This is a genomic window from Allorhodopirellula heiligendammensis, assembly GCF_007860105.1.
GTDB lineage: Bacteria > Planctomycetota > Planctomycetia > Pirellulales > Pirellulaceae > Rhodopirellula > Rhodopirellula heiligendammensis.
The window spans coordinates 1,724,683-2,186,055 of record NZ_SJPU01000002.1 but is presented as its reverse complement, the minus strand read 5'-3'; the positions used below and the strand labels follow the sequence as shown (position 1 = coordinate 2,186,055).

Annotated in this window: 329 protein-coding genes and 1 tRNA gene (2 of these 330 cut by a window edge); 170 read left to right on the top strand and 160 right to left on the bottom strand. The window is 57.0% G+C overall.

Annotation, left to right across the window (positions count from 1 at the left end; genetic code table 11):
* From Poly21_RS18370 to rimO, 3 genes are all read right to left on the bottom strand, one after another.
* Positions 1–3,615, bottom strand: partial view of an AsmA-like C-terminal region-containing protein gene (locus Poly21_RS18370; protein WP_302119517.1) — the 5' portion only. The gene continues 219 nt to the left of window position 1, outside the view; only the first 3,615 of its 3,834 coding nucleotides appear in the window; it begins with the start codon at positions 3,613–3,615; its stop codon lies beyond the left edge, outside the window.
* Between the two features lie 441 nt (positions 3,616–4,056).
* A complete protein-coding gene (locus Poly21_RS18365) occupies positions 4,057–5,034 on the bottom strand; it encodes a hypothetical protein (RefSeq protein ID WP_146408316.1) in 978 nt (325 codons plus the stop codon).
* Positions 5,031–6,488 carry a 30S ribosomal protein S12 methylthiotransferase RimO gene (gene rimO, locus Poly21_RS18360; protein ID WP_146408315.1) on the bottom strand — a complete coding sequence of 486 codons (1,458 nt, stop codon included), beginning with the start codon at positions 6,486–6,488 and terminating at the stop codon, positions 5,031–5,033. Before rimO ends, Poly21_RS18365 begins: the two co-directional genes overlap by 4 nt.
* 222 nt (positions 6,489–6,710) lie before the next feature.
* Here rimO and ypfJ point away from each other — a divergent pair, with 222 nt between their 5' ends.
* Genes ypfJ through Poly21_RS18345 form a run of 3 tightly spaced genes read left to right on the top strand, consistent with a single transcriptional unit; the run spans position 6,711 to position 9,802 of the window.
* Positions 6,711–7,562: a KPN_02809 family neutral zinc metallopeptidase gene (gene ypfJ / locus Poly21_RS18355; RefSeq protein ID WP_146408821.1), complete on the top strand. Its 852-nt coding sequence runs from the start codon at positions 6,711–6,713 to the stop codon at positions 7,560–7,562.
* Positions 7,563–7,594: 32 nt separating this feature from the next.
* Positions 7,595–8,809 carry a glutamate 5-kinase gene (gene proB / locus Poly21_RS18350; protein WP_302119516.1) on the top strand — a complete coding sequence of 405 codons (1,215 nt, stop codon included), beginning with the start codon at positions 7,595–7,597 and terminating at the stop codon, positions 8,807–8,809.
* A gap of 30 nt (positions 8,810–8,839) precedes the next feature.
* Positions 8,840–9,802: a DNA cytosine methyltransferase gene (locus Poly21_RS18345; RefSeq protein ID WP_146408314.1), complete on the top strand. Its 963-nt coding sequence runs from the start codon at positions 8,840–8,842 to the stop codon at positions 9,800–9,802.
* Positions 9,803–9,909: 107 nt separating this feature from the next.
* Here Poly21_RS18345 and Poly21_RS27675 read toward each other — a convergent pair whose 3' ends face one another.
* Positions 9,910–10,032, bottom strand: coding sequence for a hypothetical protein (locus tag Poly21_RS27675; protein WP_302119515.1), 123 nt, complete (start codon positions 10,030–10,032; stop codon positions 9,910–9,912).
* Positions 10,033–10,103: 71 nt separating this feature from the next.
* Here Poly21_RS27675 and Poly21_RS18340 point away from each other — a divergent pair, with 71 nt between their 5' ends.
* The gene (locus tag Poly21_RS18340; RefSeq protein WP_302119514.1) at positions 10,104–15,440 is read left to right on the top strand and encodes a bifunctional serine/threonine-protein kinase/formylglycine-generating enzyme family protein; all 5,337 of its coding nucleotides are present in this window, start codon (positions 10,104–10,106) and stop codon (positions 15,438–15,440) included.
* A 144-nt stretch (positions 15,441–15,584) separates the two neighbouring features.
* Here Poly21_RS18340 and Poly21_RS18335 read toward each other — a convergent pair whose 3' ends face one another.
* Positions 15,585–17,027 carry a C1 family peptidase gene (locus Poly21_RS18335; protein ID WP_302119512.1) on the bottom strand — a complete coding sequence of 481 codons (1,443 nt, stop codon included), beginning with the start codon at positions 17,025–17,027 and terminating at the stop codon, positions 15,585–15,587.
* A 167-nt stretch (positions 17,028–17,194) separates the two neighbouring features.
* Here Poly21_RS18335 and Poly21_RS18330 point away from each other — a divergent pair, with 167 nt between their 5' ends.
* Genes Poly21_RS18330 through Poly21_RS18320 form a run of 3 tightly spaced genes read left to right on the top strand, consistent with a single transcriptional unit; the run spans position 17,195 to position 19,744 of the window.
* The gene (locus Poly21_RS18330) at positions 17,195–17,662 is read left to right on the top strand and encodes a hypothetical protein (RefSeq protein ID WP_146408312.1); all 468 of its coding nucleotides are present in this window, start codon (positions 17,195–17,197) and stop codon (positions 17,660–17,662) included.
* Between the two features lie 25 nt (positions 17,663–17,687).
* Entirely contained in the window at positions 17,688–19,046 is a 1,359-nt protein-coding gene (locus tag Poly21_RS18325) for a glycosyltransferase (RefSeq protein WP_302119511.1), read from the top strand.
* 14 nt (positions 19,047–19,060) lie between these two features.
* Positions 19,061–19,744: a glycosyltransferase family 25 protein gene (locus Poly21_RS18320; protein WP_146408311.1), complete on the top strand. Its 684-nt coding sequence runs from the start codon at positions 19,061–19,063 to the stop codon at positions 19,742–19,744.
* 125 nt (positions 19,745–19,869) lie between these two features.
* On the opposite strand, the gene Poly21_RS18315 is transcribed toward Poly21_RS18320, so the two are convergent.
* The gene (locus tag Poly21_RS18315; protein ID WP_146408817.1) at positions 19,870–21,327 is read right to left on the bottom strand and encodes an ammonium transporter; all 1,458 of its coding nucleotides are present in this window, start codon (positions 21,325–21,327) and stop codon (positions 19,870–19,872) included.
* A gap of 257 nt (positions 21,328–21,584) precedes the next feature.
* Here Poly21_RS18315 and Poly21_RS18310 point away from each other — a divergent pair, with 257 nt between their 5' ends.
* The 3 genes from Poly21_RS18310 to Poly21_RS18300 all read left to right on the top strand — a co-directional run bounded on the left by Poly21_RS18310 (position 21,585) and on the right by Poly21_RS18300 (position 24,438).
* Positions 21,585–22,952, top strand: a complete 1,368-nt coding sequence (locus Poly21_RS18310) for a PDZ domain-containing protein (protein WP_302119507.1) — start codon at positions 21,585–21,587, stop codon at positions 22,950–22,952.
* A gap of 83 nt (positions 22,953–23,035) precedes the next feature.
* The gene (locus tag Poly21_RS18305; protein ID WP_146408310.1) at positions 23,036–24,115 is read left to right on the top strand and encodes an A/G-specific adenine glycosylase; all 1,080 of its coding nucleotides are present in this window, start codon (positions 23,036–23,038) and stop codon (positions 24,113–24,115) included.
* Between the two features lie 98 nt (positions 24,116–24,213).
* Positions 24,214–24,438, top strand: coding sequence for a hypothetical protein (locus tag Poly21_RS18300; protein ID WP_146408309.1), 225 nt, complete (start codon positions 24,214–24,216; stop codon positions 24,436–24,438).
* A gap of 24 nt (positions 24,439–24,462) precedes the next feature.
* Here Poly21_RS18300 and hemG read toward each other — a convergent pair whose 3' ends face one another.
* On the bottom strand, positions 24,463–25,968 hold the full coding sequence (gene hemG / locus Poly21_RS18295) for a protoporphyrinogen oxidase (protein ID WP_302119506.1): 1,506 nt from the start codon (positions 25,966–25,968) through the stop codon (positions 24,463–24,465).
* 8 nt (positions 25,969–25,976) lie between these two features.
* Complete coding sequence (gene ppnP, locus Poly21_RS18290; protein ID WP_146408308.1) at positions 25,977–26,255, bottom strand: pyrimidine/purine nucleoside phosphorylase; 279 nt, start codon at positions 26,253–26,255, stop codon at positions 25,977–25,979.
* A gap of 275 nt (positions 26,256–26,530) precedes the next feature.
* On the opposite strand from ppnP, the gene Poly21_RS18285 reads away from it, so the two are divergent.
* Both Poly21_RS18285 and polA read left to right on the top strand, forming a co-directional pair.
* Positions 26,531–28,393, top strand: coding sequence for an RAD23 family protein (locus Poly21_RS18285; RefSeq protein ID WP_302119504.1), 1,863 nt, complete (start codon positions 26,531–26,533; stop codon positions 28,391–28,393).
* Between the two features lie 213 nt (positions 28,394–28,606).
* Positions 28,607–31,717, top strand: coding sequence for a DNA polymerase I (gene polA, locus Poly21_RS18280; protein WP_146408306.1), 3,111 nt, complete (start codon positions 28,607–28,609; stop codon positions 31,715–31,717).
* An 86-nt stretch (positions 31,718–31,803) separates the two neighbouring features.
* Here the strand turns inward: polA and Poly21_RS18275 are convergent, their stop codons facing one another.
* The 5 genes from Poly21_RS18275 to Poly21_RS18255 form a co-directional block, all read right to left on the bottom strand.
* Complete coding sequence (locus Poly21_RS18275) at positions 31,804–32,427, bottom strand: ABC transporter ATP-binding protein (RefSeq protein ID WP_146408305.1); 624 nt, start codon at positions 32,425–32,427, stop codon at positions 31,804–31,806.
* The gene (locus tag Poly21_RS18270) at positions 32,424–33,278 is read right to left on the bottom strand and encodes an ABC transporter permease (RefSeq protein WP_146408304.1); all 855 of its coding nucleotides are present in this window, start codon (positions 33,276–33,278) and stop codon (positions 32,424–32,426) included. Before Poly21_RS18270 ends, Poly21_RS18275 begins: the two co-directional genes overlap by 4 nt.
* A gap of 46 nt (positions 33,279–33,324) precedes the next feature.
* Positions 33,325–35,448 carry an FAD-dependent oxidoreductase gene (locus Poly21_RS18265; protein ID WP_146408303.1) on the bottom strand — a complete coding sequence of 708 codons (2,124 nt, stop codon included), beginning with the start codon at positions 35,446–35,448 and terminating at the stop codon, positions 33,325–33,327.
* Positions 35,449–35,657: 209 nt separating this feature from the next.
* The gene (locus Poly21_RS18260) at positions 35,658–37,046 is read right to left on the bottom strand and encodes an outer membrane protein assembly factor BamB family protein (protein WP_302119501.1); all 1,389 of its coding nucleotides are present in this window, start codon (positions 37,044–37,046) and stop codon (positions 35,658–35,660) included.
* A gap of 232 nt (positions 37,047–37,278) precedes the next feature.
* A complete protein-coding gene (locus Poly21_RS18255; protein ID WP_302119498.1) occupies positions 37,279–39,024 on the bottom strand; it encodes a TolC family protein in 1,746 nt (581 codons plus the stop codon).
* 332 nt (positions 39,025–39,356) lie between these two features.
* Between Poly21_RS18255 and Poly21_RS18250 the strand changes: the two genes are divergently transcribed.
* Together Poly21_RS18250 and Poly21_RS18245 are read left to right on the top strand one after the other, a co-directional pair.
* Positions 39,357–40,688 (top strand): efflux RND transporter periplasmic adaptor subunit, encoded by a 1,332-nt coding sequence (locus tag Poly21_RS18250; RefSeq protein ID WP_146408301.1) that lies wholly within the window; start codon positions 39,357–39,359, stop codon positions 40,686–40,688.
* Positions 40,689–40,820: 132 nt separating this feature from the next.
* Positions 40,821–43,961 (top strand): efflux RND transporter permease subunit, encoded by a 3,141-nt coding sequence (locus Poly21_RS18245; protein ID WP_146408300.1) that lies wholly within the window; start codon positions 40,821–40,823, stop codon positions 43,959–43,961.
* 193 nt (positions 43,962–44,154) lie between these two features.
* Here Poly21_RS18245 and Poly21_RS18240 read toward each other — a convergent pair whose 3' ends face one another.
* Both Poly21_RS18240 and Poly21_RS18235 read right to left on the bottom strand, forming a co-directional pair.
* The gene (locus tag Poly21_RS18240) at positions 44,155–45,147 is read right to left on the bottom strand and encodes a PEP-CTERM sorting domain-containing protein (RefSeq protein ID WP_146408299.1); all 993 of its coding nucleotides are present in this window, start codon (positions 45,145–45,147) and stop codon (positions 44,155–44,157) included.
* A gap of 271 nt (positions 45,148–45,418) precedes the next feature.
* Positions 45,419–46,345, bottom strand: coding sequence for a hypothetical protein (locus Poly21_RS18235; protein WP_146408298.1), 927 nt, complete (start codon positions 46,343–46,345; stop codon positions 45,419–45,421).
* A gap of 470 nt (positions 46,346–46,815) precedes the next feature.
* On the opposite strand from Poly21_RS18235, the gene Poly21_RS18230 reads away from it, so the two are divergent.
* The 3 genes from Poly21_RS18230 to Poly21_RS18220 all read left to right on the top strand — a co-directional run bounded on the left by Poly21_RS18230 (position 46,816) and on the right by Poly21_RS18220 (position 50,090).
* Positions 46,816–47,664: a serine/threonine-protein kinase gene (locus tag Poly21_RS18230; RefSeq protein WP_146408297.1), complete on the top strand. Its 849-nt coding sequence runs from the start codon at positions 46,816–46,818 to the stop codon at positions 47,662–47,664.
* 62 nt (positions 47,665–47,726) lie between these two features.
* Entirely contained in the window at positions 47,727–48,575 is an 849-nt protein-coding gene (locus Poly21_RS18225; RefSeq protein ID WP_302119496.1) for a PP2C family protein-serine/threonine phosphatase, read from the top strand.
* 75 nt (positions 48,576–48,650) lie between these two features.
* Positions 48,651–50,090 carry a sulfatase gene (locus Poly21_RS18220; RefSeq protein ID WP_146408295.1) on the top strand — a complete coding sequence of 480 codons (1,440 nt, stop codon included), beginning with the start codon at positions 48,651–48,653 and terminating at the stop codon, positions 50,088–50,090.
* Positions 50,091–50,193: 103 nt separating this feature from the next.
* On the opposite strand, the gene Poly21_RS18215 is transcribed toward Poly21_RS18220, so the two are convergent.
* Positions 50,194–51,864, bottom strand: a complete 1,671-nt coding sequence (locus tag Poly21_RS18215; protein ID WP_146408294.1) for a hypothetical protein — start codon at positions 51,862–51,864, stop codon at positions 50,194–50,196.
* A gap of 172 nt (positions 51,865–52,036) precedes the next feature.
* Between Poly21_RS18215 and Poly21_RS18210 the strand changes: the two genes are divergently transcribed.
* From Poly21_RS18210 to Poly21_RS18195, 4 genes are all read left to right on the top strand, one after another.
* Positions 52,037–53,062 carry a ferredoxin--NADP reductase gene (locus Poly21_RS18210; RefSeq protein ID WP_302119493.1) on the top strand — a complete coding sequence of 342 codons (1,026 nt, stop codon included), beginning with the start codon at positions 52,037–52,039 and terminating at the stop codon, positions 53,060–53,062.
* 27 nt (positions 53,063–53,089) lie between these two features.
* Positions 53,090–54,373 (top strand): glucose-1-phosphate adenylyltransferase, encoded by a 1,284-nt coding sequence (locus Poly21_RS18205; RefSeq protein ID WP_146408292.1) that lies wholly within the window; start codon positions 53,090–53,092, stop codon positions 54,371–54,373.
* A gap of 131 nt (positions 54,374–54,504) precedes the next feature.
* Positions 54,505–54,591: transfer RNA gene (locus Poly21_RS18200), tRNA-Ser, on the top strand.
* 157 nt (positions 54,592–54,748) lie between these two features.
* The gene (locus Poly21_RS18195) at positions 54,749–56,248 is read left to right on the top strand and encodes a hypothetical protein (RefSeq protein WP_302119490.1); all 1,500 of its coding nucleotides are present in this window, start codon (positions 54,749–54,751) and stop codon (positions 56,246–56,248) included.
* Positions 56,249–56,491: 243 nt separating this feature from the next.
* On the opposite strand, the gene Poly21_RS18190 is transcribed toward Poly21_RS18195, so the two are convergent.
* Both Poly21_RS18190 and Poly21_RS18185 read right to left on the bottom strand, forming a co-directional pair.
* Complete coding sequence (locus Poly21_RS18190; RefSeq protein WP_146408290.1) at positions 56,492–56,869, bottom strand: hypothetical protein; 378 nt, start codon at positions 56,867–56,869, stop codon at positions 56,492–56,494.
* Positions 56,870–57,830: 961 nt separating this feature from the next.
* Entirely contained in the window at positions 57,831–58,496 is a 666-nt protein-coding gene (locus Poly21_RS18185; protein WP_146408289.1) for a hypothetical protein, read from the bottom strand.
* 308 nt (positions 58,497–58,804) lie between these two features.
* On the opposite strand from Poly21_RS18185, the gene Poly21_RS18180 reads away from it, so the two are divergent.
* Entirely contained in the window at positions 58,805–59,332 is a 528-nt protein-coding gene (locus Poly21_RS18180) for an adenylate/guanylate cyclase domain-containing protein (protein ID WP_302119487.1), read from the top strand.
* A gap of 2 nt (positions 59,333–59,334) precedes the next feature.
* Positions 59,335–60,297 carry a lipase family protein gene (locus Poly21_RS18175; protein WP_146408287.1) on the top strand — a complete coding sequence of 321 codons (963 nt, stop codon included), beginning with the start codon at positions 59,335–59,337 and terminating at the stop codon, positions 60,295–60,297.
* Between the two features lie 293 nt (positions 60,298–60,590).
* Here the strand turns inward: Poly21_RS18175 and Poly21_RS18170 are convergent, their stop codons facing one another.
* Positions 60,591–60,821, bottom strand: a complete 231-nt coding sequence (locus tag Poly21_RS18170) for a hypothetical protein (RefSeq protein ID WP_146408286.1) — start codon at positions 60,819–60,821, stop codon at positions 60,591–60,593.
* Positions 60,822–61,179: 358 nt separating this feature from the next.
* Between Poly21_RS18170 and Poly21_RS18165 the strand changes: the two genes are divergently transcribed.
* Positions 61,180–61,611, top strand: a complete 432-nt coding sequence (locus Poly21_RS18165) for a MerR family transcriptional regulator (protein WP_146408285.1) — start codon at positions 61,180–61,182, stop codon at positions 61,609–61,611.
* A 160-nt stretch (positions 61,612–61,771) separates the two neighbouring features.
* Here Poly21_RS18165 and Poly21_RS18160 read toward each other — a convergent pair whose 3' ends face one another.
* Positions 61,772–62,233 (bottom strand): hypothetical protein, encoded by a 462-nt coding sequence (locus Poly21_RS18160; protein ID WP_146408284.1) that lies wholly within the window; start codon positions 62,231–62,233, stop codon positions 61,772–61,774.
* 56 nt (positions 62,234–62,289) lie between these two features.
* Positions 62,290–62,640, bottom strand: coding sequence for a hypothetical protein (locus tag Poly21_RS18155; RefSeq protein WP_146408283.1), 351 nt, complete (start codon positions 62,638–62,640; stop codon positions 62,290–62,292).
* Positions 62,641–62,753: 113 nt separating this feature from the next.
* On the opposite strand from Poly21_RS18155, the gene Poly21_RS18150 reads away from it, so the two are divergent.
* Positions 62,754–63,863 carry a hypothetical protein gene (locus tag Poly21_RS18150; RefSeq protein ID WP_146408282.1) on the top strand — a complete coding sequence of 370 codons (1,110 nt, stop codon included), beginning with the start codon at positions 62,754–62,756 and terminating at the stop codon, positions 63,861–63,863.
* 773 nt (positions 63,864–64,636) lie between these two features.
* On the opposite strand, the gene Poly21_RS18145 is transcribed toward Poly21_RS18150, so the two are convergent.
* The 5 genes from Poly21_RS18145 to Poly21_RS18125 all read right to left on the bottom strand — a co-directional run bounded on the left by Poly21_RS18145 (position 64,637) and on the right by Poly21_RS18125 (position 72,662).
* Positions 64,637–67,348, bottom strand: a complete 2,712-nt coding sequence (locus Poly21_RS18145; RefSeq protein WP_146408281.1) for a hypothetical protein — start codon at positions 67,346–67,348, stop codon at positions 64,637–64,639.
* Positions 67,349–67,463: 115 nt separating this feature from the next.
* A complete protein-coding gene (locus Poly21_RS18140) occupies positions 67,464–68,414 on the bottom strand; it encodes an endonuclease/exonuclease/phosphatase family protein (protein ID WP_146408280.1) in 951 nt (316 codons plus the stop codon).
* Between the two features lie 154 nt (positions 68,415–68,568).
* Positions 68,569–70,182 carry a sugar ABC transporter ATP-binding protein gene (locus tag Poly21_RS18135; RefSeq protein ID WP_146408279.1) on the bottom strand — a complete coding sequence of 538 codons (1,614 nt, stop codon included), beginning with the start codon at positions 70,180–70,182 and terminating at the stop codon, positions 68,569–68,571.
* A gap of 58 nt (positions 70,183–70,240) precedes the next feature.
* Positions 70,241–71,023: an indole-3-glycerol phosphate synthase TrpC gene (gene trpC / locus Poly21_RS18130; RefSeq protein WP_146408278.1), complete on the bottom strand. Its 783-nt coding sequence runs from the start codon at positions 71,021–71,023 to the stop codon at positions 70,241–70,243.
* 316 nt (positions 71,024–71,339) lie between these two features.
* Positions 71,340–72,662, bottom strand: a complete 1,323-nt coding sequence (locus tag Poly21_RS18125) for a hypothetical protein (RefSeq protein ID WP_302119484.1) — start codon at positions 72,660–72,662, stop codon at positions 71,340–71,342.
* Positions 72,663–72,836: 174 nt separating this feature from the next.
* Here Poly21_RS18125 and Poly21_RS18120 point away from each other — a divergent pair, with 174 nt between their 5' ends.
* Together Poly21_RS18120 and Poly21_RS27670 are read left to right on the top strand one after the other, a co-directional pair.
* On the top strand, positions 72,837–73,310 hold the full coding sequence (locus tag Poly21_RS18120) for an Rrf2 family transcriptional regulator (RefSeq protein WP_146408277.1): 474 nt from the start codon (positions 72,837–72,839) through the stop codon (positions 73,308–73,310).
* 27 nt (positions 73,311–73,337) lie between these two features.
* Positions 73,338–73,484, top strand: coding sequence for a hypothetical protein (locus tag Poly21_RS27670; RefSeq protein ID WP_302119482.1), 147 nt, complete (start codon positions 73,338–73,340; stop codon positions 73,482–73,484).
* 32 nt (positions 73,485–73,516) lie between these two features.
* Here Poly21_RS27670 and Poly21_RS18115 read toward each other — a convergent pair whose 3' ends face one another.
* The gene (locus Poly21_RS18115; protein ID WP_146408276.1) at positions 73,517–77,824 is read right to left on the bottom strand and encodes a hypothetical protein; all 4,308 of its coding nucleotides are present in this window, start codon (positions 77,822–77,824) and stop codon (positions 73,517–73,519) included.
* Between Poly21_RS18115 and Poly21_RS18110 the strand changes: the two genes are divergently transcribed.
* Positions 77,823–78,230, top strand: coding sequence for a hypothetical protein (locus tag Poly21_RS18110; protein WP_146408275.1), 408 nt, complete (start codon positions 77,823–77,825; stop codon positions 78,228–78,230). The two genes, Poly21_RS18115 and Poly21_RS18110, sit on opposite strands and share 2 nt — an antisense overlap.
* A gap of 117 nt (positions 78,231–78,347) precedes the next feature.
* Here Poly21_RS18110 and ettA read toward each other — a convergent pair whose 3' ends face one another.
* Both ettA and guaA read right to left on the bottom strand, forming a co-directional pair.
* On the bottom strand, positions 78,348–80,027 hold the full coding sequence (gene ettA / locus Poly21_RS18105; RefSeq protein ID WP_146408274.1) for an energy-dependent translational throttle protein EttA: 1,680 nt from the start codon (positions 80,025–80,027) through the stop codon (positions 78,348–78,350).
* A gap of 158 nt (positions 80,028–80,185) precedes the next feature.
* Positions 80,186–81,826, bottom strand: coding sequence for a glutamine-hydrolyzing GMP synthase (guaA, locus tag Poly21_RS18100; RefSeq protein WP_496109474.1), 1,641 nt, complete (start codon positions 81,824–81,826; stop codon positions 80,186–80,188).
* 232 nt (positions 81,827–82,058) lie between these two features.
* On the opposite strand from guaA, the gene Poly21_RS18095 reads away from it, so the two are divergent.
* The 8 genes from Poly21_RS18095 to Poly21_RS18065 all read left to right on the top strand — a co-directional run bounded on the left by Poly21_RS18095 (position 82,059) and on the right by Poly21_RS18065 (position 95,423).
* On the top strand, positions 82,059–84,134 hold the full coding sequence (locus Poly21_RS18095; protein WP_146408273.1) for a c-type cytochrome domain-containing protein: 2,076 nt from the start codon (positions 82,059–82,061) through the stop codon (positions 84,132–84,134).
* Positions 84,135–84,408: 274 nt separating this feature from the next.
* The gene (gene galK, locus Poly21_RS18090; protein WP_146408272.1) at positions 84,409–85,620 is read left to right on the top strand and encodes a galactokinase; all 1,212 of its coding nucleotides are present in this window, start codon (positions 84,409–84,411) and stop codon (positions 85,618–85,620) included.
* A 78-nt stretch (positions 85,621–85,698) separates the two neighbouring features.
* Positions 85,699–86,868, top strand: coding sequence for a dienelactone hydrolase family protein (locus Poly21_RS18085; protein WP_146408271.1), 1,170 nt, complete (start codon positions 85,699–85,701; stop codon positions 86,866–86,868).
* A gap of 77 nt (positions 86,869–86,945) precedes the next feature.
* The gene (locus Poly21_RS18080; RefSeq protein WP_146408270.1) at positions 86,946–88,307 is read left to right on the top strand and encodes a Gfo/Idh/MocA family protein; all 1,362 of its coding nucleotides are present in this window, start codon (positions 86,946–86,948) and stop codon (positions 88,305–88,307) included.
* Positions 88,308–88,671: 364 nt separating this feature from the next.
* Complete coding sequence (locus Poly21_RS18075; RefSeq protein WP_146408269.1) at positions 88,672–89,883, top strand: DUF1559 domain-containing protein; 1,212 nt, start codon at positions 88,672–88,674, stop codon at positions 89,881–89,883.
* 124 nt (positions 89,884–90,007) lie between these two features.
* Positions 90,008–90,175 (top strand): outer membrane protein assembly factor BamD, encoded by a 168-nt coding sequence (locus Poly21_RS27665; RefSeq protein WP_302119479.1) that lies wholly within the window; start codon positions 90,008–90,010, stop codon positions 90,173–90,175.
* Positions 90,176–90,684: 509 nt separating this feature from the next.
* A complete protein-coding gene (locus Poly21_RS18070) occupies positions 90,685–93,504 on the top strand; it encodes a CRTAC1 family protein (protein ID WP_302119477.1) in 2,820 nt (939 codons plus the stop codon).
* Positions 93,505–93,575: 71 nt separating this feature from the next.
* Entirely contained in the window at positions 93,576–95,423 is a 1,848-nt protein-coding gene (locus Poly21_RS18065) for a tetratricopeptide repeat protein (protein ID WP_302119474.1), read from the top strand.
* Positions 95,424–95,515: 92 nt separating this feature from the next.
* On the opposite strand, the gene Poly21_RS18060 is transcribed toward Poly21_RS18065, so the two are convergent.
* Entirely contained in the window at positions 95,516–96,766 is a 1,251-nt protein-coding gene (locus tag Poly21_RS18060) for an N-acetylglucosamine-6-phosphate deacetylase (RefSeq protein WP_146408811.1), read from the bottom strand.
* A 124-nt stretch (positions 96,767–96,890) separates the two neighbouring features.
* Positions 96,891–98,237 (bottom strand): S1C family serine protease, encoded by a 1,347-nt coding sequence (locus Poly21_RS18055; protein WP_302119472.1) that lies wholly within the window; start codon positions 98,235–98,237, stop codon positions 96,891–96,893.
* A 249-nt stretch (positions 98,238–98,486) separates the two neighbouring features.
* Here Poly21_RS18055 and Poly21_RS18050 point away from each other — a divergent pair, with 249 nt between their 5' ends.
* Positions 98,487–98,915: a cytidine deaminase gene (locus Poly21_RS18050; protein ID WP_146408809.1), complete on the top strand. Its 429-nt coding sequence runs from the start codon at positions 98,487–98,489 to the stop codon at positions 98,913–98,915.
* A 48-nt stretch (positions 98,916–98,963) separates the two neighbouring features.
* Here the strand turns inward: Poly21_RS18050 and Poly21_RS18045 are convergent, their stop codons facing one another.
* The 3 genes from Poly21_RS18045 to Poly21_RS18035 form a co-directional block, all read right to left on the bottom strand.
* Positions 98,964–99,872 carry an NAD-dependent epimerase/dehydratase family protein gene (locus Poly21_RS18045; RefSeq protein WP_146408266.1) on the bottom strand — a complete coding sequence of 303 codons (909 nt, stop codon included), beginning with the start codon at positions 99,870–99,872 and terminating at the stop codon, positions 98,964–98,966.
* An 85-nt stretch (positions 99,873–99,957) separates the two neighbouring features.
* On the bottom strand, positions 99,958–100,908 hold the full coding sequence (locus tag Poly21_RS18040; protein WP_146408265.1) for a ThuA domain-containing protein: 951 nt from the start codon (positions 100,906–100,908) through the stop codon (positions 99,958–99,960).
* 36 nt (positions 100,909–100,944) lie between these two features.
* Entirely contained in the window at positions 100,945–102,390 is a 1,446-nt protein-coding gene (locus tag Poly21_RS18035) for a phytoene desaturase family protein (protein WP_146408264.1), read from the bottom strand.
* Between the two features lie 322 nt (positions 102,391–102,712).
* Here Poly21_RS18035 and Poly21_RS18030 point away from each other — a divergent pair, with 322 nt between their 5' ends.
* The 3 genes from Poly21_RS18030 (at position 102,713) to Poly21_RS18020 (ending at position 106,013) form a co-directional block, all read left to right on the top strand.
* Entirely contained in the window at positions 102,713–103,972 is a 1,260-nt protein-coding gene (locus Poly21_RS18030; RefSeq protein ID WP_146408263.1) for a beta-ketoacyl-[acyl-carrier-protein] synthase family protein, read from the top strand.
* 86 nt (positions 103,973–104,058) lie between these two features.
* Entirely contained in the window at positions 104,059–104,310 is a 252-nt protein-coding gene (locus Poly21_RS18025) for an acyl carrier protein (protein WP_146408262.1), read from the top strand.
* 302 nt (positions 104,311–104,612) lie between these two features.
* Positions 104,613–106,013, top strand: a complete 1,401-nt coding sequence (locus Poly21_RS18020; RefSeq protein ID WP_146408261.1) for a phytoene desaturase family protein — start codon at positions 104,613–104,615, stop codon at positions 106,011–106,013.
* Between the two features lie 169 nt (positions 106,014–106,182).
* Here the strand turns inward: Poly21_RS18020 and Poly21_RS18015 are convergent, their stop codons facing one another.
* The 4 genes from Poly21_RS18015 to Poly21_RS18000 form a co-directional block, all read right to left on the bottom strand.
* Complete coding sequence (locus Poly21_RS18015) at positions 106,183–106,533, bottom strand: hypothetical protein (RefSeq protein WP_302119467.1); 351 nt, start codon at positions 106,531–106,533, stop codon at positions 106,183–106,185.
* A complete protein-coding gene (locus Poly21_RS18010; RefSeq protein ID WP_146408260.1) occupies positions 106,533–106,715 on the bottom strand; it encodes a hypothetical protein in 183 nt (60 codons plus the stop codon). Before Poly21_RS18010 ends, Poly21_RS18015 begins: the two co-directional genes overlap by 1 nt.
* Positions 106,716–107,529: 814 nt before the next feature.
* On the bottom strand, positions 107,530–108,159 hold the full coding sequence (locus tag Poly21_RS18005; protein ID WP_146408259.1) for a hypothetical protein: 630 nt from the start codon (positions 108,157–108,159) through the stop codon (positions 107,530–107,532).
* A 432-nt stretch (positions 108,160–108,591) separates the two neighbouring features.
* Positions 108,592–110,079, bottom strand: a complete 1,488-nt coding sequence (locus tag Poly21_RS18000) for a Gfo/Idh/MocA family protein (protein ID WP_146408258.1) — start codon at positions 110,077–110,079, stop codon at positions 108,592–108,594.
* A 316-nt stretch (positions 110,080–110,395) separates the two neighbouring features.
* Between Poly21_RS18000 and Poly21_RS17995 the strand changes: the two genes are divergently transcribed.
* Entirely contained in the window at positions 110,396–110,770 is a 375-nt protein-coding gene (locus tag Poly21_RS17995; protein WP_146408257.1) for a response regulator, read from the top strand.
* An 87-nt stretch (positions 110,771–110,857) separates the two neighbouring features.
* On the opposite strand, the gene Poly21_RS17990 is transcribed toward Poly21_RS17995, so the two are convergent.
* Entirely contained in the window at positions 110,858–111,469 is a 612-nt protein-coding gene (locus Poly21_RS17990; RefSeq protein WP_146408256.1) for a hypothetical protein, read from the bottom strand.
* A gap of 262 nt (positions 111,470–111,731) precedes the next feature.
* On the opposite strand from Poly21_RS17990, the gene Poly21_RS17985 reads away from it, so the two are divergent.
* The gene (locus tag Poly21_RS17985) at positions 111,732–112,535 is read left to right on the top strand and encodes a glucose 1-dehydrogenase (protein ID WP_146408255.1); all 804 of its coding nucleotides are present in this window, start codon (positions 111,732–111,734) and stop codon (positions 112,533–112,535) included.
* A gap of 123 nt (positions 112,536–112,658) precedes the next feature.
* Here Poly21_RS17985 and Poly21_RS17980 read toward each other — a convergent pair whose 3' ends face one another.
* Complete coding sequence (locus Poly21_RS17980; protein WP_302119464.1) at positions 112,659–114,086, bottom strand: pyridoxal phosphate-dependent decarboxylase family protein; 1,428 nt, start codon at positions 114,084–114,086, stop codon at positions 112,659–112,661.
* Between the two features lie 257 nt (positions 114,087–114,343).
* On the opposite strand from Poly21_RS17980, the gene Poly21_RS17975 reads away from it, so the two are divergent.
* The 3 genes from Poly21_RS17975 (at position 114,344) to Poly21_RS17965 (ending at position 119,335) form a co-directional block, all read left to right on the top strand.
* Complete coding sequence (locus Poly21_RS17975; RefSeq protein ID WP_302119463.1) at positions 114,344–115,384, top strand: glycosyltransferase family 9 protein; 1,041 nt, start codon at positions 114,344–114,346, stop codon at positions 115,382–115,384.
* Between the two features lie 64 nt (positions 115,385–115,448).
* Entirely contained in the window at positions 115,449–115,949 is a 501-nt protein-coding gene (locus Poly21_RS17970) for a DUF4112 domain-containing protein (RefSeq protein ID WP_302119461.1), read from the top strand.
* A gap of 224 nt (positions 115,950–116,173) precedes the next feature.
* Positions 116,174–119,335 carry an FHA domain-containing protein gene (locus Poly21_RS17965; protein WP_146408253.1) on the top strand — a complete coding sequence of 1,054 codons (3,162 nt, stop codon included), beginning with the start codon at positions 116,174–116,176 and terminating at the stop codon, positions 119,333–119,335.
* A gap of 195 nt (positions 119,336–119,530) precedes the next feature.
* On the opposite strand, the gene Poly21_RS17960 is transcribed toward Poly21_RS17965, so the two are convergent.
* The 3 genes from Poly21_RS17960 to Poly21_RS17950 all read right to left on the bottom strand — a co-directional run bounded on the left by Poly21_RS17960 (position 119,531) and on the right by Poly21_RS17950 (position 121,905).
* Entirely contained in the window at positions 119,531–120,256 is a 726-nt protein-coding gene (locus Poly21_RS17960) for a class I SAM-dependent methyltransferase (RefSeq protein WP_146408252.1), read from the bottom strand.
* A gap of 99 nt (positions 120,257–120,355) precedes the next feature.
* Positions 120,356–121,444 (bottom strand): DUF4272 domain-containing protein, encoded by a 1,089-nt coding sequence (locus Poly21_RS17955; protein WP_302119457.1) that lies wholly within the window; start codon positions 121,442–121,444, stop codon positions 120,356–120,358.
* A gap of 17 nt (positions 121,445–121,461) precedes the next feature.
* Entirely contained in the window at positions 121,462–121,905 is a 444-nt protein-coding gene (locus Poly21_RS17950) for a hypothetical protein (RefSeq protein ID WP_146408251.1), read from the bottom strand.
* 159 nt (positions 121,906–122,064) lie between these two features.
* Between Poly21_RS17950 and Poly21_RS17945 the strand changes: the two genes are divergently transcribed.
* A complete protein-coding gene (locus Poly21_RS17945) occupies positions 122,065–123,375 on the top strand; it encodes a GIY-YIG nuclease family protein (RefSeq protein WP_146408250.1) in 1,311 nt (436 codons plus the stop codon).
* A 411-nt stretch (positions 123,376–123,786) separates the two neighbouring features.
* Here the strand turns inward: Poly21_RS17945 and Poly21_RS17940 are convergent, their stop codons facing one another.
* Both Poly21_RS17940 and Poly21_RS17935 read right to left on the bottom strand, forming a co-directional pair.
* Entirely contained in the window at positions 123,787–125,211 is a 1,425-nt protein-coding gene (locus Poly21_RS17940; protein ID WP_146408249.1) for a pectate lyase, read from the bottom strand.
* A 100-nt stretch (positions 125,212–125,311) separates the two neighbouring features.
* Positions 125,312–125,809, bottom strand: coding sequence for a GNAT family N-acetyltransferase (locus Poly21_RS17935; RefSeq protein WP_146408248.1), 498 nt, complete (start codon positions 125,807–125,809; stop codon positions 125,312–125,314).
* 232 nt (positions 125,810–126,041) lie between these two features.
* Here Poly21_RS17935 and Poly21_RS17930 point away from each other — a divergent pair, with 232 nt between their 5' ends.
* Complete coding sequence (locus tag Poly21_RS17930; protein ID WP_146408805.1) at positions 126,042–127,058, top strand: alpha/beta hydrolase; 1,017 nt, start codon at positions 126,042–126,044, stop codon at positions 127,056–127,058.
* A 226-nt stretch (positions 127,059–127,284) separates the two neighbouring features.
* On the opposite strand, the gene Poly21_RS17925 is transcribed toward Poly21_RS17930, so the two are convergent.
* The 4 genes from Poly21_RS17925 to Poly21_RS17910 all read right to left on the bottom strand — a co-directional run bounded on the left by Poly21_RS17925 (position 127,285) and on the right by Poly21_RS17910 (position 134,501).
* Positions 127,285–128,244, bottom strand: coding sequence for a glycosyltransferase family A protein (locus tag Poly21_RS17925; protein ID WP_302119452.1), 960 nt, complete (start codon positions 128,242–128,244; stop codon positions 127,285–127,287).
* A gap of 180 nt (positions 128,245–128,424) precedes the next feature.
* The gene (locus tag Poly21_RS17920; RefSeq protein WP_146408247.1) at positions 128,425–130,680 is read right to left on the bottom strand and encodes a transglutaminase-like domain-containing protein; all 2,256 of its coding nucleotides are present in this window, start codon (positions 130,678–130,680) and stop codon (positions 128,425–128,427) included.
* Positions 130,677–131,903 (bottom strand): DUF58 domain-containing protein, encoded by a 1,227-nt coding sequence (locus Poly21_RS17915; protein ID WP_146408246.1) that lies wholly within the window; start codon positions 131,901–131,903, stop codon positions 130,677–130,679. Before Poly21_RS17915 ends, Poly21_RS17920 begins: the two co-directional genes overlap by 4 nt.
* A 30-nt stretch (positions 131,904–131,933) precedes the next feature.
* Positions 131,934–134,501 (bottom strand): c-type cytochrome, encoded by a 2,568-nt coding sequence (locus Poly21_RS17910; protein WP_146408245.1) that lies wholly within the window; start codon positions 134,499–134,501, stop codon positions 131,934–131,936.
* 328 nt (positions 134,502–134,829) lie between these two features.
* Here Poly21_RS17910 and Poly21_RS17905 point away from each other — a divergent pair, with 328 nt between their 5' ends.
* Positions 134,830–135,246, top strand: a complete 417-nt coding sequence (locus tag Poly21_RS17905; protein WP_146408803.1) for a hypothetical protein — start codon at positions 134,830–134,832, stop codon at positions 135,244–135,246.
* 196 nt (positions 135,247–135,442) lie between these two features.
* Positions 135,443–136,759, top strand: a complete 1,317-nt coding sequence (locus tag Poly21_RS17900; RefSeq protein ID WP_146408244.1) for an outer membrane protein assembly factor BamB family protein — start codon at positions 135,443–135,445, stop codon at positions 136,757–136,759.
* Positions 136,760–136,780: 21 nt separating this feature from the next.
* Here the strand turns inward: Poly21_RS17900 and Poly21_RS17895 are convergent, their stop codons facing one another.
* Both Poly21_RS17895 and Poly21_RS17890 read right to left on the bottom strand, forming a co-directional pair.
* Positions 136,781–140,029, bottom strand: a complete 3,249-nt coding sequence (locus Poly21_RS17895) for an efflux RND transporter permease subunit (protein WP_146408243.1) — start codon at positions 140,027–140,029, stop codon at positions 136,781–136,783.
* A 33-nt stretch (positions 140,030–140,062) separates the two neighbouring features.
* Positions 140,063–141,418 carry an efflux RND transporter periplasmic adaptor subunit gene (locus Poly21_RS17890; RefSeq protein WP_302119446.1) on the bottom strand — a complete coding sequence of 452 codons (1,356 nt, stop codon included), beginning with the start codon at positions 141,416–141,418 and terminating at the stop codon, positions 140,063–140,065.
* 300 nt (positions 141,419–141,718) lie between these two features.
* On the opposite strand from Poly21_RS17890, the gene Poly21_RS17885 reads away from it, so the two are divergent.
* The 7 genes from Poly21_RS17885 (at position 141,719) to nhaD (ending at position 151,898) form a co-directional block, all read left to right on the top strand.
* A complete protein-coding gene (locus Poly21_RS17885; RefSeq protein WP_302119444.1) occupies positions 141,719–144,037 on the top strand; it encodes a glycosyl hydrolase family 95 catalytic domain-containing protein in 2,319 nt (772 codons plus the stop codon).
* Between the two features lie 265 nt (positions 144,038–144,302).
* Positions 144,303–146,294: an ABC transporter ATP-binding protein gene (locus Poly21_RS17880; protein ID WP_146408241.1), complete on the top strand. Its 1,992-nt coding sequence runs from the start codon at positions 144,303–144,305 to the stop codon at positions 146,292–146,294.
* A 113-nt stretch (positions 146,295–146,407) separates the two neighbouring features.
* On the top strand, positions 146,408–146,587 hold the full coding sequence (locus Poly21_RS27660; protein ID WP_302119441.1) for a hypothetical protein: 180 nt from the start codon (positions 146,408–146,410) through the stop codon (positions 146,585–146,587).
* The gene (locus tag Poly21_RS17875; RefSeq protein ID WP_146408240.1) at positions 146,562–148,175 is read left to right on the top strand and encodes an ABC transporter permease; all 1,614 of its coding nucleotides are present in this window, start codon (positions 146,562–146,564) and stop codon (positions 148,173–148,175) included. The genes Poly21_RS27660 and Poly21_RS17875 overlap by 26 nt, the downstream gene beginning before the upstream one ends.
* A 136-nt stretch (positions 148,176–148,311) precedes the next feature.
* Positions 148,312–149,229 carry a hypothetical protein gene (locus Poly21_RS17870; protein WP_146408239.1) on the top strand — a complete coding sequence of 306 codons (918 nt, stop codon included), beginning with the start codon at positions 148,312–148,314 and terminating at the stop codon, positions 149,227–149,229.
* Positions 149,230–149,231: 2 nt separating this feature from the next.
* The gene (locus tag Poly21_RS17865) at positions 149,232–150,071 is read left to right on the top strand and encodes an MBL fold metallo-hydrolase (RefSeq protein WP_146408238.1); all 840 of its coding nucleotides are present in this window, start codon (positions 149,232–149,234) and stop codon (positions 150,069–150,071) included.
* A gap of 486 nt (positions 150,072–150,557) precedes the next feature.
* Positions 150,558–151,898 (top strand): sodium:proton antiporter NhaD, encoded by a 1,341-nt coding sequence (gene nhaD / locus Poly21_RS17860; protein WP_146408237.1) that lies wholly within the window; start codon positions 150,558–150,560, stop codon positions 151,896–151,898.
* A gap of 54 nt (positions 151,899–151,952) precedes the next feature.
* Here the strand turns inward: nhaD and Poly21_RS17855 are convergent, their stop codons facing one another.
* Positions 151,953–153,632 carry an FAD-dependent oxidoreductase gene (locus Poly21_RS17855; protein ID WP_146408236.1) on the bottom strand — a complete coding sequence of 560 codons (1,680 nt, stop codon included), beginning with the start codon at positions 153,630–153,632 and terminating at the stop codon, positions 151,953–151,955.
* Between the two features lie 281 nt (positions 153,633–153,913).
* Here Poly21_RS17855 and Poly21_RS17850 point away from each other — a divergent pair, with 281 nt between their 5' ends.
* Both Poly21_RS17850 and Poly21_RS17845 read left to right on the top strand, forming a co-directional pair.
* Positions 153,914–155,239 carry an APC family permease gene (locus Poly21_RS17850; protein ID WP_146408235.1) on the top strand — a complete coding sequence of 442 codons (1,326 nt, stop codon included), beginning with the start codon at positions 153,914–153,916 and terminating at the stop codon, positions 155,237–155,239.
* Between the two features lie 53 nt (positions 155,240–155,292).
* Positions 155,293–157,065 carry an outer membrane protein assembly factor BamB family protein gene (locus Poly21_RS17845; RefSeq protein WP_146408234.1) on the top strand — a complete coding sequence of 591 codons (1,773 nt, stop codon included), beginning with the start codon at positions 155,293–155,295 and terminating at the stop codon, positions 157,063–157,065.
* A gap of 161 nt (positions 157,066–157,226) precedes the next feature.
* Here the strand turns inward: Poly21_RS17845 and Poly21_RS17840 are convergent, their stop codons facing one another.
* Positions 157,227–158,900, bottom strand: a complete 1,674-nt coding sequence (locus Poly21_RS17840; protein WP_146408233.1) for a sulfatase-like hydrolase/transferase — start codon at positions 158,898–158,900, stop codon at positions 157,227–157,229.
* Between the two features lie 296 nt (positions 158,901–159,196).
* On the opposite strand from Poly21_RS17840, the gene ahr reads away from it, so the two are divergent.
* Positions 159,197–160,204: an NADPH-dependent aldehyde reductase Ahr gene (gene ahr / locus Poly21_RS17835; protein ID WP_146408232.1), complete on the top strand. Its 1,008-nt coding sequence runs from the start codon at positions 159,197–159,199 to the stop codon at positions 160,202–160,204.
* A 10-nt stretch (positions 160,205–160,214) separates the two neighbouring features.
* Here the strand turns inward: ahr and Poly21_RS17830 are convergent, their stop codons facing one another.
* Positions 160,215–162,242, bottom strand: coding sequence for a TonB-dependent receptor plug domain-containing protein (locus tag Poly21_RS17830; protein WP_302119434.1), 2,028 nt, complete (start codon positions 162,240–162,242; stop codon positions 160,215–160,217).
* An 820-nt stretch (positions 162,243–163,062) separates the two neighbouring features.
* Between Poly21_RS17830 and Poly21_RS17825 the strand changes: the two genes are divergently transcribed.
* The gene (locus Poly21_RS17825; protein WP_302119432.1) at positions 163,063–163,215 is read left to right on the top strand and encodes a hemin uptake protein HemP; all 153 of its coding nucleotides are present in this window, start codon (positions 163,063–163,065) and stop codon (positions 163,213–163,215) included.
* The gene (locus Poly21_RS17820) at positions 163,212–163,958 is read left to right on the top strand and encodes an energy transducer TonB (RefSeq protein WP_302119429.1); all 747 of its coding nucleotides are present in this window, start codon (positions 163,212–163,214) and stop codon (positions 163,956–163,958) included. Before Poly21_RS17825 ends, Poly21_RS17820 begins: the two co-directional genes overlap by 4 nt.
* A 59-nt stretch (positions 163,959–164,017) precedes the next feature.
* Here the strand turns inward: Poly21_RS17820 and Poly21_RS27655 are convergent, their stop codons facing one another.
* On the bottom strand, positions 164,018–164,323 hold the full coding sequence (locus Poly21_RS27655; RefSeq protein WP_302119427.1) for a BON domain-containing protein: 306 nt from the start codon (positions 164,321–164,323) through the stop codon (positions 164,018–164,020).
* Between the two features lie 45 nt (positions 164,324–164,368).
* Positions 164,369–164,785: a hypothetical protein gene (locus tag Poly21_RS17810; protein WP_302119425.1), complete on the bottom strand. Its 417-nt coding sequence runs from the start codon at positions 164,783–164,785 to the stop codon at positions 164,369–164,371.
* A gap of 132 nt (positions 164,786–164,917) precedes the next feature.
* Here Poly21_RS17810 and Poly21_RS17805 point away from each other — a divergent pair, with 132 nt between their 5' ends.
* The gene (locus Poly21_RS17805) at positions 164,918–168,475 is read left to right on the top strand and encodes a DEAD/DEAH box helicase (RefSeq protein ID WP_146408800.1); all 3,558 of its coding nucleotides are present in this window, start codon (positions 164,918–164,920) and stop codon (positions 168,473–168,475) included.
* A 67-nt stretch (positions 168,476–168,542) separates the two neighbouring features.
* On the opposite strand, the gene Poly21_RS17800 is transcribed toward Poly21_RS17805, so the two are convergent.
* The gene (locus tag Poly21_RS17800) at positions 168,543–169,280 is read right to left on the bottom strand and encodes a BON domain-containing protein (protein WP_146408227.1); all 738 of its coding nucleotides are present in this window, start codon (positions 169,278–169,280) and stop codon (positions 168,543–168,545) included.
* A gap of 102 nt (positions 169,281–169,382) precedes the next feature.
* Between Poly21_RS17800 and Poly21_RS17795 the strand changes: the two genes are divergently transcribed.
* From Poly21_RS17795 to Poly21_RS17785, 3 genes are all read left to right on the top strand, one after another.
* Complete coding sequence (locus Poly21_RS17795) at positions 169,383–171,371, top strand: DUF3352 domain-containing protein (protein WP_302119420.1); 1,989 nt, start codon at positions 169,383–169,385, stop codon at positions 171,369–171,371.
* Positions 171,372–171,760: 389 nt separating this feature from the next.
* Complete coding sequence (locus tag Poly21_RS17790; RefSeq protein WP_146408226.1) at positions 171,761–172,183, top strand: TraR/DksA family transcriptional regulator; 423 nt, start codon at positions 171,761–171,763, stop codon at positions 172,181–172,183.
* Between the two features lie 195 nt (positions 172,184–172,378).
* Entirely contained in the window at positions 172,379–172,954 is a 576-nt protein-coding gene (locus tag Poly21_RS17785; protein ID WP_146408225.1) for an adenine phosphoribosyltransferase, read from the top strand.
* A 51-nt stretch (positions 172,955–173,005) separates the two neighbouring features.
* Here the strand turns inward: Poly21_RS17785 and Poly21_RS17780 are convergent, their stop codons facing one another.
* On the bottom strand, positions 173,006–173,584 hold the full coding sequence (locus Poly21_RS17780; protein WP_146408798.1) for a hypothetical protein: 579 nt from the start codon (positions 173,582–173,584) through the stop codon (positions 173,006–173,008).
* A gap of 177 nt (positions 173,585–173,761) precedes the next feature.
* Between Poly21_RS17780 and Poly21_RS17775 the strand changes: the two genes are divergently transcribed.
* Entirely contained in the window at positions 173,762–174,424 is a 663-nt protein-coding gene (locus Poly21_RS17775) for a DNA-3-methyladenine glycosylase (RefSeq protein WP_146408224.1), read from the top strand.
* Between the two features lie 78 nt (positions 174,425–174,502).
* Here Poly21_RS17775 and Poly21_RS17770 read toward each other — a convergent pair whose 3' ends face one another.
* From Poly21_RS17770 to Poly21_RS17755, 4 genes are all read right to left on the bottom strand, one after another.
* A complete protein-coding gene (locus tag Poly21_RS17770) occupies positions 174,503–175,636 on the bottom strand; it encodes a M20 family metallopeptidase (protein ID WP_146408223.1) in 1,134 nt (377 codons plus the stop codon).
* A gap of 82 nt (positions 175,637–175,718) precedes the next feature.
* Positions 175,719–177,137 (bottom strand): hypothetical protein, encoded by a 1,419-nt coding sequence (locus Poly21_RS17765; protein ID WP_146408222.1) that lies wholly within the window; start codon positions 177,135–177,137, stop codon positions 175,719–175,721.
* Complete coding sequence (locus Poly21_RS17760) at positions 177,134–177,985, bottom strand: 2-phosphosulfolactate phosphatase (protein ID WP_146408221.1); 852 nt, start codon at positions 177,983–177,985, stop codon at positions 177,134–177,136. Before Poly21_RS17760 ends, Poly21_RS17765 begins: the two co-directional genes overlap by 4 nt.
* 4 nt (positions 177,986–177,989) lie before the next feature.
* Entirely contained in the window at positions 177,990–178,259 is a 270-nt protein-coding gene (locus Poly21_RS17755) for a CPXCG motif-containing cysteine-rich protein (RefSeq protein ID WP_146408220.1), read from the bottom strand.
* Positions 178,260–178,604: 345 nt separating this feature from the next.
* Here Poly21_RS17755 and Poly21_RS17750 point away from each other — a divergent pair, with 345 nt between their 5' ends.
* Both Poly21_RS17750 and Poly21_RS17745 read left to right on the top strand, forming a co-directional pair.
* Complete coding sequence (locus tag Poly21_RS17750) at positions 178,605–179,975, top strand: HlyD family secretion protein (RefSeq protein ID WP_302119417.1); 1,371 nt, start codon at positions 178,605–178,607, stop codon at positions 179,973–179,975.
* Between the two features lie 112 nt (positions 179,976–180,087).
* Complete coding sequence (locus Poly21_RS17745) at positions 180,088–181,368, top strand: prenyltransferase/squalene oxidase repeat-containing protein (RefSeq protein ID WP_146408219.1); 1,281 nt, start codon at positions 180,088–180,090, stop codon at positions 181,366–181,368.
* A 162-nt stretch (positions 181,369–181,530) separates the two neighbouring features.
* Here Poly21_RS17745 and Poly21_RS17740 read toward each other — a convergent pair whose 3' ends face one another.
* Genes Poly21_RS17740 through Poly21_RS17730 form a run of 3 tightly spaced genes read right to left on the bottom strand, consistent with a single transcriptional unit; the run spans position 181,531 to position 186,160 of the window.
* On the bottom strand, positions 181,531–182,955 hold the full coding sequence (locus Poly21_RS17740; RefSeq protein ID WP_146408218.1) for a sulfatase family protein: 1,425 nt from the start codon (positions 182,953–182,955) through the stop codon (positions 181,531–181,533).
* Positions 182,952–184,451 carry a sulfatase family protein gene (locus Poly21_RS17735; protein ID WP_146408217.1) on the bottom strand — a complete coding sequence of 500 codons (1,500 nt, stop codon included), beginning with the start codon at positions 184,449–184,451 and terminating at the stop codon, positions 182,952–182,954. The genes Poly21_RS17740 and Poly21_RS17735 overlap by 4 nt, the downstream gene beginning before the upstream one ends.
* A 56-nt stretch (positions 184,452–184,507) precedes the next feature.
* A complete protein-coding gene (locus Poly21_RS17730) occupies positions 184,508–186,160 on the bottom strand; it encodes an arylsulfatase (RefSeq protein ID WP_146408216.1) in 1,653 nt (550 codons plus the stop codon).
* A gap of 512 nt (positions 186,161–186,672) precedes the next feature.
* On the opposite strand from Poly21_RS17730, the gene Poly21_RS17725 reads away from it, so the two are divergent.
* The gene (locus Poly21_RS17725) at positions 186,673–187,923 is read left to right on the top strand and encodes a cellulase family glycosylhydrolase (protein WP_302119410.1); all 1,251 of its coding nucleotides are present in this window, start codon (positions 186,673–186,675) and stop codon (positions 187,921–187,923) included.
* Positions 187,924–188,073: 150 nt separating this feature from the next.
* On the opposite strand, the gene Poly21_RS17720 is transcribed toward Poly21_RS17725, so the two are convergent.
* On the bottom strand, positions 188,074–188,295 hold the full coding sequence (locus Poly21_RS17720) for a hypothetical protein (protein ID WP_146408214.1): 222 nt from the start codon (positions 188,293–188,295) through the stop codon (positions 188,074–188,076).
* A gap of 110 nt (positions 188,296–188,405) precedes the next feature.
* On the opposite strand from Poly21_RS17720, the gene Poly21_RS17715 reads away from it, so the two are divergent.
* Positions 188,406–190,424 carry an AI-2E family transporter gene (locus Poly21_RS17715; RefSeq protein ID WP_146408213.1) on the top strand — a complete coding sequence of 673 codons (2,019 nt, stop codon included), beginning with the start codon at positions 188,406–188,408 and terminating at the stop codon, positions 190,422–190,424.
* A 26-nt stretch (positions 190,425–190,450) separates the two neighbouring features.
* Here the strand turns inward: Poly21_RS17715 and rdgB are convergent, their stop codons facing one another.
* From rdgB to clpX, 3 genes are all read right to left on the bottom strand, one after another.
* The gene (gene rdgB, locus Poly21_RS17710) at positions 190,451–191,062 is read right to left on the bottom strand and encodes an RdgB/HAM1 family non-canonical purine NTP pyrophosphatase (protein WP_146408212.1); all 612 of its coding nucleotides are present in this window, start codon (positions 191,060–191,062) and stop codon (positions 190,451–190,453) included.
* 149 nt (positions 191,063–191,211) lie between these two features.
* Positions 191,212–192,213: a 2-amino-4-hydroxy-6-hydroxymethyldihydropteridine diphosphokinase gene (gene folK / locus Poly21_RS17705; protein WP_146408211.1), complete on the bottom strand. Its 1,002-nt coding sequence runs from the start codon at positions 192,211–192,213 to the stop codon at positions 191,212–191,214.
* A gap of 198 nt (positions 192,214–192,411) precedes the next feature.
* Positions 192,412–193,692, bottom strand: a complete 1,281-nt coding sequence (clpX, locus tag Poly21_RS17700; RefSeq protein WP_146408210.1) for an ATP-dependent Clp protease ATP-binding subunit ClpX — start codon at positions 193,690–193,692, stop codon at positions 192,412–192,414.
* A 1,110-nt stretch (positions 193,693–194,802) separates the two neighbouring features.
* Between clpX and Poly21_RS17690 the strand changes: the two genes are divergently transcribed.
* Both Poly21_RS17690 and Poly21_RS17685 read left to right on the top strand, forming a co-directional pair.
* On the top strand, positions 194,803–196,326 hold the full coding sequence (locus Poly21_RS17690) for an MFS transporter (RefSeq protein WP_146408208.1): 1,524 nt from the start codon (positions 194,803–194,805) through the stop codon (positions 196,324–196,326).
* Between the two features lie 385 nt (positions 196,327–196,711).
* Positions 196,712–196,993: a hypothetical protein gene (locus tag Poly21_RS17685; RefSeq protein WP_146408207.1), complete on the top strand. Its 282-nt coding sequence runs from the start codon at positions 196,712–196,714 to the stop codon at positions 196,991–196,993.
* Positions 196,994–197,411: 418 nt separating this feature from the next.
* On the opposite strand, the gene Poly21_RS17680 is transcribed toward Poly21_RS17685, so the two are convergent.
* Positions 197,412–198,242, bottom strand: a complete 831-nt coding sequence (locus Poly21_RS17680; RefSeq protein ID WP_146408206.1) for an SDR family NAD(P)-dependent oxidoreductase — start codon at positions 198,240–198,242, stop codon at positions 197,412–197,414.
* A 206-nt stretch (positions 198,243–198,448) separates the two neighbouring features.
* Here Poly21_RS17680 and pyk (Poly21_RS17675) point away from each other — a divergent pair, with 206 nt between their 5' ends.
* Positions 198,449–199,897, top strand: a complete 1,449-nt coding sequence (pyk, locus tag Poly21_RS17675; RefSeq protein WP_146408205.1) for a pyruvate kinase — start codon at positions 198,449–198,451, stop codon at positions 199,895–199,897.
* Positions 199,898–200,082: 185 nt separating this feature from the next.
* Positions 200,083–201,591, top strand: a complete 1,509-nt coding sequence (gene gatA / locus Poly21_RS17670) for an Asp-tRNA(Asn)/Glu-tRNA(Gln) amidotransferase subunit GatA (RefSeq protein WP_146408204.1) — start codon at positions 200,083–200,085, stop codon at positions 201,589–201,591.
* 42 nt (positions 201,592–201,633) lie between these two features.
* Here gatA and Poly21_RS17665 read toward each other — a convergent pair whose 3' ends face one another.
* Complete coding sequence (locus Poly21_RS17665; protein WP_146408203.1) at positions 201,634–204,519, bottom strand: 2-oxoglutarate dehydrogenase E1 component; 2,886 nt, start codon at positions 204,517–204,519, stop codon at positions 201,634–201,636.
* A gap of 379 nt (positions 204,520–204,898) precedes the next feature.
* On the opposite strand from Poly21_RS17665, the gene Poly21_RS17660 reads away from it, so the two are divergent.
* Entirely contained in the window at positions 204,899–206,680 is a 1,782-nt protein-coding gene (locus Poly21_RS17660) for an ABC-F family ATP-binding cassette domain-containing protein (protein ID WP_146408202.1), read from the top strand.
* A gap of 443 nt (positions 206,681–207,123) precedes the next feature.
* Here the strand turns inward: Poly21_RS17660 and Poly21_RS17655 are convergent, their stop codons facing one another.
* Entirely contained in the window at positions 207,124–208,200 is a 1,077-nt protein-coding gene (locus Poly21_RS17655; protein ID WP_146408201.1) for a transposase, read from the bottom strand.
* A 216-nt stretch (positions 208,201–208,416) separates the two neighbouring features.
* Between Poly21_RS17655 and ccsA the strand changes: the two genes are divergently transcribed.
* The 14 genes from ccsA (at position 208,417) to Poly21_RS17590 (ending at position 229,017) form a co-directional block, all read left to right on the top strand.
* Positions 208,417–209,361, top strand: a complete 945-nt coding sequence (gene ccsA, locus Poly21_RS17650) for a cytochrome c biogenesis protein CcsA (protein ID WP_146408200.1) — start codon at positions 208,417–208,419, stop codon at positions 209,359–209,361.
* Entirely contained in the window at positions 209,358–210,683 is a 1,326-nt protein-coding gene (gene hemA / locus Poly21_RS17645) for a glutamyl-tRNA reductase (RefSeq protein ID WP_146408199.1), read from the top strand. Before ccsA ends, hemA begins: the two co-directional genes overlap by 4 nt.
* Before the next feature lie 262 nt (positions 210,684–210,945).
* Entirely contained in the window at positions 210,946–211,695 is a 750-nt protein-coding gene (locus Poly21_RS17640) for a 3-keto-disaccharide hydrolase (protein WP_146408198.1), read from the top strand.
* A 7-nt stretch (positions 211,696–211,702) separates the two neighbouring features.
* Positions 211,703–212,347 carry a sigma-70 family RNA polymerase sigma factor gene (locus tag Poly21_RS17635; RefSeq protein ID WP_146408197.1) on the top strand — a complete coding sequence of 215 codons (645 nt, stop codon included), beginning with the start codon at positions 211,703–211,705 and terminating at the stop codon, positions 212,345–212,347.
* A complete protein-coding gene (locus Poly21_RS17630) occupies positions 212,344–213,711 on the top strand; it encodes an arsenate reductase/protein-tyrosine-phosphatase family protein (RefSeq protein ID WP_146408196.1) in 1,368 nt (455 codons plus the stop codon). The genes Poly21_RS17635 and Poly21_RS17630 overlap by 4 nt, the downstream gene beginning before the upstream one ends.
* Positions 213,668–214,231: a ribose 5-phosphate isomerase B gene (gene rpiB, locus Poly21_RS17625; RefSeq protein WP_146408195.1), complete on the top strand. Its 564-nt coding sequence runs from the start codon at positions 213,668–213,670 to the stop codon at positions 214,229–214,231. The genes Poly21_RS17630 and rpiB overlap by 44 nt, the downstream gene beginning before the upstream one ends.
* A 9-nt stretch (positions 214,232–214,240) precedes the next feature.
* Positions 214,241–215,323, top strand: coding sequence for a DNA polymerase III subunit (locus Poly21_RS17620; protein ID WP_146408194.1), 1,083 nt, complete (start codon positions 214,241–214,243; stop codon positions 215,321–215,323).
* Positions 215,324–215,656: 333 nt separating this feature from the next.
* Positions 215,657–217,285 (top strand): OprO/OprP family phosphate-selective porin, encoded by a 1,629-nt coding sequence (locus Poly21_RS17615; RefSeq protein ID WP_146408193.1) that lies wholly within the window; start codon positions 215,657–215,659, stop codon positions 217,283–217,285.
* A gap of 97 nt (positions 217,286–217,382) precedes the next feature.
* Positions 217,383–217,970, top strand: a complete 588-nt coding sequence (locus Poly21_RS27650) for a hypothetical protein (RefSeq protein WP_302119400.1) — start codon at positions 217,383–217,385, stop codon at positions 217,968–217,970.
* Between the two features lie 26 nt (positions 217,971–217,996).
* Positions 217,997–220,219 carry a cation:dicarboxylate symporter family transporter gene (locus tag Poly21_RS17610; protein ID WP_146408192.1) on the top strand — a complete coding sequence of 741 codons (2,223 nt, stop codon included), beginning with the start codon at positions 217,997–217,999 and terminating at the stop codon, positions 220,217–220,219.
* A 349-nt stretch (positions 220,220–220,568) separates the two neighbouring features.
* Positions 220,569–221,888 carry a DUF1501 domain-containing protein gene (locus Poly21_RS17605; RefSeq protein ID WP_146408191.1) on the top strand — a complete coding sequence of 440 codons (1,320 nt, stop codon included), beginning with the start codon at positions 220,569–220,571 and terminating at the stop codon, positions 221,886–221,888.
* A 50-nt stretch (positions 221,889–221,938) separates the two neighbouring features.
* Positions 221,939–224,428, top strand: coding sequence for a PPC domain-containing protein (locus Poly21_RS17600; protein ID WP_146408190.1), 2,490 nt, complete (start codon positions 221,939–221,941; stop codon positions 224,426–224,428).
* Positions 224,429–224,532: 104 nt separating this feature from the next.
* Complete coding sequence (locus Poly21_RS17595; protein ID WP_146408796.1) at positions 224,533–226,992, top strand: DUF1549 and DUF1553 domain-containing protein; 2,460 nt, start codon at positions 224,533–224,535, stop codon at positions 226,990–226,992.
* Positions 226,993–227,001: 9 nt separating this feature from the next.
* Positions 227,002–229,017: a c-type cytochrome domain-containing protein gene (locus Poly21_RS17590; protein WP_146408189.1), complete on the top strand. Its 2,016-nt coding sequence runs from the start codon at positions 227,002–227,004 to the stop codon at positions 229,015–229,017.
* A gap of 120 nt (positions 229,018–229,137) precedes the next feature.
* On the opposite strand, the gene Poly21_RS17585 is transcribed toward Poly21_RS17590, so the two are convergent.
* Positions 229,138–232,080 carry an FAD-binding and (Fe-S)-binding domain-containing protein gene (locus Poly21_RS17585; RefSeq protein ID WP_146408188.1) on the bottom strand — a complete coding sequence of 981 codons (2,943 nt, stop codon included), beginning with the start codon at positions 232,078–232,080 and terminating at the stop codon, positions 229,138–229,140.
* Positions 232,081–232,383: 303 nt separating this feature from the next.
* Between Poly21_RS17585 and Poly21_RS17580 the strand changes: the two genes are divergently transcribed.
* Positions 232,384–233,403: an RHS repeat domain-containing protein gene (locus tag Poly21_RS17580; protein WP_146408187.1), complete on the top strand. Its 1,020-nt coding sequence runs from the start codon at positions 232,384–232,386 to the stop codon at positions 233,401–233,403.
* Between the two features lie 187 nt (positions 233,404–233,590).
* On the opposite strand, the gene Poly21_RS17575 is transcribed toward Poly21_RS17580, so the two are convergent.
* Positions 233,591–233,800, bottom strand: a complete 210-nt coding sequence (locus Poly21_RS17575) for a hypothetical protein (RefSeq protein WP_146408186.1) — start codon at positions 233,798–233,800, stop codon at positions 233,591–233,593.
* Between the two features lie 452 nt (positions 233,801–234,252).
* Here Poly21_RS17575 and Poly21_RS17570 point away from each other — a divergent pair, with 452 nt between their 5' ends.
* The gene (locus Poly21_RS17570; protein WP_146408185.1) at positions 234,253–235,329 is read left to right on the top strand and encodes a transposase; all 1,077 of its coding nucleotides are present in this window, start codon (positions 234,253–234,255) and stop codon (positions 235,327–235,329) included.
* A 583-nt stretch (positions 235,330–235,912) separates the two neighbouring features.
* Here the strand turns inward: Poly21_RS17570 and Poly21_RS17565 are convergent.
* The gene (locus Poly21_RS17565) at positions 235,913–237,238 is read right to left on the bottom strand and encodes an SAM-dependent methyltransferase (RefSeq protein ID WP_146408184.1); all 1,326 of its coding nucleotides are present in this window, start codon (positions 237,236–237,238) and stop codon (positions 235,913–235,915) included.
* Positions 237,239–237,513: 275 nt separating this feature from the next.
* On the opposite strand from Poly21_RS17565, the gene Poly21_RS17560 reads away from it, so the two are divergent.
* Positions 237,514–237,768, top strand: coding sequence for a DUF3302 domain-containing protein (locus tag Poly21_RS17560; protein WP_146408183.1), 255 nt, complete (start codon positions 237,514–237,516; stop codon positions 237,766–237,768).
* Positions 237,765–238,889 (top strand): HlyD family secretion protein, encoded by a 1,125-nt coding sequence (locus tag Poly21_RS17555; RefSeq protein ID WP_146408182.1) that lies wholly within the window; start codon positions 237,765–237,767, stop codon positions 238,887–238,889. The genes Poly21_RS17560 and Poly21_RS17555 overlap by 4 nt, the downstream gene beginning before the upstream one ends.
* 194 nt (positions 238,890–239,083) lie before the next feature.
* Here the strand turns inward: Poly21_RS17555 and Poly21_RS17550 are convergent, their stop codons facing one another.
* The gene (locus tag Poly21_RS17550; RefSeq protein WP_146408181.1) at positions 239,084–239,812 is read right to left on the bottom strand and encodes a hypothetical protein; all 729 of its coding nucleotides are present in this window, start codon (positions 239,810–239,812) and stop codon (positions 239,084–239,086) included.
* 346 nt (positions 239,813–240,158) lie between these two features.
* Between Poly21_RS17550 and Poly21_RS27645 the strand changes: the two genes are divergently transcribed.
* Positions 240,159–240,485, top strand: coding sequence for a hypothetical protein (locus Poly21_RS27645; RefSeq protein ID WP_302119394.1), 327 nt, complete (start codon positions 240,159–240,161; stop codon positions 240,483–240,485).
* Between the two features lie 115 nt (positions 240,486–240,600).
* On the opposite strand, the gene Poly21_RS17540 is transcribed toward Poly21_RS27645, so the two are convergent.
* Positions 240,601–240,921, bottom strand: a complete 321-nt coding sequence (locus Poly21_RS17540) for a lipopolysaccharide assembly protein LapA domain-containing protein (RefSeq protein WP_146408180.1) — start codon at positions 240,919–240,921, stop codon at positions 240,601–240,603.
* Between the two features lie 117 nt (positions 240,922–241,038).
* On the opposite strand from Poly21_RS17540, the gene Poly21_RS17535 reads away from it, so the two are divergent.
* Positions 241,039–242,313, top strand: coding sequence for an ImuA family protein (locus Poly21_RS17535; protein WP_146408179.1), 1,275 nt, complete (start codon positions 241,039–241,041; stop codon positions 242,311–242,313).
* Entirely contained in the window at positions 242,195–244,102 is a 1,908-nt protein-coding gene (locus tag Poly21_RS17530) for a DNA polymerase Y family protein (RefSeq protein ID WP_302119391.1), read from the top strand. The genes Poly21_RS17535 and Poly21_RS17530 overlap by 119 nt, the downstream gene beginning before the upstream one ends.
* Before the next feature lie 182 nt (positions 244,103–244,284).
* Here Poly21_RS17530 and Poly21_RS17525 read toward each other — a convergent pair whose 3' ends face one another.
* From Poly21_RS17525 to Poly21_RS17510, 4 genes are all read right to left on the bottom strand, one after another.
* The gene (locus Poly21_RS17525) at positions 244,285–246,507 is read right to left on the bottom strand and encodes an NADP-dependent isocitrate dehydrogenase (RefSeq protein WP_146408178.1); all 2,223 of its coding nucleotides are present in this window, start codon (positions 246,505–246,507) and stop codon (positions 244,285–244,287) included.
* A gap of 146 nt (positions 246,508–246,653) precedes the next feature.
* Positions 246,654–249,002 carry an ATP-dependent helicase gene (locus Poly21_RS17520; RefSeq protein ID WP_146408177.1) on the bottom strand — a complete coding sequence of 783 codons (2,349 nt, stop codon included), beginning with the start codon at positions 249,000–249,002 and terminating at the stop codon, positions 246,654–246,656.
* 52 nt (positions 249,003–249,054) lie between these two features.
* Positions 249,055–249,801, bottom strand: a complete 747-nt coding sequence (locus tag Poly21_RS17515; RefSeq protein ID WP_146408793.1) for a 3-keto-disaccharide hydrolase — start codon at positions 249,799–249,801, stop codon at positions 249,055–249,057.
* Between the two features lie 239 nt (positions 249,802–250,040).
* Complete coding sequence (locus Poly21_RS17510) at positions 250,041–252,329, bottom strand: hypothetical protein (RefSeq protein WP_146408176.1); 2,289 nt, start codon at positions 252,327–252,329, stop codon at positions 250,041–250,043.
* A 513-nt stretch (positions 252,330–252,842) separates the two neighbouring features.
* Here Poly21_RS17510 and Poly21_RS17505 point away from each other — a divergent pair.
* The 3 genes from Poly21_RS17505 (at position 252,843) to Poly21_RS17495 (ending at position 257,520) form a co-directional block, all read left to right on the top strand.
* A complete protein-coding gene (locus Poly21_RS17505) occupies positions 252,843–254,111 on the top strand; it encodes a hypothetical protein (RefSeq protein ID WP_146408175.1) in 1,269 nt (422 codons plus the stop codon).
* Positions 254,108–255,739, top strand: a complete 1,632-nt coding sequence (locus tag Poly21_RS17500) for a di-heme oxidoredictase family protein (protein ID WP_146408174.1) — start codon at positions 254,108–254,110, stop codon at positions 255,737–255,739. The genes Poly21_RS17505 and Poly21_RS17500 overlap by 4 nt, the downstream gene beginning before the upstream one ends.
* Before the next feature lie 659 nt (positions 255,740–256,398).
* On the top strand, positions 256,399–257,520 hold the full coding sequence (locus tag Poly21_RS17495) for an SGNH/GDSL hydrolase family protein (RefSeq protein WP_436967515.1): 1,122 nt from the start codon (positions 256,399–256,401) through the stop codon (positions 257,518–257,520).
* Positions 257,521–257,570: 50 nt separating this feature from the next.
* Here the strand turns inward: Poly21_RS17495 and modA are convergent, their stop codons facing one another.
* The gene (gene modA, locus Poly21_RS17490; protein WP_146408172.1) at positions 257,571–258,398 is read right to left on the bottom strand and encodes a molybdate ABC transporter substrate-binding protein; all 828 of its coding nucleotides are present in this window, start codon (positions 258,396–258,398) and stop codon (positions 257,571–257,573) included.
* Between the two features lie 199 nt (positions 258,399–258,597).
* On the opposite strand from modA, the gene Poly21_RS17485 reads away from it, so the two are divergent.
* Positions 258,598–259,767: a sialidase family protein gene (locus Poly21_RS17485; RefSeq protein WP_146408171.1), complete on the top strand. Its 1,170-nt coding sequence runs from the start codon at positions 258,598–258,600 to the stop codon at positions 259,765–259,767.
* 46 nt (positions 259,768–259,813) lie between these two features.
* On the opposite strand, the gene Poly21_RS17480 is transcribed toward Poly21_RS17485, so the two are convergent.
* The gene (locus tag Poly21_RS17480; protein ID WP_146408792.1) at positions 259,814–261,043 is read right to left on the bottom strand and encodes an exonuclease/endonuclease/phosphatase family protein; all 1,230 of its coding nucleotides are present in this window, start codon (positions 261,041–261,043) and stop codon (positions 259,814–259,816) included.
* A 203-nt stretch (positions 261,044–261,246) separates the two neighbouring features.
* On the opposite strand from Poly21_RS17480, the gene odhB reads away from it, so the two are divergent.
* The 3 genes from odhB to Poly21_RS17465 all read left to right on the top strand — a co-directional run bounded on the left by odhB (position 261,247) and on the right by Poly21_RS17465 (position 264,874).
* The gene (gene odhB, locus Poly21_RS17475; protein WP_146408170.1) at positions 261,247–262,626 is read left to right on the top strand and encodes a 2-oxoglutarate dehydrogenase complex dihydrolipoyllysine-residue succinyltransferase; all 1,380 of its coding nucleotides are present in this window, start codon (positions 261,247–261,249) and stop codon (positions 262,624–262,626) included.
* Between the two features lie 176 nt (positions 262,627–262,802).
* The gene (gene pepT, locus Poly21_RS17470; protein WP_146408169.1) at positions 262,803–264,068 is read left to right on the top strand and encodes a peptidase T; all 1,266 of its coding nucleotides are present in this window, start codon (positions 262,803–262,805) and stop codon (positions 264,066–264,068) included.
* A 77-nt stretch (positions 264,069–264,145) separates the two neighbouring features.
* Positions 264,146–264,874: a DUF4332 domain-containing protein gene (locus Poly21_RS17465; protein ID WP_146408168.1), complete on the top strand. Its 729-nt coding sequence runs from the start codon at positions 264,146–264,148 to the stop codon at positions 264,872–264,874.
* Here Poly21_RS17465 and Poly21_RS17460 read toward each other — a convergent pair.
* Positions 264,871–265,179, bottom strand: a complete 309-nt coding sequence (locus Poly21_RS17460; protein WP_146408167.1) for a hypothetical protein — start codon at positions 265,177–265,179, stop codon at positions 264,871–264,873. The two genes, Poly21_RS17465 and Poly21_RS17460, sit on opposite strands and share 4 nt — an antisense overlap.
* A gap of 245 nt (positions 265,180–265,424) precedes the next feature.
* Here Poly21_RS17460 and Poly21_RS17455 point away from each other — a divergent pair, with 245 nt between their 5' ends.
* The 4 genes from Poly21_RS17455 (at position 265,425) to Poly21_RS17440 (ending at position 269,744) form a co-directional block, all read left to right on the top strand.
* Positions 265,425–267,986, top strand: a complete 2,562-nt coding sequence (locus Poly21_RS17455; RefSeq protein ID WP_146408166.1) for a DEAD/DEAH box helicase — start codon at positions 265,425–265,427, stop codon at positions 267,984–267,986.
* Between the two features lie 203 nt (positions 267,987–268,189).
* Positions 268,190–268,660: a PA2169 family four-helix-bundle protein gene (locus Poly21_RS17450; protein WP_146408165.1), complete on the top strand. Its 471-nt coding sequence runs from the start codon at positions 268,190–268,192 to the stop codon at positions 268,658–268,660.
* A 268-nt stretch (positions 268,661–268,928) separates the two neighbouring features.
* Positions 268,929–269,132, top strand: coding sequence for a CsbD family protein (locus tag Poly21_RS17445; protein ID WP_146408164.1), 204 nt, complete (start codon positions 268,929–268,931; stop codon positions 269,130–269,132).
* Positions 269,133–269,210: 78 nt separating this feature from the next.
* Complete coding sequence (locus Poly21_RS17440) at positions 269,211–269,744, top strand: PRC-barrel domain-containing protein (protein ID WP_146408163.1); 534 nt, start codon at positions 269,211–269,213, stop codon at positions 269,742–269,744.
* 126 nt (positions 269,745–269,870) lie between these two features.
* On the opposite strand, the gene Poly21_RS17435 is transcribed toward Poly21_RS17440, so the two are convergent.
* Positions 269,871–270,995 carry a vWA domain-containing protein gene (locus Poly21_RS17435; RefSeq protein WP_302119380.1) on the bottom strand — a complete coding sequence of 375 codons (1,125 nt, stop codon included), beginning with the start codon at positions 270,993–270,995 and terminating at the stop codon, positions 269,871–269,873.
* Between the two features lie 123 nt (positions 270,996–271,118).
* On the opposite strand from Poly21_RS17435, the gene Poly21_RS17430 reads away from it, so the two are divergent.
* Positions 271,119–272,582, top strand: a complete 1,464-nt coding sequence (locus Poly21_RS17430) for a DUF1501 domain-containing protein (protein ID WP_146408162.1) — start codon at positions 271,119–271,121, stop codon at positions 272,580–272,582.
* Between the two features lie 228 nt (positions 272,583–272,810).
* Complete coding sequence (locus Poly21_RS17425) at positions 272,811–276,476, top strand: DUF1553 domain-containing protein (protein ID WP_146408161.1); 3,666 nt, start codon at positions 272,811–272,813, stop codon at positions 276,474–276,476.
* A 28-nt stretch (positions 276,477–276,504) separates the two neighbouring features.
* Here Poly21_RS17425 and Poly21_RS17420 read toward each other — a convergent pair whose 3' ends face one another.
* From Poly21_RS17420 to rfbC, 5 genes are all read right to left on the bottom strand, one after another.
* A complete protein-coding gene (locus Poly21_RS17420) occupies positions 276,505–277,902 on the bottom strand; it encodes a capsular polysaccharide export protein, LipB/KpsS family (RefSeq protein WP_146408160.1) in 1,398 nt (465 codons plus the stop codon).
* A 133-nt stretch (positions 277,903–278,035) separates the two neighbouring features.
* Positions 278,036–278,953: a PI-PLC domain-containing protein gene (locus Poly21_RS17415; protein ID WP_302119378.1), complete on the bottom strand. Its 918-nt coding sequence runs from the start codon at positions 278,951–278,953 to the stop codon at positions 278,036–278,038.
* Positions 278,954–278,973: 20 nt separating this feature from the next.
* Positions 278,974–280,563 (bottom strand): LTA synthase family protein, encoded by a 1,590-nt coding sequence (locus Poly21_RS17410; protein WP_146408158.1) that lies wholly within the window; start codon positions 280,561–280,563, stop codon positions 278,974–278,976.
* 241 nt (positions 280,564–280,804) lie between these two features.
* Positions 280,805–281,866, bottom strand: coding sequence for a TIGR00180 family glycosyltransferase (locus Poly21_RS17405; RefSeq protein WP_146408157.1), 1,062 nt, complete (start codon positions 281,864–281,866; stop codon positions 280,805–280,807).
* A 416-nt stretch (positions 281,867–282,282) separates the two neighbouring features.
* The gene (rfbC, locus tag Poly21_RS17400) at positions 282,283–282,816 is read right to left on the bottom strand and encodes a dTDP-4-dehydrorhamnose 3,5-epimerase (RefSeq protein ID WP_146408790.1); all 534 of its coding nucleotides are present in this window, start codon (positions 282,814–282,816) and stop codon (positions 282,283–282,285) included.
* 482 nt (positions 282,817–283,298) lie between these two features.
* Between rfbC and Poly21_RS17395 the strand changes: the two genes are divergently transcribed.
* Positions 283,299–284,417: a DegT/DnrJ/EryC1/StrS family aminotransferase gene (locus Poly21_RS17395; protein ID WP_146408156.1), complete on the top strand. Its 1,119-nt coding sequence runs from the start codon at positions 283,299–283,301 to the stop codon at positions 284,415–284,417.
* 393 nt (positions 284,418–284,810) lie between these two features.
* Here the strand turns inward: Poly21_RS17395 and Poly21_RS17390 are convergent, their stop codons facing one another.
* The 7 genes from Poly21_RS17390 to rfbF all read right to left on the bottom strand — a co-directional run bounded on the left by Poly21_RS17390 (position 284,811) and on the right by rfbF (position 292,171).
* A complete protein-coding gene (locus tag Poly21_RS17390; protein WP_146408155.1) occupies positions 284,811–285,539 on the bottom strand; it encodes a cephalosporin hydroxylase family protein in 729 nt (242 codons plus the stop codon).
* 54 nt (positions 285,540–285,593) lie between these two features.
* Positions 285,594–286,313, bottom strand: a complete 720-nt coding sequence (locus Poly21_RS17385; protein ID WP_302119375.1) for an acetyltransferase — start codon at positions 286,311–286,313, stop codon at positions 285,594–285,596.
* Positions 286,314–286,895: 582 nt separating this feature from the next.
* Positions 286,896–287,852 carry a glycosyltransferase family 2 protein gene (locus Poly21_RS17380; protein ID WP_146408153.1) on the bottom strand — a complete coding sequence of 319 codons (957 nt, stop codon included), beginning with the start codon at positions 287,850–287,852 and terminating at the stop codon, positions 286,896–286,898.
* A 12-nt stretch (positions 287,853–287,864) separates the two neighbouring features.
* Positions 287,865–288,944 (bottom strand): TIGR00180 family glycosyltransferase, encoded by a 1,080-nt coding sequence (locus Poly21_RS17375; RefSeq protein ID WP_146408152.1) that lies wholly within the window; start codon positions 288,942–288,944, stop codon positions 287,865–287,867.
* A 22-nt stretch (positions 288,945–288,966) separates the two neighbouring features.
* Positions 288,967–290,253: a class I SAM-dependent methyltransferase gene (locus Poly21_RS17370; protein WP_146408151.1), complete on the bottom strand. Its 1,287-nt coding sequence runs from the start codon at positions 290,251–290,253 to the stop codon at positions 288,967–288,969.
* On the bottom strand, positions 290,151–291,233 hold the full coding sequence (locus Poly21_RS17365; protein ID WP_146408150.1) for a GDP-mannose 4,6-dehydratase: 1,083 nt from the start codon (positions 291,231–291,233) through the stop codon (positions 290,151–290,153). The genes Poly21_RS17370 and Poly21_RS17365 overlap by 103 nt, the downstream gene beginning before the upstream one ends.
* Before the next feature lie 116 nt (positions 291,234–291,349).
* Positions 291,350–292,171, bottom strand: a complete 822-nt coding sequence (rfbF, locus tag Poly21_RS17360) for a glucose-1-phosphate cytidylyltransferase (RefSeq protein ID WP_146408149.1) — start codon at positions 292,169–292,171, stop codon at positions 291,350–291,352.
* Positions 292,172–292,339: 168 nt separating this feature from the next.
* Between rfbF and Poly21_RS27640 the strand changes: the two genes are divergently transcribed.
* Positions 292,340–292,474, top strand: a complete 135-nt coding sequence (locus tag Poly21_RS27640) for a hypothetical protein (RefSeq protein ID WP_302119372.1) — start codon at positions 292,340–292,342, stop codon at positions 292,472–292,474.
* A gap of 107 nt (positions 292,475–292,581) precedes the next feature.
* Here the strand turns inward: Poly21_RS27640 and Poly21_RS17355 are convergent, their stop codons facing one another.
* From Poly21_RS17355 to Poly21_RS17330, 6 genes are all read right to left on the bottom strand, one after another.
* A complete protein-coding gene (locus Poly21_RS17355; protein WP_436967502.1) occupies positions 292,582–295,626 on the bottom strand; it encodes a zinc-dependent metalloprotease in 3,045 nt (1,014 codons plus the stop codon).
* A gap of 492 nt (positions 295,627–296,118) precedes the next feature.
* On the bottom strand, positions 296,119–296,379 hold the full coding sequence (locus tag Poly21_RS17350) for a membrane or secreted protein (protein ID WP_302119370.1): 261 nt from the start codon (positions 296,377–296,379) through the stop codon (positions 296,119–296,121).
* Between the two features lie 155 nt (positions 296,380–296,534).
* Positions 296,535–297,611 (bottom strand): hypothetical protein, encoded by a 1,077-nt coding sequence (locus Poly21_RS17345; protein WP_146408148.1) that lies wholly within the window; start codon positions 297,609–297,611, stop codon positions 296,535–296,537.
* Between the two features lie 319 nt (positions 297,612–297,930).
* A complete protein-coding gene (locus Poly21_RS17340) occupies positions 297,931–299,304 on the bottom strand; it encodes a beta-ketoacyl-[acyl-carrier-protein] synthase family protein (protein WP_146408147.1) in 1,374 nt (457 codons plus the stop codon).
* 87 nt (positions 299,305–299,391) lie between these two features.
* Positions 299,392–300,579, bottom strand: coding sequence for a cysteine desulfurase family protein (locus tag Poly21_RS17335; RefSeq protein ID WP_146408787.1), 1,188 nt, complete (start codon positions 300,577–300,579; stop codon positions 299,392–299,394).
* A gap of 226 nt (positions 300,580–300,805) precedes the next feature.
* A complete protein-coding gene (locus tag Poly21_RS17330) occupies positions 300,806–301,759 on the bottom strand; it encodes a TIGR03009 domain-containing protein (RefSeq protein ID WP_302119366.1) in 954 nt (317 codons plus the stop codon).
* A gap of 679 nt (positions 301,760–302,438) precedes the next feature.
* Here Poly21_RS17330 and Poly21_RS17325 point away from each other — a divergent pair.
* Positions 302,439–305,246, top strand: a complete 2,808-nt coding sequence (locus tag Poly21_RS17325; RefSeq protein ID WP_146408145.1) for a DUF11 domain-containing protein — start codon at positions 302,439–302,441, stop codon at positions 305,244–305,246.
* A 79-nt stretch (positions 305,247–305,325) separates the two neighbouring features.
* On the opposite strand, the gene Poly21_RS17320 is transcribed toward Poly21_RS17325, so the two are convergent.
* Both Poly21_RS17320 and Poly21_RS17315 read right to left on the bottom strand, forming a co-directional pair.
* Positions 305,326–306,489: a DUF1559 domain-containing protein gene (locus tag Poly21_RS17320; RefSeq protein WP_146408144.1), complete on the bottom strand. Its 1,164-nt coding sequence runs from the start codon at positions 306,487–306,489 to the stop codon at positions 305,326–305,328.
* Entirely contained in the window at positions 306,467–307,225 is a 759-nt protein-coding gene (locus Poly21_RS17315) for a DUF2306 domain-containing protein (RefSeq protein WP_146408143.1), read from the bottom strand. Before Poly21_RS17315 ends, Poly21_RS17320 begins: the two co-directional genes overlap by 23 nt.
* A gap of 447 nt (positions 307,226–307,672) precedes the next feature.
* Here Poly21_RS17315 and Poly21_RS17310 point away from each other — a divergent pair, with 447 nt between their 5' ends.
* Positions 307,673–309,184 (top strand): sulfatase family protein, encoded by a 1,512-nt coding sequence (locus tag Poly21_RS17310; RefSeq protein WP_146408142.1) that lies wholly within the window; start codon positions 307,673–307,675, stop codon positions 309,182–309,184.
* 185 nt (positions 309,185–309,369) lie between these two features.
* Here the strand turns inward: Poly21_RS17310 and Poly21_RS17305 are convergent, their stop codons facing one another.
* Entirely contained in the window at positions 309,370–315,612 is a 6,243-nt protein-coding gene (locus Poly21_RS17305) for an alpha-2-macroglobulin family protein (RefSeq protein ID WP_302119361.1), read from the bottom strand.
* A gap of 449 nt (positions 315,613–316,061) precedes the next feature.
* Here Poly21_RS17305 and Poly21_RS17300 point away from each other — a divergent pair, with 449 nt between their 5' ends.
* Together Poly21_RS17300 and Poly21_RS17295 are read left to right on the top strand one after the other, a co-directional pair.
* A complete protein-coding gene (locus Poly21_RS17300; RefSeq protein ID WP_146408141.1) occupies positions 316,062–317,366 on the top strand; it encodes a BBP7 family outer membrane beta-barrel protein in 1,305 nt (434 codons plus the stop codon).
* Positions 317,367–317,498: 132 nt separating this feature from the next.
* Positions 317,499–318,440 (top strand): diacylglycerol/lipid kinase family protein, encoded by a 942-nt coding sequence (locus tag Poly21_RS17295; RefSeq protein ID WP_146408140.1) that lies wholly within the window; start codon positions 317,499–317,501, stop codon positions 318,438–318,440.
* On the opposite strand, the gene Poly21_RS27635 is transcribed toward Poly21_RS17295, so the two are convergent.
* The gene (locus tag Poly21_RS27635) at positions 318,417–318,755 is read right to left on the bottom strand and encodes a hypothetical protein (protein WP_302119358.1); all 339 of its coding nucleotides are present in this window, start codon (positions 318,753–318,755) and stop codon (positions 318,417–318,419) included. The genes Poly21_RS17295 and Poly21_RS27635 overlap by 24 nt on opposite strands.
* Before the next feature lie 200 nt (positions 318,756–318,955).
* Between Poly21_RS27635 and pgsB the strand changes: the two genes are divergently transcribed.
* The 3 genes from pgsB (at position 318,956) to pgsW (ending at position 322,173) form a co-directional block, all read left to right on the top strand.
* Positions 318,956–320,287, top strand: a complete 1,332-nt coding sequence (gene pgsB / locus Poly21_RS17290) for a poly-gamma-glutamate synthase PgsB (RefSeq protein ID WP_146408139.1) — start codon at positions 318,956–318,958, stop codon at positions 320,285–320,287.
* A gap of 1 nt (position 320,288) precedes the next feature.
* Positions 320,289–320,795 (top strand): poly-gamma-glutamate biosynthesis protein PgsC, encoded by a 507-nt coding sequence (gene pgsC / locus Poly21_RS17285; RefSeq protein WP_146408138.1) that lies wholly within the window; start codon positions 320,289–320,291, stop codon positions 320,793–320,795.
* A gap of 94 nt (positions 320,796–320,889) precedes the next feature.
* Complete coding sequence (gene pgsW / locus Poly21_RS17280; RefSeq protein ID WP_146408137.1) at positions 320,890–322,173, top strand: poly-gamma-glutamate system protein; 1,284 nt, start codon at positions 320,890–320,892, stop codon at positions 322,171–322,173.
* A 38-nt stretch (positions 322,174–322,211) separates the two neighbouring features.
* Here pgsW and Poly21_RS17275 read toward each other — a convergent pair whose 3' ends face one another.
* Both Poly21_RS17275 and Poly21_RS17270 read right to left on the bottom strand, forming a co-directional pair.
* On the bottom strand, positions 322,212–322,535 hold the full coding sequence (locus tag Poly21_RS17275) for a hypothetical protein (RefSeq protein WP_146408136.1): 324 nt from the start codon (positions 322,533–322,535) through the stop codon (positions 322,212–322,214).
* A 72-nt stretch (positions 322,536–322,607) separates the two neighbouring features.
* Positions 322,608–323,399, bottom strand: a complete 792-nt coding sequence (locus Poly21_RS17270) for a class I SAM-dependent methyltransferase (RefSeq protein ID WP_146408785.1) — start codon at positions 323,397–323,399, stop codon at positions 322,608–322,610.
* Between the two features lie 339 nt (positions 323,400–323,738).
* Between Poly21_RS17270 and Poly21_RS17265 the strand changes: the two genes are divergently transcribed.
* From Poly21_RS17265 to Poly21_RS17235, 7 genes are all read left to right on the top strand, one after another.
* On the top strand, positions 323,739–325,019 hold the full coding sequence (locus tag Poly21_RS17265; RefSeq protein WP_146408135.1) for a hypothetical protein: 1,281 nt from the start codon (positions 323,739–323,741) through the stop codon (positions 325,017–325,019).
* 367 nt (positions 325,020–325,386) lie between these two features.
* Complete coding sequence (locus Poly21_RS17260) at positions 325,387–326,514, top strand: D-2-hydroxyacid dehydrogenase (protein ID WP_146408134.1); 1,128 nt, start codon at positions 325,387–325,389, stop codon at positions 326,512–326,514.
* The gene (locus tag Poly21_RS17255; RefSeq protein ID WP_146408133.1) at positions 326,511–326,750 is read left to right on the top strand and encodes a hypothetical protein; all 240 of its coding nucleotides are present in this window, start codon (positions 326,511–326,513) and stop codon (positions 326,748–326,750) included. Before Poly21_RS17260 ends, Poly21_RS17255 begins: the two co-directional genes overlap by 4 nt.
* A 29-nt stretch (positions 326,751–326,779) precedes the next feature.
* Positions 326,780–327,148 carry a DUF3127 domain-containing protein gene (locus Poly21_RS17250; RefSeq protein WP_146408132.1) on the top strand — a complete coding sequence of 123 codons (369 nt, stop codon included), beginning with the start codon at positions 326,780–326,782 and terminating at the stop codon, positions 327,146–327,148.
* 261 nt (positions 327,149–327,409) lie between these two features.
* Entirely contained in the window at positions 327,410–330,265 is a 2,856-nt protein-coding gene (locus Poly21_RS17245) for a beta strand repeat-containing protein (RefSeq protein ID WP_146408131.1), read from the top strand.
* Entirely contained in the window at positions 330,240–335,948 is a 5,709-nt protein-coding gene (locus Poly21_RS17240; RefSeq protein WP_146408130.1) for a protein kinase domain-containing protein, read from the top strand. The genes Poly21_RS17245 and Poly21_RS17240 overlap by 26 nt, the downstream gene beginning before the upstream one ends.
* Positions 335,949–335,960: 12 nt before the next feature.
* On the top strand, positions 335,961–337,094 hold the full coding sequence (locus Poly21_RS17235) for a hypothetical protein (RefSeq protein WP_146408129.1): 1,134 nt from the start codon (positions 335,961–335,963) through the stop codon (positions 337,092–337,094).
* Here Poly21_RS17235 and Poly21_RS17230 read toward each other — a convergent pair.
* Entirely contained in the window at positions 337,039–337,827 is a 789-nt protein-coding gene (locus tag Poly21_RS17230; protein WP_146408128.1) for an SGNH/GDSL hydrolase family protein, read from the bottom strand. The two genes, Poly21_RS17235 and Poly21_RS17230, sit on opposite strands and share 56 nt — an antisense overlap.
* Before the next feature lie 237 nt (positions 337,828–338,064).
* Between Poly21_RS17230 and Poly21_RS17225 the strand changes: the two genes are divergently transcribed.
* On the top strand, positions 338,065–339,345 hold the full coding sequence (locus Poly21_RS17225; RefSeq protein WP_302119350.1) for a S49 family peptidase: 1,281 nt from the start codon (positions 338,065–338,067) through the stop codon (positions 339,343–339,345).
* A 35-nt stretch (positions 339,346–339,380) separates the two neighbouring features.
* Here Poly21_RS17225 and hisD read toward each other — a convergent pair whose 3' ends face one another.
* Positions 339,381–340,751: a histidinol dehydrogenase gene (hisD, locus tag Poly21_RS17220; RefSeq protein ID WP_146408126.1), complete on the bottom strand. Its 1,371-nt coding sequence runs from the start codon at positions 340,749–340,751 to the stop codon at positions 339,381–339,383.
* A gap of 233 nt (positions 340,752–340,984) precedes the next feature.
* Here hisD and Poly21_RS17215 point away from each other — a divergent pair, with 233 nt between their 5' ends.
* Together Poly21_RS17215 and Poly21_RS17210 are read left to right on the top strand one after the other, a co-directional pair.
* A complete protein-coding gene (locus Poly21_RS17215; RefSeq protein WP_146408125.1) occupies positions 340,985–342,028 on the top strand; it encodes a threonine aldolase family protein in 1,044 nt (347 codons plus the stop codon).
* Positions 342,025–343,602, top strand: a complete 1,578-nt coding sequence (locus tag Poly21_RS17210) for a hypothetical protein (protein ID WP_146408124.1) — start codon at positions 342,025–342,027, stop codon at positions 343,600–343,602. The genes Poly21_RS17215 and Poly21_RS17210 overlap by 4 nt, the downstream gene beginning before the upstream one ends.
* Here the strand turns inward: Poly21_RS17210 and Poly21_RS17205 are convergent.
* Positions 343,580–344,350, bottom strand: coding sequence for a PIG-L deacetylase family protein (locus Poly21_RS17205; RefSeq protein ID WP_146408123.1), 771 nt, complete (start codon positions 344,348–344,350; stop codon positions 343,580–343,582). The two genes, Poly21_RS17210 and Poly21_RS17205, sit on opposite strands and share 23 nt — an antisense overlap.
* A gap of 456 nt (positions 344,351–344,806) precedes the next feature.
* Between Poly21_RS17205 and Poly21_RS17200 the strand changes: the two genes are divergently transcribed.
* From Poly21_RS17200 to Poly21_RS17190, 3 genes are all read left to right on the top strand, one after another.
* On the top strand, positions 344,807–346,183 hold the full coding sequence (locus Poly21_RS17200) for a PQQ-binding-like beta-propeller repeat protein (RefSeq protein ID WP_302119348.1): 1,377 nt from the start codon (positions 344,807–344,809) through the stop codon (positions 346,181–346,183).
* A complete protein-coding gene (locus Poly21_RS17195) occupies positions 346,180–347,823 on the top strand; it encodes a permease (protein ID WP_302119347.1) in 1,644 nt (547 codons plus the stop codon). The genes Poly21_RS17200 and Poly21_RS17195 overlap by 4 nt, the downstream gene beginning before the upstream one ends.
* Positions 347,824–347,976: 153 nt before the next feature.
* Positions 347,977–349,869: a sulfatase-like hydrolase/transferase gene (locus Poly21_RS17190; RefSeq protein ID WP_146408121.1), complete on the top strand. Its 1,893-nt coding sequence runs from the start codon at positions 347,977–347,979 to the stop codon at positions 349,867–349,869.
* A 61-nt stretch (positions 349,870–349,930) separates the two neighbouring features.
* On the opposite strand, the gene Poly21_RS17185 is transcribed toward Poly21_RS17190, so the two are convergent.
* A complete protein-coding gene (locus Poly21_RS17185; protein WP_146408120.1) occupies positions 349,931–350,740 on the bottom strand; it encodes an inositol monophosphatase family protein in 810 nt (269 codons plus the stop codon).
* Between the two features lie 139 nt (positions 350,741–350,879).
* Between Poly21_RS17185 and Poly21_RS17180 the strand changes: the two genes are divergently transcribed.
* The gene (locus Poly21_RS17180) at positions 350,880–351,395 is read left to right on the top strand and encodes a DinB family protein (RefSeq protein WP_146408119.1); all 516 of its coding nucleotides are present in this window, start codon (positions 350,880–350,882) and stop codon (positions 351,393–351,395) included.
* Between the two features lie 207 nt (positions 351,396–351,602).
* Here Poly21_RS17180 and Poly21_RS17175 read toward each other — a convergent pair whose 3' ends face one another.
* From Poly21_RS17175 to Poly21_RS17155, 5 genes are all read right to left on the bottom strand, one after another.
* Positions 351,603–354,140: a YidC/Oxa1 family insertase periplasmic-domain containing protein gene (locus tag Poly21_RS17175; protein WP_146408118.1), complete on the bottom strand. Its 2,538-nt coding sequence runs from the start codon at positions 354,138–354,140 to the stop codon at positions 351,603–351,605.
* A gap of 207 nt (positions 354,141–354,347) precedes the next feature.
* A complete protein-coding gene (locus tag Poly21_RS17170; protein ID WP_146408117.1) occupies positions 354,348–355,622 on the bottom strand; it encodes a molybdopterin molybdotransferase MoeA in 1,275 nt (424 codons plus the stop codon).
* Positions 355,619–356,311: a molybdenum cofactor guanylyltransferase gene (locus Poly21_RS17165; RefSeq protein ID WP_146408116.1), complete on the bottom strand. Its 693-nt coding sequence runs from the start codon at positions 356,309–356,311 to the stop codon at positions 355,619–355,621. Before Poly21_RS17165 ends, Poly21_RS17170 begins: the two co-directional genes overlap by 4 nt.
* Positions 356,312–356,313: 2 nt before the next feature.
* Positions 356,314–359,754 (bottom strand): aminotransferase class I/II-fold pyridoxal phosphate-dependent enzyme, encoded by a 3,441-nt coding sequence (locus tag Poly21_RS17160; protein WP_146408783.1) that lies wholly within the window; start codon positions 359,752–359,754, stop codon positions 356,314–356,316.
* Between the two features lie 315 nt (positions 359,755–360,069).
* Positions 360,070–360,858: a hypothetical protein gene (locus Poly21_RS17155; protein WP_302119341.1), complete on the bottom strand. Its 789-nt coding sequence runs from the start codon at positions 360,856–360,858 to the stop codon at positions 360,070–360,072.
* 142 nt (positions 360,859–361,000) lie between these two features.
* Between Poly21_RS17155 and Poly21_RS17150 the strand changes: the two genes are divergently transcribed.
* Positions 361,001–361,285 (top strand): Trm112 family protein, encoded by a 285-nt coding sequence (locus Poly21_RS17150; protein ID WP_302119339.1) that lies wholly within the window; start codon positions 361,001–361,003, stop codon positions 361,283–361,285.
* A 132-nt stretch (positions 361,286–361,417) separates the two neighbouring features.
* On the opposite strand, the gene Poly21_RS17145 is transcribed toward Poly21_RS17150, so the two are convergent.
* A complete protein-coding gene (locus Poly21_RS17145; protein ID WP_146408115.1) occupies positions 361,418–362,047 on the bottom strand; it encodes a superoxide dismutase family protein in 630 nt (209 codons plus the stop codon).
* Positions 362,048–362,162: 115 nt separating this feature from the next.
* On the bottom strand, positions 362,163–362,564 hold the full coding sequence (locus Poly21_RS17140) for a hypothetical protein (RefSeq protein ID WP_146408114.1): 402 nt from the start codon (positions 362,562–362,564) through the stop codon (positions 362,163–362,165).
* 148 nt (positions 362,565–362,712) lie between these two features.
* Between Poly21_RS17140 and Poly21_RS17135 the strand changes: the two genes are divergently transcribed.
* Complete coding sequence (locus tag Poly21_RS17135) at positions 362,713–365,361, top strand: ComEC/Rec2 family competence protein (RefSeq protein ID WP_302119337.1); 2,649 nt, start codon at positions 362,713–362,715, stop codon at positions 365,359–365,361.
* A 110-nt stretch (positions 365,362–365,471) separates the two neighbouring features.
* Here the strand turns inward: Poly21_RS17135 and Poly21_RS17130 are convergent, their stop codons facing one another.
* Both Poly21_RS17130 and Poly21_RS17125 read right to left on the bottom strand, forming a co-directional pair.
* Positions 365,472–368,210: a protein-disulfide reductase DsbD family protein gene (locus tag Poly21_RS17130; protein WP_302119335.1), complete on the bottom strand. Its 2,739-nt coding sequence runs from the start codon at positions 368,208–368,210 to the stop codon at positions 365,472–365,474.
* A gap of 81 nt (positions 368,211–368,291) precedes the next feature.
* The gene (locus Poly21_RS17125) at positions 368,292–369,500 is read right to left on the bottom strand and encodes an aminoglycoside phosphotransferase family protein (RefSeq protein ID WP_146408112.1); all 1,209 of its coding nucleotides are present in this window, start codon (positions 369,498–369,500) and stop codon (positions 368,292–368,294) included.
* A gap of 331 nt (positions 369,501–369,831) precedes the next feature.
* Here Poly21_RS17125 and Poly21_RS17120 point away from each other — a divergent pair, with 331 nt between their 5' ends.
* The 3 genes from Poly21_RS17120 (at position 369,832) to Poly21_RS27630 (ending at position 374,081) form a co-directional block, all read left to right on the top strand.
* Positions 369,832–370,032 (top strand): cold-shock protein, encoded by a 201-nt coding sequence (locus Poly21_RS17120; RefSeq protein WP_146391139.1) that lies wholly within the window; start codon positions 369,832–369,834, stop codon positions 370,030–370,032.
* 350 nt (positions 370,033–370,382) lie between these two features.
* On the top strand, positions 370,383–373,808 hold the full coding sequence (locus tag Poly21_RS17115) for a PVC-type heme-binding CxxCH protein (protein WP_302119330.1): 3,426 nt from the start codon (positions 370,383–370,385) through the stop codon (positions 373,806–373,808).
* A 117-nt stretch (positions 373,809–373,925) separates the two neighbouring features.
* Positions 373,926–374,081 (top strand): hypothetical protein, encoded by a 156-nt coding sequence (locus tag Poly21_RS27630; protein ID WP_302119328.1) that lies wholly within the window; start codon positions 373,926–373,928, stop codon positions 374,079–374,081.
* Positions 374,082–374,129: 48 nt separating this feature from the next.
* Here Poly21_RS27630 and Poly21_RS17110 read toward each other — a convergent pair whose 3' ends face one another.
* The 3 genes from Poly21_RS17110 to Poly21_RS17100 are packed head-to-tail and all read right to left on the bottom strand — an operon-like array spanning position 374,130 to position 380,096.
* Positions 374,130–375,533: a tetratricopeptide repeat protein gene (locus Poly21_RS17110; protein WP_146408110.1), complete on the bottom strand. Its 1,404-nt coding sequence runs from the start codon at positions 375,531–375,533 to the stop codon at positions 374,130–374,132.
* Positions 375,530–377,044 (bottom strand): FG-GAP repeat domain-containing protein, encoded by a 1,515-nt coding sequence (locus Poly21_RS17105; RefSeq protein ID WP_302119327.1) that lies wholly within the window; start codon positions 377,042–377,044, stop codon positions 375,530–375,532. The genes Poly21_RS17110 and Poly21_RS17105 overlap by 4 nt, the downstream gene beginning before the upstream one ends.
* A complete protein-coding gene (locus tag Poly21_RS17100; RefSeq protein WP_146408108.1) occupies positions 377,037–380,096 on the bottom strand; it encodes a CRTAC1 family protein in 3,060 nt (1,019 codons plus the stop codon). The genes Poly21_RS17105 and Poly21_RS17100 overlap by 8 nt, the downstream gene beginning before the upstream one ends.
* Positions 380,097–380,300: 204 nt before the next feature.
* Between Poly21_RS17100 and Poly21_RS17095 the strand changes: the two genes are divergently transcribed.
* Positions 380,301–381,527 (top strand): DUF1559 domain-containing protein, encoded by a 1,227-nt coding sequence (locus Poly21_RS17095; RefSeq protein ID WP_146408107.1) that lies wholly within the window; start codon positions 380,301–380,303, stop codon positions 381,525–381,527.
* A 168-nt stretch (positions 381,528–381,695) separates the two neighbouring features.
* Here Poly21_RS17095 and Poly21_RS27625 read toward each other — a convergent pair whose 3' ends face one another.
* From Poly21_RS27625 to Poly21_RS17085, 3 genes are all read right to left on the bottom strand, one after another.
* Entirely contained in the window at positions 381,696–381,869 is a 174-nt protein-coding gene (locus Poly21_RS27625) for a hypothetical protein (protein WP_302119325.1), read from the bottom strand.
* Positions 381,870–382,696: 827 nt separating this feature from the next.
* Positions 382,697–384,316 carry a chaperonin GroEL gene (gene groL, locus Poly21_RS17090; RefSeq protein ID WP_146408106.1) on the bottom strand — a complete coding sequence of 540 codons (1,620 nt, stop codon included), beginning with the start codon at positions 384,314–384,316 and terminating at the stop codon, positions 382,697–382,699.
* A gap of 178 nt (positions 384,317–384,494) precedes the next feature.
* Entirely contained in the window at positions 384,495–384,812 is a 318-nt protein-coding gene (locus Poly21_RS17085) for a co-chaperone GroES (RefSeq protein ID WP_146408105.1), read from the bottom strand.
* 509 nt (positions 384,813–385,321) lie between these two features.
* Here Poly21_RS17085 and Poly21_RS17080 point away from each other — a divergent pair.
* The 10 genes from Poly21_RS17080 to Poly21_RS17035 are packed head-to-tail and all read left to right on the top strand — an operon-like array spanning position 385,322 to position 393,064.
* Entirely contained in the window at positions 385,322–385,879 is a 558-nt protein-coding gene (locus tag Poly21_RS17080) for a Na+/H+ antiporter subunit E (RefSeq protein ID WP_302119321.1), read from the top strand.
* Positions 385,869–386,192 (top strand): MrpF/PhaF family protein, encoded by a 324-nt coding sequence (locus Poly21_RS17075; RefSeq protein WP_146408104.1) that lies wholly within the window; start codon positions 385,869–385,871, stop codon positions 386,190–386,192. Before Poly21_RS17080 ends, Poly21_RS17075 begins: the two co-directional genes overlap by 11 nt.
* Positions 386,189–386,536 carry a monovalent cation/H(+) antiporter subunit G gene (mnhG, locus tag Poly21_RS17070; RefSeq protein ID WP_146408103.1) on the top strand — a complete coding sequence of 116 codons (348 nt, stop codon included), beginning with the start codon at positions 386,189–386,191 and terminating at the stop codon, positions 386,534–386,536. Before Poly21_RS17075 ends, mnhG begins: the two co-directional genes overlap by 4 nt.
* Positions 386,533–387,099: a DUF4040 domain-containing protein gene (locus Poly21_RS17065; protein WP_146408102.1), complete on the top strand. Its 567-nt coding sequence runs from the start codon at positions 386,533–386,535 to the stop codon at positions 387,097–387,099. Before mnhG ends, Poly21_RS17065 begins: the two co-directional genes overlap by 4 nt.
* Entirely contained in the window at positions 387,096–387,542 is a 447-nt protein-coding gene (locus Poly21_RS17060) for a Na(+)/H(+) antiporter subunit B (protein WP_146408101.1), read from the top strand. Before Poly21_RS17065 ends, Poly21_RS17060 begins: the two co-directional genes overlap by 4 nt.
* Positions 387,532–388,014 carry a sodium:proton antiporter gene (locus tag Poly21_RS17055; RefSeq protein ID WP_146408100.1) on the top strand — a complete coding sequence of 161 codons (483 nt, stop codon included), beginning with the start codon at positions 387,532–387,534 and terminating at the stop codon, positions 388,012–388,014. The genes Poly21_RS17060 and Poly21_RS17055 overlap by 11 nt, the downstream gene beginning before the upstream one ends.
* Before the next feature lie 25 nt (positions 388,015–388,039).
* Positions 388,040–389,530, top strand: coding sequence for a monovalent cation/H+ antiporter subunit D family protein (locus Poly21_RS17050; protein WP_146408099.1), 1,491 nt, complete (start codon positions 388,040–388,042; stop codon positions 389,528–389,530).
* The gene (locus tag Poly21_RS17045) at positions 389,531–391,084 is read left to right on the top strand and encodes a proton-conducting transporter transmembrane domain-containing protein (protein WP_146408098.1); all 1,554 of its coding nucleotides are present in this window, start codon (positions 389,531–389,533) and stop codon (positions 391,082–391,084) included.
* Positions 391,081–391,371, top strand: a complete 291-nt coding sequence (locus tag Poly21_RS17040; protein WP_146408097.1) for a hypothetical protein — start codon at positions 391,081–391,083, stop codon at positions 391,369–391,371. Before Poly21_RS17045 ends, Poly21_RS17040 begins: the two co-directional genes overlap by 4 nt.
* The gene (locus tag Poly21_RS17035) at positions 391,355–393,064 is read left to right on the top strand and encodes a Na(+)/H(+) antiporter subunit D (protein WP_146408096.1); all 1,710 of its coding nucleotides are present in this window, start codon (positions 391,355–391,357) and stop codon (positions 393,062–393,064) included. The genes Poly21_RS17040 and Poly21_RS17035 overlap by 17 nt, the downstream gene beginning before the upstream one ends.
* Here Poly21_RS17035 and Poly21_RS17030 read toward each other — a convergent pair.
* On the bottom strand, positions 393,055–393,240 hold the full coding sequence (locus Poly21_RS17030) for a hypothetical protein (protein ID WP_146408095.1): 186 nt from the start codon (positions 393,238–393,240) through the stop codon (positions 393,055–393,057). The two genes, Poly21_RS17035 and Poly21_RS17030, sit on opposite strands and share 10 nt — an antisense overlap.
* Between Poly21_RS17030 and Poly21_RS17025 the strand changes: the two genes are divergently transcribed.
* Positions 393,239–394,030 (top strand): 3-keto-disaccharide hydrolase, encoded by a 792-nt coding sequence (locus Poly21_RS17025; RefSeq protein ID WP_146408094.1) that lies wholly within the window; start codon positions 393,239–393,241, stop codon positions 394,028–394,030. The two genes, Poly21_RS17030 and Poly21_RS17025, sit on opposite strands and share 2 nt — an antisense overlap.
* Before the next feature lie 116 nt (positions 394,031–394,146).
* On the opposite strand, the gene Poly21_RS17020 is transcribed toward Poly21_RS17025, so the two are convergent.
* A complete protein-coding gene (locus Poly21_RS17020; protein WP_436967501.1) occupies positions 394,147–395,460 on the bottom strand; it encodes a 3-keto-disaccharide hydrolase in 1,314 nt (437 codons plus the stop codon).
* A gap of 180 nt (positions 395,461–395,640) precedes the next feature.
* Here Poly21_RS17020 and Poly21_RS17015 point away from each other — a divergent pair, with 180 nt between their 5' ends.
* Complete coding sequence (locus Poly21_RS17015) at positions 395,641–396,060, top strand: hypothetical protein (protein ID WP_146408093.1); 420 nt, start codon at positions 395,641–395,643, stop codon at positions 396,058–396,060.
* A gap of 89 nt (positions 396,061–396,149) precedes the next feature.
* Here Poly21_RS17015 and Poly21_RS17010 read toward each other — a convergent pair whose 3' ends face one another.
* From Poly21_RS17010 to acnA, 3 genes are all read right to left on the bottom strand, one after another.
* On the bottom strand, positions 396,150–397,205 hold the full coding sequence (locus Poly21_RS17010) for a hypothetical protein (RefSeq protein WP_146408092.1): 1,056 nt from the start codon (positions 397,203–397,205) through the stop codon (positions 396,150–396,152).
* A 74-nt stretch (positions 397,206–397,279) separates the two neighbouring features.
* A complete protein-coding gene (locus Poly21_RS17005) occupies positions 397,280–398,704 on the bottom strand; it encodes a DUF2254 domain-containing protein (protein WP_146408091.1) in 1,425 nt (474 codons plus the stop codon).
* Positions 398,705–398,749: 45 nt separating this feature from the next.
* Complete coding sequence (acnA, locus tag Poly21_RS17000; protein WP_146408090.1) at positions 398,750–401,455, bottom strand: aconitate hydratase AcnA; 2,706 nt, start codon at positions 401,453–401,455, stop codon at positions 398,750–398,752.
* Between the two features lie 122 nt (positions 401,456–401,577).
* On the opposite strand from acnA, the gene Poly21_RS16995 reads away from it, so the two are divergent.
* Positions 401,578–403,140, top strand: a complete 1,563-nt coding sequence (locus Poly21_RS16995) for an aldehyde dehydrogenase (NADP(+)) (RefSeq protein ID WP_146408089.1) — start codon at positions 401,578–401,580, stop codon at positions 403,138–403,140.
* A gap of 57 nt (positions 403,141–403,197) precedes the next feature.
* On the opposite strand, the gene Poly21_RS16990 is transcribed toward Poly21_RS16995, so the two are convergent.
* The 3 genes from Poly21_RS16990 to Poly21_RS16980 form a co-directional block, all read right to left on the bottom strand.
* Entirely contained in the window at positions 403,198–403,893 is a 696-nt protein-coding gene (locus tag Poly21_RS16990) for a hypothetical protein (RefSeq protein ID WP_302119310.1), read from the bottom strand.
* Between the two features lie 209 nt (positions 403,894–404,102).
* Positions 404,103–405,119, bottom strand: coding sequence for a tetratricopeptide repeat protein (locus tag Poly21_RS16985; RefSeq protein WP_146408776.1), 1,017 nt, complete (start codon positions 405,117–405,119; stop codon positions 404,103–404,105).
* Positions 405,120–405,166: 47 nt separating this feature from the next.
* Complete coding sequence (locus tag Poly21_RS16980) at positions 405,167–408,223, bottom strand: outer membrane protein assembly factor BamD (RefSeq protein WP_302119308.1); 3,057 nt, start codon at positions 408,221–408,223, stop codon at positions 405,167–405,169.
* A gap of 181 nt (positions 408,224–408,404) precedes the next feature.
* On the opposite strand from Poly21_RS16980, the gene Poly21_RS16975 reads away from it, so the two are divergent.
* From Poly21_RS16975 to Poly21_RS16950, 6 genes are all read left to right on the top strand, one after another.
* Positions 408,405–410,948 (top strand): hypothetical protein, encoded by a 2,544-nt coding sequence (locus Poly21_RS16975; protein ID WP_146408088.1) that lies wholly within the window; start codon positions 408,405–408,407, stop codon positions 410,946–410,948.
* A 285-nt stretch (positions 410,949–411,233) separates the two neighbouring features.
* Complete coding sequence (locus tag Poly21_RS16970; protein ID WP_146408087.1) at positions 411,234–412,166, top strand: sugar phosphate isomerase family; 933 nt, start codon at positions 411,234–411,236, stop codon at positions 412,164–412,166.
* Positions 412,167–412,200: 34 nt separating this feature from the next.
* The gene (locus Poly21_RS16965; RefSeq protein ID WP_436967500.1) at positions 412,201–413,745 is read left to right on the top strand and encodes a sulfatase family protein; all 1,545 of its coding nucleotides are present in this window, start codon (positions 412,201–412,203) and stop codon (positions 413,743–413,745) included.
* Between the two features lie 2 nt (positions 413,746–413,747).
* Positions 413,748–413,969 (top strand): hypothetical protein, encoded by a 222-nt coding sequence (locus tag Poly21_RS16960; RefSeq protein ID WP_146408085.1) that lies wholly within the window; start codon positions 413,748–413,750, stop codon positions 413,967–413,969.
* A 353-nt stretch (positions 413,970–414,322) separates the two neighbouring features.
* Complete coding sequence (locus Poly21_RS16955) at positions 414,323–415,630, top strand: MFS transporter (protein ID WP_146408084.1); 1,308 nt, start codon at positions 414,323–414,325, stop codon at positions 415,628–415,630.
* 186 nt (positions 415,631–415,816) lie between these two features.
* Positions 415,817–416,455: an EF-hand domain-containing protein gene (locus tag Poly21_RS16950; RefSeq protein ID WP_146408083.1), complete on the top strand. Its 639-nt coding sequence runs from the start codon at positions 415,817–415,819 to the stop codon at positions 416,453–416,455.
* A gap of 89 nt (positions 416,456–416,544) precedes the next feature.
* On the opposite strand, the gene Poly21_RS16945 is transcribed toward Poly21_RS16950, so the two are convergent.
* Positions 416,545–419,625, bottom strand: coding sequence for a CHAT domain-containing protein (locus Poly21_RS16945; RefSeq protein WP_302119306.1), 3,081 nt, complete (start codon positions 419,623–419,625; stop codon positions 416,545–416,547).
* 286 nt (positions 419,626–419,911) lie between these two features.
* On the opposite strand from Poly21_RS16945, the gene Poly21_RS16940 reads away from it, so the two are divergent.
* From Poly21_RS16940 to acpS, 4 genes are all read left to right on the top strand, one after another.
* The gene (locus Poly21_RS16940; RefSeq protein ID WP_302119304.1) at positions 419,912–421,489 is read left to right on the top strand and encodes a sodium/glutamate symporter; all 1,578 of its coding nucleotides are present in this window, start codon (positions 419,912–419,914) and stop codon (positions 421,487–421,489) included.
* A 102-nt stretch (positions 421,490–421,591) separates the two neighbouring features.
* A complete protein-coding gene (locus Poly21_RS16935) occupies positions 421,592–423,205 on the top strand; it encodes an amidophosphoribosyltransferase (protein ID WP_146408082.1) in 1,614 nt (537 codons plus the stop codon).
* Positions 423,206–423,235: 30 nt separating this feature from the next.
* Positions 423,236–424,198: a tryptophan--tRNA ligase gene (gene trpS, locus Poly21_RS16930; protein WP_146408081.1), complete on the top strand. Its 963-nt coding sequence runs from the start codon at positions 423,236–423,238 to the stop codon at positions 424,196–424,198.
* A 4-nt stretch (positions 424,199–424,202) separates the two neighbouring features.
* A complete protein-coding gene (gene acpS, locus Poly21_RS16925) occupies positions 424,203–424,592 on the top strand; it encodes a holo-ACP synthase (protein WP_146408080.1) in 390 nt (129 codons plus the stop codon).
* A gap of 50 nt (positions 424,593–424,642) precedes the next feature.
* On the opposite strand, the gene Poly21_RS16920 is transcribed toward acpS, so the two are convergent.
* The 6 genes from Poly21_RS16920 to rbp all read right to left on the bottom strand — a co-directional run bounded on the left by Poly21_RS16920 (position 424,643) and on the right by rbp (position 429,703).
* A complete protein-coding gene (locus Poly21_RS16920; RefSeq protein WP_146408079.1) occupies positions 424,643–424,975 on the bottom strand; it encodes a co-chaperone GroES in 333 nt (110 codons plus the stop codon).
* A gap of 106 nt (positions 424,976–425,081) precedes the next feature.
* A complete protein-coding gene (locus Poly21_RS16915; RefSeq protein WP_146408078.1) occupies positions 425,082–426,083 on the bottom strand; it encodes a PIN/TRAM domain-containing protein in 1,002 nt (333 codons plus the stop codon).
* A 148-nt stretch (positions 426,084–426,231) separates the two neighbouring features.
* The gene (gene dgt / locus Poly21_RS16910; RefSeq protein ID WP_146408773.1) at positions 426,232–427,374 is read right to left on the bottom strand and encodes a dGTP triphosphohydrolase; all 1,143 of its coding nucleotides are present in this window, start codon (positions 427,372–427,374) and stop codon (positions 426,232–426,234) included.
* 287 nt (positions 427,375–427,661) lie between these two features.
* The gene (locus tag Poly21_RS16905; protein ID WP_146408077.1) at positions 427,662–428,816 is read right to left on the bottom strand and encodes a DUF1559 domain-containing protein; all 1,155 of its coding nucleotides are present in this window, start codon (positions 428,814–428,816) and stop codon (positions 427,662–427,664) included.
* An 80-nt stretch (positions 428,817–428,896) separates the two neighbouring features.
* On the bottom strand, positions 428,897–429,094 hold the full coding sequence (locus Poly21_RS16900) for a hypothetical protein (protein ID WP_146408076.1): 198 nt from the start codon (positions 429,092–429,094) through the stop codon (positions 428,897–428,899).
* A 171-nt stretch (positions 429,095–429,265) separates the two neighbouring features.
* Positions 429,266–429,703: an RNA-binding regulator gene (gene rbp / locus Poly21_RS16895; RefSeq protein WP_302119295.1), complete on the bottom strand. Its 438-nt coding sequence runs from the start codon at positions 429,701–429,703 to the stop codon at positions 429,266–429,268.
* A gap of 299 nt (positions 429,704–430,002) precedes the next feature.
* On the opposite strand from rbp, the gene Poly21_RS16890 reads away from it, so the two are divergent.
* Entirely contained in the window at positions 430,003–430,425 is a 423-nt protein-coding gene (locus Poly21_RS16890; protein ID WP_146408075.1) for a DUF2780 domain-containing protein, read from the top strand.
* Between the two features lie 100 nt (positions 430,426–430,525).
* On the opposite strand, the gene Poly21_RS16885 is transcribed toward Poly21_RS16890, so the two are convergent.
* Entirely contained in the window at positions 430,526–431,782 is a 1,257-nt protein-coding gene (locus Poly21_RS16885) for an MFS transporter (RefSeq protein WP_302119293.1), read from the bottom strand.
* A gap of 243 nt (positions 431,783–432,025) precedes the next feature.
* Between Poly21_RS16885 and Poly21_RS16880 the strand changes: the two genes are divergently transcribed.
* On the top strand, positions 432,026–434,149 hold the full coding sequence (locus tag Poly21_RS16880) for a hypothetical protein (RefSeq protein WP_302119291.1): 2,124 nt from the start codon (positions 432,026–432,028) through the stop codon (positions 434,147–434,149).
* Positions 434,150–434,165: 16 nt separating this feature from the next.
* Here the strand turns inward: Poly21_RS16880 and Poly21_RS16875 are convergent, their stop codons facing one another.
* On the bottom strand, positions 434,166–434,870 hold the full coding sequence (locus Poly21_RS16875; protein WP_146408073.1) for a DUF2490 domain-containing protein: 705 nt from the start codon (positions 434,868–434,870) through the stop codon (positions 434,166–434,168).
* Positions 434,871–435,058: 188 nt separating this feature from the next.
* Positions 435,059–436,246 (bottom strand): exo-alpha-sialidase, encoded by a 1,188-nt coding sequence (locus Poly21_RS16870; RefSeq protein WP_302119288.1) that lies wholly within the window; start codon positions 436,244–436,246, stop codon positions 435,059–435,061.
* 228 nt (positions 436,247–436,474) lie between these two features.
* Between Poly21_RS16870 and Poly21_RS16865 the strand changes: the two genes are divergently transcribed.
* Positions 436,475–437,110, top strand: coding sequence for a thioredoxin family protein (locus Poly21_RS16865; protein ID WP_302119285.1), 636 nt, complete (start codon positions 436,475–436,477; stop codon positions 437,108–437,110).
* Positions 437,111–437,284: 174 nt separating this feature from the next.
* Here Poly21_RS16865 and Poly21_RS16860 read toward each other — a convergent pair whose 3' ends face one another.
* The 11 genes from Poly21_RS16860 to Poly21_RS16810 form a co-directional block, all read right to left on the bottom strand.
* A complete protein-coding gene (locus tag Poly21_RS16860; protein WP_146408071.1) occupies positions 437,285–438,388 on the bottom strand; it encodes a glycosyltransferase in 1,104 nt (367 codons plus the stop codon).
* 2 nt (positions 438,389–438,390) lie between these two features.
* On the bottom strand, positions 438,391–438,915 hold the full coding sequence (locus tag Poly21_RS16855) for an NADPH-dependent FMN reductase (RefSeq protein ID WP_146408070.1): 525 nt from the start codon (positions 438,913–438,915) through the stop codon (positions 438,391–438,393).
* A gap of 40 nt (positions 438,916–438,955) precedes the next feature.
* Positions 438,956–439,912, bottom strand: coding sequence for a phosphatidate cytidylyltransferase (locus Poly21_RS16850; RefSeq protein ID WP_146408069.1), 957 nt, complete (start codon positions 439,910–439,912; stop codon positions 438,956–438,958).
* Between the two features lie 48 nt (positions 439,913–439,960).
* A complete protein-coding gene (gene leuB, locus Poly21_RS16845; RefSeq protein WP_146408068.1) occupies positions 439,961–441,037 on the bottom strand; it encodes a 3-isopropylmalate dehydrogenase in 1,077 nt (358 codons plus the stop codon).
* Between the two features lie 108 nt (positions 441,038–441,145).
* On the bottom strand, positions 441,146–441,529 hold the full coding sequence (locus Poly21_RS16840; protein ID WP_146408067.1) for a hypothetical protein: 384 nt from the start codon (positions 441,527–441,529) through the stop codon (positions 441,146–441,148).
* Between the two features lie 317 nt (positions 441,530–441,846).
* Positions 441,847–442,245, bottom strand: a complete 399-nt coding sequence (locus tag Poly21_RS16835) for a hypothetical protein (RefSeq protein WP_146408066.1) — start codon at positions 442,243–442,245, stop codon at positions 441,847–441,849.
* 3 nt (positions 442,246–442,248) lie between these two features.
* Positions 442,249–443,721 carry a pyruvate kinase gene (gene pyk, locus Poly21_RS16830; protein WP_302119277.1) on the bottom strand — a complete coding sequence of 491 codons (1,473 nt, stop codon included), beginning with the start codon at positions 443,719–443,721 and terminating at the stop codon, positions 442,249–442,251.
* A 322-nt stretch (positions 443,722–444,043) separates the two neighbouring features.
* Positions 444,044–445,141: a tRNA dihydrouridine synthase gene (locus tag Poly21_RS16825; protein ID WP_146408065.1), complete on the bottom strand. Its 1,098-nt coding sequence runs from the start codon at positions 445,139–445,141 to the stop codon at positions 444,044–444,046.
* On the bottom strand, positions 445,138–448,182 hold the full coding sequence (locus tag Poly21_RS16820; RefSeq protein ID WP_146408064.1) for a CRTAC1 family protein: 3,045 nt from the start codon (positions 448,180–448,182) through the stop codon (positions 445,138–445,140). Before Poly21_RS16820 ends, Poly21_RS16825 begins: the two co-directional genes overlap by 4 nt.
* On the bottom strand, positions 448,172–451,342 hold the full coding sequence (locus tag Poly21_RS16815) for a CRTAC1 family protein (RefSeq protein WP_146408063.1): 3,171 nt from the start codon (positions 451,340–451,342) through the stop codon (positions 448,172–448,174). The genes Poly21_RS16820 and Poly21_RS16815 overlap by 11 nt, the downstream gene beginning before the upstream one ends.
* A gap of 112 nt (positions 451,343–451,454) precedes the next feature.
* Entirely contained in the window at positions 451,455–452,012 is a 558-nt protein-coding gene (locus tag Poly21_RS16810; RefSeq protein WP_146408062.1) for a DUF4416 family protein, read from the bottom strand.
* A gap of 170 nt (positions 452,013–452,182) precedes the next feature.
* Here Poly21_RS16810 and rlmN point away from each other — a divergent pair, with 170 nt between their 5' ends.
* The gene (rlmN, locus tag Poly21_RS16805) at positions 452,183–453,316 is read left to right on the top strand and encodes a dual-specificity RNA methyltransferase RlmN (protein WP_146408061.1); all 1,134 of its coding nucleotides are present in this window, start codon (positions 452,183–452,185) and stop codon (positions 453,314–453,316) included.
* A 14-nt stretch (positions 453,317–453,330) separates the two neighbouring features.
* Here rlmN and msrA read toward each other — a convergent pair whose 3' ends face one another.
* Complete coding sequence (gene msrA, locus Poly21_RS16800) at positions 453,331–454,041, bottom strand: peptide-methionine (S)-S-oxide reductase MsrA (RefSeq protein WP_302119270.1); 711 nt, start codon at positions 454,039–454,041, stop codon at positions 453,331–453,333.
* Positions 454,042–454,124: 83 nt separating this feature from the next.
* Positions 454,125–454,640: a carboxymuconolactone decarboxylase family protein gene (locus Poly21_RS16795; protein ID WP_146408059.1), complete on the bottom strand. Its 516-nt coding sequence runs from the start codon at positions 454,638–454,640 to the stop codon at positions 454,125–454,127.
* A 242-nt stretch (positions 454,641–454,882) separates the two neighbouring features.
* Between Poly21_RS16795 and Poly21_RS16790 the strand changes: the two genes are divergently transcribed.
* The 5 genes from Poly21_RS16790 (at position 454,883) to Poly21_RS16770 (ending at position 459,794) form a co-directional block, all read left to right on the top strand.
* Positions 454,883–456,001, top strand: coding sequence for a FliG C-terminal domain-containing protein (locus tag Poly21_RS16790; RefSeq protein WP_146408768.1), 1,119 nt, complete (start codon positions 454,883–454,885; stop codon positions 455,999–456,001).
* A 38-nt stretch (positions 456,002–456,039) separates the two neighbouring features.
* Positions 456,040–456,801, top strand: a complete 762-nt coding sequence (locus Poly21_RS16785) for a FliH/SctL family protein (RefSeq protein WP_146408058.1) — start codon at positions 456,040–456,042, stop codon at positions 456,799–456,801.
* Complete coding sequence (locus tag Poly21_RS16780; protein WP_302119267.1) at positions 456,798–458,198, top strand: FliI/YscN family ATPase; 1,401 nt, start codon at positions 456,798–456,800, stop codon at positions 458,196–458,198. Before Poly21_RS16785 ends, Poly21_RS16780 begins: the two co-directional genes overlap by 4 nt.
* Before the next feature lie 117 nt (positions 458,199–458,315).
* Positions 458,316–458,768, top strand: coding sequence for a flagellar export protein FliJ (fliJ, locus tag Poly21_RS16775; RefSeq protein ID WP_146408057.1), 453 nt, complete (start codon positions 458,316–458,318; stop codon positions 458,766–458,768).
* Between the two features lie 39 nt (positions 458,769–458,807).
* Positions 458,808–459,794, top strand: coding sequence for an SGNH/GDSL hydrolase family protein (locus Poly21_RS16770; protein ID WP_146408056.1), 987 nt, complete (start codon positions 458,808–458,810; stop codon positions 459,792–459,794).
* 123 nt (positions 459,795–459,917) lie between these two features.
* Here the strand turns inward: Poly21_RS16770 and Poly21_RS16765 are convergent, their stop codons facing one another.
* Positions 459,918–461,373 carry the end of a valine--tRNA ligase gene (locus Poly21_RS16765; protein WP_146408055.1) on the bottom strand. Its footprint extends 1,634 nt past the window's final position, so only the last 1,456 of its 3,090 coding nucleotides appear in the window; its start codon lies beyond the right edge, outside the window; the stop codon is at positions 459,918–459,920.

Here is a 461,373-nt window from a genome sequence, read left to right as displayed (position 1 = left end):
CAGCATCAGAGGTGAATCGAGCATGGAGATCAGCTGATCGGTGGGGCTGGTCGATTCTGTGCTGACGATCACATCAAGATCTAACTTGCCCTGCATGGTCGCCTGTCCAGAGACCAAGACTTGGATGTTGCTCTGGTGAACGGCAATCTCATCAACATGTACCAACCCGCCACCGATCCGGCCGTGGATGGTGGCCCCGTCTTGACCACGACCGGGCGTGGGAGGTGACAGGCTGACCATCTTGGGCAATTGATCGAGCACCGGAATTTCTAATGCTTGAATGTTCTTCATTTCGAAATCGTAGGTGCCCACCAATTGCTGGGGTGACCGTGCCTGCTTGGCTCGCAGGATCACCTCCCCGTCAACGATCCCCGACCCGGCCGAACCGTTCTGCATCAGCTTCGCTAGATCGACTCGTTCGACGCGGATGGTGCTATTCATATTGAGCGAGTGGGCGTAGCTACCCTGAGTAGCAATTCGAACATTGCCGCCGCCGAGCGAGGCGGTACCGGCGCGGCACTGCCAGCGAACCGTTTTGGAAGTGGGGGTAACCGTCCAATCGATAGGCAAACGTACTTGTCGCACACCGACCCCAGCAGCGACGGCGTTGTCCACCGTCACGTCAGCGCGTCCTGTGATGGCGTGACCTAACCGCCCCTGAATTTTTACTGACCCGCTGCCGGAAACATCAGCGCCAAACGGTGACGTCGCCCGCCGCAGATTGACACGGCTGGCGATAAAATCAAAGCGTCCTGCCGGTGCTCCAACGAAGTGCACAGCCGCCTTTCCCGACAGATTTCCGTCGGCAAAGCGGCCTTGAACGCTATTCAGTTCAACCTGTGTGGGATGCACCACCAGTCCGGCTGTGATGCGATCGGACAGTGGAGCGTGCTTCCAGCGGAGATCGTCGACACTGGCCGTCACCGTGGCGAGGTGCCGCCCATCGCGTGCGGCCTCATCCCGGAGGACCGCCGCTGAAACAGTTCCGCCAAGGAATCGCGTCTCGCGAGGTAGCTGCAATGCCACGGCCAGGGACGCCAGCGGCAGGTTGTCCACACGAAAATGGGAGGTGATGGGCACCTCCGCCAGTCGTGGATTGGGCTGAGCAAAAAACTCGGCCAGCGCCGTGAGCGAAGCCTGAGCATCGGCATGAAAGCGACCTCCGACGATTTCTCCGTCGCTGCCAGCACGGGCAACCCCCTGCTGCACCGAAACATGAGCTTGTGTCAATTCGACTGGAATTCTCTGCAGTGTCAGTCCGCCGCTCCGCATCCACGCGTCACCCGTTAAGTCACTCAAGCTCGCAATCGATGTGACACGGAAACCGCCCTCAAGTATGCCGGTGGACGGAACCCGTTGACGAGTCATCGACACCAACCGAGGCACTTGCACGTCTGTAAAGGTGCCGTCGATCTCGGTCTTTGTCCAATCCAGTTGAGCCACGCGTGCGTTGACGTCGAACCGTCCTCCCAGAAAATCATCTGACGAGGTGGATAGGACCAGACCGTCGAAATTTGCCAACCAACGCAGCCTCGCATCGCCAATCCGCGTACGAGCGAACACCGCTTGTTCCAAGTTGGCGTTCCCAAACGCATGCAACGTCCTTGTACCCGCCGTGAATTCCTGGCGGTACATTACTTGTCCATCAACGTTGACCCTTCCCGCGATTGGCAACGGCGATTTTGAGAACCGCGAAAGCACATCGCCGGCGTCTTCCAGCTTCCAGTCTGGAGCGTCGACTTCCGCACAAACGGAGATTGCGTCGCCCACTTCGCCCTCCGTTCGAATTGTGCACTCGTTGTCGCGCCATCGTACGACTATTGGACTGGCCGTCAGGAGACCTTTGGTCAACTCAGCGTCCAGTTGCATGTCGCCAATCTTCTCTCCAGCGAGCATGATTGATTGGGTCTCGGCAGCCGCAGAAGCGGTCCAGGCCCGGGGATTTGCGAGCTCCGTCAATAGGCACCCGACATCGATGTGGCATGACAATCGGCCTTGCGGCTCGATATCGCTCAGGCCCAGTCGTCTGATCAGGTCTGGCGACGGTTCAAAATGCCCCTCCGCACTTGCATCCATGCGGCCATGATCACCCAACGATGCCTGCGCCTGCACCGTGACGCCGGCGATCATTTTTCCGCTGGCGTCCTGCAGGGAAAGACCAGAGGATTCCACTGCGGCAATTCCTTCACTCAGGGTCGCGGATATTTCGCTATCGGGTACGTGCATGTCGAAGCCTGCGAAGTTCCGCAGCCGCGCATGCGTCTCTGCGTGATAGCTGGTCGGATCCGTCAATTGCTCCAGAGGCAATTCAATGCTTCCACTCGCTAGTATTTCACCGGCGATCTCCGGCAACTCATACCGCGTCGCCAGTTGACTCAGTTGTAGCCCAGTGGTGGAGAACAATCCCGTGACGACGCCGCGGAGTGGACGCTCCTTGCCGGGGCAGAACGTGCCCTGTGTGCTCGCTCGAGCGGTGACCACTGGCAGCGCGATGGAGTCGAGCTGAAATTCGTTTAATTCCGTGTCCGCGTCACCTTGAAAATCGAGTTTGCCATCGTCCCATGTCGCACGCACGGATGCTTGACCAGATGCAATCACAGCTAATTCATGCAGTTCAGGAACATGCTGCGTCAATTGATGAAGATTACAGTGACGAAGTGTTGTCGTCATCTCGCCCGTGATCGCGAATTGATTCAAATCTGCTGAAGCATTTACCTGCATATCGCCACCAAGCAGAGCGGCATGGGTTGTGACCCGCGCGACACCCGCAGCCTGTTTGATCTCCACATCGAGCCGTGGGCATAACATGCCAAAACGTCGCGATTGCATGTCGCGTGCGGAAAGCAGGCACTCCACAGTATGATGCCGCAGGTCGGTGTCACCCGGCGGGTGCGTACCCTGAAATGAGATTGTCACGGACGCTGTGGAAGGGTGGTCGGCGACTACCTGGGGTACCAAGGGCAAACTCGCTAATTGCTCTGTATCGAGTTCGATACCTAGCACATTTAGTTTCGTGGTGCCCGCAAATGTTCTCGCATCGAGTTGGCATTGAAAATCGATGCTTCCCGAGAGGACCTCAGGCACCTGTGCTCGGGCAACAATCGCGTCTGAAAACTCAGCCTGCAAATTGATGTCTTTCACTCGCAGCTCTTCACGCCCAGTCTGATGCACAATCGCCGCAGCATGATTGACCACGAGATACTGCAGCGGAATCGTCAGCGGTGAATTCGTGCTCGCCTGCCCCGAGCGCTCAGGAAAAACCGACAATAAATTGCCGTGCTGGTCAAACCGCAGATGCATTTCCGGTTGATCGACTGTCACCCGCTCCAACCAAACGCCGTCGGAGAAACCTCGCTTTAGGGACGGGATGACGGCGACCCGGGCGACGTGAAACTGAACTTGATCGGGAAACGCCGGTTCAAAAACCGTTATTCCGTCGACGGTGATCTGTGACCACCCAATCTCAAGTTTCGCTATCTCGACGCGAGTATCAAGAAAGATTGACCCTACCGTCATTCCCGCCCAACGAGCAACGGGATTGCGAGCGAGCAGGCACAGTCCCACCAGCACCCCGCACCCACAAACCATCCGCAGCCACAGGCGTGAGCTACGCAATGAACTTCGGAACGATGAATGCCGCTGGGCTCTCCAACCTGAATGGCTTGGTGAGCATCGCTTTCGACTCCGCGAGGCGAGCGAACGTCCCAATCCTAGAACTCGGGCGAGCCACGTACGAGGATTCCACATTGCGACGCGATTCATGCCTGGGGCCGTGTCGCATTCGTCTGAGAGGTCGCAGTGTTCATATGCATTCCAGAACGTGGCTAAAGGATCCCGTCATCCAACAGAGCGTTTCATCTCTCCACTCACTGTTAGGTAATTCCAGGTAGCCGGGTCAAGCCGATCCCATATCTCAACCGACAACATTCCGCACTGAGAGCGCGCTGCCGGTGAGATTCTCAGTTTTTGACTGCGGATAGAAGCAGCCGAGATCGAAAATAGGTTCTTGGCGCCGTCAGCTCCTATCGCTGCCGCAAACCCTCGGGAATTTCCCTTCTACGCCATCGGCTCAGGCGACTGGGCCCGTGAGAGGACATCGTGCAGCTTTACGATCGCGGACGCTTTAGGGCATATCACGGAACTGCCGATCGACGCCTCGAATCGACAGGCGGAGTACGCTTTTGCTTGCTGCTCGTAGTGCTGCACCCATTGAGTGCGGGCGGGCAGTCGTTCTGCGGATACGGGCCATATCCCTGGGCGGGGACGCAGATGAGCGGTGATACCCATCCGCCATGGTTTCGGCGAGACTCGCGCGCGGAAACAATTCTGATTGAAGCACATTCGCCGATAAGTGGGGTCGGCACCGATGGCTTGGAAGAAGTCACGGACCTCGTCGCTACGAGGATCAAATGTCGCGTGCGTGACGAGAACGCGCCAGCCCATCGGCGTCTCATAGAGCCGCAGACTCCAATCTTGGGATCGGTTCGCGAATCGCTCAATTCGTTGGCGGGCCTTGGCTTTGGGCGAACGAGCCAGACGGTCGACAAGCCAGTGCCAGACGCTGCCAAATATCGTGACAAAGAAGAGAGCACCGAGCAAGAACAGCCAGATCGAACGGGCATCGGCAAACAATCGGGCCAGCACAAAATACGCTGCGGCATACAAGAACAGCGTATAAAAATAAACAGCACAACTGCTTGAGGGCGGTGCATCGACGTCTGCGAACAGGACGTCGGGCGTATTCAGGCACAGCGCCCCATAACTGTTGCGAGTAACGACAGCGTCCTCATGGCGCGAGATGATCTCTTCTCGAATCGGCAGTCCATCGGCACCGTTGTAGGCTACCTTGGGTTCGCGGAGCAGGGTCTGCTCACCGGCTTCGATGCGTTTGATCGCTTCGTTGACTCGGTCCTCGGCATGTTGCTGGGCTGCCGGTTCACTGTCGTCAGACCAACCATACCGGCGGATCGTCAGGCGACGATCATCTTGATCGATTTGGCGTTTCGCCTCCGCCCAGTACCGCGGGACAATCATTCCAGCGCGGCAGCGGCGAGGTCGTAACCCTGGGAAGCAACAATTTCGCAGGGGCGGAGTTGCCCCACTGCGACCGGCGATTCCTCGCTAACTTGCGAAACATACACTAGGCCATCGACATCAGGGGCTTCACTTCGAGTGCGGCCAATGAACACACCTTCCTGTTCCGGCAGCGCCGCATCAATCAGCACGTCTTCAACACCTCCGACGCGGTTACCGTTGAAGCGGAAGGCGATTTGCTGCTGGAGTCCCATCAATTCGTCACGGCGACGATTGGCGGTTTCGGGATCCACGCGGTTGGGCAGTTTCGCTGCGGGGGTGTCTTCTTCGACCGAGTAAGTGAACACGCCTAGATTTTCGAACTGGGACTCATCAACGAAATCGAGCAGTTCCTTGAAATCGTCTTCGGTCTCACCGGGAAAACCGGTGATCATGGTGGTACGCATGACAAGTGAATCGATCCGTTGCCGCATCCGCTGGACAATCTCCGTCTGCAGTTTCCGGGTGGTCTTGCGTGACATCCGTCGCAACATCGCGTCGCTGGCGTGCTGGAGCGGCATGTCGATATAGGGCACGATCCGCTGTGCCGACGCGATCGTGTCGATGAGCGCATCGTCGATGTACATGGGATAGAAGTACATCAACCGAATCCAGTCGATCGACTCGACTTGATCAAGTTGCTGCAGCAATTCATTCAACCGAGGTTTCCCATAGCGGTCCATGCCGTAATAAGTTGTGTCTTGGGCGACGACAACGAGCTCCCTCACGCCACTGCGACCGAGCCGTTCGGCTTCCTCAATGATCTGCTCGATCGGTTTGCTGAAGTGTTTCCCTCGCATCTTAGGAATGGCACAGAACGTACAGAGTCGATCACACCCTTCGCTGATTTTCAGATAGGCGAAGTGCCGGGGCGTGACAGCTGAGCGTACACCGTCACTGAGCGGGTTGACTGCAGCCGGTTTGAATACAGTGCGTTGTTCTTCGAGCCCCGAGTACAAATCGTCGACGACACTGACGATGTCATTGCGTCCAAAGACACCGACGAGAGCGTCAATTTCGGGACGATCGGCGAGCAGTTTGCCTTGTTGGCGTTCGGCCAAGCAACCGGTGACGACGACATTCCGTAATTTCCCCTCACGTTTGAGTGCCAGCATTTCGTCGATGGCGTCCATGGACTCCGCTCGGGCCGAATCGATGAACGCGCACGTGTTGACGACCACAAAATCGGCGCCCTCGACCGAATCGACCATGCGATACCCGTCCGCGTCGAGACGACCGAGCATTTGCTCAGTGTCGACGAGGTTTTTGGGGCAGCCGAGTGAAACGACGGCATATTGCCCGCGGTGCCGGGAGGTTGCCGATGCTCCGAGCGCGGCAGCATCCGGGTCGGCCGACTCCCGTGGTGGAGGGACAGCGACATTGATTTCGGACTTCTGGTAGATCGGGAGCTGCATCAAACGGCGGTTGGTTAGCTGAGTGCGGACGGCGGGAGGGGACGTCGAACGTGTATTTAACCAGAAAAAACGGGATTGACAATTTGAAATTCCCAATTCGTGGGCATCCGTTTGTTTCCGGGCACCTTTCGAATCGCCATGAAGTTTGCGACAATTTGGGCTCCAGCTCGGCTCGCAGAACTGTGTTATTCGCTCACACCACATCGACTTACAGGTACACCAATGCGTTGGAAAGGCAGACGGCAGAGTGAAAATGTAGAGGACCGTCGGACCATGGGCGGTCCCGCCGCCGCGGGCGGAATTGGCGTCATTTTGGTGGCGATCGTGATCGGATTGCTCGGCGGCAACCCTGTCGCATTCCTCCAACAGGCCCAGCAAGTACAGGTCGCGCAGGGCCCCGACGGCGAGACGAAGGAATTAACGCCTCAACAACTCGAAGAGGGAGCGTTTGCCAAGACCATTTTCGCCGACACCGAAGATGTGTGGACAGAACTGTTCCAAGAAAATGGCGGGAGCTACCGCAAGCCAACCTTGGTCCTGTTTACCGATCAGGTCCGCAGCGGATGTGGAATCGCCAGCAGTGGCACCGGCCCGTTCTACTGCCCTGCCGACGAAAAGGTGTACCTGGATACATCATTTTTCGGTCAACTCGCCCGGCAACTCGGCGCCCCAGGCGATTTCGCTCAAGCCTACGTGGTCGCTCACGAAGTCGGCCATCACGTCCAAAAATTGCTGGGTGTCACCGACGAAGTGGACCGTATTCGCCAGCAGGTTCCCGAAGTGGAATATCTGAAATATTCCGTGAAACTGGAACTACAGGCTGATTTTTACGCGGGCGTGATGCTGCACCACGACAACAACATGCACCAAATTATTGAGGACGGTGATATCGAAGAAGCGTTGACGGCTGCCCAAGCCATCGGCGACGATACACTGCAGAAACGCAGCTCAGGACATGTGCAACCAGAAACCTTCAGTCACGGGACCAGTGAACAACGAGTTTACTGGTTTACCAAAGGGCTCAAGACCGGTGACATGAGCCAAGGCGACACCTTCGACGCGAAGTCGCTGTAGTAAACATCTCTCCTCCATTTACCAAAAACGTTTTGAATATCGCTAGCGATACCCCCCCCGGCGGAAACGCCACCCCAGAATCAGCCACGGACGAGACTGCGAACGATGCCATTCGGGCAAAGGTCATCGCAAAAACGCAGTGTGTGGTGGTCAAAGTCGGTACCCGCGTGCTCACGACGAGCGAGGGTAAACTGGATCTGCAACGAGTGGATCTACTGGCCGCTCAGCTCGCCCGAATTGCGGACTCCGGCCGGCACGTGATCATGGTCAGCAGCGGTGCGGTCGGGGCCGGAGTCGCCAAACTTGGCTTGGCAACACGTCCCATCGAAGTCGCTAAGCTGCAGGCCGTCGCCGCCATTGGCCAAGCCGACTTGATCAAGTCCTACGAAAAATCGCTGCTGCAGCATGGCTACCAGGCCGCTCAGGTGCTGTTGACCAAGAGTGATCTGCGGCGGCGAAGCGGTTACCTCCACGTTCGCAACGCCCTCAACGGCATCCACGAACTTGGCGCGATCGCAGTTGTCAACGAGAACGATTCAGTCGCTGTCGCAGAGCTGAAGACTACTTTTGGAGACAATGACCGTCTCGCGGCCCATGTGGCTGGATTATTTAACGATGCCCTCCTGATCCTGTTAACGGATGTGCATGGCCTCTATGACGGGCATCCCGACGCCGACGGCAGCAAGAAAATCGAGGTCGTGCATGAACTCGATGGCGACGTCATGTCGATGGCCGAAGACAAATCCTCCGCCGTCAGTAAGGGTGGGATGGAGGGCAAACTGCGTGCTTCGAAATTGGCTAACTCGCACGGCCACCCCACTATCATTGGTCCTGGTCGCCAAGACGATGTGCTCGATCAGATCTTTGCCGGTGCTCGGGTGGGAACACTCTTCATTCCTCCCAAACGGACATTGAAAGGCCGGCGTCGTTGGATTGGAAGTGCGGCGATCATCCAAGGGAATCTCCATGTGGACGAAGGTGCCGCTCGCGCCCTCGTCGAACAAGGCCGCAGTCTGCTCGCGGTAGGTATTGTGCGGGTCGAAGGTACGTTCTCGCACGGCAACGTGGTGCGAGTTCTCGACCCGAACGAGCAAGAGATCGCCCGCGGATTGGTCAACTATCGCAGCCACGAAATTTCCTTGATTGCTGGCAAATCCAATGCGGAAATTGAGGCGGTTCTCGGCCACCGCCCTTACGAGAACGTCATCCACCGCAGCAATCTCGTGCTCCGCACCTTGGCAGAGTAGAGACTGATTGGCACGCGTTGGCCCTCGCATATGATTACGCTCGTCGAATTCTTCTGCGGGATGGGAGGCGTCTCCGAAGCCATCCGCCAATTCAACTCAGCCCATCCACTGCGGCGGATCTGCGTTGAGCGGGCGATTGAAATTGATCGTGATTGCGGGGCCGTGTATCAACATAACTTTGGCGCCGTCGACTGCCGCAGCATTGATTCCATGGACCTGTCGGAGGTCGCCACAACACGGTCCGAGCAGGCATGGTGGTTGTCGCCTCCCTGCCAGCCTTACTGTCGCCGGGGGCGAGGTGCCCCGGGGCAAGACCGGCGCTGCGATGCGATCCGCGCGATCACTCATTACCTGTCGCACGGGGATCGGGTACCAAGCGTTGTGTTGCTGGAAAATGTACCCGAGTTCGCCACCTCAGAAGACGCCGCTGATCTGGTTTCGACGCTACACCGCCGTGGGTACGCGACGTGGAGTGGTAATCTGTGCCCGACCCAATTCGGTATCCCCAATCTCCGCCGACGGCACTATCTGATTGCCCGGCGGGGAACTGCCGAGATCTCACCACCGATGCCCCCACCGATGCCCCCACCGGTGCCATCGACGTGGCTGTTTACCATCGCCAGCATCCTGGATGCAAATTCTGAGTTCGCCGCAGAACTACTGGTCAAAACCTCGACCGTCGATGCATATCGCGGTGCGATGGATTTGATCGACCCCCACGACGAACTCGCTCGAGCGGCCTGTTTCGGCAGCGGATACGGCAAGTCGTTGATTCGATCGGGATCTTACGTCCAGCAAGGAGGCCGCGTGCGTCATTTTTCGCCTGTGGAGGTTGCGAGACTCCTGGGTTTTTCAAGTCGGTACGTTTTCCCCGATCGCATTCCGATGCGCCGCCGCTGGAAAATGCTGGGCAACAGTGTTTCGGTCCCCGTAGTGAAGACCGTCTTGGAAGCCGCATTCGACGTCGCTGCACCGCGGCATTGCACTCGCTGACTCAGGTGGAAGGCAACTGCGTTTTGTAGCACGGTGTCTTGCGACCACGGAGTTACTGCCCACTACGCGACTCGTCCGCTGCGTGACTCGTCCACGGCACGATTGGCTCACTGCACGATTGGCAGCATCTCGCTCATGGCGCCGGACTCGACGCTCTTGGGAGCTTCGCTGCGACAACCGGCGACCGCTGAGTGTGGCCGTGGAATGCCATTCCAGGCGGCGTGATCCATAGCCCGTCCGCAGTTAAGATCGATTACACTACAGTCCCGTCTCTCAGTTTGGTCTCGCGAGGAAACGCTCCGTGTCAGAAGAAAATGACAGTACGAAACAGGGCGAATTCACATGCTCTGCCGACGCCATCGTGAGAGAGTTCACGCAACCCAAGAGCATTGGACGTTACCGCGTCTCAGGCGTGATTGGCAAAGGAAGTTTCGGAACAGTATTTCGTGCGGTCGACGATTTATTAGCGCGAGATGTCGCAATCAAAGTGCTACGGAAATTTCCAAAGCGAGCTTCTTCCCCCTCGCAGTGGAACGCCGAAGCGAGGATGGCTGCGATGCTCGACCACCCTAACATCGTTCCCGTTTACGATGTCGGCTCGACAGACGAATATCCTTTTTTTGTGGTTTCGCGATTCATCGAAGGCATTGATCTTCGCGAACGACTGCAGCAGCGGCAACCAGAGATCGATCAGAGTCTCCGCTGGATAATCGACATGGCGGGAGCGTTGCAGCATGCCCATGAGAAAGGTCTCGTCCATCGCGATGTAAAACCCAGCAACATTCTCATCGAGAAGAACGACCGACCGTGGCTAACCGATTTTGGATTAGCCATCCATGGGGACGATATCGAACGGCAAACTGACCGCAAAATGCTGGTGGGCACCTACTCCTACATGAGCCCGGAGCAAGCCCGAGGTGAAGGTCACCTCGTCGATGGTCGAGCCGACGTGTTCGCATTGGGTATTGTGCTCTACGAGCTACTACTAGGCAAACGACCTTTCACGGGAACATCCAGCGAACAACTTCTGGAGAACATTGTCCGCGCCGAGCCGCAGCCACTGCGGCAGCTCGATCCGAGCATCAACATTGAACTCGAACGAATTTGCATGCGGGCACTCGCCCAGCGATTGTCCGATCGCTATGCCAGCTGTGGTGAGTTCGCGGAAGACCTTCGCCGTTTCGCTGACTGCCACAGCACCGTGGATCTTAGCGTCGACTTTTCGGGGCCGCTTGCATTCGTAGCGGCCACTCCCGCTACCGACGAGGCGACGCCTGCTGACCATCGAGTGATCCCCAAAGGTCTGCGTGCCTTTGATGAGCACGATCAAGATTTTTTCCTCAAGCTGGTTCCCGGTATCCGAGATGCACAAGGAGTGCCTGAGATCATCCGGCGGTTAAAGCTTCGTATTGAAGCGCGCACACCAGAGGATTCGTTTCGCGTGGGCTTGATATACGGTGCCTCTGGTTCGGGTAAATCCTCCTTGATCCGTGCCGGGCTGGTCCCGTTGCTCGATGAGTCGGTGCATATCACATATGTGGAGGCAAATGCAAAGCATACCGAGTCAAGATTGCTCAACGCCTTATCAAGCTTACTTGATCCATCGGAGAGACCGCGAGCCCTGATCGAAACCATGGCCTCGATTCGCAAGGGTGCAGTCGCCGGTGACAAGAAGGTCGTTGTCATCTTGGATCAATTTGAACAATGGCTACATGCTCATCCGATCATGGACGACGCTGAGCTCATTAACGCAATTCGCCAATGCGATGGTATCCATCTGCAATGCATCGTATTGATACGCGATGATTTCTGGATGGCGGCAACGCGTTTCTTTCACGAGCTGGATATTCGCCTTATTCAGGACGTCAACAGCACGGCGGTGGAACGGTTTGATCTTCGTCACGCGCGGTTTGTGTTTTCGGAGTTTGGTCGTGCCTACGGTTGCTTGCCGGACCAGCCAACTCCGTTGGAGCCCGAACAGCGTGAGTTTGTTCATGCGTTGGTTGACTCGGTTGCCGAGGATGGCAAAGTCATTTCGATCCACTTAGTGGTGCTCGCCCAGATGTTGCGGGGACGGGATTGGAATCGCAAATCGCTGGCCAGCATCGTCGGTGCCGAAGGAATCGATGTGAACTTTTTAGACGCGACCTTCCACGATTCGATCGCGTCGCCACCGCACCGCGCCATGGAGGTGCCCGCCCGCGCTGTCTTGGCTGAACTGCTGCCCGAGGTGGGCTCAAATATTAAGGGGCAGATGAAGGATGCATCACGTCTGCGAGAGGTCTCTGGATTGAACCAAGGTGATTTTGACGAACTGGTGCAGGCCCTCGATGGCGAATTGCGGTTGATCACCCCCACGGCAGCTATTTCCGCAGATGCAGCGAGCGGCGACCCCGTAGCCCAGACTCGGTACTACCAACTGACCCACGACTTCTTGGTGCCCCCGCTGCGTGAATGGTTGACTCGAAGTGACCAGCAAACTCCGCGCGGACGCGCGGTGTTACGCCTGCGCGAGTTGACCCAATATTGGCGTCGCAAACGCGAAAAGCGATTCTTGCCCAGCAGTCTCGAATACGTGCGAATCGTAGCCTTTACCAGCGTTTCTGAACGGAGTGTCAATGAGCAACAGTTGATGTCCGCGGCCACTCGCTATCACGGCTCACGTTGGGCCTTGGGGGCGGTGATCATGTTATTGGTCGGCTGGGCAGCCTTATGGGCGACCCACCGGATTCGCGAGAACGTTGCCGCTCATGAAACGGAACTGGGCGTCCAACGTTTACTCGCGTCCGATACCAATCATGTATTGGAATCGATTACGAGGCTTCATCCCAGACGCAAACAAGCCGCCCCACTTCTCTCAGCGGTCGTCGAAGATCCAGATCGGTCTCCCGATGAGATCACGGCAGCGCGTTTGGCACTCATCGCGAATGATCCCGAGCAAACCGAACACTTGATCCAAACGCTGCTCATCTCCGAGGTGGATCAGATCAACCTAATCTGCGCTCGATTAAAACTGCAGCGTGCCCCCGCGGTGGAATCACTTTGGCGGGTCGTACAGTCCGAAACCGTCGATGAATTGCCCTGGCTGCGAGCCGCCTTTGCACTGGCCCAACTGGATCCTGACAATACTCAATGGCGGGCGCACGCAGAACGGCTTTCGCGAACCATTGTCCATCAAGGAACCCCGCTCGTCGTGGAGATGGCACCCGGATTTGGGAACATCGCCGAGTATTTATCCAACCCCGTCCAATCATTCTTCGCAACGCCCAAGGAACCTGACGTTCGACTCAACTCGGCGATAATCTTGTCGAAGTGCCTGCGGCCGGTTGATCCGGAATTGACACATCTGTTGAGCGTGGCCATGCCTGATCAATTTGAGTTATTGTTGCCCGTCGCGGCTACAAATCCAGAGCGGGTGAAAGTGGGTCTACGAAACGAATTATCACAGGTTGCGTCACCGAGGTGGCCCGAACGTCCCGGTGCGGAACTTCAGATGCTCGCACCCATCGATGACGAGACGCTCGCCGCGATTGAAGTTTTCGAGGGCATCGCCACGGATGCGTTCGTACTGTGTCAACAGCTCCCCCTCGAAAAGTTCGCTGAGTTTGCAGAGCAGCTCAGCGAATTTGGTTACCGCCCTGCATGTGTGCGTGCCTATCGATTCAAGAATCGAAACTCGGTCGCGTCGATCTGGATGCGAGATAATCTGCGTTGGAAGTTCACCCGCCAAAGAAACCTTGACGAAATTGCACAAACACAGACCCAAATGCGTCTAGACGGCCTGTATCCGGTCGACATCACCGCCATACCAGAAATCGAGTTTGGCGAGGAGGAAACCGAGTATGGGATTTTGTGGGCCGAAGCAGGAGATTCGATGATCGACTCGCGGGTCTACGTCGGCTTGAAAGAAGATGAGCACCAAACGGAAGGGTGGCATCCACTCAACAAGGGTGGCTATATTCCAAAATCCAACTTGAAAATTCGCGATTCCGATGGGCAGGATCGTTACAGCTCCGTCCGTTGGCGAACGATATTCCATCCACCCTCGAAAGACGCTTGGAACGACTCCCAGTTTCAGCACGAAACACGGGCACTCGACGGGTGGCAACAAGCTGATGTTCGCATGAACCCTGTTGGAGAGTTCGATGAGTACGACATCAGCTACGCTGCGGTTTGGTGGAATGGTGGCACGATGCAATCGAAAGCCTTGACCCGGTTGAGCCACAGCAATCACCTGCAACAATGTTCGACTCTCGCTGGCGAGAACTTTCGACCGGTGAGTGTGTCAGTCGTATTCGACGACAATACGGATAAACTCGTTGCCGCCTCGGTGTGGCATCGTCCGTTCGTATCCGATGAGGACAAAGACGCCCTGGCGAGCCGCCAGGCAAACGCGGTGATTGCGTTGCTGAGGCTCGGAGCTTCGGGGCCTTTGTGGCCACTTTTGGAGAGCGGTCCTGATCCTCGATTACGCTCATTCTTGATCGATCGCATGGCGTCCCTCGGTGCCGATCCCGTCGTCCTATTAAACCGGCTTACGATTGAGAAAAACGATTCGAAGAAGTTCGCGCTCATTGCTGCGCTCGCCCACTACCGCCCCGAGCAATTGCCACTAGACAAATCATCGCAGCTCCGCGAGTTAATCCGCGAGTGGGGAACGAGCGACCCATCCGCCGCCGTGCACTCGATCTGCAGCTACCTCGCACGTCAATGGAAGTGGCCTGCGGTCAGCAGCGATATCGAGACGGCAAATTCACCCCAACTAACAGATCCGACCGACGTTCCTACGTGGTATCAGAATAGTCAGGGGCAGACGATGGTTGCAGTTTCTGGCCCTGTCGAGTTTCAGATGGGTTCTCCTGGCCACGAGGCCTTTCGCGAACATCAACGAGAGGTATCTTTAAAGATGCGAATCCCTCGCAGTTTCGCGATCGGGGCATCGGAAGTGACCGTTGAGCAGTTCCAGCGTTACAATCCGGCTGCGCTTTATGCGACCGAGTACACGCTTGGTAAAGAATGCCCGATTACGTCGATCAGCTGGTTCGACGCAATGAGCTATTGCCGGTGGTTGAGCGAGCAGGAGGGAATCCTTGAAGACCAGATGTGCTATCCCTCCATCAGTGATATGCAACTGGAACTCAACACCAACGAGACCGTCACGCTGCCGAGCGATTTCTTGCAGCGAACCGGTTATCGGTTGCCTACCGAGGCGGAGTGGGAATACTGTGCACGTTCGCTGACCACCACCCCGCGCTCGTTCGGTAACGCCGACGAACTGCTACCTCAGTACGCGTGGACAACGGAAAGCTCGACGATTCAGTCGCAAGTTCGTTTTCATCCAGTCAAACAGCTCCTGCCGAATGATTTCGGCCTCTTTGACACGCTTGGCAACGTGATGGAGTCCTGTGCTCCGGCCCCACCCTGGGACGTGACGTCGCCAGTGGTAATCGATGACCGTGTGAACGAACAATGTTCTCTATCCGATGCCGCTATCCTGCGGGGTAGTGCGGTGTTTTATGTGCCGACCACCATGCGAAGCTCCAAGCGTGAAGAGGCCAGAATCGATTCGCATCACCCGTACATGGGAATGCGGATCGCCCGCACCATGCCCGCTAAATCAGTATCTGTGAATCCCTAGTTCAGAAATGGGAACGATCGCAATCGACTCCCAGGGAAGCACGGCAGACAAACGACTCACGTACATTTCAAGGCCCATACGCTCGCGCCCTGAGCGTGCTGTTCTCTGGCTTCCAACACCACACACTTTCGTAACGTTCATCGTTCAATCAATAAGCGACCAATGCCCTGAGCCCCGCTGGGTAAACACTCTGCCGTCTGCCGTGGTCGCATGAATTTCCGTCCCAACGGATCGCAGATCCACTGGCTCGGTTTGAGATGACGAGAGTACTACCGGTACCCAGTCGCCATCTTCGTAACGAAATAGCTCATGATCCGTGGTGAGCACCCACAGATCGGAAGTACGGTCACCGACCATCATCGCGACCTTCTTGTTTGACATCGAACCATGATTGAGATGGGTCCAACTGGGCCTACCGGCGGGTTCATCATTCATTCGATAGACGGTTTGATCACGACCAAGCGCGAACAGATTGCGGTGGTTGCAGGCGATATCGTCGAACACCCAATGATCGGGTGAGATCACGGTGTCGGCTTCGTAAATCTGGCGATTGGACGCCAGTTGAAAAGTACGTCGCTGGAATCCGCTCGGTGCCCCGAATCCTGGTCTTCTGTTCCCTCCCGCTGACATCGAAACGTTCAATGGTGCGAAGCGTTTGACACCGATGACGTGTGACTCAACACACCAACTTTGAGAATCAATACGTTCAAAGTTGCTATACGAAGCCCAACAAAATCCGTTGTCTTTCCACTGCGTGCCCCAGGAATTCATGATTAAGAGTGATTTCCGCGTCTCGTCGAAACCGACTGCCGTGATTGCATGGTAATCGGGCCTTGGGTCACTTTCACCTCGCCAACGGTAGGGTGCTTCGAGTACTGCATCGGATCGAAAATCACCTCCCATCCGTACGATCAAGACGACTGGATAGCCTTCGTAGATATATGTTTTGATCTCTTCTAGACTTGCTGCTCTTTCGTTACGCTGCATGCGGTAGTTTTTCGCTTCAATACGTGCGACTTGACTTACCCGTGTGTGCGCCAACGGCATCGTTGCAAAGGTCGCGCATCCGTTCTGCTTGACGAATTGAATGGCTTGCAACATGTGAAGCGATCTGCCGCTCTCACTCAATTGGTCGAAGATGAAACCTGGACTGAATTGATCGCTAGGCTCCGTCGGTTTTCGGCGACGCTCCTGAGCAATCTGGCACGAATAGGCGGCATATGCGATCGTCCAAGCAACGCAGTCATTTTGAGTCTGCTTTCCGGGGGTCGGAAGATAGTCCGTTAAGTCAAAGCGACGCGGCAAGGTGATGTCCGCGTCGGTGCCCCATTGAGGATCCATGCCCGGTGCGAGACTGCGCATGCTCGGCGCGAGACTGAAGTCGATACGTCCCTCAACGCTACTCTCTACCCGACCATCGAGGTCCATCGTCGAACGAGGAAGATGATGGTCGACGGGTACCGAGTCGCGTGCGACGCTGACGCCGTGCGTCGGAATGCTTTGATACTGGTCGGGAGGCGTCAGCTGAACACCTTGGCCGAACACCATACCGGTGGGGAAAACGCTCAGACATGCGAGGGTCAGCATGATGGATCTTCGGGGCCACATCGGACAGTTTCGAAAAAGAAGGGGCAGGACGGAATGTTCTGGACACTGCCACGAGAAAAATCTTGCACACTAGCGTTTGGGGGGTTACTGTGGTGCCCGGGCGAGTATAGACAGTGAATGAGTAACTTATCACATAGGACGACAACGTGAGTAAAACTGAAGAGCAACTTCGAGCAATGTACCTATCAGGAACCGTATCGATCCCTCCCCGATTCCCCGATGTGGCGGAGATTACGTTCAGCCGCAACGACAGCAGGAATGGTCTCGTCTTTATCACGGCAACACAGCGGATGTCGCCCAAAGTGCTCATCAAGCGATCGTTTTTCGCCGCAGACGTGAGTTCGCTTTTCATTCCTGACGATGCCAAACAGGTCGACTTGGAACAGGGGACTTGGTTTGAAGGCGAACTGTTGGCTGACAAGGTTTACGATTTACTGGACAAAGCTCCGGTGACCGGAATTATTTACGTCCGCGAACATGCTCAATCCATCTTGGAAATGGAAGCGGGATTAACGGCCGCTGAGAGCGCCCAGTACTATCCTCCCCTACCGGAAGACCGAAGTGTCGATCACTACTGCATGAGCACCAAGGGCGTTTCGGCAGGCTGCTGGTGAGTGTTATGCGGCGGGGACCGAAATCTTGAGTCAAAGCACACCTACCATCGATGTCGTCGTCCTTACGCGGGACAACAACACGCCGTCAGAAATAGTCATGGCGTCACTCCGCCGGCAGCGAGGCGTGCACGTCCGCTATCACAGCGTCGTCGGCACACCGCTGAATGATGACATTCACCGCGTCGTGACCATTGCCCGAGCGCGGAACGAGGGTGTCGCGAGAACCTCGGGTGACTGGGTGATGTTTCTCGATGATGATGTCGAATTGGCCCCAGATTGCATGGCGCGGCTGCACCATGGCCTCGTAACGCGGCGTGACTACGCCGCATTGGCCGCCGACTATCTCGGCGATCGCTCGTGTCATGGGTCGTCACCGCACGTTGGGATGGGGGCGACCTTGTTTCGACGCTCGACGCTTCTGCGAACACCGTTTCGCTGGGAAGTCCACAAGTGCGAGTGCCTATGTTGTTGCCAAGACATCCGCCGGGCGGGATCACGCATCGAATACCTACCCGACGCCAAGGCGCGGCACTTGGCTAAACCGGCCGAGCGGGAGCCATGCCAGCCCGTCGTTGATACTGCGAAACACAGCGACGAAACGGCGAACGCAAAGATTCTTGTCGCGTTCAATCGACGTGATGTCCAGCGATTTCGTGACGTATTTTTGCGTATGCTGAGAGCGTCGGGAAACAAGCAAGAGGTGATCGCTGTCGGCTATGGTCTATATCCTAGCGAGCGGCGGCTATTGTCCTCCTGCCGCCGAGTGCGTGTGATCAATCGAGCCAGCAATGGCCAAATGCCTCCCGTGCGACGATTGACCGAGTTTGCTGCGGTCACCAAGACACTGCATCCCAAGCTGCCCGTCGCCTACTGGGATGCGAGTGACGTGGTAATCCAGGATCGCCTCGATCCCCTGTGGGGCATGACACAAGAGCATCCCAATAAGATTTTCGCCGTGCGAGAGCCGATGGGTTATCCGGGCAACGCTGCGATTGTTGGTTGGACCCATTCGATCGAGCACCCGGCCATGCGGCAGCGCGCCTTCGAGTTATTTTCGAAGCACCCGTTCCTCAATAGCGGCTTCAGCGCCGGTACCGCCGGAGCAATGCACCGATACTTTATCGAAGCCGCCCGGCTGCGCAACTCTGCCGAACTGCGAGGCACTACCGACTGGGGCGACCAGGCTGCGTTCAATTTGTATTGCCACAGCGACCCACAGCGATGGAAAGAGATCTCCGAACGTTGGAACTACTGCGTTCACGACCGGCCGGTCGGCGAAGTCCAAGTACAACCCGACGGTCGGATAACCTGCCGCAGCGGCACCCCGATCGTTGCTGCCCACGGAAACGCTCGCTCGCTGACAAAACTGGCTATCGTTCATTAGCGCCCATGTGATTCATGAAGAATATCAACAGAGACACCCGCGCGGTCGTGATCAGCACACGCGACGACCGAGCCCGCGAACGCTTGCGGCGTATCGAAACTCATCTCGCCCTCGCGGGATTTCGCAACGTCGAGGTCATGCAAGCTCGCACGCCCGAGCGAGATCACTTTCAAGAGCACGGGTTGCCCGATGTGTTGCAAGGTCGATGGCGAACCGACTTGAGACATATGTGGGGATCGGCAGCCTGCGGTCTCTCTCACCTCGATTTGATGAAACTCGATGCGTCGCAGCTTCCAATTATCGTGTTTGAGGACGACGCCACGATCCACCCTCAGTTCTTTCGGTACCTAGCCCCAATCGATTTTCCCGAGGACGTTGCCTGGGATATCTGTCATCTGTCGTATCACAATGAAAACCTGGGCAGTGCCAAGCATCCCTCCGGCGTGCTCAACCGGCATCTCGTGCGTTGTGCCCCCGACGAGACCCCCTCAACCTACAGCTACATTTTGAACCAACCGGTCTTTGACCGGATGACTCCACTCACAGAGGACATTGACTTTCAGCTCGCGCGAGAAACCGAACGCATCCACAGCTTTGTCATTGAACATACCCCGCCACTGACCATGCCCGACTTCAATCTGCCCAGTGTGCGGAACGACCTCGACGACCTCTATTGGCAAGAGAACAACCGGAGCTGATGGCAATTAATTCCATCAGCTGAGTCGCGCCAGCCGCCGGGCCGCACGGCGTTGCCGTGCATCTTACCGGCTCTCAGCCCACCGTTGCGACCGCCCTGAATGCTTACTCGCAAACACCGGCGAGTTTACGCGAACTGGTAACCTTCTTCACCGTGATCGGTGATGTCGAGTCCGCGTTGCTCACTCTCGGCAGGCACACGCAGCCCCACGATGATGTCAATCAGTTTGAGCAAAATTAGGCTGCCGATGCCCGCGAATACGTAGGTGATCACCACCGCAACAACCTGACCGATCAACAAACTCATGTTGCCACCGGACTCGATCAGGCCGATGGGAACACCAGCACTGACGTCAACGGTTGCCCGTGTGGCGAACACGCCGGTCAGGACCGCCCCAAGCGTGCCACCGACACCATGCACCCCAAACGCGTCCAACGCGTCATCGTATCCGAACATATGCTTGAGTCGGGAACACGAATAGAAACAGGTGACGCCGGCGGCGGCACCCATTAACAAAGCTGGCATCGCCTGTACGAAGCCGGCCGCTGGGGTGATACAAACCAAACCTGCTACCGCACCGCTACTGGCGCCGAGCACAGTCGGTTTACCGAGCCAAACCCATTCGGCGACCGCCCAAGCAACTGCTCCCGCAGCGGCAGAAAAGTGCGTCACCATGAACGCGCTACTGGACATTTCATCGGACAGCAGACCGCTACCCGCGTTGAAACCAAACCAACCCACCCACAACATTGCCGCGCCAAGCACCGTGTAGGATAAATTATGTGGTTGCAGCGGCTCGCTGGGGTACCCCATGCGTGGCCCAATCAACAACGCTGCGATCAACGCCGAAATCCCACTGCTGACATGAACCACGGTGCCGCCAGCAAAATCCAAGGCTCCTCCGGCAATACTCCCCTCACCATAAGCCAGTGGGCCGCCGTCCCAGACCCAATGGCACAGAGGACAATAAATGAACGTGCCCCACAGAATCGAAAAGATCACCATTGCGCTGAATTTCATTCGCTCAGCAAACGCGCCACAGATCAACGCAGGTGTGATGATGAAGAACATGCCTTGAAACAACATGTGCGTCATGCGTGGGATGCCGCCTTCCATCGGCGTCATGGCAGCCCCGGCAGCCTCATCCCAGCTCCGTTGGACCCCGTTCATGAACAAGTAATCGAAATTGCCGATATAACCACCGCTGCCTCCAAAGGCCAACGAATAACCGTAAGTCGCCCAAATCACCGTCATGAGGCCCATCAGAAAAATGCACTGCATCATCACGCTGAGTACGTTTTTGCGACGCACCAACCCACCGTAAAACATTGCGAGGCCAGGCGCTGTCATGAATAGCACGAGCGCACAAGACACCAGCATCCAGGCGTTATGTCCAGCTAATGCCGCTGCATCGACCTCCCGTTTGAGCCCCCCTAGCGTGAGTTCATCGCCCGCCACTTGGGACGTTTCCTCTGGCTGATCGCGGACGCTTTCAGCCGTCGATTGCGGTATATCCCCCACTAACTCCGTCGTTGGCGAGTCAAGTGCAGAATCTTGCGCCCAACTCGATGAAATCGACAGCATGCTTGCCCCAGCAAGCGTGGCGACTAATAAGAAAACGACGGTGGATTGGCGAAAGATCGGTATCATGGACCTAGCGACGCATTAGAGGTGATATTGGTCAGAGCGAACTATGCGTTAGAATAGTGTGGTGGCGGGGCCGCTGATACCCGAGCAGTCGCTCCTCGGCCCAGAATCTGTAACGCGTCATCTCGATGCCCTGCGACCCCTGTCCAACGTCACCGGCGTGTGCCCGCCAGCCTCCATTCCAGCGAAATCTTGTGACTTCACCTTCCAATTCTGAGTATCGCAGCATTTCCATCTCCGTGCGGGTCGCCAGGGAGTTTCCCTACTTAATTACCGGTGTGAAACAGTGGGGGATGGCATGCTTCGCCAAGGCTCATCCTCCATCCGGCGTAGCCAAGACTCTGCCGTTGCGGAACTCACGGTACGAGAGGTCGGCACAGCGGTTCCTGATAGGGTGGCTGCTCCTCTGCCTGATCGGTGGCGATGCGGTGGCGACAACCTCACGGGGCGACGATCACGTACCCGCTGCGCAGGACTCTGCTCCGGCCTCAGCGGCTGACATCGATGGCTGGGTTGAGGAATTGTCCAGCGATTCCTATTTACTGCGCAAGCGTGCCACATCGAATTTAACGCGCGTGGGCGAAGGAGCGGTCGCCTCGCTGGTGGCCGAACTTGATTCAGGCGATCTAGAAATCACGGAACGAGTCATTGGCATCCTGCAAGAAATTGCGGCGCGAGCCCCTGTTTTGGCAGCGAACGATGTCGGCGACGGGGATCCGTCTCACGCCGGGCACGGCGCATGGGAAGAACTGCTGCGGATTTCCAAACTAGGCGGGAGCCGCGGAACTCGCGCCAAAGTCGCGGCGGACGAGGTCCGAGATGTCCGCAGGGCTCAAGCGGTTGAATTGCTCGCCGCCGCCGGTGTGTTCATCGGCATTGGCGAGTCAACCATCGGTGCGATCAGTCAGCAGAGGCGGATCGTCGAAGTCGATGCAGGGTTCCAGGGGGATGCCGCAATTTTAAGTCTACTGCAATGGATCGATGGAATTGACTACGCCCGAGTCCGTGGAGCAGCGATTCGGCAGGACGTCTTGGCAGGTGTCGTGCAAATGCCTGATCTGAAAACGCTGGTGCTGTTGGAAGGAGAGATCGACGCTGACGAACTCGCCCTGTTGGGTGATATCAAGGAACTCCGCCATCTCGAATTGCGGTACGTACCCATGAACGGAGACTTGATCGATCGACTCGCATCCTTGCCGATCCGTGTGTCTCTCACACTCAATGGTACCGCCGCGCCGGCAGACCGGGTGGCGGCACTGCAGAAGTCCGTCCCCGGCCTGGAGATTATCTTCAAACAGGGTGGGTTCCTGGGAGTGAAATGCGACAGCAGTTTTAGCGACTGCTTAATCTCCGAGGTCGTTGCTGGCCAAGCAGCCGAGAGAGCCGGGTTGTTGCCGGGCGACGTGGTCGTCGAAATCGATGGCACCACCATCGATAAGTTCAAGGACTTGCAAAAAGCGATCGACGCGCACCTGCCCGGGGATACCATCAAGATTCGCTACCAACGGGCCGGAGTTCAAACAGAGACTACCGCGGAACTGGGGAAACTCAATCTGCCGTGAGAGGAACTCCCACTGGGCCCAAACGAGAACCCGATTCAGCGCCACACGCTGAGCTGATTCCTGACACCCGCCAACGGTCACGCATGCGCAAGCTCTTGGTCGATTGGTTCTCGGGAGCAGCCCGCGATCTGCCATGGCGACGCGTGCCGAGCCCCTACCGCGTGTGGGTCAGCGAAATCATGTGCCAGCAAACCCAAATCGCAACCGTTCTTCCGTACTTTGAACGCTTCCTAGCGAGGTACCCCGACGCCACTGCGCTCGCCAAGGCCGATGAAAATGAATTAATGCGAATGTGGGAAGGACTGGGGTACTACCGCCGCGCCCGTAGTATGCACGCAGCTGCCAAACAAATCGTCGCCGATCACGATGGTGAGTTTCCGCTGAATTACGACCATGCGATCAAACTACCGGGGATCGGTCGCTATACCGTCGGTGCGATTCTCTCGATTTCAGCCAATCAACCGGTGCCCATACTCGAAGGCAACACGCTGCGAGTATTCAGCCGCTTGATTGGATTGCGCGCCGCAGTCGATGAAAAGCCGTCGCAGGACGTCTTGTGGAAGTTCGCCGAGGGGCTGCTACCTCGCAAATCGGTCCCCGATCGCACCCGAGGTCCCGCGGCGATCAACCAAGCCGCCATGGAGCTCGGGGCGCTGATCTGCACGCCCCGCGAACCTAAATGTTTGATCTGCCCGCTCGCCAAGTGTTGTGTGGCCCACGCGCGAGGGTGGCAAGCCGAGATTCCCGCGAAGACAAACAAGATTGCCTACGAACCACGGAGTGAGTTTGCCGCTTTGGTCAGCGATCCCTCCGGACGTTGGCTGGTTCGACAAATCCCAGCTGGATCCAGATTCGCCGGCATGTGGGACTTCCCCAAAGCCGGTCCGCCCGAAGCTCACACTCTCGATGAGTTTGCTCAGTGGTTAGCCACCCAAGCCGGTGGTCGATGGACGATCGGGGAACAAATGACAAGTATGAAGCATGCCGTTACCAGGTACCGGATCACGTTGCATGTCCATCATGCAACTCGTCGGGGCTCGCGCCCGCCCGCGCCTTGGTCATTCCATTCTGCCGATGAACTGAAACACCTCCCGATGAGCACGACAGGTCGCCGACTGCTTGACCGCCTGACGAAGCAAAACCTGATCACTCCCTCAAACTAACGCGCACAAGTGCGAGCGACGCATATCAATTGCCTGACACTCCGCGCAAGTTGCATGGCGAAAATTTCCGGCGCACGCTTCCGTAGGATGACCCTTCTATGATACGCATGATCGCCTGGGCGTATCTCGGAGTCGGAGCGTACTTCTCGTACTTAATGGCAGTTCAGATGTTCAACCGTTCGCTCGCCCATGCACAGCTACTTTCGAACGCTGAACTGCTGAAGGCATTCATGGACGCAATCGGATACTTCGCTTTCTACCTGACTGCGAATCCCCTATCGATATTTGCATTATTGGCAATCGTAACTTTATCGAAACGCTAGCCCGTCCCCTTTAGCAACGGACGCCTATTCAGGACTGCATTGAGTTTTCGAGACCGATGCGAGGACGCGTTGAGCTCCCCGTTCGGCTGCGGCGATCACGGGAGCGATCCCCACGCCCCCATAGGCGTTGGTGACCAGCTCAATATTCGGAAGCTGGCTAATCGCTGAATCGATCGCGGCAGCTTTGCGCAAATGGCCCACTTCATATTGCGGCATGGCCTTGTTCCACCGAATGACTTTTATGAATGCCGCGAAATCATGCACACTCTTGGAGACATCGAGTCCGATGATATCGCCGAGTTCGTTGGCAACGATTTCGACAATGGCCTCATCACTCTGTTCGAGGACTTGGGGATGCAACGCCCCGCCGGCGAACGCGCGGATGATGACATGATCGTGCGGCGCCCGACCGCAAAACTTCTCACTGGCAAAACTTCCCGCCAAGATCGTGCGTTGTTCGCTCGGTGGGACAACAAAGCCAAAGGTTTTCGGCATTCTCGCGATCGCTTGGCGGGGGACTGCCATCACGACGATCGCTGTCGATGCGTAACCAATGCCACCAAGCTCAGAAACAACGGTGTCGATGGCTTGAAGGTGTGACTCGGCGGCCGCCGTGGTGCGCAGCGTCGCGAGCAATTGAGCGGAGACAGGCGCCGGCGAGGCTAGGACAACGCGGTCGAACGACTCACCGCCTGGGCCTAATTCCGTCCCGTTGGCGGTGGTCGCCAGCGACTCGACAGGGCTGTTTAAGCGGATATTGTCGCTGCCAATGCCGCTGGCAAGTGCTTGGATCAATTCGATCATGCCCCCCGGGAAGGCGCGAAACTGCTCGTACCGTGCTCCACTGCTGGTGCGTTCGGTTGCATCCTCACCCGATCGCTTGCGCCGGAGGGTGGCTCGAGCAAGCGAACCATCACGTGCCTCCATGTCCCACAGGGGTTTCATCGTGGCGGCCATGCTGAGCCGATCGATATCGGCAGTGTAGATACCAGCGACCAACGGCGCGACAATGTTCTGCAGGCATTCGCGGCCCAAACGACGGGCGACAAAGGAACCAACACTCTCGTCCTCAAGCGATGGATCACGAGGTCGAACGAAGCGTTCAGCGAGCAGTCGCAGTTTGCCCCGTGGCGAAAGTAAAGGCGTCGACACCATCGACATCATCTTGGTGGCGCGCATCAACACGAACCCGTCTGGGATCGGAATCAATCGATCACCGCGGGCAATCATCGCGCCCCGGCCTACCTGTTGGGGCCGGAGGAGCCCATCTGCCACACCAAGTCGCTGACACAACTCGATCGCGGCGGGCGGGTTGGTCGCGAACATGTCCGCGCCATGATCGACAACAAACTCTCCTCCGTCACGTCCAACAATGCGCTCGGTTTGGATCACACCGCCAATCCGACTGGAAGCTTCGAAAAGCGTGATTTCCAGTGGCAGTCGGTGACAATTCGCCAACAGCCGCAGGTGCACCCCAGTGGCCAGCCCCGACAATCCGCCGCCGACGATTGCGATTCGAATGGGAGCCATGCTAGTGCTCAGTGATAGAAACACAGATACGCAGTCGGCTCGCTCACTCGAACCTGGAATTTCTTATTGGCGGCAACCTTAAACTCTTGGCCGGTCGAGAAGTCCTCGAAGGAGTCCTGACCAGGCAACTGCACCGACAGCGTTCCCGAAACAACTTTCATCAGTTCGTTTTCGCTAGTACCAAATTCGTATTCGCCCGCTGCCATCACGCCTGATGTAACACGGCCTTCGCTATTTTCAAAGCCAATCGATTTGACATTTCCATCGAAATATTCGTTGACGTTCATAGGTGCTTTCCTGGGAGATTTTAAAGTCGAGCGTGCATCAAAGTGATAAAGAGGAACGAGGTTAATAAAATCACTCCTCGATCCGACCGGATCTTATCCGATCCACAGCGAAAACCGAACAGGACGACCTCCCTCGGGAGGGGATCCCACAGAGCCGGCACGGAAACAATTGACGTTGTCGTGGGAGCGGAGGATTTTGTAGCGTCGACAGGCTACGGGCTGTTCCATGGGCTCGCATTCTGTTTTTGTCGCGACATCATTCGCAAGGTCCCCTCATGCACGCGATCCAATTTCGCCATCGATCTCGACGCTTGTTCTGTTCGCTTTTTGGCCTCCGCCGGCGAAAGGCAATCGGTTTAGGACATCGTTTAGGGGCCATTTCTATCCTCGCGGGAGGTGCGATCGCGACGCTGTCAGGATGTCAGTATGGAGGACTCTCGACGCCTTTGGCCAGGCACCGAGCGTTAGATAACTCGCCACCGTCGATTCACGGCCCATCCATGGCAGGGCCTGCCCAAGCGCAGGCCGCCAATAAACTGGGCGGAAACCAGGGCGAAATCAAGAGTTCTGCTTCGCAGGTCCAAGTTACCAGCGAAAATGCCGTTCCCGAAACGAAGATTGAGCCCGTCGAACAACGGCTCGCCACTACCCGACAAGTTGCTCACCGCACCACCACTTCTCCTCCGCCGGCGGACACTCGCAGAACGATGAGTGAACTCGCTGGGTACACCGCCCCGCCACCATCGCAAACAGCACCGGTCGCAGACGCGAATCAACATTCACACCACACTCGGTCAGCTGCTCCAGAAATCGCGCAGGTTTCCGCCAGTATGCCGATCGAACCGGAAGCACCTGCCCCGTCGCTCGACCTGCCCCAGAACTACAGCGGGGTCGATATCAGCGATCTGATCAACGCCCTGCAGGGTGTACCGCCAGAAATTCAGAAAGCTGCAGTGACCAAGCTGATTGCTAGCGCACACCGCCGGGCCCGCGAGACGGACCAGCCTTGGTCAATCGACGATGCCTTGGCAGCCGCGTTTGATGAACTACCCGATCTGCCGACGGTGGTCCCCGACCGAGATGTCAAACCGGCACGCATCGGCATCTCTCAGCCCGCTGCGAATGCGAACATCGCCACCGCTCTCGCCGGAACCGAGAGAACCGCCGTTGCCAACGCAGTAGCGCAACCATCGCTCGCTGGGCAACCTGCCATTCAACAAGCATCTCTAAGCACGACCGATGAACCTGCCCTTGGCACTCTATCAGACATCTCTATTCGTGAGATGCGAGCACCTGATGCCGTCGACCACGATCCTCAGAGAATGACATTCAGCGACCAAGAGGAATCGCCCGCCAGCGTATCGATGTCGTTGAGCGATTCGCCGCCAGTTACGAAGTCAGAGAGCACGTCGGTAGCTTCCAGCGGCGTCTCCACACTCAGTGATGCCGAATTGTTCGACGCTCTCGTCGCCCGCTTGCAGCAGGACGTTCCCGCCGAGAGTGATGCCGACCGGCATCGCCGTCAGGTCGTCGCCCGCCATCTGATGGTCTTGTCGGGCGACCCCGACCGTGCCGTCGACCATTTGGAAGGTCTGTCGGAGGAAGAAGCGCAGTACCTGCGTCACCAATTGCTCGGACTATGGAAGATTGTCGATCCCAAGGGACATCCAGTGCCCTCGCATCGGTTCAGTTCTGCCCTCCCAGAAATTCGCAAAGCGACTGGGTATTTGGCCGCTGCTAGCGATTCGCTCGAAGTTCGCGGACTCGAATTCTGTACGGAAATCGAAGCTTACGGCCAAATCAAACCGTTCCCCAATCGACGCTTTGCCGCCGGACAGGAAGTGATCCTGTACTGCGAAATCGATAACTTTGTTGCGAACTCCGTCGACGGTGGATTTGAAACGCGTTTGCGGGGTAGCTACGACCTACTCGATGCGGATGGCCAGCGAATCGCTAGTCAAACGCTACCTGAGGATCACCAAATCTCCAAGAACCACCTGCGAGATTACTTCATCGCGTACCAAATGTATCTTCCCGATGCCATCGACCCCGGCCGCTATCAACTGCGTTTGACAATGGAAGATATCCACGGCAAAAAATACGGCCAAGCCACCGTTGAGTTTGAGATCAAACGCTAGACGCGGCGAATCGTACTTGGTGAGCGTGACAGCAGACTTTCGTGACGACCGGTGCTTGTTCTTCAAGCACATGGGAGATGAGTGATGCCCCGTCTGGAGAACGCCTGTGCCTTTCGGGAGACCAGGGCTCTGTTAGAATCGGGGACGACGATTACTTTGTCAAATCGTCACTATTCTATTCTTTCTCCGCCGCCTTAGAACGTCACTGACCGCATGGCCAAATCGCGACCCGCATCGAAACCAGACGATCAATTGATGTTCAGTGGGTTTGAGACGCAGGATCCACCATCGAGCGCGGCCCCAGCCCGCCGAGCTGCCAGGAGTGCGGAGCCGAAGTCGACGCCACCGAGTCATCCAAACGTGCCGCCCCTACAACCGGCGGGCGTCACCCTCGCAGATGATTCACCGCAAGGCTCCCGGGTACGCGAGGATGCCGCCGCGCGTCAGCAGCGGCACGATGCGGTGGGCATTGCGTCCGAGTCGCTACCTGAGATTTTGCGACGGGCGATCGCGCCGTCCCTTGACGAGCCTGTACCCGATCTCTCTGGGCAACTCGTCGTGATCATCGATTCGCATTCGCTGATCTATCAGGTTTTCCATGCCTTGCCGCCCATGACCAGTACGGGTGGATTGCCCGTTGCAGCAGTCTACGGATTCGTCGGGGATATGTTGGAGCTGATTGCCCGCAAGAATCCTGACTACCTCATTGCAGCGTTCGACAGAGGCGCGATCACGTTCCGCAATGACCTCTATCCCGAATACAAGGCCCATCGGGAGTCGATGCCCGACGAATTGCGGCAACAGATCCCTCTGATCCGTCAAATTGTCGACGCGATGGGGATTGGGATTATGGAACAAGCGGGTTTTGAAGCCGATGATCTGCTCGCTACGGTCGCGGCCAAGGTACAAGCAGCCGGTGGTGATTGTCTCGTCGTGACCAGCGACAAGGATTGTCGTCAACTCATCACACCGCACACCCAGATTTACAATCTTAGAAAAGACGAACTGATCGATGCGGCGAGGTTATGGGAGCTGTGGGGAATTCGCCCTGACCAGGTCGTCGACTACCAGTCGCTCGTGGGTGATCCCGTCGATAACGTGCCTGGGATCTCTTTGATCGGTCCCAAGCTCGCTCAGAGTCTCCTTGAGCAGTACGATACGCTCGAAGGTATTCTCGACAACGCCGACAAAATGACGGGTAAGAAACGCAAGCAGAACCTGATGGAAGGACGTGAGCAAGCAATGCTCAGCCGTTCATTAGTGGCGCTCCGCAAAGACGTCGATTCACCCATCCCATGGAGTCGCTCGGTCCGGGCGGCCGCCGACTTGCCCCGGGTGGACGCGCTCTTGCAGGAGTTCGGTTTCCGCCGACTTCGCACTCGCGCAGCCGAACTGCTCGGCGGTATCGCCAACGGCTCGGACGCCAGTGAACCGAGCGAAGCAGAGTGGGCGACGGACTATCGAACGATCACGAGTGAAGCCGAGCTGCGGGATCTCGCCAACCTGTTGGAGGGAAAACAGCAGATCGCGATCGATACTGAAACGACCAGCACACATGCCCGCGGATGTGATTTAGTCGGCATCTCCATCGCCTGGGACGTCGGCGCAGCAGCGTACATTCCGATTCGCGCCCCGCTCGGTGATGTCACGCTCGACGAGACGTTGGTCATCGAGACCCTACGTCCAGTGCTGGAGTCGGACAAGATCGAAAAGGTCGGTCACAACATTAAGTTCGATGCGATTGTCCTGCGGTCGGCTGCCGGAAAGGCGTCGACAAGCAACGGTACCATGCACCCTCACTCAGGCCACCCTATTTCAGGTGTGGTGCTGGGCGGTATTCGTACCGACACCATGATCGCCGATTACCTGCTCAATCCAGGTCGCCGCAATCACACACTCGACGATCTTTCACGACGACGACTTGATCATACGACGACGCCGATCAAGGACTTAATCGGGACAGGCAAGAAGCAAATCCGGATGGACCAGGTACCAGTCGATGTCGTCGCGCCGTACGCCTGCGAAGATGTCGACGTGCCACTGCGTATCTCCGAAATTTCGCATCATGAGCTCGCCGAACGAGGGCTCGAAGAACTCTATCAGACCTTAGAGATACCGCTGGTCGAGGTGCTGATCGAGATGGAAACCAACGGCATCCGAGTGGATGCGGAGACACTCGCTGAAATGAGTGGTCGGTTCGAGGCGGAGATCGCCGACTTGCAGACGATCGTGTTTGCCGCCGCTGGGCATTCATTTAATCTTGATAGCCCGAAACAGCTCGCAGGGGTGTTGTTTGATGAACTCGGGCTGCCAGTCATCAAGAAGACCAAAACCGGCATCAGTACCGATGCAGACGTGTTATCGCAACTCGCCGTCAATCATGACATCGCCCGCCATCTGCTGCAGTACCGCCAAGCGACCAAGCTCAAAAACACATACATCGACACGTTGCCGCAGTTGATTTGTGAAAAGACAGGCCGGGTTCATACATCCTATCGACAAGACGTCGCAGCGACGGGAAGGCTCAGCAGCAGCGAACCGAACCTACAGAACATTCCCATACGGACGGAACAGGGCAAAGCGATCCGTGGTGCGTTCACGGCGAGCGAACCAGGCTGGGTGCTGCTCGGGGCGGATTATTCGCAGATCGAACTCCGCGTGCTGGCGCATTACAGTGGCGATGAGGCCTTGCTGCAGGCCTATCGTGACGACGCCGATATCCACACCCGCGTGGCGGCCGAGGTCAATGGTATCTCCGAAGCGGATGTGACCAGTGAACTGCGGCGAATCGCAAAAACGATCAACTTTGGCATCGTCTATGGACAGAGTCCGTTCGGCTTGGCAAAGACACTCAGCATTCCCAAGGAGGAAGCACGCGACTATATCGAGCAGTATTTCCAAAGATATTCAGGGGTCGAACAGTTCATGATGGAAACGCTCGCTCGCTGTCGCAGTGAAGGTTACGTATCGACGATGTTGGGCCGTCGACGCGAATTGCAAGGCGTCCGAGATCTGTCGAAGCTGCCTCCCGAAAAACGCCGCAGCCTCACCGAGGTCGAACGAATTGCTATCAACATGCCAATTCAGGGGACTGCCGCAGACCTGATTAAACTCGCGATGCTGCGGGTTCATGATCAGTTGAAACAGAGTCCGTTGAAAGCCCGATTACTACTGCAGATCCACGATGAATTATTATTGGAGACACCCGCCGACGAGGTCGAGGCGCTCACCGAACTGGTTGTCGAAGCCATGACGAGTGTGATGGAGCTCGATGTGCCGTTGAAAGTCGACGTGGCCTCAGGACCGACGTGGGCAGATTGCTGAGTAGACGAGTCTCACCGAGGCTCGATTGGTCATCACACGATCATTCACCTCTCCCGAACTCGATTCGGTCTCTCGGCGAGACCCTACTACTCAGCTGGAATGCGGACGCAGCGGTCGGCGAGTACTATTGCTTCGGCCGATTGGTGGGTGACATGAAGAGTGGTGACGTGAGTTTCTGCTTTGATCGAGAGCAGCAACGCTAACATTTCCTCGCGAGTTTGTTCATCGAGTGCACTGAGTGGTTCGTCGAGGAGTAAGACCGTTGGTTCGAACGCGAGTGCACGCCCCAAAGCGACTCGCTGCGCCTCACCACCACTGAGGCCTTGTACATTGCGATCGAGCAGATGCGTGATCCCTAACATCGCGGCTGTTTTTAATTTCCGATCTGCTATCTGTTTGGCTGCCACACGTCGAATTCGTAATGCGAACTCGAGATGCTCAGCCACATTCATCGTTGGAAACAAGGCTAGATCTTGTGGCACGTAACCAACCTGTCGGTCGCCTGGCAAAAAATTCGTCACGTCCGTGCCTGCGATCCATATTGAACCAGCAACGGGGCGACGCAAGCCACAGATCGTCTCCATGATGGAGGTTTTTCCGCATCCTGTCTTGCCCATCAAGACGACATATTCCCGTGGTCGAACCTCGAGCGAAAAATTTCGCAACGAGAACTCACCCGCCTCGATGGTGATATCCAACAACCGAATCATTGAGAGCGGACTCCTGGGGACGCCGCCACGCCGAGTCGCAACGTACCTAATCCGCGGAGGGTGAGCAGTACCGCTATTGCGATCAACACCATCAGCAAAGAAACCGCCACTGCGGCATCCAAATCGCCAACACTGAATTCAAGCCAAACCGACGTTGACAATACCTCTGTCCGCATCCGAGTGGCACCGGCGAAGACGAGAATGGGGCCGAACTCGCCGAGTGCCCGCGCCCACGCAATGGTCAATGCTGCGATGATTCCCCGTCCTGCTTGCGGCAACGCAACTTGAGTAAAGGCTTGCATGCGGGTGCATCCGAGCGTGCGGGCGACATCTTCGCTGCGTGGACTGATTTGCTCAAAGGTCACACCCATCGTGCGAACCGCGAAAGCGCATGCGACCGTAAATTGAGCCAGTACGATGGCCGGCCAGCGATAAGTGACGGGGAATCCCACGTCCTCACGCAGCCACGATTCGAGTTCCCAGTCCGAGCCACCCATCGGAAGGTGAAACAGGATCAACAGGCTCAGTCCGAGTACCACGGGCGGTAGCACCATCGGAATATCGACCAACGTATCGATCACGACACGCCCAGGGAACTGGAAGCGAGACAGCAGATAGGCGAGCGGGATAGCGACGATAACAGCCAGGATCGCCGATACCGTGCAGGACAGGACCGTCAGTCGAATCGAGGCTTGGATCTCTGGCTTGGCAAGTGCGTTTCGAAAGTCTGCTAATGATGTAAACGCTAGATCAGCCGCGAGCAACAATCCGATCAGCAACACAAAGCATGATGCAATCCCGCCCATCACCAGAAAAAAAGGAACGTCGCTACGGCGATGGATCGGTGGCATGAAATGCTATTGCTCGAAGGTCTCACAGTGACACACTGCTAATCTACTATTGCCGCAAGATCTGAACCGCGTCGACGACGACATAACCGTCTGTGTCCGCATTGTTAATTTCGATCGTGGCATCGCCGGTTGGAAAACTAAATTTCCCAATTGCCTCAAACGCACCTCGACCAGGCTTCTTTTGCTGGTTCACTTTCACCTCGTGAGATTCGTCACCCGCTCGAATGATCACGGGCACGTTGGTCGCTCGGTTGGGGTTGGACGTGTACGCAACGAGCACCTCATATACGCCGGCATTGTCGATCGTGAATGGGAACAGGATGTATTGATGGCCTTTGGCTGTATCACTGTCATGCCGATACCCCGTACCTATGAAGGGGCCGAGCGACACACTGGCAGCTTCAAACCCAACTCGTTTGGCCACGTCATCATCGACAACGATTCCATCGAGCGTTTTCGGATCGACTGCCGATGCCGATCGATGGACTGGCCCCGTCCAAGTTAACACTTGGTTGTCGGCAAGCAATTGGGCGCGTAGCGTTTCATAGCTGATGGCTTGTACCGAGACGTTTGCTTCGATGGCCTGCATCGCGGCTGTCGCGGCAGATTGGCCGAGGACCATAAAGACGGGTTCCATGCGGATCGAACCAAATGCAATGTGCGAGGCACTCAAGCAGACGGGGACCAAGAGGTTCTCGCATTGGTCGGCACGGGGTGTGATTGAACCGTACGAGATTGGATAAGGCGAAAAACCACCAACCTGTACGTCGCCTTCGTTGCGGGCGTGTCCGTCCGCATCGACGTAGCGCTGTACGTTGTGTGAATCCATCGTGTAAGCGGCCAGACCAATCGGGTCCGCAGCGACCTGACGCCCTTGGCAGTGATGCTGCGTCATGACCGTGACACCCAACATTCGCCGCGCCTCGCGAACGTAGAGCTGTTGCTGCCAGCCGTCCTCTCGCTCAAATTCATCCCGACAGGTGCCCCAACGCGAGACTTCTTTGCGGATGTGGGCTGGCACACGAGGATGATTCGCAAGTGTCCACATCAACCCTTGTTGATAGTGGCGGTGTCGCTGAGCGATGGCTTCTCGCTCGGTGTAGTCTGCTTCGGGATACTCGTAGTTCTGACCGATGAAATCAGTTGAGAAGCCGCGGCTATTATTGGTGTCGGTCTTGCGATTAGGCATGCTCGAATTGATCCAAGGCAAGGCCTTTTCACCCGCTTCGAAGTTGCGCAGCAGGAGTTCGTAGACGAGTGGATCGTACCCATCGGGCTTTGCAAATGCGATCCGATTTTCCGGGTGGTCGGTCAAACACATGCGGTAACAATATGCCTGCACTCGTCGATCGCTGGCCCCTTCTTCACCGGGGCCCTGTGGATCGATACCAGGTAGCAGGCCACTTGATGGGTCACCGGACACGACATAAGCATCGACGCTTGGCATGAATTGATGTGACCTTGCATGCCGGGTCTCGACGCCATTCAAAGTCTCGTTGTACTGCGAATTGCTTTCCCGACCCACCGTGTAGCTCACGCCAGCGGCAGCCATCAAGTCGCCTTCGTAGGTAGCGTCAATGAACGCCCGCCCTCGATACGTGCGGCCGTTATCCATCGTGATCGCCGTGATCTGTTTGTTCGTCAGTGTCACGCCAGCGGTGCTGCGGGAAGAATTGGCATTGTGGGTGCGCACCAGCCGTTGCTCCAACAAGACGGAGATCTCGTACTCGCGCACCAGGTCTTGCATGATCGTAAGGGCCGCTGATGGCTCGAACGTCCACATTGCTTCTTCTGCATTACCGGTGCGAGTTTGGCCGCCGTCCCGGTAGGCGTCACGCCGCTGCCAGTCCCAGTGATCAGGCTGCCGGTAATACTCCTGCACACGCTGATAAAAATCTCGAGCAATGCCGCCAATCGCAGCTTTGTTGCCGATGTCGGTTTGTCCGAGTCCACCTGTCGTCAGTCCGCCGATTCGTCGGCTCGGCTCAAGAACAATTACCGATCCTCCCATCCGTTTGACTTGGACTGCTGCTGCAATCCCTGCGGACGTGCCACCGTACACGACGACGTCATAGGTCGTCTCGCCCGCAGTCCTCGCGACCGAGCACAGCGTCGACGCGCAACACATCGCAAATATCGTGAGAGTCCGGACGGTGGGGGCACAGCGCATGTTGTTTACTCTTTTAGCTTTGTAAAATTCGGATCATTAACGTAGTCGAATCTCCCCACGACTGTTGTTGAAAAGCGCCAACCTCCGAGCATTTTACGAACACCTGTCGGATCAGCGGTTTTCAGTCGACCGCATACCCATCGGGACCGGAGGACGCAGAAATAGCGAAATCCGGACCACACGGTGCCGCGTGTTACCGGATCGCTAGTTCACTGCTGATCAGTACAGTCGAGACAGTGCAATTGTGAGCCGACTCGAAGGAGCAACCGTCCCGCTGCGAACGCCGGCGTCGCACCCACTCGACCACTCAGATTTACTTCGCTGAGGTCGCTTTTGCGGTCACTGGCGGTCGTCACGTGCGCCTTGCCTTCGAGAGAGACTAGCAGTAGTTGTTCACCGACGATGATCGGTGATGCACCAAAATTGCCTCCAATTCGTTGGCTCCATAGCAATCGTCCGTCATCGGCAGTATCAAAACAACTGGCGATTCCATTGTCAGAGACGGTGAAGATCAGACTATTTTTGACAGCGGGGGTGGGCACGTAGCCCGCACCACGTGAGATACGAAAAACCTCTTCGGGCGAATCACCTACGTGTTGAGGGATGCGCACCGCCGACATGTAGTTGCCCCCTCCGCCGCTGCCGCAACTTGCGATCGCAAGATCGCCCACGATCAGCGGCGACGAGCAACATCGTTTGTTAAATACAGGTAACGACCACAACAGGGCTCCGGTTGTTAAGTCGAGTCCGAACATCCCATTCCCCTTATTGGCAGCAATCAGTTGGGGCGGCCCGGCGGGACCTGGACCGGCGGCGGGGCGAAAGACGGACGGGACACCGTAGCATGGACGGGTCGCTGTCAGCGGCGTGCTCCACAGGTCTTTTCCCGTGGCGATATCGAATGACATCATGTGGCTCTGACCCGCAATTTGCCCGCGTTCCAGTTCATCGACTTGTTGCGAGTTGAACAAAATCACTTGCGATCCCGAAACCATGGGACTGGTTCCAAACCCGTGGACTCCCGTCCAGGGGCCAAGTTGACGATTCCACAGTGGTACTCCTGCGAGCGTGTAGGCGTACAGATAGGCTCCTTGAGCATCCCCGTAGGCAAAAAAGACACGGTCGCCCGCGATGGCGGGAGTTGTCGAGGCGGGGGAATTGCGCGAATGCCGTTTGCGGTCAACAAACGGATGACTGTGTCGCCACTTCACTTGCCCAGTCGCTACATCGACGGCGACAAAATCGATCGTACCCGCCGAGGTGCTGCCATTCGACCTCGACCGTTCCACTTTGGCGTCGAGCAGAAATACCGTGTTCTCAGTGGCGACGAGAGAGCCGACGTCGGTGCCACCGAGGTTTAACGACCAAACGTAGTCATCCTCGGTCCATGTTGTCGGCAGCCGACCACCGCCAGCATTTCCGTAGCCCATCGCTCCGTGAAAACGCGGCCATGGAATTCCATCGACTGGATCGGACGCTGATGAGTCAAAACTCGCGGGTGATTCGGCGTGTGCCGGAGTATTGCTACAAGCGATGAGCCCTATCAGCAGACAGGACCAATGGATGATCAGAGATTCGGAAGCGATCCAGCGACGCATGTTGTTGGACTCATGAGAAAAAGGGCGGGAAACTTTCGGCCTCCATACCGGTCCTGGCCATGGTAATGGGCTGCAGGACGCTAGCGGGCTTTCGGTCCGGGTTGATTCGAGGGAGCAGTTTTAAGGCGAATGCCGCACCCGGCGAGGCTGGCTAGCGGACGAGTGCGTCGTTCGGCAGACTTCATTGCGATGAGGCCGGTGCGAAGGGGGCCCGGCATGATTATACGCCAATTCAGAATTCAATTGGTGACGAGTCCGCAAATTGGCTTTGCTCCGTCACAACCAGTTGATCGGCTGGCGCGCTTACTGGCCATCCGAGCGCCCATTGCAAATTGAACTGGGCTTGGTTGAAGTCAATGACCGCTCGCAGATACGCACGCCGCGCAGATTCCAATGCTTGGACGGACTGCAAGACTTCGATCGGTAACCCTTCACCATCGCGAATTCGCTCGGAGTTGGCGTCGTAGGAAGCCTGGGCGGTGTGAATTGCGTGTTGCGTGATGGCAATCTGTTGACGGCGGAATTCAATCTGGCTAAACGCCTCAGAAACCTCCATCGCCACCCGATCCATGATTTGCAGTTTTTCGAACTGGGCCTGCTGGACTCGGGCCGAGGATTCACGGCGTGCGGCGTGCTCCCCAAAACCGAGATTGCGCACCTCCCAGGTCACGACGGCATTGTAGTCATACCTGCCAGCAACACTGGAGAGGTCGTTACCGAGCCCACCGCCAAAGCCGCCGGTGCTGTAACCGAGCAAGACGCTGGGCACGAAAGGCGCATACTTTTCGCGTTTGAACGCCTCGCAGGCCGCAGCGACAAGCGCCTGCGACTCCTTTAACTCGGGGCGCATCGACAGGCCGGTGCTAATCAGCGAGGACTTGTCCGCCCCGGCTTCGACCAAATCCAGTGGAATGGCGTTGACGTCCAGCGGCATGATTTGGCTGTTCGCATTGATACTGAGAGCTTGAGCGAGGCGGGCCGAAGCGATTTCGATTCGCTCACGTGAGGCGATCCAGCGGTTCTCGATCAGGTTCAGCTCAGTCCGCATGCGGTCCGCATCCGCCTGCAACCCCTCACCAGCTTCGGCGAAGTCAGCCGTGATTTTGGCGAGCTCTGCAGCCCGTCCGCGAGACTCGGCGAGAATGTGTGAATCCTGATGCGCGTCAAGTAACTCGATGTAGGCCAGTGCCACTCGTAACAACTGCTCGTTGAGCACGGCGCTGGCCGCATGTCCGCGGGCCCATGCCGATTTCTCTGCGATTTCGGGCTGGAAGATGGCGTCGGCCAAGTGAAACTGGGCCACCAAGCCTGGACGCTGCGTGGTGCCGGCGCCGACAGCGCCCGCGCCCAGTCCGTATTGGAATGAATTGCGATTGACGTCCACAATTTGACCGTCGACGGCTTGATAGTTCCCGTCGTGGCGGTAAAAGCTAAAACCACTTTGAATCGAGGGTAGCCACAAAACATTCGCGCGGTCGAGTTGGGCGTATGCCTCACGCACGCGCCATTGAGCAAATCCGACCACAGGGTGCTGGCCCCCAACCATCGCGAGAGCTGATGGCAGGTTCAGATCGATGAGGTTCGGTTGCGAGAACGTCGACTGCTCGATAGAGGATGGTGCCTGTACGGCAGTGGCTCCGATGCCGTCAGTCATCGGCAACGGGGCCACATCGTCAATGGGAATGCCCACGACACGATCGCCCGCATGTTCCTGACTAGGCGATTGCTCCGTAGCAACCGCGACCACCTGCATCGCCTCATCGTGGACAACTGGCTGGATACTGCCCGCCTGGCTGGAGATGGTTGACGATTCGATTACTGGGGAGCCCGTAGAATCGGCACCCTCGGGACTCTCGGCTCGATCGATCGCGATCGATTCTGTCGGTATTATCGATTGTAGGGCCAGCGAGGGGCCGCTGGCGCATCCCACCACGCTCGCCAGACTCGCCGCAGGGATGAGGCCACGCGTGATCGCCATGCATAATCTAAATGGGAAGCGGGGCATCCTGCCCTCCTTTGTTGCGGTTTCCGTACCGTTAGAGACATCGCTCCGAACGCGATGGTCGCACGGGAAAAGCATCGGCAATCGAAGGGGGCGATAGTGACGGATGCACGTATAAGAATGGCAACTTCTCACTTGCGGGCTATCGAGATCGCCGGTTGCACTGACTAGACTACGTGATCCGAATGGTGAATTTCTTTCGCCGGGAAGACGCATGACGATTGTGCCGACTGCGCACGTGGACAGTTGTCTGAATCGCCCGCGCGCATCCACCGTCTGCGCTGAGTATTTGCAAGGTAAGAAACGAAATGAATGTTGTACAAAAAATCGCCAAGCCCGCTGCGGTGTGCCTGTTCGGAGCATTTTGGCTGCTCGCGATCGGATGCACTTCCGAACATGCGGTGGTGGAAAAGTCCGCCGAACCGCGTGTGGTCCCCGTGAAAACGGTCGCCGTGACCGCAACCGAAGTTCAGCGGACCACCCGGCAGCCAGCGACAGTTCATGCATACTATCGGGCTGAACTGCGAGCAAAAGCATCGGGATTTGTGAAGACGCTCTACGCTGATATCGGCGATTACGTCGAAGCCGGGGCGAAACTGGCGGAAGTCGATGTGCCGGACTTGATCAAACAACGGCAGAGCGTTGAAAAGCAGGTTCTCAGATTGGAGGCCGAAGAGAGACGATCGCGCGCGGGAATCCAATTAGCAGAAGCGCAGGTACGCTCCGCAAACGCGATGTTTTCCGAAGCGAAGTCGCAGATGGCCAGCGTGGAGGCGTCCTTGGCGGGATCCCAGGCGGAGTTCGACCGCACTGAAGATCTGGTTCAGCGCGGTTCGCTGCAGAACCGGATGCTTGACGAAGCACGGATGAAACGCGACACCGAATCGGCCCGCAAGGAGGCTGTCACGTCGTCGATCAATTCGGCCGAGGCCGATGTTGCGGTCGCTGAAGCGCATCTGGAATCCGCTCGTGCACACCTTGATGCTGCCGAAGCTGAAACGGAAACCATCCGCTCACAGTTGGAGGAGGTTGACGTGCAGATCGCGTACGCGACCATCCAAGCTCCCTTTGCTGGCATCGTTACAGCACGAAATATTGAGCCGGGCGATCTGGTCCGCCAATCGAATGAGGTCGGAAATGGCAAACCGCTCTTTGTGATCAGTCAAGTCGACAAGCTTCGCGTTCGAATCCCGGTCCCTGAGTCAGACGCACCCCTGGTGAGCCCAGGTGATGAAGTGACGCTGACATTCCCCTCCTTCGCGTCGGAGGCACCCCTTGTAGCTGTGATCACCCGGCGCAGCGGCAGCTTGGACCCGAGTACCCGGACGATGTTGGTCGAGGTGGAACTCGAGAATAAGGATGGCAAACTATTGCCAGGGATGTTTGGTCAGGCATCAATCAACCTGTCGACGAAGATTGCCGCCAATACGTTGCCCTCGCAAGCGATTCGGTTTGACGAGCACGGCAATGGCTACGTCTACATTGTCGGCGACGATGACACCGTCCTGCGCTCCGATGTGACCATGGGGGCCGACAACGGGAAGTCAATTGAAGTGCTCTCGGGTGTCCACTCAGGGCAACGGGTGGTGGGATCGCACCTCAAACGATTCACCGATGGCCAGAAAGTCAAGCCGCTTTAGTTGAAAGCGGGAGGGGGAGACAGCGAGACGGCGTTTCGCTCTCCCCAACTCTCTGTTCGTCACCACCGACAGTTCCCTCTGGCCTTCTCTCCCCTTTCCTCGTCCCCTCTCCTCCAAGATTGCTTACTTTCGATGGGCTTAATTAACTTCTCACTCAGAAATCGCTTTGCGGTTCTGGCGGGCGTTATCGCATTGTGCGTGCTGGGTGCGACGGTCATCCCGGGCATCACGATTGACATTCTGCCGGATTTCAAGAAACCGGTGGTCGTCAGTTTTTTCTCCTACCCCGGCCTGCCCACGCTGGACATGGAAAAATCGGTGGCTTCTCGCGTCGAACGCGCCCTCACCTTGGCTGGAAAGATCGAACACCAGGAGTCACGTGTCGTTCCAGGGGCGGCCGTCATCAAAGTGTTCTTCCAGGCTGGTGCCGACGCGAGTTCGGCGATGAACGATATCGTCAATCTCGAAGCCAGTGACATGTTTCACTTGCCTCCTGGTATCGAATATCCCTTCACGCTACGCAGCGAGCCCGCCAATTTGCCCGTCGTGCTGGCTGCGATTTCCGGCGACGGCCTCAGTGAATCGGAACTCTACTCAATCGGCTACTACGCTGTACGCAACAAGATGGGTGGTCTGCAGGGGGTCCAAATTCCGCACCCCTTCGGTGGCAAGTTCCGGCAGATGATGGTGTATGTCGATCCCGACAAGTTGCGGGCCTACCACGTCAGTGCTACCGACGTCGTCGAGGCGATGCAGGCCTCAAATTTAGTGCTCGCGGGTGGCACCGCGTCGATCGGAGGGACCGACTACCAAATCCATCCACGAAACACGTTGCCCGACATCGAGGATATCGAAGCGATTCCCATCGCGGTGCGGGATGAGCGTCCCATCTTTATCCGCGATGTCGGCCGCGTTGTCGACGATGCGGCACTGCAATACAACATTGTCCGGGTCAATGGAAACCGCAGCGTTTACTGCCCTTTGCTGCGTGAACCGGGCGAAAACACCATCGCGGTCGTCGATCGAATCTACGAAGGCATTGACCGAGAGATTCCGCTGATGAAGGAGCGGGGCGACATCCCGGAAGCCACCGAGGTCACGCTGGTTTCCGACCAGTCCAGTTACATTCGCAAAGCGATGTCCAATCTGTTGACGCAGGTGGGCTTGGGCGCGGTGCTCGTTGCCGTCGTGGTGTTCATCTTCCTGCGTAGCATCGTCCCGACCATCATCATCGTGTCGACCATCCTGTTGTCGATTTTAATCGGTGCACTGGGGTTTGCATTCTCAGGGCAGACTATCAACGTAATGACGTTAGGTGGCATCGCGTTGGCAATCGGGACGGTTGTCGATGCCGGTATCGTGGTGGTCGAGAATATCATTCGTCACGCGCGAATGGGAAAGTCGCCGATGGACGCCGCTCGGGACGGCACGCAGGAGGTGTCTGGCGCCATTCTCGCGGGCACCGCAACAACACTAGCGGTGTTCTTACCTGCAGTGTTCCTAACGGGGATGATCAAGTATCTGTTTCTGCCTCTGTCATTGGCGGCCACGCTCACGATCGCCGCTTCCTACTTACTCGCACTGACCGTGGTACCAGCCTATTGCGCCACGTTTGTACGTGAAAAAATCCGCAAGAAGTCCTCCGCAAGCCTCGCGTCGGACGATCGACGCGCCGAATCGCAACCCCGCGGACTCTACGGTCGGATGCTCCACGGAGCGATGGCTGCACCGGCAATCAGCGTGTTGGTCATCGTGGTGGCTGTGGGCGCGACATTCGTGCTCCTCCCGCGAATCGGGACCGAGTTGTTCCCCAGTGTCGACGCAGGGTCATTCGAACTGCGCCTGAAAACGCTGCCGGGGACCGCGCTACTCGACACTGAGAAGTTGGTAGCCCGGATTGAAGAGACTATAAAACAAGTTATCCCCGAGGAGCAAATCGATGCCATCATCTCGAATATCGGACTACCTGTGGGTAAGGGGGCAGGCTTTTCGACGGTGTTGAGTTCTAACGCGGGGCCCGACACCGCGTACGTGATCGTCAACTTAAAACAGGAAGGCCGCAGCGTTAGCACACAGAGCTACGTCGAAAACTTGCGGGAGGTGTTGTCCCAAGACTATCCGCTGGAAGAGTTTATGTTTGTCTCTGGCGGAATCGTCAACATGGCGCTCAACGAAGGGGTGCCGACACCGATCAGTGTGCAGGTTTCGGCTGGCTCGTTGCAACAATGCCGTGACGCCGCCGAACGAATCGTCGATGCGGTGCGCCCCATCGCAGGGACGAGAGATGTGCAAATTGCTCAATCTCTCGAGTATCCGCAGTTCGACGTGCAAGTTGATCGAACGCGTGCCAAATATCTGGGATTGGATCAAGAAGAAGTTGCCAAGACGGTATTAACGGCCCTTGGATCGAGCGTCGGCTATGACCCCACGATTTGGATCGATCCCAAGACGGGAGTCGACTTCTTCATGGGGGTTCAGTACGAGTCCAATGAGTTTCAGTCGCTCGATGAGGTTCGCAATATTCCACTGTCACTCACCACTGACGACGGCCCGGTAACGATTCCACTGTCGAATATTGCGACAGTCAGTCGCGTTACCATTCCTGGTGAGATTGCTCACTACAATATCTCTCGCGTTAACGATGTGCACGTCAACATCGCCGGCCGTGATCTGGGCAGTGTCGCCGCGGATATCGAAACGACGCTCGCCGAAATGGAGTTTGAAAACGGTGTTGCGGTAACGCTGCGTGGTCCCATTGAAAAGATGCGATCGGGGATGAGTATGTTGGGTGTCGGATTGGCCGTCGCCACGCTACTTGTTTACCTGGTCTTGATGGCGCAGTTCCGATCGTTCATCGACCCGCTGATCATCATGCTCGCAGTCCCCTTAGGCATTGGTGGTGTGTTGGTCGTCCTGTATCTCACGGACACCTACATCAACATCCAATCACTGATGGGCACACTGATGATGATCGGCGTCGTAGTAAATAACTCGATTCTGCTGGTGGAGTTTGCGAACCAGGGTCGTGCCGACGGATGCTCGCCGTCGCAGGCCGCGTTGTCAGCGGCTCAGATTCGTCTGCGTCCAATTCTCATGACGTCGTTGACGTTGGTGGCATCGATGCTGCCGCTATCGTTCCAGCTTGCCCCTGGCAACGAAGCCATGATCCCGCTGGCCCGTGCTCTACTGGGAGGCATGGTCGTGTCCACTGTCCTCACGCTTGTGCTCGTCCCGTGTGTCTACTCCCTGGTTCACCGAGAGCAGGCCGCATAAATCGGCGGGGCAATTCGTAGCTGATTTGTCACTGCCTGAACGCCCCCCCCCAGCGTGTCGCCGCGCCGTGAGATTCAACCGCCCCGAGTTCAGCGCGTGCAAACAGCCCCGTCAATTCGCGGGGCTCTCGAGTTGACACCGACGGGTTACTCCTGGGCGGAGGACTCATCGTGTCCGAATCTTGGGCTGAAAACTAAGCCGACTCTGCAGCAGGCTTGCGATTTCGCTTGCGTCGAAGATTCCAGGCACCGATGCCAAACAACATACCGAGAGCCAAAGTGGAGGAAGGCTCTGGTACTGCGGTACCGAAGAAAGCAAAGTTATCCCCTCGAGCCGTCCCGCCCACGGCGGTTGCGTTGAGCCCGATCGATATGATGTCCCCAGGCTTCAGGAGAAAGCCGTTCAGGTTGACTACATAATCGAGATAGTTGGTACCGACGCCGTAATCAATTTGGTTATTAACAATCAGCGGGTTAGCCAACGCTTCGTTAACATCTTCGCCCGACTGAGTATTGTAACCAGCATAGCCGGCGGACACACTGACGTTGGCGGAGGAAGTCGACCCGTCTGCACCGAAGTACGTGAGCACGAAATCTTCCATATTGACGATGGCGCCGGCTGTGGAAACATCACCCACAAACGCGTCGAAAACAAACGAGTCTAACCGGTAAGTGGTAGACGTACTGTTCTCGATTTGGACATCCGTTCCGTTGAAACTGCGGATTCGCCCATCCGCAGTAGAGTCTGCCCCGCCAATCGTGTTGGGGGGCGTCGGTGCGTTGGTGGCATAGCCGGGGGCCAAACGGAGGCCAGCGGGATTGGTTGCCTCAAAAACGTACGGGCCGTTGACCGTACCTGGGCTATTGGCAGCGATGGGGGTTTGGTTGGTCATCGCTCCGCCCGAAGCAGGCGTCCAAGCCCCCGCAGGGCCGGGATACGCCAACGATCCATCGGGACCATACCAATTATCGGTACTGCCCCCAGTGTCTGTACTGCCGGTATTGTAGGTAATGGACGAGGTCGCTGCAAAAACTCCTTCGTCGGCGCCAGCCTTCGTGTAACCCACCCCGACCTGGGTAACCAGATCGAATTGATGGAACCCTGCTAGCAGTTCCGCTGATGCGGAGCGCGGAATAAGGCTGGCGCAAGCGGCCAAACTCAGGATGGTAAGGTGACGAATTTTCATAGTAGTACTCTCTAAGGTTATGCCCAGCGTTTGACAGCCAACGCCACTCAGCGGGCGGGCGACATGCCGCTCGAAGTACCAACTTACATTCACTAACAAAAAAGGTCAGGAAAAATATCGGTTTTTTTCGTGCGTTTCGCGACCGCATTCAGTCCATTTATGCGAACTAATGTGAAGCACTAGTCGCTTGCTGGGAATGGGTAAACCCGGTGGCGGTAGTCGGACCGCCCATGACCGGATTCGTATGGCAGAATGCCATCCTTAGAGAGATTTAGCGTTTCTTCCGTTGCCGTCCAACGACGCCTAATCCAAGCATCACGGCAAACACGAACGCTGTCCTGGGCTCCGGAACTGCCCGGCCAATAATGGCAAAATTGTCGCCGCGAGCCACGCCATTGCCGACGACGTTGAAGCCGATCGAAAAGGACTCGCCGGGGTTCAGGATGAATCCCCCCAGTTCAACGACGTAATCCATGTAATCTGTGCCCACGCCGTAGTCGACGCGGTTGTTAATTAACATGGGGTTACTCAATGGCTGATTGACAGCTTCTCCGGTTTGCATATTGTCGCCAGCAAAACCCTGAGACACTTTGACGTTGAATGAGGGAAGCGAGCCATCGTTCCGGAAGATGCTCACTGGAAACTTTGTGAAAGCAGCCTTCTGGGAGTTATTCGAGACGTCCCCTAAGAAAGAATCGAACAGCAGTCTATCGATGAGATAGGGTGTGTCCGAGCTATTGGTGAGGTAGATATCCGTGCCGTTGAGATTGCGAATCCGCCCGTCCGCTGTGCTGACTGCACCCGTGGAAGTGGTATTGGCAGGTGTGGGGGCATTGGCGGCATAGGATGCGTTCTGCCTCGCATTCCCACCTGACGCTTCGTACAGATACGGTCCATTGGAAACATCGGTAACCAGATCAAAAGGTGTTTGATTCGTCTTGAATCCGAATTTAGAAGCGCTGTCGGCCCCGTAATAATTGTCGGTACTTCCCCCGGTGCTCGTACTACCGCCGTTATAGGTAATCGTCGAACTGGCCGCGAAGACACCCTCATCCGCAGGGTTTCGCGTGACACTTTTGCCGCGCGCAAAATCACCAAACTTGTGGAAACCAACCAGCAAAGTACCCGCCGATGCCGTATGACTTAGGAAGCTGAAGCAAGTAACTAAACTTAGAGTTGCGATAAGTCGCATATACATAGAAGGATCTTTGTCGGCTGGCCCTCGTAGATAGACTCGGGCTACCTCGGAGGAGAGTGGGAACGTCTTTTAGGTACAATAGATGTCGTTGACGAAGAGTCAAAAACTGGATCACTCGCACTGCAGACCCGACCGACAAACATCGACCAAACGATGTTCACTGACACGTATTTAGGTGTACGAAGCCAGAGCGGAAGTACCGTAGCGTTCCAGAAAATGGCGGTTGTGCCGCGACGATTGGTAGAACGCATGAGATGAAGGTTTCGGTGGTTTTTTCGCGAACTGCAGCGGGTGAGGTTACTTGTCCTCCCTCCTGGCAGCAGTCTGGAGCCGTATCTTCCCTTACAGTGGTGTCATTCCAGGACTGTCGCGATTGAACGACCGATTTACTCGTGCTGAAACAATGCTGATATAACCTTGGACCACTCGCTGCGAATGACTTCCACACGTTCCTAAGCTCCCTCGCTGACATGCAAAAAACGACATCGGTTTCAACCGCGACTGCCGCACTGCCACCACTGCGGGTGAAGGGACGGCTCGGCAAATACCGACTTGACCGCCGCATCGGCCAGGGTGGGTTCGCAGACGTCTATGCGGCGACCGACACGTTACTGTCAATCAAGGTCGCGCTCAAAATACCGAACGCCCAGTGGGTCTCAGACGAATTAATTGCGGCTTTTCGGCGTGAAGCGAAGATGACGATGGGATTCGAACACCCGCACATTCTGCCCATTCGCGACGCCAGTTTTATCGATGGGCGATTCATCATCGTGACCCCCCTGGCCAGCCGCACACTCGACGATCGACTCAAAAATCGAATGAGTTTTGAGACCGCGTTCGAGTTCACCTCGCAACTCCTCGATGCGGTCGCCTACGCACACCAGCACGGCGTGATTCACTGTGATATCAAACCTGAGAATGTGATGCTCTTCGAAGATGATTGGTTGCGACTGGGGGATTTTGGGATCGCAAAAGTCGCCCAAAAAACAATTAGCGGGTCAGGGACTGGGACACTTGGATACATGGCCCCCGAACAGGCGATGGGCAAGCCATCCAAGCGAAGTGATGTGTTTTCGTTGGGTTTGGTCGCTTATCGGATGCTGTCTGGAAAGTGGCCGGAATACCCATTTGAATGGCCATTTCCAGGTGCCACGGCGATGCGACGCCGTGTGCATGCCGATGTCGTCGCCATTATCCGTAAATCAGTTGCGATCCGCCCCCGTGACCGTTTCGTCGACGCAGAAAAAATGGCGGCTGCTTGGGAAAAATCTCGTTTAAAAGCCAGCCGATTTGCGAAACGTAGCCGTAAGACGGCGTAGACTTAGATGATGATGCCTGACTACTTGATCCACTCTTGGTCGACCTATGGGGTCTCGATTCGATGACCACGATCGCCGAAACACTCGCGCGGGACATCTCTCGCGATCGGGTTGCGCCCCGATTTTTCCTGGAGAGCGAGATGGGTTTTCCGGAGCTGCTCCAATCAGACGGCTGGCTAGGTAACGCGGTGGTCTATTCTCAGACCTGTCCCGGCAAAGAGGAACCGAACGACGACAGTGCCGTTGTCATATCGACTCCGGGAGGCGGGATCGTGATGGCTGTCGCCGATGGCGTTGGTGGTGCACCCGTGGGCTACAAGGCGTCGGCGATCGCAGTGCAGTGCCTCGCCGAAAGCCTCGCGATTCATCCGTCCATGTCCGACCTCCGCCCCGCAATTCTGGACGGCATCGAAAAGGCCAACGAAGAGATTCTCGACATGGGAACGGGCGCCGCGACCACGATTTGTGTCGTCGAGGTGCACAATCGCATCGCGCGTGGGTATCAAGTCGGTGACTCGATGGCCCTCTTCGTCGGCGGCCGCGGAGCAGTTAAGTGGAAATCGACTTCCCATTCGCCTGTGGGTTATGCGGTCGAATCAGGACTGCTTAACGAAGAGGAGGCGATGCATCATGACGAGCGACATATCGTTTCCAATTTGGTGGGATCGCGAACGATGCACATCGAAATTGGGCCTGCTATTCATCTGGCGCCTCGCGATACGATCGTGCTTGCTAGCGACGGGCTGTTCGACAATCTACACATCAGTGAAATCTGCCAACGAGCTCGGCTGGGTCCCCCGCTGCAACGCATGAACGCCTTGGTATCGCTCGCGCAACAGCGAATGGATGGCACCGTTGCTGACTCCCCCGGCAAACCTGACGATCTCGCCGTCGTGCTGCTGACGCCCTAAACTCGATCACATGGAGCCAACGCCCACGGTGGCTCCTACCAGGCCCCCCCCACTCACTCCTCTCTCGATTATCTCATGAAGACGACAATCACACTGAGCGTTTTGCTGCTGGTACTCCTCGGGATGCCACAGGTGCAAGCGCGGAGTCCTAACGTGCTGTTATTGTGTGTGGATGATTTACGCCCGGAATTGAATTGCTTTGGCAAGTCATACATTCATTCACCGCATATCGATCAGCTTGCAGCGACGGGGCGTGCGTTTCATCGGCACTACGTGCAAGCGCCTACCTGCGGTGCGTCGCGATACGCGATGCTGACGGGTACCTACGGTCCTGCCGGTAATGGAGCGTTGTTTGAACGTGCCAAGGAGATCGGTGAACATCCTGATGCTGTTTTGCCCAGCATGCCGGCATGGTTTCGAAAACGCGGCTATACGACGGTTTCGGTGGGGAAGGTGTCGCATCATCCCGGCGGTCGAGGCGGGCCTGACTGGGATGACGAATCCATTCCTGAAATGCCTAACTCGTGGGATCGGCACCTGATGCCCAGTGGACCTTGGCAACACCCGCGTGGTGCCATGCACGGACTGGCTCATGGGGAGATCCGCGGCAATTCGAAGAGCGGTCATGCGAAGAAAATGGATGTCTATCAGTCAGCGACCGGTGGTGACGCGATCTATCCGGATGGCCGGACCACCGACGAGGCACTGCGGCAGCTCGATCAGTTGACCGCGGATGATCAATCGCCGTTCTTTTTGGCCGTGGGAATTATCCGCCCGCACCTGCCCTTTGGTGCCCCCGCGAATTACATGACTCCCTACATCGACGCCGAACTGCCCCCGATCGCCCATCCCAACAAACCGAACGGGCAAACCACTTGGCATCGTTCTGGCGAATTCAGGCAGTACAACCTATGGGGAATGGATCCCAACGAGGATGGAGATTTTGCCACGTCGGTTCGCAAGCATTACGCCGCCTGTGTCAGCTACGCAGACGCCCAGGTCGGACGTATTTTGGAGCGTTTGGAACAGTCCGGCCAAGCCGATAACACGATCGTCGTCTTGTGGGGTGACCACGGTTGGCATCTCGGAGAACACGCGATCTGGGGCAAACATGCGTTATTCGAGGAGTCGTTGCATTCGCCCCTAATTATTCGCGCACCGGACATGATCAACCCCGGCGTAAGATCGGATGCGTTGGTGGAAAGCATTGATATCTACCCAACGTTGTGCGACCTAGCCGGACTGCCGAAACCGAGTATGGTCCAAGGTGATTCGCTAACGCCGGTTATGAACGATGCTTCCCGCTCAAGGGGCGTCGCGATCAGTTACAAAGCCGGCGCCCAGACGATTCGCACGGCATCTCATCGGTTGATCAAGCACAAGGATGGATTTGTGGAGCTTTACGATCACGGCAGCGACCAGGGCGAAACTGAGAATGTGGCGTCGATGCAACCCGACCTCGTCAAAAGCTTGGTAGACGAGATGGAGTCACGACTCAAGGGCTCCTCTCGTTAACAACCGAACGTTACGCCGGGCCTGGAGAGAATGAAGCAGCAGAGAATGAAGCAGCAGAGAACAGCACGGCAGGAAATGAAAAAGGGATCACTGCTGCGTGGGATTACGAGCCGATCAGCGAAACCAAGCCGTGGATCGATCCAATCAGTTGCTCTGCAGCAGCATGAAAGTCCTTTTCATCGGTGGCGGATTCGAGCGAACCGAACATCGATCGGAAATCTCCTACCGATTGTAGGATGCTGCCCACCATTGCTGGCGTGATCGCGATCGGTTCCATCTGGGCTGGTGGACGCCCATTGGCAGACCCCATTGAATCAGGTGAACCTGAGGATCCGTAGTCGTCGTAGGAACTCGATGTTCCCGGCGATCCATAGGAATCCGACGATTCGGGCGAGTTGTATTGGTCGTCATACTGATCGTCGAACTCGTCGTAGGAGCCTGCCTCGGAAGCCCCTCGTCGATTGGTCGGTGCGGGTGTGCTGGCAATGCTCGGCACGGTGACAAACTGTCCACCTAGCCAGTCAGACAAACTCATGCTGCCGTCGTCGTATTTCTCCAGTGCAGCAGTCTGTTCTTTGACCCAGCCGTCAAAGCCGTCCGCGACGTTCGCCGGCAGCCAAAAACCTTCGACTTTCTGAAAAGCCACGGTTGGATTTGCAGACGGGCGGTTTTGTCCTGGGTAAGACTCGCCATATTGCGAAGAGGATGAGTTCCCCGTTGCCGTCTGACCACCGGGCTGTTCCAGCAGCGCGGTGTCGTCTTTCGTCTCGACAACGACCCACTGTGGTCCGGGCGAGCTGTAGCCTTCGAGCAGCAGGGCCGCGTAGGGGGCAATGATTTCGTCGCGTTGATGCAGCCAAACCCCGAACCCCATGTCACGAATCTCTTTCACGCTGGCTTGATCGGTAGGCAATCCAGCACGGATCAATCCAGCTGCTGGCAACACAAACTTTTGAAACAGTTCTCCAGTCGCGTTGAGATCCCCTTTGCCGCCGACGGCGTCATAGAGGTGTGGATCTGAACGGATCCAGTTTTGACGGGTGACGATCAGGTCGGCCAGCCCATGGAGCTGTTCAAGCGGCTCGGTCATGGAACTGGGGTCGAGCTTTGCGAGTGCCAAACGCGTTAAAACGTCGAGCTGCTGTCGATACGTTGGCGGCAATGCGTCATAGATAACGACCAAGTGTCCGTTTTGAAATTGTTCGCGAATCGAATCCAGTGCTTGGTCGGGCGACATATCGGCCACCGGCGGTTGGTAGGTAGGCGCCTCCGGTGGCAGCGGCAGCGGATCAGGGGCTGCAGCGGCGGCCTTCGCAGCGGCATCCTTGATCTGTGCCGTCAACGCTGCTCGCTCCTGTTTGAGCCGCTGCGCAATTTTGCCCGCTTGAATGCGACTCGTTGCGATCAGTTTATCCATCGGCACGTTGATGCTGCGCCCGTCATCAAGTTGCAGGACCACTTGATCGTTCCACATGCCGATCATTCTGGCTTGGATGGACCGATCACCGTCGAGATTGGTCCATGTTTCCGAATGGCCGATGCTCGTGTGCCAGGGTGCCAATGCAAGTCCAGTGATGACAACGACGCAGGCTCGGAGTAACCGGCTGCGAATTCGGCGCTGGATCGCGGGGACAAACAGGCGCGTGGAAGATCGCCGCCCGGCCGCTGGAGCGGTCCTTCGGCTGAAACTTCCATTTCCGATCGGCGAACCGAGTGAGGGACCAGGATGGCGGTCTTGATGCTCGCAGGCGAGCTCGTTTGCAGGGATAGACATGGCAAGATCGTGACGAAAAAAATGATTGCAGAGGTGAAATCGACGGAGATTGAACGTTTCACTAAGGAAGGGAAAATCCTCGTTGATGTCACACCATGGTGGTGACACAGTTCATTATAGTAACTCTTTCGAGACCCTGTCCGCGGCAAGAATCGCAAAAGGAATGAGCTTCGTGAGCGCCTCCACTCCCTCCCAGAATGCTTCTGGCCCGAGTAAGTCGGTTTTACCGCCAGGCAAACGCCCCCTTGCTGCACCCCCGGACCCGGAGGAGCAGCAACAACTTCGAGATCAATTCTATAACGCCACCATTATCGACCGGATTGATCTGACGGAAGATTTGTCAAAATTTCGCATTCGCCCTGACGAGCCGCTGCCGCCATTCGAACCCGGACAATACCTGGCCATCGGTTTAGGGAACTGGGAACCGCGACTGAGCGGTACCCAAACCCAAGAACTGCCTGTCAATAAGACTCGGAAGATCGTTCGCCGCGCGTACTCGATTTCTTGTCCGATGCTACATGCCGACGGCACACTCGCGACGCAAGAATGCGTTGACTACCTCGAGTTCTATATCACGTTGGTCCGCCACGGTGAGAACGCTGCCAGCAAGCCACCTGCATTAACGCCGCGATTGTTTTGCAAATCAGTCGGCGACCGCCTCGTCATGGAACGAAAGGTCACTGGGAAATATGTGCTCGGCAGTTACGAACCCGATGATACGATGTTGTTTCTCGGTACGGGCACCGGAGAAGCGCCCCATAACGCCATGGTGGCAAAGCTGCTCGCGACCGGACACCGTGGCCGCATCGTCATTGCTACCAGCGTGCGGTATCGACGCGACTGCGCGTACTTGAAGGAGCATGAAACCTTGATGCAAAGGTATGGCAATTATGTGTACCTGCCGCTGACGACTCGCGAAGAAGAAAACATTCGTACCGACCATCCTCATTTTGTCGGAAAGCAGTATTTGCAAACGCTATTCACCAGCGGCAAGTTAGCTGAACTTGCCGGTGATCCGCTCGCTCCAAGTAACACGCACGTCTTCCTGTGCGGTAACCCTGCCATGATTGGTTATGTGCCCCCGGGTGCCGACGCGCCCGAGAATCCTGGTATGCTACCGTTACTGCGAGCAGCTGGTTTTCACTACGATGTCCAAGAGCATCGAGCGGGAACAATACGCTTTGAAAAATACTGGTGAGCATCCTCCTGATTTAGGCGAAACAACATGGACCTGAGTAACACAATTGCTTTGATTCTCGGCGGTGGGCGCGGCACGCGACTGTTCCCGTTGACCAAGATCCGGGCTAAGCCAGCGGTACCGCTGGCAGCCAAGTATCGCTTGATCGACATCCCCATCAGCAATTGCATCAACAGCGGTTTGAATCGGTCCTACGTCCTGACACAGTTCTTGTCCGAAAGCCTGCACCGTCACCTGCGGCAAACCTACACTTTCGATCATTTCAGCGGTGGGTTTGTGGAGCTGCTGGCCGCTCAACAGACGGTGGACTCCGAAACCGATTGGTACCAAGGCACAGCTGATGCCGTTCGCAAAAATTTAGTGCACCTCCGCGAGAGTTGGATCAAACACGTCTTGATTCTCTCGGGCGACCAGCTCTACCGGATGGATTTCCGCGAGATGATGAAAACGCACATTGAATCGGGAGCCGCTGCGACAATCGCGGGGATTCCCGTGACACGCAAAGATGCTTCCTCGCTCGGCATCATGCAGGTCGACGAATCCGGTCAAGTTCGCGGGTTTGTCGAGAAGCCACAGACGGAAGAACAGATCGCAACGGTGCGAATGGAGCCCAGCTGGATCGACGAACGCGGCATCCCTAGCCAGGGCCGCGATCTCCTGGCCAGCATGGGGCTGTACATCTTTGATAAAGACCTGATGGTCGAACTGCTCGAAAACAGCCTGCACAGCGACTTTGGCAAGGAGGTCTTCCCCGAAGCGATTAAGACCCACAAGGTTCAGTTACACCTGTTCGACGGCTACTGGGAGGATATCGGAACGATTCGATCGTTCTACGAAGCAAACCTGTCACTGGCGAGCAAGAACCCACCGTTTGACATTCGTAATCGACATGCTCCGATTTACAGTCGCCCACGATTCCTGCCGCCGACGATCATGGGCAAATCCACCATCAGCGGCAGCTTGATCGCCGATGGCTGTTTGATCGGTGATAATGTCACCATCGAAAATAGCGTGATCGGGCTGCGGACTGTGATTGGGGACAACGTCACGATTAAAGACAGCGTGGTGATGGGGGCCGACTTCATCGAAATGAAGGGGCAGGCCCGAGATGGTAAATTGCCACTCGGCATTGGCGAGGGAAGTTACATCTCAGGAGCCATTTTGGACAAAAACTGCCGCATTGGAGCAGACGTCCGGATCACCAATGCCGCCGGTGTTGATCACCATGGCGAAGAGGAATCCCTGCAGATCCGCGACGGAATCAGTATCGTGATCAAAGAGGGACAAATTGAGAGCGGACACCGAAGCTAAACACACCGCTAGCATGAGCAAAACCGTCAAGGGACTTTTCGTACAGCTCTCGGCGGTTTAGACTCTGCCGAACCTCGCTTGTTTTTTGTGGGTCAATGGAAAATGATTCCTGTCCCTCAAACAACAACACCGGATGGGTGGCCGAGTGGACGAAGGCTCTAGTCTTGAAAACTAGCGTAGGGGTAACTCTACCGTGGGTTCGAATCCCACCCCATCCGCTTTCTGCTCAGCCTGAGCGACTGGAAAAGCTGGATTTTGCTTGGTTTTGAGCGTATTTCCCTGTCCCGGTGATTCCAGGGGGTTGCAAGTTGTTCTGATAGTGTTCTGATAAGGGCCTGATTAGTCCTTTCGCCCCCCATTAGAACGGGTAATTCGATGCGGCTTCCCGTCATTAGAAATACTCCGCTTAAGCTCACCAAGCGTGGCTACAGCAGGCAACTCGGCGCAAAGAGAAAAGGTGGTCCGCAGCAGAAGTTTCTGCTCGGCTTCGATGCACCTATCGCTGCGCAAAGACGCAAATGGATCGAAGAGATCTACCTCGAAAACTGCCGAATGGCTAGCCATTTCATTTGGACTGAACTTTTCCTCAGTCTGGCCAGGCAAGTCGAGAAGACAGGCTGGGCAGTGCTTGATTTAAGGCCGAACCCAGAGTTCGCCGACACTTCTTTCACGATGCCCACTCCCGACGTTTCATGGGTAAATCGCCTTCGTGAAGTCGGCGTTAGGATAACGGTCAAGGGCGAGGCGCAGGCTGTGGTGCAGATTGCAGCGTCCGTTACCAGTTACAACCGCCCCGCCAAGACGAGATTGCTGTCAGCGCTCGCCGCATACAGAGATGAACGGGTGAAAAACTACGCCGGAAGCTTCCAAGGAAGCAAGCGTCTGGAAGGCCAGGTCAACAAATTCATTGAATTGCTCCCTGATTGCTGGCTGCATCAGTTCGGTTTCGCAGAAATCAAACAACACGTTGATTTCTGGCGAAATCGACCGACAACCAAGCGGGAAAACCGTTGCGCAAAAACGTACGCCGAGAATCAGATCGATGAGTTCTACAGCTTTCTAAACGACTGCGGACATCGTTATCCCGAAGAGTTTTCGATCCCAAACCTCAAAGTGATCAATCGGAAAGTCATTAACCTTTCATCCGATGCGGAAGGAAACGCAATCGAAGAAAAGTCCTGGGAGCCGGATGAGCTTTGTGAAATCTTCACGACAGCTCAGCCAATGACCAAGCTGATCCTCGGTCTGGGACTAAATGCGTGCAGCGGAGCGGCAGAACTTGGGAGAATTAGGGTTGACGACTTTCACTTTGGGAAGATTCATCCGAAGGGGAGGATCATTGGCTTCACGGACAAGCAAGATTGGTTGATCACAGTGAGGCGTAAGTCTTTCACTCATAGCGAGGCATTGCTCTGGCCATGGGTATCTGATCTGGTGAAACGACAGATTGAAATTTGCCGACAGAATGCATGGCCATACTTGTTCACGGAAGATGGCGAGCCGATGTATCGAGACAACGAGATTTACGACGAACTCGGCCTGGTTCTACCGAATACAACCAAACCAGAGGCCAGGTTTGTGGGGCGGTACAACAACGCAGTCGACCGAGCATTGGCAGACAAGCGGATACGTCGAAAGCTGTCGATTGGAAAGCTACGAAAGACATTCTCCAACTACTTGGCCCTGAACAATCATGGAGACCTTGCTTCGTTAGCACTGGCTCACAAAACCGACGAAGACAACTTACTTAAGTGCTACGCAAACAAGCCATACGCTCGTCTTTTCCGAGCCACCATCTCCGCTCAAGAAAAATGGTGGCTTCCACAGGAATCGCTGCCGGAGGATGAGGCCGAGTTGCCGAGCGGTCCAACCTAGGGCGGCCCCTGCTTAACGGATCTGTCGCCCGCTCGCAGCTCTCCAGTTTGCTGGGCGTCGTCGTTATCGAGCAACATGAGGACAGCCACGACTGCCAGAGCCGATCCGATCCGATCTGAGCGTCAAATGCTAGACGTTAGGTCATCGACAATCTTCCAGACGATTTTGCATTGAAAAGAACAGTCCGAACGCAGGCTCCTGTATGGGACAGACGGTGTCAACGACCGTCAATCGAAACAGCAATTATTCATCAGAGCGATACGTGACCACCACCGGGAATCTATTCTGGTCTTCGGCCCGAATCTTAGCCCAGTGTTCCTCGCTGATCTCTGGCGGCTTCACATCGCCGTATCGTTCAAAATACGCCGTGCTGTCGCTGTCGGCGCCGTAGCCGCAATTCCAACACACATCGACCCTATGCTGAACTCTTGCATTGCACTGCGGACACCGAAATTGCCAACTTGCTGGAGGGACGAAGTTCGTTTGTGGTTCATCCATCCGTGTTTGCCGAACAGTCTGTGAATCTGGGTTGAAAACCTGAGGCAACGAATCGAAAAACGGATCACCGCCGCTGTTCCGGTAAGCTCGGTATTGCCAATTCTCGCCGAACAACAGAGCCATTCCAACATTTGTAACCAGCCAAGAAAGACCTCCGAAGACGGCGACGGTCAAGACGGCGCTGATCGCCATTTCCCACGGCTTCCAAAAGTGGGTTCCTGTTGCTGCGTTCCACAAACAAGAAAGCGGTAGGAACACGCAGAAAACGACGAAGCAACTTCTCAGGAACACCCTCAACTTACTCGTCCGCATCTGATTCCTCCGATTCGATTGCGAGATTTTCAGCATCCGGTGATGGTGCGGACTCACGTATCTCTCGAATTTTGCCCCAGTGAATCGTTGGAAGAACCAAGCACTCGCAAGGTCCGTTTCCATATTCTTCCGTTCGAACGTTCAGAACAGATGCTTGGTATAGGTATCGTGCGATCTTGCTCTTGGTTCCAGTCGGAACAAGAAGTGCGAGTCGTGTTCTGCCGAAGCTTCGGCGCATACTTGGACGAAGACGGAGATACCTTTGTCGATCCCGGCCAAAGTTCTCAATCCGTGGCCGCTGACTTCCGTGTCGGGAAAGGCGACCTTTTGCCCTACGTCAAGCGTCCCTTTTCTCCCTTGTGCGTTCGACGGATCATTTGTTGTGGCCGAAGTGCTAACTCTGACAACGCCGCTGCCCTGCGGCACTTTCTTCTGTCCAGACCGGACTGTGGCCATATCGAGGTTGCCGTCGAGCCAAGCCTTTTTCGGTAGATCGCAGCGATGGTGCGGTAGCGTGGAGTCGTCATCCGCCTTTAGGAACTTCTGCGTCGAGTCAGATCAGGAATTTCAAATCGACGATTTCTGGCTGTGGCGTATGTTCAACAACGACAGTTTTACCCATGGAATGTCGCTTCGATAGCACATAGTCCCGGAGCGACAGCAAGCGGATGGTTTGGTCATCGAGCTTTTTCAGTGGGACATCCGGCTTGTAAATGGCGTGCAAAAGAACACAGGTGTGTTCCTGTAATCAATTAATCAATCAATGAGGTTTTCAATGTTGTGAATCAGCCGTTTTAGGATTATCGAGTACGCTCTGCCCCGTACCCTCATTATCTTCTACGGAATCATTGGTATCTAGCCGATCAAGCACCCTTGAAACCGCACTATTAAACTCACTGATGCTCTCATTTGCCAAACGCAGGCTTTCCTTCTTGTCGCTCAACTCTTTCGAATCAACTATCTCGATCCCAATTGGCAAAAGTTTTGTTTGGTCGAAAATCTGAACCAGTTCGGCAGGCCGGACCCATCCTGAAAAAGCTGGGTGATACTCACGGTACTCAAACGGAATCGGAAGGCTTGGATCGGAACTATTTGAATTCGCAAGGAGGGCTAGGCATACGCCATAGGCGTCGTGAATAATCGAACTGCATTTTGACTGCGACAGGTCATATGTTGAAACTACCTTGGACATTTCTTCGAGCCGCAGTTCTGCGGTACGGTGGTCGCCCTTGCTACTTGCAAACTGCGCCTCCCAGATCAAAATGTCGTGCAAACCACCAACTTGAAAGTCAAGCCTCGAAGAACGCCAGTGTTCCTTGGCTTGTTCAATGTAGTCTGCTCCTTTCTGGAACGCCTGCATGATCATAAACGTCTTTCCTATCTCCTCTTTTGTCCGAGCTAACTCTACAGCAGACGTAATTCGGGGAAGCAGTTCCATCGATTTTTCTAGGTACGAGTCTGCGGCAGATAGTTCGCCGAAGTCTATTGCACCTCTTGCAAGTGTTACGTAGACGATGGGAAGTGCTTCAATATCGTCGAAGGCGGATTTGGCTGTTAGGTAGTCATCAAGCCTGCTTCGGCTGTTGCAAGAAAGGCATCCGAACGCTGAGACCTCGGCCCTCACTGGGACTAGGCGTACCTGCTCGACTGTCACTGTATACGACTGTTGGACTGGCTTAGATGCACCGAACCGCAATGCCATCACGCAGAACACCTACGTTCTTGATGTGTTCAATTCGGTCTTTGATGACGTTCGTAACTTCGACAGTGCTGTCGGATTTCGGAATTCAGTCGTCGATGGAAGACGTGCTGAACGAACACCTGGGCGACCGAACAAACATCCATGTTGCAGTGGGCGTCGATGTCGGCAAGGCGATTGTTACTCGTTTGGGAGTGCATGGACAACGCATAACGATGTGCTTCGGTCGTGAATCAACGGAGGCAGAGCGTTTGCAAAGAATATCGGTGGCGAAACAGATTCGCATTTCCGCAGAAGTCTACGACGAACTTGACGACGACGATCTTCGTGACGAGTTCACCAAGAGCGGAAAAGCGTACGTTGCAACTGGTTTGACGTTCGGAAAATTGGACGATAAGCAAGAGGAATCGGCTGCCAAAGCAGACCTCTTGAGAGCGGAGGCCCGTGATGGACGAGTTCTGGTAACGACGAAAGCCAGCGAGGCGACTGAACGAGGTGTTGCGACAAAACCTTGGAGCAAGGCTGGCGTTTCAAAGAACCCAGCCAATACCGACAAAGAACTCAAATCGGAGTGATCATGAATATGTTTGTGGAGTATTCAGGATATCTTTTGCTCGTTGGACTATTGGTCCTGCCGATTGGGTTGACTGTGTTCGTTTCGGAGCAGCATCGGTCGCTAGTGCGCCGGATCGGATTTTGTTTCTTGATCAGTGGCGGCGTTGGGTTAGTAGCACTGATCTATTCGTCGCCAGGACGTGAAACGGTCGAAGAAGAAGAGCGTGACCGAGATCGTCCAAAACCCAGACCCGATCTTACTTTGTCAGATATGTTGAATGGCGATTGGGATTCAGACGAAGCGAGCGATTGGCCCGTCGCTCGGCTCATGGCCGAAGTCTGCGACCTCTCCTATCGCAGCCCCGTAAATGCCCGTGAAGAATTCAAACGCATGGGCTTTTCGTCGGAAACAATTGTCGATTCGTCGATGATTGGATACGTCTTGAGTCTCGACGACACGGCGATTGTGGTGTTGCGGGGAACCGATGACTCACCGGATTGGATCAGCAACCTTTCGTTTCTGTCGAACCGAGTCGATGACGGAGCCATCCACAAGGGCTTTGACAATGCGTACGACGCACTTCGACCGCAAGTGAATCAACTGCTCAATCGCTCTAGCCCTCGGCGTGTTTGGATTACCGGTCACAGCCTCGGGGGAGCCTTGGCTGAAGACGACCACGCATTTCCTTTCGCTTGCGCTTCAGCATCCGTCTCGGTGGAATCGTCCACTCAGTGTCCATCGTTACTCCAATCCGAGCACGATAACTTCTGCTCCTCTTCGTCACGAAAAGGCCGCATTAAGAACGCCAAGAGTTCACCAGTGGACAGCCGAGATATCTCAGATGGGCCAAGCAACCGCCCTTTTGTATTTGGAAAGTCCCCGCAAATCCTCGTAAAGATATCGCTCAGTTTTTCGACGACATCAGATTCACTAGAGTCAGAAGTCAGTCGAAGGTTAAACGCATCTTTTCTGCCGCTCAGGTAGCGGTTTCGGTATTTCGCCTCAAGCTTCCCGTCTGGCCTGCGATAGCCCAGTCCAAGTACATCAAGTTGCCCGCCATCCGAAATTGAAAAGGCTGCCAGCATTATATGCTCGTCGCTAATCTCGAAAATCGCATTTACACTCATTGCTCCAGCCTCCCTGTTTGAACTTCTCCTTTGTGGTTAACACGAGCCATAGGCCCATGAATGTTTCGCAAGTACCACGTCGTACCCCTCAGTTCCGACAACTCCTTATTGGGCTGGTCGGGTATTACTCGTGTCCCTTGCAATATCTGTTTAAACGCAGTCACCGCAGCGTCGTAGGTCAATGGTCGTTCGATCATTTGTATTTCCTCCATGATCAGAAAGTGTTTCCGTGATTGTCGATATCTTCTTCAGTTGATCGTCGGCAATGCCCAATGCGGTGCAACACGCATCGCAACTACCACATCGATTGATTTCACCAATACGAGAGACTTGGGCCTGCACCGTAAGATCGGCTGCGTTGTTTTGGGGCGACTGGTTCATTTGGATACCTCACCTGCTCAATGTCGGCGCATCATCGGCGCATCAAAACGCAATAATCGCCAACGGGATTTGAATGGCTCTATGAGCCTGGAAAAAACCAGACCATCAGCGGTCGATTGCAAGGCAACCGTTCGCAACGTCTGGTCCGACATGTTGCAGAAGAGGAGCAGGTGGGGGACACAAATGAATGCGTCCAAGTAAGCTCATTGAAACTCTTCGTGCGACAGATTTCATGTCGTGGTTTGAAAGATAGCCGAGTCAAAAAATAAAGTCAAGCATTTTTGCAAGTCATGAATTTGATTCATGTTTTGTGACGCAAAATCATCGACTCAATACTACATAAGAATGGAGGCGATACATGACTCGCAACAAACAACACGACATCTGCAAAAAACTTTGCGACACAATCGGAATTGATGCAATCCTTGCCGCATTACCACAACACAGCATCAAGGAAACTTTGGGATTGGTCTCAATCAAAGAGATCGCTGATCAACTCAGCGTGCCCTACGAAACCCTGCGGTCACGCATGGATGCAGGACAGATTCCGTTCCCTGAAATGCGGCTTAATCATAGATTTCTCTTCATGAATAGGTGCAAAACTGTCTTGCCCACGTTGGACAAGTTCATGGAAGGACTCTCTGCGAAATTCATTTGCGACCGGAGCGTTGAGTCAGCGCAGACCGGTAGCCAGGACATCCAAAACGGATTTTTACTAAAGGGGGTGCTTCCGCAGCGTTGCGGAATTGATCCTCAAACTGACGGCAGTAAAGCCAGTCGAGGCTGTTGAGAGGCTAATAATGGTTCGTCGTTAACCTGCTCGCAAACATCATATGACACATTTGCTGGAGCGTAAAACAAGAAAATAGTGAAACTTGTTTAATTGCAACAACAGCGGGGCCTCGGTGTTATGCCGAGGCCCCGCTGCTCGCTGTTGTCTTCCGGTTTGGCTACGCCGTTACTTCATACCCCATTTCGTCGAGGTACTCGTTCAGTTTTTCCTTCATTGGGTTCTCTTTGCCTACAGTGATGTCAAACCAAACATCCCAGACGATGAGGTCTAAAAGTTCTTCGTCATCAGAATCCACCCATAGCGCCCATGTGTAACCATCTGGCCCTAGACCGAACTCGAAGACTCGAATGGCAAGGCTATCGAGTCTCGACACAACTTGAGCAACCTCCTTTCGGGCTCGAACATCCGAGGTAAATGAGTCGTTGCCAAATATCAGGCACTCTCCTTCGCCCTCTGGAAACTCGTCTTCGTCGATCAACCATGCTCCTCGATGGACGCTCATGTGCTCTCGATAAATTTGCGTTGCCATCAGATTGCAGACTCCGATGAGGTTTCGCTGTTGGATTCGGTCCAACAAAGTCTTTTCGGCCTTGGTTAGTCGGTATTGTTTCGTTTTCATGTGTGGTTTATTCCTGCTGGTTCGTGATTGTGTGTGAGGCTGTTTTGCGGCCATGATCAAGCGACTTCGAAAACTGGAAAGCTAGCGAGCATGGTCTTTGGGCCAAGGTCTTCGATGAACCCATCGACGTTCATGATGTCCTCCTCGATGTTGGCCTCTCGGTAAGAGAAAGACTCGCCATCGTGCTCTGACCAGTAGTTGAGGTACTCGCACAGTGGCGACGGAATCTTTTTGGTTTGCTCGATTGCCGGATCATCTCTGTCAACAAATTTCCAGCACTGGTCGTGAACTCTTTCGAGCCAATCTCGAAGCTGACCCAACGTCCCGTTGGGGCGTTTCTCAAGCCAGCAACGAAAATTGTGGCGGAAGTAAGATTGCTCGATTTGATCTGCATTTTCCTTTGCCATGTGGCGTTCTCCCTAGAACAGGTGTGGGAGCGAGGCTCCACGTTGGGCCTCGACTAAGCCGCTGCCCGGGTCACGCACCGGGTTTCATCAGCGGCTATACTCTTCCTGGAAACGTGCGTGCGTGGGAAAACTTTGGTAAAACTTGTCGCAAATCGTTTGCCAACAAGGAGTTGAGAATGAGGCCAGCGGAAATTTTTCAGGTCAACTTGCAGAAATTCGCTCTTGCCAAACAGATTGAGAGCGCTGAATCACTTGCGAATTCGCTTGGGTTTTGCGGTGACGATAAGAAGTGGGTCCAGCGTATTTGGCGAGCAGGATTAGCTCGTGTGGACACAAGAACTCGTCCGAAACTTGAACGCCTCACAGAGTTCTTTCGACGAGATGACGTTTCTGAATTCTGGCAACCCAACGTGGAAATTCGACCGTCAGATTTGTTGGACAATCGAGATTCATGGTCATTCGCCGTAAAGCTTATTCTCAATCAGTTTCGATTTTTGCAACAGGCGAAGATTCATAGCTCGACAGCAACGAGGAAGGCACTCGCACAGTACGGTTTCCAAGAAGAGTTGCTTATTGGCGATCTCGCTGCGAGACAGTTCGGCGCAGAGCGTCCGGCACTTGATGAATTAAGTTTGGGCGAACTGGATTCAGCTTTTGATGGCTTTTGTGAGGAGTGGAAGTTCAATAACTACGTCATTTCCGGCGACGAGCGTGAGAACCCTTTCGGTTTGTATTTATTTGTTGTGAGCCGTGTAAGTGAGCATCCAAAGTGGCAAGATTTTGTCGAATCGCTTAAGGAGGAATACAGAGAACGTGGAATGGCAGACACAGGATCTCTCGACGCACACGTCAAGGATCGCTTAATGATGTTGGTTGACGAACTGAAACTGCTCCCGCAGTCACCCGAGCAAATACTCGATTTGTTCATCAGGTTTTACATCGACGATGAAAGCACTGAACAAACCTTTCTGACGAAAAATTTCGAGCAGGTTGTCGAGGAAATTGCACTTCATCCACAATGGCCTGAATACGTTCGTAGGCAGTTCGGTGTCGGTTGCTACCGGGAAGCCACTGAAGCTGTACTTGAGTTGTGGGACCGGGCAGTAAGGCAGTTGGGAACAACCATTATTCGACCTGAGCACTTTATTTCATATTTTTGCAGACGACTCGATGCACTCAAAGACGACGACTTATTCGAGAAACGAACTGGCGACAACGACTGACTGGCCGAAAAAATTGGAGACGTGTGATCATAGGTCCGGGCGTTTCTCGTGCTCGACTCAATCAATCTAGATTGCAATAACAAGGTTCACGGCGTGGGACTTGACCAGTTCCGTGGCATAATTCCCCTCAGACGATTAAGCGGACGGTAGACGCCTTCTATCACGGAGTCGCTGTTCGTTCGTGGAGCCATCCATCCACGACCGACCGAGAAGGAATGATCGAAGTTTGCAAACTCGGAAAGCTGGAAACTTGAAATTTGGATCGTCCGTCAACGCAATTCTCAGGGGGCTAAACCACGACCTGCTCTCGGACGCTGAAGTCGCACAATTGCAACACGGTTTGTCTGTAACTGGTCAGACTTCAGAGCTAGGTCCGCCCAATGCATCCGCAGCAGCAAGGGAAGTTTGCTCGAAACCGACGACGAGGGATTTGAACAACTCAATGGGCCCAGTGCGGTCAGGAGTTAAAACGAATTGGTGCCTGAGGTGTCTGAAAACAAGAATAAACCGGAATCACGAACTTTTTTTTCGGAGTGCCAGACACCGCAGTTGGTGTTCTGATAGGAGTCTGATAGTGTTCTGATAAGAAATTGGGACGGGAAGAGAAAGTGGCGTTTTATCGCTAAAAACAGTGTTTTCATGATTCAAATCTCGAATCCCACCCCATCCGCTTGACCTGAGTTGCCGCGTCTCCTGAGACGCGCAGGTCAAACTGCAATTTCTCTCCGAGACACACACAGGGCATGTCTTGGAAAGATCTAACTATCTCGTCATTACGGGTAGCGAATATCACCGCGGCGCAACCGCGTGTCCCATTTTTTGATATCGCTTTTGCGAGAGTTGGCATTTTCTTGATCGGCTCGGTACCCAAGAGTATCGCCTGCGATTCCTCGTAAGTTCTCGATCGTCAGCACCCGTACTGCCATCGAGGGTGAATCCAAGAGCTCGACGAGTTCAGCATCGGCTCCGGCGGCGAGTTCCTCAGGAGTGAACCCTACGAGTAGCTTGAAAAGTCGCTTGCTGTCGGCCAGCTCGGCACGCTCGATGGCCGCCCGCACGGCTTCAGCCGCATCCGCATCGGACGCGATTTGTTGCCGCAGCATCTCGACGTGTTCTTGCCAATAGAGTCGCTGACGCGGGCGGTTGAGAATCCCATCGCCCCCGAAATACACATCCGCTCGGCCGAGCAGAAGCAATGTTTCGGCAGCCAGGGCGGCGACTTCCACACGGCGAAACGTCATTGCTTCGCGGAGTGATTTCTCAATCGGCTCGTCTCGAGTCGTGAACTCGATCAGGCCGTCTCGAGCTGAGTCGGCGAGCACATCCTTTTTCGCATCAGCATCAATCCAGGCAGGCAGTCGATCGACTGGTCCAATTGTCGCAGGCTGCGTCCCTTTGCCTTGGTACTGCTGGTTCGTCTCAAGGGTCAGCGTCTCACCAGCCGAGGGATCCGGAGCCCCAGCGACTGGAACGGCCTGGATCATGACCGTTCCTTGGACAGAAATCACGCGGTAGTTTGGGATTCGGTTCGTCGGCACCAGTGGATTCGCACCAAGCGGACGGAAATGGTTCAATTCGATCGCCAGCACAGTCTGCGACTCAGGCATGGCGATTTTGATCTGACGCTGGCCGAGCATCACCATGGTGTTCACGTTTGGTTTTGTCGACGCCAGCAAGATTCGGCCATCTAGAATCTGTGTTACCACACCGATGGTTTCGTTCTGTCCGATTCGCATCCGCGTGGGCCCGGCGAGTGTCCATTCGATGCCACCAGAATTCAGGAGTGTAGGGCGAAAGAGTGCTGGAGCCACAATGGTCTGCCCGGCCAGGACGCTGGAGTCACTGGGAGCAGGGGCTGGCGAGTTGGGAGTTGGTTCAGCGGTTTCGGGGTTGGCTGGCTCGGCGTCGGCTGCCTCGGGTTCGGCGGGCGCCATCGCTGGATCAGCCTCTGCCTCGCGTGCCATCAACCGCTTCCAAACATCGCCCTGGCGAACAATGACGAGACTGCCGGTTTGATTCATCTCGGCGACAACAGGTGCGGAGGTGGGAGTCGCATCCTCCACTGTCGTTGTTTTCGGAGCACCGGATTCTACTTCGGCAGCGGGTTTTACTTCGGCAGCGGGTTCTATTTCGGCAGCAGGTTCTATTTCGGCATCCATGTCGCTCCCGGGAATTGTCGGAGCGGGAGTTGGGCTCATCTCAGCCCCCAGGTCCTCAGCGGTCATCTCAGGGGCCAAGTCAGTGGTGGTTGCACCGGTTGGATCAAGATTCTCGGCGTCCGCAACATCCATGTCCTCGGGTTCTCTCGCTGTTGAGGCGGGGACGGCCGACTCAGCAGGAGTTTCGACTGGCGTCGGCATGAGATCGGGTGTCGTGGCGGCATCCACCGGCGCAGCGTCCGTAGGATCGGGCACACTGTCGGTTGACTCCTGAGCGGCAGTCGCCTTCGGATCGGTCTGTGCAGGTGGCTCCTGCTCTGGAACGGATTCGTTCGTCGCGGGGCCGTTGGCGGGCGTCTGCGAAGGTAAATCGGTAGGCTCTGACCTACTGGGTTTCGTCGTCGACTTCGTATCCTTGTCGCCCTCGTGCTGGGCAACGGCACTGTCACCACTGATGTCTTTCTCGCTCAGTGGCGAGAACACTTGGCCAAGCGCATACATCAGGACGCCCGCCAGGGCCAACGCAACCAGCCAGGAAGTGATTCGCGAGGGGCGGATGCCGCGACCGTATCCATCGGTTCGGTCCATCATTGCCCGGGTCGTGCCCGCAACAATCTCTGCTTCGCTGCGACCAGAATCATCATCTGGATCGACTGTTTTGCGGAGCCGCGCCGAGGCGTTCGCGACACCGGAATCCTTTGGTCCAACAGGACGAATCGCCGTGGCAGCATCGCGATCAAAGTCCATTGCATCCCGATCCAGATCTGCTGCCGATGCGTTGGCGAGAGCATAGTTGCTCCCTTGAGAAGGGCTCGTTTTTTTCGGCGTATCATTCGGAATCTCAACCCCGGAGTACGTCACCGGTTCAGGGGGAGGAGCAGGTTTTGCGGAGCGGGTATCTGCTGCGGGTTGAGACTGCTTCTCCATTGCCCGCAACTCGTCGCTGCTGGGCAGCTTGTAGATGCGCTGCCGCAGTCGGTCGCTGACCTGAGCGGGCTGTCCCAGCACCACCGTCAAGATCTGGTGACAGGCGGCCGCTTCAGAAAGCGACGTATCCGATTCCAAACACAGTCGCTCGATCTCGGCGATCTGTTCCGGTGACAACGTGCTGTCGAGATACTCACTCATCGCATTGGCGTTCTCGAGGGGCCCGATCGCGTCGGGCGAGATCGCGCCGATTTCACGTTTGTCGACGGAATTTCGAATTCGTGCAATCAGCGCTGTGGCAATCCCGCTCTCGTCGATTTTGGCTTTGAGGGCATTCGCGTCCTCATCTTCGAGCATGTCGTCGAGGTAGGCCAGCAGGGTCCGGAGAGTCAGTCGCATGTGTTTCTCGATCGAAAAAGCTGTCGGTGATATCGTCTAGAACAATAGTGACGCCGCGTGCTCAGATCCGTGCACTCATTTACAAAATCTTCGATTTTTCTCCCTGACGCTCAACTCAACGGGCTCGGGAATGAAGGGTGACACACACACTGCGGTGATCCGACCCGCAATCGCTACCGATCTGAAAACCAGTGCAAACCAAATCGTCGCTAATCAGGACATGGTCAATTCGCAGCCCGAGCGGAAACGCTGGGCGGGCATACCATGTCGGACGGAAATCCCAACGCGGAGCTGCCCGTCGCAGCCCTGCCGAGCGAAGCAGATCGGTGAAGTTCGCATTCCAGGGCGTGAGGTTGAGGTCGCCGACGACCACCGTTCGCCGAGGGCGGCCTAACTCGGGGCGAACGTAAGCGGCAAGTTTTTTAAGCTGGCGATTGCGGTTATCGAAATGAATATCGCCCACCGGTGGCACAGGATGCGTCGCGATGATGCAGCAGTCGTCCACGGTCACCTCCAAACTTAGCGGGCATCCTGCCAGCGGAAGCGCTCTCGCAGATCGCAACGGCAGTCGAGACAGGATGCCGATTCCGAAATTTCCGATGTCTTGTTCGTGAATGGTTTGGTAGGGGTGCGAATCTTGGAAGGACTCTCGTAGCCGCGCAGCCAGTTTGGTGCTGAGTTCGATCACGACGATGACGTCCGCATCGAGCAGACGCAGTTCATCAATGATGTCGTCGTGTCGCTCGTTCGAAGTCAGCACGTTGGTAGTGACGATCCGCAGCGGACGGCAACCGGTAGCGCTCGCGGCGTGATCCATCGATCCAAAATTGATCATCGACAAATTCGCCAGCATCAACGCCGCCGCCAATGCGAAAGTCCACCAGTCTCGCAGCAGCAATGCCAGTCCCCCGAGCACCATGACTGCGATCAGACCCTGGACACGGAAATTCGCTACCGTATCGAAGATCCAGTGGTAACGAGCAAATAGCGATGCAGCGGTGGCGATCGAGAGAACAACAGCGAGTACGGCCTCAAAACTACCGGCGATTTTAATGACATTATTCATTTGTATTGAGATTCCGGTTGCCCGTCCGCAATGTCGATTGATGCGCGTATGCACGACCAGCAGAACGTGCTGCCAATCACGCCACGCGACGACTGCAGGTGGGATTCACTGTAGCCGACACGTATGTCCAAGTCTGGTCAATCAACCGTTCGCTTCAACCAATCGCCGATTCGAGCAGTTGGTGCTCGTTCCAGTCGGCTGTCGGGCGGACGTCCACCAAGCGACCGCTGGCAAAGACTCCGATGCGGTCGCAGACCCCCAGCAATTCTGGAAGATAACTGCTGACCAACACGATTGCTTTTCCTTGGCTGGCGAGTTGGCCGATTTGTTCATAGATCGTACTCTTGCTGCCGATGTCGATGCCCCGGGTAGGCTCGTCGAGCAACAAAATGTTGCAGTCGTGTAGCAACAATCTCGCCAGCGCGATTTTCTGCTGATTGCCTCCGGAGAGCTCGCCGATGAGCTGATCAGGTGACGCTGCTTTCACATCGAGCGTTCGCATCCACTGCCGAGTGTCGTTGGCCATTGGTGTATCGCGGAGCAATCCATATCGGCGATACGACCGGGCCCTTGTAATGGTCAGGTTGTCGCTCAGGCTGCGGGCTAGAAACAGCCCTTCGTCCTTGCGGTCTTCCGATACCATCCCCATCTGATCGCGTGACCAACTCAGGTCAGGACGTCGACGGCTGGACGCTCGACCAGCGACGCGTACCTCGCCAGTGGTAAGTCGGTCGAGACCGAAGATGGTACGCAGCGTCTCAGTGCGTCCAGCTCCGATCAGCCCCGCGATTCCAAAAATTTCACCGTGGTAAACCTCGAAATCAACCGCCGCTGGGCCGGTGTCGCTGGAGAGTTGTTTGACCTGGAGAGCGACCTCTCCGCGAGTATGGGCAAAGTGCGGATAAAGATTGGAGAGTTCCCGCCCTACCATGCTGTGAATGATGTCATCCATCGTGGCTGTTGCGGCTGGCTCGGAGGTCCGCTCTGATACCGACCGATCGGTACGGTCAGGGCGGTCTGATCTGGCGGCGTGGGCGGGCATTGAGCCGCAACGGACGCTGCGTCCGTCGCGGAGGACGGTATATCGATCGGCGATGCGTTGGCATTCTTCGAGAAAATGGCTGATATAAAGAACGCTCACGCCGGTCGCCGCGAGTTGCTCGATCACGGCGAACAGACGCTGGGTGTCGACTTGCGTGAGACTGCTCGTGGGCTCGTCAAGGATTAACAGCTTGAGCGATTGCGATGGGTCGTGTTGCGAAGTGACAATTGCTCTCGCTATTTCGACCATCTGTTGTTCAGCAATCGATAATTCGCCTGCAGGGCGGTCCAGAGCGAGATGCGCGCAATTCAATTTCTCAAGGGCTTCGCTCGCCCAGCGACGCTCGGCCGTGCCGTCGATCCAGCCGAGCTTTCCCGCGATCGCTCGCAGCGGAGTGCCAGTGTGCCGCAGTTCATGGCCCAACAAAATGTTTTGGCCGACCGAAAGCTCGGGCGCCAGATTCAGCTCTTGATAGATCATGGCAATCCCCGCAGCTTGGGATTGGCGTGGGTCGGCAAATTCGATCACCTTGCCATCGAGCCGAATGTCACCTTGGTCGGGGCGATGGGCGCCGCTGAGCACCTTCATCAAGGTACTCTTGCCCGCCCCGTTTTCACCAATGATTGCATGAACTTCGCCCGCACCAACACTGAGGTCGACGGCATCAAGCGCGCGCGTGGCGCCAAACGACTTACCGATCTCACTCAGTTGCAACCGCAGTGTCATGATGGATCTCGTGTCGGGGTGCAGGGAAGATTCGGTAGCGTCTCCAAAGTCGATTGAATCAACATCCCGCTAGCAGTCGCCGGGTGGCCGCGGTGATGTCGTCCTGACGCATCAAGGACTCACCCACCAGTATACCTTTCACGCCGCCCGCCTTCAGACGCAGCACGTCGTCATAGCTGGCGATGCCGCTCTCACCAACAATCAATCGATCTGCAGGGATTCCTTCGGCAACGCGCAGTGTGTGGCTCAGATCGGTACGAAACGAACGCAAGTCCCGGTTGTTTACGCCGACTAGTCGCGTCTTCGTCGCCAAAACGGCGGCGAGATTATCGGGCTCGAAGAGCTCGATCAACGTTTGCATTCCCAGCGAACTGGCTCGTGCGTCCAGTTCGATGAGCTGATCGGGCGTTAGGCACTCAGCGATTAACAGGACCGCATCCGCTCCGCTAGCCCGCGCTTGCAGCAACTGATATTCATCGATAATGAAATCCTTCCGCAGGATGGGTAGATCCACTGCTTGCCGAACCGCCCGCAGGTAATCCAACGAACCTTGGAAAAATGGTTCGTCCGTCAACACGCTGATACAGGCGGCACCACCCAAGGCATATGCAGATGCGATCGCTGCGGGATCAAAATTCTCGCGGATGAGACCTGCCGACGGGCTGGCTCGTTTGACTTCGGCAATTAACCGCACCTCCTCGCCAGTCGCCAAAGCGGCGTGAAAATCTCGGCAGGGGAGCATCTCGGCCACGGCGTCGGCGAGCTGGGCAGGCGAAACAAGCTCACGATCCCGCTGGATCGTCTCGCGAGTTTTAACAAGAATATCATCGAGAATCGTCAAGGGAAATCAATCGAATGTCGGGTTCGAACATGTCAGAATTGCAAGACTGACATGTTATCAAGACAGGGCGATGGAGGGGAGCGTGCAAGGATGATGTACGGCCCCAATGGTGGGTTGAACGTGACAGTCAACGCTACCTCAACGACAAATCAAATTGGGATGCAGCGGTACAATACGTCCTCGATGCATAGACGCCACGGCCAACACGAACCCGCAGCGCCAGCGAGGAATCGTATGTGTTTCCACGCTCGCGCTAAGGGTTAGTATGTCACAGTGGGGCACCTTGCTGACACTTCGGGTTGGTATGAAACGCCGGTCACTGCTTTGCGAACACGATGTGTTGGAACTCCGGCAGGGTCTCGCGGAGGATGGCGAGGATGTTCGCTCGCATCTCTTTGCTGAGGTGCGCGTACTGCTCGGACTCGTCCCGATTCTGCAACACATCGAGTAACCGAGCGAGGATGATTGAGCGGACTTCGTCGGGGAGACCGCCAAAGGCGTCACTGTGAATCAAATAACTGCAAGGGTACTGAAATAACCGCGTGTTGAGATCAAAATCGCGCAGTGACCGCCCGGCTGCGTCGCGTTTACCTCGGGCTTGGAAGTCCGCGGCAAACGTGGTCGTTCCAGATACCTTGTCGGTGAGTTGGAACTCGTCGCACATTAACATGTGTTCCAGCACGCGGTCGGCCGCCGCTGAGATCCGTCGCTGTGCACTATCGCTCAGGAAGTTCTTGGGGCGGTCAAGCAGTTCGTTCATTTGATAGGACTGGTGAAGCGCCTGGCGGGTTTCATAATTGGCCGCCGTGATCGCATTGTGCATTTGGGTCTGATGCTCGAGCACCATCAGAGCGACAATGTCACTGTGCGGCGTCAAATAGGCTTCGGTGCGAAACCGATCTCGCAAGTCAACTTTGTTGGCCCCCGGTTCGCGATCGAAAGTGTATTCGTCACCCTCGCAGATCGTATTGCCCATATGCCGCATCGAACCATGTTGCCCCGTGACATACCAACCACCCCAGCGGTCACGAAAGTCGCTCGTTTGATCCGTCGTGAACGTACCGCTGCCTAGTTTGGGACGCCCCGCCGCATCGGCAAACACACTCCTGACGAGGAACCCCGGTACATTCTGTGTGCGGCTGGAAACATGACAGGAGAGGCATTGCCCTCGGTCTCGAGTGAGCTTCGGTGTGGTTGTTTCGTCCGCTTGATCGAGCGTATAAAAAATCGCCCCCTGCTGAGGATCGGTCGCCACCAGTTCAAGCGTCTTGCCATTCTGGCAATACCCAATGTACACGTCGTCATTGAAGTACAACGCGCGAGGCTGACGTGGAGAGATTCGACTGATTTGCAAACTCGTTTTAGAAAAAACGAGCGTTTGCGAATTTACCGGTACATCCAATTCCTGCAGTACCGATTCCAAGTACCCGAATTCCGCATCATGAGCCAATTGGGTCTCACCGGCTTGAATCTGTGCTGCTAGTTTCGCCACCGGATCATGAACTTCGGTGTGCAGATAGTCGATAGGTGGCCGCTCGTAACCATTCATCTGGGCGTTGGCTGCAGCAGTCGTTAACATGCTCAGCAAACAACCCAGCCACATCGAGCGTACGTGAGGTAGGACGCGGCGCAGCAGCATGTTGAGATCCAGTAGGCGAGGCAGGGCTGGATAAGAGAGGTGTGATGATACGAGGTCGCATTTGCCTTCAAGCACGGTCCCCGATATCATCATTACTGCACGACATGGTATAGGATCTTGTTCTGCACGTCAAGGTGCAGATTTCGGTAGGATGTTCCTTTTCATTGGATTGAGATGCTTTCAAAGACAGCGGAATATGCATTGCGAGCGGTAGCCTGCTTGGGCAGCCGCGTGGGCAATTCAGTATCAGCGGATCAGCTAGCCGTCGAGACCAAGGTGCCCCGACGCTACCTAACCCGTGTTCTGCAAGATTTGGCGGCGGCCGGATTAGTCACTTCACGGCCAGGCCCCGGAGGCGGGTACGAGCTATGCAGCGACACCAACACGCTGACGATTCTTGACGTGGTCAATACGGTAGCTCCGGTCGAGCGCATCCGCAGTTGTCCGCTCGGGCTGAAGTCGCACACGTCCCTCTGCCCGCTGCACGCGGAGCTAGATAAAGCCTACGCGGCGACCGAAGCGGCCTTTGCCAGTGTCACAATTCGCGAACTGGTGGAATCCGCCAGTCCGATCCAGCCACTCTGTGAGAGTGTCTCATTAACGCCGAGCGCCAGCACCTGCATCTCATCGTGCAGTGAGTCGGATTAGCCACGCCCGGTGGGTGCGAGGAGTTGCGTGAAGTCGATCGCCGCCCTGGGCAAGCACTTCGGGGATACTCGTCTGCGTAGCGTGCCGACCAAGACGGCTAGGTTCTGCGGCGAGCTAGAGATCTGCTTACCAGAAAAGTCAGCTACCGGCCAAATTGTGATCGCCGAAGCCTGAACAGAGCGCATGGCCGATGTCACTAGGCGACTTCATTTCGACTTGCCGCGCATGTGTGGTAGCCGGCGGCCTTGCGACGCGGCGATGGCGAGTTGCGAGCGAAGTTCGTCGAGGGTGAGTGGGCTGACAGGGATCGTGATCAGATCTTGCAGATCAATCTCACTGGCCAGGTTCCGCTTGCCGATCTTTTCAACTTCCTTGTCGAGTTCGCTCAGCCAGGGCGGCAGATCCAAGCCGACGCCGACAGGGGTTCGTGTGAGCTGATTGGCTTCAAACTCAAGTTCTTCGAACGCGGAGCTATGTTCCTGGTTGGCTTCCGCATCGGCCATCGCAGGAGCGATCAACGCACGCATGCGGTCGATCGTCATCGGCTGTACGAATCGCTCTTCCAAGCGATCGGCAATCGTGGGCATTCGCATCGAATAGCGTTTCTGGAGTTCTCGCAAACGCTTCACGTACAGTTCGGCTTCTGCGGCGATCCGCTCGTTCAGACTCTCCCGCCATGCCAGGGCAGCTTCGCCTAAATTCATGCGCACGAGCACCTGATGCGTCCACATGATCGGTTTGAGGTTCCAAGCGACCCGTTCGTATCTAGCCCGCAGTCTTAAGAAGTCGAGAAAGGTGTAGACCATTTCACCGCGATCGCTCTGCGTCGTGGTGCTGTTGTAATCTTGATACTCGGCATGGTGGTCCATCAACGATTCGAACACCAATGTGATACAGCGTGCCGCTTCGCCCAGTTCGATTCTGCCTTCTTCGATAGCTCGCATCAATTCGGTTTCGTCGAGCAGGTCGTCGCCATCTTCCAGCGCCCTGCCGAGCCAGCTCTCGACGCCTTGGTGTAGCACTGCCCGGATGTTGCTCAGCTGCAGGAACCCTTGTGTGAACAGGGGGTCGCCGAAGGCTTGAATGAACTCGACGAGCCGTTTCCATTTGGGGCCATCGCTGACCGACTCCAGTGGCGAGAGACGGAGTGTTTGGCTGTGGGCCAGCCAACTACCGAGCATCACCTCGGTTAGCTTTTCAAGCAGCGGGATCAGCGTTTGGGAGATTGCATGTTGGTCGGTCGCAGTCAGCTCGCGACTGTCGACGGAAGGTTCGCAAGCGTCGCTCGACTTGGCGTGAGCGTCGCCGTGCCGCGCCGCTTCGCTATGCAGCGCTGAGTCAGAAAACGATCCCACGAGCGAACGATAGCCGGCACGGTAGAGTCCGTCGAACTCGGTGACGGCACCCGCACCGATGGGGTTGCGTTGTTCCATCTGTCTCGCGGTCTCGATCAGCCGGCAGGTTTCCACAATCAGGCCGCGGCGGGGCATCCAGTGCAACAGGTGCCGGAGCACACGTTCCCGCAGTCTCGCAACGTAAATTTTGACAGGATCGCCACCGCGCGAGAGGGGAATGTAGAGCAGGTTCCGCTGGATGATCGACTCGACAAACGCGGGGAACGACGTTCGCGCCAACTCCGAATCGCCTGCGATCAAGGCGGCAAACAGTTCGATTGCGCCCGCGTCGTCTTCGGCAAACTCTTCATTGAGATCCGATGAAAGGTTCCCATTGAGAGCGCACAATGCACTGCTGATCAACCGCCGGGCGTCCGACATTTCCACGGCAGTTTCGATGATGCGTTCCATCAAACCATCACGCAGGACACGACGTCGGTCGTAGGTCCGCATGGATTCTTTGTCGGTACCGGCGGGTTTGATCTTGTACGCACGTACGTCGCTGAGCAGTTGCAGCAGGCCAATGCGGTTCTTAACCGCCCGTCGCGCCCACGCCTGCAATGACTCAATTTGCTGTTCTTGTTGCTGACGGGCTTGGCGGGCGCTCTCGGCATCGCCGCTGGACGACTTCGGCGAGGTCGACGGCGCGTTATGAAACTGGTGGTGAGTGATGGCGACGTCGGCACCAACGGCCCACATGCGGGCGAGGGCTTGCAGGAAGTCGAGTCGACTGCCGAGTCGCTTCACTTCGGTCTCGATTTCGTCGACGCTGTCCGAGTCGCCGCCGGTGTCGAAAATTGAACCTTCGTTACCGTCATCCGTCGTATCTTGATAGCTCATGCCTTCATAGGCAGCGGCGAAGATATCTTCGTCATCCTCGAGGTCAGCTTCGGGATCGAGCAAGTCGTCGGTGGCGCTGGCGAGCTCTCGTTCCCAATCGTCCGCCGAGTGGTTACCCAGTGCTGAGTCGCCGACTTCGAAATGGGGTGCTGACCAATAGGACTCCGCGTTGGCTTCGAGATAGTCAAAAAACTTGTTCACGCGTGGCCACAGTTCGGTGGGCTCGTCACGCAGATGGTCGCGAAGTTGCAGCAGCCAACGCTCGGCAAGTCGCGGCAGTGAGCTCGCGCCGGTCCGCAGCCCCACTCGATCGGCTTGGCCCAGCCAGTGGATCAGCAGGGCTTGGGCGGGAATGAAATCCTTGCGTTCGAGTAGTGCGGTGATCACGAGCATGTACGCCCGGGGTGAATCAAACATCTCGGCGTGCGGAGCCCAAAACGCGATATCACCATGACGTGCACCGCCGCGATGCCACAGACGCAGCGCCTGGGCGACCAACCGTGCCGACTCGTAGGATTCCCAGGGATCCGCGGCGTCGACCGACTCCACCGTGTGGGCGGCAAAAGTCCGCCACCACTGGGCGATCTCACGGTACTGGGCATCCATTTGGTCGTAGGCCGCTTCGTCATCGCGCGCCGCCGCCTCGCTCCAAACCCTCGCGATGTATCCAAATAGACTTTCGATGATGAACAACAGCTCATCGAGTCGCGAGTCGTGAATCGTGTTCTCGATGCCGGGATAGAGGCTGAAGTTGCCCGTAAAACCGAGAATGTCCCAGGGGTCCATCAGGCCACCGCACTCGATCGCGCGGCGTATCAAATCAAAGCTAGCGGCAGGAACCTGGATCGCGGCGGGCAGGTCGCCGCTACGCAGAGAGCGCAGTCCGAGGGTCATGCCGCAATCGATCCGGCACATCAATCTCGCCGACGCCGCTGACACCACATCGGCTTGCTTTGCCGCCGAATCAGCGTAGCCCATGCGGGCGTAGATGCGGGCGAGCTGCACATGCTGCAACTGCACGGCCCGGCTCCTTGCCAGCGAAGCGTTGAGATGCTGCCGTGCGGCTCCGAAAGGCTGGTGCCGCGTCTCGGCTTCGGCTAATAGTCGTTCTCCATGTTGGCCACCGATTTGAGATATCCGCCAACGATAGAACTCGTCGCGATAATTCGCGATCGGTACCATCAGCGAGCGGAGCGTCACGTCGCTCGAATAGGCGCCGGGCCCCCATCCTGAAACTCCCGACGCCATCAGCATCGTGCCCGCGAGCACCGATGCGGCTTCATCGAGTAGCTCGTCAGCAGGCGCATCGGTCGTTTCGTTGAGACGGCATAGCAGCGCATCGAGAGTGACACTGCGGAGCATGAATCGATCATAGCGTCCATCGCTATCAATCGATCGCTCGTCCCAGCCGCCGAAGTGATAATTCGGACGGCGGTTGACGGGATGATCGAAATCATAGGCACGCGGGTCCAAGCACAACTCGCGGATCTGATCAGGATCCATCGCCGCGGCGCGGAGGATCTCCTCCGGAGCCTCCGTGATGGCTTTGAGTGCTCTGCGAATCAGCTCTCGATACGGTCCCGCCGTGATCCCCACGCCATGGATCATCATGGGGATGGGACGCACAAACTCATGCGAATAGGGTTGGCAGGCGCGGTTCTCGAGGACTGCCACGGGGCGATAGCCGACGTAGTCATTGAGCTGAGAGATGATTCGCTCGACGAGTTCGTTTTCGTCTGCGATTGTCGCAGCGTCACCAACATGTGCGAGAACGGCCTCGGCGCAGCGTGCCAGAAACAGCCCGTTGAACAGAATCTCGGGTTCAAGGTGAAAGAGCAGGTCGCGATGAAAATCCAGGTAGGCGGGCAGTAGCTTGGACCACAGCACCCGAATCACCGTCCGGGCTCGAGTGACATCTCCAAACGCAGAGGACTCGCTCGACTGCAGTTTCTCGGTGGTCTCTTCGAGCCAGTGCCGCATGATCAAAAATGGCGGCGGCCCCGACAGAACATCGCCACCGGCGGCTTCATCGTGCACCCGGTTCCAAGCCTTGAGAATTGCCGGTGCGGCGGGCCCGGAGGAGAACGTGAGGTACCCCAACAGACTCTGCAAAGCATCTCGACCGGCTTCCGACGGCCCTTCGAGCGCAGCCCGCCAAGTCGCTTCAAAGTCATTGTCGGGCAGGATTAAGTTCAGCGGTGAGGCCGCTTGATCACCTGCCTCAGAGTCCTCACGGCGAGGCGAGTCCTGCGGACGTTCGCTGGGAGGATTCGATGACATGGCTCAGGCTTTCTTAACGCTCTTTTTCGACGTCTTCTTCAATGGCTTTCGGGCCGACTTTTCCACCGTCCGCTTGACGCTCTTCTTAGCCGCCTTCTTACTTGCCTTTGCTGTCGATCGTTTGACCGACACCGCTTTCTTCACGGACTTCTTGGCGGACTTTTTCGCCGTTTTCTTGACTGCTTTGACAGCCGACTTCTTCGTGGACTTCTTGGCTGATTTCTTGGCAACAGCAGCGGTAGGAGTCACGCTCTTCTTCACCGATTTCTTAACGGATTTCTTGGCCGCCTTCTTGGTGGTCTTTCGCTTGCTGGGGGTGGAACCGCCGCCGAAAGCGGCTGCCCAGCCATCGGTGTACTTCTCGTTTGGGCCGACTCGTAGGATCGTCATCGTGTCGATTGCCTAGTGTGTGATGTGATACGTGTAGGGAAAAAGTGCGATGCGTGGATCATCACGCATCGCCATCAAGTCCCATGTTTTATCGCATCTGAAATATTTAACGAGGGGCTTAACCGAGTTGGCATCAACCAGCATGGATGCTTTTGTAACGAGCCTTCTTGGAATCGTCGTCGGCATCCTCACCCATCCGCTCGCGGCGGTTACGTTCATAGGTGTCGAAGTTGCCTTCGCACCAGACGACTTGGCCGTTGCCTTCAAACGCCAAGATGTGCGTGGCCAAGCGGTCGAGGAACCAGCGATCGTGCGACGTCACCACGACACAACCGGCGAAGTTTTCGATCGCCTCCTCGAGGGCCCGTAGTGTGTCCACGTCCAAATCGTTAGTCGGTTCATCCAACAGCAGCACGTTGCAACCCTTCCGGAGTAGCGAGGCCAGGTGAACGCGATTGCGTTCTCCACCGGAGAGAATACCGACCTTCTTCTCTTGATCGGGGCCCTTGAAATTGAATCGCGAAACGTAGGAGCGGGCATGCATGGGGCGACCGCCCATGTCCAGTGAATCGTGGCCTCCGCTGATCTCCTGGTAGATCGTTTTATTGGGGTCGAGTGCATCGCGAGACTGGTCGACGTAGCCGAGATCCACCGTCTCACCAATCTTGATCGTGCCCGAGTCGACCGGCTCATGACCTGTCAGCATTTTAAACAACGTCGTCTTGCCAGCTCCATTGGGGCCGATGATGCCGACGATTCCGCCCGGCGGCAGACGGAACGACATGTCCTTCATCAACAACTTGTCGCCGAATGCCTTGTTGACCTTGTCAGCCTCGATCACCAGCGAGCCGAGGTGCTTGCCCGAGGGAATTTGGATTTCGAGTTCATCGGGACGGTCCTCGAAGACCTCCTGGGACATCTGCTCGTAGGACTTGATCCGTGCCTTGGATTTTGCTTGCCGTGCCTTAGGACTCATACGAATCCACTCAAGTTCGCGAGCGAGGTTCTTCTCACGCGCCTTCTGTTGACGCTCCTCAAGAGCCATCCGCTTCGCCCGGTTTTCCAACCAAGCCGAATAATTGCCTTCGAAAGGCATCCCCTTGCCGCGATCGACTTCGAGAATCCACTGGGCCACATTGTCGAGGAAGTAACGATCGTGCGTCACAGCCACAACGGTGCCAGGATATTTTGCGAGGTGCTGTTCCAGCCACGATACGCTCTCGGCATCAAGGTGGTTGGTCGGTTCGTCGAGCAGCAGCAGGTCGGGTTGGCGGATCAAGAGCTGGCATAGAGCGACCCGGCGTTTCTCACCACCGGAGAGATTCGTGATCTCGGCATCGGCGGGCGGTAGGTTCATCACGGCCATCGACATTTCGACAAACCGATCGAGTTCCCACAGGTTGTTCGCGTCAATGACGTCTTGGAGCTCGGCCATCTCGTCGCAGAGTTTCGTCATCTCGTCATCGTCGGTGACGTCACCGAGCAAGCCAGAGATTTCGTTGAAACGGTCGATGATCGCTTGCCGCTCGGCAACGGCGACCTGCACGTTTTCGAACACCGTCTTGGTCGGGTCCAGTGGCGGTTCTTGCTCGAGATAGCCCACCGTGAATCCTTTGCCCAGCCGCGCGGTGCCTTCGAATTCCTTGTCGTAGCCCGCCATGATCTTCAGCAGCGTCGATTTGCCGGCCCCGTTGGGTCCGAGCACACCGATCTTTGCCCCAGGATAGAAAGCGAGGTTGACGTTTTCGAGCACTTTTCGCTGACCGTGTTTCTTGGTCAGGTCAGTGATTTGATAGATGAATTGTCCGGCCATGAAAAATCAGTGGGGGGAGTGGGGGAGATGTGAGAGGAGAGTTTCGGAATCTGGGGGGGGAAGCGGAGTTCGCAGTCAGCCGAGGATGTTGCTAACGTTGGCTTCCACGGGAGGTTGGGTCTGAGGGGAATTCGAGCGTGTCTACTTCGCTCATGTTCTTACTCCCATTCGATCGTGGCGGGAGGTTTGCTACTGATGTCGTAGCACACGCGGTTAACGCCTTTGACTTCGTTTATGATCCGCGTGCTGATCCGAGCGAGCAAGTCATAAGGGAGGTGACTCCAGTCTGCGGTCATGAAATCGTCCGTATTGACGCAGCGAACGGCGACTGCATTGTCATAAGTTCGGGCATCGCCCATGACCCCGACACTTTGCACAGGCAACAATACCGCAAATGCCTGCGAAGTTTCGCGGTACAAACCAGCGTTCTCAATCTCCTCGACAACGATCGCATCCGCCTCTCGCAGCACCACGAGTTTTTCCCGAGTGACTTCGCCGAGACAGCGAACGGCCAGTCCGGGACCGGGGAAGGGGTGTCGCCAGACGAGTTGCTCAGGCAGCCCGAGTTCGATACCGAGGCGGCGGACTTCGTCCTTGAATAAATCCCGTAGCGGTTCGATTAACTCAAATCCGAGTTCATCGGGGAGTCCACCTACGTTGTGGTGCAGTTTGATCGTCGCCGCCGGACCATCTTTGTCTGCACCGCTCTCGATGACATCCGGATACAGCGTGCCTTGGGCGAGGAAGTGCGCGTCTTCAATTTTTTCCGCCTCCGCTTTGAAGCACTCGATGAACGCATAACCAATTCGTCGCCGCTTCTCTTGAGGCTCTTCGACGCCTGCGAGATCGTCGAGAAACTGGTCTTCGGCATCCACGACGTGCAAGTCGGCTTTGAAGTGATTGGAGAACTCATCGATCACAATCCGCTGCTCGTTCTTCCGTAGCATCCCGTTGTCGACCAAGATACATGAGAGCTGCGTGCCAATCGCTTTGTAGAGTAAAGCCGCGACGACAGAGGAATCGACGCCGCCCGACAAGCCACAGATCACTCGCTTGTCGCCGACAGTGGCCCGAATCTGTGCGATCGCGGCATCGGCGAAATCGCCCAATCGCCAACTGCCATCACATCCACAGATGTCACGGACAAAGTTGTGCAGAATCTGGCCACCGTGCGGAGTATGAGTGACCTCGGGGTGAAACTGCATCGCGTACACCGGCCGCGTGTTGTGCCGGATCGCCGCGTAGGGGCAGGTGGCGGTTTTGGCCATCACGGTGAAATCATCGGCGATCTGTGACACCTGATCACCATGGCTCATCCAGACCTGCTCGCACGCTTGCATGCCGCGGAAGATGGAATCGTGATCGATGAAATCGCACATCGCCCGGCCATACTCACGGCTGGGCGTGTTGTCGACTTTACCACCGAGTGCTTGGCAGGCGATCTGCATGCCGTAGCAAATTCCCAGGATAGGAATACCGAGATCAAAAATCGCTGGGTCAATCTGGGGTGCATTCTCCTCGTAAACGCTCGATGGTCCACCCGATAGAATAATCCCACGAGGAGCGAGTTCGGCCATTCGATCGGCAGTGATATCGTGCCGAACGATCTGGCAGTAGACGTGCTGGTCGCGGACGCGTCGGGCAATCAATTGGGCGTATTGGGAGCCGAAATCGAGCACCACAATCCGCTGCTCGGTCAGCTGCGCCGCCGGATCGCTCATCGCTGTCTGACGTTCCCCCTCGTCAGGATTTTTGCCGTCAAGTGAGTGAGATTCAGTACGGGTGGAGTGGATCGTCATCGGTTTCGCCGAAAGTCTGCGGTGCGGGCCAATTCAATAGTTTAGAAGCTGTTTCACAAATTCCCAAGGGGCGGCATCCGCGGCCGCCATCGCAGCTGGCGGGTTCATTTTCGATTCCCAAGCGTTTGCGGTTTATGATGAGAAGGATTCCCGCGACCTGACGTGGCAGGGGGATCTCGCCCCGTGTACCAACCTGTTTCCACATTCTGACACTCCGATGGCCCCGAATCCCATGACTGATGCTCTGCGACCCTACCTGGCCAAGTTTAGTCGTGTCTCGGAATTTTGGCGGCCTGCCGCGGGTGTAGTGTGCTTGGTCCTCGCATGGTTCGCCATTTCTGAAGCCATAGCGGACGACCCTCCCGTGGGACTCGATGCGGTCTACCGCCAAGCGTACAACACCGTCGGGGCTAGTATTGGCAAGGCGGGTGCGGAGTACGTCGCGGGCAATTTTGAGTCATCGGCGCGGGCGTTGGAGAATGCGATGAAGCAGGTGCAGGTTGCTGTCCAGGCAGGCAGTCCCGAACTCTACGATGCCCTGCTTCCTAAGATTCAGAAAATTTCGGACGCGCGAGTGATGATCGAACTCGAAGGCGTTGCGATTGCTCCTTTCGTCCCACCCCCACGTCCAGGATCCGGCGATGCGAACGCGATGACGAACATGGACTCAACGATGCCTCAGTCGGGTACGCCCGACCTCAGCAGCGGTGCGAACGCGTCGCCCCCACCGAGTCCTTTTAGCCCTGAGGGCAACGGCGTCAGCTTTGTTTCTCAAGTAGCCCCGATTCTGAACGCCAAGTGTGGCGGCTGTCATGTCCGTGCGAAAAAAGGCGGATTCTCGCTAGAGAGCTATAGCGTGTTGATGAGAGGCCCGCGTGAAGGGGTCGTGGTCTTTCCCGGGGACACCATCGGCAGTCGCTTAATCGAGACAATTGAAACCGGTGATATGCCTCGGGGCGGTGGCAAGGTCAGCGACCAGGATCTTGCCCTGCTGAAACGTTGGATCAATGAAGGGGCCAAGTTCGACGGTCAGGATCCGGCCGCCAAGCTGACCAGTCTACCGGCCACGGCCGCGCCTGATTCGACTCCGCAGCCCGCGATGGAGATGGCCGCTGCGCCGCCGGAAATGACAGCACCCACCGGCAGGGAAGCCATTGATTTCGCCAGCCAAATCGCGCCGCTATTGGTCGACAATTGCAGCGGCTGCCATATCGCTGCGATGCAGACCAAGGGCGGCTTGCAAATGGACACGCTGGCGAGAATGTTTCGCGGTGGGGACAGCGGACCGGTCCTCGCGCCCGGCCAAGGCGAATCTAGCCTGCTCGTGAAGAAACTCCGAGGCACCGAAGGGGCGCGGATGCCCGCCGGCGGTCGTCCACCGCTGGCCGACTCGGAAATCGCATTGATCTCCAAATGGATCGACGAAGGCGCGACAGTTCCCGAGAACGAGCGCGCCGAATCGCTCCAAGTGATGACCCAGCGGGCCTGGCTGGCCGCCGCCTCGCCCGCCGAAGTCAGCGCCCGCCGTCAGGAACTTGCGAGCGAGCATTTTGCGTTGGCTGGGGGCAATTCCGGCGACCTGGCATCGGCGCAGACGGACCACTTTGCGATCTGGGGGACTGTCCGCCCCGAGACGCTGAAGATGGTTGGTGAGCAAGCCGAGGCAGACCTTCTGCGAAGCTCCCGCGTGCTGCCCGCTAAAACATTGTCCGCCAAGGGTGCCGCTGCGGAGGCCTTTTTCAATGGGAAGGCGTCGATCTACGTGCTGCCCCGCCGATACGATTACAGCGAATTCGCTCAGATGGTGGAGCAGCGCAGCGTTCCCTCTGACTGGGAATCACATTGGTTTTACGATGGTATCCAGGCCTATATCGCCGTCGTTGCCTCCGACAATGATGAGCCCGAGGAAATTGCCGAACGCCTCGCCGCCCCGGTCGCCAGTCTCGCCGTGGCGAGCCGGGCCAGCTCCGTGCCACGCTGGTTCGCCGACGGGTTGGGCCATGTCGTCGCCGCTTCAGAGACCAAGTATGACCGAGCGGAACTCGCAAAGATGCAGTCCGAACTCGTTTTGGCGGTGGGGACGATGGATTCCGGGAAAGAGTTTTTCGCTGGAAGACTAGCCCCCGAGCGGGCAGACCAAATTGCCGCTGCCGTCTGTCAGTCGTTCTTGACCCGTGAGCGAAAACGCGGTTTCGATGCGGTGATTCGGAATCTCGAACAGGGCATGCCTTTCGACCAGGCGTTTCAATCTGGCATGGGAGGTACACCTACCGCCTATTTCGACGCTTGGCTGAAATGGGTCAAATGAATGCCCATGCGGTCTCACCGAAAAATGGAGACGTGGATCCATTGTTGAGACATGCCGCTCAGAATTCGGCCTGAGCGAGCAAATTCTCGCAGTCGTGGCCACTGCCGGACGCGTATTTTGGCTATGCTTGACGCAGCGATATTGTGCTGGAAGTCGCCGAGCGACGGCAATCTCGTAGGATGGGGCCATTGTCCCGTCCGAAACCGATTTGCGCGCTCGGGACAATGGTCCCAAGCTACTCAATCCACCCGCGAATCTCTCCGCAATAACACTCATGATGAACTCCTCCGACGAACTCGACGCGGTATCCGAAACCTTGGCACAACTGGTAACCCGGGTCCGTCACACGCATGAAGAGATATATGGACAGCCGCCCGAATTCGTTGTCGCGGCACCGGGGCGGGTCAATTTGATCGGCGAGCACATTGACTACAACGATGGTTTTGTGCTGCCCATGGCGATCGAGCGATACGTTGTGATGGCGGGCTCGCGAGCCGGCAGTGGGCATGCCCAGTCGCGATTCCACAGTATCAGCATGGATTCCGACGCGCTGCTGGCCAGCGACGGTAGTCCGGTGGACCATCTCGATACACCGGGCTGGGCCTGCTACGTGCAAGGAGTTCTCGCTGGTTTTGCCGGTGTGGGTCTCGACGTTCCTCCGCTGGACGTCTCCTTTGATTCCACCGTGCCGCTCGGTGGCGGGTTGTCTAGCAGCGCGGCGCTCGAAGTCGCGACAGCGACACTGCTCGAAGCGGTCACCGGCACCACGCTTGACATGCGAGAGAAAGCCCTCATATGTCAGAAGGCCGAGCATGACTTCGCCGGCGTGCCGTGCGGAATCATGGATCAGTTCAGCAGCGTATTTGGCAGGGCGGGCGAGTTGATGCTGCTGGACTGCCGGTCACAAGAAATCACAGCCGTGCCGTTTACCGACGATGGAGTCACGCTGTTAATCACCAATAGCAACGTCAAACACGAACTCAACGGTGGCGAGTATGCGGAGCGACGTTCGCAATGCGACTCGGCGCTGAAGATCATTGGTAAACCATCTTGGCGCGACGTCACGCGCGACGATATTCAAATGTGCCGTGATCAGCTCAGCGGTTCTGAATATCAGCGTGCTTCCCACGTCGTCGGCGAGATTCAGCGGACCACGCGTGCTGCCGAAGCACTCTCGGCGAGTCGATTGACCGAGGTCGGCGAATTAATGTACGCCAGTCACGATTCGCTCAGCCGTGATTTTGAAGTCAGCTGCCGCGAACTCGATTTGCTCGTCGACCTCGCCCGTGGTGTCGGTGAGGCCGGCGGCGTGATCGGCTCCCGCATGACCGGAGGGGGCTTCGGAGGCTGTACGGTGACGCTTGTCAAAACAGAGTCGGCCCCCGCTCTGATCGACAGATTAATGAAAGAATACGAAGCTGAAACCGGCGTGAAGCCATCCTGCTTCACTAGCTGTCCCGCCCTCGGTGCGCACATTGTGTCGTAGACAGGCCGAAACAATAGGCACAGGGACGAGAAGCGGCGGATCTCTATTTATCCTCCCCCAGCCATTAGGAATGAACCTATGAGACGAACCGTCTGCACGTTGCTGGTGGGCCTGATTGCGTACACCGCCTTTGCCGAGCAAAGAGAGTCTCTGCGGCATGAGTCCGGGCCGGATCCAAATCGAGGCGCCGCTTCGTCGGATCCGTGGCAGACGATCGCTCCCTATTTCTCACCGCCAACCGCTTGGCAGGGACAATTCGGCGACTACCCATCGCCGTTGCAGTTCACAGATGGTACCCGCGCGAAAACGGCAGATGACTGGGAACGCCGCCGCGAGGAGATCCTGCAGGACTGGGAGTCGAAACTGGGGAAATGGCCGGATTTGATCACTGAGCCCGACGTGCAGATCCTCGAAACGATCCGTCGCGAGAACTTCACCCAGCATCGGATTCGATTCGATTGGACGCCGAACGAACAAACGACGGGATACTTACTGATCCCCGATGGTGAAGGCCCGCGACCAGCCGTCGTGACCGTATTTTACGAGCCGGAAACCGCTATCGGGCTGGGGACTCCCGATCGTGACTTTGCCTTGGAGCTGGCTCGTCGCGGGTTCGTGGTCCTCTCCATTGGCACGACCGAGGCCAGCCAAGCACGCACCTATTCTCTGTACTACCCCAGTATCGAAGACGCTCAAGTCGCACCACTCTCCATGCTCGGCTATGCCGCGGCAAACGCATGGCATGTCCTCGCCAACCGGCCCGAAGTGGATGCACAGCGAATTGGGATTGTGGGTCATTCGTTTGGTGGCAAATGGGCCATGTTTGCATCATGCCTATTTGACAAGTTTGCCTGTGCCGCCTGGTCTGACCCAGGAATCGTGTTCGATGAATCACGCGAAAGCATTAACTATTGGGAGCCATGGTATCTCGGCTATCACCCCAAACCTTGGCGTAAGCGCGGGCTGATCACGGCAGAGAATCCTGCCTACGGGCTGTACCCAGAGCTTCGAGCAACAGGCCACGACCTGCATGAGTTACACTCTCTGATGGCACCGCGTCCGCTGTTGGTTTCCGGCGGCGCCGAAGATCCGCCTCGTCGGTGGGAGCCACTCAACCACTTGATTGAAGTCAACCGCATCCTGGGTTACCAGAACCGGGTGGCGATGACGAACCGGCCCGAGCACTCTCCCAACGAAGAGTCCAACAAAGTCATTTACGCGTTCTTTGAGCACTTTCTGAAACCGTGATCTGTCAATGGACGCGTGCCTCCCACCTCCCTCCAATGCACTCGAACGAGTGTTCCTGCCCTCTCTAGGAGAGACCAATGCCCCTACGATCCAACTCGCCCCCACGATCCAACCGCCGCTCATTTCTGCGAACCGCCACCATCGCGGGCACCGCAATCAGTCTCAATGCCGCGTCTTACTCCCGAGTCTACGGGGCCAACAGTCGACTGAGAATCGCTAGCGTCGGAACGGGTGGGAAAGGTTGGAGCGACCTAATCGGGGTCGCGGCCAGTCCCGTTGTGCAAGTCGTGGGGCTATGCGATATCGATGATTCAGCAGAGCATCTCGGACGGGCTGCCGAGAAGTACCCTGAAGCGAAACGCTATGCGGATTGGCGTCAACTGCTCGATCAGTCTGGCGACATCGACGGCGTATTGGTTTCGACCCCCGACTTCATGCATGCTCCTATCTCGTTGGCGGCGATGCAACTGGGGAAACACATTTTCTGTCAGAAGCCGCTGGCGCACACCGTGTACGAAGTTCGGCAGATGCAGGAGGCGGCAGCCAAGTATCAGCTCGTGACGCAGATGTGCAACCAAATTCAATCCCACACCGCCTACCGTACCGCAGTGGATTGGGTGCATACCGGTAAAATTGGAAAGGTGAAGGAGGTACACTCTTGGCAGGGTGGCTCGCCATCGTGGCCGAGAAACATTCCCCGCCCGCCCGGTAGCGACCCGGTGCCCCCGTCGGTCCGGTGGGATTTGTGGCAAGGCGTCGCGGCAGAGCGACCCTACAAAACAGGTCTGTATCACCCATTCAACTGGCGTGGATGGCAGGCCTACGGTACCGGACAACTCGGCGATTTCGGATGCCATATCATGGATCCCGTCTTCAAGGCTCTGCGTTTGACCTCACCGACGCGACTTACCGCTGAGGCCCCTCCGCTGATGCCTGAAACGTGGACCGATCGCGCGACAGTGCGTTATGAATTCCCAGGCACCGACATGACAGCGGGCTCGACGCTCAAGTTGACTTGGTATGACGCCGTGGGCGCGCGGCCACCGCGAGAGAAACTGGGGCAGATTCCCGCCGATTATGAGTTACCTGGTGCAGGGTCAGTCCTCGTTGGCGAGAAGGGATCACTGGTGATCCCGCACGTAGCCATGCCAAAACTGTTCCCCGAAGACCTCTACACCGCTGCGGAATTGCCCACGGTTGATAGCGTCGACCACTACACACAGTGGGCCGATGCGTGTGTCGGCAACGGCGAAACAACTTCCCACTTCGATTATGCCGGGCCGCTCACCGAGACGGTCCTGTTAGGCACGATTGGGATCCGTTTCCCCATGCAAGAATTGCAGTGGGATGCCAAGTCGCTCGAGATTACCAATCACGCCGACGCTCAGAAGTGGATCACCAAGAAATATCGAAAGGGCTGGGAACCCGCCTGGGTGTAAACGACGATCGCTGTTGGGCAATGAATCGCAAGCAACCATGTTTTTCGAGCCGATGCTCACACACCTCTTAGCTAATTAAGTTTAGTCAGGATCAAGGCGAGTGCCCTCTCACGAACGGAACGCTTCTGGCCAGAGTTCATTCTAGGTCAACGTCGATGTCAACGGCGTTACACCTTGCCCTCCTTTTCCAGTCGAGAAGATTGATTGCGGGGAAGATTTTAACACAGCGCCGCTTTTGCGTAAATTAACTTGACGCTCGTGAATGTGCTCAGTAACATGGCCACCTCCGGTGAAGTCTATTGAGCAGCAAGCTCAAGCTCCACCGATTTTCGATTGTGGCGACCTTTTTCTCGAGGACTCAGCGATGAAAAGAAGGATTTCAAGTGGCTTCACATTAGTGGAGCTTTTAGTGGTCATAGCAATTATTGGCGTGTTAGTGGGCTTATTACTCCCTGCCGTTCAGGCTGCTCGTGAAGCGGCGAGAAGGATGAGTTGTAGTAACAACTTCAAACAGATCGGTTTGGCGATGCATAATTATCATTCAGCTTACGATCAACTTCCACGATATAGCACCGGCACTTGGCGCGACGACGCACCTGACGCCTGGACACCACAGAACACACATAACTCCGGCTCGCTGAGCGCGATGGCCGGTTTGCTTCCGTTCATGGAACAACAAGCTTTATGGCAAATGATCAGCAATCCATCGGTCCAACGGGTGGATGGGGGAACCCAATCGCCGCCGTGGCCTGCGATGGGCCCGGCACCACGGATCAATGGCGGGCGTGACCAATACATTCCTTGGATGACGGAAACGCCTGCGATGCGGTGCCCGAGTGACCCGGGCGTAGGGCTGCCCGCCGGCGGCCGAACGAACTATGCATTTTGTTTAGGTGATGCCTTTCAGGGAACACCCTTCACGCGTCCAATCCGTTGGAGCGGCCCCAATCCGTTTGATGTGATCTCGGGCAGCAAGCAGACTCAAGGCCGCTATGCACGCGGTATGTTCACCCATCGTACCGATCGAAAATTCCGGGACGTTTTGGACGGGTTGGCCAACACAATTGCGATGGGCGAGATCACGACAGATTTGGGCGACAATGACAAGCGAACCACGCTCAATCGAACGTTGGATACGGTGGAATCGAATGTTTCCATTTGTGCGGAGACGGGGCACATCGATCCTCAGCGCCCCTCGTTTTGGTGTGACGGAGTCGACTGTCCGGCACCGTCAGGACCTGGTGCCATGCACAGCCCAAACGATATTTATAACCGAGGAATGATGTGGATGATCGCGTTGCCCACATCTACCGGAATGTTCACGAATCTTCCACCCAACTCGGAGTTGTGCGTGGATCGGTGGACCGAGGGTGGCGGTGCCATCACCGCGAGCAGTCGCCACCAAGGAGGAGCCCATGTTTTGATGGGTGACGGTGCGGTCAGGTTCATCACCGAGTCCATCGAAGCTGGGAATAAGCAGGCCGGACCTGTCAATGCGGGCCAACGAAGTCCGTATGGGGTGTGGGGCGGTCTTGGCACGAGAGGCAACAAAGAAACCGTTTCGCTTGATCAGTAAGTTATCGCCCTGCTAACGTGCAAAAAACTATTAAGGGAGTTCTACCCCTTGATTGTTCCGAGTTCGGGAGTTTCTTCTCGAAATGACATTCAATATTTCACTACTTTTCACACGAATGAACCACATGAAATCGTTTAGTATACTGCTGATATTGTCCATGACGTTCGCATTGATCTCCGGTTGTGGAGATTCCAGTACGGTCATCCAACCCACGGGTGAAGCGCCCGCGACCGAAACGGACAAAGAGATGGAAACGGACGACTACGAAAAAGCAATGAAGAATATTAACTAATCTGGTTTCTATCTTTATGACATTGTGTGTTTCAGTCAAACATACCTACTCCGTTTAGGGGCAAATGTTTTCCTCGGAGACGTTGTGCAGTTTTCTTCACCTTCCTGCTGGGAGGGTGAAGGTTGAACACAAAGCAACATTCAATCTGGGGAGGACATGAGACGTGCAGCCGTAGGACGTTACGGGACTTGTGTTCTTCTGTCATTTGCTTGACTGCGGTCTGTGCTGCGATTGGATGTCGACCAACTGCGGCCCCAATGGTTACGCGGCAACGAGTTCAAACCGACTCGCAATTATCTAAACCGAGTACCACGTCCTCCTCATCTCAAGAGGACGCCGGGCCACAGGTCTCCAAACGTGACCAACGTAATCGCCAAGCGTTTCTGGAGAAATTGAATCAGCTTTTAGATCACCCACAGCGCATTGATACGGACGGCTCTGCAGATCAGACGGTCAAGGCGTGTCTTATTCAGTTCCCTGATGATCCAACGATTTTGTATTCTGTCGCGATGATTCAGAATCGATTGGGGCGCGTTGGCGAAGCGATTCAAACGCTGAAGCAGATTGACTTGCATGAATCGGACGTGGGACCTGCTGCATTGGGAGTGAGGTCAGATTGGCTTGCCCAAACAGGACACTCCGAGCAAGCGATCGCTGGATACCAACTTTTACTCAAGCACTTTCCCGAAGCGACTACTGCACATCGTCAGTTGGCGGCGTTGCTGAATTCGTTGGGCCGACGTCACGAAGCTGCGCAGCATCTTCGCAACCTCGTGCTTTTAGGCGATGTTCGTCAAACCGAACTAGCTTCCTTGCTGGCGATTCAAGACCCATCGCTGACGTCAACGGTGGGTCTCAGTACTGAGCCAGTGCAGAGGCCCGTCACTTGGACCGGACCAATCGCTCGCGCTCAAATTTTGATGGCTTCACACAAGCCACATCTCGCGATTGATCTGTTGTCGGAAGTGATCAACAATTCTGAAACAGCAGCTTCTGCTGAATCGGGATGGAACGCGGCACTAGCACTCATGGGCCGCGCCACGGTGGAAGCCAACGACGAACAAACACTACGGATTTGGTGGGCTCATCTCAATCAAGATCAACTTTTGTTGTCAGATCATTGGTTTGCGTTGAGCAAGCTAGCACACGACGATTTACGCGACACCAACCTAGCGATCTCTTTGATGGCTGAAGCGATCCTTCGCGATCCAACCGATCGCGTGGCCCTTGGATTGCTCGCTAACTGGATGAACGAGACTCAGCAGTATGAGATCGAGCGAAAAATCACGCAACGGATGGAACGGTTGAAGAGAACGGTGATCTTGGGGAACCGAATCGGGGACCGCGGGTCTGAATCATCTGAGAAAACTGCAGGCTTGATCATTAACCTCGCCGATCATCTCGATCACGTCGGACGTGCTTTAGAAGCCAATGCTTGGCGGATGATTGCGACGATGCGGGACGCCAGCGTTGATCAGGCGACGGTGGACTCGCTGAGGCATCGCTATCAAGCTTTGCGAGCTACCGGTACCGGATTCCCAACAGCAACTGTCAGTACGTTCGGGCTTCGTAGCGACGATCCAATTGCGACGCACCAACAAGCGGTCGAAAGAATCGCAGCCATCATCGGCGAATTCAAGCCGATCGATACAGGCAGCGAGGGTCACGTCGACACATCGGAAAAGTTCGCAGCAGTCGTACGTTTTGTCGACAAGGCACGTGAGCGACATCTCCATTTTCGCTATAAGAATGCCAGCCCTCCACTTCCACGAGACTTGCAAATCTTTCAGCAGTTCGGAGGCGGCGTATGCGCATTGGACTTTGATCACGATGGATGGGTTGATTTATTTTTTGGACAGGGCGGCTGTGAGCCAAGTCGCAATGCTCCAGCGCCAGCTTCCAGTGAAACTTCCAACCGATTATTTCGGTCGGCTGCTGGCATGTTCAAGGATTGCTCCAAGCCCTCCGGCATTGAGGATGGGTACTTCACGATGGCCGTTGCCTCGGGTGATCTGAATCAAGATGGCTGGCCAGATTTGTTGGTCTGTAACTTTGGACACAACGAGTGTTTAATCAACAACACCGATGGAACTTTTTCTCGTGCGGAGTTTCCTGCATGGACGAACGATCGAGCTTGGTCCGCTGGTGGTGCTGTTGCCGATCTGACGGGAAATGGTATTCCCGACATCGTTGAAATTCGGTATCTCGATGACCCTCGGGTCTTTGAGTCACTGCCAATCAGCGAACACGGGCGCGCAATCGACTATAGGGGGCCCGAGTCTTATGTCGCTGCCCACGATGTCTTGCACTTGCAATCGAGCACCCAGCAGTGGAGGGAGGAGGTCTTTCATCGTGAAGAAATTCCTGCCCCTAGCCTGGGCGTCGTTGTCGGCGATTTCGATAATCAAGTCGGTAACGAGATCTTCATCGCCAATGACACCAAGCCAAATCGACTTTGGAAGCGTGAGCCAACTTCCTTGCGGGTAGGTTCGACCGGTGGGGACGCATACGAATGGATCGACTTGGCCAAGATTCGCGGTTGTGCCTACTCATCGCTCGGCGGAAGCGGGGCTTCAATGGGCGTCGCCGCTGCTGATTTCGATCGAAATAATCGGATCGACTTTCACGTAACCAATTTCCTTAACGAACCGGCGCATCTCTATCTGCAAGGCGCGGACGGAGTTTTTAACGACCTAGTTGCCGCCAGCGGCCTTGCGAGCGAGAGCATCCCTGTGCTTGGGTTTGGGACTGTCGCTCTTGATTTTGATAACGACGGCGATGAAGATCTCGCGGTGCTCAACGGCCATATTGAAGATCTAAGTCATCTTGGTATTGCTCACAAAATGCCCGCTCAGTTATTTTGCCAAGAACATGCAAGGTTTGAGATGGTAGCGACGGCGGGTGATTGGGCAAAACCTTCAATCGGACGTGGGCTTATTCGCACCGACCTGAACCGAGACGGGCTGGTCGATATGGTTGCTATGTTCCAAGACCGCCCAGCCGCATTGCTAGAAAACCAGACGATTAACCAACGAAACGGTGGCTGGTTACAAGTTCAATTGACCGGCATCGACAGCGAACGTTCTGCGGTCGGCGCGAGAGTCTTGGTCGAGTGCGGCGGCACGAATCAAACCCGGTGGTTGACCAGCGGCGACGGGTATGCGTGCCAGCACGAATCGGCACTCTTCTTTGGTGGATTTCCGAAGGGAGAAGGACTCCAGTTAACAGTTTATTGGCCTTCGGGGCACCAAGATTCTTTCAAGAATGTAAGTAGCGATCAGGCTGTACTAATAGTAGAGCGGCAATTTTTATGGGCCGTTGAGCCGTGAATCATTTACTGAGAATCCAAAGCTGTCGACCGACCGAAGCACGCTCCCTGTTCCTCGGTGCCCTAGTTGCAATGACGATCGTCGGTGCCGGTTGTGGGCCGAAAAAATTGGTGGATCGGCACACATCGCAGTTATTCAGGTGGCAAGATTCATTGTCCAAAAGCGATCCGAAAGCAGTCGCCAAGGGTAATTCCCGCGATTGGGAAATACTGCCCGAAGGATCGATCGGTTCGGATGCCTGCGTTGAATGCCATCGACCTCAGGTGGAGGCGTTTAAGCGGACGGCTCACGGGAACTCGATGCGACGCATACAGCCCGAAGATTTGCCGCCCCCAGGTCACTTCCGCAAAGGCGATTCGTCTCGGATATATGAAGCGGAAATCATTGCGACTGGGATGCAACACCGAGAGTCGGTTCTTTCAGCACAGGGGACCCCTCTTGCCGAAAATTCGCTCGAGGTAGGCCTTGAGATTGGGTCCGGTGCTCACGCTCACACCTACCTTGGGCAGCAGGATGGTTATTGGATCGAGTCACCGCTTACGTGGTATCACGAATCAGTCGGTTGGGAGCTGTCACCGGGATTCGATGGTGATGATACGGCCATGTTTGATCGCACCGTTACAACGACATGCGTGTTCTGCCACGCGGGACAAATCCGGGCCGATGTGGCTCGAGCGAATCAGTTTGCTGTTTCGCACGCGAGTATCTCTTGTGAACGTTGCCATGGATCGGGTGCGGATCACGTCGCCGCTGAACGAGGCGATGAGAAGATAGATCCAATGAAACGAACGATCGTTCACCCGGGAGAAATTCCGAGAGCGGAACGGGAAGCGATCTGCAGTCAATGTCATTTGCAAGGGATCGTTTCGAGTTCATCTAGCAACTTTGATCGCTGGGACTTTCGGCCTGGCAAACTGCTTTCTGACAATGTCACCGAATATCAACTTCGCGGTGATCAAGAAACCTTTCGCATTGTCGGTCATACCGAACAACTACATCGAAGCGAGTGCTTTCTGCAGACCGAAGAGCTCTCGTGCGTGACCTGTCACGATCCTCATCCGACGACCGTAACGGCAATCGTTTATCGAGAGATTTGCCTAGGATGCCATACCTCACCGTCAACCAAATGCGCGGTGCCAGAAATAGTTCGGATCGAAACGCAGCACGATCAATGCGCAACTTGCCACATGCCGAAGCGATCGACCAACGTTACTCACGCAGCATTACACGACCACCGAATCGCGGTCCATGACCGATCATATGTTCTTGCAAAACAATCTATTCCGCCGTCAGAATCTAGTTCGGTTGCCGACAGTCCGCAGCTTGTCGCAATATCCTCAACGAATCGGCTGGACAACACCGAGCGGGACCGCCGTCGTCTACTCGCGTTGCATTCGCTAGCGACCAGCGGTGACTTGCCTAAAACAATGGAAGACGAATATCGAATTGCGCAACGCGAACTGGTCGAGCTTTTTCAATCTGGCGTCACAGACGCGAGTGTCAGGACGACGCTCGCAAATACGTATCTGGCGGCTGAACAATGGCAAGTGGCTGAGAAATTGGCACAATCGGTCATTCGATCTGAGCCCGTGGGTTCGCACACCTACATCGGCGCGGCGGATGTGTTGGCGCGGCACGCACTGAGGACTCAGGACAACCAAGCGGCGATATCTTGGTACCACCAGTTGACTCAAATGCGTCGAGTTTCTGGAGATCACTTTATGCTGGGCGTTTGCGAACTTAATGCAAACCAAACCCAGTCCGCAATCCTTGCGTTTGAACAAGCCCTTCGGATTGACGCGACGCTTGTAATCGCACACGAATACCTTGCCCAAGCCCTTCGTGCTGCAGATGAGATTGAACGCTGCCACTTGCACGAGCAAGTCGCCCGTGAACTTCGAACTCTGGCCCACGATTAAATCGACGTTCGTACTCGCACGCATCGTCTCGTTTTTACTGGGGGCCTGCTGTCGCTGCCGCGACTTTGATTTTCCGAACGACTCTCTCCGACTTAGACGCGGCGCCCTTGGACGTAGATCTGCTGGATCTTTAAGTCAGGGTCCAAAACCAGTAGATCAGCTCGCTTGCCTGGAGACAGGCTGCCGGTTTCGTGATCGATCCCGGCTCGCTCTGCAGGCGTCAGCGAAGCCATACGGATCACCTCAGGCAGCGTCGCAGAGGTGGATTGGGCGAAATGAGCTACCATCTGATCCATGCCCTGGACGGAGCTGGCCAAGCTGCTGCGGTCGAGGGTCCAGCCCACGTTGCCATCGCTGAACAGCCAGCCCCCCGAATCACGATGCCCGAAAACATATTCCCCTGGTGGCATCCCGTAAGCCCGATTGGCATCGGTGACTAGGCAGAGCCGATCGGGACCTTTCATGCGATAGGCGAACTCCAGCAACTCCGGCGCCAGATGGCAACCGTCGGAGATCACCTCGGTGCTCATCGCAGCTTGCATTAATACAAACTCTGTCATGCTCGCTTGCATCGGCACCTGAAATCGCGCCCGCAGCGAGGGGACGCTACTCATCGCACACCAGAAATGGTCGACGTGCCGCATGCCAGCGTCGAAGGCCGCCTGCATCTCCGTCCAACTGGAATTGGAATGACCGCAGGTGATCAAGCACTTCTTTTCGGCAGCCATACGGTAGAAGGAGGTCGCCCCAGGGAGCTCAGCGGCACAGGTGGCGATGCGAACAAAATCACGATCGAAGTACGATTGATATTCATTCTGTTCGGGATCGCGCCGCCCGTTGGCATCGTGGCAGCCGACCTTGCCGGCTGCGAAAAAGGGACCGTACAAATGGATGCCGGGCAGGTGCGGTAGCGCCGTTGTATTCGCGAGGGGAGACGCATTCGCTAGATGTTGCAATGACTCTTGAGAAACAGATTGGCAGGCGTCAATCATCCGGTGGATCAACTGCGGGCTTCCCGTCGTCGACGTCGGGAAGATGGTTGTCGTTCCGCCCCGCAGGTGTGCGGCAGCGGCGGTGCGAACGGCGTGCTCGTCGCCGTCCATGAAATCCGCTCCATCGCCGCCGTGAACATGCAGGTCCACGAACCCAGGCGACAGATACACTCCTTGCAAGTCGATTATTTCGCTGTCCTCGGGGATGGGCTGCGAATCCCCGACGGATTCAATCTTGCCTTCGCGGCAAATCACGACTGCGTTAGAGAGCAGATGATCGGCCAGAATCGCCGTGCCTCCGACGAATACCAAGGGTTTGGCAGCGGAGCTTCGATCGACACCAGATTCCATCACGACCTCACTGAGTTGCGGCTCATCCGACAGTAGCGAACGGATGGTCTAAGATGCAGATTTTTTGAGCTCAAGTGTCGGGCTACTCAAGTGTCGGGCTACTCAAGTGTCCGGCTACGCTGGCTCATTCGGTCGGCGGTTCGGTGTCAACGGCAGTAGGATCGTCCGACGGTGCTAAGACGATCTGCTTCGAGAGTTCCTTGCCATGCCGCCAAATCTTGATGTCTTGAGTCGAGCCTACGGGTTGCTGTTCGACGGCTTGCTGCAATGCTCTGGAGCGTTGCACCCGTTGACCGGCGAATTCTAAAATAACGTCCATGCTTTGGAGGCCTGCCACCTCAGCGGCTGAGTTCTTGATGACCTGGGCAACGAGCACGCCTAGATAAGTCGGCATGCCAACTTTCTTGGCGAGCTTGGGGTTCAGATCTGCGAGGGTCACACCGATGGCGGCCCGGCGCACCCGCTGGAACTCAGCCAGCTCGCGGGCGATCCAGTGGGCCTGGTTGATGGGAATGGCAAAGCCGATGCCTTGGTAGCCGCCATTGCGGGTGGCGATGGCGGTACTGATCGCGATCACCTCACCGTCAAGATTGACCAACGGACCGCCAGAATTGCCGGGATTGATGGCCGCATCAGTTTGGAACAGTCGCCCGCGACGGATCTTGCTGATGCTGCGATGCTTGGCGCTAATGATGCCCGCACACACGGTGGCCTCCAGTTTAAATGGACTGCCAATGGCGAGAACCCAGTCGCCAATCTCGATAGGGTCAGAATCGCCCATCGTCGCAATTGCCAGGTCGCGTTCGCTCGAGAGTCGCAGCACTGCGACATCGCTGTCCGGATCACCATAGACGTTTTCAGCGACCAGTTCACTCTCGTCGGGAAACTGCACGACGACGCGTTTTGCACCGGTGATAACGTGATTGTTGGTGATCACCCAATACGTCTTCGCAGTGCCGCTGTCGGCAGTTGCTGGAGTCGACGGTTCACCAGTGGGCATCAGGTCGACGATCACGCCGGAGCCCAATCCGGTCAACTGATACCCTTCATCCTCCGTTTGCGGAGGCGGCGCGGGGCCGAAGGTTTCGTCGTCGGGTGGAGCGGTTTCGTCGTCGTCGGGGGTGTTGTCCTGCGGGTTGGATTGCTGTGAGTTTTGGCCATAGGAGTACACCGTCACCACCGCGGGCGTCGCCTCACGGGCAGCATGGCGAAATGCTTCGGATAGGGCTCGCGCATCACTTTTAAAAATATCTTCTTGTTCGGTGTCCTGGTCTGCTGCATCGCTGTCAGCTTTCGTTTCCCTGGCGTTGGTTGGAGACGAGGGACCAAGTGTCTCGACGGACTCTGCCGGAGTGCCTGGCAATGTCACAATCTCCTGCGCCGCGGCGAGCGCACACATGAGCGTGATGACGAGGGTGCAGGTGAGCGCGGAGAACGCTCGGTAAGCGGTCGTTTGGTGTAGTGGCAGCATGGACACAATTTCTCGGAGCGTCAAAGGGGAACTCAGGCTGCAGGGATTCTAAGGGATTTACCACTGCAGCGGATAGGTTCGCAGTCGGAAAAGATGGTTTGGTCGACAGCTGCCGGCGACACTCAGGGCAGCGAGCGGATTGCCTGGCGGTTCGTCTTTGCTACACTACATGTGCCATGAAGGCGGAATCGACTCCTCTCGTTCAGACGGCTATCTATGTCCAGTATCTCCGCTCGCCCATCCCAATTAATGGCTGCGTCCGAATACGACGCTCCCACCGAAGACGAAGTTGTGCGGTTGGTACATGCGGCTATTTCGGCTCGCAATCACGCTTACGCCCCGCACAGCCATTTTTATGTGGGTGCAGCAGTGCTGCTGCACGATGGCCGGATTATCGAGGGATGCAATGTGGAGAATGCTAGTTTCTCTTTAACGCAGTGTGCCGAACGGGTCGCCGTGACCACTTCGGTGGCGGCCGGATACCGCAATTTTCGGGCGATCGCGATTGCCAGTGTGGGGGGGGCGATGCCATGTGGTGCGTGCCGCCAAGTCCTCGCGGAGTTTGGAATGGACGTGTTCGTATACACTGTCGATGTCATCGACGGCGAACAGAAAAAACGGCGTCTTTCGGAATTGCTACCCGACGCGTTCTCGAATACCGACCTCGCCTCGTCCTGAATCCGCCGGCAACCGCAACGGATCACTTCGCTCGCATCTCCGCTGCGACTACCTTTGCACGCTCCGGGCACTCTCGACCAGGTCCGTGACGGTTTGTCGAAGCAATGCTTCGCGGCCGAACTCCATGCCCAGAGAGCGGATCTTGTCCGTCACAATCTGATGCTTGGGCAGTTTCGACTCTCCGGCGATCTCAGACGAACTCTGGGAGATTTCTTTCGCCATCGTCGCGACTTCGAATTCCGAAATGTAGCGATCGTAGCAATTGAAGGCTTCGCCTTTGATTCCATCGGCGGTCAGGAGAATGCTGATCGCCTTGGCAACGTCGGCGGCGTGGACCTCTTTTCCGCCACGCGAGCATTCCACATTCTCACCATGAACGACTTTCGTGATCAAGTCATACCACTTGCTTTTCTCGGCGGGATGGTTGACTCCATAAACGCCCGTGGGACGCACGGCACAGATGGGGAAATCTTGCCCGAGTCCAAAGCTATGAACGAACTTTTCGATGGCTGCTTTATGGGCACCGTAGTGGCTGGCGGCCCACAAGGGGTGCGTCTCGTCGAGAGGACGATCGGTGAGTATTTTGTCGTGGACGGCGCAGGTGGAGACGACGACGAACCGTCCCACGCCAGCATCGCGAGCTGCCTCAATTAACTTCAGCGTACCCACGACATTCTTCTCAATAAACTCAATGAGATCGCCTTCGGCACCCATGAATCCCTTGCCCGGGCGATACAGTGCCGCGTGGACGACCGCGTCGCAGTCCACTACTAGCCGATCGGCTTGCTGGCGGTCACCCAGATCGCCCTCCACCCAGGTGAGTTTGTCGATCGATTCAAAGCCTTGCCGGTCACTCGATGCGCGGTGCCAGCAGCGGAGCGAATGTCCCTCACTATCGAGTTGGTTGACGATGTATCGGCCGATGAAACCTGTGGCGCCGGTGAGTGCTATCCGCATGTGGATGTCCTGTGGTGTGGTAGTGATCGCATTGATAAGCCGAATCTGTGCGAGACGCCGGCGGGCGTCTCTGAGAGGGACACGACTACTTGTTGGGTGCCAGTGCGGGCTGGAGGTCACCGGCATCGGCCGTTGGCGTGGCGTCGGCGGAGAGATCACCAATCGCGTACTGGATGCCGTCGAGTATATGGCTCAGCATTGCTGGGTTTTCAAATGTTTCATTGCGGTGACCGAAGTTGGTGTAGAAGATGCGTCCGTCACCGGCGGTACGAATCCACGACACGGGCACCTCACGCGGTCCATCGGCGATGCGGTTGGCCACATCCGCTTGATTCATATCCAAGCTCACGAGCAAACGTAGCACCTGGGGGCCTTGATACGTGCTGGGTTGGTACTGATAGATTTCGTCGCGATGCCAGAACCCGTGGCCACCAAAGGCCCGGTTCAGTGCATGGTCCGGGTCATCGAGCTTGAATGCCCAGTTACCGCCCGCGCCCCAGGGGTGTCCGCCGAACTGGCCGCCGATAAGTGCTCGGCACTTTGGGAAATCACCAAAGTTGTCGCTGGCGGCGTGGATGCCGGCCAGCCCTTTGCCAGCGGCGATAAAGTCCAGCAATGCATTCTGCTGCGATGGTTTTTGAAACTGCATTCCGGTCGTGTTGTTCAACAGCACGAGATCATACTGCTGAAGGTTTTCAGGAGTAAACACATCATAGGTATCGGCGAAATCAACGTCAAAGGCACGCGTCTTTTCAGCCATCGCTCGGATGGCCTCGTTAGCGTGCGGAATCGATCCGTGGATAAATCCCTCGCAGCGATAGAAGACGAGGATCTTACGAGCCGCCTGGGGCTTGACCGTCGGTGCCTGTGGCACGGCATCGAGGATGGCCTGCTTGGTGTCATCGGTTAGCGGCTTGAACACTTCCGATTTCTTCTTCTGCCACGGATCCACGCTGTCTTGCGCGGTGACTCGGTTCGTCCAGAGCGCGAGCGGAAAGAGCGTGAGGACAATCAGCAGGCGGGGAAGCGTTATCATGGGAAACTCAGTGGGGAGATGGGAAGGGACGACTGTTCAGACAGGAAACGATTCGCGGACAAGGAGTTGGTCGACCTCGTTGCTGACGATGACTCCGTAATTGATGGCACCGAGCCAGCCGCTCATGATGATGCCGACGCTGCCGGCGTGGTACATACCGCTGATCTGTTGTGCCAACGCCCGGCTGACGGCGAGCCCTTCGAACTTGGTTCCAAAGCTGGCTCCCGATTCGTGCATGGTGTAGTGCTGGAATGTTCGTGGCGTGGCGGCTTCGGCGCGATCGATTTTATCACGCACGCCGGGGATGTATTTCTCGAGGGCATCTATGGTGGACTCGACCAGGTCTTGCTTGCTCGCTTCGTAGTCGGCTGGATTGAGATCCGCCCAATCGGACCAATTCGCGTTGGTGCTGCTGACGATCGCGAAACGCTCTTTTTTGGTTGGGCGTGTACGCGGGTAGTAGAAGCTGAAGGTTCGCGAGGTGATATCACGGCTGAGCAGCAAGTCGGTACGGAACTCTTTCGCGGTGCTGGTGAAAAACAGATCACCGCTGGATTCATCGATCTCCTCACCGGGCTTGAGGGCCATGTACACCTGGGTACTCGAGTTGTTCAGACGCACCGCCTCGGTTTGCTCGACGAAGTCGCGATCGAGTTTCTCGGGGCCGATCATCTTAAGAATTGTGGTACGGAGATTGGCATTGCTAACGACGGCGCGGCACCGGATGGAACGGCCGTGGACACGCACACCAGCCACGCGAGGACCCTGAACGGCGTTTTCCGAAACTTCAATTTGATCGACCGGGCAATTGATGCGAATGTCGACACCGTTGGCGGTAAGTTCCTTCTTCATCCGTGCGATGAGGTCGTCTGTGCCGCCCTCATAGATGAAGACGCCCTTGCTCATGAAGTTACTGAAGACGATACCGTACGTGATCGCGGGGTCTTCGAGCGTCGAGCCGTTGGCGTACGTGATCGGTTCCATCAGCAATCGCACGACGTCATCACGACCGGGAAAGAACCGATCGAAAAGTTGCCGAGTCGTGGTGGCTTGGTCGTCGTAGAAATTCATTCCCCGGGCAGTATCGAAGAACTCGTTGACGGTTGCCTCTTCGATCCCAAAGCGAGTCGTCAGCAGACGCGTGAAGTCGTCACGGTTGAATGTCGTCGTCAGCGAAAATTGCGGGTTATCAAATCGAATGTTCTTGAGCTGGACAATGCGGTCGGCAATATCGCGACTCCAATACCGCCGACACGACTTGATCATGCCGTGGGGAAAGCCGTGCAGTGAAATGTCGAAGGTATGGCCGCCCGGGCGCAGGAACCAAGTTGCCAACCCACCGAGCTTATAGTGCTGTTCGAGCAGCAACACACGGTGTCCGGCCCGTCCAAGAATATTGGCCGAGGTCATCCCTGCTAATCCGCTGCCGATGACGACGACGTCGTACTCGTCAGCAATCCCTTTGAGAAAATCCTTGGCCATGAATTTTGACTTCAGTTGGTAAACGTAGAGGGTGGGGGAATCGGGGAGTGCCGCAGAGCACACCGAAAATGCGAGCGTTAACGATTGTAAGGAAATTCCGCTGTCCGTCGCGGGGATGCTTCCAGAAAAGGGATCGAACCGGCTCGCCGATTGCTAGGCAGTGATTGGATTGTCGGGGCGTTGAGTCTTTGACGCTCCAACGCTACCCTGCGAGCACCGCTGTGAAGTATTTTTCGTAGCATCCGTCGCCAGACGGTGGAGAATCGCAGCCCATTCAAAATCCACGCTCTGGCGAGCGTAGCTACCCCTCATTGTTGAAGACGTGATCGCTCCAAATTCGGCCTCCAAACTTCCTGACGACCAGCGGATTGTCATCACGGGCATTGGTTTGACCTCGCCCAATGGCAATGATTTAGCCTCTTTTCGCGAGGCGCTGCTGGAAAAACGCAGCGGCGTCCAGCCGTACGAGATCCGCTACTTCGGCAAGACCCTTGCGGGAATTTGTGATTTCAACGCGACGAAATATCAGTCCAAGAAGGATATTCGCCGTGGCACCCGAGCGGGCAGTGTGGGCGTTTATACCGCCAATGAGGCGATCGCGGACTCTGGCTTGGATTGGGAGAATGTCGACAAGTCGCGAGTCGGTATCTACGTCGGCGTGACCGAACATGGCAACGTCGAGACCGAAAACGAGATCTACATTATCAAGGGATTTGATTACGACACGAGCTGCTGGTCGCATCACCATAACCCGCGCACCGTTGCTAACAATCCTGCGGGCGAAATCGCTCTAAACCTCAGCATCACGGGGCCGCATTACACGATCGGCGCCGCCTGCGCGGCGGGAAACGCTGGGATCATCCAGGGAGCCCAAATGTTGCGGCTGGGCGAATGTGACTTGGCGATCGCCGGGGGCACCAGCGAAAGCATCCACACATTTGGCATCTTTGCGAGTTTTAATAGCCAAAACGCACTCGCAACCCATGCGGATCCGACGGCGGCCTCGCGACCATTTGACAAGAAGCGGAATGGCATTGTCGTCGCGGAAGGTGGCTGTTTGTACACTCTTGAGCGGCTAAGTGATGCGAAAGCTCGAGGAGCGCAACTCTACGGCGAGCTGGTGGGGTACGCCATGAATACTGACGCCACCGATTTTGTGTTGCCGAATCCAGAGCGGCAAGCGGAGTGCGTGCAGATGGCCCTGAACAAGGCGGGCTTGGAGCCTAATCAGATTGATATTCTCAGCACGCATGCCACCGGTACGATGAGCGGCGATTCGCAGGAATGCAAAGCTCTGCGATCGGTTTTCGGGAACTGTGACAATGTCCGGATCAACAACACCAAGAGCTACATCGGGCATGCGATGGGCGCGGCCGGGGCGTTGGAGTTGGCAGGCAATTTAATGGCGTTTCGGGACGGTGTGGTGCATCCGACGATCAATGTCGATGAGCTCGACCCGGATTGTGATTTGCCGGGTCTGGTGCTCAATGAACCCCAGCAGAAAGAGCGTGTTGATTACATTCTCAATAATTCGTTCGGGATGTTGGGTATTAATTCCGTGGTCATTATCGGTCGGCTTTGATCGCATAGGCCTTGTGCGATTGCCCTTCGCCCCTGAAACTATTGCCCCCGTGGTCCCCTTCCCTTCCCTCACGTCCACCCGCGTCCATGACCCCCGCTGAAATTCGCGTTGAAATCTTAGACATCCTCGAAGACATCTCCCCCGATGAGGATCTTGATGGTCTCGACGATCAGAAACCATTTCGAGACCAACTTGAGCTCGATTCGATGGATTTCCTTGATATTGTGATGGAGTTGCGCAAGCGGCACCGGGTGCAGATTCCTGAAGAAGACTACGGAAATCTCGCCAGCATGCATTCGACGGTGACCTATCTCGAACCCAAAATGAAAGATCTCTAAGCGAGCATCTTGATGAAGTGAGCTCAGACGCGTCGGCGGCGGCGCGGGGCAATGTCGCCCGGTGCCTGCCGGTATTTGGCTCACCGCCGCGGTACCAGAGTCGGTACGACACATCGGCGTAACGGCCTCTGCCCAATCCGGGATTCCACTGTCCGTCGACCGTGGCTACGATGGATTCGAGCCGGTTCATTGCCCTGTTCTTCATGCCTCGGTCGCTCGTTGGGCTTCCCTCTATCCTCTCGCACGTAGCTCGACGCTAGCAGCACGAAGCTAATAGCTAGAAGCTAAAAACATAGCTTCCCATGTACGATACGATCATCATTGGCGCGGGCATGAGTGGCTTGGCTGCCGGTATTCGGCTAGCTCATTTCGATCAACGCGTCTGCATCCTCGAGCGGCATTACACGATCGGCGGCCTGAATTCGTTCTATCGGATGGGCGGTCGAGATTATGATGTTGGACTGCATGCGATGACCAATTTTGCTCGCAAAGGCGACAAACGCGGTCCGCTCGCCAAGCTGATTCGGCAGTTACGATTTGGTTGGGAGGACTTCAAACTCGCCGAGCAGATCGGCTCTTCGATCCGTTTTCCAGGCGTTTCACTGGACTTCAATAACGATATCGAGTTGCTCGAAAATGAGATTGCGTCTCGGTTCCCTGATCAGATCGATGGTTTTCGTGCCCTCTGTGGATCGCTCTTGGACTATTCCGACATGGATGGCGGCTCACCAGAGTTCATGCGTAGCGCTCGGGAAGTGCTTGGTGAACATCTCAGCGACCCGTTGCTGATTGAAATGCTGCTCTGTCCGTTGATGTGGTACGGCAATGCACGTCAAGACGATATGGATTTCGGCCAATTCTGTATCATGTTTCGCGCCTGCTATCTCGAGGGGTTCGGACGTCCCTACAAGGGCGTGCGGACAATCCTGAAGAATCTCGTGCGAAAATTCCGAGGGCTCGGTGGCGAATTGAAGTTGCGTCACGGTGTCTCACGCATTCACGTTGAAAACGGTCGGGCGGTCGGCGTCGTGCTTGATGACGGCACCGAAATTGAAGGCAAGCGGATCCTGTCGTCGGCGGGCAATATTGAAACGATGCGGATGTGCGATGACATCACGACGCCTGAAATTGCGAAGGCGGGCCAGCTATCGTTCATTGAGTCGATCAGCATTCTCGACCGGGATCCTCAAGATCTGGGCTTTGACCGCACAATCGTGTTTTACAACGACACGGAAAAGTTTCATTGGCGGCGGCCTGACGACCAGCTTTGCGACGCCAGGACGGGCGTGATCTGTAGCCCCAACAACTACATCTACGATGCCGATGAGGGGCGATTGCCCGATGGCGTCGTGCGAATCACAACGTTGGCCAATCACGACCGTTGGTGCGAGTTGTCCGACGCGAAATACCAAGCTGAGAAGGTGACTCAGTACGATGTCGCAGTCGCTTCGGCGGTGCGCTTCATGCCTGATTTTCGCTCGCACGTGATTGCGACGGATGTGTTCACACCAAAAACCATTCGTCGTTTCACATTTCACGACAACGGCGCGGTGTATGGTGCGCCCGACAAGCAGCTTGATGGCTGTACCCATCTTCCGAATCTCTATCTGTGCGGAACTGACCAAGGCTTTGTCGGCATTGTTGGGGCCATTGTCAGTGGGATCAGCATGGCCAACCGCCATTGCCTGCTCGAAGACGCGTAGCCGCCCTACTGGTTGGGAATTTCGCTTCTACCGATTTAGCACCGCCCAGCCAGAGCCGTATCGCGGTTAGCGGGCGCCGGTCAGTTCATACGAAAAAACCCCGCATGACTTTCATCACGCGAGGTTTCAAATGGTTGTCTAAGCTCACAGCCTCGTCGAGGCCATTGGATTAGATGTCGGAAGCTTTTTCAGCTGCGTCGGATGCTTTGTCAGCGGCATCAGCGGCCTTGTCAGCTGCTTCGTCCGCGGCATCAGCGGCCTTGTCGGCTGCCTTGTCAGCCGGTGGAGCTGGTGGCGCATCTTTTTCGTCGCTGCTGCTAGGCACAGCATCGCCGTCGGTGGTCGACTTGGCTTCTGCTGCGGCGTCGTCTTTCGCATCAGCTTCGTCGGACTTCGAATCTGCCTTCTCTTCAGCAGCAGCTTCGCTGGTCGTGCTCACGCTACCAGGAACGAGTGTTTCGCCAGGAGCGAGCTCGATACCTTGGGCGCTTGCAGAAACGCCTGCGTCAGACGATTCCATTACCGAGCTGCCACCGCAACCGACACAGCCAGCACCCGTTTGTGGTGCGACTGCGGGAGCTGCATCGCCACAGCATGGCTGGGCAGGTTTCGCATGATGATGGCCGTGGTGGCCATGGTGTGCGTCGCCGCCACAGCAAGGCTGAGGTGCTGGCTCGCAGCACGGCGCTGGTGCAGGTTCACAGCATGGTTCAGGTGCTGGCTCGCAGCAAGGTTCTGGGGTGGGCTCACAGCATGGCTGTGGAGCAGGCTGGCAGCATTTGTGCTTTGCAAACAGTTTGTGGAACAAACCGGCTTCAGCAGGACTGCTCAAGACTACCGAGGCGCCTACGAGCAATGCGAAGGCGGCCGTTCCTTTCACCAAATTCCGACTCATCTAAATCTCCCAAAAGTTTCGGAGTTTTCGGTGCGATCCGAGTTCGCACACTAGAAACAAATGAGGTGCAACCGAGCACCTCTGTGAATTTTTTCACCAATCGATGCCACACGCTGCGGACCGACCGAGACAGAGACGAAACGACGCTCACTGATTCCAATGAACAGCTTTGCGGTAACTTTACCGCTTTCGTTCTGCGTTGTTGCCTACAGTAGCCACGTTAAAGACAATGTCAATTGCCTAAACTCCCTAAATCTACAACTCGACGAGGCGGCTGTTGCATTCTGCAGAGGTTAACCTCTGTGGTGGAGCAGCTACCACTTCGCAGGCAAAGTGGTTTGGGGGGAGTTAGCAATCGCTGTGCCAGACGGCAGCATGCTGAGAGAAGAGTCTCGGCGGGGACGCGAGCACCGCCGCGAGATAGATTTTAGACGCCTGCCAGCTCTCTGCGCCTCAGCAAGGGAATCGCAAGATCCCTAGCTGTCAAATCAGCGGTAGTGTTGCGTCCGCTACCGGGAGTGTTCGGCGATCGGCCATTGCGGTCGAATGCACGTCACCGACCCGCGCTGGAAGACCCCAGCGTGCGCGATCATGGGACGGCCGAGGAGTACTCGACCAAACTCAGCGGACGGGAGGGGCTTCTTCAGCAGCTGGCGAGGTTGCCGTTTGCGTCTCGGGTTCGCCGCCGAGAATTTTTGCCATTTGCTCGCCATTTTCGAAGTCGAGCACCATCGGAGGTTCGTCGGCACTCATTTCCAGCACGAGTCCGGAGATTTTCCAGCCGTCCTGTTGGTGCATCACCGACCATACGACCTGGTAGGTTTGTGGCTCAGCTGTCGAATCATTTTCTGCTGCTGGCTCGGTCCAAATGCAATGCACTAATCGCCCGCTGACGTTCGCTCCAGCGACCGAGGCATCGATCGGCATGGGCGTGCTACGAGTAACTTTAAACTGGGCATCGGGGGATCCAATGGGCTGGACGACCTGCCCAATGCGTTTCAGTTCAGACTGGGCGAGGTCAGTTAGCAGGGACATCGCATTATGATTTTCACCGCCTCGCCGAATGCGGTCGAGGAAATGGCTCACCACCGCCTCAGCCTCAGAAGCCTGCTCGGGGGTTTGCTTGACCGCGACGGTTGTGGGAGCGGCGGCGGCTGGCGCGGTGGCGGTTTCCTGCTTGCTACAGCCACTCTGTGCCGCACCGATGGCGAGCACGAACAAACATCCATAATGTGCGATTTGACGCTTCATTTGATTGATTACCGTCGAGGATCCAGTGATTGATTCGGAGAACGTCGAGATCGTGTGAGTCGATCGATCTACTCATGTACAAACTGAACTCATCAGGGGTCAAGATCGAACCTGTGCACTCCCCTCCCGGGCCCTCCCGGGCCCTCCCGGGGCGCATGACCGGGTTTGTGGCGAGGATTGGGCTCGGCTTGAAACTACAATCAGGAGCGTGCAGCCTGGAGGTCACACTCCCGGTGGTTCCTTTGAAAAAATTGGTCCATCCGGGTTTGTCGTGGGTCACTCCAGCATGTTGGATTTGAGAGGATCGCGGTGGCGTCCGAAATGGGCGATGCCGTCCCAGGATAAACGCTGACGGCGGACGCATCCGCGCCAAGCGAAGTCACCTTTCGGCTCATGTGCGACCGAGATATTCCTCGGCACATCGTCAGACCACTACGCGATCGGTTTGATTTCAAAACCGGGACGATATTCACGCCGCAAAAACTGATTGGCCAGGTCAGCATGCTCGCCCGTAAATCGCTCTGTAGCCGGGTCGTGCTCGAGCACTGGACTGGAGAGTAAATCCCCCGTATCGGCGCCGAATGCAGCCAGCGGCGCGGTCATATCACCGACAATTGCTTGCCATTGCGGCAGATCACTGACCCGGGTGAGTTGCTCGGCGTTAAACGCTCCGCTGGCACGGAAGGCAACATTGGCCAAATTGCACCAGCCGGTACTGTAGTGACCATTCTCAATTGGGGCTGCCAAGCTGTCGGCATCGCGGCTGCGGACGGCGTCGACGAAGTTCTTCATATGGGCTGGAACCGTATCGACGTCAGCCTTGAACTTCCGGATGTGTTTGCCATCGGCATCATACGCATTACCTTGGCCGCGTTGCCCCAGATAGGTGCCACCTTCACAGACGACCGCATAACCGCTGCCGGGAGCATCCATTTGCATTTGCCCCTTGGCCTTCCATGCCCCTTTCGCGCCAGGCTTTGCTGGCAGGTTGCTCAGGGCGATGATCGTGGGGATGGTTTCAGTCTCAAACAAGGCAAAATGCACATTGGGTGTGTCGCCTGCGTCATCCCAACCAATCCGACCGCCGCCACAGATCAATCGGCTGGGCGTCGAGACAGCATCTCGATACGCAACGTTGCGGACGTCATCGAGAATATGCACGCCCCAGTTGCCCATTTCGCCGTTTCCGGTGTTCCAATCCCAGTGCCAGTCATAATGAAGGTTGTTACGGAAAATGGGTTGGTCAGCGGCGGGGCCGAGCCACAGATTATAATCGAGCCCTTGAGGAGGACTCAGCGGGGTATCACGGCGACCGATCGAACCTCGAGGCCCGAGCCGATTGGCTTGCACGTATTGGATCGCTCCGAGTGCCTTGTCATCGTGCAAGAACTGACGGGCTTGCATTTGAATGGGGTCGCTGCGCTGCTGAGTTCCCAATTGGACGATCCGCCCATGTTTTTGCGCCGCGGCAACGACTTGACGGCCTTCCCATTGAGAGTGCGATAGCGGCTTTTCGACGTAAACATCTTTGCCCGCCTCGATCGCCCAAACAGCAGCCAGACAGTGCCAGTGGTTGCAGGTCGTGATCGCGACGGCATCAACGTCATCGGAATCCAGCGCGGTGCGGAGATCAGAAACGGCTTTCGCGTTGTATTTCGCAGCAAGCTTCTCGGCACGGCCCTGATCAGGGTCGGCAACCATCACCAATTTCGCACCTGGCGTTTTACCAATCGCACTGGCAATTTGACCACCACGACCACCCGCCCCAAGTAAGGCGATGCGAACCTCTTCGTTGGCGGCGGCCCGCACAACGCCTGGCATCGCCACCGTGCCAACACCAGCAGCCAGGAAGCCAAGAAACTGACGCCGTGCGGTCGAGGGGCACGAAAGCCGAACATCTGTATGGGGATTCGAGTTCATATTCTCAATTTGGGGACAGTGAATCATGTGTGTGAGTTCGTGAATCCTATGATAACTCAATTGGATACGCTGTGTTTATACGCAAGCACGGTTCGTTTATACGCAAGCACGGTTCACGCCGCATTCGGACCTTGCCGATAGACGCTCTGCAAGCGAGGGGAGATCCATTTGGCAGTGGGGCTTGTTGATCCTAGGATTGTTGGCCACGATCATCGTAACTGTCGACATCGCTCGCTGGGCCCGAGAACACTCGACGGCCAGACGAACCTTCACGAGACCTGCGATATGACAGGCCTTCCTGACAACACTGAGTACTATGGTGGAACCACGAAACTTTCGAATATTGATCGTCGAGGATCAGCGACCGCTGCGAATCGTGATGACACGTTTACTGCAAAAGATGGGACACGAGGTCCAAGCGGTAGCAGGCGGCGCGGAAGCGATCAAGTTTTTGGACACCTATCATCCCGAATTGATCTTTTCAGATATTTCAATGCCGGAAATGACAGGTTACGAATTGGTCCGCCAACTCCGGCAACGAGACGACCTAGAAAACACCTACTTCGTGGCGATGACGGGACTCGGTCAACAATCCGATCACGATCAAGCGATTCAATCGGGGTTTAACGAGCACATGGTCAAACCCATCGACATTAACCGCCTGCAGGAGTTGTTCGGTCGACTCTCATAACGCCGGCAATGCTGCCGCAGCGAGCTGCTCTTCCGCGCCCTGACCGGCGGTGCTTGTTCGCTCGCCTCTGGAGTCGCTCGCGCGAGCTTACCGGATAGGTTCAACGGAGATCACTGTAGCCCCGTCGGGTAGCACCATGCCAGGTCGCAGGTCCGCAGCTCCCTCACCGACACGTGCCGAACTCGAACGCGGCTGAGCTGTGCTCGGTGCGTACTGCGTCGTTCCACGGCGGTAGCTGCCCGCCGATGGCAACGTGGAATATCCGCGGTAACCTGATGAATATACGGACGTCGTTGGATAGCCGTAGCGGCTCGATCCATATCTGCCACTGTAGACATTCAATCCATAACCACTGGACCTGTAACCCGTGCCATATACACCGGGCCCATAACCATACCGGGCACCATATCCATATCGGGAACCGTATCCACTGGGGTAGCCGCCAATGCCATACAGGCCAAGTCCATAGGCCCCTGAAGCCGAGCCGCTGGGACCGTAGCCATATCCAAATCCATAATTCGGTAAACTGCCGCCGAGGTAGGCCGACCCCAGATTCCCACCTGAATATCCACCCGGATAGCCACCGGAACCGATCATGCTGCCTCCCGCCAGGCCTTGTGCAATTGTGGTCGAGCCAGCCAAACTAGCTGCGATGATGATCGCGATCGACAAACCGATACGAACTGCTGGAACAAACATGGGATTCAACCTGTGGAGAGAGTAGTGTGCGTGACCGATAAAGCCATTGTAGCACGCGGCATTCCAATCTCTTGATAAGTGTGGGGAATTCGCGCTACCTGCCACCGGGTTACTGCCCGCTCGAAGTCGCATACTGAGCTTTGGTACACTTCCTGCTTACCGATCGAAGTTCCTACTTACCCGTCCCGCGACTCTGGAACTCTGGGCAGCGGACGATGTCGCAATCCCCCGCTTCTTTCCTCATCCCATCGGACTGATATTGATGTCAAAACCACTGTTGAACCAAACTGCAATTGTCACCGGCGGAAGTTCGGGGATTGGCGAGGGTATTGCCAAAGCCATGGCGGCAGCGGGGGCGAATGTCGTCGTTAATTTCGCACATGGGCGGGACGCCGCAGACAGCATCGTGCAATCGATCCGGAGCGATGGGGGAACGGCAATTTCGGTGGGGGCTGATGTGAGCAGCGAGCAGGACGTGCTGGCCATGTTTTCGCAAACCCTCGAAGAATTCCAGTCCATCGATATCCTCATCGCCAATGCCGGCATTCAGCAAGATGCCGGCTTCACCGAGATGACCCTCGATCAATGGAACAAGGTGCTCGGCGTCAATTTGACCGGCCAATTCCTATGCGCTCGCGAAGCAACGAAACAGTTTATCAAGCAGGGTGTTCGAGATGGCGTCTCGTGCGCCGCCGGGAAGATCATTTGCATGAGCAGCGTCCACCAAATAATCCCCTGGGCAGGACATGTGAATTATGCGGCGTCCAAAGGCGGTGTCGACTTGATGATGAAGAGTATTGCTCAAGAGATTGCCGGACACCGAATCCGTGTCAATAGCATCGCACCGGGAGCCATTCAAACTCCGATTAATAAGCCAGCGTGGGACAACAAAGAATCGCTTGACGCGCTGATGACGCTCATCCCGTACGGACGCATCGGTGTTCCCGAGGACATCGCCAAAGCTGCGGTGTGGCTGGCATCGGATGAATCGGACTATGTGCACGGCACCACACTCTATGTCGACGGCGGTATGACACTGTACCCTGGTTTCGCTGACAATGGTTAAGCGGCGCGTGAACATGTTGCGCTCCATCCCGGTGCATCATGGGTAACCCCCGCATGCTGGCTGTGAACGGTCGGGCTCGTTCGCTGAGGTCGTAGCCATCTCAGGAGCGAGCACGCCCGATCCTCATTGAGAGCGATACGCCCGGGCTGCTTGCGAGATGATCTCCAAGGCCTCATTCACGCGATCGAAGTGCGTGCGGACGGACAAAATAGCCAACCGCAGGAAGATGCTGCCACCGATCCGGGTGCTCGATAAGAGCACACGCTGAGTGAGATTGATCCTGTTCAAAAAGTCGAGTTGGACGTCGTCATCGCGGCCGCGAAGCCGAAACACGACGACGCTTAAATCAGGAGACCACGGCACCTCGAAACACTCGTCTGTGGCGAGCCGCTCAAACGCGATGGTGGCGAGGTCGAGTTTCTCATTGATTTGCTCGGCGAACGCGTTGACACCATGCAGGTGAAGGGGGAGCCATAACCGTAACCCCCGAAAGGGCCGCGTGAGTTCGGGCGAGAGCTCATCAAAGTCGGGAAGACCGGCAGTGATGTCGAGATCGCTTGCGCCGTAAATGTCGTGCATATAGTCGGCAGGTTCGGAGAATGTGCGACGCAGCAACTCCCGCGAGCGTACGACAACTGCACCGGTTCCAAATGGTAGAAATAGCGTTTTATGCGGATCAATCGTGATCGAATCGGCCCGTTCGATCCCAGTCAGGCGTCGCCGCCCTCGCTCGGTCAACTGGAATAGGCCACCGTAGGCACCATCAACATGAAACCACACCTGGAACTGACGGGCGATCCCCGCGATTTCACGAAGTGGGTCAATGGTGCCTGAGTTCGTTGTTCCCGCTGTGGCACAAATGCACACCGGGATTAAACCGGCGTCGCGGTCGGCGGTAAGGCAATCCTTGAGATGCTCAGTGTCCAACTGCAATGCCGAGTCCGACCTGATCACGCGAATATGATCTCGCGAGATACCAGCGGTGCGGGCTGCCTTGGCAAGCGACCCGTGCCCCTGATCGCCGATGTAGAGGGTTGCCCGATCAACCTGTCCATCAGCATGCACCGTACGAGCGGTCGTTAACGCGATCAGGTTCGCCATCGAACCACCGCTGGTCAGCAGTGCCTGTGACTCAGCGGGAAACCCAAATAAATCACAGATCCAACGCAGCACGCTCTCCTCCAACGCTACGAGCGCCGGCGCGGTTTTTACTTTGCCGGTATAACGATTTAAGCCGCACGCGAGAAACTCCGCTAATGCCGAGGTGAATATTCCACCGGAGGGAATGTATGCCATGTAGCCTGGTCCCGCGGACTGGTAGCTCGGGTCGACCGCGGCTCGGACGATCTTCAATAGATCATCAAGCTCTCGCGGGCCTTCAGCCGGCGGCCGCGACACATCTTTTAAGCATCCGGCACTGAGATCACCTCCCGATGCGGGGCAGCGATGGTTCCCCTCAGTCATTTCGATCAACAGATCAAGCACACGCTGAGTTGCCAATCGCATCTGCTCGCCGCTCAGTTCCAAAGGGTTTGTTCGGGGGCGCGTCATGTTGCCTAAGGAGCAGCTGATTGAGACAGGAGTCGGTTCATCGGTTAGCGATCGGTACGATCGTGGCCACGAGCTTGCAAATAACATGTATTCGCAAACTCAGACAGACAGAACAGTGATTTGGTGGCGTGCCGCCTCCTAATTGATCTGGTGATCGATTTGCGTGGGTTGCTAGGGTACGCCGGAATCCCGTGCTTGCCCGGCAAAGTTGCGTGCGGCAGCGTAGAATGACTCCCCGCGACTGGTACGATGCCCTCATGGCCAATCCACTTTCCGATTTGGTAGCGCCGCGTTTTCTGATCTCTCGCATGAGCGCGATCGGCGACGCGATTTTGACACTTCCGGTCGCATGTTGTTTGCGAGACTATTTTCCGGACGCGTACATTGGATGGGTGGTCGAGTCCAAAGCGGCCCCCATGGTACGTGGCCATCAGGCACTTGATGCGGTGATCGAGCTCCAGCGTGGTTGGTTTACTTCTCCCCGAGGGGTGAGTGAGACGCGTGCGACTCTCCGAGACCACCAATTTGAGATCGCGATTGATTGTCAAGGAAACACCAAGTCGGCCTTGGCCGGCAAATTGTCAGGGGCAAGTCGGCGCATTGGATTCTCTGGCAAACACGCTGGCGAACTAAGTCGCTTTCTCAACAATGAAAGAATTACCCCGGTATTTCATCATATCACCGACCGCTCGCTGGAGTTGCTCACCGCGCTCGGCATTCACCACCCGCAGGTTCGTTGGGCGCTGCCGCTGGACGAAGCCGATCGTAAGTGGGCGCAAGGATTTCGGAATTCCATTCGCACATCCCGGGTCGCAATCCTAAATCCAGGCGGGACGTGGCCATCGAAATTATGGGAAGCCGATCGATTTGCATCCACCGCGAGATACCTAGCCGACCGCTATGGTTATCACAGCCTGGTTGTATGGGGATCGTTCGACGAGCGATTGATGGCCGAGGAGATTGTCTCACTTTCTCAGGGAACAGCGACACTCGCGCCCAACACCAGCCTGACAACGCTCGCCGCGCTCATCGAAACATCGGACTTGTTTATCAGCGGTGATACCGGACCGCTGCACATGTCCGTCGCCGTGGGCACGCCGACGATTGGCCTCTACGGTGCCACGCGTCCTGGCGACAGTGGGCCCTATGAACAATCGGCACTGCAATTGCAGTACGAAGCAGGCAGCCGTCGCCATCGACGGCAAGCCTCCAATCGAGCGATGCGAGCGATCGGTGTTGAGCATGTCTGTGCGGTAATCGACGATATGCACCAATTGCCGGTCGTGCGTGCTGCTTAATTGGGGAGCGGCATCAATACGGCCACGCCCTGGGGCGTCTGGTCAGTCAAGCTCAGTACGTCTCATGAAAAAACGCATCACTCCTGATCGGTCGCTCCCTGTTACCGACAAAAAGATGGAGGCCATGCGATGGGTGGACGGGACTAGCAATTTGCTCGACGCGAAGTACCGAATCCCCGGCACCCGAATTCGCTTCGGCCTTGACTTTCTAATGGGCTTGGTGCCAGGTGCTGGAGACGCGGTAAGCTTGGGGTTCTCCGGACTGCTGATTGCGACCATGGCCAAGAACGGTGCCAGTCTTCGGCTGATTCTCCTGATGCTCGGCAATGTCATCTTGGACGCGGTCGTCGGCGCGGTCCCCATCCTCGGCAATCTTTTTGATCTCGTCTTCCGGGCCAATATCCGTAACGCTCGCCTGATGCGCGAGCACTATGAGCAGGGCAAGCACCACGCACACCCTTGGCCGATTTTGTTAGGCATTGCGATCCTGGTGGTTTCTGTCTTCGCGGGGCTGCTGGTACTCCTAGCGCTGGCTGCTCGTACGCTTGTGGGCTGGATCTCTTGACGCGACGGAAATTGGGCAACTCAGGTAACGGAGACCGCTCCAGAAATAATTCCTGAGCCGGAACACCCGCATTTCCGAATCAGTTTCCGTAAAGTTCAAGGTTGCCCTCATGGGCACGACCGTCACAACCGATTCAATGTGAAATAAGTTGCTGTCTGAACTGGCTCCCGCCTGATGCACAGCCTCACAGTGGAACGTCACAGTCCACTTAGAAACTTACCCCCGTGAGAAGGACATCCGTGGTGGCCAACGAAGACACGCAAACCAGCTCAATCGCATCGATCGCACTCGACTCGTGGGCGACGACCCCTTCGAGGTGGCGGCACCCATCGGAGATCGAGTTTCGCGTTCGTCGCCGAGGCCAACCCACCCGGCGGCTTCGTTTACCCGGCGCCCGATACACACTCGGGAGCGGGACTGGGTGTTCCATCCCGCTTGAGGATCCGTCCCTCCGCCCGTTGCACGCCGTTCTGATTCGTGATGAAGAGCGAATCCTGGTCCGCGCGTACTCGGTCCCCTTTCAAATCAACAATGACCGTGTCACCGAAGGGCTGCTCAGCGCAGGTGATCGCCTGCGTCTGGGGGCATACGAATTCGAGCTTCTCGACACCGCGTTAGACGCAGCCAACACGGTCCCACCGGAGACCTCCCAAGGGGGTTCTGGAGATGAGGTGCCCTGCGACGCTGAGCAAGATGCGTGGTCAAAATCGTTTCACGAAGAGGCCAAGCAGTGGCGTGCTCTCAAGCAGGATACCCAGCGGCGAGAGGAATGGTGCGAGACTCGTGAGCGCGAACTGCAAGAGCAGGAAGCGTCACTCACCGAAAAAATGGAAACGCTACGCGCTCGTGAAGAGAACCTACAGACACAAGAGTCTGCTGCTGCTGAGGTTCGCGATGAGTTCCTCCAGCACTACCAGGAACTCTTGGGTCATCGCGCTGATTTGAAACGACAGCAAGAAGAACTCGCTACCGGACGCGAACATCTGCGTTTGCAGCAGGACCGCCTCGACGGACGAGACCGGCTGCATCGCCAGCAGCTCGACAAGCTGATTGGTGAGCAGGAGCAATTCAAACGCGCCGAGGTGATCTCACAGAAGAGGCTCGCTGAAAGCGAAGAGCAACTCCAGCTCTCGCGCCAGCAGGCGGAAACAGCGACATCCGCTGTGGCTCAGATGCGTGAGAAATTCACGTCACTGAGCGAACAGCTGAAACAACTCTCACAGCATCAAGCGTCTCTGCAGCAGCTCGAAATCCAGCGAAACCGTGAGCATCAGCACCAGACTGAAGAACTCGAACTCGCCCGCGACGAAGCTCTCGCTCAGTGTGACTATGTTTCGGCTCAATGCGAAAATGTCACAGCTCAGAGAGATGAGATCGCGTCGCAGCGAGACGAGCTCGCGGTTCAACGCGACGAACTGCTAGCCGAACGTGATGACATCGCGATCGAGCGCGACGATGTGGCGATGGAGCGAGATGAAATCAAAACTCGCTGCCAAGAACTCGAATTGATCCAGACCCAATTGCGGCTTGAAATCGAGGAGTTGCAGGGAGAGATAGCACGCACCCGAATGGACGCAGAGACACTTGAGCAAGAATGCTGGGAGGCGCGTCACACGATCTCAGATTTAGAAGACACGATCCGCGACCAAGATGATCGCTACGAGACCGATCGCGAATCGTGGACCAGTGAAGTCGATGCGTTGCGAAAGAACATTGATGAGCTGTCGCTCGACCTGGAAACCGCTCAGGCTCAGCTCGCTCAGCTCCGAGAAGAAAACACTCGCCTCGCCGATCAATTGATCGGGGCGACAGCTGAACGCGATGAAGCCCGAGCGGAGCGGGAGGCGGCGATGGAACAATGCCAGGTGGCACAGCAGGCCTGTGACAGCGCCAAAACAGATTGCGAGACCGCCCGACGTGAACTTGAGACCGCTCGTTTCGATGTCAAAATCGCTCGACAGGAACGAGACGATGCGGCCGCAATTCGTGACCAACTCGTCGCGCAACTCCAGGAACAAACCGCCAATCAAGACGAACTGACGCAGCAGCATGAGGAATTGGCAACGGAAAAAGCCGCCTGGGCTGAGCAGAAGCTGAACGCCGATCGTCGCTACCAGGAAGCTCGGGCGCACCTCGCCGATGCGCGCGAGAAATGTGAGCGGGCGGTCCGGGCTCGCGATGAAGCCGACGCAGCTCGTTTGGCCGCAGAAGAAAAACTTGCCATCGCGACCGCAGATTTGCAGGCGATGCAGGCCGAGCGAGATCTCGCCATCGCTGGCCAGGACGATCTACGGCGTCAACGTGACCACGCCCTTCAAGATGCCAAGGACACGCGTGAGCTGTTCGACCGATCGAATCGCGATCATGATGATACGCTCGAACTGATTGAGCGTCTCGAGCAAAAGACTCGTGAAGTGATGGGTGCCTTCGAATCCGAGCACCCGCCCGTCGAGTCCCCGCGACTGAGCTTACTCGACCATGAAATCCAGTCCGTCGCTGCAGCAGACGCGGAACTCAACACCCCGACCGAGCTCGCCGTAGCGGACGACACTCCAACGGTTTCCTCCACATCTCTGCCAAGCGGGTTGAGCGAGCCGTTGGACACCGACGACGCTTGGCCAACTTACACCAGCACGCAATCCGAACCAGAGACGGAGCTAGAAGACGACGTTGCGACTGTTCTCGGCCAATCAAGTGTCTCGGAGGCGTGTGAAGAAGCGGCTACCGCCTCGTCAGATGAAACTCACCCTGTTGATGAATCCATCAATGCCCCGCTCGAGATTGCCCAGCTCAAGATTTCCCTGCCCGTCGTGGCTACGGACGATCAAGCGAGCGAGACCGCTGCTCCGGCGGAAGACGATTCGATCGAAGCCTACATGAATCGGTTGTTGCAACGAGTCCAAGGACGCATCACCGAAGCAGTGCCACACCCCGCTCAATCCGAGCTAGAAGACGCAGAGGAACCGGAACAGTTGAGCATCGCGGCGACGAACAATGCCGCGGCTCATTCGACGATCCAATTTTCCGATTACGTCACAGACCGCAACGATGACCCTACCACGCCACCGCCAGTAGAGAAAGTTGCCGCGACGACCGAGCAGCCGAGCGGTCCTTCGGTGCGTAGCGTGGCCACGCGGCACCCGAAATCAACCACCCAAAGCACGTTCAAGTTTGCACAAACGGCGATTGCATTGCTATGCGGACTCGCCGCCGTTGTGCTGGTCACCCTGCCCATGCTGAAGATGGTTGCGGCCGCGGCGGCAGTGCTAATCGCTGTGATTAGTGCCAAGGAAGCAATCGCGTTGAGAACCACGGTGATCCGGCCAAGCAGCGTCAATCGAGCTTCGTCGAAAAACGATGTCGTGGCACGCAAAGCTGCTGCGTAGTGACAGCGTTGTACCAGACTTTGAAAACGAGTGGGCTGCTGCGTGAACCGCCAACATTAAGCAGCCATATCGAGTACCGTTGCCAGCTGCCTCATGGCGTACCTCTCAGGATGGCATCACCAACGTGTGCTGGTTCAACAGACTGATCAGCAGGCTAGTAGACGGATTGGTCACTTGATCGGAAATCCGACGCGATCAATTTGACTCTGGCGGCTGGGTCGCCAACAGCCGCTCGAGGGCAGCGAGTCGTTGTGCGGTCTCGGGGCCTCGCCGCGCCAGCGAGCGGAGGTGTGCCTGCTCTTCATAGAGCGATGCGACAAACTCGCGATCCCACGCTCGTATTAAACGCGGCCCAAATAGCAGGGCCGCTTCTTGGTCGAGGCCTCCATACGCTTCGTCGAGATAGGCATGCTGCTGCCGCGAGCTCGTTTCCGACCGCTGGAAACGCAGTACCACAAACCGCCGGCGAGTACCGAGTGCCGCAGCACGCACTCGCTTGGCAGAGCCTAGGGCCATGCTCTCATCGACGAGAGCAAATCGCCGCTGTATCGCCCAGCGGCGCACGAGCCTGGCCTTACAATTGGGTTGCACGATGATGGTGCCAGGAAGATGCTCGGGGTGTGTCTCTAGAATACGAGCGATCGCCGCGCCGCCCATCCCACACACACTGAGGCCGTCGGCTTCACCCTCAGCGAGGCCGGCCATGCCGTCGGCCAGACGAACGTCGGCAGAGAGGCCAGCGAGCGTGCGGCGCGAGTTTTCCCAAGGCAGCGATTTGTTCTCGATGGCAATACCGTGTTCAATACGCCCGGATTTCAGCAAGGCCTTTAGCAAATGACCGTGGTCGGAACCGATATCGGCGTGCGTGTGCCAGCGAATCTGCTGGGCCACCATGCGCAGTCGTTGATCGAGGTGGGGCACGATAGTTACAAGGCGATGGAGATGAAGTCATGTAGATCGGGGCTATTGTCCCCACGGAGCAAGCAGTCGCATAACCGGCTTCCCAGCCTGTCCTACGTCTTAAACGCAGCCATTCTCAACCCACTGCACCGTCGCATCCCAGTCCGCCTCACCAGGGGCCAACCGACAGATCCATGCGAGCACCGCCAGTCGCTCACAGACGATCCCAGGATCAACGACTCCCGCAGCATCGTGGCCAGATTGCTGTGCGAACGCGATCGCGTGCAAAGCTTGGTAGTGCAGTTCCGCAGCCCCGAGCAGTTCGGCGGTGCTCCGCAAACGGGCTTGCTCGACAATCGCCTCATCTGGAAGATCAATCATCAACCTCGTGACAGCGGTGAGATCCGCCCGCTCGTCTGGCCATGGTAATTCAAATTGCATTCCCAGAGCCCACTGCATCGCCGCTAGCGCTTCGTATCGCCAGATCAAGACAGCCGCAGCATTCGCCGAATCGGAATGTCCTGCAGCCGAGCCTGCGTGCTGCGGAGGCCGACGCTCGAAGAAGGCGAGTTCTTGAGGCGACATCGCCGCCCACCCCAACGGGCAGCGCGCCCGCATCCGCTGTACGTCGAGTGGCTGACCACTCAGAATTGATTCGGCGCGAGTCGCCACGAGAAACAGCGCCAACGCACGACCGGCGACCTCAGCGGGCGAGATTGCGACGATCTCGTCTTCACCCCGCACTGGCAGAATGCCTTCGACAGGGTCCATCATCCGATTGCGTAGCATCATGGCTGCTTCACTCTGTCGACGACGTGCGTCCACAGGGAACGGGATCACGGCGAGCGGATCAGGGTTGCTGCCCTGGCCGTCGAGCAACAGCCGGCCGGCAGGGTCTAGAACGCGATGATCTGGAGTGACCCAGATCAGATTGGCCTCCCATCCCCACGATTGGAATTCTGCCATCGGCAGCTCGCCCCCACCAGCGATAGAGAAGACGTGCTTGCTGCGAAGCAAATGATCGCCGATAGGTTGCGTGATCGGTAGATCGTCCTGCGGCGACGAGGAAACCCATTGCAACGCATCGGCGGTAAGAGCCGCAGCGTCATCAACTCCCAACGGGCTCAAACCATCAGGGGCTGGCGGCAAAGTCGTCAGCGTTGAGAAGGCTCGCGTTTGATTCAGTACACAGGCAACAATTGAGGACAACTGCTCGGCACTCGCGCTCAACCCACGCCCCATTTTTCTTGAAACCACGCCACACGGTCGGCCCGGCGGGGACTGTAATTCGCAGTCGGCTTGAACTTCTCGCGTTTGAGAAAGCTAATCATCGAGGCGGCCGGCACCTGCGCATGCTGCGTGATCGCGTCGGTCGTTTCAGAGTCGGCTTTCCAGTTGTACAGGATCGCCTTTTCGCGTTCGAACCACTCGTCCAGATACTGCGCGTCGGTCGAACTGACGACAACGTGCTCGTATTCCTTTTTGCATAAGAACCCCAGCATACGGCCAGCCATTTCGCGGGTGCGCGCTTGATCGCCCTCGCAGGTCGCCGATGCCACGTTCCACACAGAGGTAAAACCATGCTCGTCGACGTCGTCCTTGCTGTACTGAAGCGTGACTTCGGGGGCGATCTCTTCCGTTTCGGCTTCTTCGGTCGGCTCGGTGGTCATATCGTCTGAAAACACTCATCGAGGGGAAAGTGCGAGGGATTCGAAAGCTAATTAGACGCAAAAAACGCGTCCACGAGAAGCCCCCGCCTCAATTCAACTTGGCATTTTCGCACCGACGCGGCATAATCAGGGCCTGCTGAGACCATTTAGGCCTTCGGCATGGCACGGCCCCCCACGGATTTGGCACTCACGCCGATGGCAAGGAAAAGGATATCCCGACGGCGACCCATTTTCGATCAGCCGGGCGATCCGTCACCGGCTGCTGGGAGTGGATTTGGCATCAATCCACACGACCCTTACGCCGTCTCCGACGTTGCCGACGACTCAGCTGTCGCCGCCCATGGTCGCCCAAGTGACATGATTGGCGGCGATTCTCGCAGCGAGCTTCGCGAGCGTGTCCAAGCGTTCTGTCCGCCTGTGCCCGGCGTTTACGGGATGTTCGACCGCACCGGCGAACTGATTTATGTCGGTAAAAGTAGCTCGCTGCGGAATCGATTGTTGAGCTATTTCGGCCAGTCAGCAGCGGGTGAGAAAGCGGGCCGGATTATTGAGCACGCGCGGGCGATTCAGTGGGAGACCCAGCCCAGCGATTTTGCCGCCCAGCTTCGTGAGCTGGAATTGATCCGCCGCTTCATTCCGCGATTCAATGTCCAAGGCGTGCCTCAAAGGCAGCGGCCCGTCTACTTGTGCTTGGGACGCAAACCCGCAGAAACGTTTTTTATCGCCAGCTCGCCACCCACGAAGGATTTAGTAGCGGTGGAAGGCCCGTTCTATGGGGCGGGGCGGATGGCTCGGGTGGTCGATGCGCTCAATAAAACATTCCGCTTACGCGATTGCAGTAATCAAACCCCGTTCATGTATGCTGACCAGATGTCGCTGTTTGACTTGCACCCGCGAGCGGGCTGTTTGCGACTCGAGATCGGAACTTGCATGGGGCCCTGCGCCGCAGCCTGCAGCCGCCAGGAATATCTCCAACGCGTCAACGAAGCCGAGAGCTTTCTCGATGGGTTCAATGATGAACCGCTCACAGTGACCCAAGAAATTATGGAGAATGCGGCGAGAGACCGCCAATATGAACTCGCCGCACGAGCTCGCGATACTCTCCGGTCACTCAACTACGCCCAAAAGAAACTAGGGCATCTGGCAGAGGCTCGTGAGCATTACTCCTTTATCTATGCTGCAAGGGGATACGATGGGCGAGCAATCTGGTACTTGATCCGGCGGGGCGAAATCGTCGATGTCGCAGCTGCCCCCACCGACGCAATCGCATATCGAAACCTCAAACCACGATTACAGGAGTGGTCCACGCGGCTAACTGCCCGCCATACACGCACGGTTTCCGAGTACCCCTATACCGTTTCTGTTGTCGCATCGTGGTTCCGAAAACACCGCACAGAACTAAAACAAACCTTCGCACCCGAATCCGCTGGACGTAAATACCGACATCTGGCACGCGTCGCCATCGGTTAGTCCACGGGCCCCGTTGATGAGTTTGCCGGTCCACTTCGTACGCCTCGGCAACCTTGCCCCGCCAAAATGTGACAGCAATGCCGATAATCAGTTGGGCCTCGCATCGCTTGTGCCCATAATTGATCTTCGCGGTATCGCCCGATGAGATCGGTCACCGATAAAAGTCAAGGTAAAATTCTTAGCATCGCGCTATAGGTGCCTAGGGCATGACTGACTCGACCACAACCAATAAACCAGCGCTGCGCGGCAGGCGGCGACTGCTGCTAGCGTGCGCCCTCTTATGCATTGGTTGCCGCGGGGTATCAAAATCGGATCGCGAACCCGCTCACTTTCAAAGTCTCCCCATCCCTTCAATGCGTCCCGATCCCGCAACGGTCAGGGCGTGTGGGTTCCAAGACAAAATCAACCCGATTAGTCAGCCAGGTAGCGAGCCAACACGTTGAGGTTGGCGACGGTCTCGTCCATCTGGATGCTGGGGCCCGGCAATCGGTTGAATCGCAGCGGCACTTCACTTAGCCACGCCCCGCGGGCGTCGAGTCCATTGATGACAGACTGCGTCTCTCGACGACTGGGCGGTCGCTGTTGACGCTCCGCTGCGGCTGAGCGGGAACTCGTCCACTCTTGTGCGGCTAACGACTCGTATTCTGTTCGCAATCGGTCGACCCTGCTGCTCAGTTGAAAGCCGTAATGGGTTGGCATGTCGCTGTCATCGTACGTGAGTTCATAGTTGCGATTGAAATACAGCGGTCGATTAGTTTTCAGCTCATAGAAACGGGCCACACGCCCATCGGGCAATTCACACGCTTTTAAATAGTCGAGCGCAGCTGGAATTGGTTCCAAGTACTTGCGCATCCCGGTGTAGCGATAGAGCTGCATCAGGGTTTCGATGACACTAAACGATTCGCTCGAGGTGATCGCAGGAGGTTCAAACTTGCGTGCCCAGATCGGCTGCATCTGCACGCTATACTGCTGCGCCCAGGCGGGTTGTGGGGCCGGCATTTGAGCAGCCAACAATGAATCGCCCAGACGCCGGGCAGCATCGCGATAGCGAGAGTCGTGATAGACGCGATCCGCTAACAGCAACACGTCCATCACGTCGCTGGCGAGGTGGTCATTGAGTGTGTATCGGTACCAGTATTCTTGGTGCCCTGGATAGACTCGCTCCCACGTCTCTGGATAGCTCGCAGAGCGACGCGGCGTGTCCGTACCGGCAGGACGTGTGTCAGTCCAGACCTGCGGAAACCCTCCGCCTGTGAACTGGCCTCGTTGGAGTAATCCATCGAGTCCGTACAGGGTCATTTCATGAATGGTTTCGTCTTGAAACTCCAATGCTTCATCGAGCTGCATCAAAAACTGTAAGGCCGACTGTGACTTGTTGTCATCCAAACTCGACTGATCTTTCGCCTTTCGACTGAGCGGGTTCATTCGGTAGGCCCAGCGCCGGCTGCGGTCAGCCTCAAACTCAACGCTTGCCTGCCAGCCGCCCGATCTCATTTGACCGTGACGCAATGCGGCGGCAGTGGCCATGGCAGCATCGAGAAATTGAGGATCATCCGTCGCTCGGTATAGTTTGATGAAGGCGATGCCCACGGCGGGCGTGCCTGGCGGTTGAACCCAAACGGTGTTTCGATCCACAACTCCCTCACCCTCGCGGTGATGGAGGTCCGCTGAGTAGCTCCAGACGTAGCCTCCGTGTGAGCTGACGTGCTCAGTTAAAAATGCCGTAGCTTGCTTGGCCGCCGCCAGAGCATCGTCGCGCAAGTCCGCGTCCGCGTCCGCGACTGAAACAGACCCTGTAGCGAATATGAGCAGGGCAAACAATCGAAACGATTGCATCGGAGACACTCCAGTAAACGGACAATTGAGATGGACGTCTCCATCTTAGCTGCTTGGCGTAGCCGAGTCGCTCCGATGATTCGCTGCTCGCACGATCTCCCTAAAGAATTTTATTAAGAAAAATCGTCTCGCCGAGATCGCGACTTCCTGCAGGATCATTGAAGCCGCTGTTCCGGTACAAGCCCGCTGCGGTCTGGTTGCCGCGATAAACCTCCAGCGTCACTTTACAACACCCCCGTTGCCTCGCCAGATCCGTCGCTGCATCGAGCAAGCGCTTACCAATTCCCTGGCCGCGATATCCCCGCATCACCATCACGTCGTGGAGATTGAGCACTGGCATCGCAGAAAACGTAGAAAACGTCTCGAATCCATTGATTAATCCGACCGCGGTCGACCCGCCGTCGACGTGTTCAGCGAACGCCAGGATCGACACCGCATGGTCGCGCGCGGCGAGTTCGTCGACGACTCGTTTCCGCACATCGAATGACAATCCGGGACCATTGATCGCGGGGTCGGCGGCGTACTCGCACAGCAATCTCAAAATCGCTCCGCGGTGATCTCGGCGTCGGTAGTCAGCAACGAGCGTATGAATGTTCATGGAGGCAAAAAGGTATCGTGAGCGAGATAGAAAATAGGACGCGTCTAGGTTGCCTGATCGCTTAGAGGTGGACAATGGATGCAGACACCCCGCACGTCACCAGAGTGGTTAGAATAGCCACTCGTCATGCCCCTCCTCCCATTCTGACCTTACTCAAGAAATAATGCCTCCACTCACCTATCTTCTCGCCTGTCGCATTGGCTCCGCTGGAGTTGTTGCGCTGTCGTCGATCATGCTGCAACTCACTCTCTCGGGAGCGCCTGCCCATGGCGAGGATACTCCTGCACAAACACCACTCCAACATCTACTGGGTGACGGCAACTTTGAGATTGGCCCTGATTACACAACCGATCCAGACCTGACAGATCAAGGGAACCCAAAAGGCAAGTCATTCGAATTTGAGATGCGATTGGCTGACAGTAAGATTTTTCGGGGCGACGATGCCACGCTAGATCCAAAGAAAACGGTCCGGACAGCTCGCAAGGTGTTCGTGTATGTTCCGGCGGCATACCAAGACGGAACGAAGGCCCCCTTATTGATCATTCACGATGGCCCCGCACGGCTCGATCTCGTTCGCAACGCCCTCGACAATTTGACCATTTCTGAGCACCCCGATCGTCGCCTGCCACCTTTCATTGCCATCGCGGTTCAGAACGGTGGCGACGACAGTTACGGTAGCGAGCGAGGGCTTGAGTACGACACGATGTCCGATCGCTTGGCGCGGTTTATCAACGACGAAGTCTTGCCGGCGGTCGTCAACAACTCTGAAATTCGCGCGGCCTATCCCAACATTGCCCTCACCGATGATCCCGATGGACGAGCGGTGATGGGATGCAGCAGTGGCGGCGCCGCGGCGCTGACCATGGGATGGTTTCGCCCCGACCTCTTTCGTCGGTTGATTACCTACTCAGGCACATTCGTCGACCAACAAGACGAAGACGCTGCTGAAGAAGCCAACTATCCGCTGGGGGCCTGGGAATATCACTCTGGAAAGAAGCTGATTGAAAACAGCGAGAAGAAACCGTTGCGTATTTTTACGCATGTCGCCGAAAATGATCTGCGCAACCAAGATCCAGCAGAAACCTATCACAACTGGGTCATGGCCAACCGTCGCACGGCAGCAGCGCTGGCGGCGAAGGACTATGACTATCGGTTCGTATTCAGCCGGGGCACACGTCATTGTGATCAGAAAGTATTCAAGCAAACACTAGCTGACACACTCGTCTGGGCATGGCAGGGTTACCGTTAACAGCCTGTTGAGTTAGTTGCTGTCGCTACCGAGCGCACGCACACTAACCAGAAACGCAAGCGAGGGACGGGATCGACTGCCTCGCTGGCGCATTGGGTTAGTAAATCAACAGTGAGTTAAGCCGAGCGGCCGCTGATTTCTCAAGCCGACTCGCTCGGGCCACTCGCTCGGACACAAAGCCTCAACGGCAGAGGTGGCGGTACCGAGCGACTCAGGCAGCATCCCGTTAAGCGGCCCGTCTGAGGGGCTGATGCGATGTCACCGGGATGCGAATCGTCTCAGCCTGTTCGTCGCTGCGGAGCACGCCTTGGTCGTGCAGATTTGCGGCGACGGAACGTGCCGCCAGCGGCGCCGTGGCGCGAGCGACTGCGGATCCAATACCACTCGTCAAGCACGTCGCGACCAATCGTCCGAAACTCTTTCCCCAACCGCCGTTTCCGAAGTGATCTGCGATCGCTTGCAAGCGACGATGGTTGCGACTGATCTGGTTTGGATAATCGTCACCGGCAGTGTTTTCGGCAACCTCCAGCGTGCATTCGGGAGCACACACGCAGCGCCAGCCGGATTGCCGCGAAAGCAAACTATAGACCATTGATGCCTCGATCACGTCGTCCCCTCGGAACGATCCGGTCAAACTGCGAAGGAGATCTCGACGCCAAAAGCTGGCCGATAGAAAACTGCCTTCGACGCTGCGGAGCTGTTTCCCAGCGAGCCTATCGGAACCGGCGCCGATCAAGTCACAGGCGGTCCCACGTGCACGCGTCCAACCGGCATGCACGATGCCATCGCCGAGCGAGCGCCGCACGACAGGCACAACCATGCCAGTATCATGTTGCTCAAACGCATCATACGCTGTTTCTGTCCAGTCTTCGGTGGCTCGGTAACCATCGGAGAGAATATGGACAAATCGTCCTCGAGCAATCGCCGCTGCCTCACCAATCTGATTGGTAAGACTGGCTGCCGTCTCGACAAATCTAACTTCATCAGCCAATTCGAAGGGATCGTCATAGTCGCCCGCATGGGGAACGATCACCTCGCACGCATCCGGCAGATGCTGCAGCACGCTAATGAGCGTGCTCTCGAAAGAATCACTGTCCCCACGAAAGGGGACGACAATTGACAACCGTGGAATCGTAGGGAACTTTGGCACCGCTGCACCTGCATGGGTCAAATTCGAAAGGGTCACTGCGTAAAGGTTTCGGAATCGCCAGGGCATTAGGTTGAGCTGTTTGTCACCCAACGTGTTGAATTGCCTGACTTCGTTACCAGCCGAGTTCACACTGGCCCAATAATCGGAAAGGTTTACCAGGATCGCCGGTACTACTAGCGACGTTCGCGCCCGCATGCTGCCCTGCCAGGCGGCTATTCAGGTTTTCGCGACCGTAGGCCCCTGCCGATACAGCGCGATCGCATGGTCGCGATACCACTGGGCGGCTTGAGCAAACTCGGCCTGTTGCTGAAGCTCCTTTTCCGAACCAAGCTCGCAGGAGGCGGACTCCAACCGATCAGCGAATTGGTGCAATGTTTCACTGGCTCGGCGAGTCCACCCCCGACGTCGCAACCGTCGATCCATCGCCCTCCGGGCCGCCACGAGAGCCGTTGCCCGGGCGTCACTACGATCACCTCGTTTACGCCACCACAACCAAAGCACCAGTCCGATCAGCACTGGCAGTTGCAGCACACGAAAGATGGCTGCGAGCGCATCGGTCACCCGCAATGATAAGAGCTTGCCCAACTGCTCACGCAGCCATCCCAGGGCCGCAAGCGGCTTCCCGTCGGGCGAGTTGGCCTCGACGTCCGCACTGAGATCTGGATGGACGACATTGAGTGTTCGATATTCGTGACCGGGAGTGGACTCCAGTGATAACCATCGCTGTTGATTCTCGTCGTAGTATTCCACCCACGCGTGGGCATCGCGGTTACGTGCCAAATAAACCGACTGCGACTGATCGAATTCATCCATCACATATCCGGTCACGTATCGCGCCGGAATGCCTTGCGTCCGCATCATCAGCGTGGACGCAGAAGCGAATAGTTCGCAGTGCCCCGGATGTTTCGTATCCAAGAAATGGACGATCGGATCGATGCCTCGCGGCGGCATCGTAGGGGTCAACGAGTAGAAAAAATTGGCTTGGAAATAGGACGCGATCCGCTGCGCTTTCTGGCTAGGAGAAATCGCCCCGAGACAGACCTCATCTGCGATTTCGGCGACCTGATCAAGAATGGAGGGTGACACCGAGCTCAGCAATTCACGCGCATCTGCAGTCAACTCTTCGGTTTCGGTCGACATGGCAACCCCCGCCACCCAGGGCTGGGCAGTGTTCAACCCCTCGTTGATAAGTCCATCCGGCGTGACACCGATTGTCTCCCCCTGACCCTCCACCCACATCGCCGCCGCAGGCAGGAACGCTTGGGGACCTTTTTCGGCATGACCATGAATTTCTACGGTGCCAGCGAAAATACGATTGACCGGGGCTACCGAATTCACATTTAAGGAAAAACGTGATCGCGATTGGTTGCTGGGCCTTTGCAGCTTCACGCTCGCTCCGCCCAATGCCCGCACCGGCCGCGAGCGACGCATATCAATGATCGCTCCGTTACTGTCCCTCTCGACCCACCGGCGACGTGACCGCCATCGACGCTCCGTGTAAGAGTCGTAGACATTGCCACGTAGATAACCAGGAATGTTGTCGCAATAACCACGCAGCGCAATGCCCGTCGGATCCGCAAGGATGCGTTGCCTGACACTCCCCAATCGACCACCCATCACGTATCCGCCGCCCGCCCAAGACACAGGCGAATCGGCGTTTTCAAACCGTCCTTTGAGCTGCGCAAAAACCTCCGCCTGAACGTTTGGCAGGACGCTATCGGTCACCTGGACCAACGTGGACACAACAATAAGGATGAGTGACAGCGTGAGCAGCAGATATGGCCAGGCCTCGGAACGAAAATTAGATCGCCGCTCATCACTGGTGATCGAGGCAAACCGATGCCGCGACACGATCACTTGGGCAGCAACCACAAATCCAATCACGGTGACTAGGCCCACCGCAGTTTGAGCTGTCCGTGAATTGCTGACGCCGCCGCTGGCAACAGTCATCAACACCGTGACCAACGCGATGACCATCATGGTGACATGTCCTTGGCGAGGCCATACCGCCCAAAGAATGCATATCAGTGCAATCCCATAGTGCGCAATCGTATCGACTGCCAACAACAGCATGCTCGATGACTCAGTGACCCGATCGGAAATCCGCCACAGAAAAATAAGCACGAGGGCTCCGATCATGACGAGCAACAGCAGCAGAGCACGCCACATCACCCCCCATAGCCTGGCCATATCCCCATGCGGGAGCCCAGTCGCGTTAGGGAGCGCAGTCGCGTTAGGGAGCCCAGTCGCGTGCGGGAGCCCGCTCGCGTCCTGAGGAGCGACGGGGTGTCGAGGCCAAACCTGCGACCACTTCTCCCCGAGGATTCCTCCTAGCACCGCAGCCACCACATATGACAAGCAAGCCGACTCCGTCGTGAACGTGGTTCCCACGAACCAAGCTAGCGCCGCGATCACAGCCCCCAACACAAACCGATTGTCGATTCGCAACGATCGCGATGGGTCACTGTTCATGGCGTCGCCACTGGAATTGCAGACGGATATTCAATATTCGGCTCAGCGCTCACCTCGGCGGGCACCTTGCGAAAATCTCGATCGGTGACCCACCGGGTAGCATCGGGCACCTCGATGGCAACGTTCTCGCGAGCACGACAGGAAAAAACGAAGATCGCTTCATCCTGGCCCACGTGCAGTTCATTCTGCCATCGAGCTTTTTGCTGAGGTGACTGAGAGCTTGGCTCGACCCGACCGAGAGAGGCCAGGGCAATCAACAATTCCCCAGGATCGCCCCCCGCTTCGCAGCGCAGCGGAGTGCTCGACTCATCGCATGTCAGGGACAGGGTGACCGCCGCTCCGTTACGAGTCAACGTAAGAATGGACGCAGCAGCCAACGCGAGCATCCTTTCAAAGGGCTCATGAACGGGTTCGGTCGGATGGATCCATGCGACCCAGCGCCGCCACAAGCTGATGCGGTGACGAGGCACATCAGGGCATGCATTGTCAATCCATAACCGCACCGACCTAGCTGCGGGAGTGCTAAACTCACGCAGAATTGGCTTGCCTAGGCGTGCCCAGGACGAGAAATCCCATCTACGTACGGGGATACCTTCGCGGTACTCCAATGAACCGATGTAATGGACCTGGTCCCCCTGGGCCATCCGCGTAGCAATCCCCTTGAGGGTGGTCTGGAGCGATCGCCACAGCTCATCATCTTCATCGATCGACGTTGCGGGCGTGACGGCAATATTGGTGCACGGATCGACTCGTCGATATGCGCGAAACAGGTAGAACGGGAAGTAGGATTCCACCAAAATCGCCGGCAGTGGATGAATGCCACGATGGGGCAGCCGCACTTCTTTGATGGTCGAGAACTCCCCATCCGGCGGCAACCAATCGCACCTCGCGGCCGTCTCGACCCAGAGGTTCATCCCCGGCCAACGACCTTGGTTAACCAAACTCACTGCCATGGGGAGGGAGGATCCTGCCGTGATCCAACGTGGGGCGCCAACGGATGCTTGCAACGTCGGCATGGCCAAGTGATTGACGGCCTTGCCAACGACGAACAACGATACGCAGGCCGCGAACATACCCATCCAGGGGTATCCCCAAACGATGTTCAATGACCCGATCCCAACAATCAACAAGGATACCGACGCCGCCGTTAACGACCGCCGCAGCGCCAACACCCATTGAACTGGATTGAGCCAGCTCAACAAGAAAAGCAACGTCGATTTCATCCTTGCATTACTCGTTAGGAGTGGGGGGCACTAATTCGATGGCGTTGGCTCTACGTAGATCGCGCTTTCTGGATTGCCTCCCGAACGCAGATACGCGACCAGGTCAGCAATTTCGTTCGCAGTGAGCGTGTCCAGCAGTCCCGTGGGCATCATGCTGACTTTGGCTGCACTGGTTTCGGCGATGTTGTCCCGCTCGACATTCGTTAGGCTCGATGGATCGAGCATGTTTGTCAGCACCGACAGGTTTTTGCCATGCATGTTGATGACTCGCCCCGTGACCACCTCTCCGTCTTCGGTGAGAAACTGGGTTGCCCCATACTGATCGCTGATCACTTTACTGGGCTCGACGATCGAAACGAGCATGTCATGGGCATTAAACTTGCCACCCGCACTTGTCAGATCAGGCCCGAGAATCCCGCCCTGCAGTCCCATCCGGTGGCATTTGAAGCACTGAGCAGCTCCGAAGAGGCTCTTACCCCGCTCGAAGTCAGGTTCACGCGACGAGTCACTGACGATGGCATCGAGCTCCTCAACAGTCCAATTTTTGACAAACGGGCGTGCTTCCGATGGCCCCGCATCGTCTGCAGAAACGGGCGGATTGATCGCCGCGGCGAGCTGCTCTCGTTGTGAGTCTGTCAGACGATCCACGAACACCTGTTTGATATTATTGACGAACCCGCCAAAGGACATGCCGCCACGAGCGGTGGTCATTTCATGGAACCATCCCAAGTAACGAGCTCGCATCTCGTTATCCCATCCTTCAGTAGCTGCACGCAGTGTCAGCGCGTAGTGAATCTGACTCTCCTGGCTGGGTGAATTGGTAAGCTTCTCCAGCACGGCTTTGGTTGATCCCGGCGCCTGCAGGTAGACGAGCATGATCGCCAGTTCGCGGTCAAGTGAATCGACTTCCGAGGGGAACGCCCCTCCGATTGCTTCGGTCAATGCCGCGCGTTGCTCATCACTCAATTCACCTAGCCGCATCGCAACTAACCCCGCGGCTCGGAGGAATGCAATCTTTCCGTCGGTATCGAGAGCATCGAAATCCAACTCCAACAGGCTCTCCAAGGCCGCGGCTTGATCTTCGGCTTCGCCGCAACGAGCTAAAGCAATCACGCCCAGCAATCTGGCACGCGCCGAAGGCGAGGCCAGCGCCTTTGATTTCCATGCCTCCACGTCACGATGCTCCAGTGCGATCCGTGAAGCAAATCGAATGGATCGATCCTCGTGCGAGAGGAACTCCAACGCCATTGCCGTGGCCGCATCAGCGCTCACGGGCAGGTCCGCGTCGGCGACATGCAATCGCTCGATCTGGCTACGCAACACCCGCAGCGACTGAGCCTGCAGTTTCGCGTCCTCGAGGGACACGGCATTGGCGTCCGCGTCAGCCTGAGCAGCCTCCCCATCGGGTACTCCCGTATAGGAAATCCGATACAGCCCGCTCTGTGTCTCGCGGCCTCCGATGGTCAGGAACATCGCTCCATTGTGAATCACCATATCAGTCACCGGCAGAGGGGCGGCCGTCGCAAAAGTTTCGTAATCACCTGCATAAGACGCCCCGTCCTCGGTGAGATGGACAGCGTAAATATTTCCGTAGCTCCAGTCGGCGATAAAGAGAGCTTCGCGGTACCGCTCGGGGAACTGAGCGTTGTAGCCAAAGCAGATGCCAGTCGGTGAACCAGGACCGATGTCGACCGCAGCACCGAAGGAATCAGGATAGTAGGCAGGCCACTTACCCGTGCCGTTTCGCCAACCAAATTCAGCGCCACTGATCACGTGATTAACGCGCGTCGGGCGGTACCAGGGTGTCCCCACATCCCATTCCATGTCGGCATCGTAGGTGAACAGTTCACCATCGTGATTGAGTGCAATATCGTAAGGGTTTCGAAATCCGGTTGCGATCAACTCGCGATTGCTTCCATCGGGATCGAGCGACATGATGAAGCCTCCCGGCGCCATGCGATCCGCGTTGTGCCCCCGAGCGTCTGGCATCCGACCGAGCAAGTGGTCCTCTTCCCAGTTTCTTGGCACGCGACTGTCGGCGAGTTCTTCGGGAAGTGACGTGTTGTTACCTGCAACCATCACGATGCGTTTCCCGTCGGGCGTTAGAACTAAACCGTGTGGTCCGTGTTCGCTGCCCCCATTGAGCGGCACAATGTGCTCTTTTTGATCGTATTGATCGTCTCCGTCGGTATCGGTCAATCTCCACAACCCCGAAGGGAACTGACGTGAGTTCACGTTCGCGTAGAGAGAACCGAACGCGCACAGCAACCCTTGAGCACCGGTGAACTCGATATCGAGTTTCTCCACGCGCGCTGGTTCGGTGGATACGTCAATGCGAAAAAGACCCCCGTTCTGGTCGCAGGCGATCAATCGGCCTTTCGGATCGACGGTCAAACTCACCCACGATCCTTCATTCGCGCTGTCGACCTGGTGGATCAAATCAACTTCAAACCCGGCAGGTACCTTGAACTGCTCCGGCGGCGTCACGCCAAGTCCGGCGGCGTCGGTGACGCCATTTTGTAGTGGTAACAGGCAAACCAGTAGCGTGAGCAAACGCGATAGCCCTCGACGAGGCACTCGTTGGATCATGGATGTCATTCGTGTGAGTTAGGGTAGGGTGGGGAATCGTCAACGCGGCTTTCTTCAGCGTGGCTTTCGGCAGCGTTTTCAGATTCGTTCATGGGAAGGCGGGAATTCAGGCTTCCAGTCTAACCGCGTCAGTGGAGGAAGACCAACCATTGGAGTCAAATTTTGCGTGGACCTCTTCGGATTGGTGAACGTGGGGCCCCTAAAAAACGCGGACCTTCGCCGAGCGACGCCGAAAAAACCCTTGCGGGGTGGCTCGCGAGAGAACTACGATAGTAGAAATGAGAGTCGACTATTCTTCTTCATTTCTTATCTCAGTATTGATGTGAGCACTGCTCCAATGGTTCATTACACCTGCGATCGTTGCCAACGTTCGATCGATCTCAACGAAGGTCCCCGCTACGTCGTCCGCATTGATGTTGAGGTCATCGCGGATGTGACCGATGATGCCAGCGATGAGGAATCGATTGACTTTTTGGCGGAGCTCAACGAGACGCTCGCCTATGAGTCAGCCTGCATGACGCCGTCGATTGACGCCAGTGAACCGCTCGATGACCTCCATGACGCTCTCTGCCGAGGCGAGGATCTCGATCACCTCGACTCCTCGTTTTCACCCACAATTCACCACGACGGTTACGATAGCGAAAATACGTCTTTGCCTCCGAGCTTCGATCTCTGCTCGCAATGTTACGCCGAGTACACCAAAAACCCGCTCAGCCGTGAGCGTGCACTGAAGCTGCACTTCAGTAATAATTGACTCCTCTGCCTGCGTCCATGAACGCGCGGCGCCCTGAACACCAACGGCGTTGAGGACCATCGACTGCTCGGGCTGCGCGTTGCCGACGGGGTAACGAGCATACTGGGATCCTCGCGTTGCGAGTTCTACGCCCTGAGGTTGTATTGTCTTTCGCAACTGTCGTACTTTCTCGCAAACAACTACGAGTTATCGATCCATGTGTTTCACAAAAATTGCTCGATGGTGTGTGCTGTGCACTGCCTGGGGGTGCACGTTCGCAGACTCTGCAGCGACTTCTCGTGCTGCCGAGCCAGCCGCCATCGCCAGCAACACCGACCCAGTGCGTACAACAAACGAATGGACGTCATGGCGAGGACCGCAGGCCGATGGCAGCGGCGACGCCGAGCAAATGCCGCCGACACAGTGGAGTGAATCCGAGCACATCGCGTGGCAGACGCCCATTCCCGGTCGCGGCCATGCGTCGCCTGTCGTTCGCGGAGACGAGGTGTTTTTGCCGACCGCTGATCTCGATCGCCAAATTCAAAGCGTGCTTTGTTTCGATGCGAAAACCGGCCGGCAGAAATGGGAATCGATTGTCCATGAAGGCGGCTTCAACAATAAGAATGCCGAGACGGCAAACTCGAAGGCGAGTTTCGCCTCATCGACAATCGCGGCGGACAACGAACAACTGTATGTCAACTTCTTCAACGACGATGCCATCTACACCACGGCGCTCGATCACTCCGGCCACATTCTCTGGCAGCAGAAAATCAGTGACTACACCATGCATCAAGGCTACGGATCGTCACCGGCATTGCATGGGCCCTTGGTGATCGTTTCCGCTGACAACAAAGGCGGTGGTGCGGTTGCAGGTCTCGATCGTAAGAGCGGCAAGATCGTTTGGTCGCACGACCGCCCATCCAAACCGAACTACGCATCGCCGATCGTTCATCACCTCAACGGCCGCGACCAACTCATCCTCACTGGGTGCGATCTCGTCACCAGTCTCAATCCGCTCACGGGCGAGGTATTGTGGGAGATCCCCGGGGCGACGACCGAATGCGTCACGACGACCGTGACAGACGGTACTCACGTCTACAGCTCAGGAGGCTACCCCAAAAACCACGTCGCCGCGATCGTTGCCGATGGCAGCGGTCGAGTGGCCTGGGAGATTAACAAACGAATCTACGTACCCTCGATGGTCATTCGCGATGGCTATCTTTACGTGACCTTCGACGATGGCATTGCCGGATGCATTGATGCTGCCACCGGCGAGGAGATATGGAAGAAGCGGCTCGGCGGCACCTTCAGCAGCTCGCCCGTGCTGGTGGGAACACTCATCTATGCCACCAACGAAGACGGCGAAACATTCATTTTTGAAGCCACTCCAGAAAAGTTTCAATCCGCAGGCAAGAACAAGATTGGGCAAAGCGTCTTTGCCACGCCCGCCATTGTGGGCGGCAAGATCTACACTCGCGTAGCGAAAATGGAAGACGACCAGCGCCAGGAATACCTCGTCTGTATCAGCAACTGAGACTGACACCGGAGCATGGATTCAGGCGGCTTTCGCCTGGGACCACCGACGAGAACAGAAACTGCTGAAATCATCTAAAAAGGTGTAGAGCACAGGAATTGCCAGCAGAGTTAACAGCAGAGACAGTGTCTGACCGCCAGCGGCCAAGACCGCAATCGATCGGCGTTCTTCAGCGCCCGGTCCGGTGGCAATCAGCAGCGGCAGCAGGCCTGCTACGAACGAGATCGTCGTCATCAAAATCGGCCGCAGTCGGTCACGGTTGGCAAGCATGATCGCGTCGTGTCGGGCCAGTCCTTGGCCACGAAGTGCATTGGTGTGGTCAACCTGCAAAATCGCTGCTTTCTTAACGACGCCGAACAGGACCAGGATCCCCAGGGCAGAATACAAGTTCAGTGTTTCGCCGCCCCAGTACAAGCTGATCAAACCAAACGGCACTGCGATCGGTAGTGACAGCAAAATAATCACGGGATAGACCATGTTTTCGTACTGGGCTGCCAATACGATATACATGAATACGAACGACAGCATGAAGGTCCACCCGAAATCCGAGATCGTGCGTTCGAGCTCACGACCGCCTCCCAACACCTCAATATTGAATCCCGGTGGAACGCCAATCTCGTGGGCTGCCGTCTGCAGCGCCTCGACCTGCCCTGCCAGTGCATATCCGTCAGCAATATTCGCCCGCACCCCAACCATCCGCTGGCGGCTGAGCCGATCGATCCGTGATGCCGACGTGCTGACTTCGAAGCTCACCACATTGTCAAGTCGAGTGAGCGCAGAGGAGGACGGTGCTGCCAAAGAGACCGCACCACGATTCATTCTCAACTCGGAGGCTGGCGTGCTCAGGACACCTGAAGATTCGAACGCAGCATCAGGATTGGACCGGACAAACAATTGTGAAATGGAGGGAATGTCATTACGATCCATCCCAACTAAACGCAGTTCGACATCGTAGGCATCGCCGGCGGTGCGGTCGAAATATCGTGAGACGCGGTCATCGCCACCGACAGCCACCCGGAGTGTATCGGCAATCTCTTGCACCTCGATCCCCATTGCCGCAGCTCGTGGTCGGTCGATATGTATCAGCAGTTCTGGATTATCAATTTGAAGCGTGGAGTAGACATCGACCAACCCGGGAATTTCTTTCGCCCGCTGGCGTAACTCGTTGCTGAACGTCAGCAGTCGGTCGGCGTCTGGGCCCGTGATCGCGAAATCAATATCGACGGGGGCTCCCTGGCGTAGCGAGGTCAGATTTCGCACCGACAGTCGTAAGCCTGGAATCGTTTTTAGATGTTCACGAATTTCGGACATTTTTTCGCGCTGGGTGAAATTGCCACGCCAAGCAATGCTGGGATCCCCCGCTAACAAACCGTTCCACAACCTCCCTATCGAGAATGTTCGCTCCTTGCTATCGATTAGTCGAATGAAGAAGCTGGCTCGATTGACATCGCTACCGCCGCGTGTTCCGACGGTGGCCAGCGCCGTTTCAATCCCATCCACATCATCGAGCACCGCTTGCACTCTTTCGATAGCATGCCGCATGGCGAGCACACTGGCTCCCTGACGGGCTTCGGCACGCACTTCGAACTCCGATTCGTCGACATTCAGAGGCACATAGTCTCGCTGTACCAAGTGGCTCAATGGGACGTTGGACGCAATTACCAGAACGACGACGACGAGCACAGCCCAGCGAAACCGGAGCGCCATGGCGAGCATCCATAGGTAGGCTCGCTCGATCAGTGAATAGATACCTCGTCTCGATGCAGGAGCGGCCTCGCCCTGTCGCGTTTTACTGGGGCGCAACAGTTTGCTGCACATCATGGGCGTCAGCGAAAAACTGATCAGCATCGAGATCAGGATGGCAACGGTCGCGGTAACACCAAACTGAAACAGCATCCGGCCCGTCACACTCGATAGGAATGAGACTGGTAGGAATACGATCACCAGAGAAATGGTTGTCGCGAGCACCGCCATGGCGATCTCCCGAGTCCCCTGAATAGAGGCCTCGAAGGGGTCCATGCCTTTCTCTTCAATGCAATGAAAGATATTCTCGAGCACTACGATTGCATCATCGATCACCACGCCCACCATCAACACCAGCGCCAACATGGTGACATTGTTGAGCGTGAAATCGAACCATCTCATGAATGCGAAGCTGGCGATGATCGATGCGGGAATGGCAACGGCTGCAATGATGGTCGAACGCCATGAACGCATAAACAGCAACACGGTCAGGCACGCCAAAATGCTCCCGGAGATGAGGTGACGCTCAATTTCATGGAGCGCCTCGACAATGTATCGCGATTGATCTTGGATAACCGAGACGCGAACACCGTCGGGGAGCAGGTCTTCGCAACGCGGCAATCTTGCTTTGATTCCATCAATCACTGCGACGGTGTTCTCACCTGATTGACGCTGAACCTCCAGAACCACAGCAGGCTCGCCATTGAGGCTCGCCAGTGTCCGCACTTCCTTTGTGCTATCGGTCACCGTGCCCAAGTCACCGAGTCGGATCGGGACTCCATCGACAGTGTCCACAACGAGTTTTGAAAAATTGGCTGAGTCGGCCAACCGGCCGAGTGTCCGCATGGTCAGTTCCCGCCCGCCCTCGTCGACTCGACCACCAGGAACCTCAGCGTTCTGGCGAACGAGCGCCTCACGGACTTCGAGAATAGAAATCTGATGAGCCGCCAGACGATCAGCGTCGATATTGACTTGAATAGCACGGTCAGCCGCACCGGCGATCACAACTTCGCCGACACCATGAGACGACTCGATCACGTTCTTGACGTAGCGATCGGCGAGCACGAACAGCTCGCGCGAGGAACGCTGGCCTGAGACCGCGAGCGTCATGATCGGCGACGAATCGAGATCCCGCTTCTCAACGATCGGCGGGTCGATGCCAGTCGGCAACTGCCGCCGGACACTCGCGACCGCGTCGCGAACATCTTGGATCGCAGCGTCGATATCGCGATCGAGTTCGACGGTGATGATAACGAAAGAGCGTCCGTCGCTCGAAATCGATCGCAGCTCCTCGATCCCCGCCACTGTCGCAACCGCATCCTCGATAACACTACTGATCTCAGATTCAACCTCCTCAGCGGCCGCCCCCACGTATTCCGTGTTAACGAATATTTGAGGCATATCCATGTTGGGAAAGCGGTCGACACCGAGTGTCGGGAACGCAGCAATGCCGGCGACGACAAATGCGGTGATCAGCATCAACGCAAATACGGGCCGCTTGACGGAAATCTCAGCGAGCCAGTACATCGCAACCTCTTATGTTTGATCGGACGGAGCGTCTCATGACGATGCCCTCACGTTGGAATCCTCGTCTGTAGGATCCTCGGTGGATTCCATCGATTCGGGCGATTCGGTCGGTTTGCCATCGTTGAGTACTGCGTCTTTGGTGTCTTTCACGTCGCCCGGCTCATCCCTACTCGTCGAGAGTGAAGAGCGGACGGTCGGACCGGTGACTTTCGCAACGGCCCCTTGATCGCCGTCAATCAAGACGAGATCACCAATCTCCAACCCCTCTGCCACCTCTCGATATCCAGGACGGCGGTGGGAGGTTGCGATGGGTTGTTCAGACGCCATGCCATCGACGACCTTCCACACTTTCTGGGTACCCCCGAACTCGACGATGGCGGACTCGGGCAATACGATGGCCCGGGCAGCGGGATCAATCACGATTTCGGCTTCGGCGAATAGCCCCGTCCGCAGCTGATGATCCTTGTTAGCCACCTCGGCCTCAAACATCAGAGTTCGAGACCGCGAATCCAACATCGGACTGATTCGCGTGACGGCCGCGGTCACAGGAGTCGGCACGGACTGAATCGTCAGTCGCACCTCCTGCCCTAATTTCAATGATTGCGCAAATCGCTCGGGAACAGCCCCGCGAAACCGCAGCGGCGAGGTGCGCACGAGGACGGCTATCGGCTGGCCGGTCGCAACGTACGCTCCCGGCGCGATCCCACGCTGTTGCACGTACCCGCTGAAGGGAGCGGTGACGACGGCGTCGGCCAACTGCTGTTGAGCAATCGACAACTCAGCTTGCCGCACCCCGATCAACGCAAGTGATTCAGCAACCGCATTGAGCGATGAGGCATATTGAGCTTGAGCAACCTGCTCCGCAGCGGCAGCTTGGTCGAACTCTGCTGCCGACAGCGCGTTACGTTCAATCAGCATCTGAGCACGTTTGAACCCAGCAATCCCTTCGTCCCAAACCGCCTTGGCCTCTCGTACCGGCGCAGCATTCTCCGGGTTGAGGTCGTCGGCCGATTGACCTTCTAAAAGGCCCACCGTGGACCTTGCTTGCCTTAACTGCGCCTGGGCTTGCAACACGCGCAGCCGAGCTTCCTGTTGATCGAGCGTCGCCAACGGCGCTCCTTGCTCGACAAAGTCACCGATCTCAATGTGCACCGCGTCAACACGGCCGCCAACCTTGGCGCCCACGACAACCTGCTCGTCGGGCAACAAGTTGCCCTGGCAGCGAACGACGGTCGGCCAACTCTGCATTTCAAGGCGTAACGTTTCGGCAGCGATCTCTGGTAAGTCTTGCGTATCACCAAGACTCTCAGGGGCGGCATTCCGCTCTCGGCAGCCAAAGAGCACCCATAGGGCAACACAGAGACACAGAAAACTCGGCAGACGTTGCATGGGAACAGGCATCGATCTCGTATCAGTGGCCGCCGGAAGCGTGGGCACATGCCCCCGGGCGGCGGACGAAAACCCGGCATTGTAGTCAAAAAAACTACGGCAGGGGTCCGACTGGGAACTTCAATCCGAAGCGAGGCATCGCACCTCGTATTACACATGAGATAAAAATAAATGGACTCCAAACAATGATACTACTAACGTTCTGCTGCATGCCAATTTCGTGGGTCGGTTGCAGTGATGACCGGCGAAAGGTATTTGATGACTAAGAATATTTCGCTTATTTTTCGGCTTAGAATTTCCATGACCTATTCGCGACGTCGCTATTGCTCTGCTCTGGCTGCTGGTGTGATCGTCTGCGGGCAAGCTCTCCTTGTGGGCTCAGTAGTTCGGGGCGCTGAAAACGCCGTGCGCTGGCGTGACGAACTTGCCAAGTGCGACCTGACATGGGACCAGCTTCCCAAGAATTGGATGGAAGCCCCGTTTCTGGGCAACGGTGAGCAGGGAACGATGATGTATCGCGAAGATGAGCAGACACTGCGATGGGATATCGGCAATTCGGCCGCGCATGACCATCGGCCGCCCAGCGAAGACGACTTCAGTGAGAAGAACGTCGAGGTGCTCAATCGGGGACGGCTTTTTATTGGACATCTGCGAGTCGAATTTCCAGAAAAATTACGCGGCAGTTCGTTGCGACTATCACTATGGGATGCCGAGGCGAAAGGCGAAATCCGGACCGCCGGTGGTCACGCACGCTGGTCGTCGATCGTTCACGCGAAGTCGCCGGTGATGCGATTTGATATCGCTACCACCGGAACGCTAACGCCGGCAAAGTTTGTCTATGTCCCCGCAGAGGCACGCAACCCACGTGCTCTGCGCGCACAAACCCTACGCAATCCGGAGAATCCGCCAGCCGTTCTTTCGACGCACCACGACGGTGTCCAAACGGCGGTTCATAACCTTTACGCGGGCGGTCAAACGGCCGTAGCCTGGTATGAGTCGAAATCAGCGGGGACCACTCGGCTGTGGCTGAGCGTGATGCATTCCTATCCGGGTTTGGACGCTGAAACTCTCGCAGTCGAAGCGGTGCGCACCGCCGCCTCCGCAGACCAGAGCGATTGGCTCAACCAGCATCGTCAGTGGTGGCATCGATACTACCAACGCAGCTATCTATCGACCGGCGATCCGTATTGGGACGCATTCTACTGGATCCAGCAGTACAAGCTGGCAAGTGCCACGCGAGCAGAAAAATGGATCATTGACAATCAAGGACCCTGGCTCCAACCGACCGCTTGGAACGCTCTGTGGTGGAATTTGAATGTGCAGCTGTCTCACAGTGGATTTGCTACCGCCAATCGTCGCGGCATGGGTGCAGCGTTGGGACGTCGGCTGGATCAATGCCGCGACCAGTTGGCGATGAACGTCGCCGAGGAGTACCGCGATGACTCGTACGCGATCGGCCGCAGTTCATCGGGTTGGGATCTGGCTGGTCACGCTGGACAACCGGGAACAGGTCGACCGCCGAAGGACGACCAGATCGGTCGTGAATGTGGCAATCTGCTGTGGGCACTTCACAACGTGGATTTGGAATACAAATACTGGCAGGACACTGAACTGCGAGACCGTGTCCTCTTTCCGCTGCTGGTTCGAGCAGTGAACTACTATCTGCACTTCTTGGTCGAGGAGCCCGATGGGTATTTGCACTTGCCGAAAACCTACAGCCCTGAATATCGAATCGCAGAAGATTGCACGTATGACCTCGATCTCCTGCGTTGGGCGTCAGGCAGATTGCTGGCGCTGGCTACTGAAAAAGGTTTGACCCAAGCAGAGGAGCCGTTGATTGCTCAGTGGCAAAATCTTCAGTCGAAACTCGTTCCCACACATATCGATGAGACAGGACGCATGATCGGCCGCGACGTTGCCTTGTCCGGCCGACATCGCCATTGGTCGCACCTGCTCGCAATCTACCCCCTGCGGACGTTGACGCCCGACACAGATGCCGATCGCAAGCTCATCGAGCTGAGTTTGAATCATTGGCATCGTCACGGCCCAGCAATGGCAGGTTATTCAGTGACCGGTGGCGCATGCATGGCCGCATTGTTGGGCGATGGTGATCGCGCATACGAGTTTCTCAATCGACTCAAGTCATTTCTCCATCCCAATACGCTCTATTCTGAAGCCGGCAGCCTCCCCGTCATGGAAACGCCACTCCACGGTGCGACTGCCATCCAAGACATGGTGCTGCAAAGTTGGGGCGGTCGAATCCGCGTTTTCCCAGCTGTGCCACAAAAATGGGGCGATGTCCAATTTGACCGACTTCGTGCGGAGGGTGCGTTCCTGGTTAGCGCAAAGCGCGAGTCGGGAAAGACCCAATGGGCCGAAGTCACCGCAGATGCTGGCGGCAGCGTCGAAGTGCAACTGCCGCTCATCGACGTCGATTGGTCCGCATCCGACAACGCTCAAATCGAACGAATCGACGACGGCGTTTTTCGTGTGGTCCTGCCCCAAGATGGATCCGTGTTGTTCTGGCCCACCGGTCAATCCCAGCCGACACCCCGTATCACCGCGACGCCCTCGCGGTTGCTCCGGCATCCATTTGGTGGCAGCTCACAGGTGCGTTGAGTAATGCAACCATCTCGGGGATGACAGTGAGTCGGGCGGAACCGGGGGACTCCCATCTTTTTCGGCAAGAGCCCAAGTAGCAGGCCCCGCAAACTCGGCAGAACAGGAAACCTGCGGCAACTACGCAGCCCTCGAGGCTGCCTGAGCCGATGAAGGCCGATGAAAGTCCCCATCGATCAGGCTGGCGTCACCTCCGCGGCACCTGATATGAAGAGACTATGACGTCCGCTCCACGCACCTCCTCATTGATTCGTTCACGCGCGCCATGAAGTCATTCCGCCGAGTTTTGCTGCTCGCCTGCCGCCGACGCCTCTCATTTATCGGGGTTTTGTTGACTTCGTTGATCATCGCTGCGATGTGGGGTGGGAATATTGGCGTGCTCTACCCGATCACGGAGGTTGTCTTTGCAGGGGAGGACTTAGCATCCTACGTCCACACGCAAGTCAACGCGACGGATGAAGAGCTCCGTGAAATCGACGAAAAAATCGCGGCGATCGACGCGGCAGTCGCTGAGGGCGATGTGCGCGACGACCAATTGGCTGACAAATCGTCGCTGGATTTTCGTCGCAAGACCGTGGCGTACTCAGCGTCTTGGCTGCACTGGGCCGAGCCGTTGGTGAACCGCTGGGCACCGCCGGGACCGTTCAACACGTTGCTATTGGTGGTCGCGTTTCTGATCACGTGCACCGCGATCAAGCTCGTTGCGTTAACGTTTAATTTAATTATGGTGCAGTACATCGCCGAAGGCACGGTGATGGAGTTGCGAGAGCAATTTTTCCGTAAATCCCTGCAATTGGACTTAGACCATTTTGGTGAAAACGGATCTGCGAACCTGACCAGTCGATTAACCAATGACGTTTCGCATGTGGGAATCGGGCTCAGCACATTAATTGGTCGCGTGATTCGCGAGCCGCTCAAAATGGCAGTTTGTCTGTTCGGCGCGTGTGCAGTATGTCCACGCTTGCTGCTACTGGTGATGGTAATTTCGCCGCTGGTGGCGATTGTGATGCAACGACTCAGCCGAGCGATCCGTCGTGCCAGTCGCCGAGTGATGGAGGAGATGAGCGGGCTTTATGGAATGCTCAACGATGCCTTCAACGGAATCCGCGTCGTCAAATCATTCAACACTCAATCACACGAGCGTGCTCGCTTTCGCTGCCACGTTGATGGTTATTTCAGGCGTTCGATGAAGGTGGCATTCTACAACTCCATGGCACGGGGCACGAGCGAGTTGCTGGGCCTGATCATGGTGGGGATGGCAATCATCGCTGGCGGCTATCTGACGATTAACCAAGAAACGCATCTGCTTGGCATGCGAATGACCGAGCGGCCTCTGGACAGCTCCAAGATGTTGTTATTCTTCGCATTCTTGATTGGTGCCTCTGATCCTGCACGGAAACTCTCCGATGTCTGGAGCGCATTGCAACGCGGGATTGTGGCATCAACACGCATCTACGAGATCATTGACGCCCCCGTACGTGTCACCGAACCCGCAGTGGCGATCAAGCCGCCACGTCCACACCGTGAACTTCGGTTTGACAATGTGCATTTTCAGTACCCCGCTGGCCCCCAGGTTCTTCAGGGGATCGATTTAACAATCCCCCATGGGGAAACGATTGCGTTGGTGGGCCCAAACGGATGTGGCAAAAGCACGTTGATCAGTCTGCTGTGTCGTTTTGACGACCCCAAAGAGGGGCAAGTGTGTCTTGATGACTGCGCCATCAATCAAATGGCCACTCGTGACCTGCGTCGTCGAATCGCCTTAGTCACCCAACGGACGGTACTATTCGACGATACCATTGAAAACAATATCCGCTACGGCAGCCCCAGTGCCGACCGGCACGCCGTCGTCCGTGCAGCAAAACTTGCCTTTGCCGACGATTTCATCCTCCGCAAAACACCTCATGGCTATGAAACCCGGCTGGGCAGTGGTGGTGTCCGGCTATCGGGTGGCCAGATGCAGCGAATTGCTCTGGCTCGTGCGTTCTTACGCAATCCCGACATTTTGATTCTCGACGAAGCCACCAGCCAAATTGACATTGAGAGCGAAATGTTGATCCACCGTGCCCTGGAAATCTTTCTGAAAGGGCGCACGGGTATCATGGTCACTCACCGCGCCAGCACGTTGGCGATGGCTGACCGGGTCGCCGTTCTCGACCACGGTCGCGTTGCCGCCGTGGGTACTCACGATCAACTCATGGCAAGCAATGGCTTCTATCGCAATCTTTACGGCAGCGATCTTGCGGACGCCGCTTAGTTGAACCAGCGAACTGCGATTCGCACGCGACCGGTGCCGGCGACGCTCAGCGATGCCGTGACCGCACTTCGTGGCGAACGGCCCCTTCGATGTGAATCAGAAACCGACAGCTCATGATGACCAAAGTGACTTCAACGACCACAAGCGTTCAACGCCCTGAGCCCCTGTATTTTGAGATGGTAGCGGCGAGTTTCTTTGCGTTGGAGTCGTTTCCGAGGTATAACACCGGTCGATTTCTCGCCGCGTTTCTCACTTTCAACATCGCTCATGAGTACGGTCACCGCTGTTTCTGACTCCCTCACAACAGGCGGTCAACCGGACGAGGATACAGCGTCGGATCGCTGGATCGAGCGAATCGATGTGTGGGCCGAAAAAATTGGTGACGCGGTCAATCCGATTCTTATCAAGGAGACGCGTCAGGCCCTGAAAAGTCGCCAGTTCGTGCTGACGTTCTCGGTCCTGCTGGTCGCTGCACTGGCGTGGACCGTCGCCGGCAGCCTGTCGTTGATGCCGATGATCTATACGACGCCATCGGCACCGCGAATGCTGATCGGGTATTACATCGTGCTCGCGATCCCCATGCTGTTGGTGGTGCCGTTGGCAGCCTATCGCTCGCTCGAAGCGGAGATTGACGACGGGACGCTGGAACTTCTTTCGATCACGGCGCTGAGTCCGTGGCAGATCGTGCTGGGCAAACTCGCCAGCGCATCATTGCAGATGATGTTGTATCTCGTCGCATTGTTTCCCTGCGTGGCCTACGCATACACATTGCGCGGCGTCGATTTGCCCACGATCGGGCTAATGATGGCCGTATTGATTACTGCTGCGATCGCATTGACGATTGTTGCACTAGCATTCGCGCCGCTGGCAAGAGGACGTTCGGGCCGGATCACGACACTGCTCGTCGTGCTGATGGTACTGATGATGGCCCAATACATGATTGGCACAGGGGTCGTCTTCATGATCGTCTACGGCAATCCTCTGACCGTTGGCTGGACCGCATTCCTGCTGATCACGATGGTATTGCTAACCTTCTCAATCGGGCATTTGTTATTGACGGCGACAGCGGCCCAGTTGACCCCTGAGAGCGAAAATCGCAGCAGCGGCATTCGCTGGTCGATCCTCCTACTGACAACTTTGGTGTTCGCGTGCAATGCGTTTGCAATCGAATGGATCCAAGAGGATCGCGGGCAAGTGTTGGCTGTGTTCTTCCCTTCGCTGCTGTGCTTGACGGGCCTGTGGACGTTCAGCGGAGCCTTGATGACGGCGGAGTCGGCAACCGTCACGCCGCGCATCCAGCGAGAGTTGCCCGGCAATTTCCTCAGCCGACTGCTACTGCTATTCTTCACCCCCGGCCCGGCAACAGGCTTAGTGTTTGCATGCTTGGGAATCGTCTTAGTGATGTCAGCATCACTGATAGGGATCGAACGAATGCAGTCCCTCGGCAGTGTACTGAGGCCGACCGACTTCACCATGCTGCAAACGCTGATTTTAGCTTACGCGAGTTACCTGCTGGTGCTGCTACTGTGCGTTCGCGCCATCGTCGCGATCGTCCGAATTCGAAATCACCCACGCGTCGAGATTGGCCTGGCTGCATTGATCGCCATCGCTGTGTTGGCAGCCTTGGTACCCTACGCGATTGGGCTGCATGCGAATGACTATCGCCCCTTTGAATATTCCGGGTGGCAGTCGACGAACTGGGTCTGGACGATGGGGCAAATTGTCGATGGCCAGTCACCAGCGTGGGTTTTCGAGGTCTCGGTTTTCGCCTGCGTGACGGCCACATTAGTCGCCATCGCCTGTGTGGGCCGTCGAGCTCTGGCGATGCGGACAGCTACGCCCGCAGCGGTGTTGGCAGAGCAGCAAAAGGGCAAGCTATGACGAATTTCAGCATTGTTCCCCTGAAATCGATCACCCGGCTAGATCGGCCTCGGGGGGCAGAACCAACCAAACTCGTGAAGGACAACGTCGAAACACGATAAATGCTGGGACGAAACTTCCCGATCCAGGTTGCCCCATGCGACGTTTTCTACTCATTTTGCTTGGCCTCCTAGGGACGGCTCAGCCAGCGGTCCGGGCGGAAGCACCTTTCTTGTCGCCTCGCGTGGGGGCCGACTCGTTGAGTTCGTTGTTGGCGTCACCAGAGGAACCGTCCACATTCGGGATCAGGTTCGTGGCCTGCCTCGCCGATGATGATTCGCTCGCGTTGATCGATGTCGACGATCAGACACATGATAAAGAATCCAATTCCAATCAGGCCGACGGACGCGACGAGCAGCAGCGCACCGAATCGCTCGTGAAGCCAAGCCCGCGGCGCGACGGTCATCCCGCGACAGCTGGACGGATCGTCGAGGCCGTTGACTCGGCCACCTCCGACGACGCCGTGGCCAACGCGATTTCACCTCGTGACCTCAAACATGCGATGTCAGCCGTCGACGACGCCCGGGTGAGGGCAAGACTGGCCGAACTCAACAAACCCGCCACGTTACTGACGGTTGCCCCGCCGCCCGTCACCGCTGGAGACGAACCTGTCAATCGAGCCGCGGTAGTATTCGACCAATCGCCGTACTGGATTCTCGGCGGGCCGAGCGTTCCCCCGCCGCCACAGCGGGTTCACGTCGTGTTCCACCATAATCCAACATACTTCCAGGAACTTAACCTGGAGCGGTGCGGCAAACTTGATTGTGCGCGTTGTGGTTATTTACAAAATCTCTATTCCAGCGTTTGGTTTATCGGTAACACGTCGCTCCTGCCGTTTCGCTTAGCCGCCCAGCCGCCCTGCGAGTGCGTCGCCGCCTACGGTGATTGCCCCACATGCCACCAATACCAATGTCCCGTTGAGCCCTTGCAGGTGGGTGACAGCTGCCTCGCGACGAGTCGCGGGACGCTGAGCCAGTCCGCTGCTTTAGCTGGATTTATACTGCTATTGTGGTAGGCATGAATACCGCGCTGCCCCCTAACGAGCTTCCCCCTCCGCCTGCGGACGCAAATTCGGCAGAGGTTATTTTTTTGGGTACGGGCACGAGTGTGGGCGTCCCCGCGCTGGGATGTCGATGTGATGTCTGTACGAGTACAGATCCTCGCAATCAGCGCACCCGGTGCGCGATCGTGGTGCGATTCAAACATAGCAATTTGTTGATTGATACGCCGCCCGATCTGCGGACGCAGTTGCTACGCGAGGACATCTCGCTCATCCATGCGGTGCTGTTTACTCACGAGCACGTTGACCATCTATACGGTCTCGACGACCTGCGGCTGTTTCCTTTTCAGCTCGGCCACGCCATGCCGCTCTATTGCGAAAGTCATGTCGAGGCGCGTATCCGACGCGTCTATGACTACGCCTTCAGCGACCGCGCACCAACACACCCCGGCTCGACACCTCAACTGGAATTCGTCCGGATCACGCACGATCCGTTCAACGTACTCGGTGTGGAGGTCGTCCCCATCCCAATGGTGCACGGTCCCTATTTCAATGTGCTTGGTTTCCGGATCGGGAATTTCGCCTACTGCACCGATACCAACGCTATCCCCGCTGAGTCGATCGAGCGATTGCGGGGCGTCGAAACGCTCGTCATTGACGCGCTGCGTTTTCGCCCTCACCCGACTCATTTCTCAGTCGACGAAGCGATTGAAGTGATCCGCGAGATCAGCCCGAAACGCGCGTTCTTAACGCATCTTTGTCACGACATCGACCATGCCAAGGTCGACGCTCAACTGCCTGCTGGAATCGAGTTGGCATACGATGGATTGCGATTGAACATCGACCCGACATCGTGACGATGAGCGAGGAAGATGGAGGCGCATCCTAGCGGACGGGAACTTGCCCCACGCGCAGACCGGAGGAGGGCATCTTTTCCCTCGCGGGCATGCTGGGCCCGCCTGAACTTGCCCATCATCAGCGGTGCTCGCTAATCTTTCCGCGCATTGTCACGCGCTCCAGCAGCTGCTGGTCGAAGGCGTCTCCTGGTTCCGACACTGAGTTAGAAAACGGCAGACTGATTCGCAGACTTCGACCGCCAGCAAAACTTGCACAACCTGCAGTGAACTGCAGGGAGGATGCAGGGGTTTGCAGAAAGCCCAGAGGCTGCGATCCCCCAAAGTATGGATACGGCTAGCAAGAGCCCCTTCGCAGGCAATAGCGAGTTAAGCGGCCGCTGCCGGACCCGTTGGGTACGTGAAATGCAATGAGGCCCACGTTCCATTTGAAATGACGAGTGGCCCCTGACAGTATTCAGCTCCGATTTTTCCAACCAAAGTTCTTTGATGCACACACTGATTCTGGTCGTTTTCGTGATCGGCTACCTCGCGATTGCTTTGGAGCACAAGATCCATATCAACAAGGCCGCCAGCGCCTTGTTCATTGGCGTGGTGTGCTGGGCCTTATACGTGGTGGACGTGGGGGCGTTTATCACGCCCGATACGATTCCAGATTGGTTTCGCATGGAGGCCGAATCGGAAGGGATCGAGCAGGTCCCATTGCACTTCGCCATCGATGCTCAGCACCTGCATCAGACTGGCGAGATCGCCAGCATCTTGTTCTTCTTGATGGGGGCCATGACGATCGTCGAGCTAGTCGATTCGCATGAGTCGTTCGCCTTGATCACCGACCGTATCCGCACGACCAACAAACGCGTGCTACTGTGGATCGTCGCGATTTTGACATTCTTTATGTCGGCGGTCCTGGACAACCTAACGACGACGATTGTGATGGTCTCGTTATTGAAAAAGCTGGTTCATGACCGTGACGATCGATGGAAATTCGTGGGCTTGGTCGTGATCTCGGCGAATGCTGGCGGGGCGTGGACGGTGATTGGCGACGTGACGACGACAATGCTGTGGATCCAGCATAAAATTGGAACGGTCGAAGTCATGCAAGAGATTTTCTGGGGCAGTCTGGTATGCATGCTGGTGCCATTAATCGGCTTCTCATTGACGATGCCAGGCACTTTGGCACCGGTCGAAAGAGAGCGTTCAATTCGGCCCGACATCCGCCCCTGGCATCAGTGGTTGTTCTTGGTTCTGGGGCTGATCGCACTTCTGGGAGTGCCTGTCTTCAAGACTTTCACTCATCTGCCACCCTATATGGGAATGATGCTGAGCCTCTCGGTGCTATGGATCGTCTCCGAATTAGTCGGCCACACCCTCGGCGAAGAAACCCGCTCAACGACCGGCGTGCTGCCCGCGCTCAAGCGAGTAGACATGTCTTCGATACTGTTTTTCCTTGGCATTTTGTTGGCCGTTGGATCTCTCGGTGCCACGGGGATGCTGCAATCGACGGCGGTGTGGCTTGACAGCGTGCTGCCCAACCGAGACGTCGTGGCCGTCGTGATTGGACTGGTGTCAGCGGTCGTCGACAACGTGCCGTTGGTGGCCGCCGGAATGGAGATGTACGACCTGCCCATGAACGATCCATTTTGGATGTTACTGGCCTATTGCGCCGGGACGGGTGGCAGTTGCCTGATCATTGGCTCCGCCGCGGGTGTCGCGGCGATGGGGCTCGAGCACATCGATTTTCTGTGGTACTTTCGCAAGATCACGCTGTGGGCGGTGATCGGATATCTCATCGGTGCAGTTGTCGTGACCGCCACATTGACTCGCGTTTGATGCGGCAGCACTGTTGAGTTCGCAATGACCTTCAGGGATGAGTCGCGTCTGCTATCAACGCGGTCGATTCTGCAAAATCTGTCCGTCATCGAGCAGTCGCTCCCGTAGCGCGTCGTAGCCTATTTCCTGGACGTCGGTCTGGGATTGATTCGCCAATGCTGAGAGCGTTGCGGCAGATTGCCCGAGAATCATGAACACGGGCTCCATTCGAATCGAACCAAAGGCCATGTGTGTGGACGAAACACAAACGGGAACGGTAAGGTTGACGCACTGTTCTGCGCGAGGCATCAAACACCCCCTTGCGATCTGGTACGGACCGTTGGTGCTGATGCCGATATCGCCTTCATTTTGCACCGTGCCCTCGGGTGTGATGTACCGCTGCGTGTTATGCGAATCGATGCTGTAGGATCCCATGCCGACCGACTCGGGGGTCTCAATCTTTTTGCGTAGATGGTTTTCGGTCATGATGAATTGACCGACCATTCTTCGCGCTTCGCGGACGTAGATCTGATGCGGCCAGTTACCGTTGTCAGTGAACTCATCTTTCGCCAGTCCCCACCGCTGCATCTTGTTCTGGATCGACTCGGGAACTCGCGGGTCATTCGCGATGAAGTAGAGAATTCCTTTTTGATAGGTCTCGTGTTCGCGGATAATCTCCGCCCGGCGCTTGTAACTCGCTTCCGGGTAGTCGTAGTTGTAGCCAATATTGTCGAAACTGACGGGTCCGTGGTTGTTGGTATCCGTTTTGAAATTGGGCAGCGGATCAAACTTTCCAAAAACATCCTCCCATCCGGCGGCAAAACATCGCAGCAAGACTTCGTATTGAGCGGCATCGTAGCCGTCTGGTTTCGGAAACGGCACGCGATTGGGATCGTGGTTGGTGAAGCACGTACGGAAGCAATAGGCTTGAATGCGATCGTCGCCACTACCGAATTCCCCCGGTGGGTCCGCGCTGACCCGGGGGATCACACCGCTGGACGGATCGCCTGGCACGATATACGGATCCACTGGGCGATCGAGCACGTCGAAGTGATGTTGATGAAACAGACGGCCCGTTTGGACGCCAGCATGGGGTTCGTTGAAATCAGCGATCGATTCTCGACCGGTAGTCGTTTGCACGCCCGCCGCAGCGATCAAGTCCCCCTCATAGGTAGCGTCGATGAACTGTCGTCCGGAGAAGGTTTGTCCGTCGAGCATCTTGATCGAGACGATTTTCCTGTCTTTCACGACAACGCCCGATTCGCGGTCCAACCACGCGTCGCGAACAACGGGGATTTCATTCTCCACCATCATCGCGTCAAAGATCTGCTCGGCGACATGCGGTTCGAAGACCCACATCGTTGCATCCTCGTCATCGGTGGCCCGATGTCCTTGGGCGCGGTCACCGTACTGTTCACGCTGCTGAAAATTCCATGACTTGTCATCTTGGTAGTGACGATAAACCGCTTGGTAAAACTCCTTCGCCAAACCACCGATGACGTACTTGTTGCCGGTATCGGTCCATCCCAGTCCGCCGCTGGTCAGTCCCCCCAGGTGACGATCCGGTGACACTACGATCACCGACTGATTCATCCGTTTGGCCTGCACGGCAGCTGTCATCGCAGCAGACGTTCCCCCATAAATCACAATGTCGTAGGTCTCGGCGTGGACCCGGCGAGCGGCGACTGAGGAGCCCAAGATCGAAATGACGACCAGGAGAAGTACGTAGTAATTGCGGTGAGACGACATTGGCATCGAGCGGGGATCGAGTAGTGAGGTAGACGCGTACCGAAGGTACTATTGAGGGAACACGCATTGTACTCCGTTCGGCGATTTGCGTTTGGGCTCGCTGGATGGGGAGCTGATCGGCCTGGCAATGTCTCACAAGAGTTGACGACGTAGGATAGACTTGCCGCTCCATGCGAGCGTGTCATCTGACAGCAGCATGAGCCAACAATTCACCTGCCCTCCGACTTGCCCCTTCGTGATCCCTGCCCGTCGGGCCCAAACCGAACCGCGTCAGATCAACTTGGAATATGAAAAACTTCGGATTTTGGACGCTCACGTTCCTCGTCGTCGCCAACATGATTGGTGCAGGAGTTTTCACGACATCTGGCTTTGCTTTGGCCGACCTGGGTTCACCCGGACTGGTGATGTGGGCGTGGGCGATTGGCGGCATGATCGCGATCGCAGGCGCGTTCAGTTATGCGATGCTGGTGCGAGCAATGCCACATTCCGGCGGCGAATATCTTTTCCTGTCTAGAAAGGTCCATCCGCTGGCGGGCTTCATTGCTGGTTGGGTGTCACTGATCGCTGGGTTTTCAGGCGCGATCGCCTTTGCGGCTACGGCGTTTGAAAGCTACGTCATGGGCGTATGGTCAAGACCTCACTGGCTACCGGAGGGGACGTGGGCGATCGCGGCAATCATCGCCGCCGGTGCCATCCACGGGTGGCGTCCGCGGGCCGGAGCCTGGGTACAGAACTTGGTGGTCGTCATGAAGTTGGTGCTACTTGCCGCCGTGTTAGGGTATGCCGCGTTCGCCATGGATGCGGGCGATGTTTCGCCTGAGTTCGTCCATGGCGACGAATTGATGACGGGGTGGACGCTGGTCTCCGCCATGGCGGGGAGTTTGGTTTGGATCTCGCTCAGCTATTCCGGATTCAACGCCGCGGTATACGTGGCCGATGAAGTCCGCGACGCGCGACGCGTTGTGCCGCGGGCCTTGGTCACTGGAACCGTGGTGGTCGTTGTGTTGTATGTGTTACTGAATGCCATCTTTGTTTACATCCCACCGGCAGAGGATATCGTGGGGCAGGCGGACGTGGCCGCAATCGCCGCGAGGTCACTCGGTGGCGCTAAGTTCGAGACGTTTGTGCGTCTGACGATCGTGGCATGCCTGCTGACATCCGTGTTCAGCATGATGATGGCCGCACCACGGGTCTATGCGAAGATGGCCGATGATGGCTTACTGCCCGGAGGCTTGCGGTTTCAGGGCGAGAGCCCGCTTGCAGCCACCTGCATTCAAATAGTGCTCGCTGTTTGTTTGGTTTTGGCTTCCGATCTTCAGGGCCTACTATCATATTTAGGTTTAACGCTGTCGATTTGTGCCGCATGCTCGGTTTGCACGCTGCTACTGCCCTCGGTCCGCACGCAGGCAATTTGGCATCCGGTGCATTGGTTGCCCCTTCTGTATATCGCCTGCACGTTGATCGCTGCGGCAATCCTCACGATCAATGATCCATGGCAGATTGCGGGGACAGTCCTCACGTTCGGGCTCGGTGCGATTGGCTACGGTCTGTCAACGTCGCTAAAAAAGCAAAACACGCACGCGGTCGACGACCATCCAGTATCATCGCCGTAATGAACGGTTCCTTATCAATGAACTAGGTCTAGTAAACACCCCAAGGACTTCAGATGAAACGCATGCATTACTGGTCGGCGGCCCTCCTGACGGGCCTGCTTGGTGCATCCATCGCCAACGCAGAGGATTGGTCAAGATTTCGTGGTCCCAACGGATCAGGTGTCGTAGAGGGTTCTCAGGATGCTCCGGTTCGCTGGAGTCCGACGCAAAACGTCAAGTGGACTCTCACACTCCCCGGACCCGGGGTATCGAGCCCCATCGTCGTGGGCGATCGAGTTTTCGTGACCTGCTATTCCGGTTACGGGCTCGATCGAAGTAACCCTGGCGACATCGACGATCTCAAGCGGCATCTACTGTGCGTCGACGCCCAATCCGGTGAATTGATCTGGGAAAAAACGATTGACGCAGCTCAACCGGAAGATCCCTACACGGGAGCTGGCGTGCCGTCGCACGGTTATGCCTCGAGCTCACCGGTATCCGACGGGGAGCACGTGTTCGTGTTCTTCGGAAAAACCGGTGCACTGGCTTTTGATTTCGACGGCAACAAATTATGGCAGACATCGCTTGGGATGGAATCCGATTCACACCGCTGGGGGTCAGCATCGAGTCCAATCCTATTCGATGACAAACTGATCGTAACTGCGGCGGCAGAAAGCCAAGCACTCGTTGCCCTCGATAAAGCGACCGGCAAAGAGGTCTGGCGGCAGGAGGCCAAGGGCCTCGATAATTTGTGGGGTACCCCTGCGTTGGCGGAAACGAGCGATGGCACTGAAGAGCTCGTCGTGGGCGTGGCAGGTGAAGTGTGGGGACTGAATCCTAGCAACGGAAAGTTGCGATGGTATTGCCAGTCGGGGGAAACCGATCAAGCGAACACCAGCGCAATCGTGAATGATGGATTGATCGTCGTCGTTGGCGGACGCGGCAGTGGTTCGATTGCCGTGCGGCCGGGAGGCCAAGGAGATGTCTCTGATTCTCACGTCGCATGGACGGGCCGCGACGCCGGACGATTCGCCACCCCGGTGGCCTACCAAGGGCATATCTATTCTGTGGCGAGCGACGTGCTCTCACGCACCGCAACCAAATCGGGCGAGCAATCCGATCGCGTTCGATTGTCTGGAGGCAGCGGGCGACGCGGTGGTTCGGATTACGCGTCACCTATCATCGCCGATGGCAAGCTCTATTACCTCAAGGGCAATGGCGACATGTTCGTGTTCGATGTTCACGACGACATGAAACAGATTGCCGTCAATCAGACCACCAATGACGCCGAATCATTCAGTGGAACCCCCGCATTGAGCAACGGTAAGCTTTACGTTCGATCCGACAAGACTCTGTATTGCATCGTCGATGGTCCATTTGATGAATCAGCCGAACCAGCAAAAACCGAAGTTGCGGGTCGATCCAGCGAGGATGCGCAAGCCGGCGATCGCCGCGGCGGACCAGGCGGAGGTGGTCCAGGTGGTGGCGGACGGGGAGACCGAGGAGGACGCGAGGGAGGTGGCGGACGTGGATTTGATCCGCAAACCTTCTTCAATCGAATGGATGCCAATCAAGATGGAAAGTTGACGGCCGCGGAATTGGAAGGCCCGTTTCAAGCACGCGCCCAGGAATGGGACGAAGACAAAGATGGTTCCGTGTCGCTGGAGGAGTTTCAGAAAGGTATGCAGAGCATGCGCGGCCCAGGAGGTGGTGGCCCAAGAGGCGGTGGACCGGGCTTTGGTGGGCGTGGAGGAGGCGGTGGCCGTGGTGGTGACCAACGTGACGAGAATCGGCCGCAACGCCCCCAACGACCTGAGTTGGACGAAGGTATTGTCACTGATGCCTAAGGCGAACCTTCGATGGAAGCTGGGGCAATTAGGCTCGCCAGTTCCCAATGCCAAGCAGTCGACACCGGCCGCCGACTGGTTAGACAGTCACGGGGCCGGTGAGTGAAATGCCGCTACAAACCTGGTGGGTGACGAGACCTAGCCGACGGCTGATCGCCCGGCTATTCGTTACCGTTGCGAACGTATTCTTCTGCTGAGAGTTTCCCGTCCTCGTTTTTATCGAACTTCGGAAATCTCTTCGCTGCGGCTTCATCATTGGGCTGAGGGCTGAGGAATTCAGTCAGAGTGAGATAGCCATCGTGGTTGCTGTCTCGTTTTTTGAAGGCGGCGTCTCGATCGAAGGGTTTGCGGTCTTTCTCCGTTGCCTTGCCAGCCTTCTTCGCAGCCGCCTTGGCGGGTGCTTTCACTTGCGGCTTCGGGACGGCTTGTTTCGCGAGTTCTGCTTGCATCGATGCGAGAATCTCGGGACGCTGAGCGGCCAAGTTCTGTGTTTCCTGTGGATCAGCGACGTAGTCGTAAAGCTCGTATTCAACCTCCGCCTGCTCGCTCGCAGCCGAAGGTTCCGAGAAGTTTTTCCACTCCACCATGCGATATCGCGGATCTCGAATTGCTCGACCCAGCCTCTTTCCGCGCGGATAAACATGAGTCACATAGGGGCGAGCATCGGATTCGGGATCGTCTAGCACCTGGGAAAAACTGACGCCGTCGCCTTCATCAGGAGCGTCGATCCCGGCGAGTTCGCACAGCGTCGGGAAAATGTCTACCGTCTCGATCATTGCCGGCGTCGAGGCAGCTTGAACAGCACCGGGAGCCACTACGATCACAGGAATGCGAGCGGCCTGCTCGTAATTGGTATGTTTGCACCACATCCCGTGATCCCCTAAATGCCAACCATGATCACCCCAAAACACAATGATGGTATTCTCTGCCAGTCCCAAGTCATCGACGGCATCCAATACCTTGCCAACCTGCGCGTCCATGTAGCTGGTCGCTGCATAGTATCCATGGATCAAATGTCGAGTTGTCGCTTGCTCATTGGCATCACGACCGAACATGTCCGCATAGTTACGAAGTTCGCCGTAGGAAGTCGGGGCGTAACTGGGAGCATCTTTCGGCGGCTGATGCAAGGTCGGCATCGGTAGTGTTTGCGGGTCGTGCAGATCCCAATACTGCTGCGGTGCAACGAAGGGTAAGTGCGGTTTCAAAAAGCCAACGGCGATGAAAAATGGTTTCGCGGGCGTTTGACTGGCAACGGTCAATCGAGCCACGGCTTCGCGGGCAATTTTTCCATCGCTGTATGTCTCGTCGGAAACAGCCGCCGCTTCCGTTGCCGGACCACGAACCTTGCCCGACTTATCTTTTTTCAGTCCAGCGAGGCTTTCCTCAAGCACGTAACTCGGAGCCTTGGGTCTCCAAAACGGAACACTCCACGATTTGGCGTCATCGGTATTCCCATGACCGACATGCAGAATTTTACCCAGTCCCTGAGCCTCGTAGCCATGGTTGACGAAGTGTTGCGGCAGCGTCGTCACGTGGGGTGCTGCGATGCGAAAATTGGTAGGCAAATCGTAAATCCCGAGCGTCTGCGGACGCAGACCCGTGATGAGCGAATTTCGGCTCGGCGAACAGACGGCTTGGTTGCAATACGCGGAGCGAAACAGCACCCCCCGTCTAGCCAGGCGATCAATGTTGGGAGTGACGGCGTGCGCATCACCGTAACACCCCAGCGTCGGCTTCAAGTCGTCCACGCAAATCAACAGCACATTGGGCTGCTCGGCAATCACGGTGACGGAGGAAGAAAACAAACACCCAATCAAAAGCAACAATCGATGCATGATCCACTCATAAACGAGCTGAGGAAAAGCTCCGCCAGTGAATTCTCTCGCGGCAACTGTCGTTAGCATAATCCAACGCGTGGCCGGTCGGGAGTCACAACATCGACGGGTCAGGGCCGGCATATCGTGTCCCACGCGGCTTCGGTGGCCAGCTGAACGAGTCCGCAGCAGTCGTCGACATACGGCTGCAAGCGTTTGCCGGTACAGTGACATGCGCGGTGCCCCGACAGTGTACGATCAACGTAGATGCTGCACGCATTCAGAAACTTGCCCAATTCAAAAAGATGGAGATAGGAATGGAATATCAAGCGTGGGTCGCTGACCAAGCCGGTGGTGCGTTTTCGAAGCAAACTCTCGACCGGGAACCGCTCGGTGCAGAAGAGGTTGAAATCGCCGTCGAGCATTGCGGCGTGTGCCATTCGGATCTTTCGATGTGGAAGAATGACTGGGGAATGTCAGGGTTTCCGGCGGTCCTCGGGCACGAAGCGGTTGGCCGGGTGACTGCGGTCGGCGACCATGCCAAAGGCGTGAGCGTCGGTCAGCGTGTCGGTGTGGGTTGGAACTGCCAGAGCTGCATGCACTGCCGCCCCTGCTTGTCCGGAGAACAACATCTGTGCAACGACGTCCAACCGACGATCGCGGGACATTTCGGTGGTTTTGCCAGTTCCCTGCGGGCACATTGGGCGTGGGCGATTCCTTTGCCTGATGACTTGAACGCAGCAGACGCAGGACCGCTGCTGTGCGGAGGGATTACCGTTTTCAATCCGCTGCACATGTTTGCGTCCCCGATCAGCCGTGTGGGTGTGATCGGGATCGGCGGCCTGGGGCATTTGGCGGTCAAGTTCGCATCGTCCTACGGATGCGATGTGACCGCTTTTACGTCCCGGGAGAGTAAGTTCGCCGAGGCGCGCCAATTCGGTGCCCAGCACGTTGTCGCAACGCGGGACAAGGACGCGATTGCAGCACTGGAAAAATCATTCGACCTGTTGATTGTCACGGTGAACGTGCAACTGGATTGGGACGGGCTCATTGCATCACTTGCCCCTCAAGGCCGTATGCATCTTGTTGGTGCCGTGCTTGAGCCCGTCCCCATTTCTATCTTCCCGCTACTCTCGCGGCAGGGCAGCGTCAGCGCGTCGCCGACCGGATCGCCGGTCGACATTGCCAACATGCTCGATTTCGCCGCCCGCCACGATATTGCGCCGCAAACGGAACATTTCCCCATGAGCCAAATCAATGATGCCTTTGCCCATGTCGAGGAGGGCAAAGCGAGGTATCGGGTCGTATTGGATGCTGATTTCTAAATGCGTTCCACTACATCTGATATTGGTACCCGAAGACAGCGTTAAACCCTGGCCCATCCACACCGCTACCGAGCACGCGATAATATTTGTTTGTGATATTTTCGAGTGACAACGAGAGGCTGTGCTGGTTCGACTGGCCGAAGAAGCGACCAGTCCTAACGTTCAGTGTTCCGTAACCGGGAGTGCCACCCGCAATGAATCTCACATCACTTAGGTTGGACTCCGCGTACCGGTCGGCGCGATCGACCAGCCAAGTAAAGACGTCGATGTAGGCGCCATGGGAAGGCTCGTCGATACGCAGCCCGAGTGTGCCTTGCGTGGGCGGGATCCGCGACAGCGGATCCTTCCGAGTGGTATTATTGCCGTACGTATAAAAAAAGTTTCCATACAAGGCTACGTTGCGCTGAAGTAGGTACTCGCCGGTCAGTTCGGTGCCATTGATGAAGGCCTCTTGATTAGTCAAAAATCGTTGGCCATCGATGATGTCGCGATCGATGAAACTATCAAAATCTGTCCAGAATTCGGTGACTTGCAAACGCAACCGGTCGTAGTTGAATTTCAACCCAACTTCGTAGGTCCGACTATGTTCCGGCTGGACATCCAGATTCCCCACCAGTGGTGTGGACTGATCATTCTGTAGGAATGTCTTGTTTGCGGTCAAATCGTCGATCGTCGGTGCTCGAAAGCCTTCGTAATAGCCACCGACCAGACGCACCTCTTCGGTAAGCTTGTACGATAGCCCCACACTGGCGATCCAATCTTGGTAGGTTCGCTTGAAGAATTGCGGACCGATGGTATCGAAGTCGGGAGTTGCCGACAGATTAATATTCTCGTAGCGCACCGAGGTCGTGGCGTCGAGACGCTCCGTTAGCGGCACGTACCAAGACGTGAAGACTCCGACACGGTCGGCCGCAGAGTCATCGGGATACTGTGGATCGGTGACCGATGGCGTTGCACCAGCAGACGTCGGATCATCGATTTGAACACGTTCGGAGTTGATTGACTCGCCGTAAAAATCGGTTCCGTAAGTCAACTTTCCAACGTCACCCATATCTTTGACAAATGACATCGTCGTCCCCCAACCGAGGTCGTCAAATTCACCAATTTCACGCCGTGTAGGCAACGCGTCGGCGTCGTTACTGGCGTAGCGATCCACTACGGACGCTTCTTTGGTCCGCATCCCCGATAAAGTGACCGAGTAGACGTCGGCTAATAGCAAATCGTCTGGCAGCAACCCCTCGAGCCGGCCGTAGATCAGGTCACGCTGCTGTGGATCAAATACAGTGGGACGCTGTATCGGTACGCTGCCGTCGGAAGCGGGACCAAGCACGAAGGGCAGAAATCGATCACTGCGTTTGAGATCGTTCTGCTCGAAATGCTGTAACGCGACCGTTAGCAAATGATTTTCAGTTAGCATGCGTTGCAGTTTGACGTCGCCTGCGTACTGGCTATAGTCCGTTGCGGGTTGGCGTCCCAAGTCACCTCCCACATCGAGATTACCTGAGTCCAGGTAGGAAACACCGCCGGTGATACCGGTCGTCCCGTACCACCCGCTGAACCCCGTGCGCGTGTAGGTGGACGCCTCAGCCGTGCTGTAAAACTCGCTAAATTGTGGACTGGCGTAGTTTCCGCGAAGTGGGTCGGCGGACCGCGTGACGAAATTAATGACGCCACCGATCGCATCGCTTCCCCACAATGCCGACTCGGCACCGCGAATGATCTCGACACGAGCGAGCGAACCGGGATCAATCGTTGAGGTGTATTGATTCGGCCCTGGCCTCAGGATACTGGTGTTCATGCGGATGCCGTCAACTAAGATCAAAATCTGTTGTCCAGTCAATCCGCGAATGAACGGGGAGACTTGACCATTTCCGGTCTGCTGCGTCATCACGCCCACTTGATTCTGCAGTGCCCGAAAGACGGTCGACGCCTGCCGGCGATCGAGGTCCTCCCGGTCGATGATCGTCCCCAGTCGGGGCGAATCAAACAGACTTGTTTCCCCTCGCACGACGCTGTTGAGCCCGGTTGGATTACTCATCGTGCCGCCGAAGATCTGTTCGCTGAGCGACTCGAATGACTGACTAAACGGACCGTCGTTACTTGGTGCGCTCGACGTCCCGGCTACTCCGCTGTCCGTATTGATGCTTAGCGGTGATGCGGCGGATTGCGCTGACGCTTCGTTTGCTGAACGAGGCTGTCCATCCAACGGCAGGGCGTCTGGACCTGCGAATATCGGCGGCGTGAGGAGCTGTCCAGTGCTCGGATCAGTAGTCTCAGTAGAAGATGGAGATCGAGGCGTTGGACTCGGTCGTGCGGAGTCAGATGTCGCCGGCGGGCGCACCTCGATCTCGGGCAGAGTCGGCCTCTCGCGCTGCTGAAGCATGGTTGCGAAGGTTGCCTCAGGGGCCGCATGAACCAGGGGTTCGTCAGCGATCAAAGCCATTGGGAACGAGGGCAGAAGCACCAATGCGAGCAGTGAAATCCTTTTCACGTGTCTTCCTTATCAAGCGAACGATATCGACGCATTGGCGACAGAGCTGGGCATGATGAATCGTTCCGGTCAGCTGATGTGGCACTGATCGGCACATTAGGCTCAAACACTCCATGGCGTACAACCTGAATCGTTCAGGTCACCGTAACCAGCATAATGAACCTCTTTGGCGGGTCAGTTGCGATCAAAATTCCGTCTGCCATGATCAAGAAACCGCCCCCCTGAGCCCACCGCGATCGCCCCCTCGTGGCCAATATCTCGTTGTCGACTGCATCCCAGTTGCCGACGGGCGTCCTGGTACAGAATCTGCTATTTCTATCGTGACATGAATGAATCAAATTCGTCGCACGATTGCGACTCAAACGTCATGCCCCCATCGATCGAAAGTAGTTGCCAACATTTTCGAGTCCTGGCCTCCGATGACCTGTTGCATGGAAACAAAGAGGTGTGGATCAAACATGGTGACGTCATGTATCGACTTCGCAAGACTGGCTCGGGGAAGTTATACTTGACCAAGTGATTTATCTGAAAGCATTTCATCGGCCGACTGTTTTTTCTTGCGCAGTGCATGCGGTGGTATTGGTCGCAGTCGGCTACTTACCGCTTGAAGCGATTCGTCGATTCACTACCAGCGGACAACGCCAGGTAATCTCCATCGAGATGTCGATCGCTGCCCCGATGCCGTTCTCAACTGCATCGACAATGTCTGCGGAAGTGACGCATGAGCCAACGGAGACAATCGAAGCGGAGCGGAGCCTGCGGCCTTCGGACAACCTCGCCAGGCCGGACGCAGCCCCGTCAAACTACGCTCCCTCTCATTCGACGCAACCGCTATCCGCCGAGAACCCAATCGATGAATTGCCTCAACGAGTCGAGAGGGTAGTGGAGATGCCGACGGTGGCGAACGTCAGAGTCTCCCGTCCCCGGAGTGATCCATCGATTGCGATCATGCCGGTGGTTGCCGCAGTTCCGGTCGACGCCCTGGCAGGGCTAGCGCCAACGGATGTTGAGTTCCACGACAATCCACCGCCAAAGTACCCGACACATGCAGCGGCCCGTGGGATCGAGGGCACCGTGCTCTTGAAGCTCTACGTCAATCGAGAAGGCAAAGTGTCGCGGGCCGAGGTACTAGAATCCAGCGGCAGCGAGCTGCTCGATCATGCCGCATTGGCGGCCGTCAAGACATGGTCGGGCAAGCCAGCGACGCGGTTCGGCCGACCGATTGAGACAGCCGAGGTGCTACCGGTTCGATTCCGCCTGTAGATGCGTCCCGGTTTCGGAAACACGTTTCCTGAATAGATGCGCTATCTATTATCGTGGTTTCAATCGTGTGGAAAATCGACTCGCACGCGATTGCAAACTTGATCGACGCCAGGCACCCGGCGGACGAGCTCCTGGGCGAGCTGATTCAGATAAAACGATGGCAACCGTCCGCTGAGCGTCACGGTCACGTGATCGCCCGCGGAAACAGAAAAATCGCAACGTAGTTCCATAATGGGACGACGACCACAGCGGCGGAGTGCCGCTCGCACGGAGTGCTCGACCGCCGAGACTTGCGGTGGATTGGAATCAGCGAAAGTGCCGGTCGGAACACTGGTATCCGCGCGAAGATCAATTGTCTGATTCATATCGTCTCGGCTCCGTTACCGGGCCCCATCACCGGGGACACGGAACTATTTTGCGCTGGCTGCGTCGCCTTCAGCTGTGGCCTGATCGTCTGCGACTGGAGCACCTTCGGTGACAGGGGTGCCGTCGTCGATCATGTCGGCGGAGAAATCGGTGGCGACCTCTCCATCCTCGGTCGTGATCGCCTGTCCTCGGGGTGGTTGGCAGCCCACGCTAACCACTAAATGACTCAGGGCGAACAACAAAACAACAAATTGGATTCGAAAACGAAACGGGACCATGGAAATGCTCGGCAGTGGGTTCAGGGGAGGGCAGGAAGCCGGGCGGGACGATCGAGTCGCCAAGAACACGAATCCGTGACGAATCACGTCGACGAGCAACGCAAAATTCATACCGAATCCTGGTTCTCCGGCGTCCAATCGGCCCACAGGCAGTCCTACCAAGAAAGAATCGCTATCTACCATCGCATTTACAGCCTCTGACGTGTACCCTGGTTCGCTCAAATTTCCGTGCACCGCTTGATTTGGTTTTGACCAACGAAATCGCGGTTGGACAGGGAATGCTTGTTTTTTCACCAGAATGGGATTGATGACGGCATGGACTGGATCGCCGAAGACCAAATCGGATCGTTGGGGCTGCTGCTCGGCGAAGCAGTTGAGCGTCTGGTCGATTCGCATGATCAAGAATTCGACAAGCATGCGGCCATGATGAACGTCAAAACGCCCACGCTGACGCAAGGCGATGATGGCGTTCGATTTGAGTTTCAGGTGAAAGGCAACCGGCAACGAATGCAAAGCGTTGCTGTCATCGTGCAACCGCTCGCCGATCCCGAGGACCCCAGTGCCGAAGCGATGCAGTTGCGGGGCGATTGCGAGTGTGGCTGCCTGGCCTACGAGCGAAGCCTTCGCTGTGCTCATACGCTCGCCTGCGCGTGGTGGATGCAGGAACAGATCACCCGGCGGAGGGGAAACGGACAGTTATTCGAGTTTCTCGCTGGGCTCAAAGCTGACGCGGTCGCGGCGGGCAAACAGTTTGTCGATGAGTTGCTGCGCCGGGCTGCCAGTGCCCGCCCCGAACGGTCCGATGAGGAACCGACCCAACTGCAGTGGCGGCTGCGCGTCAATGTTGCCTCCCAGGCGACGCCACTTACCATCACGCCGTTTGAGCAGCGGAGCCGCAAGGGCGGGAAAGGTTGGACCAAGGGCCGCGAGGTCCGTAGTTTCGACTTACTCGAACAAAACCTGCTCACCGAACCCCTCGACAGCCAGATCGCTTCGCTCACATCGATCCCCACGCACGGTTTTCGCGAAGACCAGTACGGCATGTTTCAAGCCCTGCGTTTGCTCGCCGGTCACGAGAACGTCGCGTGGGACGACTCCGAAGCATCTCCAGTGGATGTATTCAGCAGCCAACTCAGCTTAACCCTTCATCCAGTGGAAGTGGATCAGCCGGCTAAGAAGAGCAAACGAGACAGCCAGAACTCCACAGACAACCACCAAAAACCGCGTCAGAAAAAACGATCCACCAAGTCTGCTCGATCGAGATCGTTTGCCGAACTCACCGAGTTTCCCGATCGTGATGGGGCCCCCCAGCTCGCGAGGGCCGCGGAATCCGACACCGCGGCGACCATGACTGTCGAACTTGAGCGCGACTTCGATGCCGCTGTCCCCGACACTCTCGCGGCACCTCCGGGCGAATCCACCGCGGTTCAGTTCCAGCCTCGATTGACGGTCGAAGGCATCGACATCGACGTGCATGCATGTGAAGTGCTGTTCGGTCACACCAGCCCCGTCGAACCGGTCGTCGTCCTAGCAGACCGTGAGCACAATCGTCTAGTCGTTTGCACGTTGATCGATTCGGCAGCCAGCGGACTGGTTCAGTTCCTGTTACGAGAGGACTACCGCGACACCATGCTCGACGAAAAGTCGGCGGCCAAGCTGGCTCTGTCCGCCGGCACAATCGATTCGTTGATCCATGTCTCCCTGCCGCCGCAATTGGCCGGACCGATCCGCCCGATTCCCAGTGAGTTGATTCTACAGATGCGCCCCCGGCCTGGTGCGGGATTGAAAATCGCGCTGCGAACCTATGATGCGCGTTTCCGCGATTCACTCATCCCCGGGCAACAGCCTGACATCGTGCCTTGTCTCAGCGAAACCGGCCCGATTCGATTGCAACGCAATCTGGCAGACGAGCTGATTGCTGGGCAGGAAATCGTCGAGCGATTTGCACTGAATAAACTGTCCAGCGATGGAGACCATGAGTGGGTCGCCGTCAGCGACCATTCGGCCCTCGATCTGCTCGGCCGCTTGCACGATGCAGGCGAGAATGCCCCACGAATCGTCTGGCCGGAAGGCGAAACGTTCCGAGTCCGTGGCGAGATCACACCGAAGTCGCTGCGTGTGCAAATCGATGACTCACCGGATTGGTTCGGCGTTACCGGATCGGTCACGATCGACGGCGTCGAAGTTCCGCTCAATGATCTGTTGCTGGCCGTTCGTGAAGACCGCCAACTCGTCCGCGTCGGTGATCGCAAGTTTGCCAAAATCAGCGAGGCATTCCGTCGTCGGTTAACTCAGTTAGCGGATACGCTGGTTGCCGAGAAGGGACATCTAAAACTGCCGACAGCCGCCGTTCCACTGGCGCAGGAGGTGCTTGGGGACGACGTCTCGCTGGAGGCAACCGCCGCGTGGCATTCAGCCGTTGAACGACTTGAGTCCTTGGGCAGTTGGAATCCGGAGCGTCCCACCGGTCTCGATGCGACCCTGCGTGATTACCAGCTCGATGGCTACCGCTGGCTCGCCCGGCTGAGTCGCTGGGGCGTAGGCGGTGTCCTCGCCGACGACATGGGATTGGGTAAAACCGTCCAGACGTTAGGGATTCTGATCGATCGATCCGCCGATGGTCCCGCCCTTGTCATCGCGCCGACGAGTGTCGGTGAAAACTGGGTTCGCGAAGCCGGCCGGTTTGCCCCCTCGCTCAACGCGGTGCTGTACCGCGATTGCGATCGGGATGAGATCATCAAGACAGCCGGCCCCGGCCATGTCTTGATTGTCAGCTACCAATTGATGCAGCGTGACGCCAAACGCTTTGCCACTCGGTCTTGGACCACGCTCGTGCTCGATGAGGCCCAGTTCATCAAGAACTCGCAAACCAAGACGTCGCAGGCCATCCGCATGCTGCAAGCAGATTGGCGGCTAGGTCTGTCGGGTACGCCGCTGGAAAACCACCTGGGCGAACTGTGGAGTCTGTTCCGCACGCTCAGCCCAGGCTTGCTCGGATCGTGGCAGCGGTTCCGCAGCCGGTTTGCTGAACCGATCGAGCGGCACAACGATGCCGAACGCCGCGAAGCATTGGCTCGGCTCGTTCGCCCCTTCATCCTCCGCCGCACGAAAGACAAGGTACTCACCGAACTACCGCCGCGAACTGAGATCACGCTGCGAGCAGAACTCAGCGATGCGGAAAGAAAACTTTACGAAGATGCCCGCCTCGCCGCACTTGCCGAACTCACGCACGCGACCAACGACGGCGAGAAATCGCACGATGGTCGTCGTCGGATTCAAACGCTGGCATGGCTGACCCGGCTCCGCCAACTCGCATGCCACCCTGCATTGGTTGACCCCAGCTGGAAGGGCGCTTCGGCGAAACTCGACCTGCTGATGTCGTTAGTGGATGAATTGCGGGACGGCGATCACCGCGCCCTCGTCTTCAGCCAGTTTGTGAAGCATCTCGGGGTTGTCCGGGATGTGCTTGATCGACGCGGCATCACGTACCAATACCTCGATGGGTCGACCCCGTCGCACGAACGGCAGCGGCGTGTCGACGCGTTCCAAGCCGGCGAGGGTGACCTGTTCTTGATCTCGCTCAAAGCCGGCGGCACGGGGCTCAACCTGACGGCAGCTGATTACGTCTTGCACCTCGACCCCTGGTGGAACCCAGCTGTCGAAGATCAAGCGACTGACCGCGCCCACCGGATCGGCCAGGAACGCCCCGTGACGGTCTATCGACTGGTGGCCGAACGAACGATCGAAGAACAAATCCTGCAGCTCCACGCTGATAAACGGGAGCTCGTTGCCGGTGTGCTCGACGGTACTGACGCTGCTGCCCGCCTGCAGACCCAGGATCTGATCGAATTGATCAGGAATGAAATGGGCTAAAGGCAGGCAAGACGACGACCACGATAAATGCGACCCGCACCCAGCTATGTCACATGAGGTGCGGTCTTTAGGGCGCGACACTAATTCGATTATCGATTTGAGAGACACCTGGCTCTAATCGAATAAGTAATTCACTTCGGCGTCGGTGGGCTTCGCTACTGACCGTGCCCTGCAAGATCGCGGTCCTGCCCTGCATCTGCACGTTAACGCCGTAGAGCGGTTGGGATGCCGGACCATACTCTGCACCGAGAGTAGCGGGGCCTCGCGGTCGTGGCCCGAGCGAACTGGTTCGCTGCAAACGGTTATTCAAGCTGACCTCGCGGGCGATCTGTACATCGACGTCCACGGGAGGCAACTCGACAGCACTGCGGAGTCGAGTGCGGATGGGCATGGTCGCTTCGGTACCACCGTTCAGCCCACCATTCAACGCATTATTGAAGGCGGCCCCTAACCCACCAAGCCCCCCCAAGCCACCGCCAGCCCGGGTCGTCGCCCGCGCACCGGTCGTACTCAAAGACGCGGCGGCTGACGTGACACTTGCGCCCACAGGCTCGCTGAATTGTCCCACTCCGCCCGTGCGGTCCACATCACCGATGAACTCTTCCTGCAGATCAACCAGGTCACTGCCGCCGGTAATCGGCGTGCCACCAGCACCCGCTCCACCACCACCTGTACCGCCACCTCCGGTATTTCCACCGCCACCATTGTTGGCTTGGACGGTTGTACCAAGACAAACAACCAACGCGATGGAGAAGATGCTAGTCAGTAAGCGTTTGTACCAAGTGTTGGATTTCAGGTTTAGCATCGGATACTTTGTGGGTGTGAAGGCTAGCGTGGGGTCGGATACTACTATTCTAATCTCGTCGCTGAAAAATTTTCTACTTTCTGCTTTTGGAATCCGAAACGTATGACTCTCCCCACGGTCACGCTCGCTGTTGTTCGCTGTCGCTGGTTCGCAACCATGCTGTTGATCGGAATGATCGTGCCGCAGACTTTAGTCGCGCAGGCTCGTGCCCGCACAAGTGATACTGTCGGATTTGAATCCCAGTGTCCACCTGCGTCTCGACTGTTGCCCTCCGATACGCTGGCATATATCCGTATTCGCAATACATCAGAGCTGAGAGCAGGATTCTCCCGTTCTACCCTGGGCCAGATGCTGAACGATCCAGCGATGCGGCCATTCGTTTCAGATACCTACCAAACCGTCAGTCAGCTAATGGAGGAATTCGCCAGCCAAGTAGGGCTATCGCTGGACGAAATGCTTGCGATTCCCAAAGGACAAGTATCCTTAGCGGTCGTCCCCGGCGCTCCACCGGAAGAACCCAAAGCGGGCAATCCGGACGAGAAATCCGAGGAGAGTGATGAGGAGATCGCCGCGCGAATGCAGCGACAACGCCGTGACCGAAACAGTTTCGCGGGCGTGTTCCTCATCGAGACCGGCCAACAAAATGATTCCGCTGCATCAATGCGGAAGCTGATTGAAACGATTGGCGAACTTGCTAAAAGAAATCAGTTTGTCGACAGCGAGGAAGAAATCGGTGGCCATCGAGTCACCACATGGAAGTCACCACGGGGGCGCGGCCCCGTCGTGGAATGGTTCGATCGCGACGGGGTATTTGTCATCGGCGTGGGCCGCCGCGCCGCCGCCGACGTGCTCGAACGCTGGCACGAAACCGACGCACCCGAAAATCGGAAAGCGGCTGCAGAGAGATCGCAGACCGCGGCCTCGGATTCGATGATCTTGGAGAACCTATCCAGTAATCGTGATTTTGGTGCCGTAATGACACGCTGCGTGGGAGCAGAGGCTGAGACGCCGCAGATCACATTTTTTGCCAATCCTTACGCAATTGCCCAAAAAATCATCAGCCGGAGCAGTTCATCATTCTTCATCCAGCCCATCGTCGAAGAATTGGGGATTGAAAAGATCCGGGGTGTGGGCGGGAGCGTTTTCCGGGGTGGAGATATTGTCGAGGGTATTATTCACCTGCACGTGGTGATTGACCCTCCTCGTGATGGATTCTTTGGCGTTGTGCGTCCTGAATCAGTCGAACCGACGCCTCCCGAGTGGGTGCCAGCCGACACGACGTCGTATTTGACCGCCAATTGGGATATCGCTACGGCGGCGGAGAACCTTGCAAAGATTGTCAACCGTTTTGCAGGCGAGGGCAGCTTTGAGCGTTTCACCGAAGATCGCGTTCAGGCCAGATTGGACGTGAGCCTGAAAGATGACTTACTAGCGAACCTTACAGGGCGATACGTCGGCGTTCGCCGCTATCAAGAGCCGGCGGCGTGGAACGCGATCGCGCGCATGGATGCGTTACAGGTTCGTGACGTCAAAAAAGCGAGAGAGATGCTGGACAAAATCCGCCAAAAACTGCCCGCTTCGGACATGCGGCCGGAGACGATCGGGGACATCCAGGTCTATTTCGCGAAGCCTGGCCGCGAGTTGCCCGATACGATGCGGCAGGTCGAACGGAGCGTGATGCTGCTCGATGACTACCTCGTACTCTCCGACTCACGGGAGGTCGTCGAGCAGGCGATCCGGACTCGCTCCGGCTCCCAGCCCAGATTGATCGATGATACTGACTTTGCGCTGATGTTGTCGGAACTCGGGGCGAAACTAGCCGGCGAGCAACCGTTTTTCCTGTCATTTAATCGTGATGCGGATAGCTACCGAGTCCTGTACGATCTTGCCGCCTCCCCCACCTTGGCAGGCGCATTTGACCGTCGCGGTGCGAACAGTCCCGTTGCCCAGAAGTTCAGCGAGCTCTTGCAACGGCAGAACTTACCCAAGTTTGAGCAATTACGGAAATATTTCAATGTGAGTGGTAGTTTCGCTTACAACGAGGCGGACGGGCTCCATTTTGGCACGATGACGCTTCGCCCATTGGAGTAAACCTAAGTTGACGGCAAAGTCCTTGATCCCCTTCCAATTGGGGATTCTGGAACTGTCGAGGTCACCCTCTGCCACAGGAAAAACTTTTTTCGGGGACGAAGCGATGTTTTCGGCACAACCGTTGCGGTAGCACAGGTCTGTCCGTGTAATCGCCCGTTTTTTAGGGTTGCATCTTCCATTCAATGGATACCCTTGTGCGGGCGAGGTATTCACCTCGCACGCACATGGCTAGCACCAATGAGTCCCCATCGCACGCTTTCGAGGTAGTCCAGCCAAGGTGGCAGATCGGTTTCGCGAACTTTCCTACGTCTTGGCACGTCTGAAGGGTTGTCGCGAGCCGGATTTTTCCGGTTACCCCGGACGCACTCGTCTGAAAGAAAGGTTTTCCAATGCCCAGAAAAGAATCTTTGCAAAATTTGCGAGCGACTTTGGTCCGCCGTCGCGATGCCCTCCGGAAGGCTTTAGCAGGCGACCTCAGCTTGCTGAGCGAACTCCATCAGCAGAAGACCGGCGATGCGTTAGACGCAGCCGCTGACACGGTTCAGGACGAGCTGAACAGCCAGCTGGTCGAGGTCGAAAGCAAAGAATTGGTCGCAATTGAAGAAGCGATTGCGAAATTCCAGCAGGGTACCTACGGCGATTGCGAGGACTGCGGCAAACCCATTCCGCTCAATCGGCTCCGCGCCATTCCTTACGCGAGCGACTGCATCGAATGCCGCCGGAAGGCAGAGAACGACGTCGACGGCGCCTCTCCTGCCGTGCCCTGGAACCGCATTTTCGATATGACCGAAGCGGACACCATCGAAGGCTAACGAACTGCCAATGGATGATTGATCGCACGGGCAGCCGATGCCAGTGCATGGGGTCCAACGTTCGATGGGGGTGATTGCCAAAGTCCGACAATTTGAGATTTTGTCAACTGGTGCTTTTGTTCCGGTCAGCTGAGCGGTTATGGTCTGGTGGTACCGATTCTTCACACCTTACCCCAGCATCGCAGAGACAACGTCATGACGGACCTTCGCTCTTTGATTCGAGACATTCCTGACTACCCTAAACCAGGAATATTGTATCGTGATATCACACCGCTGCTGTGTGATGCAGCGGCCTTGCACGAGGCCGTTGAACAGATGGCGGCTCCTTTTCTAGACGCCGGCGTGGACATCGTGGCAGCGGCCGAGGCACGCGGATTTATCTTTGGGACTCCGCTGGCGATGCGTTTAGGTGCTGGATTCGTACCCATTCGCAAACCAGGCAAACTTCCGTTTGATCTGCATTCCTTCGCCTACCAGCTGGAATATGGCACCGACGAGTTGCAAATCCATGTCGATGGCATCCAGCCCGGCCAGCGCGTTCTGGTCGTCGATGATCTGCTCGCGACCGGAGGCACCGTTGAGGCCTGTCTACGTCTGCTCGAAAAATGCGATGCGAAAATCGTCGGTTGTTCCTTTTTGCTGCACCTAGAGCCCCTCGGCGGCCAGGCGAGATTGGAACCCTATGACGTTCACAGCGTGCTCACCTACCGCGGGGATGACGGAGAAGCAGAACTGAGCATTCAGAACCGCGAACCTGGACCGAGCGTCTAGGAACGACTCCTGTCGTGACGCTTGGCTGGGTTTTTGCAAGTTTCCTGGACCTCAGTATGCCAGCGAGCGAGGCTGATTGACACGGCGAGGTTGGAAAATCTGGCGGGCGGTACCACTTTGCTGGCTGATTCGCGCCGGTGTCGGTTGGCCCGACATGTGCGACTCCACAATTCGCTCACCATCGCCCAAGGCAATGGTGGGCTGACCTTCGGAGTAACCGCCGATGTACTCACCAGCGGGGTGCAGTGAACCGTGTCCATCACAACCACAATCTCCGCCACAGCTGCCGGTGCTGCAGCCGCCGTCACAGCCTCCATCGCAACCTCCGCCACAGCTGTCGGCACATCGATATCCCCACAGGCTTTTAATGCCGGCGAAGACGGGGCGGCACTTTCCGCACGATTGTCCATTGAAGTTACCACATGAATCACAGGGATCGCAGCAATCGGCCGGATCGTTGATCCAGGGGTCAACGTACAGCTCACCACATCCGTCGCAGGCCCCACAACCGTCGCTGCAGCCGCCACCACATGCCCCTGCGTAGCCACCATGGTTCCATAGCGGACCACAGCAACCGACGGTGAGAGTTAAGCTGAGAGCGAGCAATAGTGTTTGAGCAGCGTGAATCATCGCAGACGTCCGTGTCACGTGGGCGGTTTTTTGGGGGTGGAGGATGCTCCCGGTGAAAAGTCCACCAATGAATTGCAACCTCCGGCCGGAATCCAAAGTTCAGAACCGGCGTCACAATCGTTATCGTCCGCACATCCGGCAAACTTTACCCAATTCCCACCCGGCGGCCTGTACTCCATGAGCCTACCCCCTGTGCAGAGTTCCCTGAACGTTGAGTTTTTTCGGCGTGGACCTGCGGAGGTTGCCCGCGGGCTCCTCGGCTGCGGTGTTGCCCACCGCGTCGATGGAAGATGGCTCGGTGGCTGGATTGTCGAGACGGAGGCCTATCTGGCCCAAGATGATCCCGCAAGTCATAGCTCGCGCGGCCTGACGGCTGGCAACGCGTCGATGTTCGGGGCCCCGGGCACGCTCTATGTATATCCAATCCACGCCAAACACTGCATGAACTTGGTCACCGAGGACTCGGGGATCGGGTCGGCGGTGCTGATTCGCGCGATCGAACCGGTGTGGGGTATGGAGCAAATGCAGCAAAATCGCGGCACGACCAACCATCGCCGAATCACATCCGGTCCGGGGATGATTTGCCACGCGATGCAGATCCAACGGGACTGCGACGGCGTGGAAGTGCTCCGTTCAAACGACTGGCGGCTGACGCTCGGTCGCGACCTCCGAGCTCGCATTATCACCTCACCACGGGTAGGGATTCGCCATGCCGCCGAGTTGCCTCTGCGTTTCTTCGTCGATGGCAACCGCTACGTCAGCGGGTTGGCGGGACTCCACAACCGTCCACGCCGCGACGAAATTGGACCAGCAAATGCCCACGGCACAGCGCACCTTTAGCGGCGTGACGTCCTGATCGCCCCGCAACCAGTCAACCTCGACGCGTTGGCATCAACGTACACTTTGCCACCTACCGGGCTATGCCAGTCGTTGGTCAATGTAGTGTTTGCAGATTTGGTAGTAGGTCACCATCGAGTCAATATCGATCCATTCATCGATGGCGTGCAGATTACCAACGAGGGGGCGCGATAGGTTCACGCTGATGCCATGCTCGCGGAAAAATCGGCCATCGCTTCCACCAGAGGCCCGCACCAAGCCCACGGCGTTACCGGTCTCGTCGGCGGTCGCTTGGCAGAACAGTGGGTCCGGGGCGAGGTCGGTCGGCTCCGCCGTCATCAGAGGTATTAACGCGCAATCTGCGCCAATAATGTGGGCGACTTCCGCGAGCATCGACTCGACACTGTGGGGCGGTGGAAACCGGATATCAATCACTGCCGAAGCACCGGATGGAACCCGGTTGACCGTCGTATTTTCGCTCTCACACATCGTGATGCTGCACGTAGGAAACCAATGATCCACCGTTGGATCGATTTTGTCCTGAGGCCAGTACTTGGCAAAATGTTCGATCAATCTATTCAACCGGGGCAGCAACCGTTCGATCGCATTATCGCCTAACCATGGGCGTGCCGCATGCGCCTCGCGGCCGTATTGAACCAGACGTGCGTGCACAACTCCCTTTTCCGCAGTCGTAATCTTATCCAGCGAACCACCATCAGGGATAATTGCCACCCCACACCTCAACCCGATCTCATCCAGCAAAAATCGCACGCCATCCGCACCGCCACGTTCTTCGTCGGACGTGACTGCCAACCCCACGCTTGCCCCGCCGCCGCGGCGATGGATCGCTCTCATCAATTCGATCATGATGGCAATCTGGCCCTTCATGTCACCGCTGCCGGGGCCAATGATCCGGCCGTTCTCCACCTTGGAATGGTAGCAGTCCGACTCCGAATGCTCGATCACATCAACGTGTCCACACAACAAAATCTCCGGTGCATCACAGCCCTCGGGCCGAACCACCAACGACTCATGTCCGTTCCGGTTGAACGTATCAAGGCGAACGCCTGGCGACGAGTCGAGGTGATGCCTTAAGAACTCGAATGATTTTTGACGTTCTGCAGGGCGACTCTCCGTACTCGGAATCAGAATCAAGTCCCGCGTTAACGATGTTAACCGCGATTTGAGATGTTCGTGCTTGTCATTACCAATCAAATCAGTTTGCCTTTCGAGTGTGGTAGCGAATCATCGTCGTTGTGCACCAGCGCATCCATCTGCATCGATCCCTGGCCTCCGTTTAATCACGATCAGCCTTCCAGCCGCCCGGTAGATCCTGCTCCGCCAAGGCGAGGAATCGATGGCATTCCTGCGTGTCTTTCCCCACGCAAATGAACTGGCCTTTGTGGACCAGACCGTCTTTGCCAAAATTAAAATTCAATGGCAGCACTCCCGCCCGTTTGCCCAATTGAAACAGATGATCTTTTGCCGCAAAAACATCCAGCAGTGCCGCGGCAGTGACGGGCTGCGACAGTCGTAGATTACGCAATAGCCAAGCCCCCTCGGGATGAAAATGCTTGGCGAGCAGGGAGGGGTAAGTCGCCCCTGTTACACGGGCGTTGATCTCACAAACGTAGACCTCCCAGTCCGTATCTGCTGCACGCTGAATAACCAACCAGTCGATGCTCGCCGTACCACGGTACCCCGTCTCATGTAGCCATCCACCGACGATTTCTGCTTGACGCATCGTTTCGGCGCGGATTTCAGGGCGTTTCTTCAAATAGGGCGGTGGAGACTCATTCCCCTCGTGAACAGAATGATCACTCAGAATCTGCTCCGTCATATCGAAGGCGTGTACCTGGGTCTCGTCCAAGAACAGCTGTGTGCTCGGACTCAAGACTGCCGTGACTCCCTGCACCCCAGGACCGAGCCAGCCCTGGACCAAACAGGGACCTTCATGAAAAAAGTATTCAGGTACCTGTGTCAGTACATCTGGTTGACTCAGATCATGCAACTTCAACATCCCCACCCCGGACGCTCCGACTTGAGCGCGGACTACGGCGGCGGAATAGCCTTGGTCTCGCAATCGAACTGCGCAATCGACAACGTCACCCGGCTGGTTGGCAATCTCTGTCGCGACGGTCGGCAGATCTTGCGTCAGCAAAAATTGGTGTAACAGCAGCTTGTTATTACCCGCTTGACTGGCCTGGGTCGAAGAAATCGTCGGACAGCCCAGACGGTCGGCAATTCGTGGCAAGATGTCGTCGATCACATAGCCATCGATCCAATGATTCGAGTGAGCATTAACTGCTCGGGCCAGTGGATGCCCTGCTGGTAACAACTCGCTCAGCGATGAGTCTGGATGCGTTTCGAGCTGACGGCCCAGGTCCAAGTATTCTTCGTGTGTCAAAACGCAGATTTCCGGTAGGGACAGACCGAGTTCATCACGCATGTAGCGGCATAGCTCTGGATCCGGAGCGCGTTCGACAACCAACAGGTTGTCCGGTCCGGCGAACAGCAGATTCAGAATCGGAATCAGTCGATTGCTGTACGAGTCCAGTTCGCCGACCTCCTCTCCGAGCACGCGGGTCTGGTCGGAATTGCCGAAGAAAAGCGACAGCAGATTGGCGAAGAAAATGGTGCCGCGAGGCCATAGCGGAGGCAGACGCCCCTGCGTGTCGATGAAACGTCGGCGCTCACGGGATTCGGCTAGAATCATCGACCGATAAACCTTGGAGGGTGGAGTTGGTCACGGCAGGGAACTTGGTCGAAAACATCGATGCTGGCGCAGTCCACGAGGTCGTTTTCATAGCCGGCCGCGATCAAGTTCTGCCCGCCACCGGTCATGCCCAAACGACGTGACAGCGATTCAGAATCAACCACCTTGTCATGCGTGACGCAGTGCTGCCAAGCCGCTAACGCAATCGATCCGGAATCGTTGACTAACTCAATGGGCCCGTCGTAAAAGCGTGCCGTATCACTGAGTTTGCGATGACAAACTGCGATCAACGCTCCCGCCAACAGCACGTCTTCACTCGTCACGGCGCCATTGGTGCCCGCACACACAATGCGCACTCGACCGGAAGTGGAGGGCGGTTGGCAGCTGACGAACTCAGAATCCAACGCACCCGACGGGGTGGAGGCGGAAACCTCCGCAATGATTGCGTCAGCTACCGCTGTCAAGTTTGCAAAGCAGGCCAACAGCATCACATCGCAATCCGCTGCCGCATCGATGGCGCGGGTACCGTTGGTCGTCGTCATCACCAGATCTCGTTCGCCGACCCCTGCTGGCGAATACTCCGATGGAGAGTTTCCAAAATCGAATCCCTCAATGGGTTTGCATTCGCGTTCCCCGCACAGCAGAGGTACGCAGTCGGGCTGGCAATCACGTTGCAAGGCCCGTGCCTCATCGATGCCCAAACACGTCGTTACCGACCTTGCGCCCGCCGCAATGGCCGTCGTGGCCACCGTCGTTGCACGCAGCACATCAATCACTACCGCCACGCGGACACGGCCGCGTTCGTGAGGTCCCACCGCAGTGGGCGATAACCATGTCTCTATCTGCATATCTCTAATATCGATCTTGTTCTGGTTCAGCTCGCACGTCCACATGTTCGTCATCGACATGAACATGAATCACGCTAGGACTGCAACATACCGGGCAGTCCTCCACATAGGTCTGATCTGGGCCTCCCGCCAAGTCAATATGAATTGCGATATCCTCTCCACAGTTATCGCAAACATAGCTCGCGTCATCGTCGACATGCGAAAACTGAGATTCGTGATCGGAGATGTCGTCGCTGGCGAGCTGGCCTGCACGAGGGTTAGGGTCGGTCGCCATTATCTCAGTATCCTTTCGGCACGATATGCACAAACTAGCTTCGTATATTTTTCTAACGGTGGCCGGCGAAGAGAGTATGTCGAGTCGTCCACTGGGCCAGCCGAATGCCACGCAACCTGACAACGCTCACGCTTCTCCCATCACACCAGCCCGATCGAGGCTTGTGCAATCAGTGTACCGTAACGCGATCACTGGCCACAGTAGCGCATCCTGCCATTAAGAAGCTCTGAAAACAACATTCGCCGATTTGTGGTGGGCTGGCCGGTTTATCGTTGGCATCGCACTGAGCTAGCGATCACAATGGCCGGGGAAAATCCTGCGATACAACAACTTCCGGAGAGCAGAATGAAGCGTTTTGTATATTTAACCCTGATCATGGTCGCCCTCACCACGAATGGATTTCCGCCGCACGCGCTAGCGGGTAGTGCCGTCCAGGATACGGCACATTCTCCTGACCGTGAGGAGAAGTCTGCTGAGAAGGGAGCTTCTACCGAGGAACAGCCCGCCGAAGAGGGCGCTGCCAAGCCTAAAACCAGTAAGGAAAATTCTTCCGCAGCAACAGGCGCCGATTCGGCTGCGGAACGAAAGGATGAGCCGAAAGAGCCTGAAGTGCTGAAAGTAGAGGGCGTTTTCGAAGCAGTCCAAGCGTGGGAATTGATCCACGATCTCGATCAAATACAAACACTGGAAATTGAAAAGATCTTGCCTCATGGCACCGTTGTCACAAAAGGTCAAACGGTCGTCTGGTTCGATGCCGAGTCCATCGACAAGAAGATTGCGACCGCTGAAATCGAGCTCAAACTCGCCGAGTTAGCCGCGGCCGATGATCAGTTTTCCTACGACCAGTTTCTCGAAACTCAAAAGCTTGATCGCGACGCTGCCGAACGGGCCCGTCACCAAGCCCGCCAAAACTACGATAACTACGTCAAAGTCGATCGCGAGCAAACGATTGCTAACGCAAAATTCAGCCTCAAGAACTCGCAGTACTATCTCGAGAATGCGCAGGAGGAACTGACACAATTGACGCAGATGTATGAAGAGGATGACTTGACTGAAGAATCCGAAGAAATCGTGATGAAACGCGCCAAACAAGCTGTCGAGTCTGCGGAGTTTAATTTGGAGAACGCCAAGGTTCGCACTAGCCGTATCATGGACCAGACCGTCCCACAACGGGATAAAACGGAGGAAGCTGATCTGGCAAAAGCAGAGATGGCGTACCAGAAAGCAATACATGAGCTGACCAGCTCGAAACAACAGCGGGATTTAAAACGCAAACAAGCCGCGACAGAACTTGCCGAAAAGAGCGAAAATTTTGAAACACTGCTGCAACAGCGCAAAGAAATCGTGATGAAGTCTCCCGGTGACGGCATCGTCATGCACGGCGAATTGACACGCGGTGCCTTAGGGGCCAAACCGAGCTCGATCGAAGCAGGTTCGAAAATCAGCCAAGACCAAGTGATCGCAACCATCGTTAACCCCGATCGATTGCGGGTACGCCTTGAGCTGTCGGAAACCCAATTAGCACAGGTGGTTCCCGATGCGAAATGTGTGGTCAAACCAAACTCGCTGCCCGATACCGCCTTCAATGGCATCGTCGCGCGTACTGACAAGGTCCCTTTCGCGGCCAAAAAGTTTGATGCCGAGGTCAAATTGAAGGGTAAAATCGATGACTCGATCGTGCCCACGATGACCTGCTCGGTCGAATTTACAAAGTAAGAATTGACCACGAGTCGTGGTTGATTTTGTGGTCGACAGCTCGGCCTACCATGTCAATCGAAGTCATCGCGACCTTCTCTACCATTCTCCGCTGGACCGTTAGATCATCGCCATGCTCACTCGCATTTCCCTGAGTCTCCGCGGCGCATCGCTCCTCATTGCAGGGTTTGCATGCGCGAATGCGGCCGCCGAAAATCCGGTCACAGAGAATTCATCGCAGCACCCTGCGCAATCAACTGTCCCCGTGGAAATTGATCGGTTTGATTTGCATCACTCACCGACACCGCCTGAGGTCGATGAGCCGACCGACGAGCAAATCGTGGATGCCATGGTACGCGGTATTGAATTCCTCGTCGCCGATCAGAACGCAAACGGCTCCTTTGGATCGGCAACGCGGACGAAGGGTCTGAACATCTACGCACCGGTTCCAGGAGCACATCATGCATTCCGCACTGCCACGACCTCGCTGGCAATCGCCGCGTTGATCAAATCGTTCGAGCGATTACCTGAGGAATCATCCAACTCTGATCTGCGAGCGAGAGTACGTATGAGCGTGAGGCGCGCGGAAACTTGGTTAATCGAGAACCTGCCACGGTTGCGGCGTGCCGGCGGCGACGCTCTCTACAACGTTTGGGGGCACGGCTACTCGATCACAGGATTGACCCAACTGCACGGGTGGCACGATAGTGAACCGGAGAAGCAATCAGAGATCGCTGAACTGATTCAAACGCAATTCGAGATGCTCCAGCGATATGAGTCTGTTGATGGGGGCTGGGGCTACTATGATTTTCGCTATCAAGCCGATCAGCCGACATCGTCGTCAACGAGCTTTGTCAACGGTGCCGTACTGGTGGCGTTGGCGGACGCGAGGGCGATCGGCATCGATCCTCCCGAGCGGATGTTGAAGCGTGCTCTCGCGGCACTGCGACGGCAGCAGAAACCGGACTTCAGCTATCTCTACAGCGAGGACTTGCAGTACCGGCCGATGCGTGAAATCAATCGCCCCGGCGGCAGTTTGGGTCGATCCCAGTGCTGCAATGCGGCGCTGCGATTGTGGGGAGATGAGGAGATCACTGATAATGTGATCAAGGTTTGGTTGTGCCGCTTATATCTACGCAACGGTTGGCTGGATATCGGGCGTAAGCGACCGATTCCGCACGAGGCATGGATGCAGGTGGCCGGCTATTTCTACTATTTCGGCCACTACTATGCCGCCGTGGGAATGGATCTCTTGCCAGCCTCCGAGGTCCCAGCCTACCAACCCTTGCTCGCTCGGCTGATGCTCGACCGGCAAGAAGCCGATGGCTCGTGGTGGGACTATCCGCTCTACGACTACCACCAACCCTACGGCACCAGCTTCGCGATCCTCACGTTGCAATCCTGCCTCGATTAACGATCGATCTCGCTACGAAGCCTGTTAATGAAGCTAATTTCAACTTCATTAAGTTCGGAGTTCCGAGGAAATCCCCAGGGTCGAGATGGTTGCCTGCACCCCAGACAACGACGTCAGCGCCACTGCGACTGATCAGTCAATTCCATCCCGATACGATTGCGATTAGCGTGAGATCGTGATGGGGCCAGGGGCACTGATTTTTGTTGCCTCTCGGTCTTGGCCCGGCAGGTCACCACGCTGGATCTTACCGCTCAGAGATTCATGCAGTCCCTGGCGATCGACCGTAGGGTTCTCCGGCACACTATCGCCGGTTTGTTCTTGCCAGCGATGGAGCAAGCCTCGCATCCGTTGGAGGGTAGAGAAAGACTCGGGTGAATTCGCTAGATTGTGGAATTGATGGGGGTCCGATCTCACGTTGAAAAGCATTTCAGCCGGCTGTGGCTTGATCGTCAGGAGCGCCTGCGCGTCAGTCAACTTGCCCGCTTCTGCCGCCTCCCATAATTCTTTGACAGCTGTGAATTGAAAGGATGCGCTTTCACCCGAGACACTGTATCGCTCGGGCCATGCGTTCCAGATGTAGAGCCAATCGCCTGTTCGTACAGCCCGCTGATGGTTTTGGAATACGTGCCAATTCCGCTCCGAGAACGCTACTTCGCGAACCACCGCACTCGTGTCCGATAGCACGGGGACGATACTGACGCCCTGTTCGGACTCGGGTTTTTCAACACCTGCCAGTTCCAGAAACGTGGCAGAAAAATCGATTGAGCTAACCAGCGAATCAGTTCTACCGGTGGTCACATTGGGCCCGGAAATGATCAACGGGGTCTTGATGCCACTCTCGAAAAGGTATGTTTTGCAGCGTGGGAAGGGACGACCGTTGTCACTGCAATAAACGAAATACGTGTTGTCAGCGATACCTTGGCGTTGGAGCTCCTTCATCAATTCGCCAGCATAGTGATCGGTGCGACTGACTTCGTGGTAGAACCCGGCTAGCTCCTGCCGTGTCCCGGGTCCGTCAAACATCATTGGAGGAACATCGAGTTCGCTCGGCTCATACTGCGGCGCCTTGTCATTGAACGCGAAGTCTCGGTGAGCATCGTGAGATGCAAACCAGGCAAAGAAAGGCTGGTCCCGAGGGCGGTCTCGCAAATTTTGCACCCATTTTTCAGCTCCAGCAGGATGGCTGTCGGAGGACACGTCGAATCCCAGTGCCTTTGGGTTCCCCATATGGTTCTTGCCCGACAGCATCGTGTAGTAACCCGCTTTCTGCAAACTCTGGACGAAAGTGTGCTGATCTGCGGGCAATGACTGATGCAACTCCGGTGCACCAGTATTGTGCGGATAGCGGCCCGTGATGATGCTGCAGCGACTCGGCGAGCACGAACTAATCGTCAGATAAGCGTTTTCGAATACCAGTCCGCGGGCGGCGATCTGTTCCAGATGGGGAGTGTGCACGTGCGTGTTCCCATACACGCTGAGATCATCCGGGCTGATGTCATCAGTTATGAAAAATACAAAATTGGGTCTGGTGTCGGCGTCCAGGCACGAGGCAACCAGCGACAGCGCGACTAAGCAGAGAAATCTCATTTTTGTTTCCTTCCACGTTTGGATTGGTTGGGAGTTTTTTGAGCATTGGCCCACTCTTTGTATTCCTGGTTGCCACCATGCATATGCTCGAAGGCCTGCATCTCAGTTTCCAGCCCCAGGTCTCCCTGCGACTGCATCCAGGCGGCGAGGGTCTCAGCTAACTCAGACAGCACTGCGGCGTAGTCGGCGTCTCCGGCTAGATTATTCAACTCGTGGGGATCCGCTTGCACGTCGTACAACTCGAATGCTGGGCGGGTTGCAAAACGCTCAATGATCGATTGAGCGTGCTCATTGCCGCCCTCCGCCGAAGCCTCCCAACTGCGAAACCACGCTTTCCCATTGATCGTGTTATGAAAGGTGGCGTCGGGATCGAGATTGCGAATTAACTTGAATCGTTCATTGCGGACACTACGAATAGGATAGTCCCGGGGACCATTGAAAATGCCCCGCGTCGTTTGAATCCCAAACACGTGATCTTTGTGATGATCCGTTTCCCCACGCAGCACAGGAAGTAGGCTCTTGCCGTCGATTATCGCCGCCGGCGTCCCGCCAGCAGCTTCGACAAACGTGGGACACACGTCAACATATTCCACCAACGCGTCCGTTTCACTGCCCGCTGATACCTGGCCCGGCCAGCGTACGATCATGATCGATTGCAATCCCGCGTCGTAGCAACTCCACTTGGCGAACGGAAAGCTGTTTCCCTGCTCGGAAACCACCATCACAAGCGTGTTATCAGCAAGGTCATGTTGGTCAATCATCGAGAGAATCTGTCCGACCTCGGAATCAAAGAAACTGATTTCGGCGAGGTAGTCACGGTAGGCCGTTCGCGTACTTGGTGTATCCACCATATACGGTCGAAGTTTCAACGCGGCAGAGTCGTACTGGGGGCGAAAACGCTTGCCTTTGTTCCATGGTTCATGGGGTTCGTTCGAGCATGCAAAGAGCGCGAACGGTTTCTTCGTCTCGGAGCATTCGGTCATTAAATTGTCGATGGCTCCCATGTTGATCACGGACGGTTCGCTCGCGACCACTGCCTGATCCAACTTTGCTTGCCGCTTTTTCGCATTACCGCCTTTGGAATATTCAAAGGGGAAAACGGATTCTGGACCGATATGGGTCTTTCCCGACAACGCAACTCGATATCCAAGCGGCTGAAGATAGTGAACGATGCTCTTGACGTCGTCGCGAGCGAAGGTGTGGTTCGGATAAGCACCGGTTTTAACGGGGTATTGCCCCGTATACAGACTGTGCCGCGTCGGTGAACACATCGGAGCCGCTTGAAAACACTGCATCATCCGCATGCCCTGTTCAGCCAGTGCATCGATGTTCGGCGTCAACGCTTGTCCTCCATAGCAACCGATGTCTGAGAACGTGCAATCGTCGGCGATGATGAACACGAGATTCGGTGGGACCGTTTCATCGTCGGCCTGCAGCGACGAACTGAATATGCACCAGGCAAGGCAGGCAATTAACTGGATTGACTTTGTCTTCATGAAACTATTGGTATTGGAGAATTGAGTTCGTAAGCTGGGACGCACGCCCGCGAGGCTTAAGACTGTTTTTGCTTCACACGGCGCTGAGGAGCCTTCTTTTTCTTCGCTTCGGGTTTGGGCAATACAAAGGCAGATTTGGCCCACGACTTCCACTGCTCTTTCATGGCTGCGGCACGTTCGGGAACCGCCGTCGTTAGGTCGTGTTGCTCGGTTCGATCGACGTCCAAATCAAACAATTCCCAAGCCCCTTTCGCCCCCGCACGCACCAGCTTTGTATCGCCGACACGAATGGCAGCATTTCCTTCGTGTTCCCAGTACAAAGGCCGTTCCGCAAAGTTGCCATCACCGGTTAGCAGTGGCTTCAGGCTTTGTCCCTGCATCGGGATGATCGATTGTCCGTTCCGCTCTTCAGGATAGACGGCAGATCCGAGATCGACACAGGTCGCCATGAGGTCGATCACATGCGTCGGCGTACGCACCCACCTCCCGACGAGGTCCTCGCCGCTGCGGTCCCGCTCACGATCTCCGTCACGCGCCTTGCTCATCCCCGCAGGCCAATGCGCAATCAGTGGCGTGGCAATGCCTCCTTCGTGATTGTAGTGCTTATATTTGCGAAAGGGCGTATTGTTCAAATGTGCCCAGCACTGACCGATGAATACATCTGAATGAGGGTCCCCCGGGTGATCCCCATTGTACTTTCCCTTGACACCCGCTTCGGCATTGCCGCCGTTGTCTGCCAGAAACAAAATCAAAGTATTGTCGAGCTGATCGCGTTCCTTCAGAGCCGCGACAAGTTTGCCGATGTTTTTGTCGATCTCGTCAATCATGGCCGCGTAGATTGCCATCATGTCGTCATAGCGTCGTTGCTCATCTGCGGAGAGCGTGTCCCAAGCGGGAATGGCATCTGGTCGTGGTTCAAGCTCCCACTCAGGTTTGATCAACCCGGACTCAATTTGTCTTGCGTAACGTTCTTCTCGCAACTTGTCCCAACCTCGCAGGTACTTGCCCCGATACTTGGCGATCGTTGCCTCGGGAGCCATGCATGGGAAGTGCGGGGCGACATGAGCGAGATACCAAAAGAATGGCTTGTCCTGGTCGATCGCCTCATCGACAAAGCGAACTCCAGCCTCCGTCCATAAGTCACAGCCATACCAAGGAGGATTGAACTGAGGATCGTCCCGGGCGACTTCATCGCCGTTGAGATACAATTTCATCCCACCTTTCGCCCCCGTCTGATTGGAGAAATGCAGACCTCCGGCGGGCAGGTTGAGACTGCGGTGGAATCCCCGTCGCGCAGGTGTGACACCATGGCTGAAACCCACGTGCCACTTCCCCGTCATGGCGGTGAAGTAACCGGCTGGACCTAGGACCTCCGCCAATGTGACGCATCGATCGGTCAGTTGACCACGATAGCCTGGCACACCTTGGTCTGCTGTCATATGCCCGATACCTGCTTGGTGGGAGTACAGTCCCGTCAACAAGGAGGCACGCGTAGGACAACATCTCCCCGTATTGTAAAACTGGGAAAAACGCACTCCGTTCTCTGCCAGCGCGTCGAGATGGGGCGTAGGAATTTCACTGCCGTAGCAGCCAATATCCGAGAATCCCATATCGTCCACCATCACGACGACAATGTTCGGCCGCTCGTCAGCAAGACCGGGAATCGTGCCAAAAACCAGAATGGCAGCACTCAGTAAGATTAATTTCATCGAGAACTTCTTTGCGGGGCCGGTGTTGATTGCCCAACGCGATCAAGGACACGTCGGTGAGTCGGGCGCGATCAGCGATTATAACGGAGCGAAAGGGGGCATGTGAGATACGAGCAGAACCCAGGTTTCTCGACAGTTAAAGACTCAGATCTCCAGCACATCGATCCAGCGCAGCGGGCACCCGAACCGCACGATGATGTTGTGTCTCAGCAGTACTCCCGAGCAGCAGGACGTCCGACCCCAGGTACCATGACGGCAGCGACCAGGCGGCTTGCCCATGATGAAATGCCACGATGAAACGCCAGATAGCCGAGCGCGAGCATCGCCAATCCCGATGCGAAATGTTCTCCAGCTCTCCCGCTCTCCACACGCCATGTCCAACCATCGCTTTCAACGCCGGCACGTGCTGAGCGAGTTGGACCGTCGTTAAACTTACGCCGGCTGGTGAGCATACCTTCACGATGCGTCCGTCCTCGGCGCGTGAAGTTCAGCAACAAACGAGAGGATTACCCATGTTCAGACTGCTAGGAAAATTGAAACCAACCCAGTCACACGATACACTATTCGGAACTCTTCGTTTTCATCACTCACCAAGGCCGACCATGCTGACGAGACCGCGTGCTCCTCGAATCTTCGCATCCCTGATTCTCCTAGCAACGATCCTTACCTCGAACCCGCTCAACGCTCAACAACCCGGAGAGCGTTGGTCAACCGCGAAAGCCAATCTGTGGCAAGAGCAGACACCTTGGTTGGTGGGAGCGAATTTCACGCCCGCTTACGCAATCAACCAGCTCGAAATGTTCCAGGCAGACACATTTGACTTGGCCGCGATTGATCGCGAATTGGCGTGGGCGGAAGATCTCGGCTTCACCAGTATTCGTGTCTATCTGCATCACTTGCTCTGGGAGCAAGATGCTGACGGCTTTCTCGAGCGACTCGATCAATTCTTGGCCACTGCCGACGAGCATCATATCGGCGTCATGCTGGTGCTCTTTGACAGCGTCTGGGATCCCAATCCGCAACTCGGCAAGCAGCGTGCGCCCCAGCAGGGCCTGCACAATTCCGGTTGGGTCCAGAGCCCTGGTGCGAAGGACCTGAAGGACCGGTCGCGGCACGCGTTACTGGAGTCCTACGTGAAGGGCGTTGTCGGCAAATTTAAAAACGACCCACGTGTGCAGGTCTGGGACGTGTGGAACGAACCGGACAACCTGAACGGCAATAGCTATGGCGAAAACAATCTCAATCAAGAGCCGCAGGAAAAGCTGGCACTCGTGCTGGAGTTGTTACCTCAGGCATTCGAGTGGGCCCGTGAGGCTGGTGCGACCCAACCGCTGACCGCAGGCGTGTGGCTGAGCGATCGCAAAGCGGATCCGAAACGACTCAATGAGATTGAGAAAGTCCAGCTCGAACAATCGGATGTGATTAGTTTTCATTGCTATGGAGGCCTAAAAAGTCTCCAGACGTGGATCAACCACCTGCGTCCGCTTGATCGACCGCTGATCTGCACCGAATACATGGCTCGGCCCAATGGAAGCGAATTTGATCCTATCCTGGGGTACTTCGCCGACCAGAATATTGGTGCCTACAACTGGGGTTTCGTCGCCGGTAAGTCGAACACCATCTACCCCTGGGACTCCTGGCAGAAACCCTATGCGGACGAACCACCGGTATGGTTCCACGATATCTTCCGGGCCGACGGAACGCCCTATCGTCAAGCGGAAGTCGATTACATTCGCAAAGTCACCGACGCGAATACGAAATAACGCCGTGCGAATGGCAATGATTCCACTCACTCCAAGCCAGCCCATGTACCAACATGTTGCTGGCCAGGAGAGTCCCGGCCCATTGACCTGAGCCTGAACGATGCCACGAGTCCCTCCGCCGGACGGTCATGAAGTGCTGGGGGCGAAGCTCTACGGGCTAACCGTGTCACCCACGTTCTGACGAGCCTGCTCGACTTCATCGACCGCTTGCTGGGTCAGCTCCTTCGATTTCTCAACGATAGCTGACGTATCTTCTTTGACCTTGTTCGTATCGACCCTGAGCGTCGGGTCTCCGTCGGGGGTGCTCAGTTTGATCCAACCTACGAACCCCAGAACGGCTAAGATGACGATAATGGCTAGGATGGCACGCATAGTGCAGTCTCCATTGAAGTCCTAGAGAAAGACCAACTGCCATCCGGTATTGGGTGGCGGTTGTTTTGGTGCAATTTTTGCGCCGTCAGTATTATCCAACGAAGATGTGAATGACTCAATCAAAATCGGAAGTGGCGACCATTGCCGCGGTTGCTCAGCTACTCGCCGTCGTGCTCACGGTGGCATCGCTGTTCTTCGCCCGCGATGTGTTCATTCCATTGGCACTAGGATTTTTGCTTTCGTTTTTACTCAGTCCGATTGTCAATCGATTGCAGCGGAGTGGGGTCTCCAACGTGGTCGCCGTGGTCCTGACGGCGACGCTGGCTTTTGTTCTGTTGGCGGGCGTGGCAACCCTCATCGGCCGCGAAGTTACCAGTTTGGTCGGTGCGCTCCCTGAGCACCGTGAGGAGCTAGTATCGAAAGCACGCAGCATGGCAGGCATGACCACCGGGGTCGGCGGTTCACTCGATCGCTTAGCGGAAGACGTCACCGATGCGATCGAGAATAGTGCCGAGGAAGAATTCGAGGCTGCGGAGGGAACGGAGCCTACTGATGACATCGATCTACCTTTCGTCGGCGGAGATGACGACGGCGAAGACTCTGCTGACGAGGCAGCCGACAAGTCGATCGTACAGCGATGGACCGACAAACTGCTGCCCATCCCTGGCATGACCAAATCGAAGAAAACGCATGACGGCGCGACCCCGAAGACGCCGCTCTACATGGTGCTGGTCCAGGAAAACCTTCCTCTGGCGTCCTGGGCGACAACTGCCGGAACGATGCTGGGCCCCTTTGCCACCGCCGGCCTCGTGTGTGTGATCGCATTGTTCACGCTCATCCACCGTGAGGATCTGCGCGACCGGATCATCGCGGTGGTCAGCCACGGAAACTATGTCACGACGACCGAGGCGATGGACGAGGCGGCCGGCCGAATCAGTCGCTATCTCATCGCGCAAACCATTGTGAACACGTCCTACGGATTGGTGCTCACGATTGGCTTGACAATCATCGGGTCCACCATGACCCAGGACGGTAGTTTCCCCAATGTGATTCTGTGGGGGGCCTTAGCGACGTGCCTGCGTTTTGTGCCCTACATCGGCCCCGTTGCCTCAGCCATCTTCCCGCTGACCATGGCATTTGCTGTTTTTCCTGGATACGGCGTGTTCATTGCCGTGGCGGCTTTAATCATCACGATGGAACTGCTTAGCAATAATATTCTGGAACCGTGGCTGTACGGAGCCAGCACAGGTATTTCTGCCGTCGCGGTAATTTTCGCCGCTGTGTTTTGGGGCTGGCTGTGGGGACCGTTCGGTTTGTTCTTGTCCACTCCGCTAACGGTTTGCTTGGTCGTTCTTGGCAGATACGTGCCCCGCTTCAAGATGCTCGCAATCCTGCTGGGCGAAGAGGTTCAGATTGACACCTCGATGCGATTTTACCAACGGCTACTCGCCAGCGATGCCCACCGTGCGAGGACTATTTTGCAGGACCATCTGGCCGAACATGACATGGAAACGACGTGTGACATGGTTTTGATCCCTGCGCTCAAGCGAATTCGCGCCGATCACGACGCCGAGCACCTCTCTGATAAAGACGCGAATCGTCTTTTTGCGCTGGTGGGAGGCCTGATTGAGAAACTCGACACGCGTGATGATTCTGGCAAGACAGACAAGGAGCATGCGGAGAGCGAAGCGGACACTGCCTCGAGCCCAGAGCTGCCGACGGTGATTGGCTGCACGTCGCATCACTTCAGCGAAGCGTTAATACTGAACCTGCTGCGGATCGCCGGCGAAGGTGTTTACCAACTAACCGCCATCGACGATGAAACACTGCCGCAGGACGTCGGCCAACAGGTCGTCCAGTCAAATCCGCCGGTGGTTGTGATTGTGGTACTGCCCAAAGGCGGTTTTGCCCAAGCCCGTTATCTGTGCAAGTCCATTCGTAGCGAGGGTTACCGGGGTGCCGTGGTCATCGCCTGCATAGGGAAATTCAAAAATTATGACGGATTGTTCGTCAAGTTTCGCAAGGCGGGAGCGACCAGTATGACAACCTCATACTCCCAGACATCGGCAAAAATTCAGTCCATCCTGTCCCGAAAAGACCCCGTACCTGTCGGCAATGCGAAGTCATGATGCCGTTCGCATGCAGGTTGGTCCATCTAAACGGATTGCTGCTGAATCAACCTCGATAGTTGGGGCAGGAAGCGTCGCAGTGCACGCGAGCGGTGACTGATGGCTCGTTTGACACTGAGGTCGAGCTCGCCGAAGGTGCGATGGTACTCGCCAATGATGAACAGCGGATCGTAACCGAAACCCGCTGAGCCGGAGAGCGACTCAGCAATCCGGCCACGACAAATCCCGGAAGCCGTCAGGTGCACCTGACCTGCTGGATCGGCCAGACTGAGGTGGCAATTGAATTGCGCCCCTCGTTTCTCCGCCGGCACGTCCCGAAGATCGGACAACAGTTTTTGATTATTAGCCGCATCGTTACCGTGCTCGCCAGCATACCGTGCCGAATACACGCCGGGACGACCGTCCAACGCGTCGACCGACAAACCGCTATCTTCAGCGAGCACCCAGCGACCGAGATGCTGGGCTTGCTCGCTCGCTTTCTTAGCAGCGTTCTCGGCAAACGTATCACCATCTTCGACAACGTCGATCGCACCCTCGATGTCTGCCAAAGTCGATAGTCTCGCCAAGCTGGCAGGTACCATCATTCGTAATTCGATAAGTTTTTTAGCGTTGTGGGTACCGAGGACGAGATCGAACATGTCAATAACACGGGCTAGCGGAAAGGATAGTAATTTGGAACCATCGTCTCCGCAGACGCAGCTCGGCGACGGTCATAACAGATGACGACTCGGGTCGGGTTTAGGCCCCGCCCCACCGTGAAAAGCGGTGGATACATTGGGTCGCGCCGCTAGGCATACCACCAATCTCCATCGGGCGTGATCGCTCGCACGTCACAGCACATGGAATCGAGAGCCGACGCCATTTCACCAACCGCCCAATCGAGATCATCCACCTCCAACCGGTATTCCGGCCAACGCCAACCCAGTGGCCATATTTGGTGCGGGGCTGGCCATCGAGTCGCTTCGGTCGTACGTTCGATTCTCGCGATCAATCGGGGCAGGTTGCCGGCTTCGGCCAAGCTGGCGTGCTCGCGTTCGGGAAGTTGTTCACGCAATGATTGGGGAACGCTCGGTGACACCCACGGACGCGTGCCATCCAACGGGGCATCGCTTGATGCCGGGTCCGTCGACCGGGCATCAGCGTCGATGATCTGGATGTCATGCTCATTTGCCAAACGCTCGCAAATGGTTCTCCGCAGAGCTTCGTCGCCCCCCGTCAGCGCCATCGATGGCGGGCCACAAGCGAGGTGCGTGGCGAGATCAGCAAGCGTCCACCCGAATCGCGGATCTCGGTAGTCCGCGGCAACATCGCAAGCAGGGACAACGACAAACTTTCGCGCCGTATATCGGGGATGCGGGACAACGAGTGAATTGGGGCCACCGACAGGACCACGGCCACCGATAAGTCCCCGGCGGCCCGCCGGCGCGTCACCACAAAGTTGACCGTGCAGAACCACGTCAAGATCGATGGAGCGAGCTCCCCAGCGATTTTCGCGTTTGCGACCAAGCTCCTGCTCGGCTTGCTGCAACACGTCGAGCACTTCCGACGCTGACGCGTCAGTGGCGAACGCCGCCACAGCGTTGAGAAACGGTGATTGCCCGCCGGGACCGCCAATCGGCGGTGTTTCAAATAGGCGGCTGGTACGCAGGCCTGCTGCCGGTGAAGCGGTTTCGCAGTCAGGTCGATGCGCAACAATCCCCGAACGATCGACCAAACGAGCCGCGTGAGCGACCACCGCGTCTCGATCGCCCAGGTTAGATCCGAAACTGATCAGGCAATGCGTCGGCATATCACAAGATTAACGACCGGGCCTGCGGGGCTACAGGGGGCGCCCTGGATGGCATGTACCCGGTATGGCATGTACTTCGTGAGCTGCCCCTCGATGAAAGACGAAAAGCCCAGGAGGCCAACATACCGACTCGGAATGCTGGCCTCTGGGCTACTGGGCTACTGGGCTTTCGTACTGAGCGACTCAGCGATTTCTCGCTCAGGCACTCTTGGTCGTCGGCATCGTGAAGAGCTTGCGGGTGCCCATGATGACGGTCTCATCGATCGTGTAGACGCGGCCATCCTCTTGGTCGGGCAGGTCATACATGATGTCGAGCATCACATCTTCGGTGATCCCGCGGAGGCCGCGAGCACCGACCCCCTTGTCGATCGCTTTCTCGGCGATCGCTCGCAGGGCACCGTCGGTGAACTTCAACTCGCAGTTTTCCATCGCGAACAATGCTTGGTACTGTTTGACCAGCGAGTTCTTCGGCTCGGTCATGACCTGAATCAAGCCTTCCACATCAAGCGGCTGCAAGTAGGAAACGACTGGCATCCGGCCGACCAACTCAGGGATCAATCCGAACTTCAGAATGTCCTCGGTCTGCACCTGAGCTAGCAAGTCTGACACGCTCTGCTCGTTGCGGAGCGAGCCCGCCTCACCGAAGCCGAGTGTACGGTGGCCGAGGCGTCGCCGGATAATGTCCTCGATCCCCACAAATGTACCGCCGCAAATGAACAGGATGTTACTCGTGTCCATCTGGATGTACTGTTGTTCGGGATGCTTGCGTCCGCCCTGCGGCGGGACGTTGGCAACCGTGCCCTCGAGCATCTTCAGCAAGCTTTGTTGGACACCTTCACCGGAGACGTCGCGGGTGATTGAGACGTTACCATTGGTACGCCCAATCTTGTCGACTTCATCGATGTAGAGAATCCCTCGCTGAGCTGCTTCGACATCGAAATCAGCGGCATGCAGGAGTTTAAGAAGCAGGTTTTCGACGTCCTCACCTACATAACCCGCTTCGGTCAGCGTGGTCGCATCGCCGATAGCAAAGGGCACGTTGAGCATCCGCGCCAATGAGCGTGCGAGCAGAGTTTTCCCGCTACCGGTGGGGCCAGCGAGCAGGATATTGCTCTTCTCAATCTCGACTTCCCCATCACCTTCCCAGCCGCTACTAAGCCGCTTGTAGTGGTTGTGGACCGCGACGGCGAGGACGCGTTTGGCAGCGGTTTGCCCGATCACGTAATTGTCGAGATGCTCGACAATAGAACGCGGTGCGGGAATTTCGCTGAACAGCGATTTCGACGGGCCGCGTCGACGCTGCTCTTGATCGAGGATTGACTGGCAAAGGTCAATACACTCGGCGCAGATATAAACGTCGCCCGGCCCTTCCACGAGCGGTCCGACGTCACGATAGCTCTTACGACAGAAACTACAAAATGCATTCTTCTTAGTCGACGCGCTACTGCGGCGTGAGTTCGAAGATTCCTTGGTGGGCATACACGACTCCTTACTTATAAGAGCTTCGTCACAGTTGATCAGACGGATGCGGGGGAACGACTCTCATGAACGTCGATTGATTCGCGGATGGGAGATCCGAGAACGCAATCTTGTTCGCGTTCGCCTCGATTCGCCTAAATTCTCGTGATGAGAACTCGACACATCGAACGGTTCAGGCCACGACTCGAATGCTTTTCCAGGGTGTCATGATCGCTTCGACAATCCAGTATGGATTGAGTCCGTGATCGCAACGCGTGCCTGAAGGAACATCCGTGTCCTCGAAGCTCGAGCCATTCGTGGTTTTGGTAAAAGTGATTGGTGCCAGTGATAGGTATGCCCGATCACCGTCGCTACTCAATCATGCCAACTCGCGTTGGCCGTAATCTCGTTTCGACGGCAATTCAAATTTGGGAGGGCGAACCACTGACTGGATTGGGTATCGACTGGTCACTCACAGCTTGGTCATGGCGTCTTCCTCAGCCACATGTCCCTGGTAAAATCGGCTGGTACGAGATTACGTTTCCGACAAATCGGAAGGTGCCTCGGGCGAGCGGACTGGTTGGGACTGGGCGGGGGTCGACGACACGATCTGTGAGCGGGCCGATGTTCTTATATTTCGGAATTCCGCCTCGCTAATGTCACCTTTGCGAAGCATTTCTTCCAGGTTTGCGAACCCTTCTTGGGGTGCTGGACGGTCTTGAGTGGTGTAGTCGCGCAATCTTCCCAGCAACCAAATCCCCCCAACTATCACGACGAGTAGGACTATCATTGCGAGACCAGCCTGCACGGTCGGTGCAGCGAAAATATCAGGCATAATCGGTGGTGGGAGTGAGTACCGTGGAGGTACAGGATACGAGTGCGAGACTCCATTGGACTTTGACCGAGTGTATCCCTTCCTGGGGGACACCTTCATGATAGGCGCGTCCGCCCTAAGCGGTCCACTCATTTTTATGGCGGAAACTGCGACTTTCCAGTTTCACGGGTATTTTTTCACGCCTTAACTGCGATTCGCTAAGATTATCACGGAAATTACAGGTCGCTGCGAAGTCTCCCAGTGTGGTAAGGCTCTCATAGCTAACGAATTGCTCTCGAACCCACTGAAGTCGACCCATGTCCCAATCCGACGTAAACCCCTTCGAATCAACTGTCTCAGCGGGACCTGAAGACGATGCCTCCGTACGAGATGCCTCCGCACCAGAGGCCTCCGTACAACCGGTCGAGGGTAAAATCGATCGGCTCTCTCATCCATCGTTCATCGGTTTCCTGGCGACCCAGTTTTTCGGTGCCTTCAACGACAACCTCTTCAAACAGTTGCTGCTGCTGCTGGCGATTCCGACGGCCGTCGTTGCCGGGGCATCCGAAGCCGGGATGCTCGACACACAGCATGTCCAAGCTGCCACCGGACAGACCGGAGCCCTTGAAAATGGAGTGACGGGCGAGAGCGGGGGCTCCGATGTCCAAGGGATCGCCACCATCGTATTCGGCATTCCCTTTGTCGTTTTTGGCGGTCTGGCTGGCTATCTCGCAGACCGATTGAGCAAAACCACGATCATCGTGTCGAGCAAAGTAGCTGAAATCTGCGTGATGGGACTGGGGGTCATCGCGTTTCTAGCTACCCCCACGATTGGGTTCACCGGTTTGTGGATCGTGCTGTTCTTGATGGGGTTGCAAAGTACCTTCTTCGGTCCCGGCAAATATGGAATCTTGCCAGAGATGCTACCCCGTGAGCAGCTCGGCCGCGCCAATGGATTGGTTTTAATGACAACGTTCGTTGCCATTATCATCGGAACCGCTGTCGCCGGGCCGCTCAAGGATGCGATCGTGTCGCCCACACTTCCGCCCATGCAAGAAGCCGCGGGGTTGTGGATGGGATCACTTGTCTGCGTCGGGATCGCGATCATCGGCACATTGACCAGTCTGCTCATTATCCGGATACCAGCGGCCGATCCAAAACTTCAGCTCAAAACTGAAAATCTGTGGTTACCGAAATCCATTCGCTCGTTGCTATGGCATGACAAGCCCCTACTCCTCGCATTGATGGCGTCCTGCATCTTCTGGCTGATCGCCGGATTGACCATCCAGTCGGTCAATTCCCTCAGCAAGGTGCAACTGGGTCTGAGCGATACATGGACGAGTCTGTTGGTGGCACTGATCAGTGTCGGGATCGCTATCGGTGGTGTGATCGCGGGTGCATTGACACGAAAAATCTCCGACAACTTCGTCATCCAAATTGGCATGTGGGGCACAGTGATATTCTGCGCAATGTTGGCGATCACTCTGCCGGGTGCCAAAGACCAGCCAGGCCATGGGCACTTGCTCGGTTTCGCTGGCTGCGTTCCAGTCTTGATGATGCTCGGGGCGTCAGCAGCATTTTTTGCCATCCCCATCCAAGTCTTCTTGCAGGATCGTCCGCCCCACGAGCTCAAGGGCCGGATGATTGCTGTGATGAACCAAGCCAACTTTTTTGCGATTGTGATTTCGGGGGCGGTTTACATGCTGCTCGATCGCGTCATCACCTCTGCAGATTGGCCGCGCAGCTACTTGTTCGCGGCGATGGCACTCCTGTTTTTGCCAGTGGCGATTTTTTACAAGCTGGATTCGGTCGAACTCTCTACTGAGGTTGTGAATTCCTAGGACCGGGAAGTGAACTAGCGAATCCAAACGCCCAGCCAATTTCGCGTCTTGGCGAACTAAATCCACAGCCCTCGTTCGAGTTCGGCTGCCGAAACTCATGTCCCGTCCTGCTTGCGGGTAGTGGGGCGTTTCCGGTCAGGAGCACAAATGTCATGGGCGTGGTCAACATTGCCGTGATTTGTGACCTAGAGTTTGAAACACTTCTCTCTGGCCACGGTAGAGACCGACAATCGCTCCTCAACGTTGTAAAAAGGAGCGCCAACGTGACTGAAAACCTTCACCTATGTGAATTGGCCAGCTAGAATAGTTTCGTTAGCAAGCACCATCTTGGTTGCGGTCATATGTCACAATGGCTCGCCCGAGCCCCGACTTACAAGTAGGAACAATGAAGTCAGTTTTTTGCATCGCTGCAGCAGCAGTTTTGATCACTTTGGGGAACACGGATTCCATTCGAGCCGCCGAGCCCGGTTGGTCGCCTGTGGTCGTCGCCCGCGGTGAGTATCGCGACCAGATTAAATCGCTGCCGATGGAGCAGCGACCCTATCGACCACTGCATTTCTACGGAAACACAGTTCGCCGGATGCATTATCACGGGACCCCTGCGCCTACCTTGCGAGACATCGTAGCTCCAGTCTTTATCCAGCAATCGCGTTTTGGTGGTCGATAGGGTCGACAGAGCTCGATGCGAATGACGTGGACTTAAGCTGACAATGACATGAGCTGATTGCCGCCAGGGATCGGGCAACACCGCCCGGCCGCTTACGCGTCTCGGCTCAGTCAATCCCCGCCAATCGTGCTTAACGTCGTTTGCACCGGTCCTTCACCGCTACTGTCCGTGGAACGCGCGCACAAATCATCTTGGGACACTTGAGCTACCCCAAAAACTTCCGGCGCATGCTTCCCTCGGATGAGTCACTTTCGTTGAGTTTTCCTCGCGACCGGATAATTGGGATGGTTTATTGATTAAGAGAGAGCCGAGCGGCGGAAACGGTCCGATGTTTGGCGGCCCTCGGGTCACCGAAGTCGATAAAATGAATTGCCCGTTGACGAGCTCGGGCACACTCAAACGGAGCTAAGAAGGATCCTTAGCTGGCGGATTTTCGGCTGAGGATCCAATCGGCCAGACGGGGTGAAAGGGCACCGATGCCCATCAACATTCTCGTTTTGCCCGGCATGATGATCTCGATCTCGCGTTTCTCGATACACCTCAGCACAGCCTCGGCAACCGCCTCTGAGCTGAGCAGCTTCAACTTGGCACCGCCTCCAGGCTGAGCGGCGCTGGCGGGCACTCCCGAGTTTTCATCAACGCTATACCGGTTCGGCGGGCGTTTGCTCTCAATCGGACCAGGACAGACCAAACCGACGTGTACTCCATCGGCTTCGCATTCCAACCGTAATTGACGCGTCATGCCTGCCAACGCGTGCTTTGCAATAACGTATCCGCCCAAAAATCGCGGAGCCACGCGACTGGCCAGTGAGCCAATATTGACGATTACCCCTCGGGAGCGACGCAAACTCGGCAAACACGCCTGACTGCACAGCAGCGATGTTATCACGTTGGCTTCAAAGAGCTCTCGCAGGACGGCCGGATCGAGATCATCGATGCGGCCACGATCGCTGCGTCCGACCACATTGACAAGTACGTCGAGGTGCCCGAACCGATCCAGATGCGCGTCAACTGCGATCTTGAGATCCGTTGCTGACGTTGCATCGGCAGCAAATAGATGCACTCGAGCGGATTCAACCGAACCGGCACAGAGCGTCTCTTTAGCAATTTCCAGTCGCTGGGCATCGCGGCTGAGTATCGTGACAACATAGCCCCGCTCAAGCAGCAGACGAGAAATGGCTAGCCCAAGACCCGACGAACCGCCGCTGACGATCGCTGCCTTGCGGCGCGTTTGAGTTTCGTTTTGCATGAAGGGATTCAGCGAACAATGACGTTGGGATGACGAACGAATCGGCTTAATGGGAAAATGCTCGCCCGACGCAGGGTGCGAGCGAACGCACGCGATCCATCGGAAACGAGCCAGGCTATGCGGTCAAGAACCCCTCGCAGGTCATCGACTACAGTAGGGATCTCGACCTGCTCTCTATTCCGATACTCTCATCGAAAACCCACCGCATGTCACGCCCACGTTTGAATGAAGCTCGCACGAAAATTGTCGCCACGGTTGGCCCCGCCTGTGACAGCGTCTCACAGCTTGCTGCCTTAATCGAAGCCGGCGTGGATGTGTTCCGCATCAACAGTGCCCACGGCAGTATCAGTCAACACGCCGAAAAACTTGCCAACATCCGTGAAGCGTCTGAACAAACCGGATTTCCTGCAGGTGTTCTCCTCGATTTGGCGGGACCCAAAATTCGCCTTGGACACCTATCGAGCGAACCACTTGCCTGCCCGCTGGGAGCTCGATTTGCCTTCGTCCGCGGCAACGACTCCCAGCGTGAGGGTGAATTGACGAGCACCTACCCGCGATTGATCGACGAACTCGAACCGGGAGATCGCGTGATGCTGGCCGATGGCATGGTGGCACTGCAGGTCGAATCGGTTACCGCCTCACGCGCGGAGTGTGTGGTGGTCGCAGCCGGCGAAATCCGCAGTCGCCAGGGCGTGAATTTACCCGGCGTCAAGTTGTCGGTTGCCGCTATGCTGCCCAGCGATATCGAGAATGCCATTTGGGCTGCCCAAAATGAAATTGATTTCATCAGCCTCTCGTTCGTACGCACTCCTGAGGATGTCCGCAGCCTGAAAGATTTACTTAATAGCTACGAATGCCGAGCCCTTGTGATTGCGAAAATCGAAAAACCAGAGGCACTCGCCAATCTCGAACGAATTGTCCAGGAGGCGGACGGCATCATGGTCGCACGCGGGGATCTGGGCGTCGAAATCGATGTCGCCGAAACTCCCGTCGCACAAAAACGGATTATCGCAACGTGCAAGCGGTTGATGAAGCCCGTCATTGTGGCCACGCAGATGCTTGAGTCGATGCATCATAGTCCGCGACCGACGCGTGCCGAAGCATCAGATGTCGCCAACGCGGTGCTCGATGGCACCGACGCCTGCATGCTCAGCGGGGAGACGGCGATCGGTAGTTTCCCTCAGGAAAGCGTCGCGACGATGGACCGAATCATGTACAAAACCGAACAATCCATCGTCGCCTACCAAAATCCTGAAGCTGTCGACGTGGACGACATGCACCGTGCCACCCATGCGATCACCCGTGCGGGAATGGAGGTCGCCGAAGCAATCGGTAGCAAGCTGATTACGATTGCGACGCACAGTGGGGGCACCGCTTGGGTTAAGAGCAATACCCGCTCGCTGATTCCGACCGTAGCGGTCAGTGATCACCTCGCCTCGGTTCGCCGCATGAATTTGTTCTGGGGTATCGAACCGATCTTCTGCGAAGATATCGCGGATACCTCTCACCTAATCGAACAGGTCACGCGGTGGGCCTGCGACCAAACCGAGAACGGTAAAAATGTAATCCGGCCCGGTGATACGATGGTCGTCGTCAGCGGTAGTGACGTCGTCGCGGGCGCCGACAACGTGATCTCCGTACACACGCTGTCGTGACAACACTGAGTAGGCGAGTCTCTCCGAGACTCGCGTCTGAGACATGCGTCTGAGACATGCGTCCGAGTCATGCGTCCGAGTCTCGGAGAGACTCGGCTACTCAGCCCGGCATTCCAATCTGGCGGCGATTGTCCGATACTCTTCCGGCACGCCCATTTTGTTTTTACGCTTTGGTTTTGAAAGATATGTTGGATTCGACGTCGACGATTCTCGAATTGTTGCGATCTGGTGACGCCACCGCTCGCGAGGTCACTGAACAGACGCTCCGAGCCATCGGGGCCATCCAGCCAACGATCAACGCCTACACGCACGTGGCCTATGAGGCGGCCCTGAATGCCGCCGACGCGGTCGACCAAGATCGTAAAGCGGGCCGACCGCTCCCGCCCCTGGCCGGCTTGCCCGTCGCAATCAAGGATGTGTTGTGCACGTCCGATATGCCGACGACGTGCTCATCGAACATGCTGCGAAACTTCACGCCGCCCTACGACGCCACCGTCGTTGCCAAGCTGAAACGAGCTGGAGCAATTGTGGTCGGTAAAACCAACATGGACGAATTTGCCATGGGGGCGTCTACCGAAACCAGCGCAATGGGGCTGACTCGAAACCCGTGGGATGAACAGCGGACGCCCGGCGGCAGCAGTGGTGGAGCCGCTGCAGCAGTAGCCGCAGGCACCGTACCCCTATCCATCGGCACCGACACCGGTGGTTCGATTCGCCAACCGGCCGCGTTTTGCGGAATCACCGGCTTGAAGCCAACCTACGGTCGCTGTAGCCGACTTGGACTGGTGGCCTTCGCCAGCAGTCTCGACCAAGCCGGCCCGATGGGCTGGTCGGTCGACGATGTCGCCATCGGACTGCAGGCGATGGCAGGTTATGACCCTGCCGATAGCACTTCGGTTGATCATGAAGTCCCCGACTATCAAGCCGCCATCGCGGGTCGCGACATGAAAGGCGTCCGCATCGGCGTGCTACGTGACTCAATCGATCAAGACGGCGTCGCGCCGGCGATTCGCACAGCCGTGGCCGAGGCGGAGAAAGTCTTCACAGATCTTGGTGCGGAAATCGTCGAAGTTTCCCTGCAACACAGCCCGTACTGGGTACCAACCTACTACGTGATCGCCCCCTGCGAAGCGAGCAGCAACCTATCCCGTTTCGACGGCGCCCATTACGGCTATCGTCACGCGGCCGCGAGCACCGAGGACAGCATTGCCCCCATGCTGGCGAAAACCCAGCCGCTCGAAGCGATGTACCGAGCCAGCCGGGCGAACGGATTCGGTAGTGAAGTGAAACGACGAATCATGGTCGGCACCTACGCATTGAGCGAAGGTTACTACGACGCGTACTACAATCAAGCATTGAAAGTGCGGCGGCTGATTAGCCGTGACTACGAGACCGCGTTCGAAGATGTCGACGTGTTGCTCGGCCCGGTCACGCCATCACCTGCATTCGGACTCGGTGAAAATATTGATGATCCGATCGCAATGTATCTGTGCGACCTCTTCACTGTCGGCGCCAACCTCGCTGGTGTGCCCGCAATCTCATTGCCTGCCGGGCTGGACGACGACGGCTTACCCGTCGCCATCCAACTGCAAGCCCCCGTGATGCAAGAAGCAAGACTTTTGGCCGCCGGTGCCGGCTTTCAATCGGCGACGACGTATCACCGGATGCGCCCCAATGATTTTGTCGCATCGTGAGAAGAGCGTGCACGACAACTGCACGCAGCACTCACAAAAATGTTACTCCAAACCTTCAAAAGCGGCCTCGATCAAATCCGCTTGCTCGAGCTTGTGAGCCGCCATGCTACCGGTACTCGGGCTGGCTGATTCCGCCCGGGTGGCCTTGGATAGCTTAAATCTCGCCGCTAACTCGTCACCGAACTTAAATTTCATATAGGGCCAAGCCCCCATGTTCTCGGGCTCGTCTTGAATCCACATGACTTCGGTGCCCTCGGGCAATCCGGCGAGGGAGTCGAGCAACTCCGGCACCGACAGTGGGTAGAGCTGTTCCACTCGCATGATCGCGACATTCTCAATCTCTCGATCGGCCCTTGCTTGGGATAGGTCGTAGTAGATTTTCCCTGTACACAGCAGCAGCCGCCGAGCCGTTTCCAGCGGGACTTTGCGATCCGGAAGAACTTTTTGAAAACTACCCGAAGCGACAATTTCCAGCGGGCTGGTGACCTCGGGATGACGCAACAAGCTTTTAGGTGTCATGACGATGAGAGGCTTACGCCACTTGCGAATCACCTGCCGGCGAAGCAAATGGAAAAACTGAGCGGGTGTGGTCGGCTGGCAGACCTGGATATTGTCCTCAGCGGACATCGCCAGCCAGCGTTCGATCCGGGCACTGCAGTGCTCGGGCCCCTGGCCTTCGAAACCGTGTGGTAGCAACATGACCAAGCCTGAGAGTCGATCCCACTTGTCCTCAGCGCTGGCGATGAACTGGTCCACAATGACTTGAGCCACATTCCAGAAGTCACCGAATTGAGCTTCCCAAATACTCAGGCCATTGGGGCAATCGAGTGAGTAACCATATTCGAAACCGAGTACCCCAGCTTCGCTCAGTGGACTGTTGTAAAGCTCCAGACGGGCCTGCGATTTACTGACATGCTCCAGCGGCACGTACAGTTCACCGTTGCGGACATCGTGCAGCACAGCATGCCGATGGCTGAACGTTCCCCGCTGACAGTCCTGGCCAGTCATGCGGATGGGATGCCCTTGGTCGAGCAACGATGCAAACGCGGCAGCTTCCGCCGCCGCCCAGTCCAACGGCAGGTTGCCAGCGGCCATTTCTCGACGCTGCGAAAAGGGTCGCTTGAGCTTCTTGTGCGACGAAAATCCGTCGGGTAGCCGCGTCAATGAATCGAGCAATTCGCTCAGCTTCTCGACGTCGATGGTGGTGTCGACCGGATCGTCTGGCTCCGGCCCGCCGAAGAACTCAGTCCAGTTCGCTGCGAGGGTCTGGGTATCGGGCACGAAGGATTCGTTCTTGCTCGCTTCGAATTCACGCTCGAGCTTCTCGGTTCGCTCTTGGCTGATCTCCTCAGCTTCGGCCTCGGTGATCTTACCGAGTTTCAGCAGGCGGTTGAGATACTGTTGTCTGACACCGGGCCGGCGGTCAATCTCCGCGTACATGCGGGGCTGGGTGAACCGGGGCTCGTCGCCCTCGTTATGTCCCCAGCGGCGATAGGCGTACAGATCGATCACGACATCGCGATGAAACTCTTTGCGGAAATCCATCGCCAGGGCAACGACCTGGGCGACTGCCTCGGGGTCCTCGCCATTGACGTGGAAAATTGGAATCTGCAGCATGCGAGCGATGTCAGTGGCGTACGTGGTACTGCGCCCATCCTGAGGATCCGTCGTAAAACCAACTTGGTTGTTGATCACCACATGCAACGTCCCACCGGTTCGATAACCCGGCAGTTCGCTCAGGTTGAGGGTCTCTTGCACAATTCCCTCGCCCGCGAACGCTGCATCGCCGTGAACCAAGATCGTCATCACTTCCTTACGCGACGTATCGCCCCGATTATCTTGCTTGCAGCGTGTGCGCCCCTGGGCGACGGTGTTGACGAACTCCAGGTGGCTGGGGTTGAAGCACAATGAGATGTGCAGTTTATCACCCGATGCGGTCTTCCAATCGCTGCTATAGCCGAGGTGGTAACGCACGTCGCCCCCCCCGCGACTGAGCTCTGGAGTGGGATCGTCAAACGACCAGAAGATGTTCATCGCCCGTTTTTTGAGGATGTTCGCCATCACATTGAGCCGGCCACGGTGGGCCATGCCCATCACGACTTCTTTGACCTTATGTTGGCCCGCCTTTTCCAACGCCAAATCGATCAGCGGGATTAGACTCTCGGCACCTTCGAGTGAAAAGGTTTTCGCACCGACAAATTTGCGGCGTACGAACTCTTCAAAAATCGTTGCGTCTGCCAAGCGGGCGTAAATTCGCCGCTGTCGTTCGTAAGACAAATCGAGACGGTTTTCTGTAGTTTCCATTCTACGCTGCAACCAATCGCGGATATTGCGATTGTCGATGTGCATGAACTGGGCGCCGATGGAGCGACAGTAGGTCTGCTGCAGCTTCTTCAAAATCACATCGAGCGTGCTGCCTGTGACGTTCTCGAGGATGCTGCTGTCGAAAGGGCGAGCGAGGTCCTGGTCACTCAATCCGTAACTCTGTGGTGACAGCTCTGGACACCGGTTCTCGTATAAACCGAGTGGGTCGAGCTTGGCGACAAGGTGTCCACGAACGCGGTATTCCCGCACGAGTTGGTCGACGCGATCTTGGATCCGGGCCAACCAGAGGGCTTGGTCGACATTTTGGTTTCCGGTCGAACCGTGAGGCAGGTCACCGTTGACTTCACCAGCCTTCAGCCCCGCTCCGCTTTGCACCGCAGTAGCCAAACCGCCGCCTTGGGAAGTCCTGGTGTCCCCGACCGGACCTGACGGGCGGGTCCGCGACGTTCCCGCTGCCGGGGGCGGCGCTGTTTCCTGCACAGGTGCACCGGCTCCTACGAGGAACTGTTCAAAATAATGACGCCAAGTTTCAGAGACGCTCGACGGATCGCGTACGTATTGCACGTACAGATCGTCGATGTAGTCCAACGAATAACTATTCATGAGCGAGGGCGGCGACCCAGCCGAGCGAGCGCTGGTCGCGGAGTTGGCTTCAAAAGGAGGGGTGTAGCAGTGCAGAGTACGCGGTTTATAAAGCGAATTGCGGCCGCTTTAGTTTATCTCGAACGGGTGGATGAATACTCTACGCAAGCAACGCCGGTATGGGTAGGCAAGACATGGTGAACTTTTTCGTGTTTCTCGCTACGTTGGAGGGCCCGCAGTATCCCTCGCGGACTGTCGATTGACCGACCCGACGAGCCAACGCGGAAACCGACCTCATCTTCTCGTTGACACTTCGGGTTAGTATTTGCGAATTCGAATCGCAAAAGCGACGATATCGTTAGCCCGCACCCATCCTCCACTCACAATAAATCTCGGATTCATGGCCGTTCTGATTCAGCTCCGCGACGCTTACAAACGCTTCGGTGACCAAGTTTTGCTCGACGGAGCGAATGCGAGCTTGGTTGATGACGTCAAAATTGGTTTCGTTGGCCGCAATGGTGCCGGCAAATCCACGCTGCTGCGGATCCTGCTCGGCGAAGAAGAAGTCGAAAAGGGCGAGGTGATCCATCACCCCAGCCTGCGGATTGGCTATCTACGACAGCATGATCCTTTCGAGGAGGGCGAATCAGCGCTGGATTTCCTGATGCGTGACAGCGGCGCCCCCGATTGGCGGTGCGGTCAGGTCGCCGGGCAGTTCGAACTGAAAGGCGAGTACCTCGAAGGCCCGGTCAAGGCACTTTCGGGGGGGTGGCAAACGCGGGTCAAACTGGCGGCCTTGCTGCTGCACGATCCCAATTTGCTGATGCTCGATGAACCAACCAACTTCCTCGACTTGCGAACGCAGATTCTGCTGGAGCACTTCCTGCGCGATTTCGGTAAAGCGGCGTTGATTGTCAGCCACGACCGCGCGTTCCTGAAGGCAACTTGCAGCCAAACACTGGAACTGGCCAAGGGGCAGTTGACCATGTTCCCTGGAAAGATCCACGATTTCCTCGAATTCCGCGAAGAACGTCGCGAACACGATCGCCGTGTCAACGCAACCGTCATCGCGAAACAGAAACAGCTCAAACAATTTATCGACAAGAACCGCGCTAACGCGTCCACAGCCAGTCAAGCGCGCAGCAAGGCGAAGCAGCTGGAGAAACTGCAAACCGTGGAGCTGCAGGTCGACGAGCCAACCGTGAATATTCGGGCCCCCCGCGTCCAACCGCGACAGGGCACCGCCGTGCGGTGCGACCAACTCGCCATCGGTTATCCTGGTCACCGCGTCGCTGACGATATCTCGCTAGAAATTGAACACGGCCAGCGAGCCGCCATCGTCGGTGACAACGGGCAAGGCAAGACGACCATGCTCCGGACGCTCGTCGGTTCGCTCGAGCCGCTCGATGGGACGATGAAATGGGGGCATGGGATCGAGATCGGCACCTATGCCCAGCATGTCTACACGACACTCGACGAACGCCAAACCATCCTCGAACATCTCGAATATGCGTCCGACCCAGATACGACTCGGCAAGAGCTGCTCGCGATGGCAGGAGCGTTGCTGTTTCGCGACGAAGCGATCCAGAAGAAAATCAAAGTGCTCAGCGGTGGCGAACGAGCTCGTGTCTGCATGGCCAGCTTACTACTCGGGACCGCCAATGTGCTCGTGCTCGACGAACCAGGCAACCACCTCGACGTCGAAACCGTCGAATCGCTCGCCGAGGCCCTACGGCTGTACAAAGGCACCGTGATCTTCACCAGCCACGACCGACACTTCATGGCTCGCGTGGCCACCAATGTGATCGAGGTCCGCGACGGCCGAGTGCGAAATTATTTCGGTAGCTACGACACTTACTGCGACGCCGTCGAAAAAGAGGTCTCCGAAGGCGAACGACAGCGTAATGCAGCCGCCGGGAAATCGACCGCGCCGCAAGGCGGGGCCAATGGCGATGCCAAAAACGATCGCAAACAGCACAAGGACCAGCGCAAAACCGGCAAGGAGCTGAAGACCCTGGAACGCAAAATCGCCAAGCTCGACGATGAGAAGAAAGAGCTCAACGAACTGCTGCTCAAAGAGACCAAGCCCAATGAAGCAGTGCGACTGCACGATCAAATCAAAGCCATCGAAGTCGAGCTCAGCCAGGCAGAAGAGAAGTGGATGGAACTCAGCGATTTCTGAGGCACCCCCGAAAAGGGCCACCCAAATTTTAGCCCCCATCCCCGCACCCTCGAAAAGGGCCACCCAATTTTTTAGACAGTTCTCAGGGAGCACGGACACGAGTTTCTTGCATGGAGCCTTCGCGTCGGACAACCCAAATGCCGAGATCGGTCATTTTGAGCACGCTACTCGAGACAAACCTTACAGCCCACCCCAACCGCGCAGCGGCCAACCTGGAACAGTCTTCGCGGCAGCGTTCCGACGCTCGAAAAGGGCCACCCAATTTTTTAGACAGTTCTCAGGGAGCACAGACACGAGTTTCTTGCATGGAGCCTTCACGTCGGACAACCCAAATGCCGAGATCGGCCATTTTGAGCACGCTACTCGAGACAAACCTTACAGCCCACCCCAACCGCGCAGCGGCCAACCTGGAACAGTCTTCGCGGCAGCGTTCTGAGACGGCGTCAGACCGATGAGAGGCCCAGCGGATTCCCGCGGGCGCACAGCCAACCCTGCCCGCGACGGCATGCTTCGCCTGCAAGGCTCTCCGGTGTGCCTGCCGCACGTTTGAAGATCCGACCGAATTTGCGCACCACATCGCACCAGCCATGCGTGTCCAAGCCAAGTCGCTGCAGGATCGGGTTCAGATGGGCTGGAATGCTGCCGATCTTATCAGCACGCAATTGGCGCCCCGTCCAATCAAGCAACTCCAAGTATCTCACCATCGATACCGGCAGGAACCCTTTGCTGCTCGCTCGACGGCCTGACGCTTCGACTACCGGTCCCGTCGCGTCAGATCGTTCATCAATCTCGATTGGACTCATCCACCCACTGCGACGCCGAGCCCGACTCCGCTCCCAATCATGGGTGCTAGGCCGACGCCGATCCTGCCGCTCGCTCAAATCGTCAATCCGAGCCTTCGCTCCGGTGTAATCACTGGTCTCCGGAGTTTCCGCCAGCGCAGCACGAATCGGATTCAGATCAACGTACGCCGCGCACACCAGCAAACTGGATTCATCGAGCAAAATTTGCGCTCGGTATCTACCTTCCCAAAAGTGCCCGCGAACCTCGTCTTCAGCATTGCTCCTCCGCGCAATATTCTCAGCGGTGCACCGCATCCACCAGCTGATATCGGACAGTCGAGTGCGACGTTCCGACAACACTTCGGGTTGGTTGAGGATCATGTCCAACTCCGGCTTCGTGGGCTCCGCAGGCGAACCGTCCTCGTTTCGCCGCCGGGGGAATAATCGCAGCCAACGCCGGGCCACTTCTTCGTCCGACCAAGCTGCCGCCACATCCGCCCGACTGCGTAGGACCAGATGAATGTGGTTGTGCATCACCGAAAAAGTCAAGCAATCGATCGCAAAGACCGAAGCCAGGAACTCCAGGCGATCACGAATCCAGCCACGCCGATGTTCGTACGAAGTCCCCGTCAGCGGATCGTCACCGCAAAGAAACGCACGTCGCACGCATCTCTGAATGCAATGCACCACCTGCACTTCGGACGGGTCTAAAACTTCACCACGAGCTTGACGAGGCATTGTACCGACTCTGCTAAGAGAAACAGCAAGGCCGCAAAACCCTCACGACCATCTCCATCCTAGGGGTAACGGACCAGCGGTCAACCAGAAAAATCCTCATTCATTGCCTGTCCCTAATTAATTCTTGCCTGTCCCTAATTAATTAATTATTGGGAGGCTCCCGGCTTCGCGCCCCCTCACTTGCGCATTCGGCATGTCTTTGTGTAGGATGTGGCAATGCTCCCCATGCTCCATCAAATTTCGATTACTTGTTTCACGACGAGCTACGCCATCGTGCTGCTGATTGAGCTGCTGCGGTTGGTGGGCCGTCGCCTGCCGGGCCGTGGATTGGCGGGACTGGTGATGATGGCGATCGGAATCGTCACCCACATCATTTACCTTACCTTACGCGCAACGGCGGATCTTCCAGGCGGCAGCGGCAGTGCCGAGGGCAGCCCAGCCGTCGACGCGGGACGCTTGGCAACGTGGACTGATTTTTCACTGATGGTGGCCCTGGGGTTGGCAATCTGCTACTTCGTTCTTTACCTCCGGCGGCCTGACACCGTCATCGGTTTTTTTTTCTTACCGGCCATTTTGGCGATGATCGCGCTGGCGATTTCGGTGCGGCATCTGCCCGCCTTTGACCGTGGCGAGGCGACTGCGTTTTGGCGGAACGTGCATGCGTTGTCAATGATGCTCGGATCCGCCGCGGTGCTATTTGGTTTTTTGGCCGGAGCGATGTACCTCGTCCAGTCCTGGCGACTCAAGCACAAGCGGGCCGGCTCGGCGCTACGACTGCCAACTCTAGAGACGCTGCAAAACCTCAACCGTCGCTGTCTCGTGATCAGCACAGCGGCGGTCGGCGTGGGGCTGGTATCCGGTGTCGTTATGAATCTGAACCGCTGGGGCGAGATCCCGTGGACCAATCGGGGCATTATGCTGTCGGGGGTCCTGTTCGCTTGGTTGGCATCGGCCACGATGGTGGAATTTCTCTATGCCCCGGCCAGCCGAGGCCGCAAAGTCGCCTACCTAACGCTGGCGAGCTTCGGTTTCCTGGTACTGGCAATGTCGGGCGTATTAACAACCTCCCACGGGGGCGCTGCAGTCAACGCACACGACGTCCGAGCCGATACCGACGCAGGCCCCGCCGACACGACCACCTCCCGGCGAGGTGACTCATGACGCTGCAGATGATCGGTTGCTCGCACCATGATGCGGCCGTGGAAATTCGGGAACAGTTGTCATTCTCCTCAGAGCACTGCGCTCAAGCGTTGGCGACGTTCGGCGAGCGGTTTGACGGAGCGGAATTGGTCGTGCTGTCGACCTGTAACCGGGTGGAACTCTATGCCGCCGGTGGCCCCTTCGGATCCGGGCTCACGGCGAGCGAATCAGGAGCGGGATCGCTGTCGGACGATCAAGTGCGAAATGCATTAATCGACTTCGTGGCGGCGTGCCTGGAAAAGCCCGCAGACTTCGTAGGCAAACACATGATCGTCCGCCAAGGCCGCGAGGCAGTCGACCATCTGTTCTTGGTGGCGGCGAGTCTCGATAGCATGGTCGTGGGCGAAGCCCAGATCCTGTCCCAAGTCAAACAGGCCTACGACCTGTCCAACGTCGCCGGAGCAACGGGACCGCTGACACACGCTGCTTTCCAAGCGGCCAATCGGGCCGCGAAGCGAGTGCAAACCGAGACCACGATCCATCGCCGCCGGCTGAGCGTGCCGAGCGTTGCCGTAGGAGAAGTTGTCCCGGAGGTATTTGAAACCCTTCGCGGCAAACGCGTTGTCCTCTGTGGCGCCGGAGAAATGGCCGAGGAAACGCTGCGGTACCTCAAAACCGGCGGCAGCGATAATCTGTGCATCGTCAACCGTGGCCAGGAGCGAGCGCAGGCACTGGCGCAAGTGTTCGGCGCCGATACGCGGTCATTGAATGAACTCCACGAACAGATTGTTGCCGCCGATCTCCTCATTGGAACGACGTCAGCCGAAGAGCCGCTGGTCGACGCGGCGACCTTCGCCCAGCTCAACGCCAGACGTGGCGGACGGATTTTACTGGTACTGGACCTGGCCGTTCCTCGTGACTTTGAACCCGTTATTGGTGATGAGCCCGGAGTCTATCTGTACCAGATCGATGACCTGCAAGCGGCCTGCAACCGCAATCGACGCGAACGCGAGAAACAGTGGCCCAGAGCCAAAGCGATCCTTGACGAGGAAGTCAATCGATTCTTTGAGTCGCTCCAGCAGCGGGCAACCGGGCCAGTCATTCAGCGTCTGCGGCAGCGAGCCGATCAAGTAAAATCGGCTGAACTGCAGCGATTACTCGACAAACTCAATGGCTGCACGGACGCCTCGATGACGAAAGAAATTGAGAAATCATTCGACCGCCTCACTAATAAGCTGCTCCACCCGCCGATGGCATCGCTGCGTGACGATGCGGCAGCCGGTCATTCCCGGGGATTACTCGAAGCCCTCCGCCACCTTTTCAATCTCGGGGATGATCTGTAGCGTTTTTACAGGTCAGCGGAAGTTTCAGGTATATTGTCAACTCAATTCGCTGCTTGGGACCATCGTTCCCAGCGAGTAAATTGATGACATTGATTCACGATGAGACCGCCGACGGGATCCTGGCCCCATCCATTAGGGATTCCAACCAGTTCTCTCATCGCCCTGACGCTGATGATCCAGGATCAACGCCGCTACTCTCTCTCCCACTCTCCCACTCTCCCACTCTCCCACTCTCCCACTCTCCCACTCTCCCACTCTGAAAATGCTCTACCGCCACATCCTCACCGTCGCCCTCGGACTCGCGGCGACACTCTCAACTTCGATCCCGACCAGCGCCCAAGACAGCGCGATCCCGGAAACCGCTCCGGCAGTCCTCCGCTCCCTACAAGGCGGCGAAGATACCGTTTTATTCAACGGCATGACTCTTGAGGGCTGGCGTGGCCGCGATGACCTGTGGGCTGCTGAAGACGGAGCGATTGTGGGAAGGACGACCGACAAAGAGCCGATCAAGCAAAATACTTTCTTGATTTTGGATGATGAGATCGAAGGTGATTTCGAACTCACCCTGCAATTCAAAATCGATGGCGGAAATTCGGGAATTCAGTATCACAGTCGCGTGGTCAATGAAGATGAATTCGTGGTTTCGGGATACCAAGCCGACATCGACGCTGCGAATCACTATGCTGGCATTCTGTATGAGGAGAAGGGTCGAGGAATCCTCGCTCTCCGCGGTCAAAACGTCATCATCGGTGAGGACGGAAAAAAACAAGTCGAGAAATTTGCCGATGCCACCGAGCTGGGTAAGGGCATCCACCCTGGCCAGTGGAACGACTACCGCATTGTGGTCCGTGGCAGTCAACTCGAACACTTCATCAATGGAGCCCAGACGATCAAGGTGACTGACAACCAAAGCGAGAAATCTCGAGACTCCGGTGTCTTGGCACTTCAACTGCACCAGGGCCCCGCGATGACGGTTCGCTTCAAAAACATCACTCTACGGCAGTGGAAATAGCACGCCCATGAGCAAATCGATTTGGCCGCAGGGAGACAAGACCGACGTGCTGATCCAGTCAGCGCGCGCGGGTGACGCCGATGCAGTCAATCAGTTGCTCGACCGGCATCGCGCAGCCATCCATCGGCTGGTCGAACTGCGACTGGATCGAAAAGTCCAACAGCGAGTCGATGTCAGCGATGTCGTTCAAGATGTCTTGGTTGATGCCAGTGGGCGGCTCCAACAGTATCTAAATGATCCCGGTATGGCGTTTCATTTGTGGTTGCGGCAGATTGCTTGGGACCGCATCATTGACACCTACCGCCGGCATCGCGGCAGCGCCAAACGGAGCATGGATCGCGAGCAACCCATGCACCGCGGCAGCGTCGACGAGTCAACGATGAATCTCGCGATCCAGCTCAGTGATCCGGGTCTAGGGCCTGCCGCTGTAGCGACCCAGCACGAGATTGCACGTCGCGTCGAAGCTGCCATCGAGAAACTCGATGAAGCCGACCGGGAAGTCATTCTGATGCGTCACTATGAGCATCTATCAAACCTGGAAATAGCTGAGGTGCTGGGTCTGCAACCTCCCGCCGCCAGCATGCGATATCTCCGCGCCCTGCGCCGACTCCGCGCCGTGCTCGAACAAGACGACGATATGGAAATCGGATGATCTACGACCTGCAGCAAACCGACGACCCGCGTGACATCATCCATCGCAGTGTGCAAGCATTGGCCGAGGGCGATGTCATCGGATTACCGAGCGAGACCGTCTATGGTGTCGTCGCCAGCGCGCTATGCCCTGCCGCAGTAACCCGTCTGGCTGAACTCGTCGGCAGTTCGTCACCAACTGGAATTCCAGGCGCACCTCAAGTCGTTCCGCAGACGCAGACTGCGGTACCAGCGCGCCAAGCCACGCCAGGCCAGGTCGCTGTACCAGGCCAGGTCGCTGTACTAGGCCAAGTCACCGTGCCCGGACAGGTAGCCCTGTGTGCCCGCAGCAGCGAGGCCGCTGGCGACTTTCTAGTTCCCCGCTCGAAACTCGCCCGTCGCTTGAGTGAACGCTGTTTTCCCGGACCACTGACTCTGATTGCGGATTGCGATCGACAGCAATCGGCCGTCGGCATGCTTCCGCCCAGCGTGCGGGCTGTCCTGCATCACTTTGCCGGCCCAAACGACGGGCCAAGGGTTGATCGTGCCCAGGCAAGTGACCGGGTAGCCTTCCGAGTATCGAACCATCGCTTGCTCAGTCATATCCACCGTTACCTGACGGCGCCATTGGTGTGGGGAGAATTCTCGCTCGACGATGGATCTGCGATTACGACCGCAGCGAAGCTGGACACCTATTTATCTCAAAAGACGGGCGACAATCCACTCCCCGTCCTGCTAGATGATGGCGTCAGCCGCTATGGTGGAGCGGGTACGATCGTGCAATTGTCGGGAAATTCCTGGCAAATCCTACGCGAAGGAGTGATTCAGCGAGCCGCCATGAACCAGTTTGTCAAACCTGTGATTGTAATCGTCTGCACGGGCAACACGTGCCGAAGCCCGATGGCGGAAGCGTTGCTGCGGGATCTGTTGGACCGCCGATTTGGCCGGGAAGACGTAGCTCGTGTTCTATCGGCGGGAGTCGCTGCCCAGCGTGGCCACGGCGCCAGCCCGCAATCGGTAGAGGTAATGGGGCGCCGCGGGCTGGATTTAACCGGGCATGCCAGCCAGCCGCTGGACGATCCCATGATGTCGATGGCGGACCTCGTACTGACCCTGACGCGTCAACACCGCGACGCCATCCTGGCGGCGTGGCCAAACCGCAAGGGTCGAGTATTCACCCTCCGCCGAGATGGGGGGGACGTCAGCGATCCCGTCGGCATGCACGTGGACGTCTACGAACAATGCGCTGACCAGATTCGTGAGGAGCTCGAAAAATGGATCGATGCCTTGGATGATGATTTTTTCCCAATAGCGCCTGACAAAGAGCCTCACAAGGGCCATAATGGAAACGAAGACGCGGACGCCCGAGCAATCCCTGAGGAGTAATCTATTGAAAGTTGGTTTAGCAAGCGATCACCGCGGGGTGCATATTAAGGCGCGGCTGGTGCAGTGTTTGACGCATGAGGGGTACGAGGTTTTCGATGCAGGCACCGATTCCTCGGATCCGGTCGATTATCCCGATTACGCGAAAGAGATTGCCGGAAGAATTGCGACCGGCGAACTTGATCGGGGCGTTCTAATCTGCGGTACCGGTATCGGCATGTCCATTGCTGCCAACAAATTCCCAGGCGTTCGCGCCGCGCCGTGTTATGACGAGGTCATGGTGGAGATGTCGCGGCGTCACAATGACGTCAATGTTCTGTGCCTTCCAGGAGATTTGATCGGCGAGCGGCCGGTCGACGACCTTGTATTGATGTGGCTGAGCACGGATTTCGAGTGCGGTCGCCATGGGACGCGTGTCGATAAAATTTGCGATTTGGAAAGCACCGCGCATGCGGGCCGGCCCCAGAGCGGTAAGGCACTGCCGACAAGCGTCGCCACACCTGCTCCCTCACGTGCCAGCTGAGCATTTCGATTGGCAACTCCTCGCATTGAATCGCATGCTTTTCCCCGCTCGTGGAAGGATTTGATCGGCCACGAACGGATCCGCTCCACCCTGAGCAGCGCGATCGCGAAGCGGCGACTCGGCGGCAGCCTACTGTTCGTCGGCCCCCCCGGTGTCGGCAAGACAGCTGCCGCACTCTTGCTCGCACAAACGGTGCTGTGCCGCCGTCAATCCGCGGCGGAAATGAACCCATGTGGCCAATGCCCTGACTGTGCCCAGGTCCGCGCGGCGACCCACCCGGACTTGATTCAAGTGTCCAAGCCACAGGACAAGTCCCTCATTCCGCTCGAACTACTCATCGGTCCTGTCGAAGCCCGATTGCAGGAAGGCTTTTGCCATGATGTGCATCTGCGTCCGATGCAGGGTGAACGCAAGGTTGCGATCCTGCACGACGCCGACTTTCTCAACGAAGAAGGTGCCAACTGCCTGCTCAAAACGCTTGAAGAACCACCCGCCAACGCGGTCATCATTCTGATCGGCACCAGCGAACAGCGCCAACTGCCCACCATCCGTTCTCGCTGTCAGACGATGCGATTCACCAGTCCTACGGGAGTGGAGGGGCGGGAACTCCTGCGGCAACACATCCAACGGCTTACCGAAGCAGGTCAGTCACCTCCTTCACTCGCTGACGCGGAGCTCGACGAAGCGATCGAACTGGCGGCGGGCGACCTGCAGGTTGCGACGCGTTTGGCGAGCGGTCAGAGCAATGAAATTCGGGGAAAGCTACTGACTCAGCTCAGCGCATCCGTTCCCGATCCGATGATTATCGCGCGATGCATCAATTCACATCTCGATGAAATCAGCAAGAAGGAGGCTCCATTGCGCCGCGCCGGCCTACGCGATTTGTGCTCGATTGCGGTCCAGTACTATCGAGGTGAACTGCGAGAAGCAGCCCGCCAAGGTCGATACAACGGTGCCGACGCTCGGCGGCTCGACCGAACTCTTCGCGTCTTCCGGGAAATCGACCGCAGTGCGAACTTGAATGCCTTGGTCGACTGCTACGCCGCCGATCTCTCCCTCGCCATCACCGGCGACCGAGGCAGCATTGGCTGATATTGGCTTCAACCAACCACAATGAGCCTCACCAGATAGCGAAGTTCGTAATCGGATCCACACAGCGGCATGGCTTAACAAGCACGTGTCGTTAAACCTTGCCGATTATCCCGTCCATGCCTGCTGTGCCGAATATTCGGGTGGTCACAAACATTATGCTAGTACAATCTTAATAAACGTTTAAATCGCGATTCGGCGCGACATTGAACTGGAAGGCACGCCGATTCTTCCTGCTGTGACACGAGCCTCAAACACACCCGATTGTGTAAATATCTCGAGTCTCTGACTGCCGTATCGAAGGATTGATACGACGCGGAAGCTATTCAGCCGTTCATGGAGGATTTCGAGAACGTGATTACCGTATTGAAGTGGCGCAGTCGGCGCACAACACTAGCCATTGCCCTACTGGCGTGCTGGGGCAGCAATAGTGTCCACGGAGAGGAAAATGAAGCTTTGGGCATTGACCTAGGCCTGTTCCAACCCAGCGCTGAAACGTCGCTGCTCGATCCGCTCGCGATAACCCCCCTCGCGATAACCCCCGTTGGGCTATCGGAACCGGACGAATCCAGCGACATCGTTTCGGAGTTGCTCGAATCAGATGCGGAGGCAACGTCCCAAAAAACCGTCCCTGCGGAAGACTATGAGAAGCTTCTCGAGCGAGTTGGGGACCTGGAATCGTCATGGAAAAAGTACCAAGACGAGCAGAGTGAAGAATCCGCCGCCAAAAAGCAGAAGCCCTCGCTGAAGATCAATGGCCGGGTCCACCTGGACAACTGGAGTTTTCCCGAAAGCGATCCGGGGATCAACTATTTGGAATCCGGTGATCCTAGCATCGATCCACAGGACCGCTGGGTATTCCGTCGACTCCGCTTGACGTTCAGTGGCGACGTACCGCACAACATGTTGTATCGGATCCAAGTCGACTTCAATAATCCCAATCTTCCAGAGCTGAAAGACGCGTATTTGGGATGGCATAATTTACCACACAACCAGACATTGCTCCTAGGCAATCAGAAGCGACCGATTGGCTTAGATCACCTCAATAGTAGTCGCCACAACCTGTTCATCGAGCGGCCTCTGGCGGTAGAAGCATTTAACGAAGATGCCCGCCGCCTGGGGCTCTGCATGTATGGCTACAGTGACGACGAAGTATTCAATTGGCGTTACGGTGGCTTCCTGCTGGAGAACATCAGCAACGACGGACGGTATATCGGCGACTCTGAGCAAGCGGGGATGTATGGTCGACTGGCCGCCAGCCCTTGGTACGACGAAATCAGTGGAGGACGTGGTTACTGGCACTGTGCCGTCGCGGGTTCGGTCAATCGAACCGACGGTGATGGCACGCTCGACACCGACACTAACAGTAACGAAGCAAGATTCCGTACGCGTCCCGAAGCTCGGAGTGATTCCCGGTGGTGGGATACCGGTCGCATCCTTGGTGCGGAGGGTTATCAGGAACTAGCATTCGAGTCGATGCTCAACATTGGAGCGTTCCAATTGACGGGGGAGTACTTCAACACTTGGGTCCAGCGTGATGCACTAGGCGGATTCAACGGCAGTGGACTGCACTTCCAAGGCGGCTACCTCTTCGCCAACTACTTCCTGACAGGCGAACACGTTCCGCTGGATCGCTTGTCCGGCACGATCGATCGCGTCAAACCGATGGAAAACTTCTTTCTAGTCGACCGACTCGCCGGTGGCCGTGGATCAGGGTGGGGAGCTCTATCCATGGGAGTTCGTGGCGACTATCTCGACCTTTCGGACTCGGATATTCGCGGTGGCCAAGGCTATACCGTGACTGCGGGGATGAATTGGTATTGGACGGCATATTCGAAGGTACAGGTGAACTACATCGCCGGATCGATAAAAGATGCAGGCCAAGGCCGTGCCACCGGACCGTTGCTAGCCGGCGTATCGGGAGACTTCGGAATCGTCGGCGCCCGTTACATGATCGATTTTTAACGCATCGCGGTAACCGCTCATCACAGTGGGGGGAAACCATATCCCGTCCCACCCCACCACGAACCGTACCCAGCATTTTTGAAACGGAAGGAAGACAATGTTCATTCATACGAAGCTTCACACGGGCCTAATGGTTGCTGGTCTGATGTGCCTACTGGCCCCCGGCTCCGCACTCGCCGGACATGGCAAAGTACTCGATCAAACGGGCTGCATTTGCTGCCCGGTTTGTGACCATGTTTGCAAACTCGATGCTAAAAAGGTGGAGGAAGAAAGGGAGGGCTTTCAAGTGGAATCCAAAGCGATTTGCATTCCACGAGTCGTCTTTCCTTGGCAAAAGGAACGCCGAGCGGCTTGCGCCTCGTGCGATTCCTGCGGCGGCCAGGGATGCATCTCTTGTGTTCACAATGGTGCGCGAATCCGAAAGGTCTGCGTCCTAAAAACAGAAAAGTACAAGTGCCCAGCGTGCAAGTACTCATGGTCGGCGGAAGAGAAGAAGCAGGGCGACTGCGGCTGCCACGGAGGCTTGAACTGCAACTGCCAAGGCCCTTGTGACGCGGGTCAGGGCATCACCGTTTCTCCATCCGTACCCCAACCTATGCTGCAAGATGAAACAATTCGTACTGCGGACGCACAACCTGGACTGACCGACTACTATCTACCGTCCAAGCAGTATTCACAACGATAGAGGTTGTCTGATTGACGGGAGGCACTATGCAAAATGAGAAATCTGCGCGCGGAATCGACCGCACGGCGTCGACCGGGGTACGCCGGTGGATGCGGTGGGGCCTATCGACGCAGATTTTGCTGGGGCTTCTATGTGGACTAATCACTGGACTGTTCTTCGGCGAGATGTGCGCGCCACTTTCGATTTTGGGCGATGCCTTCGTCGGCCTACTGCAGATGACCGTGTTGCCATACATCATGGTGTCGCTGGTCGCCAGCCTAGGCCGACTCTCCTTGGGAAACAGTAAACGGTTGGTCAAGATTGGGGGAACGGTACTACTGGTGCTCTGGGCCTTCACCTTGGGCATTGTCGCTATACTGCCGATGGCCTTTCCCGACTGGAGATCGGGCTCCTTTTTCAGCACGGCCATGATTGAGTCACCCGCGGAGGTTGACCTAGTCTCGTACTTCATTCCCGCGAACATCTTCTCCGCGCTAGCGGCCAACCACGTTCCCGCAATCGTGCTCTTTAGCCTGTGCATGGGGCTGGCGTTATCAAAAATCCCGCAGCGCGAAAAACTCCTCGACCAGCTCGACATCTGTGCCGCGGCGTTAATTCGAATTAGCGGCCTCGTCACTCGTCTGGCGCCCATCGGCATATTTGCGATCGCCGCCAGCACAGCGGGAACTGTGTCACTGGCCGAGGTCAGCCGCTTGCAGGTCTACCTGGTCGCCTACTCGGGTGGCGCGATTTTCTTGGCGTTCATTGTGCTACCGCTCCTGGTCACGACACTCACCACGCTGTCGTACCGCGAAGTCATGCGAGTCGTGAAGGAGCCGATGCTAACAGCTTTCGCGACAGGCAAGCTAATCATTGTCCTACCGATGCTCATTCACAATACCGAGCAGCTCCTGCGTCAACATCCCATCAATAATGGCGACGACCGTTCACCTCCCGCCAGTGCGTTATATGGGGTCGCCTACGCCTTCCCGCATGTGGGCAAATTGCTGAGCATGCTGTTCATTCTCTTCGCGGCGTGGTTTGTCGGGACACCGGTGAAGACCAGCGTTTACCCCGGTCTTCTCGGCAGTGGACTGTTTGCCTACTTCGGTGGTCCCATCATCGCGATCCCCTACCTGCTGGACCAAATGCATCTGCCGCATGACATGTTTCAGCTCTTTCTGATGTCGGGAGTATACGGAGAGCGATTGGGAGATGCCGTGGGTGCCATGCACTTGTGCACGCTCACGCTGATCTCAATTTTTGGTTTGAATCGAGCACTCCAATTCCATCCCTGGCCACTGTTGAAATACGCCATGGTCACGGGCACCACGGGTATCGCTATTCTGCTTCTCATCAGCGTGACACTCAATCATTTTGTCACCACTGCTTCGGACCGGACCGAGCTCATTGACAAAATTCACCTCCTCGAGCAGCCAGTTCAAAATGTGGTGATAGAGGTTCCGGCCCCAAACCCGGATCCGCTACTGCCCGATGAGACATTGCTGCAACGCATTGAACGACGGGGCATTTTGCGAGTTGGCTATAACGAAGACAAAGTGCCATTCGCGTTTTTCAATGCACAACGACAGCTCGTTGGCTACGACATTAACATGGCCCATGTACTGGCGCGTGATCTCGGAGTGACGCTGGAGTTCGTTCATTTCGACCGCTCCACGTTGGCTGACCAACTCGATGCTGACCACTTCGACGTTGTCATGTCGGGCTTAGTTGGAACGCTCAAACGCGCGCAAAGCATGCAGCATTCATCAAGCTATTTGGATGTAAATCTAGCGCTGGCTGCTCCCGATTTTCGGGTCCAAGATTTCCGATCACTGCAATCCATTCGCGCACAACACAGCTTCACGATCGGAGTGGTTGATTTGAGTCGAGGATTCACCGATCGACTGCGCACTGCGATCCCCAATGCTGAACTGGTCGAAGTCAAACGTTATCGCGATTTTTTCACCGGGAAGCACGACGACATCGATGCGCTGCTGATCAGTGCCGAGAGTGGCTCCGCATTCACCCTGATGTACCCTCATTATGAAGTTGTGATCCCTGAGGGCCTGCACGTCCAGCTCCCGTTGATTTACGGCATTGGTCATCGTGACGCCGAGTTTTGCGACCTACTGGAACACTGGATTTCGCTACGACAACGTGACGGCACGGCCGAAGAATTCTACGACCATTGGGTTCTCGGCAAGGCACCTGCAAGGCACCAGCCCCGCTGGTCCATCATTCGCGATGTGTTGCACTGGGTGAAGTGAACCGGAACCCTCAGTATTAAATTTGCAAACAAATGTTTGACAAGGTCGGCAAATCTGCTACTTTAAGTCTATAGCGGTATAATGCAGCGATTGTAGTGGCTGCGACGACATACCGCTCCCACCCGTTTTTCGGTCCAAGCCTGCGATTTCGCTAGCTTAGTCCGTCCCACCTCCCGCCAATTTGTTATTCGCTTACGCAACGAGCAGTTCGCCAACAATGGCGATGCGCTCGAACAAATTCCCACCTCGCGTTTCATCTGAAGCCTCCTGCACAGTGAAAATCCATTTTTACTGCGTGGAAATTTGGTAGAAACTTCACTCCCCCGCTCTTTTTGAGGAGCCGACAACGATGTTGTGTCACGGAAATCCATTGACCCGTTCGGGTCTGTTCGGGCGTCGCGGCTTTTTAATGGCCGGTGCTGCCGGCGGCCTCGGGTTGTCGCTACCCGACTTGTTGATGCGGCAAGCGGCAGCCGAGATGAAGCAATATGACTTTATCAAAGCCCGTGCCAAGAGCGTGATTCACGTTTTTCTTCCCGGTGGTTTGGCGCAGCAAGAGTCGTTTGACCCTAAACCTTACAGCCCGCTGGAATACCGAGGAGAACTCGGCACTACCAAGACCAACACGGGCGAAGTGGTCTGCAATTCAATACCGAAGCTAGCCCAGCAGGCCGACAAGTACTGCGTGATCCGCAGCATGACGCACGGCGAAGCGGCTCACGAACGTGGCACGCACAACATGTTCACCGGTTACAAGCCGAGCCCAGCTCTGCAGTACCCGAGCTTTGGTGCGGTGGTTAGCCACGAATACGGGCCGCGTGACAATATGCCCGCTTATATCTGCATTCCCAACATCCCGAATGAGTTCGCCGGCACAGGCTATCTGCCGAGCAGTTACGGTGGCTTCGCGCTCGGTGCGGATCCGGCACGCGATGACTTTCAGGTCCGAGATCTCAACCTCGCTGGCGGTGTCGACGCGGAGCGATTTGTCCGTCGCAAGGCGGCACTGGAACAGATTAATCAACGCTTCGTCTCGACTACCAGCGCTGACAACGTCGGTGCGATGAATACCTTCTACGAGCGGGCTTATGACTTGCTCGATACACCCGCTGCGAAGGAAGCCTTCGATCTGTCGAAAGAAGACCCGAAGATGCGCGATCGATATGGTCGCAATCAAGCTGGCGCACGGATGCTGATGGCGCGGCGTTTGGTGGAGGCTGGCTCACGTTTAGTGACGTTGACCTACGGTGGATGGGACATGCATACCGATCTCACGGGAGGTATGCAGCGTCTGATGCCAGCGCTTGATCAGGGCCTCTCGGTGCTGCTGGAAGACCTCAGTGAACGCGGCATGCTCGACGAAACCCTGGTGATGGTCACCAGTGAGTTTGGACGGACCCCGAAAATCAATAGCGATGCCGGTCGTGATCACTGGCCAAAAGTGTTCAGCGTGATGCTGGCTGGTGGCGGGATCAAGGGCGGCATGATCCATGGTGCCTCCGACGCCACGGCGACCGAACCGGAGCTCGATCCGGTTTCACCCGCCGATCTAGCGTCGACGATGTATCACTTGCTCGGCATTGTCTCGGACAAGGAATTGATGGCCCCGGGTGGCCGTCCCATCGAGATCGTCGATGGTGGCAAGGTAATTCAAAAAATCATCAGCTAGACGCCGCTTGGTCTGATCACCTGCTACTCCCTCCCCAGAGATTGTTCCCAATGCAACGATACCCCCGCCATTTGAAGTGCCGGATCGTCGCGGTCGCTTTGGCTTCGCTGCTGGCTGCTGCCGTCCCGGCCAGTGCCGCGTTCCCCGTCGTGAGGTACCACCAACCGCTCGGCGTGACACGCGGAGGTGAGGCTACTGTCGTCTTGAAGGGAGAACGACTCTCCGATGCCCGCCAAATCTTATTTGATCAACTAGGCGTCGAAGTTCTCGAAGTCAAACCGATTGATGACAAGTCGGTGGAACTGAAAGTCAAGACGAGTTCGGAACTCGCACCGGGGCAGTACTCGTTCCGCTTGATCACCGCCAGTGGTGTCACGAATCTCCGATTCCTTAGCGTCGGTGCGATGCCGATGGTCGAAGAGGTCGAACCCAATAACGACTTCACCGCGCCGCAGGACATTGAGATGAACCGCACGGTCGAAGGCAATGTCGATCGTGAAGATGTGGATTGCTTTCGTGTCTCGCTCAAAGCAGGCGAAAAACTGACAGTTGAGATTGAAGGCATTCGTCAACGATGGGACCTTCAGAACCGTGACATCCTCGATCCCTACATCGCGATTCTCGACGACAAACGGTTCGAAGTTGCGGTCTCCGATGATTCGATGCTTTTCCAACAGGACGGGGTATGCTCGTTCACGCCCGAAGAAGATGGCCAGTACACGGTATTAATCCGGGACAGTTCATTTCTCGGTCAGCGTGACGTTTGTCGCTACCGTGTACACATCGGTTCTTATCCACGCCCCACCACCGTGATCCCCGCCGGTGGTGTGCAAGGTGACGTGCTGCAGGCCAAACTAATTGACATTGACGGCAATATCACCGAGGCATCCTTGCAATTGCCCACCGACTTGATCGATCCAGCGAATGGTTCGGCTCCGCCGACGCAGCCCTATCCCGTGATCACCAAGGATGCGTCAGGCATCACACCTTCGCCGAATTGGATTCGCGTTGGCGACCTGCCTATCGTGACCGAAACTGAACCCAACAATGACCATCGCAAGGCCCCTCTGTGCTCTGTGCCGGCACTGCTATGCGGTGTCATCGAAGAACCCGGTGACTATGACTGCTTTGCATTTGAGTGCAAGAAAGGTGAGAAATTCCGCGTCCGGCTGTTCGCTCGCGAAACGCTGCGATCACCGCTCGATGGTGTGATGAATGTTTTCGATGCAGACGGAAAGGCCGTCAAGAGCAGTGACGACAGTGGCGGCAAGCCAGATGGGTTCTTTGACTTCACTGCCGCAAGCGATTCGCAACACACGATCCGCATCTACGATCACTTGCGTGGAGGCAGCCCGCTACACAACTACCTGATCGAGGTCAGCCATCTCGAACCGAGCTACCAGATCGATCTGAAAGAGTTGCGTCGCGATGAAGCCATGGTGGTTCCGGTTCCCATCAACGGCCATGGAGCCATGGTCGTGGTCGCCAAACGGGACCAATACAACGAATCATTTGACGTGGAGATTGAGGGCTTGCCCCCTGGCGTGACAGCAAAGACATTCCCCATGCCGGCTGGCCGCGTCGAAATCCCCGTGGTACTCAGCGCCGCCCCTGACGCGGAACTTACCGGTGCTCTGTTTGATGTCCGCGGCAAGGGAAAACTCGGGGATGGCGAGCTCACCTCCCGCCTTGAGCAATACCACAAAATCGTGCTGGGGCAAAATCGTCGGGCGATGCTTGACTACCGCACATCGCGAGCCGCGATGGCGGTCTGCGAAGCGATGCCATTCTCAGTGGAACTCGTTCAGCCCAAAACGCCTCTGCTGCGGCGTGGCTCGAAAGATCTCACGGTGCGTGTCAAGCGTGATGAGGGATTTGACGGCCCCGTCTATTTTAAAACCCTCTACAACCCGCCCGGTGTGGGCGTTAACAACAGCCGAAAAATTGACAAAGGCCAAACCGAAGCAAGCATCCCAATCACAGCCAATAGTAACGCTGCCATGGGAGCATGGCCGATGATCATGCAGGTCAGCTATGGCACCAAACTCGGTACTCAAACCGTGGCCACAGCTCCGATCACGATTGATGTCGAAGACGCTGTGTTCAATTACACCTTCCCCCGTGCGGCTGCTGAGACAGGGCAAGAAACGAATCTGTCGATCACGATGGCGAAAATCCGGGATCTCGAAGGCGATATCGAAGTTCAACTGGTCGGGTTGCCGAACGGCGTGACCTGCAGCGCCCCGTTGCAGAAGGTCAACCTCGAAAGCACAACGGTTACCTTCCCATTGACGATCGCAGCGGATGCCAAGACCGGCATGCACAAAACTCTCAATGTGCAAACGCTTATCCATCGCGACGGTGAAACGATGATCCAAACGGATGGCACGGGTGAAATCCGCATCGACAAACCGATCGTGAAAAAAGAACCTGCCGCTGAGCCGGAAAAGAAGCCTGAACCCGCTCCTCCAAAAACCGATGCACCTGCCAAGCCGCTCAGCCGGCTCGAACAGCTTCGCCTTGAAAAGGAATCCTCATGATCCGATTTCGTCCTGTTTCCGCCACGACGGCGCAGACAGCTGCATCGCCGTCGCCTGCGATCGCCACCGTGGAATCGACCTGCTTGTCCCACGGATGGCTCGTGATGTATTTCGCGGCCGCTGCTGCCTGCCTGCTCCTTTCAGGGGCTGCTCATGCCGCCTCACCCGATGCACCGGTTGCTCAGTCGGATCCGCGTAAAACAATCGAGCTGGACGTTTACCCACAATCGATCTCGCTTAACTCAGGTGAAGACTTCCAGTCCATCGTCGCCGTCCTGCGGCGAGAAGATGGCGTGACGCTCGATGTGACCGATCGCGTTCGATGGTCACTGGAAGACGAGTCACTCGCAAAGATCGATGGACATGTCGTGCGGCCTGTGGCCGATGGGACCACCGTCCTGGCAGGGCACTTTGAGGATGCACTTGTCCAGGTCAAAGTCAGTGTGGAGAACGCAGCGACCAATCCACCGGTGAGTTTCGCCAAAGACGTCATGCCTGTCCTCACGCGGTCAGGATGCAATACGGGCTCGTGCCACGGGGCGGCTCGCGGTAAAGATGGATTTCGATTGAGCCTGTTCGGATTTGATCCTCAAGGCGATTACCAACGAGTCACACGTGAGATCGGTGTCCGGCGAATTAATCTTGCTGTGCCCAGTGAGAGCCTGTTTTTAAAGAAAGCCACCGGAGCAGTTCCGCATACCGGCGGAAAACTCTTTGACGTTGAAAGTGACTACTACGCCACACTGCTGCGTTGGTTGGAGGCTGGCGCCGTCAACGACCCCGCCGACTCACCGCCCCCCGCTGTCACCTCCGTAGCCATCTACCCTCCCCAAGCTGTGCTGGAAGGCGAAGCAGCGATGCAGCGGATGGTTGCTGTGGCGACCTACGCCGACGGAACGACACGCGACCTCAGTCGACTGGCGGCATTCTCTACCAACAACTCTCCGGTGGCCTCGATTGAGCAGGACGGTGTCGTCACCGCCGGTTCACGCGGCGAAGCCTTCGTGATGGCCCGGTTTGATACTCACACGGTGGGTAGTCAAATCCTGACCTTACCCGCTGATTTGAAATACACCCCGCCGGCCCCCGAACCCGGCAACTATGTCGATCAACTCGTCGACAAGAAACTACAACAGCTGCGACTCGTCCCGAGTGGTCCGTGTACGGACGCGGAGTTCATCCGCCGGCTGACCATCGATATCACCGGCCTGCTGCCAACCGAAGAGGAAGTACTTCGTTTTACCGCTGATCCCGCTCCTGATAAACGTGAAGCGCTGGTGGATCAACTGCTCGAACGAAAAGAGTTCAGCGAGATTTGGGCGTTGAAGTTTGCCCAGCTCTTGATGATCAAGAGCAGCAATGTGGTCAGCAAGAAATCAGCGTTGCTTTACGCAAGCTGGTTGACCGATCAGTTCGCTCGCAATGTCCCGATCAATGAAATGGTGCACGATCTGCTCACGAGTACGGGTGGTACCTTTGGCGAGCCAGCGACCAATTTTTATGAAATTGAACGTGACACGCTGAAGACATCCGAAAACGTGGCGCAGGTCTTCATGGGGATTCGCACCCAATGCACCCAATGCCATAACCATCCGTTCGATCGCTGGACGATGAACGATTACTACGGACTGGCAGCGTTCTTTGCCCAGGTCGGCCGCAAACAGGCAGAGGACTACCGCGAGAAGATTGTCTTCAACCAATTCAGCGGAGAGACCAAGCATCCTGTTACAGGCAAAACGGTGGCACCGAAATTCCTCGGTGGGATCGAACCCGATACCAAGGGCAAGGACCGTCGTGAGGTGCTGGCAGACTGGTTGGTGTCACCGGAGAATCCGTTCTTCGCGCCCAGCATCGCCAACCGTGTTTGGGCTCACTACATGGGTGTCGGCATCATTGACCAAGTGGATGATATTCGCGTCAGCAACCCGCCTACCAATCCGGAACTGCTTGCTAAACTTGGCGAAAAACTTATCGAGTACGACTACGATTTCCGTAAACTGGTGCGTGATATCTGCGTCAGTCGAGCGTACAGTCGCAGCAGTCTCGCTAATGAGTCCAACGCTCACGATACGCGAAATTACGCCCACGCAGTGATCCGGCGGATTCCTGCAGAGAGCCTGCTCGACTGCCTGTGCCAAGTCACCAATTCACCCGATAAATTCAGTGGGTTGCCGCTGGGCAGTCGCGCGGTGCAAATCGCCGATGGTGCGGTATCGAATTACTTCCTGAACACCTTCGGACGATCGCCCCGACTGACCGTCTGCGACTGTGAGGCCACGACGTCGCCGTCACTCTCGCAGGCACTGCATCTGCTCAATGGTGAATCGGTGCATAACAAGATTGTGCGCAGCAAGGTAATCTCCAAATGGCTTGGCGAAGAGAAGCTTACCCCTGACCAAGTCCTCGATCGAATCTACATACGCTCACTGGCGAGAATGCCTGACGACACCGAGCGTACCGCGACACACGAGATGCTCGCCGCCGAAGGCGCCAACGCGAATCAAGTGCTGGAAGACGTTTTCTGGGCGGTGCTGAACGGTCGTGAGTTTGTTTTCAATCACTAAATAACCATCATGAATTTATCTCGATTGCTAGTGGTCGGTTCGTTCGGCCTGACATTAATGTCCGCGCCCCTGGTGTTGGCGGCTCCTGCCGACGACGCTGCTGCGGCTAAGAAAGTGACGTACGACGATGACATCAAGCCGATTTTTCGGCAGCACTGTCTGACGTGCCACAACCAAAGCGATAAACGCGGCGGTCTCGCGATCGATTCGTACGGCGCGCTCCTGGAGGGTGGCGGCAGTGGTGAAGTGGTCTATGACGATGGTGATCCTGAAGCCAGCCGATTGTGGCAACTCGTGAATCATGACGACACACCCGTCATGCCACCGGAGCAACCAAAGATCGCGGCGGAACAGCTGGCGACTTTGAAAGCCTGGATCGAAGGCGGCATCCTGGAGAATTCCGGCAGCACGGCCAAGGCAAAGAAAAAGAATTCACTGGCTTTCGTCGCGCCCTCGAGCGGCAAACCAGAAGGACCACCGCCGATGCCGGCTACGCTGCCACAGAAAGTGCCCGTGGTGACCGAGCGAGCTGCCGCAATTACGGCCATTGGCGCGAGCCCGTGGGCACCACTGATCGCGGTTGCCGGACAGAAGCAAATCGCGCTGTATCATGGCGAAACCGCGGAACTGCTCGGGATCCTGCCTTTTGAGGAAGGTGTGGCCCAGTCGTTGCGTTTCAGTCGTGACGGTCGGTTTCTGATCGCAGGCGGCGGTGCACACAGCGTGCTTGGGATCGCTGCGGTCTACGAAATTGAGACGGGCAATCGCGTCGCCTCCGTCGGTGATGAACTCGATATTGTATTTGACGCTGATTGCAATGACGACATGTCTCGAATCGCTCTGGGCGGTCCTCAGAAAATGCTGCGGATCTTCGACGCCACCGACGGGACCTTGCTGTTCGACCTGAAAAAGCACACCGATTGGATCTACGCCGTGGCCTTCAGCCCGGATGGTGTGCTCGTCGCATCGGCCGACCGGGCAGGCGGCTTGGTTGTCTGGGAAGCCTCGACGGGACGTCAGTTCCTGGACTTAACTGACCACAAAGGTGCGGTTAACTCCATCTCGTGGCGTGATGACTCCAACGTACTCGCCAGTGCCAGCGATGATGGCACGGTGAAACTGTGGGACATGGTCCAAGGCAAAGCGATTAAATCCATTAACGTTGGCGGCGGGCCTGTGACCGCGGTGCGATTCGACCACAAGGGACAATTAGTAACCGCGTCCAACGATCATCGTGTTCGCTTGTTTGATGCGTCTGGAAATAAGACCAAAGAGTTTCCCCCAATGGCAGAAGCAGCATTGGAAGCCGCCATTACTCACGACTCCAGCCGCGTGGTATATGGCGACTGGACAGGCACCGTACAGTTGACCACGGTTGCCGATCCGCCCGTCGCGACGCCCTTGGCGGCCAACCCACCGCCAGCCGCCAAGCGACTCGAAGCGGTCGAAGCGACGCTGGCGTCAATCCGTACGAAGCTCGAACCGCTGGCAGCCGCACAGCAAGCTGCCAAGGCGAGTTTGGATACCGCCCAGCAGCAGCTGAAGGACGCCGAGGCTGCGCAGGCCGCCGCTGTCGCTGCAGTGCAACAAAGCCAAGCTAAGGAAGCCGCCCTCCGGCAGCAGTCCCAACAGCTCGGCGAAAAACTACCCACCATGATTTTGAGCTCTCGCGATCAACATGACGCCGTGATCGCTGCTCGCATCGGACTCGGTGACGCTGTCGACCCAGCCAAGATTGAGTCGGTCGCGGTAGCCGAAACCAAACTCGCGACATTGATGACGGAGATCGCCAATACCCGCCGCGAGGCAATCGATGCTGTCAACAAAGCCGATGCAGAAAAGACTGCGGCAACCGAACTGGCTGCCAAGATCAAACCTGCTGAAGAGTTGGTCCAGCAACGGCGAAGCGAAGTCGGCGCCGCTACAACAGCCTACGAGCAAGCTCAGCAGGCTCACGACGCTGTCGCGGCAGAAATGACCGAGCAAGACCGCAAGAAACAAGCCCTCGCCGCAGCTGTGCAATAGTCGTGGATCGCTCCGCCGATCCACACCTCCCTTTCACACTTTCGTAGTCTCCCGAAGCGTTTAGCGCAATCGCTCCCGCCAGTCTTGTTTTATTCTCGATCGACGGAGCGATCCGCGACTTCAGCGCAGCGCGTCTCGCAGGATCTCGGCGGGATGCAGTGCGCGGCGTGGGGTGGCGTCTCGGATTTGGTGGCGGCAGGACGTACCCGCTGCGGCAATGATCGTGTCCTCGCTCGCCTTCCGAACTGCGGGCAATAGAACGAGCTCACCAATCTTCATCGAGACGTCGTAGTGCTCACGCTCGTAACCGAACGACCCGGCCATACCGCAACACCCACTGGGGATTAACGAGACGCGAAAATTGGTGGGGAGCGTCAGCATCTGTAGCGACGAAAGCATGTTACCGAGAGCTTTCTGATGACAATGGCCGTGGACAATCACGCTGCGCTCGTCATCAACAAACGCATCCGCGCGGATACGTCCCTCGTCAACCTCGCGAGCAAACCATTCATCCAGCAGCAGACAATTTCCAGCTAGTTTCACCGCATCCAGATTCTTGTCGTCACCGACCAGTTCGGGGTACTCATCACGAAATGAGAGGATGGCGGAGGGCTCAATGCCGATCAATGGCACCTCCGCGCTGACCACTCCGCTGAGCAAATCAACGTTCTGCCTCGCGATATCCCGAGCTTGGCGTAACATCCCCTTCGATATCGAGCTGCGCCCGCTTTCAAGATGGTCAGGGATCTCAACCTCGTACCCCAGACGTTCAAGAAGTTCAACGACTGCGATCCCAATTTCAGGTTCGGAATAGTCGGTAAACTCGTCGGCAAACAGCAGAACTTTGCGTCCGTTGGCCGGCAATCCGACAAAACGCTGTGTTCGCTGGTGAAACCATCGCCTGAAAGTTCGCCTCGCGGTGGTGGGAATCGATCGCTGCGGGTGAAAGCCAATGATACGATTCAGCAACCGGCGAATCACCGGTGTGCGTACGCACGCATTGAACAGGAAAGGGGCGATGCTGACCATTCGTTGCGCCCGAGTGTAGCCAGCAATCATGCGACTGCGTAGCGGCACACCATTGGCATCATAGTAGTGCTGGAGAAATTCAGCCTTCAACTTAGCGACGTCCACGGTCGAGGGGCATTCCGACTTACACCCCTTACAGGACAGGCATAAATCCATCACCTCTCGAATCTCCTCGTTATCAAACGGGTTTGTTTTCGTCGATGAGGTGAGTATTTGCCGTAGGGTATTCGCACGCGCTCGCGTCGTATCTCGCTCGTTGCGTGTCGCCATGTAGCTCGGACACATCACCCCTCCGGCGAGCTGCGTTTTGCGACAATCGCCCGACCCGTTGCACATCTCAGCGGCGCGGAGTATGCCTTGATTCGCCGAGAAATCGAAGATCGTCGCAATGTTCTCACCCGATGTCTGACCCGGCCGGTACCTCAGCGACTCGTTCATCTGAGGTGTGTCGACAATTTTGTTCGGATTGAACACGCCGTCAGGGTCCCACACGCTTTTATATTCACGGACCAGCTCATAGTTAGCAGGACCAATCATCTGCTGCAAGAACTCTCCACGGAGGCGACCGTCACCATGCTCGCCCGACAGCGAGCCACGATATTTTTTAACGATTGTCGCAACAGTCGAGGCCACATCGCGGAACAACCGCTTGCCATCTTCCGTCTTGAGATTGATGATCGGCCGCAAATGTATTTCGCCCGAGCCAGCGTGTGCGTAGTGGACGCACTTCAGGCCGAAGTTTGCTTCGAGTGTGTCGCCGATTTCAGCGATGTACGCGGGAAGGTCTTGGACGTCGACAGCCGTGTCTTCGATGACCGGTACGGTTTTGTCGTCACCCGGAATATTGCCGAGCAAGCCCAAGCCTGCTTTTCGCAGATCCCAAACCCGCTCGCAGTCGCTGCCCAGCAGGATCGGAAAGTGATATCCCAAGCCGGCAGCAGACATCGCCGCCGCAATCCGTTCGGCCGCACGTTGCACTTCCTCATCGCTGTCACCACGCACTTCGGTAACGAGAATCGCAGCCGGATCACCTTCGATAAAAAACCGGTTCTGGCGGTGTTCGGAACTTCGCTGAGTACAGCCGAGGATGACATCGTCGATCAGCTCGCATGCGTTAATATCAAACTTGACTGCGACCAAGGTAGCCGTGAGAGCGTCTTTCACGTTGTCAAAATGTGCGCACAGCAATCCGCTCCGCGGCGGTGGCAACGGCAAGATCCGCAGCTTGATCTCGGTTGTGAAAAACAGAGTCCCCTCGCTCCCAGCGACCAATTTGCAGAAGTTGAATGGCTCATCAGAGTTCATCAACATGTCCAGTGCGTAACCGGTGTTTCGCCGGTGGATGGTTGGTTTCGGAAACTCGCGAGTAATCTCCGCCCGCACCGAGGGATCGCTGAGTCGATCGCGTGTGTGCTGATAGATTCGCGTTTCGAGTGAATCGGGACCGCTGCACTTTTCCGAAACCTGATCAACCGTCAATGCAGTAAACGTCGTCGCGCTGCCATCAGACAGAAACCCGCGAAGCTCGAGCAGATGATCCCGGGTACTGCCGAATTTCAGGCTGTTGCTCCCACAGGAATTGTTCCCCACCATCCCGCCGATCATAGCCCGATTCTGTGTCGAGGTTTCCGGAGCAAACCAATAACCCAAGGGCGCCAAATGGCGATTGAGTTCATTGCGAATCACGCCAGGCTGCACCCGCACCCACCCTTCAGCGGCGTTGACCTCGAGGATCTCTGTAAAATGGCGGGAGACGTCGACGACAATGCCGCTGCCCACGACTTGACCGGCCAGCGACGTGCCGGCGGTGCGTGGAATCAAGCCGATGTGGTGCTGGCGCGCGAACCGGATCAAACCGCAGATATCATTTTCCGACTTCGGAATTGCCACTGCCGCTGGCATCTCTTGATAGGCCGAAGCGTCGGTGGCATAGATTCGCCGCATCAGATCGCCGGTATGCAGATCGCCGTCCATGGAGCGAGCAAGTTGCTCCCATTCGGCAGCATTGGGTTTGGCGGTGGCGGTCATTCTCATGAACAGTCATGCTTTGGTGGGCGACGGAGAGACAGTCGTATTCAGCCCCTGGACGTCCGTCCAGAGATGGTGGCCCCATTGTAGCGCAGTCACCCATCGGCGACAGCCTGCCTGGATCATCACTGACTCAACCCCGTTCGCCTCAACCGGCACGCCATTCAACCCGCACGCTATTCAACCGGCAAGGGCGTGCACCGCAGCACCTTTGGAACGGTGAAGAGGTACAATTGCCTCACGGGCGAGCATTGGCGGTATCCAACTCGATCTCCCGATGCATCACCTCGCAAGCGGATCCAAGGCACCATGAGATTTTGCGGCCCCGATGCGATCACCCACTTTAACAATGACGCCCCAACTGTAAGAACAATCAGCAGCAACCTGTCCCACTGCCACCGCGGCCAACAGTACAGCGTCATCGCCCTGACCAACGGCGGTGGTGCGATCACCGAAAGGTACGCCTACGATGCGTATGGTACGCCTACGATCACCGATGCTTCGGGCACAGCACGCACCGTCAGTGTTGACAACAACCGGTATACGTACACGGGTCGTGAGTTCGACGAGGCCCTGACGCTGTACCACTACCGTGCCCGCATGTACGACTCGGTGGCTGGTAGATTCTGCTCCAGAGATCCGATCGGGTACGAGGATGGATTTGCTCTATACTCCAACTATATGTCTCTTAGTTTTGTCGATCCGTCGGGATTGCTTTCAGGACAAGGTCTTCTCAATTCAGTGTCGCTTGGCGGAACACTCAACTGGTCTGTTCCACTCGGCCCAGGGACAGTGAATTTCGAGATTGCAGCGGATGCGAAAATAAGCACTTGCTGCAGCAACGGGATAGAAGAGATCTACGCAATAGTAAGTGTGTCCGTGGAAGTGTACTATCAATTGGGTGTGTCTGTAGCTGCTCAAAAACCACCAAAAAAGGGAACCGGGGGAAGAAATGATCGAATTGATCGTCCGTGCTTTCCTGGGGTGAAAATCAAACGAAAGAACTATCTCAGAGAAAAGGAACGACTGTGCCCAGGCCCGAATAAGGGCGGTGGAGTAAAAGGCGAAAATTCGAGCGGTCCCTGCCCGACTGAGGGTGCCGAGATTACCGGCACAATTTTCGTCAGAGCGCAGGCTGGTATCTTCATTGGAATTCACGGATCAGCCAACCTTCCGGTGAGTACCGAGACCGAGTTTCCAGACGATATTGAAGGCAGCGTTGGAATGGGCTTCTCGGGGACCGTAGGCGCTTCGATCGACGTTGGCGGTTCAATCTCGGGCTCACTTGCGAAAAAAATTGGTGGTGGTCGGTGCTGTGAAGCAAACTAAGGCGTTGCGATCGCCGAGCCAAGAGAGCATGCTTCGGCGAACGTATTTAATTTTAGGCCGAGTGCGATTTCCGTTACTAATAGTGGGGATAATTCTATCTGGGTTAAACGTTCATGAGCAAATAGGGCGAGTTCGCTTTTTAGTCCACCGCGATAGTTACAGACAGGCAAAACTCGAGGTGATTGGCTCAGATTTCGAAGCGAGTGTCGGTGCAAATCGACTTAAATACAGGCATAAGGTATTGATTGCTATTCTCGAGGGAGAGGATATCCGCGTTGACGCTCGCGTTGTAGGTCATCAATGCTTGACTATAAGCCACAGTGAATACCCAAGTGATCGGCCACACAGCTGCGATGTCCTTGTCAATATGCGAGTTCCACCAGGGTTGCTCAAACAAGATTATGATTTGCGTGTAGTTGGCCTTCGTAGCTTTGGTGAAAATTGTTTCATAAAGACCCTCGCGATTCTAACGGTGTCGAATCTAGTTTTGGCCGCAGCCCTAGTTGTTTTTTGGTACCACAGACGCATTGGAAATGCTCTCAAGACCGATCAATGGGAGAGATCAAAGGTGTCGGAGAAAAGTAAGGTGTCCGGTACCGATTAGGCGATAACCCACACAGTGAACCGGAGAAAAACGACGCTTTTAAAGGCCACCGCAAGGTGGCTTTTCTTGTTGGCGGACACGAAGTCCGCCATCTTTGCGGCACGAAGCCGCCCAGGCGTGGGTTCTCTTCACGGGGTAGAAAGGGACAGGCAATTTCTGCTTGACCGTCCTGCTCAAGAGCGTAAGATGGCAATGGTCGTACCGGTTGTGCGGCCCTGATGGTCCTCTGCTCCGGAGTCGATGTGATGCCTCGTCAAGCTCGTGGTGAAGTTCTCGATCCATCCGAAGTGCAGGTGGTGCATTGCATTCAGAGGTGCGTGCGTCGTGCGTTTCTCTGTGGAGACGATCCGTTGACGGGCAATTCCTACGAGCACCGGCGAGGTTGGATTCGTGATCGACTGGAGTTCCTAGCTTCGGTCTTCGCGGTGGATTGCTTGACTTTTTCGGTGATGCATAACCACATTCACCTTGTCCTGCGCAGTCGGGCGGACGTTGTGGCGGCCTGGTCCGACGAGGAGGTGGCGAGGCGTTGGTTGCGGTTGTTTCCTCGGCGGCGAAATGAAGATGGTTCGCCCGCCGCCCCCAGCAAGCCGGAACTGGACATGATTCTCAATCAGCCTGAAGTGCTCGCTGAAAGACGCTCGCGATTGTCAGATATCAGTTGGTGGATGCGCTGCACGGCTGAAAACATTGCTCGGCGTAGCAACGCCGAAGAAAAAGTTACCGGCCATTTTTGGGAAGGTCGTTATCGAGCACAAATTTTGCTCGATGAATCCAGTTTGCTCGTGTGTGCGGCGTACGTTGATCTGAATCCGATTCGTGCGGCGCTGGCGGAAACTCCGGAGACCAGTGATTACACCGGAGCGAAGGATCGGATCGATGATCTTAGCGAACGAGAAGATCGGAGTCGGCCGAGCACTCACGACTGGGAGCGGAGTCGTCGTCGACGGCGTAGCGGTTGGATGAGTCCCATCGAGATTGATGAGCGATTCGATGACGTCGGTCCCGCAGTGGAGCCATCTGGACGTCGGGCGAGCAATAAGGGATTTTTACCGGTACCGATGGCGAGGTATTTGGAATTGCTCGATTGGACAGGCCGCCAGTTGCGTGCCGATAAGATCGGTCGCATTCCAGATCACCTGACCCCGATCTTGCAGCGGATCGGCTTGGACACCCACGGTTGGTGCGACGTGGTGCGAAAGTTTGGTCGCATCTTCAAGCGAGCGGCAGGCACGCCGGAGAGTCTCGCGGGTGAAGCGTGCCGTCGCGGTCAAGGCTGGTTGTGTGCCCGCGAAAACCCGCTGGGCCTCTCTTCGGTCTGAACCGATACCCATTCTTTTGATTTCGAAGTCAGCCTTCGCAGTGACCGCTGCGCGGTCAGTCGCTGGTCAGCAATTTTTGCTGGCGTCGTCCGCATCCAATCGCCGATTTTGCCAGCGATGCACTTGGTTTTATTCTGTCGGTCGCGCGCCGTATGCACGGATACTGTCCAATTTATGGGTGGCCCCTTTCTCATGTCATGATGGGTGGCCCCTTTCTCATGGGTGGCCCCTTTCTCATGATGGGTGGCCCCTTTCTCGCTCTGTGGGTGGCCCCTTTCTCACTTTTATGTGGGTGGCCCCTTTCTCGCCCCTTTCTCGGTGTCACTTCTCAGCCATGGGTGGCCCCTTTCTCACTCATGGGTGGCCCCTTTCTCAGCCCCCGACCAGGGCATCCACACGGCAGCATCTTAAATCGCGCCGTCGGTGGTACGGGAATTGGGGACTAGCTCAATGGGTGCCAGCCACATCGGACGCTCCCAGCCCCACCAGCACCAACCTTTCTAGAACGTTGGTTCCTCAAGAGGCGAGCGGATGCCTGTGCGACATCTGGCTCAGCCAGTAAAAAACGCTGCCGTCTGGCGACTTAGGCGGCCCGATAGAGGTGCTCGCGTGTGGGAGGCATGCCTGACAAACCTTTCTTGGCCCGCTTTGTAGCGACAACCTGATAGAGCTTGATCGATCCCGCGGTAAAACCAGCTGAGGCTCCGGCCAGGTAAGCGACCCATAAGTTGTATTTCTCACGACCCACCAACTCAATCGCTTGCTCGCGATTGGCCGATAGATTCTGACACCAGAACCGCGTGGTGTGGGCATAGTGTTCACGCCATGATTCCACATCATGGACTTCAAAGCCGTTCAGCTCGAGGCTCTCGGTTGTTTCACCGACCGGAGTCAGTTCCGAACCAGGGAAGATGTACTTCAGGATAAACTGGCGTTCGGGACGAATTCGTTGGGCAGCTTTTTTGCTTGTCTTGGCTCGGCGTGCGATCGCGTGATTGAGCATCACGCCGCGATCTCGGAGCATGGAATTGATTTTCCCAAAATAGCGAGGGTAGTTAGCTGCGCCGATGTGCTCGGACATCCCGATGCTGCTGATCTTGTCGTAGGTTCCCTGGTGGTCAGCGTAGTCGCAGATTTCGACCGTGACCTGATCCTGCAACCCAAGGCGTTCGATCTTGGCTTTGGCAAAGTCATGTTGTTCTTGCGAGAGCGTCACGCCGTGGGCGGTCACGCCGAAGTGCTTGGCGGCGTGACAGATCAACCCGCCCCAACCGCAGCCGATGTCGAGCATCCGCTCGCCTGGCTCGAGCCGTAGTTTGCGGCAGATCATATTCAGCTTGTCATGTTGGGCTTGGTCGAGCGAGTTTGACCAATCGGTGAAGTAGCCGCAGGTGTACTGCATCTCTTCGCCCAAGAACAGTTTATAGAAATCATTACCGACGTCATAATGGAACTGAATGTAGTCGGTGTTGTTTCGCGCCGACTCCTTGCGTCCGACCATATCATCGCGATACCCGTGATCGAGATCGCCAGTCTTGGTTTTGGCGAATAGGAAGGGGATTGTTTTCCGCACCACCATCGCCTTGCTAATCTTCTTCAGTTCGGCCCGGTTAGATCTCTCAGTGCGAAGAGCTTTGGTGAATTCGATCAGATCACCACCTTCGAATTCGATATGCCCGGTCGCGTACAGGCGTACGAGAGTTTCGAGGGTCGGACGCCGCAGCATCGAGCCGATCACGCCAGGGCCAGAGAGCGAGAGGATCAGACGCCCGTCTGCATTGGGGCCCAAAGGTACCACGCTGCCATCCCACAGCCTAACAGAGACGTTCAGGTCCAGCGGCCCGGCGATCGTGCGTAAAACTTCGGTGATCGAAGCGAGCTGCGTTTTGGCGGAAAATGGTGTACCCATCGGTGAAACTCTTTGAGCGTGTGGACGGCGAAATGGCGGTAGAGCGGTACCGCTAGGATGGAATGATTAGCAAAAGCCAGCAGATCAGCGTCAGGTCAAAACAGACGTGAATTCAAGCTGATTTCCGGTCCGATGCCGAATCACTGTCAGACAAGCCCACCGAGTTTCCCGGGGGCATCGCGAATGTCGCTGCCGTTTACCGGGCCACAGGGACGGGCTAGGATTAAGCACGAATCCAGTCAAAAGATCGAAATTACGCCCGGGGATCACAGGACATGTTTGATTTTGCCACATTCTTCGCGTGGTTTGTCATCGCGCTGTTGTTCTGCGTGTTCGTGGCCATCATCGTGGCGTTGGGGTCACTCCCCAAGAAGATTGCGATGAAACGAAATCATCCCCAGGTCGACGCCATCAATGCGGCGAGCTGGATTGGACTGGCATGCGGTGGGATTGGCTGGCCGATCGCGTTTGTGTGGGCATTCTTGAAATCGGGTAACGCGGGATACAACACACCGGAGAACGATGCGTGATTGCACTCTTTACAATTATCTACGTCCTCGGTATCTGGCTGTTCTACATCAAGATGCGGATCAAGCCGACGCCGACCAATGTGGCCATCGCGGCTTCGATCGGCTTCCTGACGGTCGGATTGATTACCGTGCTATGGCAATTTTCGTCACCAATCTCACGCAACTTGGTGGTGAATCGATATACCGTTCAGATTGTGCCGCAAGTCAAAGGCCCCATTGAAAAGATTTATGCTGAACCCAATGAGCCGCTAAAAAAGGGCAAGGATAAACTCTTCGAGATTCAAAAGACCCCCTACCAATTCACCGTCAACCAGCTCCGTGCGTCACTCGAGGCCGCTCAACAGACGGTCGAGCAGCTCAGTGCTAGCGTGACAGTTGCGGATGCTGCTATTCAAATCGCCATCGCCAATGAAGCCGCTGCGGAGGCGCAGTATCAATCCGCGAAAGATGCGGAAAACTCACTCGCGGGCACGATTGGGGCGGTGCAATTGGAACAGTACAAGCAAGAACTGCTCGCGTCAAATTCAAGCATCGACGAGGCCAAGGCTTCCAAGCTATCAGCGATCGCCGCGCTCGCCGCGGCAAAGAGTACGGTGGAATCCACCCGAGCGAATCTGGATAACGCGGAGTTCAACCTGGAGCAATGCACGGTCTACGCACCCGCAGACGGCTTCGTCACTAACTGGCAGGTCCGCGAAGGGTCGATGGCAGTCTCGTTTCCATTTGCGCCAATGGGAACGTTTATTGATACAACGGAAGCGAATGTCGTAGCAACCTATGGACAGAACGTTGTTAAGAACGTGAAAGCGGGAGATCAGGCTGAGGTTGTCTTCAAGTCGCGTCCAGGTGAAGTGTTTGCTGCCAAAGTCGTCGCTGTGATCCAGGCCAGTGGTGATGGGCAATTCACCACTTCAGGCCAACTCATCGATGCATCTACCATCCACTCAAGCGGTCAGTTTGCAGTCAAATTGAAACTTGACGACGAATCCGCAACGACTGCGATGGCCATGGGCACCACTGGGATGGCCACCATTTACACCGGTTCCGGCAGACCGTTTCACGTCATCAGCAAGGTGACGGTGCGTATCCAAGCATGGATGTATTACTTACTTCCATTTTAGGGCTGCTACGCTAGCACGCTGCCAAACCATATTACCGCCCGCTGCACTCGCGTTTTAGTTGAGTAGCTACATATCTACATCAGGGAGAGTCTTCGCCCTATCGCCTGCCGCCCAGTGCGGTTCCTGTCCGCGCAGCTAGGATCGAGCGGTTTCACTGCGACGATACTGGACAATCACTCAGACGCCCTCTCCGCTCAATACTCAGTGTATTCGTCGCGGCGTTGATAGAGCGGATCGATCACGCGACCGCACCACCGCACGAGCCGACCGGTGGTCGGCCATTTCCCTGCAATGGCGAGCACCGTCAGCATGCACAGCAATTCACCGAGAAGTAAGTCGGTTTGAACCACTGCGGCTAGACAGCCCGCAGCGGCAAAGCAACTGCTCATGATTAAAAAGTGCTGATCATGGACTCTGGCCAAACGGGCGCTGAGCCGACACGAACGATAGATCGCTTGGGTGGGATCGTCCCACTTGGAAATGAAACTGCGTAGCGACACGCCGCGATGGTGATATCGCAGGCTGTTCCGCAGACGGCGGCGGTGGGCAGCCCGATAAATGGGTATTGCCATCAATCCGACGCAGGCTCCAAGGGCGAAGCAGAGCAACGAAATGGCGAGCAGTCGGTTCGAGAGGGAGGCCATGAAATCATTGCGGCTCACCGGCATCAAGCTGAACCTTAGTCCCCACACGGCGACCGGCAGAATGGCCAAAATGACAAGCCATATTCGCAGCCTCCGGATCTGCTCGGCGAGACAATCGGGCTGATTTCGCCGGCGAAGGCATCGGGGTAGTCGACGCCGCAGCCGGACGCCCAGCACACGCCCTGCCCGCAGCAATGGGTTGCCTGCTCGATGCTGAGCTAGGCGGTCGATCGTCGCCTGACCACCCTGCCACACAACCGCAGTGTCAGCCGGGGTCATGGGATTAAATGATCGCGTTGAGATGAGGTTCCAGTGCACGAGACACCCATGGCAAACGGTCAGAAGCGAGCGAGGTAGTGGATACATGCGTCCGGGGATGAACTATCTCAGCTTAGCTCCGGGCCTATGCCACAGACGCCACCCCGCAGCAAATATGCGCAAACGATCGCGGAATGCCCCCTTCGATCCGGCATGACCGGTACGGGCGGCCAGTGCCTGCTGCGGGGGGGGATGTTGCGCGTCAAAAACTCGCTGGTCGCAGGGTGACCAAACGTGTCACCGGCCTAGCGAAGAATGTCTGTCGTTGAAGGGCATCGCCCATTCCCCGACCGCAAAGGATTTTTCGATGACTCAATTGACCCTGTTTTCTGACTTAACTGCTTCCCACCCCAGCGGCGTGAGCAAACCTGAGTTGGACACTTTGTCGAGACTCGCCACCTTGGTTCGAGACGGACAGGCTCAAATGAAGGCTCAATCGCAACGTCGCAGCCGGCCGATTCAGTCCATCGGCGACCTCGCCCAATCGGTCTTATTGCGTCACGACCTCGTGGCTCGCCGCCGCGCCGCTGCGGCAAGTCCAGCGGCTGTCGTAGCCGTTTCCCAGCCCACTGTCACACGCTTGCCTGTGGTCGCGGTGGAGCACGTTCCCGCATCCGTCCAGGTTGCCAGCTAGGCACCAGTCGCCGCGTTTTTGTAGCCGATGCGTGTCTCGGAGGGACACGCCCACTCAGCAAGAGTCAGGATTTGGCTGAAAATCGCCGATGAAAGAGAGCAGCGGAGGGTCCTGCTTACTTCGTCAATTCGTCGACGACATCATCCTGGTGACGGGTCCCAAACGATTTTTGACGTGGCGAATCTTGGGGGGAGAGTTTTTTTGATCCTGTTTTGACGCGTATTTTCTCCTTACCACGCCGATGACCTCGCCACATCGTGCAAACCGCCCCCAAGACGAAACTGAGGCCCGATGTCGCCAACAATAACAGCGTCAGCGGGTACCGCCCCTGGAAAAACAGAATCTTGAAGTCGACTCGGTCCTGGTTCTGGAACGCCACCACGATCATGGCCAACACCGCGAGCAAAAACAGAAAATAGCGAATTTTTTGTAGCATGACAGAATAGAATTGGATTCAAAAAAGATTTGCTAGCAAATGACTTTGCCAGCATAATGACAGGGACTCATCCGGCAAACCGGACCCTTCACCTAAGGTAGCTGGGACGCACACACCATGGCAGTATCGAAGACGCTTTCACGCCCCTCACGAGAATCACCTGCCCAGCAAACGTTTGCGTTCTGGCAAACCACTGAGGATACAGCTGGGGCGAAAGTCGCCGGTGCGACTGCTGCCAGCACCGCGAGCAAGCCCGCTGCTAGAGTAACAGGCTGGCGACCGCCGGCCACACCCCCCCAGGAAGCCCCACGGCGGTGCGACAGTGGAATTTCGAGCGTTTCCCAATTTCAACCTTCCTCGTTGCCCGTCGACCGCCGGGCCCTGATGACAGAACTACGGGGTCGCGCCGCAGCGATCGCGGCTAATCCCGCCATGGATTCCGCCGCCCGATTCTCCACGGGGTCACAGGCGTTAGACGTTTGTTTACCTGGCGGGGGCTTGAAACGCGGTTGGCTCTGTGAATGGGTAGCCGGCCATGACGCCAGCGGTGCGTCGACGCTCGCCATGTTAGCGGCCGCCTCGACGATGACCGACCGCAGCGGCCGAACTGGCGCTGGTGGAGCCGATGATTCAGCTGGAAAGCGGGCTGCGCCGCCGCATCGTGGCCCGCTCCTCGTGGTCGACCCCAGTGGTACTTTTCATGCCGCCGCCGCAATTGCCTGTGGGATCTCGCCCCAACGGATCGTGGTATGCCGGCCGACCAGCCGGCGTGATAGCGTGTGGGCGATCGATCAAGCTCTGCGATGTTCATCTGTCGCTGCGGTATGGTCCGCCTTGCCATGGCATTTTGACGACCGCGATGCCCGGCGATTGCAATTAGCCGCCGAGGAAGGGCGCACCCCGGGCTTGTTTGTATTGCCATCGTCGGCCCGAACTCGGCCTTCCTTCGCCGCAGTCCGCTGGCACGTCGCCGCTGTCCCCGTTGACGCGTCACGGTTATCCACCGATCAACGTGTGGCCGCCGGTTTGCCGCTCCGCCCGCCGCTGGATCTGCGGATTCTCTGCGTCAGCCTCGATCGAGCCCGGAACTTTGATCACGCCAGCAGCCGACAAAAAACGCATGCGGCCGGTCAAAGTCCAACCCACAACCGCGTCAAAACGTTCCTGGCGGTCACCCCTGACGCCCGCCTACACCCACTGACCCCGGCAATCGTTGCGAAACTGCAGCGGCGCCCCGAACTCCCGACCATTCACGCTCCCGCGGAGAATCGAAATGAAGCGGTTGCTATGCCTCTGGCTGCCCGACTGGCCGATCCAGCGTCGACGCATTCCCGCGTTGGCACCCACGGCCCCGCGACCCGGCGAAGCGGCGGGGCCAGCCGAGCGGGTTGATACCGCGGGACCGGTTCGACTTGAGCAACCGGTTCACCTCGAACAGCCCATCCACCTCGAACAACCTGTGATCCTCTGGCACACCGATCCGCAGCGGGGACGAATCGTCGCAGCACTTTGTCCGCTGGCCGCCCAGGTCGGCGTCCGGTTAGGAATGCCGATCGCCCAGGCCACCGATCTGGCAACCATGTCCGGTGCCGTGATCGAGCCCTATGATCGCGATGCCGATCGCCGGGCTCTGCAGTCTCTCGCGATCGAGTTACAAACAGAACTCAGCCCTCAGACCGCCGTCGAAACGCTCCAGCGATTCAAATGGGCGGGTCGATTTCGCCACGATCCCGAAGCGATCCTGTCGGAGATTCAAGGTGTCACCCATCTATTCAGCGAGCCGTGTGAAGTGGAGTCGACGCCGCACCAGCGCACCACCGACCCTGAACGAGCCGGCGAACTGGGCTTGCTCGCCGCCGCTGCAAAAATCCTTAATCGTCAAAACCTCTGCGGTCGCATCGCGATTGCCGATACGCTTGGTGCAGCCTGGGCATTGGCCAATCACGCGGTCTCGGAATCCACCAGAGCGACCTCACCCGGACGGCCAGCTCACCAATTTTTCATCGCCCCTCCCGGCAGGACGGAAACAGCACTGGAGACCCTGCCCTGCCGAGCGTTACGCCTGCAGGGCGAGATTGTTGCCACCCTCGATCGACTCGGCATCGGGACGATCGGCAATCTGATGCGACTGCCCCGCGCCGGACTGGCCACCCGTCTCGGTCCCGCGCTGTGTGGCCGGATTGCCGAGGCTCTCGGTGAGGTTGATGAACCCCTGATCGCGATTGCTCCGCAGTGCGAACACTCTGCTACGCTCGAACTTGAATACCCCACCGATGCGACCGACTTGATCGCCGATCGAATCTCACGTTTGATCGGGCAAGCCACCACGTCACTCCATCCGTTGCACCGGGGTGTTTTACGAATGAGGTGCCAACTCGAATTGACGCAGCATCCTACCTTGGTATTCGAGACCGGATTGTTTGCGCCCACGCTCGACCAATCGCACCTGACCACGTTGATGTTAGGCGCTTTGCAGGGCCATCGATTGGAGTCCCTGGTGATTCGAATCACGGTAGGCGTGACTCAGCACGCCGCTTTATCGAGTCGTCAGCCATCGATCTTTGGTCCTGATTTCGCCGCATCCTCGCATGACGACTGGACCGGACAAACCGAAGCAGCTCGATTAATCGACGCTCTTTCAGGCAGGCTCGGCGAAGATGCCGTCCGCGGTGTTCGCGCCAGCAACGATGCCTTGCCAGAAAACGCCATCATCGAGTTCCCCATGACAGCACACCGCATCAATAGAGCTGTCAAGCGAAGCGGACGTGGCCCAACCGCTCGTCAGCGATCCGCAGCCGCCGCGGAACAAATCGACGCTCCACCCCCATCCGTCCAACGCGGTTTCGGCCAGGGGCCGAAGACAACCGATCTGGGTCGACGTCCGATTGAACTGCTGCCCGATCCCCAACCCATCACACCGATCGGCGATGGTGATTCTGGGCCCGGCAGTGGATTCCCCGATCGCTTTCGCATCCGAGGTCGAGTCGAGCCCGTGCGCCAGCACTGGGGCCCCGAACGGATTGAAACCCGCTGGTGGAGCGGACCACTGATCCGCCGAGATTACTTCCGCATCGAACTCGAAAACGGTTCCCGATTGTGGATCTATTACCACCTCGGCGATGGCACGCCAGCCGAAGCGGACATGGAGAAACGCTGGTTCCTGCACGGTCGATTTGCCTAACAGGGTTATCCGGGAACACTTCTCTATCAGCCAGCTCGGCACCTCCGGCCTATTGATCTCCTCGCGTTTGCGAATCGAATTCCCGAATACGAACTCGATTCGCTGGCGAGGAGCGCCATCCGTTTTCCACACAGGCATGTCGAGTTGGTAAATCACCAGCCTCGTCAACGACCGTCGGGCTACTACGAAGCAAGCCCATCAATGATGCTGTTGAGCGTGGCACTCGGCCGCATCGCTTGCGTTGCCGCCGCGGAATCGGGGAAATAATAACCACCGACGTCGATCGCAACGCCCTGCGCTTCGTTCAATTCGCTGACAATCTTCGATTCGTTTTCCGCCATCTGGCGAGCAATCGGAGTAAAACGCTCTTTCAGTACGGCGTTCTCGTCTTGGGCGGCGAGCGCTTCGGCCCAGTACAAAGCGAGGTAGAAATGGCTGCCGCGGTTGTCGAGTTCATGCACCTTCCGAGACGGCGATTTGTCCTCTTCCAAAAAGCGATCGGTCGCCGTATCGAGCGTCTGTGCCAACACGGCGAACTCACAGTCGCCGCTTTTCTGAGCGAGATCTTCGAGCGACACCGCGATGGCCAGAAACTCGCCGAGCGAGTCCCAACGCAAGTGATTCTCGGCTTCGAACTGTTGCACGTGCTTGGGCGCCGAGCCGCCGGCACCGGTTTCGAACATCCCGCCGCCAGCGAGCAGCGGAACGATCGAGAGCATCTTCGCGCTGGTGCCGAGCTCTAGAATTGGGAATAGATCGGTGAGGTAATCCCGAAGCACATTGCCGGTCACCGAGATCGAATCGAGTCCTTGGCGGCAGCGGGCACAAGCGTGTAGGGTTGCCTCCACCGGTGCCAAAATCTGAATATCGAGCCCCTTGGTATCATGCTGTTTCAGGTACGTCTCGACCTTGGTGATCAAATTGCGATCGTGGGCGCGATGAGCATCGAGCCAAAACACGGTGGCGGCACCGGTGGCGCGGGCCCGCGCGACGGCCAATCGCACCCAATCGACGATCGCGACGTCCTTGGTTTGACACGCTCGCCAAAGGTCACCCTGAGCGACCCGATGACTCAGCAAGGTCTTGCCGGACGCATTGACGACGCGGACTTCGCCGGGTTCGGCGATCTCAAATGTCTTGTCGTGGGATCCGTATTCTTCAGCCTTCTTCGCCATCAAACCGACATTCGCCACGCTGCCCATTGTCGACACATCGAACGTGCCATTGGTTTTGCAGTCGTCGATCACGGCCTGATAGACGCTCGCGTAACTGCGGTCGGGAATCATGGCGACGGTGTCCTGGAGCTCGCCGTTCTGATCCCACATCTTGCCGCCGGCGCGGATCGCAGCTGGCATCGACGCGTCAATGATCACGTCGCTCGGGACGTGCAGATTGGTGATACCACGATCTGAGTTCACCATCGCGAGACTGGGCAATTCGGACTCAATCCGCGCCATCATCGCTTCGATTGGGGCGCGGTCATCCGCGGGCAGGGCCCCGATGACACCGAGCACCTGACCAAGCCCTTGGTTCGGATCGGCGCCCGCACGCCGCAGCAGGTCCCCATATTTTTCGAACAATTCCCCGTACAGCACACTGACGGCGTGACCGAAGAGGATCGGATCGGAGACTTTCATCATGGTCGCTTTGAGGTGCAGCGACAGCAGCACGCCTTCGGACTTCGCGGCTGCAGCGGATTCGGCAATATAGGCACGCAACTGTTTACGACTGAGCACGGCAGCATCGAAGACCTCGTCCTTCTCAACAGCGATCTCCTCTTTCAGAACGGTCACGTCACCGGATTCGCCCACGTGCTCAATTCGCAACGTGTCGGCCGACGGCAACACGACGGACTTTTCGCTGCCATAGAAATCGCCCTCGCGCATGTGCGCCACGCGGGTCTTGGATTGCGCTGACCAATCGCCCATCGAGTGCGGGTTCTTTTGAGCGTATTTCTTGACTGGAGCGGCCACACGGCGATCCGAATTGCCTTCCCGCAAGACCGGATTGACGGCGCTGCCGAGGACCTTCGCGTAAGCGGCCCGAATCGCCTTTTCCTCGTCCGTCTGCGGGTCCGAAGGGAAGTCGGGAATGTCGTATCCCTTGGCTTGCAATTCCTTAATCGTTGCGGTGAGCTGCGGGATCGACGCGCTGATGTTGGGCAGCTTGATGATGTTCGCAGTGGGCTCTTTGACGAGCTTGCCAAGCTGAGCGAGCGCGTCAGGGACGCGTTGTTCTTCGGTCAATCGCTCTGGGAAACTTGCCAACACCCGGGCCGCCAATGAAATGTCAGAGGCCTCGAATTCCAGCCCCGATGCCGCAGTGAAGGCACGCAAAATCGGCAGCAGCGAATGCGTTGCCAGGGCCGGGGCTTCATCGGTAATCGTGTATACAATTTTTGCCATGGAGTTTTCCGATGGGAAGGGTGATGCTGCGATAGACACATAGGTGCGCGTCAAAGTGTGGTCAACGCCAGTAGATTACGCGATATTCTGTCGATGCACTACCGGTTTGCGAACTCAACGTCGTGTTGTTTGACTGAGCCAAGAGGCTAGTCGCCGCCGGTATCGAGCAACTCCAGCTTTGCGAAAGCGAGCCGAAATGTTTGCTCGCTCTGATCCTCGGAAAATCGGATCTTCGCAGTTCGCTTGGGTCCCCGGCCAGTAACCTCAGTGATCGTGCCATCGCCGTATTCGGGATGACGCACAACGCTGCCCTCGCGGTAAGCTCCCAACGGCACGCGGTCGGACGACAACAGGTCACTCGCCGTTTGCAGTGCCGTGGTGATGGTAGGCTTAGTGCGTTTGGGCTTCGGTTTACTAACGAATGGATCACGATAAATTTCAGGGATCACCGAAGTGTCGTCGCCCTTGTATTCCTGCTCAGCTTGCTCCGGCGGTGAGGGCTCTTGAACGAGATCCCAAGAATCCGGGTAGGACTCGTCCGCTCCATCGTCAAAGAAGTCTCGATCGGTTTGCGATTCGATCACATTCATGTCTGCACGTGGCAGCTCACTTAAGAACATGCTCGGAATGACCACGCGGATGTCACCTCGCATGCTGCGTCGCTTGGCATAGCTGAGTTGCAGCCACTGTTGTGCCCGGGTGATCCCCACAAACAGTAGCCGGCGTTCTTCTTCGAGTTGTTGGTCGTCCTGCTTGCTGCGGTAATGCGGCAACAGATCATCTTCGACTGCGATCACGAACACGCGCGGGAATTCAAGTCCCTTGGCTGCATGCAGCGTCATCAGGGTGACCCGGTTGCCGGAATCTTCGAACTTGTCCGTGTCGGATACCAACGCGACCTGTTCCAAGAACGCTTCGAGGGATCCGTCGTCGGGATGCATGCGATCAAACTCGACCGCGGCCGAGACCAGTTCGTCGACGTTCGCGATTGGATTTGAGTCTTCTTTCTCGACACCGGTACGCTCGAGAAACTCGATATACTTCGTTTCTTCCACGAGAAACCGCAATAAATCCTCGAGCGAGGCAGTCGCTTTCTTACGCAAACGATCATAAAGGGTGACGAACGACTTCAGCATCGTTTGCGCGCGTTTGGACATGGTGTCGATCTCCGACGCCCGGCGAGCCGCCTCGAGCATCGGGATCCGCTCGGCGTCGGCAAATGCCTGCAGCCGTCCAACCGTCGTTGCCCCGATGCTCCGCGTTGGCGTATTGATCACCCGCTGCAACGCCACGTCGTGGCTGGGATTGTTGATCAAATGCAGATATGCCAGCAGGTCCTTGACCTCCTTGCGCTGGTAGAACTCGACACCGTTGATGATCTGATAGGGCAACCCGCGGTTTCGCAGCGCGTGTTCGAGCGAACGAGTCAGTGCGTTCATGCGGCAGAAGATGGCAAAGTCACGTGGCTCGGCTTGGCCCGCGATCATCTGAGCAGCGATCTCATCGGCAATCGCATCGGCCTCCTGATAGCCATCCTCATACTGCCGCAGGATCACGTTGTCGCCGTCCGCGTTCTCCGTGTAGAGTTCTTTGGCTTTGCGGCGTCGGTTATGCCGGATCAACTGGTCGGCAACTGCAAGAATATTCGGCGTGCTGCGATAATTCTGTTCCAGGCGAACCGTTTTGACGCTCGGATAGTCCTTCTCGAAGTCCAGAATGTTGTTCAGGTCGGCCCCCCGCCAGCCGTAGATCGATTGGTCCGGATCCCCCGTCACCGCTAGGTTGGGATGATCGACAGACATCGCTCGCACGATCGCGTACTGAGCCAAGTTCGTGTCCTGGTACTCATCGACCATGATGTACTTCAGCTTCGCGTCAAGTTCGCTGCGAACCTCGGGGTTCTCGCGCAGCAAGCATGCGAAGTGATAGAGCAAGTCATCGAAATCGACCGCGTTGGCGAGCAAAAGTTGCTGCTGGTAAACCGGATAGACTCGCGCCGCCACACTGTCGCTCGCCCGCCCAGATTGTTGCTGCATGATCTCGGGGGTGATCAATCGATTTTTGGCATTGGATATTGCCGAGGCGATTTGTTCCGGCGTGGCGTGGCTGGTCGAGACCCCAGCAGCCTGGATCGCTCGTTTCATGGCCGATTTTGAATCGGACATGTCGTAAATCGAGTAATTTTCGGCAAGACCCACGTAGGACGCGTAGCGACGCAACTGTTGGGCGCAGAACCGGTGGAACGTACCCATCCACACCGGTTGGCCGGGGGCGAGCAGATCCAACCGCGTCCGCATTTCCTCAGCGGCTTTGTTGGTAAACGTGAGCGCCGCGATCTGCCAGGGCCGCACACCCTGGCTGAGCATGTGGGCAACCCGGTGCGTGACCACCCGGGTTTTCCCGCTGCCCGGGCCAGCGATAATGAGCAGCGGTCCGTCGATATGAGTGACCGCCTCGGCCTGCGCCGCGGTCAGATTTTTTGTGATGGCATCCATCCCACCCAGGATACCCGACCCGACGCGTGATCGGCAACTTGGCAAGTCCGAATCAGTCTGCCAACTCTTTCACACGGACGTTCTTCCACAGCACTTTTCCGGCAGTTCCCTTGTGGATTTGCAGCCCGAAGAAGCCCTTGGCATACGTGCCGTCGTCGTTCCAATTCGCGACGGGAACGCCATTGACCCATGTCTTCACGTTATTTCCCTTGGCCTGGATCGTCAGTCGATTCCAACCCGCACGATCCAGGGCTGCTCGCGCCTCTTTGTGATCGGTCAGCCACAGGGGGTAAAAGTATCCTCCACAACTCTGCCCGTAGATCCCACCATTCCAGTATCGATCTCCGGAGATGCCTTCCATCTCGGCTTGCGGGCCGAATACGATTTCCTTGTTTTTCTTGTCGCCAGTTTTGACTTGGGCGTGGAACATGACGCCAGAATTCCCGTCGACCTCCCACTTCATGTCGCAAGAGAAAATGAAATCGGTGTAGTCCGACTTTTCTGTCGACAGGTAGGTGCTATCGGAACCTGGAACACATTCACCGATCACGAGATCACCCTGGGCGGTAAAGGTGCAGGTGCCACCGCGCGGCGTCCAACCCGTCAAGTCTTTGCCATTAAATAACGGAGTGAAACCTTCGCTCACATCCGGCTCAGGGTCCGTGTTGAGCATCATCTCATCGGGCTGCGGCGCGTTCTCTTGGCCTTTGTATTTTGCGTACCAAGCGGCCTGGGCGGGATCGATTTCCGCTGCACTGACGCGGTGGTCGTCGGCGAGATTGAGCACGGCGGCGCTCATAAGGACCAGAGGGCTGAAGGAGAAAAGCAACGTTCGCAACATGGAAGGTTTCCGATGAGTGGGAAGGGACGGGGGGGGGAGATTGAGAGCGACTGGTCTGACCGGCGCCGCCCACAGCGACGACGCTTCGGCGTACGATTTCAACGCGTCCGGCGGGACAGGCTCATCATAACTGGATTCAAATTCGCGTGGGCGATCAATGCGGGAATCATCCAATGCAGGGAGTCATCGGGCTGACCTCACTTAGCTGGTGACAGCCGAAGAGATGGCACCTGGATCACCGATTGCGTCACAACCGAGTTGTCTTGCACATAGGTCGCCTGGGTGTAGGACGGAATCTGTCGCATCACTTCGATCACATTTCCGAGCAGATCGATCGTCTCATCAATATTGGGGGCCTTGCTGGCCTCCGCATCCTCTGGGGGTTGGTTTTGATAGCGATCGGACTGTTTAATCAGCGGCACAGCATAATCCAGCCACGCCTGCAGCGCGTCGGCGAATTGCAGGACATCGACGTGGCTGGCCGCAATCAGCGGACGCCCGACATCGCCCAGCGGCGGTGGCAGTTGGGGTGCATGCGGCTCAGCTAAGTCGACACCCTGGGAGGGAAACAGGGTGTAGATGGCCCACTGATCGGTAATGGCCAATCCCGGTGCGAAACTGGGGTCGATGCCCAGGACAGCAACACCGGGCAATCGCAGAAAAACGCCGTCAGGTATCGATGTCTCCGACGCTGGGGGTAACCCCTGCCCGGGAGGCAAACCCATCAAAGGGCCAAAGGGGGCAAGCAGCGGATTGATCGTTTCATAGAAACGCTGCCACGCACGCCGATGCTGCTCGGCATTGGCGAGATCATAGACGAGTGCCACGGCGGGCATCGGCAAGGCTTGCTCAGCGGCCGGCATGGCGGGATGCCACTGGTGGCTGCGGTGCTGAAAATCGAGCACGAATGCGGACTCGTTTCCAAGGGAGGGCAGTAGATCATCTTTGGTCGCCCGGAAAAGCTCGGCGAGCCCCGTCGTCATGGCTTGGGCAGGGCCCGACGCTGAGGCGCCCGATGACTCCACGTACAGATCCATGACTTGCTCGGCCCGCTGCTCAATGCGATTGAGCCACTTATCCAGCGTACCGTCATCCTCCCAGTCCGCGACAGCGTTGAACAGAGCAGGATGTTCGCCGACGTGTTGCAATGAAACCAGCGGTTGAGCCGACACGCTCATTGGATTGGTATGCCGATGGTAGTTATATCCGGCGATACCCCCATTGAAGAAGAATGAGAACGCGAGTTGGTCGCCAGCGGGATTGTAGAGCCGGTTTAAATCGGCGAGCAACATCTCAGCGTCTTGCTCGACATCATCCATCAACGGTTGGTAGGACGTGGGCTCCAGCTCGGTACCGACAAATGCCAACTTGGCGAGCCCCGGAAGCAAACGGATATACACCGACAGCCGAGTGACCCACGACGTCTGCTGCTTCAGCAAACTATTTTGATAGGCAATTGCTGAAAAGGTCTTACTGCGATTCTCCAGCAACGGTTTGAAGACGCCGCGTCGGTACAGCGGCTGGTCGGCCTTGGTGGGGGCGACGTCATCGGGATCATGCCCGATCGATGCAAATAGATATCCGTCGGTAAAGCCAACGCTAACGACGAGCGATTTACCCGCGACTAGGTCACGAAAAACGGTGTACTGCCGCTGTATTTCAGCAGCTTCGTCAGGATCACTGGCGGCTTGGTGGCGTTGGATGGCGGCGTCCCAAGGATACTCGTCGCCGCGCAGATGCAGCACCCACCGTTGATCATTCTCTCCCAGGTCTTGAAGTTGCAGCGAGTCGCTGATGTATCTGTTTTCAGCTTCGGAAAGATCCAGCAACTCGTTGCGGAACTTCGTCGCAAACATGCTCAACATCTCACGCACGCGAGCTTGATCCTGAGCCCCTGACAATTTTGCACCCGCGACGATTCTTGGAACGTTCAGGTCACGTATAAACCTTTCGCTCCAGACGGGCGCCGGCGCGTCATTTTCCGTGGCAACTCCCTCCCCGTCTGGCGATGGATCAAGCCGCAGTTTCGAGAGCTGGGTGACCACCTCCGCGTTGTAGGCCGCCAACTGCTCAGCAAAGTCTTGGTCGGCAAAGATAAACAGTTCTCGCGAAGCGAGATTCGCCAGCGTGGGTAAATAAGATTGCCCCTCCTTTCCAACCCAAAACTCATAGGCCGAGAGTAGCCACGATGGCACCTCGTTCTCTTGCAAATCCTGCTCGATATCAGCGGCAATTTGCGTACGAGCCTCGGCGACCGCCCGCTGAACGACAGGCATCGCCATTAACCGCTCGATGGCGGCATTATCGGCCACCGCATCCCATTTCAAGCGATTGTTCGTTAAGGCGTAAAAGAAGGAAGCGCTATCGGGTGCGAACTGCAATGATGGCGGCAAACCCGCCTGAATTTCCCCTGCGGTCGGCTGAGCAACGGCGGTGGCTGCTGCCAGCAGGGTGACGAAACATGAGTGAACGAGTTTGAAAAACATCCGCAAAATCCGGCAAGGGGGGGCGGTGCGATTGCGCCGAGCGCGAGCCCAGCGACGTTCCGGCTCTGGCGTTGATGCTGGCCAACTCTGGCGTTGGTGTTGGTAGGCTCGTGGCTCGGGCATCTTGCTCGCTGCCTGCCACATCGCTCTCCAATGCAACCAAGACGTCATTCCAAAAGAGTCTGAAAGTCCTGAAATCGGCAAGAGTGAGGGAACCCCTAACGCCTGCACGCGAGAGAGAAACTAGGTCAACGGCATCAATTCTAGCAAACCCAACGGCAGCGTAGCGGCTTTGGCACAACGTTCGCGCATGGCTATCCGTCGGTAGACGGGTCGCTCCACCAGGCCCGCCCGAGGATTCCTAGAAATCCGCTATCCCCAAGCAAGGGAATTTTGCTTGCCTCAGAGCCTGCGATCCGATATATCTAGCTTATGGAGACATTGTGTGCTTCCACACTTTTTCTAGCCGCTCGTGAAGATCAGCCTGTGCGTTCATTTGGCCCTCGACTTGTCATGACGCTGGTTTGCATCGCCGCCTCAGCAACGGTGATTCTCACATCGCTGCCGGTCTATGCCGCCGATGATTTTTCGTGGTCACCGCCGCTGGGGGCGGTCGCCGAGACGACCGCCGATGATGCGTTGATCGTTGTCTTGATCACCAACGATGTGGCTGGCGACGCACCATGGAAGGGACTCAGTGCGAAACGTGAACTGTGCTGGTGTGAGCGTTCGTTCCGGCGCTCGGTCGCGAGGATTCCGGCAGGTTACTTCAATCCCGCTGCACCCATTCAGTTCCAACATTGGGCAATTGGATTACCGCCGATCGTTACCGGTGGAGGCGGGCAGGATATCGAGCGTGCAATCAGTATCGTCACCGATGGGCAATACCGCGTCTTGGCGTTGTCCGTTGGCGTTCCTGATGGTGATGACCTAACGCGTCTGATTGAGGACGCCGAGGATACGCGACTGCTGATGCGGAGGTACAGCACCGAGCGTAATGAGATGACCCAACAACTCGCCGATCGCACGCGCGGGCGATTAACGCGGATGTGGCAGATTGAGCTCGATGAACGACTCGCAGCACTCGGCGAAACGGATGTGGACCCGGTCACGGATCTATTGGTTCAGACGGAGCTCTTAACATCGAAAGTGACGTTGCAGCTCGTTCCCATCGCCTCCCAATTGCAAGGTGTGTACTTAAAGGACGTGCAGATGCGGTTTGGCTTAACCGACGCAAGCGATCTCAAGCGTCTGGTTATCCTCGAGCAGCATTCTGATACACGAGCAGCGTGGGCGACGACCTTGTTACCGTTCATCGTGGGTGCAGATTTGCGTTTGCTCTACACGGACATCGCTGAAATCGTATGGCATCGGTCGGTGATGCCAATCGAGCGGTCTGACCAGGACGCCACCTCGGCCACGACGCTCGCCGATTGGGTATTGCAGCGTGGCGATAACGATTCGTTTGCGTTTCGAATTAGCACACCACTGATGAGTCAGCGTGATCCCTCGCAACGATTCGAGGTGGCGGACGTTGCCCGCCGCCGCGGTTTAGGGTGGCAGGATCTCGATGATGCGATCAATGCCGGCCCCATCCGCCAGGTCACGCCGGGCGAACTCGCCGCTTGGCTGTCTCAAACGCAGGGCAAGCCGCTGGACCTCGAGCATCCCACCCGCGTGCGTTTTTTGTTTTTCCGATCGTCCAAAGATTCCCCTTACCCGATTCGTGAGGGCAGCCCTCCGGGCCGCGCAATCACGATGATTCGACAGGTGCAAAAATGAAAGTTAGTGTCTTGGCGGGCGTCGTTCTTGCCCTCGTTCCGGCAACCAGCTGGGCGGTGTCTCCCCAAACGATTGCCAGGGGCGCCCAGCTGTTCACGCAGCAATGGCAGCCACACAATCCCGCCCTCGGAGGGGACGGTTTGGGACCACTCTTCAATGCTGCGTCTTGCGCGGAGTGCCATCAGCAGGGCGGCATCGGTGGTGGTGGTGAAGCGGCATTCAACGCCAATTCAGTGGGCATCGACTCGATTGAGGTTTACGGCACTCGCGTCACCGCCGAGGTACTCGCAAACCTGGTCTCGCAATTTCACCCTGGATTTATTCAGTCGAACAACAGCGTGTTGAATGTCTTGCCGCTGCCGCACCATGGCGGCACCTCGATGCTCCGGCAGCTTCATGAGACGCTGACTCAGAGCACAGGTGCCGAGTATGACGATGCCGGTGGAGCGACCTCAGCGGCTGAAGTTCGCATCGCCAACGGATCGCCCCTTTACTTCGACCAGTTTATCGATGGCTATCGAGTTCGGATTTCGGCGCGTGTTTACAGTCGTAACACGACGGCATTGTTCGGCAGCGGTTTGATTGACAAGGTCTCTGACAAGCAACTCGATCAGCAGATGCGTCTACAGAAGCAGCATGCTGAGATCAGTGGTCGTCCATCGACACTGGCCGACGGACGCTATGGCAAGTTTGGGTGGCGCGCTAACGTGGCCTCGCTGCAAGACTTTAATGAGCAAGCCTGTGCGAATGAGATGGGGCTACAAACCAGTCGCAGGACGCAGTCGAGCGATGCAACCAACCCAACCTATCAAAACAAATCCACTGACATTAGCGACGAACAGATTCAGATGCTGACGCACTTCGTCGCTGCGCTACCAGCACCGCGACAATCGTTCTCAAACGATTCGCTGTCCAATGCGTCAATAAGTCGAGGCGAAGCAATCTTCAATCAGGTTGGCTGTGGTGTATGCCATGTCCGCAACATGCCGCCGGCCAACGGGATTTACAGCGATCTACTGCTACATGATATGGGATCCGATTCGATCGATCTCAGTCACGCCGAGCCTTACATCGTGCGCCGCGAGAGGTTTACCGAAGAAGTCGAAGATGCCCCTCCAGGATTCACTTTTCAAGTTCCATACTACGGCCCTGCGACGATGGTGCCCATCAAGACCAATGGCCCCGTGCTGAGTAGCCCCGGCGGCGCGCACTCCGACTACCCCGCATTCACGTTCCGCGTTCCCGATGGTCCTGTCGACCTGAAGCCTACGCGAGTAATTGCTTCACGGAAAAATCCAGACACGCAGATTAACAAATTCGCGCTTGCCTCGACCTTAGCTGCTTCGCAAGGGGATATTACAGACAAGCAGGTAATCCCTACCAGAATCGAGCTCCGCGAACAGATGCATCTGCAGCCGACAAACTTCAATCAAGAATGGCGGACCGCACCGCTATGGGGTCTGCGTGACTCCGCTCCGTACTGGCACGACGGCCGCGCTGAAACGATCCTCGAAGCGATTGCCATGCACGACGGGGAATCAGCAGGCACCCGCGACCGATTCCTGCAGTTGTCCTATGAGGATCGACAAAACGTGCTGGCGTTCCTGGATTCGCTCGTCGCGCCCTAAGGCAACGCGGTAATGCGTCGTCAATGCGCCAACAATGGCGTATCCGACCGAAGCATGCTCCGTAGTACAGGGGAAGGTTTTTCTAGGCGCGGCTCCAATATCTAGCATGATTTCAAAAAAGAGTCCCCGGCGTACAAATCATTGGATCCTCGAGGCATGCCTGGTATGTCCCCAAGTTAGCCTAGAAACTAGCTGGTGCGCAATCTGAGTGCTCTAAAACCTGCGGCGCACGCCTCCGTCGGATGAGTCCAATGATGTACCTTCCGATTCCATTGGTGGTATTAGCCCATTGGTGGTACCGGCATTCACAACCTGTGGATTCATGAACCTGAGGCGCCAGCGAGATAGTCTTTCTCAACACGCTAGTGCGTGGGGTCCGTGTTTGCGCAGCTGAGTAGCGTAAACGTCCAACGTATTAGTGGACAGCCACAGTACTCGGTTCGTCTGCCTGAACGCAGGTCGAGCGTTGGACGGCTTCTTCTGTGAGGTTGGCTTTTTCTGTCTGGTCTGACGGAAGATTTTGCAGCCCTGGCTAACACGCGCATGGCGAACCCAAGTAGCATAGCCGAGCAGGGCAGTCGCCCGCCGTTGCATCTTTGTCAATCAACTCGGAAATCTCCATGCGTCCATTCTGTCGAAACTTGTTCTCTAGCTTGCTCATGCTGTTGGCATCATCTTCATTCGCACAAGACGTCGCGATCTCGGAACTTGATCCAGAGATGGAGGTAAGGAAAGAGACGGCCGACGGGCTCGATTGGTACGACGTCACCCAGTGGGGTCTGGAGGGACGCATTCTTCCCGAGCAAGAACGCCAGCAATGGTTTGATCGCTTGCCCGCCTCTGCTCAGCAATCGGTGACAAAGAACGTTTGGAATCTCAGTCGTGACAGTGCCGGGATGATGGTGCGGTTCAAAACGAACTCACCGTCCATTCACGTGCACTACAAACTCAAGAAGAAAAACTTGGCGATGGCCCACATGCCAGCGACTGGGGTCAGCGGCGTGGACTTGTACGCTCGCGACGGAAAGGGCCAATGGAGGTGGGTCGAAGTGACACGCCCCAACTCGCAAGAGGTCAAGACTAAGATCGTCAGTGGCTTGGCCGCTGGAGACCGAGAGTACGCCGCATATCTGCCGCTTTACAACGGCGTCGAATTCATGAGTATTGGTGTTGAACCGGGGAGCGAATTCGAGGGACTCGCCCCTCGGCCGAATCCGATTGTGTTTTATGGAACCAGCATCACGCATGGAGCCTGCGCCAGTCGGCCCGGAATGGTTCACACGGCGATTTTGGGGCGTCGTTTCGACATGCCCGTCGTGAACCTGGGTTTTTCCGGCAATGGTCGGATGGACAAAGAGGTAGGTGACTACCTGAAGCAACTGGAGGCCACCGCATTCGTCATCGATTGCTTGCCCAACATGGGGCCTGCTGACGTTGCGGCAAAGTGCGTCCCGCTTGTCGAACAATTGCGTGCAGCCCACCCATCGACCCCGATCGTGCTGGTGGAAGACCGGCGTAACACGAATGACTGGATCCTGCCCAGTCGCCACGAACACCACACCCGCAATCATGCTGCCTTGCGGGCAGCCTATGCTACCTTGGTCGATAAAGGGGTCGCAAATTTGCATTACATTCCGGGCGACCATCTTTATGGCGACGACGCCGAGGGGGCAACCGATGGATCGCACGCCAGCGATCTTGGTTTTATGCGACAAGCGAACGTATTCGAACCCATCCTGCGAAGTGCGATCGGACCTCACAAGACCGACGCTCAACGGTAACATATCGTTGAACCGAGAATCATACGGTCCGCGGAGTTGTCCGCTGAATCTCAAGGGCGCGTTGACGGCGACACGCTGAACCCATACTCACGGTATCGAGCGAGACCGTGAGCTGGCGAAATCACGAAGTCGACAAACTGCCGCGCAGCGGGGATGTTCTCCGAATTCGCAATCAAGCCTATTCCGAACTTCGATACTGCGGTCTGCAATTCTGCTATCTCGACGAACTCGAGATTGGGGTAATTGTGGAGCACGCAGTCGTAGACGATGGCGGCATCTGCCGAGCCGACCGCCACATCAGCAGCCGCTTCGGTCACGTTGCCGCGGTAGGCCGTTGTCGCCGCGTCGGCAGCCTCCCATCGATTCACTCGTTCAAGGGCAATCTTCGTGATTTTACCAATTGCCGCCGCGTCAGGATTGGCCTGCACAAACCTCACATCTTCGCGTAACAAGTCGTCAAATCGGTGGATCGCTTTCGGGTTGCCTCGTTTGACGAGAATGACCGCATGCATCGTCGCGATGGAAAACGTCTCGGACACCAGAAACTTGTTACGGGCTGCGGTGAGGTAGCTGTCATCGGCGGGCAAAAAAAGATCACCCGTATGGGTGATTTCGATCTGCGATAACAAGCCCTGCGACGGCCCATAATTGACATAGACCTCGCCACCAAACTCGCGTCGATAATCTGCCACGATCGCTTCCATTACAGCCTGGTTGCTGGCGGCGCAGTAAACCGTAATCGGTGTGCGTGGGGACGTCTTGCTCACGATCGCATCCGCCTGAGCGTCGCGGCGCGGCGGATCGGTGGTCGCCAGCAGGTACAACAGGAGCGGTACCGCGGTGAGCAACCCAACGAGAAGAATGATGGTACGATTCATACCCACGAGTTTATCGAGAACCTACCCTTAATTATAGGACGAGCGAGTCACTCGGCTCATAGAACGTCGATTTCTGAAACGGCGTTTTACCCTGAGCCACTCAAAGGTTCGCCCGCCGGTTCTCGGATCCTCACCCACCTGAAAAACGCGGCCCATCGGGTACGCGACACCACCGTATTCCCTCCCCCCTGGCAATTCAATGTCCGACCTCTCCCGCCGGCAGTTCGTGGCCGCATCCGCATCAACCCTATTGGCATCCTCCATCACACGGGCCAGTGATGACTCATCCCGACACCAGGTTGGCAACATCACCACCATCAGTTTGGAATCGGATCGATACCATGGCTGGCCAACACTCTGCCGGTGTGCGAACGGGGATCTCGTTGTCGTTTGTTCGGGCGGACGTGAATCCCATGTCTGCCCGTTTGGCCGGGTGGACTTGATGCGGTCTCGAGATACCGGGGAATCCTGGAGTTATGAACGGACAATTCTCGACGGACCGATAGACGACCGTGATGCAGGGATCGTCGAAACCGATCAAGGCACATTGTTAGTCAGCACATTTTCGTCGTTGGCATATGAGCCCCGACTGCAAACAGCGCTCGCCACTGCGGCAAGCGACAAGCCGTCGATGCCGGCGCAACAGCTCGCCAAGTGGCAGGCCGTTCAACGCCGTCTACCGGCAGGCGAGCATGAGAAACATCGAGGCTGTTGGATGCTGCGTTCCGAGGATGGCGGATTGAATTGGTCACCAGCCTATCGCGTGCCGCTGAACAGCCCCCATGGGCCTATTCAGCTAAGCGATGGGACATTGTTCTATGCCGGTGTCGCCCTGTGGGACTCTCCACGGAGCGTCGGCACATGTCGCTCCAGCGATGATGGACGCACCTGGACACCGCTGGAGGAACTTCCCACACGTCCAGGTGACGATCCATCACAGTATCACGAACTCCACGCGGTCGAAGCTGCTGATGGTCGACTCATTGTGCATATTCGAAACCACAATGCGGCCAACCAAAACGAGACGCTACAAACCCACAGCACTGACCACGGCAAGACCTGGGCGACACCGTATTCCATCGGTGTGTGGGGGCTGCCCTCCCATCTACTACGCTTGTCCGACGATCGATTGCTCATGACTTACGGTCATCGCCGCGCGCCGCTGGGTAATCAAGCCCGCATTAGCGACGACCATGGCCGAACGTGGTCTGCTCCCATGATAGTCTCTGGCGACGCCACATCGGGTGACGTTGGGTATCCCTCCACCGCCGAAGTATCCCCTGGCAAACTGGTCACGGTGTGGTACGAGCGATTGGCAGGGAACGCCAATGCGCAATTGCGTTTAGCCTCCTGGGAATTGCCGAATTAAAGCGTCGCTGGCGCTGATAACGTCTTACGAGCATCATGACGCACGGTCAACGCGGCAGGGTCGAAGGTGCAGCAGCCTGATGCATGTGGGGCGAGCCTTCTCGAGGCGTGAACTCGGCGTAGACTGGCAGATAACTCGAGACTGCCTGGGCTTGGGCCACGCTGAGATTGTAGACACGCAGGAAGTCATAGACGCCGCCGCGACCAATCGCTTCGGCCGTCGTGCTGCGATCGTAGAGAACATTGCTGGTTTGATGACGGCCATAGATATCCGTCGGCGTGCTCGTGACCGCGGCTTGGATCTTTTCACCGGCGATCACGGGCAGTAGATATGCGTCGTCTGCCTGGAGCAATCCGGCGACGATCACATCATCCTCCCCTCGTCCATCCTCGCGAACCGATTTGAAGAGCTGCGCCATCAACGCAACTTCCTGTGGCGCGTGAGACAATTCGATGCGCACGTTTACCAAGCTGAACGTCCACGCTTCGTCGACACTCGGCTCAGCGGCACGAAACCACGCGACCAACGGATCGTAGGTAAGCTGGTTATCTGGATCGGCGATCGTATAGGTTTGCGTCCGATCGACGCGTACCCGCGCGGGATTGAACAGAATGACCATCAGCTCGCTATGAGCTTGTGGACCGGTGGGGGGGCCGATCACGTAATCGTAGAGCGGGCCGCCTCCTCCAAGGGAACTTTCGTTGATGGCGTCGACCATCCGAGGAACGAGATCCATCTGCCGCGACGAGACTTGCTGCAGCGCGATCACATCGAATTGGCGGACGACACGCACCAAATTTGCCCGCGCCAGATCGCTGGCGAGTTTCGTGGGACCGAAACCATCGAGGGCCCACGACGCAATGCGAAGATGCTCAGGAGTATGCCGCGATCCGCCCAATGCTCCGGGACTGGATTGCTGGGGGTGCTGATCACTGGGGCTGGAGATGATGGGGTCGACTTCGTAGTCGGGGTACGCGGTCGAGACCAACGACTTAATTTTACTCGTGAACCAATTGCCTCCGCTGGTGGAGGCGGTGGAAGGTGTTTTGGAAGCATCGGCGGTCTTCGCGTCGCCGGTGGACGACGATGCGAACGTAAACGGCTCGCCCATGTCCTCGATCCGCGACTTCTGCTGACCAGACTGCTTGGCCATGATCGAGATGCCGTCGAGACCGTCGACATCATAGTTGCGAAAAAAATACCACCCGCCGCCGACCAGGCACAGCACGATCAGCCCGGCCTGAAACGGGTGGCCTCCACTGGATTCACTGGACATGAGATGGGGTGGGTAGGTGGAGAGAACAATGTTACTCAACGGTTTCCACCTATTTATCGGTTCAATCGGCCCAGTCCGTGCAATCAAATTCCTCTAAAAAAACTCTTTGCCCTCCGGTACACTGACAGCTAGGCGGACGATCGTTATCCTAGGGGCGTCGTAACGAGCCCTCGCATTTTCCTTTTTGGTAGAAGACGTTTCCCGTGAGCGAAATCATCCCAGTCGAAGTCCCGACCGTCGGCGAGTCGATCAGCGAAGTCCAAATTGGGACCTGGCTAAAAAATGATGGCGATTGGGTCGAAAGCGGCGAAGATCTCGTCGAAATCGAAACCGAGAAGGCATCCGTCCAAATCCCCGCCCCCGCTAGCGGCTATCTCACCGACATCCTGAAACAATCCGAAGAATTCTCCGCCGTCGGTGAGCAGATCGCGAGTATCCGCACCGGCGAGCGACCAGACTCCGCTGGCAACGACTCCAAGTCGTCGCCCGCACCGGCATCGAAACCATCCGAGCAGAACCAAGGTTCCTCAGCGTCCAGTCCTGCCCCTACTCAAGCGTCTCCCAGCAGCGGCTCGGCTTCCCCTCAGCGTGCTGCGGCCGGACAATCGTCTCGACCTTCGGGCAGCAGTTTTGTGATGCCAGCTGCCCAGCGGCTGCTCGATGAACACCAACTCAACGCTTCCGACGTGCCCGCGACCGGACCGGGCGGTCGTCTGCTCAAAGAGGACGTGCTCGCGTACGTTCGCAGCGGGTCCGCTCGGTCGCAGCAACCCGCTGCCCCTGCTCAGCAGTCCGCTCCGGCCCCGAACCAGCCGGCACCGCCAGCCGTCTCGGCCCCGACACCTTCCTACGAGTCGCACTCGTTAATCACCGAAGGTGCGTATCGCAGCGAAGAAGTCAAACCGATGAGCATGCTGCGGCGGACCATTGCATCACGTCTCGTCCAGGCACAGCAAACCGCAGCATTGTTGACGACGTTCAACGAAATCAATATGCAACCGGTGATGCAAATCCGCAGCAAGTACAAAGATGCCTTTGCCAAAAAGCACGGTGTCAAGCTCGGCTTCATGTCATTTTTCGCCAAGGCGGCCGTCGAGGCATTGCGACGCTTCCCTGCCGTCAATGCGGAAATTCGCGGCGATGCGATGGTCTACAAAAACTACCAGGACATCGGCATCGCAATCGGCGGCGGCAAAGGACTTGTCGTTCCCGTGCTGCGAAATGTCGAGCGGATGTCATTCTCGCAAATTGAAGGCTCGATCGCGGAGTATGCCCGCCTGGCGGGCGAGAACCGACTGCAGCCGAGCGATTTGATGGGCGGCACATTCACAATCAGCAATGGCGGCATCTACGGGTCGCTGCTGAGCACCCCCATCGTCAACCCGCCGCAGAGCGGTATTCTCGGATTGCATTCGATCCAAGAGCGCCCGGTTGCCGAGGATGGCCAAGTCGTGATCCGACCGATGATGTACATCGCGTTGACGTACGATCACCGGATCGTCGACGGACGCGAAGCAGTCGGTTTCTTAGTCGCGATCAAAGATATGGTCGAAGACCCATCACGGTTGTTCCTCGAGGTTTGAGCGGCGTCTGTTGACTAGTGATATACGATCGTGTCTTAACCGCTCCCTCCGCTTTGCTGAGCGGAGCGGTACAACGAAACGGTTAGCTCATCGGACCGGAAGTCACATAACCTCTGCGTCTGGCAAGAGAGCATTACCACGCCCCATTCTTAGTTCTCGCGACCGCGAATCCGACCATGCCGGCTACGTCCATCACTGACCTTCGACTCCGCTCCGACCGCTTGCTCGACCGATTTCTTCGGTATGTCCGACTCGATACTGCTGCGGATCCCCAGTCGCAAACCTACCCGAGCAGCGCCAAGCAACTCGTATTGGGGAAACTCCTCGCCGACGAGTTAACCGCGATGGGCATTGAGGGTGTGGAGCTCACTTGCGACGGTTTAGTGATCGCGACAGTCCCCGCAACCATTGCTGGCGATGTGCCTGTCGTGGCTGCTGTCGCCCATCTGGATACCTCACCCGAGGCTCCAAGCGACAGCGTTCACCCGCAAGTCATCGAGAACTATGCCGGCGGTGATATTGCTCTGCCCAATGGTGCCGTAATCGCCGTGGCCAACTGCGTCGAATTAGAACAGATGGTCGGTGATACTCTGATCACGACCGACGGTACAACCCTGCTCGGCGGTGACGACAAAGCGGGGGTCGCAATCATCATGGAAGCCGCCCACACGTTGATGGAGCATCCCGAAATCCCGCACGGCCCGCTGCGCGTGGTGATGACCTGCGACGAGGAGATCGGCCACGGCACCGATAAGGTTGATTTAACGCAACTCGCCGCCACGGTCGCTTATACCATCGATGGTGGGGGGCGCGGACAAATCGACGTGGAGACGTTCTCTGCCGACGCGGTCACGGTGACGTTCACTGGTCACAATATCCACCCCGCGATCGCGAAAGACCGGATGGTGAATTCCACTCGCGCGGCGGCGAGATTCGTGGAGTCATTACCCATTGCCAGCGAGACCCCCGAAACAACCGAAGGCCGCGACGGTTTCATTCACGTGCACGACATTCACGGCGGTGTCGGAGCCACTCGCGTGGAGTTAATATTGCGTTCCTTTGATACCGAGCAACTCGCCCAATACGCTCACCGCGTGCAACAACTCGCTGAAGCCGCAGCAGCAGACATATCTGGGACGCGGGTGCAATGTGCTGTGCGAAAGCAGTACCGCAATCTTCGCGAGGGACTCGAGCGGCTACCCGAAGCCGTGTCGCTGGCCGAGAGGGCCTTCTCAAATATTGGCGTCAGTTGTACTCGCGAGATTGTTCGTGGCGGCACCGACGGTAGCCAGTTGACCGAGAAAGGGCTGCCGACGCCGAACTTATCCAGCGGGCAGCACAATATTCACAGCGTCCTCGAGTTCGCAAACTTGAATGAAATGTGCGATGCGACGAAACATTTGATCGAATTGTTGAGATTGTGGGGAGAAAAACGCTCCTAATTGGCCTAGTCGTGCCCCCCGCCGACTTGCTATCGCGGACATGTCTCGGATGCTTCTTCTCCCAGGAGTCTTTTCACATGTTCGAGTTTTTCAAACGTTTGGTGTCTGCCACCAAACGCGGCGGCAGCGAAGACGTGGTCTTCCTGGTCAATCTGCCAGAAATCTCCGCCCCGCCCACGACACTCACCGCCTTGCGATCGGCCGATTCCTGCGTCGCTGTGGCGCCGAGCGTCGAGCTCGATCCAGCTCCAGCGGATCATCCCATGCCAGGGCCGCAGCGGCGACGCAAGCCAAGTCGTCGCAGCATGGTCCTGACTCCGCACGAGTCCAGCCTGGCATCCCACCGCGCCCGTCTATTAGCGATGCGACTGGAGCACCTGAATATTTGCCCACCGCCACGTTGTCGCCAGCTCGCAGCGGTCGGCATCCAGACCGCGGGCGATTTGATCTACAGCGATCTCAGCAAGGTCGCAGCGACTTTTCGCAACCCACAACGAGCCGAACGCGCCATCCGGCGTTACCGGGCGGCGATCAAGCTAGCCCTGGGCATCGAGTCGATGATGCCCCGCGACGCCCTCCTGCTCGTGGCGATCCATCGTCGCAGCGTTGCCAGTCTCGCCCGCGAATCCGCCGCTCAACTGCATCGCGATCTCGAACGCTTTTCACTGAGCAGTCGTGGCAGCAAACTGATCGGTCACCGCAGCGTCCCCAGTCTGCGACGTGTGAAGACCTGGGTCGCCAGTTGTCGCGAGATGGTCGAATCCGCCTCGGCAGGGACGCCCCACATGACACAACAAGTCGCTTAAGCGTCGGAGTTCGTTTCCCACCTCGACGTCCATGTGCGGCCAGCTCGCGACATCGCGAACGCCGCACCGGCAATCATGCCCACGGCGGATGGCAGGTGGAGAGCTGACCGCAATTCTTCCGCTGAGATCGCCCAGTCGTGCCACAGCAGAATTCCAATCATGCAAGCAAAATTGATCGCAATGGCTACTCCAAACGTTGCCAGCCAAAGCCAAGCGATCCAAGCGAGTCCAGACCGACCGACACGTCGCGCACGGCGAAAAATCAACACGCTCAAAAACAACAGGACGAATAAACCGATGGGCATAGGCCGATCAACAACAGCGTGATGTGGAAAACGGAGATGCGGTGTCCGGCTGCTACTGCGCTCATTAATTGATCTGCGTCGATCGCGACACTGGCATTGGTCGATCAGAATCAGTTTAGCATCCACGATGATCCTGCGGAGTAGGTCGCTGAAGGACAGATCCCGATGGCTCTCGGGATCATTTGTCTTGGCCGACTGCAGGCACCGTCTACGGGCCTGGCGGCGGATCGGCTAAGCTGACGGACATGAATGCACCCCAAAAATCGCAGATTGACCACGCCCCCGTCCCTGACCGTGATGCGCTTGCGGGCGAGTATTTCGAGACTCTGCCCTACGAGCCGTATGCCGTTCAAGAAGAAGCTCTGCTGGCCTATTTCACCGCCGATCCGGACAAGACCGGAGGACATGGGGTGCTGGTGTGCGCGCCGACGGGCACGGGCAAAACACTGATCGCCGAAGCGGCGGTATACGAGGCGTTGCGGGCGGGCACGCGGATGTACTACACCACGCCACTGATCGCCCTGACCGATCAAAAACTCGACGAGCTTCGCGCATCGGCGGTGCGGTGGGGATTCTCCGCCGATCAAGTCGGACTGGTCACGGGCAACCGCACCGTCAACCCTGACGCGCCCGTGCTCGTCGTGGTGGCGGAAATTTTACTCAATCGTTTACTTAATCCAGAAAAGTTCTCCTTTGACGATGTTTCCTGCGTCGTGATGGATGAGTTCCACTCGTTCAACGATTATGAACGTGGAATCGTTTGGGAACTAACTCTCGGGTTACTGCCCAAGAGTGTGCGACTGCTGCTGCTCAGTGCCACGGTGGGCAATTCGCTCGAGTTCACCTCATGGTTGCGGAGGTCCCACGGCAAAAATTTGCAGCTTGTACAGGGCACCGAACGGAAGGTGCCGCTGCAATACGAATGGGTGGAAGACGATCTGCTGAATGACTTCGCCGAGAAGATTGCTGCTGGAGACGATCTCAGCCGGCGCACACCAGCGCTGATGTTTTGTTTCTCTCGCTCGCAGTGCTGGACAACTGCCGAGATGCTTAAAGGCAAATCGTTGATCGATAAATCTCGGCAAAAGGAACTTGCGGACATTCTCAACGAAGCCGATTTTTCAACCGGTGTCGGCCCAAAGCTAAAACAGATTTTGATGCGCGGCGTCGGTGTCCATCACGCGGGTGTGCTACCACGCTATCGACGCATTGTCGAAGAGCTGTTTCAGCAGAAACTGCTAAGCATTTGTGTTTGCACGGAAACGCTCGCGGCAGGAATTAATTTGCCCGCCCGGAGTGTCGTATTGCCCTGTTTATTGAAGGGACCCAAGACCAAACGGAAACTGGTCGAGTCGGCTGCTGCACACCAAATCTTCGGCCGAGCGGGCCGGCCGCAGTTCGATGATCGCGGGTACGTGTTCGCACTGGCTCACGAAGACGACGTGAAACTGCATCGCTGGCGAGAGAAATTCGATCAGATCCCAGAGGACACAAAAGACCCAGGTCTCATGCGGGCTCGGAAGCAGCTGAAAAAGAAGATGCCCAAACGGCGTGCAGGCGAGACGTACTGGACCCAGACTCAGTTCGAGCAGTTGCAAATCGCCAAGTCTGCCGATTTGGTTTCGCGCGGCCGATTGCCATGGCGACTGCTCGCATACCTGATTTTGAAGGACAATCAAATCGCGCCGATTCGTGATCTGGTTGGTCGGCGACTCATGCATGCCGGTGGCATCGAAGTCGCACAGAAGGATCTTAATCGAATGCTGATCACGCTGCATAACTCCGATGCCGTGATACTCGACCCGCCACCGCGAGCGTTGAAAGTAAAAACACCGGTCGACAAAGGACCACAAAAACCGGGTGATCTCGTCCGCGCACTCGAAGCCGAAGCGGCACCACCGCCAGCCACCCGGGGACTGTTTGGCGAACTGCTCGATAACATGCGTCCAAGCGATCAACATGGGAGCGAGAACGGCGAAGACAATGAACTGGACGCGAAGATCGTGGACGAGCAAGCGAACATTACCAAGCACGGGTATGAACTCGAAGACTACCGGCCCATCACCGCGACTCCCCGTAATCGGTTGGAGCGAATTGTCCAGCTCAAAAGCATGAATCCGCTATTTGGCGTCTTTGTCGCCGATCATTTAGCGATGGCCGATGACGAAGAGCGGATCGCCGTTATCGAGAGCGTGCTTGATGTGCCCGGCACGGTCGCTCGGCATACGCGAATGCCGAAGCTCGAAGATATGCCACCGGGGACGTTGGCGACGACCTATCTCGATCCACTCTTGTTGCAACGCGGTTTGGCGTCGCCCGAAGAACTCGGTGGTGCTCGGGACGAAGAGGAGGAAGAGGTCCGCGACAAGGGCTTTGGACGAGTCATGTTCGAGGAACCGCGAGTCTGGCCCCTCACCATCGGCGAGAAACTACTGCGATTGTTCCGCGACGATTATCCACGCGTCGACGACGTGCGCGTACAGCCCGTATGGATTGTCGGTGAACTACTGCAATTCGGTGGCGATTTCGACAAGTATGTCGTCACGCGAAAGCTGCAGAAGGAAGAGGGCATCCTATTCCGTCACTGCCTGCGGATGATCCTGTTGCTCGACGAACTGGCCAATATCCCTCCAGAGAACACGACTGTGGAGACGTGGGAGGATTGGCTCGACGATCTTGCCGATCGATTAACCGAGACCTGCCGAAGTATCGATCCCCAGAGCACCGATGAGATGTTGGAGAATCCCGCGGCACACACTGAGGAGCTATCGCTGCCAAGTGGTCGTCGCAATCAGCGCCGCGAGTGAGGCAACGCGCCGGTCCCGCTAAGCGCCACTAAGAACATGACCGCCCAGATGCTCGCATGAACATCGTGCCGACGGTGTGAGAGCATGTGCAAACTAAATCGAACTGTATTATCTGCAACACGGTACGCTGTTTGCGACTCCACTTGTATGAGCACGGCACAACGTCGTGCACTCTCTGAGCCAACACAAGTGGAGACACCATTATGACTCTTGAAACCAAGACCGACCTTAGTGATCAAACGATTGCAAAACTGCAGAAGTTGATTCGTGCCAATATTGACTCATTCGATGGTTTTCGCGAGGCTGCCAATGAGGTCGACGACAAGAAAATCGCCGCATTGTTTGTTGAGCTCGCTGATCAGCGATCTGCGATGGCGAGCAAGCTACAAAAGTTCGTTGAATTCAACGGCGAGAATTCCGAAGACGACGGCAGTGTTGCTGCCGCCACACACCGCATTTGGATGAATATCCGCAGTAAACTCAACGGCGGTGACGCATACGCAGTGCTGGCTGAGGCGGAACGCGGGGAAGACCACATCAAAGCCGCTTACGAGGACGTGCTCCAGGAGACCGCCGGCAGCGCAATGAACGATGTGCTCACCGACCAATATCGCGCAGTGAAGGCTGGCCACGACAAAGTTCGCGATCTGCGTGATGCCTACAAAGCCAAGTAGGCTCCTTCGCCCCCGCGCTGTCGCGATTACGTTCGCTCAGGACGATCGCCGAGCAGCGACTGGTCGCGTTGGATGACCACGCGGCTGGTCGCAATCAAGAATACTCAACAAACAACGCCGGATGAAGTTCTCCTGCTCGTGTCCGTCAAAATTTTCGGAACTGCGGTTAAGCCTGGCGCAGGAAATGCTACTTCATCAACTTTATCAAGCCGGAATCCAACGGGATTTTCGGCGACCAAAACTTAACTCCAATTAAAAGAGAAGTGCTATGAACTGGGATCAAATCCAAGGCAAGTGGAAACAATTTAAAGGCCAAGCCCAACAGCGTTGGGGCGACCTCACCGACGATGATCTCGACAAAGTCGATGGCAAACGAGAAGAACTGGTCGGCCGCGTCCAAGAACGCTACGGGATTGCCAAAGACGAAGCTGAGAAGCAAGTCAAAGAGTTTGAAACCTCCTGCAACTGCTAGCAGCGACTACGGAGTCGTGCACATCGACTCCTTCCCCACGAACGACTTCCCCACCTTTCCATTTACTGGAGAACAATCATGAAACGTGCCACCCAATTCTTGACCACTACAGCAGCGGCTCTGTGCCTGACATGCACCACTGCGGCCGCCCAGCCACCCGCCACGCAGGATGGAGTTCGCTCCGGTGCAGCGAACGCCAGCAGACTCGATAGCAAAACGCGAGGTTCGAACATCCGGGCCAGCCAACTGCTCGGCCTCAATATTCAAAATCCTCAGGGCGAAAGCTTAGGTGAGATCAACGATCTCGTGATCAATGCCACCACCGGGAAAATTCGCTACGCTGCTGTTACCTATGGTGGCTTCCTAGGCATGGGTGACAAACTCTTTGCCGTCCCGTTTGAGGCCTTCAAGGTGCAGGTCGATCCCGAGGACCGCGACGACTATGTAATGGTGCTCGACGTGACGCAAAAGCAGCTCGATGGACAGCAGGGATTCGATCAAGACAACTGGCCGAACATGGGCGACCGCCAATGGGCGATGGACCTCGACAAGCGATACGGTGTCGAGCGTAAAACGCCAGCCAACAATCGCGCACGGCGAACGAACCAGTAGGTTCGAGGCGTGCCGATTGAGCTTGAAAGGAATGTGCTGAACCGCGTGCTGAGCGGACCGCGTTTTTGAAAAAAGCGCGGGTCGCTGTCCACGCGGTTTCCGTTGAAGCAACGCGTTCGGATGCCTCTATTTCAGCTGAGTTACATCGACGTAACGGTAGCCCCCTCCGCCGCGGCGGACGAGTTGTTCTAAGAATGTGCGCGTCGGCGGCGGCCCAGTACCGAACTGGATCGCATGAATTGTTGTTCCCGCACCCTGCGCGCGTCGCGAAATGTCGTCAAGCTGAGCTGGCGACATCGTTTGGATCTTCGCGTCGGTCAAAAAGAAGATGACGTCTGGCGCCAGCCGCAGCGCTAGCCTTAGCGCACGTTCGTGCTCGGTACCGCCTGTCGCAACCGTTCGTCGAACATAATCTTTCGCTCTCGCAATAGTCGCTGGCGAGCCAGTCACCAATCCAGTGGCGTCACCTTCGCTGTGGAAAACATCGGGTTCATCGTTATAGAAAATGATCTGGAACTGTTGCCGCTCGGTAAGTGTTTCGAGGCTGCGAATCAATTCCGTTTTCGCCGCCCGCAGCGGCGCAGCCCCCGCCGCGCTCATGCTATCGCTCCGGTCGAAAACATAAACAAAAGTGCTGCCGCTGCCGGAGACACCGAACACCTCCGTCGTGGTTTGCCCGGCTCCCTGCCCGGCGCGTGTCACGCCAGGCACCAATTCGCGGTCACCCAGTTCCTCAGGTGAGCGTCCGTCGGCCAAGCGGATTCTGCCCTGCACGAGAGAGTCCGATGAGGCAGTCGAGGTACTCGTCCCAGTCGTGGACGTGCCACCGCCATTCATCTCCGCTAACACCGCTGCGAAGTCGACGGGCGATTTGATATCGAGCGATTTCATCGAGGACGCAGCGGACTGACGCCCACCATCCGACCGGGCCGTCTCGTCAGCCAATGGGTCTGGTGCCGCCGGGCTGGCAGACTCCGGGGCTGTGGCGGCCCCGGTATGCGGCACCGGTTCACTGACGTAGCGAGTGTGGTCGGGCATCCGGTGGGCGATCGCCAAACCCACACTGCGTACGACCGGTGGAGAGTTCGTGCCCGTGCTCAACCCGGTAGCGAGCAGCCACAACAGGCCGAGGAGCACAATCACATGTGCCAGCAGCGACCCTAGCATCGCGGGCCAGCGCGGACGTGTCGGCGCAAGCTCACCCCGCGTCGAAGATGCTTGGTGCTGTCGTTTTCGGGAGGAATCGCTCATCAAGGGCGGGAACAATCGATCTAAGTCACTCGGCCGGTAGACCAGAATAGTTTCACTTCGTGCTCAACAGGTTAATATATCCGTTACAATGAGTGGCTACCCACCTTATATGCGAAATCCAACATGAATCATCTCACCGCACCCCTGGAGCGCGTTCAAACGGACTGGGCCCGACGCACCTTTCTGTCCAAGTCATTTGCTGGCATTGGGACCTTTGCGTTGGCTAATTTGCTCGGTAGTCACTCACACGCGAATGCTGGCCCCGCTACTGCGAATTCGGCGGATGACCATCCCTGGCCAACTCTGCCGGGCCTGCCTCACTTCGCCCCGAGAGCGAAACGAATTGTCCACCTGTGTATGGCAGGCGGCCCCTCGCATGTGGAGTCGCTTGACCCCAAACCAAAACTCGATCGGCTTGACGGCAAACCGTTTCCCGAATCTTTCACCGCCGGTCAGCAACTGGCCCAGTTACAAGGAGCGACTCTGATCGCTCGCAAGTCGTTTACGAAGTTTCGAAATTGGGGGGAGTCGGGAATTGAAATGTCCGAGATGTTTCCCCTGACCGGCGCTCATGCTGACGACCTATGTGTCATCCGCAGCATGACGACAGAGCAGATCAACCATGATACCGCACATGCGTTCATGAACACGGGGTCGATCATCAAGGGGCGGCCCTGCATGGGTTCATGGTGGTTGTATGGCCTTGGCGCTGAAACCGAAAACCTGCCTGGTTACGTCGTCATGACCTCATCCGGTCCGGGGGCCCAACCCGTGTCGGCGCGGCAGTGGAGTGCAGGTGTCCTGCCGAGCAAATTCCAGGGAGTAGCATTCCAATCATCGGGAGCGCCGGTGCATTACATTGGCAATCCCGATGGTGTTTGCCAGTCAACCCAGCGGCAGGTCATTGACGAGGTTCAGCGACTCAATGGCATGCTCGCCCGAGATGTAATCGATCCAGAAATAGAGACCCGCATCGCTCAGTATGAGATGGCGTTCAAGATGCAGGCCGCTGTGCCAGAACTCGCTGATATGAGCACCGAGACCAAAGAGACCTTAGCGAACTATGGCGTCAAGCAACCAGGCGATGGAACCTATGCGTCGAACTGTCTATTGGCTCGTCGCCTGCTCGAACGTGGCGTGCGGTTCGTGCAGCTTTATCACCGTGGTTGGGACCATCACAGCAATCTCATCCCTGGATTCACGCAGTCGGCCAATGACACCGATCGGCCAACCGCAGCGTTACTGAAAGACCTGAAGGATCGCGGTCTCTTGGAGGATACCCTGGTGTTGTGGGGTGGTGAATTTGGACGCACTCCGATGGCGCAAGGTTCGGGCCGTGATCACCATATCAACGCCTTCAGCGTGTGGATGGCGGGCGGAGGTATCAAAGGCGGGATGACCTACGGAACCAGCGACGAACTTGGATACGGTGTCGTCGAAAATGAAGTTCCCGTGCGAGATTTGCATGCCACCATGCTGCACCTATTTGGCGTCGATCACGAACGATTGACGGCCCGCTTTCAGGGACTCGATCTCAAGCTCACGGGTGTCAAGCCGTGCCGAGTCATTAACGACGTGGTGGCTTAGCGAGCCGCAGAATGAGCGATCCGAGACGTGCCAGTGGGAGCCAGGGCGATATCATCCGGTGCCGTAGGATATGCGGCTCACCAACGTGTTCCCCAGGTCGATTCGAACAGCCGCTCGTTAGCGACAACAAACTCGGTAGCTACGCTCAGCCAGACGTGAGCATTACCGTCTAGCGACGATAGTTACCTGTCATCTCCTCAATACTTCGACAACCCGATCCCCACCGCCATGCTTCGCAATCTCATCCTCACGTCACTATTGGCACTCTCCAGTGCTCTGCCAGCGGACGAACCGGCAGCCCCCTCCTCCGCGACGCGATTGGTGACAACGACGAAGCCCAGCAAGCTTCCCGAGCAGGTGACCTTCAATGCTCACATTCGACCCATCATGTCGAACACCTGTTTCGCCTGCCACGGACCCGATGTGGAGAACAACCAGAGCGAGTTCCGTATCGATTCATTCGAATCTGCCACCGGCTCGCTACCGTCGGACGACGAACTGCGCGGCATCGTGCCGGGTGACCTTGAGAATTCAGAGGTCTATCAACGCATCATGGGGACCGGGTATGGGGAGCAGATGCCGCCCGCTGAGTTTCGTCATCAGTTGTCAAGCTATGAGAAAGCACTCTTTGGGAAATGGATTGAGCAGGGTGCTCAGTACGAACAACATTGGGCCTACGCACCCGTGACGCGTCCGGCAATCCCTCAGCTTAAACGGTATGGTTCCCAGGTCGCAAATGAGGTCGATGCCTACATATTGTCGCGACTGGAGCAAGCCGGCCTTGAACCTGCACCATTGGCGAGCAAATCTACTTTACTTCGACGATTGAGTCTCGATCTCATCGGGCTGCCGCCCACCCCCGCCGAGCTACAATCTTTCATCGCCGACTCGACCGATGATGCTTATCAAAAACAAGTGGAACGATTGCTCGCGTCACCTCACTTCGGCGAGCGAATGGCGAGTTCCTGGCTCGATATCGTACGCTTTGCAGATACCGTCGGCTTCCACGGCGATCAGAACCTGCGCGACTTTGCTTACCGCGATTATGTCATCGATGCTTTCAACCAAAACAAGCCATTCGATGAATTTACGCGGCAACAGATCGCGGGTGACCTGAAACCCAACCCCACTACTGAGGATCTCATTGCCACCGGTCTGCTTCGACTTAACATGGTGACCCGGGAAGGAGGCGCGCAGCCCGGAGAGTATCTGGCGAAATACAAAGCGGACCGGGTGCGGATGATTGGGACCGCGTGGCTCGGTTCAACGATGGCATGTTGTGAATGCCATGACCATAAATTCGATCCTTTCTCCGCCAAAGACTTCTATTCCATGGGGGCGTTCTTTGACGACATTCGGCAGTGGGGCGTCTACTCGAACTATGCCTATACTCCCAACAAGGATCTGCTGGGATTCAACAACGATTACCCGTTCCCCACCGAGATGCGTTTCCCTTCCGCATCGCTACGAGCGGAGATCCACGCGTTGACCCGTGAACGCGACGCCGGACTGCTCGCATCTGTGGGAGACGAGACACTCACATCAAAACCATTCTCATCTTGGCAAACCGACATCGAGCATTTACTCACGCAATATCCCGACGGCTGGGTACCAATGAAGGTGAATCAAGTCGAGACATCAGCACGAACTCAACATCAGACACTCGACGATGACAGCGTTCTATTGACCGGAAAACCGGTTGATGGCGAGACGGTTGAGATCACCGCCCGTCCGAAAACCCCCACGCGTGTCAAAGCGATTCGGCTCGAGGTATTGCCCGATCAGCACAACGGAGGAAATGTCGGGCGTAAAGACGATGGCCGATTTGAGCTGGAGTTTTCGGCGAGCGTCGTTCGTACAAAATCGGACCAACCCCAGATGCGTCCCAATCGTCCTCGCTACGTACGCATCGAACTGAGCGGAAAACAGATCCTCTCACTCGCCGAAGTTGAGGTGTTTTCAAAAAACCCGGATGCTGAAAACAAGCTAATAAATTTGGCCCGCCAAGGCACCGCGACGCAGTCTACCAACTACAAAACCGCGCACGCGTCGCTGGCCATTGATGGGAACACCGAAGGCGATTACTACAAAGCCAACTCGGTAACTCACACGGCGATCGATGGCCAGAATCCTTGGTGGGAGGTGGACCTTGGTAGCGAGCAAGCGGTGGATTCCATCGTGGTTTGGAACCGCACCGATACCAACTACGAGAGCCGATTGAAGGGCTTTCGCCTGATCCTGCTGGATAAAGATCGAAATGTACTGCAGCGGGAGACCCCTAAACTCCCCATGCCGTCCACGACGGTGGCTATTGCTGACGAGGTGCTGATCGAGCCCGAGTCCACCGTCAAGATTGCTTGGGGGGAAGCCGACCGAGAGGATCCGCTGCGCTACAGCAGCGGTGCTCCGCCCCGGACTCTGGGGCAAGTTTGGCGCAGTGGCCCAACACGATGGCAGTTGCCGGCCAACGAGAATCAGCTGGTTCATACCGCTGTCTACCATTTGGAGTCACCACTTGAGCTGGCACCTGATCAGCAGCTCATCGTCCGGCTGAAGAGTGGCAGCGTCGGACGAGTGCGTTTGGCAGTTACTCCTGTCGGAGGTGCCATCGCAGGCTGGCCGGCGGCGTCCGAGACGCTCGCGGCAGCGTTGAAGAAACCCAGCGAGAAACGCGAGCAAGCAGAGCATGCCGTGCTGGTAGGTGCATTCTATGTTTCCACAACTGATGTCAGCAAACAAAATCCACGCACCATCTACTTTCGGGACGCGATTCTGGATCGGCACTCCGCCATGGCAATCACCGTGGTGACTCAGTCGGTATCCGCCGACAACATCCCCGTCAGCCGCGTGCGTCCGCGTGGAGATTGGCAGGACGATTCCGGCGTGCTAGCGCCACCGGCAGTACCGCATTTCTTACCACAGCCCGATGTCGACAGTGACCCCCGATTGACTCGCACCGATCTCGCCAACTGGCTGACATCATCCGAGAATCCACTGGTCCCGCGGCACTTTGCAAACCGTATGTGGGAGCACTTCTTTGGTACAGGACTATCCGCGAAACTCGATGACCTTGGCAGCCAAGGTGAATGGCCCAGCCATCCACTCTTACTGGACCGATTGGCGAGCGAGTTTGTGGTGAGCAACTGGGATATCAAACATCTCATCCGCCGAATCGTGATGAGCCGAACCTATCGGCAAGCGGCTACGAATCGTCCCGAGCTCACCGAAGCCGACCCATACAATCGCCTACTTGCCCAAGCGGCACCACGACGTTTAGAAGCTGAGCTCGTGCGCGACAACGCGCTCGCAATCGCGGGACTGCTCAACGTAGACTACCTCGGCGGCCCGAGCATTTTCCCCTACCAGCCTGCGGGACACTATGGCAACCTACAATTTCCGAATCGCCGATACTCTCCATCGGAAGACTATCGACAATATCGCCGGGGCGTCTACATACACTGGCAACGTACCTTTCTGCACCCGATGCTGGTCAATTTTGATGCCCCGTCTCGAGACGAGTGCACCGCGGATCGGTCACCGTCAAATAGCCCCCAGCAAGCGTTGACGCTGCTGAACGACCCTACCTTCGTGGAGGCGTCCCACGCCATGGCTGACTCCCTCTTGAGCGAGCACAGCGATGCGTCGTTTGAATCGATACTCGACGCGGCCTTCATTCGTGCACTGGCTCGCGAAGCGATGAGCGAAGAAACACAGACGCTGCAGGCGTTCTACCAGCGACAGCTCGACCACTTCACCGCTCACCCAGAAGATGCAGCGAAGTTCAACGCAGTTGGTATTCGTGATGATGAATTTGCCAACGGCGCCAAACTCGCAGCGTGGTCACAGGTATGCAGGGTGATCCTGAATCTGCACGAGACTATCACGAGATACTAAGACTGGCCTACGAGATACTAAGACTGGCTTACGCGGCCCGCATGAATTTTCTCATCACGTTGACGCACACTGTATTGATGTTGCGAGCGGCAACAGCTTTCCAGGCTTGGCGGCGTGAGAATCCACGATGGGTTAACTTGCCCGCCTCGGTCTGAATGTATTTCAAATCGTTGCCGTCACGCAGAACGTAGTATGCTAATTGAGCGGCACCGGTGCGATCTTTTGGCTTCAGTTGATCGCGTTCGAGTAGCGCCCAGAATTCATCCACTGTCGGTGGCGTGTACGCCACCCCGAGTGCATCGTAGAACGAAGGCCCGAGCATGATCGAAGGCTTGCCCGCCCAGCACGCCTCTACGCCCACCGTCGAGTTGAACGCGACAACAATCTCGGATTGATCGATCATCTCATAAGTGTTGGCAACATCCGTCGGCCCATAGACGCGCACATTGGGAAGCTGTTCTAAGGGTGCAAATCCGCTGCGAATATCGCTCTTGATACCAGCCTGATTGGGATGAAAACGAATCAGGAAGAGTGTTTCGGGAAAACGCTGACAGGTGTCTCGCATGATCTCATGGTCAGGAGGAAATGGAGACTTCCAGCTCTTTCCGAGGGATTCGAACTCATCTTGGCTGCTGAGGAAAACACTGACGATTCGCTGAAACCCGTCTCGCGACGGCATTTTGAATGCCTCACTCTGGGCGCGGGCAAAGCGATTGTGTCGCGGCTTCCGCCGGCCCTCATAAAACTTCGTCGCCAGCTCGATATCCACTGGCAAGGAGCGAATGCGCGCTTGCACACCGTGCCGATCATGGGGTGTATGCCCGACAAAGACGATGGGACGCTTATTGGCGTTAACCTCCATTGTCGAAAACGGAATCCCCAGTGATTTGGCGATCAACAGCCCTGCTTTACTGCAAGCGTGACGACCATTGAAAACTTCGAATCGGTCTGGCGATACCGCTGCCACGACGCGGAACAGATCCGCATGCAGTCGCAGTGCGGTGTAGTACGTTCGTCGCTTGATTCGTTGCAGTGACGCGATTTTTTTGATATCCCGCGGCAAGATTCGGTAGGTCGAAATCAAACCGCTAAGCACGCCCTCGACGAGCTCTTTGCGCAGTGAGATCGGGAACTCTTTCGCAGATAGCGGCGGCCCCATGGGGCTGTCTCGGTTTCCAGAGCTGCCAACACCAATCGTATGGAGTTGCAATTCGGACGCGTTCTTCTGCACCCATGATTGGCATAACCGGCATACCAGCGGATTTCCCGATTGATTGCAGATGCACGATCCGCTTCCTGCGGCGCAGTAGGTCACCGTGACGTCGTCGCCGCTGTCCTGTAATTCCTTGGCCCGCGCCAACGCCACCAGCATGTTCTTTCGCCACAAAGGATAGGCGATGTGAACGACGACCTTATTCATTTTCATCCGTTCGATTCATCGAAGTCAATCTACGGAGCCGCGACCACCGCGCAGCCAGCACCGTTTTCGAACGCCCCAGATATCTCAAGGGATAGACTAGGTCGTTGAGTAGGAGCCTGTAAATACAGTATTTCTCCGATTACTGGAAGACAGTTTTGTCGGGATACTCAGCGGGCTTCCGTTGAGCAATGCGACCAACCGTCTCAGTGGTCAAACTGTCTGAGTACACGCCGTAAAAGCCGCGACGCTGCAGGTCCAGAGCGGTCTCGTTGTCGTTGACTGTATGGACGTAGATGGGGACGCCAAGCTGGTTGAGACGCCGAGGCAATTCCGGGTCACTGCTCCTGGACCGCGGAACCGTGATCGCGAAGAGGTCGTGCTCGGCAGCAAAGTCAGCAATCCGGTTGGCTGATTCAGATACCAAACAGCGATAGAGAGTCAAAATGACGTTCTGATATCCCTGGGACTGCACCAACTCGAAGTCCTTGTACTGGTAGATCTGCAGGATGAACTGGGCCACCAACTCAGGGCGTTCCATGCGGATTCGAGCGGCAGCGGCCAGGCTGCGTTTCTTGCAGTCGGTAACTACAAATGCGTCGGGATGCGCAACCAACCAATCGTAGACCATTGATAACGATGTATGGTCGGTCGGTGATTCGCTGAGAAATTCTTCAAGTGTGGGGATTTCCGATCTTTCCTTCCAATCATGTTTGACCACAATTTGATCATCCGCAGTCCAACTAAAATCCAGCTCAAAGAGGCGCTGCCCGCGTGCATAATTGTAATCAAGTCGCGCCAGCGTACCGGCTTCGTCAATGCCGGGGACGTCTCCGCCGCGGTGCGAAATCACCGGCATCGCAATCGGTTTGGCCGGATTCAAGCCGTCATATAAATGCGAGTTCGCCTGCTGGGAATACGTATTCCATTTAGCCGGATTGGGCGATTTCGACGCCAGCTTGAGCTGGAGACCTAGTGCGATGGTCACGATTGCCAGAGTGTAGCTCATTGCGATCGCAATTCGCTCTCGAAAGCTGGCGCCAAAAAGCCATGTAATCATGTTGTACACAGCACCATCCTTCACAGCTTCGTTGTCGATTGACCATAAAATGGCTTGTTCGCGATTCTGCGTTTCAACTCTTTGGATGCGGCGATTTGAGTACGAGCCAGGAGGTTGCGGAAATAGCATGCCATGTCCAGCTGTGAAAGCTCCCCGGACAACGCCAGTCCTGATTCTCGTGAGTCTTGCCGAGTCGACAAGTCGCGTCCCTTCTGAAGAATCAGCCACGGAACACGATCTGGATGGCGTTCGTCTTCGCAATACCCATGCACATTAGATTCATGGTCACCGTATAGCACGACGGTAGTATCCATCGGCAGTTGTTCAATATAGTTCTCGAGGACGCGATCAACATATCGCATGCTATTCAAATACCGCTGTTGGACATTCGTCGGCTGCTCAAAGAGTTCGCGATCCGACTCGAGTAGCCGATCAAACGGGCCATGCGATGTAATCGTGATGACAAAGTGAAGTGTTGGCGCAGTCGAGGCTTCCATTAGATCAGCGGAGAACTCCAGCAAATCCCGATCCCAGTGACCTGATACTTTGAGTGGCTCCAGCTCCTCGGTGAAATAGATATCCGAGAAGCCCATCTGCTCATAAGCGTCGCGTCGGTGAAAAAACTCACCCGTATTACCGTGGAACGCGACGGCTTGGTAGCCTTGTTGCTGAGCCAGCCAAGGCAGCGCCTGCTCGTAGGGAAATCCTTGAATTTGGAACGGGTTAACTTTTCCATTCGGCGCTGCCGCAGTCAACATTGAGAAGTCCGCTTCGGACGAACCCGTAAAATGATAGGGCTTAACGCAGTAGAGCATCGCTTGCCCCTGAATACCACGTAGAAAAGGCATGACAGCCTCGCCGTCTACTTCACTCTCGATCACGTCAAAATCCAAGCTCTCAACTTGAATGATTGCAACATTATTTGTCAGCAGCAAGGTACGCTCCGTTTCTGAGAGAATATTGCTAGCCCCCCTCGCCTTGGTGAGTGCAACTTCCAGCAGAACGCCATTGTCAAGGCTGATTGCTTCGGCCGCCCAAGCCACGACGTAGCCGTAGACGTATTCCGGAGTTCCCAGACTGATTCGTCGAAGCGGTTTGTGAAAACCTGCTAATCCAATCGCAACCGCTAAATAGACACCGCCTGCAATCGCCACAACTCGGCGGCGCTCGTGACGCGACATCGTTCCGCTGGGTACCGCGTTCGCGATCGCAACTTTGACCGCAAGAGCGATAGCGCTTATTGCGACAATTCTCCAATCGACCAGCGACATACCGTGGTCACTAACCGCAAGACCTTCCCGCCATTGACTCGATAGTACTGGCCAGGATAGCGGTGAGCCAAAATAGTTCGCATACACGACCAGTAAATTGGTCATGACCAGCCCAACGACGAACGTCGCACGCAGGCTCCACCTGCCGAACAAACAAACTAATGCGGTGCAACCGGCAAGATTCAGCACGAAACGCCGACTAGCGTCCTTGATTGCATCGTGCATCGGAATCGACGCATCCGAAAGCGTGGTCCACTGTTGCAGAACCAACAGCTCGATCGCCCAGAACAATATCAGCCCAGCAAGAAGGCGGCGATAAGTTCGGGACGATGATAACATGTGAAAGCCGTCTAAAGATGCGTGCGACTGAGCATTTTTCTTAACCAACTATCATGGGAACGCACTAAGTTGCAATGGCTTTCCGATGTGCTGTGACGCACTAACAACTTGACATTCTCACGCGGCAGTGCAGCTGAATTAGCGACGGAGTGGCCCGTGGACGTGAAACTCACCTCTATTAGATTTCATCGGCTATTTTCGTTAAGATCTTGAGAATAGTCTTGGCGCATACCAACGAACGCTACTCCGCAACGCCCCTCGGATGCTGCGTAAGCAGTCTTTTCGCCACGTCGTATTCCTGTCCATTTGGAAAAACATGCGGATTTTGCACCACGGCGTCGATCCTATGAGCGGCCGCGTCTGAATGATTAAATAGGTTTCGCCACCACTTGATCGCTTTGGGTCGCGAACGTTGCAGCTCTCGTTTCAATTTTTCTTTCCATGGCCCCTGACTTCTCTTCCTACTTCCCATACCTGATAGGAAACGGGCGTGCTGCTCAATCAGTCGTTCGATGTGGTCGATAGGCTGGCCTGACGATTCCAACAGATGGTTTTGTAGTCCAATTTCGTAACGACGGGCAAGTGCATTAGTACTCTGCTTGTCAGCGACGCGTGGAACGACCCGACTCTCGTTGTTCCCATGGGTTTCCTGGAGATATTGTACTCCCGGGAGGACTTTGACTTTCCCGGAGATCACGCTTAAGGCGAGTAGAAATGCTTCGGTAAAGACGCGCCCCTGCTGGTAATCGGTGTACTCGACCACTTCGGCAAACGAATTGGTCAATTGCGGAGTGCGATAGACGCCGTAGAACGTTGAAAATGTGCGAGTCGCGATCTGGCGAAACCGCTCGGCGGCGTCGGAATCCTGGATATCGTAGGCATCGAGCAGATGACAGTCGAAGATTGAATCATGTGCTGTGCGTGAGTTGCTAGCGTGGATCACACGGCCCTGAGCCACGGAGTAATCGTCATTCTGGATGAGGAACTCGACGCATTGCTGCACCACGGCGGGAAACTGAAAATCATCATCGGCACAAAAGGAAACATAAGGCGTCTCCACTTCGCTGAGCCCTTGATAACATTTCAAGTCAAACGGCAGACCATGATGTCGATACAGCACGTTCAAGGTATTAGCTGCATCCTCGCAGATCCGTCGATTCTGAGCCGCATGCTCCGAATCGCTCGAATCAACGATCACGATCGGAAATGCCAGTTCGATCTGGCTAAAGAATCGAATCATCCGGCGCAAGAAAGGGGGACGATTATGCGTCGGCGTCAGCAGGGTCAAGGTGCCTGGCGTCATGCGGGCAGCTTCCAATGGGAGCAGGAACAGGAGCCCGACGCGACCGCAGAATTACCGCACCACACGATTCGTGTTCGCAGTGTACGTTGGTCCCATATTTTTCGTCGTAGCTCAGCGTTAGTCAAGGAGTCAATCGAGTTCCGTCACCGCGGCATGCATCGCTGGCCTTTGGGCCTGTCTCCCTCACGCTCTCGATGATGGATGCACCCGTTGTCAGCCCCGATTTGGTTTTCGCCCAACCCAGCCGGTCGGCGGCCGCTTCAATGGTCGCGAAAGAGTCTTCACACGTGCTGTGTCGCAAGCTTGTTCACTACACATTGCTTTCAGGGATTATCCTCACTCACAGTGCACCCACGTGAAGCTTCTCGACCTGCTTATAGCGGTTGTAGCCAGCAATTTGAGCTAGTGTCGTTTTTCTATTCAACCGCGAGCTTTTCCAGCTCGGCATCTTTTTCGGATATCGCCGCAACCGGCAGCGGCCATGCGATCCCAACGCTGGGGTCACTGTGATGAAAGCCTCTCGCCGAGTCACTGTGAAAGAACTCACTCATCTGATACAGCACTTCCGTATTCGGGCTCAGAGTCTGAAATCCATGGGCGAAACCCTTGGGAATGTAGATCGCTAACTGGTTCTCTTCGTTCAATTCAAAAGCGGCATAAGATCCGAATGTGGGCGACCCTGGGCGAATATCGACAATCGCATCAAAGATACTGCCGCGTACACAGCGCACCAATTTACTCTCTTCGTAGGGAGCCTGTTGATAATGCATGCCGCGGAGTGTTCCCGCGACTCGATTGAATGAGACGCTGCACTGGACGAAATGACTGTCTAAGCCAAACTCCTCAAACTCGTGCTGGCACCAAGTTCTCGCAAAAAAACCTCGCTCGTCTTCATGCCGCTCAAGCTCGATCAAGCACGCGCCTGGCAGTTCCGTCGCAATTTGTCGCATAAGCCTCACGCATCCTTTTTCGTGTGAAAGTCGATCATTTCTGACTGGTAACAACCGATCGCAGGATATCGTGAACGACGCTACCTGGCAACGGATTTCGCGACGTGGCCCATGCGATGGAGGTTGGTGACTACGAAGGAAAATGCAGTCTTGGCGCATGGAGTCTGCTGAACGTGAACAGGTTACGATCTTGAAAGAATCACACGACGAAAACCGAAGCACTGACGAAGGCGGTCGAGTAGTGCGGCTCGTCGTAAATCACCGAGATGCATCTCATATCAGAGGCGAATTCCGCAACACGCAGAGTCCATTGAATTTGGGCATGGATGCCGATGCCCACGCATCAGATCCACTCGCCGGCGCGACGAGAAAACTTCAGGTAACATTGCTTCACTGGTGCGGATTTGCTATCGATGCATGCTGAGCAACTGCTGCGACTTCGGGAGCTCCAATAACAGCATTCGCAAGTTGAGACGATCTGCATGAATCGCATTCATTACACCAAACCCTCGATCACTTCACTCGAAATTGAGTACGCTACCGACGCGACCACACACGGATGGGGAACGCGGTGCTACGAGTACATCGAGAAGTTTGAGCATCAGTTTTGCAAGCATCTCGATGTCAAACACGCAATCGCGACCTCGAGCTGTACCGGCGCGATTCACTTAGGACTGGCCGCTCTCGGCATTGGTCCAGGTGACGAAGTCATCTTGGCTGACAGCAACTGGATTGCAACGGTGGCACCCGTCACTCATCTCGGCGCAACACCTGTTTTTGTTGATATTCTTCCAACGACGTGGTGCATTGACCCATCCCGGGTCGAGGAGGCAATCACGCCAAAGACCAAGGCGATTATTGCTGTCCACCTTTACGGCAATCTATGTGAAATGGAAGCCCTACTGGATATTGGACATCGATACGATCTGCCGGTGATCGAGGACTCTGCTGAGGCGATCGGTTCGGTGTACCACGGACGTCGTGCAGGTTCCATGGGGAGATTCGGCACATTTTCCTTTCACGGGACAAAGACAATAACAACAGGCGAAGGTGGTATCTTCGTCACCAATGATGATGCTCTCTACGAGCGCGTTCTAACACTGAGCAACCACGGTCGTTCTAGATCACAGACAAAAATGTTTTGGCCAGACGTGGTTGGCTATAAATACAAAATGTCCAATGTCCAAGCTGCAATCGGATGTGCCCAGATCGAGCGAGTCGAAGATCTAATTCATCGTAAACGGGAGATTTTGGCATTCTATCGACAGCGTCTTGGTGGCCGAACTGGTGTGCATCTCAATTTTGAGCCAAACGACGTCGTGATCGGAGCGTGGATGCCGACGGTCGTGTTTGAAAAAGGATGTGGGATCGACAAAGACTGTCTCGAAGCGGCATTCTCCAATGCAGACATTGACGCCCGTCCGTTCTTTCATCCATTGTCGAGCTTGCCAATGTTCCAGTCTTGCCCAGAGAATGCACACGCATGGGATATTCCGAATCGGGCTATGAACTTACCGAGCTACCATGACATGACCGAAGAGGAACTGGACCGCGTGTGTCAAGTGCTGGAGCAAGTTCAGATCGAACCGAGTCACGCTTGAGGTCTCTCGATGCAACCGAGGAGCTCCCACTTCGTGGCGACTGAAGCTGCATGATGCTTGACAGTGGCTGATCGCCGAACCCACGGTGAGCGTCTACCCTATCTAAACGAGCGATCCCAACCCTCATTGCACACCCGGTAAGCTCACGTGTCTCAGGGCGGCCGAGACGCCTCGAACGCGTAACTCTCTTGTTGCCGGTGGTAAACCCGCAGGCATATCAAGTCTGCTGGCGACATTGTTCTCCGCCAGGATTACTGCCACGGCAAATCGCGACTGCTGAGGATGCAGACTCAGGCTTGTCTGGGCGTTCGCCTTCCCGAACGCTAGTGTAAATTGACAGGTCCGTGACAACAATTCGTTGCCTGAGCAAATTCCCAGCAATCGATCTTTACACTAGTCTTTAATGCATCGCAACCAACCACCGGGGGCGACGCTTAGCAGGAGTTTGTTGTTAATCTCGGAATCCAATTCAAACCGATCGGATTCAGCGAGGAACTCTTCAACGGCGGTCATGGGGTTATTTCCGACACCCCAAGGCCTGTCAGGAAACGCATCTTCATCCATATGTTCGACGACTGTATCAAAAACCAGCAGCCAGCTTCCCTTCGGTACCAGTGGTGCATAATAGCGTAGTTCACTTAGGACATGTTCGTGAGTGTGATTTGAATCAAGGATCACCATGACCGGAGCCTTGCCTTGGGCGAATTGCTTGACTTGTTCGACAACGGATGGATCAATAGACGACCCCTCGATCATTTCAATGCGATGAGCGAGAGGATGTGACTCGATCGCCTCGCGATTATGGGGGCGGATGTCGATGTCGATCCCCAACACCTTTCCCTCATTACCAATTAACTGCAGCAACGACGCCGACAGAACCAACGAACCACCGTGGGCGATTCCTGTTTCAACAATCAGCTCGGGCTTCGTGTCCCAGATAATCTCTTGAATCGCCACGATATCTTCAGGAAACTGAATGATCGGACGTCCGAGCCATTGAAAGTTATATGAGTATCGATGCTGGCAAGCCTTATCAAACACTTTGCGTTTTAGCGTTGTAAGCTCAGCATCGCTGGCCATTGCGTCGATATTGGCACGGTCTTTGGGATCGTAATTATTCATGCTTACAGTGATTTTGTTATGGAATAATATGTGAATTGACGATTACGGTGGATCCTAGGTTTTATCCCGTTTGGTCGCTACCGTGTTTATTACCTTGGCGGGATTACCGCAGACTACCACGCCGCTGGGTACATTCTTAGTCACAACCGAACCAGCGCCGACGATTGAATCCTGCCCGACATGAAGTCGCGGCAGAATGACAGCACCGGCACCTATAAAGGCACAGTCATCAATTTTTACGCAACCAGCGATTGTACCGTGAGGGCCGACATGCACGCCATTTCCAAGCTCGCATTCATGGTCGACACTTGCCCCCGTATTGATAATGCAAGCGTTTCCCATCTGAACGTCTGCACAAACTGCAGCCATCGCGAGAATCTGGCATCCAAATCCTAACCGGCTGTTGCTGGCAGAAAACGCTCGTGGATGAATTGCCGGTGGAAAGCAAACACCTCGCTGTTGCAGTAAATCCAAAATCTCCAATCGGGCTCGACCATGCGGACCCCCAATCGCGATAAACCCAGCCAGTTGCTTTCGGCTTGGGTTCTGTTCTGACCATCGCCCAAATCCTTCAATCCCGCGATGAACTGGGATATTTGGCACCGGCGATGGGCTGATGTCGTCGTTGTCAAAAAATGATTCTACGCGAAAGCCTATCTGTCCCAAGAATTCGTGCAGGACTTTTGCATGTCCGCGAGCGCCCCAAATAATTGCTGGACAAAGACTGTCACCAACGGCATTGGCAGCGTACTGGTCTGAATGCTGAATTGTCACGCGGCTTCCTGGATCGAGGCAGCATGAATCCGCGGCAGATTTTGTCCAATTGGTGGCACGACACAAACCGCGCGAGGCCACTCAGTGAACAGCTCGGTGTCAACACACCAGGACCTCTTAGCTAGACTAGGCTGGCAAAACTTAATCATATTACAAAGATCTCTTAGTCAACTTGGCGCGCCTGGATACCACGTGCGATCTGGTACGGAATAGAGATAGCATGTCAGTCACGAAATCCTTTAGTCAAATTTCCGCACAACGGTGTTACTGTAGGTCGCATGTCTACGACTGATTTCGAAATCAATCTACTAAAACGAAGCATCGGTCATCTTAGTATCGCTGGGTTGCCATTCGCCATCTAAGCAGGTACGCACAAGTAATTCGGTGAAACCACGTAGCAGCGTCTCTCCGAGACGCTGAGAGTTGCGAGTCTCGGAGAGACTCGCCTACGTGAGTTATACCGAAACATTTCCCCCGACCTGCTTAACCTCAATCAGCCTCTGTTGTCAGTCACACAATAACATAGACAAATGAAAAAGTGCTCAAAGTCATTTTCGGACGATCAAATCGCCGTCGTTTATTTTACGCGACTCTTCGCGCTGCCGACGGCATCGGCTCGCCCCCGTAGTAGCGGATGGTTGGATGACGCAATCGCATTTCACTGGCGATCTGATGGCACACTGATTGGAGTTGATCGAGAGAAGGTGAGCCGATTAGCAAGCGACACGTGGTCGCAGAGCCCCACAACTGATACTTCCAAACGTACCTCAGACAGCGACCGAACAGTCGCCGGCGAAGTCTCGAGATGAGATAGGGCAACGGCCTGAGCTCCATGGCGTTCTGCAGAATTGCCAATCCACAGAGCAGTCGGTCATGGTGAAGCTGTGCGGAGTTTCCTGAGAGATGTTCCACCGCGCAGCCGGTATTGGCAAAGTGCGTGTAGCAATCTAACCGGAGGTAATCCGTGAGGACCAACGACAGCATCTCAGGTATCGCATGATCTTGGACGGCAATGGGAGGAAAACGCCCGTGCAGGTCGAGCAGGGCCTGGCGTGGAAAGACTAGGGAACTGCCCCCTGTCTTGGCTTCCAAGGCGAGCTTCCAGGCCGGTTTGAATCGAACTGGCAAACCAAGCTCTTCGATAGCCGCCCCCGCCCCATCTTGCTGATCGCATTGATGGATGCCGCCGCGTAAAAAGCGATCCGAACGTAGCAGATTCGAATCCTGCAAAACCTCTAACAAATTGTTAGCGAGTATATCATCACCATCGAGCGTGACGATGTACGAGCCCCGGGCAGCTTCCACTCCTGAGAGCGTTGAGATAAGTGCTCCTGAGTTGCGTTGATTCTCGACTACGGAAATACCGGGCTTAAACTGAGATAAAATGCTCAGCGAGTGATCCGTTGACATGTCATCGACCACAACAACCTCGAATCGTTCGCGGGCGATCGTCTGCTCAACCGCCGAACGCAGGCAGGCCTCAATCAAGCCTGCCTTGTTGAAGTTGGTAATTACAATTGAGAATAACGGTTCTGACATGATTGAATGCGATTACGCGACAGCCTTCAGCGATGATGCGGGCGACTCTGCGGCCAGTTGCTCGGCACTCATGCCGTCGGGAAACCGTGCGGTGAGATCGATTGCTGATCGCCACGCTTCGGTTTGGAAATAACGGTGGTTTTCCCGTAGTCGCCGTTTCGTCCACACCTTGGTGGGATGATTGGAAATACCATCCCGAATCTTCGCAATGCTTTGCTGAAGCTTACGCCTGTATTTGGCGATTCCGGTCGGCCGATAGTCGCGTCGCATTGCCGCGCCAGTGCGCCAGTGGGCATAGCAGCTTCGGACGGTGTGGGCTGCATGCTCAATCGGCACGCCATCGATTGCAGCGAGTTCCCGTGCCAATGCGTTCTCAAATCGGTCATAGAGTTCATTTGCACGATCGCCATTGGCGATCAGAGGGAGCTGTGAACTTTCGTTCTGACCATGGAGTTCAAACAGATAGTGGGTTTCGGGCAGAACCGCGGTCTTACCGTAGATCGCTCCGAGATGGCATAACATCAGCTCCAAGAAGATACGCGCGTCTTCATACTCACTCGCACCTCCGGCCACCTGCCATGCGCGCCTCAATGGCTCTATACGATAGACAGAGTAGAAGTTCGAAAACCAATTACCTGCAAGCCGTTGAAAGCGGCGTGTCGCCGAACTCTCCTTGATTTGGTCACAACGTATTTGGGAGCAACGATTATTGCGGTGCGCTTCGACTTGAACCCAAATGCCTGAGGCACAGCTATAGTCCTGATTGAGCTGTAGGTAATCAACGCAGCTTCGTACCGATTCGGGCATCAAAAAATCATCATCTGCACAGAATACAGCGAATGGGGTCGATACACTCGCCACAGCATCGCCACACTTCTGGGCAAACCCGCAATCACGATGTTGATATTGAATGTTCAGTCGCGAACTATATGAGTGGATCAACGTCGTATTGATCGCTGCATCGGCTGGATCGCTGGAATCAACGATGAGCATATCGGCGTCGAACCTTCTTTCCTCAAGAAAGTGCAACAGCCGTCGCAAGAAGCGAGACCGATTGTGAGTCGGCACAATGAGCGTCAAGTCATCTGTCATAATCGTTACTCAGGCGAGGCCATCAGGCAACATGGACTTCTGGAATGGGGATGATGAATTTTCCGCCACGTTCACGATAGAGCTGCTGTTGCTTCATGATTTCTTCTGAAAAGTTCCATGTCAGCAATAGGCAGTAGTCAGGTTGGTCGACCACCAATCGCTCGGGAGCGTGGATTGCCAGATGCGTGCCTGGCGTGTAGCGGCCCTGCTTGACGGTGCTCCGATCGACCACGTAGTCGATCAAATCGCGACCGATGCCGAAGTAGTTCAGGAGTGTGCTGCCCTTTGCTGAAGCACCGTACACCACGATGCGTTTGCCCTCATTCTTGAGCGTTGACAGACACTCGACCAACGATTTCCGGAGGGTTTCAACACGTCGAGCGAATTGCACGTGGTGGGACTCATCAAATACCCAGCCGGCCTCTTCCGCCAGCAGGTCATTGACAGCAGTTTCGACCTTGGCTGTGCCAGCGTGTGCGGCGAAGATACGCAGCGAGCCGCCATGGATCGCGAGTTGCTCAACATTCACAATCTCCAAACCGTGTTTGGCGAAGAGTTGTGTGAGTGCGGTCAGCGAGAAATAGCAGAGATGCTCATGGTAGATGGTGTCGAATTCAGCGTGATCAATGAGAGCCCCCAGGTAGGGAGCTTCGACAATAACGCGTCCATGTTCTTTGAGCAGGGTTGCGAACCCAGCGACGACACCATTGAGATCCGCCACGTGCGCGAGCACATTATTGGCGTGAATCACATCTGCCTGTTTACCTTCACCGGCCAGGCGGGTGGCAATTTCGCTTCCAAAAAACTCCGATATCGTGTCGACGCCGCGATCCCGAATAGCGACCTCTGCAATGTTCTTGGCAGGTTCAATTCCGAGCACTGGAATGCCAGCTTGATGGTACCACTGCAAGAGGTATCCGTCGTTACTAGCCACCTCAATTGCCAGGCTGTTCTGGTCCAGCTCGCGTTCCTCGATCAACCGCATAGCGACGGTTTTAGCGTGAGCGACCATCGTGTCCGAGAACGACGAAAAATAGGCATAGTCACTGAATAGACTCTCCGGAGGCACCGTCTCGGTAATTTGAACCAACGAGCAATCCTCGCAGCGAACCAGATCAAGGGGCCACTTTTTCTCTGGTTTCGACAGGTCTGCCTCCGCGAGCAAGGCGTTGGCGAGTGGTGTACTTCCGAGTGAAAGAACGGGTTTCAGGCGACCTTGCCCACAACTGCGGCAGCAGGTTGCGGTGGTGCTTTCGGTGTCGCTGCTATTGGCGTCGCTGTGCTCTGGTTGAAAAAGTTGGAGTACCATTGGATCGTTCTCTGTAAACCTTGTTCAAAAGTAAATAGCGGTCGCCAGTTCAGCACGTCGCGTGCTTTGGCAGCGTCGAGATATTGATGCTTGATCTCATGGGAGGCCTGCCCCAACACAACGGGTTGCAAATCACTATCGAGTCCGTCGAGCACCTTCTGCACGACATCAAGTACGGATACTTGGATCTCAGTCGAGAGATTGAATGCTTCACCTGCGAGCTCGGGATGCATGGCCATCTGCTCGGCCAAATGCATGTATGCGGCCGCGCCATCCTCGACATAGAAATAGTCCCGTACGAACGAACCATCTGAACGAATGACTGGGGCTTCACCCCGCAGGGCACTCCGAATCGTGCCAGGGATGATTCGATTCCAATTCAAGTCACCACCGCCGTAGAAGTTGCCACATCGGGTGATGCAGACCGAACTGCCATAGGTATTCGCGTAAGTTTGAGCGATCAGATCGCCACAAGACTTGCTGACGTCGTAGGGATGCATCCCCGCCAATGGCGTTTCTTCGGTGTAAGGTAGAACCTTGGCGTCCCCGTAGGCTTTATCCGACGAGGCCATCACGATCTGCTTCACTAACGGCGATCGCCGACAGGCTTCGAGCAGTTTCCACGTGCCACCAATGTTAGCTTCGAAGGTGGAGACCGGGTTACGATTCGCGATACCAACGATCGTTTGTGCCGCCAAATGCATGACGGTTTCGATTTCGTGCTCACCCAAAACTCGCTCGAGGCACTGTTGATCGCAGATATCTCCGCGAACGACTGTCACTTGATCAAGCGATCCGTTTTGAACGATCTCCGCTTGTGGCGTCCAGTCGCGGATCAAGCAGACGACATCGGCCTGCGCCGCGAGCAGGCGTTTGATCAGCCATCCACCCACCAACCCCGTGCCCCCGGTGACGAGCACACGACGATCCTGCCAGAAATTGGAATCAAACGAATTAGTGTCTTCGAGTTTGCAGTCCATTGCGGAGAGTTCGTTAGTGGAGGAGTGTCGCGGACACTGGTTTCGAGAGCCCCAGTGGCAACGAGAGGAATGGTGGGAAGATGATGCGAAACAATCGAAAATATCGCCGATACCTGTTAGGCGGCCGATCGACGAACCGGCATCACTCGCAAACGCGAGTGATGTTCTTCGGCTGCATTGATCCAGGGAGCTTCACCGGAGTCCCATAGTCGTTGTAGATAATGCTTGTCGCGTAGGGTGTCCATGCATTGCCAAAAGCCGTCGTGTCGGAACGCAGCGAGTTGTCCGGCAGCGGCAACCTGTTCGAGACCATTCGCCTCGAGGCTGCATTGGTCGCTTTTCAAGTAGTCGAAAATTTCAGGCTCAAACACCAGAAATCCGCCATTGATCCAGCCCTCGCCGGCAACGGGTTTCTCGGTGAAATGCTCCACGATATCGCCATTCATGATCAGGCCGCCGAAGCGGGCAGGAGGCCGTACAGCGGTCACTGTCGCGAGTCGGCCTTGCTGGCGATGAAATGCTAGCAATTCATTGATATTCACATCACTCACCCCGTCGCCGTAGGTCAGCATGAAGGTCTCGCGGCGAAGCTTGTCCTGCAAACGCAGCAACCGCCCCCCCGTCATGGTATGCAACCCGGTATCCACCAAATTCACAGACCACGACTCCACATCAGCTTCTGATCGCTGCATCATGTCGCGACCGAAGTCAATCTTCAAATCACCACTGAGGTTGTACTGATCGAGAAAGTACTTCTTGATAAAGTCGCCCATGTAGCCACATGCGACGATAAAGTCATCATGCCCATAGCGGGCAAAGCTTTTCATGATATGCCAGAGGATCGGCCGACCGCCGATTTCAACCATGGGTTTAGGGCGCGCTGTCGTCTCTTCTTGGAGTCGAGTCCCAAGTCCGCCTGCAAGGAGTACAACTTGCATGGAATCCATCCCTGTCGAAAGTGGCAAAACCAACGGCTTCGGTGCAGTTGGTGGAGGGAAACTAGCGAAATCCACGATGGGGGGCAAGACGAATATTTGCACCCGCCGGAGCGGGCGTTTACAGAAGTGATTGGGCATGTCCCCTCCACTTATGAGCAAGAACAACGAATGACTCGCTACGCTGGGGTCCGCGATTCACGCACGGAAGTGCTCAACCAAATGTCAATCGTCGCAGGACGCAGTAACAAAAAAGCACCGCTGTTTAACCAGCGGTGCGTGCGATCGGTCGGTACGAGTTTGTGAATCGATTCCACCTCCGGCGGTGGATAATACCACCGACAGAGGCACGTTCAGAATCGGGCCGAAATGCCTGAGCACTCTCGGCCAAGCCTGATCGGGGAAAATCTGGATCAGTTACCCGTTTCAGCTTCTCGCCCCATGAGGAGCATCAACATTCCTGCTCCCTGCTGTTTGCCACCATAAGTGTAACCAGCTTCAAGAGCCCGAGTAATCCGCTCCTTGCTCTCGGTCAGGTGGGCGAGCGTGTAGGCGTCCATCTTGCCTTCACATTTCTTCATCGTCGATTCCATCGACGCCGCCAGAGCACGCAGTTCCATGCGGGCAAGATTCGTGATCGGGCTGTAGGCCGCTGTGCTGGGGGCGTCCTCCAGGATGAGGTCAACCAGCCGCTGCAGGTGCTCGCGTTGCAAGTTGCGCCGCAATGACGTGATCATTGGGTTACGGTCATTGCGACCTTCTGGGCAGGGTTGTTCGAGCTCCGTCCACACCGATGAAGTGATACTGCTGAGTAATTCCGGCAACGTCAACGCGTCGGTTTCCGATCGCAAACGCATCTCGTTATCATAGACTCGGCGTAGCGTCGTGGGATTCATCAATAGCGTCAGAGCCGATGCCTGCATGTCGAGCACGCGATCATGGATCGGCCAGGTGGCTTCCGCAGACATTCCGGAGCTGCGTCCTCCATCGATCCATTTATCCACGCCAAGACGTTCGAGGATCTCGGGAGTGAGACCGTACGCCTCGTCGCGGAAGGTCGTTTCGATCACGAACTTGAGCGCGTCACGCTGATCCTTGGCGGGAACCACTTCCACGGGAACTCGGTTGCCCGGGTCACCCTTTTTGTCACGATTGACGAACGCGCCACCGACCCAATTGGCCATCATGCTGACCGCACGCATCTGCAGTCCGAGCGTTAGTTCGTAGCCTCGACGAGCTTTGGCCCAACTATCGCCATCTTTGACGAACTTATCGAGCAATCGACCGCGATACAATTTGACGAGCTTCATCTGCTCATCGGCATGAGCCAGTGGATCTTTGGCAAAGTCATAACGGCGAGCGTAGGGGTCAGGGCCGCTGGTGTCCTCGTCCGTTGCGTACTGCAGTTCGGGCTCGGAGCAGCGTTTGAGAATCTTCTCTAGGTCCGACTCCTTCATCGTGTAGCCATACTCGATCGCCCAATAGTCGTAAGGACCAATGTCGATCATGGTGTAGTCGCCTTGGACATCTCCCACATCGTATCGGTAGTTGATAGGGTTGTAATCCATTACCGAAGAGGCAAACGGCAAATTGCCTTTGACCTCTTGGCTATTGATTTCCTCCAACGTTCGCAAGGCAGAGGCTTTGAAGTTGTGCCGCAGGCCGAGCGTATGGCCCACTTCGTGAGCAACAAGATCGGCCAGCAACGGACCGACGAACCATTCTGGCATACCGTCGAGCATTTCATCTTCGTCTTTCTTGACGGTCTCTTCGACAGATTTCTTATCGAGTGATTTCTCGCCGTCCTTATCCTCATCGGACTCAGTGTCATCTTTGTCATCGGACTTGGCGGAGTCGGTAGCATCGTCGCCATCGTCAGCCTTTGCGTTCTTGGCGGCTTCTTCCTCTTCCTGCTTCTTCTGCTCCTCTTCCTTCTTCTTTTCTTGTTCCGCTTCGGTATCGGCATGCAGTGACAACGCCCAGTCCATGCGGGCGAGCGCGAGATCCATGCTACGACCGGTTGCGGCCATGCACATCCCATTTTTCTGGCTGACGTGACCGATCAGGCCATCGTACTCCTGATCGCCAAGCATCGCTGGATCGGCCTGTGCCATTTTGTAACCTGCCATCGGACCAGCGGCTTGACGGGCATACTTCGCCCGCAGCGAGTGCACGTCTTCAGGAGCCCCCATGCGGACCCGTGGATCCCAGCTGGGCCGCGTTCCGAGCCACGCCAGCGTTTCAGCGCTGACGCCCTCCATCGCCAAGTTGGGCATCAGATCGGCATAATTGAAATTAAAGTGCCGAATCCAACCATCGGTAAGAATGATGTCCGCATCAAGAATCTGCCCAGTCTCGGGATGCACCCGACTAGGGCCGATGGCGGTGCCAACGTCGTTGTTGAGCCAACGAACGAAGTTGTAGCGGACGTCTTCGGGGTCCTTTTCCATGTGAATCTTGCTGACCGCATCCTGGTACTCCACCACGATCGCGTCCACGATTCCCACCTTCTCGAACGCTTTATTCCAATAGTCAATCCCCGCCTTGATCCAGCGACGATATCGGACCGGTGTGGTGTATTCGACGTAGAACCGAATCGGTTCCTTGGGGGGGCTGAGCTTGAGTTTCGGATCGCGTTTTTCCAGGTTCCAACGGTTGATATATCGCACCCGAGTCTCTTCATCCTCATAGACGCTCAGGTCCGAAAACGAGGTCGTGAAGAAGCCAACTCGCTCGTCAGCCTTACGCGACTTGAATCCTGACGAGCTGTTGGGCACTTCGCTGAACGAGTAATGCAGCGTCTGCAACAAACCACCATTGCCGACGACCTCGAAAGCGAGTTCGACGTTTTCAGGAAAAACCTTGCAGGATTCGATCGAGTAAAGTCGCGAGTTCGAAACCCGGACCGCTCCGCCAAAAAATTTGGTAGCATTGCCGATCAACAAACTGTCCATGTCAATCACGGGCCCCCCGCTAGGCCCAGTGGCGAGAATCGGCACGTCTAACAGGACGGTGTCCGTGAACAGCCGCTTCACCGACGCCTTGGATTCTGCATCGCCGGTAGCACGAATATTGAGATTGGGCACAATCAGCGCGATGCGGTCGTCGTACTGTCGCCACTGCACCACCCAGTCGCCCGACTGTAGCCCGGCGTAGCGGTCGCCACTGCTAAGCGTGAGGGCGACGAAATAGCTCTTCCCCTTGAAATTTTTGGGTAATTCCCCAATGACGGCAGAGTCTTTATCGCGTTTCCAAATCGTGAACAGCCCCTTATCGGACTGTTGATCGGACACTTCGACCTTCTCGAACCCCTCAGAAACCTTCGAAAATGCGGGCAAATCAGCGGCAGCTACCGTCGAAGAGAAAACGAGCGGCACCCCCATGACAGGCACTGCCGTCATCAGGGCCAAGGTGGGAGCGGTGAACAGACGAGTAAATCGCCGGCGAATTCGGGTCATACCAATATTTCCAATCGGTCCGAGGTGGGAGCCAGAAACGGCAGAGGAAGGAGCGACAATACGCTAGTCTACGTCACGACCTGGTAATTTGGGTCGCAATGTGGTGCCGATTTGACTTGTTTTAGCCGATATTACCGCTCCAATGCAAACAGATTAACAGCTCTCGAGCGACTGTAAATTCGTTCACACTCCCGGAATCGCGTCGATTCCAGAGCGCCGCTATAACGCACGAACGATGTTCGCCGACACGACCGGTGCAGCTGGCACGACCGTTTCAGCGAACGCTGAGGCCGTCGGCGTCCCTACGCTACACGCGGGACGGCGGCTGAAGCACGGGGGGTGCGAAGCCCAGCCCACTTCCCTACCGCCAATCGATCCCCCAGCCATCACTTCGGGGGCGTCAGTTCGCGCAGGCAGTTGCCTGGCGAGCAGATTTCAGCGGCGGGTTCTCAAGATATCGATTAATCTCAACCGATGACAAACCAGCAGTTGTTATCGCCCTAGCCACGGCATCGAATCCGCGACGATGCGGTCGCGGACCGGCTCAGGTAGAGACTTTTGATAGCTTAATGGACGGGCGCTGTCGTCATCGGGCCCGATATCTGCTAGCGGGAACGGGTCGTGGACGATTGCGTCGGCTCGCTGCTGGTTAAGGGATCCCGCTGGCGGCAGACAGGATCCACTACGGCATCCGGTGAGGACCAGCGAGAACAGGAGGCACGAAACGATCCCCAGGGAAAACGTGGTGCGCATGGGATCTTCTATCCGTGAAGTTGGGGAGGTGGGAGACAGTTCATCATTTCGGAAATACCGCGGGCGCACCGTCACAGCAAATGCTGTGTCTGTCGTGTTGAACTCAAAAGTGGTTCGGATCAGCGCGGCATTTCGGGTTGAATCGCACGCTTTACTTAGAACGATAGATATCTCAGCCAGTTGCGACATCGCTGGCCGGGCACGTAGGCGACCGGTTGCCCCCACAGACCTTGCCCAACCTGTACGGGTAGTGTTTCTTGGCCGAACGTGACCAGACTACCCACGGGCGCGGCAGCTGGAGGGCTGACGACGGTTGCCGACGGTGGCACAGTCATCGGTGGTGGTATGGTAACCGTTGAAGACACCGTCGAAGGCGGGGACACCGTCACAGGCGGGGAAACCGTCATGGGCGGCATCGCAGCGGGAGCAGCGATTTGGGCAGGCGGCGGAGTGTAGGGGCTGGCGTAGTTGGTCGGTGCCACACTGCCACACGTCCCACCGTACGGACTCATGGCCGTGTAGGAACTTGGGGGTGTGATCAAGCGACAGTCCGCCATCGTGGCATAGCCGCCGTTGGACAGTTGCGGGGGCGGCACGGGCGCGTAGTCCGCGATCGGTGGAGCCGCATAGGACGGCTCGCCGGATGTAAAATCACGTGTTGGATTGGGCAGCGACCGGGGTGGCAGACTCGAAGCGGGAGGCGGAGTGCTCTCGCTGAAACTGAGGCTTGGGGGTGACAGTGGCGAGGAATCGCTCGGCGGCGGTGACAGCGTCTGCGGTGATGCCGGGACCGTACCAGGAGGCAGAGCGATTCCCTGCGAAGAAAGTTGAGGCGGGGTGTCCAATGGCGGCGGCGCAAATTGCGTCGGCACTTGATTCAACTGCGGTGAAGCGGCAGCGCCCTGGGGAGGCGCACTGAACCCGCCGGACTGCATCGATACCTGACGGACAGGCGCAGGCGTCGCTGGCCGCCGCTGAAAATCAACGTCATCCGCTCCTGCGCGGTATCCAGTGGCAGTGTACCGCCCCCGCTCGGAGTATCGATCGACCGCGCTGGGGCTGCCAATTTCTTGAAATGGCAGGCCTGTCGTTTGAGCCAATACCGATTGCGATTCCAATGGACTCGATGTGACGCCATTGACAACGTAGAAAAACGTCGTGAACAACAGGACTTGAAACAGTCCGATTGAATTTGATTTGGTTTTTGCTCTGGGGTTCTTTTTCCGTCGCATGGTTTGCTCCTGCTTAGCAGTTCCATCCTCTGCCGCTCACCACATTGATGAGTTCCGTGTGCTGCAACCTTTTCGCGACACGGCATAAAGTCAAGGCAGATTTTCGCTCGCCAGTCCTGTCGGTGGGACTCGGCGAACATGAAACTTTCTCGTGAAACCGCGGGTACAACGAGGATCGCAACCCGGCGGCTCTTCCGTCTTTAGCGTTATCAAGAAACGCCGGTGGGGTGCAAGTCGAGAAAGCAGGCCTCCTCGGCAACGCACTCTCACAGAGACATTAACGACAGGGCTGGAACGGATACTGGCGAGGTCCGTCAACTCAGCGACGGATCCATACGGCGGCAGCTTGGCCTTGAGGCGTGACGTTCACGCTAATGAAACTATCGCCGGCAGCAACGCTGGCGTCGGTGACGGCGCGGATTGGACAATCGGCGGCAAGTGAATCGAGGTTACGAATCGCGAACAAATTGCTGCCCAGGCACATCAAGCTACCGATAATTTCCACCATGCCACCCCCTGCGCCGAGATTGCCAAAGTGGCCCTTGGCCGTCGTGACAGGCGGCTGAGACTCGACGTCGCCGAATACGTCCACAATCGCCGCGGCCTCGTCCCGATCGAAATCGATATCGGCCAATCCATGTGCATGCACGTGGCCGACTGGGGTGTCACCGTGACCAGCCGCCTGGGCGGACCGGATAGCGGCACGCAGGGCATTGGCAATGGCGATCTGGATGGGGCGTGGGCCAGCGAACTCACCCGCCGCACTGGTACCGTAACCAATCACTTCGCCGAAGATGGCTGCTCCGCGGGCCTCAGCATGCTCGCGTGATTCGAACAGCATCGACGCCGCTCCTTCACCGAGCACACTGCCATCGCGTGCTGCATCAAACGGGCGTGACATCTCCGTCGGGTCATCGCGGTCAGCCGCCAATGTTTCCTGGGTCGACGCATGCATCGTTCGCAGCGGATGGACACGTGAACCGGTCGCGCCGACGACCAGAGCATCGGCATGACCACGGAGGATCGTGGAAGTCGCCTCAGCGATTGCCGCACAACTCGATGCCTCCCGCAACGTCAATGAGTTATTGGGACCACGCAGATCGTTGTAAATCGCGATGTGGGAGGCGGGCATATTGGGCAGGTACTTCAGCAGCCACAGCGGATTGACCTCGGGCAGGCCCTGTTGGCCCCACTTGGAGAACTGAAATTTCCCGTCTTCGATACAGGCGGCAATGCCCTCGGCGTATTCCTCGGGCAGCGACATGATGTAATCGCTGCCAAAGAGCACGCCGGTACGATCACGGTCAAATTGGTCGGGACTGAAACCGGCATGATGCAGTGCCAGTTGCGCCGAGGCAACGCCCATTTCGATCTCCCGGCACATGACTTTGCTGCCTTTCTTGATCGTTCGTTGCATCGATTTTTCGAGCGGCCCATAATCCTGGATATCGCCGGTGAACTGACGAGCCTCCGCTCCATGGCTGACACAATACGCGCCGGTGGGGATCTGCGTGAACTCAGCGATCCCTGAACGACCGCTGCGAAGCCCGTCGAGCAGCGCATCGGGAGTGTTGCCGAGTGGACTGATGACCCCCAATCCAGTAATGACGACGCTGGTAGCCGGTTTTCTCGCTGGGGTGGCGGCGGCAGCAGGGGCGACGGCAGGGGCGTTTGGGGAGGTGGTTGCGGGCATGGACGATCGACGCGGACGAAAGAGGCTGAAGTCACAACGCTGGGAAGATAGCAAATCCCGCCGTCCGAAGGAACGTCGCTAATCGTCTCAAGACAACTGAAATCGCTTCCAGGCGGCAATAAGTTCGTCCCCAGCGGTCTCTATTTCCTGGATGGTGGTGAATCGTCCCATGCCAAACCGTACGCTGCGGCGGGCCTGAGATTCGCTGAGCCCCATCGCTCGCAGCACATGGCTGGCCGATGGGTTCACGCTGCTACAAGCCGATCCGCTGCTAAAAGCGACGCCGGGCGTGGCAGCCATCCACGTTTCCCCTTCAATTTCACGCAGATGCAAATTCAGATTTCCAGGCACGCGCCAAACCCCCTCCGAAAGCGGCGGACCGTTTAACCTCAACCCCTCGATCGAGCCATTCAGGATCTGCCAGAAGTGGTCCCGCAGACCAGCGATGCGAGTCGATTCTTCACTCTGAGGCTCTGCAGCAGCAGCCGCCAGCCGGATCGCGGTTTCCATGGCGATTATCGCAGCGGGGTTCATCGTCCCGCTGCGAAGTCCTTGTTGTTGCCCACCACCCACGATCTGCGGTCGCACTCGAACGCGCCGTTCGCCGCCCCCGGCGACGAGAAAGCCGATTCCCTTGGGACCGTAAAACTTATGCGCCGAGGCGCTGACTAAATCGATGCCAAGCTCCGAGACATTTATCGGAATCCTCCCGATGGCCTGGGTGATGTCACAATGCACCAAGGCGTCATGGGCATGCGCGATCCGGGCTACCTCTGCGATGGGTTGGATGACTCCCGTTTCGTTATTGACTAGCATCACGTTGACCAACGCGGTGTCCGGCGTGATCGCGTTGGCGAGCACATCCAAATCAATGGTTCCCGCCAGCGGATTGTCACCGTCGCCCTGTGGATGTACGCCGACGTGAGTCACGTCCACTCCAGATCGCTGTAAATCGGCGGCGACATCGAGGACGGCAGGATGCTCTGTACTGCAGACAACCATGTGGTTGCGACGGTTGCGTGGATGAGTCAACACGCCTCGCATCGCCAGATTGATACTCTCGGTCGCGCCGGATGTGACCAACAAGGAACTCGCGGGCGCATGGATCGTGGCGGCGATTGAATCAATCGCCTGCGCCATCGCTTCACCGGCCTGGCGGCCTGCGGCGTGCGAATCACTATGTGGATTCGCAAAACGCTCGGTCAGCCACGGCAGCATGGCCTCGACTACCCGGGGATCGCAGGGTGTCGTGGCGTGGTAATCCAAATAAATCATGTCGTGGGGCCGCAGAGTGCGGGGCAAATTGTGAAGTCGAGTCTCTCCGAAACTCGGAACAATGACTTTGTGGCCCACTCATTCTACCGCACAGCGAAACCATAAACCCTTGATATCGAAGGCGGCTACCATCGCCAGAAAGTGGCGATCCCAAGCTTGCGAACACATCGAAGAGGTGCTGCTTTGCTGCGGCGATGATAGCAACCAGAGCGATGCATACGCCGACTTATCGCAGCGTATGGGCGGACTCGCCAGGGGTGGCCATTTGGGGAGGCTCTTGCGGTTGGTAAGAGTTATGGAAAACCTTCCAATCTCCAGGTGGCTTCTCATCAATAAACTTCTTCATGAAACGATCGAACAAACCTTGCGAGATCGAGTTTCGCTGCACATTGATGAATTCGTAGTGATCCCACCGGGGTGCCGTTTTGATGTTGAAGTTGGGTGCGTACATCAACAATGCTTCGGGCATGTAGGTCTTCTCATTCAAGGCGATTTGCACGAGCTTGTATTGCGACCGGTCTTCCTGGCGTTTGGGATAGGCCTCGATCAGAATCATGCCCTCCTTGGGGGCTTGGACCTGCCGGACCCAATACCGCTCGACAATTTGCTTGGCGTCGAGATTGAAGACGAATGGCAATGGGCTCTCAAAGATTTTCTGGCCTTGCATTTCAGGCGGCAACTGCTGCACGCGGCACTCTTTCTTGCTGTGGTCGAACTCAAGCAATTCTTGACCATTGCAAACCCAGTGCTCACCAAATTGACCTGGTTTCTCACTGTACTGCGGTTTTTCATCTTTCATGCCATCGAAAGACAACTTTTGATCCACTTTGAACAGGCCGCGGTCGGGTGCCGCGTACTTGATCTCACCTTGGCATTTCGTGGCGTGCACCCCTGCCGGTGCCGCGAAGAGGTCGTAGTGCCAACGCTGGAACCGGCATTCGAGCGTTTTCGTGCCCTTGCTCTGTGTTTCCCAAGCGCGTAGCAACGCATTGAGTTGAGCTTGCGCCTTCGCGTCGAGGGGCTCAAAGGGGGCCGCATACGCTTCTGGGATCGCCTGGGCAGTGCCAGCAGCCGCCTGCGTGGGATTACTCGCTTGAGGTTGCCGGCCTTGAATCTGGGCTGAGACAGGGTTAACCGTGAAGGCCGAAAACAGGAATCCGGCCACAATGACGCAATTCATCCGCGAACGCGATTGACGTCCTCGCTCAGCAACTACGCGTGAAGGGGAGGCCATCGGGAACCACGCAAGGCCAGTGGGGGGGCAACAGAGATTCATTCGCATCATCCTTGACGCATCGAGTCGGGGTGGGCAGGACGGAAACGTCCATTTTTACTGAGCCTAACGAATGCTGGCCAGCCAATGAAAGAGCGAAAAACAACCAACCCCCATTTTCACCTGCCGAATCGTGTCAGTGACTCGATGCGGGGATCTCAACAACACCGCCGCCGGGGCAACCGCACGGGAGGCAACCGCAGGGGACACGACACACCGTTCCGCACGGTGTCGCCCTGTACCACCGGGCACTCCACCACCGGGCACTCCACCACCGGACACTCGACCACTGGGCACTCCACCACTGGGCACTCGGCTCGTCGCTGCCGCAGTTGGGCCGGGCGAAATTCGAGATTATAGGCAGAGACCGTATTTTAATACTTCACGACCACATTACCTGGTCGAGATTCGCTCTTGGCGGGAATGTTCCATTTTTGCTAAAGGCTTAGGCACGGTCAATCTGCGTTGGATACACCATGCCATGATTGCCCATTTTACAACACCGAACATACGTCCACAATTCTCGGCCACGGATTGGCAATACGGGGCGGTATCGGCCGCGCGGACACGCAAAGGAATGCGAACCATGATGGAATTCGGAAAACTACTTTCGTGGCGTCTCACCGGCGGCGTCGCTACCGTGGCAATGGGAGCATTGGCTGCGGCTCAAGTTCAGCGTCAGGAATTGCCGCAAGAGACAGACGTGCCCCAGCTCCATCAGCCCGCGCCCGTCGATGCGTCTCTGCAACCCATCGCTGCCGACGACGGAGCATCTTCGCCCATCAAGCAAGCGGCGTTTATGGCCGCCATGCCATCAACGGTTCCCGCCAGCGAGGCGGGCTCGGAGTCCGAGCCACCTTTCGATGACGCTCCCCCGACAACGTTGATCGCCCAAGTCGCCCACGAGGAACCCGTCGGCGTTGAGTCTGCCGACGACGGCCCCATGTCACTGCCGGCAGCGGCGTTCAATCCGGCGGGCATGATGGGCCTGCCCAGCGAAATGGACGAGCCCGACGGCGACGCTGCCGCCGATCCGGGCCAAGGAGCCAACGAGGGTCCTGCCATGGCGATGTCGTTCATGGGACTTCCGCAAGAACACGCGTCTCAACGGCAAGAACCACAGCAGTCGGCTCCTCCCCAGTTCGATCAAGCGGGCCTCGACCCGGAGATGCCCGAAACGGGCACGATGCCGGAGATTCAGTTTGACCAAGGCCCCATGATGATGGGCGCTACGCCACCTCTGGACGACGCACCGGGCCTGCCGCCTCAGGCCTACGGGGGCATGACCGACAGCGGGCCGATGCCCGAGTCCGCCTCGATGCCCGAGTCCGCCTCGATGCCCGAATCTGCACCAATGCACGAGCCCTCGCCCATGCACGAGCCCTCGCCCATGCACGAGCTCGCGCCCCTGTCCGAGCCTGTGCCCATGCACGAGTCTGCGCCCATGCAATCGACGGCAGCCATGAACGACTCTGCTGCACTGGACAATCCATCATCGATGGGTAGGGGCGCACCGATGTACGACGCGGCGCCGGTGCAGCAGGCACCTGCGATGCAGGGATTCGTTGGTGAGCAGCCCAGTGGCCCCGGTGAATCGTTTGGTGGCAATTCGCTGCGACACCCCATGGGGATGGAAAATCAATTGCGTTCTGCAGCCGACGACGCCGCGATGGCTCCCAACAATCCGTATCAGTCCCCGCTACCGGAGCTCCCCCAGCCCACGCTTTATCAGAACAGTGCCGGCGCCGGCATGCCAGAACAACACAACGCCGTTGCGGAAAATGCAGCACCGAGCGGTTTCGGCCAGGGTGGTTTTGCACCTCAAGAAGCTGCCGGTGGCCGAAACATGTATGATAACGAGCGTTCCCCTGGTCAGACCCCCGCCCAGTACGCTGGTCACCAACGCGACGCCAATCCTGCGCTCGGAATGCCAGGGCAGGGCGGAGCCGGAAATCGCTCCGGTCAAGATGCCTATCTCGCCGCTCAGAGCGACCCGATCTCCATCAACCTGCCTGGCGACCGCAGGCTCGAGGGCGCTCAAACGCCGAGCGTGGTCATCCATAAACGCGCTCCGGCGGAAGTGAAAGTTGGCCAACCTGCGACTTTCGTCATTCAAGTTCGCAATGCCGGTACGGCAGAGGCGCTCGGCGTGCTCGTCCACGACCGCGTGCCTGCGGGCATGCAGCTTGTCGACGCCACACCAGCACCCACCATGCAGGGTGATCTCCTCGTGTGGCAACTCGGCGCCATGCCTGCAGGCGACGAGCGTTCGATCACGCTGCAATTGGTTCCCCAAGAAGAGGGAGAGCTCGGCAGTGTGGCCCGTGTCACCTTCGAAGCCGCTGCTTCAGTCCGCACCCGCAGTACTCGCCCCGAACTTAAGATCACCCAACGAGCCCCGCAGAAGGTACTGATTGGCCAACAGCTCGAAGTCGAATTGGAAGTCGCCAACGTGGGCACCGGTGCCGCAACCGGAGTGATTCTCCAGGCCGACGTGCCTCCCGGATTGGATCACCCCAACGGCCGACAACTGGACAATGCGTTAGGCGTTTTACGTCCCGGGGAGGTTCGCCGCGAAGTATTGCGAATGCGTGCCGTCGAGCCCGGCATGATCGAGAACGTCGTCCACCTGACCGCCGATGACGCGCAACCAGCCAACCACTCGGTGAGCGTGGAAGTCGTCGCGCCGAGTCTGAAGGTCGCCATCTCAGGCCCGAACCGCCGATTCCTCGAACGCCAAGCCAATTACACAGTCAAGATCGACAATCCGGGCACCGCTGCAGCACGCAACGTGGAAGTGATTGCTCGACTCGATCGCGGTTTCACCTTTGTCAGCACCGAGAACAACGGCCAGTACGATCCCAATCGGCACGCCGTCCGCTGGTCAATCGTTGAATTGCCGGCAGGCGAATCGGCATCCGTACCCGTGACCATTCTACCCGTCGAAGCGGGAGATCAAGTTATCCGCATGGAAGCCACTGCGGATCTGGATACCCGTAGCGAAAGTGAACACACGGTGACGGTCGAGTCCCAAGCCGAGTTAACCTTCAGCATCGCCGACACCGCCGACCCGATCGAACTGGGAAGCGAGACGACCTACGAAATCAAGGTCCGAAACGCGGGCTCACGTAATGACACGAACGTGCAGGTTCGATTGTTGTTGCCGGCCGGCATCGAAATGCTCGAGAGCGACTCCGATGCAGGCACGGACGGACGTGGCGGAGTGGTATTCGCCCCACACGCAAATCTGCCCGCTGGCGGTGATTTGACGTATCGCATCCGCGTTCGCGGTGTACAGCCCGATACCCACGTGATCAAAGCTGTCGTCACCAGCGATCAGTCCCGCGTGCCGGTAACCAAGGAAGAAAGTACGATGGTGTATGCCGATCGGTAAGGAGCCGTGGTCGAGACGGCCCCGCCTCAGCGCGGCCCACCGCCGGAAGGTGGCGGGCTGCCGATGCGGATGAACGCCGCTACTCAAAGTTGCCAATCTGATCCTGATCCTGGCCTGCGGCGGATCCTAATGCTCCCCACAATCCGTGGGGACTCGCTCGATCCGTGTGATCCCCGGTTGGTTCGACCGATTGATACCAAGCACTTCGAACGGCTGACGTCGCGTCGCCCGCTTCGATGCTGTTGGCGATGAACTTGACGGCTCCATCGGCCATCAGCGAGTGGATTCCGCCCTGGTGGTAGCTCCCACCGGAGTAGATTCCGTCAACGGCGTCCTCGCCGCCAACCGCGAAACTGATACTATTGGGTGGCAAAATCGTGTTGGCCAAAGCGACCCCAGCGGCACCGTCCGCCCAACGGCCACCCCTTCCAGCCGCGCTCAACGCTGTGCTGTCTTGGTAAAATGCGGGACGTTGTGGATCCAGCAATTCTTGTCCGGTCGCCGGTGCAGCAAGAAAACTTGCCGGTTGCCCAACGGCGTATTGGCCGCTCACCAGCCGATCCATGTTATTCGCGATCTCCATCATGGCGACTGTGTTGGTCAGTCCATCGACCACATCTCGAAAACGCGTCACCCGCTGACTTGCTGCCGCAAAAACACCACGAGGCGGCAGTGAGTCACCACTCGCGGACGTTTTCTCGTGATACAAGTCGCGTGCAGCGTCGCCGATGCAAAACGTATAGTTGGTCAGACCGAACGGTAACTTCTCCGCTGGGTCACTCGGGCAGCGCAGCGAACGCACTTGCGTTGCCCAGGGATCATAACGCGGCACCGTGGGAGCAGGCCCGAACGCCGGATAGGATACGTCTGCATTCTGCTGCGGCGCCGCAATTTGTTCCCACAGAGCCTGCTCCTCAAAGAACGGTAACATCGCCACCAATCCGCTCAGGCGTCCCGCATTGTCGAGCCCATGCTGGGCTTGTGAATCGGCGTGCCTGAAACGTCCTGTTCCGCCCATGGCGGGCGGTAATTGATTGTATGCGGCATGATAATTGTGCATCGACAAGCCAAGCTGCTTGAAATTATTGGAGCAGGACATGCGGCGGGCGGGCTCGCGCGACATCCTGAGCGAGGGCATCAGCAGTCCAATTAGGATTGCGATCGCAGCAACCACGACCAACAACTCGATCAACGTGAAACCGTATCGCAATCGACGCCTATCAGTCCACTTGCAGCGACTCATCACGACTCCTCGATTCAGCGAAAGGATTTAGGAACCTTCGCCAGCGATGCGGAGTCTCGCTGACAAAAACACAAAACACTTGATAAGCGGCCAGTGGCAATAACCAACTCACCCACGCATTGACCCGATAAAACTCCGGTGAATCTACCTGCAACATGAACGCAGCTCCGGCGAGGAATCGCAACAGCAGGGGGGAGGCGAGCAAAATAGCGGAGCGAATCGCCCACCGACGGTGCAATTTCAATTGGCATCGAATCGCCGTCACCGCCGTTGCGGTGACGCTCAAACCAGTCGCGAGAGATAGGCACATAAAACCAACGCCCGCTATCGGACCAGCAAGTGCCTGCGTCGCCATCACCAGACCGCTCGGCACAAGAAAGCCGATAACCAATCCTGCTTGCACTCGCCCCGCCAGCCGGTGCCCACGCCGCCGTGTGGCCATCGATCGCAGCCCCGTCGAGACTAGGAACAAAGCGAGCAACAGCGTCAGTGGAGCCACGATCAAATGCGTATAAAACGCCACTGCGTAGACCCCGTGAAACGAGTTTTCGCGGCCCAGCAAAAAAGTCGCCTCAAAATTGGCGGGAAAGTAGAACCGGTACTCAGCCAAGATCAGGGCAAAAATCTTTGTCGCCAAGAGACTAATCGCAAAGACGAAAAGAGCGTTGGCTCGAGGAAATCGCACCCAAGTCATTGCGGGATGCTGCCGTGAAAGGTCGGGGGCAGAATCACTCACAAATTCGATCCTCCCAGGCCAATTTCCAAACGGTGACGGTGCCCACAATCGTTCCCACGGCGATCATTCCCATTCAATGTACCGTATTTTACTCACGTGCAATCTATTTAAATCTAGCGTGCGGCTCCGCCCGATTGCCACGACCTACGAGGCTAAGTCCAACAAACGCGTAGCCATCAAGCGACTTGAGGGGCAACGTGACGGGCTGTTGATTCACGGAGCCGAGACGCATAGGGCGTCACGCTGTCGATCAGCTCAACCGGCCCTTGCACCTCGGCAGAGGACGATCCTCCCTGCCGGGACGACACGGGTTTGCTAGCAAATGACAGCAAATCAGCAAGAGAAGTGGCCGACTGAAGCCAACGTCCCTGCGACGGAAGCGCACGCCTCGTGCTATATTCGGGACTCGAATTGAACCTCCCCACTCATGATGGAAATGGAAACACAATGCACCTCAGATTCATTCGCCTCTTGACAATCAGCTGCGTTGCCACGCTCGCCGGTTTTTCTCCCGCGGCGATGGCGGCGTCTCCCAATGTGATCGTGATACTCGCCGATGATCTGGGAATTGGTGATATCTCTCCCACCAATTCACAGTGCAAAATTCGCACGCCTCACCTACAACAACTTGCTGACGAGGGGATCACTTTCCACGATGCCCATACACCCAGCGCGGTTTGCACGCCGACACGATACGGCCTGTTGACGGGACGGTACAACTGGCGATCGATTCTGGCCAAGGGCGTGCTCAGTGGTACCAGTAAACACTTAATTCCTGCAGATCGACCGACCATTGCACACTTGATGCGTGAGGCGGGCTACCACACTGCCATGATCGGTAAATGGCATCTTGGCTGGGACTGGGAGATGACCGATGGGAACATTGACTTTTCCGAGCCTGTGCTAAACGGACCGGACATCAATGGTTTCGACCAATACTACGCTCACTGCGGGTCCCTCGACATGCCGCCCTATGTGTGGGTCAACACCGGACACGCGACGGCCATTCCCACCCGTGAAGAAGGCGTCACCGCGAAACAAGATCCGTACGGCTGGTATCGCAAGGGCCCCATTGCGCCCGACTTTGTGATTGATGACGTTCTGCCACATCTATTCAACAAGGCCATCTCGCACGTTCAAACGCAGACAGGCCCCGCGGCGTCCGAAAAACCTTTCTTTCTCTACTTGGCGCTTCCCGCTCCTCACACACCGATCGTGCCAGTACCGCCGTTCAAAGATGCCAGTGGGATGAATCCGTATGCCGATTTTGTCATGCAGGTCGATCATCACGTCGGCGAACTGATGGCAGCTCTCCAAGCAGCGGGCGCCGACAAAGACACGTTGTTTATTTTCACGAGTGATAACGGTTGCTCTCCACAGGCGAATTTCAAGGTCCTCGCGAAACATGATCACGATCCCAGTCGCGGCTTCCGTGGTTACAAAGCCGACATCTACGAGGGCGGCCACCGTGTGCCCTTGATCGCCCGTTGGCCCGGTCACATCGCACCGGGTACCAATTCTGACGCACTCGTCTGCCTGACTGATATTTACTCAACTCTGGAAGCGATTGCCGAAGTACCTCGCCAGGACCGCGGAGGAGAAGACGGCTTCGACCTCTCGCCCGTATTCGCGGGCGCCCAAACTTCGGCTCGCGACACGTTGATCAGCCATTCCATTGGGGGCTCCTTCGCCATTCGCCAAGGCCCTTGGAAACTCTGTTTGTGCGCCGGCAGTGGCGGTTGGAGCGAACCTCGAGAGCCGCTTGCCAAGCAGCGCAACCTCCCCGAAATGCAACTCTTCAATCTCGCTGATGATCCCGCCGAAGAAAAAAACTTGATCGCCGAACATCCCGAAAAAGCAACTGAGCTGCTCGCCCTGCTCGAAGAACAAGTAACGAATGGACGCTGCACTCCTGGCAAAAAGCTGAGTAACGATCGCGAGGTCGCGTGGTTGCCTTAGGTTGCGGCGTCTCGAGCGCGACCGTCAGCATTCCCACTCGTTGAACCATGTCGCCAGCTCAATCGCGGGGCCAACTCCACCGCGGGACCATCGTCCCGCGTGATCGTATTCGCCACGGCCTCATGGATGACATGAAGCCAACAACTTCGGTAGAGCGACAGCAGATGTCGCCCCTCTACCGACGTCTAGTCACGTTGCCGCTGGCCCACCTTCATCAGATGGCTTTCGCTGTGACTGTTGTACTGGGGGGCGTACATTGATTCGATTGTCGCCAGACCGCTCTGATACTGTCCTCTCAACTGCACACGGCTACGTGATTCGAGCACGTAGGTGCCTGTGGGCAAGGTATCAATGAAGAAGTGCTCGGCAGCGTCACGGGTACTCTGATAGTAGCCCATCCCGTCTTGCCATCGGTAGCCGGACAACACGTTAGTCGGTTCGGTACCGCTACCGCGTGAATCCTTTAGATGGATAAACTCCATTTCCCGTGAAGTGCGAACGATCAGTCGCGAGACAATCTCGTCACCGACGTCGATGGGAGTACCATCAGCGTCCACGCTTCCCCCTGATTTTGCGTCAGCACCGTCGCCCGCGACGAGTCCGTTGACCACCGGACGCAAGACTTCGCCACTCGGAGTGCTGCGGACAACGAAGAGCTGTTTTTCAATCTCCAGCGGCGTACCGTCATGCGGGGTGACCTCGTCGACGTTCTGAAAGAACGACCAATGCACACCACCCCATGCGATTCCAGGGGTCGTTTTGGTTACCGTGATTGACCCCATCGCTGGAGTGATCTCGGCGGCGGCAAATCGCTGCTCGTAGAACCCCGTTCCCGCTTCAACGTTCTGCTGCTCGACAGCCTGTTCGCCAACTGTCACATCGACAAGCGTTTGATCGGCAAGCAGATCCACGCCCCGCAGTAGCAGTGCGTAGACGGCATCAGCGGTTGCTTTGGTCGTTTCCCACGAGCGAGTTTCTTTCTGGCGAAGTAACCAAGCTTTGCACGACTCCACGGAAGTCTGATCGGAGGCAACTTCGTCAAACACCTCGATCATCATCGCCTGCGTCTCGATATCGGCCTGGAACCAGAACCAACCCCGGACATCATCGTTCCAGTGCATGCCGGTTTCATCCGTCACGCTGCGTTCTCTCAGCGATCGGACGATCGACGAGGCATCCGAGGCACGACCGAACCGCTTCAGTGCCACCGCGAGGTGTGCTTGGCTCATGCGGGGGAGCTTCAACCAATGCTCAGCGGCTTGGTCGAGCCAGTAGTCAAGTGCGGGCTTTGCATCAGCCGCAATATCCGAGTCTTGCAGGAAGAAGCTCCGGCCATAGAGGTAGAGTGCGATCGTGCTGGACAGATGATTTTGCTCGCGATCACCCGGTTTGATGTCTTCGTACATCTCTTTGGAAAATGCATCCAGATGCCCCAATGCACGGATCGCCGGTGATGGATCGACCTCGGCGCCAAGATGCCGCAGTCGACCGTAACCGGTGGCAATGTAGAGCGTGATGAACGAATTGGATCGGCCACCAGGAAACCATGGCCAACTGCCATCATCGGCCTGTACGTCGGTCAGTCGTTGCGTTAATCGCTCGACTTGATCGTTGACCCGGTTTTGATCGAACAGAATTCCGACATTGCGGCGAGCCTCAGCTTCCGATTCCGCTTGGAGCACCCATGGCGTTTCCGTCAGAGCGATCGAGGCGAGCTCTTCGTTCTGCTGCAGTGGCGAGGCCAAGGCATCGCGTCCGCCGGACGCACCCTTGGACGGCAGGGGTTGATTGCGCCAGGTATTGAAGACCCGCTCAATCTTGGGATCGGAGGTCGCGATGTGTCTTGCCAACAAATTGGCGTACAAGCGATTGAAGGTCTGCTCGCTGCATTCGTAGGGATAGTCCATTAGGTACGGCAGAGCCATCACGGCGTACCAAGCAGGATTCGACGTCATCTGAATCGTCAGCGACTCGCTGCGGATTGAACTGGAGCTAGGATCTAGCTCGGCGAGTTTGTCGAGCGTGAACGTCTTCGTCTCCGCACCATCGATCGGCAGTGCGATTGACTCATGAACGAGGATTTTCCTGGACAGCACAGGCAGATAACCTTCCTCACCATCGGACAGTCGGCCCGTCGAGCCCACCGCTTTGTAGGTCAGGTAACCAATTCCGTCGGGAACGCGGATCGGCCACGAGAACGACTGCGAGCGACCAGCGGGAATCTCGAAGGACTGCCGTACGTTAATGTTGTCGAGCCGCTCATCGACACTATCCCCGGTGCGAGCACTGGCGAACTGCAACGCGACGGAGCCACTCTGCACCGTCGCCGATTGATTGGTAACCTTCACCGTAATCTCGATTTCGTCACCTTCGCGCAGCACACGAGGTGGATTGGGCTGGACCATCAACTCTTTGCTGGTCACGGTGGTATCGCGGAGCAGCCCGCCCGCGAGGTCTGCAGTGTGTGCGAACCCAATGAACTGCCACCGAGTCAGCGCCTCAGGCATGGTGAAGTTCATCTTCACCACGCCTTGGTCGTCGGCGGTTAATTCAGGGAAGAAGAACGCGGTCTCATTGAGATTTTTCCGCGGCGAGACGTTGGATAGATCGACGTCATTCTTGTCCGCCGGCGGTTCACCGACCGCATCGTCGGCAGCAGCCCCCGGTTCACCGAGTGCCAACGACTCGGATTCCATGGCGATGTTCCCCGCGCTCCTGGCCATTTCAGGTGCAGCAGCAGGCATCGCTCCATCTGCCATCATCATCATCGGCATCGCGCGGCCGCCCTTTTGCATCATGCGACCTCGAAAGGCCATCTGCCCCTGCAGTTCCGGTGGGTACTGGCGATATGTCAGCACCCCACCTCCCGATCCATGCGACCGTCCTGTCGAGATCTGCTGGAGGTGAACCCAGCGGTTTTGGTCATCAACGGAGGTGTGCGTACGATCCTGATAAAACAAACCAAAACCACTTGGAAATCCATGGGGAGCGAAGGCGTCTAACGATGCGTCATACAGTGTTGCGACCATTTCTGCAGCCTGCCGCATCGCAGCTTCGCCTTTATCGGATGCATGCTCCGATGGGTTTTCGATGACGGCGGTCCAAGTTTCCTGCTGACCTGGCTTGAGTTTGGAAACAAAATGCTCCCAGCGAATCTTGAGTTCCTTGTTCGACCAGGGCACGTCGACGTAGGTTTCATTTAAGTACAGGCGGTTTTCACGCACCATCCAAACCCGCACGTTGAACCCACCTCGCATCGACTCATCGATCTCCTGTTTGATCTCGACCTGAGTGCGGTTCTTGGGTGTCCAAAATCGCTGCAACATTTTGCCACGATGGGTGACTTCGACGAGTGCGTGGGCGGAGTCGTACCCGCTGCCCCACACTGCACGAAACGTTTCGCCGGGTTCGTACGATTGCTTTTCGGTGGCAAACAAATTCGCAATTGCCAGTTCACAATGATCGGCATCGGGGTTGATTACCTGCAGTGGCAGGATCGCCTGAACGTCGTTTCCGGCTGAATCCACTGCCGCTAGGACGGCCCGGAAGTTCCCGGCCTCCAGTTCGGCATCAAAACTTGCATGTCCGGACTCGTTTGTGGTCAGTTCCACGGTCTTGACGACTTTGTCGAGGGGCCATGAATTGGGTTCTTCCGCCCGAACTTCGTCTTGTTGCTCGTTGAGCTGTCCCGGTTGGATATCGATGCGGTCCCATGTAATCGCATTGTCCAGCCGTTTGCGTCCGATCGCATCCGGTGCCTTCAGCGAATAAATGTCGACCTTGACCTTGGCTGAGACGGGGTCGCCCTGCAAGGTTTTGGTAGCGATCTTGACCTCAATGGGATCTTCATCGGTCAACCAGTTGACGGACGGAGTACTCAGAGTGGCCTCCATCGTCGTGTAGCCGATCAACACGCTGGTGGTAGCGTCACGTGTCTCGCCGGTCGAGTCAGTGACATCCGCAGTGATTTCGTAGCGAAATTTCGGTTCACTTTGGCGATCCACCGATGCGTCAGGAATCGCATCGAACGCAATGGAAAACTCGCCCATTTCGTCAGTCGTGGTCGTGCCTTCAGCGATTGTTTGGGCGGGCAGGGGCGATGGCGGGAACCACCAACAGCGATATCCCCACCACGGCGGGAACTGTGTTTTACGAACCACCCGGTAGCTGACCTTGCCACCATCGATCGGCGCTGAGGTGTAGGCGGTCGCGTGCCCGCTAACGACCACGGCCTCGCCCAATCGCACCGACTCTTCGGGCGCGTCGATTTCGACTTCGAATTTAGGACGCTTGTACTCTTCGACGCGAATCGATGCAGCACCACCAAACGGGCCGATCGTGCGGAGCGTCATCTGGCCGGTCAATCCACCGTTGGGCAAGTTGAAACTGCCATGGCAACTGCCGAGTTCATTGCATTGATGCTTGGTGGCCTGGATGACTTTGCCATTAGCGTCGAGTAGCTCGACAGTGAGTTGTTCATCAGCAGAAACATGATAATCGTTCGTCGTCTGGTTGGATCGCGTGCAGATCACTTTGTAGCGAACGGTTTGACCGGGACGATAAATCGATCGATCGGTAAAAAAGTGGCTCCGCGTGACATCGTTGTCATGGTCGCCGGCTTGTCGATAGCGGTAGTTTCGGTACGTCTGCGACAATAGGCGATCTTCACCTCGCTTGGCTAAAAAGTTGATGTCTCGCAGCTCGCCGCTGTCGAATTCGAAACGTCCTGTCGCATTCGTGCTCAATGTGACGACGTTCGTTAAATCTTCGCGACCGCGATTCGTTTGCTTGCGTGCCCAGACATCGATCGAAGCACCGCTGACGGGTTCGCCGCTGCGCCCCTCGACGAGGTAACCAACCATTGCCTGATCGTCATATCGCGTTTCCATTACCAACGAGAGGCCACTGACCCACACGTCAGTGAGTGCCGTGAACTCCGTTTCCAAAGGAAAATCCTGAGAGGTGCTCGCGATCAGATAGTAGGCACCGCGGGGCACGCGGGTGTTGGCAGGAAGATGCTCGGTGCGATCACGGTAGTCGTTTGTCGGTGCCAAATTAGCCGACCAGGAGGCAACCGGTTTTCGTCCCAGCACGTTAATTCGTTGGCGGCGGTCGAGGTAATTGGGCTGCTGGCCTGATTTCTGCACCGTTTCGTAATCCAACGCGACTAGGCGAAAGAACACTTTGGTGGTGTTTCGATATTTCACATCAATCTGGGGTTGAGCAGATTCATCCAGCTCAGAATTCCAAACATGTTCGGTGGCGATTTGAATCGAAGGGGCTTCGATTTGCTCGATCAAATCGCGACATTGCGAGGCGCCCAGACTCTTGGGGTGGGCATCGATCGCGGCCTGCGCAATGAAGTGAGCGCGAACCAACTCGTTGTCTTGCCGAACGAGCGTCGCAAGCTGAAATTGAGCTCGAGTCGAAATGGGGTTCCCACCATTTCGCTTTACAAATGCCTGCAGTGCTGCCGCGAATTTTTTGCCTTCGTCATCCCCAATAGCATGCTCGTGAGCGAACTCTAAACGGGTGAGGTCAGTGTCAATGAACGCAGCCGTATCATCGTCGCCACGATGAAACTCGAGCCAATGCTGATAGAGAGTGGTCGCTCGCCGCAGCGGTGACCCTGCGTCGGAGTCTGGCACTTCCCAAGCGATGAACGAATCGACATCGCCAAACACGGGCGAATCAGCAGTCAGCTCAAAACGATCGGCGGGACCGGCGTAGGTTCCATTGGCGTCGGCATAGAACTCGATCGCCTCGGCGACTACGAAATCGTAGAGTGTCGGACGGTAGTTATCGGGCGCGGTGCCCTGGACGAGCAAGTCGTTGTAGTCGGCAATGGGAGTTTGCTGAAGCGTCTTTTCGCTGCCGTCTTCGGCACTCAAGGCCGCCTCGAACAAGGCGGCGGACTGCCTCACGATGCGGTTGCGAGTCCAGGTGGTGATGTCTTCAGATGACTTGATCACCACCGGTTCGGTGGAGTCGATGATTTGCGGATCAATTTCAGTGCGATCCTGGAACCGCCACTGGTTCTGCGTGTAGTAGCTCCAAAACCAGTTAGCGAGAATGGCGCGGAGGATAGGCTGCGTTGACACTGGTGCGGTTTCCAGATCTGCTTGCAACTTCACAATCCGGTGAACTTCCCCGCGGCCTTCGAGTTGTCCGTCCAGGGTCGCTCGGGTGGCGAGCAGGCGAACGATAAGTCCGTCCTCGTGCCGCTGGATCGCTCCGGGAAGTTGCTTTTCGATCTCCTCCATTGCCGTTTTCGGCAGGCCCTGGTTGATCGCTTCCTGGATCGCCTGCCACGCTGCAGGCTCCGGTGATTGGGCATCATTCGTAGTCATGAGCTGGGCGGGAGCGAGCAGGGTGAGTAGAAGAGCGAAGCAGAGGAAGGTGCCGATCAGACCACAGCGAGCATTCATGGATGGTTTTTCGTGGGGGAGACGAGAAGTGGAAAAGATGCACACGGACACGTGCTTTCAACATAACGATTCAGCAGCGAGTTCATTAGGCAGATTTGCCAGAAAAAGATCCGGTGCCTTCGAGTCAGCCCGCGACCTAGCGCAATACGGGTGGCGGCCCCGTGCTCGCAAGGTGCCCCCCCCTTCCGCAGACAGAGCAGCCCGCTGGTCTCGCTGAGAGCGTTACCGGACCGTCCAGCGAGGATCATTCCCGGACACCTTCACACTACTTTCTTTCGGGACTGAATTCATGGCCCCCGCCTGCGGGCGTGCCAGCGGTAAATGATCTTGACACCGGTCGTCAAAAATACGAATGCTGCGGAAGCTACGAAGAAAATCTTGAGTGATTCTTGAAAAAAACTCCAAAGTCTGATCCGGTGCCAAATTCAATCCTCGACTCCAGCCCCCCCATGTCCCGCCTGCTGCAAGTGCTGGTGAAGTCTATCACCGTGTGCTTGTTTGCAACTATGTGGCATGCCGGCGCGGCGGCGCAAGCTCCCTCGACAGACCCCTACTCGACCGGTGGTTACCCGGCCGGGACGACCAATGTCTTCACCGCACCGCCAATGTGGATCGGTTCCCCCAGCGGCGCCGGGTATCCGAGTAGTTTCGGATCGGCGATCGGTGGCCCCCCCAGTGACCGTCTGTGGTTCCGCGGTGAATACCTGTACTGGCGAACCAAGGGGATGGACACGCCGGCACTCGCCACGACCAGTCCCACCGGGACACCTCAGGACGAAGCGGGCATACTCGGATTTGATTCGACGAGCGTGCTGTTCGGCGGTGGCAGCATCAATGGCAGTGCGACCAACGGATTGCGTCTCAAGGGCGGGTTCTATTTCACCCCCTCCGCAGCATTTGGCATCGAAGGCGAGTACTTCTCGCTGGCCGACCAAAACGATGGGTTCTCCGGTGGCAGCGATTACGACATTCTCGCGAGGCCATTCTTCGATACCACCAATGACCGTGAAACGGCTCAGTTAATTAACTATCCCAACGTTTTCGAAGGTGACCTTGCGATCACGTCCTCGACCGGCCTGCGTTCGGCGATGCTCGCAGGTCGAGCCGCATTGTGCCCGACCTGTGGCGGGAACTGCGTTTCGTGTCGTAATTCTGATCGCGTCGATTGGATTGTCGGATATCGAAACATGCGATTGGAGGATCAACTGGTGATTTCCGAATCAGCAGAATCCTTTGTCCCCGGTGCTCTGGGAACGATTCAATTGAGCGATCAATTCAACACCAAAAACGAATTCAACGGTTTGCAGCTGGGGGTCGCCTACCAAGCCAACATGAAACGCGTCTGGCTAGAGTCACTGCTGCGTGTCGCCGTTGGCCAAAACAAGCAGTCTGTGGGGATCGCCGGATCGACGGCGTTAACAGAATTTGGCACGACGACCAACTACCCCGGCGGACTGCTGGCGCAAAGATTCAACTCGGGAACTTTTGAACGCAACCAATTCACCATGATTCCCGAGATCGGATTGACGCTCGGCGTACGAATTTTCGATTGTCTCCACGCCACGGCGGGGTACACGGTCGTCTACCTACCCGGGGTGGTTCGTGCAGGCGATCAAATCGACACGGACGTCAATCCTAATCTGCTCGCACCGCCCGTGGACCCGTTGACAGGGTCTCACCGCCCCCAGTTCAAATTCGTCGAAAGCGATTATTATGCACATGGTCTCAGCCTGGGGATGCAGCTGCAGTTCTAAGCGATAGTAGGACAAAAACCATACCCCTCGAATGTAGTTATCGTCGCTGAAAAGTGGAGCTTGGCCTTTTGGCGAACGCACCTGCACGCCCTCTTTCCGTCGCTATCGCTAAGCATGTGTATGATGTCAACCATGACGCTACCGCATCCACCTCGCACCACATCTGCTGAGGTGGACAATCGCATTGACGAAGTCTGGATCTGTGCATCCCCCAAGGCGGGCCGCGGTCAGGGGCGTCAGGAGATCGACCTGCTCGTCAAGCGTTTGCGGGGCGATGCAATCGACGTGCATGTCACCCATAGCATGGGGGCCCTGCGTGATCGCATCGCTGATCACTCCCGGTCGACCCGACGATTTGCGGTTGTAGCAGCGGGCGGTGATGGCACTTTAGCACTGGTGGCGCAAAATCTGCCGAGGGAAATCCCGATCGTTCCGTTGCCAATGGGAACCGAAAACTTACTGGCCCGTCACTTCGGTTACACCTGTAGCGCTGAGGCGGTCGGCAATAGCATCCAGCGGAACAAACCATTAGTAATCGACGCCGGGTTAGCCAATGGGCGATTATTCCTAGTGATGGTCACCGCGGGGATGGATGCAGAGGTCGTTCGCGGCATGCACCTGACTCGACGCGGGCACATCACGCGTTGGAGCTATGCTCGCCCCATTCTGAGAGCCCTCTCCAAGTATGGGTACCCGACGATCACGTCGCGCGAAACGGCGGGAGAGGGAGAGACATACACCCGTTCGGCATGCTGGATGATGGCATTCAACCTCCCCTGCTATGGTGGCGGGCTGAACATCGAACCCGGTGCCAATGGCACCGATGGCATGCTCGACCGCATTTCACTGCATAAAGGTTTGCTTTGGAATGGGCTGCACTACCTGACGCGGATTAAGCTGGGTTGGCACTTGCGCCACCGCGACGTCGATCGCCGCCGGTTTCGAACCGCAATCTGGTCATCCCCACTGCGGGTACCCTACCAGCTCGACGGCGACTACGCCGGACGCCTCCCGGTCGAGATCGAGGTTTTGCCGGGCCGGGTGACTCTTTTAGCTCCGCCGATTGTCAATTGATCGATCGCTGCCTTGGGGCATCAAGGTGATCAGACTCACATCAGTGGACGGCTGTCCCTGAAAGTAGACCGCTGCACTTGCGACCCATCCAGCACCATTGGGGGCCTGCAGCGGAAAAGAGATTAACTTTGCTCGATTGAAAGAGAATTCTTGCGGATGACTCTTTACTTCAACCGAACACAGGGAATAATCTTCACGATATCGACGTACATGGCTGGAGCCTTGCTGACTCAGTTCGTCGACCTTTTCCCAGCAATCAAAAGACGCCCCTTCCAATCGGCCCAGTTTTTGCGTGTCGATCGAAGTCTTATCCATCGCGTGATGGACAGACGAGATTGGCCAGCAGCGCTGTGATGACGAAGGTCGGCGCTAATTCAAACCACTCAGGGATCAGCTGTTGGATGGCAGCATGATCATCGGATCTGTCGCGCAAATAGTCGTTCGCTTTCCCCATATGCCGATGCCGGCATGAATCGAGCGGCAAGGTTTCTCCTCAAATTGAAAGAGAACGGTCAGTGAACGGCTTGGTAGCATTGGTGGCAGTTGCCGCCATCGTTGGTTCGGTTGCCCTTTTGGAAGCGTGGTGGTACCACCGTCAACTCAAAAAAATCCCTTATCGGATTCACGTCAACGGCACACGGGGCAAGTCCTCGGTGACACGGTTGATCGCGGCAGGATTACGGGCTGGTGGAATACGCACCTGTGCCAAGACCACGGGGACGTTGGCGCGAATGATTTTCGATGACGGCCGAGAGTTGCCGATTTTCCGCCCCGATCGCGCGAACGTGATCGAGCAGAAACGCATTGTCAAAACCGCGGTTGCTGAGGGTGCTGAAGCACTCGTAATCGAGTGCATGGCCCTGCAGCCCTTGTTGCAATCGGTTTGCGAATTGAAGCTAGTCCGCTCAACTCACGGCGTGATTACCAATGCACGTGCCGACCATCTCGATGTGATGGGGCCGACGCGGCTCGATGTTGCCCGCGCCCTGTCAGCAACCGTCCCAGTCGGGGGCACCCTATTGACGGCCGAAGACCGCGCTGACTCATTGCAGGTGATGGGCGCAGCTTGTGCGGACCGGGGTTCGTCGCTGAAAAACATTACCGCCGCTGACTCGGCCATGATCACGCCAGAAGAGCTCGCGCAGTTTTCCTACCTGGAGCACGCTGAAAACGTAGCCTTGTCGCTCGCGGTTTGCGATCAACTCGGCGTGGCCCGAGATGTTGCGCTCCAGGGGATGTGGGCGGCTGAGCCAGATCCAGGTGCGATGCGAGTCCACCAACAAACGGTGCGAGGCGACTCGTGGCACTTCGTCAACGCCTTCGCCGCGAACGACCCCGAGTCAACGACTCGTATTTGGGATGCTGCCTACGAATATTTCCCCGGCGTGTCACGCCGGGTGCTGGTCATGAACTGCCGGGTCGACCGCATCGACCGCTCAGTGACCATGGCGAATGCCTGTGTTAACTGGCGAGCTTACGACCGCGTCGTCATTATCGGATCGGGCACCGACGTCTTTCTGCGTCGGTTGCTCAAGGGTGGTATCGACCAGAATCGCATACTTTGCTTGGGCAATGCCTCCGGCGACGAAGTCGTCACAATGCTATTGGAGTCGTTCGCCGCTGAAGCGGCCGCACGCACGCAAAAGCACAGCGGCGCAGGAGCGACCACGGCGGTCGCTGAGAAGACAGCCGTCGCTGAAAACTCAGATACTGGCATGCTGCTAATGGGTGTCGGCAATATCGCTGGCCCGGGGATGGCGTTGGCAGACTTTTTCGAGCAGAAGGAAGGCTGGGAGCGATACGCACTTCCCCAATCAGCCCCCACGCGTGTACTGGAGATGGTTTGAAATGGAATGGCTCGCTCTGTCGATTGGAATTGGTTTGGTCGTTAGTTTGCTGTTCACCGAAGCGTTTGGATTGAGCGTCGGGGGGATGATTGTGCCGGGCTATTTGGCCCTCTCGTTCGATCAACCCCTGACCATTATTGCCACAATTTTGGCTGCGTTGTTGACGGCCTGGTTAGTTCATGAAGTCGATCGGTACGCGATCTTGTTCGGTCGTCGCCGAGTGGTTCTGACGATGGTCTTTGGATTTGCCGTTGCAGCGACGCTACGTGGCGCCCTGGAAATGGTGTGGCCCAGCGTCAGCTCGTCGATGGCCGGTGGCGCGGTCATTGATCCAGCAAGTTCACTGGCGTGGATGCAGAGCATGACTGTGATCGGCTTTGTCATCCCTGGATTGGTCGCCTTGTGGATCGCCCGGAGCGGCGTTGTGCAAACGCTCTCACCACTCATCATCGCAACGTCCCTCGTCTATCTGACATTGGTAGCGATGGGAGTCACCCACCTCGCCTGAGCATTGTCCGGCGTCTGATGCGTCGGCATGTGTTCCGCTGTCCGCAATTCAACCTTGACCGCATCGAACGGCCTCCGCTCCCCACTAACGAACCATGAAAAAGCTTTACTATCGGCCGCAAAAAATATCGTCAGCATCCCTGCTATTTCTTGCGGCGCTCTCCATTGCCGTGGTGATCGTACTGCGGCATGCACCCAGTCGTTCACAGGGACTCGAACGATTAGCTGGCAAGGCGATGCATGTCCCCGACCTTGAGCAACGCATGCTGCGAGCCTCTGAGCGGACAGCACAAGCTTTCGAGGCGATCCACTGCCAGCGGGTTTCGCTCGGTCACAAGATGCTTAAAGTCCATGATCCGGCGAACACAGGCATGATTGGTCCTTCCATGTCGATGGTGACCAGTTTGCCGGGTCACTTGGATGCCAAGCTCACGAGTGTGAACCCTAACTTTGCTGCCGTCGCAATACGATTGCTGGTAGACGCTGGAGTCCGCCCCGGTGATCGGATCGCGATCGGCTGCACCGGATCGTTTCCCGCGCTGGACATCGCGGTCTATACAGCAGCGGAAGCGATGGACCTACGGCCCGTCATTATCAGCAGTGCAGCCTCGAGCCAGTTCGGTGCCAATTCACCAGACATGATGTGGCCCGACATGGAAAAATTGCTGTACGAGCAGGGCATCATTCAACATCGCAGTGAAATGATTTCGCGAGGTGGATTCCAAGATCGCGCAGCGGGGATGAGCAAAGACACTCTGGAGCTGCTCGACGCATCTATTCATCGCAGCGGCCTGCCGCTAATGGATAGTACTAGCGATGACGATGCGATTGAACGCCGCATGCTGGTCTACGCTCAGGCCGTGGAGGATGAAACGTATACGGTCTACATCAACGTCGGCGGTGGAGATGCGTCAGTCGGCGGCACGATCGGCAATGACGTGCTCGGCGAAGGCTTGATCCGCCCCATGTCGAAACTCAGCCCTCGGCGACTGTTGGGCATCGGCCGCGAAACAGCCGCAGCAACAGCGCGAGTGGCGACTGAAGACGACCCGACCGGTGAATCCTCTGCAGGCACAGCGACCGATTGTGTCGCGACCAGATTCCTGGCCTCGGGTGTGCCGGTGATCAACATGATCAACGTGGTGAAGATGGCAGATGTGTACGGATTGCCGATCTGCTCGACCGAAACCATCCGTCCTGGCGAGGGAGGCGTGTACACGATCGCGGATCTGCGCCGTCCGCTCGCCGTGCTTGGGATCGTGTTCATCATGCTATCCACTCTTCTCGTCGTCCGCCCTCCGGCCCGACTGGTCGATGCGGGCAAGCGTCGCGGATGGTTCGGCGATGACGCGAAGTCACAGCCGCAGTGGATGGTGTAGCGATGGCAGTGCGGCCGCGCCGCGGAGAGACGCCGCTCTCAAGCGGACGTCTCTTGGGCGTAGGTCTCCTGACGTCTGCCGGTCTCTTTCGTGCTGAGATGAGTGGGCGTTGTATCGGCTAAGCCAAACCATCGCGGGGGTTGACCACAGGTTTCAAAACAGATCGCGACTGGGCCATCGAAGTCCTTGCTGGTGACCACGCGCTCCCGGTTGCCTCCAATCGTGATCGTGACACTATTGAACCAGGTCGCACCATTGACCTCGCCCACCGGGTCACCGAAAGAAACGAATGGGAAGCCATTGAGTTTGCTGGTGTGGAGTTGCTTATTGCCGCGGTAATAGGTGATGAATGACCTGTTCATGGAAAGCCCCCTGGAGGTAAACGAATCGATGACCGACATCAGTAGTCTTGGCCACTGGGTGGACACGTTTGGTCAGGAGGGTATCCACAGGTTGGATTTTTCGGATTGCTTCGATGGTCGTGATTCGCTACTGCCGCCACGTCGGCGAGCCTTGATGCGGACGTAGGGCGCGATCACAGCACCTCGGTCGGCGAAACTATGGGGCGCCGCGTCCTTGGTGGCATGTTTCGGCTCGATCAAGTCCTCAACTGTAAAACCAGCCCGACACATGCCGCCGACAAGTTCCTCCCAACGGTGCAGGAATTCCACTGCGCCCGGTTCCCGCAAGCGTCGCGACACGGCCGTCGATGGTTCAGGGGCTGGTACGGGATCGGTTCGGTAATAATCATGCAACAAGACGAACTGTCCGTCGCGGCGATGGGCCGAAGCCTGCAGGCTGATCGGCGACTTATGCTGGCTGATGTACAATCCACCCGGTCGTGTCACCGCCGCGACCTGCGCATACACGGCCCCGATATCGGGTAGATAACAGGTGCTGACGGGGTGAACAACGAGATCAAATGTGGCCCGCGGCAGCATGGAAAGATCGTCCATCGAACCTTCAATCAAGCGCACGTTGAACCTGCGTCGCTGAGCAGCTTGGCGGTCCAATTCCAACATCGCGGGGCTCAGATCGACCACCGTCACCTGCGCTCCGGCGGCGGCGTAAAGACAACTTTGCCGGCCCCCACCCGCGGCCAGACAAAGCACGTTCCAACCGCGAATATTGCCGCCTAACCAACCGATGCCATCGACGGTGTGCAGTGGATCCTGCAGCTCTTCATCCGACACAATTCGGCACAGCGGCGAGTCGGCTGCCGTCAATTGTTGGTAGCATTGTCGATTGGCCCGGAGGAGTGTTTCGCGGTCGGCGGTCAAGGGAACCTGCGTCGGTGAGGGGGGGGAGTGCGAGTGAGATAGGAAGGCGAATGAGGGCGTAGGACGGCGAAAATCCGCCTTTTTTCACCCCTACGGACCGGTGTTGTAGAAGTTTCGGGTCGTTTTCGCTTAATTTAGGAACTTTTTCTGGGTACAAGTCATCTCACTTTTGTCAACCAAACTGGACGACCTATTCTCCCCACGGATGCCACGCGACGAGTCTGAGCAAACGGATTCGCTCTACAACAACTCGCCGCACCCTGATTCTATTGAGATCCCGACAGCATGTCAGCTCCCGAACCCGACTTCGACCAACTCCTCAGCGACCATCTCGATGGCCAGCTGGACGAGACGGATACGCAGATGCTGCAACAGAGCATGCAGGAGATCCCCGCCTTGCAATCGCAGTTCGATGCGATGCGTGCAGATCGCGAGGATCTACGTGCACTCTTTGCTGCGCAGCACTCGACGGGTCCTCACTTGAAGAGGGACTTTGCCGCTCGCGTGCTTGCAGAGAGTCGTCGCCGAAGATTGGCTATGGAAGGCGATCAGACGGCCGACAACAACGGTGAAACGCATACATCGCTAACTTGTGAGCAACCAATCGATGCACGTAATCGGCGTCGCGTGTCGCTGATTCTTGGCTTGGTAGCTACCGCCGCTGCAGTCTTGCTGATCACCTCTTTGAACTCCCCAGATGAACTGGACGCTCCTGTGATCGCACAGCATGAACCGTCCGCCACATCCGAGCCGCAGCCCGCTGCTGATCCAGAGCGGCCGTTGGTCGACATTGAGACCGCCCAGATCAATGGGCCCACTGAACCCATTGCCCCCCAGCCTGAACCGATGATTGCATCGGCGGATGCTCCCAAGGCGGCCGTAGGTGAACTACCGAGCGAACCAAACCGCATTGATGAACCGAGCCGTCCATCACCGAATGCAATCGTATCCTTACCAACTCCCAGCGAGGCAATGGATCGCTCACCGACGGTGTCCGTCGGCGATGACGCCTCCTTGCTAGTCGACTCGCCGTTCACGGGCGCGATGATGGTCTACGAGGTACGCCTGAGTCCACAGGGTCGCCAGATGGACGTACTCAGTGACGCGATGCGTCAGGCCGGCTTGCAGGACGCACCTCGCCTACCGATCAATCGTGACGTGATCGCGGCGGCAAAGCGGGCGGATACTTTTGATGAGGAGGCCAAATTTCAAGTCATTTTCTTGCAGGCCTCCGCAAAGAAAGTGGATCGCTTGTTCTTGAGTTTGCAGCAGGAACCACGATTGGTAGAGGCGGTTGGGTTGTCACTGATCACCGATGCTCCCATGTTGCAAATGGTCGGCAAGCTGACTCGTGTCGACGCCACCAAAATTCAGCATGACGAGCCGCTGAGTTTCGAACTGGAAAGCAACGACAGTGAAGAGCTGGCGGCGTTTCGCGAGTTGCTGGGCGAACAGACATTTCTGCCGCTAGAGGCTATTCCATCGAGTAAGGATCTGCAGCAACCCGAGTCGTCGTCGAGCGCCGGTGACGATGTCATCACGCGGGCCCTGATTTTGGTCCGGTAACGCGGCCACATTGAGCGGGTCCGTTTCACCAGCGGACTAGTTTTATCGCGAAAACCATCGCCTGAGTGCTGTGGCCCCGTGCATCGCTGTGGCCCCGTGCATCGGCCCCGTGCATCGAGAGGCGGTCTAGCTCCGGCAAACCATGTGTGATGGCGCGATAAGTGATACACCTGTGATTGAGCGATCGATGAGTGTGTCCTAAGCTGCCGGCTGAGTAGCAGCCGTCACCCGCGACCAGATCCCTGCATGCACACACCTGATGAAGGTCCCGGCTCGGTCCCACATCCCGAGTCCATTCCTGTCTCTTCATCGCTGCAAGAGATGTCTGCCGCGGCCCCAACCCCTTCTAGTAAAACTCTTCATTGGCATGATCAAGCCGCAGCCCTTTGAATCGATTCGCCGCATCGTGTTGTGTTATCCGGTAGAGGCACACCATCGACACCAGATCGAGCGAACGCTCGCAGAATTGACGGACGATGCTTCGATTCCCCTGCACCACAGCATCGAAGTTGTTGATGCGGGGCAGGAGCGCATCGATGAACTGTTGCCGACGGCGGATATTTTCATCGGCCATGCGAAGGTTCCAGTGGATTGGGACCGAGCCCTCGCCGCCAATCGGCTGCGTTGGATTCAGTCGTCTGCCGCTGGGCTGGACCATTGCCTCGTGCCCGGCGTCATTGCCCACCCGCAGATCGTCGTCAGCAGCGCGTCGGGGTTGTTTGCTCCCCAGGTCGCCGAGCAAACCTTCGCACTGATGATGGGATTATTACGGCGGATCGGGTTATTCGAACGGGCGCGCCAGATCCCAGAATTCATACGGCGTCCGACCGACGATTTGAGGGGCAAGACGGTGGGCATCGTCGGCCTGGGGGGAAATGGCCGCGAGATCGCTAAAATGCTGCGGCCTTGGGAAGTGCGTGTCCTGGCGACAGATTTCTATCCCGAGAGTCAACCGCCAGAAGTCGCTGAGCTGTGGCCAGCGGCGCGGGTCAACGATCTGTTTGCCGCGGCCGATATCGTAATCTTGACGCTGCCGCTGAACGCACTGACACACCACTGTATCGGCGCCGAACAATTCGCTGCGATGAAGCCCGGGGGATATTTTATCAATGTCGCACGCGGACCGGTGGTGGACGAAGCGGCGCTCGTTGCGGCACTCGCGTCGGGACATTTGGCGGGTGCGGGAGTCGACGTGACTGAAACCGAACCGTTACCGCCGACCAGCCCGCTGTGGACGGACCCTCATGTCCTCATCACGCCGCACGTTGGTGCCCAATCCATCCGGCGTGTGGACGACACGACGGACCTCGTCTGTATCAATCTGCGGCGTTATTTTGCTGGCGATCCCCTGTTTAATCGCGTTGACAAAAATCTCGGTTTCCCGCACCCCAGTGTCTCGTACCGGGTGGCGGGAGCTGCCGCTCAGGTCTCGCCAAATTCAGCTGCCACCGTTAGCAACCCCAGCCTGCAAAACGATACGCGAGATCAATCGTGAGCAGCCACCGACCGCCCATTGCCTCGCCCGCGGTTGTTCGTCACGGGCAGCGTCCCGTCGGACCGCTCGTCATGCCCATGACCGAGACCGAATCGTTTGTCGAGGAATTCAATCGAATCTATCAATCGATCGGACTGACTGTGACGATCAGTGATCAGGGACGCCCTTTAGTCTCGCAGCCGAAAGGCTTACACTCTGGAGGTGCAAACGGCGGCGGCGAGCCGAGCGTGAAATAATCCTGACTGACGAACTGATCGAGTAAACAATGAGTGACGCAAAAGTACGTGGCGTGGTCCATATGATTGAAGAGACCAAGACCTATGGTCAGAAAGGGTTTCGTAAACGCATGGTCGTGCTAGAGCAGGATAAAGGCAGCTTCACGAATTACGTTCCCGTCGAGTTCACTCGTGACGCGTGCGATACTGTTGATGGATTGAAAAAAGGTGATGAAGTCGAGATTACCTATCGTCTGAATGGCCGTCGCTGGCAGAAGGATGCCGACAGCGAAGTGAAATTCTTCGTCAATCTCGAGGCGTTGACCTACCAGGTCGTCGGTGATGGCCCCACATCAAGCGGTTCAGCAAACGACGCCTTCGCCGAAGCGGGTGGGGAAGATGACGACGCGCCGTTCTAAATAATGATGAACAAGAGCGGTCGCAATCGCTTACTTGGCGCGATTTGAGTAGAATTGCAGGGCAGATGCACTCTCCGTTCGCACTGATGCTGTATGAAATTCCGCTCGCCATACCGATTCCGCTCGATTTTTGATGCCGTGCGCGGTCACTGGCGTCGGGGTTTGCTCGAATCCCCTCAGCAGCATGATCACCACCGCCAGTCGCATTCGACTCTCCACGAGCCATGGATCCCACGCGTGAGGGTGCTCGAACCTCGGATCGTGCTCAACGCAACGGCGGAATTGATGGGCACAGGTGACTTGCTCATCTCGGGCGATGCGACTGACGATGTCGTGGACGTGACGCTCAACACAGCCGGGGAAATTGAGATTTTTGATGCCAACGGCCTCGTGCCGATCCGCATCGGCACGGACGGAGCGGGCAATCCGATTACGACCAACTCGCTCGACCCCAGCAAAATCACTTCCAACCGGCTGACGGCAAACCTGGGTGCCGGCAACGACTCGCTGCGGATCGATGTTCCCGTCGGTCTGAATGTCAGTGCCGATGGCGGAATTGGCAGCGACTCGCTCGACATCTCGCTCAACGCGGACGCATCCAACCTATCCAGCAATACCCTGATCCTCACCGCAGAAGACATTCGTGTCGACGGCGGTGGTGATGACATTGATTTCGCCACCAGTACGCTCCTCTCCGATGGCGCCGGTGGACTGATCACGATCGACAACGCCAATCAGATCCGGCTCGGTGAGATCGATGTCGTTGATGGTTCACTCCAGATCGGAGACGTCGGCGCACCCGTGACTGACGCCATTAGCCAGGCGGCAGGCACCGGCATCTCAGCGGATCTCGTGTCAATCTACGCCGCCGGCGACGTGGATCTGTCCAGCACTGCCAATTCAGTCGACACCATTGACCTCTTTCTCGATGCCGGTGTCTCAGGTGTAGCAGACGGCAACATCCATCTGGTCGCGAACACCATTCATGTCGACGGCGGTGGTGATGACATTGATTTCGCCACCAGTACGCTCCTCTCCGATGGCGCCGGTGGACTGATCACGATCGACAACGCCAATCAGATCCGGCTCGGTGAGATCGATGTCGTTGATGGTTCACTCCAGATCGGAGACGTCGGCGCACCCGTGAGTGACGCCATTAGCCAGGCGGCAGGCACCGGCATCTCAGCGGATCTCGTGTCAATCTACGCCGCCGGCGACGTGGATCTGTCCAGCACCGCCAATTCAATCGACACCATTGACCTCTTTCTCGATGCCGGTGTCTCAGGTGTAGCAGACGGCAACATCCATCTGGTCGCGAACACCATTCATGTCGACGGCGGTGGTGATGACATTGATTTCGCCACCAGTACGCTCCTCTCCGATGGCGCCGGTGGACTGATCACGATCGACAACGCCAATCAGATCCGGCTCGGTGAGATCGATGTCGTTGATGGTTCACTCCAGATCGGAGACGTCGGCGCACCCGTGAGTGACGCCATTAGCCAGGCGGCAGGCACCGGCATCTCAGCGGATCTCGTGTCAATCTACGCCGCCGGCGACGTGGATCTGTCCAGCACCGGCAATTCGATCGGAACTGTCGACCGAATCGTCAGTGGGGGAACTGTCGATGTGCATAGTAACGTCAACGGACTGCCAGGGGCGACACTGACAGTCCACCAGATTGAAACCGCCAGCGGTGGTGCGCGGGGCGACATCAATATTAGCGTCACCGGTTCTTTAGATCTGGTCTCAACGACCATCGGTAATGACAACGTCCTGAATACAGAAAACGGAGAAATCAATATTGTCGCCAGCGGCGACATTCGCATCCTGGACCAAGGCGTCGTCAATGATGGCAGTGGAGGAGATCGCGAAATCATTGCAGGTGGTGACAACGGGCGATTGATGATGTCGGCGGGCAATGCATGGATCGCCGGTGATTCAATTCAAATCTACGCGAGCCAAGTCAGCGACGCAGCGGTGCGCATCAATGCTCCGAGCGTGGTGATCGGCAACGATTTTGAGATCAATACCGGCAATGGGGTCGGTATCGCACACCGGTTTGCGCCGCGGCCTGAACTCACTGTCGTCGCTCCCGGCCAGATCCAACCTGTTTATCCAGGAGTGATCACGGACCCCACCAATCCGAACTACGTCAAAATTGAAACCGCATTTTATGATGTGGAATCGATCGAGACGGATATTTTAACTCAGGCGAATGAGAACGATGCATCGGGGGTGCTTTCGATTGACATTGGCGCCGCCGGCGAAAATGGTCTCTCGCTCTTTATTGATTGGGGCGGGATTTCCAACCGCTTTGAGCAACTCGACAACTTGCCGGGCGACCATACCCGAGTCGACGTATCCCACGTCTATCTCGAGTCCGATATTTTGAACTCGACACTCAACGGTCGCGGCAGTGCAACCGATCCGTTAGCCGTCCGTTTTGCCGTCTCGCATCATGCGTCCATCGTGGTCACCGGCGACTCGGTTGAGCAGACCGTGCCGGCCAACCAGATTGCGACCGCAGGCGGACCGACATTACAGAATTCGGTTCCCGGACGCTTAATATCGTCGACCGATAATCCTCTGACGGCCCCACTTGAGAGCGGTCGAGCTTTCTTCGTGATCCCCCGTGTGAATGTGCCCATGGCATTTTTTCCCGTCCGCGATGTGCTGCCAGAACCTATCGAGCCGACGCCGCCGGTGATTTTGACTTCCTCTGTTCAGCTCAGCAGCGTCGTAGTCGATACGGTCGAATCATCCGCATCGCCACCGTCAATCCGCGACGAGTATTTTCAACTGCGCACCCTGTCGCCGGATCCAAACGGCGAAGATTTAATCGAGCCGATACGACTGCCCGACAGTATCCTCGCGGAAGATCGCTTGGATGAGCTATTCGCGGAACTACCTGATGGCGCCTACGAAATCGATTATGTGATTGGCAATAGCGAGGAGCGACTGATCCTACGGGTCGACCTCCGCGGCGGCAAAGCCATCATCGTCGAGAACGAGATTGAGGGTGCCCCACTCGAACTTGAAGTGCTCGATCTCCCGGGCCAGATCGAAATGTTAGATACGGTGCCTGCCAATGAGTTGGATGATGGATCGCGATAAAAAAGTGCCCGATCAAGACCCGGATGCCACCATTAACGAGATTACTGGTTTTGATGCGGACGCCACGATCTCGGATGCCAATGCGTTCGATCCGAATGCAACTATCGAGCAAACAGCAAACATCGACCCCAATGCAACCGTGCAGGATGCCGCCGAGTTAGATCCAGGGGCGACCATCGAGAAGACGGCCCACTTCGACGCCGATGCGACCATCGAGAAAACAGTCGAATTTGATCCAAATGCGACCATCGAGGAGGCCGATGAATTCGACCCCGATGCCACCCTGGAGGTGGATGATCACTTTGACGCTAACGCTACGATCGAGCACTCCGGTACTTTTGATGCGAATGCCACGATAGAGGCCACCGGCAATTTCTCAATCGATCTGGGTGCAGCTCCTGGTACAGGCGAAGAGGGTAGCGGCTCTGTTTTAAATGATTCTAATCTCAACCAGACCATCAATCCTCGGGCCCTCTCCTCCGCCGAGGCAAAGTACTGGGCCGAAATGTCGGCTGAGTTCACCTCGCCGAACGATCCCACCATTCAGCCCAGCGTGGTCGACCGGACGATTGTTGAAACGAAGCTACAACTTCGCAGTCAAACGGTCGCCACGCAAATCCATAGCGATGGCGAGGCTGCTGACTACCGGCTCGTGCGATTGCTCGGGCGCGGCGGGATGGGTAACGTTTTCGTCGCCCGTCAAGGATCACTGGATCGACTGATCGCGGTTAAGGTGATCCGGCCGCTGGACGAGTCCAAACGCAAACAGCTCGCCGAGAACGGCCAACTTGAGAGCGTCGAACAGGGACGACGTCAACAATTCTTGACGGAAGCGGTCGTCACGGGAGATCTTGACCACCCCAATATCGTGCCCATTCACGACGTGGCGTTAACGGGTGACAGCACGCTGTTCTATTCCATGAAACGCGTGATCGGCACGCCATGGTCGGACGTCATTGGAGAGAAAACACAGGAAGAGAACCTGGAGATTCTCATCAAGGTTGCCGACGCGATTGGTTTCGCCCATACGCGAGGTGTCGTCCACCGCGACATCAAACCTGAGAACGTGATGCTGGGCGACTTCGGCGTCGTGATGGTGATGGACTGGGGCATCGCCCTTGCCAAGCCAAACTTTGAGAAGCTTGATTCGATCACGCCCGCGACAGGTCTCGGTGGCACGCCCTCCATGATGGCGCCCGAAATGGCCACGGGGCCGCTCGAAAAGGTAGGACCTGCTGCCGACATTTATTTGCTCGGGGCGACGCTGTTCATGATCGTCACAGGCAAACCGCCTCATCATGCACCCAATGTGAGTCAGTGCTTGCGGGCCGTTGCCAACAACGACATCTGTGAGTTCGATCCAAAACATCAGGGCGAATTGATGAACATCGCACTCAAAGCGATGTCCCTCGATCCTGCCGACCGATACGCTGAGACCACGGAATTTCAAAACGCGATTCGGAAGTACCGCTCTCATGCCGAGAGCATCGCGTTGGTCAAACGAGCGGAGGACGACCTGCGCATCGCCTGCAAGGAACGGTCCTATACAAGTTATACCCGCGCTCAATTCGGATTTGAGGAGGCTCTCGCGTTGTGGCCTGGTAACGAGGCCGCCCAAAGTGGCCTTGAACAAGCCAAATTTTCGCATGCCGAAGCGGCTCATCAAAACGAAGACTATGACTTGGGCCTAAAACTGCTCGACGAGCAGAATCCACAACACACCGAATTGGTTGAAAGCCTCAAGTTATCACTGCAGCAACGACGGCAGCGAGAAACACGATTTGCGGTGCTCAAAAAAGTTGCCGCCGCGTTGCTGGCGTTCATCTTGATCGGTGGATCGGTCGCGATCGTGGTGATCAATCAAGCCCGGACGGCGGCGATGGATCAGAAACAGCGTGCCGACGAAAACGCTCGCATCGCGATGAGCAATGCTCGCACTGCGGACGAGAACGCTGATATCGCCGAGGATAATGCCCGCATTGCGGAGTCCAACGCAGTTACCGCACAACAAAATGCCGAGCGGGCAAAGTTGGCTCAGGCGAAAGCCGAATACGAAGCGTATGTTTCCGGGGTCGGCCTTGCCAAGGCCCGCATTGATCGCAATGAGTTTACCGAAGCGCGGCGACTGATCCAGGAACTGATCGCCCAGCAGGGAGACGGCAAGGTCCCGTGGGAGTTGCGGTATCTCTCATCGCTCGCCAATCAGTCGACTGGATCCCTGAGCACAACGACGGGAGTGGGCGGACTGGCCGTTGCCGGCAACCCCGGTCGACCTGTCTCCGGCATTCCCGCAATCATTCGCCTGGAGGATGGAACTCTGACAGCGATTACTGTCGTGGCAAACGCTGACCAGCCCATCGTTGTGGACACGCCGCGTCCGGTTCGTTTGCCCGACGGCGAGCACGCTTCCTGCATCGCCATCAACGACGATGAAACTCTCGCGGCAGCGGGCACGGAGAAGGGCGACATTTTGCTGTTCGATCCCCGCGCACTCGGTGAGGCTACCCTGTCCGCCGATTTGCAATTCCGTCGATTCCAAGGGCATCGCGGACGCGTGACCACCATCGAAATGATTGGCAAGGATTACCTCGTGTCAGCATCGGATGACCGCACCGTTCGTATCTGGAACCTCAATCAACCTACCGATCGTGAAATCCTATGGCACATCGCATCTGTCGTCGATATTGCCTGCAGTAACATCCCCGATGGTTTCCGCATCGTTGCCGGTGTGGCAGACAAAGCTCTCGGCCGAGTAGTGGTTTGGGATATCCAGACAGGAGAGAAACTGCAGTCCGAGCGGCGTGGCGTCTTCACCGAACACCCCCAGTCCGTGACCAGTGTCGCAGTTTCTCCCGACGGCCAGATCGCCGCTTCTGGAGACGTCGACGGTCGTGTGATGTTGTGGCCGGTATCACAACTTCAACAGCGAGATGTCGAGCGTCTCGTCAAACAGGCGGTTGACGCGGTGAGCGAGGCCGTTGCTAACGGCCCGCTGGAAACGACTCGTCCTACTGCTAGCGATTCGGAGTCGATGACGTTTACCCAACTCAACAATCCGGAGACCGAAACGCCGGAGTCCGAGGAAACGTCACCGCCTGCACCAGCGCACCGTTCGAGTGTACGTCATATTGAGTTTTCTGCCGATGGAAAATCGCTACTCACCTGCGGTGATGATTACTTGATTCAGCTATGGCGCATGGAACCGATTGAACTTCCGACAACGCCTCCCGCTGCTCGCCTCCAACGGACCCTACGCGGACACGGCGGTGTGGTGACAGATGCCAGATTCCTGACTCCCAATGGCGATCAGCTGCTCTCGGTTGGCAAGGACGATTCGATTCGCCTCTGGCGCTCCGGCGTCGATTCGGCACCGAGCAGTGCCAGCGTTCTAGTTGGCCAACAGGCCGCCGGACACGCTCCGCCGGGGATCACAGCAAGTGATGCACTGAGTGACCTCTGTGCGACACTCATCGTGCACGACCCCATTCTCTCCCACGTCCATGACGATTCGATTTCCTCTGCTATCCTCTCGGCGAATGGACAGCAAGTCGTCACGGCGAGTCGTGATCGCACCGCACGAGTGCTCACGATTGATCCGTCTACACTGCAGCTGAGAACTGCGGTCGAGATTGAGACCGCTGACGCTCCGACTCGCGCCAGCACGTCATCGAACGCTCCCGAGTCGCCGATCATTTCACTGGACGAAGGCACTGATTTCCGAGCGATGTCGATGAATATCAATCGTTCAGCGAACAAACTTTTCATTGGCGGGGCGGATGCGGTCGTCCGCATTTGGGATCTGGGACGCGGAACTGAATCGGGTACGATTTCGGGCACAGGATTGAACCAGGTCCTAGCAGTCTCGGACGACAGCCGTGTGATCTTGACGGGATCGAGCGATCCAGAAACGCGGGTGATCCTGTGGCGTTTTGATCCGCAAACGTCCATTGCCGTCGCCCAACATCGTCTCGCTGGACATCAGGAGGCCGTCACCGCAGCTGCTGTTGACGCAGGCGGACGGCGAGCGTTGACCGCGGACCGCGCCGGGCGGATCATCTTATGGGATGTTCAAACGGGTACGCCGATTGGAAAGCCCATCGACCTGCTGCTAGGGACGCGGATCAACGACATTGCGGTGGCGCCAGACGGAGACACTGTATGGGTCGCGGCGGACGACGAGCGGCTCTCCCAACTGGACCTGAATTCTCGTGAATTGATTGATCGATTGGATCACGATGGGATCGTCACGAGTGTGAAACTCTCCGGCGATGGCCGCCGTGCGGTCACCTCTTCCAAACTGCAAAAAGTTGACTCCACCATCCATCATGCGGTGCTGTGGCAACTGCCACTGGAAACAAAACCCGCGGCGTTCCAGACGATTTTTACACAACACGTTAAAACGGATGACCGAACTCGGTCCGGAGGGAGTCCTGGCATCGCGTCGGTCGCCATCGATGAATCAGGTGAGCACGCATACATCGCGGTCAACCCACCCGGAGATGCCCCTGCACGTGTCGAGCGTTGGCGAGCCGCTGATGACATTCGTCAGTCCACCAAAGAAATTGCCATGGGTTTGCCCAAGCGTCTCGGCGATGTCTCAGCCGCCGCCCCTGCCGGAAGCGACCAATTAGTCACGCTGCATGGGCACTCGGCTTATCGTTGGAACACGGCCACGCGTGGTCTGGAGGTAAGTTACCGCATTCATGGAGCGATCAGCGTCGCGGCAATTTCGCCTGACGGAGAAATCGTGCTGACCGGAAGCCAAAGCTTGAAGGCCTGGGATGCGCATACCGGTCTTGCCCTCGGTAAACTGGAGTCGCCGCATGGCAAAGCAGTACGGTGCATCGAGTTTGTCGGCGATACAGCCCCGCATGATTTCTTTACGGGCGGCGCCGACGGTTCGATCCGGCGATGGGCTTTCCAACGCGACACGCCCAGCTTCACTGAACTCGGCAAACTCTCCTCGGTTGAGTCAGTAGGCGTGGGAGAAATGGGAATTCCGCTGTCACTATCGATCTCGCCTGATGGCCGCCAGCTGCTCTCGACAACGGATCGTGGTCACGTGATCTTGCATAATCTGACCGAACAAACCCAACAGGTGTTGTTCGCGGATCCCGACGTTGGCAGTATTTTTGCAGGATGCTTTTCACCCGACGGACGGTTCGTGGCCGCTGGAGGCGACGACCAACTGGCGAGAATGTGGGATCTTTCGAAACAACACGTTCCTGCTGATCCACCGGATACCATTTTTCAGGGACATGCCGAGGCCATTCATGGTGTGGCACTCATCGGTGCCGCTCCGGTCGCTGGCCCGCAGCTCGACGAATTGGAACCGAGTGCGAATCGGTCCAACCCAGACGGCCCCAATGGTTTCGCCAGAGTTTCGAACGACAGCTCCACCCGTGGTGAACACGACGAAACTCTTGCGGCCTCGAGTCCATCGACGCTACGCTTATTCACCGCCTCTCACGACCGCAGCATTCGAGTATGGGATCCACGATTTGGCGTCGCGTCCTCGGGCACCGACGACACTTATCCGATGGGCCCGACTGGACGAGAGTTGCTCGATTTAGTGAGGCACCGCGACGGCGTGAATTCCATTGAGTTCAATTCAGACGGATCACTCATGATGACGGCGGGTAGGGATGGAAATGTGGTACTCTGGCCCGCCTGTGATCCCTAACGATCAGCATCCATGTCATTTTCTGACAGCCTTCCGCGATCCGCCAATCCACCACGAGCTCGCGTTCGATTCCCGACTCTGTTTTCGCCGACAGTCGACCTACTGACTTTCGGCGGCAGTGCGGTGCTTGCCTTGATGATGCTGCCCATCGGCGCTGCACTGGGGATACTTCATGACGAGACCTCCGGCTGGACCTGGGTTGCCGCCATCTTGCTAATCGACGTGGCACACGTCTATGCGACCGGCTTTCGTGTCTACTTTGACCCTGTGGAGCTGCGTCGCCGACCTTGGCTGTACGCGCTCACACCTCTACTGGCATTTGCCGTCGGTGTCGCCGTCTACAGTGAAAGCGTGCCTCTGTTTTGGAGCTTGTTAGCCTATTTGGCGGTTTTCCATTTCGTTCGCCAACAGTACGGATGGGTCGCTCTCTACCGATCTCGCGAGAATGACCATGAACGGTGGGGATGGTGGGTCGATACGGTGACGATCTACCTTGCTACGATCTATCCACTCGTATACTGGCACGCTCACCTGCCGCGTAATTTCAGTTGGTTTACCGCAGGGGACTTCGTCACGTTACCACCGATCACAGCGGTCATCCTGCAGCCTATTTATTGGTCGGCGTTATTGGTCTATGCGACCCGGTCAGCATATCGCGGCCTCAAACAAGGCAATTGGAATCCGGGCAAAGACATCGTCGTGATCAGCACAGTACTGTGTTGGTATGTCGGCATCATCACGCTCAATTCCGACTATGCCTTCACCGTCACCAATGTGATCATTCATGGGGTACCCTACATGGTATTGATCTATTGGTACCGTTGGCGTCGAGGTGAGGACACGCCCCCCTCGCGCTGGCAAACCTCATTGGGTCGCCTGTCGCTATTCCTGGGCGTGATCTGGATACTTGCTTATGCCGAAGAATTGATTTGGGATTGCGGCCTATCACATCAACATCCTTGGCTGTTCGGTTGGGCGGATATCCAAGGCTCACCAGACGCGCACTCTGCTAGCGGGCCACTCGCCAGCGCAAACTGGTTGGCCCCCTTGCTCGCGGTTCCTCAAATCACGCACTACGTGCTCGACGGATTCATTTGGAAGCGTTCGGCGCGGCGGGCTCACGACTTTCCAGACCCCTCGCAATGACCCTCGCCACCCGCTTCGCTTGGACCGCCTTGCCCTTTGCGTTGAAGTGCACGTTCTTGTTCAGCTGAAGCTCGTCGAGTCGATCCTGGCACAGTGCGTAGAGATCATTGATCTCGATTTCATTGGCGTTCATGATTTCGATGGCGATCTCGTTGTACACCTTTGCGTCGGCAGGCAGGCGAGCTGGACTAACCCCGGCGGGGTAACCGGTTGTTGTGGCGTAGATTAACTTTGCGTCTGTGGCTTTGAGTTTTTCAACAATCTCAGTCAGATTCTTCCGATACGTTTCAGGCTCCGCTTGGCGTGGGTCGTCCATGGAGTTCGAAGCCTGAGATGCATCGGCCTCACGCACATGTTTAAGATCATGCAAGCCGAAGTTGAAATGAATCACATCCCATTGAGGCCCTTTCAGCCACCGACCGATGTCGGCAACCCCCTTGGTCGTGCCCGAGCAATTCTCAGGTCGACGTCCATCGGGTGAATGCGGACGATAGACGTTCGCTTTGCCTGTGAGAGCGTCTCGGACCTGCAGCGTGTATCCAATCGAGATCGAATCGCCCAAAATTAATACGTTGGGCAAGTCGGGGTCAGGCGTGGTCGCCCATTCGCCCGTTTTCGTTTCAGCCTGGGCACCCGCGTTGGATTGTGCGGCCGAGCCTTGGTCCGCTCGGAGCAGTGGACTGATGGCAAATGCGAGACTAAACGTCAGCGTCATTGTGAGTGTGTGAACCATGGTGCAGTCTTTGAGTTGGCGGAAAAACCTGCGGTTGGGAAAAAATGCTGAAATCTGAGTATAGCCACTTGCAGTGGATTGGATCGCTAGTGGCATCGCCCCGCCTGAGAACTGTCGAAGGTGTGTCGGATAGGCGTAATTTGCCAGCAAATCAGGTTAATAGGGATGCAGCGGTCGGAATTGAACTGACAGTTCAGCTTCGGATGGTTGTCCCAGGAGGCCGATGTTTAACCACGTATGGGCAAGGAACTCGACGTTGACCTCGATAAGCCCCTCTCCGCTTACGAATGGACTCGGATGTTTTCGCTGATCACCGATTGTTACCAAGCTCGCCGACACGCCTGTTCCCGCAGACTTGCATCACCGCTCTTCGCCTTCATCGCACTCACAGTCGTGGTTGCCGGATGCCAGTCGCCAATCCGAGCGCTGGTGGGCGGCAATATGGGCCTCACCGGCAAGATGGGCATCGATGGCGATGTCAGAATGAGCGGTGAAATGGTGACTATCAGCCGTAGCGACAACACTGCCTCCCACATTCAGAGCGTCGTGATCGACGGTCGAGCTGAAAATGCTGGAGGCCGCATTGCGATCGTCGATGTAGATGGTTTGATCCTCAACCGCAATTTCAGCGGTTTAAACTCGATGGGTGAAAACCCCGTTGCACTGTTCCGGGAGAAGATGCGACGCATCGAATGCGACGGTTCAATCTCTGCAGTGGTACTGCGAATCAATACACCCGGAGGCGGTGTGACGGCCACGGACATTCTCGCCCATGATGTGACTCGACTGAAACAGTGCCGAGACATTCCAGTCGTCGCTTGTTTAATGACTACTGGTTGCGGGGGTGGTTATTACCTCGCCACTCATGCCGATCAAATCGTAGCCCACCCGACTTCAGTCGTTGGCGGCATTGGCGTGATCCTGAATAGCTACAACATGGAAGACACGCTGGGCCAATACAACATCATCCCAGTACCGGTGAAATCCGGCGACAAAATCGACCTGGGGTCACCTCAGCGGACGATGAAGATTTCGGAGCGAGAAATCCTGCAAGCGATGGCGGACCAATTTCATGAACGTTTCATTGCTCAAGTCCAACGTTCGCGAGGTGCCAAACTTCGACAGACCCTACCACCATTAGCACTCGGCCTGAGCGATCAGAAGCGGGATAACGAAGCAGTCGACCACGAACCCCTTTCAGCCAGCGACACCAATCAAATTTTCGACGGTCGTGTGTGGACTGGATTGCAAGCGGTGGAACAGGGTTTGGTTGATAGCACGGGGTATCTCGACGACGCGATTGATCTTGCCGGTCGCATGGCCGGTTTACCAGTAAATGCACCTGTGGTGCTGCTGCGGCGCGACAACGATCGCGCATTGAGTGAGTTTGATGTCACTCCCAACTCGCCAATGAGTTCGCTGTTACCAATCAGTATCCCAGGACTTGATCGTGCGAAGATGCCAACATTTCTATACCTCTGGCAACCCGAACCCAGCTTCGTCACCACTGCTGGTTGATCAACGCGGATGCGTTTGGAAGCAGGTGCCGAAACTCACTCGGCTTGAGACCGGATGGACACGCTATTGGCATGAGCGGTAAGACCTTCTTTTTCAGCCAATCGAATCACGTCGGGTGCGATCGCACGGGTAGCCTCGGTCGCAAACGATGTGACGCTGCCCGACCTTAAGAAACTGTTCACCGACAGCCCCTCGGCCCATTTGCAGGTTCCCCCAGTGGGTAACACATGACTCGGCCCGGCAGCATAATCACCGAGGGCAACCGGTGTGTGGTGGCCCAAAAACGCAGCCCCGCTATTGCGAATCTTCTCGATCAGTACGCTGGGGTGAGCGGTCTGGATATGCAAGTGCTCTGGAGCAAACGAGTCCGTCAAGGCGCAGGCTTGATCGGCATCACGGACTAGAATGAGGGCACCGAAATCCGCCAGTGCATCCCGTACGAGATCGCTTCGCTGCAACTCGGCAAGTTGAGAGGACAGTTCTATTTGAACTTGCTCGATCAGATCGGGGTGCCAGGTAATCAAGATTGCCGATCCAGGCGAATGCTCGGCCTGGGCTAGCAGGTCAGCGGCGACAAATGCAGCGGATGCGGTCTCATCGGCCAGCACGATAACCTCACTGGGACCTGCGAACGAATCGATATCGACCGTTCCAAAGACATGTTTCTTGGCCAGTGCGACGAACAGGTTGCCCGGGCCGACGATTTTATCCACTGCGGGCAAAGCATCACAGCCATACGCCATGGCGGCGACTGCCTGCGCCCCCCCGCAGCGATAGACTTCCGTGAGCCCCAGTTCGTGACAGGTCGCGAGCATGTCATTGTTGTAAGCACCGAAAGGCGTGGGCGGCGCGACCACCGCGATTTCTCCGACACCGGCTACCTGGGCAGGTACCGCGGTCATCAGCACTGTAGACGGGTACGCTGCGGCGCCTCCTGGAACACAGATCCCAATCCGCCGCAGCGGCACATATCGTTGTGTCAAACGTACTCCGGGTCGAGGTTGAATCGTTACATCGCTGTGACGAATTGCCGTTTGAAACTGGACGATGTTGTCTCGAATTCGCCGAATGGATTCAAGGAACTCAGGGTCGGCCGCCGCGTGGGCTGCAGCCAAGTCCGCGGCGGGAACACGCAAGCTCGGAGCCGTCAACTCCGCCCCATCGAGCGCCTTCGTATAGCGCAGAAGCGCAGGGGTACCTTCGCTCAACACGTCCCGACAAATCGTTTCAACCACCTCCACGGGAGTGAGTGGTTTGCCAAAAACCGCTTGGGTGAGTTCTCGTCCACGCGGACTCACTAAGTCACCACGCGGGCTGAGCTTTTCACGAAGTTCGGCAAGTACCTCGTCGCCACCACCACGTGCATCGACGTATCGGATCACAGATTCAGTTCGTTCGGACATCATGAAAAATTGGGCTGTGGAGGCGAAAGTGGTGTGGTGGCGGAGGAACTGGATTCTGTGCGATAACCTAAGGATCGAAGCGGGTCCCACGGGCGGCACGCGATCGACACCCGCTCAGTAGGTCGTCGATAACCGATCGGTATTTCCGTCCAGCAGGCTCTCCAACTCGCACCATCTTAACGACGCCATCCTGGTTTGCTAAGGCGCACTCCCTCCTCCTGTCCCACTCTCCCACTATGATCGACCTGCGTAGCGACACGCTCACCCAGCCCACCGCTGAAATGCGCCACGCGATGGCCCACGCTCGGGTGGGCGATGGTGTGATCGACATCGATCCTACCGTCGAGATGCTCGAGCGAGAAACGGCGGCTCTGCTCGGCAAGGAGAACGCATTGTTCATGCCCAGCGGCACGATGACCAATCAGGTTGGCGTGCGAATTCACTGCGATCGGGGGAGTGAGTTTTTATGCGAAACAGACTGCCATATCTATCAATACGAGCAAGGAGCGTTTGCCCAATTATCGGGTTTGGTAGCTCAACCCATTGCCGGCCACGAAGGGGTGCTCGGTCTCGACCATCTCCGCGGGACGATCCGCCCGGAAAATGATCACATGGTGAGGACTCGTTTGCTGTGCCTGGAGAACACGCACAATCGCTGGGGCGGACGCGTGATACCTCAAGCAACGATTGACACCGTTTGCCAGTGGGCACACGAGCACGGATTGAAAGCACACCTCGATGGGGCGCGGATTTGGAACGCGGCGGTGGCAACAAACATGGAATTATCGCGAATGGTCGCTCCATTTGATTCCATCAGCGTGTGCTTCAGCAAGGGGCTCGGGGCGCCGGTAGGTTCCGCTTTGGTCGGTACGAACGAATTCATCGATCACGCCCGCCGAGCACGAAAATTGTTTGGCGGTGGGATGCGACAAGCCGGCATCATTGCCGCTGGCGCCTTGTACGCGTTACAGCATCACCGTGATCGTCTACGGCTCGATCACGAGGCGGCCCAACAACTCGCCGATGCCGCTGTGGCCCACTCTGCGGTAAAAGTGCGTGGCGGAAGGGTCGATACCAACATCGTGATGCTGGAGGTGGATCCGGCGTGGGGCTCAGCGGCTGATTTGCAATCTCGATTGTTTGCCGCAGGGGTGGATAGTTTCGCCATGGGAGATCAAATCATTCGATTCGTTACGCACTTGGACGTAACGCCAGATCAAATTGACCAGGCCTGTCACATCCTGCGATCCGTCCTGAGCGCCGCCAGAGGCCGTTCATGATTCGGCTGGCAGCAATTGCGGGGGTGTTTGTGATTGCCGTCGCTGTTCGATGGCCGTCGTGTGGTGAGAGTTTCTGGGTGGATGAGCTGCACACTGCGTGGTGCATCGCTGACTCGCTCGACCAAGTCGCAGATCGCGCAGCGATTGGTAATCAGCAACCCACCTACTTTCACGCTCTCTATCTGTGGCAGTTCTGCCTGCCCGCGAGCGTGATCGCTCTGTATGGTACCGAGGCAGCATTGCGGGCGTCGAGTGTGCTCCTCACAGCAGCATCAGCGGCTTGGTTGGTGGCCATCGTTAGCGGCCAGCCGAAACACCGACAAACGTCCGGCCGCGTCCCCACGGTGATGCTAATCGGTGGCATTGCCGCCGGACTGGGGCTGGCCCTTGAACACAATGCGATTTTTTTTGGGACCGAACTGCGGCCTTACTCCGCGATCATTTTTCTCACGACGGCAGCCCTCGCTCTGGCCAATCGGTTGAGCCAGGTGAACGCCACTTCCCTCGACGCGACGGCACCCGCGATGCGGTTTCGAGACGTGGTACCGCGGGTCGCTCTGCATGCGATCGTACTGTTATCCGCCGACATTCACATCACTTCGCTGATCGTACTCGCACCACAAATGATGATTTTCGCGATCAGCGATGTCTGGCGACTTCGGGCGGTCCCCCACCGCCGCCGAGTGATCTTGCTCACGCACGGGGTGGTCGGCTTGGCGTGGATTGCGTGGGCGACGGTTTGGAGTAACTCACACGCTGACCTGTGGGAATCGCGGGATCAATGGAATTTCTTTGCCACGGCCGACGGCTGGCACGACATCTGGAACATGTGGCCTTGGGGGCCCCTTGCCGCGATGCCTGTCGCCGGCTGGGCAATGGGACGCCAACGACGAGGAGGTGCGATGCGTCCGCCCAATGGGCAACACAATGTCACCACTGCCACACTGATTCTGGCTGGAGTCATCGCTTCGACGCTCGCTTGTTACGTGCTGACCGCGCATGCCGGTATCCCATTATGGCATCGACGCTACTTGATCGCCGCATTGCCACTGCTGTGTGCGGCGATGGGCTGGTTCATCGGAGCGATCGATACATCCTTCCATTGGCGGACCGCGCTCTTTGCCGTCGGCCTATCAATCGCCTGTATCGGATTGCTGATGTATCAACAGGGAACATTCGCGACCTGGCGCCGTGGTGAATTTCGAGTGGCACGGCGTAGTGAAAACTGGAAATCAGCGATAGAACTGGTGCGTAAATTGGCAGTCGATGGCGATCGTGTCTGGATCGACGCAGGCTTAATCGAACAAAATGGCTTACCGACCCTGGTGGCAGACCCTCAGACGGAAGAATACTTACGCTATGTCGCGAGCGGTCCCTATCGCTTGGGTGAGCGAGTTCAAGGAGTTGGAATCGGACGCGACGCGATCTCGAGTTGGCTCGCCTCAGCGGTTGCCGACTCCGTCGACCCGCCGCGTTACTTAATCACTCGGCGTCGATCGCGCCGCATGGTTGAACTGCCAGCGGGGATAACAGGATATCGATTCGGCAGTGTTACCGTTTTGCTTCGACAATGATGTCACGCAATGCCGTGCGGAGGGGATCGTCGTGAGCACCACAGAACCCGCGATGTTCACGCCGCCGCCAGCCTTCGGCGTGTTCGAATGAGCCACTGAGTTGGCCCACTCCACGCGAATCTTCGAGCATCGTTTCGAGATAGCTCTCCATACCCTGGCTCTCATCGAGCCACTGTTTTTGGCTGGCGTGACAGGCCAACGCCTGAGTTTTCTTCTCGATGACCGAGGAGGTATTGACGAAAAAGTGGGGCTGGACGAATTCGCCAGTAGGCTGGCGATTGCCCAGCGGCTGAGCATGGTACACGGTTACAGGCTCATAATACGGCGCGGTGGGCGGTATGCTTTCGAGGTTGGGCATGCCATGGCTGAATGCCGCGCTGACGGCGAGTTTACAAGCGACCTCGTGATCCTCCATGTAGTCGATCGGTGAATGGACAAGCACGACGGAGGCATTGGACTGGCGGACGACCGCCGTCACCTTCTGCAAATTTTCAGTGGTATAGGCAATTTCCATATCGTGACAAATGGGACTGTGAAAGGTCGCCCCGAGCAGATCCGCTGCGTTTCGTGCTTCTGCCAACCGCGTCGCCGCGCAGGTTTCGCGGTCCATCGTCGTGCTACCACGCGATCCGTCAGCAATGTTCATGTAGTGCAGGTCCCACCCTTGTTCGGCGAGCAACAGCATCGTTCCTGCAAACAGAAACTCAATGTCATCGGGATGGGCAGCAATCGCGAGAGCAGACGGCATAGAAGGGTCCTTTGTAGGGCGTTAAATAGGATTCCAGAATATTGGGTAGAGCCCCGGAGGCTGGACGCCAACTTGGAGATCGGGTCACTCCACCGCAACAGCAATGTTTCCGCGGACTTTATCGCTGAGCACCCATCGATCGGCAACCCGAGTAGCTCTGCCAGGTGTTCACTCAATAGCCGGAGAAAACCTGGCTTGATGAGACTGCTGGATAGAACCGTTTGTCCCACCAGCGGATCGCAACGTCCGGTCGGCGGCCTGCCCGTTTTTTGGATCGCCAGAACCAGCAATTCGCTGCGAGAGATCGGAAGGACCAGTCGCTCATCGTCGTCGGATCGTCTGCCCGCAAGACTTTGCGAAGCGTTCTTTGTGGAGAGAGTTCGCATCGAGTATCTTATGGCGTACCCCTCCCAGCGGAATTTTCCCGCTTTCCCACCTCGATCGCTGCCAGCCAATATGTCCTTCCGCCCACTACCGCCCGTTCCAGCTAGCCTGGTCGCCAGCCTCTCGGTATTCGCACTATTGCTCAGTTTGACTTCATCGATATTGGCCGCCGACGCTTGGCCGGAGTTCCGTGGTCCCGCCGGCGACGGCATCGCAGTCAATCAAACTCCGCCGTTGGAGTTTGGCGAAGGTAAAAACCTGAAGTGGAAGACGGCACTCCCCGGCAAGGCTTGGTCGTCGCCGGTGGTCGCTGATGGCGTGGTATGGTTGACGACCGCGATCGAGCGCTCGGCCACGCCCGAGGAACGCGACGCATTGCTCCGCAACACGAAGGCCGACGAAAAACAGTTCAAAAGTCTGGCCATTGCCAAAGCGATCGAGTTGAAGCTGGTCAGCGTGAATGTGGAGACTGGTGAACTGCTCGGCTCCGTAGATTTGGCGACGGTGGAAACACCCGACGCGATCCACGCAACCAATTCCTATGCGTCCCCCACCCCGTTCATCGATGGTGACTTTGTCTATTGCCACTTTGGAACCTTCGGGACCTTCTGTGTCGATCGCCGGTCTGGTGAAATTGTGTGGCAGCGAACTCTGCCACTCGAACACGGTGTCGGCCCCGGCAGTTCGCCGATCGTTCATGACGGTCGCTTAATTTTGATCCAAGATGGGATGGATCAACAGTACGTCACCGCGTTGGATACGGCCACAGGCGAGACGCTGTGGACGACGCAGCGACCGCCTATGGAGGCGCCCACCGGCGATATGAAGAAATCGTATTGCACTCCCGTCGTCGCCACCGATTCGACTGGCCGGGAGCAATTACTGTGCATGGGATCGCAGTGGATGGTCTCGTATAACTCCCAAACCGGTGAAGAATACTGGCGACTGTACCACGGCAAGGGTTTTTCCGTGGTGCCGCGTCCGGTGGTGCTGGATGACGTCGTATTCTTTGCGACGGGATTTGGCAAACCAGAATTGTGGGCTGGGCGGATCGACGGTGACGGTGATGTCACATCCACACATGTCGTTTGGACGGTCAAAAAAGGTATCCCGTCTAAGTCGTCACCGTTGCTGCATGACGATTTGCTCTATCTCGTCGATGACAACGGCGTCGCTGTTTGCTTTGATGCCGCCAGTGGCGACATGGTGTGGAAGAAACGACTCGGAGGCAAGTTCTCTGCATCACCATTGCTCGCCGGTGAGCATCTGTATTTCGGCAATCACGAGGGTGAAGTCTATGTGTTGACCTTGGGCGCCGACAGTGAAATCGTCCACACGAATCAAGTTGAGGGGCAGATCATGGCATCTCCTGCCGCGATCGACAACGCGTTGATTTTGCGCACCGATAGAGCCCTGTACCGGTTTGAAAAACCCGGTCCGACCTCATGATCGACGAATCCAAAATGCCAGGGCGTGTGTGGTGGGCGACCACAGGTGACATCAATGCCTTCTTTGGGCTGATGCTCGATAACCTGGCGGGCCTGCTGTTGATGGTGGCGCTGCTGGCTGGGTTTGGATTGCCCGCCTCGTTCGTGGTAACGCACATGGTTCCCGGGACGGCAATCGGCGTTTTCGTTGGCGATCTGGCCTTCTTTTTCATCGCCCTGTCGCTTGCTCGCCGGAAGCATCGCGTTGATGTCACCGCGATGCCGTTGGGCTTGGACACGCCATCGACATTCGGGATGATTCTGCTGGTCCTCGGTCCCTCGTTCACGTCCGCACGCGCGGCGGGGATGGAGGTGGAAGCGGCCGCGCTGCACACGTGGCACATTGGGATTTGGTGCATGGTTTTTTGTGCCATTGTCAAACTAGTCTGCACACCGTTTTCACAGTGGGTGCGATCAGTGGTTCCGCGTGCGGGATTGCTCGGCTCGCTGGCAGCGATCGCACTCGTCTTGATTAGCTTCTTCCCCCTAACTCATATTTTAGGCTCGCCTATCCCAGGAATTCTGGCGTTGGTGATTGTGCTGGGGACATTGATTGGCCGCGTTCCCTTACCTGGGCGCACCCCCGGCACACTCGGTGCTCTCGTGGTTGCCGGAGCGGTCTACTACATCATGTGCGGGTTGGGGTGGTTTGGCTACGAATTCCCGGACGCCGTCCAAGTGCAATGGTTTTCGGTGCAATGGATGGATGCTTGGCGAGGCGGATGGATCGAGGCCTTACCCGCTGCGATTGCTTACTTGCCTTTTGTATTGCCCTTTGCGCTGGTGACGGTCGTCGGCGGGATTGACTGCACCGAGAGTGCCGCGTCGGTGGGCGATGAATACGATGCCCGGGTCGTGATCGGCGTTGAAGCGATCGCGACACTGATTGCCGGTTTGTCCGGTGGCGTGATTCAAACGACACCGTACATTGGGCACCCCGCTTACAAAGCGATGGGCGGCCGGGCAGCATACACGTTGGCGACAGCGATTCTGATCGGAACGGCAGGCACGGTCGGCTACTTTGCCTGGCTGAACGCATGGATTCCCGCTCCAGCGGTTTATCCAATCTTGGTTTTTGTGGGATTGGAAATCACGTCCCAGACATTCTTGGCGACGCCCCGCCGGCATTATGCTGCGGTGGCGATTGCCTGCTTGCCGGCACTAGCGTATCTGGCCATCAGTTTACCAGATCGGATCTTCGGTGATGCGGCGATGTTCACCGCAGAAATGTCAATCGGAAATCTTGCAAGTGAGTCGCTGCGTCAAGATTTACAAACGCTGCGGATGCTGAGCAATGGATTCATCATCACGGGCCTACTATGGGCGTGGATGCTTGCTTCTATGATTGACCACAAACTCAAACTCGCCGCTGGCGTGTTGTTTCTCTGCGCCGCGTTGACATCGATTGGCGTGATGCACTCACCCCTGCAAGGTAACCGCTTGTTCATCCCATTCCTGGTCGGCGAGGGAAGCCCATTGGCGTTGCCCGCGGAGTTTTCATCAGCGGTGATGCAGTACGTAATCGGATATTCGCTCGCGGGATTATTTGTATTGGCATGGTGTTGGGTTTCTCCACCGGAGCAGGACAATGTCAACCATTAGGAAACTGCCCACGATGAAGATCCGCCGTTTTTGTTGCCTGTCGAGACGAAGTCATGGCATGCGTTAGCCCTAGACGCAAGTCTGGGAGATCGCTTTCCGGGCGGTCCATTGCGTGGATCCCGCCAGACGAGCGACGTTTTACAAACTGATTTCATGCGACCGACTGCCCACTCATACTCACTACAATTGCTATTCTTACAATGGTGGTGTTGGTGCATCTGGATGTTTCTGTTGGTGGTGTCGCATCCACTCGGAATGCACGCTTGGACACTCTCCTTCTCGGAGATGGCATGGGTTGCGGGAGAATGTGTTCTATTACAGATCACTCCGCTGTTACTTGCGGTTGCCTGGTACTGGCAGCGTCCGGGAGCGGCGGTCAGACACAGTTCCTGCTTGTTTGCACTGATGCCGATAGGATTCGCGGTCGCCGTGCTCGTTTTTCGCGGCAGCGGAATGCATTTGGCTTCGAGTGACTTTCGAGAGGCAATTCGCGAGCATCTACCGCGACTGATCGCGTTCTTTTCGTGGGGAATGTTGGTGCCGCTACTCGCGATCGCGGTCTATGTCGCGATCGGTATCAGATTGTCGAAACTGTTAACGTGGTGGCTCACTGAGAATCCGCTGGCTGTCCGCATGTTGTCGTTCACAGCTACATTATCTTGCACCGCGATCGTCTGTGGTTCGCTGCTGTGGCTTTCGCAAGGGCGCAGTGAAATGCTTGCTGCCACGCACGCCCAGATCACGCGTCATCCCTTCAATCTCCTTGGTTTGAATGTTGACATTCCTAGCAAGGCTGGCGAACAAAATGATCCTGATCAGCGGGGCGCCGAGTCGGTCCAACCTTTTACGTTTGATCTCGCCAGCTTTTCCGACAGCGTAAGCAGTCGGATGCGGCAGATGCGAATGAACGTCGTTATCGAGCCGACGGTTGATACCGGTCCCGCTCCGAGACCGGATGTATTAATTATCATTTGTGAGTCGCTGCGGAGCGAAATGCTGGCTCCGGACATCGTGCCGCACACATTCGCAGCGGCGCGGTCAGGATGGTGGCTGCGGCAGCACTATTCCGGTGGCAACGCCACGAGTCTCGGTATTTTTTCATTAGTCAGCGGACTGGAATCAATTTGGTTCTATCGATCCGAGGTTCGATTCGCTCCTGCCCTCAACCGACTCTTCCGCCAAGCAGGTTACGAACTCGGTTTCTTTGCAGGGCATGATGATTGGGGTACGTTTCAAATGGACGCCTTTCTATCGCCGCGGCAATACGATCGCTACGAGACCGAACCGATGGACTGGCTGGCGTCGGACCGACGGTCCATCGCCAAGACAGTCCAGTTTCTTCGAAAACCTGAATCCCCGCATGCCCGACCTCCACGGCTGGCGGTGTTGTTTCTCTACAGCACTCACACGCCGTTTGACGTTGCGGACGCCCACGCGAGGGATCAACCGGCGGCCTCGGCCGACTACCCCATTCCCTACCCCCAATCATGGCGGGGCAGCGTGTGGAATCGATACCGCAACGCCGCCCGCTCGCTCGATGCGGAATTGGCTGAAGTGCTCCAGAGCGACGCCGTTATCGCAATGCTGGGCGACCACGGTGAGTCATTTCTCGATGATGGCACGATTGGCCATGGCACCAAGTTGTCACGGGTTCAAACCCGAACGGCCGCGATGATTTGTGCTCCGCACCTATCTTCTCGCGAAATTCGCGAACGCACGACGCATATGGATGTCTTGCCAACGCTGCTCGGGGCCGCTGGAATCGAACTCTCGCTACCGGGACAATTTGATGGTCTGAACTTGGAGACGGCAACGTTGACTGAACTGCAGACTCGTACTTTTTCCATCTCAAACCTAGTTGGCCGTGATCTCGTTCTCGTTCCTCCCGCCACCCGTCGATCAGGTGCAACGTTTGGTACACGAGTAGAGTTTTCACTACTCGACAACACCATCTCGCCGCGAGGCGCTATCAATGCTCAGGGTAATCTGAGCGGGCCAGGCGATCGAGGATTGTTGCGAGATTGGATGGAGCAATTAGTGCGTTGATACCAATCCGGCACATCGCCCCGTCCGAGGTGGCGTGCTTACTCAAGACCTTGGTCCCAAACTAAGCGTGATGCCGTGTTGTGATTTCGACCAGAGGGTCGTGCAGTCGCCCATTGCTAGCCACAACACTGGTACTGCCGATCGGCAATTCGGCACCGCGTGCGTCGGTGATCCGCCCGCCCGCTTCCTGAACGAAGAGCGCAGCGGCGGCGAAATCCCATGGTGAGAGTTGGTATTCAAAAAATCCATCGAGCTGGCCGCAACCGACCATGCACAGATCGAGCGATGCGGTCCCAAACCGCCGTATGCCGTGAATATCGTTTGAAAAGCATTCCTCGATAGCCGCCAGCGTTGATCGCATCATCGCACCGCGGTCGTAATAAAACCCGCAACCGATCATGGCTTGATTCAGCGAATCGGCTTTGCTGACGTGCACGCGTTCGCTACCACGGAAGGCACCCTGGCCGCGGATAACCGTGAACAGCTCATCGTGCATCGGCTGGTAAATCGCCCCCACCATCGCTCGGCCGCGTTCATAGTACCCAATGGAAACGGCAAAGTGCTCAATTCGATGAGCAAAATTATTGGTGCCATCGAGCGGGTCGATAATCCACAAATGCTCGGCATCGACGTTGCCACCTTGCAGCGATTCCTCACCAAGCATCTCGTGAGTTGGGTAGGCATCTTGCAAAAATGCGGCAATCGCTCGCTCGCTCTCTATGTCGGCGTCACTGACGAGGTCGTAGGTACTTCCGCCCCCCGCCGACTTGTCACGGATCGTCACGCCCTGTTCGAAGTATCGACGGAGAATAGCGCCGCCTACCCGAGCTGCCGCCACCGCAATATTTAAGTGATCTTGGAGTTGTGTCATGCACGGTAGCCTAACAGATTTGGATTCGCTTTCCCGCCCGTGATTGATACCACTGGTATTTTGTGGTTCACTTGACCCGCTAAGTTCACAGCAAGTCCCTCCTGGGACAATACATTATTATTAAACTGAAAGAGTTAAGATGATTGGATCGATGATCGCAGATTCGGCCACCATGGGAATGGGTTACGCAGAGCGGCTGCTCCAGGGCATTCCCGCATCGCAGTTTGGTCGGTTTGCGGAAGTAAATGGACAGACGATCCACTCCAACCACCCCGCTTTCATCATCGGGCATCTGAGCCTCTATCCGAGCCGTGTGGTTGCAGAATTAGGCGGAAACGCAGAGGCGATCAACCCCTCGAGCCAATACGAGTCGCTCTTCTCGCCCTCGGCGAGCTGTGTGGACGATCCTGACGCCACCATCTATCCCGCCATGGATGAGATCACCGAAAAGTTTTTCACTGCTCAACGGGCCGCGATTGAAACGTTGCGAGCGAGCGATGACAGCTTGTTCCCAGCAGAAACCCCACTGGAACGCATGCGCGCGAAATTCCCAACCATCGGATCGCTGCACGCGTTTTACTTAGGTGGCCACGTGATGATGCACCTTGGCCAACTCAGTGCCTGGCGTCGGGCGATGGGTATGGACCCAGCCTAATTTGCCCGCCGAATTTTAATTTGCGAATCAGAGCTCCGCCGAGCCATCGGCGGAGCTTGTCTCGCCCGTCAACGGGCAGAGTGCGCCGCCTACAATTCCCACCTCGGAGCGATGCTGGCTAGCGTGAATGTCGTCCCATCATCAGGCGACGGTGGCAACACGAGCATGATTTAACCCACGTCGGTGCCTACCCACGCGGACCGAGCATTAACCGCGTTTTTTGTTGGTTTTGGGGCGTTTGCGATCTCGTGGCAGCGGCGCCGCCGGCTCTTCCGGGTTCATCCGCTGCCGCAGCCGATCAGCCCACGTCGGCTCGGCCGTCTCACCTGCAGAAGGGCCCCCGGGTCGCTTTGGCGCAGCCAGCCGATTACCTGCGGCGCCTTTGGCATTGGATCCGCCGCGATGATTGACTTTCCCTTCCAAGACGGCTTTGTCGAAGTGAGGCGTTTTTGGCAACGTCTTCTTGACCAAGATCCGCTCGCCAATCCCCCACAAGCTACTCGTGATGAAGTAGATGCACAGACCTGCGGGCACTCGGAAGAAGAAGAGACCCATGATCAGGGTCATGTAGCTCATCATCTTCTGGGTCATCGCAGTTTGCTCGTCCGTCGCAGGCGGCATGAACATCTTTTGCTGAGCCAGGAACAATACCATGACGATAACGGGCAAAATATTGAAGTATGGCCCCAACCAGCCCGTGCCTCGACCCGCAAGGTAATCCCACATCCAATCCCCCCAGTAATACAACATGTCAGGAGCGGCGAGATTGGAGGCCCACGTTGTCCAAGATGCAAAGGCAGCCTGACGCAACTCGATGTCCACCGACAGCGATCGATACAGCCCCATGAAGATCGGCAACTGCAAGAACATCGGCAGGCAACCTGAGAGTGGATTGAACCCAACCCGCTGCTGCAATTCACGCTGGGCTTTGACACGGCCTTCCATGTCGTCTTTGTACTGCTCGGTGATCTTCTTCAATTCAGGGGCGAGTTCCTGCATCCGCTGCGCGTTGACAGCCGCTTTGCGGGACAACGGGAACATCGCTCCACGAACGATGATCGTCAGCAAGACGATGGCCAGAGCATAGTTGCCAATCCCCGAAAGCACGTGCAACAGATTGCCGAGCAGCTTGGCTGGCCACGAGAACCATCCGTAGTAAATGCAGTCCTGCAATCCGTATTGATCGAAGAGTTCAGGTTGCTTGGGGCCAGCGAACAAACGCAGACTTTGTTTCAAACTTGACCCCGGAGGAACACTGGCTACCGCACTGTCGAGATAGAACGTCGTGTTGACGGCGCGCTCTTGATGTTTTGGGATTTCAGCCGGATCAGCAGCCAGGGTGCCGATGGCACGGCGGAAATTGGTAAGGCGGTCCTCGTCTGCGGGCGGGAGGTAAGCCACGGTGAAATACTGGGCATCGACGCCAATGTACTGCAGGTCTTTTGCAGCAGCGTCGGAATTGGGTGAGAACAGATTTTGGTCATCGGCGACTGCATCTTTGCGAGCACGTTTCAGCAAGCCGTAACCTGAGACGAGTTCATGCCCGCCGGCAGTCGTATTATAGACCAGGTCGCGAGCGGCCGAACCGCCCCAGTTGGGGCTGATTTTATTGCTATACCACCAACCTTCCAGCGTGATCCCGTTGACGCCTTCGAGCCGATAAGCGAGCTCCTGAGACTTGTCGTAGCGATTGTCAATCTGCACATCCATATCGAGCACATAGCTACCTGGACGTAGCGAATACGAACGCTGCAGCCCAACGGCGTGACCGCCCGCATCCTGCATCTCTTGTTCACTCAATCGCAATTCAAACGACACCGTTTGGGCATCGGCATCAGCCCCTTGGCCGGCGCCTTGTTCGGCGTCATCGAGCTTACCCTCGGGCGTGACGTTCCAGATGAAATCGCCAGGGTCCCCCAAGGAAGGCAGCGCCCGTTTGCCGGGGGCAATCTCGCGGCGACCAACTTTGCTGACCGTCAACAGCGACGATAGACGGGTGAGATTACCTTTGACTTGATCTTCACCGCCCTTGTCCGCTAGCCGCACCAAGTCCAGCGGATGCTCAGTCAGTTCCGCAGTGAACTGGATTGCTTTGTCATTTTCCCGGATCACATCGAGAGTTACTTTGTCGCCTGGTTTCGTGCCGTTGAGCCACCCACTGAGCATGTCCGTATTACTGATGGGGTCATCATTGACGGCGACGATCCGGTCACCGGGACGAAGTCCGTTGGGCACACCAGCGGTCGTAGAAACCGCGGCGGCGGCAGGCGTGCCGGGACCGACGACGTTCACTGCGACCCCCTCGACCGTGGCGGTGGGGTCGGCCGCGAGATAACCCAGGTATCCGCTGAGAACGTCCACCCGACGATATTTCAATCGCCCATTTTTCTTTCGCTCCGTCAGCTCAATCCGTTCAATACCACCGCCGCGACTATTGAGCGTGACGAGCATGACATGTCCGCTGGCCGGATCCATGGAGCCGAGTGTCCGCCATTCTGGATTCTCCGGGCGTTCGGGGACATCCTCGATATCGGCAGACGCCACGGAGGAGCCTTCGGACTCTGTCGTGGCATCGGGGTTGGACGGCTCGATAGCGGCATCGCGCTCGGACTCGGCGACCTCGGCGAGCGTGTCGTCTGGGGCGACCGGCTGGACCGGCGGCGGCACGAACATGGTCCGCAACGACATGTAGACGAGGAAGAAGGCGGTCGAGGCGAGAAGGAAGGATGAAAAGCGGCGATCCACGAAATTATTGGCCGATCGAGATAGGCGGGGGCAAACGTCCAACATCCCAAATCGGGTGCTGGCGAAACCGGCATTCTTGCCGCTGGGGGGATTTTTGAAAAGCCAAACCAAGCCAAGAACGTCAGAATGCCGCCAATCAACCCGTCAGCGACCACCCACTGTGCCCTTTTTGAGAGCATTTTCCCACTAAAATCGGCGAATTGGAGGCTACCAGCCGAAAAAGGGCCAGGGCCCAGAATGGTTCGCGCCCGGCGGCATTTCGATAAATCCGTCACTGGCCGCTAGCGAAACGAGGTCTCCTGACCCTTTTCCAATCACTAATTCGGCTCGGCCCGGTCGAGTCATGCGAACGGCGCGAAGCCAGATCAAGGGGAGCGTTTTCTGCCCCACGTCGTCGAGTTCGACGCTGGGGGGCGCGCATTGCCAACGTGTCAGACCGGCGAGTTTGTCGATGAGCGGCAACGCAAATCGAACGGCCCCCATCGTCGCACTGACTGGATTGCCTGGCAGCCCAATGATGGGCGTCGCGACATCCCCGGGAGACTCAGCGTGGATGGCGCCGAGAATGGGTTTGCCCGGTCGCAGGGGCAATTTATGAAAAACCGTCTCCGCACCGAGCTGACGGACGACTTCGGGGACGTAGTCGTGGTCGCCCATCGACACGCCGCCGGTCAACAAAACCATGTCATGGCCGCGGATCGCGTGCGCGAGCGTTTGCCGCAGTTGAGCGGGATCGTCGCCGGCATGCAGCAAAGTCGGCTGATCAAGATAGCGGCGCCTTGCCAGCAGCGCGGCGAGGGCGGGCGCGTTGCTATTGCGGATTTTCCACGCTGGCAGCGGTCCGCTCGGCACCTCCGCTTCCACATGGGGCCCGCCACTGAGTTCATCGCCGGTGGTAATAATGGCAACGCGGACCCGACGGTGCACCGAAGTCATCGTGACACCAAAACTCGCCATCGCAGCGGCTTGCGGTGAATCAATCACAATCCCTGCGGCTAGAGCTTGCGCCCCCACCGTCAAGTTCTCGCCTTGCCGCCGAATATTCGCACCCTCCGTACTGCCGCTGGCCTCCGCTCGCCACTGAATCGCTCCGAGCGGCAGAGATGGCATGGGCGATTTTTCAATCGTGTGTTCTCGCTGGATCACACGGTCGCAGCCCGATGGAACGATGCCGCCGGTGAAAATGCGAATCACACCGTCAGCCGAAAACGTGGGTGGCGGTGATCCTGGAACACTCTCCGCGGTAACCGGTATCTCGTCGGTACGAAAAAGATCGCTGAGCGTGCCGCCGTCTCGATGAGCCACCGCATATCCGTCCATGGCCGACACATCAGCGGCGGGGTGATCGCGGTCGGCCTGAATCGGTTCGGCCAACACCCGGCCAACACATTCACGACATTGAGACTCAACCTCGACCGGCATGAGGGGTTCAGCGAGCGCGGCGATGGCATCGTCGAGGCAATCGAATCGGTAGGGAGTCATACGCGTAGGTCGTGTGGTGAATTAACATTGTGCAGCACACCGGCGGGAAGTTCGACAAAGCAGCAGTCCACACCCTCTAGAAAGCGATACAGACTGCGATGCGCTGATCCTGCGAGTGCCTGCAGGTCACCCTGCAGCGCAACCGGGTAGATCGCTACGAGCGGCTGGATGCGTTTCTTCACCGCAACATCGTCGGAGATCGCGACGACAACACGGTCGGGTGCATCGCTGAATACCGAGATCAGGTGTTGGAGATGCGTAGCGTTGAGAGCGGGCATGTCAACTGCGGTCACCAAAACTCCGGCGCAACCGAGTGAGTTCGCCAACTCGACGGCGCCACACACGCCTTCGACAGGCCCACGATCCGGTACCTCATCAACTATCACAACCACGCCGGGTGGCAATGGATTGGCGGAACAACCTATGTCTTGAAATGATTCGCCATCCCTTGTTCTGATTGTGGAGCGATCAGCGATGTTCCCGCCGGTACTGCTAACGCTGCCCCGGGTGGGCTCCGCCGCATCGGCGGCTAAAGAACACGCAACATGATCGCAGCAGGCGGCAAGCTGCTCGAGGGCGTGATCGAGAAACGTACCGCCAGATTCATGCGGAAGTTCTGCTTTACAACGCCCCATCCGGATCGAACGTCCACCGGCGAGCACGGCGCCGAGGAGGAGAGTGCGAGGCATGCCTAACCTGTTTCCGCCAAGGTTGCCGGTGGGGATTCTTGAAGTTCCTGCAAGTGATGCTGCGTACGGTCGACGGTGAACCGGATCTGTTCCTCGGTGTGCGCACTCGTGATGAAGAACCGCAAGCGGGCCGCAGACTCGTCTACGGCTGGGTAGAGGATGGGCTGCACGTTGATGGCGTCTTTCTTGAGCCGATTACTCAGCCGCAGCGCGACGAGCGAATTCCCGGTGATGACGGGGACCACGGGCGTCCCGCCGCTGTCACCAGTATCGAGCCCCGCCGTCTGGCACAGCGACAAGAATAAGCGACTGTTGTGGCGCAATTGCTCGACCCGCTGCGGCTCACGCTCGAGAACCTCCAGCGACGCGATCGCGGCAGCGACTTGGCCCGGTGGCATCCCGACACTAAACACAAAACCTGGAGCCGTGTAGCGAAGCAGCTCGACGAGAGCTTGCGAGCCCGCGATGTATCCACCGCACGAGGACGCAGACTTACTCAGCGTGCCCATCCAAATGTCGATTTGTCGAGGATCCAGCCCAAAATGCTCGGCAATACCATGGCCAGTCTTACCCATCGTACCGAAACTATGAGCCTCATCGACCATCAGCATGCAGCGATGGCGTTTCTTGACTTCGACGAATTTGGGAACATCTGAAAAATCGCCATCCATGCTATAGACACCTTCGATCACTACCAACGTGCGGCGGTAATGAGATCGCAAGGCCGTCAGCATTCGATCGAGGGCGGCGTAGTCATTGTGAGGAAACGGACGTCGTTTGGCGCCCGAAAGCAGCGCGCCTTGCACGATGCTGTTATGCGATAAAGCATCGTGCAGGATCAGGTCTTCCGGCCCCACGAGATGGCCGATTGTTGTCTCGTTCGTGGCATGGCCGCCGACCATGGTGATGGCGGCATCGACCCCCACCCAGTCCGCGATTTTTCGTTCGAGTTCACCGTGGATCGGCTTCTCTCCGCTGACTAAGCGGCTCGCCGAGACACTCGTTCCGTAACGGGCGATCGCGTCCGATGCGGCGGCAGAGACTTCCGGGTGGCCGCTCAAGCCGAGATAGTTGTAGCTGGCAAAGCTGATGTAGCTCTCGCCGTCGATGGTCGTGGTATCGCCGACAATGCCGTCATGGACGGTGAAGAAAGGGTTCGGACAACCGGTCAACTGCATCTGCCGCATGGTCGCTTTGAGTCGACGATACTCCGTGAACTGCGTCACATCGTCTTCAGGGTCCACGGTCACATTGCGAATCGAGCGGGTCGCGGATCCATCCCCGGATGCTTCCCCCACGGCCGCCCGCAGGTCGGTGCCGTCGACCTGATCATCGCTCAACCCCAGCTGAGCGTTGGGATCGCGCAAGAACGACTCGGCGCGGCGGCGGGCCCCCGAGGGCAGATATCGCTCGACCGCTGCAGCGATCTGGCCGATCGTTTCGATCTCGTCGAGCACCTGCTCGGGAAATCGACCGCCGAAGGTGCGTTCGAGATTACGCGCGATCTCGAGCCGTTCGAGGCTGTCCAAACCGAGATCCAAAACGATGTTGGTATCGGTCGACATCTGTCCGGCTCGCTCACCGGCAATTCGACGAACATGGATTTCGATCGCATCGATGATGATCGGATCGGCAGGAGCGTTCAGTCCGCTGCTGCCTGCGGCCGCCTTCATCATCGTTTCACCGCGTGTGGCGGAGGAATGCTGCGAAGCTTCCTCACCTCGCACCCACTGCGCGACTACCTTCAGGTCATTATCGCGGACGGCGTGCAAACACGCGTGACGCTGGATTTTGCCACTGCTCGTCTTGGGAACGCTGCTATTGCGAACGAGATAAACCGCATCGGGCGGCAGGTCGTGCTCTTCGGTAACCGCCCGGCGAATTGCCTGCAGGTGCTCATCCCAATCCAGATCGCGGCGCCGAATCGTTTCAGCCACGATGACGAGTTGTTCCCGATCACTATCGGTCATTGCGAAGGCCGCTACCGAGCCGGCTTGAACAACTTCACTGGCCCGCTCCACGGTGGCCTCGATGTCTTGCGGATAGCGATTGACGCCCCGCACAATGATCATGTCTTTGAGCCGACCGGAAATGTAAAGCTGGCCCTCGTGCAGAAAGCCGAGATCACCCGTTCGCAGAAACGGGCCTTGGTCGTCATCGGTCATCGCTGCGAAAGTTTTGGCGGACTCCTCACGTCGCTGCCAATAGCCACGGCCGACGGAAGGACTCTGCACCCAAATCTCACCAATCGAACCCGCTGACAAGATGCCGCAGGTATCCGGATCAACGATCTCAATCCGCTCCCCCGGAAGAATACGACCGCAGCCAACGAGTTGACGAGCGGAGTCACTCTGGGAAGCGGGCCGAACGGTTTTCTTGTCCAGCGCCGGACCATCAAAGTACTGCAGCACTGGCCGGGTCTGGTCCGCCCCGTTGTCCTGGGGGCCGCCAGTAACAATCAGCGTCGTTTCGGCCATGCCATAGCACGGCAGGTGCGAGGTTGCACGGAACCCAATTTTTCCGAACCGCTGCGAGAACGCATCCAGGGTGGAGGCGCGAATAGGCTCAGCACCATTGAAGGCAATCTCCCAAGACGAAAGATCAAGGCCAGAGACTTCCGCATCATCAATCTTGTCAACACAGAGTTGATAGGCAAAATTGGGCCCACCACTAACGGTGACGTTGTACTTAGAGACGACCTGCAACCAGCGAGCAGGACGCTGAAGAAATGCCATTGGGCTCATCAAGACGTTGGGACAGCCCATGAACATCGGCATTACGACCCCGCCAATCAATCCCATGTCGTGATAGGTCGGCAACCATGAAGCGCCAATGATGGATTTCGAGGGCTGGAAAGCGTGGAGGATCAATTCGCTGTTGGCGATTAAGTTCGCCTGAGTCAACATCACTCCTTTCGGCGAACCTGTCGATCCGGAGGTATACTGCAACACTCCCAGTGCGTCGTTGCGAAGTCGCGGACAACGCCAATACGAGCCATCGCGATGCTCGGGCAAATCGGTGCCGAGTAATTGCACACCGACTAAGTCCTCGTGCAACTCGGGTCCGGAGAGTTGCTCGATCACCGCTCCCGTCGAAAGAGCCCATCGTGCGTCGGCGTCCAAGACGATCGAGCGAATCCGCGATGCCTTGCGATTCCGCCTCGGCGGGAAGGCCGGAACGGCTATAGCACCGGTAGCGAACACCGCAAACAGCGCGACCACAAAATCAAGGCTCGGTGGATAGAGCAGCAACACTCGGTCCCCTGGGCGAATGCCACATCGGCCCTGCAGATATCCCGCCAATCCGCGGACCTGCTCCCATAACTGCGCATAGGTCAGCGACTCTTCACTGCCGTCGCCGTCGGTGAACGAAAATGCCGTGTTATCCGATCGAGCCTGTTCCCAGTGCCGCAGAATCGACACGAAATGGTCACGCGGCGGCATGTCGCCGCTAAAGTACTTTTGAAGGTCCACCAATTTCAACCTAGTGCAGGTAGGAGTTTTCGACGATTTCTAATCCGAAACGGGACGGACCGATGACCGGAGCGGTGCAAACCCCTGTTCGGATTGCCCCCCAGTCTATCTTCTCTAACCAGCATTGTTCATGGGTACATGAATAAAAGTGGGCTTTCCTGTCCTCACGACTGACTCCGAAAACCTCCCGGGAGGCCACGGCTTAGCCCCAGCCTGGCCCCCCACGATGCTGCCAGCGTGAGGTCCATGCTGGCCAGAGAACGCTGCGCGAGCACGGCACGGTCCCTACCGCCAAATACTCGGCGGCACTAATCCCGCGACATTGCTGGTATTGGTCATGCCGGCCGGATGGTTCAATGGAGGTGACTGCGGCATCAGTTCGGTTGCTCGCAAGCCCGTCTGCAGTGTTGAGCGGCTTCCTTGGGCAGCCAGGCTGCTAGCAGGGCTGACGCCGCCATTGAGAGGCTGGTATTGGACGTTGCTACCGAGCGGCTGCAGTTTGCTGGCGAGTGGCTGCAGCTTGGCGGCAACCTCCGGTGAGACGTTACTGGCGAGGCTGCTGGCCGACGAAGCAGGAACTCGGCCCACCGGCTCGAAATCAACCTTTTGCTCCCGCGTCATCCGGGTCAAACGCTGGGGAACCTGGATTGTCTGCGTGACAGCTTCCCACTGCACCTGGGTCGTGGTTTCCGAGACGACCTCATCGCGAGCCTGCCAACGGATTTCGGGCACATGCTGGTACGCAACGGTGGGCTGCCGAAACGGGTTCCAGCGGCCTTCGACACGGGGTAGCCAGCGTGACTCGGTAACAGGCGTATAGGTCCGGCGTGTCGCTGGTCGGGTTTCGACCACCGTCTTGGGCTGGTAGACGGTGTGCTGCTGCTCCATCATTTTTGTTTCGACGACTGGCCGCTCGATCGTACGTATTACCTGGCGGTAGACAATTCCGGTGTCCGGGTTGGTGTAGTATCCCGGCGTATCCTCAGCGAGCACAGCCGAAGGAGAGGCGACAGCAGCTACCGTAGCAACCAATGGAGTGAACATTTGTTTGCGAAAACTGGCGATGTAACGCATCACAATCCCTGTTCTGGCGTGAAAACTTCTCACCAAAGCCGAGTCCGCTTGGCGATTGTTCAAGAAGAGAAGACAATGGAAGTGTTCATCGGACATTCTCCTCCCATACATCACCCTCTAACCCTCCCGGGCCGAGAAACGGATGATTATCACACCGAATATTCTGCAAATGCTGCGTTGCCCCGCCGGTGGAGGAGCACTCGTACTGGCCGATCGGCAGCTGATTGAGAGGGTCAATGCGGCTATCAGCGACGGCACCGCCCGCGACCAACTCGACGCGCGTGTCGACGAACCTATCGACGCAGGGGTAGTCAACACCGCTAGAAATCGCCTGTATCCCATTCGCGACAACATCACGACGTTGATCGCCGATGATGCCATCCGCATTGACAATTTGGGAGCAGGCCAGACGCCTGGCCTGTCCTGAATGTCATCAGTAGCAACGCGACAGAAACGTCGAGTTCGCGGGGACCGCGAACTGGCAGTCAACGGCTGATTTTTGCAAAGTCATTCTTGTCCGATGCTTGACTGCAGAGGGACTCGCAGGCGGTCGCGCCAATTAGGGAGCAACTTTCTTTTCGATCAATCCGAACGCTGCCCGAGCACCTGCGTCACCGGTCGGTTGGGTGAACTTATCATCACCTACATGCACCACAATGGACTTGCCCACAATCGAATTCGGACCGCGCAGTGAGATCACGTTGTCAGTGATCTCGATTTTAGCGACACCTTGATCATCTGCGGTGATATTGCCGAGGTCCCCAAAATGACGTTCCGCGTCGGTAGGCTTGCCGTGCTTTTGTCCGGTCGGATTAAAATGTCCTCCGGCAGACTTGCCTGTTTCCTTGTCGGACAGATCACCGCTCTCGTGAACATGGAATCCATGCTTACCAGGCTTCAATCCTTTCACTTCCCCGGTAACAGTCACCTTGTCCCCCAACTGCGTGAAATTCACTGTACCGGTGACGCCGCTGCCCCCGATCTGCTCAAGCCGGCAAATCGCGACATCGCTCTGACCGGTCGTGTCCTCGACGTCGTCGGAGGCGGTGCCAGCAATCGGACTCTGCGATGTCGTTTCAGAATTCGCTGGATTCACGGCAGCTGAATCCGGCGATTTTTCGCACCCGAGTGTCATGAACGCGACGCTGGCGATGATCAAAAACGAGGGGCTGTTGAGGCGGTGGAACATTGAGATCTCCTTGATGGGATGTGCGGTTCAGGCCCGAGAGCAGCCGCTGCTTGGCCGCGATCGAGAGTGACATTGATCCCAGGTGATCTGCAAATCCGATGCCGTTATCCGCTATCTATTCCTGCCAGTCGCTATCGAGATCGTCGGCAATCGTCTCGCCGCCCGCCGCCACCTCGTCAAGCCCCAACTGGGCGAACTGCTCATCGTTGAGTTGGACGTAGCCAAGGCCATGGAGGACCTCAAGCACTTCACTGCAGGTTGGGAACATCCGACCGGAGCTCTGCTTGTATTCGTCCATGGCCTTCATGAACTCAACTTCCCCGGCGGAGTAGTCTCGCTCGCAGGTCGTCGGATCGATGTGCCGGCGGCGCTGATTTTTACGGCGTGATGTCGCGGGCGCCTTGCTGCTATCACAGTTGGCGCCTCCACGACGATCCTCACGACGACGGTCCATCGTGAGCGTGTTCGCGATCGGGGAATTGACAGGTGCGGCGACGTCGGCGGTTGAAACAGACATGAAGGGTCCTCGTGCGATAGGATGTTACTTGGGAGAGCGATCTGACGGATCGAAACTCCTGGGTCATCAATAGGTAGCATGGCGATGGTGTGCATGAGGCAAGCCTGGTGGACTTTGACGGCAATTCCTCAAGTGCGGAGCAGTGACCTTGCGGCCTGTAACGATTCTCGCGGTCCTGCCCGCCAAATTACGTCATTTTCACGCGATCAATGTCATGCACCGCATGCAGTCGCTGGCATGGCAGCAGCCGCTGACGCTGCTCGCTGCGTTTGCCTGGCTAGGCGTGCTGCTGGACCGGTCCACAGAGCTCCCTCAGTCACTATGGCTGTCGCTGCTGGTCTGCTCGGCGATTGGATTGCCGATTTGTTCACGGTTGCCCCCACCCGACTTGAACCGGTTGCGGATTCCCATAATCGGCATGTTAATAATCAGCCTATTCGCACTGCGGCATCACAATGTGACGTCCCAGTATGCTGCAGCGACGGTTTTTGACGTCCTTCAGGATCAAGCGGAACCGATGATCCTAACGGGGGTAGTCGATCGGCCAGCCCGTATGCAACGAGACCCACTCGATGTGGCGGCAAGCTGGCGGGATGACGCAGCGAGCGGCCTGCGCGGGACCAGCAAGTTTCAAACAATCCTGCAGGTCTCAATCCGAACGTTGCGGATTGGCTTCCAACCGGAACCTTTCACCGGGCGGGCATTGGTGCGGGTTGACGGAGATTGCGTCTCTCTCTTGCCAGGGGACCATGTCAAATTAATGGGTCAGATCTCACTGTTTACTCCGCCGACGAATCCCGGCGAGCGCGACATGCGGGAATGGGCGGCCCGCAACGATCTACAGTGCACCTTGCAGGTCGATAGTCTCGAGGGCGTGAGCAGGCCCGACAGCACTGAAGCGGGACAGCGTTACACCATCTGGCAGCGTGGCGGACGGATCGTGGCGTCGCTCGCCGCGTCTGCTCGAGAATCGATCCTGCAACAGATTGCCCCGGACCAACAGGGACTCGCCCTAGCACTCGTCCTCGGCCAGCGAGATTTGCTCGATCGCACGACAGCGGAATCCCTGCTCGTCACCGGCACCGCGCACTTGCTCTCGGTCAGTGGCCTGCATCTAGGTATCCTGCTGGTGCTAGCGCGAATCATCGCTGGACTGCTGCGTTTTCCCTTAAAATTGCAGTGGGTTTTCCTGGTTGGCGTAACGTTGTTCTACGTCGCCATCACAGGTGGGCGACCGCCCGTGTTACGTGCCGCCATTTTGCTATCGACGGTCGTTTTGTCCACGGCAATGGCTCGTCCGCAGCAACCGATTAATTCACTCTCCCTCGCCGCGATCGTGCTCGCTGGGTGGATGCCTGCCGCTATTTTCAGTGTCGGCATGCAGTTGTCATTTCTCGCCGTGGCGACGTTGTTGAGCTGTGGTCGTCCGCGGAGCCGTGGGCATACCCTCGCCAGCCAAAGCATTGAACTGGAACATCAATTCGATGAATTGGCGCGCCAATCTCTGGGACGCCTTCGGCGGTATCTGCAGTGGTCCAGCAGAGGATTGATGATTGCCGTTTGGTATAGCGGCTGTGTATCTGTGATCACACTACCAATCGTCTGGAATCAATTTCATGTCGTCTCACCAATCAGCGTGCTCGTCAATGTGGTGCTGTCACCTCTCATGCTGGTCGCATTGTCTGCCGGTGTGTCGACGGTCTTGGCAGCCGGCGTATTCACGCCTCTCGCTGTCATCCCCGGCTGGGTTTGCTCCGAGGTCTTAACAGTCATGCGATGGGTCATTGAGCAGGCGTCAAAGGTCCCAGGGGGTCATGCATGGCTCCCGAGTCCCTCGGTACTCTGGGTGGCGATGTTCTACGCGGTGCTGCTGCTGATCGTGGCGGCGCGTGCATGCAACCACAGGCGAGTGCCGATCGTTCTCTGGTCCATCGCCTGGTTCGCAACCGCATGGTGGACGGCCACAACCCCCAGTGCGTTGCCCGCTGGAACCTACGAAGCAACCTTTGTCGATGTGGGCCACGGCACCGCGACCATCCTGCGTCCACGCTCAGATGATATCTGGCTGTATGATTGCGGGTGGCTGGGGAACTTCCATCAAAGCAGTCAGAAGGTTGACGATGTGCTGTGGTCGATGGGCGTGACGCGACTGCAGGGAATCGTGATTTCCCATGCCGATGCTGACCACTTCAATGCGTTGCCGGGATTGGCAAAGCGTTTCTCGATCGGTTGCATTATCACTCCTCCGGACATGCTGTCCGGTGATGGTGCGATGCTCGCGCGCACACGTCGCGTCATCCAAGAGTACGACATCCCGGTGTACGAAATCGATCGTGACGGTTCGCTCGCGAAGCGATTGAAGCTTGCTGAACCGCCGTTCTGGTTGCGCGACGTGCACGTATTGCACCCTCCTGCTGTGCCACTCGATGCGAGCGACAATGCAAATTCACTGGTGCTGCAGATCGATCACGGCGGACGCTATCTGTTACTGCCGGGAGATCTAGAACCACCGGGCACCGCCGTTTTAATATCGACACCTCGGCCGCGACCGGGCGGGGTCATGATGGCACCCCATCATGGCAGCCTGCGGATGGATGCGGGTGCAGTGCTGCAGTGGGCACGCCCCCGTGAGACCATTGTCAGCGGTGGCAAACGGGCTGCGAAGCCTGCCGTCACCCAGATGCTTTCCGCCGCCGGCGGCGGTGTTCACGTCACCGCCGACGATGGCGCGATACGTGTCCGGATGGATGCCGCCGGCAACGTTGAGATCCGCTCCTGGCTGGGCGATCCCTGGTAACCAAAAACCGACTACCGACAAATGATGTTCGGAAACCGACATGAGCGCTCACTCATCGCCATAATGCCGGCGCGGATGGCGGCACCTCATCTCCCAGGACAAAGTCGTCGTCACCGCGTGACGAGCGTCTTGGGCACTTCCGGCTTGTGCGTCACCAGGGGTCCCGATTGGCTCGGGCCGGCCTGTCGCAAGGCGTTAAGTACGTTTTGCTGCGTGACGAGATCGCGTAGCAAGATGGGGCGACTCGGGTCACTGCCCGGATAGATCGCCAGCAGCGGAATCGACTTGCTCTGTAACTCATCGAGTTTGGCCTTGATCTCAGGACTCCGATCGGTCCAGTCAGCATACATTGTCACCACACCGAGTTCCTCCACCAGGTCGGCTGTTGGCTGCGTGTCGATCGCCACCCCGAGGTTCACCAAACAGCTAAGGCACCACTTGGCAGAAAAATCGACCAGCACCGTCTTGCCCTCGGCATGCAGTTCTTGCAGACGCACTTCATCGTACGGCTCCCAAGCGAGCAATTCCTGCTTCGTCTGCTGATCTGGAGCGGCGGGACCGAGATACGTGAACGCCAGAAGGGAGATCGCCACGGCCACCCCGATTCCGGAGACCCACGCGATCAGGCGACGTTGGGCAGTTTGCCACGACGGCGTTTTACCAATGATCCAGCAACCGAACCAAACGCCCATCAAGGCCGCGAAGACCCACATTTTATCTGCGTCATCGAAGGTGTAAAAGAAGAACGCAACGGTAGCCAAAAACAAAAATGCCAAGAACTCTTTGAACGTTTCCATCCACGGTCCGGGCTTGGGTAGCCAAGACATCATCTTGGGCCAAATCCCCATGATCACGTAGGGAACGGACATCCCTAGACCTACGACAAGAATCACAATCGTCGATTGCAGCGGTGGTAGCTTGCCGCCGATCAATGCGAAAATGCCACCGAGGAATGGACCACTGCAGGGTGTCGATAACACGGTAGCGAACATGCCTTTGAAGAATGCACCGGTGTAGCCTTCACGTTGCTGCAGTTCCTGAGCTCCTTTGCTCGAGGCCATTCCAGGAGCAGGTAGCTCCCACACACCGAAGTAACTTAATGCCATCGCGAACATCAACACGATCAACGCAATGCGGACTTCGGGGTGCGTGAACATCTCGCCCCAGGCCATCGAAAACACAACCATCAGCACGGCGAGCAACACAAAGATTGCCATGATGCCAGCGGCATAAGAGAAGTTCAGCAAAAACGCTCGCCGACGATCTGAGCCTGCCTGCTGGACAAAACTCATCACCTTCAGACCGACAACCGGCAGCACGCAGGGCATGAAGTTCAAGATGAACCCGCCCAGCAATGCAAACCCCAGTAGCACCGGTAGCGTCATCGATGTACCCGAGGAATCTTCCATCACCAGCGGCGCGACGGTCGCATCATCCGACGCATTTCCACCGGCTGCTGCGGGCGGTTTCGGCACGCTCGAAATCGCCGCTGCGGGAGTGATTTTGTCCACCCATTGCGTGTTGCCCGCCAGCTTTTTGACATCGCCGAACTTCGCAGAGGTCAGTGTCATCGCAGCGGCCTGCGCGCCACCGGTACTCTCGGCTGGATCGCCTGCTACGACATTGACAACGGCCTCGAAGCGAACCGCCTTTGGCACCAAGCAACTCGAGGCCGTGCAGGCTTGATAGCCGATAGCGCCTCGAATGGTTTTCTTGCCAGGTTTCGCGTCCGCAGGAATTTCGATCGGCATGGTCCACGTCACATCACCGTCGTGATATTGATTGACGAGCCCAGGAACGAGCTCCTCTTTGATGATCTCCGCATCCGTTTTCGGAGCAGCAATCTTCAAACCCGCTTTATCTTCGACGGCAAAGTTCGTCGACATCGGGTCGTCACCAACAACCCCAGGATATGTGTGGTACTCGCCCTCAGGCAGAGCCGTGAAAACGAGCTTGCCTTGCTGTCCGGGTCGCAACGACGCGGGTGTCACATACGCTCGCCACCGGATTGCGTAGTCTTCGTCCTGAAAGAGCGGAATCGCTGACGTGTCGACTTGCTCGCTGTTCGCCGAGGTCCCCGCGTCCGCCGACAACTCGGTGTCCGCAGCTCCCTTTGCTTCGATCCCCACCATCGCGGACTTCGCTAGCGCGGGAGGGGCTAGACCGGCGTAACTGGCTGTCAGTGTTTCATCGAGCGGTTGGCAGGCACCGCCGGTCATGCATGTCAGGGCACTGATTTCGACCTTGATCTCCGGCAGAGACTCGGCCGTCTGATCAGCCTGCTGGATCTTTGCCACGGCAAAGAACTTGACTTCGTCTTCATGTTCCTCAACCGTGATACCACCGAACTCTTCAGAAATGCTCTTCTTCGGCTTCGCATCGGCACGCCACTCGCCCACGATCTGCAACACATCGTCACTGACGATACTCATTTTCGTTGGCAGGGGTCCGCCTTTAGGCTGCGTCAGAGAATAGATGTGCCATGGTGATTCCAGGGCAACATCGACCTGAACGACAACCAGTTGCGGCTGATCGGCGACTGCATAGAAGGACGCCTTGACGACAGCGGGCTCCTGCTGGCCCAACCCACTCGGATCCGCTTGGCCGTAGCGTCCCAATGACAGCGAGGGGAACAGTCCCGTGGTGTCACCAACGTCGGCGCGTACCGATGACACCATTGGCCCTACCGCCATGACCAACAGCGCAAACACAGCCGCCATCGTGATCGTTCGGCCGCACCCACCGACCAGGAGCCGCGAACGATTATCGCGCGGTTGACACCGCCGCTGTGAGCCGAGGGTCGGTGCCATTTGTTTCACATTCGACCGGGTCATTTGCAGAGTCGTCATCAGCGTAGGGCTTGGTGAAAGTCAGATTCGATTGAGAACTTAAATTAGATCCGAAGTTGCCTTCGCAGGGTGATCGCAATTCTAACAGATTCGGCAATCCGAAGCGATTAAATGAGAAATCCGGCCCTGGATCTGCTGAGCACTCGCGGCAAACTGCCTATTCTCCGCAATCAGCCAGACTAGCCAATTGGCCAGACTGCCGACGCGATTGACTTCGATCAGCGTCTGAGCTAGCTCGCACTCGCATTGAGAAAATGGTCGAATCCGACGATACCCCGCCACCGCCGCAGCGAGCGGTGAGCCAGGCTCCGACGCGGCCCCCCGGGTGATTGACGGTGCGGCGTCAAAATCCCCCGCCCAGCGAGCCAAGTCGGCGGCCGGCGAATCCAAATCAATCGCGTCGTAGTCTAGAATTCCTTCCACCAGCCCTCGGTCGTTGAACAACACGTGCTCGCGATGGCAATCACGGATTACCCAAGACGATGTCAGGTGCTGCGAATCACAGACATGCTGCCGCAGTCGTTCGATTAGCTGTGGACTGATCACGGCCCACTCCCGAGAAAGCCAACCCACACACTGCGCCAATCGTTTGGCGAGCTCGCGACAACGCAATACTGAAGCTGGATCGTGCAGCTCCTCAGAGGTCAACTGGCAAGTCAATTGATTAGCCAGTTCGTCCTGAGCGGGGATGACGGCAGTGATTTGGTCAATCAGCGGTGAGAGCTGTTGCAGCCGCCTGATGCGATCCGTGAGGCAACGGGGCACACCTGGCGCCGCCGAGCGTGCCAACCCCGCAAGATCGCAATCTGCTCGATTCATCGCAGCGTGAACACGGGCGATCGCTTCGCCTCCAGCGGCGACTGCCTGTGCCGATGTCTCAGCGGGCAGCGCCGCGCCTGGAATCCAACGCGCCAGCTCCCAAACGCGGCCATAGGCGTGCAATTGCGCGGCGTCGACGTCGGCACGGATGAGCGGCGGTGCCAGCAGGTTACAATGGCGTGCGGCCGCTTGGACAATCGCAGCAATCCGCATAATTTGCGGTGTCGATGTCGCCGGCGACCACGCTTTCAGGGCCCACGAGGGGGGAGGTTCGGCTCGTCCCGGCGAACGAGTCTCCGCGGCCACATCCACGCGGAAAACTGCCCCGCCACTGAATCCTGACCCAATCGGAGTCGTGCGAAAGTGCGCGGGAGGCATCACTGGATCGGCCGTCACCGGCGCAATCGTCGAACTTTCCAATGTGGCTGACCAGTGGGTCAGTACCGACAGTCGTTGCTCGGGCGTGAACATAAGCGTGGGTCAAGGCAATCGTAAAATGTTCGTCCGACGGGAATGCCCGCTGTACCGGCCCGGAGAGCCTCTTGAGCGGTAAATCGATCTCGGCGGGCGGCAAGATACCGCAAGGCGGCCTACAAAAGCAAGTTTTTACAAAACTTCTTTCGCCTCACTTTCGCCACGAATTGCGGGGCCAATCGAATCTTTCTGGCTAAGGGAAAACACGTCTTTGCCGCCCAACCATCGCCAAAACGGGTATTCGGCGATATACTCTCCGCCAGTAGTTGAGTACCGACGGCGCACTGTCGTTGGGCTTGTCTACAAGACACCTTTTAGGAATGAACAGATGGCAGAGGGTACGATCAAACGAGTCACCGACAAGGGATTTGGATTCATCGACACTGGAAGCAGCAAAGACTTGTTTTTTCACTCGTCAAGTCTTCAAGGGGTTAATTTCGATGACCTCCGCGAAGGCCAACGAGTGACCTACACCGAAGGCCGGGGCCCCAAGGGTCCTTGCGCTGAGAACGTCTCACTCGCTGAGTAGTGGATTCTCAGCGGCCGTGATTCGGAGCAGTCGCCCTGGGTGATTGATGTGATGAAACGTACTGCCGTTGAAGAAGATACCGAAGTGACGTAGTGAAGAATGAACAACGCGGTCCCAAGGGTTTCCCCTTCGAGAAATCCACCTTAGGCGACCGCGTGTGGATGGGGAGCGAGTCGCCAAGCCTGAATTTTTACGAATTCATCGCGGCGAAGCGCTCCTGACCACAAAGCCGATCCATTCTCTCTTGGATCGAGATAACCCCAAACATGCCCATCGACAAGTATCTATACTCTCGTGCTCTTTGCTGTTTGCCTTCCCACAATGCCGTTGCCCGCATGACGAGTGCTCGAATGCCCCACTCCCGTCCCGCTTGGCGCTCCCCGACTGGGATGCCCATCAAACGCCTGTCGCACACGGCACTGAAGATTACCGCAGCGATCACGCTCGCTGTCTCGGGTTTCGCATCCGCCGATGAACGGCCCAAACCCAGCCAGCCCAAACCAGCCCAATCTCAATCAGACCACCCCAGCTTGCAATACGATCGCTGGAGCGGCTCGATAAACGTGCCTGACCCCGTCGCGATCAGCGTGGACCATCGCGGCCGAGTTTTCGTCACTCAGACCCGGCGTCGAAAAATTCAGGATCTCGATATCCGCGAAAACCGTGACTGGATAGCCAACGACATCGGCCTGCAAAGCATCGAGGACAAAAAGTCTTTCTACCACTCCCGACTAGCCATCGGAGGCGACCAAGCCGTCCAGTCCAAGCATGTGACGGATGTCAACGGCGATGGCGAGCATGACTGGCGAGATCTCACGGTCATCGGTGAGGTGATCTATCGTCTCAGTGATGAGAACGGCGATGGGAAAGCCGACGAGATTGTCGTGTTCGATGACGATTTCAAAACCGAGGTCACCGGCATCGCTGCTGGGGTGATGGCATGGGGCGATGACGTGTACGCGACCATCGCACCGGACCTGTGGCGTTTGACGGACATCAATGATGATGGCGTTGCTGATACCCGCGAGGTGATTGCCACCGGCTTTGGTCTGCACATTGCCTATGCCGGCCACGACATGCACGGGCTCACCATGGGCCCCGACGGGAAGATGTACTGGTCCATCGGCGACAAAGGCATCAACGTCACCAGCCAATCAGGACGACATTATTTTTATCCTAACCAGGGCGGCGTCATGCGCTGCAATCCGGATGGCACCGACTTTGAAGTCTTCGCCCATGGACTGCGCAACGTGCAAGAAATCGCATTTGATCAATACGGCAATCTGTTCGGCGTCGACAACGATGCCGACCAACAAGACGAGCATGAAAGATTCGTTGCGATCGTCGATGGGATGGACGCGGGATGGAGGTCTCACTACCAATTCCGCGGCGATAAATACAACCCATGGACGAATGAGAACCTGTGGCGACTGCCTGGTGACGAGCACCCCGCTTACATTGTCCCTCCGATTGAACATTACGTCGACGGACCCGCCGGGTTTAAGTTCAACCCAGGCACAGCGTTGGGGCCCGCGTACGAAAACTATTTTTTCCTGACGTCGGCGCCCAACGGAAATCAATATGCCTTCCAAGTCGAACCCGTTGGTGACTCATTCCGAATGCTGAATGATCATCTCATTGGTAAAGGCCCTGCGATCGTGGGCCTCGCGTTCGGCCCCGATGGGGCACTCTACGGAGCGGACTGGGACGGCGGCTACCCTCTCGACCAAAAAGGGGCCGTCATTCGGATTGATGTTGAAAAATCCATGCGTCATCCGTTGCGGCAACAGGTCGCAGCAACTTTGGCCAAAGGAGTGGACGAAAGTTCGATCGCAGACCTGACAGATCAACTCTCCCATCCCGATATGCGAATCCGCCAAGCGGCGCAGTTTGAATTAGCAAACCGTGGCAACACGGAGGTCTTCCAAACCATCTTGAAAGCAGACGACTCGAGCACCCTAGCCAAGCTGCATGCCGTCTGGGGTCTGGGGCAACTTTCCCGCGCGGGCAACCAATCAGTGAACAGGAGCATTCAAGCCGCCCTCAAAGATGCATCCGCGCACGTTCGTGGGCAAGCGGCCAAGACTTGGGGAGAATCAAACACCAATGATGGCAGCGCCTTGATCCCGCTTCTGAGCGACGATGATTTGCATGTCCGCGTCAATGCTGCCTTGGCACTCGCCCGACACCCCAGCCCCCACGCGGCAGGCGAGCTGCTGGAAGCGGCCAGCAATCTGTCCGTGGATCAGCACTACCTCCGACACGCCATCGTCGCTGCGTTGGCAGCCTGCGCGTCCAGCCCAGACCTAGTGGCGAAGCAGAGTAGTGACAATGAAATGCAACGACTCTGCTGCGTGCTCGCTTTGCGCCGCCAAGCCAGTCCGGCCGTCGCGGAGTACTTGGATGATCCATCCGACTGGGTCGCAACCGCTGCGGCGCGAGCCATCCACGACGACCTGTCGATCGCAGAGGCGATGCCAGCTCTCGCCGCAGCGCTTTCCACAGACGCCTCCCACAGCGAGGCGTTTTGGCGACGCAGCATCAATGCGAACTACCGACTCGGTACCGCCGAGTGCTTCGATCGCGTTCTGGCGTTCGCATCACGAACGAACGCCCGTGCCGAAGTTCGAATCGATGCTTGCAACGCTGTTGCCAATTGGCTGCAGCCCCCCGTGCTCGACCGTGTCGAAGGTCGCCGGCGAGATCTCCCCAACGACCATCGGGCGATCGACGCTCCCACCGCCGAAAAGGAGCTTGCCTCGCTTGCCAGCGGCGGCGATCCACGCGTGCAATCAGCCAGCATCGCGGCGGCCACCAAACTTGGGATTAAGCTATCAACCCAAGCCTTGCGGGGGATCTTCCATACTGAATCACTCGACACTTCGCTCCGCATCGAATCATTGCGCTCGCTCGTGGCATCCGCAGACGATGATGCCGCCGGACTTTGCCTGGAGGCGGTGGCTTCACCTGATCAACCACTCCAGCTCGAAGGGGTAAAACTGCTTGCGAATCACTTTCCCAACCAAGCATTTCGCGCGATCAAGCAATCGTTTGAGCAAACCAAATTTCTGCGTGTGCGCCAGACCTGCATCCGCGCTGCCGGAACGCTCGGCCAAGCCGACAGTGATGCTTGGCTCACTCGACTAGCTGACCTGGCGATCGCCGGTGAACTGGAGTCCGAGCTCTCCCTGGATGTCTTCGAGTCGCTGCAGCAGGCCTTGTTAATACACGAGGACCGCAGTGCAGATGCCAGCCCCATCGCACGAAGCACGATGCAACTGCAGGAGCTGGCGGCTGCCCGCTCAAAAGACAATCCAGAGAATGCCAAGTATGCATTCTCGCGAGACGGCGGCGACGCTGAGAATGGCAAACGAATCTTCAATACCAACGTCGCTGCCCAATGCGTACGCTGCCATCGGATCGGCAAAGAAGGAAGCGATATCGGTCCCGAGCTAACGAAAATCGCAACCCAGCGGGACGCGGACTATCTCTTACGCGCGATCGTCTCTCCAAGCGAGGACATCGAACCAAAGTACAAGACAACCGCTTTTGTGCTCGACTCGGGAGCTGTCCTCAGCGGTGTGATTCAGTCCGAAAGTGACGACGAAATTATCGTCGCCGACGCTGCAGGCAAGCTGATCAAGATTGACCCTGACGAGATCGAAGACCAGGTCGAGCAAAAAGTATCCCTGATGCCTCAGATGCAAGCGGTGCTCTCAGCCGGTCAGGTCCGTGATCTGGTCGCCTACCTGCGTACTCTCAAACAGGGCAAGTGAAGGCGGCAAGCATTTTTTTCTCCACCTAAAGAAAGCTTTATCTTCGGATCAGCAGTACTTTAGGCGCCGGTGCGATAGTGGTATCAGACACCTGAAATCCACATCCTGGAGAGAACCATGACCAGCTTCGTAACCTTCATTTTATACAGCGCAGCGATTACGGCGACCATTCTGATTGTGACCTACTTTGCTGGCACGACCAAGGGTCGCACCCCGAAGTCAGACGGCTCCAACAAGCCACTCCCCGCACGCCGAATTCACGAATCAACCTGATCATGTACTGATTCCCGCGCACCGGGGGTCAGCTATACGACGCAGGTGTCATTTCCGCGATGCTTGGCCGCCTACCTGACGAGCCGCCTGAACGTATTGGCTGGCTTGTTCGAGATCGCCTTTCTTACGCTGAAAATCCGCCATCACCAGAAAAGCATCCGGAGTATCGGGCGAATTCTGGATCGCTCGGACAATCCAAGGCTCAGCAACGTCCCACTGATACTTCATATAGTCTCTGGCAATCATCAAGAGGGCGTCTTGATCGGGCTCTCCATCGGACAGCGATTTCGTGATCATCGCGAGTTCATCGAGCCGTTTGCGACCGTCTAAGTGCTTCTGCATATGCTGATCGGCACGCTCAGCATCGCCCTGTTCGGAATACGCCGACGCGAGCAGGTAATTGAGCGAGGCATCGTCAGCGAACCTGTTCATTAGTGGGGTGAGCACCTCGATGACCTGCGCATGCTCGCCGCGTTTGGCAAGCTGCGATGCGAGCGAGTGGCGAGCGGGGAAATTCAGCTCGTCGAGCTCGAGCACATCGCGTAAACCCTCGATTGCCTCGTCACTGCGTTGCATTTGTAGGAGGGCATCACAGCGCAGCAACCGCAGGGTTATGTTGTCGGGTTCATTTGCGATTTCGATATCGAACTGTTCAACAGCCTCCTGATACTTGCCCACATACTTCATCAACTTAGCAAGACCATGACGGGCCCGTCGCAGGGCGGGATCCTGCCGGATCGCGGTTCGAAACAATTTCTCCGCTGCGTCCATGTCCCCCGCGGTGGCGAGTAACTCTGCCTTGTAGGCAATCGCTCGAGGGTTCTCCGACGCTGCCTCGATCCACTCGTTGACATGATGGAGAGCCCGCTCGTTTTGCCCTTGTCGGATATCGCGATTGATGACCGCTTCCATGATCTCCGAGCCACGCTCAGGAAATCGAACCAACAACGCAGGGGCTTCATCAATGCCGGCGTCATTTCCTCCACACTGAATCTCAAGCAAAGTGCGCTCAAACTCCAATTGATCCGATGCGACCCCGCGGGAACGCGCGGTCGTCAACAGCGCGATCGCCCGGGTGGGCTCCCCTGAAAAACGAGCGACGCGAACCCGCCCCAAGATGGCACTATCTCGCTGTGCAGGCCATGACTCGGCCAGTTCAAAGTTTCGGTCTGCCTCCGCGTACCGCCCCGCTTTCAATGCGACTTCGCCGCGGTAGACCCAGTACGTCGGCACCCCCCAGTACACTCCGATTCCAACTAGAGCCAACAACACCAACGACATCCCAATCAGCCGTACATGTCCCTTGCGGGCCGCGCCGCTATGCACGGATTCCGCAGTCTCGTCGCTTGGCACATCCGCTGGGACACGAATACTCGTGGGGTTGTCGGAAGTTCCGTGGCGCGGTGCCGCCGACTTGCGTCGGGATGGTTTGGGGCGTTGTCGTGCACTCATTCTTGATTCACATACAGTCGCAGTGCAGCCTGTGGTTGATGATCGGAGGTGCTCGGCGGAACGAGTAAATCGAGGTCACCGTCAACGTCCCAGTCAATCAACACGCAGGTTGCGGCCTCGCAGACGTTTTTACGGAGGGAGTGCCGGAGGAAACTGCCGTCGTCCTGCTGTTCGAACCACGCGACACCGTCAAAGGTGTCGACGGGGTACTTCGCGACCTCCTCCGCTGCTAAATATGCGACCGCCGCGATATCGGTATCTCCGTCGCCATCAATATCACCGCTGACGGCGCGATAGCAACCTGGCATCGCAGCCACCTGGTGAACGGTAAAAGGAAACGAGCCCTCGTTTTCGAGCCACTTGATTCCATGGTTGGGCTTGGCCAGACCATCGTCAAACGTATCGCCGTTGGTGTACAGCACATCAATGTCACCGTCCTTGTCAAAATCAACGAGTTCGATACCGCTCGATCCCGATGCAGGATCTTCTGCATGAAAGACAACTCGCTTTTCAAAAGTCCCATCACCCAAGTTTCGATGCAATTCAACCGACTCGTGGTGCTGGGCAACGAGCGCGAAAAAATCCATCAGACCATCTTGGTCAAAATCGATCGGTTGCAACGAGATCGTGCCAGGTCGCGAATCGATCACTCGCCAATCGAATTGAGGAACGCCCTCGCTGGTTCCTGCATGCGTCGCCAAATAGATCGAACCGACAAAATGCAGCCCAAAATCACCAACGAGCAGATCGAGCTCGCCATCACCGTTACAGTCGAGAGCTCGCGCGTCGGCAACACGCGACAACCCCAACTTCAACGCATGTCGCTGCGGTGCCCCATTGGCTTGGCCACGCAGCAACCACACGCTGCCCTGGTGTTCTGACTGCGGGTTGAGCGTCCCCAGGTCGGCGACCAGGTAATCTTGAAATTCGTCACCGTCCCAGTCCACAGGTTCGATGTGAGCAGGATGCGAAACATCGCCGAGTCCGGTAACCTGGAATTCTTGCTCGGTCGCCTCGGCCAATGTTAATGCGCCGGTCCACATGTCAGACAGCAAGAATCGAGGACGCTCACGCTCGCCGCTGAGCACGCGGATACTTGAGATCGATGCTGGTTTGTTGTCACCAGGCCACAATATCTGTTGTTCGGCAAACCGTTCGCTGGCGACGCGTGCGGGCATCGGGATGACAATTCGGTCTGGTGCATCGACCCGAAAGAATTCGACGGCCGCGTCGAGATCGGGAATCACCAGATCAGTTCGGCCGGATTGCCGATAAATGCGGATGCCCTGCTCGACTTCCTCTTGCCAACGTTCTTTGTCGAAACTCGCCGGATTGGGGAATGAATGACAATCCGAGCAGAACTCAGTGATCGCATTGACGCTCGTCGGTGCGGCAACTACTGACCGGGACGACACCGACTCGCTGCGCTGACATCCCCCGATCAGCGCGCACAGAACGGAAACCGTCATGGTAGCCGCGTGGATCGGTGAGGAGAGAAAAAAACTATTCACTGGTTTGCGTTAACTCAAAAGCGTCGTCGTCTTCAACTAACAGCCATTGACGATTAACGCCGAGGGATGGCCAAGTTTGTTTCTTGCCGCTGGGCCATTGTACCTCTACCTCAACATCCGAGAAGTTTCCACCGAGGCCAAAACGCGTGCATCGTTCATTGCTGCAGAGGTACCCATCTCCGCTGGTGACGAACTTCGTCGCTGGCCCTCCACCCTGGCGTATCGTAACCACGCTGCCCACTGCCCCCCGACTAACATGGCGGCCGACCAATCGGCAGCTGATGCTCGCATAACCTGTTTCTGTATGATTGACGAGCAAGGCCGTCGGCTCAGATTGGTGAGTGATGAGGACATCAACGCGACCGTCGCGATTCGCGTCAATGGTCCACAAGGCTCGACCAATGTGCGATCGCTGAAAATACTCGCACGCTACGTTAGCGCCAATCTCCTCAAACTCCCCCTGAGTCGCCTGCCGAAACAACTGCAGTGGCTGGGCGTATGTGGACTCGGGCCGGACGACACGAAAATCATCCACATGCCCGTTGGTAACGATCAACTCGTCCACTCCGTTGTGATCAAAATCAATCGATTGCGTCCCAAAGCCCACCATCGCGATCGTCGGCTCAGCGATTTTTTCGCTCGCGGTGCGATCTCGCCAACCACGACCAGCCTGCGACATCGACAGCATGTTGTATTCATCAGCATAATTGCTCGTATAGAAGTCCGCGATCTGATCACCATTGAAATCACCAACCGCGATGCCCATCGAGCCTTGAGAGCGTGACTGCGCATCGGTTGCCAACCCAACCAGCGTGCCGGTCTCGGCGAGCTGAAACAAATCACTCGCCGGACGATCTCGATCGACCGACGTCCAATAATGGTTGGTCGTCATGTCATTGGCAACCAACACATCGGTGCCCAATGTTTCGTCCAGGGCTCCCGCAACCACACCCAATCCGCGTCCCCGAATCGCGGGAGTTGCCCCCCACTGATCGCCAACATCGCGAAAGGTACCACGACGCGTTGCGGCGTAGAAATTGTCTGGCTCGGCTAAGAACTGGTTGGGGGAACAGGAACGCACCCCAGCAGCGTCGCCCAATTGGCATTCCAGGGTGGCCGGCTCGAGCCCCACGCAATAGTTGGCGATCACGAGGTCACCGAGCCCATCGGAATTCAAATCCGCTATCGCCGCACTGGTCGACCACACCGAATTAGGAGGTAGGAGCTGCTCGGAATGATCTGTGAACGTCCCGTCTCCGTTGTTGATCCAGATCCGGTTAGGGCCGTAATTCAATACCAGCAAGTCGTCGAAACCATCTTCATTGACATCACCGACGCAGACGCCCGTACCGAACCCATGATCGCGGGCATCGCAATAGGCCGAAACGTTTTGAAAGTGGCCACCCCGATTGCGGAACATCGCGTTGGGGGCGGAGTCGACTAGAGGCGGCGTTCCCCCAGCGGTCACCAGGTACACGTCAGGCCAACCGTCGAGATCGAAATCGATTGTCCCGCCGCCGCACCCCAGCATCTGCGAAGTCAGCACCCCCGGTTCGCTCAAGTCGTCGGCTGAGCGACCGAAAAAGGTCAGCCCGCGCTGCACCGCTTCGTTGGCAAACGCTAAAGGCTGACTTGCGGCGATCGCCACCTGGCCCCGTGAGCCGAAATGATTGCCTGCTCCGTGCCCCCCAGCGATCGTCGCTCGGTTCTCCGAATCAGGATCGCCGCTCAACCTGGCAATCATGGCGGGCGCTGAAACCGACGACAACCAATCCCATTTAATTCGATCAAGGTGGGTATCCCACGGGGTCTGCCGTTTCAGTTGCGTAAGGATTGACTGCCGCAGTGACTCCAGTTGCGATTTCTGGTGCGAATCCAACGGCGACATCGTCAGCCCGATGGCCGCCCAGGCCTCTGCCTCCCACAACCATCCTAACTGCATCGTTGTTTGAGCCAGGGCCAAGATCGAGTCTGGATTCTCAACGCCGCGGATGGTCGACTCTGCGTAGTTCTGACGGAGTCGCATCAGGAGGGCTGCCCGCTCTCCGATCGCATCGGAATCGATCGCCAGGGCGGGTTCGTCGGTAGCCAGGGCAGCCAGTTTTTGCCATGGAGCGACACGATCAGGCCCCAATTTCGCCGCCTGTCCGTAACATTCGATCGCCGCCGTCGGGTCCCTAACTTCCATGGCCCAGTCCCCCATCGTCAGCCAAAAATCGGATTCGGCCATGGCCGCTGCTGATGCCGTTGTTGACCACTGAGCAAGTCGTTCATATTGACCCAACTGCACCCATACACGCCCCAGCAGCATCTGGGCGGGCAGGAATTGAGGATGCTCGTTGACGATCGGCACCAACAAATCGGCTGCCTCTTGCATCAATCCGCTATCGAACCGCTGCTTCGCTTCGCCGAGTTGAGGCCGCAGGTCGCTCGGGTTTCGCTCTAGCATCTGCTGGAGCGATGCGACCTCCTCGAACCGACGATCGTAAGACGACGCAGCATGCAACAGCGTGAGGTCAAATTCACGCGCCTTGATTAACGCACGCCGCTGTTCGGCCGCCTCGCGATGTTGTTCCGTCGCGACGAGGAGATCGCTCAGCAGTCGCCGCAACGCCGTCCTATCGGGCGTCTGTTCAATCGCACTGCGTAACAGCCCAATGGCGTCGTGGAGCCTCCCCGCCGCCAGCAACCCCGTAAACGCCTGATGAACCCGCTCCTCGGAGGCCCAGTCATCAGCGGCGGCGGCTTCGACAAGTAGGTCAGCGGCTTCACTCTGACGCCCCGAGCGAAACGCGACCTCCGCAACGCTCGCAAGTTTTTCGGAATCCTTTGGATAAGCGATCAACACGTCATCCGCATATTTCCAAGCTTGTTCCCATTGATTCCGAGCAGCGGCTGCCTGCATCTCATCATACGCATCCGCTGGCGCTCCCATTACCGGGGCGTCATTAACAGGCTTCGAGCAGCCAGCAACCACCACACCCGCCAATAGCAGCCATCGATAAGGTGATTTAAGAAACCGGTGGTACCACAAAATCAAATTATTTTTCACACGATTTTAACGCTGTTGCGGGGTGATCGACGTCGCAGCGGAAACAATCCATCCCTTGGAAGGCTTGACGGCTCATCCTCTTACTCTATAGGGTCTCGCCCTCTCATGGCAGGCTCAGCCTTTTGAGTTTTCAAATATCGCTATTTTTTGCAAATCCGCCAGCCGGACTTGCGTTTCTTATCCCCCACGAAAGAGGCAAACAATATGATTCAACAGAATTCGAGGCGCGCGGGGTTCACTCTCGTCGAACTACTTGTAGTAATCGCAATTATTGGTGTCCTGGTTGGACTCTTGCTCCCGGCTGTGCAAGCAGCACGCGAAGCAGCACGGCGAATGAGTTGCAGCAATAACTTCAAGCAACTCGGCTTGGCAATGCACAACTACCATGCGGCCTACAATAAATTACCTCTGCTTGGTACTGGCACGCACCCACCCACAGGCACAAACACTTGGTCAGGCCTCACCAACAGCAGCAATATGCGCTTGAGCGCCTTGGTGGGGATGCTGCCTTTCATGGAGCAACAAGCCTTATGGCAGCAAATCAGTAACCCGTTGCTGCTTCGCACCGATGGCTCAACAACGAACAACCCCGGCGGAACTGTTCCGTGGCCAGCAATGGGCCCGACCCCACAGAACATCCAGTATCCCCCATGGGCCACTGAAGTCGCTGCCTTCCGCTGCCCCAGCGACCCTGGTAAAGGCCTGCCCGCACTTGGACGCACCAACTACGTCTCATGCACAGGCGATTCTGCTATCAACAACCGCGATGGCTACCTCAATGTCCGCGCCGGCACCCAAGTGCCTTATGTGGCATCGACGGGTACTGCGAATACCGCTAGCGCATCCATGCGCGGAGCGTTTGTCATGCGAAAACAAACGGGTTTCCGCGACATCCTTGACGGCACCGCCAACACCATTGCGATGGGAGAGATTGCTACTGATCTCGGAGACAAGGACGTGCGGACCATTGGTGGCCGCTTGGCGGGTAATAACAACACGGCCCCATTCTTTAACGACCCACTTTATTGCCGCAACACGGTTCCTGGGATTGATCCGGAACGCCCGATGTTTTGGGGTGTTCCTACCAACGGATCGGCAGATGGGCGCGGCTTCCGCTGGGCGGATGCGGTGCCCTTGTTTGGCCAATGCACGACAATCCGCCCCCCCAATAAAGAACTCTGTGGGATGAGCGGTTCGGACAGAAACCTCTCGGCCACGATGTCCAGCCGCCACCAGGGAGGCGTTCACGTCGTGATGGCCGACGGTGCCGTCAAGTTCATCACTGACTCGATCGAGTCGGGCAATCAGAGCGTTGGCAACGTCCGCAGCGGCCAGACCGGCGTCCGAGCCCCAGGAGCCCCCAGCCCCTACGGATTGTGGGGAGCCCTCGGCACGCGTGCGTCACGGGAAGTTCTTACAGACGGCTTCTAACAACGCCCAGTGATCGAGTAGAGATTCGCGTGCGTGGCTGGCTGTATTGAATCAACCATCACATAGGATCCTGATACAACTCAAAATCACAGAACGAAAAAACCTCAATTCCCAGTTCGGGAGTTGAGGTTTTTTATTAACGTGTTCGATTGAAGATCATTCGAAAAGCTATTTCGCACCCTCGGCTTCATTCATTTCTTTCTCGGATTGCGCCATTTGTGCTTCGTAATCCTTGATTGCCTGAGCATCGGCGTCTTCAGCAACATTGCTAGTCGCCTCGCTACCGCATCCGGTCATGGCAAACATGGACGACAGCAGCAACACACTCAATACATATTTCATTTCAAAGCACCTATTAAATTCCATTGATCTGGCCGTGATTACCGGTTGGCAATGAGTTCCGGGCCATCAAGAATCGCCAAGATAGATCCCCCAATTCTATAAAGCAACCGTGAAGGACAATGGAGCATCACCATGCAACCGTTTAGGTAGACCAGCGGGGGGCATGCCAAACGTCCAAAATTAATTGGCAGGCTACCCATTGGTTCCTAACGATCAAGGAACCCGAAAGACATAAGGACACCAACGCAAGCAACCAGCAATCCCGATACGACATAGAATACATGGACGTTGCTCCCCCACAATGGACGTGACCTCGCCACCAACATGCGATAAACGGTGGATTCAGATTTCGTGTATCCGCCGAGAAACATTAGCAGACCAATAGCAATCATTGCGATACTAAGTGCGGTTTGCATATTGAAGGTTCGTTGTGTTGGGGAAAATGATCGCCACTGCGCTGGATCCCGCACCGGATGAACGGCGTGCGATATCGGCTAGGCGGGGGGAAAACGCGCGGCCTTCCGCCTCGGCGCGCACCAGACTCGCGAAAGAAATCGAGGAGGTTGCTTCAAGCATGCGGTTTGGCCCGTTTCTCGAAAGATCGTGAACGCCCCGTCCTTCTTCCAGAAATGAGTGGCCAACAGTCTAGCACCTTACTGGTCCTGCCACGAAACCAAACAGGTCCAGTGTGTGGCATTATTCGCGCCGGACTCTCGCTGCGGAGACGAGCAGGCCAGTGAAACAGGAGCGTGCGGGGCGGCAAACAAAAAACCCTCTCGCATGGGCGAGAGGGTTTCGTGGTTGGGTCATCCAGGGGAAGCGGATGCTCAATACATATCGTTGCCACCGGTGTGGCCGGACTTGCCGTCAGCCTTGGGCTTTTCGGCGATCAGCGCGTCGCTGGTCAGCAACAGTGTCGCCACACTGGCGGCGTTGCCGAGGGCGGTGCGGGTTACCTTGGTGGGGTCGATGACGCCAGCCTTGACGAGATCTTCGTAGACGTCCGTCAGAGCGTTGTAGCCTTCGTTGCCCTTCATGGCGAGAACTTTCTCGCACACGATGCCGCCGTCTTGACCAGCATTTTCGCTGATCATGTGCAGCGGTGCACGGCACGAACGCAGCACAATGTTGTATCCGACGCGTTGATCGTCGGTCATGTCATCGGCTGGCGTAACCTTGCCCGAAGCACGAAGCAGAGCCACGCCACCGCCGGGCAGAATGCCTTCTTCGACAGCCGCACGGGTTGCGTGCAGGGCATCTTCGACGCGTGCTTTCTTCTCTTTCATTTCGCTTTCGGTCGCGGCACCCACGTTGACCTTGGCAACACCACCGGCGAGTTTCGCCAATCGCTCCTCCAGCTTTTCGCGATCGTAATCGCTGCTGCAGTTCTCAATTTCGCGACGGATCTGTGCAATCCGAGCTTGGATGTCAGCCGACTTGCCAGCACCTTCGATGATGGTGGTGTTGTCCTTGTCGATGATGATCTTCTTGGCGCGACCGAGCTGCGGCAAGTCGACGCTATCGAGCTTGACACCGAGTGCTTCGAAGATGGCACTTCCGCCGGTCAGGATCGCGATGTCTTCCATCATTGCTTTGCGACGATCGCCGTAGCCAGGAGCCTTGACGGCAGCAACGGTGAAGGTGCCACGCAGGCGGTTGATCACGAGGGTCGCCAGTGCTTCACCATCGACGTCTTCGGCGATGATCAAGAGCGGCTTGCCTTGCTGGACAACCTTCTCGAGCATCGGCACCATGTCTTTGATGTTGCTGATCTTCTTTTCGTAAACGAGCACATAGGCGTCTTCGAGGACGACTTCCATGCTAGCTGAATCGGTGACGAAGTACGGCGAGAGATAGCCGCGATCAAACTGCATGCCTTCGACCCATTCTTGTTCGGTCTGCAGGCTCTTGCCTTCGTCGACGGTGATCACGCCGTCCTTGCCAACCTTGCTCATCGCATCGGCGAGCAGATCGCCGATTTCGCGATCATTGTTGCTGGCGATGGTCGCGACATTGGCCATCGCTTCCTTGTCCTTGACCTTGACGGCCATGGAGTGCAGGTGAGCGGTGATATCGGCCACAGCAGCTTCGATACCAGCCTTCATTTGGATTGGATTGACACCGGCGACGACGGCCTTGAGACCTTCGTTGAAGATCGCTTCGGCCATCACAGTCGCGGTCGTGGTGCCGTCACCGGCAACGTCACTGGTCTTGCTGGCGACTTCCCGAACCATCCGCGCGCCCATGTTCTCATAGACGTCTTCGAGGTCGATTTCCTTGGCGACAGTCACGCCGTCCTTGGTAACCGTGGGGCTGCCGAAACTCTTCTGCAGGATGACGTTGCGACCCTTTGGGCCGAGCGTGACTTTGACGGCACGAGCGAGTTTGCCGACACCGCGGCGGATCGCTTCGCGGGCTTCTTGATCGAATGCAATGATTTTAGGCATAGTGAACTAAATAGTTGTAGGGTTTTTGGAAATGAGAATATCGTTGTCAGTCTGACTGGCCGGCACTGCGGATCCTGTGAACCGCAGCACGCCCATGGCTGCACAGCCGGTAGCGATCGGTGCCTTGCAGCACTCCGCGTTACAGGGGCGTCGCCACCACCAAGCGGATCAACACGACCTAGCCGATGACGGCGAGCACATCGTCTTCGCGCATCAGCAGGTATTCGACATCGTCGATTTCGATGGTCTCGCCGGCATAGCTGCTGAAGAGCACCCGCTCACCAGTCTTCAACTGGCTGGGGGCACGACTGCCATCATCAAGTTGTTTGCCGGTGCCGATTGCGATCACAGTGCCGCGAGCGGGCTTTTCCTGAGCGGAGTCTGGCAGCACGATACCGCCCGCCGTGGTGCTTTCGCGTTCTTCACGCTGAATGACGATGCGCTCACCGAGGGGTTGCAAGCGATTTTTCGAAGCCTTTTTCGTGGCAGTTGCCATGTCCGTGACACCTTTCTGTATCGTGGGCGAGAGTGTGAAAATTGAAGGATGGCCGTGGAGTCAATCTGCCGAAACTTCTCGACAGTGGTTCACCGCGTGGGGGAACCCCTCACGGGCTCCGCTGTGGCGATGTATCACCGGGGCTGGCCAATGTGGCAGCGACGCAGTGTTCTCATGCGTCTTGAGCAATCCGCGTGCCGACACGCAATCACACGACACAAACCCTTTCATAGAAACGCCTTACGACGCTGAACCAGAGTCACCTAGGGCTCTGCTCGTTCAGATTGGCAGTCCGCCAATTGAACTGGAACGAGGCACCGATAGCTGCCGAGCAACCGCGCGCCCCTCCGCTCGGTGCCAACCAGCAGCAGGAACCGGATGGCTCTCACACGCATCCTGACTGCTTGTCGGGAAGCGGGCGTGCGGTTTAAGGTATGCGGGCAGTCCGTTCCTCTGGGCACGGTTCACTCACCCGCCGCATGCGTTTCCATGGATTGAATGCTTCGCACGTGAAATATGGCCTCGCTCTCTTCGGTGCCCTGCTGGCCAATTGGCTCCTGTGGTCAGGACACTTCAACAATCCGTTTCTGATCGGATTGGGCGTCGGTTCGTGCGCGCTGTGCCTCTGGTTGACGACGAGGATGCAAATCGTCGACGAGGAGGGGGCACCGGCCCATCTCGGAGTCGTCCGGGTGGTGCTTTACGCCCTATGGCTAGTCAAGGAGATCGTGAGGGCAAATGTCGTTGCCGCCAAAATCATCCTGGCTCCAAAGATGCCGCTGCGGCGTAACTTAATTCGAGTTCCCGCGAATCAGGCGAGCGAACTGGGACGGGTCATCTTCGCCAACTCCATTACGCTCACCCCGGGCACGGTCTCAGTGCGGTTACAGGACAATGAAGTGCTTGTGCATGGCCTCGCACTCCTGGAAACCAAGGAGCAGATCTCCGGTGGAATGGGTGAGCGAGTTTGCCGCCTTGAGTGTGGTAGCAAATGCGCTACGGAGAGCGATGATCGCGGCGGTGCAAGCCAGTCACCCCAGGATTCGGAGACCCGCGATGCCACCTGATTTACTCCCCTCCGGACTGACCAGTGGCATCCTGATGACCACATCCGCTGGCGTGCTGATCACAATGTCCCTGGCACTGGTACGGGCAACGCTCGGGCCAACAGTGTTCGACCGCGTCCTGGCGCTGAACATGTTCGGCACCAAAACGGTGCTTCTGATCAGCGTGGTCAGTTTCATGACGGGACGCAGTGATTTCCTCGATTTGGCGTTGCTGTACAGCCTGATCAATTTTGTGGGCATGGTAGCGCTGTTGCGATTCACGCAGTACAACAGTTTCAGCGACGATGTTCCGCCACCTGAGGAGTCGCCATGATCCTGCTTGAAATTGCCAGCTACTTTTTCTTGATCGCCGGTGCTGCGTTTTCGATTGTCGGCGGCATTGGGTTAGTGCGACTTCCGGAGTTCTACTCGCGGATGCATGGCGGCGGCATCACGGACACCATGGGCGCGGGCCTGGTAATGATCGGTTTAATCCTGCTCGCAGGTCCCACGCTGGTGGCGTTTAAGCTATTCGTCATTATGTTCTTCCTGACGATCACGAGCCCAAGTTCCTGCCATGCGTTAGCGAAATCAGCTTTACTGAGAGGCTTGCGACCTGTTTTGGATCTCGAGCCGAATGCCCAGTTGCCGGTGATAGAGCAGGAAGAATCAAAATGAATTTGATCGTATTTGCCCTACTTGCTTTACTTGCGATCACTGCGGTAGTGATCGCGCGCCTGCGAGAACTGTGGGCGGCGATTATGTTCACGGGGATCTACAGTTTCCTCAGTGCGAGCTGGATGATGATTCTCGATGCACCGGACGTGGCATTCACTGAAGCCGCCGTCGGCGCGGGGATCTCAACGGTGCTCATGCTCAGCACGATGGCGTTGACGGGGCAGGGTGCCGACATCCCTCGCAGTTCGTCGTGGATGCCCTTACTGATCGTGGTGGTGACGGGCGCGACATTGGTCTACGGAACACTCGACATGCCTTACCTCGGCGCAGTCGACGCTCCCGTCCAACTCTACCCATCGCCTTCCTACGTTGAACGCTCTGCTCAAGACATGCACGGGCTGCCCAATGTGGTGACCGCGCTACTGGCGAGCTACCGTGGCTACGACACACTCGGGGAAACTACGGTGGTGTTGACCGCGGGAATTGCCGTCCTGCTGATCTTGCGACGTGACGAGCCGGATCAGTCCGCAGCGGACGCGGCTAGCCCGGAGGAAACCGCATGACTCGTTTTCCTATCATCCGAATCATTACGAAACTGCTGATCCCCTACATCTTGTTGTTCGGGCTGTACGTTCAGTTCCATGGGGATTACGGTCCCGGTGGCGGGTTTCAAGCCGGTGTCATTTTTGCATCTGGATTGATTCTGTATGGTCTCGTTTTCGGGCTCCAAGCGATCAAACGGGTGGCTCCCCCCATCGTGATCGAAAAGGCAATGGCGCTGGGTGTCCTGGTCTACGCAGGCACGGGCGTCCTGACGATGTTCCTTGGCGGCAAGTTCCTTGACTACAGCGTGCTCGAGCACCACGTGATGCCAAAGTGGCATTTGCCCAGTGGCCAGCATTTAGGAATCTTTCTAGTTGAAGTCGGCGTGGGGATCACGGTCACGTCGGTGATGACGATGATCTTCTACACGTTTGCCGGACGAAGGCGTATCCATGACACTTGAAGCAATCGCCGGACTCTACAACTACTGGATTGTCATCTTCCTCATGATGACTGGTTTCTATATTGTCCTGGCACGAAAGAACCTAATTAAATCCGTGATCGGACTGAACATCTTTCAGACGTCAGTGTTTTTGCTCTACATCACGATGGGCAAGGTCAAAGGGGGTACCGCTCCCATCATTCCGCCGGAGATCGCCCATCAACAATCGCAGACACTCGCTCAGGGCGGGCACTCCGGTGCTGAGCATGCATTAACGGGCAGTGCCGGTGGACACGAGGAAGTCATCGCGGAAGCCGCCACCGCGGCGAGCACCATCGTGTACTCCAATCCGCTCCCGAGTGTGTTGATGCTCACGGCAATCGTCGTAGGCGTCGCGACGACGTCGCTTGCCCTAGCGCTCGTCGTGCGAATTCGCGAGGACTATGGAACAGTCGACGAGGAACGGATACTTCAACTGGATCGCGGCGAATGAGACTGCATGCTCTGAGGCAAACCTGGTGATCGACGCGATTAACTCCCAATTGGCAATCCTCTTGATCGTGCTGCCATTGATGGCAGCGCCCACATGCGTGCTGCTGGGCAATGGGCGAGCCGCCTACTGGCTCGCGCTGACCGTTTCGATTTTTGCGTTTGCGTGCAGTGTGACCATGCTTGGCGAGACGCTCGAATCGGGAGTGATCCACTACGATCTCGGCAATTGGCACCCACCCTATGGCATCGAGTATCGTGTCGATGTGTTCTCTGGATTCGTCCTGACATTCGTATCGGGCATCGGCGCCGTAGTGCTGATGTATGCGCCGCTGAGCGTTCGCGACGAGATCCCCGCCTCGAAGCACTACCTGTTTTATGCCACCTATCTCCTGTGTTTGACAGGGTTGCTGGGGATGTGCGTGACGGGCGACCTCTTTAATGTGTTCGTGTTCCTGGAGATCTCGTCACTTTCCTCGTACGCGCTGATCAGCCTGGGACGAACGCGTCGTGCACCGCTGGCTGCGTTCCAGTATTTGATCCTCGGCAGTATCGGTGCGACGTTCATCTTGATTGGGATTGGCTTGCTCTATCAGATGACAGGGGCCCTCAACATGGCGGAGATCGCCGCTCGGTTGCCTCACGAACACGGGCCTCGAACCGTGCTGGTCGCATTCGCGTTCCTGACCGTGGGGCTGTGCATCAAGATGGCGGTGCTTCCGCTGCACACGTGGCTACCGAACGCGTACACCTACGCCCCATCGGTCGTTACGTGTTTCATCGCAGCGACTTCCACCAAAGTATCGGTCTACGTCTTCATTCGGTTGATCTACGGCATCATTACACCAGGATTCGCCTTCGTCTTTTTACCGCTCGACACCGAATTGATGTTATTTTCATTAGTCGGAATCTTCATTGCTTCGACGGCGGCCATTTTTCAGGACAACGTCAAGCGGCTGCTCGCCTACTCTAGCATCGCCCAGGTCGGGTACATGCTGCTGGGTGTCTCACTGGTCACGCCCACGGGCTTATCCGGTGGGATCGTCCACATGTTCAACCATGCCTTGATCAAAGGCGGACTGTTCATGGTGGTAGGTTGTTTCGTGCTGCGATTGGGGAGCGTGCGACTATCGGACTGGAAGGGTGCCGGCAGGACGATGCCGTGGACGGCCACAGCATGGGTGATCGGCGGCTTGGGGCTGATCGGCGTTCCCTTGACAGCCGGGTTCATTAGCAAATGGTTGCTACTGACCAGCATTATTGAAGCCGGGCGGTGGCCGATCGCTGTCCTGATGCTGGTCAGTTCACTGCTAGCGGTTGCCTATGTTTGGCGGGTGGTGGAAACGCTGTTTTTCGCCGAACCGAGTGAGGCTGCGGCCATGGCGACCGAAGCTCCGCTGCGGATGCTGATCCCCACCTATCTGCTGATTGGCGGAACGCTTGTGTTTGGCGTTTGGACGCCCTACTCAGCTGGCATCGCTCGGGCTGCCGCGATCGCACTGCTGGGGGAGACGCCATAAATGACCTCTGAACAGCTCATTTGGGTTTCGCTTTTGCTACCACTTGTCGCGGTCGCATTGATTGTGATCTTTGGCAAAGCGCCCAATATTCGCGACGGGTGCTCGGGTGCTGTGGCGGTCCTGCTGTTAATCGCCGTTGGGTGTTTGTCGCGTTCCGTTTTTTCAGGACAGCGTCCGGAACTGGCAATCAGCGAGCTACTACCAGGATTCGATATTGCTTTCCGAGTCGAACCGCTGGGGATGCTGTTCGCGCTGGTCGCTGCCGGGTTGTGGGTGCTGACGACGGCCTATGCTGTAGGTTACATGCGTGGGCATCACGAACATCATCAGACGAGATTCTTCACCTGTTTCGCCATCGCCATTTTTGCGGCACTAGCGGCTGCCTTTTCCGCGAATCTGTTCACGCTCTTTGTCGCATACGAATTGATGACGATATCAACATATCCGCTCGTCACGCATCATGGCAACGATGAGGCGCGACGAGGTGGCCGGGTCTATCTCGGGATCCTGTTGTCGACATCGATTGGCTTGTTCATGCTGGCGATTGTCTGGACCTGGTCACTGGCGGGAACCTTGGATTTTCGCCTGGGTGGAATTTTGTCGGACGCATTCACCACAGGACGCATTTCGCAAACAGGACTGGGTGTGCTGATCGGGCTGTTCACATTCGGGATTGGCAAAGCGGCGTTGATGCCGTTTCACCGTTGGTTGCCGGCCGCGATGGTCGCACCGACGCCGGTCAGCGCACTCTTGCACGCGGTCGCGGTAGTAAAAGTTGGCGTATTTTCGGTTTTGAAGGTTTGTGTCTACATATTCGGACTGGAACTGCTGCGTGAAAGTGGCGTGAGTTTGTACCTGGCCTATGTGGCGGGTTTCACAATTGTTGTTGCTTCCTTGATCGCGATGACTAAAGACAATCTCAAGGCGAGATTGGCTTATTCTACGATCGGTCAGCTGGCCTACATCACTCTCGGTGGGATGCTGGCAACGCCGAGCAGTGTGATTGGCGGTGGGATGCACATCGCGATGCATGCGGTGGGTAAGATCACCTTGTTCTTTTGTGCCGGCGCGATCTACGTTGCCGCTCATAAAAAGAACGTCAGCGAACTCGATGGGCTCGGTCGCAAGATGCCTTTGACCTTTGCGGCGTTCCTAGTCGCTTCGGTCAGTATCATTGGCCTGCCTCCCGGGGGCGGAGCGTGGAGCAAATGGTTCCTAGCGATAGGGACGGTTGAAACTCACCAGTACTTCTTGATGGCAGCGCTGATGATTAGTTCTTTGTTGAACATTGCCTACCTCGTTCCGATTCCGATGCGCGCATTCATGAAGGCAAGTTCGGATCAGCCGGAGGATGATGGAGCGGCAGGCGGCAGTTGGTTTGCGGAAATGCAGGAGGCTCCACTACTGTGCGTGGTGCCGCTGTGCATCACGGCCATTGGCAGCGTGGCATTATTCTTCGTTGCCCAATGGCTTTACGAAGTCCTATTGCCCATCACCGAGAGTGGGCCGGCAATGCTGGAAATGAAAGAACCTACGGAGGCCACATCGCGATGAACGCATCCGGTTCGACGAACAATCCCAGTTGGTTTGAACGACCTCAAAACATTCGCAATATGATTATCGCGTTGGTGGTCAGCTGCGCTGGCCTAGCCCTCGCAGACCTCTTTTACACCAACCCACACCCTCATTTCCCCATCGAAACGACATTCGCGTTTCAAGCGTGGTTTGGCTTCGTATCGTTCGTCGTGATCGTTTTTTTAGGACGATTGCTGCGGCTGCTGGTTTCACGCCCCGAGGATTATTACGAGAGCGAGGAGCAGGATCATGACCGCGATCGCTGATCTACCGCCTGGACTCCTGATGATGATCGGCGCCTTGTTCCTGCCCTTGCTGGCCAGGCGGATGCAGGCATGGACGGTCCTTGCACTGTCGGCTCTCAGCCTCGCGTTGTTTATCCTGACCCCGTCAGGTGATCATGGAAACCTGACTTTGTTCGGGGCCGAACTGCACCTGGTACGGATCGATTCGATATCACGCCCCTTCGCAATCGTGTTCCATTTGGCTGCGATCATCTCGGCGATCTATGCGCTGCACGTGCGTGATCCGCGGCAGCACGTGGCGGGCGCGCTCTACGCGGGCGCGGCGATCGCGGCCGCATGCGCAGGCGATTTGCTGACGCTGTTCGTGTTCTGGGAATTGACGGCAATCTCGAGTGTGTTCCTGATTTGGGCGAGCGACAACGAGCGCTCATACCGGGCCGGGATGCGGTATCTCATCATCCAAGTCACCTCGGGGGTGCTGCTGCTGTCCGGCGCGATCGTGCAATACGTCGAGACGGGATCGCTGTCGTTCACTTCCTTCGTAGGTGCGGATGAAGGCTTGACGCTGGCGGGCAAGCTGATTCTGGTTGCTTTCGGGATCAAGTGCGCGTTCCCGCTGTTACACAACTGGTTGCAGGACTCCTACCCGAAAGCGACCGTCACGGGCACCGTTTTCCTGAGTGCATTCACGACGAAACTCGCCGTCTATTCGTTGATCCGTGGTTTTGCCGGCTTCGAGCCGCTGATCTGGGTGGGCTGTGCGATGACATTGTTCCCGATTGTATTCGCCGTGATTGAGAATGATTTGCGGCGAGTGTTGGCCTACAGCCTCAATAACCAACTTGGGTTCATGGTCGTCGGGATTGGGATCGGCACGGAACTAGCAATTAATGGCACAGTGGCTCACGCGTTTTGTCACATCATTTACAAATCATTGCTATTCATGTCGATGGGTGCGGTGCTGTACCGGGTCGGAACGATCAAAGCGACCGAACTTGGTGGGCTGCATAAGTCGATGCCCTGGACGACGACGTTTTGCTTGATTGGCGCTGGCGCGATCTCTGGCTTTCCGCTCTTGAGCGGATTCGTTAGCAAGTCGATGATCATCTCGGCAGCTGCCGAGCAGCACATGTTGGGTGTGTGGATCGTGCTGTTAATTGCGTCAGCGGGTGTGATGGAGCATTCGGGGATTAAAATCCCGTTCTTCGCATTCTTCGCCCACGACAGTGGTAAACGAGTCCAAGAGGCGCCGCGAAACATGCTGGTAGCGATGGCAATGGCGTCGGCGGGGTGCATCATTCTGGGAACGGCCTACCCGTTGCTGTACGGGTTGCTGCCGCACACTCTCGATTATCATCCCTATACGACGACCCACGTGGTCACGCAGCTGCAACTATTAATGTTTGCTGGACTGGCGTTCGTTTTCCTGATGAAAATGGGTTGGTATCCCGCCGAGCAGCGTGCGACTGTTTTAGATACGGATTGGTTCTACCGTATTGCCATTCCTAGACTGGTTGCAAAACTGCGAACTGGGATCGTTGCCGCTGACAGTGCCGTGCGAACCGCGTTCATAAGCGGGCTCACTGACGTCCTTGATTACGCGCGGGCTGCGTTTTGCGAGACAGGACTGTTTGGTCGCACGTGGTCAACGAACGCAATGGCATTTTGGGCATCCGCACTCCTGGCGGCATCACTCGTCGTTTACTACTTGTAAGTAACGCCTCGAGCGCGACGCGGTGCGTCGACCAATCGCTGGCATCGCTCCCCGCCCCAAAATGGCCGCTGCGGGAACTTGTTTGTGGCCTCTGGCAATGCGACAATCACTCGCTCCAGAATCGATGTCGTCTTGTCGGTGACGGAATTCCAAATATCACCAGCGTTGCCTTCCATGCATTCTTCCTATGTAGTCGCCTGTTTCCTATTGCTCGTGACAACAAGCTCGACGGTGCACGGCCAAGAGCGCCGAGTGACCCCCGATGTGCCATCATCGAGTTCACCTGAGAGCCTCAGCGAGCCGGCGCCAGCGGAGGCGTTTGTGTCTTTATCCGACGAAAAAACCTTTGACGGCTGGTCACAGAAAGGCAATTGGCAGATCGAGGATGGTGCGTTCCATCGCGCGGCGGATGGGGGCCCCCTGACCTATGACAGGCAGACCGTCCCCGACGATTTTGAATTGCGATTCGATTGGAAAGTATCACCAGGCTGCAACAGTGGTGTCTACTACCGCCCAGGGCAGGTTGAGTATCAGGTTCTCGATAATATCGGCAGCCCGTATGGTGAGAATCCGCGTCAAGCAGCTGCCTCTCTATTCTTCTGCATGGCGCCATCGGAGGATGCAACTCGTCCAGTGGGAGAATGGAATTCCGCACGGGTCCTTTGCAAGGGAACCGTGATCCAACACTGGCTTAACGGCGAAAAGGTACTTGATTTCGACTATACCGATCCCAAGTGGGCGGCGATGGTAGAATTGCTAACGATCCGCGGTGGCGACCTCACGGGGCGTGGTGGCAAGCTATGGTTGCAGGACCACGGCCATCCCGTGTGGTTTCGCAATCTTCGCTGGCGTGTCATCGCAGCCGACGAAGAATTGAAGCCATCGCCCGACTTCGAGCCATTGCCGGTCGTTGGCCAGGCCCTTGCCAAAGAACGCTTACGCGTGCAAAGCATGCTGAAGAACTGAGTACGCACCGAACCGGTATCGTATCGAGATACTCGGTCCATAGGAGTGGAACGAGGTGCCGTTTATCGCTTGAGTCGAGCAAACGTGTGGCATCACTCATTTCCCATCTCAAAGCGTTACTTACTGACGGGTTCAAGAACCTCGATGCTGCGGAAGTCGATTTCCAGGTTTTGATTGCCGTGGAGTTGCAAGGCGATCGTACCGGATTCGGCCAGATCGTCGACAACAAAGTCGGCGGCGAGGCAACCGTTCAGATGAGTTACGATGCGTTTGCCGTGCACCGAGACGACCATCGTTTGCCAGGGTTTTACCGCAGGGTCAGCTGGTGTGTCGCCTTCCACTGGGGTGGCGGGTACCTGACGAGCTTGGTTCCATTGTGCCCGGACGACGTCGCGGCGGTCCGGTGGGAAGCGGGTATCGAGATAGTGCAGTGGCTTGGCAACCCAGCCTTTGCCGCCGGTCTGATAGAGCCCGCCGACGGCATCAGAGTCATCGATCTCGCACTGCACACCTGCCACGAACGGGTTGGCATCGGTGATTTTACTGCGGACAAAAAAGCCACTGTCGCCTTCAGTGAATCGATAAACGATTCGAAACGTGGCGTTGGCAAATTGCCGAGTGCAGTACAGCAGACCGTTCGGTTCGTTCGCTTCAACGCTAGCGCGGCCCTGCAGGACACCATCGGCAACCGTCCAGTTACCACCACCGATGGCCTTCCAACCTGGAATAATTTCGCCCTCAGCGGCGGATTTGCTGGCGGTCTGCGCGTCAAACAGAGGCACCCATTGATGCTGTCCCATGTCTCGAACGGTTAGGTTTCGAAATCGGACCATCTGGCCTTTCTCGCCATGATGCTGCAATCCAATCCGGCCGCTCAGATCGGCGGGATCGAAATAGTCCGTTGTTGGGACCTCGTTCACATAAAACTGGAGATGGTTGCCGACGCAGCGGATGCGATACCGATTCCAGCGATTACGATCGAATGCGGCCTGGGCGTCGGGTTGCTTCCACAGCGGGTTGAGCCACTGACGGCGACCTTCGTCATACAGCCCGCCGGACCATCGCCGCTCTGTCGGATCGGCTTCGGCTTGGTAGCCATAAACTCGATTGGGCTCAACCTGACCGCGGGCCATGAACCCGCTGTTCGATTTCCCTTCAGGAAGTTTGATTTCGCCTTCGAATTCGAAGTCGTGGAAAACTTGGTCGGTTACTAAAAAATACTTTCGCTCACCAGTCAGGTGCAGTTCGCCGTCGACCACGTCGGTCTTTCCCCATTCGTAGGGGTTGCTCCACCCGGTAATGGACTTTCCATCAAAAAGGGGCTTTCTTGCTGACGCAACCGGCGGAGTTGACTTATTTTGCGAGGCAACCTGTGGCGGATCGTCCGCGTGGACCGTCGATAACGCATTCCCAGGGAGCAAGGTGGTCACCGTGGTGAACGAGCAACCGATGAGCAAATGCGTGAAATTGCGAAGAAAACCGCATGGAGTGGTTTTCTGAGACCGAGAAGTCATATTTCAACAGGCGGGAGAATGGGGCGAGGTGGTGACGACAGAGAGACTAGTATAATCTCCGAGTCCACTTGTTCCGAACCTCCCTTCTGCGTGGCAATGCCAAATAATCGCAAGCAATCCCGAATTCGCAGCCCCCAGCCCCCTCGTGGTGACTCCCCAGGCGGTGGGGCCAGGGGCACAAGTCGCCGCTACCTCGCCGGCGCGGCCGCCGGGGCGTGCCTGCTGTGTGCGGTGATCGCCAAACTCACCGGCGGACTCGAGTACCTTTCAGGATCGGCCTCCACCAGCGGTTTTATGATCGCCTCCCTGACGCGGATCGGACTGGTTTTCGGCGCAATTTGGCTGGCTTGGGACTCCCTCAAACGCCCCGCGCGTTGGCTCCCGCCCGGACTCGCTGTTCTGGGGGTGATCGCTATTATCCTCGTCGCTGCTCAGCCGAAACTGATCATTGCCGCGCTACCACTCTTCGGCGTCGTCGCGGTGGCGACGTCCGTGCTGCGAGTATTCCGGCGTTAGTACCGGATGACGAGCATGCTGTAGATCAAAATCGCGGATACGCAGCGGCAACATCGATTTGATCGACGATCCGCAAGCTCCGAGAATCCCTATAAGGACAACTTCATGATGGGGGCCAAAATCTGTTTCAGCCGAGCGTCCTGAGTGGACCGACCCGCAGTCATCGCTGTCGCTTGCAGCTGCCGCAGCGCCGCGCGAGCGGCTGGGATTCTTTGGCTAGCGTTGACACGTGAATACGTCCACTGATTGGCCTCGAGACGAAACTGGACCCACCGCGAATCGGCGTGGTCACCCGAGTCGCCGGTGTCGGACTGGGGCGCGGTCGTGTAATCGTCCATCTGAATACGGCGGAGCAACCCTGCTGTGACGCGTGGATCCACCTTGGGCTGCTTGTCCTGTTCACGCTCCGCCTGAGCCCGTGCGGCGGATTTTTCGCGATCAACCTCACGTTCAATATCGTCGAGCTCGCCCGTGTAGACTTTGGAAGCATCTACGGGCACGGGAGCGTCGGAGAGATAACTGCCGCCGGGTCGATAGTCCCCATGGTCATAGATCGAACCAGCGCTGTAGGGCAGCGTATCCGAAAGAGTTTGCCCATCTCGCTCGCTCACCCGATTGGACAGGGTCGGGAGTGGTTTGAGTGGACTCGCGGCCGCCGCTTCGGCCTCGCCGCGCGCCCGAGCAGCCCTCATTTTTTCAGCCATGATCTCTTGGGTCGATGGCGTGTCAGCCACGGGGCTCGCCTCGGCGGCCACGCTGGGAGCCGGGGTTGGATCCGCAGTCGGGGCTGCGTCTTGAGCGCCGCTCTTCTTGTGCGACCAACCGAATTGCTCCAATGCTTTTATGATTTGCTGAGATTGCTGAGCAAGTTGCTGCAGCGATTCCTGGGTGGGTGAGGCAGCGCCGTCGCTCTGGGCTTGGCCGAGAGCATCGGCGGCGAGTTTGCGGGTCAGACTCGCGTCACTCCACACGACTCCAGCCAATGCCCAGTCGCTAATTCCGCTGGGACTGGAGTCACTGAGCTGAGTTGGGTTCGCCGGAGGTGCCCCGGGACCCGACGTGTCCTGACCGAACGCGAGCGGCATAGGAGCAGCCGTCAGGGCCGCAAGACAGGTACTCAGTAACAGGCAACGCTTTGGACTCATCGAAACTCTCCGCATGATGGTGAACTGGATAGGCTCAGTTTAGTGCAATCACCGCACCAATGCGACAAACTTCGTCACCGAATCCACTGACCTGTCTGCCGAGCTCGCGTGCGGCGGTCGGTATCCACCAACAAACACAACACCTCACGGTACAGGCTCGAGATCAGCGCGAGGGTCCGCGTGTCCGACTGCGCCTGCTCACAGGCGCGACGGAGTGCGCATGCGTGCCGGGCGATCAACCGACGATCGCTTGGACTGGGCACCTGGACGGTCAGATTACCGAGCATTTCCATCATGCTGACCGAGGCGTTGCGGTCGGCCGCCACGTAAGGGCGAAGCTGATCAAAGACCAGCGAGGCGAATGCCGCAAAGGTTACCGGTGCGGCGACCATCCGCAACTCGCCCTCCTCGTCGTAACGAGCCGATGCGGGCAGCTCGCGATCGGCGAGGGATTCCAATCCCGATTGCAACCACTGCATACAACTGATTGCCGTAAATGGATCATTCACGCCGGGCGACAATGCCCGCATGGCGACCTCGACGAGTTGGTTGATCAGGAATCGCAAATCCTGATTTGCCGAGCGCTGCGCACCGCTGACGAACATCGACGCCAGCTCGCGTTCGATGTCGTTGGTAATGCGCTCGCGAGGTGATGCGAGCACGAGGACGGTCAACGACGTGACGAAGTCACCGGGACTAGGTTGTACATGCAATACAAGGTCATGCTCTCTCGCAATTTCAATCAGCCCACCGCCATCAATGTACTGCAGATACCCAGTTTTCCCCGCCAGCACGCGGGCGGCCGATTCATCGAACATCGGCGGAAGCAAAGCGACACGTTCGACCACCGAGCCCTCGTCATTGACCTGACCAACCCGGGCGGGGAACTGCCCGTCAATCTGGACGTCCAGCTGCCGACCAACATTCGCGATGATATTCGAGACGTGAATCGTTTCTGGAATGTGATGAATATAGAAAATCAGCACGCCGACACTTGCGATCGCCATCAGCACGCCCACCATCACCGACAGATGTGGCACGAATGCGGATGCCAAATCCATTCCGCTGTCGGCCCCTGGTGGCAGCGACTCGGCATTGCGAACCGTCCGCAGCACCATCAGGCAGTAGAGAAAGGTGGCGATGAAAACGCCCAACGTGAATTGATTGGCCTTGTCGGCCATGAAATTATTGAGCAGCCGAGGCCCGACCTGCGTCGTCGCGGACGAGATCGAGAGAATCGTCATCGAGAACGTGACACCGGCGACGGTAATCATCGAACCTGCCACCGTCGACAATACCGCTCTCGCCCCCGCGGGCTGGTTCGCGTTGAGCCAATCGATGTCGTTCATCCAGTCCGCACCAATGCGGCTGTCGATGGAAGTCGTCACTAAGGACAGGATGATCGAGCCGATTGCCATCAGCGACGGCACAAACCAATAGCTGTTGCGAACTTGCTCGGACAATGGAACGAGCCAAGCTCGGATCGAAAGTCCATTCATGAGATTAATGCTGCCGTTGGGGATCGAGCGACTGGGGAGGGTGCACTAGCCCCGCAGGTTCCGCAGAACCGTTGGCAGGATGCCGCCATTGCGGTAGTACTGCAGTTCCACCGGCGTATCGATGCGGACGCGGCAAGCGAACTCGAGCGTCTCACCATCAGGCTTGGTGGCGGTCACATTGATCAATGATCGCGGCTCGAGATCGTTTGACAGATCGACGATGTCGAAGGTTTCCTCACCGGTTATCCCCAGTGATTCCCAAGTTGCATCGTTGGCAAACTCCAGTGGCAACACACCCATCCCGACCAGATTACTGCGGTGGATCCGCTCAAAACTGGCAGCGATGACGACTTTCACGCCCAGCATCATGGTGCCCTTAGCGGCCCAGTCACGACTACTGCCGGTGCCGTACTCGGTCCCCGCCAAAACAACCAATGGCACGTTGTCGGCTTGGTACTTCATCGACGCGTCGTAAATACTCATGACCTCGTCGGTCGGCAAATAACGGGTCACACCGCCTTCGGTGCCAGGGGCGAGTTGATTGCGGATTCGAATATTGGCAAACGTACCACGCACCATCACGCGGTCGTTGCCACGCCGTGAACCGAACGAATTGAACTCTCGCACCGGCACACCATTCTGTTGCAAATAGTGTCCCGCAGGTCCATCGGTGGCGATCGCACCGGCGGGAGAAATATGGTCGGTCGTGACGGAATCGTTCAACAGCGCCAGTACCCGGGCACCGGTGATCGGCCCGATATCGGGTACTGCGTCGCCGGTGACTCGGTCGAGGAACGGCGGATGGTGGATGTACGTGCTCTCTTCACGCCAGGGGTACAAAGCGCCGCCGGCGATATCGATCGCGTTCCACAATTCGTTGCCCTTGACGGCCGCGTCGTATTCTTGGGTGAACATTTCCGGCTTGATACAGGCGGCGATGGTTTCACGTATCTCATCCGCCGTCGGCCAGATATCACTGAGAAACACGTCCTTTCCGGCAGTGTCTTGGCCGAGCGGTTCGGTGACGAGATCAATGTCCGTCGTCCCTGCCAGTGCGTAGGCGACCACCAATGGTGGGCTGGCCAAATAGTTGGCTCGCGTCAACGGATTGACTCGACCTTCAAAGTTGCGGTTGCCGCTGAGCACGGCCGATGCGACCAAGTCGCCTTCCTTGATCGCGCTGGCTACCGCCTCAGGCAGGGGGCCGGAGTTACCAATGCATGTCGTGCAACCATATCCAACGGTATTGAAACCGAGTTGGTCAAGCGATTCGGTCAAACCGGCGCGATTGAGATAATCTGTCACCACGCGGGACCCCGGTGCCAGCGATGTTTTCACATGCGAGGCAACCTTCAATCCTCGCTCGGCGGCCCGCTTGGCAACCAAGCCGGCTCCGATCATCACCGACGGGTTGGACGTATTCGTGCAGGACGTGATCGCGGCAATAACGACTGCACCGTGGGTGATCTCGCTCGTGCTTCCGTTGTCAGACACCGTGCCAACCTGTTTCAGCGCCGCTGGCTCTAACCCGAATCCTGACTTGCCAACCGGGGCTGTCAGCGATTTCTCGAACTCGCGTTTCATGTCCGACAATGCGATACGATCTTGCGGACGTTTGGGCCCCGCCATGCTCGGTACCACGGTCGACAGATCGAGTGACAGAGTCTTGGTGTAGTTGAGTTTGGGCCCATCATCGACGCGGAACAATCCCTGTTCTTTGCAGTACCGCTCGACGAGTTCGACGTTCTGTTTGCTCCGTCCGGTCTGCCGCAGGTATTGCAACGTGACATCATCGACGGGAAAGAATCCCATCGTGGCTCCGTATTCAGGCGCCATGTTTGCAATCGTAGCCCGGTCGGCGACGCTCATGGCGTTCATCCCCGTTCCGAAGAACTCAACGAACTTACCGACCACGCCTTCGTTGCGGAGGATCTCCACGACCCGTAAAACCATATCTGTCGCCGTCGCCCCGGCGGGAATTTCGCCCGTCAATTCGAAACCGATGACTTCGGGCATCAACATGTAGAGTGGCTGGCCGAGCATGTTCGCTTCGGCTTCGATGCCGCCGACGCCCCAGCCCAAAACACCGAGGCCGTTAATCATGGTCGTGTGCGAGTCGGTGCCCACCAAGGTATCCGGAACGGCGACGGGGCCGTGCTCATCCTTCGACATCGCGACGACGCGGGCGAGATACTCCAGGTTGACCTGGTGCACGATCCCCACGTTGGGCGGCACGACAGTAAAATTATCAAAGGCGTTCTGGCCCCACCGCAGGAACTCGTAACGCTCCTTATTCCGTTCGAATTCCATCTCGACATTCCGGATCAGCGCGCCCTCGCTACCGAAAAAGTCAACTTGAACGGAGTGGTCGATGACAAGATCGACAGGGATCAGCGGGTTAATTTTGTTTGGGTCGCCACCAATTCGCTGCATCGCCGACCGCATCGCGGCGAGGTCCACGACTGCAGGGACGCCGGTAAAATCCTGCAACACAACACGATATGGCTTGAAGGGCACCTCGTGCGGGGCCACTGCGGTGGCCTGCCAACCCGCTAAATTTCTGACGTCATCCTGCGAAATCTGGAAATCATCGCAATTTCGCAGCACGGCTTCCAACAGCACCCGAATCGAAAACGGTAAACGATCGATCTGGCCCAAACCTTGTTTCTGCAATGTCTCGAGTCGATACAGGGCAGCCTTGCCTGAGCCGGTTTCGAACTGTTCGCGTGCACCGAATAAATCCGCAGTCACTGGTTGGTTTCCTTCATAGAATGACAAAAGCTAGCGTGTTGGCTTGAGTTTAACAGCGATTGGTGGAAATGTCTTCTAGCCATGCTCCTCGCAGTGCGTTTTCCCTCAGGAACGAGCAAACGATGATCGAAAAACCCAACGATACGGACCTCATCTACGCCTTTAACCCCTCCACAGGCCAGCGGGTTTCCCCCGGATTCTCCGAAGCCAGCGAGCATGAAATCAATACCGCTGCCGACGATGCCACCGGCGCAGCGGCATGGCTCGCCGATTGTCCGCCGGTGCAGCGAGGTGATTTGCTCGAGCGAGTCGCTAAGCTTCTGGCCGAACGGAAACAGGAGATTGTCGATCGCTGTGTGCTCGAAACGGGCTACCTGCCGGAGCGGGTCATCGGCGAGTTCCAACGCGCCCATGGGCAACTGCGACTCTTCGCTGAACTGGCGCGGCAATCCTGGTGGGATCAACGGCAGATCGATCCCGCCAATCCGAACCGCTCACCCGCTCCGGGAATCACCCTGCCGCGACCAGAGATGCGACGGAGACTCGTCCCGGTGGGTCCGGTCGCGGTATTCGGCGCCTGTAACTTTCCGCTCGCCATCTCTGTTCTCGGCAACGATTTCGTCGCCGCGATTGCGGTGGGTTGCCCTGTAATCGTTAAGTCGCACCCGTCGCATCCCGGCACGTGTGAATTGCTTGGCCGGGTCGCCACCGATGCCGTGAGGGAACTGGACTTTCCTATAGGCACCTTTGCCCTCCTGCATTGTCGTCGTCCCGAGACGTCCCGGAGACTTGTCGAGCATCCGGCAATCGCGGCAGTAGGTTTCACCGGCAGTCCCGGCGGTGGCCGCGCGCTCGCTAACGCGGTTCTGAACCGTCCGCAACCGATTCCGATTTTCGCTGAACTGGGCAGCACCAACCCCGTCTTTTTAGCCACCCGTGCAATCGAAAACCGCGGTCAGTCGATTGCGACTGGATTTGCTGAGTCGCTGCGTTTCGGCAACGGCCACATGTGTACTAAGCCGGGAGTGCTGGTCATGCTCGATCGGCAGAGCGGGCCATTTATTGAGCGCGTGGTGCGGTTGATGTCACAGCAGCGCCCACTGCCGCTGCTCAGCGGTTCGATTGCCGATGCCTTTGACCAGAGCATCGCGCGGTTTCATGCAGCACCGGACGTCCATACGCTCTTCGATGGTGGCCGGGGCGGCCCAGAAGATGGCCCCTGGCATCGCGGCCCGCAATGGTTTGCGATCGACTCGGCGACCGCCATCGGCAACCAGCAGTTGCGCCAGGACGGGCTATTGCACTGCGAGACCTTCGGCCCGGTCTCGCTGCTGGTTCGATGCCATGACGAACAGGAGATGCTCGCAGTCGCCCAGCAATTCACTGGGTCGCTCACTACCACCCTCCATGCGGACTCAGGAGACGCCGACTTCACCTCGCGATGGCTGCCCATCGCAGAGCAGTTTGCCGGCCGCATCGTATACAACGGCTGGCCAACCGGGATGGAGATTGGGCCCGCGACGCAGCACGGCGGTCCCTACCCAGCGAGCTTGGACGGCAACAGTACCTCGGTCGGATACGCCAGTCTGCGGCGATTCCTGCGCCCCGTCTGCTATCAAAACTGGCCATCCGACCAGCTCACCGCCACCGGTGACTGGTCTCATGCGACTGGGCCGATTTCATAGCATCGACGCTGCGGTTTCTTTCCTAGCCAGCGCCGTGATTCGTCGTGCAAATCGGTATCAATACAACAGAAACTCAACAGCTCCCGTCAGGACGACAGCGTCGTCGGTGCCGAGCTGGCCGTCCTGAAAGGCAGCAAAGTCATACAGGTAATTCACCCCGAAAACGGCGCGGGAGGGAATCCCAAACGCAACAAAGTCGGTTTTCAAGTCGACCCCATATGTGGTTGCGAAATCACTGAAATGATCCGAAACCGCGCCACTGGTATAGCTTCCATCCAGGTTGTAGAGCCCCAGGGACAGGTCAAGCCAAACCGGGGTGCGTCCGAACGTGGACTGCCAACCGGCAACGACTTTGGCACCCTCGTAATCAGAATCAATCGACTGATTACCCGCATCCTGGTCCCAGTTCATCATGCTGTAGCCGAAGCCTGCGGACAGGTGATGATCACCAAAGTCCCACGTATCTCGCATGATCGCGTCAAAGTTGATCATTTCGGTGGTATTGGTCACACCGTATTTAATATTCGACTCCACGCTCGTTCGATAGCCTTCGAAGCGATGATGCCCCCCAAGACCTACGATCGTGCCGAGGGAGTCACCCGAACTGCTCCCGAGACTGGGCAGCAGAGGCGCCCAAACTCCCACGGAGGTATTCAGTTCTGAGCCGTCTATCGCGGATGCCGGGGACATGCCCAGAGCGAGGGTCATGCAGACGGCCACGCTGAGGCTCCGGAAAAATTGATTGCAACGCATGGGGGGAGGAGGTCCACGGTGGGCAGAGTTTCGGGCGCAAGAGACACCCTCTGCACCATCGATCAATGCTAGCTATCGGAGGCCGAGCCGACCGTTCTCGCGTCGACCTTGAGCTTTTCCGTTTGCTTTTCTCGCGGAGGGTTACATCCCGCAGCACAGACAAAAGGTGCGTGTGGAAATATTTTGATTCAAGATTTGCGTCGCCGACATTAGCCACTCAAACCGGGGTAGCGCTGCTGCAGTTCCCCGCGGGCTTGCGCGGCCCGATCTGGCTTGCCAACCTTATTCCAGAGTTCGACTAATTGCTTCAGGGCTTCGACGTGCTCGGCTGCGTGGGTGGAATAGGACAGCTGAGTATGCAAATAAGCGAGCAACGCACCTTCATCGTCGCCGAGCGCCTGGTAACTGGCTCCCTGCGCGTTATAGATAGCAGCGGCAGCTTGCGTGTCGGTCGGGTTGAGCTGCACGATCAGGTCGTTAACCATGTCGAGCGCCTCTTTACCTTGCCCCTGTTTTGCTGTGATCACAGCGATGCCGGCCTTCGCAAACGTTTGCAACCGCCGCTCGCCGGCGGAACTCGGCTTCAGACCAGCAACTTTCGACAGTGCCTCCAGAGCCGGGTCGAGTTCGTTTTGAAGCAACTTGATCATGCCGATTTGGTAAACCGACTCAATCTGCAGTTCCCGTGACGGAGACTTGCCTAAGTACCCGTAGAATTGGGCCGCCTTGTCATAGTTCCCGATTGCTTTCGCCAAATCGCCGAGCAAACGGGTGGCAGCATAGAAATGCCAAGAGTCTGGGTGGGCTTGGACGAATCCGATCACGTTTTTGGTCGCGGCACCTAGGTCTCCCTGGCCCGAAAGAGCCAACTGGCCCTGCACGTCAGCAAGGTAAAACTCCGCATCCGCCTTGATCATCTCACGCGACAGTTTCGCGACATCGATTTTCTTCAATTCATCGAAGGCCTGTTGGTACTGCCCCTCCAGCACGAGTTCTCGGCCGCGCGTGAGTTCGGCCGGATCGCCTTGGAAGAGAATGCGCGTCACGTCGCTGGGTGTGAACGTTTGATCCTTGCCACCGACGCTCATCACGATTTCGTTTTTACCAAGTGATTTGGTTCTGCCGATCACGGCCTCTCCCTCAGTCGGATAGAGGCGATCGGTTTGCCCCTGGACCGTTCCGGCCCCCACGCAAACGAGCAGCAACGTGAAACAAATACAACGCATTGGTGATAGGAGGTTCATGACAGAATAGAGTTCCGTTAGTGGATGGATCATGATGGTTTTGCCAGCCCGACTGAAGGTTCGCCCAGGGCAGCTTGAATTTTCTTGAGCAGGGAATCGAATTTCTTGAACTGATCAGGTCCACCCATATCCGGATACAACCCCACCAATCCGGTAATCACGCCTGCTGCACTCTTGGAAAGTTTAGGATCCCCAGCAGCCTGGCCCTGCAGAAAACGACACTCCGCAAGATGGTAGCGAGCATTGAAAAAGCGTTCGCGAAACGCAGGGCTTCGTTGCGTCATCACACTGATTTTTCCCCAGCCCCAAATGGTTCCGTTTTTACCGCCAGCCACGGCCGCCTCGTAGGCGTCGGCTTTGTACTTTGCCGGCAAAACTGCCGCCCACTGTTGATACGTCAAGGCAGCTTCCTCTTGAGCATCGATCATGGTCGGCTTGGCCTTCAGGATCTCGCGAAATTCTTTCAATGCCCCCGAGTAATCGCCTTGCAAACGCATGGCTTTCCCAAGCATGTATGGAATCGTATCGGATGCATTGGGCTTCTTTTTTAGTGCCTGGAAGGTAGTGATCGAGGTCTTCAACAGGTCCGCCGTTTGGCCGGCAGCTTTTACCTGACCCTCGGGCATGGCGGACTCAGCCATCCCCAACATGGTTTGGCCGACCCACAGCAACGTCGTGTCATCTTGCGAAATGCCAGCGATCCGCGACAGAAATACGTTGAACGCATCGATCAGTTTTTCCTGACGAGCGGGCGGCGCATTCTCAATCTGCGCCTGAATGTCAACTGCGAGGGCGCGGAACGTAGCCACCAACTTTTTCTTACCCTCGCCCCCTTGGGCCGTCTTCTGAAGTTGATCGATTGCTTGGGAGGCGCGGGCCAGAAGTTTCTCTTGGTCGCCACCCGATGCTGTCATCTGTCCAGCGACCGCCTGCAACTCAGTGCGATAGAGATCAAACAGAAAATCCTGTGACGGCGCTTCGAGCTTGGACAACAGCTTGATCGGACCATACTTTGGATGGTCGAGCACCTTGACCGCATCATCCGGTTTGTCTTGCCGCAAACGGATCTTGGCGAGTATCAGGGCCGCATTCATCGCATCGGCATCAACCAGGCCCCCTTGAATCTGGTTCAGCCCCGTGGTGAGTTCCTTGGCGGCCTGTGTTAACTGTTCATTGGCTGGTTGCTCTTTTTCTTCGCTTAGCAATCGCAGCGATTCATTCCAAAAAAACAAACCGAGTGTGCGTTGATACTGTGCTTTTCCAGGGCTCGCTGGCATCGCGTCGATCATCGCCTTGGCGTCGGCCAAATCGCCTTTTTTCAGCGCCATCGCAATGGAGATGCCTTGGGCAGATGCCGCTTTCGGATTATCGGGCCATTTCTGTACGAGAAAATCGCCAAGCTCTTTGATTTGGCCCACCCAAAAATTGCTCCCCGTCCCCTCGGCCGAGATAATCTGTTGAGCCGAGTTCAACGCGATCAATCCACCACTGAGCCCGATATCCGTACCAGGGGCAAAGCGAGCGAGCGAGCTTCCCATCACAAAACTATCGCGGTAGTACTCTTCTTGTAACAGCAAAAACGCGAGAAACTGGCGTGCCTCGTTGATCTCAGCTGCCTCGGTATCTGCGTTGATCATCGACAATCCGCGTCGCAGGATCACAATCCCAGTCTCACGCATGGAGTTCAACGAAGCACTTAAATCCTCAATCTGTTTGTCACTGCCCTCCTGCTTCTTGAGTGATTCCAGCTGATCGGAAAGTAGTTGCTGGGTTTGAAAGAGCTCCCGCGCCGACGCCAGCGCGGCGGCAAAGTCCAACGGGTCATCGGCGGTCGGCAGTTCAGTGACCGCTTCGGTCGAGGTCGCATCGATGCCAATATCAGCGAGCAGTTTCATGGTCGACTCATCGTGCGTCCCAGGAATCTTCTTAGCCTGCATCAACAGCTTCCTGGCCTCCGAGAGCGCCCGCTTCCGTTCGTTCGGTTTATTGTTCTTCTCATCCGCATTCTTTGCGAGGTAGGCGCGGGCAAGTTCGACGCGAAGGTCTTGGGCAATTTGCGTGCGTTGTTCGTTAGGACGAAGCGAGGTTTCCATCGGCTCACCCGCTTCAATCGCAGCGGCGTAGTCTTTTTTCTCTCCTGAGAGCATCAAACTGATTAAGCCTGCGGTTGCACCGACTTTCGCATCGCGAAACTCCGGTGCATCGTCTTGCTCTAGCATGCGGGTGTAACTCTCGAACGCTTGATCGCGTTTGCCCAGTAATTGCTCGACTTTGCCACGGGCATAGAATGCCCCCGCTCCCAGCACGTAGTTGTCGTACTTTTCACTGAGATCTGTGTAACTTTCCAGGGCTTGCTCCAGCAGCTTGGGGGCTTCCTTGGCTGGGTCTTTGTATGTTTCGGCCGCGAGCATTTTTGCTTCGCCCGCATTCTGAAGTGCCATCAAAAACTCACCACGATATCGATCCCGCAGAGCCGCCTTTTCCGGCTCTTTGTCGCGATCGATATCGGCAACTTTCATCTGCTCGAGCTTACCCTTCAGAGTTGCGATAATATCGTTGAAGGTCTCCGCAGCAGCCTCGAACTGTTCGCGAGCCTGTTTGCGTTTGCCCTGATCAAGCTCTCCAATCATGAGCTGCGAGCCGCGAAACAGCCTCAGTTTCCCCAACTGGGCGTGAGCTTCGGAGGCTCGCGGATTGTCCGGATGGTTTTTCAAGAATGCTTGCAACTGCACCTCGGCCTCGGCAAAAGCTTCGTCACGGCGCTCGACGGAACGAGCCACCCCGGCGGACTCAATGTAAGTCTGTGCCTTTTCCAGAGGCACGGTCGTCATGAACGCCGAATCGACACCTGGATACTGATCCAATCGATCCAAATACTTGATCGCGAGATCATAGTACTCAGCTGCTCGCAGCCGTTTGACAAAGTCGGCGGCCGGTTCGCCTTGGGCGAGCACCGGCGAGCTACCCATCGCTCCAACGAACCCGAGTGTGAGTACGCTCACCGCGAGACGACTGATCAACGATCCAACATGATGTCCGGACCGGCGAGGCAAGAGAGACTGAACAACGTGAGGCGATCGCGGCATGGGAAATATCGAGCGAGAGACGAATTCGACGGACGTGTCGGGGGAGTTCGGCATGTTGAGCAGCACTACACTAGGTTAAAGTGCCAGTAGCGGACTAGCAACCTTTTCAATTCCAATGCAGCGAGGTTGTCCCTCGATTCGAGAGTCTGCATCGTTTCACTACTCATCATACCTGCGCCCGATGCGAATCCCCAGCGAACTACATGGCGAATCACTCTACGGTCGAAAACTGGGGCGTGCGGCGGCGGCCCCTGGTCAATCATGGCGGCGGGTCATTCGCCTGCTCGTCGTCATGACGCTTATCCTGGTTGTGATGCGACAGGCGGCCCATTCGGGGGTGTATCAAATCTTGTTTCCAACCGCCCAACGGAAACAACTCACTCACCGCCGTCCCCCCGCAGATGTGCAGCGAACGCTCACGAGCCAACACCGCTCCGCTGAAATGCAGCCTCTCCAGCAGTCGTCCGGCGCATGGGTGGATGCTCAATCGACAGCAGAACTTTCGGCGGTGCTCGCGACTTGGCTACATGCCGACCCCTCACTGCCTGAGGGCAACGGGGATCCCATCCCCCCCACGGCCAGCGACCCAGCTCACCTGGCCCTGGCGATTCAGCAGCAACTGATCGCGGAAATGTTGGACGGCACCGTCTGGCGCGCCGCCGACGGCCCTGGCCTGACCGCCACGCTTGCCCTCCACGCCAGAGCAAACGCTCGATTCGAAGAACTCAATCAATCCCGGCCCCGAGCAGTACCGACAGGTGTGCTCCCCCTACTCCAGCAACCGGAGGTCTATCGCGGACATACGATGGTCGCGAGCGGCGAACTAGTACAGATCGAACGCGTCGTGGCGAGTGCTAACTCCTTTGGGATCACGTCGTACTGGAACCTGTGGCTCCTGCCCAATGACGCCAGCAATCGGCCGTGGCTCGTTGTCGTACCTGAATTGCCACAGGAAATAGCGTCGCTGACGGACAGTCAGGACAACGAACACCCGCTTGCCTCATCAACCGAGGAAGGCGTGAGCGCCAAGCAATCGTGGTCGGTGAAATCGCCACGTCCCAAACTCGAAATCGATGGTGAATTTCTGAAGCGACTATCCTACCCATCCGAGGCAGGCGTGGAACTGACTCCCGTCGTTGCCGGTCACATCGCGACGATCCGCGCCAACGGCAACCCGGTTGTGGCAGCAGCGATTGGTGAATCTGCATCGACTGACGCGCCGCTGAATGACGCGACGAATCATGACGTGCCGCTTCTCTGGATCGCTGTTGGCTCCGCCAGCGTTGGATTGCTGATCGCGATGTGGGTGATGTGGCAGACTGCGGCGCAGAACCGGCAGTTGCGAGCGAGACGAAATCGGCACCACGTCAAGCTAGGACTGGCGTGGCTATTGTGTTGCGTCGCAGCCCCGTCTCCTGTATCGGCTCAAACGATGATGGACTTATTGCCGGGGTACGATCCGACGCGATTGCAAGAACTTGCTCAGCAGGCGGATCCAACTCTTGACAATCCGCGCGTCAATGTCGACGAGATCGCCAAGATTGTCTTTCGCATCAATCGACTCAGCCAGACCGCACTGCAGACACGTGCAGCCCAATCTGGGGCACCACCGGTCGTCGGCGACGCTGTCCCAATCGACGGAGCCATCGTGGCGAGCACATCCCTCAACATCAGCCCAGAGCTCCAAGAATATCTCGACCTTCAACAGATCGATATGACTCAGCTCGCTGACGTCGCGGGCGTGCCCCATATACTGTTCTCAAAACGGTTACCCACCGAAGCTGATACCGGTGATCGTGTATCGGGCGTCGCCGTGCGGATTCGCACCTCCTCCCCGAATCCGACCGAGATTCAAATTCAGGGCAGTGACAATCAAGCACCTCCAAATTTAATCGTCGATGTCGCGGGAAGATTAAACTGGGCGCCCGCCCACCCGCGGTCTCCCGCCGAGGCGGTGCTGGCGATGTCAGGCGTGGACCTAAGCCGTCTGGCGGATATCGACAAGCTCGACCGGCAACCGTTGTCTGACTCAGATTCCTCACTGTTCTATCCGATGATGGGCGCCGCTAGCATGGCGGGGCAGCACCACGGCGACGAGATGCCGTTGGACGACGGCCAATTAAACACAGCCTTCCGCTCGATGCGAGAATCCGCCGTCGCGGTATCCCCGGTGGAGCTATTACAGAACCCACATCAATTCACTGGCGACTGGATTGAGCTCGATGTTGAAACGGTGCGGATCACGCGCGTTGCGGTCGAGTCAGAGCTACGACGGCGTGAAATCGGCGGAGAGTATTACTACGAGATTGATGCGATCGGTGACCTTGGCAAGGTGGAACTGAGGATTGAGGTGCCTGGTGGCGATCCCGTCACAATGGAAAACCGTTACCCCGTCACCATCGTCACAGCTCACGTCCCTGATTTTCTCCAGCCCTCCGCTGACAATGAAGAGGAACTCGTCGTCACACGCAACGTGCCGATTCGAGTGGAAGGTTTCTTTTACCGGCTATGGAGCTACGAATCCGATTTCATGCGATCCCATGGAGGAAAACAGTTCGCCCCCTTGATCATTGCGGGTGTGATCGCGGACCAGCGTTCCGGTTCGACGGATCCACTCGGCGTGCAGGTGATTGGCAACATTGCCGCATTTGGCGTCGTGACGGCCATCATCGCGGTCATCATATTCGGTATCGTCACGCGTCGCGGCGACCGCCGAGCCAAATGAGTAGCTGAGTCTCTCCGAGACTCAGACGAGCAACCACCCAACCCCACCCAACCCCACCCATCCCCACCCGCCTCACATCGGCCCCATTCCAACACCAGGGCCTCGTTCTTCCGCATGGGCCGATTGATGTCTCGTGGGAAACGCCTGATTCGCTTCGTATACGCATCGAGGCATTGCCCCGCGAGATCGTATACCGCCCGCCCGACTAGGCACTCGGCTCAACCAATGCGACACCGATCCATGGTATGCTACGCCCCTCATTGCTTGACACACAAGGTTTTATGAATGACTGCAAAACAAAGCGTAATCGCGTCGGATTGGTGGGATTACACGACACTTGACCAAGAGCTCATCGACGAGGCAGCGGCGCTCTCGCCGGCGGAGATGCTCGCCCTCTCTCGCCCCGGATTCCAGGTTGTTTTTTACGACACCTTGGAAGACTTTTACCTCGCCGAAGCGCTTGAGTATCTCGAAGCGTGGAAGCAATCGACCGACGACAATCCGGTGGGAGTGTGTGGCCCGATTGGCCCGACCGAACAGTTACCACTCGTTGCACGCATGATCAACTCGCTCGGACTCGATGTGCGTAGCGGTCATTTCTGGGGCATGGACGAGTGGATCGTCGATGGGACCGAAGTCCCAGCAAACCATCCATTGTCGTTCGAAAAGTGCGATCGCGAGATGCTGCTGGACCGCATCGATGCGAAGCTGCGAATGCCTGATACGAATTTGCATTTCCCTAAAGCTGACGTGAAGCCGTACCGCGAGAGCTGGGATACTGGTGTACGCTGCGCGGTCATGCAGGGCGGGCAGGGCGACGTCAAGCACTGGGCCTTCAACGATCCGGTACGTCGCGAAGGCGAATGGAAAGACGCCCCCCCGCCACCCGAAGGATATCGCAAGTTAGCGACCCGTGTCGTCGAACTGCATCCCCTGACGATCGCTCAAAACGCTCGCACGAGCGGCGGGGGCAACATATCCTTGGTGCCCACTGCTGCCGTCACGGTCGGTCCCGTTGAGACGTGGCAGGCCGAAAAGGTATCGATTTGGCATGCGGGGGCCCACGACAATCCATTCGGCCAACGATTGACCTGCCTGATGGTTGCCAAAGGCATCGCGAACTCCGCGGTTCCTATGTCACTGCTAGCAGACCACCCCAACGTTCAGTTCAACTACTACCGTGGCGGCATCGGCACCTGCTCGGTCGAAATGCATTGATCTGCAGCCATCGAAAGCCACTTATCATTGGAATATGCACCTCATGAAATCCCTCCTCACAGTCTCGCTGGCGCTGCTAAATTGCATTGCCGGCTTTGCCGCGACAGCAGCTGAAAAGCCGAACGTACTGATCCTATACGCCGACGACCTTGGGTACGGTGACGTGGCGATCGAGAATCCTCACTCGAAGATCCCCACACCCAACCTTGACGAATTGGCGCGGCACGGGATGCGATTTAGCGATGCGCATTCATCCTCCGGGATCTGCACACCGAGTCGGTATGCGCTGTTGACTGGTCGACATCACTGGCGGGATTTCCACGGCATCGTCAATGCCTTGGGTGAATCGGTCATCCAACCCGACCGACTGACGATGGCTGCGATGTTCCAACGCCATGGCTACCACACAGGCTGTATCGGAAAGTGGCATCTCGGCTGGGACTGGGGAGCAATCCGCAAACCGGGAATTGCCAAGCAAGACTGGATACTACCAAGCTCCTATCATTGGGATCGTCCGATCCCCGATGGACCGCTGGACCATGGTTTTGACAGCTACTTTGGCGATACCGTCATCAACTTTCCCCCTTATGGTTGGATTGAGAATGACAAGCTCGTGAAGGCACCGGATACTGTCCTGGATACATCGAAGTGGAAATCGATCAAGGAAGGACGCTGGGAATGCCGGCCGGGGCCGATGTGTTCGGACTGGGATCCCTATCAGAACCTCCCGACGATTACGGCGAGAGGCGTGGACTACATCAAGTCGCACGCAGCCGCGAACCAGCCCTTCTTTCTGTACTTTGCGTTTCCCTGCCCTCATGCGCCCATCATCCCTAACGATTCGTTCGATGGCAAATCCGCAGCGGGCCCCTACGGCGATTTCGTGTTTGAGACCGATGACGCCTGCGGTCAACTACTCCGGGCCCTCGACGATGCGGGCGTGAGCGAGAACACGATCGTGGTTTTCTCCGCGGATAACGGCCCTGAAAAATACGCCTACGCACGGGACGCTGAATTCGACCACTGGTCGGCCGAACCATTCCGGGGCCTTAAACGCGATCTCTACGAAGGTGGTCATCATGTGCCCCTGATTGTTCGCTGGCCCGGTATCACGACACCCGGCCGCGTATGTGACGCTTTGGTATCACAAATTGATTTATTCGCTACGTTCGCAGACATGTTGCAATTTGACCTGCCCGCTAACGCCGCCGAAGACTCCCACGACTTGATGCCTTTGTTGAAGGGACAAACCGAGGGTGTCCGGACATCGCACGTTCACAATACGAAACCGGACCAGTACGCGATCCGGCATGGTGATTGGTTGCTCGTCGACGCGAAGACAGGGTATGTCAGCGGCCGCAATCGCGGCTGGGAAGCCAAACGCGGATACCAGCCTGACGATGGCCAAGCGGTGGAGTTGTATAATCTGCACGATGACCCCGGCCAGCGAGCGAATCTCGCCCGCGAATATCCTAAGCGCGTCCAAGAAATGCAGAGACGCTTACAAGCAATACGAGACCAGGGCTACTCGGCCCCCCGCCTCGATTCCAACAATCCCGAACGTGCCAAAGGCAAATAGAGATGGCAACCCACAAAGTCAAAATGACGCTCCCACCGCGTGAGATCAAACGGGCAGATGCCACGTTCGATGTCGAGCGTGATGGAAAGAAATTCGGCACGCTCGAAATTTCAAACGGTTCCATTGTCTGGTTCCCTCCCTACACGCAGGAGGGCCTCAAAATGAGTTGGAAGAAATTCGCCCAGCTGATGGAAGAGCACGCGACCCGAGTGGAAAGGCGCTAACGGGACACACTGAAATTGGTCGACGGGCGGATCCGCCCGTCGCGAGAAACCAGCGAGAAACCAGCGTGTGCCAGCTCAGGCGCCAGCACGTATCTACTCAGACGGACGGAGTCGTCTGGCTGTCGTCGGTATGTTTTGGGCACATCGCGATGCCTGGAAAGTGGCCTCGCTGTTGAGGGCAGGTTGGGATTACAGTTGACGCTCTTGCGCTCGCCTCTGATTCCGATCACCCACTCACATCCCACACCGCTGCGTCGATGGTTCTTGCCTCGTCTCTTGCCCACGCTCCCCTCGTCCTTGACCGACAGGCGTCACCTCCCCCCGCAGGGGAAAATCGCAATCTGACACGAAGCATGGCTGACGCCGCGTTCTTCGGGGGCATGGTCGGCTGTGGTGAAACCTATTTTTCCGCCTTCGCGTTAGCCATCGGACTGGGTGAGACTGCCTCTGGGTTAGTCGCCAGCATTCCTTTGTTGGTTGGGGGAACGCTGCAACTGATCTCTCCACTGGCGATTAAATGGCTGGGCAGCTTTCATCGATGGATCGTCACCGGGGCGGTGTTGCAAGCAGCGGCATTTCTTCCTCTTGCCTGGGCGGCGTGGTCGGGTTCGCTCTCCCTAGCGATGATGCTGTTAATCGCATCGGTTTACTGGGCCGCTGGACTGGCGATCGGTCCAGCATGGAATACCTGGATCGAACATGTCGTACCGGCCCCCCGCCGGACTCGCTTCTTTGCTCGCCGATCTCGGCTGCAACAGATCTGCACGTTCGTCTCGCTGATATCAGCGGGACTTTTTTTGCAGTGGACAAGCCAGAATGAGCGAACGCTCCTGGGTTTTGCCGCGTTATTCTTTGTCGCAGGAGTCTGCCGTCTCGTATCCGCCGTGTTCCTGCACCGCACCAACTCCACGGGGGTGACACCAGCCTCGTGTGGCGTGCCTGAAACAGGTGCCGAGGTAGCCTCCGGAGTACGCTCCACGCCAATCGGCAATTCATCGCAGACCGTTAGCAGCGGTGCGCGACAACTGCTGACCTATTTAGTTTTGATGCAAGTGTTTGTGCAAATCAGCGGCCCCTTCTTCACGCCGTACATGCTCAAACAACTGTCATTTGGCTATGGCACATTCGTGATGTTGATCTCAGTGGCGTTCATCAGCAAGGTGCTATCGATGTCGTTCTGGGGCCGAATTGCGGAACGCTCGGGAGCAACCCGTGTGCTGTGGATCGGCGGCGTCGGCTTGGTGCCGCTGTCGGCGCTGTGGATCATTTCTGACCAAGTCGCTTGGCTGCTGGTGGTCCAATTGCTCAGCGGCGTTTTTTGGGCGGCATATGAACTCGGTTTCTTTTTAATGTTCTTTGAAACCATGCCGCCCGCTCAGCGAACCCAATTGCTGACTTATTACAACTTTGCCAACACCCTCGCGGTGTGTGTCGGCGCGACGACGGGCGCCGCGATTATGGGTTGGATCGGATACTCGGCAGAGGGCTATCACACGCTCTTCGGCATCTCGTCGAGTGGACGATTGTTCTGCCTAGGATTGCTTGCGGGAATTGCACTGCCACATCACTCCCTGCGACAGATCCGGATGCGGTTCCTGTCGATTCGCCCGGGTGCAGGCAGCGTCGTCGCCCCAATTCTGGCTAGCGCCGAAGAGGAATGAGCCTCTGGACGGTGTCGTAGCCGCCAGCCCCAAAACGATTCAGCTGTTCGAGCTGAGCATGTTTTGTCCTGGGAATTCCCGCGAGATTCTGTGGCGGTTTTCGCTCCGCGTCGCAACCCTGTTGAAAGCGGGCGTTGCCATGCGGCTTGTCGGTGCTCTTCTTTTCACTCTCGTCAGGAACAATCCATGAACAAACTCTCCAGACTGCTCGGTTCTGTCACCGTTTTGACATTCACGACATATGCAATCGCGCAGCCCCCGGGGGGCGGGCGCGGCCAGGGCGGATTCAACAACGGCCGGACTGGCGTGTCTCCAGTCGATCGTTTGATGATGATGGACACGAACGGTGATGGGCAACTGACAGCAGATGAGGTCACCGACATGCGTCTGCGGGCCATGCTTAACCGAGCCGATGCGAATCAAGATGGAATCGTTACGAGGGCCGAGCTGTCGGCGATCACGGGGGGACAGCCCGACAACGCCGCCCAGGGTCGTGAACAGGGATTCGGCGGCGGACAGCGTGGACCCGGCGGACCGCCTCCTGGCGGCATGCCCGGTGGCCCTGGCGAATTCGGCCCACCGCAGGTCGGCCAGATCTTGCCCCCATTCATCCAAGACCAACTGGAATTGACGACCGATCAACGAGCGGCAATCGCGCAACTCCAAGCAGAAGTCGACGCCCAACTATCACGAATTTTGACTGCCCAACAGCAACAGCAAATGCAGCGAGGTCCGGGAGGCCCCGGAGGCCCGCAAGAGCTCAACCAAGGTCAGGAACAACGTGCAGGTGGACGTGGTCAGCGTCGCCCGCCCGCCGAACGCTAATTCAACTGGACGATGCCGGCGATTTTGCGTCGGACAGTTAGACGTCGCCTGGCCATCCATACAGTGGATCGGACGTGGGGTCGTGACGCTCAATCCTCTTTCGTCGGGGGGGCGAGCTGGAGCGATCCGCTGCTCAAGTACGTCGCCCAAAATAGCGGTTCATCACCACTGATCTCAGTCGCTTCGCTGTCGGCTTTACCGAGCAGAGGTTCCCGGGAAAGGGATAACTCGGTCTGTCGCAGCATCATGGTGCCGCGCCGGATGGCGGCAGCAAGGGAGGTGTATGGGACCTCGTTGACGACCTCGGACAAGACCGCAGCTGCCGAGGCGCCACCGGTAGCCCAGCGACTTAAGCCAACCTCCCGAACTCCCGAGGCTTGCAATGAGATCATTGGGTAAAACAGCTCGCTGCCGTCACCGAGTTTCGACGTGGCAGCACTGGTGCGCAGTCCTGGTAGGAAAACGGTCCGGGGACCACTTGCTGGCAACCGCACCCAGTCGCGAAGAGTATCGGAGCGACCTGCTGCCTGCCCGCTCGTGCTGTCGAGCGGAATAATTTGTGTGGAGAGAGGGCTTTTCAGGTTTGGCGTGATGGGCGCAGCGACGATGAGATGGCCAACATTCAGCCCCATGTTACTCGTGGCAGGGGACGCCACTAGTGAACTGATGATGGCGTTGTCAGCGGTCTGCATAACATCTCGCACCATCGCCTCGTTGGCCTGCGCATCTCGGACGGCAAAAAAGTTCCCTGCGACCATGGCGATTTGGTCCGCAGACGTTGCGCCCTCTGCATTCCGCAGGGCCAACCCTGGGGTCGGTGCGTACTGCACCTCCAGCGCATCGGCCCAGCGCGACTCAGGCTTCGGCTCAGCGTTCTCCTCACCGTTGCTCGCTGCGATGTCGGCGAGTGGAAGGAGCTCAAATGGGAGATACCAGAGGGGGCCGTCGGGGACCACAATCACTCTCTCCAAGCCGTCTTCGGACCATCCTGAATCCGCTGGAAACAAGTAACTACGTATTTTCGTTGCCGCCGCTTTCCATTGGGTGTCGTCATCGGGCAAACGCTTTCCTCGCGATTGCGATGCGCCCATGTCTTGCAGCAGGCGGCTCACCATGGCGGGCAATCGATTCGCGCCCGGCACTACCCAGGTCCGCGTGACGCCGTCGCGGGAAGCCGACGCGATGATGCGGCCGGAGTCCACCAAAAACGTCAACAAGACCGTGCCATCGGGGATTTCATCCACATCCGTCGTCGCGACCCGCGGCGGGTTGACTTCGGGCACCGCGATGCGCGCGAGCGATAGGTCGCTCAACAGGGCCTCCATCACGTGCGCGTCGGCGAGTGAGCGTGCGGCTCCCCAACTGGCCGCCGCGGCGGCGGGATCTCTCGGCGCTGGCGCCGGTGGAATGATCGCCGCCTGTGTTAGCTCCCGCACACGTTTAAGAGCGGGCACAGGCGACTCCATGGACTGGCGGACCGATGGCCACATCGAATCCGTCGATGCCGAAGCGAGCGTCCGCAATTGCAACAGACGCCCCTGCAGGGGCAGCTGGCTGGTGAATCGCTTGGCGAGCAACCGGTCAGTTTGCTTCAAGACGCCGATCCCATCATTCTCTAGCGATGCGAGTCTCAATAACGCTGCGTGCAACGCAGAGTCGTCGAAATTGATGGCGGCAAGCGCGTTGAGCGGATCTTGACGCCACAGTCCGATGCCGGCGGGACTCGCATAGGCACTGAGAATTCGTTTGGCTGATTGGTTGCCGACATTGCCACTCATACTCGCCATCACGATGTCGACCTGATGGAGAAACGGCATCGCCATGATCGGTCGACGCTGATTGCGTCCATGGAGGATAAAATCGTTCATGGTGGTGAGAGCGGAAGTCATCTCACTACCCATCGAGATGCCAATCGACTGCCCATTCTTGGCCGCGATTCTCGCAGCAACATAAGCAGCGTAGGCTTGTAGTCGTGGCAACTGGATGTCCCGTCGTCCCGTCAAGGCCAATGCTGTCTGCAAGTGCTCGGTCGCCGGTTCGACGCGGCCCGCTGAAACGGCTGCATCGGCGGCAACCAGATAGCAGTGCAGCGAGGCCAAGCGTGATCGCTGGACCAACGTTCGCCCCGCCATCAGGGCCGTCTGCTCAACGCGACTAAGCTGGGCTTCGTCGGCGACTCCCATGGCGACCTGCAACGCTTCGCCAATCCACTCGTATTGTTCCAATGCGGCGGCGGCGTTGACAATCTGTTGTGCGGTATTAACGAGTGATCGACGACTGTCACCATTCAGTTCACCAAGGTCGTTACCTCCTGTGGAAACCTTCAGGGCACATAACATCGACAATGGCGTGAGCGGATGAACCCCGCCTGGAGACGCGTAATTATTCGCTCGATCCACCGCAGTTTTGTCTTCGCCAGTCGCGTAGTATTCACAACCGCGCATGGCGTTTAGCAGACTCTTGGCCAACGGCTGGTTCAAAGCTGTGGGCCGCTTCGTCGCTTCGAGAAGCTCGCTCCCCATCGTGCTGTCCACAGCGAGTGGCCCGAGCAAAACCCGGCGACGATGCGATGCCACCGCGAGACAACGCATGATTTCAATGGCATCGAGGTTCTTGATATTCGGCGGCGTGATTACACCGCCGGCAGCGAGCGATTGCTCCGTGACGGCTTGACCAATATGCACAGGTATCCTGCTGGGCACCGACAGAATCTGCACTGCGGCCACCTCCGGCCATAGATTCCCTGGGGCGGCAACCTGCGGAGCGGTATTGAGCACCGAGAAATCGAGGCTACCGATCCAGCCCTGGTGGCGGATCGCAATCCCAGTGGCGGCATCGAGATTAGCCTGACAGGCGGGCAGGTGACCAAGTTGCCAGTAGCACTCGGCAAGCATCACGCGAGCGGGAATGGCATCAATCCACTTGCCGCTGGGGTCGGTACGGGTGCCTCGCTCAGCGGCCTCAAAGCCACGTATCGCGTTCTCGATGTCGCCGTCACGATACGCCTGCAACGCTTGGTAGTAGGTGATCATCGGATCAGTTCCTAATCCTACCTGGGCCACCGACGGGCTTGACGCGAGACTAGCGATGATCAAGATCGTCCACGTCAGCAGCAGGACAGTGAAACTTCGGAACATGAGATTCAGACGATTATTAAGGGGATCAAGCATGGCGGTGGATCGTTTTCGTTGCCCTCGAGGTCGACAACAACCTACTTTAATGTAGGCAACTGAACGGCAGGAGACGAATTATCCCTCGATGATACGGACGCATGTCATCGCTGAGTAGTTCCGTTTAGGAGGGAGATAGCGATCCTATGCCCAACGCCGATACAGTGTGTCGACGTGCGGCCTCGCGGAGCGGGGAGGACCATCTCGGCCACCCCCTGTGCGGAACTGACGAAACGTTAAACTGACATGACTTCAACGCCCCCGAACTTTTTTTCGTACCGGAGCCATGCTAGGCGCTGTCATTCTCACCGCCGCGTTGCTGTGCCTCGGGGTAGGAATACGCTCCAGATTCCGTATTTTCGCAACCGCCCGCATTCCCGCGTCACTCATCGCGGGGGCAATTGGTTTGGCCGGTCTGCAATTCCTGACGTGGTTCTGCTGGTCGTTCGACGGCCAACTCCTGGCGAGCACATGGCATGCAGCACTCGAGTCCTTCATTCGTGATGCGGTGACAAATCTGCGGGCTTGGCCGACCTGGTTGATCGCGGTCGTGTTCGCAGGGATGCTGTTGACCAAATCACCCGAGCGTCTGGCGACTGACCGGCACGGCGACCGGGAGGGATTTTCCCCTGTTGCCCGTGAAGCGTTGATGGTGTGGATCATCGTGCTCGGTCAAACGGCGATCGGATTGGTGTTGGTGTGGTGGTGGATCGGTCCCCAATTCTCACTGCCAGCCTCGGCGGGAATGTTGATTGAAACCGGTTTTGCGGGCGGTCATGGTACCGCCGCTGCCATGGGCACCGTGCTGGCGCACCCCAGCATCGGGATGAACAACGGCTTGGACCTGGGAATCCTGATGGCGACTTCGGGTTTGATCTATGGACTCGTTTCAGGGATTCTATGGATTGAGCTCGGCGTGCGCCGTGGCTGGGTTGCCACCGGATTGCCTCCCAATGGATCCGCGTCGACAACTACCGAACACAGACAGATCGGAGTGCCGTCGACGCCGCATGACCAGGTGGGCGGACCGCTTCGTCCGCTGCCGCCGGCCGATGCTATCGACCCATTGCTGCTGCAATTGCTGTGGTTGACGCTCGCCTTTGCCGTCGGGGTGGGACTGCAGTATGCCGTCGATCAGGTGGCCATGATGGTGGATGCTGCGGGTTCGTTCGGAAATGACCAAGCGGGCACGGCCGGCGATGCGGTGCTGACAGATCGGCTTCGCGCGGCCTCCGTGGTGGGCTCGTTCCCCTTATTCATCTACACACTCTTTGGCGGGGCAATTGTGCGATTCTGCGTGGTGCGCACTGCGGGGGAACACTGGATCGACCATGAGAGAATTCAGCGACTGGTCGGTTCGAGCATGGATTTACTAGTCGTCGCTGCGGTGGCGACACTGAATTTGGCCGTGGTGGCGTCGTTGTGGGTGCCGATGCTGGGACTTTTTTTAGGCGGCGCAATCTGGTCCACGATCTGTTTACTGGTGTTGTCTCGAAAAATCCTGCCGGAGAGCCACTGGTTCGAGCTGGGGTTGATCAATTTTGGGATGTCTACGGGCACGACGGCCACCGGGTTTGTGTTATTGAGGGTCGTCGATCCCGACTTAGAAACATCAGCGGCCAAACAGTATGCGTTGGCGGCACCCCTGTCGGCACCCTTTATTGGTGGCGGCATGATCACCGTGGGGCTGCCGCTGCTACTGCTGGAGCGAATCCCGATCGGCGTTTCGGCTGTCGGCATGACGGTCATTGTGGGTGTTCTGGTGGCATGGGGGGTGGGCTGGAAATCGAGACTCACAGCTACTGCCACATCCGCAAACGCTAAAACCCGGTCGCCAAAAGAGACCGTGACCGAAAATAGGTAGCCTGGAAGGTGACATTGAATTGCGTTCTATCGCGATGCCGGTAAACTCAATGGGCTGTTACCGAACTGTCAGCCATCCGCTTTTTTTGCGAACACTAGTTTCATGGCCGAACTGAACCACGAATGTGGCGTCGCCGCGATTTATCACCTGTCCGGTCGCGGTCGCAGCCCGATCTGCACCGACGACGGCCCACGACACATCTCGCGTCTCCTGCCGCGGATGTTGCTCGACATCCAAAATCGCGGCCAACTCGCTGCGGGGATGAGCACGTATGACCCGGATCGCCCAGGGCTGATCAAGACCCGTCGCGACGTCGGCACCGTCACCGAGGTATTCCGCCTGAACCACCGGGCCAAAGCCGAAAATCTAATGAAATCTTTGGCCGGTCGCGCAGCGATTGGACACGTTCGCTACGCCACCTGCGGCAAGGATGACCGCAACTACGCCCAACCATTTGAACGCCGGCACATCCACAAACGCAAATGGTTTAGTTTTTGTTTCAACGGTCAGCTGGCGAATTACTCGTTGCTCAAACAAAAACTGTTGGCCGATGGTGACCATCACCTGACACTCGACACCGACACAGAGATCTTCTTGCACGAGTTTGCCCGATTATTATCGGCCAACCACGGGCGATTGGAGTGGATCGATGTGCTCCGGCAAGCGACTGCGGGCTTTGACGGCGCCTACTCGCTCGCACTCCTAACGGCCGAGGGCGAGATGATCGTGGCCCGCGACCCGATGGGCAATAAACCAATGTGCTATATCCACGAAGGGCCCTTGTTCGCCGCCGCGAGTGAGAGCGTGGCGTTGTTGAACCTGGGGTTCGAAGCCGATCAAATCAAATCATTGCCACCGGGCCATGCCATCATTATCGACCCGGAAACGGGGTTCCGAATGGAACAATTCGCGCCACCTCAGGAGCCCAAACACTGCTTCTTTGAATGGGTGTACTTTGCCAACGTAGCGAGCACACTCGATGACCGTAGCGTCTATCTCACACGCACAAACCTCGGACGCGAACTTGCCACCGCCGAACGCGCGCTCGGCCGAGTCCCCCTGGACGATCCCGATACAATCATCGTACCGGTGCCCGACACGAGCAAAGCCGCAGCCGATTCGATGGCGTATGAGCTATCGATTCCTTGCCGCGAGGGCCTGATCCGCAACCGTTATGCGGGGCGGACCTTCATCGAGGGCGGACGGGCACGGAAGGCCAAAGCAGCGGCCAAGTACACACCGCTACGCGAAGTACTCAAGGGCAAACGCGTCATCCTCGTCGAAGATTCGATCGTCCGCAGCACGACCATGAATGCATTGCTCGATCGCATTCGTGATGTGGGCGGTGCGAAGGAAATCCATGTCCGTGTGGCGTGTCCGCCCATCGTGGCACCGTGTTTTTACGGTATCGACATGAGCACGATCGACCAATTGATCGCGCCGAAATACTTCTCTCTTACCGGTGAGTTGACCGAAGAAGCTCAGCAGCGACTCGCCGACGACCTCGGTGCTGATTCGCTACAATACCTTCCCGTCGAAGCGCTCTCCCGGGCAATCAACCTGCCGCAAAGCCAACTTTGCCAAGCATGCGTGACGGGCAAGTACCCCACTCCGATCGGTCAGCATCTCTACCAGATCGCTTGCGACAATCGCGGATCGCGAATTGACAACCGACGCACCTACGAACAACTCGCCCACGCCGTCGGCGTGACCTAATTCTCTCCCACTCTCCCACTCTCTCACTCCATGCGTGTACTTTCGGGCATCCAACCTACCGGCCAACTTCACTGGGGGAATTACTTTGGTGCCATCCGCCAATACATCGACTTGCAAGAGGACAACGATGGATTTTATTTCATCGCCGACCTGCACGCACTGACGACAGTTCGTAACCCCGATGAACTTCGCAGCAACACGCTCGGCATCGCCCTGGATATGTTGGCCCTCGGTCTCGACCCCAATCAGGCGACGCTGTTCGTGCAATCGCATGTTCCCGAGGTCACCGAACTGACGTGGTTACTGATGACGGGCACGCCGATGGGCCTGCTGGAACGCTGCCACGCGTACAAGGACAAGAAGGAAAAGGGCTTGAATGCGGACGCCGGGCTGTTCAACTATCCCGTGCTGATGGCCGCAGATATCCTTGCATACGACTCGCAGATTGTACCGGTCGGCGCTGATCAAATTCAACACATCGAAGTCTGCCGAGATCTGGTGGGAAGTTTCCACCACACCTTTGGTGAGACGTTCGTCGTCCCCAAAGCGAAAACCTTGGACGTGGGCGCCCGGGTGCCCGGCACCGACGGCCAGAAGATGAGCAAGAGCTACGACAACACGCTGCCTCTGTTTGGGGATGTGAAGAAGATCCGTAAACAGATCATGCGAATCGTGACCGACAGCCGTCCGGTGGAGGAGCCCAAAGAGCCTGCAGGCGATCACCTGTTTGACCTTTATCGACTGTTCGCATCTCCCGATGAAATTGCCGCGATGTCGGCCAAGTATCGGGCTGGCGGGTTTGGTTATGGAGAGGTCAAAAAAGCGGTTGCTGACGTCAGCGAAGCATATTTCGCTGAAGCTCGTGAGCGCCGCGAGGAACTCAGCCAGGACCTCGATACCGTGCGGGATATCCTCGCTGCGGGTGCGGGACGAGCCCGCGAAGTTGCCAGTGGCGTACTCGATCGAGCGCGTTCGGCGTGCGGATTAAGGTAGCGTCATGGCGATCGTGGCGGTCGGAACGGAAATCGTGCAGTGTGCTCGGATCGCACAGATGATCCAACAGCATGGCGAGCAATTTCTCGAACGCGTCTACACTCCGTCTGAAATCGATCACTGTGCCCAACTGCCGGACGCGACCAGTCACTTCGCCCGCCGCTGGGCTGCCAAGCAGGCGGTATACAAGGCGTTGCACTGCCACCGCAAAGGCGTCCGCTGGACAGAGATTGAAATTCAGACCCGCCCGCCTTGCGGACCGCTGATCTCGCTATCAGGGACCGCCCACGAGCGAGCCATCGATGCCGGTGTCGATACGATCCATCTCAGTTTGGGCGGATGTCGCACGCAAGCCATCGCATACGTCGTCCTGTGGCAAGACGAAGCAACCTAAGATAGGCGTCCAGGCCTGCCCACGGTGCCATCACAGTCGGTGAACCTGCCTCAAGTCTCCTCAGGCGCATTGCGGCGGAATACCGCAACAATGTCATCGACCGGCACAACGAACAATTGATTATCGTGTTCCAAGTCCACAGGGATCGCATTCTTCGGATGGAATAGGATCTTGTCGTATTGGCGCAGCGGTAGTTCATCGTCGTGCTCCACGACCGCGCTGATCGTTACAATCCGCCCGGTGATGGTGGGGATCTCGGCGGCATCGGGCAGGGCAATCCCACCGCGGGTTTCACGTTTGGGTTCGTCCTTGCGGACGAGCACTCGGTCACCGATGGGTTCGACATACTCAAATGTCGTAGGGGCTACTTTTTTCTTGGTCATGGATTCAAAACCTATCCGAAATGGGGTTTGACCGAATACGGCAATCGTCTGAAGAGAGGCAACACGCGGACCGGCGAACGAACCAGTTCCCTCTCGAGGGCGACAGTCAGTCGACCTTCGCGAAAATCATCTTGCCAGCGTTTGTTTGCAAGGTGCTTGTCACACGCACGTCAAGCTCTTGGCCGATCTTATTACGCCCGCCTTCGACCACGACCATCGTGCCGTCATCGAGGTATCCGATACCCTGCTCGGGCCCTTCGCCCGGCTTAATGACTCGCAACCGAAATGTTTCGTCAGGTAGGAATACCGGGCGGAGTGCGTTGCTGATCTCATTCAAATTGATCACGGGAACACCCTGCACCTTGGCGACCTTATTCAAATTAAAATCGCCGGTGACGACTTTTCCCTCGAGATGCTTGGCCAGCAGAACGAGTTTGAGGTCCACCGTCTGACCAGCGAGTTCAGGAAGCTCGCGATCAAATATTTGCAGGTCCACGTTTTCGTCCGCCCGTAGACGGTTGAGCACATCGAGCCCCCGACGCCCGCGGGTACGGCGGAGTTTATCGCTGCTATCGGCAATCGCCTGCAGTTCACTCAAGGCAAATCGCGGCATGATCAACTGATTGTCAAATACGCCCGTGGCCACGAGATCGGCGATTCGACCGTCGATCACGACACTGGTGTCGAGAATCAGCGGCTTAAAGCCTTTGACCTCACGGACGAACTCGACGTAGGGAATGAGAAACCGAAAATCATCCTTGGTCTGCAGCAGCACCGAGGTACAGAGGTAACACAGACAGATCCCCAGCACCAAGCGAGCCTGGTCGACACCTCCCAAATACTCCAACAGGGGAGCCGCCGCGATACTCAAGATATAGGTCAACAGCACGCCGATTAACACGCCGAAATAAACCGATGTGATCGTGTCGATGCGTTTCCGTGGCAGATAAATATCGACCACGACCATAATGACTGACAGGCCCATGATGGCAATGAAGTTCAGCCACGGCAGGACCGCAGGCCCGCCGCTGGGCAGCGAGGAATTGATGATTGCTGAAACGCCGCCGGCGCACAATAAAAAGAACAGTCGCAGAACGATCAATGCCATAGATGCCTGCAGCCCACGCGCAAGACGCGGACCAACCTGAAGCGGAAAGTGAAGGGGAACGGTATGACGAGCACTGGCCTAGTGTAAATGCTCACGCCGAAACGCCCAGGGGTTTATCCGCAGTTGGCACTCGACAATGTAAAAAACTTCACCAATCAGCCAGAGGACCGGCTGCGGAATGGCCAAGATTCACGAATTGCTGGTCACAAAAATGGTCGGTCATCCCTGCGATGTACTCACCTACCACGCGAGCTAGTGGGATCGACTCTGTCCGTCGGCGAAACCGCAGGGGTAGTCGAGCCGGATTTTGAGTCAGGGTATCGAACAAGACCCGGACCCGGTGGGCGGCTGATTCTCGCACTGGAATCAAACGCGGGTGCCGGTACACAGCATTAAACAGATAGGTCTCTAATTCCCTCCGCTCAACCGCCAACACCTCGCTGTGATGGATACGAAAACCGGCGTCTTGGACATGGTCGGCCGACATCCCTTGGGCGGATTGCAGCAGTTCGACCGAAATCTGCAGCAAATCGCTGACCTGCAAGTCGATCAGCTCATGAACGAGCAATTGCCGAGTGGGACCAATCGGCAAATCTCCCGCTTTGTCTCGCACCCGCTGCAGGGCACGGCGAATGATGGCGAGCTCCGACAGCCCGTCGATCGATAATAATCCCATCTGCAATGCGTCATCGACATCGTGAGCATCGTAGGCGATGGAATCGGCTGCATCGACGATCTGGACCTCCAACAGCGGTGCGCGGCCGACGGCGGCTTCGGATTTATGTGCCCGAGTGTCCTGCCCGGCCAGCGTCTCCGCTGATAGGTTCAACCCCGCAAATGCGTGATAACGTTGTTCGAGTTGCTCGACAATCGTCAATGCAAATTGATTGTGCGAAAACCCGCCCACGTCGGACATGCACGCGCTCAGCACGTCCTCGCCGCAATGACCATAGGGCGGATGCCCGATGTCGTGCATCAATGCAAGTGCCTCGGTCAAATCTTCATTCAGTCGGAGGACTCGAGCGAGCGTCCTGGCGACCGAGGCGACTTCGAATGTGTGGGTCAACCGTGTCCGGTGATACGTCCCCATTTCACCGGTGAATACCTGCATCTTTCCCGACAATCGCCGAAAGGCACTGCTGTGCAAGATCCGGTCTCGGTCGCGCCCGTACGGACCGCGGTAGGCATGAGGCTGCTCATGATGACCGCGCCCCGCCGAGTCGCTGCTGTGCATCGCATAGGACGCCAGTAGCAAATGCTCCCGATCAGCGTATCTCCGCAAATCGATCAAGGGGCCACCGGTCGACATGATGGATGCGGATAAACTCAACAAAAATGAAGTGTGAGGGGAGATGAGGGACAGCGGAAGCGACAACTAGGGTAGCTTGCATCGATAGAGTCGCCCAGTCCAACCGAAAACGCCCCCGGATCCGTCTGCGGAGGTGCGCCATGGTGCGGGGACCGAGCGGTTGTTCAGTGGCGTCGTTCGCTGCGCCGAAGAGGCACTCTCCGCGATTCTCACGGGGCGAACGGCGAGGATTATTTTCCTGGCGATCCTTCGAACTGCTAAGTCGAACGCTAGGGCAGCGACTTGACTTCGTGACCGGCCTTCGTACCGAGTGCCCCCCATAATCCATACGGACTCTGTTCTCCTGGAACGCCAGCCTTCGGAAGCGTTGCCCGACTCTGATCGCCTGCCTCAATGCTCTCGGTGACGAACCGGATCGCACCATCAGCCATCAGGATGTGACATCCACCCTGATGGCGACTCCCCATCGTGAGCGTCCCATCAGCACCGTCGCCGCCCCACAGGCAGCTTTCTTTATTGGGTGGGCGAACGGTATTGACGCTACTGTACATCGGCCGTCCGTCAGCCCATCGTTTGCCACGACGCTGATCGGCCCCACCGGTATCAGTGGCGTCTGTCCAAAACTGCGGCCGTTGGGGGTCGACATTGTCGCTGTAGCAAATCTGAGGGTCGAAAAAGAACGGATCCTGCTGATTGAACTTCGGTTGACCATTGATCTCAAGATTACCCGCGTCCGTAACAATCTCACCGCACATCAGAGTATTGGATGTCCCGTCGAGGATATCTCTGAAATGGGTCACGTGGCGTGGCTCGAAGACTCCCCGCAGGCGAGACTTGACGGCCGGATCGGTCACAACGCCAAGCGTGTTGACGCCGCCGTCATGCGTTGTTTGAATCGCATCCCCGATACAGCAGGCGTAATTCGACAGCCCCGTTTGCCCTGCCGTTCCCACCGTCGGGTCGCTGGGACAACGGAACGCCCCCACGGTAGTCAGCCAGGGCGTGTAGTTCGTGTCCCAGGGCACCGGCCCCATCGCTGGAAATGGCGGGGTCCTAACCGACCCGTCTGAATTCTGTGCCAGCGGGTTGCTGATTTGCTGCCACAAAGCCTGCTGCTCGATGAATGGCAAAGTGCCGACGATCCAACTCAGGGAGTTCTGGTTGCTCGTGGGCGAAAAATAGTAGGTCCCCGTGGATTCCTGAGGGAATTGGTCGTAGGCCGAATGGTAATTATGCAGGGACAGCCCAATCTGCTTAAAGTTGTTGCTGCAACTCATGCGTCGGGCCGCCTCTCGAGCCGCTTGGACCGCCGGTAGCAGCAGCCCCACGAGCACCCCGATGATCGCAATCACAACCAACAGCTCAACGAGGGTAAAGCCGCCTCGACCGCCTCGACCGCCTCGACCGCCTCGACGACTATTCATATTCAACACCTGAAATAGACAACAAGCCTGCAAAACCAAGTTTTTGCAACGTAACTACGCAAGAAATGCCAAGTAGTTCCTCAGTCACGCCGGTCACGTTCTCGCATCTCTTTCTCCTGGGCGGCGTAGGCTTGGGATTGAGCAGCTATTTCCTCGGCGGTAGGAGGGTTTGCCGGCGGGGCGGCAACGCTGTTCTCGGTCGACCCACCACAACCCGTGATACCCAGGATGACGGCGACAGCCAATGTATTCCAGGTGACAACAATCGATCGGTTCATGACGCAAGTGTTCAGCGAGAAGGAGATGCGGGGGGGACCTATGCCTCCATCCTAATCAAATCATGCTGATAAGACACGTCAACAAATCACCACATAACGAAAAACGGGACAAGCTTGGTCAGCTCGTCCCGTTAACGTATTCATCGAAAATGAATGTTTAAGCAGGGTGTCTTAGTAGCGGTCGCCTCCACCACCGCCACCGTAGCCGCCGCCACCGCCGCCGCCGCCACCGTAGCCGCCGCGTCCACCGCCACCGCCACCGTAGCCGCCGCGTCCACCGCCGCCACCACCACCGTAGCCGCCGCGTCCGCCACCACCACCACCGCCGCCGGTGCGGGGAGCTCGGGGACGAGCTTCATTGACGGTCACATTGCGACCGGCAATCGATTGACCGTCGAGGTGTTCAATCGCTTCTTTTGCACCATCGGCTTCCGCCATTTCGACAAACGCAAAACCACGACTGCGGCCCGTTTCCCGATCCATGATGATGTTCACAGCCGACACTTCGCCGTACTGCTCAAATGCTCCCCGAAGGTCATCTTCGGTTGCCGAGAACGACAGGTTCCCTACATAAATATTCGTCACAAAACTAACCTTACGAATCGTCACCAACGAGACAAAATGCCTCTCGCATTCAGGGCGGAATTACTGGAAAACACTTCCAAAAGTAACACCCCGCCGAGAGTGTGGTGCTCCACTAGCAAGCAAGCGTGAACCAAACGCGAGCGTCAGTCAATGCCGGATTCTGCAATTTCCAGCCCTTTAGACGCCGATGGAGGATTGAATGTGGGCGATGGCCACCTCACAATCGGGTTTCGGCTAACACTCGTGTTCGTCCGTGCAGCAGGGAGGCAACCTCTTCGTGTCAAGGATGACACTCATTTACCTCATCTGCCCCGAGCGAAACCATGGACGAATTGATCAAACTCATCAGTAGCCAACTTGGCATCGATCCCGCAACTGCCAACGCTGCCGTCAGCCGAGTGATGGCGTTACTCAAAAGCCAGGTGGGTTCCGAACTCTTCGGCCACGTCGCCGGGGCTATCTCGGGGGCTGATCAAGCCGCCCAAGCGGCTCCCGAACCCGCTGCCGGGGACGGCCTACTCGGAAAACTCGCTAGCTCGGTTTCGTCCATGCTCGGTGGCAAGTCGGGGGCAGGCGTGGAAATGGCCACGGCATTGGCCAGCACCGGCGTCGATGCCGATAAAATCGGCCCCATGCTCAAAATGGTCTTCGACTTTCTCCGCGAGAAACTCGGTGACGATGTCGTCAACCAAATTTTGGCCAAACTCCCCATGCTCAAACCCCTGCTCGGTGATTCCGAACAGTAAAGCGAACTCAACGGAACGCTGAAGCACGTGTCTAGCGGGGATCGCATCCCCGCTGGACACGTAGCGTGATCTGCCATCCGCGTCCGGCGTCGCTCTGCCGCTAGTCGTCGAGGCGAGTGGCCAGTGGGAAAGCCAGCCCGGCGAACGCGGTGGCGACCATCGCAGTGGCGGCGACTTGAAACGCCCCGCCCAAACCGATGCGGCCAGCAATTTGTCCCCATAAAAACGAGCCCGTTGCCATCGAACCGGCCATCATGGTCAGGTAGCAGCCCATGCCGCGGGCCCGCAGACGCGGTGGCAGGGTGATCTGCGCGGTCGCGTTGAGTGTCGTCAGGGTCGCCATCCAACCCGCACCCATCACCAGGATCGCGGGCAGGAGTATTTCCCACCGCGGCGACCAACTCATCACGAATAGCCCGGAGGCAAACATCCCCATAGCCACCGCGACCAATCGATCCGAGCCGAAACGATGACGCAGGCGCGGTAGCAGTGCCGCCCCCATGACAGCCCCCGCGCCCACGCAGGCCACCATCACTCCGAATCCGCTCGACCCCCAACCCAATTCCGTTTTGGCAAACAATGGCAACAGAGACCACAGCGAACTGCCCGGCAGCACAAAGAAAACGACGCCAATCATGACGTTCCGCATCACGCGGTGCATGGCGACGTAGCGAACCCCCTGTCGCAGCGAGGCGGCGAAGGAACGGCCACGGCTGCTCTCACGGGCGGTCCGCTTCCATAAAAACAACACGACCACCACCCCCGCAAACGTACACGCATTGATCGCAAAGGTGCTCCAGATTCCCAACACTGCGATCAGCACCCCACCGATCGCGGGCCCCATGGTACGGGCGAGGTTGAAGCTGATGCTGCCTAGACCCACGGCACGCGAGATCTGGTTTCGCGGCACGAGTTCCGGAATCGCTGATTGCCACGTCGGCACATGCACGACCATGCCCAATCCCATCACGAATGTCAGCATGAGCAGCCCCCACGCCGTGATGTGCCCGCTCCAGGTGAGCACCGCGAGGGTTGCCGTCACGAGTAGTAGCAGCGACTGCGTCATCATCAACAGACGTCGCTTGTCAAACCGGTCCGCCAGCACGCCCGCAGGAATGGCGAGGAAGACGATTGGCAGTGCCATCGAGGTACGCACCGCCGCTACCATCTCCGGGCTGCCCTCGAGCGTCGTCATCAGCCAACCCGCCCCCACCTCATGAATCCAGGTGCCGAGATTTGACGCCAGCGATGCCATCCAAAAAAAGCGAAATAGTCGCAACCGGAGCGGTTCCCAGAACGGTTCCGGACGCAGCGCAGTGGGAACTGCTGGCGATACAACATCTTCCGATGCTGTCACGGGAGATGGCGAGGAGGCACTCGATTGGCGGGGACGAGCGATTTTACGTTCGACTGAGCCAGGAGGAGATGAGATAGCAAGTTTCATATCCTTTAAAGGTCCGTAACATTGCGATGACCGTCAAGAGCATTCGCACCCTCGTGACGAGAGGGGCAGTTTGCAGGTTGGTCGGACGCCTTGATGCCGGAAACACAACCCCATCGAATAAGCCGCTTAGCGACGGTGTATACTGTCGCCATCGTGATGACCAACCGCTCCCCACCTATCGCCCGAGTAACGCGCGTGACCACCGAGCTCCCTGTTCCTCGTTGTGCGCGATGGAGAGTTGCCGCAGCGATTTTCGTTTTCATCACCGGCTGCCTGTGGCTGGCACCACCTCGATTGCACGCTGGATTGACAGGCGAGAATGTCGCCCTGATCGTCAATGCGTCCTCCATCGATTCACTCACGATCGCCAATCATTACGCTGCCCTTCGACACATTCCGTCCCACAACATCATCTTTCTCGACGATGTCCCAGGCGGCTTAAGTGTTTCGCTGGACGCGTTCCGCGACCGCATTTTGAAACCGGTCCTGGAATCGATCAACTCACGCCGAATTGCCCCGCAGATCAGTGTCATCGCTTACTCCGCAGGATTTCCGACGTCGGTGGACATCACCTCGCTCACCAAACGCCTCGAGGACAACGAACAGGAGAAGTACCGTCGGCCGACGGCGTCAATTAACTCATTAACGTTTTTTTATCGCTGGGTGTTGAGCGATTCGCCTGACTGTCTGGGGTGGGGCGCCAACCTGTACGCACGTGGAACCTTCGATCGCCACTTTACCAACCCATTCGCGGGTGAGAAGGGAAACCAATTTGACGCCGCTGCCCAGGCAAGCAGAGCGGAGCGATTTAAGGAAGCCGCCGAGGGCTTTGAGACGCTTGCCAACGAATTCCCAACGCTGTGCCCGCTACCTATTCTGGCCGCCGAAAACTGGCTACGCAGCGGCGACGAGGAAAAGTCCCTGACACAAATTCGGCTTGCGATTCGAAATGGATGGATCAATCGCCGATACCTCATCGAGACCGAACCCCTGTCGCAACTTTTCGGCGCGGACGTTGACATGCCTGCGGATCGCCGCGGCTTACTCGATCGTCTGCAGGACGTCCCCTGCGCCATGCAGGGTCCGATTGCCTTCTCCGCTATCAACGGCTGGACAAGTGACGGACATGCTGTGTCCCAAGACCAGGGCGGCATGCCGTATCTTCTCTCCTGCATGCTGGCTGTCGTTCATGAACACGGCAGCTCGCTCCAACACGCTACCGCGTCGCTCGACCGCGCTGCCACATCCGACCGCACGTACCCCGACGCGACGTTCGGTTTCTCAAAAACAAAGGACGTCCGCTCCACCACCCGATTTCCTGTCACCCCCGATGCACTCGCTTGGCTACTGGCTCGCGACCAGAAAGTTGAGATCTTCGCGTCGACTTTGCCTACCTCAGCAAAGCCTTACATCGGCTTAATGCTAGGAGCCGCAACGCTACCGCTGAGCGGTCGCAAGTGGTCGTTCGCGCCAGGAGCAATCGCCGAGAATTTAACCAGTTTCGGTGCCGTCTTCCAAAACGCATCGCAGACGAAACTCACCGCCCTCCTCGATGCAGGCGCTGCGATCAGCAGTGGGACGGTCACCGAACCCTACGCGCTGCCACCAAAATTCCCTACCGCGATGACATACCCCTATTACGCCGAAGGCGTGACAGCCATCGAAGCGATTTATCTGACCGTGCAGTCACCGTTTCAGCTGCTCGTCGTCGGTGATCCGCTCTGCCAACCATTCGCGCGGGCGTCCAACGATTTCGTCCGTTGTGAGGCGATCGCCGCGACATCGACCCATCCCAGCAGCCTGCAGATCACGTGGCAACCGCTGCCGGATACGCCCGTCAGCACAGCGACCACCGCGATGGAACTCTATCTCAATGGCAAACTCGCAGGCCGCCTTCGACCGACGCCGAACATTCAGATTAATCTCCCGCCGGAAACGCACGGTGTGGTTGACACCCGCGTTGTACTCATCGGCGCCCACCCCACCCAACCACGGATCAGTACCCGTGCCGAGATTGTCGTGGGCGAGGAATCACAATTACCCCAGCTCAAACAGGTGGCCGCAGACAATCCGGACGACATTGCGATTTCGATTGACAGTGAGAACGCTGAGCGCGTGGATGTGATGCATCTCGGACGTGTGGTCGGGACGATCCAGAATTCATCGGGTCGGATCACACTGACTTCTCAACAGATCGGTCGCGGCCCTGTGCACCTGCAAGCCATTGCCACCCAATCAGGTCGTGCCGTTCTCAGCCGCAGTCTCAAAATCGACTGGTAGTGAGCGGTGCACTTCGCTAGAAATAGAAATTGATCGACAGAATGTGGTTCATTCCGTCGGTGCCACCTTGATTGTTGACGAATTGATTGAGGTACCCAATCTCCGTTCGCACAGGTGCCTGCGAGCATCGCTGATAACCAACACCGAAAAAAGCACGGTTCTGATCCAATCCGGCCCGCGCCCCCCAGTCGGTATCATTCAGGTTAAAGAAAATTTCGTCCCAAACGATCAGGGACCATTGCGGGCTGTCGCTCAGGATTCGCTGGACACGGTGCAACTGTCTCCATCGCAGACCAACATCTTCGCCCGTTTCCAACCAACGTTGTTCAAATCGGCTCCGGTGCAAGAATCGGAAATCACCTGCAGAAGGTGCGGCCGTCCATTGCTGCCAAAATCGATGCTCGTCGAAATCATTTCCTTGGATGGGAGAAGTGCGGATCCACGCGTAGCCTGCCCAAAGAGCTTGGTCGTCCGTAATCGTCAGGCCTAGTCCAGGTCGAACAATGCTTTGGTTGAAGCCGCTCGTGTCATCTCGCAAGCGATAGTGCGTGTCGAACCACCAACGCAGCCGGCTATCATTTCCCGCCAGCGTTTTCATCTCGCCATTTCCGAACGCGGCGAACCAAAGTCCCGTATCGTCGAGCGTTTGAGCGCTAGTCCTCCCCGCTTGGCAGACGAGAACCACCCAGATCGCGATTAATATGACTCTGACCTTGGACATCTCAATTCATCCCTGGGTTCTGCGTAGATGATGGCAACGTCTGTCACAACGACCTCATAAACAAGGTCGGCTTGACTGACATGCCAGCTCGATGAGACCCGCTGGGGCGTTCGCCGATCGGCAGCGATCTTCGCCAATCGTATCGATGATGCGGACTCTGCGAGCGTTCGCTGCAGAAAGCAACAAACTCACTCGATCGTCAATTCAAGAGACTCGATTGGCACGATCGCCAGCTCGGCACTATTGAGGTTGCTGCGTCGACCTCTATTGTTGGAATAGCCGATATAGAGTTTACCCTCGTGCTCGAGAGCACAGGGATAAGATAGGCTCAATTGCCTCGCGGATTCCCCGGACAGACCCTCGTGTAATGATCGGCGAATAACGAAAATCTTACTGAAATGATTGTCGCCAGGCGTCGACACGGCGATCGTCAGTGGAGCTCGCTTGCCACCATTGTTCTTGGCGGTCGTGCAAACGAGGTATCGCTGGCCTGTGGAAAGGACGCCAGCGGCGGGCTTTGACGTTGCCATTGGCAGATTACTCACCGCGGACGGTGACCAACTACGCCCGAAGTCGCTGCTCACAGCGACGAGGGCCACTGCACCCTGGCCGTACCTCGCGATGTTGTAGACCGTTTTTCCGTCCACCCAAATGGCGGACTCACCCCACATTCTCGTGATTTCATCGGCAACTGGTATCTCGATAAAATCCCATGCGGTCAAGTTGTCGCCATGACTGATCGCTACCGCCGCCGGAAAGACACCATCGCCCGAGTAAGGCCCAGCGGCAAAGCCCGGCATGATCCAGTTCCCATCGGCCATCTTTACCGGTTGGTTCATCGGCCAAAAACCATTCTTGACGACCACACCATGACGTTGCCATCGGCCACTCGCCTCATCGAGTTGATAGGCACGCGTATGAACATCGTTCATCTTCCCATAGTAGGCGCCCTGAAAGGCCCACAGACTTCCCTCGTGCGAGAGGAATACCCCATGACTGACGGCCAGATTGTCTTCGTCTCCAGCATCGATCGTGCGCAGCGGCCCCCATGACTCGCCCCCATCACCACTGACCCGGTAATGAGCCTCTTCGGAAACGGTGTTTTCCGCGCCCGTATTATGACCGAACGAGGCATACAGTTTTCCCTGGTGCCAGGCGAGACTCACCCCATGCAGGAATGTAAACCCATCTGCCGCCTGATCCCACTTTTTGATGACGTGAAACTCAGCATCGTCAATGACCGGCAGTTCACCTGCTTCTTCGAGCACAGCTGAACTCTCCCACAGCGGTACCTGCCTGTGCTCCTGCCCGCTCACGCTCACGACGGAGAATGCACTCGAGAGCAAGACCACAAGCGACGATACCAGGGTGGTCATTCGATCCACCGGGGAGTAGCGAACATGCATATCGGTAGTATTTTCTGGGTGAATGGTAATGGGTGTGGTTGGGTGAACGAGGGCGAACGCCGTCGTTATTGGCCCACTGGCAACTTCGAACAGCTGATTCACCCCCGGAGAAGTTTAACAGAGACACCTCATCGGATGCTGGCGCAATCAGTTAGACTGTCCGGGCTCGGTTACTTCGCCTCGTTCGGGAGATTCCCCTTGAAACGTTTTCATTACTTCGTCGCCTGCCTCGTGACTGTTTGTATGTGGAGCAGTCTCCATCGCCCCACCATCGCCGGGGAATTTAATTCCGTTCTCGACATTGGGGATCCCGCTCCCCCGTGGACTGATTTGCCGACGACGGACGGCAAAACAACGTCGCTCAAGAGTTTGCAAGATGCCAAACTGATCGTAGTCGTCTTCACTTGCAATAGTTGCCCGTATGCCACTGACGTCGAAGAGCGACTGATCGAACTGACGAACAAGTACGCCGACTCGTCCGTCGTCGTCGTGGCCATCAACGTCAATACGATCGAAGAGGACGCGATGCCCGCCATGCAAGCAAAAGCGAAGTCCAAGTCGTTTCCATTCATTTACGCATTTGACGAGACGCAGCAGATCGCACGTGACTACGGTGCGAAGTACACGCCCGAATTCTTCGTGCTCGACCAACAGCGGCGTGTCGCGTACATGGGATCGCTTGACGATAGCCCCAACGGTCAGAACGTGACGCAGAGGCATGTTCAGAAGGCCATCGATGGATTGCTCGCCGGGCAAGAGATTGCCGTGACCGAAACCGTCCCAATCGGCTGTCGAATTCGGATGGAACGCCAGCGCCGATCACGCAAAAAATGAGGCGTTGGATCTAGCAGCCAGTTGAGTTAGTTGCTTTCGCTGTCTGCATACACCACTCCAAATCTGAATCGCCAGCGAGGAACGAAATGGCCTGTCTCGCTGATGTGTCGGGTGAGTAAATCAACGGACAGTTGGCGATTATCACGAAATCCATTTTCACACCGTCTCGTGGTACTACAGCGAATTCAATTTCATGTACAACTCGCGGTACGCTCGCACCATTCGTTGCACCGAAAACTCTTCCATCATACGTCTCTGATTCGCCATGCCAATCTGCGCAGCGTAGTCGGCATCATCCAAGAATCGATTGACTTTTACAGCGAACTGATCACTCCTTTCGAGATCGAAGCCTTGCTCGGCGTCATCGCCGATCAATTCTCTGCTGCCTTCGACACGACTGCATACAACCGGCTTTCCGCCCGCCATGGCTTCGAGCACCACGTTGGGCATGCCCTCATAAAGACTCGCCAGTACGACCACACGGCAAGCGGCGATCAGGGACGCTACATCGGGTCGCCAATCCAGTACCCGCACGCGGTCGCCCGGCACGCGGGCGGCCCACTCCCGCAGATCAGAGGCGAGTGGCCCACGTCCGACAATCACAAGTTTGCGTCCGGATCCCTGGGCGGCGAATTGATCGAGCGTCCGTTGGAGTAACTCGATATTCTTCTGCGGATGCAACCGTCCTATAAACAGCACCACGTTCGCATCTGCTGGCCAATCGAGACTCCGCCAATCGAACGGCACCGCGTTGGCGAACCGCTCCGTCTCGACCGCGTTGCCAATCACAGCGAGTCGGTTCTGAGGGATTCGGTAGCGCTGCCTCGCAAAGGACTCGACCGCGGAACTGACACAGACGACGTGGTCGGCGTGGCGAAGTGACCGTCCTTCGAGGGTGATACGAAAGCGATTGGGATCCGCGACACGAACACCGGCAATCCATGATCCACGGCAATTCCGGGGTGTGGCATGCCTCGTCAACACGTTGGCATGAAACAAAAAGCTTTGACGAACCGCGGTCGGTCGCCGCTTCAGCCAGCCACGCAATTTGCTGTAGACCGCCGCGAGATTGACCATTCCAGTCCCTTCGCCACTGCTAATCTCGATACCGTCACCGCGCAGTTCATTGACGAGAGAATCAAACCCGGCCGAGGGAAGTGCCCCCAACGAGAACACGCGAACCTCGTCACCATATGCCTGCAGACCGCTCGCCAGGCGAGTCAAGGTGCGCTCGGCGCCGCCCACGTCGAGTTCGGTAATGACCAGATCAACTTGCAATGCTAAGTCGCATGGAGCGCCCCAGAGATCCGCATTGATTCTGCGACCAATTCATCCACTCGTCGCGTGATATCCTCATCGGCTAATTGATCGCCTTCAAAATCCACTCCCGTGGAATAGACAAATCGGGGGACGATCAGGCAGCGAAAATCCAGCATTAGGCTATTAGCCAATCCCATTCCAGACATGTAACTGCCATGTCCGCCGGCAGCCAGCAGCAGAGCCACGATTTTCCCTGTCCAAGCTTTCCCAGTCAGCTCAACGGCGTTTTTAATCGCTGCGTTGACATCATAGTTGTAGACCGGTGAGGCAACGAAAATGGATTCTGCTTCGCGGATCAATTCAGCCAATGCCTTGACTTCGGGGTCCCCATACGCCGTCGCTCCATCGCAGGGTGGCAGCACGCGTTGGGACAGATCAAACACCTCCACCTCGCGGCCCTGAATCTGCAATCGCTGGGCGACCTCGCGGGCCAGAATGCGACTGCGGCTGTTCGGGTGAAGCGACGAACTGAGAATCAAATGCATATGGTCAATCGGCTGCAGGGCCGGTGGTCGAAAGGAATGGCTAGGTGAAGAAAAAGCGGGTCACGTGATAGAAGATGGGCGCAGCGAAGCAGATATTGTCAATTTGATCCAGGATGCCAGCATGACCTTCCACAAGCGTGCCCGTGTCCATCACACCCCGATCGCGTTTGATGGCACTCATCGTCAGCGTTCCGACGCTCGCCATGATCGTCACGACGACGCCCATCAGCAATGCTTCCCACCAGAAAAACGGCGTTGCCCACCGCAGCATCGCCGCGATCAATCCCGTCGTCATGACAGAGCCGACGACGCCCTCCCAAGTGCGTGAAGCGTTGATATTGGGAGCGATGACATGGATCCCAATCCAGCGACTCCAAACACGCTCGAGCGTTAGTGAGAGCTGTGAAATCAACACGAAAAACATCAGCAAATTGGTATTGCCGTGCCATGGGGTGCCATCGGTGCGAACCAGGTCGAGGTGCAACAGGGCGGGGGCGTGCGACAAACAATACACGCAGATCATCAATCCGTACTGAATTTTTGCACAGCGTTCGAGAAATCGCTTGGCATCGCCTGCGATTGCCGCCCGCGCGGGAATGAACAGACTCGCGTAGACGGGGATCATGATGCTGTAGAATTCGTAGTAAGCGCTGCCCAAACCGATCAGAATGAACTGCAGTGGGTGAAAGATGAAAAACACCCAGAACAGCGTGCGGTGGTCCCCACGCCGCGTTGGCGTCATGGAGATGAACTCACGCAATGCCCAAAACGAGGCGGCCGCAAAGATCACCACCAGCGTGGTTGGCCCGGCGAGCGTGCCAATCACAAACACGCCCACCATCGTCCACCAGACCCGCAATTTGGCCTGGAATCGCTTGACCAACGCCGCGTCCGTGCCGGGCGAGTTGCCTCGTCCCATGACGGCCCCAATCAGGGTCGCGATCGACAACGCCGTCAGAATGACGCCGATCAAAATATAGGTGGTGAAGTCGGGCACGCGGAATCGTCTACCTCATCAGCAGGAATGTGGTTGGGAGGTCACCCCTCAGCCAACAATTTTCTTCACAACGGCTGCACCCATCGCTTCGCACGAAACCGCCGCGACGCCGCCGCGGGCTAAATCCGCCGTCCGCAGCCCATCGGCCAAAACGCCCGCCACCGCAGATTCAATCGCCTCGGCCTCGGTGTTCAAGGAGAGCGAATGCCGTAGCATCATCGCCGCCGCAAGAATTGTCGCAAGCGGATTGGCGATGCCCTTGCCCGCAATATCGGGAGCGCTGCCATGGATCGGTTCATACAGCCCCGGCCCAGAAGCACCCAATGAGGCACTGGGCAGCATCCCCAGCGATCCCGGCAACATGGATGCTTCATCAGTCAAAATGTCGCCGAATAGGTTGCCCGTCACCACGACGTCAAAATCGGCAGGGCGGTTGATCAGGTGCATGGCCATCGCATCGACGAGCACGACATCGTAATTCACGTCCGGGAATTCCTCCTGCATGACTTCGGCTGCGACCCTTCTCCACAGTCGACTCGGCTCGAGCACGTTGGCTTTATCCACACTCGTCAGGCGATTGGATCGCTCCCGAGCGGCCGCAGCAGCCATGCGAACGATCCGTTTGATTTCCCGGCGTGAATAGGTCATCGACTGATATGCTGTTTCATCGTCACCCTCGCCGCTGCTACCAGACTCACCAAAATACACCCCACCGGTCAGTTCACGAAAGAACAAGATATCCGTGCCGGTGACGATTTCAGCACGCAGTGGGGAGGCATCAGCAAGTTCGTCAAACAATTTAATCGGACGCAAATTCGCGAACAGCCCGAGTTCCTTGCGAATACGCAGCAACCCCGCTTCGGGACGCGTCTTGGCAGACGGATCATCCCACTTCGGACCGCCGACCGCGCCCAACAGAATTGCTGCGGCGGCGCGGCATGCTTCCACCGTCTCGGCAGGTAGCGGATCGCCGGTCTCGTCGATTGCGATGCCGCCGATGCGATGCGTGCTAAAGGCAAATTCATGACCGAAGCGGCTCGCCACCGCCTCGAGTACACCGCGGGCTTGGGTGACGATTTCAGGTCCGATCCCGTCACCGGGCAGCAATACGATGGAGTGTTTCATGGTCGAAAGATGTGAGGATTTGACTAACGAGGGAACGATTTCGCCTCACAGATTAGCGGAATCTAAGCCGCAGCCCCAGGGTGCCAACCGGATCGTGGCCCCCGTGCCCTACTCCTCAAACTCGAACTCGATCCCCCCGAGGAACGACGCGCAAAAGTTATACAGCAGTGCCAAAATGAAGCCGCCTATAAAACCCATCACGCCGTAAATGAGAGGTGCCAGGATGGATCCAATCACTCCGCCGACCAAGGTGGCGGACATTGGATTGCCAGGTCCGCCCATGGCTCCCCCCACGCCACTGACGATTGCCATAAAAACAAACAGAATCACAGGGATCAATCCCATCAAGGCAAACAGTGCCCCCTGCATCAATCCGAGCGAAATGGGCTCGATCCGCTTGAGTTTTCGCGAGCGTCGCTGGCTACCGACGTAGGTAATGTCGCTCGTCGAAACGGTAGGGCTGCCATACGGATTGGCGGGGGGCATGCTCATGGGTGATGTCTTGGGAAGGCCGCAGGGTTGATGGGAAAATCCGCTCGAGCGATTCGATAGCTCAGCATTTCGATCGCCGCCATGATCCGCTGAACTTATTATTGCCACAGATCGCCTGACCGTCGATTGTAGTGCGTAATCCTCCGCGTTGTGGATGAGGTCACCCGATGATCGACTGATTGTCTTGAGACTCGGCCGTGCCCCGTCTCCAGATGTTTTCACGTGCGTCGTTGCGTGGGAATCAGAGAGCATGTTACGAGAGTCGGCAGGACGTTAGCAAGATTCTGGACGTTAGCAAGATTCTGATCGCCCAGTGATCAGTGACCATCTTGCTCTTCAACCGCATATGCCTCGATTTCAAACGGATTTTCGCGGTAGCCATCGCGGCGGCGGGCATACAACCAGAGTGAGATGCCCAGGTAGGCAGGTAAGAAAAACGGCCCCCAGATTTCGTACTGCCGCACATGCACGCGTTCGTGCAACCGCGTGACCGCCAACGATTCGGGATCACGACCAAAGACGACGTGCCCCATCGTGAGCGCACTGGCGGGGATAATCAGACGTGCCAATGCCCGCGACACGTGTCGTCCATGGATCTCCAACACACCATCAACGCATTTGAATCGCCCACCCAGCAGCAACCCGATCGCGATGCCGAGCACGGTATTCGGTCCTGCCCAAAGATAGCCGATGATGCGGACAACGGTGCGCGACATACCTTAGGGGACTCGTCGGAGCTGTAACGTGTCGATAATTTTTTCGTGGGCGAGGGCATTCGTGATCACGCCCAACCAAGCGCCGGAGGGGCACCACTTGTTGTTCCGCAACCGCTCCAGCGCGTTGCGAATGGTAACCTCGGGATCATCGGAAAACTCCATCAAGAATGGCTCGACGCCCCAGGGCAATAACATTTGTCGATAGATGGGTTCGATATCTGTGAAGGCAAAAATCGGCACGCCCCGGGGACGCAGGGCACCGAGCGTGTAGGCCAGAAAGCCGCTGCGCGTAAACACGAGAATACCCGATTGACCAAGGTCTTGCGCGAGAATCGCAGACGAACGCAGCATTTTGTCTTTCGGCTCAATCAGCTTGATCCGATCGTTGAGCTGACTGCTGACCGACGGCTCGGTGCTCCGCAAGATATGCTTGAGGACTTCCACCGATTCGACGGGATAACTGCCGGTCGTTGTTTCGCCTGATAGCATCACCGCATCGGCTTGCTCACGAACGGCATTGCACACGTCGGAAATTTCTGCCCGGGTGGGAATCGGTGAGCTGATCATTGACTCGAGCAGATGGGTCGCGATGATGACCGGCTTGCCCTCTGCCTGACACGCCTGCACGAGCTCAGTCTGCACCAGCGGCAAGCGGTGGAAATCGATTTCGATACCGAGGTCCCCGCGGGCGACCATGATCGCGTCGGAGCAACGGATGATGTTCTTCATATTCCGAACCCCCGCCTGCTCCTCAATTTTGGCGATGATTCGAGCTGGTGAACCGAGCTCTCGCAGAAAATCACGCAGAGCGTCAACATCCGCCGCCCGGCGGACGAACGACAATGCGACAAAGTCGATACCAGCCTCGACTCCGGCCCGCAGATCGTCCTTGTCTTTCTCCGTCAGACTCGGTAGTTTCACTTCCACGCCGGGCAAATTGATATGTCGCCGCGAGCCTAACGTACCTGCCGTCAGGACTTCGCAGTGGACGGTGAACTCATCGATTTCAAGCACCCTCAATCTCATCAAACCACTGTCGACCAAGACAGTTGCGCCCACCCCCACATCCCGGGGCAGATCCGGATAATTGACCGTCACTCCGACACTTGCATCCGCTGACACGTCAGCTTCACGAACGCAAAGTCGCAATGTGTCACCGACAGCAAGCGTGATAGGCGCGTCGACCGGCCCAGTACGGATTTCAGGACCTTTGACATCAATCATCATCGCGACATCACGTCCCACTTGTTTCGAAACGCGTCGCACACGGGCCACAATCTCCTGGACCCACTGGCCGGTTCCATGGGCCATGTTCAATCGCATCACGTCGACGCCACTCTGAATCAATCGCCCCAGCATCTCTTCAGAATCCGTTGCCGGTCCGATCGTGGCGATAATCTTGGTATGCCGATAGTTGGGATGGGCTTCCGGAATCGCGATGTCGGCCGACGCGTTCGTTGTTGGAGGAGTCATCATGATAAGCTGCGATACCAAACGAGATTAAAGTGCAGACAGAGCCGATCGCGACAATGGAAGAGGGCTCGAAAAAACGAATTCATCCCTGCGGGCGCCTCTCCTGCAGCGAAGCGTCAGCGACAAGGCATCGTATCAATCCGGCAACCGCCGCGTTCTCGATTGCAGCGAATACGTCACGCCGTGTCTTCATCACCAGCGTTCGCCGGACCTAAAGGAAAATGACGTGCCCCAATCAGCGCTGCAGGCGGGACTCACGCGACCGGGGAAGACGTCGACCGACCAGGGTTGTTAACCAGCCCACGCCAATTTGGAATTGCTAGGTTTAGCACTCCTCTTGGGAACCATGCAGTTCGCGCGGAATGAAGCGTCCGGGACCGTCGTCGCCGTAGTGCCGTGCCAAGGCTTGCTCAAAATCATCACGAGTTTTCAGCCTTGGAAAAGCCAATCGCACGACTTCGTAGTCGGGATGATTCTGAGAGTACTTAATGCAAAACTTGCGCATCAACAGCGGTGCTCGCTCCACTGAATAGGTTTGCTCACACAGATCAAAATGTTCTCGCATCACGGCAGCTTGCTCGGCCAATGTCGGAGGCGGCAGCAGGGGCTCACCCTCGGCGAGTCTACGGGCCTGATTAAACACCCACGGGTTCCCGATCGCGCCCCGCGCAACCGTGACGCCGTCCACACCAGTCTCCTCGATCATCCGCAAACAATCCTCTGCCGTGAACAGGTCACCACTGCCGAGTATTTTGAAATCATCCCCGACGTGCTGCGTTACATCTCGGAGGAACCCCCAGCGACTCGGGCCGATGTATCGCTGCGCGACCGTCCGGCCATGGACCGTCGCGGCGGCCAATCCAGCAGCAATCGCACCGTCGAGTATCTCAAAGAACTGATCGCGAGCCTCGGCGCTGTCATCAATGCCACGCCGCATTTTGACCGTAACGGGTATCTCCGGCGGCACGATGTCTCGTGTTCGTTTGAGAATATCGATCGCCACTGCAGGCTGAGACAAATGAAATCCACCTCGGCACCGGCCGAGAACTTTCTTGACCGGACAACCAAAATTCACATCAATGATGTCGAATCCAGCTTCGACCAACTTCATCGCACCGAGCGAGAACTGCTCCGGTTCAGCCCCCATCAATTGGCCGCCGACAGGGTGCTCTTCGTCAGCGATGTCTAGAAAATGCTTCGTTTTCTGACGCTTCGTCAACGACAATAGGAACTGGTCGAGCATGACCTCGCACACGCTGTAGCTGGCGCCATGCCGCCTCGCGATCACGCGCATCGGGAGATCGCTATATCCTGACAATGCCGCCTGGACAACCGGAAATCCAATCTCCACATTGCCGATTTTCAGGGGCTGAAGCTGGAGTTGCGGTTTGCCCGCAGTATCGATAGGAAGGATTTGATTCATGAACTTGGTTCAACTGACTGATAGCGAAATGGGTGTTCGTCGCCCTCGACGAGCAAGTATTCCGCGCCGCCAACAAGCGGCTGGGCTGGATCGATCGTGTAGCTTTGGGTCTCTCCCGACGGCCAGCGTACACGTAATTGCTGGACCGTTTCACCGGGGGCAATTCCAAAAGACACGCAGCGTTGCGAGGCTGCCTGATAGCCGCTACCGGTCGTCAGCTGCTGGGACCGCTCGCCCCGCTCCGCCTCGATCGTGACCCGGGCACCAATCGCGCTGGGATGCCCCGAGGTTCCCTCCAGGAAGAATGTGATTGCTCGAGCATCGGTCTCGCTACGATTCATCAATAATGACACCGGATCAAAGAGGTGCGTGACCAGAGTATCGACACGGCCATCACGATCGGCATCCAACGTGATCAAACTGCGACCGAGCCTCGCCGTTTGGAAATACTCTCCCACCGATGCCGGATCCGGTGAAATCCAGGTCCCATCGGACTGACGACGAAACAACTGCATCGGCATCCGATAGGACTGCCCCTGCCTGCGGATGTCATTGAGGTGCCCATTGGCGACGATCAGTTCTGGCACTCCATCGTTGTCGGCATCCAGCCAAGCCGTCCCAAACGCGAGCATCGAGTTCGTCGGTCCGGCCAACTTCACTTGCGAGGTCAGATCAGCCCACATTCCCGGCCGGATCTGCTCGTAGTAGGTGTTGTACTCGCCTTCGAAGTGCGTCAGGTAAAAATCCGTATCGCCATCGGCATCGGGGTCGCCCACAGCGATCCCCATTGATGCCTGTGGCAACGAGCGGTTATCCACCGCGAGCCCGCGCATCTTGGCTTGCTCGTCCAATTGAAAAGGTTTGTCTTTGTCGATGCTGGTCGACCAGAAATGATTTCCCGACATGTCATTGGCGACGTATAAATCGAGACCTTCGTTCTGATCAAAAAATCCCGCCACGATCCCGAGTCCATGGGCGATCGAGTGCGGCCCCAACCAAGCTTTCGTGTTGTCTACAAAAGTTCCATCGGCTTGTCCCCTCCACACTTGGTCCGGCTCAGCCGCAAAGGACTTGGGTAGACACGCGACGACCACACCATCCTGCTCACAGGGCAGCGTAAACACACGGTCGCCCGCGCAGTAACCCACATCGAATATGTCGAGCACACCGTCTTGATCGATGTCGACCATCGCCACCGAGCTAGTCCAGCCGACGTCGTCGATCCCAACACTATCAGTCACGTCGGCAAACGTGCCATCACCGTTGTTCTGGTACAAGCGGTTGCTACCGATGTTCGCCACGTACAGATCATCAAAGCCATCGCTATTGAAGTCACCGACTGCGAGTCCTTGGGAAAAACCGACGTCTCCAGTCCCCGACGCGGCTGTGACGTCGCGGAACTGACCGAAATGATTCTGAAACAGAGCGTTCGGCGCCGAGTCGCGTTGCCGAGGTGTCCCATCGACGACAGTCAAGTACACATCGGGCCAACCGTCGCGATCAAAGTCCAAGGTCGCGGCGCCGCCTGCGCCGGTTTGGTAAACCCACAATCCAGCTTCACCTCCTCCAGCCGGCGGTTTCACCTTGCAAATGTGATTTAAATTCCGAGCTGCCGCTTCGTCGACAAATCGAACGGGTGACATGCGATCGGCAAGGCCTGACGGTGAGGAGGTGGCCAACTTCGGCTCGGCGGCATTGGCGTTCCAATCAAACTCGGGCAGCTCAGCAAAATCCATCGATGCCGACAATAGTGACTCGTCGGCCTGCCAGGGCGTGCGCGCCGTCAATTGTTCACGGATGGCCAGATAGAGATCTTTCAGGCGTGGATCGGCGTCTTTTGGCATCGATGCACCTACACGTAACCACGACGCTCCTTCCCATAATCGGCCCAGGCTGCGCAGTGTCTCCGCCAACCGGACCGCATCCCGTTGAGACTGGTTATGGTTGGTGCGTAACTGGTCAACACGTTCAATCACCTGGCCGATCTTACCCGCCTCGACCACGACAGCCTTGGCTTCATCCACGTACCCAGCCTGAGCCAACACGGTGGCAAGTTTGCCGAGCACCTCACCATCGTTCGGGTCGAGTTGATAGGCTCGCCAGTAGGCTGAGATCGCTTGTTCGGGCTCGCGGCGTCGGCTCGCCATCGCTGCGGTCGCCAGCCAGTACTGAGGTTGATTTTCGATGCCTGCAGGCAAATGAGCTACCCACCGCTGGGCGCCCGCTTCGTCACCTAATTCAACGAGCCCTCGCCCGTAATAGGCCGCCGCAGGCGCGAAATCGGGGTATTTTTCCACGATCGGTTCCAACGTCCCGACGACTGACTTCCAGTTTCCTCTGTAGGCCTCTTCACGGGCCACTGGGAATTGCGAGCGGAGATCCTCGGGAGCGTGTTCGGCAGCGTACTGGGAAATTGCCTTGTCGTTTTGCGGGCGGGTCAGATCCGAGACCATCACGAGCTCATTCAACCCTCCAAAGCCGCGCATGATCAACCATCGAAGGTGAACGCCAGCCTCCTGTTCTAAGCCCAGCGCCGCCAATAGTCCGGCCAGGTCAGTATGGATTTTGCGGTCGTTCGGGTACAGCTCGACCGCAGTTTGCAAGACAGCCAAGGCTTCAAACGGTCGACCAATTCGCATCCATGCTTGCCCTGCTTTATCGAGCAGTGCCGTTGATGGCGGCGATGAGTGCGCGATTGCAGCTTGATACATCTCCATCATTTGCGACGGTCGATTCATCGCCGCGTTGACATCCCCAGCGAGTTCCAGAGCGACTGGATCATGGGGATTGGCAACCAAACACTCTTGCACCAGCGGAAAAGCTGCAGCAGCGGCACCGCGCCTCAGGTGCCGCGTCGCGACCGCGAGTTTGTCGACGCTGTCGTTCCGACCGCCATCCTCAGCATGGGGCACGGCGGTCGACGAAGGAGCGGGACTGCGCGACTCACAACCCGCCGCAAGCCAGCCGACCATTGCCAACGCCAGCATCCGCAACGCGACAGAAGCTGCTGATCTCGAGTTGTCAATTCTACTACCGCACATGCAGGCGCTCTTCGCTTTCAATCACCAAATAACTCGCATCCGCTGCAACATTTGCAAACGATTGTATCGTACCCGATGGCCAGTGAACCTGAACTTGGTCGATGTGGCCATAAGCGCCCAACCCCATATCGATCGTGGACTCGTTCGCGCCCATGAACCCACCCGCTACCACCCAGCTATGGAATTCATCATCGCCGCAGTGGACGATAACCTCCGCACCGATCGCATCGCGTTCGCTCGTTGTCCCCACGAGATCCAGTCGCAGCCAGTGTCCCGTCTGGGTCCGATTTTCCAGAACTGCCACGGATGCATCAAGCGAATTGGCGACCAAATCCGGTCTCCCATCACCATTCCAATCCATTCGCACCAGCGTGCGTCCCAGAGTCGGTTGGGTCCAGAAGTCAGGACTTGGCAGCGCAGCATGCTCAGTTTCCGGGTGTTCTACCCATTCAAAACCTGCAGGCCCTCCCTGGAATAGCTGCGGCAACATTTGAAACGGGATCTGCGGAGTTCCATTCTCTGCAGGATCAAAGACGTGACCGTTCAGGACAGTCAGGTCCAGCCAGCCGTCCCGATCCAAATCCGCTGCTTGAATCCCAAACCCCACTGTCGGTCGACTGGCGTCAGCGATCCCAAACTGGGATGCGCTGTCGGTGAAAAACCCTGGTGATCGCTGCAAGAACAAATTAGAGGGTTGCTGCCAATAGTTGGTAACGCACAAATCGAGCAATCCGTCGTGATTGAAGTCCCCACCCGCGATCCCCATGCACCCCTGAGTCTGCGCCAGATCACCGGCGGCGCACCCTCGCATCTCCGCGAGATTGTCGAGCAGAAAGCCGCCTGTCCGGTTGTCCTCACGGCTGACCCAGAAATGATTGTCCGTCGTGTCATTGGCGATGAAGAGGTCATTGCAGTGTTGGCGATCAAAGTTAGCAATCATCCCCGCGAAACCATAGTTCGGCTTTTGGTGGTCCGAGTTCACACTTTCCATCCGCCCCCATCGCCCCTGATCATCTCGCTTGAGAAATCGATCTTGGCCGCAGCCAAAGATTCTGGGGGAGCAATCAAAACCCTCTCCCCAGCACTCCGTGGTGAACGCAGAAGCATCTTCGATGTAGTTGATTTCGACCATCTCCGGCAAGCCGTCGCCATCGAGATCACCACACACGCATCCGCTCGTCCAACCCTCTGAACCCTCGATTACCTGACGAGCGAACGTCCCATCGCCGTTGTTGACAAATATAATATTCTCGCCAATGTTCGCGACAATGAGATCTGCAAATCCGTCTTGATTCAAATCTGCCGTGGTCACGCCGGCGCCGTATGAACGGTCATCCGTTGCCGACTCCGGTGCAACTTCCACCATCTCGCCACCTTCAAGATTACGATACAGCTGGTTGGGATAGGAATCGTTGCTATCCTGCGGTCGTCCGCCCGCATCACAGAAATAGAGATCGCACCAACCATCCCGATCATAATCCAGTGCCGCGATACCGCCGCCGTTGACCTGTGACATGCGCACCCGCTTGGGGTCAAGCTCACGGTTGTTGTGATAGCGAAAGTGAATGCCAATCGCAGCGGCAACATCGACCATCACGATGGAGTGTTTCCGCGATGGGAGACGGATCTCCTTGCCAGCGACCCGATTCGCTGGTGCCTCAACCAACGTCCCGGGCTCCTCCGGCAATGGCCATCGAGCAGGATCAATGCCACACAGCAGGTCTGGCGTCGTCGCGCCAGCGTCCGACTGCGCGAGCGTTTGACGCGTCTGCATTAAACTGGGCAGGGCCTCTTCCAGACGCCCCGATTCGTGAGCGAGCACCATTCGCCAGGACACTGCTTCCCAGGGACGCCCCAATAGGTCGAGTTTTTCTGCCAGTGCCTCCATGTCAGCAATTCGCGTCGTTCGGTCCAGTCCCACGTTGAGCGCCAGTTGCCAGGCGTCATCGAGTAGTGATTTCCTAGCTGCGATTCGCTCGGCTGATTCGATTTCTCCCACTCCTGCAAGTGCTTCGGACAGTCGCTGATAGGCCACGCGGTCGGTCCCATCGAGCTTGATCGCTTCGCAGAATGAGCGGATTGCGGCCTCCGGTTTGCCCGATCGCAACATCCACGCACCGATCGCCGTCCAATACTCCGCCTCCTGCCTGATACCCGCTGGCAACGTAGTGCTCCACCGTTGCAGTTCCTCATCGCTTTGCAAAGCTTCATAGACTCGGCCCTCCAATGCCGCCACCGGAGCGGATTGTGGGAACTCCTGGCGCAATCTCGCGACGAGTGCCTTTGCAGACCCGAGATCGCCCTGAACCAACTTCTCTTTCGCAGCAGCGAGGTCACGCATGTTAACCGTCTGCCGCTGCGGGCTTTCGTTCGACACCGTCGAATACGCGTCGTCTCGCAGTTCATCGTGATAGGGCACACTCAATGTGGTCAGGCTGAGCAATTCCTTCTCGGTGACGTCTCCTAGGCGAATCAATGCGTTGATATGTTCCGCAGCCTCGACGCGGCGGGATTGCGAATTCAGCACATCCGCCAACCTTCGATGGACGGGCACAAGATCCCCGTACTGCTTGAGCATTGCGTCAAATGCCGCCTCGGCCTCAGCTAACCGGTCGGCTTCGAGCAACCAATCGGCCGTCTGCCCCATCGCCGGAAACCCAGCCTCTGCGTGGCCCGGCGGGATCAATCTCAGCGACTCGATCGCCTCATCGAGTCGGCCTTGATCGTGCGCAGAACGCGCAGCCATGAACAATAAGGACGCGCTGCCTGGGTCGCCCGACAACATCGAGCGAATCACCGCGTCTGCCTGCTCGTAATCACCCTGCGCGATCAACGCACTGATTTCTTCTACAGTCAACTTCTGATCGGGCAGGTCTGAATCCGTCGGTTGCTCAGCCGAGAGCGAAGAGTCCGCGGCAGCAGACGCCTGCGAGTCAGCAAGCCTGCTCGGTTCTGCATCAACTGATGACCCGGTACAGCCCATCAGAGGCAGCACCCAGATCAGCAAAACGAAGGGGATCGCAAGAACAATCGGTAGGGGAGGTTCGCCGTTTACTCTGCGATCAGAATACGGCATCCTTGACCACCGGATCGCGGAGCGATCCACGACACTGATCGTTCCGGCGGTCCTGGGCGGCGAGCGGAATTTGAGATCAGGCATCGAACACGGTGGCTGGAATGGAACTGACAAGCGATTATTACGAACCACGGTGGCCTCTGGATCGACAGAGGCCCATTACGTGAGCGAATATACCGCAATTGGAGGTTGGGCCTCAAACGCGGCGGAAGCCACCGGTCTGCAACAAATGCGCTCGCAACCGTTCGCGGCATGTCATCGCGAACTCCGCCACCTGGTCCGTTCGATAATCTGGATAGCTCCAGCGATGATGGATCCAGCGACCACCCATGTAATTGAGCGTCACTTCAGCAAAAATACCGTCGTGTAAGTATAAACGATGGTCGCGATCCTTGATCGTCGCCAATACCAACTTAGCCTGAGTGATGTACCCTGGATCCAGGTTCAGGGGTCGCTGCTCCGCATGGTCGCTCGACTGCGCGTATTCGCGTTCCCATTCGTTGGTGAGAAGTTTCCAATCAGCCAAGCCCCCTGGATCGGCGAAATTCTCGAAGGCCATCAGAACTTTGGCCAGCCCCACACCCATTTCGGCATCGTAAAACCCGCCGGCGGTGAATGCCGCAGGAGCCGAGACTTCCGCGGCGGCCCCCCAGTGCTCGCGCAGCCGTTCCTGCGCCCATTGACGGGCTTCGGCGTGCCGTGAAATCACAGCGCAAAACCGTACCACCGGTTCAATTAAACGAGGTTGAGCCATGGGGAAATCTTAACGCTTTCATCAATCCTCGGTAGCCGCCCGGCCCGAACGGCGGTCCGTTTCACGTCGCAATGCCTTTTTTGGCTGGTGCATCCCGCCCCGCTCGCTTATCGTTGAGTGTCCCCATTGATTGGATTTTACGGCCTTTTTCCGCCACTCGCTCTACTGCCATGTCTTCGTTGCCTGTTCTTCCACAAAATCCATCCGCGACCGCTAGCGAAGAGTCCCCTCGGCCCCGTAAAGAGCACCTTCTCAACACATCGGACGATCAACTCAAAACATGGTTGGCAGGGCGAGGGTATCCGGCCTTCCGAGCCAAGCAAATTCGCCGCTGGATCTATGCTGGCCGAGCAAAATCGTTCGATACCATGTCGGACCTACCTGCCAAGCTCCGAGCAGAACTGGCGGATCATTTTGAACTCTTCAATGCGTCCGAAGCGCATGTATCGACTTCGCGCGACGGCACCGAAAAAATCCTCGTCCGCCTGAGCGATGGCGGTGAGGTCGAGTGCGTGCTGCTGCGAGATGGTGACCGGCGGAGCATCTGCGTGAGCAGCCAAGTAGGCTGTGCCATGGGGTGCGTGTTCTGCGCCAGCGGTCTCGATGGCGTGGACCGCAACCTCACCGGCGGTGAGATTCTCGAACAGATGCTGCGCCTGCAACACCGCTTACCCGAATCCGAGCGTCTCAGTCACATTGTCATGATGGGGATGGGCGAACCACTGGCGAATTTGCCAGGTGTGCTCGCGGCACTGGACGTCGCCCGCAGCCCCGAGGGACTCGGCATCAGCCCCCGACGGATCACGATCAGCACAGTGGGCTTGCCGCCTGCGATCGATAAATTGGCAGCCGGCGGTGTGCCTTACAATCTCGCCGTCAGCCTCCATGCACCCAATGACGAACTTCGCAGCGAACTGGTACCCGTCAATAAGAAGATTGGCATCGAGCCGGTCTTGGCTGCCGCGGACCGTTATTTCAACGCATCGGGACGTCGACTTACGTTTGAGTATGTCTTGCTCGGTGGCATTAACGACTCCGAAGCCTGTGCTCACGAACTCACCCGGGTGCTGCGCGGACGATCCGTGATGATGAATGTGATCCCTTACAATCCCGTGGCCGGGTTGCCCTACGTCACGCCCAGTAAAGAATCGATTGCAAGATTTCGCCAAATCCTCGAAGCCGACGGTGTCAACGTGATGTTTCGTCAACGCAAAGGTGATGAAATCGACGCTGCTTGTGGCCAACTCCGTCGCCACCGTGGACAACGGACTGCCTCCGGTCAGAGTACGACCCCGGTAACATGAGACGCACCACAGCACTAGGGAGTCGACGACTGCTCGGCGTCCGGTGTTCCCATGACATCGCTTGAGCTGGGTTTTGACTCGGGCAACTCCAACTTGCCGGCACGGTCCCCCCAGTGCTCAGTGATGAATGCATCACGGCCTGATTGATAGCGATAGTAATCGTACTTGACCAAGCTCTTTCGATGGTAGTCTTGGTGGTAATCCTCCGCTGGCCAGAATTTCTCCCTGGGCTCGAGATCAATCGCAATTGATTTTTCGTAGATGCCCATCTGATCGATTTTGGCGATAACTTCTTGGGCGGCCTGCTGCTGTTGCTCGTTGTCATAGAAGACGACAGGGCGGTACTGGGAACCACGGTCGGCAAATGATCCAGACGGGTCAGTCGGATCGCTGTGCTTGATTAGCCACTCGACCAACCCGGCAAATGTCACCACAGTTGGATCGTAGGTCACTTCCACGACTTCCACATGCCCGCCGGCGGCATAGGTTTCATAGGTCGGTGCTTTCGAGGCACCACCGCTATAGCCCGAAACCACATCCTCGACACCTGGGCACTTCTCAAAGTCAGACTCCACACACCAGAAACACCCCCCGCCAAGCATGGCAGTGGCGTATGCCGGCGCAGCTTCTGAGCTCAGCGAGTCCCCGCGAGCACGCTTCGATTCGACTGGCCCATCAACGACTGCAGAGCCTCGGTGGCAGCCCGCCGAGCAGGTTGCTAGCATCGACAGAACCATCCACCACCGGAAAGCCTGCATCTGAATACCCTCTCTTGATATGGAAACGTCGCTGGCCTGCGGTAAAGCAATCAGGGCAGTTCGATGTCCAAACCGTGATTGACTCGGTTGGTGAAATTCGCCAGTGCGACTGTAGCCGCCAGCGTGACGAGCTGTGTGTCGCTGAGAGTCTGCTTGACCTTCGCCACCGTATCAGCCTCGACCTTGGCCGTGGTTGTCAGTTGCTCAGCATAGGCCAACACCGCCTTTTCCTCGTCACTGAAGGCATCACTCCCAGCGTAGTCATCGATTGCCGCGAGTTGAGCGTCGGTCGCCCCCGCTTTCTTGGCAGCCCCATTGTGGTAGTGCGAACAATACTCGCAACCGTTCAGCGTCGAAGCCTTGTAGTAGGCGAATTCCCGCAACTTGGCGGGCAAATCCTTTTGAATCCCATCGTTAATTTGGGTTGTTCCACCCAGCACATCCGGCTGGTAGGCCAGCGTGCTGAATAGATTCAACGGTTGACCGAACTTTTTCTCGATCGCTTTGAGAAGTGGCTGGGAATCGGCAGGTGCGTCGGCTTGTTTGAGTGGGGACACAAATGGCATGGCTGCTAACTTTCTGCGTGAAAAACGGGTTACTGAACGAGAGGCGTCATCAATTCCACGTGCAATCCCCATACCACACGAGCATACAAATCTGACCACGCTGGCTCCGCCGCCCGACCGTCTGAATGGAACAACGTTTTGTTTCAGCCTTCGCGCCGTCGACGGAACTTTAGTAGAAGTAACGAAGAATCCACAATTATTTGATTTCCTCGCCATCCATCATTCTGCGGGACCTGTCAACCTTGTCGTCGATCGCTGCCCACGCCGAACAGGAATCACGACGTGCTGCGTCGCTTAGGCGGATTGCGATCGTGCTGCGTGACCTGCCGGACACGACCGCAGCCAAATTGATTGCGGAAATGCCGCCGGAGATCCGTCAAAGAGTGCAGGGCGAGATCGCCGCTCTCGTGGACGTTGATCCGATGGAACAGCGCCGGGCTCTCGAATCGTTCGCCGTCTCGCTGCGTCATCATGCTGCTCAGCAATCGCAAGCAACTTCCTCCTGTCTCGATTTTCTCGGCGAGCTCAGTGACGATCTTTTGCTCAGCCTCCTCCGCGACGAACATCCCCAGACCAAGGCCGTCGTCCTCGCGGAGATTCCCCCCGACCGCGCCGCAGCGATTTTACCACGTCTCGGCGCAGCTCAGCGACAAGACTTGTTGGCACGAATTGGTCGCCTGCCCGACGTTCCCGAAGAAATGCTCAGTGAGTTGGCCCGCAGCTTCCGCCAGCGTCTGGAGCGGTTGACGGCAGAACACCCATCTCGATCGTCTCGCCATGGCGGCCGTGATCGTCATGACGATCGCTATGACCCCGTGGCGGCGGCGGAGCACCTCAACGGTTCCGCCCACGACGTCTCGCCACGTCTCCAAGCCATCCTTGCCGAAATGCCGCTGGCGACAAATCAGCCAGACGCCTCTCCTGAGGCTCAATCGCGGGCAACCACAGAGCGACATCTCCACGCCGCGCCTGCGCACGCCCCAACAAATAAAATCCCGGCACCTGCGATGTCGGTCGAGCAAACCCATCGTGAGCTCATGCAGCTGTCCCCCAGCAAACTCTGTGAACTGCTGGGACGAGTTGATACGCGGACGGCGATCCTGGCGCTGTGCGGGTTGCCGAACAAAGTCGCCGACGCCGCCATCGCCTGCCTCCCGCGTTCGCAAGCGAACCAGGTCCGCCAGCACTTGATGTCCGTGGGCAGCATCGAAATACGTGAAATCGACCAGGCGAAAGCTGCCGTGTTAGCGGCCGCACGGGTTGCGGGGCAGGCTCCTCCTGAGGCGAGCGCAGCGAGCGCTAGCAGGCCCACAGGTGCCGCGACGGGATCGAGTCATGGTCACGTCGCCGTCGCGATGTGATCCCACACTGTCCTCGTTTACTCTTTAAATAACACCGTATGGCTGGAATCCTCAAATCATCGAAATCGACTGCACCGAGGATCATCAAGACAGTTTCTCGCCGTGGCGAAACCGACCACGCCGCAGCCGATGCAAACCTGACCGAGTTCAATCTATCGGATCTAGCTGAACAGGGACGCGAGCAACTGCAGAAATGCCAACTCCAGGTCAACGCGATGCTCGAGGAGGCACACCAACAGGCCGAGCAGATAAAATCGCGAGCCCACGATGCTGGGTACGCCGAGGGATGGCAAGCCGCCCAGGCCGAGATCGAATCACACATTGATTGCCGAGCTGAACAAAAAGCGAAAACGCATGTTGAGTCACTGCACACTGCTGTCGTGCAGATGACGCAGCAATACGACGATTGGATGCAACACTACGTTGACGCGCTGACAACGACAGCGATCACTGCGGCGGGACAACTCACACGATCACAGTTGACATTGCCCGCCGATCTCGCGGACAACAAAACGGCGAAGCCGGCGACGTCAGAACACCTGTTAGTTCGATGGGCCCGAGAAGCCTTGCACGGCACGCGGTCTGAAAACCGACTGACGCTCGCGGTCCATCCCACTACGCTTGCGCAGCTTGGCCCGGCGCTGCGCGCGTTACTCGCCCATTCCGATCTGCCCGAAGACTCGGAGGTCATCGGCGATGCGACACTCGACGTTGGTGATGTCGTCCTCCGGCAAAACAGCGGGGAGATCCACGCAGGTCTGGAGGCTCAACTGCAACGCTTGGGAGAGCAATTGCGATGATGAACGTTCCCAGGCTGTCGCCACCACGTCTCCCCGATGCCGATGCCACCAAGGCGGCGCTGCGGACAATGGTCCCATTCCAGGTTCGCGGTCGCGTTGCTGCCGTGACCGGCGACGCGGTGACAGTGCAAGGCTTGATCGCACCGCTCGGCGCCATCTGCGAACTTCAACCCACCGATGCGTCACCTACGCTGGCCCGCGTGATCGGATTCGATCAAAGCCGACCGATCCTCGCACCGCTGGAAACTATCACCCGTTTGACCGCAGGTGATCGAGTGCAATTGCTCGCTCATGCGATGCCGCTGCGCGTCGGACCGGCACTCTGTGGACGTGTCATCGACGCGTTCGGTCGTCCCATGGACGGACGCCCGTTAGCGGCCGATCTGAGGCGAGTGGACGCGGACCATTCCGCGCCTGATTCACTCAATCGACCTCCAATTGACCAACCCCTGCAAACCGGCGTGCGGGCGATCGATGCACTGCTGACCTGCGGTATTGGCCAACGACTTGGGATCTTTTCGGGTTCGGGTGTCGGCAAAAGCACCCTACTCGGCATGCTCACGCGCGGCACCAATGCCGATCGCATCGTGATCGCGATGGTAGGCGAGCGGGGTCGTGAAGTCAGCGAGTTTATCCAACGAACGCTCGGTAGCGAGGGCATGAAAAAAAGCGTGGTCGTGGTAGCCACCAGCGATAAGCCTGCGGCGCAGCGACTCTCGGCCGCATGGACGGCAACCAGCATCGCGGAACAGTTCCGTGACGAGGGCCACAATGTGCTGCTATTGGTTGATAGCGTCACTCGATTCGCCATGGCACAACGTGAACTCGGTCTGGCGGCCGGCGAACCACCGACGACGCGAGGGTATCCGCCAAGCGTTTTCAATCTACTCCCCCAATTGGTAGAACGCGCCGGACGCACCGAAAAAGGATCCATCACCGCGTTCTACACGGTTCTCGTCGAGGGCGACGACCATAATGAACCGATCGCCGACGCGATTCGCGGATTGCTCGACGGTCACATCGTACTGAATCGTCGACTGGCGCAGGGCGGCCATTTCCCACCGATTGATATCCCGCAAAGCGTCAGCCGTCTGCAAAACCATTTGGTCAGCCCCGAAGTCAATGCGGCCGTCTTGAAGATCCGCGAACACATGGTGCAGTACGAGAACAGCGAGGACCTCATTTCGATTGGCGCCTACCGCAGCGGCACGGACCCCCGCATCGACGCTGCGATCGCGATGCGCGACCCCATCGGTGAACTGCTGCGTCAAGCCAGCGATGAGCAAACCCCGCTGATCGAAGCTCAACAATCCATCGTGAGACTCGCTTCGGAAAGTAGTCAAACAGCGACGGCTGCGCATACTCAGCGGCGTCAGCCCCTGGAAAACGAAACGTAGGCTGGAACCATTGTCCCCCCTCGAGGCTTCATGGAGATAAACCGTTTCCAACTTGCTCTGACGGGACCAGGGTCCCATCCTACGGGCTACCAACCTTCCATCCCAAACTGAACCTTCGTGACGTCCTTTCACTTTCGTTTTGAATCGCTACTCGTCCTCCAGCGTCAGCAGCGCAACGAGCTGATCCGCGAACTCACCGAAACTCACACCGCGATCAACGATACTCAGGAAAAGATCGATCACTTGCAACAACAGCGAGATGAACTCCGATCTGCCGCAGCTGGTCGGTTCGCGACCGATGTTCATATTTCTGTCGACCGCCTACGCCACGAGGCCCGCTACGATCGGCAACTTGCCGATGATCAAGACACGCTTGGATCGACTCGAAAACAACTCGAAGCTGAACTCGAACAACGACGGGAACGCCTGATTGAAGCCGAAGCGGAAGTCAAACGGCTCGAACGACTGCGTGAAAAACAGTCTGTGGCTTACAATCAACTGCAGCTACAGCGTGAGCAGGCCACCGCCGATGAGCGGACGATTGCGAGGATGATCCATTCGCGGCGCTGAGTATACTGGAGAAAAACGCCAACTTGGATTGCAATCACCATGAGCTCCCAACCGCCTTCTCGAACTCGGCGCTGGTTGTTGCTGCTCGGTGTGATCATCGTCGCCTCAGTCCCAGCGTACATCGAGTTCTTTTTACGCCGTCCGGTGGGTGAGGGTCCTGCCGGGCCGATGATCCCCGCAACCGATTTTGATCGCATTTGGACCGAGCGTCCAGTCGTGCTGTTGGGACTGGGCGACAGTGTCACACGAGGCTTGGGAGCCCAATCACAGAGCCACACCTATTTCGCGAGATTGCAACACAATCCCGTTGACGAATTTGCCGACATGCAAGGTAAGTGCTTGTCAGTGGTGCTGCCCAACCTAACGGCAGAAAACTTTGCAGTTTCCGGGTCGACTTCAATCGACCATCTGCAAACACTCCAAACTCAAGTCCCTACGTATCCCGACGACGTGTTTGGCCTGGTCGTCATGACCACGGGCGGCAACGACTTGATCCACTCCTATGGTCGCCGCCCACCTGCTGAAGGTGCCATGTACGGTGCCACGATCGAACAAGCAGGACCTTGGATAGAGAACTTCCGCGCGCGTCTACGGACAATTTTCGACGAGATACAGTCACGGTTTCCCGGCGGGTGCGTGATCTATGTGGGTGACATCTACGACCCGACCGATGGAGTCGGAGATGCGCCGAGCATCTTCCTACCCGACTGGCCCGATGGTCTGGCGATCCATGCGAAATACAATGCTGTGATTCGAGAGGTGGCCGCGCACCGTGATCATGTGCATGTCGTCGATCTCTATGAAACGTTCTTGGGTCACGGTTCACATTGCCGCCAATTCTGGCGAGCTCACTACGATGCTGCCGATCCGCACTATTGGTTCTACGATAATATCGAAGACCCGAATGATCGCGGCCACGACGCGATCCGCCGCGTGTTCCTGAAAAGGATCTTGAAAACCTGGGAACGACCGCCCGATGCTCTTAATCCGACACTTCGGGACGATCGAAAGCCTCACGAACAATGACGGTAGATCCATCGAGCAGGACCGACTCGCGGTGTGCGGCGATGAAGGTGCTGCATCAACAAGAGCGAGACGTCAGGTTTGCGATGCTTCCCATCGCGAACCCTCAAAGCCACGCGATCGGAACTAGCCCTTCTTGGCCTTCAGTCGAGTGATGTCGCCTTGGACACTGGCATATTGCTCACGCAGGCCAGTTAACGACTCGCGTTCTTTTTCCACAATCGCGGCCGGGGCTCGGCTGACGAAACTCTCGTTGTTGAGCTTATTCTCTTTCCCGGAAATCTGGCCGGTGATCTGGCCGAGCAGTTTCTCCAAGCGGCCGAGTTCCGCGTCAACGTCAATGAATTTTTCCAAATCCACATGCACATCAACGTCGACCTCGGGCAGCCCCAGGTGAGCATCGGTTTCGAACGGCTTGACATCGCTGCCGATCGCAACCACGTCAGCCGATGCCAAACCAGCAAAATACGCTTTCATGGGCTCGAGCAATTCACGCGATGAGTCGTCGCAGCGGATCGCAACAGGGACCGTTTCACTTGGTTTGATGTTCTGTGACGCGCGGATTTGACGAATCGCAGCGACGATTTTTTGAAACTCACTGAACTGTCGTTCGATCTGCACGTCGTGGTGGTCGGTGTGCGAGGTCGGCCACTCGCTCGTCATCACAAACCGACCCACTTCGACAGGCTCGGGGACCCCACGCCGCGGGGCGAGTTCGCCGAGGTATCCCCACACCGATTCCGTCACGAACGGCATGATCGGATGGAGCAACCGCAGCAGCTGATCGAGTCCATGTGCGATCACGTTCTGAGTCACGGTCTGCTGCTCAGGATCGCTCAATCGCGGCTTGGCAATCTCAACGTAGAAACTGCAGAACTCGTCCCAGGCAAAGTCGTAGAGAATGCGAGCGACTTCGCTGTACTGATAGCGATCGATGCCTTCGCTGACTTGCTGTGTCACACTGGCCAAGCGGCTGAGTAGCCAGCGGTCCTCGATCGGCAGTGACGTGATGTCGACACTTTGAGGCTGGAAGCCTTCCAGATTCATTAGCGTGAAGCGGGACGCATTCCAGAGTTTATTGACGAAGTTCCGGGCGGTCTCAAAACGCTCGCTGACCACGGCGCCCTTGGGCAACGCCTTGTCCTCGTCGGATTCGGCCCACTGGGTGGAGAATGGTTTGCCACAGGCCGGGCAGTCGAGTCGCGGGAGTTTCTGTGTCTTGCGAGTTTGATCGATCAGTTTCTCACAGGCAGGACACTCGTACTGCACGGGCATCCGCACGTCTTGGGTATCGCCGGCGATTCTGGCCAAGCCGAACCGCAACGCGTCCGGGCCGAACTTGTCGGTCACATCGTTGGGATCGATGCCGTTGCCCGCCGTTTTGGACATGGTCTTCCCAAAACTATCGAGAATTTTGGGATGGATGAAGACCTCGCTAAACGGCACCTGGCCCGTGTTGTTCAACCCCATCAATACCATCCGTGCCACCCACAGCGTGATGATGTCACGAGAGGTAATCAGGGTCGACGTAGGGTAAAACTTGGCGAGCTCGGCGGTCTCAGCGGGCCAGCCCAACGTGCTG

Bases quoted from the DNA above. Each gene is read 5' to 3' on its own strand.
- Poly21_RS18365 (WP_146408316.1), bottom strand. From the start codon at position 5,034: ATGATTGTCCCGCGGTACTGGGCGGAGGCGAAACGCCAAATCGATCAA.
- rimO (WP_146408315.1), bottom strand. From the start codon at position 6,488: ATGCAGCTCCCGATCTACCAGAAGTCCGAAATCAATGTCGCTGTCCCT.
- ypfJ (WP_146408821.1), top strand. From the start codon at position 6,711: ATGCGTTGGAAAGGCAGACGGCAGAGTGAAAATGTAGAGGACCGTCGG.
- Poly21_RS18345 (WP_146408314.1), top strand. From the start codon at position 8,840: ATGATTACGCTCGTCGAATTCTTCTGCGGGATGGGAGGCGTCTCCGAA.
- Poly21_RS27675 (WP_302119515.1), bottom strand. From the start codon at position 10,032: ATGGATCACGCCGCCTGGAATGGCATTCCACGGCCACACTCAGCGGTC.
- Poly21_RS18335 (WP_302119512.1), bottom strand. From the start codon at position 17,027: ATGCTGACCCTCGCATGTCTGAGCGTTTTCCCCACCGGTATGGTGTTC.
- Poly21_RS18320 (WP_146408311.1), top strand. From the start codon at position 19,061: ATGAAGAATATCAACAGAGACACCCGCGCGGTCGTGATCAGCACACGC.
- Poly21_RS18315 (WP_146408817.1), bottom strand. From the start codon at position 21,327: ATGCTGTCGATTTCATCGAGTTGGGCGCAAGATTCTGCACTTGACTCG.
- Poly21_RS18305 (WP_146408310.1), top strand. From the start codon at position 23,036: ATGCGCAAGCTCTTGGTCGATTGGTTCTCGGGAGCAGCCCGCGATCTG.
- Poly21_RS18300 (WP_146408309.1), top strand. From the start codon at position 24,214: ATGATACGCATGATCGCCTGGGCGTATCTCGGAGTCGGAGCGTACTTC.
- hemG (WP_302119506.1), bottom strand. From the start codon at position 25,968: ATGGCTCCCATTCGAATCGCAATCGTCGGCGGCGGATTGTCGGGGCTG.
- ppnP (WP_146408308.1), bottom strand. From the start codon at position 26,255: ATGAACGTCAACGAATATTTCGATGGAAATGTCAAATCGATTGGCTTT.
- Poly21_RS18285 (WP_302119504.1), top strand. From the start codon at position 26,531: ATGCACGCGATCCAATTTCGCCATCGATCTCGACGCTTGTTCTGTTCG.
- polA (WP_146408306.1), top strand. From the start codon at position 28,607: ATGGCCAAATCGCGACCCGCATCGAAACCAGACGATCAATTGATGTTC.
- Poly21_RS18275 (WP_146408305.1), bottom strand. From the start codon at position 32,427: ATGATTCGGTTGTTGGATATCACCATCGAGGCGGGTGAGTTCTCGTTG.
- Poly21_RS18270 (WP_146408304.1), bottom strand. From the start codon at position 33,278: ATGCCACCGATCCATCGCCGTAGCGACGTTCCTTTTTTTCTGGTGATG.
- Poly21_RS18265 (WP_146408303.1), bottom strand. From the start codon at position 35,448: ATGCGCTGTGCCCCCACCGTCCGGACTCTCACGATATTTGCGATGTGT.
- Poly21_RS18260 (WP_302119501.1), bottom strand. From the start codon at position 37,046: ATGCGTCGCTGGATCGCTTCCGAATCTCTGATCATCCATTGGTCCTGT.
- Poly21_RS18255 (WP_302119498.1), bottom strand. From the start codon at position 39,024: ATGGCGATCACGCGTGGCCTCATCCCTGCGGCGAGTCTGGCGAGCGTG.
- Poly21_RS18250 (WP_146408301.1), top strand. From the start codon at position 39,357: ATGAATGTTGTACAAAAAATCGCCAAGCCCGCTGCGGTGTGCCTGTTC.
- Poly21_RS18245 (WP_146408300.1), top strand. From the start codon at position 40,821: ATGGGCTTAATTAACTTCTCACTCAGAAATCGCTTTGCGGTTCTGGCG.
- Poly21_RS18240 (WP_146408299.1), bottom strand. From the start codon at position 45,147: ATGAAAATTCGTCACCTTACCATCCTGAGTTTGGCCGCTTGCGCCAGC.
- Poly21_RS18235 (WP_146408298.1), bottom strand. From the start codon at position 46,345: ATGTATATGCGACTTATCGCAACTCTAAGTTTAGTTACTTGCTTCAGC.
- Poly21_RS18230 (WP_146408297.1), top strand. From the start codon at position 46,816: ATGCAAAAAACGACATCGGTTTCAACCGCGACTGCCGCACTGCCACCA.
- Poly21_RS18225 (WP_302119496.1), top strand. From the start codon at position 47,727: ATGACCACGATCGCCGAAACACTCGCGCGGGACATCTCTCGCGATCGG.
- Poly21_RS18220 (WP_146408295.1), top strand. From the start codon at position 48,651: ATGAAGACGACAATCACACTGAGCGTTTTGCTGCTGGTACTCCTCGGG.
- Poly21_RS18215 (WP_146408294.1), bottom strand. From the start codon at position 51,864: ATGTCTATCCCTGCAAACGAGCTCGCCTGCGAGCATCAAGACCGCCAT.
- Poly21_RS18205 (WP_146408292.1), top strand. From the start codon at position 53,090: ATGGACCTGAGTAACACAATTGCTTTGATTCTCGGCGGTGGGCGCGGC.
- Poly21_RS18195 (WP_302119490.1), top strand. From the start codon at position 54,749: ATGCGGCTTCCCGTCATTAGAAATACTCCGCTTAAGCTCACCAAGCGT.
- Poly21_RS18190 (WP_146408290.1), bottom strand. From the start codon at position 56,869: ATGGCTCTGTTGTTCGGCGAGAATTGGCAATACCGAGCTTACCGGAAC.
- Poly21_RS18185 (WP_146408289.1), bottom strand. From the start codon at position 58,496: ATGGAACTGCTTCCCCGAATTACGTCTGCTGTAGAGTTAGCTCGGACA.
- Poly21_RS18180 (WP_302119487.1), top strand. From the start codon at position 58,805: ATGACGTTCGTAACTTCGACAGTGCTGTCGGATTTCGGAATTCAGTCG.
- Poly21_RS18175 (WP_146408287.1), top strand. From the start codon at position 59,335: ATGAATATGTTTGTGGAGTATTCAGGATATCTTTTGCTCGTTGGACTA.
- Poly21_RS18170 (WP_146408286.1), bottom strand. From the start codon at position 60,821: ATGAACCAGTCGCCCCAAAACAACGCAGCCGATCTTACGGTGCAGGCC.
- Poly21_RS18165 (WP_146408285.1), top strand. From the start codon at position 61,180: ATGACTCGCAACAAACAACACGACATCTGCAAAAAACTTTGCGACACA.
- Poly21_RS18160 (WP_146408284.1), bottom strand. From the start codon at position 62,233: ATGAAAACGAAACAATACCGACTAACCAAGGCCGAAAAGACTTTGTTG.
- Poly21_RS18155 (WP_146408283.1), bottom strand. From the start codon at position 62,640: ATGGCAAAGGAAAATGCAGATCAAATCGAGCAATCTTACTTCCGCCAC.
- Poly21_RS18145 (WP_146408281.1), bottom strand. From the start codon at position 67,348: ATGCGACTGACTCTCCGGACCCTGCTGGCCTACCTCGACGACATGCTC.
- Poly21_RS18140 (WP_146408280.1), bottom strand. From the start codon at position 68,414: ATGAATAATGTCATTAAAATCGCCGGTAGTTTTGAGGCCGTACTCGCT.
- Poly21_RS18135 (WP_146408279.1), bottom strand. From the start codon at position 70,182: ATGACACTGCGGTTGCAACTGAGTGAGATCGGTAAGTCGTTTGGCGCC.
- Poly21_RS18125 (WP_302119484.1), bottom strand. From the start codon at position 72,662: ATGCTGCTGCGCCGCGTCCTACCTCACGTACGCTCGATGTGGCTGGGT.
- Poly21_RS18120 (WP_146408277.1), top strand. From the start codon at position 72,837: ATGCTTTCAAAGACAGCGGAATATGCATTGCGAGCGGTAGCCTGCTTG.
- Poly21_RS18110 (WP_146408275.1), top strand. From the start codon at position 77,823: ATGGCTCAGGCTTTCTTAACGCTCTTTTTCGACGTCTTCTTCAATGGC.
- Poly21_RS18115 (WP_146408276.1), bottom strand. From the start codon at position 77,824: ATGTCATCGAATCCTCCCAGCGAACGTCCGCAGGACTCGCCTCGCCGT.
- ettA (WP_146408274.1), bottom strand. From the start codon at position 80,027: ATGGCCGGACAATTCATCTATCAAATCACTGACCTGACCAAGAAACAC.
- guaA (WP_496109474.1), bottom strand. From the start codon at position 81,826: ATGACGATCCACTCCACCCGTACTGAATCTCACTCACTTGACGGCAAA.
- Poly21_RS18095 (WP_146408273.1), top strand. From the start codon at position 82,059: ATGACTGATGCTCTGCGACCCTACCTGGCCAAGTTTAGTCGTGTCTCG.
- galK (WP_146408272.1), top strand. From the start codon at position 84,409: ATGATGAACTCCTCCGACGAACTCGACGCGGTATCCGAAACCTTGGCA.
- Poly21_RS18085 (WP_146408271.1), top strand. From the start codon at position 85,699: ATGAGACGAACCGTCTGCACGTTGCTGGTGGGCCTGATTGCGTACACC.
- Poly21_RS18080 (WP_146408270.1), top strand. From the start codon at position 86,946: ATGCCCCTACGATCCAACTCGCCCCCACGATCCAACCGCCGCTCATTT.
- Poly21_RS18075 (WP_146408269.1), top strand. From the start codon at position 88,672: ATGAAAAGAAGGATTTCAAGTGGCTTCACATTAGTGGAGCTTTTAGTG.
- Poly21_RS27665 (WP_302119479.1), top strand. From the start codon at position 90,008: ATGAAATCGTTTAGTATACTGCTGATATTGTCCATGACGTTCGCATTG.
- Poly21_RS18070 (WP_302119477.1), top strand. From the start codon at position 90,685: ATGATTCAGAATCGATTGGGGCGCGTTGGCGAAGCGATTCAAACGCTG.
- Poly21_RS18065 (WP_302119474.1), top strand. From the start codon at position 93,576: ATGACGATCGTCGGTGCCGGTTGTGGGCCGAAAAAATTGGTGGATCGG.
- Poly21_RS18060 (WP_146408811.1), bottom strand. From the start codon at position 96,766: ATGGAATCTGGTGTCGATCGAAGCTCCGCTGCCAAACCCTTGGTATTC.
- Poly21_RS18055 (WP_302119472.1), bottom strand. From the start codon at position 98,237: ATGCTGCCACTACACCAAACGACCGCTTACCGAGCGTTCTCCGCGCTC.
- Poly21_RS18050 (WP_146408809.1), top strand. From the start codon at position 98,487: ATGGCTGCGTCCGAATACGACGCTCCCACCGAAGACGAAGTTGTGCGG.
- Poly21_RS18045 (WP_146408266.1), bottom strand. From the start codon at position 99,872: ATGCGGATAGCACTCACCGGCGCCACAGGTTTCATCGGCCGATACATC.
- Poly21_RS18040 (WP_146408265.1), bottom strand. From the start codon at position 100,908: ATGATAACGCTTCCCCGCCTGCTGATTGTCCTCACGCTCTTTCCGCTC.
- Poly21_RS18035 (WP_146408264.1), bottom strand. From the start codon at position 102,390: ATGGCCAAGGATTTTCTCAAAGGGATTGCTGACGAGTACGACGTCGTC.
- Poly21_RS18025 (WP_146408262.1), top strand. From the start codon at position 104,059: ATGACCCCCGCTGAAATTCGCGTTGAAATCTTAGACATCCTCGAAGAC.
- Poly21_RS18020 (WP_146408261.1), top strand. From the start codon at position 104,613: ATGTACGATACGATCATCATTGGCGCGGGCATGAGTGGCTTGGCTGCC.
- Poly21_RS18015 (WP_302119467.1), bottom strand. From the start codon at position 106,533: ATGGAATCGTCTGACGCAGGCGTTTCTGCAAGCGCCCAAGGTATCGAG.
- Poly21_RS18005 (WP_146408259.1), bottom strand. From the start codon at position 108,159: ATGAAGCGTCAAATCGCACATTATGGATGTTTGTTCGTGCTCGCCATC.
- Poly21_RS18000 (WP_146408258.1), bottom strand. From the start codon at position 110,079: ATGAACTCGAATCCCCATACAGATGTTCGGCTTTCGTGCCCCTCGACC.
- Poly21_RS17995 (WP_146408257.1), top strand. From the start codon at position 110,396: ATGGTGGAACCACGAAACTTTCGAATATTGATCGTCGAGGATCAGCGA.
- Poly21_RS17990 (WP_146408256.1), bottom strand. From the start codon at position 111,469: ATGTTTGTTCCAGCAGTTCGTATCGGTTTGTCGATCGCGATCATCATC.
- Poly21_RS17985 (WP_146408255.1), top strand. From the start codon at position 111,732: ATGTCAAAACCACTGTTGAACCAAACTGCAATTGTCACCGGCGGAAGT.
- Poly21_RS17980 (WP_302119464.1), bottom strand. From the start codon at position 114,086: ATGACGCGCCCCCGAACAAACCCTTTGGAACTGAGCGGCGAGCAGATG.
- Poly21_RS17975 (WP_302119463.1), top strand. From the start codon at position 114,344: ATGGCCAATCCACTTTCCGATTTGGTAGCGCCGCGTTTTCTGATCTCT.
- Poly21_RS17970 (WP_302119461.1), top strand. From the start codon at position 115,449: ATGAAAAAACGCATCACTCCTGATCGGTCGCTCCCTGTTACCGACAAA.
- Poly21_RS17950 (WP_146408251.1), bottom strand. From the start codon at position 121,905: ATGACCACCGAGCCGACCGAAGAAGCCGAAACGGAAGAGATCGCCCCC.
- Poly21_RS17945 (WP_146408250.1), top strand. From the start codon at position 122,065: ATGGCACGGCCCCCCACGGATTTGGCACTCACGCCGATGGCAAGGAAA.
- Poly21_RS17940 (WP_146408249.1), bottom strand. From the start codon at position 125,211: ATGCAATCGTTTCGATTGTTTGCCCTGCTCATATTCGCTACAGGGTCT.
- Poly21_RS17935 (WP_146408248.1), bottom strand. From the start codon at position 125,809: ATGAACATTCATACGCTCGTTGCTGACTACCGACGCCGAGATCACCGC.
- Poly21_RS17930 (WP_146408805.1), top strand. From the start codon at position 126,042: ATGCTGCAACTCACTCTCTCGGGAGCGCCTGCCCATGGCGAGGATACT.
- Poly21_RS17920 (WP_146408247.1), bottom strand. From the start codon at position 130,680: ATGAACAGTGACCCATCGCGATCGTTGCGAATCGACAATCGGTTTGTG.
- Poly21_RS17915 (WP_146408246.1), bottom strand. From the start codon at position 131,903: ATGAAATCGACGTTGCTTTTCTTGTTGAGCTGGCTCAATCCAGTTCAA.
- Poly21_RS17910 (WP_146408245.1), bottom strand. From the start codon at position 134,501: ATGACATCCATGATCCAACGAGTGCCTCGTCGAGGGCTATCGCGTTTG.
- Poly21_RS17905 (WP_146408803.1), top strand. From the start codon at position 134,830: ATGGTTCATTACACCTGCGATCGTTGCCAACGTTCGATCGATCTCAAC.
- Poly21_RS17900 (WP_146408244.1), top strand. From the start codon at position 135,443: ATGTGTTTCACAAAAATTGCTCGATGGTGTGTGCTGTGCACTGCCTGG.
- Poly21_RS17895 (WP_146408243.1), bottom strand. From the start codon at position 140,029: ATGTACTGGCTCGCTGAGATTTCCGTCAAGCGGCCCGTATTTGCGTTG.
- Poly21_RS17890 (WP_302119446.1), bottom strand. From the start codon at position 141,418: ATGCAACGTCTGCCGAGTTTTCTGTGTCTCTGTGTTGCCCTATGGGTG.
- Poly21_RS17885 (WP_302119444.1), top strand. From the start codon at position 141,719: ATGACCTATTCGCGACGTCGCTATTGCTCTGCTCTGGCTGCTGGTGTG.
- Poly21_RS17880 (WP_146408241.1), top strand. From the start codon at position 144,303: ATGAAGTCATTCCGCCGAGTTTTGCTGCTCGCCTGCCGCCGACGCCTC.
- Poly21_RS27660 (WP_302119441.1), top strand. From the start codon at position 146,408: ATGATGACCAAAGTGACTTCAACGACCACAAGCGTTCAACGCCCTGAG.
- Poly21_RS17875 (WP_146408240.1), top strand. From the start codon at position 146,562: ATGAGTACGGTCACCGCTGTTTCTGACTCCCTCACAACAGGCGGTCAA.
- Poly21_RS17870 (WP_146408239.1), top strand. From the start codon at position 148,312: ATGCGACGTTTTCTACTCATTTTGCTTGGCCTCCTAGGGACGGCTCAG.
- Poly21_RS17865 (WP_146408238.1), top strand. From the start codon at position 149,232: ATGAATACCGCGCTGCCCCCTAACGAGCTTCCCCCTCCGCCTGCGGAC.
- nhaD (WP_146408237.1), top strand. From the start codon at position 150,558: ATGCACACACTGATTCTGGTCGTTTTCGTGATCGGCTACCTCGCGATT.
- Poly21_RS17855 (WP_146408236.1), bottom strand. From the start codon at position 153,632: ATGCCAATGTCGTCTCACCGCAATTACTACGTACTTCTCCTGGTCGTC.
- Poly21_RS17850 (WP_146408235.1), top strand. From the start codon at position 153,914: ATGAAAAACTTCGGATTTTGGACGCTCACGTTCCTCGTCGTCGCCAAC.
- Poly21_RS17845 (WP_146408234.1), top strand. From the start codon at position 155,293: ATGAAACGCATGCATTACTGGTCGGCGGCCCTCCTGACGGGCCTGCTT.
- Poly21_RS17840 (WP_146408233.1), bottom strand. From the start codon at position 158,900: ATGCATCGATTGTTGCTTTTGATTGGGTGTTTGTTTTCTTCCTCCGTC.
- ahr (WP_146408232.1), top strand. From the start codon at position 159,197: ATGGAATATCAAGCGTGGGTCGCTGACCAAGCCGGTGGTGCGTTTTCG.
- Poly21_RS17830 (WP_302119434.1), bottom strand. From the start codon at position 162,242: ATGAGTAATCCAACCGGGCTCAACAGCGTCGTGCGAGGGGAAACAAGT.
- Poly21_RS17825 (WP_302119432.1), top strand. From the start codon at position 163,063: ATGCCCCCATCGATCGAAAGTAGTTGCCAACATTTTCGAGTCCTGGCC.
- Poly21_RS27655 (WP_302119427.1), bottom strand. From the start codon at position 164,323: ATGAATCAGACAATTGATCTTCGCGCGGATACCAGTGTTCCGACCGGC.
- Poly21_RS17810 (WP_302119425.1), bottom strand. From the start codon at position 164,785: ATGGTAGATAGCGATTCTTTCTTGGTAGGACTGCCTGTGGGCCGATTG.
- Poly21_RS17805 (WP_146408800.1), top strand. From the start codon at position 164,918: ATGGACTGGATCGCCGAAGACCAAATCGGATCGTTGGGGCTGCTGCTC.
- Poly21_RS17800 (WP_146408227.1), bottom strand. From the start codon at position 169,280: ATGCTAAACCTGAAATCCAACACTTGGTACAAACGCTTACTGACTAGC.
- Poly21_RS17795 (WP_302119420.1), top strand. From the start codon at position 169,383: ATGACTCTCCCCACGGTCACGCTCGCTGTTGTTCGCTGTCGCTGGTTC.
- Poly21_RS17790 (WP_146408226.1), top strand. From the start codon at position 171,761: ATGCCCAGAAAAGAATCTTTGCAAAATTTGCGAGCGACTTTGGTCCGC.
- Poly21_RS17785 (WP_146408225.1), top strand. From the start codon at position 172,379: ATGACGGACCTTCGCTCTTTGATTCGAGACATTCCTGACTACCCTAAA.
- Poly21_RS17780 (WP_146408798.1), bottom strand. From the start codon at position 173,584: ATGATTCACGCTGCTCAAACACTATTGCTCGCTCTCAGCTTAACTCTC.
- Poly21_RS17775 (WP_146408224.1), top strand. From the start codon at position 173,762: ATGAGCCTACCCCCTGTGCAGAGTTCCCTGAACGTTGAGTTTTTTCGG.
- Poly21_RS17765 (WP_146408222.1), bottom strand. From the start codon at position 177,137: ATGATTCTAGCCGAATCCCGTGAGCGCCGACGTTTCATCGACACGCAG.
- Poly21_RS17760 (WP_146408221.1), bottom strand. From the start codon at position 177,985: ATGCAGATAGAGACATGGTTATCGCCCACTGCGGTGGGACCTCACGAA.
- Poly21_RS17755 (WP_146408220.1), bottom strand. From the start codon at position 178,259: ATGGCGACCGACCCTAACCCTCGTGCAGGCCAGCTCGCCAGCGACGAC.
- Poly21_RS17750 (WP_302119417.1), top strand. From the start codon at position 178,605: ATGAAGCGTTTTGTATATTTAACCCTGATCATGGTCGCCCTCACCACG.
- Poly21_RS17745 (WP_146408219.1), top strand. From the start codon at position 180,088: ATGCTCACTCGCATTTCCCTGAGTCTCCGCGGCGCATCGCTCCTCATT.
- Poly21_RS17740 (WP_146408218.1), bottom strand. From the start codon at position 182,955: ATGAGATTTCTCTGCTTAGTCGCGCTGTCGCTGGTTGCCTCGTGCCTG.
- Poly21_RS17735 (WP_146408217.1), bottom strand. From the start codon at position 184,451: ATGAAGACAAAGTCAATCCAGTTAATTGCCTGCCTTGCCTGGTGCATA.
- Poly21_RS17730 (WP_146408216.1), bottom strand. From the start codon at position 186,160: ATGAAATTAATCTTACTGAGTGCTGCCATTCTGGTTTTTGGCACGATT.
- Poly21_RS17725 (WP_302119410.1), top strand. From the start codon at position 186,673: ATGTTCAGACTGCTAGGAAAATTGAAACCAACCCAGTCACACGATACA.
- Poly21_RS17720 (WP_146408214.1), bottom strand. From the start codon at position 188,295: ATGCGTGCCATCCTAGCCATTATCGTCATCTTAGCCGTTCTGGGGTTC.
- Poly21_RS17715 (WP_146408213.1), top strand. From the start codon at position 188,406: ATGACTCAATCAAAATCGGAAGTGGCGACCATTGCCGCGGTTGCTCAG.
- rdgB (WP_146408212.1), bottom strand. From the start codon at position 191,062: ATGTTCGATCTCGTCCTCGGTACCCACAACGCTAAAAAACTTATCGAA.
- folK (WP_146408211.1), bottom strand. From the start codon at position 192,213: ATGCCGACGCATTGCCTGATCAGTTTCGGATCTAACCTGGGCGATCGA.
- clpX (WP_146408210.1), bottom strand. From the start codon at position 193,692: ATGCCCACCAAGGAATCTTCGAACTCACGCCGCAGTAGCGCGTCGACT.
- Poly21_RS17690 (WP_146408208.1), top strand. From the start codon at position 194,803: ATGTCCCAATCCGACGTAAACCCCTTCGAATCAACTGTCTCAGCGGGA.
- Poly21_RS17685 (WP_146408207.1), top strand. From the start codon at position 196,712: ATGAAGTCAGTTTTTTGCATCGCTGCAGCAGCAGTTTTGATCACTTTG.
- Poly21_RS17680 (WP_146408206.1), bottom strand. From the start codon at position 198,242: ATGCAAAACGAAACTCAAACGCGCCGCAAGGCAGCGATCGTCAGCGGC.
- pyk (WP_146408205.1), top strand. From the start codon at position 198,449: ATGTCACGCCCACGTTTGAATGAAGCTCGCACGAAAATTGTCGCCACG.
- gatA (WP_146408204.1), top strand. From the start codon at position 200,083: ATGTTGGATTCGACGTCGACGATTCTCGAATTGTTGCGATCTGGTGAC.
- Poly21_RS17665 (WP_146408203.1), bottom strand. From the start codon at position 204,519: ATGAATAGTTATTCGTTGGACTACATCGACGATCTGTACGTGCAATAC.
- Poly21_RS17660 (WP_146408202.1), top strand. From the start codon at position 204,899: ATGGCCGTTCTGATTCAGCTCCGCGACGCTTACAAACGCTTCGGTGAC.
- Poly21_RS17655 (WP_146408201.1), bottom strand. From the start codon at position 208,200: ATGCCTCGTCAAGCTCGTGGTGAAGTTTTAGACCCGTCCGAAGTGCAG.
- ccsA (WP_146408200.1), top strand. From the start codon at position 208,417: ATGCTCCCCATGCTCCATCAAATTTCGATTACTTGTTTCACGACGAGC.
- hemA (WP_146408199.1), top strand. From the start codon at position 209,358: ATGACGCTGCAGATGATCGGTTGCTCGCACCATGATGCGGCCGTGGAA.
- Poly21_RS17640 (WP_146408198.1), top strand. From the start codon at position 210,946: ATGCTCTACCGCCACATCCTCACCGTCGCCCTCGGACTCGCGGCGACA.
- Poly21_RS17635 (WP_146408197.1), top strand. From the start codon at position 211,703: ATGAGCAAATCGATTTGGCCGCAGGGAGACAAGACCGACGTGCTGATC.
- Poly21_RS17630 (WP_146408196.1), top strand. From the start codon at position 212,344: ATGATCTACGACCTGCAGCAAACCGACGACCCGCGTGACATCATCCAT.
- rpiB (WP_146408195.1), top strand. From the start codon at position 213,668: ATGGAAACGAAGACGCGGACGCCCGAGCAATCCCTGAGGAGTAATCTA.
- Poly21_RS17615 (WP_146408193.1), top strand. From the start codon at position 215,657: ATGGAGGATTTCGAGAACGTGATTACCGTATTGAAGTGGCGCAGTCGG.
- Poly21_RS27650 (WP_302119400.1), top strand. From the start codon at position 217,383: ATGTTCATTCATACGAAGCTTCACACGGGCCTAATGGTTGCTGGTCTG.
- Poly21_RS17610 (WP_146408192.1), top strand. From the start codon at position 217,997: ATGCAAAATGAGAAATCTGCGCGCGGAATCGACCGCACGGCGTCGACC.
- Poly21_RS17605 (WP_146408191.1), top strand. From the start codon at position 220,569: ATGTTGTGTCACGGAAATCCATTGACCCGTTCGGGTCTGTTCGGGCGT.
- Poly21_RS17600 (WP_146408190.1), top strand. From the start codon at position 221,939: ATGCAACGATACCCCCGCCATTTGAAGTGCCGGATCGTCGCGGTCGCT.
- Poly21_RS17595 (WP_146408796.1), top strand. From the start codon at position 224,533: ATGTATTTCGCGGCCGCTGCTGCCTGCCTGCTCCTTTCAGGGGCTGCT.
- Poly21_RS17590 (WP_146408189.1), top strand. From the start codon at position 227,002: ATGAATTTATCTCGATTGCTAGTGGTCGGTTCGTTCGGCCTGACATTA.
- Poly21_RS17585 (WP_146408188.1), bottom strand. From the start codon at position 232,080: ATGAGAATGACCGCCACCGCCAAACCCAATGCTGCCGAATGGGAGCAA.
- Poly21_RS17580 (WP_146408187.1), top strand. From the start codon at position 232,384: ATGAGATTTTGCGGCCCCGATGCGATCACCCACTTTAACAATGACGCC.
- Poly21_RS17570 (WP_146408185.1), top strand. From the start codon at position 234,253: ATGCCTCGTCAAGCTCGTGGTGAAGTTCTCGATCCATCCGAAGTGCAG.
- Poly21_RS17565 (WP_146408184.1), bottom strand. From the start codon at position 237,238: ATGGGTACACCATTTTCCGCCAAAACGCAGCTCGCTTCGATCACCGAA.
- Poly21_RS17560 (WP_146408183.1), top strand. From the start codon at position 237,514: ATGTTTGATTTTGCCACATTCTTCGCGTGGTTTGTCATCGCGCTGTTG.
- Poly21_RS17550 (WP_146408181.1), bottom strand. From the start codon at position 239,812: ATGACCCCGGCTGACACTGCGGTTGTGTGGCAGGGTGGTCAGGCGACG.
- Poly21_RS27645 (WP_302119394.1), top strand. From the start codon at position 240,159: ATGACTCAATTGACCCTGTTTTCTGACTTAACTGCTTCCCACCCCAGC.
- Poly21_RS17540 (WP_146408180.1), bottom strand. From the start codon at position 240,921: ATGCTACAAAAAATTCGCTATTTTCTGTTTTTGCTCGCGGTGTTGGCC.
- Poly21_RS17535 (WP_146408179.1), top strand. From the start codon at position 241,039: ATGGCAGTATCGAAGACGCTTTCACGCCCCTCACGAGAATCACCTGCC.
- Poly21_RS17530 (WP_302119391.1), top strand. From the start codon at position 242,195: ATGAAGCGGTTGCTATGCCTCTGGCTGCCCGACTGGCCGATCCAGCGT.
- Poly21_RS17525 (WP_146408178.1), bottom strand. From the start codon at position 246,507: ATGGCAAAAATTGTATACACGATTACCGATGAAGCCCCGGCCCTGGCA.
- Poly21_RS17520 (WP_146408177.1), bottom strand. From the start codon at position 249,002: ATGGATGCCATCACAAAAAATCTGACCGCGGCGCAGGCCGAGGCGGTC.
- Poly21_RS17515 (WP_146408793.1), bottom strand. From the start codon at position 249,801: ATGAGCGCCGCCGTGCTCAATCTCGCCGACGACCACCGCGTCAGTGCA.
- Poly21_RS17510 (WP_146408176.1), bottom strand. From the start codon at position 252,329: ATGTTTTTCAAACTCGTTCACTCATGTTTCGTCACCCTGCTGGCAGCA.
- Poly21_RS17505 (WP_146408175.1), top strand. From the start codon at position 252,843: ATGACGCTGGTTTGCATCGCCGCCTCAGCAACGGTGATTCTCACATCG.
- Poly21_RS17500 (WP_146408174.1), top strand. From the start codon at position 254,108: ATGAAAGTTAGTGTCTTGGCGGGCGTCGTTCTTGCCCTCGTTCCGGCA.
- Poly21_RS17495 (WP_436967515.1), top strand. From the start codon at position 256,399: ATGCTGTTGGCATCATCTTCATTCGCACAAGACGTCGCGATCTCGGAA.
- modA (WP_146408172.1), bottom strand. From the start codon at position 258,398: ATGAATCGTACCATCATTCTTCTCGTTGGGTTGCTCACCGCGGTACCG.
- Poly21_RS17485 (WP_146408171.1), top strand. From the start codon at position 258,598: ATGTCCGACCTCTCCCGCCGGCAGTTCGTGGCCGCATCCGCATCAACC.
- Poly21_RS17480 (WP_146408792.1), bottom strand. From the start codon at position 261,043: ATGTCCAGTGAATCCAGTGGAGGCCACCCGTTTCAGGCCGGGCTGATC.
- pepT (WP_146408169.1), top strand. From the start codon at position 262,803: ATGCCGGCTACGTCCATCACTGACCTTCGACTCCGCTCCGACCGCTTG.
- Poly21_RS17465 (WP_146408168.1), top strand. From the start codon at position 264,146: ATGTTCGAGTTTTTCAAACGTTTGGTGTCTGCCACCAAACGCGGCGGC.
- Poly21_RS17460 (WP_146408167.1), bottom strand. From the start codon at position 265,179: ATGCCCATCGGTTTATTCGTCCTGTTGTTTTTGAGCGTGTTGATTTTT.
- Poly21_RS17455 (WP_146408166.1), top strand. From the start codon at position 265,425: ATGAATGCACCCCAAAAATCGCAGATTGACCACGCCCCCGTCCCTGAC.
- Poly21_RS17450 (WP_146408165.1), top strand. From the start codon at position 268,190: ATGACTCTTGAAACCAAGACCGACCTTAGTGATCAAACGATTGCAAAA.
- Poly21_RS17445 (WP_146408164.1), top strand. From the start codon at position 268,929: ATGAACTGGGATCAAATCCAAGGCAAGTGGAAACAATTTAAAGGCCAA.
- Poly21_RS17440 (WP_146408163.1), top strand. From the start codon at position 269,211: ATGAAACGTGCCACCCAATTCTTGACCACTACAGCAGCGGCTCTGTGC.
- Poly21_RS17435 (WP_302119380.1), bottom strand. From the start codon at position 270,995: ATGAGCGATTCCTCCCGAAAACGACAGCACCAAGCATCTTCGACGCGG.
- Poly21_RS17430 (WP_146408162.1), top strand. From the start codon at position 271,119: ATGAATCATCTCACCGCACCCCTGGAGCGCGTTCAAACGGACTGGGCC.
- Poly21_RS17425 (WP_146408161.1), top strand. From the start codon at position 272,811: ATGCTTCGCAATCTCATCCTCACGTCACTATTGGCACTCTCCAGTGCT.
- Poly21_RS17420 (WP_146408160.1), bottom strand. From the start codon at position 277,902: ATGAAAATGAATAAGGTCGTCGTTCACATCGCCTATCCTTTGTGGCGA.
- Poly21_RS17415 (WP_302119378.1), bottom strand. From the start codon at position 278,953: ATGATTACATGGCTTTTTGGCGCCAGCTTTCGAGAGCGAATTGCGATC.
- Poly21_RS17410 (WP_146408158.1), bottom strand. From the start codon at position 280,563: ATGTTATCATCGTCCCGAACTTATCGCCGCCTTCTTGCTGGGCTGATA.
- Poly21_RS17405 (WP_146408157.1), bottom strand. From the start codon at position 281,866: ATGACGCCAGGCACCTTGACCCTGCTGACGCCGACGCATAATCGTCCC.
- rfbC (WP_146408790.1), bottom strand. From the start codon at position 282,816: ATGCGACAAATTGCGACGGAACTGCCAGGCGCGTGCTTGATCGAGCTT.
- Poly21_RS17395 (WP_146408156.1), top strand. From the start codon at position 283,299: ATGAATCGCATTCATTACACCAAACCCTCGATCACTTCACTCGAAATT.
- Poly21_RS17390 (WP_146408155.1), bottom strand. From the start codon at position 285,539: ATGAATAATTACGATCCCAAAGACCGTGCCAATATCGACGCAATGGCC.
- Poly21_RS17380 (WP_146408153.1), bottom strand. From the start codon at position 287,852: ATGTCAGAACCGTTATTCTCAATTGTAATTACCAACTTCAACAAGGCA.
- Poly21_RS17375 (WP_146408152.1), bottom strand. From the start codon at position 288,944: ATGACAGATGACTTGACGCTCATTGTGCCGACTCACAATCGGTCTCGC.
- Poly21_RS17370 (WP_146408151.1), bottom strand. From the start codon at position 290,253: ATGGTACTCCAACTTTTTCAACCAGAGCACAGCGACGCCAATAGCAGC.
- Poly21_RS17365 (WP_146408150.1), bottom strand. From the start codon at position 291,233: ATGGACTGCAAACTCGAAGACACTAATTCGTTTGATTCCAATTTCTGG.
- rfbF (WP_146408149.1), bottom strand. From the start codon at position 292,171: ATGCAAGTTGTACTCCTTGCAGGCGGACTTGGGACTCGACTCCAAGAA.
- Poly21_RS27640 (WP_302119372.1), top strand. From the start codon at position 292,340: ATGACTCGCTACGCTGGGGTCCGCGATTCACGCACGGAAGTGCTCAAC.
- Poly21_RS17355 (WP_436967502.1), bottom strand. From the start codon at position 295,626: ATGACCCGAATTCGCCGGCGATTTACTCGTCTGTTCACCGCTCCCACC.
- Poly21_RS17350 (WP_302119370.1), bottom strand. From the start codon at position 296,379: ATGCGCACCACGTTTTCCCTGGGGATCGTTTCGTGCCTCCTGTTCTCG.
- Poly21_RS17345 (WP_146408148.1), bottom strand. From the start codon at position 297,611: ATGCGACGGAAAAAGAACCCCAGAGCAAAAACCAAATCAAATTCAATC.
- Poly21_RS17340 (WP_146408147.1), bottom strand. From the start codon at position 299,304: ATGCCCGCAACCACCTCCCCAAACGCCCCTGCCGTCGCCCCTGCTGCC.
- Poly21_RS17335 (WP_146408787.1), bottom strand. From the start codon at position 300,579: ATGATTTATTTGGATTACCACGCCACGACACCCTGCGATCCCCGGGTA.
- Poly21_RS17330 (WP_302119366.1), bottom strand. From the start codon at position 301,759: ATGAATTGCGTCATTGTGGCCGGATTCCTGTTTTCGGCCTTCACGGTT.
- Poly21_RS17325 (WP_146408145.1), top strand. From the start codon at position 302,439: ATGATGGAATTCGGAAAACTACTTTCGTGGCGTCTCACCGGCGGCGTC.
- Poly21_RS17320 (WP_146408144.1), bottom strand. From the start codon at position 306,489: ATGAGTCGCTGCAAGTGGACTGATAGGCGTCGATTGCGATACGGTTTC.
- Poly21_RS17310 (WP_146408142.1), top strand. From the start codon at position 307,673: ATGCACCTCAGATTCATTCGCCTCTTGACAATCAGCTGCGTTGCCACG.
- Poly21_RS17305 (WP_302119361.1), bottom strand. From the start codon at position 315,612: ATGAATGCTCGCTGTGGTCTGATCGGCACCTTCCTCTGCTTCGCTCTT.
- Poly21_RS17300 (WP_146408141.1), top strand. From the start codon at position 316,062: ATGTCCCGCCTGCTGCAAGTGCTGGTGAAGTCTATCACCGTGTGCTTG.
- Poly21_RS17295 (WP_146408140.1), top strand. From the start codon at position 317,499: ATGACGCTACCGCATCCACCTCGCACCACATCTGCTGAGGTGGACAAT.
- Poly21_RS27635 (WP_302119358.1), bottom strand. From the start codon at position 318,755: ATGGATAAGACTTCGATCGACACGCAAAAACTGGGCCGATTGGAAGGG.
- pgsC (WP_146408138.1), top strand. From the start codon at position 320,289: ATGGAATGGCTCGCTCTGTCGATTGGAATTGGTTTGGTCGTTAGTTTG.
- pgsW (WP_146408137.1), top strand. From the start codon at position 320,890: ATGAAAAAGCTTTACTATCGGCCGCAAAAAATATCGTCAGCATCCCTG.
- Poly21_RS17275 (WP_146408136.1), bottom strand. From the start codon at position 322,535: ATGAACAGGTCATTCATCACCTATTACCGCGGCAATAAGCAACTCCAC.
- Poly21_RS17265 (WP_146408135.1), top strand. From the start codon at position 323,739: ATGTCAGCTCCCGAACCCGACTTCGACCAACTCCTCAGCGACCATCTC.
- Poly21_RS17260 (WP_146408134.1), top strand. From the start codon at position 325,387: ATGATCAAGCCGCAGCCCTTTGAATCGATTCGCCGCATCGTGTTGTGT.
- Poly21_RS17250 (WP_146408132.1), top strand. From the start codon at position 326,780: ATGAGTGACGCAAAAGTACGTGGCGTGGTCCATATGATTGAAGAGACC.
- Poly21_RS17240 (WP_146408130.1), top strand. From the start codon at position 330,240: ATGAGTTGGATGATGGATCGCGATAAAAAAGTGCCCGATCAAGACCCG.
- Poly21_RS17235 (WP_146408129.1), top strand. From the start codon at position 335,961: ATGTCATTTTCTGACAGCCTTCCGCGATCCGCCAATCCACCACGAGCT.
- Poly21_RS17230 (WP_146408128.1), bottom strand. From the start codon at position 337,827: ATGGTTCACACACTCACAATGACGCTGACGTTTAGTCTCGCATTTGCC.
- Poly21_RS17225 (WP_302119350.1), top strand. From the start codon at position 338,065: ATGGGCAAGGAACTCGACGTTGACCTCGATAAGCCCCTCTCCGCTTAC.
- hisD (WP_146408126.1), bottom strand. From the start codon at position 340,751: ATGATGTCCGAACGAACTGAATCTGTGATCCGATACGTCGATGCACGT.
- Poly21_RS17215 (WP_146408125.1), top strand. From the start codon at position 340,985: ATGATCGACCTGCGTAGCGACACGCTCACCCAGCCCACCGCTGAAATG.
- Poly21_RS17210 (WP_146408124.1), top strand. From the start codon at position 342,025: ATGATTCGGCTGGCAGCAATTGCGGGGGTGTTTGTGATTGCCGTCGCT.
- Poly21_RS17205 (WP_146408123.1), bottom strand. From the start codon at position 344,350: ATGCCGTCTGCTCTCGCGATTGCTGCCCATCCCGATGACATTGAGTTT.
- Poly21_RS17200 (WP_302119348.1), top strand. From the start codon at position 344,807: ATGTCCTTCCGCCCACTACCGCCCGTTCCAGCTAGCCTGGTCGCCAGC.
- Poly21_RS17195 (WP_302119347.1), top strand. From the start codon at position 346,180: ATGATCGACGAATCCAAAATGCCAGGGCGTGTGTGGTGGGCGACCACA.
- Poly21_RS17190 (WP_146408121.1), top strand. From the start codon at position 347,977: ATGCGACCGACTGCCCACTCATACTCACTACAATTGCTATTCTTACAA.
- Poly21_RS17185 (WP_146408120.1), bottom strand. From the start codon at position 350,740: ATGACACAACTCCAAGATCACTTAAATATTGCGGTGGCGGCAGCTCGG.
- Poly21_RS17180 (WP_146408119.1), top strand. From the start codon at position 350,880: ATGATTGGATCGATGATCGCAGATTCGGCCACCATGGGAATGGGTTAC.
- Poly21_RS17170 (WP_146408117.1), bottom strand. From the start codon at position 355,622: ATGACTCCCTACCGATTCGATTGCCTCGACGATGCCATCGCCGCGCTC.
- Poly21_RS17165 (WP_146408116.1), bottom strand. From the start codon at position 356,311: ATGCCTCGCACTCTCCTCCTCGGCGCCGTGCTCGCCGGTGGACGTTCG.
- Poly21_RS17160 (WP_146408783.1), bottom strand. From the start codon at position 359,754: ATGCCGCCGCGTGACCATTTCGTGTCGATTCTGCGGCACTGGGAACAG.
- Poly21_RS17155 (WP_302119341.1), bottom strand. From the start codon at position 360,858: ATGCGTTACATCGCCAGTTTTCGCAAACAAATGTTCACTCCATTGGTT.
- Poly21_RS17150 (WP_302119339.1), top strand. From the start codon at position 361,001: ATGATTATCACACCGAATATTCTGCAAATGCTGCGTTGCCCCGCCGGT.
- Poly21_RS17145 (WP_146408115.1), bottom strand. From the start codon at position 362,047: ATGTTCCACCGCCTCAACAGCCCCTCGTTTTTGATCATCGCCAGCGTC.
- Poly21_RS17140 (WP_146408114.1), bottom strand. From the start codon at position 362,564: ATGTCTGTTTCAACCGCCGACGTCGCCGCACCTGTCAATTCCCCGATC.
- Poly21_RS17130 (WP_302119335.1), bottom strand. From the start codon at position 368,210: ATGACGACTCTGCAAATGACCCGGTCGAATGTGAAACAAATGGCACCG.
- Poly21_RS17125 (WP_146408112.1), bottom strand. From the start codon at position 369,500: ATGTTCACGCCCGAGCAACGACTGTCGGTACTGACCCACTGGTCAGCC.
- Poly21_RS17120 (WP_146391139.1), top strand. From the start codon at position 369,832: ATGGCAGAGGGTACGATCAAACGAGTCACCGACAAGGGATTTGGATTC.
- Poly21_RS17115 (WP_302119330.1), top strand. From the start codon at position 370,383: ATGCCCCACTCCCGTCCCGCTTGGCGCTCCCCGACTGGGATGCCCATC.
- Poly21_RS27630 (WP_302119328.1), top strand. From the start codon at position 373,926: ATGACCAGCTTCGTAACCTTCATTTTATACAGCGCAGCGATTACGGCG.
- Poly21_RS17110 (WP_146408110.1), bottom strand. From the start codon at position 375,533: ATGAGTGCACGACAACGCCCCAAACCATCCCGACGCAAGTCGGCGGCA.
- Poly21_RS17095 (WP_146408107.1), top strand. From the start codon at position 380,301: ATGATTCAACAGAATTCGAGGCGCGCGGGGTTCACTCTCGTCGAACTA.
- Poly21_RS27625 (WP_302119325.1), bottom strand. From the start codon at position 381,869: ATGAAATATGTATTGAGTGTGTTGCTGCTGTCGTCCATGTTTGCCATG.
- groL (WP_146408106.1), bottom strand. From the start codon at position 384,316: ATGCCTAAAATCATTGCATTCGATCAAGAAGCCCGCGAAGCGATCCGC.
- Poly21_RS17085 (WP_146408105.1), bottom strand. From the start codon at position 384,812: ATGGCAACTGCCACGAAAAAGGCTTCGAAAAATCGCTTGCAACCCCTC.
- Poly21_RS17075 (WP_146408104.1), top strand. From the start codon at position 385,869: ATGCCACCTGATTTACTCCCCTCCGGACTGACCAGTGGCATCCTGATG.
- mnhG (WP_146408103.1), top strand. From the start codon at position 386,189: ATGATCCTGCTTGAAATTGCCAGCTACTTTTTCTTGATCGCCGGTGCT.
- Poly21_RS17065 (WP_146408102.1), top strand. From the start codon at position 386,533: ATGAATTTGATCGTATTTGCCCTACTTGCTTTACTTGCGATCACTGCG.
- Poly21_RS17060 (WP_146408101.1), top strand. From the start codon at position 387,096: ATGACTCGTTTTCCTATCATCCGAATCATTACGAAACTGCTGATCCCC.
- Poly21_RS17055 (WP_146408100.1), top strand. From the start codon at position 387,532: ATGACACTTGAAGCAATCGCCGGACTCTACAACTACTGGATTGTCATC.
- Poly21_RS17045 (WP_146408098.1), top strand. From the start codon at position 389,531: ATGACCTCTGAACAGCTCATTTGGGTTTCGCTTTTGCTACCACTTGTC.
- Poly21_RS17040 (WP_146408097.1), top strand. From the start codon at position 391,081: ATGAACGCATCCGGTTCGACGAACAATCCCAGTTGGTTTGAACGACCT.
- Poly21_RS17035 (WP_146408096.1), top strand. From the start codon at position 391,355: ATGACCGCGATCGCTGATCTACCGCCTGGACTCCTGATGATGATCGGC.
- Poly21_RS17025 (WP_146408094.1), top strand. From the start codon at position 393,239: ATGCATTCTTCCTATGTAGTCGCCTGTTTCCTATTGCTCGTGACAACA.
- Poly21_RS17030 (WP_146408095.1), bottom strand. From the start codon at position 393,240: ATGGAAGGCAACGCTGGTGATATTTGGAATTCCGTCACCGACAAGACG.
- Poly21_RS17015 (WP_146408093.1), top strand. From the start codon at position 395,641: ATGCCAAATAATCGCAAGCAATCCCGAATTCGCAGCCCCCAGCCCCCT.
- Poly21_RS17010 (WP_146408092.1), bottom strand. From the start codon at position 397,205: ATGAGTCCAAAGCGTTGCCTGTTACTGAGTACCTGTCTTGCGGCCCTG.
- Poly21_RS17005 (WP_146408091.1), bottom strand. From the start codon at position 398,704: ATGAATGGACTTTCGATCCGAGCTTGGCTCGTTCCATTGTCCGAGCAA.
- Poly21_RS16995 (WP_146408089.1), top strand. From the start codon at position 401,578: ATGATCGAAAAACCCAACGATACGGACCTCATCTACGCCTTTAACCCC.
- Poly21_RS16990 (WP_302119310.1), bottom strand. From the start codon at position 403,893: ATGCGTTGCAATCAATTTTTCCGGAGCCTCAGCGTGGCCGTCTGCATG.
- Poly21_RS16985 (WP_146408776.1), bottom strand. From the start codon at position 405,119: ATGCGTTGTATTTGTTTCACGTTGCTGCTCGTTTGCGTGGGGGCCGGA.
- Poly21_RS16980 (WP_302119308.1), bottom strand. From the start codon at position 408,223: ATGCCGCGATCGCCTCACGTTGTTCAGTCTCTCTTGCCTCGCCGGTCC.
- Poly21_RS16975 (WP_146408088.1), top strand. From the start codon at position 408,405: ATGCGAATCCCCAGCGAACTACATGGCGAATCACTCTACGGTCGAAAA.
- Poly21_RS16970 (WP_146408087.1), top strand. From the start codon at position 411,234: ATGACTGCAAAACAAAGCGTAATCGCGTCGGATTGGTGGGATTACACG.
- Poly21_RS16965 (WP_436967500.1), top strand. From the start codon at position 412,201: ATGCACCTCATGAAATCCCTCCTCACAGTCTCGCTGGCGCTGCTAAAT.
- Poly21_RS16960 (WP_146408085.1), top strand. From the start codon at position 413,748: ATGGCAACCCACAAAGTCAAAATGACGCTCCCACCGCGTGAGATCAAA.
- Poly21_RS16955 (WP_146408084.1), top strand. From the start codon at position 414,323: ATGGCTGACGCCGCGTTCTTCGGGGGCATGGTCGGCTGTGGTGAAACC.
- Poly21_RS16950 (WP_146408083.1), top strand. From the start codon at position 415,817: ATGAACAAACTCTCCAGACTGCTCGGTTCTGTCACCGTTTTGACATTC.
- Poly21_RS16945 (WP_302119306.1), bottom strand. From the start codon at position 419,625: ATGCTTGATCCCCTTAATAATCGTCTGAATCTCATGTTCCGAAGTTTC.
- Poly21_RS16940 (WP_302119304.1), top strand. From the start codon at position 419,912: ATGCTAGGCGCTGTCATTCTCACCGCCGCGTTGCTGTGCCTCGGGGTA.
- Poly21_RS16935 (WP_146408082.1), top strand. From the start codon at position 421,592: ATGGCCGAACTGAACCACGAATGTGGCGTCGCCGCGATTTATCACCTG.
- trpS (WP_146408081.1), top strand. From the start codon at position 423,236: ATGCGTGTACTTTCGGGCATCCAACCTACCGGCCAACTTCACTGGGGG.
- acpS (WP_146408080.1), top strand. From the start codon at position 424,203: ATGGCGATCGTGGCGGTCGGAACGGAAATCGTGCAGTGTGCTCGGATC.
- Poly21_RS16920 (WP_146408079.1), bottom strand. From the start codon at position 424,975: ATGACCAAGAAAAAAGTAGCCCCTACGACATTTGAGTATGTCGAACCC.
- Poly21_RS16915 (WP_146408078.1), bottom strand. From the start codon at position 426,083: ATGGCATTGATCGTTCTGCGACTGTTCTTTTTATTGTGCGCCGGCGGC.
- Poly21_RS16905 (WP_146408077.1), bottom strand. From the start codon at position 428,816: ATGAATAGTCGTCGAGGCGGTCGAGGCGGTCGAGGCGGTCGAGGCGGC.
- Poly21_RS16900 (WP_146408076.1), bottom strand. From the start codon at position 429,094: ATGAACCGATCGATTGTTGTCACCTGGAATACATTGGCTGTCGCCGTC.
- Poly21_RS16890 (WP_146408075.1), top strand. From the start codon at position 430,003: ATGGACGAATTGATCAAACTCATCAGTAGCCAACTTGGCATCGATCCC.
- Poly21_RS16880 (WP_302119291.1), top strand. From the start codon at position 432,026: ATGACCAACCGCTCCCCACCTATCGCCCGAGTAACGCGCGTGACCACC.
- Poly21_RS16875 (WP_146408073.1), bottom strand. From the start codon at position 434,870: ATGTCCAAGGTCAGAGTCATATTAATCGCGATCTGGGTGGTTCTCGTC.
- Poly21_RS16870 (WP_302119288.1), bottom strand. From the start codon at position 436,246: ATGACCACCCTGGTATCGTCGCTTGTGGTCTTGCTCTCGAGTGCATTC.
- Poly21_RS16855 (WP_146408070.1), bottom strand. From the start codon at position 438,915: ATGCATTTGATTCTCAGTTCGTCGCTTCACCCGAACAGCCGCAGTCGC.
- leuB (WP_146408068.1), bottom strand. From the start codon at position 441,037: ATGAAACACTCCATCGTATTGCTGCCCGGTGACGGGATCGGACCTGAA.
- Poly21_RS16840 (WP_146408067.1), bottom strand. From the start codon at position 441,529: ATGAGCATGCCCCCCGCCAATCCGTATGGCAGCCCTACCGTTTCGACG.
- Poly21_RS16835 (WP_146408066.1), bottom strand. From the start codon at position 442,245: ATGTCGCGCACCGTTGTCCGCATCATCGGCTATCTTTGGGCAGGACCG.
- pyk (WP_302119277.1), bottom strand. From the start codon at position 443,721: ATGATGACTCCTCCAACAACGAACGCGTCGGCCGACATCGCGATTCCG.
- Poly21_RS16825 (WP_146408065.1), bottom strand. From the start codon at position 445,141: ATGAATCAAATCCTTCCTATCGATACTGCGGGCAAACCGCAACTCCAG.
- Poly21_RS16820 (WP_146408064.1), bottom strand. From the start codon at position 448,182: ATGTGCGGTAGTAGAATTGACAACTCGAGATCAGCAGCTTCTGTCGCG.
- Poly21_RS16815 (WP_146408063.1), bottom strand. From the start codon at position 451,342: ATGCCTGATCTCAAATTCCGCTCGCCGCCCAGGACCGCCGGAACGATC.
- Poly21_RS16810 (WP_146408062.1), bottom strand. From the start codon at position 452,012: ATGGCTCAACCTCGTTTAATTGAACCGGTGGTACGGTTTTGCGCTGTG.
- rlmN (WP_146408061.1), top strand. From the start codon at position 452,183: ATGTCTTCGTTGCCTGTTCTTCCACAAAATCCATCCGCGACCGCTAGC.
- msrA (WP_302119270.1), bottom strand. From the start codon at position 454,041: ATGCTAGCAACCTGCTCGGCGGGCTGCCACCGAGGCTCTGCAGTCGTT.
- Poly21_RS16795 (WP_146408059.1), bottom strand. From the start codon at position 454,640: ATGCCATTTGTGTCCCCACTCAAACAAGCCGACGCACCTGCCGATTCC.
- Poly21_RS16785 (WP_146408058.1), top strand. From the start codon at position 456,040: ATGGCTGGAATCCTCAAATCATCGAAATCGACTGCACCGAGGATCATC.
- Poly21_RS16780 (WP_302119267.1), top strand. From the start codon at position 456,798: ATGATGAACGTTCCCAGGCTGTCGCCACCACGTCTCCCCGATGCCGAT.
- Poly21_RS16770 (WP_146408056.1), top strand. From the start codon at position 458,808: ATGAGCTCCCAACCGCCTTCTCGAACTCGGCGCTGGTTGTTGCTGCTC.